This window comes from Mesobacillus maritimus, from assembly GCF_044803185.1.
In the GTDB taxonomy this organism is placed as follows: Bacteria; Bacillota; Bacilli; order Bacillales; family Cytobacillaceae; genus Mesobacillus_B; species Mesobacillus_B maritimus_B.
Map to the genome: position 1 here is coordinate 3,286,476 of NZ_CP085225.1, position 461,373 is coordinate 3,747,848.

The following is a 461,373-nucleotide window of genomic DNA, read 5'->3' on the forward strand; positions in this document are numbered from 1 at the left end:
CCCTAGTCCCTAACAAATCAAACAAATCGAAGAAAATTTATGATTTTTAAATGCTCTTAAAGGTGTATAATAAAAAGTATCAGAAAGGAGGGAATGACCTTGGAACAAATACTTATAGCGCTTCGAGAAATGGAAGAAAGAATGCATGCTAAATTCGAAAAGATGGACGAAAGATTTGAAAAGATGGATGAACGCTTTCAAACCACGGACCGCAGGCAGGAGAAGTCGGAAAATCGACATCAAAAAATCGATAGTAAGTTAAAGCACCTTGATGAACAAATTGGGTCAATAAAATTTCAGTTTAATAGAATGGAATCTACGTTAAATACCATCGCTCAAAATGCTCAGGAAGACACGATTACCATCTTAAATCGTATTGATTCTATTACCAACAGCACAAAAGAAGATATTGATTTTCTTGCGGAACAAGTTGGCAGACATGAAATGTACTTCAAAAGATTAAACAAAAGTTAATGATGTTCCCCACAATGATTAAATTCTTCTTTATTTAATACGCCTCTATATATTCTTCAATCGTCAGATAGAACGATTTTGCCCTAATAGTCCATATGTAAGAATTCATTAAGATGATCCCAATGATAGTTATTAAGGTCTATTCTCTTAACCAAATTTATAATGAAACTGTCCAAACAATTCTTATTGTTGAATTCAAATTTCGGGCATTGGTGTCACTCTCCGTTTCTCTTTAGCGTTTATGCGTTACAACTCTATGGGACAAGTATTAACTGCTAAACAAAAAACGTCTTTTTCCACAATTGAAAGGTTGTAGAAAAGACGTTTTTTATAAGCTCGGCTGCGCATTTCACTGTCATGCGAGGTATCTTGTTCCACCTAGAAATGGAAGTCGGTCCCTAGGTATTTTCAATTTGTGAAATAGCTACCTTAAAGAGTTTTCTGAACTTTTCTCTATCCTCTTCTGTAAAGGCTTTGGGTCCTTTTGTCCGTTTGCCGCTTTTGCGAGCCATGGCGCTCAAATATCGTGACTGCAACAGTTCGTCTATATTTTCATTCGTATAGCGATAGCCTTTATGATGCAGAACGGTGCACCCTTTAGCCAACCCAAGGGAAGCGAGCCCATAATCTTGCGTCACAATCAGATCCCCTGTTCTTGCTAAGCCCATAATCCGATAATCGGCTGCTTCTGCTCCAGAATCAACATAAATTGTTTCGACTCCTGATGGTTGTTCCACATTGGAAAAATGAGAAAAACTGGTCACCAGAACGACTGGAATTCCTACATTTCTAGCTTCTGAAATAATAATATCTTTTACCGGGCAGGCATCGGCATCTACATAAATGTTCATGTTTATTACACTCCTAAGAAATTTGAATGGGTTGTAGAAGGTATACCACGTAAAACTTGGCTACCTCTTTTTGGGCTGATATTTGTTTTTAACATTTCTATATGTATCCTATCGTACAATCATACCATAAGTGTTGCATGGTAAAAGTAGACGGTTCAAGCATATTAGGGACGTGCCCTCTGCTTCTAAGCATAAGGTACGTCCACCTGGCGGGCATAATGTTTTATTGTTGGCAGACAGTACATGGTGTATTAGTACCGGGACATATCATCGTCCCGGTACCAACCACAAGAAAGTCGTTACACCTGGAAAAGAAAAAGGCACCCCTAAGATAGGAAGGTACCTGGCAGACTCAATATGGAAAGACATTTCCTGTGAACACCACTCACACCCTCAAGAATTTTTCTCACGTTAACTAAAGGCCTTCCCGGTGTCCTTCCCAGGAGGATGATTTTCTATAGATCTAGCTATTTTCTTCTAGGACAAAGTCTCTACTTTCTCAATTTTCACCGCACAAGCTTTAAACTCAGCGGTACCAGCAAGGGGGTCTGTAGCGGAATTGGTTAAGACATTGGTACTGGCTTGGTCGGGAAAATGAAAGGACATAAGACTAAACCGGCCGGCTGCTTTTTACTAATTCTGATTTTCGTAATCAGACTGCCTCTTCTGGAACTTACCCTTACTTTATCCCCATCGTTGAATCCATACTTCGCCGCATCGTCTGCGTGAATCTCTAAAGCCTCTTCGGCGTTTTTCACTTTTTTATAGTCTCTTGTTTGAACTCCTGTATTATAAAATTGAAGTCTACGCCCGGTTGTGAGCATCAACGGATATTCTTCATCCGGTTCTTCTGCAGGTGGTTGATAATGAGTCGGCATGAATGTCGCCTTCATCCCTACTTCATCGGACCATAGTCGACTATGGAGAAAGGTGGTTCCAGGATGATTTTCATCATGACATGGCCATTGAAGACCCCCCTCCTCATCAATCCGTTTGTACGTCACACCGGCAAAATTAGGCGCAAGCTTGCGAATTTCCTCCCAGATTTCTTCTGCGGATTGATAGTTCCAATTCTCTCCCATTTTATTGGCAAGATCTTGAATAATCTCATGATCATGGCGAGATACACCGGGGCCTTTTAGAGCCGGGCGAACTCGTTGAATCCGTCGTTCAGAGTTGATGAGAGTCCCGTCGTTTTCTGCCCAGCCTGTTGCCGGAAGAACGACATCGGCGAGCATCGCTGTTCTCGTCATGAGGATATCTTGAACAACAAGAAAATCAAGTTTCTTAAAAACCTGTTCAACATGATTTCCATTGGCATCCGATTGAACCGGATTTTCGCCAATCACATAAAGGGCTTTTATTTCCTTGTACTCCATCGCCTCAAGCATTAGGGTTTGGTGCTTCCCGACTTTTTCAGGAACTGGAGTCCCCCACACTTGTTCATGAAGCCTTCTTCCTTCAGGATCATCGTAATTCCAGCCACCAACTAGACGGTTCGGCAGAGCCCCCATATCTCCGCCGCCTTGAACATTGTTTTGTCCACGCAGCGGATTTAGTCCTGAGCCATACTTGCCGATATGCCCCGTTAACAACGCTAAGTTAATCAAACTAAATACATTTTCCGTTCCATTATGATGTTCGGTAATCCCTAATGTCCAACAGATGGTGGCTTTCTCCGCTTTTGCATAAAGCCGCGCAATATCCCGGATATCTCCCGCTGGGACCCCGGTCACTTTTTCCGCAAATTCTGGCGTGTAGGTTTTCACCTCCTCTTTATATTTCTCAAATTGATTGGTCGCTTTTTGAACAAAATCCTGATGAACCAACCCTTCTTCGATGATGACATGCCCCATTGCATTCGCTAAAGCAATATCGGTTCCGACCCGAACCGGCAACCACTTGTAAGCCAATTTCGTCTGGTCAATTTGCCGGGGATCAATGACCACCATTTTGGCTCCTTTTTTGATCCCTCTTCGCATATAATTAAAAATGATCGGATGACATTCCTGCGTATTGCTTCCCCATACGATAATGACATCGGTGGCCTCTAGTTCGTCATAGGACCCCGTGGCAGCACCCATTCCAAACACAGTCACCAGACCGGTGACGCTAGGAGCGTGTCAGGTTCGGTTACAGCTGTCAATATTATTGGTCCCAATCACCGTTCGCATAAATTTGCCAGCCAGATAGTTGAGCTCATTGGTCGACCTTGATGAGCTGAAACAACCCAAACTATCTGGTCCATGGTTTTCTTTGGTGGCTGAAAATTTAGTGGCAATCAAGTTCAAGGCTTCATCCCAAGTTGCAGGTGTTAACTCTCCATTCTTTTTGATCAACGGCTGTGTTAATCGCCGGTCACTATGGATATACCCCCACCCTAGCGCCCCTTTTACACATGTTTCCCCGTGGCTCGATGGGTTTTCCTTGTATCCTTTGACTTTGCTAATCTTTTCATCTTCTACTTCTACGACAAGTCCACATCCCGTCCCACAAAAACTGCAAATCGTTTCTACTTGATTTGGTTGAGCTGGCATCCCGATTTCATTCCCCCTCGCCTCTACTTTTACCTGAATCTAATAAACTATTTTCATCCTTTTCTAAAATTCGATCTGGCCTTGTATACACATTCAACGTTTCGTTGCGAATAAATCCAACCGTTGTCATTCCCAGTTCTTCTGCAAGGTCAAGGGCCAAATCAGTCGGCGCCGATTTTGACAAAACAATCTCACAGCCGATTTTCGCTACTTTGGTGATGATTTCTGACGAGATTCGGCCGCTAAAGACAATCACTTTATCTTTTAATAAAATGTTCTGCCGAAGACAGTAACCGTATAGTTTATCGAGTGCATTATGGCGCCCAACATCTAGACGCGACAGCATCACTTTTTCTTTCGTACACAGCGCCGCATTGTGAACCCCGCCCGTTTCTTTAAAAACCTCCGAACTTGTCTGCATCTCTTCCATTAATCGGAAACAATCTTTCACGGTTAATTGGACATTGACCTTGTTAAAATGGCGGGACAGTCTCGCATCGTTGAAAAAGACAAATCCCTGTCTGCTTTTTCCACAGCAAGAAGTAATATATCGTTTGGAGTGGAATTTTTCATACAAAGGATTGGTATAGTTTGTTTTCACATGGACAAATCCTTCTCTTTCTTGAATCCATAAATCGTCAATGTCGGCAACTGTTCTGATCACTCCCTCGGAAGCTAAGAATCCAATCACCAAATCGTCCATGTATTCTGGTGTACAAACTAAGGTGGCAAACTCAGTTTGATTCAATTTGATCGTAAGAGGTGCTTCGGTCACAATGAAATCATCAACTTCTTTCATGAGTCCATTATGATAACAGGTAATCGTTCGTTTCTTTCTGGCTTTCTTCACGGTAATTTTGTTTCCTCCCCCGTACGCAAAAAGCAAAATAGGAAATAGCTTGTGGTTTTTTCCTTTGAATTAAAAGCAATTTCTCTACTGTATGTCTGTAATTATTAAACTATTCAGATAATATTATTGACATTAACATGTAAGATTGGTGCTTGCATAATTGTAGAAATCATTAAAAAACAACAAGTGTTGCTAATTACTTTGGATCGCTGGATATTTTTCCATAAAAAAATGCACCCCCAATTGTTCGTTAGCTTTTTGTCTAACATTTGGGGTGCAGTTCATATATATTGTCCCTTATCCGGTTGGTAACTTCATTTTATTGATGATCGTTGAAAAATAATTCCTGACCGTTCGATTTTTATTCCTAGGATGATTAGAAACTTCATTTGCCAACTGTCGTTTGTTCAACAGATCTAGCCCTTTAAATCCTTGTTCGGGATCATTTAAATCATCTTCAATTAATTCGGGAGAGTACATATGCTGTCCATCTATAATCCTGCGAATCGAGTGGATTAACTCTTTGCTAGGGCTGTCCTTCAATAAATAACCTCTTACACCGGCTTTTAGCGCACTTGAAAAATTACCAGTTCTCACAAAGGTTGTTAAAATAATGACTTTGCATACTGGCATTAAAGTTTTTGCTGCTTCAAGTCCGTTCATTACTGGCATTTCTAGGTCCATGATACAAACATCAGGCTTTAATTGGTGCACAAGAGTTAGCGCCTCTTCCCCATTCCTCGCCTGACCGACCACTTCCATATCCTCTTCTAAATTAAGAAGAGAACCTAAAACTCCTAGCAGCATCTCCTGATCCTCAGCAATGACAATTCGAATCATGTAAGTTCTCTCCTTTTTGGGAAAAGATAGAAACTCCCCATGTACAGGGGAGCGAGCAATATCGTTTTTAATTACAGTTTCAGTTTTACTTAAATAGAAGCTCTATTTTTAGCTAAAGCTTTAACATCTTTAAAACTCAAGAAATTCTTGTTTTTCTCATCCCATAAACGAAAACGAAGTGATTTCAAACTTGTCGCCAAGGAAATCGATGGTACGTTTTGCAATGGAGGCGTATTTGTATGTGCCTCTTCTAATTTATAATTTGGCACCCTTGGGCTTAAATGGTGAACATGATGAAAGCCAATATTTCCTGTTAAGAATTGAATCGGTTTCGGAAGCTTATAGAAGGAACTTCCCTCTACAGCCGCTTTCACGTATTCCCAATCTTTATTTTCTTCAAAGTATGAATCTTCAAAAGTGTGTTGTACATAAAACAACCAAATCCCTAGGGAACCTGCTAGCAAGAAAATAGAACCGTGTACGAGAAGAAATGCCTGCCATCCGACTAACAAAGAAAGCAATCCACTCAAAGCAAGGATTAAAACATTTGTTAGGTACGTATTCATACGTTCCTTCTTTTTAGCCTCTTTACGATTCAATCTATTTTTTAGAAGGAATTCAAAAATGGGTCCTAATCCAAACATGACCAATGGATTCCGGTAAAATCGGTAGGCCAAACGCAAGCTTAATGGTGCCTTTAAATATTCGTCTACAGTAAGTGTCCAAATATCCCCTGTCCCACGTTTGTCCAAGTTCCCACTTGTAGCATGGTGAATGGCATGCTCATTTCCCCAGCGATCAAAGGGGAATAAAGTTAAAACTCCCATCGCTGTTCCAACGATTCGGTTGGTACGTCTGTGCTTAAAAAAGGAATGATGCGTGCAGTCATGAAAGATAATGAATATTCTTATAAAAAATCCTGCAGCAATGACAATAGGAACTAAAGATAACCAATAAGAAACGGATAGACTAATATAGGCAAGGTACCATAATGCAATAAATGGTCCAATCGTATTGATCATCTGCCATATACTTTCTTTTGTTGTTGATTTTTCATATGCAGCAACTTGTTTTTTTAACGTGTTCGTATTTTGTAGGGTCATTTTATGTTGATCCCCTTCCTATAGCGTTCGTTAATTGAAACTATACAGGAAGAGAATAAACTTTGTTAGTAGTAGGTATCATGTCCCAGGTGTGACAAATGTCACATCCGAACTAGTGCAAGGGTCCCTGTGTCCCTGTCAAACCTCGGTTTTTTTCTTTTTTTCTGCTCTCTCGGCAGGGACAGAGGGACAGGCACCTTGTCCCGGCTCCCTTCTCCCTCAATGATGATGATGATGATGCTCATACCCATGTTCTTTCGCATATTTACGGAAATTCTCTAAATCCTGCATCCCTGTCGATGTGCCATCTATGGCCTGATTCATCCGTTCTAACAATACGGTTCTTAACTTTGGGTGATACCCAAAATACGCTGCAATCTCAATCGATACATATGGATACGTTTCTTGAAACTGTTCAGCCATTCGATTCATTCTTTCTATCAAAATTCCTGTAAATAAGAAATACGGGAGCATAATGATTTTTTTCGCGCCTAATTTAATACAACGTTCCATCCCATCCTGGACAGTTGGCGTCGTGACCCCCATAAAGGCACTTTCAACGATCGGTACGTCTAACTTTTCCCATAATAATCGACTAATTTTATAAAAATCCCCATTCGCATAGGGATCGCTGCCACCTCGCCCAATTAAAAGAATAGCTGTATCCTCATGCTTCTGATTCACATCTAGACCTACTTCGGTTAATCTCGTTTTTAGAATTTCAAACACTTCCTCATGAACACCGATTGTTTGCCCATAGGTAAATCGTACATCAGGGAAATGTTCTTTCGCATGTTCAATTTCTGCTGGAATGTGCAATTTTGAGTGTCCAGCATGTAATAAAATGATCGGTATCACATGAATTTCATCGGCCCCTTTTTCAACACAAAGTTGAATCCCATCTTCAATATTCGGTGAGGCAAATTCTAAAAAACAGGTTTCGACTAAAAGGGCTGGATCAATATACTCTTTTGTTTGCTCGATGAATTGGCGAACCTCGCTATTCCCGGCTTCTACTCTACTGCCATGTCCAACAAATAAAACAGCTTTTTTCATCGGTCCTTTTCCCTTCTTATATTTATCGATGCCTTTTATCCGGTTTTCGCTCCGTTTGCGTTCACCGTGTTCCATTGAATAGATGATCGCTTCTTCTCTAACTGCTTCATGAACAATGTCACGTGCAGTCTCTTCTTCTTGAACCGAATACCATGTCCCTTTTGGATATTCAATGACGACGCATTTATCTTTACAGCGGCCGTTGCAGCGTGTCCTTGATGTATGAATATGCTCATCTAACCGATTTTTACGGATTTCATCACGAATCTGCTGCGTGACCTCTTCCGCGCCTGCTCCCATACAGGTTGCCCCATTGCAAATGAGTAAGTGACGCTGCATTTGCTCTAGATTCCAAGTTGTCATAAAGTGACCTCCCCCTCTTTCCTACGTGTTCCCTATAATGAAAATACCGCACCTATGTTGTTCTGTCCTGAGCTTTGCCAATGACTTTAGTGACCTGCCCCATTGATCGCTTTTCCAACATGGCTAAAACTTTTCCCCTCCATTGCTCATGCATTAAAATGCATCAGGGTAGAAACCTTTTGCTAAAGTTTCGAGCGCTTCTGCTACACGAACCCCTTCAGACGCTGCCGATAATGGCAAAATGACAAAATTCTCGTTTTGTACAGCAGGTGTTTGGCTTAGTGCTGGATCGGTTTTTAAGAATTCTATTTTTTGTTCTGCAGTTGTTGTTCCATAGTCAATCACAACGATCACTTCCGGTTGACGTTCGACTGCCTCTTCCTTTGATACGGTAGCCCAATTTCCTTCCACATCAGCAAAAACATTGTTTCCTCCAGCCATTGTCACAAGGGTATTCATAAAGTTTTGTGTGGCAGTAAACACATCCGTTTCTCCGCTATCGTAGACTAAAACATCCAGCGGATCGGTTCCTTCCGGCAATTGAGAGGTAATTCCTTCAATCTCTTGATTCATTTGGTCAATCAGCGCCTCACCACGATCTTCTACTCGGAAAATTTTGGCGATATTGCGAATATCTGAATAAATATCCTCTACCGTTGGCGCTAGGTTCACAGATGACGATTGTAAGTAACTATTAATCTCTAACTCTTTTAATTCCTCACGTGTGGCAATATTTTTCTCATTGAAAGCACTCTCCCAGCCACCATATAGGAAATCTGCTTCCACTGAAATCACTTGCTCTTTTGATGGATATTGTTCAGCTAATACGGGTACCTTATCGTATGCTTCCTGTAATGGCCCATAGATCTCATTATCTAAGTAGGCTGTCCCAACCATCGAATCCTCTAGACCAAGTGCGAGCATGATTTCAGTGACATGCTGATTTAATGAAATCGCCCGTTTCGGTGCTTCTTCGTATTCAAGAACAATCCCTTCATTCTTGATCACGATTGTCTCCGCTTGCGCTGTTTGTTCAGCTTGTAAGTCTGTTTTTGCTGCCTCACCTGTGCATCCGGATAATAAAAGCAATGCCGTTAAGAATAGAAATGTCCCTATGATTTGCTTTTTCAATTTTTCCCCAGTCCTTTTTCATGTTCAGTATAAAAAAATAAGTGAAGTTTTTGCGTAAATGGGTTTCTTGAAACACCAGCCTGCATTTGAAAAACTTGCTTCATTGTCTCCTCTGTTAGTACTTGTTCCGGTGTTCCTTCCATATAGAGAGCCCCATCCTTCATCACAAGTAATTTATCACAATAGCCCGCGGCTAAATTTAAATCATGCAATGCGGCCACAATCGTAATGGGCAGACCCTTTACCAAATCCATTAATTGATACTGATGTTCGATATCTAGATGGTTGGTTGGTTCATCTAAAATTAATATTTTCGCTTGCTGTGCGAGGGCGCGTGCAAGAATCACTCGTTTCTTTTCCCCGCCGGATAATTGATTAAATGTACGGCTTTGCAAATGCTGTACGTTCGCTAGCCGCATGCTATCTTCAACAATGGCAAAGTCATCCTGGTTATCGCTAGCAAGCCATTTTTTATACGGCGTCCGCCCCATCATCACCAAATCTCTTACGGTAAAATCGAAGACGACGGGTGTCTCTTGAGTAACCACGGCAAGTTCCTGTGCCAATTTTTTCTGTGCGAAATGTCCCAGGTCTTTCTCACATAACGTCAACACGCCACTGGTTTGTTTCAGATGACGATAAATGATTTTTAACATGGTCGATTTTCCGCTTCCATTTGGGCCAATGATGCCAACAAATTTTCCTTGATCAATGGAAAACGTAAGATTGTGTAAAATTTGTTTATCCTGCATGGAAAATGACACATTTTTAACAGCTAACATCCTTATTCACCATCCCCAAAAGAATATCGGCGGCGTCTTAGCATCCATATAAAGACAGGGCCTCCGCAAATAGCCGTAATGATTCCGATTGGCATTTCTTCAGGTGCAATCACCAGACGAGCACCTATATCCGCCCATACTAAGAAAATGGCACCGATCAAAGCACTAACCGGTAATACCGATTTATAATTAGAGCCAACGATCATGCGTACAATATGCGGGATAATTAAACCGACAAAACCTATGCTTCCACTAACCGCGACCATCACACCTGTTAGCAACGCTACAAAAAGGATAATAAAGACTCGAAACCGTTCTAAGTTAATGCCAAGTGTTGCGGCTGTTTCTTCTCCGAGCAGGAGGGCATTCAGCTGGCGATAATTCATGAATAGAAGGAGAAAGACGAGGAGCAACGTAAAAAAAGGGATCCCAAGATTTGACCACTTTGCTCCTGCAAGACTACCGAGCATCCAATGCATCACCGCTTGTACCCCACCTTGTTGCTTAGACATCATCAGCATAAAATTGGTTATGGCGGAGAGCACCATCGATACGGCAATCCCTGCTAAAAGGAGCCGGATCACCGATGTTCGTCCATTGACACGTGCTAATAAAAACACGGTCAACACCGAGAGAATAGCCCCTAAGAACGCCGCCAAGGATAGAGCATAGACTCCAAACGTACTAAATGCACCAAGTAAAATGACCGATGTCGCCCCAACGGATGCTCCTGACGAAACCCCTAAAATGTATGGGTCTGCAATTGAGTTCTTCACTAATGCCTGAATCGCTGCTCCACTAATCGACAGTGCCGCTCCAACCATCGCCGCAAGTACGACACGCGGTAAGCGTATCTCCCAAATAATGACGGTTTGTGCTTTTGAAGCAGCTGTCTCTGACAAAATCCCGAGTTTCAAGAACAGCACTTCCCAAATAAGGCTCGGTGTTATATTCACTGAACCGACCATAACCGCAAAAGTCATGGTAGCAAGCAAACCCACGATTAAAGCCCATAGTAAAAATGGAAAACCAAACCTTGTCATGTTACTTCACAGGCTCCCAACTTATGATCGCAGCATAGAATGGATATCGGTATACATACTGACCATCCTCTATGGCAATAAAGGGTTCAAGAGAGGCTTTCACATCTGCCATATCAAACTGGAGTGACCGGATTTTTTTGCTTTGTGCTTCATATAATTGTGCCAATGTATCGTAACGATGCTCACGCTCGAGCTTGAGCATTTCGCAATTTGCATAAATCCCCAACTGATACAGCATATTGACGATGCTAATATAATCGCGGCGCGGATATTTAATGTCATAGCCAAACTGCTCATCTAAAACCACGTAATGTGGTTGAATAGGACCTGTTGTTAAGCCGATTATCGCACGTTTTTTTGCGAGTGCATTCATTTTTTGCAACGTCGCATTCATTTCATACATGCGGTAAAAGCAGTTTACCCCCATCACGACATCATGCGGTTCCACTTTTGCTTCTTCCCACTTACTATGAACGAACTGAACAGATGCATCATTTTCAAAATATTGTTTTAGATAAGAAAGCACGCTTTCCGAACGATCAACTAACGTTAAACGTTTGACATCCTGACGAAGTGGGAATGTATAGTTCCCCCAACCTGGTCCGATTTCAATACAACTTGCCTCTTGTGGGATTTGCTGTTTTATTTTTTCATAGATTTTTTTCGCATAATCATCTGTTTGCTTGTCTTTCTTTTTCTTCATCGACTGTGTCCAAAAGGCTTCTTCCAGCTCATCATCGACCATTCGGTCTGGCATTTTCCCATGCCAATCGAACATGCCTTCTTTCCACAACTTTTCAAAATCAATTTCCAATGGGGATCCTTTTATCATTGAATCTTCTCCTCAATATCCACCACATAAATGGACAACCCGTTTTCTGAATTTATCCTGTTTCCCTTCGTCCCTACACCATTCTGTTTGGTTACTTGATAAAGTGATACACTTTTTCCATATCCAGATGTTTACGTACATGAAGATCCAGCATTTCATATGCCTCTTCTCGTCGCTCATAATCTGAAAGCATTTCATTTGAGACTTCTTCCAAGCCCTTTTCCACCCGAATGGTATTGAAATAATCACGGGTGAACGTACGGTTTTGGAAAATGCCATGTACATATGTGCCAATCACTTGCTCCGTATAAACCCCATCTTGTCTGCCGTCATCTAATTGAGCGAAACTCTGAACGGGTTGAATCGGTGTACTGCGACCTAGATGAATTTCATAGCCTGTTATGGAATGTCCTGCATAGGTGGTTCCCATCACTTGTACGGTTTGTTTTTCATCGCTGAAGGTGGTTTCAATCGGTAATAATCCAAGCGTTCTATATGTACCACCACTGCCCTCAATCGCCTGCTCATCGAAAATGGTTTCACCAAGCATTTGATAGCCTCCACATATCCCGACGATACGAGTTCCTCTTCTTGACATCCGCAAGATTCCTTGTGCTAAGCCGGTTTCTTCTAACCAGAGAAAGTCATCAACTGAATTTTTGGTTCCGGGTAAAATAATGACATCTGGATTTTTTAAATCTTTTAAAGAGGATACAAACCGTACGCCTACACCTGGCTCTTCATATAACGGGTCGAGGTCGGTGAAATTTGATATCCGCGGCAATTGAATAACCACCACATCGATGTCAAACTCTTGATGCTGTGGCTTTTTTAAGCGTAGGCTTGATAGAGCTATCGAATCCTCTGCTTCAATTTGCACATCAAGATAGGGGATGACACCAAGTACTGGAATACCTGTTTGCTCCTCCAGCCATGTGATCCCGTTTGTGAGCAATTCCTTCATCCCTCGAAATTTATTAATGATGATTCCTTTCACTCGCGCACGCTCTTTCTCATCCAGTAACATCAATGTTCCAATAAGGGACGCAAATACTCCGCCACGTTCAATATCCGCGACTAAAATAACAGAGGCATCCGTTTCATGAGCCATGCGCATATTGGCAATATCCCGGCTTTTCAAATTGATTTCTGCAGGGCTCCCTGCCCCTTCTAGCACTAACACATCATACTGTGCTTTTAAACGTTGCAGTGATTTACGCACCTCGGGCATGACTTCCTCAACAAACTGTTCACGATACGATACTGCATCCATATTGGCAAAGTGTTTCCCATGTAAAATCACTTCTGACACCATATCCCCTTTTGGTTTGAGGAGGATGGGATTCATATCGGTTGTGGCTTCAATTTTCGCTGCTTCCGCTTGGACCCCCTGTGCACGGCCAATTTCTCCTCCCTCCTTGGTGATATAGGAATTGAGTGCCATATTTTGTGATTTAAAAGGGGCCACTCGAAAGCCATCATTTACCAAGATACGACAGAGTGCCGTGCATAAAACACTTTTTCCAACATCCGATGCCGTGCCTTGAATCATAATCGCCTTCATTAAAACTCAAGCCCCTTCAATGCCTGAACATCTTGTTCGGCATAATAGTGTTTGGTGGCCTCAATTGTCGAGACTAAGTCTGCTAATGCGAGAATGGAAGGATGGGCAGAACGCCCTGTAATGACCAAATGCATGCTGTTGGGACGGTTTTGTATCGCCTCTACCACTTCTGGTAATGGCAATACATCATCGATGGGAAAACGGGTGATGGCTAAAGCATTGTTCAGCTCATCTAGTACCAATACATCTGTTGTGTCATCCTGTAGTTCTTTTTTAACCAGTTTCCAAGCCTTTGCTAGGGCTTCGCGATGCGCCTCTGGTGTTTTCGTCCATGTAAATCCAACCCCTAATTGAACGGTTTCAACCCCAAGTTTTCTTAGTGCGATTTGTTCCCCATAAGTCCGTTCAGGTGATTTAATAAATTGAAAATATTTCACCTTCATCCCGCGACCAATTGCCCGCAAGGTGACACCGAGTGAAGCGGTTGTTTTTCCTTTGCCCTCACCGGTATAGACCAATACCATCCCCTGTCGCGCCATTTACACCCCTCCTTATAGCCAAGTTGTTTTTTCTGCAAATGGGGTACGCTTTTTATCGGAACTCACTTCTTCTGTTGGATAACCGATACATAACGTCCCGACTAATTGCTCTTGATCGGATGCACCGATAAAATCATGCAAGGCTGTTTCATGCACTAAACCTACCCCACGTGTCCGCCAAACCATGCCTAACCCTAACTGTTCGGCCATTAACCACATCGACATAATCGCACTGCTGACTGCAAAGGTATTATCTTTTGTTGCCCCTTCATCGCCATCGACGATCGCCGAGGTTACGACAATGACAAGCGGTGTGTTTGTGATGGCTTTCATGGAACTTTCCACTAAGTGTGGTTTCGTTGGAAACCGTTTTTGTAAATAATCTAGTGCCACTTGCTCATAACGTTTTAGACTATCGCCCTGTAGAACATAAAAATGCCAGGGTTCTCGCATACGGTCATTTGGTGCATACGTTGCTGCCTCCAATAACATCTCAATTTTCCCACGCTCAACCTCGCGGGTTTCAAATTGGCGAATCGCACGGCGTTTTTTTAATGCCTCTAACATAATTCATGCTCCTTTTCTGTAAACCAGGCGATTTGATCCCTTACCTTAACCACATCACCTACTAAAATCATCGATGGATTTTTGATGCGATGGATTTGAATCTCTTGTGCAATCGTTGACAAATTGCCGATAATCGTACGCTGGTTTTTTGTTGTTCCCCATTCAATCACCGCAACAGGGGTTGTTTCACTTTTGCCATAAGTAATTAAGCTTTTCGTAATCGACTCGATATTACCAATGCTCATATAAAAGGCCACCGTATCCATTTGAGCAAGAGCCGACCAATTTAAAACATCCTCTTCCTTATCGAATCGGCGATGCCCTGTCACAATCGTAAAGCTTGTGGCATGATCACGGTGGGTCACTGGAATCCCCGCATAAGCAGGCGCGGCAATCCCAGCTGTTATACCAGGCACGATTTCATAAGGAATATTGGCTTGCCGTAAAATGGCTGCTTCTTCTGCCCCACGTCCAAAGACAAAGGGGTCACCGCCTTTTAAGCGCAGGACCTGCTTTCCAAGATTGGCTTGTTCGACTAGCACACGATGAATTTCATCCTGAATCAGTCCGTGCTTTCCTGGCTCTTTTCCGCAATAAATAAGCTCGGCTTCCGCTTTTGCATGGGTTAATAAATCCGTGTTTACGAGACGATCATACAAAATCACATCTGCTTGCTGAGTGCACTCTAGTCCACGAATCGTCAATAGCTTGGGGTCCCCTGGGCCAGCTCCTACTATATATACAAACCCGCTCACTGTTTCCCTCCTAAACACCGTTCTAGCCAGGCGTCACATTTTTGCTTTTCACCTTGCTCAATCCACTGTAAAACTCGCGGATTGAGGAGCTCGGCTAATCGCTGTTTTTTCTCATCGCCCGTAAACACTTTTAAAATTCGCTGACGTGCTTCTTTTAAAAACGCAACATACTGCGCATAATGTTCTCCATATTGCTCAGCTACTTGTGACTTTACTTGGCGTGTTAGCCCTGGACTTGCTCCAGATGTCGATACGGTTACAATAAAATCACCGCGACGAACGACTGCTGGGTTGATGAAGTCAACACGTCCTTTTGCATCCGCCCGACTGAGCAATTGCCAATGCTGTGTCGCTTCTTCCACCGCATTATTCACTTCTTCTTTCTCAGTAACCGCGAAAATCAGTGCTGCATCGTCTAAATCAGACGGCTCAAATGTTTTTTCTATCCAAGTCACAAGCCCTTCATTGATATAGTGCTGCAATTGATCGGTTACCGCTGGACTAATCACTGTCAACAGCGCTTTTGTCGGAAGTAGGGCTTCCACCTTTTGACGTGCTACATGACCGCCCCCAACAATCACAACCTTTTTGTAGTCAATATTCATTAATAATGGGAAATAATTCATTGTTCTCCCTCCAAACAGGTAGTCAGCCAGTTTTTCACAAGCTGTGGATTTGAAGCAAAATGAAAGTGGGTATAGCCGGCAACCAGATTCTTATGTAAATAACCTTCCTGCTGAGCCCGGAAACGGCCTTTACTAAAATAAGCAGGTGATGAGAGTTCGCCTTCATACGTTGAATAATGGAACTCATGCCCTTTAGCCTGTTCCGCTTCATTCAATAGGAAATTGCCTGGAACACCTGTAATTTCCCGGTAGCCAAGTGCCGCTAATTTATCTTGCATCCGCACACGTCCTGGAATGATTCCAACCATTGGGAAGACCTGTCCTTGACGATTCACCATTTCCTCTGTTAAATACATAAAACCGCCGCACTCTGCTAATGTTGGCAGCCCTCGCTCAAGTGCCGCCCTTATGGATTGCTTCGTTTGCTCATTTATCGTTAAGCTTTCGGCAAACTCTTCCGGGAAACCGCCGCCAATATACAGTCCCTGCGCAATACTTGGAACCTCCTCATTTTGTAATGGAGAGAAGAAATGCAATCTGGCACCATATGCACGCAGCAATTCTAAATTTTCCTCATAGTAAAAGTTAAAAGCCGCGTCCCTGGCAACGGCAATATGTACTTCTTTCCCTTGTGGCTGTGGATCAAAAATAGAGGCTTTCACGTCCAAAGATGGGGCTTTTGTGATTTCTAGTAGCTGCTCCATATCCACTGTTTCTTCGATTGCCTCTGCCAGACTATCAAAATAGGAATCTAGGTCCCCGCGTTCAATGGCGGGCACTAAACCAAGATGTCGGCTTGGCAACGTCGGTACTGCTCCTTTGGGAAGGTAGCCAATGACAGGAATGCCACATTCTTGTTCAATCGCAGATTTTACAATCTCAAAATGGCTTTTACTTCCTAACTGATTGGCTAAAACCCCCACGATCTTCGAGTTTTCCTCTAACATTTGAAATCCTTTGACAATCGCAGCGGCACTTCTTGCCATACTTGCGGCGTTGACAATTAAAATGACCGGACTGTTTGTGATTTGACTAATATCAGCAGCCGACCCTTCATTTGTTAATGGGGATTTGCCATCATAAAAACCCATTACCCCTTCAATCATCGCGACCTCGACATCTTGGCTTGCTCTAGAGACAATGGCCCGAACGGTATCATGGGACATCATGAAACTATCAATATTTCGAGAAGGTCGTTTTGTGACTGCGGTATGATAGGTTGGGTCAATATAATCGGGACCACATTTAAACCCCTGGACAGTTAAACCTCGTTTCATCAGCGCACGCATGATGCCGATTGTAAACGTTGTTTTCCCAACACCGCTTCCTGTACCAGCAAGAACAAATCGATTCATCATTCTCCCTCCTCAAAGTTCACACGGGCAATGGAGATGGTCACATTTCCGCTCTTCTTTTTCTCTAGCAATAATTCTTTCGCATTCGCATAGCGCATAGCGGCCGGCTCACTGACCCCATATGCACCTGTATATTTAAAGACGGTTTCCGACGGATTTTGCATCGGGATTTCATTTAGCTCATCAGGGCTGTAGGTAACAAACGGCCAGTTATACTTAGCGGTTATTTCTAGCAAGCCTGCCTCGTTTTTCTTTAAATCGATAGACGCAACAGCTTTGACACTTTTTTTACTTAAACGCAGCTCAGCTAATGTTTCCTCTATGACTTGTTCGATTTCTGCCATCGCCGTCCCGCGATTACAGCCAATGCCAAGAACAATGGATTTTGGACGATACAGCACTCCGTTCTCAAGGAGCACCTTTTCATTTTCTTCAATTAAACGATCGGTAATCAGCAAGGTAGCCTGTGGCTTGGCATGGATTGCTTCATCTATCGAAGAATAAATTTTCAAATGATCGGGCATTGATCGCTCGTACGTCCACCAATTTTTTTCTCCTGTTTCCTGCACGATTGCCACATGCTCTTCATTGACAACCGATGCACTAACAGGAGTTAACTTTTCTGCACTATCCCACATCCATCCAAATTGGGCCCCGAATAAATCGACCGGAATCGTTTTTTGTACATCTGATGCGGTTGTAACAACGGGTGTTGCACCAATCGCTTTGGCGAATTCATGAGTTAGGGCATTGGCCCCGCCAATATGTCCCGATAATACACTGACAACATACTGTCCTTTATCATCGACAACTACTACTGCAGGGTCTTTCTTTTTATCGATCAAAAGCGGAGCAATCATGCGAACGACCGCACCGAGCGAAATGATAGAAATGATCCCTTTATATTGCTGAAACAAAGCGGGTAATAATAGGCGGACACTCCCATCAAATAATTGAATTTGGCGTGCCTCTTCATCGCCTTGCTCGAATTTCTTCATATAATATAGGTCCACATACGGGAATTTTTCCGCGTAGCTTCTTGCATGGGCCACCCCGTGCTTTGTAATGGCTATGAGGGCATACGGCTTGCGCTTTTCGATTACGGGAATTTCACCTTCACTTAAACGAATCATTCGCACTCACACCTTTACGGAAGCCATGTGTAAAAGTCTTGTCATATAGCTTCGAACGATAATCTTTTTCGTGAATCTCGGGGTCTAATGCCCAGCCTGCAAGAATCATCGCATGCTTGCGAATGCCATTGACACGCATGGCTTCATCTAATTCAACCAATGTTGTCCGAACAATCTTTTGATCCGGCCACGAAGCACGTTGCACAACCACAATAGGTGTATCGTCTGCCCATCCGGCTGCTTGCAATTCTTTGGTAATTTTCTTTGTTAATGTTGCACTTAAAAACATCGCAATTGTACAGTGATGGCTTGCCAGTGCTTGTAATTTTTCCCGTTCCGGCACAGGTGTCCGGCCTTCAGCCCTTGTTAAAATAAGGGTTTGCGTTAATTCGGGTATCGTGAGCTCCGCCCCAACGGCTGCTGCAGAGGCAAATACAGAGCTTACCCCTGGCACGACTTCACAGCTAATCTCCTGATGCTTCAAAAGCGCCACTTGCTCCATCGTTGCCCCGTACATCGCCGGATCTCCTGTATGTAGTCGGACAACTGTTTTGCCATCATGGACACGTTCAACGATACAATCCACCATTTCTTGCAGATGCATCCCGGCTGTGCGGATGATTTCTGCAGACTCCTTTGCTTCTGCTACTAACGTCTCGCTAACGAGTGAATCGGTGTACATCACAACATCCGCTTCTTTTAATAGCTTTAAACCTTTCACCGTAATTAAATCCGGGTCTCCAGGTCCTGCTCCAATAATCCAAATTTTCTTCATGATTTGCGCACCACCATACATGACAAGTAGTTTAATTCTGCACCCCTTAATTCATTAACCTTCCAAATGACCTCTTCGTCTGATGTCACTTTTGTCACGACATGTGTGTTTTCTAATAAATTCATATCCTCTAGCAAATCCAGCATCGCGTCTAAAACTTTCGCTACTTTGATAAAGACAATCGCATCGTGGCTTTCAATCACCCGGCGCATTTCTTCCATATCCTCTGTCGCAGGAACCATCGCGATATGGTCATCACCATCCGCCAACGCAATTCCTAAGCGATTCGCTGAACCGTTAAACGACGAAATCCCTGCAACCGTTTCAATTGGGACATCTGGGTACATTGATTTCATTAAATTCATTAAATGAATAAATGTGCTGAACAGCATCGGGTCCCCTTCTGTCACAAACGCAACATCTTTTCCTTGAACGATATAGCCATAGATCGCTTCCACTGATTTTGTCCATTCCGTGCGAAGGGTATCTTCATCTTTTGTCATCGGAAATACTAGACCAAGCATCTCTTTTTCTTTAGGGTTAATATAGACTTCCACAATTCGATGGGCATAAGATTTACTGCCTTTTAATTTTTTTGGATAAGCAATGACGGGGCTTTCCTGTAATTTGCGAAAGGCTTTTACAGTGATTAATTCTGGATCTCCAGGGCCAACCCCTAATCCATATAATGTTCCTATTCTCATTCTTCTTTTCCTTTCTTTGCTGTCACAATATAGATTGGATTTAACGGTTCAAACCGTGTTAAATGTAAGATCGGTTTACTTCTTGACATTTGCGCCTGCAAGATAGATACATCACAGCCAAATGCTTTTAGATGCTGCAGCGCTTCCGCCAGATTTTCGATTGTCGCTATATTCATAACTAGTCGACCATTGGGCTGTAGGCGTGAAATACAGGTTTGCAATAAATGCTCCATATTTCCACCGTTGCCGCCAATAAAAATCGCATCTGGATTTGGAAATTCATGCAGACGGTCAGGTGCCTTCCCCAGGACTGCCGTAAAATCGGTCCGATGTTTCAATTGATTTTCTAGGCAGTTTTCTAGGTCGCCCTCATTTTTCTCGATCGCAAAAACGGCACCTTCCCGAGCGATTTTTGCTGCTTCAATCGCAACGGACCCTGTGCAAGTTCCAATATCCCAAACAATGCTAGTTTCCTTGAGCTCTAATTCTTGTAAACTAAGAACTCGAATTTCTTTTTTCGTAATGAGACCTTTATCTGGCTTTCGCTGTACAAAAGCATCATCCGGAATGCCAAGAGAAGCGCGTTCGACGACCTTACGCTGCTTCAAAATCACCACATTTAATGGATAAAAAGAAGTTTGTTCCATTTCATCTAAGGTAAAGGAACGGCAGCGCTCGTTATCACCTTGCAGGTTTTCAGCTACAAAGGCCTCGTATTCTATCATGCCGAACCGCTTTAAATAGGTTGCGATTGTCTGAGGAGAATTCGTCTCATCTGTTAAAATCGCAATTTTCTTGCGCCCATCAATCCTTTGTGCCAACCCTTTTATCGAACGGCCGTGCAAGCTAACAATATACGCATCCTGCCAGCTTTCCTGCATTTTCGAAAAAGCGAGCTGGACCGAGCTGGTATAAGGATAAATCTCTAATGGAAGCTTCTTTGCAAGCACACCGCCAAGTCCATAAAACAGGGGATCACCCGACACCAAAATCACGACATTTCGCGATTCTTGCTGTAATTCAGCTGTTAACGCTGCCAAACCTCCTTTGATTACTTTTTTCTCTCTGTTAAAGTTCGGAAAAAATTGTAAGTGACGCTCCCCTCCTACAAGGGCATCACATTCATGGATCCACTCTACATACTGTGGGAGCAAACCTTCCGCGCCATTATCCCCGATACCAATCATCTTCATCCAATTTGTCAATATTCTCAGCCTTTCCTAAAAAGTCTCCATTCAAGGTATACAAGGTGGTCGACACCTTCATGTCCGTATTCAAATGATTCAGCGCATAGTAGCAGCAGTTTTTGCAAAGGGCTGTAAAGAATGCCTCGTTCCCTTGGAGAAATTCAGCTACCTGTGAAGCAGTATTCGCCTGTAAAATTTCTCGCTGCGTCTCCTCATCCACCCCTACTTTATTTGCAATCCCTGCTAAAAACTCAAAGCTAACCGGCGCACTTTTTGAGTGAACCATCATCACACCTTGGGCCACCTTTGAGAACTTCCCCATCATCCCCACTAACGAGACTCTTGGAATCTTCTTCCGTGCAAGATTCTTAAGCGTAAAACCGACAAAGTCGCCCATTTCGATAAACGCTTCTTCTGGTAAATGGGGGTACTGCCTCATGGCATATTTTTCACTACGTCCTCCCGTGGTGATAACTAAGTGCTCACACCCCGCCTCTTTTGCAACATTGATCGCTTGGACAATGCTTGCCATATAAGCGGAGCTGGAAAATGGAATAACTGTCCCTCGTGTACCTAATATCGAAATCCCGCCGATAATGCCTAAACGCCCATTCAATGTTTTTTTAGCGATTTCTTCCCCTTCTGGGACGGAAATCACCACTTCAATTCCACAATCCAAGTGAAATTTTTCAAGTGCTTCTTGAACCACACCATAAATCATTTTACGGGGTACGGGATTGATCGCAGCTTGCCCCACAGGGACAGGTAGTCCTGCTTTGGTCACTCGCCCGACGCCAACCCCACCATCTAAATGGATGCCCTTTTCTTTTGAATAACGAACGGTACTTCGAATGCGTGCTTGATGGGTTGCATCCGGATCGTCTCCCGCATCTTTGATCGTTTCACACATGACCCATTCATCTGACACTTCAAATGCGGATACTTTAAATGTTGCATACTGGCTAACAACCGGTAAATAAATCGTGACTTCATCTGGTACCTTTCCTACGATAAGTGCTTGCAGCGCTGCCTTTGTCATTGCTGTGGCACAAGATCCTGTCGTGTAGCCATGACGCATTTGGGAAGGGTCTTTTTTATTTCGTTTCTTTTGCTCGCTCATCTGCCATAATCGAAATGGCATTCAGTGCAGCTACTGTCACTGTACTGCCACCCTTTCTCCCTGCGTTTGTAATAAATGGAATCCCTTCAAGAACGGCTAACTCGGCTTTTGATTCGGCAGCTGAAACAAAGCCCACTGGCATTCCAATAATTAAGTCCGGTTCTGCCAGGCCTTCCTTTACTAAACGAATTAACTCCAGGAGTGCCGTTGGTGCATTGCCAATGGCATAGATTCCTCCTTTATGTAACTGAGTTGCCTTTTGCATGGAAATAATCGCCCGTGTTGTTCCTTGAGCCTTCGCTTCTTTTGCCACATCCTCATCGGCGATATAACAATGAAGGTCCCCGCCATGCTTTTGGAATCGTTTACGGCCTGACCCACTTTCAATCATTTGTACATCCGCCACGACATGATGGCCCGAAAGAATGGATTGAACCCCTGCCTCAATTGCATCTGGAGTAAAAATCATGCTGCGTCCGAGTTCAAAATCTGCTGAAGCGTGAATCACCCGACGCACTACAAGCCATTGTTCATCTGTGAATGAATGTTCACCCATTTCTTCTTTTATAATCGCGAAACTGTGATCATAAATCTTGTCTGGATCTACCGTTACCGGAATAAATTTTGTACCAAAGTTCATGTTTGCCATGAATAAAGCCTCCCTAAAAGTTGAGTTACTTCTTCGAAAGAAGTACATAAATTTTCATATTCAATCGCTGGTCGTTTGATTAACAGAACCGGGATCCCTAATTGCAGAGCCGCTGTCACTTTTTCATCCACCGCTCCCACTTTGCCGCTTTCTTTTGTAATCAATAGCGTCACATCATAATGCTCACATAATGCTTTATTTAATGATTCAGAAAATGGCCCCTGGATCGCAACAATGTCCTTTTGCTTAATCCCTAACTGATGGCACTTTTCCAAGTTCCCTATATTTGGAAGCATCCTGCAAACAAGCCGGATTTCATCGCGCCTTAAATACTTCGTGAATATTTCTAACGTTTTGCTTCCTGTTGTTAGCATGATCGTTCCTTTGTGAGATTGGGCTAATTTTGCTGCCTCTTCATAGCTCTCAGCTTCGGTAATGAGTGGAGAAAGAAACTGTTCTTTGGGCCGTTCATAACGAATATAGGTAATCTCACAGGCTTTTGCTGCTGCGATCGCCGTTTTCGAAGCTTCTTCGGCATACGGATGGCTGGCATCGATCACACAGGTCATATTTTGCTTCTGAATAAGACCCATCATGTCATCCACGGTTAACCGCCCCACTTGATAAGGGATATGGTGGGCTCTTAAACTTTCGGCTGCCGATTCTGTGACAACCGTTGCCACTAACGGATAGCCTTGATTTTGCAATTGAATGGCTAATGCTCTCGCATCACTTGTGCCTGCTAAAAATAAAATCATGTGTTCCTCCTAATCCCCACATGGTGCCGGCTCGACTTCAATTTTGGAGCTCATATCCTGATAGTTAAAAGACTGAATTTTTTTCACACGTTTAAAATATTTAAATAGCCGTTCATTTGGATGGGCATTTTGTTTGTATTCCTCAATCAATTCCGTTAATAACGGCAGCAACTGATCTGGTTCAATTCCCTCTGCTACTGGCTGTGCAGCATGGGCTGTACGGCCAACCGGCTTTGCTCCAATAAATAAATCAAATTTCTTTTTGCGATACACAATCCCAATATCATCAAATACGGCCCGATAACAAGCCATCCCACACCCATTGAATCCAATATGTAATTCTTTTGGCAGCTTTAAGCCCCCCAATTTTGATGCAATTTCTTCTGCATATGGAATAGACTCTGCTTTTTCACCGTAGCAAAAATCACAAGCTTTTAAATTCAAAACATCTCCCATTGGCATGACAATTAGCTGATTTTGTTCCAGTTTTTCAATCATGGATTCAGGATGATTTGTTGGAACCTTTACCAAAAAACGGTGATCTGGTGTATATTCTAAGGTCCCTGTTTCACCAATGACTTCTGCTAAAATCCGCATTTGTTCTGGCGTAATAAATTTGTTGGCAACACCAGGTGAAACAGCGAATTCAAAAATATCTTCGATTGGCTGTTGTACCAACATTGGATTCTCTATTTCCTGTTTCGTCACCATGGATAAAGCCTTTAAGGCAAAGTCTAATGAGCTAGCTTCTTGTGTTTTTCTTTCGATTTGCTCATAACCAGCCTGAGCTTCCCCTGTTTCTTGATTTAATGCCCATGGTTCTGCTTCTTTTTTCAAACGCTGATGTGGCTTTAAACTTTGTTTCTCTGCCCCTAATGTATATTTGCGCTGATACCCTCGAGGGGTAATGATTTTATTGTCGTAAAAGAAAGTTGAGGAATTCCCAATAACAACCGTTGTCAGCATTCCAATATCATGTTCAAGCATATCCGCCAGTGTAGTCAGCACGACATTTTGATTTTCGCGAAAGGCACTTTTAACAAGCCCTACTGGTGTGTTAGGAGAACGATATTTTAATAGAATCGTTTGTGCCTCTTGAATTTGACGTGTCCGCCGACCGCTTTTCGGGTTATATAAGGCAATCACGAAATCCGCCATACCGGCTGCTTCAATCCGCTTTTCAATCACGGTCCAAGGCGTTAAATGGTCACTTAAACTAATCGTGCAGGCATCATGCATGATAGGCGCACCTAGTATGCTCGCACATGAATTAATCGCTGAAATCCCTGGGACAATTTCTACTGCAATTCCTTCATCTTCAGTCCAGCCCTTTTCAATCAGTACTTCATATACTAATCCCGCCATCCCATATACGCCTGAATCACCGCTTGAAATCACAGAGACTAGATTTCCTGCTTCTGCTAGTTTTACAGCCTCTTGTGCACGAGACACTTCTTCTGTCATCCCCGTACTGATGATGGCTTTTGCTGTTACGAAAGGTTCAATAAGCTCCACGTAGGTTTTATAGCCAATAATACAATCACTCTGTTGCAGGACATCAACCGCTCGTTTTGTCATATGGTCACGATCGCCTGGACCGAAGCCAACAACAAATATTTTTCCTTTTTTCATAGCCTTACCTCCCATTTAGAAATCTCAAAACACCTTGCCCCCCTGCCAAGCGTAAGACCAGCCTCTCAGAAGGCCGCCCTTTGTCTTTATTGCGAGGCTTATAACTTCGAAGGAATAGGCATAGAAGCTAGACCGTTCTCAAAGTTGATTTTTCTTACAAACTAAAAAATGCCTGCACTCCTTTTAAAAGGAATACAGGCATTTGAAATCACAGCATAAAAAAAAGCATACTGAAACATCAAAAACAATAGGTAACATTGTCCCGCCTATACTTCTCCCTCCGAAAAGTTAGTCTCGCATAAATAAGCAGGTTTCCTGACTTAAGCTTCTCTTTACTCTTACACCTTCCCGATTTCTCAGTGGTATTGTAATTTCATCAGCTCTTACAGTAGCGGGGGCTGTACTAGACTTTCACTAGTTTCCCTTTTACCTCACAAACGTGAGCACTTATTTAAGTTGATTTATTAAATTGGTATAAATATATCATAGAATCTACCAAATTGAAAATAGCTAATCTTAAAAATTGTGGGACAAGGGGACAGGCACCTTGTCCCACAATATATTCCCAATTAGGACAAGGGACTGTCCCTATAAACCAAAATACATCCTTTTGAGCTCATTGAATGTTTTTTCATCAATTCCTTTTTTCTTCTCCTGCCCATCTACCCATTCGGTAAAAGAGTCTGGTGTTAAGGTCATGTTCCCTTTACTCGTTAACTTGGTAATCAATGGCCTCTTATTAAAGGCCGATTCAGGATGCTCTTTAATGATCGTCTGTATTTCTTCTAAATCCTCAACACTCTTAACGTGATTATTCGTGTCAAAAGCATATCCGATTCTCCAGTTTTGGTCTTTGTGCTTTATTTTCATATGTAATTGATAATCACCATGTTCACTGTCAACACGTTCCACGCGAAAATCACCATTAGTCGAGGAAACCGTTTCTCCAGATAACGGAACCGGTTTTAATGGTAGGTTTCCACCAAAACCTGTATCCATAAGAAAGAACTTCCCATTATGCTGAATCAAAGTCGCAACATGCGTTTTCCCAGTTTTACTCCATTCTTGTTTCATTTGGTTGTAAACAACTCCACGTATCAGTTTCGTGTCAAAACCGTTTTCCTTTAAAAATAGGTAGAGAATGTAGTTTAGCTCGTAACAAAGACCGCCCTCATTCTGCAACAGGATTTTATCCATCACATTCTCGTTCGTAAGTTCCCTTGTACGTTTTTCCATAATACATAGATTCTCAAACGGAATCTTCTCCGCGGTTTTGACTAAAAGTTCATCTAGCTTTTCAAACCTTAGCTGTTCTTGTTCTGGGATTCCAATTCTCTTTCGAAACAATACGTTCAAATCACTCATTCATACACCTCTAAGCACCATTTTTCTTCTTATTATATCCAGTTCAAGTGTAAGAAACGGGAACCAAGCACCTTATAGGGGCAGATGCAAAATAACAGCAGAGCCTTCAGGGCTTTACTCACCACCGCTTTGCCGTCACAATCAACGCTGGAGAATCAATGGTATAGCGTTCACCCTTAAAGTTTCCAAATCTCTCAACCGATTGAAAGCCAGCTTCTGTTAGCAAAGCCGTTAGCTGCTGGGATTGTAATGGATATAAAGGAATCGTATTTTCGGTTGTTTTTCCATTAACCGTTAATTTTGACGTAAAAAGAATATGGTCGCCTTCCTTTTGATAATGCCTTGTAAAAATGAAATCCTCTTTTTCAATAATAGGAAAGGCAAAATGATCTTTTGCTAAAACTTTGTCAAAATTCACTTGCTGGATGATGAGCACGCCACCCTGTTTCAGTTTCATGCTACATTGGCGAAGGAAACTCACAACAGCTTCTTCATTTGGCAAATGCGGAAGTGTATTTCCAACACATATGATTGCTTTGAAACTGTCTTGAAACTCTCCTATTTGTTCCATAGATTTTGTCTCAACAGATAAAGACAATCCTTTTTCGGCTGATTTCTTTTGGATGGTCGCAGCCATGGTTTCTTCTGGTTCAGAGGCCGTTACCTCCAATCCCTTCTCTGCCAGTGCAATCGCCATATTCCCTGTCCCGGCACCCATATCAAGAACAGAATCTCCTTCATGTACATAATGAGAAATAAACGATAATGCTACTTGATTTAAAGGAAAAATGCGATCGTAATAGTTCGTCAAATCTTGATAAAATGACATTTTGCTGTCTCCTTTCTATAAACTCTCTACCCTTTTCATTACAGTAACCTCTAGCCCAATCACAAAACTTGTTTATCTACTAAACGAACCGTTATGTATTCTTTTCATAGGTATGTACTACTACATCATTATGTTGAAAATTAGGAAAGGTTATTCGGTAAGAGACGGTTTCATAGGCTTTTACAATCAACCTTGTCCCATATTGGGTACGTTTAACACGTGTGTATCGCAGTTCATAAAGGAACAAGCTGGGAATGAAAAAAAGGTTCCCCCTTCTACTATATTAGCAGTTATGGACGAGTATTTTTATCAGTAGATAGGGCCATTCAGGGGCCGAGCTTAGATTTTCATTGTGAATTTAGCACATAGTGTTGGTAGGACAAAAGTGAACGGCTAGTCACTGTACGCCAGGTTCTTCTGACAAGACAATGTGACTTATCAAAACTGAATACTGACAATAAAAAAACATCGTAACCACATCCCCCTAGTCACGATGATTATTGATTAAGTGGGACAGAGGACCTTGTCCCAACATATAATTCCAATTAAGACAAAGGCCCCGTTCCTCTGTCCCGACCTGTCCCTTGGTCCTACCACCGGAAAATGCAATCTAAAGGAAACGAGTCCGCCTTCCAAATTGGAAGGCAGACTTTCATCAGTCATCCTATTACCCGACTAAGAAAATGGTCCAAAAACCGGTCACTTTCGATTTCCGTACAGACGCGAATCTTTGGCTCACCCTCAAGATGGCCGACGGTACTCCCTTCCTCTTTTCCATCTGTGATGACCTTGACGTTCATTATTTCCGTCGACACAAAACTTGGATCGATTGCAACCCCCACTGCGAGTGGGTCATGAAGAGCACAGCCGCCAATCCCTGGATAGGTGGATTCGTAAAAGCTTATGTAAAACTGGGTCATGTCTGCCAAAAAATGAGCACGTTCCTTTCCAGTAGCACGCCATTCATCTAGGTTCGATTTTGGCAATAAAGTCTTCATGGTTACATCAAGTCCAACAAGGGTGACCTGCAAACCTGAAGAGAAAACAACCTCCGCTGCATCGGGATCAGCAAGGATGTTTGCTTCCGCATAGGCAGTCGCATTCCCTGGCACTTTTACAGCTCCGCCCATAATCACAGCCTCTTTAACGAGCGGGATGATTTCCGGTGCTCTTTTTATGGCCAATGCAAGGTTAGTCAGTGGCCCAACGGCAATGATCGTTATTTCATTCGGACGTTTTTTCACCTGCTCTATGATAAACTCCGGTCCAAATTGACTTTCTGCTTGAGTAATGGGATCCTTTTTCAGGGTATTTCCTAACCCGTCCTCCCCATGAACATGTTTGGACCAGCCTTTTCTTTGCCTGCGACTTAATGTTTGATCAGCTCCTGCGTAAACAGGAATCTTCTTCCCTGTTTTTTCTAAAACCGCAAGTGTATTGCGCGTCGCCTCTTCTACCGGTACGTTGCCGAAGCAGGTCGTAAAACCAAGCAACTCCAGTTCTGGTGAGTTTAAAGCGTAGGACATCGCCAAGGCATCATCGATCCCCGTATCAACATCGAATATAATCGGTTTCAAATTTAATCCCCCGTCCAAGTATTATGTTTATTAGGTACGTTCCATTTCTAGTTGAGCCTATTTAAAACGCTATCCAATGAAGGCATGCCACTTTGAGCACCTTTTTTCTCGACGGCTAAAGAAGCACTTGCATTTGCAAATCTCACTGCTTCTTCAATATTTTTTCCTTCTGTTAAGGCAACCGCAAAGCTCCCATTGAAAGTATCACCAGCACCGGTTGTATCAACGGCTTTCGTCTCAAAGTTTTTAATGAATACATGCTCTTTGCCATTATAAAAACGGGCACCTTTTTCACCTAAAGTGACAATCAACTTATTCGGATAACGCTCTAATGACTGTTCAATATTTTCGCCAAAAATACTCTTACATTCTGATTCATTGGGTGTTAGATAAGTAGCTAAATCAATAAATTCCTCATTAAAATTATTGACTGGTGCAGGATTTAATACGACAGGAATCTTGTGTTCCTTGCATATTTTCAATGCTGCATGAACGGTGTTGGATGGGATTTCTAACTGCATGACAACCATTTCACTTTTTGCGATTTCCTGTTCCAACTGCTGAATTTCCTTTGGTGTCAATCGATGATTTGCCCCAGGAACGACAATAATTCTGTTATCCGCATCGGACACAATGATGGAAGCAATGCCGGTTGTTTCATCCGAAAATAAAAACACATGGTCGGTTTTGATGTTTTCGTCTTTTAAGGAAGACAGTGCCATTTTGCCATATTCATCGGTCCCGCACGCCCCAATCATTTGGACCTCCCTCCCTAATCTTGCCATCGCGACGGCCTGGTTGGCGCCTTTTCCGCCAAAATAAGTCGAAAAGGAAGTTCCTAACGTTGTTTCTCCGTTTTCCGGTACGTGATCGGTCTCAACGACCAAATCCATATTCATGCTTCCAATTACGGTAATCATTCAATCCCCCCGTATGAAGTAATTTTCATCCAGCTTCTTCCTAGTTCCTAGGCTTTTAGTATTTTTTTAGGGATTCAAACATGAGATTCCAAAAGCCTTCAACATCAAGTTCCAGTCCGAACTTGGCATTCCTTTCTCTGCCTGTTACCCCGTGCAAATCAACCAATGTCGTCCCGGCCGTAAATTCGCCTTTTGTTTCCACTACAATATTGACCTCTTTCATCTTAAACAATTCCGGTGCCACACAATAAGCGACCGTCAGCACATCGTGTACGGGCCCTCCATCCAAATCAAACATTTCTTTGTTGGTTTCAGCAAAAAACTCTAATAGTTCCCCCACTATTTTGGCAACCTTGTTGTCAATTTGATTCACCTGATCAATCACTTCTTGTGATGCCATTGCCTGATGGGTGATATCCAGTCCCATAACCGTAGTCGGTATGCAGCTGTCAAAGACTTTTTTTGCGGCTTCTGGATCGGCCCATATATTGAACTCGGCCGTAGGTGTCCAGTTGCCGAATGTCCCGCCGCCCATCAACACAATCTCTTCAATATGATCCTTGATTTCAGGTGCTTTTGCTAATGCTAACGCCACATTTGTCAATGGTCCTGTCGGAAGGACGGTAACAGGCTCTTCTGACTCTTTTATCAGCCTTATCATCGTATCAGCACCATGTTCCCCACTCCAGCTACGGGATGGTTCAGCCAGCTCTGGGCCATCCAACCCTGTATCTCCATGAATGCCGGGTGCCGTTTCCCGTACCCGAACAAGCGGACCACTCGCCCCTTTTGAAACAATCACATCAGTTAAAGAAACCAGGTCACAAATTTTCAGGGCATTCATGGTTGTTTTTTCGATTTCCGCATTTCCCGAAACCGTTGTAATGCCCAGAATCTCTAATTCCTGCCGTGCAGCAGCCAAAATAATCGCAATCGCATCATCATGACCAGGATCACAATCCATGATAATTTTCCTCTTATTCATCTCATTCACCTCTAAATTAATGGGACAGAGGGACAGGCACCCTGTCCCACCATATAATTCCAATTAAGACAAGGGACCAGTCCCTACCTCCCTTTTATTCCGACACCTCTTACAGGTTTTTGGAAGCTTATACCCTTTTTTCTTAAACAATTTCTGCTCATCGACTGTAAAGGTAAATCGGTTTCCACATTCCCAGCATTTTAACCGGAGGTCTTGCGGTGCCGAGCCCTTTATCGCTTCATTATAAGCTTCTGTTCTTTCCAATACCACTTGTTCGTCCATCGGTTCTTGATTCTCCAACGCTTTTATGGTTGTTCGAATCGCTTCTTTGACCTTCTTATACTCAATGTTTTCCCAACATTTTAAATAAGGGATGAAACTTGGATTCCCTGATTCTTTCACTTTCTCAAGCATCAATAAAATCATTTCCCGATTCCGATCCTTTAAATAGGTCATATCGGGGTCTAGTCTTCCCTGTTTGATCCATTCCTTCCATTCACGTAAAAGTTCGTCTGCATATTGATCAGATTCAATATGCCAGCCCCGTTCTGTGTAGACAATCATCGGTAGCTTCCCACTATACTGAATGGTGAGAAAATCAAAATCAATCATCCAATCAATTTTATCGGTAATCGAATCGATTGACTCTGACTTAAAATATCCATATACAGGACACTTATCTAATTCCAGTTGTAAAACTTTTTTCTCTCGTGACCCTTTTAGAATTTTCGCGAGAAGTGTTCTCCCTCCTTGTCCAATAATTTCATCTGCAGCCCTCAAAATCACTTTTATTTCTTCAACAGACAACCGATTTTTCAAAACGGTAAATCACCCCAGTCTTCTGAAATGATAGACTCCTTCTCTAGCTTTTTTTCATTTTTTACTTTGTTATGAGGAGTTTTTACAGATAAGACTTTCCCAAACTTTTCCTCATATAAATCACGAACCCACCATTTTACTGGTGCTTTCCATTTTTGGTCAGGTGTAGGAATATTTTTCATTAGACTCTTAGGAGTCATTCCCAATTCCTTCGCCATTTGAATATCAGCCCCGTTTAGCTGACACCGCTTTTTCGCTTCTTTCCAAGCTTCCTGATGTTTCTTATTCCCCACTTATACGGCCTCCCGTTGTCATGTCTCGCTATGATTTAAGATTCTAGCAAAATTCAATCATGAATTCTACACAAAAAGGGACTAGGTTTAACAACCTCTGAATATTCTGAATAAATAATTAAAAAAGAGGGGATCAACTGCCTGTAAAGGTCCGATAAGTGCAACTAACCATCAGTGGGGGATGAGGCCCCCCACTGATGGAAGTCTTCTATACGGTTAAATGACAGAGTGGTTACAACTAGACTTGCAAAAGCAAATTAGTGATTCAAGTACCGGGACAATAAACCTGTCCCCTTGTCCCATTTTAAAACAAAAGCCAGAACATCACTGTTCTGGCGCAATCATTTGTGTTTTAGTCTAGTAACCCTTGTTCTTGATAATACCGCTTTGCCCCATCGTGCAGCGGAATTCCCGCAAGCTCTGTTACGGCATTTTCAATTTCCATTTGCTGAACGATTGAATGCGTTGACTCAAGCTTATCTAGATTTTCCCAGAATACCTTTGTCATTTGATAAATCGTTTCTTCGTCGACGGATGCATCAGCCATTAGCATCATTTTAATCGCAAGAGTATCGACATCCTCTTCTTGCCCATCATAGGTTCCAGCTGGTATCGTCATTTCAGAATACCAAGGATACTCCTCCATTAATTGCTTACGTATTTCTGGTTCAATGCCAATCAACTCTCCATCAGCTGTTGAAGTCATCTCCGTAACCGCAGCAGTTGGTAAGCCCGCTTGGATTAAAGCTCCATCAATTTGCTTATTTCTCATCAAATCAATCGCTTCTGTGAATCCAACAAAGTTTGCATCAATACCATCTGGATAGCTAATTCCATAAGCTGGCAAAATAATGCTTGATTCAACTTCAGGAGTACTTCCTGTCGTTCCTGGGGCAAATTTCTTTCCTTTTATATCACCGATTGATTCGATCCCTGAATCCTTACGAACCACAAATTGATTCGGGTTATAGTAAAGACCGGCTACAATTCGAACATCTTCATATTTACGATCCTTAAATCCTCTATCCCCGTTATAAGCTTCCCAGATGATTCCAGATGTCGCAAAGGAAATATGAGCTTCTCCGGCTTTCATTTGATTAAGATTGTCCACTCCGCCATTTGATGCTTGAGCATTTACACGCAATCCCTCAATCTCAGTTCCCCAAAGATTTGCCATTGCTGAACCTAACGGGTAGATGGTCCCCGTTGTCGATGCTGTTGGAAAATTTAAATTTTGTACCTTTTCCCCATTTGAGGCGCTTTCTCCACCACATGCGCTAAGGACGAGAACCATACTAAGCAAACACAATAATAATACATAGGTTTTTTTCTTCCCGAACATTTTGCTGACCTCTCCTTTTTTAACGAAAATATTTATTAGATAGACTGACTCCTGTCAATTGGAGCTATCTTTCCTTTCGAGACCCACTGCCACGCTACAACGATCCCTAATAATCCAATGCCAATGTAGTCTGTTAAGCTCCCTGGGGCAATCATCAAGATCCCAACAATCGTTAACATCATTCTTTGGATTATACTTGCTTTCATCATTAGCCATCCCTGCAACCCAGCTGCAAGAGAAACACAACCAATGATGGCAGTAATGGCTGGGATGATACTTTCGGAATACGGATTGGCTCCAAGTAACAGCGCTGGATTAAAAATAAAGAAAAACGGCAGGATAAAGCCGGTTAATCCAAGCTTTACAGCTGTCAGCGAAACTTGATTCTGATTGGCACCCGCAATCCCGGCTGCAACGTAAGAAGCAAGAGCCACCGGCGGGGTGATGTTTGATAGACAAGCATAAATGAGCACAAACAGATGGGCCGCTAGCGGTGAAACGCCTAGGTTAATTAATACAGGCGTACCCACTGTTGCCACAATAATATAGGCGGCCACCCCAGGGACACCCATTCCCAAAATAATACTCATCAACATCACGAGTAAACCTGCAATGAGTAAGCTATCATTTGTATAGTTCATCACTGCATAGCCAAAATTCAGTCCAAGACCTGTTAAAGAAACAGTCCCAATGATGACACCAATCACGGCACAAGCAACTGCCACTCCTACTGCACCTTTTGCTCCTTCTTCAAGTGCGAGGATAATTTCTTTTAGTCCCATCCTTGTTTCCTTGCGCAGCCAGCTTGCGACTACACATGCGATGATGGAAAAGACAGCGGCATATAATGGGGTATATCCCATAAACAGAAGTCCCATTAAGACAATCAATGGAAGCGATAAATGCCCTTGTTTCTTTATTACATCCATCGCTTTAGGAATGTTTTCTTTCGAAAGACCTTTTAGACCTAAACGTTTGGCTTCAAAATGAACAACCATAATTAAAGTTAAATAATAGAGAATCGCAGGAATGATGGCAGCCACCATCACAACGGTATAGGAAACTCCTAAATATTCTGCCATTACAAAACCTGCTGCCCCCATGATTGGCGGAGCAAATTGGCCACCAGTTGAAGCAACCGCTTCCACAGCGGCAGCGAAACGCGCCTTATAGCCATTCTTTTGCATAAGTGGAATGGTCAGTGTCCCTGTTGTTGCCACATTGGCTAATGCACTTCCATTGATCATTCCCATTAAGCTGCTGGCGATTACCGCTACTTTTGCGGGCCCTCCTGGAGAGCGTCCAGCAATTGTTAAGGCGAAATCATTAATAAATTGGCTAAACCCACTTCTACTTAAAAATGCACCAAATAAGATAAAGAGGAACACAAATGTAGCAGAGACCCCAATGGCGATCCCAAAGACTCCTTCACTTCCGTAAAATAAGTAATCAATCACGCGATTGACACTAAAGCCTCCATGCCCGAAGATTCCAGGAATGAATGAACCGAGGAAATTATAGAGTAAAAAGATGAAAGCTAAGATTGCTAGATTCCCCACTACCCGACGCGCAGCTTCAAAAATCATTAAAATCCCAATCGCACCAAAAATATAATCAGGAAGTAATAAATAACCTCCCCTTAGAACAATGGTTTGATAGGAATATAGTAAATAACCGGTTGAGGCAATACTTAACAGGATACAGATAACATCGAATATAGGCGGGAATTTTAGCGTCCGTTTGCCGTTTTTTGTAGCTGGATACAACAAAAATGTAACAACAAGCAGAAACATCATATGCCATGCTCTTAACGTAATCGCATCAAAAACACCAGAACCTGCAGCAAAGATTTGAAAAATGGACCAAATGACTGCAATGGCTGTAAGGAACTTTGCCATTTTTCCTATATATGTACGAACTCGAAACTCACTGTCAACTTTCTCTACTATTTCCATTTCAGTGCTCAAAGTAACCACCTCCTTGTTTTTAAAAATATTTTAATATTTTCGATGATTATAAAATATCATAATTTAGTTTCTTTAGTACGTCAATCCGAAAAAGCGCGAAAATGTTTGGTCCCCTGTCATAACAAGTTGTGTTAGGCCAGTATTTACGACAAAAAGTGCTAGTCACCATTCAATATGGATGGTAACTGGCACTTAGCGAAATAGCGAAACTATTAAAAGCCTGCTTTAAAGCCTTACCACCAGTCCCCGGGAAGTTGGCATACTTGCCTCATCTTTATTGTGACAAGCTACACGAATCCCTTTTTAAATACATCCCCGATTAACATGTTAAAATTTATTAAAATGACCAATTGTCCCTTTAACATGCTGATAAAATTCATACCGTTTATATTGGACCATCGATACAATACCAAGAATTGGTCCAATCGCTAAACAGGCAAAGACCCATTCCCAACCAACAACCCTCTGAATAACAGGGATGAGATTAATAGAAAATATTGTAATAAGGAAACCAATGCACATTTGAAAAGTAAGGGCTGTTCCTACATACTCAACTTCAGCTACTTCTGAAACCGCTGCAGAAAACTGGGCAGAATCTGAGATGACAGACATTCCCCAAATGATTGAAAGGATAAGCGTTAACCAAATAGACTGACCAAAAGTAAACCCAATCAAGATACAGCAAATCGCACTAATCAACATAGAAATAATCGTTAAGTTGGCTCTTCCGATTTTATCTGAGACTAGTCCACCTAAGACACAACCAATTCCCCCTGCAATTCCGATGCTCATAAAAGAAGATAATGCAATGAACCAAGGAGAGATCCCTGGTGAATAGCTTGTAAAACTAGCCGTCAAAAAGATCGGAATCCATGTCCACATCGCATACAATTCCCACATATGCCCAAAGTAACCATAGTTCGCAAGCATGACTGGTTTATTCGACACTACTTTTTTAACTAGTTTAAAAGAGAAAGGTACCTTTTTCGTTGTTACTGGAGCATCTTCTAGAACCCAATTAACAATGATCGCTGCCAGCAGTGCTAATAGTGAACTACAAATAATCACTAATCGCCAATTCAAAGACGAAGAGAACATCACAATAAAATGTGGCAAAGAGGACCCTAGAGTTAATGAAGCTATTAAGATCCCAATCGCAAGGCCACGTTTTTTTAGGAACCATTGTGATAAAATTTTTACAGCTGTCGGGTATACACCAGCCAGTGATACACCAGTTAAAATCCTAAGTAGGATCCCGAAAAAAGCGTGTTCTACTAGAATTAGTGAGAGATTCAATAGTGCCCCTAGAAACGCTGAAACTGCAAGAACCTTTCGGGGATTAAAACGATCTGCTACTCCAAAATAGGAACTAACGAATGCACCTATGACAAAACCAATTGGGACAGAAGCAGACAACCATGCTTCTGCGGCAGAGCTAAGATTCCATACTTGAATGAGTTCAGGTGCTATAACTGAAGCACTAAACCACAAGCTTAATGCACATAATTCAGCCAATCCAATCCATCCTAACGCTCTCCATGAACCTCGAATCATCATAACCCCCTTTTAAACACAACACAGCATTATAATTATACTGAATATTCTCAATAAAATACCAGAAAAAGGGTTTGCCTTAGCAACCTTATTCATTATTCTTGTACCATAGATTCGAATGTGAATTGAAAACTCGAACGAAGGGAATAGAGGGAAGTAGAATATGTGAATTCTCTAAGTGCCCCGCTTGGGACAAGGGACCTCTGTCTTTCACCCATTTTTTCCATTCTAAACAGTTTGTCTATACAAACGTAAAGTGTAAGACATACGCTATGGTGGGACTAGTTTTAAAAAACCGTCATGTTATTGGGAGATGAAAGGAGGGATACACGGAATGTCAGGTAAAGATAAAAAACTATCCTCGTTGGTTAATGATCTAACTGACCGGGTACAAGCCCAAGACACAGATCTAAAGAACTTACAAAAACAAATGGCACAACAACAAGAAGCGTTAAATAACCTTCTTAATAAGGTGGAAGCGCAGGAAAGAACTTCAATGAGACTTCAAGCGTATAGTGAAAACATAAACCAATCACTATATTCACTAGCACAAAACGAAGCCATCTCACTTACCCTACCACCTCCTCCTACAAGGGAGCCTTTTCCAGTCTCAGACATTTTTAGCAAGTTAGACCTCGAAAAATTACTAAAGATAGCAATGTATGTTACCAAGGTATATTCAGAAGAAGACGATGAAAGTTAAACAGAAAAGCGGTTGAGCTTTTTAGCCATCCTCTCTGGCTGTCGAGAAACGCTCGACAGCTTTTTTATTTTCACCTTTAATTCATTTCTAGTTATAAATCACTATAATATATGTAAATAAAGAAGAAATTACCAAAACTCCATAGGAAAAGAGGCTGGCCAAGTGGCCAGCCTCTTTCGTTAATGCTGATTTTCATTGTTAGAAGCTAGCACCAACAATGATTAGGAGAATAAATAGAACTACGATCAACACAAAAGTGCTGCCGCCTCCACCGCCATATCCTGACATATCATTTTCCCTCCTTTCGTTTTACTCTCTATACCATATGCGGTTAACACCAATCCTGTCTGGACAAGCAACTTAAGTTAAATGCGGATTTTGCATACTGAACGACAAACTAAGGAGGAAGGGAAATGGCTGCAGAGATTACAATGAAGCAAGGACTTAGAAAGTGAGTTAGTCAACCCAATTGTGTCACCGTTGACTGGGACAGAGGGACAGGCACCGCGTCTAAAGGTTGCTGCGATTGATCCATTTTAATTTAAAAGTGACAAACTTCTTACATGGACCAATTGGGACAAGGAATTCCGTGTTCCTCTTATGCATAATTTGGAAACACAAACAAAACATAACAGTGGTGGAATCTATTTGGTGGTGTTGGAATGTATTTTTCTCGGGCTCAATTATTGTTTGTTCTTATCCTTTTTATTGGGATTTCGAATCATGTGCTTATCATGCCTCATCTGCTAACAACAGGTAAACGGGATGCATGGATCTGCGTATTGGTTGCCTATTTCTTCTTACTGTTTTGGGGGTTTATCCTTTATTTGGTTATGAAAAAAAATCAACGACGGCTACGTCTATACGATTGGATTAAAGCACGTGCAGGAAGTCTGATTTCTCGTGTTTTCATTTCCCTTCTTACCGTCTATGTGTTCGCAATAAGTGCCATTTCTTTTTATGATTTAATTCAATCGATTAATATTTATTTTCTGCCGCGAACGCCATCCTTTGTTGTGATGCTGCCTTTCCTTTTGATTAGTGCTTGGTCAGCATATAGTGGTTTAAAATCGATTGTCCATGTTTCTGCGGTTTTATTGCCGATTGTTTGGATGCTTGGGATATTTGTTGCTTGGTTTACGATGAAGGAAAAAGATTATTCCTACCTTTTCCCTATTCTTGTTGATGGCTATCACCCCATTATAAAAGGGACCATTGTGATTCTTGGAGGGAACGCGGATCTCCTTGTCCTTCTCCTCCTACAGCACCATTTAAAAAAAGCGTTTACGCTGAAACACCTTTTCTTGCTCATCACGATTTTGGGGGGACTGATTCTTGGCCCTACCATGGGTTCCTTGTCTTCCTTTGGGCCAGCGGTTGCGGCTGATATGCGGTTTCCAGCTTTTGAGCAATGGCGACTCATTACCTTGGGAGAATATATTTCCCATGTCGATTTTTTAGCGGTGTTTCAATTATTAAGTGGGGAAATCATCCGGGTTTCATTGGGTCTCTACCTGCTTGCAGATATGGTGAAGGACCATCAATTGGCTTCTAAAAAAAAGCACGTGATTGTCGTCGCTTCACTGCTTTTAGGATTATCGACGATTGTTCCGCTCAGCGATATGTGGGTGCAAAACATGATTGGAAAGTACTTTTACCCAGCAGCATTTCTTTTCGCAATGTTTATTTCGTTCGCCTTATTGCTTATTAGCTATTTGCCAATGAAGAAAGGGACACAAAACGTATGAACCTGAACCGATTCGATCATTTTTTAACAAAAGGAACGTTAACTTGTGATGAGGTAAAAAGTTTTTTTCGCCATTATGCCGATATTGAGTTTATCCCAATTGAACATGACGAAAACATCCAAGCGTTTTACTGCAAAGGGATGCTTGATTCCACACAGCTTAATGAGTATTTTAACCGGATTCTTTTGAGTATTGAAAGAAAAGAACCGCGTAGTCATTCAGAAACGCTTCCACCTGTCCAGCATATTAAAAGCATGAAAGAACTGGTGAATCTTGTGTTTTCGGGTTCGCTGATTGTTTTCAGGGAAGGAACCCCGTTTTTTCATGTATTTGATATTAGCAATGTCCCACAGCGAAAACCGCAGGAATCAGCGACAGAGGTTTCCATCAAGGGACCGAAGGATGGTTTTACTGAAGAGATGAATGTCAACATCTCCTTGATTCGAAAACGAATGAAGTCAGCACAGCTTTATTGCGAGTCCTTTACATTAGGGTCAATTAGTAAAACAGAGGTATCCCTGCTTTATTTAAATGATAAAACCAATCAAGAGATGATTGAGGAGGCTAGGAAGCGACTCACTGACTTTCAAGGAGAAAGCATTGTTAGCAGTGGTCAATTAGAACAATGGCTTGCCGATCGCTCATTTTCTTTATTTCCCTTATTCGATTATGCTACCCGCCCAGATTATGTGATTGAATGCATGCTGCGTGGAAGATTTATTGTCATTGTGAATGGCTCTCCCTCCATATTAATTGGGCCCACCAACCTACTAGAATTAATTAAATCGCCTGAGGATGTTCATTTTCCTTACTATCTGGTCATATTTTCACGATTTCTTCGACTTTTCGGCTTAGGGATATCCATGTTTCTACCAGGATTCTGGGTGTCGCTATCGTCTGTCAACATTGACCAACTGCCGTTTGCCCTATTGGCCACTGTCGTGGTTTCACGTGAAGGATTGCCATTGCCGATTGGACTTGAAGCACTATTTATTCTTGGATTGTTTGAGTTGTTAAGAGAAGCGGGCGTTCGAATGCCAACCGTTTTGGGGCAAACGATCTCGATTGTAGGCGGAATCATTATTGGGGATGCAGCGATTCGAGCAGGACTTGCCTCGCCAACGATGATTGTCATTATTGCATTAACAGCGGTCGCGAGCTATACCCTCGTGAATCAATCATTGGTTGGAACCGTCAGTGTCTTCCGTCTTTATACCTTGATCCTATCGATTTTTTTAGGAGTATATGGACTCTTTGTTGGATTCTTTAGCATTCTTATTTATCTTTCAACATTGGAGTCCTTTAAAGTCGCTTATCTTGAACCGATTGCCTCGTTAAGATTCAAAGAATATGGAGCCGCCTTCTTTGTGAATCCATTTGACCGGAAACATTACGGAATTTCATTCATTCGGAAACGGAGAAAATAGGATGAAGCAAAAATCAATCATGCTTTTTTGCGCACTTCTTGTACTGTGTCTCTCGCTTGTAACGGCTTGCGACCATGACATTGGTGAAATTGAAAATCAAAACTTTGCGACCGCTGTCGGTGTCGACTATCGAGATGGGGAGTTTTATGTCTATATTCAAATGCTAGGATTGAGCTCTGTTGCGAAAAATGAAGGCGGTGAAAAACCGCCGGCTGAGGTTTATATTTCCGAGACGAGCGGGAAAACGTTTATCGACGCGTTTTTTAAAGCGTATTTTACCGCGCAAGAACGGTTTCTGTGGGCACATGTCACGGCCATTGTGTTGAGCGAAGCAGCGCTAGAAAAAGGACTAGAGAACGTCTTCGATGGCTTGACACGTTATTATGAGTTTCGGCCAACTCCATGGATTTTCGGGACAAAAAGTTCCGTTCCTGACATCCTCTCTACTCCTGGTTTTTTTAATCAAAACTCCTTAAATACGATATTACATAGTCCAGAGAGTACATTTGAACAAAGCTCTACCATTAGGCCGATTAAGCTCAATCAATTTGCTCGCGAATTCTTTGAGCCTGGTCGTACCACTTACATTCCATCGCTCACGATCAATGACACACAATGGAAGACCAATAAAAAGAGTGAGCCGAAATTAGCACTTAATGGGGCGTTTTTTCTAAAGAACCGAACGTACAAAGGCTATTTCCCATATGAGAAATTAAAAGGACTGCGTTGGTTGACTCCAGAAACCGTGCGAGCTTCCTTACTTTCGCCAAACGAAAAAGACCCAGAATTCCTGACCGTGCTTGAAGACCAAATGGTAAAAATTAATCCTGAAAAACGAGACGGACAGTTTCGCTTTACCATTCTCTACTTTGCCAATGGGATTGTGAGTAATCGCATGAAAAACAATACGATCCAGGTGGATGCCATGAAGGACTTTGTAAAAAAGGGAATCGTCGCGGAGATAAGGCAATTATATCAATTAGGCTTAGAACAAGAGATTGATTTTTTAAACTTGGAGCATCAGCTTTACCGAAAATATCATTCCGAATGGAAAAAGCAAAAAAATCATGATGCCCTGCTGCGTGAAGATAGCCTAAAGTCAATCGAAGCCCACATCACCCTGGAACATTCAGGATCATTCAAAAACCGCAAAATCACAGTTAAAGAATAATCGGACAGGTCCGTTTTCCCATGCTCAAAGCACAAAAAGACATGCCAAAAAGTGCAATGCGCCATCCCAATATGATGGTGACTTGCACTGCCCCATAATCCTTTGAAATCTCCTAAAACTAATGCCTTTCATCTAATTTTGGTTCCTAGCGATTTCTATCTCATTCTTTCGTTTCTATTTGGTTCAGCTTGGTTCAACCGTTCACTTATTGTGCCTTACGCTCATATTTCAAAACACATTCCCACTCCTTCTATCCTATTATGGAAACATGAGTGGAATTTGAACCTTATTTTTAGAAAAATACCAAAACAAGCGGAGATTTTCCCGTTAAGATGCAGAATAGAGCTCTTCCCGGGGGATATAGAGGGAGATTTTCCGCTTATCCCATGCAAAATTGGCCATTTTCACATTTTTGGGGTCAATAGGAGAAATTTCTCCCTCTATTTCAGCTATTTTCAGTGCTAATTTCTAAATAAGGGAACTTTCTCCGCTTATTTACACAAACCTGGTTTTAACTTGCCCCCAACCGATAAGAGCGGACCCTAACGGACCCAGAAATCAACATCTTTTAATGACTGCCAAAAATAGAAATTAAAAATGGCTCAGTACAGTGAACTGAGCCATTTTATTTTAAATTGCAAGGACAGATACAAAAGCGTTACAAATTGGCCTGCATTTTCGCTTGCATTTTCAGTTTTTGCGAGAGGGAATGGAAACCCGGTAGGTTTATATTCCCTATTTCTTTACTAGCAAAGCAATGCCTTACTAAACATCGCTTTGACTTTCCATAATAGGTAAGGCCTTTCTCACAACAAGATTAGGTTCATTAAGACAATTACCCAAGAACTTCCTTCAAGATTGAATACGCTATAAATAAACTACCATCACTCTACGGATTATTTTTTATGTTAAAAGACCCGCCCGTCCCATTCACTGGCTTAACCATGTTAACGAAAGCATTTAAACAGAAAATGAATGTCCAGTAGTCATTTTTGAACTTAAGTATACTTGCCTACTGGTAGAAAGGATTAAAGGAGTGAAATCATGTGGGAGCAATTAAAGGGAAAGATTTTATTGACCGGATAAATCGCTTAAAATCTGAAATTTGGTTTGATGGAAAAAAATTTGAGGGGAACCTTTCTGACCATCCCGCTTTCAAAGGGGTAATACAGTCAAAAGCCGCCCTTTATGATATGCAAGTTGATCCAAAGCTAAGGGATGACATGACGTTCTTATCACCGGAAACAGGTGAACCAATCGGGCTTTCATACTTGCAACCCAAAACAAAAGAAGAATTAATCAAAAGACGAAAGATGATTGAACAATGGGCCAGGCATACGGGAGGCATGATGGGCAGAAGTCCAGACTATATGAACACAGCCATAATGAGTTTTGCCTCTTCCTCCTGTATATTAAAGGATAAAGAAAATTGTTTTCCAGAAAATATCAAAGCTCTCTATCAATTAGCAAGAGAGAGAGATCTTTCCTTTTCACACTCATTTGTCGTCCCCCAAGTAAATCGTTCACAGACCTATTTTGAACCCTCAGAAGAAGATCCAATTTCTGCTAAGGTGATTGATAAAAATGAAAAAGGAATCGTGGTTAAAGGGGCACGCCTTTTAGCAACTCAAGGTGGGATAACGGATGAAGTCTTGGTATTCAGTACCCCCAAATTTTTAATGGATCCAAGCGAAGCCTACGCCTTTTCGGTTCCTTCTAATGCAAAAGGATTAAAGTTCATTTGTAGGGATACATTTTTTGAAGGAGAATCTCATTTCGATCACCCACTAAGCTCAAGATATGAAGAAATGGATTCCATTCTTGTGTTTGATCATGTGTTAGTTCCATGGGATCGAGTATTTTTTTATGACAATGTTGAAGCAGCTTTCGATTTCTTCAATAAAAGTTCTTTTAATCCCTTTGCATTACACCAAGTCGTGACCAGACAAATGGTCAAGATCGAATTTATTTTAGGCTTAGCCGAGCTTCTCGTTGAAACGATTAACGTAAGAGAGTATCAACATATTCAAGAAAAACTTGGCGAGATCATTATTGGCCTTGAAACGATGAAGGCCCTGCTCGAAAAGTCAGAGAATGATGCGAAATTGGATGAATGGGGATCTATGTGCCCAAGCATGATTCCACTGCAAACAGCCAATAATATCTTCCCTAGAGTTTATCCCCGCTTCTGTGAAATTGTTCAACTAATTGGTGCGAGCGGAATGATCACCTTGCCAACTGAAAAAGCCTTTCACTCTACGACTCGTGCAGATCTTGACAAATATCTTCAAGGAGCAACCAAAGATGCAGAAGATCGAGTGAAGATCTTTCGTTTAGCTTGGGACCTCACGATGAGTTCCTTTGGTACAAGACAAACCCAATATGAACGGTATTTTTTTGGTGACCCTATCCGGTTGATCAGCAGCTTTTACAAAACCTATCCTAAAGATGAACATGTAAAGGCCATTAGCGAATTTTTAAAACTAAAAACAGCAGAGTAAACTCCATGAGTTAAAACACTCACTTTCATGGTGAGTGTTTTATTGTTGCGATCACGAAGTCTCTTGAATTGATGGTCAAAAAGGCCACATTCTTCCTTTCATTTATTTCTTATTTCCTATTATAGTTTGTAGAGACTTTTATTGCTGGATTGGACGAGTGGTTACGGCCACGTGATTTTCCCCCCCTACCCTTTTACACGTTCAGGCCGAGATTGGCTACCCAAGCCATATCCGCCCGAACATTGAAGCCACTAACATGAAGAGATTCACTGTCCATTAGGATCATAAGGGCAAATCAAAAAACATTAATTTTGCATATGGTAATTCATCTCGCCAAATTCCTTTTGCTACGTTTTGTAAACACCACCAAAAATTATTGGTATTACTTACAAACATAGCTTCTGAGGGTCTTTTCACATGATACTCAAGATCTGTTGGGGATGGAATAGATGGAAGAATGTTGTCTTTATCCAATAATGGAACTGTAAGTTTTTCGCTAATATACCCATCAGCCATTGCCTCTCTCGTTTCGATATGTAGGTCAATACGATTTCCATCAGTAAAAAGCATTAAATAACTATATGAACGGTCAAAATCCCTATCTAACCCAATTTCCTTATCCATTTTATCAGGCTCTTGAAGCATAAGGATCTCACCAAAAATTTTGATCCAATTTTTATCTTCTATAAATGATGCTGTATCCGTCAATACATATACAATATCGTAATCTTGGAAAATATCTTTTGGAACATTAGGATTCGTTCTGGAACCATTCATATATACTGCTCGAATTCGTTCATCCCTCTCTGCTACTCCTAAAAGTAGATCAAATATTTCGTTTTCACTTCTCAAAGGTATCCTCCCCCTGGTATATGGACATTATTGTTTTTACTATTATATTAATAAAAATCTCACAATTATCAGTAACATAAAACACATTTCTTCTATTAATAAACTGCTCTTTGAACATTCGCATCCGTTCGTGAAATAAGAACTCCTTTATAGGTTTTCATCATTTCATTCAACAACTTCTTCAATAATTGAACTGCCTTCAGTATTTTCGCCATCAATCCATTTCCAATTTTCATACAATCTGATTCTTCCGTCTGGCAAAATTTTAGGAGTAGAAACACATTTACCGCCTCTGATTTCTTCCTTATTATTCACGTGATTGTACCTGAACTCTAGACCCCCATCTTCCTTGACTATTCCGATTAATGTCCCTTGCACAATTTCTCCACCACTATAAGCCGCTGAGATGATCTGTCCTTCTTGTCTATATTTAAATAAAGTTTGCGAAGAAACCTCTCCATTTTCTGTATTTTCAATAGAAACAAAAGTACGTCCATTATAATTGATCATTCCTTGATGCTCCTTTGTCTACAAATTAATTTATACATTCTACTACTAATCAACCATTAAAAATTTTTATAAACCAGGCTTTGTCTGGGACACGGTGCCTGTCCCTTTGTCCCACCATTTGTTTGGAGATAAAAAGCCTAAGTCTCTCCTTCTTTTCAGGAAAGAAATAGGCTTATGGTCTTCGGAATATCTAATCTATTGTTCTGAAGATTCCCATGCTGGATTCCAAACTATTTCCCATATATGACTATCTGGGTCTTGAAAATATCCAGAGTATCCTCCCCAAAAGGTATCATGTGCTGGAACAGTTATATGTGCACCAGCTAACCTGGCTTGTTCCATCACCCTATCAACCTCATCTTTACTCCCAACATTATGTCCAATTGTAAATTCAATTGGACTAATCGGTGTAACGTTTATTCCTGTGTCATGAGCTATATCCTTACGTTGCCAAATTGCTAGTTTTAATCCAAGATGTAAATCAAAAAATGCAACTGCTCCATGCTCGAATTCTTGTCCTTCTATTCCTTTTGTTGGTAAGCCTAATCCATCTTTGTAGAATTTTAAAGATCTTTCCAGATCATCTACACCCAATGTTATCACTGAAATACTTGGTTTCATCGAATACCCCCTACCAAATTTATGCTGTTCTTTCTACTATATAGGTAAGCGGCCATCCTATAAAACACTTCCTGTATGCTCCTGCTTCTTTAGCAAAACAAGAATTGCTGCATAATCGTTCCACTTTTTCACCCGATCGTTTATAAAGGATTGTGCCATATTCCTTACATGTCAACCGAAAGAGAACCTAGTAGGAACAGACTGTCATTCGTTGGTACACTTTTATCCATTGGTAAATAATACTTCGCGGATCGTACATGTAATCAGAAAAGGATGGTCAACAATCGGAAACTCTACTTCGCTTATTAGCTGGATGAGCTCTTGCATGTTCCTTCCTCCTCTCTATTGGTTTTTAACGCTTATCTAAAAAGCCGAATCCTAATGGATCCGGCCCTTTTATGATTAGATAATCTCATAATCTGTGACATTTCGCTCGACTACGCGAGCACCGCCAACGGAAACTAGATACCCGTTGCTAGAAAAATGCTGAACATAAAACCTGCTTATCACACTTCAAAATCATGCCTCCTTCATCACTCTCTGGACCGATAAATCACTAAACAGAGTAATACTAGAAAAAGGATTTAAAGAAAGCATTACCCTCAAAATCTACAAATTCCCAATTGATAGGTATTTTGTTTCAAGGTAGGCTTCGATTCCTTCTGTTCCTCCTTCGCGTCCAACCCCACTTTCTTTCATGCCTCCAAATGGAACATGTGCCCCTGAAGGTGCCCCGTCATTCCAGCCGATTACACCGAATTTTAAATTCTCATATAAGTACGTCCCGATGCGGTAGTCATTCGTAAAGAAGTATGCAGCTAACCCAAAGGGAGTTCCATTTGCAATTTCTACAGCTTGTTCGAGACTAGAAAAAGACGTAATCGGTGCCACTGGACCAAATGTTTCCTCATGCATAATATCCATACGATCGGTCACATTCGTTAGGACTGTTGGTTTAATAAAATAATATCCTTTCTCGTTATCGACATCATATTCATGTCCGGTCTTTAGCTCTGCCCCTTTTTCTAAGGCGTCGACAACTTGAGCATGGATTTTTTCATAACTACTTTTATTGATGACAGGACCAATATTCGTATCTTGTTCAAGCCCGTTGCCTACTTTCAATTTTTCAACGGCTGTCGTGAACTTATTTGAAAATTCTTCGACAATGTCCTCGTGAACAATTAAACGATTGGCACAAATACATGTTTGCCCCGCATTTCTAAACTTTGATACGACAGCCTGGCTAACTGCCAACTCAATATCGGCATCCTTCGCAATAATGAATGGGGCATGGCCACCTAACTCCATGGAAACGTGTTGGACTTTATTTGAGCTATCTTGCATCAGTTTTTTCCCAACTTCTGTTGACCCGGTAAACGTAATTTTTCGGATCAATGTACTGTCTGTGAAGATTTTCCCTACTTTCCTCCCAGACCCAATCACATATTGGATTGCATCTTTGGGAATCCCGACTTCGTGGGCAAGTTCTACTAATTTTATGGTTGTAAGTGGGGTTTCTACAGCTGGTTTCACGATAAACGTACAACCTGCCGCTAAAGCTGGTGCAGCTTTCCTTGTCATCATTGCCGCCGGAAAATTCCATGGTGTGATGGCTCCAACTAGACCAACAGGTTCCTTCGTCACAATAATTCGTTTTGAACTCGTATTTGCAGGTATCGTTCGCCCGTAAATCCGCTTTGCTTCCTCCGCATACCACTCAATATAACTTTGAGCATAATCTACCTCATTGAGTGATTCCCCTAAAGGTTTTCCACTTTCAAGTGTCATAATATGGGCAATTTCATTTTTATTATTTTTAACGTTGTCTGACCATTTTTTCAATAACTCAGACCTTTTGTGAGCATCGACTTTACTCCAAGAAACATAGGCTTCATGGCCATTTTTGATCATCGTTTCGATTTGAACTTCACTATGAGCTTCTAATTCATTCACAAGATCGCCTGTTGCCGGGCTAAAAACTTTAATTGTATTTTCCATATTTTTCTTCCCTTCCAAGACAGATTATCGATGGAACCAGATATGAAACAAGTTAGCTAAGTATCTTTAAGATTTTACGAAGAGATGAATACCATTGGGATGAAGGTACTCGACCGTTCAAATTCATTCGTCAATTCGCAAAACAATTTTTCCGATGTTTTTATTCAATTGCATGTATTCATGTGCCTCTTCTACATCCTGCCAACTGTAGACTTTGTCGATCACAGGTCTTAGAGATCCATTTTCAAACAGTGGCATGGCAAATGCGTCAAACTCTTTTGTTAATTGGATCTTAAATTCCTTCGATTTTGACCGAAGTGTCGAGCCGATGAAGTGAATATTTTTCTGAAGCATGACGGTCAAATCAAAATTACTAATCTTGCTATCCCCCAGTAGACCTAGTAGTATCCATTTTCCACCTGTCCGAATGGATTTGCAATTTCTTTCCCAATAAGAAGCACCAATAAAATCGAGGATAACGTGAACCCCTTCATTGGTTATCTTTCGTACTTCTTCAGCAAAATCATCTAATTTATAGTTAATCACATAGTCGGCTCCTAATTCTCGACATTTCTCTAATTTTTCAGGTGAGCCCGCGGTCGCAATAACTTTTGCTCCCATTTCTTTCGTAACTTGAATCGCTGCGGTACCTACACCACTCGCACCTGCATGAATTAACACAAACTCGTCTTTTTGTAAAGCGCCGATAAGTTTTAAATTCAAGTAAGCTGTGAGAAATACCTCTGGAATCGCGGCGGCTTCTTCGAATGTCATTCCATCTGGAATTTTCATGGCGCTTCCAGATTGAATCACGACAGTATCGGCGTATCCTCCACCTGGCAGTAGGGAATATACTCTATCTCCTACCGTTACATTTGTTACCTTCTCGCCTACTTCACTCACTACCCCAGACATTTCTAATCCCATAATCTCTGTTTCCCCCGGAGGTGGTGGATAAAGCCCCATCCTTTGAAGCAGATCGGCTCGATTGATAGCGGTTGCTTTTATGTTTACTTTGATTTCATGTTCATTAATGATCTGGTTTTGAACTTCATCTATATACAGGTTGGTACTATTATTTTCAACTAAAATTGCTTTCATCTAAATCCCTCCATTTTTCAACTGTCAATCACAACTAATAACTATAATCATTTTTTAAAGGTCCTCAACGTAATACCCCCTAAAAGGTCTCTTTAGGGGATATTATCAACCTTAATCCTCCAAAGAGGTTGCTAAATCAAACATTACCTTTTTATAACTCTCTGTATCTGTTGTTCTCACATCGATGACAGCAGGTTTTCCAGAAGCAAACGCTTTCTTTAATGTTGATTGTAGTTCATTTGGATCTTCCACTTTAAACCCTACACACCCCATGGATTTCGCAATTTCTGAAAAATTCGTATCATCAAACTCTGAAGCAATCACACGGTCTCCTTGAGCATTTTTCACCCAGCCTAAGACCGAATTGTTCATGATAATCGTGACGATTGGTATCTTATATTGAACAGCTGTAATTAAGCCATTCATAGTCATTGCAAAGCCTCCATCGCCTGCGATGGCAATAACCTTTTTGTCTGGGTGGACCAATTTCGTTGCAAGTGCAGAAGGAATAGCATAACCCATTCCACCAGCAGAGGCTGGTAGCACTATACTGCCTGGAGCTTTAGACTTAAAATAATGGACGGTAAATACTCTGTTTTCTCCTGCATCTAATGTAATCATAGTATCTTCATCAATAAATTCATTAATTTCTTTCAATAATCTTTGCGGCTTAATTGGGGTTTCATTTGATTCCATTTCCTCAGCATACATATAATTCATGTCGTCTTTTAGTTTTGCTGTTTTATTCACACGTTGTTCGACCAACTCTTGAGCAATTTGTACTTCGTTATTCAACAACGCAATCATGTCTCTAAGAATGTGTTTCGCATCACCAATGATTGGCAGATCAACTGGGAAAGTCCAACTAGCATGTTTCGGTTCTATATCGATTTGAATCAATGTTTGACGTTCAGGATCAATCAACTCTTTTGCATGATTACAAGTATCTGTAGGCGCTAATTTAGAGCCGATTACTAAAATCACATCTGCTTCAGATAACAATTTGTTACTCACTTCCAATCCCCAGTTTCCAATTACCCCGACTGCATTTGGATGCGTTTCTTTAATCGCCGTCTTTCCATTAGCGGTCGTTCCGACTGGGGCTCCGACTAATTCAGCCAATGTTTGTAGTTCCTCATACCCTTGAGATGCTTTTACGCCATTCCCGGCAATAATGAATGGGTTTTTGGCATTTTTTAATAGATTTAATGCGTCAACTAGCAAACTTTTATCTTGAGTTTTATTTTGATTAACAAGATATTTCTTTGAATGGTAAATACTTGGAGAGTCGGTAGGGTTCACTTTCCCATTAATTGCAGAACTATGGAATACAACAGCTGTAGGCCCTTGATTTCCTTCGGTTGCATGTTTGATTGCCAATTGGACGCTTTGAACCGCCTGTGCTGGATGATGAACCACTGTCGAATATTTTGTAGCGGCTTCCATTACCTTTTTTACATCATAACCACCATATTCCCCTGTACCAACTTGATAGGAGCCATGATGAGAGTATGGTGCATTATCGGTCATATCCGTTAAAATCAACATGGGGGAACTTCCTTGAATCGCTTCAAGTGGCCCCATCATCCCATTTGTAATCGTCCATGCACCTTGTGCAGTGAATACACCCGGTTTTCCGGTTAATCGACCATAGGTTTCTGCCATGATACTGGCAATTTGTTCGTGCCGAACGAGAATCGGTTTTACGGATGAACCAATCATGGCATCGTATAACCCACCATTATATCCCCCTGGCATTCCAAAGACATATTCAGTTTCCGTTTCCTCTAGAACTTTAACAACCGCAGCTAATGTCTCCATTTCCTCGTTAATGGTCGATTTTTTTGTCATCCTACCCACTCCTTACGTTAATTTGATAAGTTTTGACCGATTCTTTTGGCTCCCTCTTGCAAAGCATGTATATAAGCATCTTTTTTACTAGGATCAAACCTAGACGCTGTCATGACCATGGATAAGACATGCCTACATTCGTCATTAATTGAGTTAAAAACCGGAACAGCGATTCCGACGATCTCTTCTACATGTTCACCTTCTGTAATGCAGTATCCATCCGCAACGATTTGATCAATTGACTTTCTTAACTCCGATACATCTGTTATGGACTTTGCTGTATATTTCGTTAATTTCAACTTTGATAAATACTCGGTTTTTTGTTTTTCGTCCATATTCCTTACGATATAAGCTAAATGGGTTTTCCCCCCTGTACCAGTTGGTATATGGTAAACATGTCCGATATTCTCCGTCCACTTTAGACGATTTGGACTATCCTGTTTCTCAATAATCATGATGTTTTCCTGTTCATATAATTCACTTAGATAAACAGACTCTTTGAATCTCTCTACGATACTAATTAATACTGGTTTCGCATATTCTCTTATTTCTTTGCTGACCATATTATATAGTTTTAGAATATTAGGAGTTTTAAGTGTATATTTTTTATTGCTCTTTTGTTCGATGAAATCCTGTGCTTCCATCGTGTTCACAATTCGATACACAGAGGAAATATTTTCATCTAACAGGGACGCAATTTGTGAAACAGATAGTTCTTTCTCTGTAGCAAAAAGCATTAGAACGTTTAAGGTCCTTTCGGTCACCAGTGATTTGTTGCTCTTCTTCATTGTCGTTTACTCCTTAAATTAGGTTGTTCCTATAAATCTAGTTGATTTGATCTTGATCCTTCCCTTTTATAGTTCGAATGAATTTCAATAAAATCAGAACGCACATCCATAAGAATGCTAAGAATAAGATGAAATGGACTGGGTATAACGGGAAATTAATTCCGTTTGTTTTAAAACCCATGCCATTATCAATGGAATAGAGTGAAAACTGAAACAAATAATAACTAACAAAAAGGAAGGTTAGGAATTCAACGATAATTATAGCACCATCTATCACTTTTTTTAGTTTCACATTTTGTATTTTTTCCGTAAAAGCATCTACGCGTGGAAATATCCCACTGTAATAGGAATATCCAAGAGCTGCAAAAACAGCGATAGGCATTAAATAATTTTCAACGATTTCATAGGCAGTAGGGATAGAAAAACTTAGAACGTATCTTGTGAACACTCCCGCCGAGATTAAGATCATTAAACCCGCTAATGCAATTCCACTAAGTATCAAGGAAACTTGATTAATCCTATCGATGATCTTATTCATTTATCAAACACCCCTTTCAAACATTATTTCATTGAATTCGGTAACCAAGTAATTAGTTCAGGGAATAATAAAAGAATTGCCGATCCAAAGATACTGATGAAAATTGCATACACCATCGTATATCTAAATATTTTGTTAGATGATATCCTGGTTACCCCTGACACTGCGTACGTACTTATCCCTACAGGAGGGGTAATTAAGCCAGCTGTGCCAATTACTGACATAATGATTCCAAATTCTAATGGCGAGTATCCAACACTTTCTGCCAATGGAAGTGTAATCGGAACCAACATGACAATCGCTGCTGCACCTTCCAAGAACATGAATGCGACAAAGAAGATTGCCAATAAGATAATCATGATTAACATCGGGGAATCCAATAACGGACCCAAGGTTTCGATAAGTTTTTGAGGCAAGCGCGATAAAGTAACAAACCGAGTAAAGATGGTTGCACCTATCATAATCATCATGACCATTGTGGTGATTTTAATCGTTTCCTTAAAAGAACTTGCTATGAATTCCTTATTGACTTTTCCAAGAATGAGGGCAGCTATTAAGGTAATAAATGCGCCAACACCGCCCGCTTCAGTTGGTGTAAAAATCCCTGAGTAAATCCCCCCAAGAATTGCCACCATAATTAAGATTCCTGTTGCTGCAGAGATAACATAATTTCTTGTTGAATATCGCTTCGTTTCACCATGTTCCGTATTCTGGGTAGGGTTCTTCTTGGATTCTTTATAGTAAATAAACACGACTATAAGTGATAAGAGGACGATTGTAATAATTCCTGGAATAATGATCCCTATGAACAAGCTACTAATGGATGTTTGGGTAATCGCTCCATATACAATCAAACCAATTGAGGGCGGAATAATCGTTGCTAATGACCCCGCAGCTGCAGCAATCGATGCTGCAAAGGTTTCTCCATAACCATGTTTCTTTAACTCAGGAACAGCAAATTGTCCTAGTGCGGCAGACATGGCCGATGCTGACCCTGATACAGCCCCTAGAAAACCTCCTAATATAACGGTAAATACACCTAAAATCGCTGATTTCCCTCTAGAGGTGATAAAGATTAATGAATATAAATATTTCACAATGTCAGATTTTACGATAAACTGTGACATCAACACAAATAGGGGGATGGTGGTTAAGGTATAGCTTGCTGCTGTTGAAAATGTGTCAACTTGAACTAGATTAATGACTGGATCAATCCCAACAATAAGGTAAATTCCAACCATCCCGGAAAGAATTAAGACCGAGCTAATATTCATACCGCCAAAGAGAGAAAGCGCAAAAACGACCAAAACGATTATGAGTGCGATACTGCTCTCCATATATTTTGTCCCTCCTTTTGATATCAAATCAAAGGGGGGGAAAGCCCCCCTTCATTTGATTTAGTCAACAGATAATTCTTTAACTACTTCAGGAACATCTCCACCCGCTTCTATGACTGCATCTCTCCATCTAATGGCCGCTTCGGTGGCAGGATAACCTGCCGATTCTAGATTCTCTATCCAATCCAACCAGGTTTTCCCTACTGCTTGGTCCACTGTGTCTTGAATTTCTTGAGGTAACTCATTTAATTCCTCTAATTTTCCGCCATTTTCATAAAATGCATTTAGAATATCTTCCTCAAGTTTATGATTATATTCCGCTAATTCAGGGTTGGTTTTTAAATTTAATACTTCAGCCGCTGCATTTGAAATAATCTCTTGGATATCTTCAGGTAATGACTCGTATTTTTCCTTGGTCATTGCGATTGATGATGGCCATGAGCCAGCCTCAATTCCATTGATTACATAAGTAAACACTTCTTCAAAACCATAACTGGTCCAATCCGTAATCGGTGTAAATCCTGCATCCAAAGTTCCTCGGTTGAAAGCATCAAACGTTTCATTAATCGAAATCCTTGCAGGCGAAGCACCTAGATTGTTGGCAAAGGTTTCATGAACACTACTTGGTACCCGAATCTGCAATGCTTGGAACTCTTTCAAGCTAGTAATTGGTTCCCCAACCGTTCCAATCGTATAGGATCGACCAAAAGCAAATGGCCATGCCACTAAGCCTTCATCTCCATATACTCGTTCACTATGCGTTTTCCCATCCTTATATGGTTCATCATTTTGGTTTAGGATCGTGATCGCATCTGAATAGACTTCCCCTGATGCTTTTGTTAATGGTAATAATGGAATCTCTGAGAATGGGAATCTAGCTGTATCATACACATCATACATTGGTACAGCGATATCAATTGTTCCTGCTCTCAAAGCTTCTAATTCTTCCCCTGCACGAACTAATGACTCAGAATCATATAATTCAAATTTAACTCGACCATTTGAATCTTCTTCAACCTTTTCCATAAATGGAATAATCGCTTCCTGTAACATAAAATGTTTAGTTGGTAAATTCGTTCCAGCTTTTAATACAATGGTTTCCTCACTATCGCCCTCGCTATTCGCACCTTCCGAACCACTACAAGCTGATAAAAACAAGACTAGAAATATTGACAGGAAGATGAATGGATAAGTTTTGTTCATATAATTCGCCTCCTTGTTATTTGAATATTCTAATATTTATATTCACTAAATAATAAAATCAAGGCATCAAGATAGGTTTTAAAACCTTCTGGTTTTTCGCATCTGAAAAAGCTTTTGCACCTTCCTCTAAGGCATAAATACTAATCAACTTTCTCATCTGATCTTTAGTCTTCGTTAATAAAGCGATTGCACTATGAAAATCTGTAATCGTTGATGCATAACTAGATAGCACATTGATTTCCCCTCTTACGATTACGTTCATTGGCAATTCGACTTTTTGTTCATACAGGGCAACTAAAACCATCATTCCACCTTTTTTTAACCGATTAATGGCGTTCTCGGCAGCAAAAGAGGAACCTGAGCATTCGTAAATAAAATCATATTTATCAACGTTACTTTCACTATTTTCGTAGATTTCTGTTTTTATATCAAAAATACTCGCAAGACTTAGTCTATGTTCCCAGTCCCTTTGTAATCCAGATATTGTCACGTTCGCACCTTTATTTTTGGCTGAAATCGCGGTAAACATCCCGATGATTCCACATCCTTGGACAAGCACTTCTTTCCCACTTAAGTTGTCCCCAATTCGCTCAACAGCATGCATCGCAACCGAAAGCGGTTCTGTTAGCGCGGCAATCTCAGATGGTAAATCGTCAGGCGTCATGATCACTTGATCCGATTGGACCTTTACGTATTCTGCCATTCCCCCATCTTTATGCAACCCTACACCGCTAATATTGACACAAATATTTTCATTTCCACTTCTACACTGTTCACATTCCCCACAAAAAACCCCCGGGACAATAATGACTCTTTTATCCATTAAAGGGTTATTTTTTTCTGAGCCTACTTCTGCTACGACACCCGCAAATTCATGTCCCAAAATAATCGGTTTTGGAACAAATTCATAGCCTTTCGCGTGACTAGCTGCATGAAGGTCACTGCCGCATACTCCACAATACTCGACTTTTATTAATAGTTCATTTTCACCAATTGCAGGAGCTTCCCTGTTTTCCATTCTAAATTCATCTTTTATTTCTGTTTTCACTAATGCCTTCATTCCTCGACCACCTTCCTCGACTTTATTGAACCAACCCTCCTGTAACATCAATAACAGTTCCAGTTACGTAGTCAGATAGGTTCGTAGATAAAAACTCGATGACATTTGCACAATCTTCCGGTGTTCCTAGACGCTTCAAAGCCGTTTGTTCCGTAAACGTCTCAACTCCCGCTTTTTCAAATTGTTCCATTAATCTTCCAGTCCCGATGTACCCTGGTGCGATGGCATTAACTGTAATATTATAAGGACCTAAATCCTGTGCTAAATATTTTGTATAATTGATAATTGCCGCTTTTGCCGCACCATAATGGGAATAGGTTCCACCTGCAATCGCTTTAATCCCTGCAACAGAGGTCACTGTGATGATTTTCCCATAGTTCTTCTTCTTCATTTGTTCGGCAACAGCTTTCACACTATAGATCGTTCCGTATAAGTTTCTTTCCATCACAACCTTTAGATGTTCGGAATCCATGGTCGATGCGGCATTCTCATCCACAGAACCCGAACCACCCCCGGCATTGGCGATTAAAATATCAATTTCACCTAAATTCTCTCTTATTTTGTTAATGGCTTGAATCACCTGGTCCTCATTCGAAATATCTGCTTCTGCTCCAAAGACATTGACACCTAAGTTTTTAATTTCATCTACTACCGTGTCAAACCGTTCATCGATCTTTTCTTTTTCAAAATGTTGATAAGATTTCAAGTCAATATCGATTACCCCTACATCCGCACCTAAGGAGGCCAACCTAAGCGCATACTCTCTTCCTATCCCCCTTGCTGCACCTGTAACTAATGCTACTTTTCCTTCAAGTCTCTTCATCATTACTGACTCCTTCCCTATTTAACTTTTTCTTTTATTAATCCATCCATAATTGTAATAGGAGGGATATTCTCCGGATCCGATATCAAATCAATCAACACACTTCCATCATGGTTAAATGCATCATCTAGCGCTCCATTGATATCGCTTACATTTCTGACACTAACGGTTTTAATCCCACAAGCTTCTGCCACTTTGGTATGGTCAACAGCGGAAAAATCACATACATTCGTATATCGACCAAATAACGCGGTTTCACCAAGCTTTTGATATCCTAATATTCCATTATTAATGACTATAAGGACGATGTTAATCCCTAATCTCTTACACGTTTCTAATTCGCTCCAGACATGGGCAAATCCACCATCACCAGCTAAGCAGAATACCTTTCGATTCGGATGAGCAACTTTTGCTCCCATTGCCATCGGTAAGCCCCAACCTAATCCTGCTAAACCTCTCGGGAAAATAAACTTTCTATTTTTGGTTGCTTGAATGTAATTGGCATTCCAAACTGATGAAATACTTGCATCTGCGACCACGATGTGATCATCACTTAATCTTTTATTTACGGCATTGAGGAAGGTTTCCACTTTTATTTTGCCATCGTCTTCTTTAAGTAATTGAGCCATGATTTCGTTATGTTTGATTCTACTTGCACGAATTTCATCTTCAATTCGGCTTCGATTTTTGCGCCTTTTTTCAACACCTTGTTCCGCAAGTTTTTCTTTTAACGATTTTAATGTTAGCTTAGCATCGCCTACTAATCTCAAAGACTCGTAATTACGTCCGATTTCGGTAGGGTCGATATCAATGTGGATATATTTTGCCGTACTAGGGAGTAGCGTCCATGAATCTGTTCCATTCTGATTCGTTCTATTTCCAACTAAAACGATCACATCTGCCCTTTGAACCATAGATTTTAATTGAGTACTTACTCCTCTTTTTCCCATATAATAGCCAATTGGTCCGATACTAAGTGGGTGTTCTTCGTCCACTGAACCTTTCCCCATTGTTGTCGTGGCAACTGGGATGGCACATTCTTCTTGTAATTCTCTTATTTCATTCAATGCATCGGAAGAAACAACACCCCCACCAGCATAAATGATAGGGTTCTCCGCTGCTGCTAGCATAATTGCAGCTTCCTCAACTTTACTGGGGTCCGCTACAGTTCGATCAAGAGGGAAAGTCCCAAGTGATGCATTTCTTTGTGCGTTGACTGGATACTCGGTTTGATCATTTATGATATCTTTCGGACATAATAGGACGACAGGACCTGGTCTGCCACTTCCTGCAATGGTAAAAGCTCTATCAACAAAATCCTCAATCTTTTCATGAATCGGAATTCGTTTTACCCATTTTGACACTCCTTTGAATAGTTCAAGGTGATCGAACTCTTGAAAGGCGTTTTTTTCTTCATGGCCTCTTTCAATTTCTTCAACAATGGCAACAACTGGATAAGAAGACTTTAAACTTTCTGCTAAACCAGGCACTAATAAAGTAGCAGCGGGACCATTCTGTGCCGTAACCACAGGAATTGTATTTGTTGTCATTGCGTATCCATGAGCCATGTATGCTCCGGCATTTTCTTGCCGATAACCAATTTGTTTAATTCCAATATCGTCGCAGGCTAAGGTAATCGTTGGCGGGTTACTTTGACCAAATAAATACTTCACCCCATTTCGCTTTAAAGCTAGGGCAATCCTCATTGCATTTGTTGCCTTTAGTTCAGACATTTAACAGTCCTCCTTGTTTTTGATAAAAGCACATTGGATTGTAAGTGCTTTCATTTATATTCAATTATTTCAATAATCGAAATCGATTTTAATAATTGATATTTTGAATTTAATACATTACACTTTCTTTGTCAATGAGATTTCTGAAATTTCTATATTGTTTGAATATACAAGCGATAAGGTAATGCATAAGGAAGGTCAAATAAAAAATTTAAATCCATGCTCTTTAACTGTTTAAAAAACTAAGTTTAACAGTTAATTGAGTTTTTCTTAAAACAGATAAAAGGAGTCGACATGAATAACCAAATAATTGAACCTTTACTTTTGGAAAATACCTTTAGCCACCCGTTTATTTTTATAACTTTTTTTCTTTAATCACTACCCTACCGTTATATGTCGTCAATAATAACAATGGTTCAGTGACTAATGCTGATTGGGTTTCCACTGTGGTATTTGTCTCCTCCATTATTAACTGATGAGATTATAGCGGAGTATGGGCAAAAACGGAGGTTAATTGTGAGTTCGTTTTTTCTCGTTAACTTGCTTGGGAAACGATGTGGATCATGAAATTACATCGTTATTGGTTTCGAGGTTCCTACACGGGTTTTTCAATTAATAATTTGAAAAAAGTTCCGTTCCCATTTTCCTGATAGAGCATTTTCATCTCTTTTTCTTATTCTAGTATTCTTTTTTTTATCTTTATCCGGCTAAACAAATTCGGTCTAAAGTCATTTAGTAAAATGAGTTCCTAAACAGAAAAAGACCTTTTATACAAGTACAATCACTTCTTGTATAAAAGGTCTTCTTTTGTAAAGCTCTATCCATTTGGATGCACGGCATGAAAAATCTTGAAATCATTAATATCTTTCTACATAATTTTCCTTTGCGAGTATTCGTTCTCCTTCATCTGATTCGGTAGATTCTGGATCGATTGGACAACATTGTCGAGCTTGGCTTCGATTCTATGAAGCAAGTATAAGGTGACAACAATCGGAAACCCTACTTCGCTTATTAGCGGGATGAGCTCTTGCATGTTCCTTCCTCCTCTCTATTGTTTTTAACGCTTATCTAAAAAGCCGGATCCTAATGGAATCCGGCCCTTTTATGATTAGATAATCTCATATTCGGTGACATTTCGCTCGACTACGCGAGCACCGCCAACGGAAACTAGATACCCGTTGCTAGAAAAAAATGCGTTGGATGCAATAATCGATTCCATTGTCAACTTTAAAGATGCTGGATCTACCGGTTCAACTGGGTTATCCACGGTTAATCGAGCGACTTTCCCAAGGTCTGTACCAAATTGTAATTCTAACGTCTTGGCCATTCTATTCACCTCCTTCCTACCTTACCCTTTTAAAACAGATTAGATAATGTCATGATTGTCGGTACGTTCTACCGAGCTAAGAGGATAAGCACTAAGTCCGCCTAGCGCTGTTGCTGCTTGATGCAGCTGGTCAGCAGTCGCCTCTTTCCTTACGTTCGCATACGATTTCCCCTTGAAGATTGGCTCGCCTTTCTCGTTTAAGCCTGTTTCAAACACTAACGTCATACGGGAATCCTTCAACATTGCTTGTGCCATTGTTTCTCACCTCCCTTCACTCTTTATATAGGAGGGAGAAAGAAAAAAGGACAGGATGGAGCGTTAACTAACAAAAAATGCTGCCCAATAACAATTGGGCAGCTCATAAGAACTTTTTTTCAAAAGCAAGCATGAAAATGTATCCCTAAAGAAAAAGGATCTTCAGACATGTTTAACTAATTCGGCAGTCCCCAAAACCTCCTTTTCTGCCTCCAATGTGGTCACTCTTACTGCACAGGCTTTAAATTCTGGCATTCTTGACTGTGGATCGAGTTCTGGTAACGTTAATTGGTTAATGCTCTGCTTGCCTTCCCAATGGAAGGGAACAAAGACACAATCTTCACGAATGCCTTTTGAAAATTTTACTCTTAGAATCATCTCACCTCTCCGGGAGCAAATGCGTGCCTTCTCTTTATCTACTAAACCAATTTTGCTTGCGGTGACGGGGTGAATCTCTAAAAAAGGTTCGGAAGTTTTGTTTAATTCTGCTGTAATTCTAGTTTGTACCCCCGTTTGGTAATGATGAAGAATACGACCCGTGGTCAACGTAAGCGGGAAGGCTTCATCTGTTTTCTCTTTCGGAAATTGGTTCGCGATCGGGGTCACACGGGCCTTCCCATTTTCATGATAGAAATTTCCACCCTCAAACATTCTTGGTGTTCCAGGGTGGGACTCACTCGGACATGGCCAGTATACACCTTTCTCCTCCTCAATCCGTCCATAGGTAATTCCAGCGTAATCCGCAATCCCGCCCTGTGATGCCCTTCGTAGTTCTTCAAAAATTTCTTCACTGCTTTGGTAAGAAAAAAATTGTCCCTTGCCAAGCAACTCAGAAATCTCACATAGAATTTGCCAATCTAAACGAGCTTCTCCTGGAAGTTTCCTGGTTGCCTTGCGCAAGATGACTCGTCCTTCTAGGTTTGTCATCGTCCCTTCCTCTTCTAAATGCGTGGAACCTGGAAGAATTAGATCGGCGAGCTCCGCTGTTTCCGACATTAATGTATCAATGACGACGAGAAAATCTAGCTTTCCCATTGCAGATTTTACGAGATTCGTATTAGGATTGGAAACCACCGGGTTGGAACCAAGGACGATCATCCCACGGATTTCTCGTTCGAGTATCTTCTCAAACATTTCATAAGCGGACACGCCTTTTCCAGGAATCGAAGCCTCATCAATTCCCCAAACCTTTGCAATATGGTTTCGGTGCTCCGCATTGTCAATGGACCGGTATCCTGCCAATTGATCGGTCTTTTGTCCGTGCTCGCGTCCCCCTTGCCCATTGCCTTGCCCGGTAATCGTTCCATACCCACACCCTTGCTTCCCAATTTTCCCTGTCAATAAAACCAAATTAATGAAATTACGAACGTTGTTCACACCCCCTGCATGTTGTTCAACCCCTCTTGCCGTAAACACCATCCCAGTGGTTGCCCTTCCATAGATACGAGCTGCCTCAATAATTTGGCTTTTTGCTACTCCAGTGATCCTTTCCACCTCGTTCAAATCAATGGTACGAGCAAAAGCAAGGAGTTCCGCCCCTCCTTCGACCGATACCTGCATAAACGAATGATTGACATAATCCTCATCAACAATAACCTTGAGCATGCCATTGACGAGGGCTGCATCCATCCCTGGCTTAACCTTTAAATGAAGGTCCGCTATTTTTGATGTGAGCGTTTCTCGAGGATCAATCACAATGATTTTGCCCCCATTTGCTTTCGCCCTTCGAAAATAAGGCATCATGGTTGGTTGACATTCCGCCACATTCGTCCCAGCCAAGACGATGCATTCCGCGTCCTCGATTTCACTTAAAGGGTTGGTTAATCCCCGGTCCACACCTAAAGCTTGGTTGGAAGCACCTGCTGCCGAAGACATACAGAATCGTCCATTGTAATCAATATACTTCGTTTCTAACGCTACCCTTGAAAACTTTCCTAGCAAATAGGCCTTTTCATTCGTTAAAGCCCCACTCCCATATACGCTCATCGCGTTCTTTCCATATTGCTCTTGTACTGAAATGATTTTTTGGGAAAGCCAGTGATAAGCCTTTTCCCAAGATACTGGCACAAATGAATCGTCAACCTTTAACATGGGGGTACGCAGACGCCCTGAACTTAAAGCATGTTTATAAGAAAAGATTCCCTTTGGACAAAGCCTGCCTTCAGACACAGGATCACTCTTTAACGGTGTTACTTTATATCGAGATTTTTGTTTTGACCGATCTTCATATAGATTCATTTTACATTGCATGCTACAAAATGGGCATTGCGTCTCATGGAGATATTCTTTAGATTGCTGATATTCCCGTTCGCGAAACCCTTTTAAAAAGTCAGACATCCTTTCCTCTCCTTTATATCTGGACTAATAAAAAATCATTTAAGAAGGCTCTTTTCTCAAACTTTGATGCTTTTTGGATACAAAATAGAATCAATTAAGCTTTGTTCGCTACAAATAGCTTTTTAACCATGAAAAAAGAGCTTGCAAACTTACTAAAACGAACAAAATCGCTTATCTTGCGTTAAAATCGGCTTTAGGTAGTAAAATTCGGTTTTAAGATTTTTACAATTTTAACAACAACCCTTACGAAAACAGCCTCTAAGAAAGACTCGATACACGACCTTGTTTCTTGGTCGTGAAAATCGCTCGAATTTTCTCACTGTTGTAAACCAAGCACACAAGAGCGAACAATGACAACAAGACGAACCCGAGTATATAATCACCAAGATAATCTTTGAATACCCCTAATAGAATCGGAGGAAAAAAACCGCCTAAGCCACCGGCAGCACCAACGACCCCTGTAACGGCTCCCATGTTTCCACGAGAAACTTCCGCCACTCGTTTAAAAACAGCTCCGTTCCCCGTCCCCAGCATGATTGCCATCAACAGGCATTCCGCCATAAACAGGAGAAGGTTTCCTTGCCACAAAGCCAACAATATCGAAGTGAACAAAATCGTTGAAAACACAATGTTCAAGACTTTGACCGCCCCAAACTTATCTGAAAGGTATCCCCCGACAGGTCGAATGAGCGTGGCCCCAATAACAAAAATTCCTGTTAAGCCCCCGGCTTGAACGGCATCTAAATGAAAAAGGTCTTGGAATAGAATCGGTAAGTAAATCCCAAAGGTGACAAACCCTCCAAATGTTAAAAAATAATATCCAGATAAAATCCAGGTTTCTTTGTTTTTCATGACCTCCAAGGAGTTTTTGAGCTTTTTCCCCTCCTTGGGTTTCGCAAGCTCAATCGTTCCGAACCAAAAAATGACAGACATGATGAGAATGGCAAGAGCAAAAATCCGAAACATCCAAGGCAGACCCCATAAGTTCACGATCTGTGGGGCTAGGAAACTGGCTACGGCCGTCCCTAAATTCCCTATTCCAGCAATCCCAAGGATCAATCCTTGTTTTTCAGGAGGATAACACCTTGAAACGTATGCAATCGAGACAGCAAACGTCGTCCCAGCCATTCCAATAAAAAACGCACACCATAATAGTCCTTCATAAGAAGAAGTGAAACTAGCTCCTATTAAAGGGAGGGTTAAAAAAAGCATGGTAAAAACATAAACCCTTCTTCCTCCTAATCGATCGGCAAGAATTCCAATCGGTATCCGCATGACGGAACCTAACAGAATGGGGGTTGCAATCAGAATGCTTTTTTGTAATCCCGTTAACCCATACATTTCCTGAATCTTTCCAGCCACCGGTGAGAGTATCGACCATACAGAAAAAGCCATGATCATCGATAACGTGGAAAGGACTAATATCGATCTTTGATCTTTCTTTCTCAACATTCAAACCTCCTCCAAAGATTATGCGACAGGTTGCTACAGTTAATAAGCTCACTTTATAACAAAGTCACTTTGGTGTCTTTGGAGTTGTCATGTTTTATGACATGGGAATTTATTAGAATTAAACATCACGCAACATCATGGATGTGGATTTCCCTATGCAAAAAGTGTAATTAGTGAATTGAAAGTACCGCTTCACTAAATGCGAAAAGACGCCCTAAGCGGACGTCTTGAATTATTTATTCGTTTAGAAAACCTTTGGGACAATGAACTTTTGCCCCCTTTGATTCCAATTAAAATTTATTTAATCCGTACACTGCGTTTACAAACAGTTAATGTTCCGATGCTATGATTGCATTACCAACAAATGAGGAGGCAGGATAAATGAATGTTCGTGCAGTGTTTATTGATATGGATGGTACACTCCTTACAGCCTCAAATACCATTTCCCACCGAAATAGAGAAGCCATTTACCGACTCATCAATCAGGGGATCAAGGTTTTTCTAGCTACTGGTAGACACTATGAGGTAACATCTCCCTACCATCAAGAAATTGGATTAGGGACTCCGATGATTTGTTTGAATGGTGCCGCCATTCATGATGCAGGGACTGGAAGAGCCCTGCAAATGAAAACCGTCCGAGTGAACGAAGAACGATTCCACCATTTGACCGCTGAGACCCATTATAATGTCATCATCCATACCCCAACTGGGCTTTATTGCAAGGAAACAAATGAAGAAATCGATTATTGGACGAAAGTCGGGAAGGTCCAGCCTCGGTATATTGGAGATTTGCGAGCGGCAAATTATCAGGATGTTCTTAAATATAGTGTTCGAACTGGGTCACCAAGCCCTGAATTGTCCGCTTTGTTTAAAAAGGAAGCCGAAGTCATCAATTGGAATGATGGGTTTGAACTACTTGCCCCTAAGGTTTCCAAATGGTCCGCGATCAAAAGCTTACTTCGCGCCTCTCGAATTAGCCCGAATGAAGTTGTCGCGATTGGAGACGGGCCCAATGATGTAGAGATGCTTCGTCGTGCCGGTACTGGTGTAGCCATGGGGAACGCAAGCGAAGAGATTAAAGCCGCAGCCGATTTTGTTACAGGACATCATGAAAATGATGGATTGGCTGAGTTTGTTGAACGGTACCTCTATCAAACCTATGGATCAAATGTGATATAGTGCATTTTTAAAATAGGATTATATGAAAAAAAGACAGGTGTGATTGATTTCACCTGTCATTTTTTGATCAGTATATATTAGATAAATTACCTTCATCTTCTTCTCAAATACTTTTCATTTATCACTAACACTTTTCCGTTCGCTGAAATAGAATATTTCCGATTCATGAATCGATACTTCTTATAATGAATGTGTGCGATGATGTAAATTGGTAAAATCATAAACAGTAGAATAAAGAATTGTAAAAGCCAGTTAAATTCATTCCCAAAGACATAAACCGTTGTTACTGCATGCACGATATAAGCTGTCATTAGAACAATAATGACATTACAAATATGAAACGCAACAACCTCTTTATTTTCCCGGAACATTCGTTCTAATTCATATTTAAAATGAATTGTAACAAGAACTGCTATCACTATGGCAATAAGGGAAAACAAATACGTAAAAACTGTATACATTTTTCCTATCCTCCACTCTTATTGATCAATTAGCTCCTGCCAATTAACCTCCAAGTCATTTCACAAAGGAAACCATCTTCCATTAAACCGATAACCAACATCCACCCTCATTCAGAATTTTTCAAAATCAGTGTGCATACGGATTGTTGCCTGCTACCGTATGAATCTGAACTTGAGTGAAACTGTCTCGGCAAACACCACCCATTCCCTCCTAATGTATTATTACCATTACTATAAGAGTCCTCAATGGTTTTTGCAAACTTCATACAAGGAAGGGACACAGGCACCGTGTCCCTAATGTTTGCTTATGCATCTATATAGTTGATTGAATTATCATATTAACTTACTATTTTAGTAATAAGGTCAAAATTAAGGGAGATTGATTCATGAGTTCATTTCTTACACAGTCTACTGGCGTTTTTCCTTCTGTTTGTTCACTAGATTGTCCGGATCAATGTGGATTACTCGTACATAAACAAGATGGAAAAATCATTAAAATCGAGGGGGACCCAAATCATCCTGTCACGAAAGGGAACATTTGCAATAAGGTACGAAACCTGCCCGAACGTATTTATGACCCAAACCGTTTACAATTCCCATTAAAACGAACGGGCGAAAAAGGCGAAGGAACATTCGAACGAATAAGCTGGAGCGAGGCATTAGAAACCATTGCTTTTAAATGGAAAGAACTAATCCGTATCGCTGGACCTGAAAGCATCCTCCCTTACAGTTTTTATGGAAATATGGGCAGAATTGCAGCAGAAGGAATCGACCGACGTTTCTTTCATAAGCTCGGAGCATCAAGGCTCGAGCATTCGATTTGTTCCTCTGCCGGAGCAGTTGGTTATCGATATACAATGGGGGGCAGCTTTGGAATCCATCCGGAAGATACGGTCCATTCAAAGCTTATTATTTTTTGGGGAATCAATGCCGTCAGCACCAATATGCATCAAGTCATTCTTGCACAGAAAGCCCGAAAAAACGGCGCGAAAATCATCGTGATTGATGTCCATAAAAACCAAACAGGGAAAATGGCGGATTGGTTTATTCCGATCAAACCTGGAACAGACACCGCTCTTGCACTTGGGATGATGCATATTTTATTTGCCGAAAACAGGACAGATAATTCTTTCTTAGAACAATATACGGTCGGTTATAAAGAGCTGCGTGAACATGTCCTTTCATACGACCCTCAAAGGGTTGCTGCAATTACGGGGGTCCCTGAGGAAGATATTTATAAGCTCGCACGGATGTACGGCCAGACTTCCCCTTCCTTTATCCGAATTGGCAATGGGATTCAACACCACGATAATGGTGGAATGTGTGTACGGACAATTGCCTGTCTCCCGGCATTAACCGGGCAATGGCTACAAAAAGGCGGAGGCGCCATTAAGGGAAATGGCGGTTATCTTGCCCATCATACTCAAAACCTGCAGCGTCCTGACTTATTAGAAAACAAAAATACTAGAATGATCAATATGAATGTAATTGGTAAGGCTTTACTTGAAGAAAACCCACCCATTCACTCACTATTTGTCTATGGCACAAACCCTGCGGTTGTTGCGCCTAATAGTGAAAAGGTTAGACAAGGGCTGGCCAGAGAGGATTTATTTACCGTTGTCCACGATTTATTTTTAACCGAAACGGCGAAGTATGCAGATATTGTTCTTCCTTCTACAAGTTCCTATGAAAACACCGATTTTTATACCTCGTACTGGCATCATTATATTCAGCTGCAGCAGCCCGTTATTGAGCCGTACGGTGAATCCAAGTCAAACGTAGAGGTCTTTCAATTGCTTTCAAAGGAGATGGGTTTTGAAGACCAAGCCCTTTACGAAAATGAAGCAGAAATGATCAATCAAGCACTTGATCATCCGAACTTTGAGGGAATCGATTTTGAACGGTTGATTTCCGAACATTATGTTAAAGGGAACGTGAAGCCCCTCTTATCCGGGAAACTGTTAACGCCTAGCGGAAAGATTGAGCTTTACTCTAAAAAAATGGAAAAAGATGGGTACCCTCCCCTCCCCACTTATGTTCCATTAGAAAACGACGGTGATTTTCCACTACAATTAGTGGCTGGACCAAATCATCATTTCCTAAACTCGACGTTTTCCAATAATGATTATCACATCTCTTTAGCGAAAGAGTCCGTGCTGCATGTAAATACAAAAGACGCAACCCACCATGGAGTTGTAGAGGGCGAGCTTGTCCGTATTTGGAATCATCGTGGCGAATGCCGAATGAAGGTTTCGATTGGTGAAAATGTCCTACCAGGTGTCGTCGTGACGCAAGGTCTGTGGAGTAACTCTTCGGATCATCAACAAGGAATCAATTCGCTTACACCTGACCGCGTTGCCGATATGGGAAACGGCGCAACATTCTTTTCTGGAAAGGTTGACTTTGAAAAAATAGAATGAACTTCCAGTAAAACTTGGAAGCTTAGGGTACGTCCCGACTGCTTCCTCCGCTCTCTTTTTTACCTGTTTTCAAAAATAAAAACCCCCTTCATAACAGGGAGTTAGACAACTGAACTGACTTCGGTAAGGGCAAGCCCCTTTTTCTTCAGGAGAAATTCTAAAGCTGATTTAAAATTAGAGAATGCATTCACTTCTTTAACCAAGGATAGTCTAGATTTAACCATAACTTGCGCAAGTTGAGGTGAAAACCCAACAACATGGACTTCAATCCCCATAAGGTTTAAAGCCGCCATTAGATCTTTTAAGTATTTCCCTAAATCCTGTAAATCTTTAACATTACTAATGGAGATCGCTGTGAAGTCAAGAATGACTGAATCTGTTGTCCCACTAGCATCATTTAATACTTTCGGAATAATCATTTGAAACCGTTCAGAGGATAACACACCCGTAAACGGGATTAAAAGAGTATTCGGTACAATGGAAGGTATAATTGGCAAGGCAGCCTGTTCTATGATACTTTCTAATTCATTTACTCTTTTCGTTAGTTGGTCTATTGTTTCTTGCATTGACTTCATTTCCTTTGATTTCTTTTCCATAAAATCCCTCTATGCTTTAGTTAGTAACTTAACCTATATTACATCCCCCGCTTTTTCTAAAATGAAACCTACTAATCACCATTTTTTTAGGGAAACGGGGCAAGTAGAGGCAAAGAACAAAACATACGTTCCTATTTGTACAAAAATATGCTAAACTAAAAAAGCAATAGAATAGGTTTTCTCAAGGGTGGTCGGCACAACCCCAAGTTGAAAGGGGGTGGTGCTGAATGACAGTGTTTGAGTCTTTGATGTTTGCGATAGCATTTGCTACCTTAGTCGTAGCCATCCTGTCATTTAACCATAAAAAATAATCCACCCTTGAGTTGACGCCTCTGGTGGATTATTTCTTTCATCGACAGCTGACCCCTTTACGGGAACCGTCTATTGCTGGACTGGACATGTTCGCGCATGTTCGGTCCTTTTTTAATATACGTTGTAATTAATTATATTATAACGGATGTTTTTGGAAAGAACAATCGGATTACTTACACGATTTTTTACTAATATCAGAATTCTAGTAGCAGCCTCTGGTCCTAAAATTGAAGTTGATATACCTGAAATAAATGAATGGAAGGTCCAGAACTAAATATTGCCGCTGGCTAACTGTTGATTACTCGTCGATGTCTAGGTGACTTACTTCTGCTTGCATCAATTTTCCCTTTCATTCCTATCCCAATGGTTGCCAAGCTGTGGGGAAGCCTGACGGTCCTAATAATAAAGTTTAAAAAATCGAAACAAGCTCCTTTGTATAAGCATGTCGTTCCTCAGCTAATAAATGTTCTTGTTCAAATTGGTCCACAATCTGGCCATCTTTCATCACCATCATACGCTGACTCACTTGGTTAACAGCGGCTAAATCATGTGAGATAAACAAATAAGATAAATTCAAGGTAGTACGAAGGTCCGTTAATAATTGCAGGACCGCATTCTGGGAAATCACATCTAAGCTTGCCGTCGGCTCATCAAGGATAACCAGTTCTGGTTCAATACTAATGGCACGAGCAATCGTCACTCTTTGACGCTGTCCTCCACTTAGTTCGTGTGGATATCGGTCTGCCAAAGAAGTTGGCAGCTCAACAGCTTCCAAGAGCTGATTCACAAAAGCCTCCTTAGATGTATAAGAAAAATGAGCAAGACTTACTTCACTCTTGAATTGCATATACGGATCAAGGAGAGCGTCTTTTATTTTAAGTTTTGGGTTCAAAGATGCTGCTGGGTTTTGAAATACCGCTTGAATGTTTTTACGAAATGGCTTCAATTGGCGTTCACTTAGCTTTTCATACGAGGAACCATTTAAGCAGATTCTGCCACTATCAATGGGTTCGATTCGTAACAAGCAACGAGCCAACGTACTTTTACCAGAACCACTTTCTCCAACAAGTGCAAGGCACTCCCCCTTATTTAAATCAAAGGTAATGGTAGAAATGATGGGTTTACTACCTTGTCCATATGTTTTCGATAACTCTTTTACAGAAAGCAATGTCATAACTTCATCTCCCGGTCCAAACCTGATGGAAGCCCTTTTTCTAAAATAGGGGCCGCTTTGATTAATTGTTTAGTATATTCATGATGCGGATGGTCAAGAATCCGGTGCTTTCCCCCTGATTCAACAATCCTGCCCTCTTTCATGATGGCTAATTTATTCGCATAACGTCTAACATGTCGCCAATCATGGGTGATGAATAAAATGGAACAACCAGTTTCTTTTTGCCTTTTTGCTAGCATTTCTAATACCCGATGCACTGAGACGCTATCAAGTGCTGTCGTAATTTCATCCGCAATAACCAGGTCGGGTGATAACAATAGAGCAAGGGCAATGGCGGCTCTTTGGAGTTGGCCTCCACTCAGTTGGAAAGGATAACGATGATAAAGCTCTTCGGCTAAACCAACGGATTCGAGTGCTTCTATTGATTGTTTGTACCGTACCTTTTTTGATGAAAATCCGTGTACTCGTAAATATTCATCAAAATGCTGACCCATTTTTCGGAAGGGTGTAAACGACCCTTGATAATCTTGAAAGATATAAGACACGTTTTTTCCACGAAGTTTGCGAATCTCTTTAGCAGACAGCTTAAGCAGGTCTTGCTCTTTGAAGAAAACACTCCCGTCCACTTGTAACTGAGAAGGCAGCAGCTGTCCAATGCTCTGAGAAAGAAGGCTTTTGCCGCTGCCACTTTCTCCAACTAACGCAAACCAATCTCCCTCACGAATCGTAAGTGATACTTGGTCTACGATGATTTTATTCTGATTGCGAATGCTCACTTCATCAATAGATAGAATCATTGGTTTCCCTCTTTCTTGACATCAAAGCGATCTCTTAAGTAATCTCCTAGCATATTTGTGACCAGAACAACAGAGACAATTGCCAGTCCAGGGTAGAACATCAATTCTGGCATCGACTGAAAATACGAACGTGCATCATTTAACATCGCACCCCATTCAGGCATCGGCGGTTGAGCCCCCAAGCCAATATAGGAAAAGGCGGAAATAAGTAAAATAATCTTCCCTAAATCAAGGCTCGCCATCACTAAAACATGGCCAACGATATGCGGAAATAAATGTTTTGTCATGATTTTAGTTGCGGATAAACCATTAATGCGAGCAATTAAGATGTACTCCTTTTGCGCCTCTGATAACACCGTGCTTCTAACTAATCGGGCGTAGTTCACCCATTTGACCAAAATAATCGCGAGAATCAAATTGCTAATACTCGGCCCAAGCAGGCCTACTAAAACGATGGCAACGATTGTGTCCGGAAACGCTAGAAAACCGTCAGCCACTCTCATAAACAACCGATCAACGATACCGCCCTTATAGCCGGCAATGATCCCAAGTGGTACTCCAATACTTACGGCAGTAATAAGCGCTAGTAAACTATACCCTATCGTCTGTTGCCCCCCGAGCAAAAGGCGTGTAAACACATCCCTGCCTAAATAATCGGTACCCAGTGGGTGCTGCAGACTCATGCCTTGAAGCCTTCCGCTTAAATTGGTTAAATAGGGATCATGTTTTAAAATCAAAAATGCATAAAGAATCCCTATTAAAATCATGACAATGAAGATGAGCGCGATGCCGACTTGAATGGTTTGTTTTCTTTTATTAGGTAACCGTAAAGCGAATCTACTCATCTGCTTATCTCTCTTTCTTTTATTTTTATCTCGGGATTTAAATAACGGTAGGACAAATCAACACATGTATTTACGATGAAAACAATCACAGCCATCACCAAAATATATCCTTGAATGAGCGGAAAATCGCGTTGACGGATGGCATCAACAACCATTTTCCCAATCCCTGGGTAAGCAAATAACACTTCGATCACGACGACTCCACCAATTAAGCTACCGAGGCTAACACCAAACACAGTAATCACGGGAGGTAAACTGTGACGGAAGGCATGCGCGAAAAAAATCCGAAGCTCGGACAATCCTCTTGCTCTTCCTGCACGGATGAACTCTTGGTTCAGGGAATCTAGCAAACTAGAACGGAGTAAACGAACATACACACTTGATATGGCTAAGCCAAGTGTGAGTGCTGGCAAAATTAAGGTGGCTGAGCCCTCCCTTCCCATACTTGGAAGCCAGTTTAAACGAGCGCTAAATACATCGATTAAAATAAGACCTAGCCAAAAACTAGGTACGGCTGCACCAATAATCGAAAGAATCCGACTGATTTGGTCGATCCAACTATTTCGATAAAGGGCTGCCAAGGACCCAAGTGGAATGGCTACGATGATCATGACCAACAAAGCTCCAAACGTTAATTCAAGTGTAGCAGGTAGACCTAGTAAGATTATTTCCATGACAGGTTGGCCAGTACTGTAGGACGTACCAAAATCAAGTTGAATAAAATCAATAAGCCAGTACCCGTATTGAACGAGTAGCGGCTTATTGAATCCCATATCCTCCCTTAATGCTTCGACTTGTTCCTGACTAACGGTTAATTCATCCACATTTAATATGGTTAGAACAGGGTCACCAGGTGCCAAGCGAACAAACAAAAAACTAACAAAGGTAATGACTAATAGGAAAAGCAATACTTCAAGAAATTTGCGAATGACGATTCGGATCAAATCAGTTCACATCCAATTGGTTGGTAATCATATAATATTCGCTTCGAGTCGTCACCCAGTTTTTCACTTTCTTCTCGTTCAAAGCAACAATGGTCGATGGGTGCAACACAAAGGAATTGATGACATTCTCATACACATAGTCTGCTGCTTGCTCAGCTAGTACAGCTCTTTTTTCCTGATCAACGGTTTGATTCAGTTCATCGATAATCGCCGTAAGTGTTGGCTCTTCAGCACCGCTAAAATTTAGCGCTCCGTTCGGGTGATAGGTTGCATTTAAATAATATCCTGCGTCTCCACGTGGAGCCGTTAAATTACTATAGGTTGCCAAATCCCAATCACGATTCGACGCCATGTATTCTTCTGGTGTATCAATCTGTTTAATGTTTACATCAATTCCAATTTGTTTCGCGTCCGATTGAAATACCTGAGCAATCAAGGGTAAATCCGCTCTTGCCGGATACGTTAAGAGTGTAAGTGTCAGGGCTTCTCCATCCTTTTGCATCTTCCCATTTTCAAGGGTATAACCCGCTTTTTTTAGATGCTCAACAGCAAGCTCAGCACCCGATTCACGCCACTCGTATGTTGGAGCAAATGGAAGACTCGGTAAAAATGGACCAACAGCTGCTTCCCCATTCCCTAGTAGAATCGAATCAACGATTTCCTGACGGTCAATTAACGCATCTACGGCACGGCGAACATTCACATCCCTTAAACTTTCACGTTGCATATTCATCGTCATCTGATGAACACGAAATGTTGCCGTGGACTCTACATGAATGCCTTCAATTTCTTTTAAGGTTTCTAAGCTCTCAACCTCTGGACGATAGACAATATCCACTTGGCCAGATTTTAATGCAAGTGAACGAGCATTTGCATCTTCGTTAAAAGAGAATGTGACGCTGTCCAAGTTAGAAGCTCCGTCCCAGTATTGATCATAGCGCTTAAGCTCAAGACGACTTCCGGGCATAAATGTCTCTAGCACAAATGGTCCAGTACCAATTGGTTTGTTCAGAATATCCTCTTCTGTCACATCAATAATCGAAACATTCGGATTCACAAGTTCGGAGATAAATTCTGGAAAAGGTTCAGTTGTTTTGATTTCTAATGTATAGCCTTCTGCTTTTATTTCACCAATCTTCAAAGCATTTTTCATCGCAATGCTCTCGGTAATCGCTCTTTCCAAAGAAGCCTTTACGGCATCGGCATCCATTTCTCTCCCATTATGAAAGGTGACATCTTCACGAAGGTGGATCGTCCAATTGATCCCGTCGTCCCCTTCCCAGCTTTCCGCTAGCCATGGTTCAACTGTTAGATTTTCTTCATCTAATCGAACTAACGTCTCGGTAATCCCCGCTCTTAATGGCACATAACTGCTATCAATGTGTGGGTCTAAGGAATTGGTTGAGAAATTATAAAGGAAATGAATATGTTTCTCTTCAGAACTTTCCTCCTTAATAGATGAAGTTGTACCTCCGCAAGCTGTTAGTAAGCTAACGATAAAGAACAAAACAACAACAGATAAACTACGATTTTTTATGTACGATAAAAGTTTACTAGTTTTCAAGCTAACCCCCCCTAAATTGAAGTGATTACGATTTACAGAATATCCTAACCCCACTTTATATCGTAATCATTACGATTTGTATCATATCGGAATCATTACGATTTAGCAAGTGTTTTTTTTTTATTAACTTAATCTAAATTGAATGAGTTCTTCTTGGTACATAAAAATGGCCGTTTATGCCGATTTCGAGGCGGGGATGGTTTTTGATTTCTTAAATTTATCGATAAGGACAAATAAAAGCAGAACCTACGCCCACTTCTACAAAACTACCGGTCAGTAATTTTCCGTTAAAAGAAGACATCTCAAAATAAGCAAGGCTACGTCCCTTTGCTTATTTAAGCCTTTTTATTTGTAAAACGTAATCATCAATAAAAAGCCGAAACCCTGCAAGAGTTCAATCTTGCAGGGTTTCGACTTTTGGATTACTCTTTTATTCCTTTTTTCAATTAGTTGAATTAAAATTACTACTTCAACGCAATACAAATATTCTTCGCTTCTGTGAAAAACTCGATGCTGTGTTGGCCGCCTTCACGTCCGACGCCACTCTTTTTGAAACCACCGAACGGGACACGGAGATCGCGAACAAACCAGCAGTTCACCCAAATCGTACCGGCACGTACAGAATGGGAAATGCGGTGTGCCCGTTGGAGGTTTTCTGTCCAAACGACGCCGTTTAACCCGTATTCTGTATCATTTGCAATCTGAAGTGCTTCTTCTTCGGTATCAAATGGGATAATGGTAACGATTGGTCCAAAGATTTCTTCCTGACATATCCGCGCTTTTGGATTTTCTTGAACATACACAGTAGGCTCCAAATAGTATCCATTTTGTAAATACTCAGGTAGATCTGGACTCTTTCCACCGCAGATTAATGTTGCATGTTCTTCTTTTGCAATCTCAAGATAGCTGGTAACTTTTTTATAATGCTCTTCACTCACGACTGGACCCATTTTTGTTTGGACATCCTGTGGATCGCCCACTTTTAGGTCCATTGCCGCTTTCTTAAATCTCTCGAGAAACTCATCTAAAATCGATCGTTGAACTAAGATTCTTGACCCCGCCAAGCAGACTTGCCCTGAATTCATGAACGCCGCTTGAATGGAAACAGGGATCGCTTTGTCGAGGTTCGCATCTTCAAATACGATATTGGCCGCTTTTCCTCCTAATTCAAAGGAAAATTTCTTCAACGTGTCGGCACCGCTCTTCATGATTCTCTTTGCTGTAGCCGTGGAACCTGTAAACGAAACTAAGTCTACTTCAGGATGAGAAGTAAGGGCATTCCCTACTACTCCTCCAAGACCATGAACGACATTGACCACGCCATCTGGAATTCCCGCCTCTTTTGCGATTTCTCCTAGCAGCGATACCGACAGCGGCGTCATTTCCGCTGGTTTAATGACCGCTGTGTTTCCTGCAGCAAGGCATGGACCAAGTTTCCACGTTGTCAGCATAAACGGAACATTCCAAGGCGTAATCAGCGCAGCAACACCCACTGGCTCATAACGAGTATAGTTTAGATACTCATCTTCCATCGGGTAGGTTTCTCCGCCTTGTTGTTCCATGAAATCGGCAAAGAATTTGATGTTGTTTGCTGCCCTTGGCACTAGATGAAGAGCGGATTGATATGGTTTTCCTACATCGGTCGTATCCAGACGCGCAATTTCTTCTTTTCGCTCGAGGATGATTTCAGCCATACGACGAAGCTTTGAACAACGCTCGGCAACTGTCATTGTACGCCACGGTCCATTTTCAAAAGCATCCCGTGCAATCCGGCATGCGCGGTCCACATCTTCCTCCGTCGCTTCGCTTACTCTAGCAATGATTTCTTGTGTCGCAGGATTTTTCACCTCAAAGGTTGCTCCATCGCTTGCTTCCACATATTTCCCGTTTAGATAAAGACCCACTTCTTTCACGCCTGTTTGTACGTTTGTCATTCTGAACCCTCCTTTCGCTTCTTAACTGATTGCCCAGCAATTCCCCAATGCTCCGGCTCAAGTTCATTGATCATGACACGAACATTTTCCACGGGAGCTTCTAACACATTGGATACTAAATCAGATACATCATGAATCAATTTTTCTTTCTTTTCAGGTGATCTGCCTTTTAAAATATTAATCTGAATAAATGGCATCTTAACCTCTCCCTTCTTCTGTTGGTTTATTCTGCGTCGGTTCATGGAACATTCCCCCACTGAATCTAGTTCGCTTTATTCGGTAAATACAGCCTCAACAGACCCCAGCCCATCAAAACTTGCAGAAAAATGGTCGCCAGGTTCAATTTTAATCGCAGCGGATAAGGAGCCACTTAACACCACTTCGCCTGGTTGAATGCTTTGCCCAACTTTATACAATCGATTTGCCAACCAAGCAATCGCACGCGCTGGATGTCCCATCACTGCTGCACCGGCGCCAGTAGCAACCACTTCCCCGTTCTGTTTATACACCATGCCCATCAATTTCAAATCGAAATTTTCTGGGGAATAAAATCTTTCCCCGATGATATATCGCGAAGAAGACGAATTATCCGCAACGGCATCTGGCAAGGTAAAGCTAAAGCCTTGGAACCTGCTGTCAATGATTTCGAGTGCAGGTGCGATATATTTTGTTGCGGTAAGTACATCGGCAACTGTCACATGCGGCCCTTTAATTTCTTTATTAAAAACAAAGGCAATTTCAGGCTCGAGTTTTGCATGAATAAACGGTGCAAGTGAAATGCGTTCCCCTTCACCCAACTGCATGCTTTCAAGCAACACTCCATAGGAAGGCTCGTGAACACCCATCATTTCTTGCTTTGCCTTACTCGTTAACCCAAGCTTTCGGCCGACTCTCTTTGTGTTTTCTTCCTTGCATTTTAATTCGATTAAGCGTTCCTGTACCTGGTAAGCTAACGCCTCGTCTAATTCGGGATAAGCATCGACAAACTTGTTTACCGATTTTTTCTGTTTTTCTGCCTCGTATAGTTCAAAGGCTATTTGATCGATTACATCTGTTTTGATCATGTATATCACCTTTTTCTGTTTTTATCGTTTAGCTGTGTTAAACGTGGCTGTTGATTTCCGCTCCAACCAAGAATATGAAATATCAACGATTTTCTCTAACACAGCTTATCGTTTAAAAGTAGCTGTGACCGAACCAATATGAGCAAACTCAGCCCTATACGTGTCTCCATCCTTCACTTCAATCGCGCTGGTTAATGCTCCTGAAAGAACGATTTCTCCTGCTTTTAATGCAACATCGTATTTTCCTAAGGAATTAGCCAGCCATGCGACCGAACGAAGCGGACTTCCAAGCACGGCAGCACCTGCACCAGAATCAATCATTTCTCCATTTCGATAGGCAACCATCCCGATATGTTTTAAATCAATTCCTTCTAGCTTTGTTGGCTTCCCGCCAATCATCGCTGCAGCAGATGAACCATTATCGGCCACGGTATCTTCAAACTTGATCTTCCAATCAGCTATACGGCTATCAATGACTTCAATCGCTGGAACGATGTAATCCGTTGCCTCGACCACATCAAGAATCGAGACATGCGGTCCCTTTAAATCCTTTTTTAAAATAAAAGCAATCTCAAACTCTACTTTTGGTTGAATAAAGTGATCGAGTGGAATGGTTTCCCCTTCGACATACATCATATCAGCCAGCAAATGGCCATAATCAGGCTGATTGACACCAAACATGTTTTGAATTGCTTTGCTTGTTGCCCCAATTTTCTTTCCGACTATGATTCCGCCATTGTCTACTTTTCTTCGAATCAATTCCAATTGCGTATAGTAAGCTTCATCCACCGTAATCCCAGGATAAGAAACCGTTAACGGTTCAATGACGTTCTTCGTCTCCTCGGCTTCCAATAAACGGCTTGCAGCTTCTTGAACGATACTCATAACTGTCTCCTCCTCTCTGTCGCTAAACCTTTAATCCTTTTTTCTCTGCCAGTTCAACTGCCACATCTAAAATCCAATCTTCTTGACCGGCAACAGCATTTCTTTTCCCCAATTCTTCCATGATTTCGGATACCCCAACACCAAACTTTTCTGCTGCATGCCTTACATGTAATAAAAAGCTGTTATACACTCCGGCATAGCCGCTCGATAAGTTATCACGGTCGACAACAATAGGGGTCTTCATCAACGGAGCAACGATTTCTTCTGCCGCATCCATTAAAATCGCTAGGTTAACCCCTGTATCTACATTCATTTTATTTAAGACTGCTACTAGTATTTCAGTAGGAGCATTTCCGGCACCTGCGCCTAGTCCCCTTAAGGTTCCATCGATTTGATCTGCTCCAGCTTCAAGAGCAGTAATGGTATTTCCAATCGCCAACCCGAGATTATTATGAGCATGGAAACCAACATCAATGGATAAAGCATCTTTCAGAGCTGAAACTCTTTCGCGAACGCCACTTTGAACAAGTGCCCCTGCAGAATCAACCACATAAATGCAATCCGCGCCATACGATTCCATCAACTTAGCCTGCTCTGCTAGAACACTGGCTGGCTGTGAATGAGACATCATCAAAAAGCCAACGGCCTCAAGTCCTAATTCCTTCGCTAAACGGAAATACTGCTCGGTTACATCTGCTTCTGTGCAATGTACAGCGATACGGATCACAGAAATGCCGATTTCAGCTGCTTTTCTTAACTCGCTGCTCGTTCCAATTCCTGGAACGAATAAGGAAGCTATTTTTGCTTGTTGGGCTGTTTCGACAGCGACTTGAATCAAGTCAAATTCAGAATGAGTCGAGAAGCCTTGTTGAATGGTCGATCCATTCAAGCCAGCTCCATGGCTCACTTCAATAACTGGAACACCAGCTTCATCTAATTCTTTTACAATGGCACGTACTTGTTCAGGTGTATAACTATGGCTAACGGCATGATCGCCATCTCTTAGGGTTGTATCTGTCAGTCTAGGAATCTTCATTGTGTTACCTCCTTCGCACCAAGAAAATGGGCTGCATAGACGTCGCCAACACGGTAGGCGGATGCGGTCATAATATCCAAGTTCCCAGCATAGGTAGGGAAGAAATCTCCCGCTCCAATGACTTCATTCATGATAACCACTGTTGGCAAGTAGCCCCATGGAGTTTCACGATAATCTATAAATGGCTTACCTTTTAGACGATAGCCTGGAACATAGCTCGAAATCTCCGCTGCAATCGATTGAACCGATTCAATCACCGCTGCTTCGTCAAACTCCTCTTTAATCACGGCGTAGACGGAATTTGTCATATTAATAGGTGGCTCTGATGGATTGAAAACAGGAATGGCTCTAGCTATGTTCGCCCCGCCTATTTGCTGAACGGCATTTGCTGTCGTGCGAACAAACTCATCGACATTTTGCCTTGTTCCTGGTCCAATCGAAAGACTTGCCGCTGTCGCAATAACTTCTGCATAGTGAACAGGCACAATGCGATTGACGGCGTGAACTAGTGGAGCCGTCGCCTGGCCACCGCAGGAAATCAAGTTGACATTCATCTCTTCAAGATGGTCATGCAGATTAACGGTAGGCACGACAAACGGTCCAATCGCTGCCGGAGTCATATCGACAACAAGTTTCCCATGTTCTCTTAGTACTGGAGCATTCAGCTTATGGGCTTTCGCGCTTGTTGCATCAAACACAATCTTAATCTCTGAGTCTTCCAAAATCGCATCGATTCCATGATGGCTAGTACTAATTCCCTTTTCCTTTGCTCTCGCAAGTCCTTCTGAATTGGGGTCAATTCCTGTCACCAAGGCTAACTCCATATGCCCATCATTTTTTAAAATTTTATACATTAGGTCTGTTCCGATATTTCCCGATCCTAGGATTGCTACTTTTACTTTCGTCAAGACTTTTCACCCCGCCTTTCTAGTATTCAATCAATTAAGGTTTTACAACTTCTTCTTCAACAGCTTCAGTAGATGTAAGTGGTGTTCCTTGCGTCCACCAAGAGACAGGGAATTCGGTTCCAATCCATGTGTCACCATTGCCAGGAACATCTTCCATCTGCCAAATCACCGGTTTCCAAGCTGGATCCGAAATGATATAACCTGCATCTCCGAATAATTCAATGCGGTTGCCTCCTGGTTCAATTACATACATACAAAACGCTTGAGAAACTCCATGCTTATTAGGCGGAACTTCAATTTTAAAATCATGGTCCTTAAGTAGATCTGCTACATCATAGAGGTTTTGCGGAATGCCATACCAGTAGCAAAGATGGTGTAGCTTTCCTTGCACCCCGTTAGGCTCTTGCATGTACGCAATTTCATGCACAAGATTGGATACGCTGATCCAGCTTCCAAGAACATGACCGTTATCTTGAATTTGCTCTCTTAAACGAAAGCCTAGATTGTCAATTAGAAAGTCCGTATCGACTCCAGGATTAGAAGTCATTAGATTAATATGATCTAAACGGCGAACTGGTACCCCACGATCTGGACGCTTGGAGGGACGGTTTAATAGTTTTGATCGTTGCTCTTCCGCCACGTTGTAATATTCGACGTCCCAAAGGATTTCCATTAGGTGACCATCAGGTGTCGTGAATTGATACGCTTTACCATGACCAATATCTCCGTCAATCCATCCTTTGCCTAAACCTGTTTTTTCAATTTCTTCCACACGACGCTCAAGTGCTTGCGGGGACGTTGCACGCCAAGCAACATGGCCGACACCTGCTTCTTTTGATTCGGTAATTTTTAACGTGTTATGATAAAAATCCTCATAAGCACGAAGATAAACGGAACCTCCTGAACGAGCCGTTACTTCCATTCCTAGAAATCTTGTAAAAAATTCAACAGATTGTTCTAGTTTTGGAGAAAGAATCTCAACGTGTGCGAGTTGGGCTACATCAAAAATCGGTTCATTAAAAATAGTCATGTTCGTTCCTCCCTAAATTTTCCTATCATTTTTTTACTATTGATAACATGAACAAACTAGATTGACGAAAGCTACTGGGTAATGATACCGTTTTCATTATATTCGGCATCACGTCCTTATCTATTTGTCTAAAACCTGATGTATTACTTCAATCTTAAGGGGATGCTATCACTCTCACAACCGCAGTGTCCCTTTATACGGGACAGTTTCTGAATTTTTATATAATTTTTACTAAATGGAGGAAAACGATGATACAAGAACAGGAAAAGCTGCTCTCTTCTGTAAAAAACGCAATTCGAATTCTGCGTGCTTTTAAAATGGATCAACCGCAAAAAGGAGTACGTGAATTAGCGAATGAGCTTGGTTTAGGAAAAAGTAGTGTCCAGAGAATCCTGACAACCCTTGCATCCGAAGGTTTAGTACAAAAAAATAAAGAGACAAACAAGTATGAATTAGGTCTCTCCGTTGTAGAATTAAGTTCCATTGTCCTAGGCAACATCGATTTGCATACAGAATCTCATCCGATTCTAACCGACCTTGCGAATATATGTGGGGAAACCGCACATTTAGCGATTTTAGATGGAAATCATGTTGTCTATTTGGACAAAGTCGAAAGCAAAACCTCGAATAAAGTGCCATCACACTTAGGGTTGCATAATTATGCTCACTGTACGAGTTCAGGAAAACTCCTTCTTGCACATAGTGGGAATCACCTGGTCGATCTGGTGATTCAAAATGGACTCGATAGCATCACACCGAAAACGATTACAGACCCAGAGCGATTCCGGGAAGAATTGAAAACAATTTTAAAACAAGGCTATTCCGTTAGTGTCGATGAATATACGATTGGACGGACATCTGTGTCGGCACCGATTCGAGACCATACAGGAAAAGTCATTGCAGCTATTAATCTAGTTGGACCAAGTTCACGAATTTCTAAACAACGGATTCAGTATTTTGCGAGTGAATTGATTCGTACCGGTGAACTCATTTCTGAGAAACTTGGTTATTGGAAAAGATAGTTTCCTATAGCTATACGAATGAGGGGTGCAACAAACCTTGGCTTGAATCTACTACTTGAATAAATCCACTAGGCAAGCGTTTCTTCCATCCTAGTCGAACCGTATCCCATTCTAAAAAAGGAAACTCTTGCCCATTGGGTGAATATAAAGTAAGCATTTCGTCATGAACGAATGCGATGAGTATGGTTGGCTCCTGATGAGGATTTTGTTTTATCGTCACTTCATACAAACCAGGAGCTGGCAATAAATAATAAGAATGCAGCACTAGCTCCACATGATTTTTACGAAAGAAAGCACTGCCCTCCATTTGATAATCCTTGCCTAAGTAGGAGGGTACCCTTTCCACCTCACCTGACATGACGAGGTTCCGAATGAGCGTGCTACTGATTTTTTCCCCTTCCCTCGCTATTTTTTCTATTTTGATTCCTCTAATCTTTCCATTAGAATCCCTATAAAGGGTATCCATATTTCCCTTTCCAAGGTAGCCATATGTAAAGTCAAAACCGGCGACCACCTGTTTTGCTCCAATGTCCAGGAGATAGGTCTGAACAAAGTCCCTTGGAGATAACCTAGCAAACTTCTGATTAAATTCAATCAAGTAAAAACAATCGGCTCCTAGCTCTTTAAAGAATCTTCGTTTATCTTCGATTGGCATGAGATAAGGGACGATTTTTTTGCCTTTTGATAGAACTTCTTTCGGATGAGGAAAAAAACTCATGATCACCAAAGGGAGTTCTTGTTCTTCCGCGACTTTTTTCGCCTCTTTTAACACCTGCTGGTGCCCTATATGTACTCCATCAAAGAATCCTAGAGCCACTACACAGGGCTTTGTTTGTAAAAGAGTTTGTTGTGCGTTGTTGCTCGTCACATGAATGAATTCCAAGATAACTCCCTCCATTGTTAAAAATAACGGTACCTTTTCGGAACATAACCCTAGAAAGAATCAGTGTTGGATCCTCTTAATCTATTACGACTTCACGACTTCCGTTGATTCTACAGCTGTAAGCGGTGTTCCTTGCGTCCACCATGATTGCGGGAATTCGGTTCCAATCCAAGTGTCGCCATTCCCTGGAACGTCTTTCATCTCCCAAATCACCGGCTTCCATGCTGGGTCAGTGATGATATACCCTGCATCTCCGAACAATTCAATCCGGTTTCCACCCGGTTCAATGACATACATACAAAACGCTTGGCTGACTCCATGCTTGTTTGGAGGAACTTCAATTTTAATATCATGGTCTTTAAGCAAATCTGCGACATCATACAAATTTTGAGGAATTCCATACCAGTAACAAAGATGATGCAGCTTCCCTTTTACTCCATTAGGCTCTTGCATATAGGCAATCTCATGAACAAGATTGGAAACACTAATCCAGCTTCCTAGCACGTGACCATTATCTTGGATTTGCTCTCGCAATCGAAAACCGAGATTGTCGAGCATAAAGTCCGTATCGGCACCCGGATTCGAAGTCATAAGATTAATATGATCTAAGCGACGAACCGGCACTCCACGATCTGGACGTTTGGATGGTCGATTTAATAGTTTCGATCTTTGTTCCTCTTCCACATGGTAATAGTCAACGTCCCAAAGAATTTCCATTAAGTGTCCATCAGGATTGGTAAATTGATAGGCCTTGCCATGTCCGATATCCCCGTCAATCCAGCCTTTTCCTAATCCCGTTTTTTCAATCTCAGTGACACGACGCTCAAGTGCTTGCGGTGAAGTAGCTCGCCAAGCGACATGGCCGACACCCTCTTGATGTGATTCGGTAATGATTAACGTATTCTGGTAGAAATCCTCATAAGCACGAAGGTAAACCGATTTTTCAGAACGAGCGGTGACTTCCATTCCTAGAAATCTTGTAAAAAATTCAACCGATTGTTCAAGCTTAGGCGAAAGAATTTCAACGTGTGCAAGCTGTGCTACATCAAAAATTGGTTCCTGGTATGAAGTCATGTCCATCCCCCTATTATTTATATTGATTTGAATTAGACGACTACTTAACTACATTCACTTCAGGCACTAAAGAGCGATATTGTCCATTAAAGAACATAAGAGGCTCTCCGTCTTCCACCTTAATATCAATAACTTTGCCAATAAATAAGGTATGATCTCCTTCAACATGCTCATTGACCACTTCGCAAGCTGCCTGAGCGATTGCTCCTTTGAGGACAGGTAGTCCCGCTAGATAGCCAAAGTTGATTTCTCGTTTTTCTTTTATCTGACCAGCAAAGAGCATCGAGTATTCTTTTTGTTCTTCCGATAAAATATTGACAGCAAATTTTTTACTAGCCTTAATCTTTTCGAGCATTTGCGCTCTTTCACCGATTGAAATCACGACTAGCTTAGGGTTAAGGGAGACGGACATGAAGGCATTTGCCGTCATGCCGTGCTCCTCTCCCTCTATTTCTGTCGTAATAACGGTGACACCTGTAGCAAATTTCCCCATCGCTTGACGAAATTGACGATCATCCATTCTGTTCCCCCCTAACAGTCTTTATGCTTTGATAGCCTCTTCTTTTTCCTTCGCAGCGTCTGCCCATGTTTTATTTGTCCAACCGTGAAGATCATAATCACTTAATGCAGATTCAACGAATGCTTTTTGCTGATTGGCAGCACCTGTTGCCTCGAAATGGAATAATGCTTCCATATTGATGTTTTCATGGTTTCCGGCATAGTTGACCTCGTATAATTCATGACGGCCACCAAACTCTGTGCCAATCGTATCCCAAACCATTTTTAATAATTTCACACGCTCTTCCGCACCAATACCTGTCCCACGGTAGTACGTATCTAAATAAGGCTTCAAATCTTCATTGAGGAAATCCTTTGAACTTGAAGGCAATTGAATTAACCCACCTGCCACGACTTGCTCAAAGATATTTTTCACCTTCACCCAAGCCAATGGAGCCAACGCACGATAAGCGGCACTAGAATAAGAGTTTGGAATAACTAAGCCATTTGGCCCTTTTTCAGGATCCGCTGCCATTGCGGTAGAAAGACCCCAGAACATGTTTCGTAACGCGACGACTTCGCCAATCTTAGCCTGAACTCCACGGAAATCTTTCGTACCGGACCCTTCTGTTGCTTTCAATAACAGCCCGGTCATAAAATCTAATTTTACGGCTAGACGTGTACAACCATGGAATGTGAAACGTGGGATGAAACCGCTTACACTCGCAAAATTGTTTGAAACCTCTATATTTCGATAAGCCAATACATTTTCCCAAGGGATGAATACGTTATCGAGGACAATCACCGCATCATTTTCATCAAACCGACTGGATAACGGATAATCAAATGGAGATCCATTATTGGCAGCATGTAATTCGTAGGATTGACGACTAATCATGCTAAGTCCTTCCGCATTCATCGGAACGAAGAAAATGAGTGCATGACTATTATCGCCACCGCCTAAATCTTTCGGTCCATAGTTCGCAACAAAGTTATAATGAGTTAAAGCAGAAGCAGTCCCTACCATTTTGGCACCGCTTACAATTATGCCATCATCTCTTTCAGCAACCGCACGAACAAAGACATCTTTATTCTCGTGTAAAGGTTTAGAACGATCCACCTGCGGATTAATAATCGTATGATTGATAAATGGTACTTCCTTTGTTGCTTTTTTGTACCAAGCCTTTGCATTGTCTTCAAATCCTTCATAAAAATGGGCAAACGCGTTTAAATGCCCTGTGAAGGATGCTTTATAATCAGGAGTTCTTCCCATAAACCCATAGCTAAGCTTCGCCCACTGTGCAATCGCATCTCTTGCCCCGAGCAAATCCTGAGCACTTGTAGGAGTTTTGAAAAATTTATGGGTTCTGTCACCAAATTCGGTTGTCGTCGTTAAGATATCACGTGTCGCTGGATCATGAAGAGCATCGTACATTCTCGCATACGAGCGAGCAGCATTACGATAAGCCGGGTGCGTGGTAACGTCTTTAATTTTTTCTCCGTTTAAATAAACCACCCTACCATCATTAAGACTTTCCAAATATTCTTTTCCTGTGTACATATCTTCAACTCCATTCTCTTCATTTCATGTGATTCACTTGTCTATCACTAGTTTTATCATAATTTATCTGAAAATTCTTAACAATAACACGAAGTGACAGAAAACTCAGCAAATACTACTATATTGTGTTAGTTTTGTAAAAAAAACAGACATCCCACTAACAGAGAATGTCTGTGGGATGTCTGGCATTTTGTAGTGAATAAGATTAAAATTTAAAACCTTGGATTTATTTTCAAATAGTTACTCCGCTTGAATTTTATTGATTCTCTCATGCTCCACAATTTTCAAGGCTTTTAACGCCATCATCAACTGAAATTGTTTTTGTGGATCACGCAGGTCATGATTAAGAAGGTCGGTAATTTTGTTGAGGCGATAACGAAGTCCACTTTTAGAAAGTGCGAGAGATTCCGCCGTTTGGTCCAAGTTGCCGCCTTGCTCAAGGAAACGGTAGAGCGTTTCAATCATCTCTAGTTTATTCTTATCGAGATCATCGTATAGGACCCCGAGATGATCTCGAATCATTTTCTTGATGGCCTTTTCGTTTTGGTCATTGATTAAAATTCCGAGCATGCCTAAGTCACTAAAAAGCGTAATCGGTTCATCCCTAGAAGAAAGCCGAACGGCTGAACGTGCTTCTTCCATCGCAACCCCTGCCTCAAGAATGTTGCTGTTTTCCGAGCTTATTCCTGCTAAAAATTGAACATTTTTTGTTTGCTTCCTTAGAAAGGCAACTAAAGCGCGGATCGTTTTCTCCATGGTTTTCTGGGAGACCTCTTTTTCGGTAATCAAGAGAATTAAGCTGTCAGGCTGCTGGCCAATTAGCACATTGAGATTTTCTTCCCGGAAATATGCAGATACCATTTCAAATGTTTTTTTATGAAGTGTGAATTCCTTTTCATCACATGTATTCAAGAACTTGTAGGTTAACGCGACAGCATGATAGTGGTCGGAAAGATCTAACTGAAAATAATCCGCTTTTCTCATGATTTCTCGTTGCGTATATTTCCCACTAATAATTTCTTCAAGAAAATGACCTTTCACCTGTTCCAACGATTCCACTTCTGTTTTTTCCTTTAAAAATAGCAGCGAGCAAATCGACGCTAAACGATCGAGAATCATTGAGTCAATTTCATAATTAGGGGTTCTATTCCGCTCGTATAAAAAAGAACAAGAACCTACAACCTTTCCTAACAGATAGATCGGAGACATCAAGCAAATTCCATTTTCATATGAAAAGATCCTCACTTTAGAGTGGCATTGCTTTTTATCTGGAATTTCAGAAAATGTTTCTCTAATAGCTTCAAAGTCTTCTAGGTTGATGTCCATACAGGCTAGGACATGTTGACGACTATCCTCCACGACAATCGGCAAGTGATATTGTTTATGTAAAATATCGAGAATCGAATCGATGCTATTGCCTTTGATGAGCTCATTGGTCAACTCATTATAAGTTTTCGACACAAGTGTGAGATTCCTTTTTTCCATCATAAGCTTTTCGTTTGTTTGCTCTAGTTCTTTCAAAATTGGCAGTTCTTTACTATAAGAAAAGAATTCCTCTGCCTCTTCTTTCCATTCGGAAACAAGGCGCCCTTCCCAAACACAACACGAAGCACCCTGCCCCTGACATTCCAATTCTTTGAAAAAGACGTCTACTCCCACCACACCAGAAACATAGCCCGTGGCATAACCAGTTAACGTATAACAAACTGGTCCTTGGCTCATCCCAAAATTTTTAAAATGTTGTTCGGCTTCATAAGAATTTTCCCAAATTCCTTTAAAGCGAAACGATTTAATTTCGTTTCCTTCCACTTCAAAGTCTTTTTCGGTGATGTGCGATTTCGTATACCCTTTTAAGGCATGGATAATCGGACCAAATTCAATTTTTTCAAGTAAACTTAAATTGTCTCTTTTGGCCACCTCTTGTGCATCCTCAACACCCAATTGATAGCCATACTTAAAGAAAAAAGTTTTCATCCGATTAATCCCGATATTTTCAATTAAATCACGCTGCATCGCCCCAAAAGCTCTGGTTGAAACAAACAACGACCGTTCATTGTTGGCAAACCATAACTCATCCTTATGGCGTATATGTAAGAAGTCATTTAGCTTTAATGTTTCCATTCCATTGCTCCCTTACTTCTTATTTAATTAAGAACAAGTAAAACTAGCTTTCGAGTGAATGAAAGAATCCCTTTGACTTATACTTTTTACAATGATTAATAGTTTTTATTATACTGAAGGATGCTCCGTATGAAAAGGTTTACACAAATCACTCATACCTCTCCACTTCACTCCTAAAATAGTTATTTACCAAATAGGAACGACCAATTATACTAAAATTAAAATTTGAATTGTAGGAGAATGACCATGAAGACCTCCATCCCTTGTCCAAACTGCCAAAAGGCGATTACCCTTGAAGATTTTGAAGATTTTTCATCCCCTTTTACGATGAAATGTCCCTCTTGCAAGGCAAAACTAAAAGAAACGAAAGTAACTCCTTTTCTATTAATGGGGTTAGTGGTCGTGATTCCTTTGTTTATTTTCTTAACGGAAGTCATAATTTCCTCGCTGTCAAAGTACCTGCCAGTAATCGAAAAAATCCCTTCCATTATCGTGTTTCTAGGTTTGCTTTATCCTTTATATGCCCTATACGAGCGATTGAACGGACTGATTATGTTTAATAAAGGCAATCTACAACTCAAAAAACGTTAATAAGCACCGGAAGCATCCGGTTTTAAACCTTCTTAAAAGGCTTTATCATAGAACAAGGAGAGGTTCGTTTTACCGTTTCAGGGGAACCTCTCCTTGTTTGATATTACAGGGGATAAATCATCCATTTGTAGTTCTAACTTTGAGGAAACCCACCAATTGGTGATCGGCTTTAAATTAAGAAGGCTTAATCTTAATTAAATAACTTGTAAAAGTAAAATAAGGGGAGATTCTCCCGTTATTTGCAGAATCAAGCTCGTTTCGGGGAATATAAGGGGAGATTTTCCCGTTATCCAAATAAAAATCCATCATTTCCACGTTTTTCGAGTTAATAGCGGGAATTTCTCCCTTTATTTAAGCTCTTTTCAATGAAATTAAGCTAATTAAGTGGAATTTTTCCTTCTATTATTAAGTGTCAAAGAAAGCTAGGAGGAATAACGAACGATAAAAGCAGGCAAATTCCACTATGGTTTCCATGCTTTTCCTTTGTGAATGGCTGTACTTTTTGCAACTCAACAGAGAACCCGAGGGATAATCCTCTAATCCTTTGCTTTTCCAAATTAGAAGGTTTGAAGTACCCTACCTATTGACCATACTTTTTAATAGGCTCTTTTCGTAAAGATTGTTGTTAAAATTGTAAAAATCTTAAAGCCGATTTTTTACTACCTAAAGCCGATTTTAACGCAAGGTACGCTATTTTGTACGTTATAGTAAGTTTGCAAGCTCTTTTCTCATAAATAAAAACCTATTTTCACAGTGAAAACAAAGCTTCATCCATACTATTTTGAATCCAAAAGTAACAAAGTTTGTGAAAAGAGCCTTTTAATATAAGCATGGAAGAGGTGATTGCATGTTATCGGGAAACATCCTTTCCGTTGTTTCTGGTAAAGGCGGAGTTGGGAAATCAACGGTTGCTGCCAATCTTGCTGTTTCGTTAGGTAGACAGGGGAAAAGCGTGGCTTTAATTGATTTCGATATTTACGGAAGCAGCATTCCTAGTATGCTGAATATCAGCAATGGTCCAAAGTCCATGAATAATCGAATTATTCCGGTTGAGTCACACGGGATAAAAGTGATGTCGATGGGGTTTATTGTTAAAAATAATGACCCTGTCGTTTGGCGTGGACCGATGTTAGGAAAGGTCATCCAACATTTTATCGAAGACGTTATTTGGGGACCGTTAGATTATGTTGTCATTGACATGCCTCCTGGTACAGGGGATGTCGCGATGGATGTCAGCCGTCTTATTCCTAAATCAAATCAGTTGCTGGTCACCACCCCCCATCCAACAGCGTCACATGTTGCTGAAAGAGCTGGAAAAATGGCAGCAAATCAGCATAGTATATTAGGCATTATTGAAAATATGGCTTACTTTCAGCCTCCTAACTATGATGACAAATATTATATTTTTGGAAAAGGCGGGTCAGAAAGATTAGCCTCCGATCTTGGGACGAAAATCATGGCTCAACTTCCGATATTAGCGCCGGAAGAAGATGATTTCGAACCATCCATTTATAAAAAAGGATCGCTTCTCTTCGATAAATATGAGGAACTGGCGAATAACGTACAAGATTCGATTGCTTAAGAAAAGCGCAAGCGCCCTGTTCAGCGGCACAATTCTATAAGTCAAAACTTATATGCTCCATTTAAGAAAGGTGATGCCCAATTTGGACATCACCTTTTTTAATGACCTAACACATCTTTTTTATAACCGTTTAACATTTCAGTTACTGTCTTTTTGTCTTCTTCAGATAACCCGTGCTCATTCATGGTTGCCATAAAATGTCCAATCATCGATTCAAAATGCTCATCCTTCATTTCCAAGCCTTGGTGGGCTTGTGTAATTTCTTCATTTGAATATTTTTGCTCTCCCATTCCATGGGACAAAAAGGTCTCTGGATGATGTTGAATCCGCTCCTGATCATGACCCTTAAAGAACTGGCTCAACAGATCGTCAGCATGAATCTTTGAAAAAAAGTCTTTGACTACGGACGTCATTTTTTCATCATTGAATTGCATTTTGTTCCTCCTTAATGGTCGATGACCTTATCAATTTTTCTAAAGATCCAATACGTGATGATGGTTAAGACAAACATAAATCCGAGTGCGATCATATAGTAAAATAGACTTTCAAAGTGCCCTGCAAGATACTCCTCAGCCATATACTGGACGAGGATAATTTGAATGGTTAAAAGGCTCATAAAAACCCACCACGCCATCTTCATGATAATCCCCCCTAATGTTGAGCTTGGCTGATTCCTACAGCATAAATTTTTTGGTTTTCAAATTTTAAATCGATTGATGGTAATGGACGTTGAGGCGGGCCCGCAATAACAGACCCATCCTCTACATTAAAGAAACCATGATGGCATGGACATTCTAAGTGGCCTTCTTCTGGTTCCCAGTAAACCGGACACATTAAATGTGTACATTTGATGTTATAGGCCCTAAATTCATCTTCAGATAACCGAATGAGCAATGCCGGATCGCTCTCATCAGGATAGTTAAAACCGAAACTCTCGCCAATTTTAATATCCTCCTGATTTGCAATAAACACCTCTGAATCATCCGCTTCATCAGCGCGATTTCTTGATAATGCGATTAAAGGAGTAGAGCTTACAAAGAACACACCCATTAACGATAAAGTCGAAGCAATAAACCCTCTGCGGTTCAAATCGAGTTCACGGTCTCTTCTTATATTAAACGTTATTTTCCGGAGAAATTCTTCTATTTTTCTCATTGCTGTACACCATCGCCTTCTCTATAACCAAATTGATTTGTTTCTGTATCAGGAAGACCAATCACCGTTCTTGTCTCGATGACCGTTCCACCAAAATCCCATTTGTATTGAACAGGTTTAGGCGGTTCATATTTGATATCGGCTTCATCCACAAAACGAATGGTATCCGTTGGGCAAACACTTGCACACATCGGCGGTCGTCCTTTTGAAGTACGGTCATAGCACATATCACATTTGTACATCACTTTTTTCTGATCATCCACCTTAGGAATACCAAAAGGACAGGCATAGGTACAATTTTTACACCCAATGCACTTTTCCAAAGAAGCGGATAACACGGTTCCGTCTGCGGCAATCGCAATTGCCTGAACCGGGCAAGACTCCGCACAGGCCGGAGTGACGCAATGCATGCATGGAGTTGGCGAGGTCGCCACGGTTTCACCCGGATTTAGTTCGTCAACAAACATTCTAGAAAGATGGTCATGCCCAGAGCACTCTTCACAGCCAATGACACATGCTTTACACCCGATACAACGTTCATAATCGATATATAAAACCTTACCCATGCATTTCACCTGCAGTTGTTTCTACTTTTTCCAATTTGACCGCACACACTTTGAATTCGGGAATTTTCGATTTCGGTTCAAGTGCTGGATTGGTTAGATGATTAATCGCTAAGCTTTTGCCCCAATGGTAAGGAACAAACACCATGTCTTCTCTGGTAATTTTGGTGATTTTAGCGACAAGTTCAATGCTTCCTCGCGGACTAGTAACCTTTACGGTTTCACCATTTGAAACCTTGTATTTTTCCGCTAATTTTGGATGAATCTCTACATACGGATCAGGGCAAAACCCTCGTAATGTTTCAATTCGCCGTGTCTGATTTCCGCTTAAATAATGGAAAACCACCCTTCCTGTCGTCAAGATGACAGGATATTCCTTGCTTGTTTTCTCATTTGGACCTTTGTATTCAAAGGCTAGGATTCTTGCTTTTCCATCTGGAAAATTAAATTTTAAGTCTTCAAATAATCTTGGAGTCCCTTCTGACTCCTCTGTTGGACATGGCCAGAATACACCTTGCATTTTGTCTAACTTATCATAGGTAATGCCATAATAATCGGCAATCCCGCCTTTGCTTGCCTCCCGTAGTTCGTTAAAAATCTCCTCAGGGGAGTTGAATTGGAAGTATTGTCCACGGCCAAGTCGTTCAGCTATTTCACAAATGACTTTCCAATCTCGTTTCGATTCACCCGGAGTTCGGTCAATTCCTTTTAATCGTAAAACACGCCCTTCGACATTGGTGGTTGTCCCATCATCCTCCACCCATACTGTTGAAGGCAGAACTACATCAGCTAATTCAGCGGATTCCGATAAAAACATGTCCATACAGACAAAGAAATCCAGGCTTTTCAAATACTCCCCTACATCTCGGACAGAGGGAGAGGAAACAATTGGATTGCTGCAAACAAGCAATAATCCTTTTATTTCTGTTCCTAAGGCCTTCAGCATTTCAAAGGCCGATAAGCCCGGTCCAGGAATTTCCGATTCATCTACTCCCCAAACTCCTGCAATATATTCCCTAGCCTTCGGGTCCGTAATTTTCCTAAAACCTGGGAGTTGGTCGGTTTTTTGGCCATGTTCTCTTCCGCCTTGGCCATTCCCTTGTCCTGTAAAGGTTGCAATACCAGAGCCCTTTCGCCCAACCTTTCCTGTTACTAAACATAAATTTGTATAGCTAGAAACCGCATCTGTCCCGGTTGCATGCTGCTCGACACCACGTGCAAACAGCGCAAACCCGTTCTTTGCTTGACCAAAAATTCTTGCCGCCGTAACGATTTTATTCGCATCAACGCCCGTAATCTCCGAAACTTTAGCTGGAGTATAGGATTGAACCAATTGTTTTAACTCCTCAAAACCTGTTGTGTGGTTTTGAATAAAATCTTGGTCAACTAAGTCCTCTTTGATCATTACATGCAATAAACCATTTGCTAATGCTACATCTGTTCCAGGTCGAAGATTAAGATGAACATCGGCGACAAGCGCCGTTTTGGTTTGGCGAGGGTCTACAACAATCAGTTTGGCCCCTCGATCTCTAGCTCCCCAAATATAAGGCATGGATAAAGGATGGCATTCTGCCGTATTCGAGCCGGCAATCAGCAAGACATCAGCAAATTTTATGTCCGACCATGGGTTTGTGCTGCCCCGGTCAATTCCAAGACTTTGGTTAAAACCAACAGAAGCAGAGCTCATGCAGTAACGGCCATTGTAATCAATATTCTTCGTTCCAAGTCCAATACGGGCGAATTTCCCCATTAAATAGCACTTTTCATTCGTCATCGAAGATCCGCTATAAATCCCAAACGCATCTTTCCCATGTTTCTCCTGTATTTCTTGGATTTTTGAAACAATAAGATCCATTGCTTCGTCCCAAGTAGCTTGCACTAATTCACCATTTTTTCGGATAAGCGGATGAAGAATCCGCTCTTGGTGTTCTGCCTGGCGATAGGCAGCCACTCCTTTTGGACAAAGCCTTCCTCCATTCATCGGAAAATCATATCTTGGCTCTACCCCTAAAACCGATTGGTCTTCTTTTCTAACGCGGATATTCATCCCGCATTGCATCCCGCAAAAGCAACAATGAGTGGAGATTAGTTCCTCGCCATCTCGTTCGATTGCATCATAATCTCTTTGAGAGTAATCTTTATTTTGTGCATGACCCATTTACTGTTGGCCTCCCTTCTTCAGCTGCAGTCCATTCTTTCCATTTGGTTCTACAATAAGATGTGCCTGTCCTAATTCAATTTTTGCTCCGTAGCCTCCTAAGCGGTGAGCGACTCTCCTACAATCGGCACACATATCGGAGAAATGTAGGTTCGTATGATCGATAGGAGTAGACAAATGCCTGTTCGCTAATGTTGTTTGAACATCCTTTATCTGCATCGCGGTTGCATAATCTCTTCCGCACCTAGCACATTGCTTTTTCTCGTTCATTTCATGATACATAGGAACCATCACCGCTAAAAATCGCAGTGGTAAGTGCCAAAACTTGCTGAATGGAAAATAAAGCAGGAAAACAATGACCGTCACTTGGTGTGCTAATGCAATCCCTAAATATAACGCCCCTTCCATCCAAATAGCTGAAACCGTTAACAGCGATCCTGTAATCGATATCGCAATTAAGAGAAAGAGTGGAAAAAAGTCATATTCCTGAGACTGCTCCACAATCTTCTTTTGATCCGTAAGGCGGCGATAAAGTGCCATGCCGCATCCAATAATCGTCAAAATCCCTGTCCAATTTAATCCATGATAAATCGCAATGGCTAAGGCCGAGTCTGCCACCATCCGAAACAATGGAATTCCAAATACAACCGCTTCATAGGTTTTCGAATCGACTAATTCAAAGTGAAGCCAATTCAGGACAAGGGCAAAGGTAATCGCAAAGGAAAGAAGCACTCCCCAAGAAATCAACAAATGCTGAGCCCAACGATAAAGCGTTCTTTTACGAATGAACCGTTGCTCAACAAGGCTGGTATACAAAGTTTTGACTACAAACATGAAGCCCTTTGGACTAAACATCATTTTGATTCCTTGCTTCCATAATCTTCTTGTAGGCGGTCTTAATGTCCAAGAGGTAATGCGGATTGTTAATAGAACGAAACACAATACCGTTGCCCACAAATAGCCGTATAAAGCCGTATCAAAATATCCAAACGCTTCAGAACCAAAGTAAATTGAAAAAAATAAAATTACGAGAACAATAAACACATTTCTCGCCGATTTCTTTGAAAATAAGAAAGAATCGTCTTCATAAGGATAAAAATTCATTGATACCTAACTCCTTCACTTAATGTCAGAATTTAGTATAACCAGCAATGATTTTACAATTCTGGTTTCTAGGATTATTTTAAATATCATAAAATCACTCCTGTGACCTTGATTAATGATGGAGCAATTAATTTGCCAGAAAAGTGAAATTTTTATAGGATTGACCTATATCCGGTATCGTGCCAACGAATTTGGATCTGAAAAACAATCTTTACGAAAACAGTCTTTTACAAAAGATGAAGAACAAAAGTGGGAGGAATAATCATGAACATCGTTACCATCGTAGGAAGTCTAAGAAAAGAGTCTTATAATATGAAACTATTTAAAACAATAGAAGAGCGATACCAGGGAAAATTGAACATGACCATTGCCGATATCCGTTCATTGCCGTATTTTGATCAAGATGAAGAAAACAGCCCACCACAGGCTGTAAAGGAATTTAAAGAGGCTATATCAAAGGCCGACGGAGTCATTATTATTACACCAGAATACAATTGGTCGGTTCCTGGTGTGTTAAAGAACGCTTTAGACTGGGCTTCTAGAGTGGATAAGGTATTCATTGGAAAACCAGTGATGGCTCTTGGCGCTACGCTCGGGATGCTCGGAACGGTACGTGCGCAAATGCATCTGCGTGAAATTCTATCTTCTCCTGGTATTCAGGCTAAGATCCTTCCACCAGGAGGAAATGAAGTACTGATTGGGAGTGCCAATCAGAAGTTTGATGAACAAACAGGTCAATTGGTTGATAAAGGGACGCTTAATTTCTTAGATAGTAAAGTAGAGGCGTTTATTGATTTTGTGAAATTGGGGTAAATGTTCTAAAGTCACTTCGTCGTACTATATTTGAAATCTGAGGAAATAGGATCAATCGTACCTTAGTTAAATCTGACAGTACAAATAAAAACCGCTTGGATCTGTTCAATCCTTTCCAAGCGGTTTTAGTATTTTTATTAATGCTCCTCAACAGAAACAACTATGATAGGATTCTTAATTAACAAAACGATTTCATAAATCTGTTCATTTCTTCTGCTCCCCCTCTAAGTAATGGCAAAAATTCTTCTTTTATTTTATCCTCAGAGGTCCGCATCGAATTCGTGGAAATATTAATGGCGGCAATCGCTTCACCGTTTTTATTAAAAATGGGAATGGCAATGGAACGAAGGCCAACTTCTAATTCATCGTTCCCCTCTGCATAGCCTTTCCTTCTACAATCTTCAAAATTGACTTCCAGTTTGTCAAAATCCGTTATTGTGTAATCGGTAAAGGCTTCTACTTCTGCCTTTTTCCAAATCGCTTTTCTCTCCTCTGCTGGCAACCAAGCAACGAGCGCTTTCCCTAAGGAAGTCGCATAATACGGGAGCCTCGAACCTACTCTTAAATTCGTCCCAATGATCCTTTTTGCTGCACTTACTCGCAGTACATAAACAATGTCCGCATCATCTAATACAGCTAGATTGGTTGATTCCTTGATGGTCGATGAGATTCTTTCAAGAATAGGGTGCGCTAAATCTGGCAGGTTAAGTGATTCTAAATAGTGAGCAGCAAGATCCAAGACTTTAGGGCTTAGCTTGAATTTATTATCCTCGGTAAGAACGAGATATCCGAGGTCCACGAGGGTAAGCGCAAATCTTCGTACCGTTGCCTTATTAATTCCTGTTTTCTTTTCCAGCTCACTCAATGACATGGTGTTGTTACTAGAGTCAAACGCAGTTAAGACAGCAAACCCCTTTGCGACCGAGTTTACGAAATAATTTGATTCTGCTTTTTCCATTTCTTTAGCCTCTCTTATTTTCATTTGATTTCTCATTTCTCTTAAAACGAACAATACCATTGATTATTTTCTGAAAAGTTCTATAATTAAACTATAATACATTATTCGTATAACTATACGCATAGCGTACACATACAGAAAGCAAAATTCAACTATGAACAGATTTTTTATTTTAACAGTGTAATAGAAAGGAGCATTTATTCTTATGAGTCATGAATATGTAGTGGTTGAAGCGAAGCGAACAGCGGTTGGACGATTTGGCGGAAGCTTAAAGTCGGTAAATTCGGGGGATTTAGCCGCAGCAGTCATGAAGGATGTTCTCGCGTCTTCTGGGCTTGACGCTGAAATGGTCAACGAAGTCATCATGGGTGAGGTGCGACAATCAACAGAGTCCTCTAATGTCGCTCGGGTTGCGAGTCTTCGTGCAGGGATTCCGATTTCGGCGAGCGCCCATACGGTCAACCGTCTTTGTGCTTCTGGCATCCAAGCGGTAGTCTCTGGGGTGCAACATCTTGCCTTCCATCCAGATGAAGTGGTCATTGCGGGCGGTACCGAAAATCTGAGCCGAGCGCCAATCTACCTTCGAAATGCTCGTTTTGGAGAAGGCAATCCTTATACCGTCGATTCCAATCTTGAAAATGGCCAACAACCAATGGAAATGTATGGGAAAGATTTAGGAATGGGCGTAACTGCTGAAAACGTGGCGGAAAAATATAATATTAGCCGTGAAGACCAAGATGCTTTTGCTTTAGAAAGCCAAAACCGAGCGAAACAAGCATGGGAAGCTGAAAATTTTCAATCTCAGATTACCCCAATTCAAGTAAAAAACAAACGCGATTCTTTTTTATTTAGTAAAGATGAACATCTGCGCGAAACCACTTTAGAAAAACTATCTAGTTTAAAACCTGTTTTTAAAAAAGATGGAACTGTAACCGCCGGGAATGCTTGTGGCCGTAATGACGGTGCAAGTGCCCTCCTCTTAATGACAAAGGAAAAAGCAACATCACTTGGTTTGAAGCCACTTGCAAAGGTAAGCAATTGGGCCGTAGCAGGAATTGATCCTCGTTACATGGGTGTTGGACCCGTTCCGGCAGTCAATAAGCTGTTAGAAAAGACTGGCCTCGATTTAAACGATATTGGACTTATTGAATTGAATGAAGCCTTTGCGTCGCAATCACTTGCCGTCATCCGCGAACTTGATCTGGATATCAACAAAGTAAACGTCAACGGTGGCGCAATTGCGCTCGGACATCCACTGGGTGCAACTGGTGCGATTATCATCACGAAGCTGATTCACGAAATGTTGGCACGCCAAACACAATTTGGTCTAGCCACCCTTTGTATCGGCGGCGGTCAGGGCATGGCCATTTTATTAGAATCCTTGTAGTGGTCCTAGCTGGGACAAGGGGACAGGTCCCTTGTCCCACCAGACATATGACTCTTATTGAACGCCATAATAAGAAGCATCTATTTAATTCTCTTGCGAACCATTGAAGAATAATCAATCCAAATGATAAAATAAGGCTTATTATACCTTTTGGAGGAAAAGATGAGTTTACAACTGAATTTGGATTTTTATGAAGATAAAGTTGAGTTTTATGAGGCGGAAAGCATCAAAAAGTTAGAAGAAAAAATTCAAGCCCAAATTGAAAACAACAAAGCCCTTCTGCTCGGAGTCCATTCTGTCTCCCATCAAATGTACGTTGGCGAAGACGGACGTCGCTTTTATAGTGCCGTCGTCCATTTTAAACTTAAACAAAGTGCCGGCTTGAAATAAGACTACTGCTTTTGGTTCAGTTCATTAAGCTTATAAGTGGGATGGATAAAATGCCTTTGTCACAGTCCATCCTGTGCACGAAAGGATTCGTAGTGGGGATTAAAATCATGGGTTAATTATATAGAAGAAACTCGGAAAAGTGATAAAACATAAATATAGCTAGATTCCTTCAAATAAGGATTCTAGCTATATTCATGAACATTTTAATTTTACTAGTGCGGGTGATAGGTCATGCTCACTTGGTCAAATTAAAGATATTCCCGCTTCAACTGTGCAGCAATGATATTCTTTTGAATTTCAGATGTTCCTTCATAAATCTTTGTGATCCGGGCATCACGGTAGAAGCGTTCAATTGGGTACTCGGCAATATACCCAATTCCCCCGTGAATCTGAACCGCTTTGTCGGCTACGCGATTGTATACTTCAGAACCAAATAGTTTTACCATTGCGGCTTCCTTAATGACCTTTGCGCCTTGGTCGACCATTTCTGCTACACGGTACGTCATGCTTCTCAATGCTTCTGTATCAAGCGCCATTTCCGCCAAATAGTGTTGAATGATTTGCTGTTCAAAAATTGGCTTGCCAAACTGAATCCGCTCATTGGCAAATCTCACAGACATTTCTAGCAACTTTTCACAGGAACCAAGGTTTCTAGCTGCAAGTCCAGCACGTCCGTTGGCAAGAATTTTCAACGCATTCACATAGCCTTGCCCTTCTTCGCCAAGAACGTTTTCAACTGGAACTTCACAATCCTCAAAGAAAATTTCCGCTGACTGAGAGCCGTGAAGGCCCATTTTCTTTTCGTTTTTCCCGACAATAAAACCGGGGAAATCCTTTTCAACGATAAATGAAGTAATCCCTTTTGACCCTTTACTTGGATCCGTAACCGCCATAACTGTAAAGACATCCGCAATGGGAGCATTAGTAATATAATGCTTACTGCCATTTAAGATGTATTTATCACCTTTTCGGACGGCGGTTGTTTTCAAGTTGGTCGCATGGGAGCCCGCACTTGGTTCTGTTAAAGCAAAAGCACCTATTAATTCTCCACTCGCCATTTTTGGCAGGTATTTGCGCTTTTGAGCTTCATTTCCCATTTCAACAATCCCAACCGAACCAATCCCCGTATGAGCACCGATTACGGTCGTGTATCCGTTATGGGTTCTACCAAGTTCCTCATAAATCGCACATTTTCCAACCATGCCGATTCCAGTCCCACCATATTCTTCAGGAATGCTTAGTCCAAACAGCCCCATTTCTTTGGACATCGTCATGATTTTCTCAGGAATAGAATCAGTCTCTTCGATTTCCATCGCTAGTGGATCCACTTCATTGTCAATAAAGTCTCTTACGCCTTCTTTTAAAAATTTAATATCTTCGGATAATGATAGAGTTGTCATATGTGTCACGTTCCTTCCTATTTATTATAGTCGTAAAACCCACGACCAGATTTTCGTCCTAAACGTCCTGCCTTTACATATTTTGCTAGAATCGGAGCTGGGCGGTACTTCTCCCCTAATTGCGAATACAAATATTCCATGTTCCGTAAGCGACTGTCTAGCCCAACAAGGTCAGCCAGTTCCAGCGGGCCCATCGGGTGATTTAACCCAAGCTTAATGGCTTTATCAATGTCCTCCGCTGATGCTACTCCTTCCATCAACATGTTCATTGCTTCATTTCCAATCAAGCAGTTCATCCGGCTCGTCACAAACCCAGGAAACTCATTGACTTCAACCGTTTCTTTCCCCATTTGTTCAGAAACCTGTTTGATTGTTTCCACCGTTTCATCTGATGTATCTAATCCACGAATGATTTCAATTAATTTCATGCGATGAACAGGGTTAAAGAAATGCATGGCCACACATTGTTCAGGTCTTTTCGTTGCTGCAGCAATTTCGGTCGGGCTCATCGTTGACGTATTGGTTGCTAAGATTGCGTGTGCAGGTGCCCATTCATCTGCTTGTTGGAAAATCTTAATTTTCAAATCCATTTTTTCTAGAGCTGCTTCAATCATTAAGTCGGTATTGGAAACCGCTTCTTTCAGCTCTGTCGTATAGTGCAAGTTTTCAATTGCCTCAGAGGTTTTGCCTACCTCGATAAACCCCTTTTCCTCGCTTTTATTTAAAAGTCCTTCAATATATTCTCTTGCATTTTGTGTCGCTTGTTCAGAAATATCTTGTAATGTCACCTTGAACCCTGCTAATGCAGCAGTATAAGCGATGCCTCGGCCCATCGTCCCGCCGCCAATCACTGCGATATGCTTACTCATATTAAATAACTCCTTTCTCTTTAAAATTTTTAAGGTCTTCGCTATTGTATCCAAGTGTTTCTAGCACTTCTTTTGTGTTTTCACTTAATAAAGGTGGCGCCTTGCGTATCGACCCTGGTGTTTCGGATAACTTCAAGGGAACACCTAGCATTTTTAAGGCGCCAATGGTCGGATGCTGTACTTCTTGAACCATTTCACGATGGATCACTTGAGGATGTTCAAGAAGCTGAGCAATGTTATTGATGGGTCCGCTTGGCACGCCAGCGCGTTTTAATATGTCGATAATTTCTGCTGATTCTTTGGTTTTTGTATATTCTGTCAGGATGCCAACAAGTTCTTCTCTATTCGCGACGCGATTGATGTTTTCAGCGTATTTGGGATGATCCTTTAAATCATCAAGTCCTAAGGCATCACACATTTTCTTCCATAACCAATCATTCGGAACGCCAATAATGACATACCCATCTTTTGTTTCAAAAGCTTGATAAGGAACAAGCGATGGGTGGGCCGAGCCTAAACGCTCAGGCGCTTTTCCAGTTGCTAAAACGTTTTGACCTAAATAATTGGTCAATGAAACGATTGTTTCTAATAAAGAGGATTCAACAAATTGACCTTTTCCCGTCTTTTCGCGCGCATGGATGGCAAGGACAATCCCAAGGGCGGCATATAGACCAGTTGCTAAATCGACAACCGAAAAACCTACCTTGACCGGAGCTCTACCTTCCTCCCCCGTCACACTCATCAACCCTCCGAATCCTTGCATGATTAAATCGTAAGCTGGTTCATCTTTCATCGGACCGGAACGCCCAAACCCGCTGACTGCACAATACACGAGGCGAGGATTGATTTCTTTAAGCACGTCATAGCCTAATCCGAATTTTTCCATTGTTCCGTTGCGGAAGTTTTCAATCAATACATCGGCGTCCTTGACGAGTTGTTTGACAACCTTTTGTCCTTCTTCCGATTTCAGATTCAGTGTAATGCTTTTTTTATTTTTATTAAGACTCATAAAATAACAAGATTGGCCATTGATTTCGGGTGGAGTATAGCTTCGGGTTTCATCCCCAATCCCCGGCTGTTCAACCTTGATTACCTCCGCACCCATATCCGCTAATTGCATACTGCAAAACGGACCCGCAAGTGTTCTCGACAGTTCAAGTACTTTGATGCCTTCTAATGGACCAGCCATCTAAAAACACTCCTTCTTCTCATTCTTGTTCCATATATAAATTAAATGTACCGTATACGGAACGAATTAACCAAAAAAATAGTTTTTGTTAGAAAAGGTTTACAATTTGGAGAAACCTCATTTCGTCCCACATGCGGAATAATCGTACCTCTTACGGAACAATCATACCTCTTTTGTGCTTCCTTCGTCAATAAAATATTTAGAAAATTGGCTCTACCTAGTAAAATCTGTATCTTTTATAAAATTGACAAAACTCTTTTTCTATTTTATTCTTATTTACACCGTAAAGGAAGCGAACGGAAAGAAACTTAATGGGAGCTTAAAAATGGATAAAAACAATGTGAAAGAAAAGTCTGAAGTTCCTGCTCTTGAGTCAGCCATCGTGATTTTAAAATATTTAAGCCGGTTTACCACAACAGAACGAACCTTGTCACAAATTTCTAAGAACTTATCAATTAATAAAAGCACTTGCCATCGAATTTTAAAGGTATTAACCCAGTATCGGTTTGTCTCATTTGATGAGGATTCGAAACAATATACGCTAGGTCCATACTTAATTGTTTTAGGCTCAAGAGCAACAGAATTTGTTGATTATCTCAAACTTGCCAAGCCATTTCTCAAGTGGGTATCTGAGGAAACTGGAGTAACCAGTGTGTTGCTTGAACCGGCCTCGACCTCTCAAGACCGCTTGATGTATGTCTCCAAAGAAGAACCAGATTCGCCAAACAATCCGATTCAAGTAACGGTCAAATTAGGGCAGCAATTCCCTTTAACTGGCGCTTCATTTGGGAAATGTTACTTGGCCCATCTCGATGAGAAAAAACGGAATGAACTTATTCAAACAGTCAGTTTGAAGCCATTTACCGATAAGTCGATAATTGATTTGGAAACCTTCATGGAGAGTTTACAAGAGGTACGAAAAAAGGGATATGCAGTGAGTTATGAAGAATATACACCAGGCGTTTTCGGCATCTCTGCCCCCATTTTCAACTCATATGGCAAGATCTCAATGGTCATAGCCTGTCTCGGCTTCGCATCAAATGTGAACGAAGAATATGTCGCATTTTGTGGCGAAAAACTAAAAGAAGCCTCCACAGGAATTATGGAAGCAATAGGTGGGAAGAAACCTGAATAAGACAGAGGTGGGACAGAGGGACAGGTTCATTGTCCCAGGGTTCGAACGAAATGGGACAGTGTATATGTCCCTCTGTCTTGCTACATTATTTTCGTCATAATAAAGTCTGTTTGTTCTTCATCACCCATATAAAATGAGTGGGCTCCAGTTTGAACAAACCCCATTTTCTTATAAAACGCAATTGCATTTTCGTTTTTTTCCCATACGCCCAGCCAGATTTTCTTTTTATTCTGTTCTCCCGCAATTTCTATCGCTTTATTTAGCAAATATTTACCAAGCCCATGCTTTTGAAATTTATTCTTTATATAGACCCTCTCGATTTCAAGTGAATCGTTCCCCATTTCCTCAGTCTGAGCATCATTGATATTAACCTTTAAATATCCAGCTACTTCTTGATTAACATAAACAAAAAAGAATTGCGAAGAACGATTAGATAACTCTTTTTCTAATTGCGTCAAATTAAACGCCTTTTCCAAATAGGCGTTCATATTTTCGGGTGAATTCTGATGCTTAAAAGTTTCATTAAATGTTTCATAGCTAATTTCTTGAAGTTGATGTAAATCCCCAAGGGTACACTGTTTTGTATTTATGTTCATGTTAATTAGGTCGCTCCTTAATATCATTAATAATTTCTCTTGTTTCCCTTTTTTACATTCTCCCAGTCTTTTTCGATATTTTTTCTTACTCTTTGAAGAAGGTTAGATATGGTTTCTACTTCTCTCTCGGACAATCCATCTAATGCAATGGTATTAGAATAATTATTTTCTCTTAGAATTAAAGGATAAACGTTATTCCCTTTCTCTGTTGGAAAGAGTTTCTTTATTTTTTTGTTATCTTGATCGTCTTTCTTTTCAATAAAACCATTTGTTTCAAGCTTTTTGATTGCACGAGCTGCTGTTGTCCGATCCACTTTTATCATCTCCGCTAACTTTTCTTGAATGATTCCTGGATTTTCACATATTCGCACTAGGTACAAATACTGCCCTTTTGTAAGGTCATATTCTTTGAATTCAATATTACTAATAGAATCTAATGCCCTCGCAATCATTCCTATTTCACGTAAAATTTCCTTCATCGTTAGCTCCTTTGCACATGTTTTGTTGCAAATGCAATAAAATCAACTTACATTAAAGTTACCGTAATTTCGTTGCATTTGCAACAAAAAAAGGGACAGTGTACCTGTCCCTCTGTCCCACTCAGCCCCCCGTATGAGTGCCTGCATGTCCTTGATCTGACTCCTGTCCTTCTTCTTCGGATTCTTCCAAGTCATCTGGATAGGTTACCTCAGTGATTACTTCTTGAGTATCAGCGTCTTCTACAATGATGTCCACTTTATAATCGTCCGGATTTACTCCACTGAACAACTGATAGTACATTCCTGAAAAACCAAGACCGAAGACCGCAAACGAATCAAAGCTATTTTCGTATGCCTCTTTATCGACAATCATGGTAAACTCTGAGAATGAATCATTATGAGTAATATCTTGAATCGATGTAAAATCTTCACTATTTTTCATCTCATCAATTGAAGCAACCATTTCTGTCTGCATCTCCTGCATCATTTCCTTATGCTTCGCTTTGGACATTTTATAAGTAAGCGAACCATCATCGTTCTTTGTTACTTTAATGCCTTCTTTCTCTGCATCGGCTTTGGTGCTTTCAAGGTCCTCCTCGTCTTCAAAGAACGTAGCAGGCAATGTTATTTCAACATTTAACAGCCCTTTATCTACTTCAATTTGCTCACTGTTTTCTTCACCATTTTCCGTCCCAGCCTGATCTTGATTTGCTTTTTCTTCATCTGCAGATGAACAAGCCGTCAGCAATGCTATAATGAATAGGAAGGAAAAAAGGGGCTTCTTAATCATATCAACTCTCCTATCATGCTTTTTTCAATGTTTACCAGGTCCAACCGTATGCCTTAACCTCGACCGTTTTTACTTTGCTTGCAATATCTTTTGGAACCTCGGGGTAGCTTAGATCAAAGCCAGCTTCAGAACCCGAATTCACCCCAACATCGACACTTCCATTTAACACACCTAACAATGTTCCATCTTCCGCAAGTAACGCTGCAGAAATCCGAATATCATCTTGTAATTTATCTGTTGTATTTTTTACAAGTCCTGTCACTCGATAGGGTGAAGACATTTCATCCGTCCCTAGAAACCCTTTCACACCTGAAACCTCAAGTAAATTCGCATTCCCATCTGTTTCATCAAATGAAAAATTATACGTGGTCTCCTTATAGTCGCTAGGGTCAGTAATTCCCTCTAGAATTGTGGTTTCGGAGATATACGCTTGTTCACCGGGATCGACAACACCTGGGACCGAATAAACCATTGTAGCTGTGCCCAAAATGCTTCCGTCTTGACCTTTAAAGTTCATCTGTGTTTCTCCAATTTCTATAGGAACATCACCTGTATTTTCAAAAATGGCAGCAGAATGAACCCAAACTGTATCAATTGAATCTTTCCAAACCCCACCAGTAGATTTTACAATCTCAACAAGCTTTGGTTCTGATTGTGCCTCGTTGTCATCTGGGGATGATTCACTTTCCGTTGGCAGGGTAAGACCGTCTTGGGTAAATAGCTTCTTTAGTTCAGTCAGATTCTGGTTCGAGTGAGTAATCATCTTTTCAATAATTTTTTTAATTTCAGGATGCTCCACTGATTCATAAAAATATTCAAATAACCTTAGCTCCATCGTTATTTTTAAATGAGCTGACCAAATATTTGAAATTTCAGTGGTAGTTAAGCTTATAGCAGCTTATTTTCTTCTTTCGTTCTCATAATAAACACCCCTTCACAATCTAGTATTTCGATACGAACTAGACTTATGCATGATAGTACCATCATGACAACCTTGTTATTGACTTACTGTCAATGCCCCTGTAGTGGACTATTTGTTATCCATCAAGCCCCTTGTACAGAAAAAATAGTCTTCTCAATTTGGAGGACTATTTATATTGGTGTCGTAATCGCGTTTAACCTTTCATTCATCTTATCCCGACTCATTATTAATAGGTATCATGAACAAATCGTGCATCTAGACTTTTTCAGGCTGGCCTTGAAATAGGACATATTGAACTAGTTGAAAACAACAGAGTTCTTATGCTCATGGTTCATTATGTCTCCCACCAAATGTACGTTAGCGCAAGACGGACGAAGAGTTTCATAGACCGAGACATTTTTGCTATGCTAACAGTACGTACTGCTAAGCAATTAGTGACTTTCACCACCAAGTTATAGTTCATACTGGCGCACACCGAAAAATAAAGTCTTCTCAAATCGAGAAGACTACTTTTCATTAAACATCTTCAAATGCGTAAGGATAGACGTCCCACACTGTCTTCTTATGTTTGAGCAAATTTTAATAAATAAGTAATAAGTATGGCATGAGCCCTTCCCTGTCCCCTTTATTCCGCCTTTCTATTTGAATATTCAGATAATAATGATGTTAAACGTCCGTGCCCAAATTTAATTCTTTTCCCATCGAATTGATCTTGTTTGTAATGATTTAAAAAATAGACAATCAATTTTCTTCGCTTAAGGATATCCTTCGTTCCATTCTCATAAAACCAAGCATCAATCGTATTGTAAACACCTCGATTAAGCCCGTAACTTTTTTCACACCATTGTACGAAGGACAAATCAGGTAAATGGATGACATTGTCTTTCTTTTCCCGCATGCTTTCGCCCCCCTGTTCCAGGAATTTCAGGTAGAAGCACAGGGTACCTCCCCGAACCTCAATATTTTAGAATAAAAATGAATCTAGCGCATATTGACCAGGTCCGATTAAAGCAATCCCAATCGCAACAGCCAACAAAGTTAGGTTATATTCATAGCCATTTGCTTGGGCCCATAACCCATTTGAGCCATGTACCTTTACAATCGAAATAATCATGGTTCCGGCAATCATAATTCCTGCGAGTGGAGTTAAAAATCCTACGGCAAACATCACTCCGCCCACAAGTTCGACTAACCCTGCAACCAATGCCATGGTTACTCCAGGCTTTATTCCAATGGAGTCAAACCAACCTCCTGTCCCTTGTAATCCATGACCACCAAACCAGCCAAACAATTTTTGAGCTCCATGTCCAATGAATAAGATCCCAATGACCAAACGAATTAATAGTATCCCGATATTTATCATCCTTCTATCATTCCTTCCACTTCGCTCAAGGCATCACTTTGTAATCTTATTTCTCAGTGGTTTTGCATTGATTAGATTTCAGTCCCAGTAGGTGCATCTTGTTGTATCTTTTGTTTATTTATTTTAATTGGCGCTGTTTCATAGTAAAGGAATGCCAAGAAACCACATAGTACCGTACTACCAATGGCAATCCACATCGTTGCCACTAACCCGAACTTGTCTGCTGCTATACCCGCTAGCGTTGTAAATCCCACGCCGCCAATCAGTTCACCCATAGCCATAATGAAACCGACAGCTGTTGCCACATATTTAGCCGGAACCGATTCCGACGGCATATTTGACATAGACAGTACCATTGTCCCTACCCCAACATTGCCGATAAATGCGGCGATCATTAACCATACCATTTGACTGGTGCCTAATAAAATAAACCCTAATGGTGCAACTGCGGTTAAAAACGAAAAGAGAATCATCGTAGGTTTCCGGCCAATCTTATCTGAGATTGCAGGAACACCAAACCCCCAAAGAATGCCGCCTAATCCTAATGCAGCCATGATAAAACTCATATTGCTTGGGGACATTCCTTTATCGACTAAATATAGAGGGGTAAAAGTATTGATATTGATATACCAAGTAACAGTAAAGATGGCAACAAAAACGGAGACGACTACATTCTTATTTCTCAAAACTAATGACAAGGGAACTTTTTCCTCTGGTTTTTCATCTTCAACTGTTAATTCCTCTGGTTCTTTTACAACCTTCCAAATAAAGAAGAAGAGAATTAAACCTGGAATAATTGTAAGGAAAAATGTTGGTCTCCAGCCAAAGGTATTCGCTAATGCCACAATAATAATTGGCCCTAAGAAGCTGGCCAACAAAGCGGTTGATGAACTTTGGAACAAGCCCATGTTAAACCCGCGACGGTGGGGTGAGGATGCAACAGATAACAACGATTGAGCAACTGGGAATACTGGCCCCTCTGTGACCCCCATTAACATTCGAAAGATGATTAACATTAAAAATCCATTTGCTACCCCTGTTAACAGAGAGCAAAACGAAAATAAAAGAACAGAAATCATTAAAATATTTTTCTTTTTACCGATTTTGTCTGAAAAGAAACCGCCGAACCAACCCGAGCAAGCCCAGGTTAAAGAAAATGCTGAAACTATGATTCCAATATGGGTATTCGTTAATCCTAATTCTTCCGTCATGAATGGAAATAAGAAATTAAGTGCCAAGCGGTCAACGAATACGAAACCCCAAACAAAGAATAGCAAGATTAGTAATTTATTTTCATAGGTCCAGAACTTTTTAGTTTCCATAAATTGCACCCCATTTAAATTTTTTAAAAACGAAGGGACTTACCTTTTAATTCTTTCATTCGTTTCGTTCAACGGTAAAGTTGTATTGTTAATTAGAAAATGGGAGCATTTACCCTGAACATCTACTTCCCTTGGGATTTCACTGATAAAACAAGTTCCTAAATCACAGTGTTCTTCCTTGCACCGGTCTTTCTCCTATAAACGCATACTCTAATAAACTACGAATCGCACTACCATCAATTGGACGTGGATTATAATACGGATTTCTCGTCGCAATCACTGCTGCTTCGTCAAGGTCTTCCTTTTTCATGCCGATTTCCTTTAAGGAAACGGCGACACCAAGGGATTTCGAGAGGTCAAATATCGCTCCTGCGACGTCGTCTACTTCCGAACCTATCGCCCGGGCTATTCTCGCCATTGCTTCTGGGGCATAAGTGGAATTGTACCAAATCGCATAAGGTAAAATAACCGTATGTGTCTCAGAATGCTGTAGCTTGTAGTTGCCACCAAGTACATGACATAACTTATGATGCAAAGCCATTCCTACTGACCCTAGTACTGTCCCACCCATCCAGGTTCCATATAAGGCTTCCGATCGTGCATCCATATCTTCTGGATTTTCTAAAATCCTTGGTAAACAAGAACTTACGGCACGAATTCCCTCCTCTGCCATAATAGAAATGACTGGGTTCGCATTTTCGGCATAAAGCCCTTCTGCACAATGAGCAATCGCATTCATTCCACTTGTTACCGTTAAGCTTGGAGGTAAGGTGACTGTTAAATTTGGATCATAAATAACGGTTTTCGGCTTTACAATCATGTTTTTCCCTGTTTTTTTCTGACCATTTTCAGTGATTCCCCAAACCGGTGTCATCTCTGATCCAGCATAGGTTGTTGGAATGGCGAGAATGGGAAATGAAGTTTCTAATGCTAATGCTTTAGCGAGACCAATGGAAGAGCCTCCGCCAACAGGAACAAAACTATCAATCTGTAATTCTTGAACAACATGCATGGATTGGCCAATCGATTCTCTCGGAACATGTTGGATCGCTTCAGTATAAATTCCTGCACATAAGTCCCCAAGTAAAGTAGCCACTTCATTCGCAAGCTCCCTTTGTTCTGGAGTTGCTATCACTAACGCCCTTTTCCCGCCTAATTCTTTGAGTTCATTTCCTACTTCCTTAAGGAATCCAACCCCAAACTTCACACGTGCATTTTGACTCTCGTATAAAAACGCTTTCATTTTGATAATTCTCCCTTGCTCAGGAATTTTAAAAGGCTCTTTTCTCAAACATTGTTGTTTTTCGATACAAAATAGGATGAATGAAGGTTGTGTCACTGCAAAATAGCTTTTTAATGCTGAGAAAAGAGCTTGCAAACCTACTGTAACGTACAAAAATAGCTTACCTTGCGTTAAAATCGGCTAAAGGATTTTAACAACAATCTTACGAAAACCAGCCTTTTTAAATACAAAAAACCCTTCCATAAGAAAAGCTTAAGCGATAAACTTGGCTTTTTCTTTTCAGGAAGGGCAAAGGGAATCATAAAGGATTCTTAAATCATCCTATTTTCAGATTCCCTTCAGCTACAAATCGAATCCAAGGATACCTTCATCTTTTCAACCTATTTTATTAGCCTGAACGTTCCGAATGATCCCTCTAGCAAAATCAATTTCCGCATCATTAATGAGATGCCCCATCCCTTTATAGATAACGGTTTTCGTGTTGGCCCCCATCTTTTCAAACAGGTTGGCTGTTTCATGAATCCGATGCTCCGGAACCCATTCATCAACATCACTTGAGCCTAGAAAAACAGGTGTCCCATTTAAGGAACCTCTCATGTTCCAATCCGTTCCAAGTGGTCCAATGATTCCCCCTGTATAGAGGATCACTCCACCATACCGCTCAGGGTTTCGCAGGACGTATTCAGCTGTCAAACATGCTCCTTGTGAAAAACCTAATAGGATCATTTTTGATTTAGGAATCCCGAGTTCGGCCAACTCTGAAATACGGTGCTCATAACAGTCTAAACTATTGCTTAAGTAGGGTTCGTTCTCGGAGAGGTTCTCCATGAACCCCTTCGGATACCAACTATTCTCAGCGGCTTGTGGGGCAACATAATGAACGTCAGGCAGATTTAACCGGTCAACTAGGTTCATGACATAATCCGTCGTTTGATTGCGTCCGTGTACCATGAAGACTACGGCCTTCGCGTTCATTAATGGAACACCGCGTGTGACCACTGGCTGTTGAAGATGAATATTCATCAGTTCCCCCCTAATTTACCTTACTAACGGTTTTTGAGGGTTTGTAACCGGTTCAAGTTGACTAAGAATTTCATCACGATCATCTTGTTTCCAAGGTGGAAGGTGCAAGGTTTGTCCAAGCTCTTCAAAAGACTCATCAATGGTAAAACCGATATCACTAGTCGTAAACTCACAAAGGATTCCACCAGGTGATCTTACATACGCGGAATGGAAGTAATAACGGTCTTTAATTTCGGACATATCGGTATAGCCCAAGCCTGTGACCAATTCTCTTACTTCATTTAATTCTTTATCCGTATCAACCGCAAAGGCCACATGGTGAATCGTTCCAGCTCCAAGGCCCCAGCTTCCTTGTGGAAGATCTGGCTCATGAATGACGTATAGCGTTTTATTCGCTCCGCCACCATTTAATTCATATTGGTAGTATTGCCCTTCCCGACCTGTAAACTCATAGCCTAACACTTCTCTAATGAAGCGATCTTGTTCTTCTACTTCACGCACAGACATTGTTACACTATGGAAGCCCTTTACCGCTTCTTTAATGGAAACCTTATCGGTTACATATCCTTTACGAGTATCGGCATCATCTTCAATAAATTCAAACTCTAGGCCACATGGGTGTTGGAAGGTTATGCGATTCTTTCCGAAACGCTCTTCAATCTCCCCATGCTCGATGTTGCTCTCGTTAAAGTGATTAACCCAAAATGGTAATGAACCTGAAGGAACGGTATAGGACGTTGTTTTAACTTGTCCTGATCCTCTTCTTGCTTTAATTCCAGCCTTTCCATAAGGGAAGGTTGTCATCGCTGATCCGATTTCCGCATCCGCATTCGTATAATACAAATGATAGATTGGTAATGGACCATCCATTAATACGGTTTGTTTCGCCAATCGTTGGCCAACAATAGAAGTAAAAAAGTCTACATCCTCTTGTGCACCTGCTACCCCTGCTGTTACGTGGTGAATCCCATGAATTAAATTTTGTAACATCTCCTATTCCTCCTCAAACAACTTTTTTTGTTGTGGTGTTCCACTACATTTACTATAAAAAATCGCTCTAACCAGTTACTTACATAATGAAAGGGCTTTCCTTACAAAGAGGAATTATTTTCTAACAAATAATTAAAATGGAAAAACTACTTTTGTGTAGGCTTTTGTTCATAGTCTCTCTGTTGAAAAGGGGAAGGTTGATTTGCGCTCCATGCACTTCGCTTTCCGCGGGCGTGCCGGGGAGCCTGTCTATAGCTGCAGCGCCTAGCCCCTCGAGTCGCTTCTTGTCTAGCTCCGGCTCATAGGGACTCGAGTCATAAGCCACTCCCTTTCAGAAGGTAAAGAACACCTTCATACAGGGCCCGTCTTATGCTTGTCGTCCCTGGGCAGTCGCCTCCGCTTTTCATGGTCCGTCAGGTGAAGTCAAAGAACGACTTCATCTTCCGGACCTCCAGCGCTTGTCGGGGCTGAACAAGGCGCTTCCGCTTTTCTATCTCCTCGGTGCTAAAGCGCCTGTGGGGTTAATTGGTCCCTCACGTGGACCATTTCAACCCAGGTCTCCCCTGCCCCGTAGTCCCGCAGGAGTCTTCGTGCCTTCCGCTCCAATCAACCTGTTTTCACCAAGGGTTTTATTAACATGGCCTAAAAAAAATCTCTCTTCTATTAATAAGACCAAAAAGTCCCCAACAAATGCTGGGGACACCTTATGAATCTCTTATGATACTAGACTGCAATTTCCTTTAAGTTTGGTGAAAGGATCAATTTGGGCTCGGTTGCTTGTTGAACTTCTTCCGCCGTAAAACCTGGGGCGATTTCTTTTAAAACTAGGCCATCTCTCGTTACTTCAATGACGGCCATATCTGTAAATATAGAGCTTACACAGTTTAGCGCTGTGACTGGATAATCTAGCTCTTTCACTATTTTCGGGCGTCCATCTTTATTGGTATGGGTCATCGCTACGTATACAGCCTTTGCACCGATCGCAATGTCCATCGCTCCCCCTATGCCACCAAGGCCCACGTCTTTCACCTTCCAATTTGCTAAATCCCCGTTTTCTGAAACCTGCATGCCTCCAAGGATCGCGACATCAATATGTTTTCCCCTTACCATCGCAAAAGAGTCTGATGAGTGAGAGAAGCTTCCCCCTGGTACGAGGGTAACCGGTTCTTTTGATGCATTAACCAAATCGGGGTCTGCTTCATTCGGTTCCGCCAATGATCCCATGCCTAAGACCCCTTGTTCACTATGATAGACATATTCACTTTCAGGAGAAACAAAATTACTAACAAGCACGGGAATTCCAATTCCTAAATTTATGACATCGCCTTCGCGCAGCTCTTTGGCAATCCGCTTAGCAATTTGTTCTCTCGTTAACAATCGGTTATCCAATTTATATCAGCTCCTTTTCACAACACGTTGTACAAAAACGCCTGGTGTCACAATCGATTCAGGGTCTAATTCTCCTACCTCAACAATTTCATCGACCTCGGCAATCGTAATTTTTCCTGCCATCGCCATAACTGGATTGAAGTTGCGACCTGATTTGTTATAAACAAGATTTCCCCAGCGATCTGCTTTTTTTGCTTTAATAAAAGCAAAATCGCCTTTTATCGCCTTTTCTAAAATACAAGGAATCCCATCAAATCCTTTCTCATCCTTGCCTACTGCGATTTCGGTCCCAACGCCTGTGGGCGTGTAAAAAGCTTCAATCCCAGCCCCACCCGCTCGAATTCGTTCGGCAAGTGTTCCTTGAGGAATCAATTCCAAATCAATCTTTCCTTGCTTATATTTTTCTTTAAACACATAGCTGTCCTTTTGTACTGGAAATGAACAGAGCAATTTTGAAATCCGGTCATCCGCAATTAATTTTGCGATGCCCTCCTCATGATATCCAGGGTTATTGCTGACTGCCGTTAACCCTTTGGCTCCCTGGTGACACAAGGCATAAATGATTTCATAGGGGACACCAGCTCCACCAAAACCCCCAAATAGGATTGTGCTTCCGTCCGATACGTCAGCAACTGCTTCTTCAGCAGAATTGAACACCTTATTGATCATTGTGTTTAAGCCCTCCATTCTCAAAATAAGAACCTTCCATACTATGAAACTTTTATCTACTCATCCTTTGTAGTCTGTATGATTTTCGACATACTCAAATACCTGCTGTGCGACCGATTCTTCGCGGCCTGTTTCAATCTCTTCGGCGATATGACCAACTAACCCAACCGCCCTTGCTGCAACCGCAAATGATTTCACTAGTCGATAATCAATGTCCATATCTGAAAGAATGGCCCCAATTGCGCCAGTCACGTTTAAGGTAATTTCTTTCCCCTTTTGTTGGCAGAATTGTTTATGCATTTCTATCAATAGCTGAGAATGTTTGTTTAGGAATCCTAGTTCCTCTGCGATAGCAAATAGCTTAGGAGTACGCGGATCGACCGGCTTGTGAATATGGTGACCAAACCCTGGAAGTTGTAGGCCTTGTTCTTTTCTTTCTTGGATGACAAGCCCCGCTAATTCTTCCGTCGAGTAATCATCGCCATGCTTTTGATACGTTTTTTGCAGCATTTCAGCGACATACTCCATGGCACCAAAATAAACCGAACCTGCCCCAAGCAGTCCTGCAGCGACAGCCGCTTGAATCGCTTCTGGTGCTCCTAAATATGTTAAGCGGGAAGAGAGTGAACTTGGTGTAAACCCATGTTCACAGATCGCAATCAACGTCGCATTCAGCATTTTCGATTCCTGTTCGGTCGGTTTCCGGTGTTTCACTCCTAAAAAAAGCATGTCCGCAAGTGTGATATTTCCAATTAAATCCTCAGCTAAATCATAGCCATGGACATAAAGATGTTCTTTTGTCGACCTGCCAATTTTCGTTTCAAATTGCATGAATCATTCCTCCTATTTAGAAAACTACCTATCTATTCATTGAACAAACTATAAGATATCTTTCTAACTAATTTCTTACTGAAAAGCAGATTAATCTTACAAAACACTCATTTTTGTGGGTTAAACTAGTTTCGCTGTTCCTTAACTCACATGTTCACACTTCTGCGAGTAACCCATTTTTATAGGATGTCGGTCACCAATGAGGGTGATGGAGCCCAAAATTGCATCTGAGAAGAGAAAAAGGTTCTCATGAACACTTCATGGAGCTCAAAATTCCATCCGAGATCAGAAAAAGGGTCTCATGAACACTTCATGGAGCCCAAAATTCCATCCGAGAACAGAAAAAGGGCCTCATGAATTCTTCATGGAGCTCAAAATTCCATCCGAGAGCAGAAAAAGGGTCTCATGAACGCTTCATGGAGCCCAAAATTACGTCCGAGAGCAGAAAGAGGTTCTCATGAGCGCTTCATGGAGCCCAAATTCCATCCGAGAACAGAAAAAGGGTCTCATGAATTCTTCATGGCGCCCAAAATTGCATCCGAAAGCAAAAAATGGGTCTCATGAACGCCTATTGCCGCCCTATCTCGGTTGTAGGCCGTGGAGATTGGTCACTACAATAGTTATAAACAGGGGAATAAAAGGGATTGCAGATACACGGGGCTAAAAAAATAGGAGAGGCTTCATTTTCAGCATCCCCTCGAATAGTATCTATTTAATTTCATATGCTCGCAGCTACTAAACTTTAACATTTGGTTTTAAAGACTTCTGCATTTGAACTAATTCATCGGCTAGGTTACTAATACGGTTGAGGATCTCCTCATCTTCAATCATCGTGTTTCCATTAAAATGCTCTCTCGTTAGATAAACCGAACTCGGTGCAACATAAGCCCGAAAATATCCGGCAATCGGCTTTAACTGATTTTCAATGACAAGATAATGTTGATAGGTCCCACCGGTCGCAATGAATCCCATCACTTTGTTTCGAAGTGTAGATACGGGGGTCAAATCAATTAGATTTTTTAAAGGTCCAGACAATGAAGCATTAAAAATAGGAGTGGCAAATAAAAACACATCACCTGAATTCATGATATCAATCACTTTTTTGGTATCCCCTTCATACGTTTCGGGGTCGCGCCCATCACAAAATTCAAGATGATAGTCTTTTAAATCAAGCAATTCTACCTCAACATCTGGATCCACCTTCTGTATTTCCGTCAATACCCTCCTCACTACAGCACTCATTTTCTCGCCGATGATCGTGCCAGATATCCCAATGACTTTCATTTCCATTCCTCCTTAAATCCGCAACTTTTTCTTTCCTCATCCCTTTTATAGATGAATGAGTCCCTTTAATAATGAAAGGGACTCATTGATTTATAACACTATAAAGTGGCTACTTCACAATAAATCTAGTTGACTTATAACCTAGTTCATTTTGTCACAGGTGCGGCTTGAAGAAATTCTAACGTGGCGGTAACGACGCCTTCAAGTTCCTCGGCCTGTGGGTAGTGACCCGAGTTTTCCATAATTGCTACCTTTGAGCCTGGAAGCTTTTTATGGAACTCATAGGCGTAATCAACTGGAATGAGGGCATCTTTTTCTCCCCAAATAATGCAGCTATTCGCTGTCACCCGGTGGATTCTTCGGCTCAAGCCCTTATCAGGAATCCCCCACATAAACTTTGCTGCTTCCGCTGCTGCTGTATTTTGAGCGACTACAAATTCAATCTGCGCTTCCCGTTCTTCTGGCATCGCATTTGCAAACGCTTGAGCTGCTGGCGAATTTAGATTAGCAAATAAGTGTTGGAATAATACATCTGGTGTGTTTAACATCGTAAAAACATCTTTGACTGGTGTCTCATCAATCCAAAGTCCAGCAGCACAAACTAACACTAAGTTCTTCACCCGGTCTGGATTGGTAGATGCTAGTTCAGCCGCGACCATTCCACCAAATGAATGTCCGATTACATCCACTGTTTCTAAGCCTAAGGCATCAAACAGCTCATAATAATAAAGCACTAAATCCCACCAGTCGCGTACCTCATCTTTGCCAACCGAGCCACCGGTCCCGATATGATATGGGGCATAAACCTTATAATGCTGCGACAACTGATCTAAATATCCATCCCATTGAAGGCCACCAGCACCATGAAGGTAAACAAGTGGCTTTCCTTCTCCTGCAACCAAAACCTTTGCTTCAATTCCATCTCTTACCTTAACGGTTTCTAATTTTGGTGTAGACATCATCCATTCCTCCTTCTATGCTTTTTGTACAGCTGGCTTTTGCTCGATTTTTGGCCAGTTCTGAACCTCATATTCATCTCCCCAAATATCACGAACATGTGGAATAACTTCTTCGCCCATCAAGCGGATATTTTTAAGCGCCAGCTCATGTGGCATGGAACCGTGGTTTAATAACGCAATGAAATGGCCGACATGAAGGTTTTTAACCGCTTTCCTGATTTGTTTGACAACGCTTTCAGGAGAGCCCGCAATGACATATCCATTTTCCACCATCTGCTCCCAAGTAAGGCCTGCTCTTAGTTTGGCACCTGCACTCTCTGTTCCATACTGACTTTGCATCCCAGCTCTGACACTCTTTTCTGTCCGATAACCAGGGGCTTCTACGAATTCAGGTGAAACATGGAAGCTCTTTTCAAAGAAATAGTTTACGTGCTCTTCATATTCTTCTTTTGCTTTTTCATCTGTTTCCGAAATACAAATCATTTGGACGAACCCTACTTTGTAAGGGTTTTTATCTAACCCTAGTTCTTGACGACGCTTCCAAAACTTTTCAAATTTATCCTTCGCAAATTCATGTCCATAGAAGCTGAGATAGCTATATTGATAGTCATTTTCGGCCACCCAGTCAAATGTCTCTTGACTCGCTGCTCCTCCTGGAATCCAAACCGGTGGAGTTGGATCTTGATATGGACGCGTCCAAACGTTTACATATCGGTGCTGATTAAATTTGCCGTTAAAATGGAATACTTCCCTTTCCTTCCATGCTTTCATCACCAAATCATGTGCTTCATAGTAACGAGGTCTTAATTCTGCTGGGTTAATTCCATACGCATAGTTTGTATCCATCGATGTTCCGACTGGGAAACCTGCAATCAAACGCCCACCCGTAATATTATCGAGCATGGCTAATTCTTCAGCGACTCGAATCGGCGGATTATATAGAGCTAAACTATTTCCTAGGACGATGAGGGCGGTTTTCTCGGATTCTCTCACCTTTCTAGCCAAAGCCGCGGCAATGATGTTCGGGGAAGGCATCATTCCATAAGCATTCGCATGATGTTCATTCACCCCGACTCCATCAAAGCCTAAATCAATCGCAAGCTCATATTGATCGATAAAATCGTTGTACATTTCATGACCCTTTTCTGGATCATAAAGACTATTAGGGATGGAAATGTACACACTCTTGTGCTTCTCTGTAAAATCTTCAGGCAAATCACGATAGGACATTAAGTTCATGAATACAAATTTCATTCTTTTCCCTCCATTTTCAAATAAGTATTTTACTTTGAGAAAGCTACATGCAAATGCTTACCGCCATTTCCAGAGTACAAGGAAATGAGATTAAATGAATGTCATCTCCCCTTTCTTCTATCTTTTGTTTCCGTATTACCATCACTATAAAAGATCTACCTAACTGCATCCTTACACAAGGTTTTAGCTAATCTTACAATTTACCAATTCTTCTTTTTTGTTCCTAGCTTATTTATCCAGAACCTATCTGGTAGGGTTGCAAAATCTTACAATACCCCTAACTAACCTATTGACATTTAAACACATTGTAAATAGTATTAAATGAGTAAATGTTATAATTTTCATAATATTTTAAAATATTAATGTATCCGCTTACAATTTAAAGGAGGGACAATATGCTATTTTTTGAGTCAAAGGTAAGCGTTCCCCATTATTCGCCTTATCTGATTCGAGACAGGTTATTTAGCTATTTAAATGAACACCTAGATTGTTCTCTCATTTGTCTAATCAGTGAAGGTGGCTACGGGAAAACAACACTCGTCTCTAGCTTCATAAAGGAAAACAACCTGCCATGTATTTGGTACAAATTATCGCAAATGGATCGCAACCCTGCTGTTTTTCTATCCTATTTTAAAACATTGATTATGCGGAAAATATCAGGGAAAAAGGTCATTTGTGAGATTTCGAACGATGAGCTAGAAGCAGAGCTTGACAATATGATTAGTATTTTAGCGTCATGGCCGGAACGGTTAATCATCGTCCTCGACGATTACCAAACCATCGACCAAAGTGAAGAAGTTGAACAAATGCTTACAAGCATCATTTCTCATGTCTCTCCTTATGTAACCTTTATCATCACTAGTCGAATTCGTCCAAATTTACAATTGGTCAACTTGAAATTAAAAAATAAATTGGCTTATCTCCGGACAAAGGAGTTGAAATTCACCCCAAATGAAATCCTTCAATACTTTACTTCTTTGCACAAGATCAGCTTACAACCGAAAGAAATTTATTTAATTCACTCCAAAACCGACGGATGGGCCGCTTGTTTACAGTTATTACAGGACTTAATGAAGGATACTGACGCTTCAGACCGTTTGTCCTTTTGGATCAATTTCAAAGGAACAGAAGATATTTATAATTATTTAGGAGAAGAAATTCTTGCAAAGCAAAGTGAAGAAATTAAATCTTTCCTTTATCAAACCTGTATCATGTATGAGCTCAGTTCAGATGTTATTGATAAGTACTTAGATCGGAACCATACTGAACAAGTGCTTGACCACCTTTTAAAAAACCATCTATTTATCTATCAAAATGAAAATGGGGATGTCCGATATCACAGCCTGTTTCGTGTCTTCCTCACCAACCAGTTAGCAAAAAGTTTCGATCATTCTAAAATAAGAGAGTTTCATGAACAGCTTTCAAAAATTTATGAAGAGAAAAAGGATTTTTTTCATGCCTTTGCCCATGCCATGTCTAGTAACAATTTTCTTGTTGCGACCCATATCATGGCTAAAATGAAGGAATTTTATCCACCAGCTAAGTTTGTCGACCTTATTGATTGGTTTTTTGAAGAAGTTTCCCCGAGACTACATACAGCAAGTATCAGTTTATTTCTTGTCAAATGCATCCCATTAAACGTATTGGAAAAAATTATTCCTGCGATGCAAAAGAACTTAGAAAAATACGATGAACATGTTAATCCATTATCAATTGTTCATTACAAACATCAGCTTTCAGCCGCTTACTTTTACAACGGAGAAATCAGAAAAGCCGAACAGCTTTGTTCAGATTCCTTAAAAACTTCCTATAAAAATAAGGATCATGAAATGATTGCCATTAATCTATCCTTGCAATCTGTTATTTACTTCTATATGGGAAAATACAATCAAGCCCTACAGGCAGCACAGGAATCGTTATCGTATCCGAATTTAAACAGTTTCTTTCACCCAAATCACATCTCTTCTTGGGTTTTAGCTGAAGTCCATTTAATGAAAAACAAATTGGAGAAAGCGAAAATTTTACTAGAAGAGACACTTAAAATATCGAAACAGAGGCACGACGCATCGATCGTGTATCCATATTGTTCAATGGGAAAATATTTTCGTTTAATTGGAGAATATGAAAAGGCACTTGAATGGATCCATAAAGCGAAGGTTCTCGCAGAAGAGTTTCAACTAGAATATGCGATAGCTTGGGTTTATAAGGAGCTTGCTACCACTTATATTGAAATGGAAGATTGGGAGTTAGCAGAACATTATTTATCGAAGGCTTATACGTACGTCGTTCACTCGGCCTATTTGAAATGTGAAATCGCTCATTTGCAAGTCACCCTCTATTCCAAATTAGGCAAACAAGACTTAGTCTCGATTAGATTACAAGAATTCCAAGAAACCCGCAAGGAGAAAAACTATGACTGGCTTACATCCCCATCTCAGGCCGATGTCCCGGAAAAACAGACCGAAGTTCACGACATGAAAACGGTCGAGCAACCTATCGTAATCAAAGAAAACAAGGAAACGACCCACCATGGTATTAAAATACTAACATTAGGAAACTTTGAACTTAGTGTGAATCATAAAAGCGTTCATATTAAACGCAAAGCGAGTTTACAGCTTTTACAATATTTAATTACCCACCAAGGGAGTAAAATAAACAAAGAAAGCATCCTCGACGAAATTTTTCCTGGAGGGTTGCTAGAATCATCTAATAACCAGTTTTACGTAGCCTTATCTTATCTAAGAAAAGCATTAGAGCCAAACTTACAAAAAGGGCCATCCTCACGGTATATCCAACGCGATGGCGAGCATTATTTTTTAAATGCTCAACACCTGTATCTTGATAACAATGAATTCTCGCAACTAGTTGATCCAAGAAACTCCTCTACCCCTTTGGAACGGGTAAAAAACCTAAAAGCAGCAGAATCTTTATATAAAGGAGACTATTTCGAAGGATATCCGTATAATATCTTTTTAGAATTAGAGCGAGAACGGTATCGAGTCCTTTATATTAATCTCTTACAAGAACTGGCTGAATACTACTGGAAAATGAACGATACTCAAAATGGACAAACCTATTATGACAAATTATTAAAAAAAGAACCGTATCAAGAATCGATTTATCTTGAATATATCGAGAAGCTCTTAAAAGCAAAGATGTTGCTCCATGCCAAAAGGGTTTCGAAGCATTATCAACAAATGATCGAAAAAGAGCTTGGAATTCCGGTCGTAGAAAAAATTGAAGCGATGTTTAACACCTATTCAAAATCTGTATAAAAATGACTAGGCTTGGACCTATAGCCGACCGGGCAACTAGCTAGCACTTTTCATATCAATCGGTTGGTCCACGTGATCCAGCACGTTTCCCTTACTTACTCCACGGAGGGAGGTCCACGTGGTATTACGGGCAAATTCTATAACAAAAGAGCAGGCGCCTGAAAGCGCCTGCTCTTTTAAATGGATTTTAGTGACGTGCTGTTAGCATTTTGCGTCTTGTGTAGAATTCGACTCCGTCTGTTCCGTTTGCATGAAGGTCTCCATAGAAGGAGTTCTTCCATCCGGAGAATGGGAAAAAGGCCATTGGTGCAGGAACCCCAATGTTCACTCCTAGCATACCCACTTCAATATTTTCTCTGAAGTAGCGAACGGCTTTGGCGCTGTCTGTGAATAGGCATGCCCCATTTCCGAAGTCCGACTTATTAGTTAATTCGATTGCCTCTTCTAAACTGTCGACGCGAACAATCGAAAGAACCGGTGCAAAGATTTCTTCCTTCCAAATCCTCATAGAAGGATTGACATTGTCAAAGATAGTTGGTCCAATGAAGTAGCCCTTCGTATGGTAAGCTTCATCGTTACGACCATCACGAATGAGGGAAGCTCCTTCTTGCACTCCAATTTCAATATAGTCCGCTGTTCTTGCTTTATTTTCCTGGCGAATCACTGGGCCTAAGAAAACATCTTCATCCAAACCGTTCCCGATTGTAAGTTTATTTGCTTCTTCGTTCAGCTTCGCAATTAATCGATCTGCTACATCCCCAACAGCAACGACAACAGAGCATGCCATACACCTTTCCCCAGCAGATCCATAGGAAGCGCCGATGATTTCTTTTACAGATGTATCAAGGTCAGCATCTGGCATCACGATGGAATGGTTTTTTGCCCCTGCTAAAGCTTGAACGCGCTTGCCATTTGCCGCTGCCGTTTTATAAATATACTCAGCAACCGGCTGTGATCCGACAAAGGATATCGCTGGAACATCCTCGTGCTCCAATAACCCGTTCACGATATCATGTGCACCGTGGACGATATTAAAGACTCCGTCTGGTAGACCTGCTTCTTTAAACAATTCTGCTAAACGATTTGCAAGAAGTGGTGTACGTTCAGATGGCTTTAATACAAATGTATTGCCGCACGCAATTGCAAGCGGGAACATCCAACAAGGAACCATCATTGGAAAGTTAAATGGCGTAATTCCCCCAATCACCCCTACTGGATAACGATACATTCCTGATTCGATGTCTGTGGCAATATCAGGAAGTTGTTTTCCCATCATCAAGGATGGTGCACCAGCTGCGAATTCCACGCATTCAATTCCACGCTGAACTTCTCCATACGCTTCCTTGAAGCTTTTTCCATTTTCCTTGGTAATCAAGGTTGCCAACTCGTCCCAATGCTCGACCAATAATTGCTGATATTTAAATAGAATACGAGCGCGCTTTGGTACCGGTGTCTTGCCCCAAGTTTTAAATGCTTTCTTCGCTATTCGAACTGCCCCATCAAGGTCCTCGCGCGTGGAGATTGGAACTCGTGCAAGCTCTTCACCTGTTGCTGGGTTTGGGACGATCTCATATTTTTCTGTTTGTGATGAAACCCATTGTCCATTGATAAAGTTCTTTAGTATTTGAGTGGTGGTTGTTGTCATCTTACATTTCCCCTTTTCATGAAATGGATTTTCTTCGTCGTCAAAAAAATGGATAGCAAAAATGGAGCAATCAAGCAATACATCGTCACCTATTCATTTTCGGTTCCCTTACGAAACTTATAGCACTTTTTCTTCGTTGCTAAACTTGTACGTATAACAAACATGATAAAGTTCAACTAATTCCTTGAACGTCGGTACTCTTGGATTATTGCCGGGGCTCCCACTATCAATCGCATCAAAGGCCATTTTCTCAACAACATTTTCGAATGCTTCTTGGTCGATTCCCCACCCTTTTAAATTAGGGATGTTTAATTGGCGACAAAGAGCCTTAACTGAACGAACAGCCACATCAGCTGCCTCCAAATTGGAAGGGCTTTCATTCTCTGGGTCAAATATTCTTCCAATATCCGCTAAACGATCAATACACGCCTCTTTGCTGAATTCAAGGACTGCCGGCAGGAGCATCGCATTGGAGATTCCGTGTGGAACATGAAAGAGGGCCCCGATGGGTCTGGACATTCCATGAACTAAACAAACAGAGGCATTTGTAAACGCCATTCCTGCTTGGTAGGAGCCAAGCGACATCGCTTCACGGGCATCGAGATTTTCTCCATCATTGAAAGCAATGAACAGATGATCGATAATCAGCTTGATCGCGGATAATGCAAGCGTATCCGTCATGGGGTGCGCCTTTTTCGAAAGATACGCTTCTATCGCATGACTCAATGCATCTACCCCTGTTGCGGCTGTTACATTCTTGGGAGAGGAAAGAGTTAATAAGGGATCCACGATCGCCACGTCTGGCATAAAGGCTGGTTGCTTGATCATCATTTTCACGTCATTCGATGTATTTGTAATTACTGTGACATCTGTTGCCTCCGATCCTGTCCCGGCAGTGGTTGGAATTGCTAGATGCGGGAACGGGCTATTTCCAGCGATTTTTTTTCCGCCCATATAGTCACCAATATATCCACCATTTGTCGCAAGAACAGAGATGGCCTTAGCTGTATCGATACAACTTCCCCCTCCTAGCGAGATCACCAGGTCACATTGCTCCCTTATTAGGATTGTTAAAGCCTCCGCTACATATTGATCTGTCGGCTCGGAAAGTACGCCGAGATACACCTCACTCTGTACTCCCTGTTTAGTCAACTGTAGCTGGCACTCCTTGACATAACCAAGCCTCTCCATGACTTTGTCACTGATAATCAATGCCTTTTTCCCTTTTAGAGCTGCTTCCGTTCCAACATTTTGAAATGCATTGCGGCCGTAGTAGGTCGTTTTCGGTGTGCGTAATATTGCAAAGTTATCCACCTTTGTTTTCACCCCTTGTTTAGTTATACTTCATTAATTTGCAAGAAGCGTGCCAACTTAAAAAAAGGATAAACTAGGGGATTTATCATGTTGGAAACTGTAGTGACTACACTACAGTTGTAGGGATGTTGTAGTGTAGTCACTACACTGTTAATAGAAATGTATCTTTTATGGAGAACTTATTGAATTCTATGTTTTTTAAGCTTCTGATAAAGTGTGGTACGATGAATACCGAGAATTTCGGCCGCTTTTGACTTGTTGCCCCCGGAATTTTTTAACGCTTGGACAATTACTTCTTTTTCACGTTTGTTGCCATCGTTTCGCGCTTCTTCTATTAGAGAAGGAACCACTGGCTCCTTTTCGATGGAGAAATCATTCTCCCACATCGCAGTTGGCAAATTCTGGACGGCAATAACGTCTCCGTCCACCAATGTGACTAGTCTTTCAATCGAATTGACCATCTCGCGAATATTTCCTTGCCATGAATAATCTCGAAAAGATGCTACCGCCTCAGACGTGAATGTCTTTAACGGAACTTGATATTTATCGCAAATCTCCTTCAGGTAATAGGATAATAGAATCGGGATATCACCATTGCGTTCGCGAAGAGGCGGGATATGGAGCTGGATGATATTTAATCGGTAAAAGAGGTCCTCACGGAATTTGCCTTGCGCGACCATTTCCTTTAAATTACGATTGGTCGCGCATACAATTCGAACTTGAATGGGGTACTTATTGATTCCACCGACCCTTTCGACCTCTCTTTCCTGCAGGATCCGCAGCAATTTCGTTTGCATGACAAGCGGCATCTCGCCAATCTCATCAAGAAAGAGTGTTCCATTTTGGGCAAGCTCAAATTTTCCTGGCTTTCCGCCTTTTCTCGCTCCTGTAAAAGCTCCTTCATCATATCCAAACAATTCGGACTCAAACAAATGCTCTGGAATCGCGCCACAATTAACACTAATGAATGGCCCCGTTGAGAATGGACTTAGATGATGAATGCTTTTTGCGAACATTTCTTTTCCCGTTCCGCTTTCTCCAGTAATTAAAACGGTTGCTAACGTTCGGGCCGCTCTCCGTGCGTCTCTTTTCACCCTTAATATCTCTTCGCTTTCCCCAAGGATCTCGTCCATCGTAGTGCGACTGTCTTTTTCTTTTTTCAAGGTTAATAATTCTTTCTTCGGCTTTTTCTTTCGATGCTCTTGCTGAAGTCGTTCATAGATTCGGTAGACCTCCGTTACGCCTTCAAAGATTAGCATTCCAATGGCACCTGTTACTTTGCCACTACGCCAGATAGGGATCCTATGTACGACCATTTCTTGACCTTGAATCGTTTGCAGTACGCCCCGCTCGGGAACACCGGTTTTGACGGTCACATGAAGATTGGTATTGTCGATGATCTCGGTTACATGCCTTCCAATCGCATCCTCACGTTTCACACCTGTGAACCGGCTGTAAGCTTCATTAAATTCCAGCAACACTCCGTTTTCATCCACAACGGCAATGCCTTCGTAAGCGCTCTCTAAAATCACTTGAAGAGCATCTGCAGTGTTTTGTCTTTGTTCCAATTTGTAGATATATTTGAAGAATCCGTCCAGAACGTCTCGAATCGTAATCAATCCTACGAGCCTTCCCAACTCGTCCAAAACAGGCATCGCGTTTTCAGAGTATGAAACAACATCCAGTAAGGAATCATCCGGCTTTACAAAAGAATGATTCGTAATCAATGCACTTCCAACCGTTGCCTCTAGGCTTCTTGTTTGCAAAAGCACTTTTATTAAGGAGCTTAACGTGACCACTCCTAAAAACATATTGTTCTCATCCACCACGGGTAAGGCTTCAACATGAAGTTCTTCCATTTTCTCGAAGGCCTTTTGAACACCCTCTCTCTCCCAAAGACTATAAGGGCTTGGGGTCATCCAATATTTCACCTGAAGAACCTCCGTATTTTTCTGTGTTTTAAAGTTTTGATATCCATGCTTATTCATACATTTCCCCCGTTGGGCGGTGCACTTGCACGACCCGAAGATTAGAAATCCGGGCAGAGGGACAGGTACATAGTCCCATCGTTTGAAACTAATTGGGACAGTACCTGATCCTCTATTACAAAAAAATTTCAACCTTTAGATAACTCAAAATGCTCTTCCCTTAACTTGATAATCGAGATATCATCGTTTAACTCAATTAACTTCTTTGCAAGCTTTCTACACCATAAATCTCAGTAAATGTATGACTACCAACTAATAGGTTAATGCCTACGAATTGTGCATACTGTATCGTGTATAATGTTGCCTCGCCTGTTATATATGTATCGCAACCGTCTTCTAGCGCTAACCTAATATGCTTGGAAGAATGACCTGCACCAGTTAATACCCCTACCCTTTTCACTTGTTTATTATTGTTCTTCCAATGCCTAACTGGCTCCTCTAATTCCGTGCTCATTTTTTGTACAAGAACATTAAAATCAATTGGTTCACTAAATTCACCAATTCCAGGGTTTTCCCCGTTTTCATAGATAGAGTGTTTAATAATATCATCAATGCCCATTACCTTCATAAGAGATGTACTAGTACCAAAGTCGATAAAATCTAACGGACCGTGGATCCAGAAATGGCTAATATTGTGCTCTTTTAATTTCTTTAGGCATTCCTCTTTTAACCCAAAAATAAAATCCCAAGCATCATGATGGGTAACGATTAAATCTACATTTTTGTTCTTCGCTTGCTCAATGACATCAATCGAAAGGTTCGTGCAATAACCAACCGTTTTTATTGAATCATTCGATTTGCTTGTAAAACCATAATCATCGTCAAATTCTTCTAATAATTCTTTGTTAAATACCTTTTTTATAGAAACCTCAAATTGTTCTAAGTTCATCCCGACACCCTTCGCTCGTTTTATCTATCTTATCATATTTGCTTTTGAACATTTCTTCGGGGATCTTTTCTCCCACTTTAGTTCACAGGATTAATTGCACGTAAATAAGCTCAGAGCCAACTCTGAGCTTATTTTTTAATTTTCGATGTATTCCACTATCTGTTTGTAGGCATTCATCGTAAGGACAGGATCTGGATCTACACCTTTCTTTTTAGGTACATCGAAGTCTGATAAAACAAAATGGTGTTTTGCTTCAAGATCATGTCTAGCTAATATGTGTTTGCAGCATTCTAATGGACAACCATCAATGGCGATAATCTCTCGCCCAGACTTCGCTGTCCGAACTAGCGGTTTAACATCCCCACCTACCCCAGCAATACAGGACATTTCAGCGACATTTTCTCGGTCCATTTTGATTGCGATTGAATTAGCAGTTTGTGCAGCTGAGGAACATCCAGAGCAAGAATATACTAATGGCAATACGTTTTGTTTCATGTTAACTCCTCTCCCATCAACATTATTTTACATAATCCCCTTTCTCCATTTAACGAAAAATACTCTTAGATGCCTTTATGAATTGACTCTATTTTATTTTATATATTTAAAATAATCTGTAAACAACCTCACACTTGCTTTCAAAAAATATCCCCCTATAAATAAAAATAAAACGCTTAGAATATAAGCGTTTAAGAAAATTGTATAGGATCCTGTGCTCTTAAAAATTCATTCACTAACAGATACATGTTTTACGCTTCTTGCCTACAGCATTCCTTCTTTCTACTTTCTTAATATAATCTGCTGCTAGAGGTACCTTACAAGCTGTATTGCCAACATCGACTTGAACCTTCCCAATCGTTTCTGCCACTTGTTTAGCTTCCTCTTTCAGTTCAGGTACATAACAACCGACTGATATAACAAAGCTATTCATCACATAGCGGACACGGTTTCGTTCCTCATGCACCGAGTGTTCCACCTTGAATAACAACGCTTTTATTTCATCTAAATCTAACTTATCATCCGGTGTAATGGACAAATAATTGGAGAAGGTACTCCATCCACAAACAGCAACCATCTCTTCTTCTGAGTTCAGCCATTCCCTTGCCAATTCAAGCGCATGATCACTTTCTGCAGCCACCTGAGCAACCGTGTATTCCGCTAGCATATACCAATAGGCTTTTTTCACCCAATCCTCCAAAATTTCTTTCGAGAGGAGCTTGGGATTAACAGAAAGTCCAGCCAAATACATCGCATCATGATTACCAGAATCATATAATTTTAATGCAAGCTCTTGATCCTTTTTTACAAACTTGACAAGCTTCTTCATATCGCCAATTTTCACTCCAAAATAAGGCTCTGCCACACCGTGATTCTTGTAAACTTTCTTCGTTTGCTCTGAACCGAATTCCTCCAGCTTTTGCATGATTTCCTCATAATTCATTTCCTGCTCTCCTCCTCACTCTTATTAACAATTCTTTTGTGGACATAGGACAACCGCATCCCTAAAGGTGGTTTTAATGATTCATTTTTCACAAAATTTTTGATAGACCGTCTTCGTTAGGGGAAAAGATCCGTTGCCCCGGCACAGGGGAACCTTCGTCCCTTTTAAAGTTGAACATTTTCAAAATGTTCAACTGTTGGGAATGGGTCATAGAAATGATGTAATTGCTTTTTCCATTCTCGGTATTCTTTAGACTGTCTAAATCCAACTGTATGGTCTTCTAATGTTTCCCACTTCACCAACAATAAATATTTCCCCTTAACTTCGATACAGCGTTGTAATTCGTGAGAAATGTAGCCTTTCATTGATGATATAATTTTGGATGCTTCTAGAAACGCTTCCTCATATTCCTTTTCCTTACCTTGCTTAACTTGTAGCATCACGGCTTCTAAAATCACTTTATCTCCTCCTGTTAGTGTTGGCTATAATGGAATATTCAGTACCAATATCCCACAAAAAGCATGATAAGGATAGCTTTGAAGTTTGTTTATGTATGAAATCTTCGCTAGAATAGAGTTGTACATAAAATGAAGAGGAGTGAAAACAATGGCTGTAGATGTATACCTTGTATTTAACGGGAACTGCCGGGAAGCAGTCGAATATTACGCCAAGGTGTTTAAAACAGAGGCACCACAAATTATGACTTTTGGCGAATCACCGCCAAACCCAGAATACCAGCTTCCTGAGGAAGTAAAAGATCGAGTGATGCATGCACGACTTAGTATTGATGGAAGCAATGTCATGTTTTCGGATACTTTCCCTGGACAGCCATTTGTCGAAGGCAACAACATCACCCTTGCTTTAATCGGTAAAAATATCGATGACATTAAGTCCTGGTATGAGCAATTAAAAGAGGGCGGTACCGTCGGCATGGAATTGCAAAAAACCTTCTGGAGTAAGCTCTATGGTCAAGTAACCGATAAATTTGGAATCCACTGGCAATTAAATTATGACAATGGCGAAACTGCCATGTAAAAAGAAAATTTTCACCCTCATGAAACCGTGGTTTCACATTAAAATTGCCTTCAATTTCATGTAGAAAACAATAAATAGTACTTAATCAAGCTCAGAGTTTATTGCTATGAGCTTGTTTTGTCTAAGAGCTCCTGCTACTGAAGCTCTCACTAGCGTTTAAACTACATCTATCTAGTCATGACCCACCATACTTTTTAAATACTCTATTTTTCTACCATCTTTATGATTATTATTTTCCCCACGGTAACTATCTTTAGATGATACCTCGTAAACAGATAAATATTGCTCAGGGGACAGTAAATAATACATAATGTCTCCCTCTTGATGGATTTCTAAATTCTTTAATTGTACCCCTGCGAACTCTGGTAAAGTATCAATAATGCCAAACTCAACGGATAACCCATCTTTAGAAAACTCATGTTCATGCACATCAATTAAACGGTAGTTCATCGATTGCATGATTATGATTATCATTATCTCATTCCAGTTATGTATCGATAATTCAGGAGGAACCTTCCAACCTCTTTCATCGCCAGGTACATGAATATCTAAGTCTTGAGCATCCCAATTCATTCCTGTGACTATTTCTAAACCAACCGACCCCATTAACAATGGAATGATATCAATCTCATTTAGGTTTTTTGCAATTTTTAATAAACTCATCAAACTTGTGATTAGGAACCAATTCAATCTGCCCCTTTCCTACCTGCTTTTTAAATGATAAATTAGTTGAACGACACCAGAGGAGAACGTCCTTGTATGAACCAATTTTAAATTCAATCTTTCGTTGATATCCATAAACAATGGTTTTCCTTCTCCCAAAACAACAGGGTGCACAGATAATCTGAATTCATCGACAAGCCCTAAATGGATAAAAGTGGTGATAAGACTTGCTCCACCATATAGCCAGATATCTTTTCCAGGTTTATTCTTTAATTTTTGTACCTCTTCAGAAATATGATCATTGATAAAAATTGCTTTATGATCCGTCCCTTTCTGCTGTTTGGAAAATACGTATTTTTCTTTACTATGAACGATTTTCCACATTTCTTTTTCAGTATCACTATCATCTATTTTAGGAGTGAATTGTCCCCATAAGTCGTAGCTTTTTCTTCCATAAAGAATCGTATCAATTTGATTTAAGAAGTCAATAAAATCCATCTCAGCATCCATGATACACCAATCTATTTCCCCATTTTCCCCCTCAATAAAACCATCTAAAGTCACGGCTAAATCTAAAATGATTCTTCTTGGTCTTACTTTTTCGGACATCATTCTTCCTCCCTTTTCCTAACTTTCGCTACCATTTTCATTATAAATCCTGTGATAGACGAATCATATCTCTACACTGTATGCCATTCTCAACTATTTCTTCTTGGTAGTGCCTTAGAAAAAAGTCTCTATCCACACCAGTGATTCTAAACCCACATTTTTGATAAAGAGCAAGTTGCCCTATACTTGAATTTCCAGTACCCACCTCAATTGTTTTGTACCCCTTTCCTTTCGCTATTTGAATGGCATGTATGACTAAACGTTTCCCAATCCCTTCACCATGATGTTTTTCTGCAACTGCAACATTCATCAACTCCACAGTTTCAGGTCTTGTCAGAAGTAGTACATAAACTCCAATAACCTGGCTATCACGCTCAGCAATATAGCATTCCCCTCTTTTTACATACTCTTCAACAATAGTTCGATTAGGGTCCGCTAATAACAATAAATCCATAGGCGGTTTTTCGTCGGTATCGAGTAATCTTATATCCATAACGCTCTCCTAAAAAAAGTAATAATTTGAATTTAGTCCGTTTGCATCATTTTCATTAAAAGAATCTTATATTCTTGTTCTCCTATTCATTCATAGAAGCCTTCCATTCTTATCGGATGCGACCTATAATAGACTCATATTATCATAATTTTCCAATTAGTGTAGTTGCAACATATAAACATAAGGGTGGGATGTGTTTTGGGGAAAGAGACCATTTATAAAAATGATGGGAGAAAGGTAATTGCTCAACATTATGATGATTACCTAAAAACGTTTGATTTTGAGGTCGAGCGTGTTTATGTTGAAACAAGTTATGGAAAAACACATCTACTTGTTGCAGGACCCCCAGAAGGCAAACCGATATTTCTTTTTCAAGGTGGGAATTGTATCAACCCGATGACGTTTTCATGGTTTTTACCATTAGTTGAAAAGTACAGAATTTATGCACCAGATACCATTGGTCATCCTGGAAATAGTGATGAAGCTCGAATTTCGGCGAAGGACAAAAGCTTTGCTGAGTGGATCAAGGAACTAATGGATTATTTTGAGTTAGAACATTGTGCATTTGTAGGACCGTCTTATGGTGCTGGAATCATTTTAAGGTTAGCCACCTATATGCCTGAAAGAATTGATTGTGCTGTATTGGTAGCACCAGCAGGGATAAAATTAGGTTCGAAGCTTAAGATGATTAAAGAAATTTTACTTCCCTTAGTCTTGTTTCATGGAACTTCCTCACAAAAATATCTCGATAAAATCGCTAATCATATGTCTGATTATAGTATGAAAGAAATGGATAAAACTATTATTGGCGATGTCTTTAAACATGTGAAACTTGAACAAGACATGCCCAATTTAACGACGAAGCAAGAATTACAGAATTATCACTCACCCACTTTACTGATAGCTGGAAAAAAAGATCTCTTTTTCCCCGAAAAGAGAGTAAACAACACCGCGAGAGACATTATTCCAAACTTAATCGACTTTAAAAGCTATGATATGGGACATTTCCCCTCTGACGAATATCTATTAAGAATCAACCAAGATATCTTGGCGTTTTTACAGAAATTTTATTAACCTAACAAAATGTTATCCCTTCGCATTCTTTGACGATAGCGCACTCTTCCAATAAGATAAAAGATGGGACGGAGGTTCCTTGTCCCACAAAAAGATTGTTAGGGTGAACAGGATGAACATTTTATTGGTCGAAGATGATCGAACCATCGCTTCGGGTTTGGAATATTCCTTGAAACAAGAGGATTATGAAACATTGGTTTGTCATAATGCCACTTCCGCAAAAGACGTCATACATAAAAAAATTACTGAAATTGATTTGTGCCTTTTTGACCTGAACTTGCCCGATGGCAGCGGGTATGACTTATGTCAGCTCGTGAAAAAACAGCATGATATCCCGGTTATTTTTTTAACCGCATATGATGATGAAGTGAATGTCGTCATGGGGCTAGATATGGGGGCGGATGATTATATCACAAAACCGTTTCGCATCCGTGAATTAGTTTCGAGGATTAAGACCGTTTACCGCCGCTACAATCGCCAACCCCAACCGAAAAACACCATAGAAATTGAAAACATTCAAATCAACACCTTAGAAGGAAAAGTATATAAACAAGGCAGAGAAATCCTGTTGACAGCCTTAGAATACCGGCTTTTCCTGATTTTCGCCAATCACATAGGACAAGTCCTTACAAGAGCACAGTTGCTAGACCGCATCTGGGATGTTGCCGGTGATTTTGTCAATGACAACACCTTGACCGTCTATATTAAAAGATTGCGCGAAAAGTTAGAAGACGACCCACAAAACCCAACCTTAATCAAAACGATTCGAGGCATGGGCTATAAGGTCGGTGAGTGAGTTGCTTCGCAATCGAGAAATTCAAATCCTCTTGGTGGTTCTGCTTCTCATTAGTGTAATCGGTTTTACACTGGCAGCTATTCTCGTTTCCATGCTTGCCGCTGGGATTGTGCTCGGTGTTTCCATTTTACTGATTGGCTGCACGGTGATTTTCACCAAATGGCGCTACCGTGAAATTGAAAAGCTATCAGGCTATTTGCAGCAAATAAGTAGTGGCGACTATTACTTGGACGTCCGTGATAATTTTGAAGGTGAGTTAAGCATTTTAAAAAGTCAGATTTATAAAGTGACAAAAATGCTATCTGAGCAAGGCGCCGTGTTGCATGAAGATAAAGCGAAACTCACGAATGCAATTTCCGATATCTCTCACCAATTGAAAACACCCCTCACCTCGATGATGGTCATGGCGGATTTGTTACGTGATAAAAACTTGGATGATCAAAAACGAGCCGAATTCACCCGAAATCTTCAAATCCAGCTCGAACGCATGGAATGGCTTGTTTCTTCGTTATTAAAGCTTTCGAAAATTGATGCAGGCACGATCGCTTTTAAAAAGGAAAAGGTTATGGTGAAAGAGCTCGTTCAAACTGCAGTCGAACCGCTATTGGTTCCCATGGATGTAAAAATGCAACATTTGGACATCCGCGGCGATGACACTGTATCCTTTTTAGGTGACTTCAACTGGACTTCAGAAGCGCTCATCAATATCATCAAAAACTGTGTTGAGCACACAGCTGAAGAGGGAGAAATCTCTATCCAGTTTTCAGAGAATGCGCTGTTTAGCGAAATCACCATTGCTGACAACGGGAAAGGAATCGCGAAAGAAGACCTCCCCTACATCTTCAAACGGTTTTACAAAGGAAAAAACGCGAGTGATGACAGTGTCGGCATTGGCCTCGCGATGGCGCACAGTATCATCACCAGTCAGCAAGGCGATATCGAAGTGCAAAGTTACCCAAGTGTTGGCACAAAATTTCAGATAAAATTCTATAAGCAGGTAATCTGACAGAGGGACAGGTTCCTTGTCCGGTGGGACAAGGAACCTGTCCCTCTGTCTAAGTGAATAAATTGTCACTTAAGAGTCACTTTAAAGTCATACTGGCTCGTTATACTGACCTCAAGACAAACAAATGCGGAGGTTTTTTCATGAATATATTAGAAGTTAAAAATTTATCAAAGGTGTATGGAAAAGGCGAAACGGCGGTTAAAGCACTTGATGATGTTTCGTTTTCAGTTAAAAAAGGCGATTTTGTTTGCATCATCGGTCCGTCTGGTTCGGGAAAGTCCACATTGCTTCATTTACTTGGCGGCGTTGATCGCCCAACGAGTGGAAAGGTCCTCATTGACCAAACCGATATATATGACTTGAATGAAACACAACTGGCGATTTTTAGACGCAGGCAAATTGGCTTGATTTATCAATTTTATAATCTGATTCCGATTTTAACAGTCGAAGAAAATATCACGCTCCCGATGCTGTTAGATGAGCAAAAAGTGGATCCTAGTCAGTTTAACAAGGTTGTTGACGTTTTAGGCTTAAACGCACGACTTTCCCATCTGCCGAACCAGCTTTCCGGCGGTCAGCAGCAACGCGTTTCCATCGGAAGAGCGCTTATCAGCAATCCGGCCATTATGCTTGCCGATGAGCCGACAGGAAATCTCGATAGTCAAAACAGCAAGGAAATCATGGAACTGTTGAAAATGTTTAATAAAACCTACAATCAAACCTTGATTGTCATCACCCATGATGAGAGAATCGCCCTTCAAGCCGACCGTGTCATCTCCATTGAAGATGGCAAGGTTGCCAAAGATGAGGTGATTCGTCCATGAACATCATCAATAAAGTCACTCTAAGGCATCTAAAGGAAAACAAACGCCGTTCACTCGTGACAATCATTGGTGTCATCATTTCGGTGGCAATGATCACCGCCGTTGCCACACTAGGAGTTTCTTTTTTAGACTTATTGATTCGCCAAGACATCAACAAAAATGGCGAATGGCATGTCCAATATCAAGATGTCACACCCGACCAAATCGAGGGCATTGCAAAAGACAATGAAACACAAACGCTGATTCTCTCGAGTGATGCTTATGCAAACTTAGAAGAATCAAACAATGAATATAAACCATATTTATATTTTAAAAACTATAATAAGACCGGTATGGAGCATTTCCCAATCGAAGTCCTCGACGGAAGACTTCCTCAAAACGAAGATGAGATTGCCATTTCCGAAGCAATTGAAAGCAATGCAAAGATTGATTACAAAATTGGTGATCAACTCACCGTTGACCTTGGAGATCGATTGCACAAAATAGAAGGAACGCCGCTAACGCAGAATCACTCGCTTCAGCGGGACGAAGAAAATATCATCGAAGAACTAGAAAGTAACGAAACCAAAACTGTCACAATCGTTGGGACAATCGAACGCCCTGACTGGGAACCAACTTGGGCACCTGGGTACACTGTCATTGGTTATGTAGATGAAAAATCATTAAGCGAAAATGATACTGTTGATGCTTTTGTTGTGTTACCGAAAGTGAAAAGGTCTCTCTTTGAACATGCAGAAAATCTTGCTAATACCCATGGAATTGAAACAGTTAGTTATAATTCTGATTTACTTCGCTACTATGGGGTCACAAAAAATGACCAATTGCGCGCCACCCTCTTTTCTTTAGCTGGCATTATCATGGGCGTCATTATCATTGGTTCTGTCGCTTTGATTTATAATGCGTTTGCGATTAGTGTATCCGAGCGTGCTAGACATTTAGGTATGCTTTCGAGTGTTGGCGCCACGAAAAAGCAAAAACGAAATTCCGTCTTTTTTGAAGGAGCGGTGATTGGCGCAATCAGTATCCCGATTGGGATTCTTGCCGGCATTGCGGGGATTGGCATCACCTTTGCATTTATCAATAAGTACTTACAAGGTGCACTCGGGGTTTCTGAAAACCTAGAATTAGTGGTAACCCTCTCTTCCATTTTGACTGCATGTGGAATTTCAATCATAACAATTTTTATTTCCACTTACATCCCTGCACAAAAAGCATCTAAGGTTTCAGCGATTGACGCCATCCGCCAAACCCATGATATTAAATTGTCAGGAAAAAGTGTGAAAACCTCCAAGCTTGTCCGTAAAGTCTTTGGAATGGAGGCAGAAATCGGGCTAAAAAACGTCAAAAGAAATAAAAAAAGATACTTGGCAACCGTTTTTTCGCTCGTGATTAGCATTGTTTTATTTTTGACAGTCAGCTATTTTACTGACAATCTGCAAAAATCACTGGAGATGTCGCAAGATGATCTTCAGTATGATATTCAAATTTCCAGCAGCACATTAAAAAAGGACGAGTTAGACAGTTTTACAAAGCTCGACCATGTTACCAAAGCTAGCATTATTGAAGAAGCCCAATTTGAGGCGCTCATTAAGTTAGATGAAGTACCCTCTCAATTGAAAGCGCAAATTGAAGAAAACAAACTTCCTCTTGAAGATGGAAAATTTCCTTATTATGTAGGTCTGCATGCGATGGATGAAGAGAGTTTTAACGCATATTCAGAACAAATCGGCGTGGATCCAAACGATTTCAGCCAACAAGATACACCATCCGCAATTGTCATTGATGAAATTTCTTATCAAGATTATGCATCCGGTAAATTTATCGAATCAAAATCGATTGAAACAGAAGTTGGCAATCAAATTGATTTATACCTTATGCAATTCGGAGAGGCGGAAAATGAACAACCTGAGCGGGAATTGGTGAGCAGTTTGCAAATCGGCGCACTAACCGACCAAGTACCAATGGGCATTTTTACCGCTTCGCTTGGAGGCATTAACTTAATCGTCCACGAAGCAACCTTGGACCAACTGGGGATTGCCCCAGAGGCAGTTTCCACTTATGTCTATCTAAATAGTACAGACCCAATGGCCACTCAAACAGCGATTGAAGATCGAAAAGAGACAAACATTCATATTTACAATGTCTACCAGCGTCGCCAACAAGACGAACAGATGATCATGCTTATGTCCGTCTTTACCTATGGGTTTATCACGCTGATTTCCTTAATCTCAGTCGCCAATATCTTTAATACCATCTCAACAAGCATTTCACTGCGAAAACGCGAATTTGCGATGCTCCGGTCCGTTGGCATGACCCCGAAAGGTTTTAATAAAATGATTCATTATGAAAGCATTTTTTACGGAGTCAAGGCTCTTGTTTATGGCCTACCAATCAGTGTGCTAGTCATGCTCGGCATACATCAATCAATTGGCTATACCTTTGAGTATGGTTTTAGCCTCCCTTGGATGAGCATCCTGTTCGTGATTGTCGTGATTTTCTTGATTGTAGGTTCTGCAATGCTGTATTCGATTTCGAAAATTAAGAACGAAAACATCATTGATAGTTTGAAGCAGGAGAATATTTAATGTCAAAACTTAGAGAGCTTGAAGCAGGAATATCCAAGAGAAAAAACGCGATTAGCAGTTAGGCTAATCGCGTTTTTATGTTCCTAAAATCTAGATGGGGCCTGGCACCATCTCTTGTTGGTACATCCCCCATGCTTCATTTCAACTTCTGAATACTCCTAATAATTCCGCCATATCCTGTGCACCGGCACAGATTTCCGGATAAAGCTTCGAGAATTTGCTCATCATCTGGTACTGGGTGTTCCTCAAGCAATGCTTTTACCGCCATAATCATTCCAGGTGTACAATATCCACATTGAAAGCCTCCTTCTTCAAGAAAAGCCTTCTGAATCGGGTCCAAGCCATTTTGACTTAATGCTTCAATTGTCAAGACTTCCTTTCCATCTACTTGGTAAGCCCGGATTAAACAAGCGTTGACCAGTTTTCCATCCAAGATTACGGAGCAAGCACCACAGCGGCCAATTTCACATGAGATTTTAGTCCCTGTTAACGTGAAATCCTCTCGCAAAATGTCGACAAGACGCTTTGTCGCTTCCACTTCTAGTGTTTGTTCCTGCCCATTCACAATAAGGGATAGATGGATGAGTTGCTGTTCATACGTTTGCTCTTGATGGGTTGCCTTTTTTTCAATCATACGACCCTCTCCCTTGTTTGCAGAATTTCTTCGCGAGCAACTGGCAATTTCGTAACCCAATGACCGGTTGCGTCATAAATCGCGCTTGCAATCGCAGGGGCTAGTGCGACTGTTCCAATTTCCCCAACTCCTCTTGGCCCGTATGAATCTCCCTCCCATAGCTCTTCAATTGCTCTCACATGCATATTTGTCGGGATGTCTTGAATTCCCGGGATTAAGTAGCTATCAAAGTTTTCGGTTACATACCTACCTTCGATCATCTGTGCTTCTTCTAATAAAGTATAGCCCAAGGCCATAATCGTTCCGCCTTCGATTTGACCCAAATATCCCATCGAATTTACAACCGGACCAGCCGCTACCGCTTGATCAATATCGAGGACTTTTACATGACCGGTTACAAAATCTACTTCTACTTTCACCGCCACTGCAGCAAACGAATATAAAAAATGGCCACCTGGAATTGCATTCGGTGTCGTTGGAAAATCAAATTGAGTCTCAACACTCACCGTATTTTCATCGGCAAGCTGTTTATAAGTAACGACCAGTGTTTCCTCGTCATTTTCACGCAGCCAGACACCTTTTGCACCAAGAGCTAATTGCTCTTTTGGACAACCTGAAATAGCCGAAGCTTTATTCACCAATTTCTCAATAAATGGACCTTTCAATCGCTCCAAGCTATGCCATACCATACTCGTCCCGCGGGAGGCGGTTGACGAACCGGAGCGTGGGACTTTATCTGTATCGCCAATCACAATTTCCAAATCGGACGGAGAACAGCCGATGGCCTTCATCGTCAGTGCTTCAATGACAGCTAACAGACCTTGACCGACCTCTTCAAAGCCAAACATAACTTGAATTTTGCCGTCAGAATTTAACAGAAGTTTCCCTCCAGCAGGATCTAATCTTCCAAAACCAAGTCCCCCGCCATGCATGGTCATCGCGAACCCAATCCCAATTTTCTTCCAGCTGTCCTTACTGTTTTCTTTCTCCCTTTTCAGCAAACGCGAGTTTGAAATCTCATTTAAAACAAGCGCATCCCCATTTGTTGGGGCAATTTTCTGACCAACAGGGCCACAATCCGTTGATTTGCGGAGATTCATCTTTCTCATCTCGAGCGGACAAATCCCAAGCCGGTCTGCTAATCGATCGATTTGTCCTTCCAACGCAAAGGTAATCTGATTTCCGCCAAACCCGCGGAACTCACCAGCTACCCCATTATTGGTAAAAATACAAAAGCCTTCTGTTTCGACATTTGGAATCACGTAAGGCCCAACGGCATGTTCGACGGCGAAATCGAGCACAGCCGGCCCAAGAGTCGCATACGCACCTGTATCTGCAATGATTCGTACCTGATGCGCAAGCAGTTTCCCTGTTTTTTTCGCACCTGTTTTCACGGTAATCTTCATCGGGTGTTTTTTAATCCCAGCCCGAACAGACTCACGTCTAGATTGATGGATTTTTACCGGACAGCCGGTTTTGAGCGCTAATAATGCTCCGTAAGGCTGGATATTCAACTCATCTTTTCCACCAAAAGACCCACCCATCGGACTAGAAACGATGCGAATTTGCGTTTCCGGAATATCTAAAATCCGCGAGAGTTGAAACCGATCTTTGTATCCATGTTGCGTTCCCGCATAAACGCTTAAGCGGCCATCGGCTTCTGGAATAAACACGCCGCCCTCTGTTTCCATATATGCATGCATTTGTCGCGGCAGCAGATACGTTTCTTCTACGACCACATCACAATTGGGGAACGTTTCCTGGACATTTCCATTCACGTATGAGGCTTGGTGAAGAACATTTCCGTTTGGATGAAGGGGAATGCTAGCGGGGTCGAGTGCTTCCTCAGGATCTTCAATCACAGGGAGGGGTTCATAGTCAACTTCAATCAAGGTAAGGGCTTTTTCTGCTATTTCCGGCGTTTCAGCCGCAACCGCCGCAACCGCATCGCCTACATACCGGACAACAGAATCACAAAAGACCGGTTGATCTGGAAAAATCAAACCAAACCCATTGAGACCAGGAACATCTTTGCTTGTGATAACGGCTTTAACACCTGGAAGTTGTTCCGCTTTCTCCGTAGAGATATTCGGTATTTTTGCGTGCGGATACTGACTGCGCAAAACCTTCCCGTATAGCATTCCTGGAATCTGTAAATCGGTTAAATAAGATAGTTTTCCTGTTACTTTTTCGACACCATCTGGACGGATACGAGATGCCTTTAGATGACTTGACGTATATTTACCCATGCTTTTCCCTCCACTTCTCCCATTCGACCATAAAAAGGTTGGCAGCGACTTTTCGGCGATAGTCTTCTGCATAAAACGCATCTGAAACCGGGGCGTACTCGCTAATTATTTCTTGATAGACTAATTGCGGTTGAACCGTATCTACTATTTTATAGTTAACTAGCTTCTCGGTTCTTTTCAACCTTCTAGGGACTGTTTCCCCACCGCCAGCTGCTAGCCGTATAAACGAAACTTTATTGTTATCAATTGAAAACGCTCCTGCAATGGTCACGACAGAAGCAGTAAAAGCCTCTCTTCGTCCCACCTTTTTCGAAAATTGGTGGTAGTGAAAAGGAGTTTTTCTTTCAGGAATCATCACCTCTAAAAGAAGAGAATCCTCATTCCGTTGCAGCCAGTTCTCTAATAAATCTCTTTTGACTTCTTCTCCATCAAAATAAGACACTTCTGCATCCAATACCAATAAAGTAGGAATGGTATCCCCAATGCGATTGGCAATGTTTCCGCCAATTGTTCCTACATTGCGTACGGCTGGAGCAGCAATCTTCCCAATCGCATCAGCTACTAAAGAACCATTGATTAACGGATGATTCTTGCAGTCTGCCAAACGAACAAAAGCACCGATATGAAGGAGGGGTGAATGATTCTCCATCTTAAAATAAATCTGATTGTATTCTTTGATTTCCCCAAGATTGATTAAGTGACCTGGGTACGGTACTCCTTTTTCCCATTTCGTTTGCAGGAATGTTCCCCCCGCAATAAAAACGGCAGAATCCTCTATGGATGCCTTCATCTCCCATGCTTCCCCTATATCCTTTGGCGACCATACTTTCGTTTCTAATGTTCTCACCTAAACATCTTCCTCCCCTCGATCAGCGCTTTTTGATAATCTTCCTTTGTATCAACATCAAAAAATGTCAGCTGATTCCTACATGGAATGGTCATACCAGAAAGCCTGTCATTTCTTATCAGCTGACGAGCACCTTGGTCGCCGTTTAATTCCAATAGTTTCGTAAAAACAGAGTTTGAAAATAATACAGGTGGTCGTTTCAATCCATCATATTCGACAGCAACAAACTCAGGATCTTTCCCTTGTTCTACAGCCTGCCGATACGTACAGATCAACTTATTCACCACGTTTGTTGACAAAAAAGGTTGATCCGCCAATAACAGCACAACAGCATCTGCTTCCAATTTGATTGCTGCTCTTATCCCCGCTTTTAATGAATAAGCCTGCCCGAGTTGGGCATTTTCACTAGTACATGCTGTCCAACGACTTTTCCCATTCCCTTCCTGTAAAATAGAGTCCAACCATGCTAATGAATCTTCGGTCTTTTTCACAACAACTACATGATCGAGCGTGGATTGAATGGCTGAAGTTAAACATAAACTGCCAATGTTTGAGGACCCGAGAGTCAGGGAAAGTTTAGGATTTCCCATACGGCGACTATCGCCAGCGGCAAGCAAAATGCCGAGTATTTTAAGACTCATAGCACAGCTTCTACTTTCGTTATAACAGGAAGACGATTCAATTGAATCAGTTCAGCCATGATACTAATCGCGATTTCCTCAGGACCCTCCGCCCCAATCTCCAATCCAACCGGTGTGTAGAGATTCGGGGGTAACTCTTTTCTCCCCAGTAATCTCCGCGCTCTTTCTTTCGTTCCTACCATGCCAATATACCGTAAATTCCTTTCTAGCAAATAATGAAGAACCTCTCGATCACGTTCAAAATGATGGGTCATTAAGACAACAAAATCATGAGCTTGAAACTCATAATCTGGGAATATCTCAGCCGGAAATCCCGTCAATAGCTCTTCCGCATCGGGAAAAGTTTCTTTATTGCATAGTGCAGGACGCCAATCGGTCACCGTCACTCTAAACCCCGTTCTGCTCGCAAACTGGCTAAGCGGAATCGCGTCTGGACCTGCTCCTACAATCATCAGACGGTGTTTCGGATGAAACCAATGAAAAAAACAGGGGCAAGAAAATTCTTCTACGTAGCGAACTCCGCTAGTGGTTTGGTGATTTTTCATTTCTACCATTCTGTCTAAAAAATCTTCTTCGCCTTTTCCCCAGAACATGTCTTTATCGACGATAAATCCATATTCAGAAACCCTATAATCAGAGGTTAGCTTTTTTATCAGCAAGACAGATTGACCTTTTAAAAGCTGTTCCCTCATTTTATCTAGATGAAGGAAATATGCGTAATCGATTTTTTCCAATAATACTGTAATTACTCCGTTACAACCTGCTCCCTGCCCCCAATCGAAGTCATCTTCACTTTTCAAGTTATAATAAAAGGATTCGGATGCTCCCGTTTTCAATTCTTCGGCCCGTAACCGGATATCTTCTTCTAAACAGCCTCCGCTTAATATCCCCACCGTTTTTCCTTGTTTGACTAACATTGTTGTCCCTTCTTTTCGATAAGCAGAGCCATCCACATCAATCACCGTCGCCAACACATCGTTTTCAGAAGGTGCCGCCTGTAAAATTTGATGAATATTATCCATACCTCTGCACCTCTTTTTCGTTCAGGTTTATTCCATATTTCATACACTTTTCCTTAAGCCGATTCAAATGCGTAAGATATATATCACCTATTATGTCTGATTTCCCTTCCCCCTTCTACTTTCATGTTACAATTCCTCACATAAGGATTTCATGATTTTTGTGGATTTATGCCTCCTCCCGCAGGAGTCAAGCGCCTTCCGCTCCAATCAACCGGTTTATCCAAAGTTCTCATTCAAGAAACAATGAAAAACAACAATCTTTTAGTAAACAGCTTTTGTTTATAACCCTACATTCATCTCTTGATTTCTTCCTGGTTTCAACCAATTTCCGTTTCTCTGCTGATCGACGATTTTGCCATTTTCATAGACAATTGACCCTCTGTTCAGCGTCAGTTTTACACTACACGGAAAGGTATGCCCGATATAAAGGCTTTGCTTATGTTTAGCAAAGAAATTCTCTTCAGTTACGGTAAAAGATTCCTCCAGTGACACTACCGCTAAGTCCGCATCCATGCCTACCCCGATTCTCCCTTTTGAAGCAAGACCAAATCTCTTCGCAGGAGCCTCTGCTACTAAACTAGCCACTTTTGTAAAGGAAATTTGATGTTGAACAGCTAATTCAATCAAGGCTAATAAGGTAAATTGACCTCCACTGATGCCACCCCATGCTTCGAATAAATCGTGCTCAGCCGGGTCCTTCAGCGAATAGGGAGATGGAGAGTGATCCGAGGCAATCAGATCGAATTTCCCACCGATCAAGCAGGCAATCAATTTTTCTTGTTCCTCTTTCTGCCGTAATGGCGGAGCACATTTCGCAACAGCGCCTTTTTCAACTAAATCGGTATGATTGAATAACAAATAATGCGGACAAGTTTCGACGGTGATATCCATCCCTTCCGCTTTCGCTTCTTCAATTTTTTCAACCGCTGCAGCCGAGCTAATATGAACAAAATGCAACGAACAGCCCGATATTTCCGCATAAAATATCGCACGTTCAACGGCTACTACTTCAGCAACAATTGGCCTAGATGCTAAATAATCATCAGCCGTAAATGAACCCCGCTCTTTCTTTTCCTTAGTTAGCCTATCTGTGATTGCCGCACTTTCAGCATGCAAAGCAAGAATTTTATCTAATGAAGCAATCTCTCTCATGCCCTCTAACAAGGTTGTATCATCGACTCGCTCAAAATCTTCATTCCCACTATCAGAAAGAAAGGCCTTAAACCCAATGATCCCCTGCTCTGCGAGTCCTTTTAGTTCGCCAATATTCCCTGGTACAAGTCCACCCCACAACCCAAAATCGACGACGGACTTTTCTTTTCCATACTTCACTTTTTCGAACAAAGCGAGCTGATTGACTGTAGAAGGAATTCCATTTAACGGCATATCAAAGTAAGTCGTACCACCGCCTGCTGCCATCATCTTTGAACCCGTATCAAAGCCTTCCCACGAGTCGCGCCCAGGGTCGTTAAAATGGACATGAACATCAATCATGCCTGGGAAAATATACGTTCCTTCTGCATCTCGTTCTTCTTTACATGTCCCCGAAAGTTGATCCCCAATTTCAGCAATGACACCGTCCTTAATGGCTAGGTCCGTTTTCTTTACTTCTTCAGGTAAAACAACAAACCCATTTCGAATGATGAGATCGTATTGTGTCAATCTGTTCACCCCTCTCTCAAAGTGTCACTGTCTTTTTTCCTTCCGCTGCGTACACATCGAGTGCCGCTTGCAAAGCTTCCCCACGGTTCACGTTTATGTGATGACGAATAAGAACGGCTTCTAATGCTCCGAGAACAGCAAGAACATTTTCTTTTCGACAGCTATACCCCATCGTTCCAACCCTCCAAATTTTTCCATGTAAAGGTCCGAAAGAGGAGGCAATCTCGATACTAAATTCTTCGAGCAGCATGCTCCGAACCAATTCACCATCTACCCCGCTTGGAATTTCAATGCATGTCACACATGGAAGCTTATGATGAGCATCACCAAACAGATTCAATCCCATCGCCTCTATACCGGCCACTAATGCTTTTTCATGAAGTTTATGACGAACAAACCGATGGTCTAATCCCTCTTCCAACACCAAACGCAATCCTTCATGCAAGGCATAAATCATCGAAGTGGCTTCGGTATGGTGATTCAATCGCCGCGGACTCCAGTAATCCATTAACATTCCTAAATCAAAATAATTGCTAGCAATCGCCAATCGACTACGTTTGTAATTTTGGTCTGTTTCCGTTGCGATCCCAGCTTCCACCTTTTTACGCTCCAAGATGATTTTTTCAATTCGCTCATTGAACGTGATCGGTGCCATTCCAGACGGAACAGACAAACATTTTTGCGTTCCACCGATGATTCCATCGATAAACCACTCATCGGTTTTCACATCGACCCCACCGATCGACGCAACCGCATCCACGACAAGTAAGACATCCTGTTCACGGCAGGCTTTGCCAATTTCCGCTAAAGGCTGCACCCTTCCGGTAGAAGTCTCTCCATGTACGATGGCAACGATTTTAGGAGAAACCTTTTTTACCTCCTCAATTACGACTTGTGGATCAAACACCTCGCCCCATGGACACTGGATAGAGTGAACTTCGGCCCCATATCTTTCGCAAATTTCTACGAGCAGATGACCAAATCGTCCAAAAATAGGAACGAATACTTTATCACCAGGTTCAATGATGCTCGCTAACAGCGCTTCATTGCCCCCACGAGAAGTCCCATCAATTGGAAATGCCCAATGATTGTTTGTTTGAAATACTGCGCGTTGCATTTCCATCACTTCATTCATCAATTTTGTAAAAGCTGGATCGAACTGACCTAAAATCGGCGTACTCATCGCTCGTAGTACGCGGGGGTCCACCTCAACTGGACCTGGTGTCATAATCGTTCGGTTTGGTGTATTTAATTGGTTATATCCCATTTGATTACACTCCTTTTAATAAGCTAATTTATATAAAACTTCTGTTAAAAGATCGATTCCCATCTCTAATTCCTTTACACTCGTAAACTCTTTTGGATTATGGCTGATTCCATCTTGACTGGGAACAAAGATTAAATTGGTTGGGATGTTACTAGCAAAGACTTGGGCGTCATGTCCTGCACCACTGATAATCTCTTGAAAAGTTAGATTCTTTTGCGCGGCAATGTTCCTTATGTCTTTTACTAACTCTCCATTCATCGAAACAGGCGAAACATCCATCCATTGCGAAACCTGTATGTCCATCTGTAGGTCCTCGGCGATTTTTTTAAACTCTGAAAAAATTGTCTCACTGTATTGATTTAACACTTCAGCTTTGTGATGCCGGATATCAAGGCTAAACTCCACTTCTCCTGCCACCACATTTGGAACATTCGGCGATATTTCCATTCTGCCAACGGTCGCAACCAAATCTGCATCAATCTCCTTTGCTTTATTTGTTAAAAAGGCAATAAGATGTGAAGCGGTCACGACAGCATCTTTCCGATACATCATCGGGGTTGTGCCCGCATGATTGCTTTCTCCTTTAATCCGAACTTGATATCGCCGCTGCCCGACAATATGGGTGACAACCCCAATGGATTTTTTATTTTTTTCCAACACCATCCCTTGTTCAATATGAATCTCTAAAAATCGTTCAATATCGTTTCGAATCGGCGTTTGATATTGTGCAGGATCAAACCCCGCTTTCTTCATAGCTTCTAAAAATAAGATAGCATCCTTATCTTTTATGTCTTTTACACGATCAAGATCGTAAGCACCCGTTGTATTTCGCGAACCCCAAAAAGTGAGCGGAAACCGACTCCCCTCTTCTTCACAGAAAGAAACCACTTCAATCGTTTTCTTTGGATATCCATAGGTGTCAAACAATCTTAATACCGCGATGAAACTCGCAATGATGCCATATGCTCCGTCATATTTTCCACCTTCGACAACCGTGTCCACATGGGAACCTGTTAATATGACAGGACTTTCGGCATCAGTGCCTGGCAATTTTCCAAATAAATTTCCTACACAATCAAAATAGGTGTTTAAGCCATATTGCTCCATTTTAAGTTGCAACGCCTGCTGGGCTTGGCACCAGGACTTTGAATATAACAAGCGAGTGACGCCTTCATTTTTTGTACTTCCAAACGATGAAAGCCACTCAATCCATTCCTGGACATTTTCTTTTTCTCTGTTTTGAAGTTTTTGTGCATGAATGTCCACTTTGCTCTTCCCCTCCTTTTTAATGTTACGTTTTATAACGTAGTCGTGTAATATAAGTTTAATTGCTTATCAAGGAAACTTCATTAGCGAAATTGGATAAATTTTTATATTTTTTTGTGCACTTTCACTAAATTGTGCTATTCTAGTTAAAAAATAAGAATTTTCTGTATTATACAGAGAAAGAAGGTTTAACAGAATTGAAGATTATCGAACTATTATCTGTCCCTTTATTAAAAGAGATGAAGTTGATTGCAGGGGATTCTGGAAAAGACCGAGAAATTACAACCATTAACATGATGGATGCACCAGACATTATCCCATTTTTAAATCAAAACGAATTTTTAGTCACAACCGCCTACCATGTAAAAGATCACCCAGATAGGCTTATGGAATTGATTAACGCGATGGCAAATCGAGGCTGTGCCGCATTAGGCATCAAAACAAAACGATTTTTACAAGAAGTTCCTAAAGAAGCATTAATTCTGGCCAACGAACTGTCTTTGCCAATCATTGAACTTCCATTAGACTTATCACTTGGTGAAATTGTCAATCACACATTGCGAGCCATTCTAGATCATCGCGCCGCTGAATTTTCATCCGCCCTTGAGGTTCATAAACAATTCACTAGGATCATTATGCAAGGAAAAGGAATTAACGCCTTACTAGAAAAACTGTCCCAGATGATCCAACACCCTGTCCACTTAGCCGACCGGCATCTAATGTCAATCGTTGAACCCTACACCGAGCTAGAAATTTCTAGTCTGAAAAATGACCTCGAAAAAGCGATGAAGAATTTAGCCTTATCTAGCAATCCGAATCTTTGTTTCTCCATGATTAAATCAAAGGAAACGCACACCCTATTTCCAGTCAATATGAGCGAGAAAAAAATCGGCTTTCTAATTGTCGACGGAGCCATCCCGCCAAAAAATCATTTAGCTGTTTTAACCATTGAACAAGGCATTAATGTGCTCTCGTTCGCCCTCATGAAAGACCATGCCCTGAAACAACAACAACGAAGCATTCGCAATGATTTTTTTCTTCATTATTTAGATGGAGCTTTTTCCGCACACGATGAAATCATCAATCGAGCAAAAGAATTTTCCCTTCCAAACCACGCTGAATATCTTTGCGTTGTCGGGAAAGTGGACAATGATGAAAATGACTATCATACATATAGACAACGGCAACAAAAAGCGGAAAATCTATTCGAATTTATCGAAGAATTGATTCACCGAACCATTCCAAATGTTCATTTTTTCACAAAAAGCGAAACATGCATTCTATTGTTTGAAATGCCAAATCATCAGCACGATCATGTATTACGGAGCCTTCAAGAAAGAATCATCACAACATTTGAGCAAACCATCTCCTTTGGCGTAAGCAATCTTTGTCATTCTTTCATCCAAGTTCTGACAGCCTACCAAGAGGCAGTTGAAGCCCTCTCGCATGGAGAACTATCAAGGAAAACAAGTTTCATTCAACACTTCCGAACAAAAGATGTCATGGAATTATTAAGACTTGTTCCCGAAAAGGAAATCAACCATTTCTATGATTATATTTTTAAAGGCTTCTCTGGCATCAAACCAGAGGAAAAAGAATCTCTACTCCAAACCCTTTCTGTATATCTCGAAACCCATTGCCAAATCTCAGAAACCGCAAAAAGATTGTTCGTCCACCGAAACACAGTCGTCTATCGGATTGATAAATGCGAAGAACTTCTCGGCAAAAGTTTAAAAGACCCAGAAGCCACTTTACAATTAAGAATCGCTTTCCGTATTCAGAAACTACTAGATTCCTCGTTTTCGCTGTAACAGTAAACCAAAATTAGAAATAAAAAGAGACTGAAGACTTTGCAGCCTTAAACCGGTCTATGACCGGTTTAATTTTGTTTTTCCACTTAACAAACTCCACCTCAAACAAATAGTTGCTGATTTTATTGCCACTTACCAGGAATAAACCGACCACCCCATTCCACCCACCAAAATAGAACAACACACCTCACAATTAGATAAACCCAAAGAACGTTCCTACCCCTCTTTATGCAATATGCACATAAAAGAATCTGAATTTTAGCCAATATAAACCATGACAATAACCAGAAAATTCATTAATATGTAAATTATAATAACATTGTATGTTATATTTCTTAACATCAATTAAAAGGAGGAGTCAACATGGGAGAGAAAGTCAATCCATCGAAAATTTTCTCATTAGGTTTACAGCATGTCCTTGCGATGTATGCAGGCGCTATCTTAGTCCCGATTATTGTAGGAGGAGCATTAGGTTTTTCTCCCGAACAGCAAGCTTTCCTCATTTCGATTGACTTATTAACATGCGGAATCGCGACCTTATTGCAATCGGTGAAAAATAAGTATTTCGGAACAGGGCTTCCTATTATCATGGGAACTTCTTTTGTGGCCGTATCTCCGATGATTACCATCGGAAGCAATTACGGAATCACCGCAATCTACGGGGGAATTATTGCGACAGGCCTATTCATTATCCTTTTCTCGAACGTGTACGGAAAATTAGTCAAACTCTTTCCTCCGATTGTGACCGGTACGGTTGTCATCATCATTGGATTATCACTTATTCCTACTGGCATCAAAAATATGGGCGGTGGCGCAAATAGCCCTGATTTTGGCTCTGCCGAAAACTTAATTCTATCTTTTGGTGTTCTAGCTGTCATTTTATTGATGAATCGCTTCTTTAAAGGCTTTCTTCGCTCTATTTCTGTCTTGGTCGGAATCATTCTTGGAACCTTAGCGGCTGCTTTTATGGGCAAAGTTCATTTTCAACCTGTTATGGATGCTGATTGGTTTCATCTTCCTACCCCTTTTCATTTTGGAGTTCCAACTTTTGAGATTGTTCCTATTTTAACGATGATTTTAGTTGGAACGGTCATCCTCGTTGAATCGACTGGCGCCTTTCTCGCCTTAGGAAAAATGAATCAGCAAGAATTAGGAGAAAAAGATATTACACGTGGGTACCGTGCAGAAGGAATGGCTTTTACGCTTGGCGGAATTTTTAACGCTTTTCCCTATAGCACTTTTGCCCAAAACGTCGGGCTTGTTCAATTGTCGAAAGTGAAAACAAGTAAAGTCACGATTGCGGCAGGCTTCATTTTAATTAGCCTTGGGCTTGTCCCAAAAATTGCTGCATTAGCCACGCTGATCCCGACAGCAGTTTTTGGCGGAGCGACGGTTGTAATGTTCGGAATGGTCGTATCCTCCGGTATTCGCATGCTCAACAGCGTTGATTTTACAAATAATAGCAATCAACTCATTATTGCCTGCTCGGTTTCATTAGGTCTTGGTGCGACGGTTGTTCCTGAACTATTCGCGATTCTACCTGAAACCCTTCGAATTATCGTCGGCGACGGGATTATCACAGGAAGCCTTGCCGCCATACTACTCAATCTTCTTTTATCAAAAAGAAAAACGAAACAAACTGAAGTTATCCATGAATCAAATTTAGAACCAAAATTAAAAAGCTCATAGAAAAGGAGTGCTTACGTTGCTTACAATTGATCAATTAAATGCTATTGACCGAGAACCTTTTATTGAACTGCTGGGAGGCATTTTTGAACATTCACCATGGGTGGCTGAAAAGGCTTGGGAATCTAAGCCTTTTACGTCCTTCCTACATCTACACAAGGAAATGGTCAAGGTTGTGGAATTTTCCTCAAAAACACAAAAAATAGCATTGATTCAAAATCATCCAAATTTAGGGGACCGCGTGCAAATGAGCGAAGAGTCCGTGAACGAACAAAAAGGTGCTGGGTTAACAGATCTTACCCCTGAAGAATATGCAAATTTTATTAGGATGAATCAGCAGTACATGGATACATTCAGCTTTCCGTTTATCTTAGCTGTCCGTGGGAAAAACAAGCACGACATTTACAAAGCCATGGAAGAAAGAGTTCATAACGACAAAAAAAGGGAATTTGAAACGGCTTTAAAAGAAATCTATAAAATTGCCTTACTTCGGTTAGATGAAAAATTCAAGACCCATGTTGAAGAAAATAGATGAAATGAAAGGAATGAAGAATATGAGTTTAGAAGAATTAAATGAACGTGTGAAAAAGGATCTTTCCTATTTGAATTTTAAAAATGCAGAAGATTGGCTTCAACCTCTCGAGGATCCAGAAGCTCATGTGTATGATGTCGTGATTATTGGCGGTGGCCAAAGTGGATTAGCTGCTGCTTTTGCGCTTTTACGGGAAAGAATCTCGAACATCCTTGTTCTTGATGAAAACCCTGAAGGTTATGAAGGTCCATGGGAAACTTATGCCAGAATGGTCACGTTAAGGACACCAAAACACATTACTTCCATTGACCTTGGTGTCCCTTCGCTCACCTTCCGCTCCTGGTGGGAAGCACAAGTTGGAGCAGAAGGCTGGGAAAAAGTCGATAAAATTCCACGCAGCGACTGGATGGAGTATCTTCGCTGGTATCGCAAAGTCCTTCAATTACCAGTAATCAATGATGTCAAATTAACATTAATAGATCCCCAAAGAGACAACATTCACCGTTTGCAAATTGAAGGACCAGGTGCCCCTTCTGATCAACTATTGGCTCGCAAGGTCATTTTAGCTACGGGCATTCAAGGTGGTGGAGAATGGCATGTCCCTTCAATGATTTCTGACAACTTACCGAAAAGTCTATACGCTCACACTTCCGAAACCATTGATTTCAACGCATTAAAAGGAAAGAAGATTGCGATTTTAGGCGGCGGCGCTTCCGCTTTTGATCATGCAAATTTTGCGCTTTCAAAAGGCGTTTCAGAAGCCCATGTATTTGTTCGCCGAAAAGAAATGCCACGCATTAATCCAATTCGTCAAATGGAGATGTCAGGGATGATCGAGCGGTATCACTCCTTAAATGACGCCGACAAATACGCCGTCATGACTCATTTCTTTAAAAACAATCAACCACCTACAAATGACACGTTCAACCGCGCCACTTCTTGGTCTGGTTTTCAACTCCATTTAGGTGCTCCATGGCTTGATGTGACAGCGACAGTGGAAGGGGCTCAAGTTACGACTCCCCAAGGGACCTTTACCTATGACTATCTGATCATTAGTACAGGCTTACTGACGGATCCCGCTTTACGACCAGAATTAAAACTAGTTGAATCTCATATTCTACGTTGGAGTGATGTGTACCAAGCTCCAGCCGAACTTGCCAACCCTATACTTGATGCTCACCCCTACCTTAGCTCAGGCTATTCGTTCTTAAGTCGAGATGAAGTAGGTAAAAAGCGAGTCCATGGACTATACGCTTATAACTATTCCGCCTTAATCAGCAATGGAATCACTGCCTCCGCTCTATCAGGAATGAGATTTGGAATCCCTCGACTGATAAGTGCTGTAGCGGATGAACTTTTTCAAGATCATTCACAAGAAATACTAAACAACTATTTTGACTACAATGAACAAGAATTTGTTGGGGAATGGCCAACAGCAGAACACAACGAACAGGACAGCGTGGTTTCAGCTTTAAAAGAATAAAAACAGCCCTTCTACCGCATTAGAGAGGAGAAAAAAAGATGTCCGGATTAACCACACATATATTGGATTTAACACATGGCACACCTGCAAACAATGTCACCATTGAACTATTCTACCAAGAGGATCCAAGTTCAGATTGGAAACTTTTAAAGACTGCAGTAACCAATTCAGATGGTCGAATGGATGAGCCCTTTCTCACCGAGGAAGAAATGGCTACCGGAAACTACGAACTAATCTTCCATATTGGAGACTATTATCGTCGAAAAGAGGTCAACCTTCTTCCAGATCCTCCATTTTTAGAGCTCGTCCCTGTACGTTTTGGTCTTTCAGATGCAAACGCCCATTACCATGTTCCCTTGCTCGTTTCGCCTTGGGGCTATCAGGTGTATCGTGGGAGCTGAGAGCATCCGACAGCGTTTTATAAACTAAACATCTGCAAAAAAATAGATGCTAACCATTACGGTTACCATCTATTTTTTGCTTTCTTGATATAAATGAAATGTTACGCTAAAAAGATCGCCCCAAACACCAAGCCGCCGACAATCACAAATGCCGGATGTACTTTCCACTTTTCCAGTAAAAATAACGTTAAGATCGCAATAAAAATGGTCGCCCAAATTCCGTTCGACAAATACGCTTCATAGAAAAAATCAAACGTAAGAGTCCCCATTAATATGGCCACCGCCGGTAAAACCACTTTTGACAACCTTTTGACTCTTGGGGAATCTTTAAAGCGATAAATCAGACTTAATAATAAAACCATTAGCAGCAAGGATGGGGCCACTGTAGCAAATAAGGCAACGAGTGCTCCAAAAACGCCACCGACTTCAAACCCAATATATCCAGCCATTTTCGTTGCAATTGGACCTGGTAGTGAATTTCCTAACGCCAACACCTCACTAAATTGACTCGTAGTCATCCAGCTATAACGGGTGACTACCTCATGTTCAATTAAGGGAATCGAAGCGGGACCCCCTCCATACCCAACAATTCCAGGAATCAAAAAGGCTAAAAAGATGTGTAAATAGATCATAGGCCCTCACTTTTTCCTTCGACATGAACTTCAATTTTCTTCTTTTTCTCTGGTAAAACTAAAGCACCCACCAACAATACGCCAATCACAATACCAGGATGGAGTTGAAGCACGGTAATACAGAGGAAACTTACAATTAACAGCATACTCCCATTTTTCCATCCTAACCCATCTTTCGACTTTTTCAAGAAACTCCATGTGAGTACCCCCATCATGACGCCGACAATGGGCACAACGGCATGGGTCATTCCTTGTACGCTTGGATTGTCTTTAAATTTATTGAAGGAAGTTAACAGTGCCAGCATTAACAGAACCGTTGGCAAAACCGTCGCGAACATGGCAACGATAAGTCCAATCACGCCACCGACTCGATAGCCGATATACCCAGCCATCTTGGTCGCAATCGGACCTGGTAACGTATTTCCGAGTGCTAACACATCACTAAACTCTTCATCATTCATCCATTGAAACGTCCCGACCACTTCTTTATGAACGAGCGGAATTGTCGATGGACCTCCCCCGAATCCTAACATTCCTGAGCGGAAGAAGGCGATAAAGATATTCATATAAAGCTTCATGAGCATAAACCACCTTTAAAAGAATCACCCTACCAAAATCAGTAGAGTCAGAGAATTAATAGCCTAATGCCGCTCCATCGCCGCGGGGATCGGCACCCCCGAATTTTACACCGGTCTGCTGATCGATTTTAATCGCTCCCGCATGCCCCATCACGTCGGTAAAATCCTCCAAAACCTCCACTTCATGCCCTCTACTTTGCAGGTGTGATACGATTTCTCGATCAATTCTTCCTTCTAACTTCAAGCTATTAGACGAAGCCCCCCATGTTCTGCCATACAACCATCTTGGTGCTTCAATCGCAGCTTGAATCGGAAACTTGTAATCTAGGATTCTCGTTACCAGTGCAGCTTGTGTTTGCGGTTGACCTTCTCCGCCCATCGTCCCATACACTAAATAAGGAGCTTCGTTTTTAAACAACATCGCCGGGTTTAATGTATGGTAACATCGTTTTTTCGGCTGCAAACCATTCACATGAGTTTCATCTAAGGAGAAAAAGCTGCCCCGGTTTTGTAAAACAATCCCGGTATCTTTTGGAATAAATCCTGAACCAAATTCATGGTAAATGCTTTGAATCATCGAAACAGCATTCCCCTCTTTATCAACGACGCCAAGCCAAATCGTATCTCCTTTTGGATCTAATTGTTTTTGTAAAGATTTAACACTGGTAAAATCAATTGAATTGGCTAAATCACTCCCTCTTTGAACCGATAAAAGTTCATCCAGTGGAATGTGAGCAAACTCTGGATCGGTTAAATATTGATCGCGGTCGACAAACGCTCGTTTCGTTGCCTCCACAAGCAGATGATAGTAATCCGCCGACCCTTCTTCTGTAAGAGATAAATCAAAGTGATTTAAAATGTTTAGAATACTAAGCGACGCAAAGCCTTGTGTATTTGGTGGCAGATTGTACACCTGATTCCCCCGATAACGGACGGAAATCGGATCCACCCAGTCTGAACGATGATTGAAAAAATCCAGTTCTGTTAACAAGCCGCCATGATTTTGTACATCCTGAGCGATGAGCTTTGCCAACTCTCCTTGATACAGGAAGGAACTTCCCCCACTCGCGATTCCTTCCAATGTTAAAGCTAAATCATGCTGCTTCATCAATTCCCCAGCTTGATAAGCTAACCCGCTCGACTTTAAAAAGACCTTCGAAAACTCCGAAAACCGTTGAAGATGTCTAAATTCATCATCTTGTTGATCGAGATTGACATTCGTCCAGTATTCCTGACTCGGCGTTACCGGAAAACCCTCTTTGGCATACTGAATCGAAGTTTCGTGCAATTGACTCCAGCCCACGGTTCCATTCATCTCTGTTTCTGAATACTGAAAAGCCTTTTCCCAGCCAGCAACGGCCGCCGGAACCGTATTCGCCGCAAGTGCACCTCTGGAAGGAATTTTATTATAGCCATGATTTTTATAAAAAGAAATCGAGGCGTTTTCGCCTGAGCGTCCACTGCTATTTAAGCCTTTTAATTCTTTCTTTTTTGCATTATAAACAAGCCAAAAGTTATCCCCGCCAATTCCATTCATATGCGGGTAAACCACTCCAATCGTTGATGCCGCGGCAATCGCCGCTTCAACTGCATTCCCGCCTTCTTGAAGCACTTTCAAACCTGCTTGCGAGGCCAAATAATGCGGAGTCGTGATCATCCCATTTGTCGCCATTGTGGTCGGACGATAAGATTGCTTACTGCTGATATTCATACAAATCCTCCTCGATTTCCATTTAGATCAAAAATATGTTTCTCGTTGAGGTCCGCTCTTGGATGTTCACACAAAGGAAATGATTGTTTTATTACCTTTCAAATCCCTCGATTTTTTTCGCTGACAGTAATTTCACCAATGAATCGACCCATTTTAGCAATTGCAGATCTTGATGTTGATTGCTAATGAAGGATAAACCAATTGGCAGTCCATGCTTATTTTTAAAAGGAATCGTGATTTGCGGAAATCCCGCTAATCCTGCAATACAAGTTAATTGCATCGTCTTCGTCCGATGCTGTTCCAACTGCTCTCCCGGTAAATTCCTTACTGGTGCTTCGGCAGGTGAAGTTGGGATCACAAGCAATCCTTTATCTTTTAAAATATTTGATACATGCTGCCTAATCTTTGCCCGCTTTTTCATTAAGGCATTCAGTTCTTCCTGATCTAACGTCGAAGTCCAGATAAAGCGTTCGGCTATACCTGGGCCAAATGCAGGCTTTTCGCTTTCAATCCAGCTACCATGCTCTTTCCATATTTCGATTCCTTGAATCGAGCGAAACAGATCGGCCCATAGCGAAAGACCTTCAGGTGCCACCTTTACAGACTTTTTTATGACCTGCATTTCTTCGAATACCGAGGCCACTTGTAATAAAATGTTTTTAGACTCTTCATCAATGAATGTCCATGATTCTTCTTCAAAAAATACATGTGAAAATGGAACATGGGTAGGGGCTTCCTGACTAAGGAGAACTTCTCCTACTTTTCCCAACGTGTTTATATCTTTTGACATCCAGCCTACCGTATCGAAACTTTTCGCAAGCGGAATGACCCCTTCCATATTGACCTTTCCATGTGTAGGCCTGAACCCATAAACCCCACAATAAGACGATGGAATTCGCACGGAACCGCCTGTATCTGTTCCCAGCGTAAAATTGACGATACCTGCAGCGGCTGCAACCGCGGAACCACTTGAAGACCCACCAGGAATTCGTTCAGGAGCATTGGGATTCACGGGAGTTCCATAGTGAAAGTTTTCGCCGTTTAAACTATACATCATTTCGTCTGTATGGGTTGTACCCGTTAAACGTGCTCCGTTTTTTAAAAGCACTTCAATGACTGGTGAGTGCTGTTCTCCAGGTGCGTGCGTACGATACCAATCCGGATTCCCTGCCGTATTTTGATAGTGTTGAATCTCAAAAACATCTTTAACTGCAAACGTAAATTCATTTAATATTCCAGTGCCAGTTGCTTCTAGACTGAGGTCTTTTTCGACAAATGCATTCCAATCATCGTTCAATTTAGCTCACCTACCATTCTATCAATCTTTTACCTGTTCAATTTACATACCATTAAGGCAACTTATCTAAAACGGCATCACATGTCTTTTGAATATGATGAGTCGTTAACGCCAGCAAAGAATCGATCTCTTTGTTTTTCATTAAGTCAATCACTTGATAATGTTCTTTCTGTGACAAAGATAGATAATAGGAAGATGTGGAATAAATATTCATATAAGGGTCCACTCTTCCCCATACCGCATTCAACATTTCTAACATCGGCTTCGAATGAGAATAAGAATAGATTTTTGTATGAAATTGTTTATTTAAAACATTCCATTCGATCGGAGCATGAATATGTAGATCCATTTCTTTTACCATTTTGGTTAGTTCATCGATTTCTTTTTCACCGATATTCGGATACGACCATTCCATGGCCATTTTTTCCAAATTGATACGAATCTGAAAAATTTCAATTAAATCTTTTGCGGAAAGCTTGCTGACATAGATGCTTCTTCTTTCAAAATGGACAAAGCCTTCCGATTGTAATTTGTTCAGTGCTTCTCGAACAGGCATCGTACTAACCCCATACCGTTCCGCCATTTTCCGGATCGAAATTTTTTCGCCAGGCGACAAATCTCCGTTCATTATGCTCTCACGAATCCTGGTATACACTTCTTGAGCAAGAGTAGGGACCGCTACAAGATCTTTTTGATTCATAAGGATGAATTCACCTCATTTCGTGATATGTGATCACACTTCATAGTTCTAATTCTATCTTTATGTCAATTTTTTCCGCAATATGTTTGTTAGAATTTCTGCCACTGTTTTTCGAATTATACATAATTTTCTCGCCCAACCAGAAAAATCCTTCTTCGATGACAACTTTTACGATTAAGATTATATTAAAATAGACCTCAAAAGAAGAGGTCCGTGAACACTTTGTTTTATCTTTCATTATGTATTTCGTTCATTTATCTGATTGGCTTTGTTGCCGTTCTCCCCTTTTCAATCACCATAGTTGCTCCAAGTAGAATGAAGGCAAATACACCTAAAAAGATTGGAAATAAGTTCATACTGAAACCTTGAAATACCACTCCTAATAAAGGAGGTAATACAGTAATCCCAACATAACCAGAAGCTACTTGAAAGCCAATAATCTCCCTCGAATTTCTTTCTCCAAACCTTCTCGGAGTTTCATGAAGCATTGTCGGAAAAATAGCCGCACATCCCAGACCTATGAGGAGAAAGCCGCCATATAAGATTTGACCTGACCCAAATGCAACGATAAAAATTCCAACCAAAAGGCAGATTTCGCTATACAACAACATTTTTTGATTTGATAGCCAGAAGGTTAAAAAGCCAGAAAGAATCCTTCCTACCGTTAAACTTGCGAAGAATATGGAGAGGATGTAACTAGCTGTTGCGACGGATAATGATTTTACCTCAATTAAGTAGCTACTTCCCCACAGAAAAATACTTCCTTCTAACCCAACATAAAACAGGAAGGATAGTAGAGCAAAGAGAACTCCTTTCTGTTTCAATACCTCTCTAAGGGAGGTGGTCCTGTGATCCAATTCTTCGGATCCTTTTTGTTTATTCCGCTTCCAAAGAGGAAGAGAAAAGAAAAGAATGATCACGAGCATCAATTGAATGCCTCCAATAATCATATATCCATTTCTCCAAGAATAATGATGATTTAAAACAACTCCCATAATCATGGGTCCCATTGTTGCTCCTACTCCCCAAAAAGCATGCAACCAATTCATATGATGTGCCTTCAAGTTGACAGCGACGTAATCATTTAAGGAGGTGTCAATCGCACCAGCTCCTAAACCTAGAGGTAATGCTGCAAGAATTAATAGATAGAAATTTTGGGTGGACGCAAACCCAATCAACCCAATGGCAGTAAGCAATACACTCCCTAAAACGAGCTTGCCCGTACCCATTTTTCTCGTAACTCTCGCGGTCTGCAAACTAGCAATAATCGTACAAATGGCAATGGTCATGGAAATAATTCCAGCCGCACTAAAGGCAACATGAAATTCTCCGACCATCTCTGGCCAAGCTACCCCTAAAAGAGAATCAGGTAATCCTAAACTGAAGAAGGCAGCATAAATGATAAAAATAAACGCGAACTGACGCACTGAAATTTCCCCCATTATTTGCTTATGTAATAATATCAAATCTGTTAAATGAGTATTTAAGCATCAGAACAGTATAACACTTCCTATCATCATATGCATAAAAAAACTTATTACGGTTCGTTGATTTGGATTTTCCAGTAGTTGAATGACCTGAAGATAGGTTTATAGATTAGAAAAAGTATGAGCATCTTAATCATGTTGATTAAACAAATAAAACTCACCGTAAGATTGGTGAGCTTTTTTTATCGAACTAAACACGATTTCGCTGTTTTTGATTCTACAATATGTCGAGCTGGTCTCTGGCTTACATCGGCGACTGATGATTTTGCTTGATGGCCACCTGATTTACTTTTTTCAGTTTTTGAACCTTCATATAGGTAAAGTATCTCCATAGCCATTCAAATGGCCCGAAACGGAATCGTTTTAACCAGAATGTGCTAAACAGCATTTGCAAAGCAAAGATGACGACAAAGAGAATCGTTCCTATAAACAAACTAACATTCCCGTAAAAGCCAAAACCAACAAAGATGATAACTGAAACTATGCTTTGCATTAAATAATTCGTCAACGCCATTTGCCCTGCATAGCCAAGCGGGCGTAATCTCCTTTGCCAATTTTCTTTTCGTAGCATTAAGTCAATGTACTAATATACAAGAAGCATAGTGAGGTACCTGTTAAACTTTTAAATAGTTGAACTGTATAAAGTTGTTTGAATCCGAAATCAATTAAATCCACTTTCAATAACGCGAGCACAATGACAAGTGGAACACTTATCAAAAATGTAACCAACCGAATCTTTTTAATGAAAGCTAAATGACTGCTTACCTTGTGAAACAAACCAGCTTTTCCGGCAGCTAAGCCAAAAAGAAACATCGCAAGCACTGGAATGGACGCCGGGATCAGGTTCATCGCCAAAAAGCTTACCTCTGTTCCTAACCGATAGCTCACCCATTCAAAATACCCTGCTTGTGTATATACTTCAACATATGCCCCTAGCCCTTCAACGAAACCTTGCGCATTCGTTTCTTCCATTTCAACCAATAGTTCATTTGGAAGTATATTGAGCGAGAGTAACAGATTAAGCACAACCAACAAGCTGAACGCCCAGATAAGGATTGTTTTCGCTTTTCTTTTATAAAAGAATAATAGAAACAAACCAGCGAAAGCATAGGTGTGTAAAATATCCCCAAACCAAAGTGCGACAATGTGAAGCACGCCAAACAAAAATAAAGCAGAAATTCTACGAAGGTAGAGTACTTTCACACCGAGACCTTTTTCTTCGGCACGACTCATGAACCTCTCATCACTAAAGTGACGAGTTTCTAATGTATCAAATTTAAACGATGCTTAACATTAGTGGGCGGGACACTACGCCCTCTATCCCCTCAGCAAATGCGTTAGGGACTGCTTTTCGTATGATATTTCCGGCTGCATTCACATCTGCGTGAATGTAGCTTTTTTCTTTTGTAAGATACAAACCTCGCTTTACTCTACGGCCACTAAACAAAACTTTCGTTTTACCTCCTTTTTGATAGATTGGAATTTCATCCATATCCACAAAACTAGCTTTAGATGTGTAACTTTCTTCTTGTTGTTTGACTGCTATACCATATTGTTCAGCTTTGTACGTAATCATCTTTACTAATATTGAGTGAGGTAGGGATTTGAAATTTTGCTTATCCTTCTTCTTGATGGACACCTCTATTTTCCAACCTTTATTAACCCCAATAACGATGGTACTCACTTTTCGTGCAACCGCCGTTTTAACGATTTGATAACTTGCTTTATGGAAGTAATCTTTTACTTTGTAAAATCGTTTGCGATCCAACCGAGTTAATTGGTTACTATGGAAATTACCTTCCTTCGGACCGTGGCCGTGTCGTAAGACACTGTAGTAATGAGCGCGTTGCTTATTATAGTATTGATTGATACTCTTTATTGCTTTGCCCTTGATAATTACAGGTGCAGCCCCTGTATTATCGACCATGGTTGCAAGGCAATCTACACCAAGATCAATGCCCATAACATGCTTTTCATCTAATTCTACATGCTTTTTATCTTCCACTTTAACAATTACTTCGACTGTGTATTCTCCGTATTTAGGGATAATCCTTACTTGTTGGAGTTTCCCCTTTAAACCAAGTTTCCCGACATTTAACTTTTCTTTGGTAAGAGGGAATTTCAGGTGTTTTCCGTCTTGAAACGTGCATACCTGATTCGAAAATACACATTCTTTCCTTGCATTCTTTGGTGCATACTTCGGTAATTTAGGCCTGCCTGTATATTTTTGAGGATTCACTTTGTAGTCTTTCAGACTACCGAAAAAGGATTTCCAATTTTGAAAGACCATTCGCATAACTTGCTGATTGACCTGACCGGGTAACGCAAGATAATCCTTATTCCCCGACACTTTGAATAGGCCATCTAAAAAACCGTAGTTAACCAACTTTTTATCAGGAGTAGGGCACTTAAACAAAGTCGCATCTTTTATTTCTTTTCGTTGGTCGATAGGCTTTTTTGACTCCTTTTCACGCTTCTTTTCTACTGTTTTTATTTTTATTTCATTCATTTCGGACAGGTGTTTTTCTATGAGGTCGAAGACCTCTTTTTGCAAAGGCTGTAGCTCTTTTTCTTTTTCAAAAGCAGTGAAAACCTGTCGGATGTGAAAGTTTGTTGCATTGAAAAGATTCTTAGCCGAAAACGTCATACGGTCACAATATTCATAGAATCGATGGCCTTTTTTAATAAGTATTTGTTGGGTGTTATACATCATTTCACCTCCTTTGTTTATAGTTTATACCAAAACAAATGTTCTGTCTAAAACAAAACCGTTCGCCATTCATCTCATCACTAAAATAACGAGTGTTCTGGCGAACAACTATAATATAAATAAATAAACCAAGTCCAAACAAAAATGAAAATATCGTAAAGAACTTCATCTCTACGAACAATGAAAAAAATACATCTACCCAGTAATCAATCCCCGAATATTCGACTCCCTGCCCATAAAAAGACTTCATAAATACCGGGGAATGGAACGCTGGCATATTGACCAAAAAGATTCCAAACAAAGCGAAACCACGAATGATGTCAATTGTTAGGATTCGGTCTTTTCCTGTGATTGGCGAATTGTTCATCCCTTCTCTAGTTCATGGAAAATATTAGCACTTTTATATTATACATGCGAACTTATAAGGTATCTCAATTTTTTTATTTTCTTTCCCAAAAAAATCAGCCCCCTTAATTAGGGAGGCCAATGTGAACCTGATTCTCTGTCTCAACCAACCTTCCATACTTGTAGCCTTCAATCAGTACATGTTTTTCATGCTCATTTAGAGGGCGCTTCCACTTTTGTTCTAAATAATAAATCACTTCATTATAAAAGATCGGATTATACTCAAACGGCTGTTTCATAGCAGACTCCTTTTTCAAGATATTTATCCCTATTATTTCCAGAATTACTCACAATTAACGCATTTCATAAGGCTGTTTTCGGAAAGATTGTGGTTTATATCGGAAAGCAACACTCTTCAAGAGAAGAACTTTTATAAAGAAGTTACGAGGTTACAGCAAGACGCTTGGATTGAAAAGGATCCAAGCGTCTTGTTGTAATCCTTTCAATTAGGCTCTTTTCTCAACTTTGTTGCTCTTGGATACAAAATAGGTTGGATAAAGCTTTTTTCACCATAAAGTAGCCTTTCAATTATGAGAAAAGAGCTTGCAAACTTCCTATAACTTACAAAATAGCTTATCTTGCATTAAAATCGGCTTTGAGATTTTAACAACAATCTTTACGAAAACAGCCTTCAATTAACTTGATTTAAAACGTTTGATGGGTTTCTTTCGGTAAAGCCCCTAGTTCATACAAGATTGCCGCGTCACTATTCTCACACCAAAGTTCTTTCACCTTTCCGTCCTTAATGGTAAAAATCATTATGCCCGTTTCCTTCACTCGTTGGCCTTCAGGAGGGATATTGAACCAACCCCCTTTATACGTCATCAACCCGGTATAGCGAACCACTAATTTATTCCCTTGTTCAATTAAATCCTCTAGTACCCATTGATCATCGTGAAAAACACTACGATACCATCGCATAAATGCTTTCATCTGTTCCCTGGAATTGTCCCCGTTTCTTCCATGATAAACAAAATCTTCTGTCGTAAGCTCGTCCAAAATATCTAAATTGCCTTTGGTAAAATATTCGTTAAACCATTTTTCAGCAATGATTCTTTTATCCCCGCTAATCATCATTGTAGCCTCCCTAGTCTTGACCTCTACTAAAATATTTCCCTTCGTTTATGTACTTTACTTTACTATCCTATCGAGAACTAGCCTAGCCTTTGTAATATCCTCAGATAACTTTTTCCTCTTAATTCTTAGGTACTCAGCAAAAACTAGTTTATAAGAAAAACCGGATATAAAACCCATCCGATTTTATACCCGATTTAACCTAGTATTTTTTCTACACGGTATCGCAACCTAACGATGAACCTAAAACTTCCGTCCTCCGCCGCCGATTCCGCCGCCACCGCCGGAAAAAGTACTTCCGCCGCCGCTGTTGTTGTTCTTTGGAATTTTCACCTGCGTGACGATTGTATTGTAATGTTGATCTCGTTTTCTCGTAACACTGAACGAATTATCTTGCAAATACGTTCGGGCGTTGACCGTCGAACGTCCTCTATTGCCCATCGCCATTATCCCAATCACAATTCCCCCAATCGCAAGCGAAATGAGCAAATAGATTCCTAGTTTTTCAATCATGCTTAGGTCGCTAGCAGAACTATCTTCCTCTGTATAAGCATAACCCGACTCACCCGAATAACCTGATGATTCTTCTGTGTCATGAACCGGAGGACCTGCCGCCATCATACTCTCAACTTCTTCCAGGAAGATTTGCGCACTTTCACGGTAATTCTCTTCCCCTAAAGGCGGATATACACGATCGAGCAATTCTTCCACTCTAACGGCGTCAATATAATCAGTCCCCTTATCTCTAGTAAAAATATAGACTTCACGTTCATCCATATTTAACAGATACAGAACCCCGTCGAGTGTGCCTTCATAGCCAAACCCATGCTCTTCATAAAAATCTAGCGCATAGTCACTCGACGATTTCCCCTGACTATCATTTGTCGTGACAATCACGATATCCATTTCGGTTTGTTCGCTTAAACTGATTGCCTGGTCATTGATGTCAACTCGTTCTTCTTCCGAAAATAAACCGGCCTCATCGTATACTTTTTCATAAGAAGCGAGCACATTGGTGCCTACCGCAAACAGAAGCACCACCAGCAACCCCAGCAGCAGGAAGGATTTTTTTATTTTCACCATAAAAATTGCCCTCCAATCAACATGGCCGCAAACGTTGCCGCTGATACTCCGCTAAACCATGAAGCCGCTCGCCCTGCACTAATCGGCAATTTACCCGCGATTTTCCCGGTCTGCCCGTTCATCGCAAACATATACGTTTTACCTTTAAATTGGTACGTGAACATCCACACCGGCAACAGCACATAGGCCGCTCCAACATTCTTCATTTTTATATCCGTATCCTTGATATTCACCGTACTATAGCCTCTTATCGTTTCTCGCAGCAACGAATTCATGTTGTCGCGAATCAACCCGGACACTCTGCCATACACATCGTTTTGGTCCATATCGTATTTCTCCGCTAAGTAGCCCGACAAATACGACATCGAAAAATCGGTAAGATCTTTGTAGTCGTATGGCTCAAGAATACTCATCAGCTCATCATCCATTTTTTTCGAACCATCGGCAGGCACATCACGGAAAATCGCTTTCCCTTCGCGGTACACATGATAATATTTCGTTTCCGTATAACGCGTATCGCCACTTATATACGTCCGAACCCTCGTTGCATCCCCGCTGATTTCTCCATTTGAATTGCAATCGAACAACCAAAACGGCACATAAATGCCCGACAATTTTTCAAGCTCCGAAGTGGAGGTGAACTGTTTCGAAAGCAATGGTTTTTTCTTACACCAGTCCACAAACAACTCCGTCGCTTTCTCACGATTGAATTTAAACGGAATCACTTTTTCCGGACGATATTCTCCTTCCAACCTGCGCGGAATGATGGTCGGATTATGACAGTAATAACAGAACGTCGCCGCTGTCGTGTCATCGGTCACAATTTCCGCGCCGCAACTTTGGCACGTATAACCCATCGCTTTTTCCTGAAACTCCTGGTCTTGCAGCTGATGCTCTTCTAGTACCGCTGAACTCGTTTCCGCCTCTGCTTGCGCTTGCTCGTTTTGGATAAAATCACGAACTTCTTGCTCACTAAATTCACTCAGACAATAATCACATGTCCAGTTTTGCGTTTCCGCCTTAAACGCCAGTGGACCGCCACAATTGATACATTTGTAAACAATAACACCCATGCCCATTCACCTCTTTATCGGCCTAAAATTTGTTTCCACATTCTGGACAGAACTTCATGTTTACATCTGCTGAAGGAGTGAATCCACATTGACCACAAGAAAGGGCTTCTGGCTTTTTATTTCCACAATTGGAACAGAACTTGCCGCTGTTTTCATTGCCACATTCACATGTCCACATATCGTTTTGCGGTTTTGCTGTACCACAATCTGAACAGAACTTGCCTTCATTAGAATGGCCACAAAAACATTGCCAAGCGTCAGCACTGTTTTTAGCTGGCTGAGCATGCCCTTGTTGAGCTTGATGAGCTTGGTTAGCCTGCTGATTTTGCTGTGCTTGTTGCTGCATTTGATAGCGGTTCGTTTCAGCAGCACTTTGGGTAAAACCTCCCGCTCCCTGCATGCCCATTCCCATGCCGACAAACCCATTCATCGCGCCACCTTCATTCGATCCAGCCGCTTCCAATCCGCGCGCAATCGAACCTTGAACATACCCTTCCCGGACGGATGGGTCCTGAAGCATCGCCCCTTGGTTACGCATATTGATGAGTTTTTGCGATTGTTCATCATACGTAATGCTGTTGATCCCGACCGATTCGACCTGCATTCCGCGCATTCGTGTCCAATCTTCATCTAACACATTGGACATATATTTCGCTAGTTCCATGCCCCTCGAAGCCACAAAGGAAATCCGAATGCCGTCACTCGACATTTGGTTGATTGCCGTTTGCAACGCATTCATAAACTCAGACAAATATTGAGCATTGATTTCCTGAATTTCTACGATACTTTTATTTCTTGGAATCGCTTCTTCAAAGAATTTAAGCGGATCAACAATTTTAATCGAATACGATCCATGCGCCCGTAAAAACAACTCTGCATTATAAAAGTTATCAAAATAGTTAATCGGATTCCGGGTCCCAAACTTGATTCCTTTGATTTCTTGTAAATTGATAAAATACGCTTTTTGGGAAGAAGACGGCACGCCACCAAACTTGATTCGGTTGAACGTCTCTTTAACCGCCTCATCTAGTTGCCCATTAAAGACCGAAGGCATCGACGAATTAACCACTTGGTAATATCCTTCTTCAGCGGTGTAATCAATAATTTTTCCGCCATCAACCAACAGCATAAATTGGTTCGGGTGGACATGAATAATCGAACCGTTCGAAATCGTTGTATCCGTCCCTTTTTTATTATGATTCCGTTTATCTTTGGCGCGCACTTTCACCCCAACCGACATCACCGTTGAATCACTCATGCTTTGCGGCTCAATTACTTCCAACCAATGATCCGCAAAACCTCCACGAACAGCATCCACCGCGGCTTTAATAATTCCCATGAAAACTCCCCCTCATATCTTTTTCTTTTATAAGTTCTACTGTATAAATGAATAAAAGGTTTCAATCTCTTTCAGTATAACATGTGGTAGCTGGAAAATTATGGGAAAAAGCCGATCACCAAGCAAAAATTTCTGTTCAGGAACGGATTGATTATATGAAAGTAAATCATTTTGCCTCTTTAAATTTATCAACCGGAAGTATATGTTAGAATAATAAGAATTGTAAAAATTACATAAAGATTAAAGATTTCTCGGGGGAAGAGAATGAAGACTTTTTTTAAAATTAATGGGATAAGTATTTTGTATGCTCTTATGCTTTTGATCCCTATAGAACTCTTGTTAAATGTTCTGCGGATTAGTAGAATAACTGGATGGAATTTGAATGTTGTTTGGATGGTAATGGGGATTAGTGCAGTCGTTTCTTTTATCCTTCTTTCTTCAATCATTTTCTATTTCACAAAAAAGTTGCTAAACAATCGAAAATCATCTTTTTGGTCGGTTCTACTTTGGCTACCGTATCACATTCTTTTTATTTTTATTTTTGCTTCTTTATTTCCTGTAACGAACCCTGCAGATGAAGGCGGTCCTGGCGATGGGATTATCATTTTGGGCTTTTTATTCTTTTATCCCTTCATTGTTTTCGTACTCAATTCATTTAGTGCCTATACAAGTGCTCCAGAGAATAAATAGTATCGTCATTCCAGTAACAAAGTACATACTAAAACACAGTGCTTCTCTTCTCGCTCTTTATGCTATAATTTGGGAGGTAAAATAAAGATAGAGGTGACCATTCTTGGCAATACATGTTGTACTATATCAACCAGATATTCCGTCTAATACTGGCAATATTGCACTGACTTGTTCCGCAACGGATACGGCCTTGCATTTGATTCGACCGCTTGGCTTTTCAACAGATGAAGAAATGTTGAAAAAAGCAGGTATCGATTTCTGGCATTCTGTAAATATCACGTATTACGATTCATTAGATGACTTTTTCTCAAAAAATCAAGGTGAATTCTACTATATTGAAACGTTTGGTGAAAAAACACATTCAGGCTTCGACTTCAGTGATGTGGCAAAAGAACATTATTTTATGTTTGGAAAAGAAACAACCGGTTTACCAAAAGATTTACTAGAAGACAATAAAGACCACTTCCTGAGAATCCCAATGAATCAACATGTTCGCTCCCTGAACCTTTCAAGTACCGCTGCGATTTTGGTGTATGAGGCCTTGCGCCAACAGGGATTTCCCAATTTAAAATAAAAAAAATCTTCCGTATTGGAAGATTTTTTATTGTTAGGAACCAGGGGTTGGCTGTCCCTGTAGCCTTCTTCTACCTTCTTTCATTATATTGATAAGGTATTTTGAACAACCTTTTCATCTTTTAGTTCCTTCAATATGAAGAGGACTCCCCATCCGTAAACAAGGAAGATAGCCAGTGGTACAAGGGTGAACGCGTGGTTAACAAACCAACCGCCAAGGATTAAGGAGGCTAGACAAGTCGCAAAGGTGACAAATAAGTAGGCTTTGCTTTTATAAATCCACATATATGGGAGGAAATGAGAGCCTCCAAGTAATCCAATCGTAAAGGGCAAGTATTGTGGAATATGTTTATAAACGATAATAAAGACCGGAATAAAGAAAGCCTGCGGAAAGGCAACCACTCCCCCTAAAGTCCCTAACGGATTATTTGTAGATAAAAGATTTACCCCAAGGAGTTTACCGAGTAATAACCCAAATGGGAAGATGACCGCTAATCCAAAAATCCAAACTAAATAAACAACTTCCATTGGTAAAAAGAACGGGAGAAACGCAAAAATTAAAAACACAATTGAACCCGAAAGCAAGATTGGATAGCCTTTTTTCGATTCTGAAATGATTTCAGATTGTAAGTTTTCAAGAGTTTTCGACATAGCCGCACCCCTTTGAATCTGATTTTTCTAACTACTTTCACTATAACAAGTTCCCTAAGGCATTTCCATTATTTTCTATATGGACAATCGGTTTGAAACCCCTTCCGTCGTCAATTACAGATACAAACAGCTTGGACGACTGAACCTACAACCCTCATTGGTAAATATTGAGTAATTCTAAGCAGTCATTTATACTTGAAATATGTAAATTTTCAAATTGATTTAGGAAGTATTTTTTTGAGCATGAAAGGATGGAAAATCATATGAAATTAGGCGCGTTTTCTGTGAGCTTAAATGTTAAAGACATTAAAGTTTCAAAATCTTTTTACGAAAACCTAGGTTTTCAAGACCTTGGTGGTGATATTTCCCAGAATTGGCTCATTATGAAGAACGAAAATTGCGTAATTGGACTGTTCCAAGGAATGTTTGAGAAGAACATCCTGACTTTTAACCCAGGATGGAATCAAAATGCTGAAAACATTGATTCGTTTACTGATGTTCGAGACCTTCAAGCACAACTTAAAGAAAAAGGAATAAAGATATTGTCTGAGGCAGATGAAGCAAGTGAGGGGCCAGCATATTTAACCCTTGAAGATCCAGACGGGAATCAGATTTTAATCGATCAACACCGATGATTATTAGGCTTATAAAAACCGGTTCTTCTTCCGTGGATAGAATCGAAGTTTAATACATAAAAACTTGCCTGCCCCTAATAAACGTAAATGCTACTGTCCATCTAGGGTCAGGTACGTAATTTTGCCTTTAGATAATTGCTTTCAGTTTTAAGTAATCACTTTTATTAAAGCTTTATTAGGCAGAGATTCTATTTGGCGTTCTCGTCTGGTTGATGGATGCCAAATATATTTCCTTCGGTATCAATATAATACCCCTGCCACGCCATTCCAGGTAGAGCATATTTTGGCATAGCCACTTGTCCACCATTGGCAAGAATCTTTGCTTCAATGGAATCGTAATCTTCTACTCCCATTGTACATGCATAGCCATTCAATGCTTGTCCGGGTTGTGGTGGAGGACCTTGACGTTTCATCAACGCACCGTTAATTCCAGGCTCTTTGTCATCGCCAGTCACAGCTCCAAAATACGGCATGCCTGCAAACTCGCTATAATCTTCATAGGTCCACCCAAAAACTTCTCCATAAAATTTTTTTGCTCGCTCCATGTCATCTACATGAATTTCAAAATGCACTAATCTTCCCATTCCTACCTCCTAGTTTTTAAGAGCATTGGATGCTCCTAGATATTGAAATAGTAGAATTTCCTACTACTACTTTTGATTTCCTTCTCCATTATCGTAGTAAATATGGAAATTTATTCAATTATTATTAATGTCTGTATCCAATTTGTACAACCTACAGCTTTAACCTATTGATATGGTTCTATCTACTCATTCATTTCTGCAAATGGTGAATCAATGCATCTAGATCTTTCGTACAGGCCTTTTTAAAGCTTCCGGCCATCATTTTACCGAGCAATTTCGTTAAACCAGTAAGTCCATTAATCTCCCCGTCCAAGGTAATCTCTGTATGATCATCCAATGAAGTAAGCGTGTATGTAAACACAAATTCCCCTTTCCCAGTTGTCCCTTTTGTTCCATCACAACGAAGCACAATTTTAGTTGGTTCATTTAATTCAACCACTTCAAAGTGCTCTGAAGACTCTTTTCCAAACATCTTTCTTGTTTCCTTCCACTGACTTCCTACTTTCATTGGGCCATCATCCAACCGTTGAATCCCGACGAACCCTTGCATCCACTTTTTAGCTTCATCAAGGTCAATCAAACCTTCATACACATTTTCTCTAGATAGCTTGGCAGTTCTTTTCACTTCAAAACGTATGCTCAAGATCAAATCCCCCTTTTATCCAATTTTTTTACCGAAGCACGTACACAGTACAACTCGTGTTACTTATAGTTCAACACACCCTATCTTTATTCCTTCTTTGGTGCAGAAGCAAAGGGACGTACCCCGAGACGTACCCCATGCTCCTCAATATTTTGGGGTCAGTCCCCCCGCTTTACTAATGCGTTAATGCTTTACCATACTGGGGGCAGACACCGTTCCCTTCACAATATTTCTTTCAAAATTAGAAAAGGGCTACCAGAGTAACCCTTTTTTAACGAAAACCCGTTTGCATAACAACAACTTCAGAACACACCATTCTCATTGGGGGAATTTTCCGGTATTGCCTGACCCACATCCCATAACTCTGCTATAAGGGAGTTATGAAAGCGGAAGATATGAACCACTGCTCCCCCAAGGTCATCTTGGTTTTGCTTTACATGGGAGTGAACCGCCACAACATCACCTTCTCCGATAACTCTTTTTACCTCAAGGACTTTTTGAGGGTTCTTGGTAGCATTTTCTTCCATTGCAAGCATAAGAGAGTCAGCATCCCCACGGAAAAAGGGATTATGATGGCGGAATTCTGGACCAATGTACCTTTGGTATGCTTGGCGGACTTCCCCCGATGCAACCAATTGCAAAAACGAAACAGCCTTCTCTTTTAAAGAATTCTTCATTACCTATCATCCTTTCGATATAGAAATGTCCTTGTTATTTCACTATTCTAATATGTAATTAATTTTCTCTTCTGTGTTTTCAATTAATGAGTTTATATCCGCATACCCATGATAACGAACATGTATCACAGCTTTTCCTTTGGAAGCAAAAATTTCCTTACGCTCCTTTTGTTCATGAACCATTAAAAGATCAAAATCTGGGTGTTTGGATTCAACGACATCCTCAACACTATAGTCATACGCATTTCTTTTGATTAAATGAAGCTCCGCCCCATACTTCATGGAAGCACAGTACGTAGCCGAGCTTCCTGCTTCACACCATACTATGTACCCCATTGACCGAAAACACCTGCCCTGTGACATATCCCGAAAATATTCTTGTTCATCACTAAAGGTAAAATTCACCAAGATTTCTCCCTCCTTTGTCTTGCCTATCTATAATGCAAAAAGCGTGCCAAGTTGCACGCCCTTATTTATCCAGCTTTTTCAGTTTTGTTTTTTTGCATAGATGCTATTATTCGCAAGAATGCGAATCAGTTTTGCAAAATGACAATTAGTTGGCAGGATAGCTCTTTTTTTTATATGCAAAATAAAACAAGGTATTGCTTTGAAAGCAATACTTTTTCGGTCTAGCACTTTGGGCATACCTTATGATTCATTTTGTTTTAGGATGATTTTTTAAGTAGATGAAGACCCTAGTTAATACGATCGCCATCAGTAAAATCCCCAAATAGTTTAGAAATAGATAAAAATAATTCATCCCTTTATCAAGCTTGATTAAATCCCAAGAAGCCAAGACCGGCTTGAAAAAGAAAGAGAAAAAAGCACTTGTTAGTACACCATAAAGGAATACATTCTTATTGTTATTGATACACCACTGATACACCAACATAAAGGTGACAGGAACCAAAGAGGCATCTAAAGCAAAGTTCACTGGCATAATCGGGATGACCTGAAAGGGATAATATACGTGCCCTGTCCTCATGGCGATTGCATCCGAATAAGTAAACCAAGTATGTATATTAAATCCATAAAATCCAATTTGAAAGACCTTTGTTCGATCAATTTTAAAATAATTGAGAACAAGAGGTACCACTAACATCAAAAAAATGACCCAGAATGGGCCTGTCCCTGCATGTGAGAATTCCTACCAATAATCCAGCCACATGGAAACAACCTTCTCCTGTAATTCCAAAATCTCATTTAGTCTTTTGGCTTGCTCCTTGGTCACCAACATGGTCCTCTCACTCCTGCTTCTCTTTAAAGCTAGTATTGGTAATAAACAGGATCAATATAAAAAATTTTTCGTATAAATGAAAAAAAGCACTGGGGACGTACCCTGTGCTCCTCAGCATATGGCAGATCCCAGGCTTTTTACTTCTCAACAATTTGAATAAGGTTTCCACATGTATCATCGAAGACCGCAATCGTGACGTCGCCCATTTTGGTCGGTTCCATCGTAAATTTAACGCCTTCGTCTATTAGTCGCTTGTATTCTTTGTGTATATCTGGCACGCCAAACATCGTTGCTGGGATGCCCTCAGCTGATATTTTCTGCTGATATTCCTTTGCGGCAGGATGGGCGTTCGGTTCGAGTAAGAGCTCAGTACCGTTTGGGTCATCTGGGGATACTAGTGTTATCCACCTGTATTCTCCTACTGGTACGTCCTCCTTCTTTACAAATCCGAGTTTTTCAGAATAAAACGCCAATGCCTTGTCTTGATCTTGCACAAATAGACTCGTAACAATTATTTTCATACTGGCTTGTCTCCTTTGACGTGTGGCTTATTTCATCTATAAATGTGTTTCCAATGAGTAGGAAGTTCAAAAGTTTCAAGATGCTCGAACTTTACTAGTTTATATTGACTCTGGTTAATGCCGGGTGCTAGCTCAAATGTGAATCGGTCTATGCCAACTTGTATATGGGGACCAACAACAGGGGCTACATCAAGAACCAGCAAAAAGTGAAATGTGCGATCTTCCCCGATTCTTTCGGCCTTAATTACCTCGATTTGATACGGATACACAGTCGGCTCTACATTGATTATTTTTGAATAGTAGTCGTTTACTTTACAATCAATTTCTGGCCCCAACAAAGTCATCAACATATCTTGATAAAGCAATTCTTTTGTATCTGAAAAATGATTTGTTTTTCCAGCAGGATGAGGGATTTGGTAAGTCAATATAATTGTAAGGAAAAGAAATACTGACATAGCTTTTTTCATATCATTTCTCCTAAAAAGTTATGACCCTATCTTTCCCTACGAATGAAACTCTTATCACGTTCTTAGAATACGTCCTCATGCTTCTTTTGAAAACAGTCTTTGCCTTCATTTCATTTTTCCTCTGTCTGAGCGACGGTATTTTCAATTCGAATACATGCATTCGGTAAAACAAGCCCTGCTTGAATTTCCCTTCCTTCGAATATTTACTCTATTTATTTTAAACTATACAGATATCACTTTTTGAAAGCAATCTCAAACCAATCGTTGGGAGCTTTACGATGGCCCTATAACAGAGCCGAAATAGTAAAAAGCAGGGGGCTTCTCCCTGCTTCTTAGTGTATTTAAATAGCAAAGACAAGAGGAAAAAGGACGGACCCTCCTTCCCTCCCCCTTCTTTCTAGACGCTTTGTTGTTGCTCTTGACGCAATTTCTTTGCGGCTTTTACCATATTTTTAAGAGAAGCAATCGTTTCCTCTTCTTTACGGGTTTTCAATCCACAATCAGGATTAACCCAGAACTGTTCCTTGGGAATAACCTGCAGGCTATCATTTAAGATGTTCTCAATTTCTTCGACACTTGGCACACGAGGACTATGAATATCATAAACTCCTAAACCGATTCCCAATTCATATGGGTTACGTTTCAGAGATTGAATCAATTCACCATGACTTCTGGACGTTTCAATGGAAAGAACATCTGCATCAAGCGCACGAATTGGTTCGATAAAATCATTAAATTCACAGTAGCACATATGCGTATGAATCTGCGTTTCATTTTTCACACTTGATGTAGCTAGTTTAAATGCCTGAACGCTCCATTCCAAATATTCGTTCCAATGTTCTTTACGCAGTGGCAAGCCCTCCCGTAAGGCAGGTTCATCAACTTGAATAATTGAAATTCCTGCTTCTTCTAAGGCCTTAATTTCCTCTCTTAGTGCTAAGGCAATTTGGTTGGCTACTTCTTTTCGGGAGATATCATTACGAACAAAGGACCAATTTAAAATCGTTACAGGCCCTGTTAACATGCCTTTGACATGCTTTGACGTCCATTTTTGTGCCTCTACTACTTCCTTTACCGTCATCGGCACAGTCCACTCGACGTCTCCATAAATAATCGGCGGCTTTACACAACGCGAACCATAAGAGACGACCCAGGCTTTTTCTGTAAAAGCAAAACCGCTCAGCTTTTCACCAAAGTATTCCACCATGTCGGTACGTTCAAACTCGCCATGAACCAAGACATCCAGACCAATCGCTTCTTGGATGCTAATCCACCGGGCCATTTCCTTCTGTACAAACTCATCATAAGCAGCATCTGTTATTTCATGATTTCGCCATGCTCTGCGCGTGCGTTTTACTTCATCAGACTGTGGGAAACTGCCGATTGTCGTGGTCGGATAATAAGGCAAATGAAGTACTTCTTTTTGCAACACTTGTCGTTCCTTAAAAGCTAGCGGTCTTGTAAAATGTTCCGTCTTTACTTGCGAAACAAGCTCCTTCACGCGTTTATTCTTTCTTGCCTCATGCAGGGCAATGGCTTGATTAGCGAGCATGCTTTGTGAAACACTTTTATTTCCGTCCCAATCCACATCACATATATAAGATTTTAATTGTGTTAGTTCAACGATTTTCTCGTCGGCAAATGACAAAGCATTCCTTAGTACAGGATCTAGTTCATTTTCTGAAGTGGTCGTCACAGGTACATGCTGCAAGCTGCATGAAGACTGAATCCAGGCCTCCTTCACTCCGCTCAAGGATAAAACAGCCTTTGCATCCAAGGCTTGCTCAGCCAGATTGGTTCTCCATATATCGCGTCCGTTGACTACGCCTATCCCTAAAACTTTATCTTGAGGGAAGCCGTATTTATGGAGTGAAGCCATATTTCCTTTTCTGCCATGTACAAAATCCAGGCCAAGCCCTGAAACTGGCAATCTAGATAACTCTTCAAAGGCTGATAATCCTTCAAAATAGGTTTGTAGCATGATTTTTGCTGCTGGTACTTCTTCCGCTAATTGCGTGTAAATAAATTTTACTAGTTTTATCTCGTCCTCACTCATGGAAAAGACTAAAGCAGGTTCCTCTACTTGAATCCAGTTTGCCCCTGCGTCTACCAGTTGCTGCAATACTTGTACATAGAGTGGCAGTAGTTTTAAATAAAACGAAGCTTTGGATGTATCATCATATCCTTTAGATAATTGGACAAACGTATATGGACCAATGATGGTAGGCTTTGTAATCAAGCCTACTTCTTCTTTTGCTTCATTAAAATAATCCAGAAGGTAGTTTTTCGTTACCTTCATCGAACTATCCTCGTACTCCGGGACGATATAGTGGTAATTCGTGTTAAACCATTTGGTCATTTCACAGGCAACAACATCCTTTGCCCCGCGAGCCATAGCGTAATACGTTGTCAGGTCGACTGTTCCTCCTGTCCATTTATAGCGAGTAGGAACTAGCCCAAACATAGCAGCCTGGTCAAGCATCCGGTCATAAAAAGTAAAGTCTCCAACCGTCAACAAATCAACCCCAAATGAAGCCTGTCGCTTCAAATGATCTAAACGAATCTTTTTCATGTCTGAAAGAAATTCCGCTTCGGTTATGCCCCCCTTCCAAAAAGACTCAACACAACGCTTCCACTCCCGATTTTCCCCAATGTACGGATAGCCAATGACTGTACTTACCAACTTCATTTCATGTCCTCCCAAATTTTTATTTACATTTTTCCAAATACAAAAAAGCCATCTCCAGGAAGGAAATGGCTCTACATTCAAGTTAAAAAGTATGCTAAAAAACACATGTTACTTCTAACTCGCTTGTCGTACAAAAATGGTCACCACCTATTTCCACGTAGGTATTTGGTGTGTACTAGAGTATGGCAGGTCTCCTGGCTTATCATCAACGCTCCTCACACCTTCCCATCCTATGACAGTGGTATTTGTGATTCACTCCGATTTACAGTTGCGGGACAGCGACGGATTCACACCGTTCTTCCCTTTTAAGCCAAGCCTTAGCTTGGCACCAACTCTTACACGATATGTAATTTTCAACAATATACCATATTCACTTGAACTTGTACATAATTTTCTGAATTTCGGAATATAGGCATCAAATCCCCAAAGATGGACGAAGGACTGTTCCTTCGTTCCCGAAGTCATGCTATTATGAATAAGTAGTAGAAAAAAGATTAGGTTGTCCCTTCAGGATGGATATACCTTTTTTAATAATTTTTCCGGCAATTAAAGAAACACCAATAGAGTAAGAGAATAATAAGTTTACTTTATGATAGAAGGGATTTTTGATGTACAACAAAATCATTCATTTTCCAAGCCAATTACCGAATCTTAATCGTGCGAATGTCCGAAACGATGTATTAGCTGGGCTTACGATCTTTATCATGCTCGTTCCCCAAGGGATGGCCTATGCGATGCTTGCTGGTCTTCCACCTGTGATGGGATTGTATGCTTCAACGATTCCACTATTTATTTATGCTTGGTTTTCTTCTTCGAAGCATTTGTCGATTGGTCCTGTTGCCACCACTTCCTTACTGGTCTTTACAGGGGTGTCAATGTATGCAGAACCAAATTCAGCAAACTATATCTCACTCGTACTTGCTCTTACCATCATGGTAGGAGGAATCCAGCTTTTATTCGGCCTTTTGAAGGTCGGCTTTATAGTAAAATTTATCCCTCATTCTGTTTTAAATGGATATACGTCAGCAGCGGCCATTGTGATTGCTATGAGTCAGTTCAAACATCTACTTGGTGTAGAGGGTTCGAATCATTTGCAAATTCACCTTCAATTCGCCGAGCTCTTGAAACATGTGCAAGAATTGAACGTATATACCGTTCTGATCGCATTAGGGAGTATTGTAATGCTTCTTGGATTTAAAAGAATCAAAGGATTTCCCGGTGCTTTTATCGTTGTGATTTCATCTATTGTCCTTGTTTCTCTCCTCCGTTTAGATGATAAAGGGGTAGATATTGTCGGGAGTGTTCCGAACGGCTTGCCATCCTTTGCTTTCCCTCTCCTTACGTTAAATACCATTCAGATGTTATGGCCGATGGCGTTAACGATTGCGATTATTAGTTTTATGGAGTCGCTTGCGCTTGCTAAAGCAGTGGCGCGGAAGGCAAAGTATAAAATCTATCCGAATCAAGAACTAAAGGCCTTTGGGCTAGCGAATTTGATAGGGGCATGTTTCCACTCTTTTCCGATAAGCGGTAGTTTTTCGCGAACAGCTGTCAATAAGGAAGCAGGTGGTTACAGTCAACTAACTTCGGTTATCACCGGTCTTTTAGTCATAGTGACCATCCTTTTCTTTACGTCCTTCTTTTATTATTTACCTTATGCTGTCCTTGCTGCAATCATCGTGGTATCTGTTTATCGATTAGTAGATATAACAGAATTAAAGCACCTATTCCAAGTGAACCCATTAGAAGGATGGACGTGGATTACAACTTTTACGATTACGCTAGTTGTAGGGATTCAGTGGGGCATCTTATTGGGTTCCATTTTTACACTGCTATTGATTTTAATGAGAAGTACCCATCTTAATATTGTGGAGCTTGGGTATTTAGAATCTAAAAAAGAATTTCGAAATGTCAATCGATATCCAGAAGCCCATACACTAGAAGACGCATTATTGGTTCGAATCGATTCTTCGTTACATTTTGCCAATAGCTCTGTTTTAGATGAAAAGATCAAAGGGTTTCTACGAAACAAACCTGAAGCGAGATATGTGATAATCGATATGTCAGGAGTTAATGACATCGACACCATTTCGGTTGAAACGCTAGGTGAAATGATTGAGTATTACCAGGCAGAGGAAAAGATCACGTTCTTATTCGTGCACATGAAAGGAATTGTACGCGATAAAGTCAATAAAGCCGTATGGAGAAGAACCTATAAAGAGTCTATCAATCTATCGTTAGAAAAAATGTTAAAAGAAAAAGGACTCAACTACAAACACACCCGAAAATTCATCCCGGATGTATTGGATTATCAAATTTAAACGGGACAAGGGGACAGGTTCATTGTCCCAGCGACGGCAAGAAAACTACGGTCAGTATTTAAAAAGCAGGTGGATCTTCACCACCTGCTCAAGTTATTGAGAAGCCTAGGCGTTTAATTGGCTACATTTTCGGGTTTTTACACTAGTAGCAGTCATTTTTTACTCCCCTTTTTAGGGTGTTTAATTCCTATACAGGGAATAAATAGCATACACCCTACCGTATCTACGCATATTCTCAACCTCCTACTACTCTTTTTCCACTCTAGGTCCACAATTAAATGCTTTTTTGCACAAAAAACTAATGACTTAACTAAAAAAGGCCTTTTGAGGTGGGTATTTTTATCCTTAATCGACCATTACATATGAAAAAACCTTAAAGAATACCCCTCCATCAAGAGGTTGTTGCTCGTAACTTTGATTTTATTCCCTGTTACGAGCATTTTATTCCCTGTTTTAAGAGATTTATTCCCTGTCAGGGAATAAATACTTTACGCCGTACCGTATCTCCAAATGATAAATTAGTAATAAAGAGACCGGAACACAAAAATTGTCGAGAAAACTACCTTTTCTCGACAATCTTCTTCTATAAGTCTTCATCACTTCTGTATTCTAAAAGATCTCCAGGCTGACATTCTAATGCCTTACAAATTGCTTCTAATGTGGATAACCTGATTGCCTTTGCCTTGCCATTTTTTAAGATAGACAAATTCGCCATCGTGATTCCAACCTTCTCCGAAAGTTCCGTGACGCTCATTTTTCGTTTCGCCAACATTACATCAATATTGATAATTATCGCCATTGTAGTCACCTCAGACCGTTAAATCATTTTCAGATTTTATATTGATCGCTTCTTGTAAAAGCCTTTGGAGAACTGCAGCAAAGACAGCGATTACCATTGGCGCACCAACCATGACCATCCCAACTATGATGAGACCCGGAGCGTCATCCCACTCCGCAATGATAGCAACGAATGGGAGAGCTACCACATACAAGCCACTAATTGTGATGGCACATTTTTTAATACTCTTTAAAGCTGTTACGGAAATCTGCGAGAACGCTTGGTTCTTGTCAATATAACTTAAAAGTTTTAAAGCCTGATACAAGGCAAAGTAAAACGGAATCGCCGATACATACATAATAATTAATAACGCAAATACTACATAAGCCAATGTTGCACCAGTTGCCGCATGTTTCATAGCTTCTTTTGCTAACTGAGGCAACAAAAAGATGCAGGCAGCAAGAACAGGAACTCCCATAATAATAACAGCTAACTTTAAAAACAGTGTTGATCCTTGTTTCATTTTAATAGCACCTCTCAATTTAATTATGTTCTGAGTTTAGCATGTTATTTATCGTTTTACAATAAAAATTTATCTAAATAACAATGTTTTTTATTGAAATACGTTTACCTATATTACCCCGATTCCTTATAAGTGATGGTAATCACCAAAAAAACAACCCTTTTGGTATATGCTTTTAAAGGATTAAAATCTAAGCTGATAACCGACGAAGTTAAATAAACAGTGAGGGGAGATAGGATAATGGAGACTGTGAACCTTAAATTATGTGCTCCTCTACAACAATTAAAGGACGAACATGTTTCGTTGAGGGCAGAGATGGACCTTTTCTATGAAACTACTGAAGAAATCGAGTTCGAATCAGGTCATGCCGTGGTTCAACTATTTGCGAAATTATACGAGCTGGTTTCTGCTTTTACGAATGAATTGAAAGCCCATTCCAAACAAGAGGAAGAAGCATTGTTCCCAATGATGGTCCGGCGTCTTGGAAAGAATGATAGGATAATCGATGAAATGGAGGAAGAACATGAAAAGGCAGAGCAGCATTTAGCGGATTTTCTAACCGAGGCTGGCCAAGCAGGAATGAACTTAGATGAACATAATGCCCAGTCGATCACCGTTTATGCTGTCCAAGCTTATGCAACCTTAATTCAACACTTTGCAAAAGAAGAAAAAGTGCTGTTTCCGTTAGCAGAGAAAATCCTCTCATTGGACGAGAAAAAAGACCTTGAACAACTACTTCATGCACGAGCCTTATAAGTTTCAGAGGTAGAAAATAAAAATGAACAGTGTATTAGCAAGCGAATTAAAAAATTCGTTTGCTTTTTTATTATTTAACAAATGATTTCCTGAGTATTGTGATAAAATCACTAAGTGGATGGTTTATTATTAGGGGGACTGTAAGTGAGAAAAACGAGTAGATTTCTCTTCTTTTTACTTTTTATATTACTATTCTTGAATGGGTGTAACTTAAATGAAGTTAATAAAGAAGAAGATATCTTTCAATTTAAAGATTCATATGTAGGAGATGCGGGTGCTGTTGGAAATATTACTAATCTCTTACCAAAACCCAATGGAGAACAAGGTAGTGGACTAGAACTGAAAACGACTGAAGAACCTTATGGTGTGATTTTGAATTATGCCTCAGTAGAAAAAAGCGAGGGCACGGAGACAAATTACGAAGAACTGGCTCTATATAATGCAACCTTTATACTTGCATTAGTCCATAACGCTGACTGGGTTACATTTAATTTTGTTGAGCAAGAGTTTGTTGTAACTAGAGAAGAATTGCAGCGTTTTTACGGAACAGATATAAGAGAATTCAACAATGAAGACGACCTAAATAGGTTCATCCAAGAAAATCTAGAAGATAAAAATAAGGTTACTCAATTTTTCAACTAACCATATAAGACAAGGAAAAACGCAGAGAGTTTAAAAAAACTCTCTGCGTTCTGGCTATTTAGCAGCTTAACCTCTTTTTACACATCTTCCCCATCCCCAATTTTCCCAACATAATCAATCAAAAAGTGTAAAACAATCAGCGGGATAATCGACCCTAACACGATATACAAAATAGCAAAAAATAGACCAACAAGGCTTGTTCTTATTACATTTCCAAACCCTTGATAAGTATGAGCTAGGCCGAATAATAAAGAGGAAATGATTAAAACGGCCCAGAGCGAAAAGGATGGAAACAACGCGGTTAAGCTAAAGATGAGAAACCCGCGATAGATAATCTCCAGCGGTACATGAAACGAAGGTCCAAACCTTTTTATTTTCTTGAGAAACCGGCATGATTTCAGTAAACTGACTTTTTGCAAGTTCTTGCTTCTGCGCTTGGATAAGTTTGTTTCTTAGCTTTTCACTAACCCTAGTGCCGACCACATAATAAATAAGGATAAGAAGATAAACACTCCCTAAGCCGAGGGCGATATAACTGACCCATGGCCCTAATGTTTGCGTATTCCACTGGATCCCACCTAAGCCGATATCGCCAATAGTGAGTGGTCCTATCAAAATCATCCCAAGGATGACGAGTGTTGGCACCCAAAGCCCTATCATGACTTTTTCATAATACCTTACTCTCTCCTTAGGATTCTGACGTACGCGTTCCTTAAATCTCTGAAAGTCAAAATATCCATAGACCGGTTCATAGGTTACTAGAAAAACAATTAGCAGCCAATACCAAATCTCCATTACAAATCCCCCATTGATAAAATGGCACTCATTTCTTCAAAAATACATCTCTTAGGTTACTTTATTCACCTCTCTTTTCACATAGTATTGGCTACTGTAAAAACAGGATCATCCTGGTGAGCATCAGGATGCGTAGGAGTCCCCCCTAGCAAGTTTATCCTATTGGTTTGAATCGCTCTATGTTTCATTTGGAAAAGGACACTGAACCACAATCACCGACCCCGATGGCTTAGGGAATTACCCGCAAAGCAAAATAGCTTATAAAAATAACCCTATATGCTAAGATTAAAATGGCAAAAGCTCTTATGATGCTGCATGATTTTTTATTAATATTGGAGGACTCCTACATGAATCAACAAAACCAAGCTTTCTTTTCTCCCTTTACGCTTCCAAATGGCGTGGAATTAAAGAATCGGATTGTGATGGCGCCGATGACAAACTTTTCTTCTAACCCAGATGGCACGGTAACCGACGCTGAAGTAGACTATTATGCTCGCCGTTCCAGTGGTGTTTCCATGGTGATCACCGCTTGCACCTATGTTACTCCAAATGGAAAAGGATTTCATGGTGAATTTGGCGGTGATACAGATGAGATGATTCCAAGCTTAAAACGAGTAGCAACATCCATAAAAGAACAAGGCGCAAAAGCCGTTTTACAAATCTTTCACGGCGGTAGAATGTGCCCGCCCGAATTGGTTCCGAATGGAGAAATTGTCAGCGCCAGTGATATTCCTGCTGAAAAAGGTGGCGTTTCAACAGAGGAACCAGATGTGAAACCAAGAGCGTTAACAGAAGCTGAAGTCGAAGAGATTATTGTCGCCTTCGGAGAAACGACTCGGCGTGCGATTGAAGCAGGCTATGATGGTGTTGAAATCCACGGGGCAAATGGGTATCTCATTCAACAATTCTTCTCTCCTCATTCGAATCGCCGTGAAGACCGGTACGGAGGCAGATTAGAAAAACGAATGACCTTCCCTCTCGCCATCGTCGATGAAGTAAAAAAAATTGCAAAGGAACATGCTCCAGCTGATTTTATTATTGGCTACCGTTTTTCACCAGAAGAACCCGAAACTCCTGGTATTACAATGGAAGATAAGTTAAAGCTGGTGGATACGTTAGCAGATAAAAGGTTAGATTATTTACATGTTTCGTTAGGGGAATTCTTTTCAAAACCTAGAAGAGGAGTAGAGGACCTCAACAAAACGCGTATCGACTATTTGCTCGAAACCATTGATAATCGTGTCCCGCTGATTGGCGTTGGTTCGATCTACTCTGCGGAAGATGCCCGCAAAGCCTTTGAAACAGGGGTTCCATTACTAGCATTAGGCAGAGAACTGATCATTGACCCTGATTGGGTTCAAAAAGTAGCAGAAGGAAAAGAAGCGGAAATCGTGACCGAGATTGATAAAAATAAACAAAAAGAATTGGTGATTCCTGATCCACTATGGAATGCCATTATCCATACACCTGGATGGTTTCCGGGAGTGTCATGAAAGTAAACTCCTAAAAATACACGCTGGGACTATCAACGTTCTAATAATTTCACAACGAAAAAACGCAGAGTTTAAAAGTATTCCTCTGCGTTTTTTCATTTTTCATTGAAAAAATTTTATACCCTTAACGAGCCACGGAACCCTCTAGCACCATAGTAGGAATCCGCTCCATTATGGTACACAAAGACAGTGTCGTAACGACGGTCACAAAACAGAGCACCGCCAAGTTTTCTAATATTCGCAGGTGTTTGAACCCAACTCGATGTTTTCAAATCAAAGTTCCCAAGTTTCTGCAACTCGCGGTATTGGTCTTCCGTTAAAAGCTCAATCCCCATCGCAACGGCCATATCCATAACACTATTTTCTGGTTTATGTTTTTTCCTAGACTCCAGTGCTTCACGGTCGTAGCAGATACTTCTGCGACCTTTAGGACTTTCCGCTGAACAATCGTAAAATATGTATTCGCCCGTCGCCTCATCAAGACCAACAACATCTGGTTCGCCGTCCGTTCTTTCCATTTCATTAAGTGACCATAGTTTTTCTGGATTCCCTTCCAGCTTTGCTTGAACTTTGTCCCATTCAAGACCCTCATGACGATTCATGTGTTTCTCAAAACGTTTTTTTAATGTTGAGAGCAACTCTTCACGTGTTTCTTGTGACAATTCCGTACTTGTCTTTGTCATACTTGGTTCCCCCTTATCGTTTTTACCTATAATAGACTAACCCGTCCCGTTCGTTTAGTGGATTCTCACACTCTATAGTTTAACATAAACTGCTATTTACTTCGTATCACCTTTTCATTCGTATTAGTTTTGACAATGGACTGCACCCATAATCACAGGAACGACAACTATCACCTTGTAAAAGCACAAAAACTATAAATATTAGCCCCCCTGTCCATCTTTCACCTCCGCCCATATGAAATCATACACTGTTTTACAGATTGCAAATTTTTGTTTTCTTAAGGGGGATAAATATAAATGGATTTAACAGCAGCACATTGGATGTATTTCATAGGAACGTGCATCATTATTTTAACGATGCTGCTACGCCAAAATGTGGTGGTGCCATCCATTATCGTGACCTTTTTAGTTGGATGGATTTTCACGGGCTCGTTGACGGTTGGTTTGCAAACCATTTTTAACGCAAGTTTAATTGCAGCCGGTGAGCTTTTTAATATCTTTCTGATTATCACAATTATGACCGCGTTATTGCACTCTTTGAAATCCTTAGGGACGGATAAACAGATGATTACACCGTTTCAGCGGGTGATGAAAAATGGCCATATTTCCTTTTGGACCTTGATTTTCGTTACGTACGCCATCTCCTTGTTCTTCTGGCCAACACCTGCTGTTCCATTAGTTGGAGCATTGCTTATTCCTGTGGCGATTCGCGCTGGGCTTCCGCCAATTGGGGCGGCAATTGCCATTTCACTCGCTGGTCAAGGGATGGCATTATCTTCTGACTATGTTATTCAAATTGCTCCAACCTTAACCGCAACCGCTGCTGGTGCAAATGTTGGGATTGTTGCCGACCGGGCGTTTGTCTTATCGCTTGTCACAGGTATTGCCGCAATCGTGATCGCCTATCTAACGTTAAGAAAAGGGATATTATCCCCTTCAGACGATCACCTAAAGGCTTGGGAAAGACTCGATCAAACGGAAGAAATGAATGAGGGCTCTGAAATTACTGAACCTCATAAAAGCAAATACAGCTTCGTATTCGCGATCCTCGTTCCGTTAACATTTTTAATTATCATCATTTATATGTTTCTTGCTAAATTCTCCGATTTTATTCCATCAGTTGAGGGTGGAACAGGAGCTGCCTTAATTGGTGGTGCTTCTGCGCTCCTGTTAATTGCCGCTTCGATGTTTAAAAATGTACGGTCATCCTTGAATGCGGTTAGTGATAATCTAGTTAAAGGATTTTTATTCGCGTTCAAAGCCATGGGTCCGGTTATCCCAATTGCAGGCTTTTTCTTCATAGGAAGTGGCGAGTTGTCAGGCAGAATATTAGGCGTAGCTGCAGAAGATTCTCCATCTTTCTTGTTCGATTTAGTCGTTTCAGGTCAGCAATTCATCCCAGAAAGCCCGTTTATTGCAGGCTTTGGTATTCTTTTAATCGGAATGATTACGGGATTAGACGGGTCTGGTTTTTCTGGTCTTCCTTTAGTTGGATCCTTATCCGGGGCATTGGGCGGTAGTGTTGGCGTTGACCCAGAAACATTATCGGCGATTGGGCAAATGGGCTCCATTTGGGTTGGTGGCGGAACATTAATTGCCTGGTCATCCCTTGTAGCAGTAGCCGGCTTCGCAAAAGTTCCTGTCATGGACCTTGTTCGCAAGAGCTTTTTCCCGGTTATGATTGGGTTAATCCTCTCGACCGTAATTGGATTGTGGTTGTTTTAAATAGTGGTTTGCCTAAGTAAAAGACATGTTTATAAAAGGAGTAGTGGTCCTGTCCACTACTCCTTAAGTTTTTACAACCACCTTTTTATCTTATCTGCAAAACAAACAGACTCTCCTCCTAAAGGAAGAGAGACTGTCATGTCATACTATTTTCTCAAACATTTTAATGAAATTTAAAAGGAAGTTCAAGTAAAGGATTGCAGTTAGCTAATTACACTTTTTAACGATGTAAATCAATTGTTTTGAATTCGGGATAGTATACGATCCTCCATCATTTCGATGAATAAACGATTCGAGTTTTTTCGTTACTAAATAGCGAGATGACATATCTCCTTCTTGAAAGGAAGAAGTATCTTCACTTATAACAAGTGCATTTGTGTTGTTGTTCATGATCTCCGCAAGATCTCTAGTTGTATAAATCGTTCCTTTTTCCAAGTCAACAAGTTCATTCTCCATATAATCCATCGTTTTTTCCCTCCTTTTTATAATAATTCGATGGAAAGAGGGGAAAATCCTGCAGTTTTTGTCATACAAAAATAGTAAAAGTAGATTAATTTTTAAAAATTAAATCAATACACCCGATTGTTTCGCTTCAAATCGTAATTCCTCTCGAAACTGTGGATGAGCAAGGCTGATTAAGGACTGTGTTCGTTGCGAAAGACTCTTGCCTTTGAGTTGGGTGATTCCATACTCCGTCACGATATAATCTACGTCATTTTTGGACGTAGTCACCACCGAACCTGGAGTCAAAATCGGTTTAATTCTTGATATTGTTCCATTCTTTGCAGTGGAATGCATACAAATAAAGCCTTGTCCATTTTTAGAAAATTGGACGCCAGTGCCGAAGTCTACTTGTCCTCCTGTTGAGCTATAATAGCTTCCAGCAACCGTTTCTGAAGCACATTGACCATAAAAATCAATCTCGGTTGTCGCATTAATCGCAACCATCTTGTCTTCTTTTGCAATGTTACGAGGATCATTCACATAATCAACCGAAAGCATCTCCAGCTCTTTATTCTCATTCATAAAATCATAAAGGTCCTGTGAGCCTAAAGCAAAGGTCGCGACCATTTTGCCAACATGAGTGTACTTCTTCGCCCCGGTGATCACACCTGACTTATACAGGTCTTTTACTCCGTCTGTTAACATTTCTGTATGAATCCCCAAATCTTTATGGCCCTTCAAAAGACTGACGACCGCATTAGGAATTCCGCCAATCCCAACTTGGAGGGTGGAACCATTGTCAATTCGTTCCGCAACGTACTCCGCAATTTTTTTATCGGTATCGGTAATTTCGGCATTTTTCAGTTCAATTAAAGGATGATTATGATGAACATATCCTATTATTTGAGAAACGTGGACGTGGTTATCTCCGAATGTCCTTGGCATATGCTCATTGACTTGTAGAATGATAGGAATTTTCCCTATAAAGTAGGATGCGTAATCTGCTTGTGTGCCAAGAGAGAAATATCCGTTACGATCCATTGGGGTAGCCTGACAGACTAGAATCGGATTCTGGGTGGTCATTCCTAGCAGTTTAGGCATTGTATGAAAGTGATTTGGGATTAGCTCGCAATTTCCGTTCTTATATGCTTTTCGAGCAAAGCTTCCCATAAAATAGGAATAATAACCGATATGCGGATAGATCCCATGCATATAACGACGGTCTTTTAATTCTAGCATTTGGTGAATACGCAATGAGGCAAACTGTTGTGGTTGTTCATCGATAGCAGACAGAATGTAATCAGGTTCACCGTTTCCAATCGGAATAATCAAATCAGAATCATTAGGTATTAAGGATAAGACTTCTTGAATGCTTAATTCTTTAAGATGGTTCATGAGGAGACTCCTTTTGGTCACGAATTTTTAAAATTCACATAATACTCAATTATAAAAAATTTTAACATCTTTTCAATATAGTGGGTAGATTTTTATTCCTCTACTTAGTTTTGTGGATTTTTTAAGCAGGCATATTCCCGTTAGCTGACGAATTAATTACTTAAAAAAACACCTGAAAGAGTGATTCAAATGGAGCCCATTCCCTTTAAAGCATTTGCCATCACCAATGAAATTGATTTAAACAAGATTGCCGTTGATTGTGGCATTCCCAAAAAATTCACTTGGGAGGAACCTTTGATTTTAAAAGGAAAAATTCTAAGCTCGATTCTTCATAAAGATGTGAACGATTCCCAACAGGTGCTTGTCTTTTCCTTTGGAAGCATTGTCTTCATTAATTCATCGAACCCTGATGAAATCAAGAGCTTTTACTCCTATATCCATACCTTCGAACCTGAGGTTGACCTTAAGCAAGCAGAGCGATATACGGACGATTATTGTCTTCATATCAAAGAAAAAGAAAGTATTGAGTTAACAGACGAATATGTAGTGGTCCCAGAGTTTGACCCGATTTACCCGGAATTAATTTCAACGGTTCTCGCGAAGTCAGTGGCACTAGAGAAAACGGAAGAAGCTTTAGGCCATATCCATGACAAACTCGAGACGATGATTGACCGGCTCGAAAAGGGAAAACTTCGAATTGGCAATAAAGAACTGGCAAGGACTACGGCCAAAATTGTTCGACACGAGTACAATACCATTGCCTATATCATGATTTTAGATAAGCCTGATATTACCTGGACAAGTAGCACTGCCGGAGAATTTTACGACAACATGGCAGAGTTCTTTGAATTAAAGGACCGATACAAAATATTAAAAAGCAAAACAGAAACTCTATACAACATCATGGATGGCTTCTCAAATATCAGCCACTCCATCCGGGGGCTTTTTGTGGAATGGGTCATCGTGCTCCTCATCCTCTTTGAGATTATCCTTACGCTTTTAGAAATTGCCGGGTTACTACCATAGTCTAAAAGAAACGAACCAAGGCCCCTTTGAGGTCCTTGGTTCTACGAGTTTTTTAGAAAACACCAGCCTTTAAGCGGAGTTTTAAGATTTCCATTGAAAACATACTATCAGTTAATCGTACTCGTCCCTTTCTCAATCATGATGAACTCACTTAACTTTTCTACTAGATTCAGCCGGAGAAATCCGTTCCCTTCTGAACTTTTACGGAAACCCAGTGGCACTGTTCGTTTGATCAGTTGTGCATACACCTCTGCTTCACTCAATGTCCTATCAAACTCGTTTTCACTTACATTTATAATTAAAGCAAGAGCGCCAGCTATATGCGGAGCCGCCATTGAAGTTCCTGATAGATTTGCATATTTATTATCTGGGTACGTCGACATCACCTCTACACCAGGAGCGACAAGGTCAATTTCATTATGCGTATTGGTAAAAGGAGCAAGCTTAAAATCCTTGCTTACCGCCCCGACCGAAATGACTTCGTTATATGCTCCAGGATAAGCATACTCAAAGGTGTCTTCTTCGCCATCCCCTTCATTTCCAGCAGCCACTACGACGGAAATGTTTTGTTGAACGGCATGTTGAATCGCCTGATGCATTTCAGGGACATCGCTCGGACCACCGAGAGACATACATATCACCCGAACACGTTCGTTTTGAGGACCACGCCAATCAACAGCATAGTTGATCGCAGTGATAATCCAATCATAATTGCCTGCCCCTTCGCCGGTTAACGCCTTTAAGCCAACTATTTTCGCTTTGGGTGCAACCCCCGCAACTCCTTGTTGGTTTAAACTAGCGGCGATTGTTCCGGATACGTGAGTACCATGACCGTTATTGTCTTCGAAAAGGTCAGGATTTCCTTGAAAATCGGTTGTGAAATTTCTTCCACCAATGATTCGATCCTTCAAATCTGGATGATTTGTGTCTATCCCAGTATCAATAACGGCAACGACTATTCCATCCCCATGGTTGCTCTCCTCCCAGATATCAGGAGCCTGTACCAACCGAACTCCTTCTGGCGTTTCATTCGCGTGTTCCACAACCTGTTGAATCGTATACGGAATTAACTTCACTTGTTTTTCTCCCATCCTTTTCCTCCTTCGAATTATTTTAATCATCAGGGCGCTATTACCTTGACCACGCCCCTTAAAGAACGTTTGTTCTACATTATTATACCTTAAACACTACACAAAATATAGTCAAAAGTCAGTTTTTTCTAAAAATAAGAGATTCTGCGACCTATTAATCAAAGTCCCCTCTTGTCGTTCCCTTCCTACTCTCCCTCCAAAGTCCTAATTGACGATTTCGAGCTTCTCTAGCAAACTTTCTAAAATAGCCACTGAACTTCACATCAGGCGGAAAAGTCGAGGGTTCGGCATAACCATGTAAGACTAAGTCAGCATTAAACAACTTCGACCGGATCTCACTTTCGATGCTTTCATCAACAGGAAGTTCAACCCATACAAGGCGGAGAAGTCGACCATACTGGTCTGTTTCAGAAACATCCTTCTGCAGCCAAACATCTCTTCCCGCCAGTATCCTCGTCGTATAAAATCGAGCTTCTTGTCCATATCTTTCGGTTTTATAGGTTGATTCAGGCGTGTTGACCCCAATCAAACGGACCCTTTTTCGGTTAAAAAGTTCAAATGTGTCGCCATCCACAATTCGATGAACCACCACTCTTTGAAAGCCCCGTTGCTTATGCTCCTCAGACTGTGTTAAGTCTTCTGGTTCATTAATAAGTTTCGAACCATCATTAGTTAACATAATAATATTATCATCCTCCTCCTCATCTTTTTTAAGCGACTAATCTTCTGCACATTAATCGATCTGTTCACCTGTTCTTTCAACAGTTATATAGAGAAAAGAAACATGATAGGCAATGTACTAAAAAAATACTAGTCAAATTTTAGACAAAAAGCATGCAAATTGCGATAATAGAAACTAAATCTACTGAGTTAATTATTTTTATACTATTGCCGTTTGAATGACCTAAGTAAGGGTAATTTATTAAATGAGGTGAAAAAAATGAAAGTGACGATAACCCAAAGTGCAAATCAGCAGTTGAATAGCAAACTGGGCGAAGAACCGACTATTCGGCTTAATGAAGTTCGCACATCTGGTTGAGGTGCCACTTATGTGTATGAACTTGCTCAGGATGAGCAAACGAAAAGCGATGAGGTATTTAAAGTTGATCGTATTACCGTCTTAATAGACCCAATGGTGATTAACCATTTAGATGGCGATGTTGTCATTGACCATAATAAGAATTATGGATTTATTCTTAAAAATAATTATGAAATATTAACCTTTGGAATGAAATTTATTAAGAACTCTTAGAAGCAGGGGACGGTTTCCTGCTTCCTTTTTTTGAAGCTGGAATTGACAGAATGGGGTGACTGTCGACATTTTGCTGTTTCATTTCTTACTGCATCAAGCATTCCAAAGTTGTCTTAAATGATAAATTACATAGAACGTTCCACCAACCATCGGAAAAACTTATAATGTAAAACGAGAAGATAAATGAGAAATGGGTAAGACAAGACTGAATGCCACATTTTCCACTCATTATATTTGATAAAACCAACTTTATAACAAATGAACTCAAATACAATCGTAATCAGTGTAAAACTTAAAATGTAAATTAATTTCTTTTTTACAGATTTACCAAAAGGGTAAAAGTTCAATAATATTATACTGGTTGAAGAATACATCACAACTTGCCCAATTAATGCAGGGATTTGTATTCCTGGCTTATCGAGGACATAAAATTGATATTTTAAAGCGATTATTGCATCAACAAGAAGACCAAATAATGCTGCGAACATAGAAGTTGCGTATATATCATACAGTTTCAACTTTTTAGGAATTAGATAGGCAATAACAGCTAAGGTAAAGCTTGATATATACACAAATATAGTTTGTGGTTCCAATTTATATCCCCTATAAAAAGTCGTCGCTTCGTCTTCCTATTATGTAAAATTTATTCATTAACTATTCTGCACCCGTTGCTACTGTACATTTGATGTCAATCACGATAAAAAAAGCAGAAAACGGGCTTAAAAGTAAGCCCGCTTCCACTGTTCTTTCCTATTTCTTTGTAAAAAGGTTATCCTCATTCTGCTCATTCAGCTGATTCGCTAACGATTGGAAGAACCACTTTTTGAAACGCTTGATGTATCTGCTCACGCCCTCCAGACTGAGTATTTAGTTGCAACTTTTCTAAGTGATTTTACTCAATCTTGGTGGGACATTGATTATCCCCTATCTTTGTATCACTGAAAATTTCCGGAGGGTGTTTAGTTAACATAATGATATTATCATCTCCTTCTGTTGAAGCACCTCTTAAGCTATTATTCTTTCCCTAGTTATATAGAGAAAAGAATCGAAATTGGTATCGTTCAGAAAGAGAAAACACTTCTTTTTATGCAAAAAAATAGAACTATCCCTAGTTCTACCAGCAAACTAGGGGTTAGCCCCCTTCTAGAAAACGGTCCTTAACTGGCCCATACTCAAATAACTTGCCTTCATACACCTGATGTAGTCTTTCATTAGTTCGGAAATCATCAGGGGTAACGAGCGCTGAGAGTTTATCCCATAGTCGAAATCCTGACCGATGAAGGATTTCGGCAACAAACTGAGAACAGAAGTATGAATTGCTAAATTCTACGGGTTCTTTCAAGGAAACACCTATGACACCTAGGAGATTATAAAGAAATTTGTGTTGATTTTTTTTGAAGACATTTAACACACGTTTCATTTTTACGATGTCTCGATCGGAAACTTCAAGTCTATAAATAACACAAGTTGTTTCTGGATACTTGCTGTAGGTTCCTTCAAAAATATCTTCCTTCACAAAGCCACCGTTCATAGGATTACTCGGGTTTTTCCGTCCAAAACTATATAACTCTTGCAAATCTGGGTCAAAGGAGATCGATGCATGATTATATGGCGCCCTTGTATACTTTTTTATCGATTTTGTAAATAAGGTTCCTGTGTTTGTAAGCATAATATACACATTTCGGTTTCCATCCATCTGTTTTCCCTCTTTTAAAATTGTCATTTATAACCTATATTTATTATACATCACTCATAAAAATAGGTATAAAGTTGGTGAAGAATTGAATAGCACACTCTGGACACAATTTATCATTTTTATTAGTTTACTAACTATCAGTTTATTATTTCAAATCATAAAAAAGAGTCAGCCAGATAAGGATTTTACCTCTCTCTCCTCACGTGTGAAAACCTGGTGGGGAATGTTCGTCATCTTTGTTTTTGCCACATTATTTAACCCAGTCGTTTCCTTGTTGTCTTTAATGGTGCTCTGCTTTTTTGCACTGAAGGAATTTTATTCGATGATTAAAACAAGGAAGGTCGATCGACGCGCCTTTTTGTGGGCTTATCTGTCCATTCCTGTCCAATTTTACTGGATTTACGACGAATGGTATGGAATGTTTATTGTTTTCATTCCAATTTATGTATTTCTATTCTTGCCCATCCCTCGAATTCTTGGGAAAAAAGGGACTGTGGGATTTTTGCGATCCGTAAGTTCAACCCAATGGGGGCTGATGCTCATGGTATTTGGTTTAAGCCATTTAGCCTACTTCCAATTTGCATCACCTGAATACGGGGCCAATCTAGTATTATATTTGGTTTTACTAACACAGCTTAACGATGTTATCCATTTTTTAATCACTTTGTATTTTGGTAAAAGAAAGGTCATTCCAACCGCAAACCCAAACATCTCATGGGAAGGATTTATCGGAGCCACCATCGTCACAACGACCGTTGCTTATTTTGTCTATCCCTATTTAACACCTTTTGACCAAACCTTTGGCATTATCTCAGGATTGCTCATTAGCATCGGAGGTTTTTTTGGAGCATCAACCATATCCATTTTAAAACGAGATTTATTAATCGGAGATGACGAAAAATCTACTTCATTGAAGGAAAGTTATCTCAGCCGCGTTGATAGCTTAACGTATACATCTCCAATCTTTTTCCATGTTATTCGTTACTTTTTTGACTTTATGTAAACCGTAAACACCCAGGTGTTTACGGTTTTTCTAAATCTATCAGTAGCCCAATTCCAAACAAGCGGCCTCATCAGAAATAATCTCCAATCAACGATAGGTCAACAATTCACAGCCAAGATAAAATCAAAGCGTAGTACCACCCTGTCTCAAAAAAAAAATCCAATCCATCATGATTGGATTAGATTTTCAAGTCCTACTTAAACAAGTTCAATAAGCATTCCTGGCTTAAGATACGATAATAGCTGGACATCTTCTGCGGTTACTTTTCCAATAACGTTCACGCGTTTATCCGCGGGTAAGTCACGTAAAGTAATTTGGATTTCCCCGCGGTAACGTCCATAAAGGTCATTATCCATTGTAATCGAACCTGCCATACGAGAAACCGTCTGCTTTGGTACCACCGACTCGGTGGTTCTGGTATTCATAAATCTCAGGACATCCCGCGACAAATCTGGTCGCAACTGATATTGTCCACAATGTGTGAACCCGCCTTCGACACGGAGGGCCACTGTGCTTTCACTCGCCATTCTCATTAGCTTTTCCAATAATCCATGACCATGGTCGGGATCACCGATATACACTTCATCCACCCCGGATTGAAAAAGCTCTAAAGCTGCTAAAAATGGATCTGTATCTCGGTGATTTTCAAGTGTCGGCAACCCTTCACCTATCGGGCCACGCTTTTCCCCTGCCCCTGGTATATAGGCACTAATCGGAATGTTATATCGTTTATACAGTTCATTCTGCTGAGTGAAAAAGTCTTCACTTAAACCCGTTTCTACCCTTGGATAAAAATTATGCCACCCAATTAACTGCTCTGATTTTAATCCGCTGTTTAAAAGTCTCTTTAAATCTTCTTCAAATAATATACTTGCGTTCACTGCTAGTTTAAATTCAGTTGCTAAAGAAATAATGAGATCATGTTCAAAAAAGTCATCCAAACGCAAGCCAGTAACACCCAGCTCTTTCAATGCAAATAAACTATCAAGACCTAAATGGGCTGGCGTATGGTAAGATACATCGGCAAAAACTTCAATTCCGCAGTCTTTAGCCAGCTGCAGTAACTTTCTTGCTCTTCCCGCAAGATTGCCTGATTCTTCAGGGATGTGAAGCGAGGTAAATGCTCGCTTCACACCCATTTCTCCAGCCTGAATGATTCTTTCTTCAGCTAAACTGTCATTCAAATAGAACGAAATGCCAATCAATCAAATTCACCTGCCATTTCATCTTTAAACCCAAATAGGTAAGTAAAGACGAAACCTGCAGCGTAGGCAATTAATACACCTATTAAATATAGGAATACTTCCCCATTATTAACGATAAACGCAAGTGGTAAACCGGAAACACCGACCGCAACGGTAGCAATGTCAAAGTAGGCTTGGAACGCACCACCAAAACCAGCTCCAATACAAGCGGTAATAAATGGTCGCCCAAGTGGCAGGGTAACACCAAAGATTAGTGGTTCACCAATTCCTAAGATTCCAGATGGCAGTCCGCCACCGATAGCTCTTTTAAGACGCGGTTTTTTTGTTTTAATATAAATCGCAAAGGCCGCACCAACCTGACCTGCTCCGCCCATTGCTAAAATTGGTAGTAATGGGTCATCCCCAATGCTATTAATCAACTCAAGATGAACAGGTGTTAGACCTTGGTGTAAACCTGTTACTACTAACGGCAAGAAGGTTGCGCCTAATACAAATCCGGCAACAATTCCGCCCATATCTAGGACAGAAAGCAATCCTTTTGTAATAATATCTGAAATAAAACCGCCAACTGGCATAAACACTAAATACGTGACGATTCCTGTAACTAATAGGGCAATCGTAGGAGTAATAATGATATCAAGAGATTGTGGAACAAATTTGCGCACTCTTTTTTCAACAATAGCGATAAAAATGGCTGCAAGTAAGACGCCAATCAGACCGCCTCGCCCTGGAAGTAATTCTTCACCAAACAAAGTAATCGTAGCCGCAGCTGGATTAATAATCAAGATCCCAGCCAATCCCCCAAGTGCTGGCGACCCGCCAAATTCCTTCGCGGCATTTATCCCTACTAAAATACCAAGATAGGCAAATAATCCTCCGCCAATTACGGTTAAAATCGTCGCTAGCTGGGATTCAACTGACAACCAGCCTGCTTGAATAACGGCTTTTGAAATCCCTGTAATTAACCCGGATGCAACGAGTGCAGGAATTAACGGAATGAAAATGCTTGCAATTTTACGTAAGAATAATTTGAAAGGAGTAGCGTTCTTTTTATTCAATTCCCCTTTCACTACTGCTGCACGATCCTTTAAATTGATTTCCCCTGATGATTCTATTATTTTACCAAACTCTTCCGTTACTCTGTTCACTTTCCCTGGTCCAAGAATGATTTGTAGCGTTTCTTCTTCAACGAACCCGATTACGCCCTCAATCTTTTTTATAGCCGCTTTATTGACAAGTGACTCATCATGCGGAGTGACACGAAGACGAGTCATACAATGTGTATAAGACTCAATATTTCCCGCTCCACCTAATTGTTCTAATATTTTTTCTGCAAGAATTTTGTTTTCTCCAGCCATGCCGGCTCCCCCCATCATTATCAAAAATAGGAAATCTCGTCTGGTTTAATGATTCTTTAAAAACCGTATCGCTCCTCTAGTCTTATCAATATAATGAACCGTTTCTTCATATTGTTCGGTTGCCATGCTTAAAAACAAAATATCGATTATAAATAATTGTGCTAAACGAGACGAAGTGGCAGCGCTCCGGAAAGGGGCTTCCACTGAATAGGAAGTATACAAATTTATATCTGCTAAAGACGCCACAGAGCTTTGACCATATTTCGTCAAGCTAATCGTTTTTACCCCTTGTTCCTTAGCCAGTGCAATCATGTTGATAACTTCTGGTGTTTCCCCAGAGAACGAGATCGCAAACACAACATCGTCCTTTTCAGCATTCGCGACTAAAGTCGCCACCATATGAGTATCTGAAAAGGCAGTTGCCCCTTTATTGATACGAAGCAGCTTTTGCTGGGCATCGATTGCAATCACATGGGAAGCACCAATCCCAAACAAATGAATATTCTTTGCGGCTAAAAGGGCTTGAACAGCTTTTTCAAGTTCGTCATGATTAATGATTTCTGCTGAATCGCGCAAGCTCTGTATGCTATTGCTCAACGTCTTTTGAACGATGTCTGCTGATTTTTCCCCTCGTTCAATATCTCGATAGCCCTGTTCTTTCGTCTTTCCAAGATCTCCGACAATTCGAACCTTTAAATCTTGGAATCCTTTTACCCCGAGTGATTTGCACAGCCTGATGACAGCAGCTCCGCTTGATTGTGTTTTTGCTGCTAATTCGCTGACTGTACAATTCACCGCTTCATAAGGATATTCCAGAATATACTCGGCAATTTTTCGTTCTGAGGCTGGTAATTGCTCCAGCATATTTTTAATCATTTTCATTCCGCCTGTAACCACTGTTATACCACCTTTTAAGCAGGTTTTAGATTATGATTCGATCGCTGTACGGACATAACCTTGTGATTCTTCAAGAAGCTTAATTGCTTCTGCTTTGTCAAGATTCTTTTTAATCATAACGATGGCAACCTTTACTTGGAGATCAGCTGCCTCAAGTGCTTCTAAAGCCTGTTCATAGCTAACATCTGTTACCCTAACGATAATATTGACCGCTCGTTCTTTTAACTTTTCATTGCTGACATGAACGTCAATCATCAGATTTTCATAAGCTTTTCCTAATAAAATCATCGATGAAGTTGATATCATGTTTAGAATCATTTTGTGTGCGGTGGCTGCTTTCAGTCTAGTTGACCCTGTCAGAACTTCCGGCCCAACAATCACTTCAATCGCCGTGTCTGCTTCCTTGCTAATCCGTGCATTTTCGTTACAGGACAACGCAACCGTTTTCGCTTTCACGCTGCGGGCGTATTGGAGTGCACCTATGACATACGGCGTTCTCCCACTTGCGGCAATTCCAATCACTGTATCCTTCTCATTTAGGCCAAGCTTTTTTAAGTCCTCTTCGCCAGCTTCTGGTTTATCTTCTGCTCCTTCAACTGCTTTGACGAAGGCATTTTCTCCGCCTGCAATGATTCCTTGCACCATGTTTGGGTCGGTACTGAAAGTCGGTGGGCATTCAACGGCATCAAGGACACCTAAACGACCGCTGGTTCCAGCTCCCATGTAGATTAACCTTCCACCTTGTTTAAAGGACTCAAATGCATAGGTTACTGCAATTTCCACCTCTGGCAGAACGGTTTCCACTGCCTTTGCAATCTTTTGGTCTTCTTCATTCATGATTCGTAGTATATCCATTGGTTGTGCTGTATCAATTTGCATCGAACGTTCATTACGGGATTCTGTTGTCAACGCTTTCAAATCTGGCCCCATTCCCCATCCTCCTTGCTGTTATCATTGGTTTTTCTTTTATTTTAACCACCTTCATTATAACGCCCTTGAAATAATAATTCAACTTTATTTATAAATTAGTAAAATATTATTTCAAAACCTATTATACTATTAGAAAATTTAGGGTTTTAAACACAATCTGCGAAAACAGCTTTTCTATAAAAAATAGAAGGGAAAGAATGAGCTTATATCATGCTCATTCTTTCCCTTCTTGAAATAAACTACCCTTTTATGATGCTACTAATGGCTTTAGCGACACCCAACTCATCATTGGTAGCCGTCACCATATTCGCTTCTGCTTTTACATTTGAAGGGGCATTGCCCATCGCAATTCCTAAGCCGGCTAAACGCAGCATATCTATATCATTAAAGTTATCCCCAATCGCTGCCACTTCTGACATGTGTATCCCTAGAGAATCAATCAGCATGTTTAAACTTGTACCCTTTGTTGTCTTAGAAGGAGAAATTTCTAGATTCGAATAGTTCAAACTGCTACTTACTTCAAATTCATTCTTCATCCCTGAAAGATATCTTGTGAATTCTTGGAAATTATCCTCTTCTTTCCGGAAAGCCGCAAACTTCAAAATTGTCGGGGTATTCTTATCGGTATATTCCACTAGATCATCAATCTGTTGGACATTACAGTTACGTCGAAAACGTTCACAACTTTCCTTGTTTCCACCTGATAGACTTAATGCTGGAATATTGTTTTCAATCCAGTTTTCATTCCACCTATTCCTCTCGGGCACTAGCAATGTATTCCCTTCATATAAATGTCCATATACATTAAAAGTTGCACAAGCCTCAATAAAGGTTTGAATCCCTTTTTGTGAAAAAGCAGCTTGTGTAAGAACCTGTCCGTTTGCCTCCTGGATCACGGCTCCGTTGTAAGCAATGATTGGGTCATCGAGACGAAGCGTCTCTGAAACCCACTTGGTGGACAGCGGAGAACGGCCACTGCAGATGACTACTTTTCCTCCACGCTCCTTAAACTCATAGATTGCTTGAATGGTTTCTTGATCAATTTCTTTCCTACTATTAAAAACAGTTCCATCTAAATCAAGTGCTAGTAATTTGTATTCCATTTCTTCTCCTCCTATCTGCTACGAATCAAATTTTTCCTAATTGTTAAAATTTATAGCTACTATCTCAAACCTTTCTCGTGATTGCAATCAGTTCCTCTCTACAATCTTAACTGAAATTCCATTCTATCAATGTTTAAAATCATACTCATTGTGTTTATATACAATAATCATTGTTTAATATTTGTTATTTTTGTATAAAAGTCCATAGCGTTTCATCGTTTCTTTTTTTATACTTAAATTAATTTGACTTTAGGAGAGATGTTTCATGTTAACTAATGAATTGAAACAAAAACTAATCGAAATTGTTGGCGTGGAAAATTATGAAGATACTAAGGCTACTCGTTTAGTCTATTCCTATGATGCAACACCAAATTACCAAGCAATGCCAGATGCGGTCATTAGCCCACGAAATACAAAAGAAGTTTCTGAGATTGTAAAACTATGTAATCAACACCAGATTCCGATTGTTCCAAGAGGTTCTGGTTCAAATCTATGTGGAGGCACTTGCCCAATCGAAGGTGGATTAGTGCTTCTTTTTAGGCATATGAATCAACTTCTTGAAATCGATGAAGAAAATTTAACTGTAACTGTGCAGCCAGGTGTCATCACCCTTGACATGATCAAAGCTGTTGAGGAAAAAGGATTGTTTTATCCTCCGGATCCTTCCTCGATGAAGATATCGACTATTGGTGGAAATATCAATGAAAATTCAGGCGGATTACGAGGATTAAAATATGGAGTAACCCGTGATTACGTCATTGCACTTGAAATCGTTCTTGCTAACGGAGACATCATTCGCACCGGCGGAAAATTAGCCAAAGATGTAGCAGGTTATGATTTAACACGCTTGTTCGTTGGTTCGGAGGGAACTTTAGGGGTGATAACAGAAGCCAAACTAAAGTTAATTCCTATCCCTGAGACGAAGAAAGTCATGCTAGCACTCTATCAAGATATTGAAGCAGCAGCGAGGACGGTCTCCAAAATCATTGCTAATAAGATCATTCCGGCGACCATGGAGTTTCTTGACCAGCCAACCCTTAAAGTTGTTGAAGATTTTGCCCAAATCGGGTTGCCAACGAATGTAAAAGCGGTGCTGCTGATTGAACAAGATGGTGCACCTGAAGTAGTCGAAAACGATATTGAAAGAATAGCCGACATCTGTACTGCAGAAAATGCGGTGTCGGTCCAAGTTGCAAAATCACCAGAAGAGGCAGAGGCCTTAACAACGGCAAGACGTTCTGCCCTTTCCGCTTTGGCAAGGTTAAAACCAACAACCATTCTAGAGGACGCAACCGTTCCCCGTTCTGAAATTGCCAATATGGTGAATGGAATCAATAAAATTGCCGAAAAGTATCAACTTGATATTTGTACCTTTGGTCACGCTGGTGACGGAAACCTTCATCCTACCTGCCCAACTGATGCACGAAATCATGAGGAAATGGAACGAGTGGAAGAAGCATTTGCTGAAATTTTTGCGCTGGCAATTGAACTTGGTGGGACGATTACGGGAGAACATGGAGTCGGTGTGATGAAGGCGCCCTATCTTGAATGGAAACTTGGTCGAGAAGGGATCGCCGCCATGCAGGCCATCAAATCTTCCCTGGACCCAACAAATATTATGAATCCTGGCAAAATGTTTGCGAAGGAAAGCAGAAAAAGAGTGGTGGTAGCAAGATGACAACAGTAAAAGAACAACAAATCATTCAAGCACAATTTCAAGAACGAATGAATCAGGATGAGCTATTAAATTGTATGCGCTGCGGCTTCTGTCTTCCAACATGTCCTACGTATATTGAATCAGGCTTTAAAGAAACTCATTCACCAAGGGGCCGAATTGCCTTAATGAAAGCGGTCGTCGACGGTCTCATTGAACCTGATGAGAATGTTGAGCGATCTCTTGAATTATGTCTTGGCTGCCGAGCATGTGAACCTGTTTGTCCTTCGGGTGTAAAATACGGTCACCTTCTTGAAGAGGCACGAGATATCATTCAACAAAATAAAAAACATTCGCTACCAGTAAAACTCGTCAGAAATGCCGTATTTAAAGGGCTCTTTCCTCATCAGGAAAGAATGAGAATGGCAACAGGACTTTTAGGCTTTTATCAGCGCTCGGGCTTACAAAGGGTTACAAGAAAGACTGGTTTCATGAAGTTATTCCCTGACAATCTAGCAACCATGGAAAAAGTTCTTCCTACGGTTGCAAGTATGAAAGAGATGAAAAATCGGCCAGAATATCTTCCTCCACATGGAGCCCAAACAAAGCGAGTCGCTTTTTTTAAAGGGTGCTTAATGGATACGATGTTTCTTGAGTCAAACAATAGTACAATGAAACTACTGCAGCTTGCTGGCTGTGAAATTGTAATTCCAAAGGACCAGACATGCTGCGGGGCTCTTCATGGACATAGTGGTGAAAAGGACTCGGCCAAGGACCTGGCCAAAAGAAATATCCAAGCTTTTGAAGAATTAGATGTAGACTATATCATTACGAATGCTGGTGGCTGTGGAGCCTTTCTGGTCGACTATGACCATCTTCTTGAGAAAGATGCAGACTGGAAAGAACGTGCGAAGGCTTTTACAGACAAGATCAAGGACATTTCCGAAGTTTTGTACGAATTGGATTTTCATAAAAAGCAGACATTAGAACTACCCTATCAAGTAGTGACCTACCAGGATTCCTGTCACCTGCGGAATGTAATGAAAACGGCCTCTGCTCCAAGAGCCTTGCTTCAATCCATAAAAGGAATGGAATATAAAGAAATGAAGGATGCAGATCGCTGCTGCGGGTCTGCTGGGATTTATAATATCGTTGAATCAGAAATGTCGATGCAAATCCTTGATTCTAAAATGGCACATACTAAGGCAACTCATGCAACTACAATCGTTACAGCTAACCCCGGGTGCTTACTACAGATGAAACTCGGCATTGAGCGCGAAGGATTAGCGGACAAAGTGAGAGCCATCCACATTGTCGACCTATTGCTCGAAGCAACCACAATGCCTAATTGAGCCGGGACAAGGGGACGGGACAAGGGGACAGGGACAGGGACAGGGACAGGCACCGTGTCCCCGTTGGCCACATAAATAAATGAGGTATAGCTTATGTTAACACCTGAACTCGCTGAGAAAATTATTACTGAAGTGAAGAAATTCCTAAACGAGGATATTATTGTCGTTAATACGAAAGGAATGATTATTGCAAGTACGGATGAAAACCGAATTGGTCACTTTCATGAAGGTGCAAAGATTGTTCTGCAAACCAAAGAAAAATTAATCATTACAAAAGATACTCAGAGACAGTTGCAAGGAGTAAAACAAGGAATCAACCTCCCTGTCTTCTTTCAACAGGGAGTAATTGGAGTCATTGGAATCACGGGGAATCCTGATAAGGTATCCCCTTTTGGAGAAATCATCCGTAAAATGACGGAACTATTAATAAGTGAAAGCCATTATGCGGAACAATCAGATTGGCATTTAAGAGCGCTTGAAGGCTTTGTTTTTGATTGGCTTCAAGAGAAGGAATGGGACTCAACTTTTCATGAGAGAGCCAAGCTGTTAAATATAAACCTTGAAATCCCAAGGCAAGTCATCATAGCCAAATTCAGCTTAAACGATGAGTATGTCCACAGAGATATTTGGAATCATTTGTATGCCTGGACCGGCAAACAGGAGCAAGATTTTATCATCCGATGGGGAATTGATCGGGTGATATTATTATTGGATACTTCCTCCCACTCTTTACAATCTGCTGCAAGAGCGAAGATCACTGAGTTTTTCGACTACCTTAGCTACCTACTGAGAATTCCAGTTTCAGCAGGAGTAGGAAAAGTCGTTTCTTCCTCAGCACTGGTTGAAACGTTTCGTCAAGCTGAAAGAGCTTTAAGAACGGCTGAAAAAGAGTCGAAGCTTGTCTTTGATGAAGATTTAACATTGGAAATGATTTTAGATGATTTATCAGCAGAAACTAAGTCAGAGTTTGTTACTAGAACAATCGGAAAGCTATTACCTGAGGAAGAACTAATCGAAACCTTAAAAGAATTATTTAAGCAAAACCACTCTTTGAAAAAAACAGCAGAAAGCCTACATATTCATGTAAACACCCTTCATTATCGAATGAAAAAAACTCAAGAAATAACGGGATTAAATCCATCTAATATACAGGAACTATTCATTCTTCATCTAGCCTTGATTTTTTTAGAAGAATAGGAAGCAAAGCGGGCTTTTCTCCCCCTTCCTTAACAGGTTTAAATATAGAACAGAACAGGCTGTCGCAACAAAAAGATCTGCTCCTAAACAGAACAGATCTTTTTACTTCCATGTAGCTAAAAAACATTTTTACTTTTTACCGCAATACTATCAAGCTGTTAAATTGGAGAGCAATTATTCTATCTTTCTTATTACTTTGTAAAAAGGTTTTCCTCATTCCGCTCATTCAATTGTTTCGCTAATGATAGAAAGAACGCTAAAGATTCCGGATTACTCATCGAATCAGGATTTATCGCTTTTTCAATTTCAAACCCGAGTAATAACTTACGGATTGGAACCTCCATTTTTTTACCATTAAGGGTTTTAGGAATTTCCTCTACCTCATATATTTCATCTGGCATAAATCGCGGCGATAGCGTTGTCCTAATTTGTTCTCTAATCTCAGCTTTTAATTGAACGTCCAATTGAGCTTCTGGTTTCAAAACGACAAATAATAATAACGTTGAATGTCGCCCTAATACCTCTAAGTCAATCACAAGACTTTCTTGAACTTCGTCTACCTTCTCAACGATTCGGTAAATGTCACTTGTTCCCATCCGTACACCCGAACGATTAATCGTTGAATCGGAGCGTCCATAAATAATTGAACTGCCATCCTCTTTAATTTTGATCCAATCTCCATGCTTCCACATACCAGGATATGTATCAAAATAACTATTAAAATACCTTTTATTGTCTGTATCCTTCCAAAAGTAAAGCGGCATCGAAGGCATAGGTTTGGTAATCACTAATTCCCCTACTTCATTCGTTAAGGATTTTCCGCTTTCATCAAAGGCCTGGGCGTCAACCCCTAACCATCTCCCTTGAATTTCACCAATCCTTACCGGTAAGGTTGGTACGCCACCTACAAAACCTGTACAAACATCTGTCCCACCACTGGATGAACCCAACCAAACATCTTTTTTCACGTTTTCATAAACCCAACGAAATCCATCTTCTGTCAACGGTGCTCCAGTTGAATTAATCGACCCGATTGTGGATAAGTCATATTTTTCGTTCGGCCGTACTTTCTGTTTCATCGAGTTAATCAAATATGGCGCACTTGTTCCAAAGTCTGTGATTTTAGCATCCTCCGCCAGCTCCCATAAAACCTCCATGGAGGGATAAGCAGGACTCCCATCATAGAGAACAACGGTTGCTCCTGTGATTAAGCTCCCCACAAGAGTATTCCACATCATCCATCCCGTAGTGGTAAATTGGAACGTAACAGATTCAGGCGTTAATCCTTTTTGGACCACCATCATTTTTATATATTCAACAGTGATTCCGCCATGACCATGGACGATGGGCTTTGGCATTCCTGTCGTACCTGATGAATAAACAATCCATAATGGGTGGTCAAAAGGTACACTTTCAAAAGATAGCTCGGTTTTTTCCTTTAAAAGCTCTGGCCAAGGAATACAGGTATCGAGTTTTACATCAAGGTGATCCTCTTCCACATATGGCACCAAAATCGTATGCTCGAGAGACGCCCCTAGTTCTTCTTGGAGTTCAGTGACAACGGAAGTTTTATCATAGGTTTTCCCATTATAATGGTAACCATCAACAGCAAATAACACTTTCGGTTCAATTTGCTTAAAGCGATCAACAACACTTTTTGTCCCAAAGTCCGGTGAACAGCTTGACCAAATCGCCCCAACGCTAGCTGTCGCAAGAAAAGCAATCATCGTCTCTGGTATATTCGGCATAAAAGAAGCTACTCGGTCTCCCGGCTTAATGCCAAGCTTTCTTAAAGAGTGAGCAACGGACGCCACACTTTCTCTAAGTTCCGTCCAAGATAACGTTCGCTCGCGAACCTTTTCAGAGCGGAAATATAACGCTATCTTATCTCCCTGCTCTTTTGCCAGTAGATTCTCAGCAAAGTTTAACCTTGCACCCTCAAACCATTTAGCACCTGGCATTTGTGAATCTGCCAGCACTTTATCATAGTTTCTGGTCGTCTTCACACCACCAAATTCCCAGATAGATTCCCAGAAGTCCTCTAGCTCTTCAACAGACCACTTCCACAAATCCTGGTAGCCTTCAAAACTCAAGCCTTTCGTTTCCTTTAACCAGTTCATGTATCGTGTTAAAGTTGTATTCTTAATAAATTCCTGTGATGGTTCCCACATCACTTCCCCTAAGTTTGCTTCCATTTCACGGCTCCCCCCTGTTAGATAAGATTGTATCTAGCAGCATTCGTCTGGTTGTCCCCTCTTCTAAAATCATACGAACCGAGAGAAGCTGTGTCAACAATTTGAATGAATTTTCTAAAAACTATACCAATATAAGAAGGACCTAGTTTGGTCCTTTTAAGAGCCTCATCCAATATAAAGGGATAAAATTATTTTTATATCCATAACTTTAGTCTCGCAAAGGATTGGGAAGATCAATAAAAGCATAATCCGTCACATCATCTGTTAAACGCATGAGTGTTAATGCCTTTGTTTGAATGGTCTCTCCAAATAAAGCAGCCCGATCACGTTCTACATTCATTTTAATTGTTTCATCTTTTTCTAGGTCGAGAAAGATCCCGCTACAAATCTCTTTTACCATATCCCAAAGAATTTGCTCATTCACCTGATATTCTTTTGCTAAGTGATACGTCAGTTCCCCGATATGACTTTGAAAGACAGTGTGAATGACCTTATTTTGCATGCCAATTTCATCCTCATTAATTGTAACCGACCCGGGAAAATAGGTGCCATAGAAGCCCTTTCTTTCTAAGCGTTTTTGATCAATCCTTACCCCGCCCAAGTCTCGAATGAGTACCTTCACTGGTTCCCACTCTTTTAGAACAATTAAGGTATTTTGTAAATGCCCCTCTAAACCAATCCCATACTTGGTCATCAATGGAATCACTCCCGAAAGGACGACCGTCATGTATTTTTTAAAGAAAAGAAAAAGATTCTCCTCCATTGAATTTAACCTATTTCGTAAATGAAATTGCTCAACCATTTCAAAAAGAAAAAAACGCTTTGTCACAGGAGAAAGGTTAAACAAAGCGCAAGCAACAACAGCATGCTCTCCTTCATCTAAAAATGACGTGGGAGTTTTCCGTATTAAATAAGATAAATTTTTATTTCTATCCTTAAAGTTATGTTCCGATGTTTGTGTTGATTGGAAACGCACTCCCAATTCTTCCCCGATGATGTGTAGTGTCTTATTAAAATAATCTTCCTTGCTCAAAATATCATTTACAATAAACGTTATTTCGGGACCATTATGTATAGAGTTGGGCGAAATGGTTCTGACAGCGCTTGTCATTTGAATATTAAGTGGCAATTTAATATGAAAGTTTTTCTCCACTGGTACAACGGTGCGAACAGATAAAGTTGGTTTCGTTGTGATTGCATAATCAACAACAAGAATCTGGCCCCTTGCTAATTCTGCAGAATAAAGGGTATCTAGAACGTTTTCCTTTTGCCATGGATGAATCGGGATGATAAAAAAGTCATTTATATCTTGTTTGTTTTTTATACAGCTTTGCTTGAGTTCATGTATAAGCTCAGGATATTCCCTTAACCAAAACTGCTGAATCTCTTCGCGCTTTATTTTAGGATTATGGTAAGCAATCTCTTTATGGATAGCAACAAAATGTACGTAATGAGTGGAATCAAATTCAGCTGAATAGTGCAAGATTTCTTCGATGGATAAGCCGATTTTGGACTTTGTGCAAGGATGAAGCAAATGTCCCGTCACGGATAATTGTTCGTAAAATAAAGACATATCGCATAATTCCTCATTTCTTGCAATTACCTCTGCCAATTCAAAAATCGAGTTTGATCCCGTTTTATCCATTACAGTCTGCAACTCTCTCATTCTCACATCTTGAAACAATAGTGATAAGGCTAAGTTTGCCACACTATTTGCAAGCTCCGCTTGAAATCCTCTAAAATTTGTATACGTCTTCGTCTGCTCTTCATTCACATCGTTCATGACCTCAAGTAAAAAGGAAGGATGAACAATTTCAGAAGGTAAATTCAACTCTATAAAGATAGGGTTACATTCTAGCTTAAATCTGTTATAACTATACCTGTCCGCAATCGGGATAATTAATTTTCCCCTGCTAAAAATAAATTCTAACTGCATGGAATAAGCAAGCTGAGCTTCAATGTATTCGTTCTCTAAGAAACCTTCGCGTAACAGTGCGTTAACCAATCTTTCCATAATCATAAACCGAGCTTTTGATACGCAATTTCCATACAGATCTAATAAATGAGGGAACTTTGACTCAAGAAAATCATATATTTTCATTTCTTCCTTCTCTAACTTAAGGTCTGACCGTAACATTTAATCCCTCCAACTATATAAAAATCAGAATATATTTGTATTCGTCAACATCATTCCTTCTCCTTCAAAGGTATGAAAAATAATCTTTCACCATACTTAATCGGTAAAATTCTTCGCCAAAGCACAGAGGTCAGTGCGAAATGCCTCGCCATCCTTTTAACCGTGAATTCCAAATAAAAAACTGCATCCGATTGAGGTCTTACCCACAACCGGATGCAGTCATCATTAGTTCGCGTTCGTTTATGCAATTTTACCTTTTAAAGTCGATTCTTTTCGCAACTCTTTATATTCCGCTGCTGCTGTGAAAACGACATCCGTAGAAGAGTTAAGAGCCGTCTCGAAAGAATCTTGTAAAACCCCAATGATAAAGCCTACGCCAACGATCTGCATAGCCACTTCATTTGGAATTCCAAATAAGCTAGATGCTAGAGGAATTAGTAATAGTGACCCCCCTGCAACTCCTGAAGCACCACATGCACTTACAGCAGCTAACACACTTAAGATGACAGCTGTAGGAATGTCCACTTGAATGCCTAAGGTATGAACGGCAGCAAGAGTCAAAACAGAAATCGTTACAGCCGCTCCAGCCATATTAATGGTTGCACCTAATGGAATCGACACCGAATAAGAATCTTTGTTTAAGCCTAGCTTTTCGCATAATCTCATATTTACAGGAATGTTTGCTGCTGAACTTCGTGTAAAGAAAGCTGTAATCCCGCTTTCTTTGATAGCTGTAAATACTAATGGATATGGATTTTGGCGTGCTGCTACATACACTAACACAGGATTAATTACCAAAGCCACAAACAACATACATCCAATTAAAACAGCGAGCAGTTTCCCGTAACCAAGCAATGATTCAAGACCATTTGTTGTGATTGACTCAATAACAAGTCCCATAATACCAAACGGTGCAAACTTGATGACCCAAGAAACCATTTTCGAAACCGCTTCTGAAACATTCAAAATAAGTGTTTTCGTTGTATCAGGGGCATTTCGTAACGCAAAACCTAGAACAAGCGCCCATGCTAAAATTCCGATGTAGTTTGCATTTGCAAGCGCATGAATAGGATTATCGACTACGTTTAACAATAACGTTTTTAGTACCTCTATCACACCACCTGGAGCAGTCAGACCTTCAGCACCTGTTGCAAGTGTTAGGTTCACAGGGAATAAAAAGCTTGCAATCACCGCTACAAGTCCCGCTAAAAATGTACCTGAAAGATAAAGCACAACAACTGTTTTCATATTGGTTTTATTTCCACTTTTATGCTGGACGATGGCCGCCATGACCAAGAAAAATACTAAAATTGGTGCAATGGCTTTTAACGCCCCTACAAACAAAGATCCTAATATCACAACAGGTTTTCCTATATCCGGAACCGCCACAGCTAGGATGATCCCAACAATTAAACCTATCAAGATTTGTTTAACTAGACTTAATTGATTCCACATTCTCCACAGACTTTTCATCTATACCCCTCCAAAGTTTTCTATATGTAATTGTCAGTAAAAGAACGATTAAAAAAAGATCGCTTTCCATATCTATTTTTTGCTCTCAGTTCCAAACTCACAGCTACAGTCCTTCCTAAAAAAACACTTGTCCTTGTGTAATAGATTATAAAGAGTATTTTCATATATTACAATACTATATTTAATATAATGAAATGTTCTAATAATCATAATAATAAAATAATTAAAGGGTCAAGGACACAATGATGAATCCTTATGGTTGAGCGTGAATCCTACAAGCATGGAACTCATTCAATTTTATTAGAAAAATAAAAGCGGTCAAGCTTATATATGCTAGACCGCCTTGTTTACAGATCCTTACTCGCCCTTGACCTCCATATAATAATGAGCAACGATTAACTCTTTAATCAACTCGTCCATACTGACTGTTTTACTCGTTTCTCTGTCATAATGATTTTTTATATCGCTTAACATTTCAAAAAGCCTATCATCTAATTCAATTGTTATTTTTTCCATTTTTCTACCCTCACCTTGTTTAATCATATGGGTAGTTTTTGGAAATCCAAATAAATTATACGAAAAGTTATTATTCATTTATCGGATTGGGATTATGTAAAGCCCTAAGTATCGATCCACTATAGGGAAAGCTTGCTTAAATAGGAAATAGCGCAGCGAGTAGATTTGAAACAACACTCTCCAAGTCTTAGTCCGCATGAACGAGCACCAAATGATGCTATCAAAAAAATAAGGAACGAGATGGTGATGTTTTCAATGTGCATTTAGCACATAGTGTAGGTAGCCGCAATATTAGATTGAGAACTAACACTTCGTATCTAAAAAGCAGATTGATATTAATCGGTACTATCGAATAAATGTATTTTATTGGAAAGATAAACCTCATATAATGAAAAGGATTTGAAGTAGTGATACTTGTCTTTTATTAGGAAAGTTTGTAACTAACTGCAAATAAAAAGGAGGGAATCAGATTGCAAAAAGGAAAGACATTGATCTTAACTTATGGTGCGATGTGCATTGTTTTAAATGTTGTCCTTGGTACAGCTGTTTCAGCACTCAAAATTCCGTTATTATTTCTTGATACGATCGGAACTGTGTTAATGGCCGTCTTATTCGGTCCATGGTGGGGAGCGTTAGTAGGCTTGTTAACGAATGTCATCTTAGGGATAACCGCATCCCCAACCGCCATCTTTTTTGGGGTTGTCAATATGGCTGTCGCAATTGTTGTAGGTTTGATGGCTAGAAAGTTCAATTTTACAAAATGGTATATCGCTGTCCTCACAGGATTAATATTATCGATTGTCGCTCCCCTTATTGGGACCCCGATTTCAATTGCCCTTACAGGTGGAATCGATGGAAGTGGCATGGATGTCATCGTTCTTTGGCTAAGAGCCACAGGTGAAAGTGTGTTTGCTTCCACCTTTATCTCAAGAATCACTGGGAATTTCGTCGATAAGATTGTTACTTGCCTTCTAGTCATTTTTATTGTATCGAAGATTCCCAGTTTCTTAAAACCGTATAAAGGAGGAGCAAGCAAAAATGCAGCGTAGTAGGAGGATTCTGCTTGTCTCCCATTGTATCCTTAATCAAAACACCGTCATAAAAGAAGAAGCACGAGCCTTCGGTGCCATTCCATCAGCAGTGGACTGGATCAAAAATGAAGGCTTTGGTGTCGTCCAACTGCCCTGCCCTGAATTTACGTTTTTAGGATTAGATCGTCCACCCATGACCTATGAGGAATACGACAATGAGGAATATCGTAAACACTGCAAAAAAATTCTAACGCCAATCATGGAACAACTGAAAGAATACCGTCGCTGTGGGTATGAGATTACTGGCGTACTTGGAATTCAAAGCAGTCCTTCATGCGACCAAACTAGAGGAGTGTTCATGGAGGAGCTACAAAAGCTTTTCCATGAACACCAAATTACACTTGAAAGACAATGGTATCTCCCAAATACGAAAGATCCTGTCTTTAACAGTAAAGTGGATTATAAAACGACTAAACAGGAATGAAACAAGGGAGTTTTATATACAACTCCTTGTACCTCCTTCATGGGTGTTTTTGCTTTTTAACCAATACTCTTTACAACACTTTAACTCCGTCTTCATCTTTGCTTAACGTACTCCATTTAAAATAAGGTTAAGATTAAATAATGAAATTTGGGAGGATATAGTATGTTTTTAAAAAAGCTAGCAAAGGAAGCACCACTTACCATTTCCTATATTCAAAATGGTTTTATGCAAACCTGTACGGGCCGGTTACTCAGCCTTGACTTAAAAATGCAGACACTTTCATTAAAGGATGAAAACCAACAGGTCTATTCTATCCATTTGTCGGGGATTAAAACGATTGATTGAATTTCGGACCATCGCACACTCGGAAGGTTAATCCTCACTTTCTTCCTGCCTCCCGAGTTCTCCAGATACTTCAAGGGTTAACCACATTGTGAATCTACCCCTATCCACAAATAAGATCATACCAAAATACAATTCCTAATAGTAAAATAATGAAGAGAGGTTGGAAAATAAACTAGGCCGGTTACTTGAACTTGAATTATAAAATAATGCCGAATGAGGAGTAACTTTATGAAGAAAAAAATAACCATTGTAGTGGCATTGGAAGTGTTTTTATAATACTACACGCAACACCATTCATGGCTTTAAGGACACATGTTTTTCTTCTGGGTTATCCACAATCGGCAATCATATCAGGAATCATTGAAGATGAATACCATAATGAAGTAGATAAAGAAAAATTTGCTGAGTTGAACGGTAAAGCTTACACCTTAACAAAACCACCAATCGAAAAAGCGACCCAAGGCGAGTTAAGAAACTATCTTGTAAGGAAATATTGGTTTTTATATTTTGCAGAATACTACGGTGACGTTTAAAAACATTTAACAGAGTTAATGACAATATGGCGATACACGCTATTTCCTTTAAGGATAAGGCCATATTAAAAGAATCAGCAAGTAAAATAGAACCTCCAATTATATGGAAGTTCTATTTTTTCTACTTGGAACATTGTTCCTCTTCTGTTTTGGCTCGTTGTAGTACATTCTGGATGAAAGCAGCTTTATTCTCAGTATAGGAACTTCTGTCAACAGAAAACTTCTTTGCCAAATCAACCTTTAATTGATGATATTCTTTTAAAGCATCAGGATGATTTTTCAAATAATCTCTAAATAGAATTTGATTGTTCCAGTGTTCGCCTTTAAACCGATAGAAATGCAAATGATGTGTCCCAGCTCTCCAATATCCCTTTCTAAAGAAGCGTCTTTCAGGAAATTCTTTATGATATACAAATTCATATCCGATTCGTTTTAAAGGCTCGATAAACTCGCTAACTCCCTCTAAATCATTTACTCCAATCGCAATATCGATAATAGGTTTAGCGCCTAATCCTTCTACAGAAGTACTCCCTATGTGTTCAATTGCTAAACACATGCCTGCGAGGATTTCCTTTAATTTCACTTTTTCTTCTTTAAATAGTTTTGGCCAATTTGAGTTGTAGTTTTCAATTGTTATTGCCTTCCCCATCACTCTCGACTCCTCAAATTTTCATCCCACTTTTTTCTTTACTCAGGTCAGACCCCCAAATCGCGGAAAGTTCCTGTCCTAGGAGGCAGCCCCTGAACGAGGGTTCACTTAAAAACAAGTGTCGATAACCCCCTCACGCATTACCTCGCGTAAAAACGCACTTGGTTCTCCTACACTGTAAAGCTGCAAAACATGCATCGCTCTAGTGCAAGATGTGTAAAAAACTCTGCGCAGGCTTTCATCCCCGTACACGTGCTCCGATGCATCATAAAGGATGACGGCATCGAATTCGATTCCCTTGGACAAATACGACGGGACGACAACCACTCCTTGCTCATATTCAAGCGAGTTGCTCTTTAATAGTTTTATTCCATCTAAGAAGGCCAAGCCTTCATATGCCCTTTCGCTTTCCTCAGCTGATTTGCATATGATTGCAATGCTATTATGGCCATGACCTCGCAATTCCTCGATTTTGGAGGCGATGCAGTTGTGTAGCTCTGTGTGATTGGTTACTCGTTTTAGCACAGGTCGCTCACCATCGCGTTCAAAAGGAATAATCTGTTTCCCGTTCGGAACGAGTCTTCGTGTGAATTCGATAATTGGTTTCGTAGATCGATAACTCCGTGCAATATTGATTACTTCCGTTTCATCATGTCCGTACAAACTGGTAAGGGCGTTGAAATTAGCTCTTTCGCTGGCATGGGCAAATATCGCCTGATTAAAATCGCCGAGGACGGTCATCCTTGCCACTGGAAACAACTCTTTTAAAAATTCAAATTGAAACGGAGAATAATCTTGCGCCTCATCAACAACAATGTGTTTAATCGAGCTTTCTATCTGAAAGCCTTGAATCATCTCTTTTAAAAATAGAAAAGGAGTCGCATCTTCATAAAACAGTTGATTTTCTTCTAACATTTCTATGGTCGTCTGACAAATATCCGATAACGAAGCTCGTGTCTCCCCTTCTAGGCACTTTTTAATCTGTTCGGGATCAGCAAAGAACTGCTTGTACATACCCTTAGTATCAACGAAATGAAGCGCTTGGACCATTTTACGCAAAGGTTTCAATTTCTGGTGAACAATCAGTCTAGCAAGTGCTTCTGGCTCCATTTCATAATCAGCAATCTCTTCTCTTTTAAAGCCCCGTTTTTCCGCTAGGTAACGGTGAGCCTTATGGTAATCGTCGTTACTAAGCAACTGTATTTCTTCCTGAACCCATTCTTTCTGCTTTTCGACCTTTTGGAATTCTTTTATTTTTTTTATCAGCCAATCCTTCAACTTTTCTAAGCGATTATGGAAGCGGAGTGAAATGTCATGACTATAAAACCTTTCTACGATTTCTTGGCGAGTAACGATTGTTTTTCCTCTGAAGGTTAGGTCCTTAAAGAGCATTCCCGATTCTTCTAGTGATTGTCGATAAGATTGGATCGCCTCAAAAAAACGGGTTGACGCTTTTAAACGAATCCCCATTAGCCTTGAACTGTACCAAGAATCATTCATCGCCGTTAAAACATATTCCAACTGTTCAAAAGGAGTTTCAACCTGAAACTCTTTACTAAGACGATGGTCCAAATATTCTTGGAAGGTAACCTGTTGCATATTCTCTTCCCCAAGTTCTGGCAGTACATTTGACACATAGCTATTAAACATACTATTAGGCGAAAATAGAATAATTTGATCCGCATTCAAACGATCTTGATATTTGTAGAGCAAATAGGCAATTCGTTGCATAGCGGCTGATGTTTTGCCGCTGCCAGCTGCACCGTGAACAATGAGCAGCCTTCCGCGGTCATGACGGATGATTTTGTTTTGCTCTTGTTGAATCGTCGCAACAATATTATGCATCTGTTTGTCGGTCCCTCGGCCCAGAACCTGCTGTAAAATCTCATCGCCAATGGTGAGACTCGTATCGAACATCGATTGAAGAACACCACCGCGAATCAGATATTGGTACTTTTTCTCCAATTTGCCTCGTATAGTGCCTCCAGGTGTTTCGTACTCAGCTGGACCTGGCTGGTAATCGTAGTAGACACTCGAGATTGGAGCTCTCCAGTCGTAAATCAGGAAATCTTCGCCACTCGGATCACGAAGTGAAGAGACCCCAATATAGATATATTCCTGAGTCGAGTTCCCTTCTTCTACAAAGTCGATCCGACCAAAATAGGGAACCTCCTGCATTCGACGCAAAGTGGTTAAACGCTTGGATGCCTGTCTATGAGTGCTTTGGCTTACCGACAACTCTTGAGCCTCTTGCCTTAAGCCTATAATCGTCTCAAGAAAATCATCAAAGGTATCCGTATTCACCCTGACTTCGTCCCAAAAGTGCTTGCGGATATGAACCACTTCGTTTTTACGCCTGGACTTCTCTTCTTCCAATCTGTTGACTTCCTCCGTAATACACTCCATTACCCTCTCTACTCGCATTTGCTCCAGCTGAAGTTCTGAATTCATCCCACACACTCCTAACAATTTTTATAAAAAGGTTGACTGTTGAATTGGTTGTATTGTATAATTAAGATAGGGATAATATATTAAATTTCCAAAAAGCTACGTATAGCTATATAAATTTATCACAGAATCGCATTTTTTTCAATGGATTAGACCTGATTATTGATTAAAAAAGAGGAGTATTTACCGTTTTTTTAACGTAAATACTCCTCTTTTTTTGCATGACTTTAACGCAAAGCTTCTTATTGTTATTATTTCTTTCTGTCCTATGTAAAAGGTATCCAGTTGTAATGGTTAAAATAGTTGTCATCAATGCACTCGCTAAATAAGAATTGAGTGCATACTCCTGCCCAAGACCATCTAAAATACCAGAACAAATTCCGACCATTATTCCTGTTAAAATAAGTTTATCTATCCTCATAAGTAATCCTCCCCCCTCTCAAAACACTCATATAGACATAAATAATATCTGAATCTTACCAAAATCCGTGGGTTCTCTGGATTACTTTTCCTTTTCTCCAGAATTGTATCCAAAACAGAAAAAATATCCTATTTTACGAATTATTAGGGAAACATTCTATCACACTAAGACAAAGTGAAAAAAAAGATCGTTGCCACAAGACTTAAACATAATCGAGGTGAAAGAACTGCTATCAATGAGGTCAATCTGGACATATGAATGAACAATCCATTGTCGATCATTGGGGTAGCAGCAAAAGGCCATGACAGAAGAACATTCTTCTCGCGCTGAGCGCAGAAAAAAAATAAAAGAATCGAAGCAAAAAGACAAGCCGCAAAAGACCTATTGGAAAAGGTTCCTCTATTATAGTTTGATTATAGGGACTGTGCTCCTTTTAGTCGGAGCTGGGGCGATTGCCTGGATTATTAAAGACGCCCCAAAGTTTGACGAAACGTTATTAAAAGCCCCTTTATCTTCTAGTATTTATGCTAGTGATGGGGAAACGGTCATCGCCGAAGTAGGGACTGAAAAACGTGAGGATATAGGAATTGAACAAATTCCTGAAGTTTTGAAGGATGCCGTTTTAGCAACAGAGGATGCTCGTTTCTATGAGCATCGAGGAATCGATGTGAAACGGACCTTAGTCGCAATTTTTAAAGTCATCACGACTCGCTCGTTAGAAAGTGGTGGTGGGAGTACTATTACACAACAGCTTGTCAAGAACTCCTTCTTATCGATTGAACAAACACCGACGAGAAAAATTCAGGAATGGTACTTGGCGCTTCAATTAGAACGACAATTTTCCAAAGAGGACATTCTCGAAATGTATTTTAATAAAAATTTATATGGCGGCGATGTCTATGGAGTGGCCAAAGCGGCGGAACGCTTCTTTGGGTTGGATGTTGAGGAACTGGACCAATTAACACTTGAACAAGCGGCACTATTGGCCGGGATCCCCCAGAGTCCGAATCGATACATGCCGACTGACGAAGCTAACCTTGAGCGCGCAGAAAAACGAAGAAATATGGTTCTTCACTATATGAATCGACATGAATACATTTCCGAATCAGACATGAAAGAAGCACAAAGTACACCGATAGAAGATACACTAAACCTTCAATCTCCTAAAGCAAATAAATATGAAGATTTTGTCTCAACTGTTCTAACAGAAGTACAAGAAAAGACGGACGCCAATCTTTTTGAAGATGGATTAGAAATTTATACAACCATTGACCCTGAGATTCAACAATTAACCGAAGATGTTTTAAAAACACAGGACTATATCAACTACCCAGATAATGAGAAGCTGCAAACAGCTGTTGTGGTTACCGATACACAAACGGGAGAGATCAAGGCCGTTGGGGGAAATCGAAATGAGCAAGCTGGTGGATATAACTATGCGACAATGATGAAGCGTCAGCCAGGGTCTACGATTAAACCAATTCTTGATTACGGGCCAGCAATTGAAAAATTCAAATGGTCGACTGGCCACATGATTAAAGATGAAGAATATCAATATAGCGATGGAACGCCAATTCGAAACGCAGATCGTAAATACGCAGGTAATAAGGCCATTCGCGATCACCTCGTCTGGTCACGGAACATTCCAGCATTAAAAACGTTTCAAGAAGTAGGCGCTAGTGATGCTACACAGTTTGCAAGAAGTCTTGGCTTCCCTATTTCAGATGAACAAAAAGGAAATGAAGCGAACTCGATTGGCGGTATTGATGCCGCTTCTCCACTTGTCATGGCCGGTGCGTATGCTGCTTTCGGGAATGGTGGGTATTATATTGAACCCCATACGGTGACAAAAATTGTCTATTCCGATGGACGGGAGGAAGATTTGGCCCCGTCTAAGGAAAAAGCTATGGAGGATTCTACCGCTTTTTTAATCACCGATATGTTACGTTCTGTTGTTGATTCAGGTACTGGAACGAAGGCAAATATCCCTCGTCTCGATTTAGCCGGAAAGACGGGAACCACGAACTTTAATGAAGAAACGATTAATAAATACGGGTTACCAAAAGATGCGGTAAGAGATGCATGGTTTGTCGGCTATACGCCGCAATATACGGCAGCCGTCTGGACAGGGCATGATAAAACCACCTCGTCGAATGACTATTTGAATAGCACAAGTGATGACATCCCACTGCTCGTATTCAAAACCATCCTCTCGGAAGCTGCAACAGATACTGATACATTCAAACAACCAGACAGCGTTGGGAAATTAGGAATTGAATATTATGTAAAAGGCGGCGAAAAGCCACAGCCTCCTAAACCGGCTAAACCAACCGATTTTACTGTAACCTATGATGAAGCTTTGGATCAGATTCAATTATCATGGAACCATACTTCGAATAGCGGATTAGAAACAAGCTTTGACGTTTCTTATACAGTCGACGGAAATACTGAAAGCTTAACGACAACGACTGAGACGAAAGCTGTCCTTCCAAGTCCTGAGAAAGGAAAAGCTTATACCTTTACCATCGTAGCTAATGCTGGAGGTATGAAAAGTGATACAGCTTCAACGTCAATCACCATTAAAGAGGCAACACCAGGAACTCCTAGCAATCTACAAGCAACCTTTGATCAAGCATCCAATACCATTGTGATTACTTGGCAACCTGGCAACAACGCCAAAAATGTCCAATATATGGTTTCATTTACCGTTAACGGATTTCAACAATGGTTAGCGCCAACGTCCGAATTACAAGCGACTTTGGTGGGTCCTCAACCAGGACAAACTTACATCATAAATGTTACTGCAACAAATGAACTTGGCTCGAGTGAAGCCGCCTCTACCTCAGTTACCGTTGATGCCCCTCCCCCTACTGAACCTGGTATTTGGGACGGGTTTGGAGAAGAGAATGCAGACGATAATATAAGTAAAATCACTCCATGAAAAATAATAAAAAATGGTCACCAAGTTGAATTGGTGACCATTTTTTTATAACTTATGATGTATAAATTAAAAAGATAGAGGAATTGCGACCATTCCCTTTTATTTTGGCAAAATAAAAAAGAACAACTGAAAGATTCAGCTGTTCTTTTTTGCCTGGCAACGTCCTACTCTCACAGGGGGAAACCCCCAACTACCATCGGCGCTGAGAAGCTTAACTTCCGTGTTCGGCATGGGAACGGGTGTGACCTTCTCGCTATCGCCACCAGACTATTTAATAAAGGAAGGATATTTTGCTTGCGCAAAAATCTTTATTCCCTCAAAACTAGATAATGTGTAAGAAGTAAAAGTAAAGATTTGTATCAAAGTTTTTTCGCATTGCGAAAATAACTTTCATTTTGGTTAAGTCCTCGATCGATTAGTATCAGTCAGCTCCACACGTCACCGCGCTTCCACCTCTGACCTATCAACCTGATCATCTTTCAGGGATCTTACTAGCTTGACGCTATGGGAAATCTCATCTTGAGGGGGGCTTCATGCTTAGATGCTTTCAGCACTTATCCCGTCCGCACATAGCTACCCAGCGATGCCTTTGGCAAGACAACTGGTACACCAGCGGTGCGTCCATCCCGGTCCTCTCGTACTAAGGACAGCTCCTCTCAAATTTCCTGCGCCCACGACGGATAGGGACCGAACTGTCTCACGACGTTCTGAACCCAGCTCGCGTACCGCTTTAATGGGCGAACAGCCCAACCCTTGGGACCGACTACAGCCCCAGGATGCGATGAGCCGACATCGAGGTGCCAAACCTCCCCGTCGATGTGGACTCTTGGGGGAGATAAGCCTGTTATCCCCGGGGTAGCTTTTATCCGTTGAGCGATGGCCCTTCCATGCGGAACCACCGGATCACTAAGCCCGACTTTCGTCCCTGCTCGACTTGTAGGTCTCGCAGTCAAGCTCCCTTGTGCCTTTACACTCTGCGAATGATTTCCAACCATTCTGAGGGAACCTTTGGGCGCCTCCGTTACATTTTAGGAGGCGACCGCCCCAGTCAAACTGCCCACCTGACACTGTCTCCCACCCCGATCAGGGGTGCGGGTTAGAATTTCAATACAGCCAGGGTAGTATCCCACCGACGCCTCCACCGAAGCTGGCGCTCCGGCTTCCAAGGCTCCTACCTATCCTGTACAAGCTGTACCAAAATTCAATATCAGGCTGCAGTAAAGCTCCACGGGGTCTTTCCGTCCTGTCGCGGGTAACCTGCATCTTCACAGGTACTATAATTTCACCGAGTCTCTCGTTGAGACAGTGCCCAGATCGTTACGCCTTTCGTGCGGGTCGGAACTTACCCGACAAGGAATTTCGCTACCTTAGGACCGTTATAGTTACGGCCGCCGTTTACTGGGGCTTCGATTCAAAGCTTCGCGTGAGCTAACCTCTCCTCTTAACCTTCCAGCACCGGGCAGGCGTCAGCCCCTATACTTCGCCTTGCGGCTTCGCAGAGACCTGTGTTTTTGCTAAACAGTCGCCTGGGCCTATTCACTGCGGCTTTTCAAGGCTTTAACACCCTAAAAAGCACCCCTTCTCCCGAAGTTACGGGGTCATTTTGCCGAGTTCCTTAACGAGAGTTCTCTCGCTCACCTTAGGATTCTCTCCTCGCCTACCTGTGTCGGTTTGCGGTACGGGCACCTTTTATCTCGCTAGAGGCTTTTCTTGGCAGTGTGGAATCAGGAACTTCGGTACTATATTTCCCTCGCTATCACAGCTCAGCCTTATGTGGTAACGGGATTTGCCTCGTTACCAGCCTAACTGCTTAGACGCACATATCCAGCAGTGCGCTTACCCTATCCTCCTGCGTCCCCCCATTGCTCAAACGATAAAGAGGTGGTACAGGAATATCAACCTGTTGTCCATCGCCTACGCCTTTCGGCCTCGGCTTAGGTCCCGACTAACCCTGAGAGGACGAGCCTTCCTCAGGAAACCTTAGGCATACGGTGGATGGGATTCTCACCCATCTTTCGCTACTCATACCGGCATTCTCACTTCTAAGCGCTCCACCAGTCCTTACGGTCTAGCTTCAACGCCCTTAGAACGCTCTCCTACCGCGGACATCGTAAGATGTCCACCCACAGCTTCGGTGATACGTTTAGCCCCGGTACATTTTCGGCGCAGAGTCACTCGACCAGTGAGCTATTACGCACTCTTTAAATGGTGGCTGCTTCTAAGCCAACATCCTGGTTGTCTAAGCAACTCCACATCCTTTTCCACTTAACGTATACTTTGGGACCTTAGCTGGTGGTCTGGGCTGTTTCCCTCTTGACTACGGATCTTATCACTCGCAGTCTGACTCCCACGGATAAGTCATTGGCATTCGGAGTTTGTCTGAATTCGGTAACCCGATGAGGGCCCCTAGTCCAAACAGTGCTCTACCTCCAAGACTCTCACTTCGTGAGGCTAGCCCTAAAGCTATTTCGGAGAGAACCAGCTATCTCCAGGTTCGATTGGAATTTCTCCGCTACCCACACCTCATCCCCGCACTTTTCAACGTGCGTGGGTTCGGGCCTCCAGTAGGTGTTACCCTACCTTCACCCTGGACATGGGTAGATCACCTGGTTTCGGGTCTACAACCACATACTTATTCGCCCTATTCAGACTCGCTTTCGCTGCGGCTCCGTCTTCTCGACTTAACCTTGCATGTAATCGTAACTCGCCGGTTCATTCTACAAAAGGCACGCTATCACCCGGCATTTTCCGAAGGAAATATGCACAGGGCTCTAACTACTTGTAGGCACACGGTTTCAGGATCTCTTTCACTCCCCTTCCGGGGTGCTTTTCACCTTTCCCTCACGGTACTGGTTCACTATCGGTCACTAGGGAGTATTTAGCCTTGGGAGATGGTCCTCCCAGCTTCCGACGGGATTTCACGTGTCCCGCCGTACTCAGGATCCACTCAGGAGGGAACGAAGTTTCAACTACAGGGTTTTTACCTTCTCTGACGGGCCTTTCCAGACCACTTCATTTACCCCGTTCCTTTGTAACTCCATGTTGAGTGTCCTACAACCCCAGAAGGACAAGCCTTCTGGTTTGGGCTAATCCCGTTTCGCTCGCCGCTACTCAGGGAATCGCATTTGCTTTCTCTTCCTCCGGGTACTTAGATGTTTCAGTTCCCCGGGTCTGCCTTCAATACCCTATGGATTCAGGTAAAGATACTGTTCCATTACGAACAGTGGGTTTCCCCATTCGGAAATCTCCGGATCAAAGCTTACTTACAGCTCCCCGAAGCATATCGGTGTTAGTCCCGTCCTTCATCGGCTCCTAGTGCCAAGGCATCCACCGTGCGCCCTTTCTAACTTAACCTATGGACGAATTTATTCGTCTCTATAAGACAATCATGTCTTTGGTTTCTCTTTTGATTAAAAGAGAGAAAAATTAAAAAAGCGATACAAATGTGTGTTTTACTTTTGCCTTCTTACTTACGATTATCTAGTTTTCAAGGAACAAATAAATCCGCTTTGAGAGAATTGCACTCTCAAAACTAAACAAACAAGCAGTCAAACATTACGAATCGTAAGATTCGCATTCCGAATGCCCTTACGGCATTATCCTTAGAAAGGAGGTGATCCAGCCGCACCTTCCGATACGGCTACCTTGTTACGACTTCACCCCAATCATCTGTCCCACCTTAGGCGGCTGGCTCCAGGGGCAAAACTTAGCTTCCTATAAATATAATAAGATGCTAAGTTTTGCCCCCGGTTACCCCACCGACTTCGGGTGTTACAAACTCTCGTGGTGTGACGGGCGGTGTGTACAAGGCCCGGGAACGTATTCACCGCGGCATGCTGATCCGCGATTACTAGCGATTCCGGCTTCATGCAGGCGAGTTGCAGCCTGCAATCCGAACTGAGAATAGATTTATGGGATTTGCTTGACCTCGCGGCTTCGCTGCCCTTTGTTCTATCCATTGTAGCACGTGTGTAGCCCAGGTCATAAGGGGCATGATGATTTGACGTCATCCCCACCTTCCTCCGGTTTGTCACCGGCAGTCTCCTTAGAGTGCCCAACTGAATGCTGGCAACTAAGGACAAGGGTTGCGCTCGTTGCGGGACTTAACCCAACATCTCACGACACGAGCTGACGACAACCATGCACCACCTGTCACTCTGTCCCCCGAAGGGGAACGCTCTGTCTCCAGAGTTGTCAGAGGATGTCAAGACCTGGTAAGGTTCTTCGCGTTGCTTCGAATTAAACCACATGCTCCACCGCTTGTGCGGGCCCCCGTCAATTCCTTTGAGTTTCAGCCTTGCGGCCGTACTCCCCAGGCGGAGTGCTTAATGCGTTTGCTGCAGCACTAAAGGGCGGAAACCCTCTAACACTTAGCACTCATCGTTTACGGCGTGGACTACCAGGGTATCTAATCCTGTTCGCTCCCCACGCTTTCGCGCCTCAGCGTCAGTTACAGACCAGAGAGTCGCCTTCGCCACTGGTGTTCCTCCACATCTCTACGCATTTCACCGCTACACGTGGAATTCCACTCTCCTCTTCTGCACTCAAGTCCCCCAGTTTCCAATGACCCTCCACGGTTGAGCCGTGGGCTTTCACATCAGACTTAAAGGACCGCCTGCGCGCGCTTTACGCCCAATAATTCCGGACAACGCTTGCCACCTACGTATTACCGCGGCTGCTGGCACGTAGTTAGCCGTGGCTTTCTGGTTAGGTACCGTCAAGGTACCGGCAGTTACTCCGGTACTTGTTCTTCCCTAACAACAGAGCTTTACGACCCGAAGGCCTTCATCGCTCACGCGGCGTTGCTCCGTCAGACTTTCGTCCATTGCGGAAGATTCCCTACTGCTGCCTCCCGTAGGAGTCTGGGCCGTGTCTCAGTCCCAGTGTGGCCGATCACCCTCTCAGGTCGGCTACGCATCGTGGCCTTGGTGAGCCGTTACCTCACCAACTAGCTAATGCGCCGCGGGCCCATCTGTAAGTGACAGCCGAAACCGTCTTTCAGCATTCCCTCATGAAAGAGAATGAATTATCCGGTATTAGCCCCGGTTTCCCGGAGTTATCCCAGTCTTACAGGCAGGTTGCCCACGTGTTACTCACCCGTCCGCCGCTAATCTTTGGGAGCAAGCTCCCAAAAATCCGCTCGACTTGCATGTATTAGGCACGCCGCCAGCGTTCGTCCTGAGCCAGGATCAAACTCTCCAATAAAGAGTGATTAGCTCATAAAATAAAACGTTGGCTCATGCTTTTCTATATAATAGAAGAAACATGATAAATATTGTTTGTTGACGCTTGTTTGTTTAGTTTTCAAAGAACAATCATATCAGCGTCGCTCAGAAGCGACATTTATTAATATATCACGTATAACTCATGAAATCAAGTAAAATATTATTTTAATATAATCAATTTAATGAGACGTTGCTGTCATCAGCAGCGGACACTTAATATATAACATAATAACCAACTCGTCAACACTTTATTAGAAAAAGTATTTTGGGAGAGTTATATTTAGGTGCAGTCCGAAGCAGCTAAAATAGAATATCATCCTTTATACTTTTGAATCAATAGAAATACTTTACAGTCCTACGAATATTTGGAGGTAGCTTGGGACAATGAACCTGTCCCTTCGTCCCACCAAAAAACTCCGATGTACTTGCTAGTTTCATAGGCTCAAGGTAGAATTAACTTTTGTGAAATCATACTCTATCTTATATATATAGTAAGTCTTTAGGAGGTTTAACATGAACGTTATTGAGGTTCAGAATTTGCGTAAAGAGTTTAAGTCGTATTCTAGTCGTGCTGGTCTGTCTGGGGCTTTTCGCGATTTGTTTACGAGAAATTATAAAGTGCTTCCTGCGGTTGATGATATTTCTTTAACAATAAAGCAAGGTGAAATGGTTGGGTATATTGGGGAGAATGGTGCTGGTAAATCAACAACCATTAAAATGTTAACAGGTATTCTAACCCCTACTTCTGGTTCCATTGTGGTAAATGGGATGAACCCTCATAAACAACGTGAAGAGTTTGTGCGAACGATAGGCGTTGTATTTGGTCAACGCTCACAGTTATGGTGGGATATTGCTGTGCAAGAGTCCTTCCGTCTATTGAAAAAAGTTTACCGCGTTTCGGATGAGGATTATAACCAGCATATGGGCCATGTGATTGAAACGTTGGAAATTGGTCCTTTATTGGATAAGCCCGTTCGGAAGCTATCACTTGGACAACGGATGCGTTGTGAATTGGCAGCCGCTTTGATCCACAATCCCCCTCTTCTCTTTTTAGACGAACCGACGATTGGATTGGACGTATTAGTAAAGTTAAAGATTCGTAAGTTTTTAAAGGAAATTAATGAGCAATATAAAACTACTATTCTGTTAACAACACATGATTTAACCGATATTGAGGCGCTTTGTGAACGAGTTGTTTTATTAGATGAAGGAAAAATTATTTATGATGGTAAGCTGAATCAGCTTCAAGGCCGCGCGGTTGAAGGAAAACAAGTGGAATTTGAATTTTTAGCTGAAATTCAGAGAAACCATCTTCCTTATCTAGCCAATGTACAATGGGAGCAAAAAGATGCGACTAGATGGCTTGCTTTTGTGAATGGTGACGAACGCCTCGTCTCCCAATTAATTAGCGATGTTGTAAAAAAGAACCCGATCAAAAATGTGCGCATTAATGAAGTATCAACTGAAGAGATTGTCCGGAAGATTTACGAAGAAGGTATGGCCCTCGCATGAGCATGTATTTAGAGATGATTCGGGTTCGGTTTTTAATGATGCTCGCTTATCGGACGAACTACTATAGTGGGATTTTAATTTACAGCATCAACATCTGTGCCTACTATTTTTTATGGTCGGCGATTTATGGAGAGAACTCCGAGATTCAAGGATTATCTGTCCTACAGATGACCACTTATGTGGCGGTAGCCTGGATGGCAAGAGCGTTTTATTTTAATAATATTGATCGGGAAATCGCCGCTGAGATCAAGGACGGAAAAGTTGCCATTGAAATGATTCGCCCTTATAACTACCTAGGAATGAAAACAATGCAGGCACTTGGCGAAGGAATCTTTCGCTTACTGTTTTTCTCGGTACCAGGTATGATAATCGTTGCCTTGGTTTTCCCAATTAGCTTTTCGGCTAGTGTTATGACGTGGCTATTTTTCCTTGTTTCGCTAGTATTTAGTTTTATCGTGAATACGCAAATCAACTTACTTACTGGTATTATGTCTTTCTTCTTATTTAATAACACTGGGTTGATTCGTGCGAAACGTGTTGTGATTGATTTGTTTTCTGGTTTGTTGCTTCCAATCTCATTTTTTCCAGTATGGGCGCAATCTGTCATGACGTATTTACCGTTTCAAGCCATTAGCTATATTCCTAGTATGATTTTTACTGAAGGCTTTGTTGGTCAAGAGATCTATCACGCCGTGCTGCTGCAAGCAGCGTGGGCATTGGTTTTACTAATACCAATTCAGCTGTTATGGTCTCTAGCAAAAAAACAATTAATTGTCCAAGGAGGCTAAATGAGTGTTTTATGTTTCCATGTTTTTTCAATACGCCTCTCAATATTTAAAAACAAGATTAACGTATCGCGTGGATACGGTGGTTGAAATCTTTTCTGATTTATTGTCCCAAGCCGTGAATTTGGTTTTCATCTTAGTAGTGTTTGGTCACACCTCATTTTTAAGTGGGTGGAACCGCGAAGAGATTATTTTTATTTATGGATTTTTCCTCGTTCCCTATGCGTTATTTTCAGCATTCTTTAACATCTGGGATTTTAATGAGCGCTACATTGTTAAAGGAGAAATGGATCGTGTCTTGACTCGCCCCGTTCATAGCCTGTTCCAGATTATTATGGAACGAATGGAGTTAGAATCCTTATTCGGCGTCATTACTGGCTTAGTGATTATGGGGTATGCTGGTACGAGTCTAGGATTAACCTATGCTTGGTACGATGTGTTGATTTTTATTCTGATGATTATTGGTGGGGCTTTGATTTATGCCGGGATTTTTATTAGCATTGCAACGATTGGATTTTGGTCAGATAGTCGGACAGATATTATGCCGATGATGTATAATATCGGGAACTACGGCCGTTACCCGATTAATATCTATCACAAAGTCATTCGCTTTGTGTTAACTTGGATCTTGCCGTTTGCCTTTGTTGGCGTCTACCCAGCTGCTTATTTTTTAAATAAAGAAGAATGGTATGGGTATGCGTTCTTAACACCTATTATGGGAATATTATTCTTCAGTATTTCCGTCTTCCTTTGGAATACGGGGGTTAAAAAATACCGTGGGGCTGGGAACTAAGGCTGCTCAATAGAGCATCCCTGGTTCACACCTGATTATGCTCCCAAAACATCTGAAAGCCCCAATGAAAGTGAACCTTCTTCCTTTGGGGCTTTCTTTTTATGCAAAATTTGAAATAAAGAAGTACGACATAGATTCCTAATAAGCAGTCCGCCATCTCCAGTGATAACCGTACCATTGACAAAACTTGATTCTTCGGAAGCTAGAAAAAGTGCGATATTTGCAATTTCTTCAGGTTTATGTAATGGTTCATTGATGGACCAAGATTCATTGTAGTATAATCATTCCCTTGTTGAAAGCACGTTTGTTTATGTAGATCCCTTCACAATATTGAACCCTACGCTTGGGAAGTAATCGGATGCTTAACGTGTAAAGGGAATTGATTACTACCACTTGTTCTTACAAATAACACATCGTCCCCCTGAAAAATTCCCCTTTGTGTACGTATCCCTTCATAATCTGGAGTATAGTGAAAGACGATTTTATTACGACCGCTATTTGTAATCTTCGAAAGAATAGACTCAATGTTCACTTCTTTCTTACTCACTATATCGAAAATGTCTACTTGTTTGCCTTCCTGCTTAAATATGACAATCGCGTCTTCATTTTCTAGGTAATAAAGATGATTCCCAAAAATATAGATACAATGAAACATGAGTAATCCTTGAGAATTTTCTGTCGCAAATAATTTAGAAACAGGAATTCTTTCGGATGCATATTGATAGATAAAATTAAGGTCATCGATATTGCGGCTATCTAGTTTTCGTATTCCTGTGAAATCTATTTGACTAGAACGATAGTCCATTGAAAACTGGTATTCATCAACAGGCTTAAACCCGAACTTTGGATAGAAATCCAAAACAGTATTATTCGCATACAAGTACATAAAATCATATTGATGCTTGTATTCTTCTAATACTTTGTTCATCAAACTTGCTGAAAGTCCCTGATTTCTATAATCAGGGTGTGTCATCACAGTCCCTATTTGTATGGCTCTTTTTTTCTTTCCTTTTATCACAAAGTTCAATAGATTTACTGAGACATTTGCAATTACCTTATTCTCTATCGTGTAAGAAAAGGGAATATACCGATTATTCCAATATCCTTTTTGATACCATTCTTTAAAATGAATACCAAAAACCAAAGTGGCAAGTTCATTAAAGCTTTCCCTAACCTTCTCATCGTTTTTGTAATCCTTATTAAAAATAAACTGTGTCATTTTTCGCCCTCTTTAATTTCCAATCTTTACCTCTATTTTATCATAAGAAAAAGACCAATACCCATTTGGCCTCCTAAGGATTGAGTCAAGTTTCCAATAGAAGTTCCTATCCCAGGATGGAACTATTTATCTACTTTTATTCATTCATTCTTTTTTGCATCTCGTAAACTATTTTTATTCTAATAAGTTATCAAAATCACTTTTTTCAGATAGCCAAGTAGTTACTTCATTTATGGACTTCCTTTTTCCAGCAGGCATTTCTTTTTTCGGATACCCAAAATAAAGAAATCCAAGTACTTCTCCTTTTTCCGATAGCCCAAACAGTTCTTTCATTAAGGGATCATAGGTGGGTTTGCCTGTTCGCCAATAGCCTCCCAATCCTAACGCATGTGCCGCGAGCAACATATTTTGAATGGCTGCATATACCGCTCCATATTCCTCTAGAAGGATTACTTTTTCGGAGTTCACATTTGGTTCCACTGCCACAGTTATGATTACGGGCGCACGAAAAGGCTTTTCAAGTGTTTTTTCGCGCTTTTTTCTATTTGTTTCGCTAGTGGGATCATCCATGGTTTTTTCAGCAATATCGGCCAGTACTTCTCCCAACTGCATTCTGCTGTCTCCCTGTAAAACAAAGAACTTCCACGGCTCGGTCCTAAAATGACTGGGCGCCCAAGTGCCTGCCTCTAAGATATTTTCAATCAGTTCTTTTGGAACCGGGTCATTGCTAATAAGACCATTACTCCTTCTTGTTTTGATTGCTTCGAATACATCCATCCACAATCCCTCCAAAACAGTTTGCTCTTATTTAATAAAGTATCTTGATATCCATCCATTCCTAAATGAACTACATCATATGATTCATTCTTTTAAAATATGAGCAATAAACAAAGGGGACTGCCTCCGCAATCCCCTTTACCACAAATAATATCCATCTATACAATCCTATTTTTGCTTATTTTCAGGGCTCCGTTTCCCACTTAAGCCTAAGAAAAAACAGCTAATTCCGTTTCAATTTGTTTTCTAATCAATTCCAAACATTCCTCTACTGTTTTAGCAAAGATCCGTTTCCCGTTTACCATCGCATATGGTCTCTTGGCACACATCCCACAGAAAGATAAGCAGCTGTTTTCAATTACTGCAACTTCTGGGAATTGAGCTTCAAGGATCGATTCTAAATCGATTTGAGTAATCAAGCTACCATCGCATATCTCAACCACTATAATCCCCATCTCTCTTATCCTTTCTAATTCATTTCCGTTCTATATTCCTCTCAAATCACGTATTCCATTATGATAAAAGCATTAAGTAGCTTTTTTTTATTAATTATCTTTAGTTTTTATAAGAATTAGTATAAAAACAGGTGAACTCATTACACCACAGGACGCTCACAAAATCAAATTTTATGTTTTTCCATTGTAAGAGCACAGGGACCTTTGGATTTCCTTCCAAATAAAAATCCCGAATCCAAACCGGATTCGGGATTTTTCTCTTCTACATCATTATTTTAGTACCAAGATGCACCAATGATGATTAGAAGGATAAATAATACGACAATTAGCGCAAAGCCTCCGCCGTAGCCCCCGCCGTAGCCGTATCCTCCGAAACCACATCCATGACCATATCCGTATCCAAACATAGACGAACCCCTCCTAAAGTAATTTATTTCCTCATTAAAAATTAGTAGCCAATGTAAGAAGCTCCTACAATAATAAGGAGGATGAATAATACTACAATCAAGGCAAAGCCTCCTCCTGCGTATCCACCACTCATGAACTACACCTCCTTATTCATTTGTTATTACTATATGTGAGTTTGTTTTTTTCGAAATGGCAAATGCCCATTTCCTGACAAAAATGGGCTCTTGCTGAAAGCCATCAGAGGGACAGCTTGGTACTTGGAGGAGTTCGTTCATGTAAAATAATTACAGTTAATGAATCTTATGAAAGTGACAGGGCTAATGTTTAGGCGGATGCCCACCAATGGTGATTTTTTACTGATTTGACGCATGAAAGCATGTTAGAGCGTTTCTGTTTCCAGTTTAAAACCTTCTAGAACAACATCTTCCTCTACTTCGAGCAAAAGGCAACGTTTCCCTTGGAAGTTAATGTATTTTAAATTTCTCAATTCTTTAGGATTGATGGTTACATCGGCTATTTTCGTGTTGATTTTTATTTTCTTCGGCACTAAGCTGCTGGCCTTGAATTCATGTTTTTCGTCCGCAATAATCTCTTTTAAGGCATGTTCGACTTTCGCACTGTCTACATTTTCGACACCACTTACATCGAGGATTCGTTCAATGTCGCGATAGTCTAATTTCGGAGCTTCACTCTCTTCACTTTCTTCATTTTCCAGTACGATTTTATCAATTTCTTCATAAACATTGGAAATGGTTCGAGAGTCTACTTCGTCACCTATGACATTCCTTAACACTAATTCAAAAATGTCTTTATCTTCTTCGGCGGTAATGACTTCCTCACAATTAAGCACTTGTTCGATAAATTGTTCATTCGGTTGATTATTTTTCCCTGCGCAATAAAGAATGTGGTTTACATCTCCAGCGTTATCATTAAAAGCTGGGAACAAAAAGCCTGACATCGGTGCGGCTAAATTAATAATAGGGTCAAACACATTATTCGGTTTGAACGCTTTCTCGATATAATCAAACAGCAAAGCCTTTTTCGGTTGATCCGTTTTATTCAAACTGCAGAGAATAAACTCGTTCGAATAAACCTCATCATCCCCGCCTTCTTCCGATTCTAAGTCACGCTTCTTCGTATGTTTTCGATATTCTCCACGAATGAAGGTGACCACTGTATCAAACTCATAGACAGAATGAGCAAACATTTTCGCAACGATTTCAAGCATGTACTCCTTCCAGTCCTCTGTTATTTCTGAGTGTAAACCCTCATAGAGGATGGTTTGGGTACTGTCTTCTACATCCCGCATAAATTTAAGTTCAAACAATTTGGAATCAAGATTCCCAGTCAAAACCTTTTTAAAGTTGGCTAAAAACAACTCCTGAGCTTCTTGGTCTAAAAGTTGAAAAGGTTGACTCATATGATGATATATCTCACCCGTTTCTTTTTGAACATACACATTAAAGATTTCACGAATATTCATCTTTGGATTGTTTAATTTAAATTCCTTACGAATACTAGCAATGTCGTTTTTATTCATTCGGCTTTAGCTCCCATTCCTGATTATACGGTTCAAACTACCAGATAAGAGTACTACAGCCTCCTATCCCCTATTATAAAAACAATTAAAATCCCCCATAGTTGAGGAAATATCAACCAACTTGTTAACTATATCAAACTAATTTTCAAAAATTCAAGGTTTATTTACTGCCTCAAAACAGGCAAAAAGGTTGTTTTCGTAAAGAGTGTTGTTAAAATTGTAAAAATCATAAAACCGATTTTTACTACCTAAAGCCGATTTTAACGCATGGTAAGCTATTTCATACGTTATATTAAGTTTGCAAGCACTTTTCTCATAATTAAAAAGCGATTTTGTATCGAAAAGCAACAAAGTTTGAGAAAAGAGCCCACAAAAAAAGAAGACTTCAAAAAGAAAGTCTTCTTGTGAACCCCAATGTTTAATGCACACTAATTTTTTCATCAATATCTTCATCAAAGTGAACCCTTGTATGCTTGGATTCAATCAGTTCGAACTCTGCTAATTCCTCACTTACAGAATCTCCAAACCACCAGTTTTTGAATTCAAGAAACAGCTCAGTAAGCATCTTGATTCCTCCATTTATTGGTTAGTGGATAACTTATACTATTATTATACTTTTGAATCAATTATTTTGGAAGCGCTTACAAAATAGGCGGAATAGCAAAATTAGCTTGAAAAGTGAGAAATTTCCCCTTTTATTTTTTAGGCGGTACGCTCTTGGTTTTGAATTATTTTTATAATTTTGTGTAATTTAAAGGAAAGCCTTTCCATCTTCTCGAATAAGAATAAATAGCCTCTTAGTAGCTAGGCAGAAAGTTTGGAAATAGAGAGGAGAATGTGAATGTCTAATCTTATTGTTGAAAGTAGTTATGGAAAGCTGCGTGGAGAACAGGTGGATGGGGTGTGTGCGTGGAAAGGGATTCCTTTCGCAAAGCCTCCAGTAGGACCTCTTCGATTTCGCGCTCCTGAGTTACCGGACTCCTGGGAAGGGATTCGTGATGCGGCCTCCTTTTCGCCTGTTGCCCAACAAACCCAAAGAGAAATCATGGAGTTTTTCGGAAACGACGTTTCCAATGTAAGTGAGGATTGTCTCTATTTAAATGTATGGTCACCAGCGGCTGATGATAAAAAGCGACCAGTTATGGTCTGGATTCACGGTGGTGCCTTTCTGACCGGATCAGGGTCTAGCCACTGGTATGATGGGGCATCGTTTGCGGAGCAAGGGGATGTCGTTGTCGTGACGATTAATTACCGACTTGGCGTATTTGGTTTTCTTCACCTCGGAGAAATCGCTGGGGAGGAATATGCAACTTCCGGAAACTGTGGGATTCTCGATCAGGTAGCCGCTTTGCAATGGGTACAAGAAAACATCTCAAGATTTGGTGGCGATCCGAACAATGTCACAATCTTTGGTGAATCAGCAGGCGCAATGAGCATTGGGGTATTGCTTGGATTCCCTTCGGCACAGGGTCTATACCAGAAGGCCATCCTCCAAAGTGGTGCTGCCGCCAATGCACACCCTGCTGAAACTGCCACAAAAGTTGCTGGCCATATTTTAGCAGCTCTACAAATAGATGCAGCGAATATTTCAAAATTAGAAGAGATGCCAGCGGAGAATCTCCTTCAGGCTGCGGACCTTCTTCCTTCCATGAGCTTGGGACCAGTAGTTGATGGCATAAGCCTACCGAAACCTCCGGAACAAGCCATAGCCGAAGGTTCTGCAAAGGATGTCACAATTTTAATCGGTACAAACAAAGATGAATTTAATATCTTCACGGTGTTTGACCCAGAATGGAAAAGCACAAATGGGGATGAGGCAAAGGTTAAAGCATTGTTCGAAAAAACATTTGGACCTCTATTACCTGTGATTTCAACCCATTTCGCAGAAAACGGGATGCTCACCCAGGAACTATTTAATAAGCTTGTAACGATTACGGTGTTCAGCCATCCGGCACAAAAGCTTGCAGAACTGCAAACAAATCAAGGTGCTCCTGTTTGGATGTACCGTTTTGATTGGGAAACACCTGTCTTTAATGGCGCTCTAAAAGCCACCCATGCATTAGAGATTCCATTTGTATGGAACACACTTGAAACGGAGGGGACTAGAAACTTTACCGGTTCTTCTCCTGAGCGACAAATTGTCGCCAATCAAATGCATCAAGCCTGGATTCATTTTGCACGGAATGGGAATCCAAATACAGATGCCCTTCCTGAATGGCCAGCGTTTGATACGCAACAACGACCAACCATGATATTTAATGTAGAAAGTAAAGTAGTAAATGATCCAAACCAAGAAGATCGTGTTAAATGGGAACAAATAAGCATGGTGATGAAATCCTAAACGAATATCCTTTCTCTATCAAAGAAAGCTGAAGATGTGTACTAGTTTAAGTTATCAAGACTAAAATAAATAAATTTAAGGACATAACATTATTAGGTTTTCTAATTTGTTATGTCCTTTCTTCAATTTAACCACAAACTGCTAAATATCACGGAACAAGTCCCCCAGCCTTAAGCAAGCCCATTTTCTCTTCTGGAATACTTCTAGCTAGATCCTCAATCCCAAACGACTCCCAGTCAGTATAGACGACGAAATCACAAGTGAATCCTTCTTTCTCCCCCCAATCCATTTTGTTTAGCTTCCTACAGACTTCTGTCATGATGTTCTTTGCTTCTTCAAACCAGTTTCGCTTACTTTCCACATTTCTCATCAAAGTAATGACCTCAGACCCGAATTCTGTCTCCTTCTCGTACACAGGAACAAACTGCAACTGGCCGTACTCAGAACTATTCCAAATCATCTCCAAAACATTTCCACTGGCTCCGAGCAGTTCTAGTCTTTCTTCCGACTTTCCAATTCTTACAGTGCTGTCGATGGCATCTACCGGGTTGTCATGCATGTAAAAGTTGGCAAAACAAAGCTCGTGCCCACCCTTAGCGGCTTCAAAAATCGCTGCTGCAGTACGTTCAACCAGCCCACTAATAACATATTCTTTCAAATCCTCATACTTTTTCTTATTCAACTTTTTAATATAGATTAATCGGTTGCCTGGATCCCTATTAATACCTTGAACATCGCCCTTAGGTCCGTAGGCTATTGAAAACTTTTCGAGAAAATTCTCACGCGAAGATGGAAACGACTCTCTTAATTTCGTCACCTCTACTAGCTGTTCGCCCTCATAAAAGTAGTTTTCAAAGAATCCCCAATTATCTGAGATCCCATTTCTAGTAATATACTCCCGATACTTATACGGCCTACCATCTTTTTGGATCATTATTTCTACAGAATCGAGTAGCTCATTGACCATATCGAATGTATAGGCGAAGATATTTTCACCCTGATAGGACATGTAAGTATCCCACTTAAGCCCATTCGGAAGCTCTTTTTTTACATAAATTAGTTGCCCCTCCTGATTATATCCATAGTGGAGGCAGATATCTTTGTGTTCTGAATCCTTGAGGGCTCTTCCCCTTTGCCAACCATTCCTTTCAAAAAATAAAGGCGGCAGCTTGTGCCGATCATGATTGGCATACTCCCATTTCACAATGTCTGCCACGCAGTTCTCCCGAAGAGTTTTGCTTTGGTCATCCAAATGGTAGAAAGCAAGCGCAAATTTTCGAATATATTGCGTATCCTCCACATCAACCATCTCATTTTCATCCAGCTGCTGTGAAAAATCATAGACAACTAGCTTATCGTAAAAGTCCTTGAAACAATCAGCAATTTGGATTGTTTCATCGGTATTTCTTTCAATCAACACGATAGGCGGATTTTCATGTTTATGTCGGTAATCGAAGCCAATCGCTTTAAACTCGTCTCCAGCAAAAATAATAATTTTGTTATCAATGTTGTATCGAGATGCATTGTATTCATTATTTATAATCCCTAACCCATGTGTTGGGAAGCGAGGATTATAATCAGAACCTCGTATAAAGAAAACAGGAAAATACTCCTTTTCACTTAAAGGAAACGCATTATACCGAATTGTACCGCCATTTTTGCTAAACAGCAGATCAGTATAAAACTTCGGAAGCTTCACTCCCAGTTGCTCCTCGGTAGCCACTAATACTTCATCCGTAAATCTATACCTACCTCTAAATCTATCTTTCTTATCAAACCAGAAATCACTCTTGAACAAATGCCCCTCACTCCCTATCTTTCCCCATAACTAAATAATTTTACAAAATATGATAAAATCCTCTATTTTTTGTGATGGAGACGGTTCAAAAGTACAATTAAAAAAACACAAATCAAATATGCACAAGAAAAGAGGATATATGCTCACATATATTGAACATAATATCCTCTTATTAGTGTAGTCTAATGTGCTCGTTTTATATAAATATAGTCTATTTTCGCTATTTATTGGTTAAGAAATCGTGAGTGAATCTGATGTCATTTTTGCTAAGCGATTGATCACATCCCCACGACTGATGATCCCAACCACTCGGCCAACTCCGTTTACAACAGGAAGCTTTTTAAAATGATGCTTTGATAGTAAACTTAGTGCACTCTCCATCGTATCATCAGTAGATAATGTTTTGAGATTTTTCTTCACCATAATTTCACTAATCGGTGTATTCATCCTTTGTTTTAATACCTTCTCGATGGGTTCTGTTTCGCCGACGTAAGCCATGCTAAAAGTAAAATAGACCTTCTCTTGTAAGGACAGAAAACGAACAATATCTCCATCGGTCACCATGCCTACTAAAATTCCTTTCCCATCTACGACTGGTACCCCACCAATTTTATTTTTCTCAAAGGTACCTAATACCTCTTTTACACTTGTAGTAGGTAAAGCCGTATATACATCGTAAATCATGAAATCGCGTACCTGTATGTTGAGATCCCCCTCATATAACTTTCATTTCGAGTATCTACTAGTTCCTATGACATCTGGTCTGAAGTGATAGGTTAGATTAACAGTGAGATTTCCAAGTTGACACCGCTTTCATTTCTTTTAAAAAGGCTTTGTTAAAGTATATTGTTGATTTAACACACGTTGATTGGAGCGGAAGGCACGAAGACTCCTGCGGGAGTTCGGGGCAGGGGAGACCCCACAGGCGCTCTGCGCCGAGGAGGCTCCCCGGCACGCCCGCGGAAAGCGAAGTGCCTGGAGTGGAAATCAACAGCTACGTTTAACAGAGCCTTTAAAAAATGGTCCTTTGAAAACGATACTATCTATTTCCCTTCCCTTTCCTACTATTAAAAGAGTGATACTATCATTTTAAATCTCATTTTCACCTGATTACAATCCTATATATTTTAAATATTTATGAACTTTAAACAAAAAAAGTACTAATGACCCGATGAGCATTAGTACTTTTTTCATTAATTAATATAATTCTCTACAAAATCCCATACTGTATTCCAATACGTGACTGGGTCAACTTTTTCCGCATCGCCGTGGCCAGCTTCAGGGATGATGAGTTTTTCTTTTTCTACATTCGCTGCGTTGTATACTTCATCTAGCATTTCAAATGGGACGAAGGTGTCTGCGTCTCCATGGATAAACAAGGTCGGTGTTTCACTTTTAGCAACCTGTTCAACAGCACTTGCTTCATACAAGTCATATCCGGCGCGGATATTCGTTAGCGTATTGGCCGCATTGATCACTGGGAATTCAGGTAATCCAAACAAATCATCTAACTGATAGACGAAGACATCACTAACTGAGGCATATCCACAATCTTCTACAATCACTTTCACGTTATCTGGTAAGTCTTCTTCTCCAGACGTCATCATGACCGTTGCCCCGCCCATAGAAATTCCGAATAAGACAATTTCTGCTTCTGGGTCCGTTTCAAGAATTTCCTCAATCCATAAAAGCATATCTTTGCGATCGTCCCAGCCCATCCCAATATAATTTCCTTCACTCGCACCATGGCCGCGAAGGTCTGGTGCAAGGACATGATAGCCTTTTTCGTGAAAGTTCCGGACGTATCTAGTCATATGTTCAGCCTGACTCATATATCCATGAACCACAATCGCCCATTTATGTTCTGAAGGATCATTATCATAATAATAAGCATTCAGTTTAAGTTGATGCTTATCCGTTGAGACAACGTTTAGTTGCAAAGGCTCATGCTCTTTTTTAAACAACTCATCCGCGATTTCAGCTTCCTCTGCTACCGCGGCAGAAACCGCCTCACTTTCCTCTAAATGCGGGTTTCCTTCTAAGAATTCTTTTTCCCGGTCGGCATTTAACGCATAATTATAAAAATAATTTCCGACCAGCATATAAGCAGCCACAAGTAGGACCACAATGGAGCCAAGTATTATTCCTATTTTTTTCATGTTCTCTCTCCTGTTGTTAGAATCTAGCTTCGATTTTCTATTTAAAAATAGACTTGTTTGGACTGTTGCCTAATCTACCAAACTGCTAGTCTCTACTATAAATTCTACAGGACAATGAGAAGAGTCGCAAATAAATGTTGCTAGAGTTACTCGGTATAACCCTACTTTAGAACTATTTCCGTATATTTTCTGCCACTTTACAGAGTTCTTGCAACTCTATTCATGATGATTATTTTACGCTCCTTTTAAATTCTTTTACAAGTTGTCTAACACCTTGGTAAAGGATGGCAGCGTCAATCCCTCCCAGAAGGAATTTAAAGCCCATATCGAGGTGTTGCTCCATTCCCCCAGACCAGCTCATAATTCCTGGAATCACATTGTGTTTTTGACAAGCTTCAACCACCTTCAAGCATTGCTTTTCAACTTCAGGATGGGTGAGCTGTCCAGAAAGTCCCATCGACGTGCTTAAATCTAGTGGTCCTACAAAAGCAATATCGATTCCTGGGACAGACAGGATTTCTTCAATGTTTTCAACTGCCTGTTCATGCTCAATCTGAACGATGATTAGTACCTTATCATTAGCATTTTTAAAATAGTTTTCATACTCTTCCGCTCCAGCACCAAACAAAATAGCTCGACCAGCACCCATTCCACGGACACCCACCGGAGGGTATTTACACAACTTTACAGCCTTTTCTGCTTCTTCTTTTGTATTAATCATTGGAACCATAATCCCTGCAGCACCAGTATCTAATCCTCGTTTTATAAGCGACGGTTCATTCCCGGCAACTCTTAGGAGAGGCACAGTTGATGTGCCTTTAATAATAGAAACCATTCGGCCCGCTGTTTCAAGATCCATCGAACCATGTTCCCCATCAATCATGATGCAATCGGCGCCCGCATGGGCTAGTATTTCGGCAGTATCTAATCCATTCGTCATAATAAACGTTCCAAATACATTTTCATTCTTCACTAATTTTTTCTTTAATGTATTGTTCATACGAAACAATCCCCTGCCTATATTTTTTGTGCTATAACTTCGACATCCATCCCTAATTTCCTTCTTACGATAGCAGACATCTCAAATCTTGATTTTTAGATTAATGCAAGAACCAAAATGGGTACACTATATTTGGAGGGGTATCTGTATGATTATTTACCATGGATCTATTCGGAAATTTAATCATTTTGATAAAGAATTGGTTGTTCAACCTTTTATGAACGACCTCGATACAATTGGGTTCTGGTTAACTTCTGACATCCAATCAGCAAAGCCTTTCGCCGAAGGGACTGAGACTGTGATTGAAAAATCACGAACGGAGTTTTGGGAGGATGGCGAGCCTAAAGTAGTGCAAATTGACAAGCCCGTAACTGGCTATGTTTATAAAGTTTATATCGACGACCCGACTTTGAAGAAGTACGAGGCGAGTAGTGAAAAGCATTCTTACGAGGTATTTATGGATGATCGGGATGTGTTTTGTGATTACTTAGGCGCACAGAAAAGGAAGCTGACCTGGAGGGACAAGGCTATTCTTTTAAATAAAGAAGAAGCGAATTTGAGATTTCGTAAGCATCTAATAAAACAAGGTTACGATGGTTTCGTCATACAAAACACGAAGCAATATCATAGCGGTGTGTCTGACTTATATTGTATTTTTTCTGGTGATTCACTCCATATAGCTGATATATGGGCGCTTGATGAACTAGACAATAATCAGCAGGTAGACGAAAAATAAAAAAGGGAAGTTTGTTCTACGAAAGAACTCCCTCCCCTTACACAATAACCTTTTATTATTGAAGATTATCATTATCGATTTCTGTTTGATTGGTCAATTCTGTTTCTGTTGTTGGTTCCGTTGTGATTTCCGTTTCAATATCAATCTCATCTACGTATTCGATAACCCGCTTTGCCATTAGTTTGTAGCCACTAGTGTTTGGGTGAAAATAGTCATCAGCTAATAACTCAATGGTGGACTGACTAAATAAGTCTGCAACTGGAATATAATCGACATTCTCATATTCTTCAGTAACGGCTTTACCTGTATCATTCCAGCTATTCATGATCAAACCTAATTCCTCTATATCCCCAAAATAAAGTTCAAACGGGTTATAAAAACCTATTAAATAGATTTTTGTATCTGGATTCATTTCATTAATTTTATCAAAAATCGCAGTTAACCTCTCAATATAATCAAGTCTTTCTTTTTCAAAAGGCTCTAACTTTAGATTTGTAAAATTACTTTTTACTACCTTCATAATGTCATTAGCACCAATGGTAATGAAAACAAGGTCCGCTTTGCTAATGGAGGAAACGATCTCTTCATTATCAAGCCGTTTCAGTAATTGATCGGTCCGGTTGCCTTTTTTACCGTAGTTTTTTATCTTTATTTTTAAGTTATTATCTTCAAAAGTGTGGTTAAGGATACCGACATAGCCGCCACTTTCTGTCTCATCTCCTACACCTTGGGTAAGAGAGTCGCCAATTGCAACAATTTTCAAGTCCTTTTTAAATAAATTGATAGTGCCCTCAACGGCTTCTCTAATTTTTTCCTTAATTTCCTTTGCTATATTTCGTCTATCATAATCAGCAGCAGCTTCTGGTTGAGCACCATCTTCGTCGTCTGAGGGGCCATCAGAACTCTGCGAATGCTCTTCTTCCGTATGGTTAAAACTAGAAACATTTTCAACATGTTGCAACCAAACCGAATCATACTGTTCAACCCTGACTTGCTCTGTTTGTTTAGAATTTGCAAGATATATATAAAGAAAAAAGCTCACGAATAGCAGGCTAGCAATTATCATTATTATTTTCTGTCTACGCATGTTGATACTACACCTACCAATTTTGTAAAGTCATCATTCTATTCCCCTATTAGTCTTCCTAAAAACACCCCTAGGTTGAATAGTCAATTTATTTTAGCACGGATAATACCATAGTGTAAGCCATCAAAATATAGAAAGTCGAAGGAATTGTTTGACACTTGACTAGTACCCTGTTCCCTACAATTTATGCCAAAATATTTATGTTAGTTCCAAGCCTATGAACCTTTATTGTTTTCGTCTTATATAAAACAGCTAATAGACCATCTTAGTCGCACATTTGAATGCTCTTATCCACCTAACGATTATGGCAGTTGATGTAAACTGAATGAGTCTACCAAAACAAAAAAAAAAACTCAGCTACTTTTAGCTGAGTTTGCTTCTTTTTTTCAATTCCTTTAGTTTCTCGGATCAACGTAATCAGGATAATCGGAAATGATTGCGTCTACTCCCATTTCAAATAGGAAGTCTGCTGCTTCTTGGCTGCGGACAGTCCATGATCCAATTTGCATCCCAAGAGAATGAACTTGATTCACCAATTCTTTTGTTACAATTCCATAGCTTGGGTTAAACCAATCTGCATAAGTTGAAAATTCTTGCAAAGCCTCCGGCGTTGTATGCGCACGGTTAGAAGTTAAAACACCGATCGGAACAGCCGGAAGCAACTCATTCATTTTTTTCATTGATTTGAAATTAAACGATTGAATAATGATTTTTTCATTTTGTGGTTTATCAAGATTCCGCTCCTTTAATGCTTCTGCCACTTGTTCTTCCATTCCGGGATAAAGCTCGGGGGCTTTTAATTCGATTAGGATTCCCACCTTGCCACGGTAACGATCCAGAATCTCTTCAAATGTAGGGATTTGCTCGCCTACAAATTCCTCCCCTTTCCAACTACCGGCATCAAGACTTCTCAGCTGTTCAAAAGTTAAATCCCCCACTTTTCCTGTTCCATCTGTTGTACGATTGACGGTTGTATCATGGATTAATACTAACTCCCCATCCTTGCTTCGTTGCACATCGATTTCAATGTAATCTGCTTTCATATCGACAGCTAAATCAAAACCGGCAATTGTATTTTCCGGCGCATACGCTGTTGCCCCACGGTGGGCTACATTATCCACTTGTTTTCTTTCACCGACAGTTGGTTCTTGCGCAAATCCTTGACTGAACGGGCTAAATAACAATGTAAAGGCTACCCCTGTTCCAATTAATAATTTTTTGTTCATCTTCACCATCTCCTATCCAGAATATGTATTTCAAACTCTATTCTAGTAAAGAGATGTTGAAGGAGTATGTAGCTAGTTTTATAGCTTCATAAAGATTGTGTGAACAAAATACCCCCTATTTCCTTACGAATTTTTACAATTCTAGCGAAAAATCGATCAATTAGGAAATCCCTCCCATTCCCTTTTAACTACTTAATCTCTTTTAGTACTTTTCTTTTTAAAATTCTAAAAATCCCTAAAAGAAAAAGACGTCTGCCGGAAGCAAGGGCACTGAAAAAGTCTCTTTAAATTTAGAAGTGTACTAAAACAAAGTTGTTGATTTCCGTTCCAGGCGGCTTCGCTTTCCGCGGGCGTGCCGGGGAGCCTCCTCGGTGCCTTAGGCACCTGTGGGGTCTCCCCTGCCCCGTACTCCCGCAGGAGTCTTCGCCGCCTTCCACTCCAATCAACAGTGCCTTTAATTTGGTTAATTTAAAAGGTGTAGTTCCTATTTATTAAATTAAAGGAACTACACCTTTTTTGCTATATAATTAATAATCTCAATTATACTTTTTCCAATCGACAAGCCGTTTCAGCCTTCCCAATCCATTAGATTTCTTTTGACGATAACGGCAGAAATAATTTAACTCCCTTGCGATTAAACGGGAGGAATTTCATATCGGCAATAAGGTGACTTGCATAAGCGGCTACTGCCACCTTGTATACTCCTTCAATCCCAATAGATTGCTCAAATAAATGGCCAATGCACCCAAAAACAACCAAACCTAAAAGGGAGTGGGTATAACTACGGTGCGGAACAAACGATGCAATGATAATAAAAATCCCTAATAAAATAAGCCAATGTTCTTGCATCGAGATTCCACCGATTAGAACCCCAGCTCCTGTTACAGTCAGCATCCGCCTTTGTGTGATTTTAGTCGAGATAAACAATATACCGATTCCAACACCAATCCCTACCCATTTTTCTTTCCCTGAACCTTCTATGTAACTATAGATCATCATCATAAACCCAATTAATTGCGCGATATATTGAATCATTTTATGTGAAAAAGTAATACGATTGGTTAACTTCCCATCAATATCGATATCCGGCATTAATCCTGCCACTGCCCCTACTCCTACGAATAATAGTGTTCCTGTTGGATCGGTTTGATAGCTATTTGCTGCAACAAAACCAACCCCCGCACCAATTAGCATATGCGCTGTTCCATTCATGTTGTTTCCCCCTACCCACTAACTACAAAAACTTCAGAAACTTATTCTATAATACTTTTAATCATAATGAAATAGTTTCCAAGAATGTTTGTTCTGGTTTTCTCGTCGGAAATTCATAAGACCCACCGAAATTAGCACCGGTTTTTATTCAGATGATTTAGCTATGTATGTTTAAGTGTTTATATAGCTTGAAACCTAGATAAAGTATGATTCGTATTAATTAAAAGAATTTAACGATTTAGTCGATCTACATGTCGATGTGGTTACAATATTGATGATTAAAGGGTTTATGCAGCAATCCATCTATTCCTACCAAGGAGAGGATAATCATGCAAAAGTGGTGGAATAAAAAGACTGTAGCGCATAGAAATAGAAAAAAAGAGAACGATTCTTACACATTTTTAGATTTTATTTTTGACTTACTTTTTTACATTCCTGAAATCATTTTTTTCCCGTTCAGAATCATTTTTTGGCTTCTAAGGGGCATAGGCAAGTGGATCAACAACGTCTTTGATATCTTTTGAATTTTACGTATAGTTTCGGTAATCTAGAGTTCCATTAAATGACTTTGAATATTTAACTGTCCCATGTAAATATAAAAAAGTACCATTATGCCGTTTCTCATCTTAGTGGGTATACATATTTTACCGTAATGGTAAATTAGTTTTGGACCTCTTTAGGAAGGTGAATACTGACTGTTATTTCATAAAGGTGGTATTAGAATGAAAAAGAACTTTCACATGTTGATAGTAGGTGGGGATGTCCGACAAATCGAAGTCGCAAAAATCTTTAGTAAAAAGGGCGCGAAAGTTTCATTAGTTGGTTTTACTCAAGTAGTAGATGACAGCATTGAGAAGATAAAATGTGGTATACAGGAGATTGACTTTTCTCAAGTCGATGCCATCCTTGTACCGGTTTCTGGCATCGACCATGAAGGGAAAGTTGAAGCTCGTTATTCGGATGGAGAGATTGCTCTCACAAAGGATCATCTCGAAAATACTCCTGAACACTGTGTCATCTATACTGGGATTAAGACCCCCTACTTAACAAATTTAATGGAGACAACTGGTAGAAAGGTTATCCCTATGTTTGCAAGAGATGATATGGCCATCCTTAATTCCATCCCCACTGCGGAAGGAACATTAAAGGTTGCCATTGAACATACTGATTTTATGATTCACGGTTCAAATGTCATGGTGCTGGGCTATGGTAGAGTTGGAAAAACGATTGCTCGTCTTTTCGATGCCGTTGGCGCTAAGGTTCGTGTCGGAGCAAGAAAGGAAGCCGATTTGGCCCGTATTATCGAGGTGGGCTTAACCCCCTTCCATTTGAAAAATCTCGCACCGGTAATGGAAAATGTGGATATTTGTATTAACACCATTCCACATTTAATTCTTACAGCAGATATCCTTGATAAAATGGCCCAACACACTTTAATCATAGATGTCGCGTCTAAGCCAGGCGGAACAGATTTTGAATATGCAAAAGAAAAAGGGTTAAAGGCGTTATTAGAATTAGGAATCCCCGGAAAAGTGGCCCCAAAATCAGCAGGAGCAATCATCGCGAAGGTTCTTGTTGAATTATTGGAAGCGGAATTGAACTAGCAGGATACAGAATTCTCTCCTATTTATTTGATGAAACATAGTGGGAAAGTACCCAAATGTAATTTTACAGAAAAAATATGTAAGAAAAGCCCCCGCACCTAAATTAACACGGGGGCTATTGTTTATCATTATAAGCAATTCTTCCCGTCTCCTTTTTCAACATGCTGGTTTGAAGTTTCACAATTCCCTCAAAAAGATTTCACAAATTCGCAATAGGCTAATGGATTGAAAATTTATTTTATTCTATATAATAAAAGTATGAAAGCGATTACTTTTACTATAAATATACTCGAACCATTTAAATATCAATGTAAATCTAATAAGGGGTGTTGAAAAATGGATTACAAGGAAGTAAGGAATTTCTTAGAGGAAATGAAGCAGAACTTGGAAAACAAGATGCAGGATAAAAGCCTATCACCAGAGGAAAGAGAAGAAATCCATAAGTCGATTGTTAACTATGAATATATCATCGAATTAACAGATATGAATCATTATGAACGTGGTTCTGTGAATCAGTAAGGAACTATTATTAAAAATAAAGCAAATGAAAGGAGCATGCTAAACCCATGCTCCTTTTATTAAGTTCCTCTCTTTCTTTTCTAACTAAAATCCCTATCTTTTTGTCATGAATTCCTATGATTCTCCATAAAAAATAATAAGAAGTTTTATATGGAGGGTTTATGATGGGACGAAGATATCACTTGGATCCTGGATATGTAACCATTCCGGAGGCAGCAAATATAGTAAAACGAATGCTAGGCATCACGAACGAAGAGGATCACTCTCACTACAAAAAAATTTTAAGAGGCGCTAAAAGAAGCTGGTTTGGGGGGAAAATGCACGGTAAGCGAATGTTTCAAGTTCGTCGAGTCGACATCATTAAATATGGTGAAGAGCTTCTAGAAGCTGAAAAGTTTAATCTCTTTACTTTCGATTTAGTAGCCGGCCAGTATAAGGAATTACGCGAAAATGTCCAAGCTTGAAGTAAAGGGATGGTTATTTACTTCCATATGGAAGCAAGAAACCATCCTTCCACTTCATCATTTTCCACAACACTTTTTATATTTCTTCCCGCTTCCACAAGGGCATGGATCATTACGCCCTACTTTGGTTTCGTTTCGAACTGGTACATCTTGGAGGAGAGTCTCCTGCTCACTATCCCTTTGAAATTCTAGCTCCCGCTCCATCGCTGCTTTTCTCCACTCCTCTAAGTCAGGGTGTTCTAGCCCTACTATCGAATAGTAGCTGTAGACTGTTTGCTCAATATCCACAAGACTTGAAAAATTCTCTTTCTCCATGTGTTGACTGATCTCTGGCAATGCTTTTTCCGAGAATTGGTGGCAAAGTGCCTCAAAAAGAAGATCCTGACTATCTTCTTCCTCCGTCTGTTGATAGGCCACTCGTAACGCTTCAACAGCTAGGTCCGTTTTAATATTTTCCACAACTGAAGCTGCAAAGATGATCGATTCGTCCTTCTGTAAATAAGGTCTTACCTTCTCCACCACTTCATCTGACTGAAATCGGATTAATGCAACTGAGACTTCATCTAGTAGAACATCATCATCTCGGTCTAATAGGCTTGCTAACGTTGGGATAAACCTCTCCAATTTTAATAATCCAATCATATACACATTCAAGATTCCGTTAAAAGAAAACCAAGGTTCTTTTAACTCTCCTTGAATGACTGCTTCAATCTCATTTTCAGTCACCCAACCATTTTTCACAATACATGCTGCTACTTGTTTTGCTTTTATGAATACGTCATGTTGGAAAGAATCAGCCTGTTCAAGAACATTGACCAAAGTCCCGTACTCAGAATATATCTCTTCTTCAGTTCCATTAACCAATAACTCATATAACGACCACTTGTCCGCATTTACGTAGTTTTCAAGAGCAGGTTTATACTTAAGGGCAATGTCTGGTTCCATTTGGTTAAGCAAGTTTATTGCCAAATGCGTATTAGACTTGTCCATTCCTGGAATATGTTCAATCAAAGTCTGTATAGCTTCTTCATTGAGAGAGTGGTTGGCTATGTAGACAAGAATGGAGAGCTGTTTCTCTTTTTTATGAAAAGCTTCTTTTAATAATACATTTATATGTTCCTCAGGCAGATACGGGTAATCGTGTATGGCATGTAGGACAGCTTCCTGGATTAACACGTCGTCACTGATTAAATGTGGCTTGATTTTTTCTAAAAAAGTCATATGTATATTTCCTTTCACTTGGTTATTACGTGAACATGCTTTCTATATTGTACTTTAGTTTAACCTTTGATTAAAGTTTTGCTCCCTTGCATTTTTTCCTATATTCTAAGTTCAACTACAGAGAGTATAAAGTCTGCCGCGTCGAATCAGGGAATAAGTATGGAGACAGGGGCAGAAGTAATATAAACTGATAATCATAATAAATACGATTGATTATAAATTGTTTTAAGTGACACTTTTCTACTTTTAATAGATATGCCTTTTTTCCTGCACTTAGGGGCAACAGCTACTCTTCATCCTCTAAATCTTCTTGTTGCTTAACTCTTAAACGGTAGACATAAAAACACGGGATAAAACCGCAAATAAACAGAATGGCGCCAATTAATATCCCATCACCCCATCCATAGTTCGGTGTAATCGAAGTAAAGTACCCAACGGCTAAGGTAATCAAACTTAGTACCAGTACACTTATCATCAATGACTTTTTAGGATCCTTCCTCTTTGTTTCGTGTTCAACGCTAACGCTCATCGACAAATACGAATAAACAACTGTCGTTAAGATAAAAACTAACCAAAGTGGATTTTGTCGCATCCCCTCAAGCCCACCTTGAACCAACTCATAGCCAAGAATACATAAGATTCCAATTGTTTGAACTATATACGTCATTTTAATATTTTGTAAGTTTCGTAGAATCAATCGCTCATCACTGATTTTTTTCATTCAAACTCCTCCTTTTCCAGCCAAAATAGATCATCCAATTTTGCCTGTACAGCATAACAAATCTGTAAGCACAACTTTAATGAAGGATTATACTTTCCTTTTTCAATCAAACTAACCGTTTGTCTTGTAATCCCTACGGTATCTGCAAGCTGTTGTTGAGTTAAACCTGCTTTTGTGCGTAAAACCTTTACATTATTTTTCATAAAGAACCCTCCACCTAAAATGTAACATATATATTACTATATGTAAAATATATGTTACATATAGTAAGCACAGCAAAGGTAAGCTAAAAAAGCAAGAGAACAAATTCTCCTGCTTCACCTTACCTTTTTTACGCTGTGGAGAAGGTCTGGAAAATTAGTGAATATTCCAGTGACGCCCCAATTAATTAGCTGTTTCATTCTTCCTTTTTCATTAACAGTGTATGGGTGGAGTTCTAGCCCACTACTAACTACCTTTTGGACATAATCTTCGTTTAAGTAATGATGGTTTGGTCCTATACCTATTGCATAATCCTTAATTTCATCAATTTCCTCGTCTGTTATGACGGCATTTGATTGATACTTTAGTAATTGGACAAGTTTTATCGATGAGTCGAGTTTCTTTATAGAGATTAAACTTTCAGGACTAAAGGATTCAACCAATAGGGTATCCTTGTTAATTTTATACTTATTTACAAGACGCAATAATTCTGTTTCCATCCCTGGGTAAACCTCTGGTGATTTTGTTTCAATATAATACCGCTTATTTTTGCCAAACGTTTGAAAAACCTCTTCGAGCGTCGGAACCCTCACCCCTTTATATTCGGGACTGGCGTATTGAGGATACTGTTCATTAAACCAGCTACCCGCATCGAGTTCCTTCATTTCAGCAAGCGTCATCTCATTCACGAATCCCGTTCCATTTGTCGTTCGATCAACAGTACAATCGTGCATCGCGATTAGCTGACCATCTTTTGTCATCTGTAAATCAACTTCGATATAGTCCCCATGCATTTTCTCGCCCAGTTGATAGGAAACAATCGTATGTTCTGGAGCATGTCCAGAAGCACCTCGATGCGGAACATTTGCAATATCCTTCGCCAAGACCGCTTCACCCAATACCAGTATGGTTAAACCAATTATCAAAGCTCTAACTACTAGCACCCACTTTGCTTTCAATTCTTCATCTCCCATCGTATATAGAATCTACTACGATTTAAGAATTGCCAACCATTGTTAAGTTATTTTATAGCGGATAAACAGGCAATCAATCATAACAATTATAAATATGTAAATTATGTCCCAATCAACAAAATAAAATGCGTGACGTTCATATTCATAATTCTACCCTTTCCATAAATAAAAATAGCAGGACCAGCCTGCTATTTTTTACTGTCTATAGCCATAGCTAAAAGAAAACATGAAACTAAAAAAGATAACCAGTATGGCAACCGGTAGGATACTCACCAATATGAGGACCCTAGCCCAATTGGTTTTCACCTTACGAAACCAATTGATATAAATGAAGATCAATAACCCGACCAATGGCAAGAATAAATAACTCATTATTGTGTCAACCCAACCAGAGTTCTCATCCCAGTAGGCCTCTGGAACAGGTCGAACGTCCTCAAACTCCTTATCAATGCGATTTTTCACTGTGATGAATATATAAGCAACAACCAAGTAATATGCTACGATGATGCCTTTGACCCACCAAAATAGATATTTATTAAAAAGCACAATGATAAAAATTAGTGCTAATGTGACGAAAAACCCCGTGTACTGTTGCATTGAGATCCCCCTTTGTTTAAAAAGAATGTGTAAGCTCCAATCCCTATTTATCTATGACTCTCACTTTTCTTTCCCAAAAATCCCCATCAATAAAGCAATGAGTCCCCCTAAGAAAAAAATCGGAAACAAAATGACCATTACACCTGCTGCTGCAAATCCATCTCCAACACTTACTCCATACCCAATCCCGACCAACCACGAGAAAAATGGAGCCACAGCTACCATAAACGTAATTCCCCAAACAATCTTTTTTCTTTTAGCCGATTTCCCTACGCTCTGTTGGTACCCAATTGCCACACCCACTACTAAAAGGCAAAGTGCTACTCCAATGGCCACATTCAACATCCCCTTTCGAAACAGGAAGACAGTTCATGCTTCTCCCCATTTTGGGAGCAGAAGACCGACTCCTCGTTCTCTTTTATTCACTAGTTTGATTACTTGGTAGCTGAATTTCTTTGACTTCTGTTCCATCCATATTCATTACATAGAGATGATAATCTGAATCTCTTTGGGCGAACCGCTTGTCGACCATAAAGTAAATCTGATTCTGCCTAATAACAGGATTTGTGGTATATTCCTTCAGATTTGTCAGCTGTTCTTCCTCTTTTGTCTCTAGATTGTATTTATACAATTCATATTGGTAGGTACCACCAGAATCGAAATTCCCAATTGATTGAAAGACGATTTCTTTTCTATCTGGAACAATCGTAAAATCAAAAATGTCAACTTCCCGATTAGGATCACTAATGACCTTCCGCTTACTTGGCTCTTCCAGTGGAATTTCAAAAATTCGCTGATGAACCTCAAAACTTTCCTCAGGCGTATCTGCCACTTCATCCATTCGGACAAACACAGATTCATTATCAGGAGCGTTATGTAGAGAATGCATCGAATATTCTTTCATCTTCGTGTGTTGTATGTGTTCGTCCTCTGCAAAGCGATACTCATAAACATCAAAATCATGTGGTCGCCTGCTAGCAATCGGTGAATAATTCTGGAAGACCCCTGCCATCAAATAGAACATAGATTCCTCATTTGCCGAAAACTGAATTTCCGTAATCGCAGCATCAAAAGAGAATAACTCAAGGTTTTCCTGCGTTTCAAGATTAAATTGATAAATAGTGCTACTCAATGACTCTTCTAAATTTTTATTAGTAGAAATATAGGTAATCGTCGACCCATCTGCTGAAAAGGTTGGATCTAAAATATACTGGTCATTTTCCAATTCTAAAATTTTTTCGTCATCCGATTTTTCAGGATTATATAATCGGATCCTTGGTTTTCCATCGGTATAGTGAACATAAGCAATGGTTCCTTCTTCCGTCACATCGTAATACCCAGACAACCCATTCAGTTTCTCGTCTTCACTTTTATTAAAAAACATCCCTAATACAGATAAAACAATGGTCACAAATGCAATTACACCTATTACCCCAAAAATGGTTTTCTTTTTCATTTAAAAACTCCTAACGGCAAAAAAGCTCTTAATAAAATAAACATATTTATCAATACGGATAGGACGGCTAAAAGATAGGCCATTCGTTTATGCTTATGAATGAGCTTCATTTGCCCATAATATAGACATATCCATAAAACCAACGGCAGGCTCATGAGAATCATGTAAAGATGAAAACCACCAAATAGCATCAATCCTCCGCCAATAAAAAATAGGCAAAAACCAATTGTTACAATTCCCAGTATAAAATTCACCTGATGGAGTCTCTTAGATTCCTTGCCTAACACCTTTTGGGATTTGCTCTCATAAATCGTTGTTTGATAAACAAGGACCAAGGCTAAAAAAATGATGACCCAATTGGCAATAACCATTGCTAATTGAGCTGGATGGTCCATCGCTGAAACGATGGCATACCCAAACAAGCTAGTGGAAATATGGGTAATGAACAGACTATTTAACCACCGTCTTCGATTTAATAGGGAGATTTGGTTTATTGCAATTAGTAAAAGAATCGTACTCACAACCATCGACACAAGGAGCCAGCCAATATGCGCATTTCCCTCATGGAACAAGGACAACAGATAGAGGCTTACTGTGAAAAGAATCGAGCCAATTGACAGAGTTAAAATCAGTTCCTTCCGATACGGATACATGGATTGCTGGATTTGACCTCCAATATCCTCTTCGACCCCAAAAAGCTTCATTGCTTTTAGTTCGGCCTCTCCTTCACTCATTCCTTGACTCATGAGTTCACCTCTCGACAATTCGAGATGAACCATCAGTTCCTCAAACAGATCTTCTTTCTCCTCGTTCGTACAATCCGTTTGTGAGACAATCTTCTCTACATATGCTTCAAAATTAGATTTCACCTAATCCCTCCGAACTCCTTTTAACCAAGTTCTGTATTAACGAGAAATTCTTTTGTTTTCTTTCGAGCTCCTCCTTCCCCAAATCGGTAATGTTATAATATTTGCGTCTCCCATTTGCTGTTTCACTCCAATAGGAACTCACCCACATTTTCTTTTCAATCCGTTTTAAGGCAGGATAGAGCGTTCCCTCACTCATTTCATAACTACCATCACTTAATTGTTTAAGCATTTTCGTAATTTCATACCCATACAAATCACGTTGAGCCAACAGAGATAACAGCAACAAGTCAATGCTGCCTTTCATCATTTCCTTATCCATTCTAGAAGCACCTCGTTTTATTTTATAATCCATCCATAACCGAAGGAATGACTGTACCATCCGTTGTTTGTACCTTTAACGGTTCTTTGATTTCATCTAAACCAATCATGATATAAGGGATTTCATCCTTATTTTCCGACTCAATCATTTTTACCGTAATCTCTGTCGAACCCCACTTACTAACCTTTTCCACTTCGATATCTTTTCCCACATATTCTTTCCCAAAAATAAGCGTAACCTGCTTCATCCCTTCAGAAATGGTGGATATTCGATAATGACTTTGTAGCTCCTCTTTCGCATTCTTTTCTTTATATGGAGCTGCCCCCTCTTCAATGATCCAATATCCTTCATCAAGATAAAAGTTTAAGCTAATCGTCCCAAAAAGAATGAGAGGCAAGAGAACAAGTCCCACCTTATCGAAAATGCTTAACGGTTTTTTCTTCATTTTTCCTATAAATGGTAAAACCATCACCCCTCCAAGGCCCGCAAGGAAGATTCCTACCGCTAAAATACCGTAAGCCATCCCCTCAAACCCACCAACAATGAACATTCCATATGCTGTCACCAACACAGCAGCCAAAACGGTCGTGATTGGAGCTAAATAAAACCTACCACTTCGTTTCGTTAAAATAATTGTAAATAGAAAAGCGATGACGCCGAAAAAGAATCCAAATGAAACAATCATCATTATATCCCCCCTTATCCTACTTAGATTGTAATACGATGCACCTCGTATTACAAGGTTAGAAACAATATGAAAGAAAGAAGCAACCACTAACTTCCTTCCATTCTCCTTATCAAATTAATGCTTCTACTTTATAGTTTCCTTTTACCCTTTTCTGATGAAATCATCAGGTTTACCAAGGTAGCACTTGCGGAATCAAACTGAATTCCTTGCCCTGATACATCTATATCCGACTCGATATTCACTCTTTTCGTTTCATTTCCTTTTAATTCAACTATATACGGACCATCAAGGTTCATAAGCGAAACGGTTCGGACAGACTCTTCATACCAATGTTCCTCATAAAACTCAATTGCAAATTGCACCTCATCTCTACTGTGGTTTGTAAACGTAAAGTCGCAATTAGCATTTACCGTTTTATTATTTATCTTTTTAAAATTACACTCACTAGACCCAAGTTCATAGTTGATCGCATAAATATCTGTTACCACTGTTTTTTGATAAAAAGAAGTAAGGACGTTTGGTAATAACATAAAGATGAGAATCGTAGCAAAGACTAAACGTTTCTTGTACTTCTCCAGCCCTTTAACAAGCAAAAATAAACTCACTAGAAATAAAAGTAAGGTAAATATCCCCAATATATTGAGCCCATCCATTGTCGTTACTGGTACATTAAATATAGATGAACGTGCCCTAGCACTTAAATAAGCATCCGGGTAAGGAAAAGTCAGGGCTATTGAAAAAATTAGAAGGATACCAGACAAGATTAAGAGTTTCTTATTTTTAATGATTAGACCCATTCCTTTCGTTTTGATAGCCGAGGTTTTGAGGTTTATTTAACAAGCCTCCTTTTAAATTCATATATACCACCGAAGACTCCAACCAACCCACTAATCCCAAGAATAATTGGAGCAAATGATAGATTGCCATTCATTACGTTATACACTCCAAATACGAACAAGACAAGGCAACTAATCATTCCGATTAACAATCTCACCTTTTTGCACATAATAAACCTCCACCCATTCAAACCATCCGTTTAAGGTAAACCACCTTTTTTCTTATTTAATGTTACCTTATTTGGTTGCCGAATCAAGTAAAAAAATAAAAGCTAAACCTACATAACACTTGGCACAGTCCACTATTACCAAACTTAAAGGTTAGGAGAATCATTGAAGAAGAATGTGTTCCACTAGTTATAACAAGTTCGCCATCGCATAATTATTACTAAATGAAAAGACAAGGTGTTGGTGCAATTGTTTAAAATCATTTTACTCGCATTCTCGTTTCTTTTAATCATCGGCTTCTTTGTGTTTCTAATCCTTAGGGCTAGACGAGAATCGATAAAAATTTATTCGCTTCATGCTTTTTTAAGCTCGCATCCATATGATTTAGAGGATAATTCCCAAAAGTCGTTTTTGGATACGATTAATGAATTCTTTGAAGAGGATCATAACCATGAAACAAATGATGGCGGAGGGTTTGGGGATAAAGGGGATGGAGGTGATGACGCTGGGGAGTAGGTTAAAAGGTGTTCAAGCTCAACTGATCCTCATCCTACAGAGTTTTTAGTGACGTTAGACTACCTCCCTACTCCCTATACGGATAGAAAGTACGGATACTTTTTCCATCAGGGCTCATATACAATTCTAGCTTATACGGCGTGCCATTGAATGAAATATAATGAGCTGCATCTTCAGGAAATAAGGCTCGGATTGTTCCTAATGCCAAAAGACCTTCTGGACTGGTTCCAATAAAAAATCCACATCGACTTTTTGATATTTTTACAAAGCGTTTTTTCTCAGAATCGAAAGCTTTTAAACGATAACCAGCTGTTATGATATACGGAGCACCAGGTTCAGGTGCGTAATGTGGATTATTATCTTTCATCTCAATTTGGTCTATATGAAGGTGGTTCAGTTTGCCATTGTCTTCTAACCAATATTTAAACCAGAAATGGTGACCTAGCAACATTTTTCTTTTTTGTTCTCCAATAAAAACATGCTCAAACCCTGATATATCTCTTCCGCTTTCCAAATCGAACTTCCGGAACCATAATTGCTGTAAATGGGTAAACCACTGCAAGTCAGTAAATGTCTTATTCAATTTTTCCTCAACGAATTTCCTTGCCATTTTAAGAGGTGGAGACTGCATGACGTTTGTTAAAAATTCTTTTACCTCGTTAAACTCCTTACTTGTTTCTTTTTCCCTGCTATACTGGTTCAATCTATAGTTATCAAAAAGTTTTTCGACCAATTGATAGCTGCGCCTTTTCCCGTCTGGAATATGAACCTCCTTCAAAACTTGATGCTCAGGTGTACGGATATCACCATCCACCACAACGTATCCCTTGGACTGATTCCTATTTTCGTCAGGTAAAATGGGCAAGATCCCATTGCTTTGCATATCCACCTCCCATATCCTATGATAAATGTCCATATCAACCCCTCCTTCATCTAACTAGGTGAAAAATTTCGAACATTGGTGATAAATAACACTATGTACAAGAACTATGGTGGTTAATATATTTTAAAACCCTACCATATACTATTATTTGTAAAAAATCTATTTTTAATAATTTCTACTTAATAAGACATCAAAACGCTAGGAAGTCACACTTCTAGCGTTTTGATGTCTTATTAATTTTCGGTGGTTCAACTAAAATAAGTCCAAAAATTGATTAAATAAAAAAACAACCAAATATATGGTTGTTTTCATTTTGCCTGGCAACGTCCTACTCTCACAGGGGGAAACCCCCAACTACCATCGGCGCTGAGAAGCTTAACTTCCGTGTTCGGCATGGGAACGGGTGTGACCTTCTCGCTATCGCCACCAGACTATTTAATTAAAGGAAGGATATTTTGCTTGCGCAAAAATCTTTGTTCCCTCAAAACTAGATAATGTGTAAGAAGTAAAAGTAAAATTTGTATCATGTTGTCCAGCTCCGGCTCCTAGCCTCTCGAGTCGCTTCGGTCCATCCGCTGAAGTCAAAGAACGACTTCAACTGCTGGCCCTCCAGCGCTTGTCGAGGCTGATCAGTCGCCTCCGCTTTTCGTTTTTGGTTAAGTCCTCGATCGATTAGTATCAGTCAGCTCCACACGTCACCGCGCTTCCACCTCTGACCTATCAACCTGATCATCTTTCAGGGATCTTACTAGCTTGACGCTATGGGAAATCTCATCTTGAGGGGGGCTTCATGCTTAGATGCTTTCAGCACTTATCCCGTCCGCACATAGCTACCCAGCGATGCCTTTGGCAAGACAACTGGTACACCAGCGGTGCGTCCATCCCGGTCCTCTCGTACTAAGGACAGCTCCTCTCAAATTTCCTGCGCCCACGACGGATAGGGACCGAACTGTCTCACGACGTTCTGAACCCAGCTCGCGTACCGCTTTAATGGGCGAACAGCCCAACCCTTGGGACCGACTACAGCCCCAGGATGCGATGAGCCGACATCGAGGTGCCAAACCTCCCCGTCGATGTGGACTCTTGGGGGAGATAAGCCTGTTATCCCCGGGGTAGCTTTTATCCGTTGAGCGATGGCCCTTCCATGCGGAACCACCGGATCACTAAGCCCGACTTTCGTCCCTGCTCGACTTGTAGGTCTCGCAGTCAAGCTCCCTTGTGCCTTTACACTCTGCGAATGATTTCCAACCATTCTGAGGGAACCTTTGGGCGCCTCCGTTACATTTTAGGAGGCGACCGCCCCAGTCAAACTGCCCACCTGACACTGTCTCCCACCCCGATCAGGGGTGCGGGTTAGAATTTCAATACAGCCAGGGTAGTATCCCACCGACGCCTCCACCGAAGCTGGCGCTCCGGCTTCCAAGGCTCCTACCTATCCTGTACAAGCTGTACCAAAATTCAATATCAGGCTGCAGTAAAGCTCCACGGGGTCTTTCCGTCCTGTCGCGGGTAACCTGCATCTTCACAGGTACTATAATTTCACCGAGTCTCTCGTTGAGACAGTGCCCAGATCGTTACGCCTTTCGTGCGGGTCGGAACTTACCCGACAAGGAATTTCGCTACCTTAGGACCGTTATAGTTACGGCCGCCGTTTACTGGGGCTTCGATTCAAAGCTTCGCGTGAGCTAACCTCTCCTCTTAACCTTCCAGCACCGGGCAGGCGTCAGCCCCTATACTTCGCCTTGCGGCTTCGCAGAGACCTGTGTTTTTGCTAAACAGTCGCCTGGGCCTATTCACTGCGGCTTTTCAAGGCTTTAACACCCTAAAAAGCACCCCTTCTCCCGAAGTTACGGGGTCATTTTGCCGAGTTCCTTAACGAGAGTTCTCTCGCTCACCTTAGGATTCTCTCCTCGCCTACCTGTGTCGGTTTGCGGTACGGGCACCTTTCATCTCGCTAGAGGCTTTTCTTGGCAGTGTGGAATCAGGAACTTCGGTACTATATTTCCCTCGCTATCACAGCTCAGCCTTATGTGGTAACGGGATTTGCCTCGTTACCAGCCTAACTGCTTAGACGCACATATCCAGCAGTGCGCTTACCCTATCCTCCTGCGTCCCCCCATTGCTCAAACGATAAAGAGGTGGTACAGGAATATCAACCTGTTGTCCATCGCCTACGCCTTTCGGCCTCGGCTTAGGTCCCGACTAACCCTGAGAGGACGAGCCTTCCTCAGGAAACCTTAGGCATACGGTGGATGGGATTCTCACCCATCTTTCGCTACTCATACCGGCATTCTCACTTCTAAGCGCTCCACCAGTCCTTACGGTCTAGCTTCAACGCCCTTAGAACGCTCTCCTACCGCGGACATCGTAAGATGTCCACCCACAGCTTCGGTGATACGTTTAGCCCCGGTACATTTTCGGCGCAGAGTCACTCGACCAGTGAGCTATTACGCACTCTTTAAATGGTGGCTGCTTCTAAGCCAACATCCTGGTTGTCTAAGCAACTCCACATCCTTTTCCACTTAACGTATACTTTGGGACCTTAGCTGGTGGTCTGGGCTGTTTCCCTCTTGACTACGGATCTTATCACTCGCAGTCTGACTCCCACGGATAAGTCATTGGCATTCGGAGTTTGTCTGAATTCGGTAACCCGATGAGGGCCCCTAGTCCAAACAGTGCTCTACCTCCAAGACTCTCACTTCGTGAGGCTAGCCCTAAAGCTATTTCGGAGAGAACCAGCTATCTCCAGGTTCGATTGGAATTTCTCCGCTACCCACACCTCATCCCCGCACTTTTCAACGTGCGTGGGTTCGGGCCTCCAGTAGGTGTTACCCTACCTTCACCCTGGACATGGGTAGATCACCTGGTTTCGGGTCTACAACCACATACTTATTCGCCCTATTCAGACTCGCTTTCGCTGCGGCTCCGTCTTCTCGACTTAACCTTGCATGTAATCGTAACTCGCCGGTTCATTCTACAAAAGGCACGCCATCACTCATTAATGAGCTCTGACTACTTGTAGGCACACGGTTTCAGGATCTCTTTCACTCCCCTTCCGGGGTGCTTTTCACCTTTCCCTCACGGTACTGGTTCACTATCGGTCACTAGGGAGTATTTAGCCTTGGGAGATGGTCCTCCCAGCTTCCGACGGGATTTCACGTGTCCCGCCGTACTCAGGATCCACTCAGGAGGGAACGAAGTTTCAACTACAGGGTTTTTACCTTCTCTGACGGGCCTTTCCAGACCACTTCATTTACCCCGTTCCTTTGTAACTCCATGTTGAGTGTCCTACAACCCCAGAAGGACAAGCCTTCTGGTTTGGGCTAATCCCGTTTCGCTCGCCGCTACTCAGGGAATCGCATTTGCTTTCTCTTCCTCCGGGTACTTAGATGTTTCAGTTCCCCGGGTCTGCCTTCAATACCCTATGAATTCAGGTAAAGATACTGTTCCATTACGAACAGTGGGTTTCCCCATTCGGAAATCTCCGGATCAAAGCTTACTTACAGCTCCCCGAAGCATATCGGTGTTAGTCCCGTCCTTCATCGGCTCCTAGTGCCAAGGCATCCACCGTGCGCCCTTTCTAACTTAACCTATGGACGAATTTATTCGTCTCTATTAGACAATAAGTCTATGGTTTCTCTTATTAATAAAAGAGAGAAAAAAAGCGATACAAATGTGTGTTTTACTTTTGCCTTCTTACTTACAATTATCTAGTTTTCAAGGAACAAATAAATACGCTTTGAGAGAATTGCACTCTCAAAACTAAACAAACAAGCTAATCAACAGTGCAAATTTTTAAATTTGCTTAGTACGAATCGAAAGATTCGCATTCCGAATGCCCTTACGGCATTATCCTTAGAAAGGAGGTGATCCAGCCGCACCTTCCGATACGGCTACCTTGTTACGACTTCACCCCAATCATCTGTCCCACCTTAGGCGGCTGGCTCTATGCTTACGAAGCAAGTTTGCTCCGCAAACTCTTAGTTACCCCACCGACTTCGGGTGTTACAAACTCTCGTGGTGTGACGGGCGGTGTGTACAAGGCCCGGGAACGTATTCACCGCGGCATGCTGATCCGCGATTACTAGCGATTCCGGCTTCATGCAGGCGAGTTGCAGCCTGCAATCCGAACTGAGAATAGATTTATGGGATTTGCTTGACCTCGCGGCTTCGCTGCCCTTTGTTCTATCCATTGTAGCACGTGTGTAGCCCAGGTCATAAGGGGCATGATGATTTGACGTCATCCCCACCTTCCTCCGGTTTGTCACCGGCAGTCTCCTTAGAGTGCCCAACTGAATGCTGGCAACTAAGGACAAGGGTTGCGCTCGTTGCGGGACTTAACCCAACATCTCACGACACGAGCTGACGACAACCATGCACCACCTGTCACTCTGTCCCCCGAAGGGGAACGCTCTGTCTCCAGAGTTGTCAGAGGATGTCAAGACCTGGTAAGGTTCTTCGCGTTGCTTCGAATTAAACCACATGCTCCACCGCTTGTGCGGGCCCCCGTCAATTCCTTTGAGTTTCAGCCTTGCGGCCGTACTCCCCAGGCGGAGTGCTTAATGCGTTTGCTGCAGCACTAAAGGGCGGAAACCCTCTAACACTTAGCACTCATCGTTTACGGCGTGGACTACCAGGGTATCTAATCCTGTTCGCTCCCCACGCTTTCGCGCCTCAGCGTCAGTTACAGACCAGAGAGTCGCCTTCGCCACTGGTGTTCCTCCACATCTCTACGCATTTCACCGCTACACGTGGAATTCCACTCTCCTCTTCTGCACTCAAGTCCCCCAGTTTCCAATGACCCTCCACGGTTGAGCCGTGGGCTTTCACATCAGACTTAAAGGACCGCCTGCGCGCGCTTTACGCCCAATAATTCCGGACAACGCTTGCCACCTACGTATTACCGCGGCTGCTGGCACGTAGTTAGCCGTGGCTTTCTGGTTAGGTACCGTCAAGGTACCGGCAGTTACTCCGGTACTTGTTCTTCCCTAACAACAGAGCTTTACGACCCGAAGGCCTTCATCGCTCACGCGGCGTTGCTCCGTCAGACTTTCGTCCATTGCGGAAGATTCCCTACTGCTGCCTCCCGTAGGAGTCTGGGCCGTGTCTCAGTCCCAGTGTGGCCGATCACCCTCTCAGGTCGGCTACGCATCGTGGCCTTGGTGAGCCGTTACCTCACCAACTAGCTAATGCGCCGCGGGCCCATCTGTAAGTGACAGCCGAAACCGTCTTTCAGCATTCCCTCATGAGAGAGAATGAATTATCCGGTATTAGCCCCGGTTTCCCGGAGTTATCCCAGTCTTACAGGCAGGTTGCCCACGTGTTACTCACCCGTCCGCCGCTAATCTTTGGGAGCAAGCTCCCAAAGATCCGCTCGACTTGCATGTATTAGGCACGCCGCCAGCGTTCGTCCTGAGCCAGGATCAAACTCTCCAATAAAGAGTGATTAGCTCATAAAATAAAACGTTGGCTCATGCTTTTCTATATTAATAGAAGAAACATGATAAATATTGTTTGTTGACGCTTGTTTGTTTAGTTTTCAAAGAACAATCATATCAGTGTCGCTCAGAAGCGACATTTATTAATATATCACGTATAACTCATGAAATCAAGCAAAATATTATTTTAATATAATCAATTTAATGAGACGTTGCTGTCATCAACAGCGGATACTTAATATATAACATAATGGTTAACTCGTCAATACTTTTATTAGAAAAGTATTTTACTAGCGTTATATTCCGTTGCTGTCTGAAGCAGCTAAAATATATTACCATCCTTTTCACTCTTAAATCACTAGAAATATTTTACATTAAAAAGCAATGTCGTTTCCCTTTCCGATAGTCTCTTGCGTGTTGCTATCCAAAGAGATAGATGACTAGCAAAAGGAAAGGAAAGCCTTTTTCCAAAATGTCCTTTCTCTTTTTACTAGACTAGAGCATTGATCTGAGCTTTGTCCTTTTTTCCGTGCAAAACAAAATACAGACCTGTCGAGGCCAAAACGAAAGCTCCTAGAATCATATAAAGCGTAGAGTAGCTCATCATCGGTACAAATAATCCAAGTAGATACGGACCAAATCCAAGACCTGCGTCAAGGAAGATAAAGAACGTTGACGTCGCCAATCCCATTCGATGAGGAGGAGTTATTTTTACAGCGATTGCCTGTGTACATGACTGCATGTTCCCGAATCCAAGACCAATAAGGGCGCCCCCCAACAAAAAAGTCAAACTGTTGTGAGCTGACGCTAAAAGCAACATTCCGGCTGCAAAAAGAATAAACGCTGGGTACATAACATAATTTGCCCCTTTCACATCCATTAAACGACCTGTAAATGGTCGTGAAATTAATACGGCAATGGAGTAGACAAGAAAAAAGAAACTTGCTGCGCTAATCAGGTCAATTTCAATCGCATAAAAGTTAATAAAAGATAGAACACTAGAATAACAGAAAGCCACGACGAGCGTAATCACTGCAATGGGAACGGCCTTAGGCTCAATGAATTGAGAGAGTCTGATACTTTTCTTTTCAGAAACTTCGGTTGAGTGCTCCACTTGTGGAACATACACAAAGAAGGCAGTGATGAAACTAAAGATTCCTAAAGTCAGGCAAAGGCTAAAAATCATTTGCGTGCTCGTATGCTGGCTCATATAAAGTCCTATGAAGGGTCCGATAGCGGTCGCTAGCGTCGCACTCATACTATAATAGCCAATCCCTTCTCCCTTTCGCTTGTTTGGAATGATTTGAGCCACAATTGTCCCTGTTGCAGTGCTCGCAATCCCCATTGTTACTCCATGTAAAAAACGAGTCAGGAGCAGGAAGCCGATACCCAAGTGAATAAAATAGAATAAGGTAGTTATGGTGAATAAAATTAATCCAGTGAACAGCGTTTTTTTACGACCAATATGGTCGATACTCCTTCCAATAAACAGTCGCCCAATTAACGCCCCGACAATAAAAATTCCGGTTACTAGACCTGCCTGACTTGTCGTCGCATGAAATTGGTCGACGGCATAAACACCGATAATCACGACTAATAAATAAAAGACGAGTGTTAACAAAAAATTCACGCTGGATACAATGATAAAATCTTTGGTCCATAATTTAGGTTTATTCACTTTTGTTCTCCTCTCGTTTCACCATATTGTCCTTCATTTCAAGCAATGTATGAAACGTTGTGAGTTGTGCCTGCTGGTTAATTCCTTGCATCATGCTATGTTCCAAACTGGTTATTTTTTTTCGACATTCCTTATAAATCTCTTCCCCTCTTGGTGTCAGCTGAATGACTTTTTCTCGCCGATCCTTCCCTGGAATTTGCTTCACAATCTCCAACTCTTCCAGCCGGTGAACCCTTCTAGTGATTGTTGGCTTTTCAACCTGATAATGATTCGAAATATCAACAAGCGTTGAAGATCCATGGTTTTTGATATAAAAAATAACCTGCCATAAAGAGTATGAAAGCTCATATGTACTCATCAATTCGTTTAATTTTGTGATTAGTGGTCGATACAGACTTAAATATCGTTGAAAAAAACCTTCCAATTATGTCACTCCTACTATCGAATTCCCCTTAAGGGTCTACTAATATAATTACCTTGGGTAATGGTTATTAAGGATAACTATAGAGGTTGTGGATTTAGTTGTCAAGGGTAACTACTTTCATTTGGTTTTATCATTTTTATTCTTGATGAACAAAAAAAGAACGCTCTTTATCGAACTTTGTCGACTGAAAACCTAGTAAAGATGAACCCGAAATCTGGTAAGGAATCATCAAGAAATTCGATTCATAGGGCCGATAAAGCCAAAAGGAGCTAGCTTAGGCCGTGGAATGCTTCACATAAAAAAAAGTCCAAGAGACAGCTAAAACTAGCCGTTCTCTTGAACTTTGGTTTTATTTATATAATAGGGCTTAAATCGCCCAGTCTCCATTACGGAAGATTGGAACAATCGTGCCATCTGCTTTGATGCCATCAATGTCCATTTTGTCAGAACCAATCATGAAGTCAACATGAACAATCGATGTGTTCATCCCATTTTTTAATAATTCTTCCTGACTCATTTTCGTCCCACCTTGAATGGTAGTCGGATAAGCTGAACCAATCGCTAGATGATTTGATGCATTCTCATCAAATAGAGTCGTAAAGAAGGTGATACCCGATTGAGATATTGGAGATGGATCTGGAACAAGAGCCACTTCGCCTAGCCCAGTTCCGCCTTCGTTATCAAAGACCAATTTTTTAATGGTCGCATCGCCTTTTTCAGCGGAGATATCAACGATTTTCCCATCTTTAAAATGCACTTCAATGCCTTCGATTAATGTACCAGCATAGCTTAGTGGTTTAGTACTGCGAACTACACCTTCCATGCGATGAGTATCAGGAGCTGAATAAACTTCTTCCGTCGGCATGTTAGCAATAAATTCTTCGCCTTTTGGATTTTTACTTTCTGCACTACACCATATATGGTTCTTCGCTAAACCTAACGTTAAATCGGTACCAGGTGCTGTATAGTGTAGGGCATCGAATTGCATCTCATTTAATTTAGCTGCTTTTTCATTTAATGTTTTTTTATGTTCATCCCAAGCGGTAATTGGGTCCTCTTCATAGACACGACAAGTTTTGAAAATTTGATCCCAGAGTGCATCAACTTGTTCCTCAGAAGTTTTCAAGTCCGGGAATACTTTTTCGGCCCAACCCGCTCCAGCTGCAGAAGCAACGGTCCATTTCAAATCATCATTTTGTGTTGCCTTGCGCTGAGCGTGAAATGCTTTTCCAGCGACGTTCTGATAGGCAGCAATTTTAGCCGGATCTACTTCATTCATTAAGCCCGGATCGCTAGATACAATTGACAAACGACTAACGCGATGATTCAATACATGGTCTTCAGATTCTTGAATTTCGTACTCAGGAATGTTTGTCAGCACTTCTGTTGGTTGATGCAAATAATGAAGTTTGCTAATCTCATCATCGGACCATTTCACAATTACCTTTTCAGCACCTAATGCATAGGCTTCTTGTGTGATTAAACGTGCCAAAGGCGCTTGGTCAACGGTTATTGTCATTTTCACCCAATCACCAGATTGAACATTGATTCCCTTTGTCACTAATAATTTTGCATATTTATGTAGATTTTCTTCAAAGTTAGGTAGCACCATTTTGACCTCCAAATAAATTTAGTTTTATTTATTATAGTAACATAATTGTGAAATCTACCCTAAAATAAATACTTGTCGTTTCTTAAGGATCATGATTCTTTTTATATAGAAGAAAAGCGTTGTTTTATTAAATCATTCAGTTGTGTGAATGCCTTTTTAACCAACTCTTTTGGAACCTCGTCATACAAATCACCCATGCTAACTTCAAAATAACAGCTTTTTTCATTGATTTCTTTTGAATAACTTGTCAGACCAAGTCCTGTTTGTTGTTGAACTTCTGTCAAAACAGTCTCAACTTGGTCTTTAGATAGATGAAAATGAACATGGAACATATTTGAAACAGGGATAAGTGGCAAGGTTGAAACACCGTGACAAGTGTTATAAAATTGAGCGAGCTCCTTTGCTGCCTCATAGTATTGTTCCATTTTATGTGCGCGCCTATTAAAATAATAATCCGCTGATAGAATATAGGGGTATAAGCTTATTAAATCGCCACCATAGCGCCGTTTCCAAACCTTCGCATTTTTGATAAACGCCTTATCCCCAGCCAATATCGCTCCAGCAATTCCGCCAATCCCTTTATAAAATGAAACGTAAATGCTGTCAAAGAGGGCGCAAACCTCAGCAGCAGTTTTCTGGTAATAAGGAAGCACTTCTAATAGTCGTGCTCCATCAAGATGAAGCTTCATTCCATTTTCTTGGCAGTATTCAGAAATCTGTTTTAGCGTTTCAAAGCTTGGCAATTGCCCACCAATTTCACGTTGAGGCAATTCCAACAAGATGCTTGCGACAGGTTCCTCTATGTTCAAAACATCTTCAATCTCAATGACTCGACCTTTATCTGCAAGCAAAATCGTTTCAATCTTATGTAGCTCTTTCAATCCATCTTCTTCGTGAATTTCTAAATGGCTTAACGGATGATATGCTACTTTTCTCAGACCTTTTTCATCGCACCAAATTCGCAGGGCAATTTGCTGCGCCATTGTTCCACTCGGGAAAAACACTGCTTCCTCTTTCCCCAGCAATCTAGCCATCTTCTCTTGAAACTCTGCAATAACACTGCCCTCTCCATATAGGTCGCTTTCCACATCACCATCAATGGATTGAAAAGCTTCCTTTAATACATGAATATTGCGCTTCCCGTGACCGGACAATGGGTATTTGCTTTGCTTATAAGATTCTTTTAATGTACTTTGTTTCATTATGTATGATACCCCTATCAACTTTTATATTAATCACTTCTTTAGTATACAACATCAATAATGGTCAGGAAGCATAGGAACGGTTTCTCTTGCTTCCCCAAAAAAAGACTGAAAAGAATCCTTCGTGGATTCTCTTCAGTCTTTTTTGTTTTGGCTTATTGAACTCTTTTAATTCTTCCTTCTGATTTATATTCAAAAGGAGATGATAGAGTTTTTACGTAGTTAATAGTTGCGTCAATATCGACTGGTCCCACTTCCATATCGGTCGAAAGACTACCTATGCTTGCACCGATATTCCCGTACATATAGTTGTTTACGACGACAGTATATTCTTTTGCTGGATCAATCGGCGTTCCATCCGGCAATAAGATATCAACGATTTTACCCGTTTTAGCTGCATCATCATAGGTATAAGTGTACTTGAACCCGGAGATATGATAGTCAAGGCCTCGAGCTGTAATTTGCTCATCTAAGATAACCCGTAGATCTGCACCGCTTAGCATTACCTTGTTAAGAACATTCCCAAATGGCTGAACCGCGAATAAATCACCGAATGTGACTTCACCGGCTTCTAATGGAGAGCGCACACCGCCACCATTCATTAACGCAAAGTCAGAATCCATCGCAACTTTCATCCCATCAGCAATTAAATTTCCTAGTGCAAGGTCACCAAACTCTCTTGCGACTGTTGGATAGCCTTTTTCAAGGGTAGTGAGAGAATCACCAACTACCTCCGCCTTTATTGGTTCAGCCAGTTCTGAATACTTTGCCATAATTTCAGCTACTTTTCCGTCTGGAGTATAGTCCTTTTGGAAAACCGTTTTAATTTCCGCTGTTTTGCTAAAGATATCCCCAGTAAATGGATCAATCTCCAAATCCACATCCGAGAAGGCAGATCCGTAAGAATAAGCTTGAACAATTAGTTTATTGTCCACCAAACGGTTTACACTCACGTGATTGTGGGCTGCAAAGATAACGTCTACTTCATCATTAATTTGTTCTGCGATTCGGCTCGCATCAAATTTATCGGTGTATCCGGTTTGTGTAGCTGGGTTATGTGCAAGGACCACAATCGCTTCAACGGCTTGCTCTTTTAACTCTGCCGTATATTTGTTAATCGCTTCTACTTCATCAGTGATTTGTAGTGTTTCATTTCCTTTTCTCACAATCATCTCAGGTGTTTCCTGTGTAACGACTCCAATGACACCAACCTTTTGTCCACCTGTTTCTAAAACAGTAAAAGGATCGGTAATCAACAGTCCGTCTCTTGTGTCATACGCATTAGCTGCTACCATTGGAAAATCGATTCCATCATAACCAGGAGTTCCATTTTGATGCTCGCCACCATTGAGCATACGGTTTAGTTCATCAATGCCTTCATCAAACTCGTGATTGCCCAAAGTACCAGCATCAAAACCAATCTCTTCAAGTATTTCAATGGTAGGCTCGTCCTGGAAAAGAGCCGAAATTAGCGGGCTTCCACCGATCATATCGCCTGCGTGAAGCATTAACGTGTTAGGATTCGTTGCCTCTTCTTGCTTTAACGCAGCAGCTGTGTACTCAACATGGCCAGCTGGTTCTTGATTTACCTTGGTAATAGTATCTAGCTGCCCATGTAAATCATTTAATCCTAAAAGTTGAACCTTTACCCCACGGTTAAGGTCGATATTGAAGATGCCAAAACCGTTAGCATCTATTTGGCCAGAATAAGAGAACGGACTCCCTTCACCGATATATCGCTCAGCCTTTGGTGAAGTCGTAAACGTTACATTCACATCCGCCAAGATTGGCGCAATCGACCAGTTGTTATCGGCAGTTGGCGTAATTTCTTTTACCTCAGAAATGTAATCCATTAAAATTTGACGGTTTTCATCGGCTGAGTCAACCACTAACTCACTGCCTTTTAACCCAGGGAAGTTACCGCCTCCTCCAGCACGATAGTTATTCGTCACAACGACAAACTCCTGTTCAGGGTCAATTGGTTCTCCATTGTACTCAAGGTTTAGGACACGGCTGGATTCTGGGTTAATCAAGTTTCCGTTCTTGTCATATTTCGGCTCTTTCGTTACATCGATTTGGTATTCAACACCGTCAATGACATCAAAGTTGTAAACCGGGAAGCTAGGATTTAATAATTCCTGTGCTTCTGTTGTAGAAGTGTCAATGGTATTGAATTTACCTGCAGTCATCTCAATCCATTCCTTGACAACGGACCCACTCACTTTAACCGCTTTTAACGTATTGTCATAAAGGTATAAATCACCCGCACTGCGAATCGTTAAATCACCTTTTTTAATTTCGGTATATTCATCTACCCCATTACGGCCTGCTTTGAATGGAGCACCTACTGATAAAATTGGTAAGTCTTTTAATTCTGGCTTGTTTAACTCAAGGTAATTTTCAACATACCATTTCTGAGCGTTCGTTACGACTTGAATGGATGGGTCATCTTGTACGAGTGCAAAATAGCTGTAAATGTCATCAGTTGTTGTACCGATTGGAGTATTTACATACTCAATTGTAGCCTCGTGTTCATCAGTAACTGCCTCCACAATTTCTTCATCAGGTTGGACTGTATCGATTGCTCTTGTGGAAGACTGGGAGGTAGCAACCGACCACTTTCCTTTGACCTTTTGTAAAGTAAGGTCAATGATTCCCAAGGCACCGCCGCCGTATCCAGCTTGAACGGCTGCAACACCATTGATGGTTCCTTTTGCGTTATCTACCCCTGGCAAAGGTTGTCCATCTGCCCCTTTAAATAAAGCATCTAAACTAGTAACATCTTTTGCCGGGAATACTTTATGTGTATGAGAGAACGTAATCGCATCAACACCAGATACTTTACTCAATGCATAAACCGTGTCTTCCGTATTAGCTTCATTTCCACTAAAGCCAGAGTGAGCCATGGCAATTACGACATCTGCTCCTTCAGCTTTCATTTGCGGTACATACTTTTCCGCAGCCTCGACCACGTTCTTCGTTATGACCTTGCCATCAAGATGGGCTTTGTCCCACTCATTGATTTGAGGTGGAACAAATCCGATGTAGCCAATTTTAATGACATTAATCTTGCCAGCTTCATCCACTACTTTTTTATTAACAATTTTATATGGTGCATATTTATTTACATCATTTGTTGGGTCATTGTCATGGTCATCTACATAAACGTTTGCGTTCACATATGGGAAATTGGCATCGTCATAGACTTCATCCAAATATTCTAGTCCATAGTTGAATTCATGGTTTCCTAATGTCGCCATGTCATATCCCATAATGTTCATAGCTTCTATCGCAGGATGGACTTCTCCTTCTTCAAGCGGATCAACCTTCGCTTTGTATGTGCCTAGCGGGTTTCCTTGAATGAGGTCACCGTTATCTACTAGTACAGAATTGTCTGCTTCTGCACGCGCTTGTTTTACAAGAGTGGCCGTTTTTGCGAGCCCCAGTTTTGGTGCTTCGGTGTTCTTGTAATAATCATAGCTTAATAAATTCGAATGAATGTCAGTTGTTCCCATGATGCGGAGTTCTACTTCTGATTGAATTTTTGGTTCAGTCGGTTTTGCTGCTAGGACATTAAACGGCATTAAAGGTGTTGCTAGCAAGCTTAGCGCAAGAGTACTGGATAAAATCTTTTTCCCCTTAGATTTGCTCCTCTTTTTCATTCGCTACATCCATCCTTTGATATTTTTTGAACCCAAAGGGCTCTAAAATTAAATATAGCAGAATTATTTTTTAAAAGTTAACAACATTAAAAATACGAATCTAACGGACTAGGATATTTTTTCAGAGTGAACTATAAGACCTATTAAGTAAGTAGAAGAATGGTCTCCTTTCCCTCTTTCATAGTAGTATTGACCTGTGTGGATTCGTTTCTTTAGAAAAAATAAATAGGCCCTCCGCTTTAGTTTTGGCGGAAGGCCTTTTATCTTAGAATGATTATAGATTTTAATTGAAGGAATAATGGACAGCCCCACCCGTCATCACACCAGCGGTAATCTCACCTGTGAGGTTGTTCCTTTGTTTTCTTTACTATAAAAAGTAAGACTTCCATTATGTTGTCTTATAATTCTGAAGCAGAGCATTAAGCCTAATCCGGTTCCTTTTTCTTTATTGCTATAGAATGGTTCTCCTAGCCTTTTTAGACGCTCTTCACTAATGCCAATTCCGTTATCAATAACGTTAATGAGAAGCGCTTCTTGTTCAACACTTACTGTGATTTTAATTAAGCCCTTCCTTGTTAAATCGATGGCTTCCATACTATTTTTACACAGATTGAGTAAAACTTGTTTGATTTGATTGGCGTCACACATGATTTCTGGGATGTCTTGTTGTATTTCGATGGTGAATTCAATATTTTTCAGGTGCGCCTCTGATTTTATTAATGTTTCGACCTCTTTAACTAAGATAGGGATGTTTACGGGTCTAGGCTGAATTTCTTGTGGTTTTGCCAGCGAAAGAAACTCCTTAATAATCCCTTCTATACGGTCAAATTCTGACAGGATGATATCGAAATATTCATCTCTTATTAGTCCTTGCTGGAATAGCTGGATAAACCCTTTTATCGCAGTGATTGGATTTCTTATCTCATGGGCAACACCAGCTGCTAGCTCGCCAACGAGCGATAATTTCTCTGAATTCCATAAAAGTTCTTCTGCTCTTCTTTTCTCCGTAATATCCTTTGCCACAACCATAATATGTTCCACAGTGTCTTTTTCACTTATGACCGGTGTTCCTGTGCATTCAAGTAATTTCCATTCACCATTTGCATGTAACAAGCGCAGCTCCATTTTCGTAGGAGATTTACTTCGAATGATTTCTTCAAATTTCATCATTACTAAGGTAGTATCTTCCGGATGAACGAGATCAGATGTATTGTTGCCCTCAAAATATTCTGGGGAATAGCCAAGTACTGGTTCATGAGAAGGGGATGCATAGATTCCCTTCCCGTTCACGTCAAACAAAATAAGCAAATCTGTCATGTTTTCAGCAATCAACCGATATTTATTTTCACTTTCAAGTAAGGCTCTTTCTGCCTTTTTGCGGTCGGTGATATCGAAGCATGAAGCAATAACCTCCACAACTTCTCCCCCACGTTTTATCGGGCTTAACGTAGCAAGATAGTGGATCCCATTAATTTCTTCTTCATAAGTGACATTTTCTTCCCCATTCCATGCTCTTTCATAGTGCACCAGCTTTTCTTTGGCCATATGTTTAGGAAGAAAATCGTGTAACTGTTTCCCAACTACAAGATTCGGAATAAGACCCATTCGATATAATAACTCGCCGTCACATAAGGTATGGATAAATTGACCATTTATTTTTTTGTATTTATATATCATTCCTTGTTGTAAATGTATGGTTTCATTTAATTCCTTACGCGCTTGACGAACTAACTCTTCTGCCCACATTCGTTCATTTATATCTTGTGGCAGACCGAAATCCTTCACGACATTTTCTATTTCAAAAACCGTAACCATTATTTTATTTGCTGGCATTGGTTTAGTAAAGAAATACCCTTGTCCCTCATCACAAAGATGTTGTTGTAGATAAATCAGTTGTTCTTTTGTTTGAATTCCTTCAGCCACCACATTCAAATTTAAATTGTGTGCCATTGAAATAATCGTTGTGACGATTGTTTTGTCATTCATATTGCTTTCCATTCTATGGATTAAGGACTGATCAATCTTTAAGTTATCAATAGGAAACCTTTGCAAATAGTTTAATGAACTAAAACCTGTACCAAAATCATCAATACTGATACGAACACCTAGTTTTTTCAAATTTTGTAAAGTAGAAATTGTTCGTTCAATATTCGCAGTCATGCTATCAGTAATCTCAAGCTCTAAGGATTGCGGATTTAACTCCGTCTGTAGCAGTACTCGAGAGACTGTTTCATCAAAATTTGATTGAGTAAACTGCCTTGCAGAAACATTAACAGATACAGTTGTTTTAAACCCTTTTTGCTGCCATTCTTTGTTTTGTTTACAAGCATGATAGAGTACCCATTCACCGATTGGAATGATTAAACCTGTTTCTTCCGCAATCGGAATAAAGTCCCCAGGTGAAATAGTTCCTAACTCAGGGTGATTCCAACGGATTAAAGCTTCCACGCCGACTATTTTACCCGTTTTTAAGCTCACCTTAGGTTGATAATGAAGGATTAACTCTTCTTTGTGAATCGCCTTATGGAGATCCATTTCCAATTTTATAGGGTTCATATTGGGTTCTAATTCTTTTGAAGAGTAAAATTTATAATTATTTTTCCCTTGTTTTTTTGCTTGATATAATGCAAAATCAGCATGTTTTAACAAGTCTTCCGCGGTATCGCCATCTTCCGGAAAGACACTAATCCCGATACTTGAGGAGGTGAAAAGATCATAATTTTGGATTTTGAATGGTGCTTCTAGATCATTCAGAATTCTTTTGCAAACGTTTGAAGCCACATCTCGGTCAGCATCTTTTAATACGACAATAAATTTATCGCCATTCTGTTTGAAGAAAACATCATAATCTGATAAAGATTCTTTTATTCGATTACCAACTATTTTTAATAACTGGTCTCCGGTAGTGTGACCTAAGGTATCATTTATCGCTTTAAATCGGTCTAGGTCCATAAATAGAACGGCAAAACTTTGTCTATTTTCTTTAACCTTGGTCATTTCAGAAAATAGACATGCATATAACTTATTGTCTACCAAGATTTCAACACTATCATTTGTAGGTACCACTTTTGTTTCAGATTTCACTACATCTACATCATCATATAAAATGGAATTATCCCAAGCTTGTACTCCTTTGAGTTGGTTTTGGAGCCTGATTATTTCCTCTTTTTGAACAGTAATGTCATGAACCGAACCTGTTAAAGCAACTACCTTTCCTATGTTATTAAAGATAGGATTGGCACAATTCTGTACCCACCTAACCTCACCATCTGGCCGAATAATCCTGTATTCTACTGCTGTCGCTTCTCCTAGTAAAAGCAGATTCATCGCATCTTCAATTGTTTGCTGATCTTCATGACTGACTGAATTCATCCATAGTTTTGGATTTACTATAAACTCTTCCTGTGTATAACCGTATATGGAAGCCAACCCTTTTGTTACCCATAATACATTTTCAGCTAAATCTTTATACCAAATCGTTAATTCAGGACACTCAAAAATATTTCTAAAAAGTTGATTCGAGCCTGAATTTTCATCTATAAGGGTTGTAATCGTCTTAACATCCATATGAAAACTCCGTCCTTGTTTAAATATATAAGACTATTTCCTTTTTGAAATAGTGATTGATAGAATCATATTTTCTGTACAACGGTACGCATCCTTAGGTTGCGAGCGATCCCCGTAGTTTATTGTTCTCTTTTTTTATAAATATAATTATACAATTATTAAGACATAAATAGAAGAAGAGACTGAGGGGACGTTCCTTTTCTATCCGACGTTCGCTTAAACAAATAAAGGACCCCAAATAGGGGTCCTTGCTAGGAACAAGACTCTAACCTCACAACATTTAAATCTTTCGTTCAACCTCTGCTCGAATCAAGTTTATGACATCATCAGATAAATTAGCGGGAAGTGACGTTTCATCCATAAACATCCAGCTATTGATAACTTCTAGGTCCGCTTTTTTAAATGTGATGCTATAATGATGATTCTGATGCGTAAAATCAGTGGTGACGTATTCCTCTCCATCAAATCCATCGTCAATAATCATATCAGTGATTTCATATGAATTCATACTCAACCTCCTTATGAAATTCTTTATGGTTTAGGGTTCTCTTTATCGTTTTTGTTATACTTTTATATAAAGGCTCTTTCCTAAAACTTTTTTGCTTTTAGATATAAAATAGAATGAATTAAGCTTTGTTTACTCCAAGAAAGCTTTTATTATCTGAGAAAAGAGCTTGCAAACTTCCTATAACGTACTAAATAGCTTATATTACGTTAAAATCGGCTTTAGGTAGTAAAAATCGGCTTTAAGATTTTTACAATTTTAACAACAATCTTTACGAAAACAGCCTATATAAAAGACCAAAAGAATCTAGTTTATGGATTCGGATGCCATAATTTTTTTAAAAGACTCTGGACTGCATATCACATACAGTTCTGCATCACTCGGGATACGTTCTTCCAATTTAGTGAGAATATTAAAGTCATTCCGATCTGAGATTAAATTTGCCCCAACTTTTTTAAGATCTTCAAACGCATCATTATAGGTTGTCCATAAATCCCTTTTTTCCACTTTTCGTATATCCACTCCACTTCTGCTACTCAGAAGCTCCATAATCATTTTACTAGAACCTTTGTCTACTGCAGCCTTTGCCATCATATCTGATAATGCCTCATCCGACACGATGAACTCATCTACGTTCGCATGCTTAAAATTGGAAATGTGCTTATCCTTTAGAATTTCAACTATGGTATAAATTTCTGTTTTCCTCTCGACGGCATAGCTCTCAATGGCCGACACAATCAAGAGTGATTGTCCATCTGCAGCAACCGAATTTGCCTCGTTATCTCTAGTGAACACCAACACAGCTCTAGCCTCCACAACATTTGCCTTCTCTAATGTATGTTTATCTGTAGGATCCCCTTGTATATAGGAAAATCTTTCGTGTTCAAATGGGGCATTCTTTAACGAGTCAATAACAAGTATCTTCGCTTGCTGGTCAATTTCTAGCAATTCATTCATGGTATGCTTAGACTTATTGGACCATCCAATGATGACATAATGATTTCTCCCCTTAAACCGCAACTTCCCTTCCTCCTTTAGCTTACGGTATATACCAAAGCCTTCAACAATTTTTCCTATCACGATTCCAATTAAGCCTATTCCAACCAAATATAGAAATAACCCGAAAATACGGCCAGCGATTGTTTGTGGTACAAAATCACCGTACCCTGTTGTCGTAACTGTCGTCATCACGTACCAAAAGCCTACAAAGGCATTTGGAAAATTCTCTGGTTCTAACCAATGGATAATAAATGAACTACTAATTAAGAACAGAATCGTTACAATCAACAAGGTGTATTTCCTAATCCGTACAGTCATTCTCATGATTTCAAACATAAAGAGAATAGTTAACATCGATACCCTCCAGTAAAAAAACTAACAATACTATATTTGTTCCCCGTGAAGTGGGAATATATATCGTGCCAGCTATTGAGGAGTATACGAGAAGTAACTGTAAACTTTCAAAATGGACTACCTGCTATATTCTGGAGTGTCAGAAACAAAAAAAAGACTGCCTTCAAGGGCAGTTTATTTTCGAACATTACACCATCATTTCCCACTTTCTATTATTAGCGACTTCCGAAAGCCGAGAATCTGGTTTCACAGCAACTGGATTTCCCACTAACTCCAACACATCTAGATCAGAATAACTATCACCATAGGCGTAGCTATTGGCCCAATCCACTTCGACATTAGAGAATTGCTCTTGAACAACTTCTTTCTTGCGGTATCCTTGAATCGGATCGATACGAACCTGTTTGCCCTTTTGAAGATTAAACGGAATGCTTGTTCCAATAATCCTATCGAAAGAAATATTCTTCGTAACAGAATGTAGGAGCGGTTCGAACGCACCAGAAACAAGCATAATATAATAACCATCTTTTCTGTGTTGCTCCAATCGTTGGACAACAGAATCACTAAGCTTCGTACTCATACTGTCCCCTAATTCGTAAAAGAATTGATTAATCTCTTCTTTAGATGTGGACTTAAAAGAAGATAAATAACGTCTCATTGAATATTCTTTCATCGTCTTTTCAGGACAAAGCTTACATTTGTAGGCTACATAAACGGGGATTAATCCTGTAATAAAATGACGGTAGTTTTGATGATAATTTGGATGGGTTTTTAAATGGTTCATTAAAAGTGGAAACGTCTCTTTAGGAAATAATGTTCCATCAAAATCAAAAATAGCTAGCTTCAAAATAATCTTCCCTCCATACAAATATATTCTTTAGTCCATAACTAGTCCATAACCCATTGAATTTCAAAGGAGAAAAGAGTGCACCTAACTAAACTCCATATCCAATTCACTCCAAAAGATTCCATTCTATTATTATACATGACTCTTCATCACCGCACTGTTTAAAATTAGAATTTTAGGTCAACTCTGCATAGATAAAAAATCCACCCAGACTAGCTAGGTGGATGATGTTCTTCCTATTAAAATGATTAAGCCTTCAAAATATACATCTAACAGTAACCTAATGCTCGTCCATCTGCTCCCCTATTTCCTTCGAGCAAAATCCACAAACCGGAATTTATCGGGGCGATGGCGAGATTCGGTGTATTGAAACATGCTAGCGTCGTCTAGATAAACAAAGTTTTTAACCACGACAATGTATTGAAAGTCATCTAGGTCCAAATAGCGACGATCTTCGTCTGTTGGTATTTCCATTGTGATTTCTTTTTTAGCAAAAGAAATCGTAAGTCCCAGCTCGCCTTCAAGATACTCATAGATAGAATCTTGACAAATTTCTTTTGTTAATGCGGGGGCGAATTTTTCCACGAGAAGATCTTTATCTAAAATTATTTTCTCGCCATCGATTTCACGAACCCGATGAATCTTCCACACTGCCTCATTGCTTTCGAGCCTCATTTTTTTCTTAGTCTCAGTAGTAGGATCGATTTTTTCAAACTCTTCCACGGTGGTTTTAGCACGATGGCCCATCTTTTTAGAAATTTCTTTAAAGCTCACCAAGCCCGATATCGGAAAGTCAAACTTTGATACATCCAGCACAATTGAGCCTTTTCCTTGTACTTTATGGATATACCCTTCTTCTGCCAACAAATTAAGGGCCTTCCGAATCGTTTCTCGTGAGGCGGAATACTTCTCGGCTAAGTCATTTTCCGATGGTAGCAACGAGCCTGCTTCCATTTGACCACTCCGAATATGCTCACCTAGTTCTTCTTTTATTTTTATGAATTTATTCTTCACCATTTAGATCACCAATTCCATTATACCGACAATTGCAACACGCCGGAAAGAATGATTATTATCTTTTTGTTAAACGATACACCAAGGATTCATAGGGAGCAACTTCCATTTCCGCCTTTAATTCGGTATTCTTATCACCGTTTGTCAAAAGTAGCTCGATTTCGTACCCCTCTATATCCTCCACAGATAATGAAAGCTCTGCTGTTTTCCCATAAAAATTATTGATAACCAATAACTTTTCATTGTCTAATACTCGTTCATAAACAAAAAGCTCAGGATGTTCTTCCGCTAATAAACGATATTCCCCGTCGGTAATAATGCTATATTGTTTACGGAGTTGAATCAACTTTTGATAATGATAAAAAATGGAGGTTTCGTCTTCGAGTGCTTGTTTGGCATTAATATTAGGATAATTGTCAGCTACTGGAATCCATGGCGTGCCTGTCGTAAACCCCGCTTGAGCTTCATCACTCCATTGCACAGGTGTCCGTGAATTATCACGAGATTTCTCTTTCAAGATTGAAAGAATTTCCTCTTCCGTCTTGCCATTCGCTTCCATGATTTGATAATAATTCAACGTTTCCACATCACGGTACTGATCGATTTTATCAAATTTAGGATTGGTCATCCCAAACTCTTCGCCCTGATAAATATATGGAGTGCCCTGCATCATATGAATCGTTGTCGCAAGCATTTTCGCGGACTGCTTATGGTACTGACCATCGTCACCAAAACGAGAAACAATTCGCGGTTGGTCATGGTTGCACCAGAATAAGGCATTCCAGCCTCCGCCTTTGTACATACCGGTTTGCCAGGTAGACAAAATCTTTTTTAACGCGTAAAAGTCAAAATCCGCCAGTGCCCATTTCTCCCCATTTGGATAGTCAACTTTTAAATGGTGGAAGTTAAAGGTCATGCTCAACTCTTTGCGATCTGGATTGCTATATTTCACACAGTTTTCAAGCGTCGTTGATGACATCTCTCCTACTGTCATGCTTTCGTATTGCGATAAAACTTCTTTATTCATTTCCTGTAAAAATTCATGAACTCGCGGCCCATCAGTGTAATATTTACGGCCATCAGCAGGGATTGTGCTACCATCATCATCGGCAAAGCTTTGGTCCTTTGAGATTAAATTTATAACATCCAATCGGAACCCATCAATTCCCTGTTTAAACCAAAAATGCATCATTTCATAGACTTCTTGACGAACCTTTTCATTTTCCCAGTTCAGATCTGCTTGCGTTTCATCGAAAAGATGAAGATAGTATTGTTCCGTTTTTTCATCATACTTCCAAGCAGAGCCACCGAATTTAGACACCCAGTTATTCGTCTCATCTTTCCAAATATAGTAATCGCGATATGGGTTATCCTTTGAAGTTGCCGCTTCCTTAAACCATTTATGCTCTGTTGATGTATGGTTGACAACAAGGTCCATGATTACTTTGATCCCACGATCATGCGCTTGATTAAGTAGCTCTTTAAAGTCCTCCATGGTTCCGTACTCTTCATGAATACTATAATAATCACTAATATCATAGCCATTGTCACGCTGTGGGGATTGATAGACCGGCGTTAACCAAATGACATCGACTCCAAGTGTTTTCAGATAATCTAGTTTTTCGATGATTCCCTGTAAATCACCAACACCATTCCCAGTACTATCATTAAAACTTTTCGGATAAATTTGATAAACAACAGATTGTTTCCACCATGGTTGCTTCATGTATGCTCCTACCTACTTTCCTTCTTTTATGTGAGTTTCTAAAATATGTATATTCCTAGCTTAAAATAGCAAAGAGGAACAAGTGAATGTTCCTCTACCTAGGTATTAACGATTTTTCTTGAAAGAAATTTTTCCTACATTCATTTTGTTGAAGATCATCGTTAAGATTACTGGAATCACAATCGCTACGAGCATGGCAAGGGCGAATGTTCCCATAAATTGTGGCTGAATGGAAAGGATTCCAGGAAGTCCACCGACTCCAATCGAGTTGGCCATTACGCCACTACCTACTGAAATAACAGCTGCTACTAATGAACCAATCATCGCAGCCAAGAATGGGAAGCCGTATTTCAAGTTAATCCCGAACATGGCAGGCTCTGTTACACCTAGGTAACAAGAAATAGCTGCAGGGATGGAAACTTGCTTTTCTGCTTCATTTTTACGGTTAATGTAAATCATTGCAAGAACGGCTGAACCTTGAGCGATATTCGATAACGCAATCATCGGCCATAGGTTTGTTCCACCAAGCTCACTCATAAGCTGTAAGTCGATTGCATTTGTCATATGGTGTAAACCAGTGATAACAAGTGGGGCATAGATAAAACCAAATACTGCTGCAAACAACCAACCGAAAGCTGAAGTTAATCCTGAATATACGATATTTGAAATCCAAGAACCGATTTCCCAACCAATCGGACCAAGGATTGTGTGCGCAAGTAAAACAGCTGGTACTAATGATAAAAATGGAACAACAATCATTGAAATCGCGTTTGGAATCACTTTACGCAATTGAAGTTCTAAATAAGAGAATACAAGACCTGCTAAAATCGCTGGAATAACTTGAGCTTGGTAGCCAATCATTTGAATTTGAGCAAACCCAAAATCCCAGAATGGAATTTCTTCTGATCCAGCAGTAGCAACACCATAAGCATTCAATAGCTGCGGTGAAACAAGTGTAATCCCTAGAACAATTCCAAGAATCTGGGATGCACCCATTTTTCTAGCAACTGCCCAGGTAATCCCAACCGGTAAGAAGTGGAAAATCGCTTCCCCAATTAACCAAAGGAACGCATGGACACCCGCCCAAAATTGAGACGACTCGACGATTGTCATTGTGCCATCTTCTAATAACTTAATGTCGCCAATGACATTTCTAAAACCAAGGATTAGACCACCGACAACAAGTGCTGGAATTAGCGGTGTGAAAATATCTGCTAAATGTGAAATCATTCGTTGCAGTAAATTCATATTTTGTTTGGCCGCGACTTTTGCTTCATCTTTTGAAGTGTCACTTACGCCTGCAATTTTAATAAATTCATTGTAAAAGGAGGAAACTTCATTTCCAATGACAACTTGAAACTGTCCAGCTTGAGTGAAGGTCCCTTTAACAATTCCAAGCTTTTCAATTTCTTCTACATCCGCTTTCTTTGGATCATTTAGAACAAACCTCATTCTAGTTACACAATGCGTGACAACAGATATGTTTTCGCTTCCACCAATATGGTTTAAAAGCTGTTGTGCTGATTCTTGATATTTACTCATTTTTCTCCCCCTTACCCTTTGGCAAGAATATTTATATATAGTTGATACCGTTTACTCCACTTGTATAGAAAGCTTGTTTCCGTTTTCATTCTACTTGTATATACAAGTTTTGTTTACGGTTTCATTCTAACTTGTATATACAAATCGGTCAATACTTAAAATAAAAAAAGAATATTCCAATTAATCCAAGAAAAAACCGAGGTTCAACCTTTGTAGATTTATTATTTGGTATAGTAATAATGAGTACATAAACGAAGGAGTGGGAGAAATGACTGATCTTAAATTTGAAGTAAATGCAACTTGGAGCGGTGTCGGGGTACACGGTGAAGGTGATCTTAAAATGGCGGATAAAACCGTACTCTACTCTAGTCCGGCGGAAATGGGTGGAAAAAGCGTTGGCGTCAGCCCTGAGGATTTGTTAATTGGTGCGGTTACGACTTGTTATAGCGGTACTCTTTTTGCAATTCTTACGAAACGCAGATTGCCTGTGGAAAATCTTTCTGTCCGTGCTGAAGGAATCGTGACCGGTTTTCCACCCCAAACAAACTTCAGTAAATTAATCGTATATCCAACCATTATTGGTGGGGATTCGTCAAAGCAAGATGAGTATGAAAAAGCAGCAACGATAGCACGTGATAAATGTTTTATTGGCAAATCAATCGCTGGGAATATTGATTATCAAGTGGGTAAAGTGCAATTGTAATTCTCCTTATAAAAGAAACAGGGTGACCCTAACTATTATAGGGTCACCCTCTTCCTCTCTTAATACATGACTCAATCTCTTTCTCTAGCCTTTTGTGTATCTCTAATATTCTTTTGAACCGTTATAGCGGCAAAAATGCTTAGAACAAATGCCATAGCGTAAAAGCCCTTTTCACTTAAAACAATACTTCCTGCATTGTATAAACCGATACCCATTAAAGATATAGATATAATAAGGGCAAGCCAACTAATTCCATAATAAATACTCGTCACAGGTATTCCCTCTTCTTTATCTCTTACGGCTTTTTGCAAAGATACTGATGCATAAAGTCCGAAGACTAAAACAGCAAAATAATAGCCTTTTTCGTTCAGTTCCATCGTTGCGTTAAATAAGCCGATGAGATAAGCCGTTACCCCGACTAATAGCGCTCCCCATGAAGCCCCTTTAAAAGCTGAAGTCGGTTCTCCCTCTTTCCTTTCTACTTTCATTTTTGGTTCACTTTGTTTTCCTTGATCTAAAGGAACTTCATGATCATTTGACATTAAAGGTTCTCCTCCATCTTTAAGTATTAAAATAGAACACTGCAAACACCTGAAATGCTCCTCCTAAAACCATTATATAGAATTTTCTTACAAAGATAAGATATATTTTGTTCTAAATTACCAATTTGGTTTTTTTGCAAATTCTGTTCAATGTAACTAATTTCCATTTTCATGCTTATGTTACACTATAGGGGAGTTAATTATATAAAGAGGGGATTTTTCTCATGCACCTCAAAGAAAAAGCTAAAAACCTTCCTTTATCTCCTGGTGTGTATTTAATGAAGGATTCTATCGGCCATACCATTTATGTAGGAAAAGCAAAGAAACTCAAAATGCGTGTTCAATCTTATTTCCAGGATCATAAAAATCACTCCCAAAAAGTCAAAAAGCTAGTACAGAATATCCAAGATTTCGAAGTGATTCAAACAGACACTGAATTTGAAGCATTCCTGCTAGAGAACCAATTAATTAAAGAGATAAAGCCTTTCTTTAATTCGAGGATGAAAAGTCCCCAAACTTACCCTTATATTGTTATCCGTACTAAAAATGAAATGCGAGAAATTGAAATTACCAATCATCCCTATCAAGGAAATGCTTCCTATCTTGTTTTTGGACCTTATACTAGCAAAAACACAGTGGTAACAGCGATTGAAGGAATGAAAGAAATTTTTCAAATAAATTGCAGCCAACCTAGTAAAAGAAATGCTGCTTGCCTTAATTATTCTCTCGGCTTATGCCTTGGAATGTGTTTAGGTGGTCCTGCAGTTGTGCAATACGAAAGGATTATCGATAAATTCATCGCGCTTTTAAACGGCACAGATAAAAGCATAATTGAAGAAATACAGCAAAAGATGGAGCTTGCTTCTGAGAATCTTGATTTTAAAGCGGCCGCTAAATATAGGGATTATCTCGATGCAGTTCAGCATTTGATACGGGGTAAAAAGGTGATTAAATTCGCCAACAGTACAAAAAAGATTGTCGTTGTCGAACCGCTCTCTGAGAGTCTCATTAAGGTTTTCTACATACAAGGGAATCAGGTCCTGCTTAAAGAAAAATTGAATTTAGACACTCTAGACATTGAACATCTCATAACAAGAATACTACAACAAACTCTATCTTGTTATAAAGGGAGAAAAACCTTTCCTTCTCTTAATATAGAGCAGGCTGAGCTTGATGAAGCACAAATTATTTACAACTATTTAAAGAGTAGCAGTTGTAGTCATTTGATGATTCCGTTAAAATGGCTGAACGAAAATAATATAGATTTATTAGCTCAGTCCCTACGTAACTGGCTAACTCAGATTGTTTCGAAGTTGACGGTATAAATTCCCAGGTTACAGCCACGAAAAATAATAGATCCTCTCTAAAAATGTATCAAAGCTACCTCTATTTTATTTACGAATGAGGTAGCTCTATTGCTTACTAGTTAGATTGTTTCTATACTCCTTATTGCTTTTTAACCGGAGTGCATACCGCATATAGATAATCCTCTGGAACAGCAACATTGACTTTAATGACTTTATATCCACTTTCCCCTTTCAATTCATTTTTTCTAGTTGTGATAATTGAATTTTCGTTCATATTTCACTCTTCCTTTCTCACTTTTCTTTTCCCCAAAAGCTAATATATGCATGATAGAAAAGAGTGTGCCTACTGAACTGCCAATTTATTTTACTTTTTAACCCGCAATGAGGCAGGGGCGTTAAAGCCGCTATTTTACCCTAACTGCCCCCACTTTCAGTCCTACTACCATTTATTTTATGATTCGGTATCATGATCGCTTGTACTTCTTCAGTTTTTGGAGTTTTGACACTCGCTGGCACCCCGTATAATGGGTACTTGCATCAACTTTTCCTTGCAAAATTTTCAGCATTTTAAATAGCCCCAAGGAAGATTCCAAGGGGCTTACTTTTCTATTCATTTTACTTCCTATATCGTTGAACACTGAGCTGCTTTATTATTTAAAGAACTTTTGGTGATCAGTCGAACAAATAACACCATCATCTGTGAGTTGATAAGGATGGGAACGCATTAATGATTCTTTCAGTGGTTCAGACAGGCGATCAACATCGTAAGCACAAACGGATGTGGTGTTCATTGAATGAACAGTTTGATTCGCTGCAACTTCAAAATCTATTATCTTACAAGTGATTTCCTGTAAGTTTCCCCACTCCACATGAGCCCAGGTTCTGATTGACTTTCTTTTTGCATAGACAGAATCCAAGATGGTAGCAAAGGATGAAATAATTGTAGGGGTATGAAAATCGCCATTTGAAAAATAAAAATCAAAATTATTCACATAGTTTATTTGATTTAATTGGCCCTTACGTAGTTGAGTTTTGACTTTTTCATCTATTAATCGAAATAATCTATCGTTTTCTATCACCACTACATAATCCCCTTGCTTAATCCCTGTCAATATAAAAGAAACCGCATTTTCGATATAAAAATGACTATCTTTATAGCAATAAAGGATATGCTGCCCTACTAGTTTCTGTATAGGCACCATCTGCTTATCTAATTTATTTTTCATTTTTTTCTCCTTCCCACCTAGATCAGTAGGTCGGATTATATAAAAACAACCTATACTTATTCAAGATTGTTTAGTATATTTCCTTCTTTACCAAGACTTTATTTGAATGCTACTAACAGAAAGAGATTTCGCTTGTAAACGACATCAAGCTTGGCTTGATTAAGCTGCTTTATTTTGTTAGCAAAAAAACAGCTAAACGAATCGCCTTTAAACTTCTAATCCTGCAATCCCGAAGCCACCAGGACCCGCATGCGTAGAAATCATTGCCCCAGCCTGGATCCATTTTACATGTTTGAATCCATTTTCCTCAGCAATTTGATCCATCCGTTGCATAACAGCCTTATCAAGTCCAATGGAATAGATTAAATATAGTTGTTCTCTATCAATATCATATTGTGCTAAGTACTCACGCATTAGCTTTTCTGCAACACCATCAATTTTCCCACGATATTTCTTCGTTGATACAAGTTTTCCTTGTATTAATTCAATGCACGGCTTTATTTTTAACAAAGCTCCTCCAAGATAAGCCAGATTACTTACCCGTCCACCCGCTCTTAAAAATTCTAAACTTCCGGGAACGAAAGCAAGTCTGGATTTTGGGACCATTGCTTCAATTTGTTCAACAAGGCGCGTAGGTTCAATCATAGGTTCCTTCTCTAACAACCTTGCCGCATTCATCACAATAGCAGCTAATCCACCTGTCACGTTTAGTGCGTCAATTAGAATAAGGTCATCCATTTCCTCCGCTGCAATAACAGCATTTTGAAAGGAGGAAGAGGCCTGGGACGTATAACCAATATGGATAATAATGCAATCGGGAAAATCAGCTTTTATTTTTGCGAAAAACTGTTCATATTCATGAACATTCGTAGCAGTCGTTGAGGGGATTTTTTTAGTCCGATCATAATAATCATATATATCCATAACAGGTAATGAACCATCTAAATAGTCCTGGTCATCCATAATGACGTGCATTGGGACCACTTGAATAGCATATTTAACAGCTAAATCTTCTGGTAAATCCGCTCCACTTTCGGTCGATAAAATAATTTTTCTCAATTATATGCCTCCGCTTCCAATAAAAAACATTGCTATTATTCTTTATAATGTTCTTCTCCACTATACAGGAAAAGCGAACAACATACTTGAAAGAATCTTATATTCGTTTATGAGGCTGTAAAAATGTGAAAAAAGTGTGAACTCGGAATCACTTGCTATATCACACCTACTATATAATGATAAAAAAAGCGTTCCCCTACTTAGGTAGGAACGCCTTTTCAAATTTATGATTAATTGACCTTTTTTCTTCTCATCCATTGTGTGGCAGCCCATTTATCTCCAATGATGACAGGTGCTCCGCCATGTAAAGTCAACTCGTTTAGCGTTTGGTCATTATAGAAGTACTCGAAATACACTGCCATTCCTTTTTGTGGAGATACTGAAAGACCAAGCTTAGGGAAATATGTTTCTCCCCCATACTCTACATCATTCAAATACATAACGAGCGTGCTAATTCTTGGATTGCTTACGGTGTGATTGGTTGATTTAAAATAATCAAAATGAGCTTTATACTCTTGGCCAATTTGATAATTAAGAATTTGAAGCCCTTCTCCATGTTCAACAGGAATATTCATGATTCGCGAAATTCTTTTTTCAATTCTCGCTACAACCTCATTTTCCCCTTCTTGAAAAAACATGCTACTACTTGACCTAAGATCATCTATTTCTCGGACACTCCCAATCTTTGAGCGCTGCAATCGATCTTTGGATAACCGAATTAACTCATCACATTCTTCATTACTTAAAACATTTCCTAAAACAACGATTAGTGGCTCAGCCATTTTAGCAATAATGTTAATTTCACGATCTTCTGTGATAATTTTATTTCCAATATGATTAAAAATAGTTGGTTCTTTTATGGTTTGGACATTAAGTGGTAATTCTTTAGCATCCATCGTCAACTTTCATCAACCTCTTATATATTCAATTCTAGAAATCTTTAGACTACTCTAGCGAGAATTAATTTTTTAATAAAATTTGTTCGGACTTTTTCAGGAGGGAACGGAACTAGTTAAATGTATTTTTAGAGAGACTTGCTTCCTCCTCATGTTCAAAATGGATGTCTTATTGCCTTGGTTTAACAGTATTCAGTTTAGATAATTTTACAATGCAGATGGTCGAAATACTACATATTTATTTATAAGAAAATAGAAAAAAAGAATAGGTAAACAGAGTTCTAAGGTGTTATAATATTTGATTTAAAATCACAAAGATAACAAACAAAAAAGGACGTTACCTTAAGTAACATCCTTTTACCTCATTAAATAGATAGACTTCTTGCCAGGTTATAATCGTCTAGATTAATGGCATGTTTTTCTCTTGCCGCTTCCTCAAAGGTTGGGTGAACGAGTTGTCCTTTTTTCCAGCCCACCATGACTCCTTTTTCACCGTGTATTAATAAATCAACCGCGTTTCCGCCCATTCTACTCGCCATCATTCGATCATAGGCCGTTGGGGAACCCCCTCGTTGTAAATAGCCGAGAACGATGACATTTGTATCAAGTTTTAATTTTTCTTTAACTTCCTTTTTTAGTTCTTCCCCACTGCAGACACCTTCAGCGACCACAATAATATTGTGCATTTTCCCGCGTTCTTGTCCATTCCTAATCCGATTCATTACATCATCGAAATCATATGAAGCTTCTGGAATAATAATCGATTCAGCACCAGAAGTTAGACCTGTCCATAAAGCGATATCCCCTGCATTTCTTCCCATTACTTCCACAATACAGATGCGCTCATGTGAGTAGGCCGTGTCGCGAATTTTATCGATAGCCTCTATAACGGTATTTACAGCCGTGTCAAAACCAATCGAATAATCTGTTCCAGAAATATCATTATCAATCGTTCCTGGGACACCAATCGTTGGGAAACCTTGTGCGCTTAACTTCCCAGCCCCCATAAAGGAACCATCTCCACCGATTACGACAAGCCCTTCAATCTTTGCTTCCTTCATTTTCTTAATCGCTTTTTGTTGTCCTTCTGCCGTTTTAAACTCTTCACTTCTAGCACTTCTTAAAATCGTGCCGCCACGATGAATGATATCGCCCACACTACCGAGTTCCATCTTAATAAAGTCGCCTTCCATTAAGCCGACATATCCATGTCTTACACCATAAACCTCTAAGCCTTTATCAATACCTCTTCTTACCACCGCACGAATGGCAGCATTCATACCTGGTGCATCTCCACCACTTGTTAATACAGCAATTCTCTTCAAGTTGTACTCCTACTTTCTTTAGTTGATCTTGTACTATAATACCAAAATTTATTATCTCCTAAAAGTTTTCGGTAATGTTTGACTTACCATCTAAACTCTAATTGACATTGACTATACTGTTTATATCAATTTTTATTAAATAAAGGGATAGAGAACAATCCCTATCCCTTGTAAAATATTAATTTTATAAATGTTCCTATTATGCTCCTTTCTGCTCTAGTCTTGCAACATAATTATTAGATGGTATTTTCACAAGTTTAGCCATGAGAATTGCTACCACACAGATAAGACCTGCGAGCATAAAGGCATGGTTGAAAGGAAGAGCCTTCACAACGAATGGACCCACAAATGCGGATAATCCGTACGCCTGATACATGAAGCCATAATTACTTCCCATGTTTTTAATACCATAATAATCAGCGGTAATCGAAGGAAATATCGCCAAAAAGCCACCAAAGCAAAAACCGATGAACGAAACTGCGATTAAAAACAGCGGATAATTCATACTACCTATACTCATATAAAACATGATTAAAGCAGTAAACCCATAAATCACCATTAGCGTATTCTTCCGCCCAAAAATATCCGATATGTTTCCTAAAACAATTCGACCACCAGCATTAAATAATGCAATCACCATAACAGCATTCCCAGCTTGTTCAAGGTTTAAGTTCACCATATCGACTCCAATATCCACAGCGAAACTAATCACGAGTAGTCCAGACATACTCCCAAAAAGGAACATAAACCATAATAGATAAAATTGATGTGTTCGTAGCATCTGTTTTGGGGTGAAATCGCTATCCGATTTCCTAGAACTACTTGCTCGTTTGTTAGATAGACGTTCTACTGTTGGCGGATTTTTCAACAATTGTGCACCTGTAACCACTAAGGCAGCATAGATGAAGCCTAAATATAGAAACGCTGAAGATACTCCTGTAAGTTCAATTAAATAGCCAATTACTGGCTTATAAATGAGTCCGCCAAGACCAAAGCCAGCAACGGCGACTCCACTTATAAATCCCCGTTTATCTGGGAACCATTTTACACATGCAGATAACGGACTAACATAGGTCATGCCTATACCCATTCCACCAATAACCCCATAAAAGAAATAAAGCTGTAGCAGCGTTGTGGCTTGGCTTGCTAAAATTAGACCAATACCTAGCAACAAGCCGCCTATGGTCGCCACCCATCTCGGTCCAATTTGATCCTGAAGCCGTCCTGCAAATATTGTAGAAAACGCCATTACGGCAATTGTAATTGAAAATGTTACAACCACATCTTCCCTTGCCCAGCCAAATTTATCTATCAGCGGCTGATTAAACAAACTCCATGCATAAACAGCACCTAAATTAAGCTGTATAAGCACTGCCCCAAAAACAACAAACCAACGATTCATAAAAAAACCTCCTTAAATACTTGTTCAATCTCGCAAATTAGTTCATTTTTCAAAAAAAAAAAGAGACCAACGATGATGGATAAAAACATCAGCGTTGGTCTCTTTTGAACTCACAATTTGTGTTTACGTAAGCAACCACTCTATTTTATTTTACATAAATTGTATTTGTTAAATAAAGACTATTTTAACTAAGGCTAATCATTTCAGCTCTATGCACTTCGCTTCAACAACAATATATAACTTCGATGATAAATCCTAAATATAGAGAATGTATGATTTCCTTTCCCCTCATCAAAGATATTGGGAAAAGCTATCAGCAATTGTTTTTCATTATAGTTCACAATCGTTTTTAAGTCAATTAAATCTAAAGGCACTGTTCTCATGCTTAGTTGTCCATTTTTAAAAAGGTTTTCTCATAGTCGTGCTGCAATTTAAAGACCATTATGCGTTCGCCTGTATTAGTACTAATATCTGTATGAAAGCTTTGCACTTCTACTCTAGTAATTGCTAAGATAATTTCCTTTAATTCCATTATCCCTGATTCAACTAGCTCCGACCGAATCTTCTTAATCGATAAAAGTCCCTCTTTTGTTTGGCTAACGGAATACTCTGCAGGTGTAAGTACCCCTTTTAATGTCACAATAATCATATCTCTCAATATGTCGGATTTAACAGACACAGAGCCACGACCAAGAAAGTCTTTCTCCCATTGAGTAATTGCTTTACTTATTTCTGCCTCAATTGCACCTTTTGATTTTTCCATCGTTTCTCTCCCAAAAACACCAGTATTTTTCCTTTAGTATAAAAGCCCTTAAAATCAAGCCTCTTATAAATCCTTACATTTGAAATATCTAATTAGAGAGGTTGCAAAATATCATTTTCAATCATCCCTATTTTGTTATAAGCGAGTAATCCCTATACTCCAGTTTTTTTGTCGTTTCTAGTTTTACTACCACTGGTTGTCCAAGTAGAATCTTCTGTTTAAACAGGGGGCCATCATAAACATAGGTATGATACTCCCCCGCTTCCCCCATTGGGCAGACATTATGATGCTGAATATCTTTTAAGAAAAAAGTATCCAATCTTCGCCCAAGCCATGAATCATCGAGAACATCCTCTCTTACACGGATCACAGTCGATTTGTAGCCTGAATCCACGAAAGTTTTTAATGCGTTTAAAGCTGATTTCTCATCCATCCACAGCGGATAAACAGCTTCAAGACCAGCTTCCGACGCTACCTTCTCACCCCATTCCCGATGAGGTTCAAAATACAAATCCCCAAAGGCAATCCCAGTTAACACATGTCTCTCTTTGAGTTCCATTAAATCCTGAACAAACCTTTGAGTATATTCTTCAAATGTGCATTCAATAAAGTGCACTGGTATCCCTAGAGCTTCCCCTTGGAGCTTGATCATCTCCATTTTCTCTCCATGCCCAAAGGTTCTCCCAATTTCATAAGGAACGGTCGTAACCAAACAAGAAACCTCGATTCCTTGCTTAACCAATACATCCAAAGCGAGGCAGCCATCTTTCCCACCGCTCCAGGATAGTGCTAATCTTTTCATTTTGTTTCCTCCTCTATTCCGTAAGCAAGGGGAAGGTTAATCTCCACTACAAAGCATTTTACCTAACTAATGAGTTTCAAACTGGTCTTATTGTTCGGGTGAAGTCTTATTCGTACGTGGAAATATCGGCGCTCCCGTTGGCTTCATCATTCTTTTAAGTGGATTTCTTGATGATTCCTTTCAAGTTACCGGCTTCATCCCCATATGAAGCGGGGTAATTGAGTATTCTATACAAGATTTCGGTTTCATCGGCCTTATGAAGCGGATTTGTTGATGATTCCTTACAAGATTTCGGCTTCAACCACCTTATGAAGCGAGATTCTTCAAAATTCTATACAAGATTTCGGCTTCATCGGCCTTATGAAGCGGATTCTTGAAAATTCTATACAAGATTTCGGCTTCATCGGCCTTATGAAGCCGATTTCTTGATGATTCCTTACAAGATTTCCGCTTCATCCACCCTATGAAGCCGGGTTCTTGAAAGTTCTAAACAAGATTTCGGCTTCATCCACTTTAAGAAGCGAGATATTTACTGAGGTATGCCATTCAAATAAAAACAACCAATAAGCTCTACTCCTGATTCTAAAGTCTGGTATCGACAATATAATAACTTGAACGCATATATGTAATGAACATAGGTGGTGACTAGGTGAAGCATCATAGACCATTTTCATATAGGAAAGTTTTTGTCATCGGGAGCGGATTCCTTGCCTTATCACTTGCCTGGGCATTCTATAACGCCTATATGCCTCTAATCCTAGGGGACTTTATTGATAGTAGAGCCATTCGTGGTGCCATAATGGGGTTAGATAATTTCCTAGCTGTTCTTTTGATTCCTGTCATTGGTACATGGTCCGATAAAATTGATACCCGAATCGGGAACAGACTGCCTTTTATTGTCATCGGCATGCCATTAGCCGCAATTTCTTTTATTCTAATCCCTTTTGCTTCACTTTCCACCTTCTGGATCCTCATTTTTGTTGACATCGTCTTTTTACTTGCTATGACCATTTATCGAGCGCCCGTTATTGCACTCATGCCTGACCACACTCCGCCAGAGAAACGTTCGACAGCAAACGGAATCATCAATCTTATGGGAGGGATCGGTGCAATCATTGCTTTATTCGGTTTATCTACCCTATATGGAATGAACCGAACGTATCCATTTTTCGTTGTAGGATTCATGTTGCTCAGTACATTCATTTTACTCTTCTTTACTGTAGATCGAAACCCACCTTATTCGAAAAATACAAAAGATGAAATCGATGAAGTTTTAACAGCGAACTCCTTTTTAGACGGATATCGACTACTAAAAATGAAAGAATTTCGCGGACACCTCTTCGTCTTAATTGCGATTTTTCTCTATTTTATCGGGTTTACTGGCGTAGAATCCCAATTTACAATCTATGCAGTTGAATTTCTGAACATGAAAGAAAGTACCGCTGGCTTCACCCTTGGGTTTTTCAGTTTATCTTTCGTTCTGTTTGCTGTGCCGGCTGGAATATTAGGTAGCAAATGGGGGAAAGCACCCTCCATGCTGGTTGGATTAATTGTCCAACCAATCATCTTTATCAGCATCCCACTCATTCCCCTACTAGGGTCGATTGTTCCGGCTATTAACCAAGTTCTTCTCTTGCAAGTAATGCTGTTCCTGGGAGGAATAGCTTGGGCGTTCATTAATGTTCAAGCTTATCCATTGGTGGCCGATTTGGGTGGCAAGAGTAGAATAGGCTTTTTCACAGGGCTCTATTATCTCTTCTCGATGGCCTCAGCGATAGTGGCCCCAGGAATCCTTGGGTTACTAATGGATTTGTTTACCCACTCCGCTCTCTTTTACGGATCTGCCGTAACGTTCATTGCAGCCTACTATTTCCTAAGAAAAGGTCACAACTTAATAAAGTGAGGAAGCAGAGGAATGGTTCTTCTGCTTCCTCCATCTTTAAGGTCACTTTAAGCCCATCCATTTATGTGGTCACCGCTAGTGTTTTCCTGTGTAGCAAACTAATTGACCCATACGACGGACGCTTCTCCATTCGTGTCCCTAGATACACCCAGAGACTAATCAACTATCCTTATTTTGATTTTTTTTGTGATTGTAGTACTACTTTTTCCAGTCCAGCTTCCCCAGCGAATTCTGCTTCGCCTTTCGGTTGGACATTTTTGTTATCCTTTAAATGGGTATGATTCTTTTTCGCCATACTGTCACCACCTTTAGATTTTGTTTACTTCTTTAAGGGTGCCACTAGGAGTAGTAACTCCAACACAATAGATTGCTCGCACCCCGATTTTAGTTTGCTATCTTTTTATAGGCTTATGCCTTCTGATTTGTCTCCCATCCATCAACCCCAAAAGACCAAAACCTGCCGGCCTTCTTAAAATGATTGACTCGATGTAAGGTAGATTCGACTAACCTCTGACAGCGAACCAAATCCCGAACCTGTGGGGTTAGCTCTACCTTCAAGATTGCAGCCAGATTTGTATGCACATAAAGCATATCTCGAAACAAATCAACTGCTCCACAATATCGAGGGTAAAAGCTGTCCCCTGTACCAAAAACAGCGGTAACGATTGTCTTCTTACCACATGATTCAAATGCTTGATAAAGTCCCCGCATTTCCTCCGGTATTTCCCCGTCTCCCCATGTGTAAGTACCAATTGCAATCACGTCGAAGTGACTTAAATGCGAGAATGGGAACTCTTCGATTTTATAAATATCCACCTCAACTTGTTGTGCAAGAAACCTTTCATACAGTTCCTCCGCCAACTCTCTCGTGTTTCCTGTGATCGATGCGTAAACAATCGCAACCTTCATCCTACAATTCATCAAATCCATTGGACTGTGAAACCTTCGTATACGTTCTTGATTTCTGTTCAAAAAAATCAGATTTTGTCTCATTCATCATTTCATCGCTAAAAACTTGAATCCACGGCATCGGATTCGTTCTTTCTTCATATAGATTCTTCAATCCAAGCTGGCGCAATCGTTTATTCGCCAAGTATTCAACATACCCTTCGAATTCAACTAAATCAATTCCCTCTATATCCATTAAAATATAATGTGCCCACTCTTTTTCGAGCAACACAGCCTGACCAATGGTTTCATAAACATACTGAATGTTTTCATCTGTATGAAGTTCAGGATTTTCTGTTAAAAGAATGCGAATAAACTGCGAGATAAAATAGGCATGCTGCATTTCATCCCGCTGGATATAGCTAATCATCGTGCTCGTCTTTAGCATCTTTTGCTGACGAGCTAAGTGATAGAAAAACGCAAAACCTGCATAAAAGTAGATTCCTTCCAGATTAATCGAATTCACAGCTAATTTTAATAACGACTGTGATGTCGGGGCATGTCTAAACTCTTCATAGGCATCTAAGATCAGTTGATTGCGTTTCCTGACGATTGGATCATTTTTCGCTTCGTTAAACCGGGCATTTTGTTCCCCAATAGGAACGAGAGAACTTAAAATATAGGAATATGATTCATTATGGACGGCTTCCTGCTGGGAAATCACCGCAAAAATCGCTTTAAAACTTGAGTCTGTCACATAATCCATGACTTGGCTCATTGTCGGTGTTTGCAAGCTATCCAGACAGGCAAGTTGCGTATTAATCCGCAGAAAAACATCTCTTTCAATCGCACTTAGAGAGTCCCATTGTTTAATATCGTCCTGCATATTAATTTCCTGTGCCTTCCAAAAGTTTGCCAGCAAGGTTTGATACATCTCGTACATCTGTGGATAGGCGATATCATTCCAATTTAACAATCCTGAGGATTTTCCATTAATGATCCCTGTAGATTTATTCGGGTCATCTGGATTTAACAACTTAATTTTAGTTAACAAATTATCGCTCATTGCGTCCATCTCTCCTCTTTTGGCCACTAACTTTGACATGCTTCACATGCTTCGATCTCCGATTGCGAAGTACTTCTAACATAATAAGTCGTTTTCAAACCCTTCTTCCATGCTTCCATATGAAGCTGTAATAACTCTTTTGCCTTAATATCATGACGAACATAAAGGTTAAAGCTAATCGATTGATCAATATGGCGCTGCCGAGCTGCATTTTGCCAGATACTCCAATGCTGATCCAACACATGCCTCGTCCGGCGATAATAGTTGTACGTGTGATGGTCCAAATCAGGGGCCGTCACTTTAAATTTAAAATTTTTCTTTTCCTCAGCGAATTCGACGGCATACAAAGGATCAATTCCATCAGTCGAACCACCAATTTTAGCGGTCGAGGAGTTAGGAGCAACCGCCATCATCCAGCCATTCCGGACACCATAATTCGAAACATCCTTCTTCAAATCGTTCCACCGACCAGTGTGATACTGCTTGCGCTCAAAATACTCGCCCGTTTGCCACTCAGAACCAGCAAATTCACTGTAAGCCCCTTTTTCCTTTGCTAATTCCATCGATGAACGAATCGTATAATAGGCAATATCCTCATACAGTCGATCCGCAAAGGAGACCGCTTCCTCTGATTCCCAATAGATCCCCTTTAAAGCAAGAAGATGATGCCAGCCAAAGGTACCTAAGCCTACGGCCCGATATTTTTTATTCGTGACATCGGCTTGTCCGACCGAAATCGTATGCTGTTCGATGACATTATCGAGCATTCGCATTTGAATCGGGATCAACTTTTCTAGCACCTCCTCTTGCACAGCTCTCGGTAGATTAATAGAAGACAAATTACAGACAACAAAATCACCTGGTTTACGAACGATAACAATGTTTCCATCCTCATCCTTATACTCTTTTACGATTGTCGTAGCGGACATATTCTGGGTAATTTCCGTACACAAATTGCTGCAATAAATCGATGTAAGGCCCGTTCCTCTTTTATGTTTGTTCGGATTCTGTCGGTTGACTTCATCTCGATAAAACATATAAGGAGTCCCCGTTTCTAGCTGAGAAATCATCATTCTTGCCATAATATCCATTGCCCGGTACGTTTTCCGAGGCAGAAGGGGATGGTTTACGGCTTCTTCGTATTTTTCGGAAAAGAACTTTCCATCTTTTTCATCATAGAAGTCTTCTAGACCAAGAGCCGTTCCCTTTTCATCCTTCCATCCCATCACTTGCTTTACTTGATGAGGACAAAAGGTATGCCATTCCCCAGTGCTTCGTCCTTGTTCATCTGTTTCATTTAATTTCTCCATAAACAAGTCAGGAATCGAAACCCCGGTAAAAAGATCATGTGCCTTGCGTCTTTCGTCTCCATTGTTTGTTTTTAAATCTAAAAATCCATTCATGATATCCTTATGAAAAACATCTAAATAAACGGCGATGGCACCTTGTCGTTGGCCCAGTTGATCGACACTCACGGCAGTATCATTAATTAACCGAATCCAAGGGACGACACCGGAGGAATTTCCTTTGAACTTCTTGATATCTGATCCTAATGCACGCACTTTACCTAGGTAAATGCCCAGACCCCCACCGTCTTTACTTAATCTAGCAATATCCCAATTATTTAGGTAGATTCCATCTAGCGAATCATCGACCGTATCTATAAAACAAGAAGAAAGCTGACCGTAGCTTTTTCCAGCATTCGCTAGCGTCGGAGTCGCAACGGTCATATACAAGTTACTCATCGCCCAGTATGCCTCTTTTACAAGCTCGAGGCGTTTTACACGTTGCTCCTTTTTCATTAACGTCATTGCAATGATCATAAACCGTTCTTGAGGCAATTCGTAGACATTTCCTTCGTAGTCCTTCGCAAGATATCGATCGGCTAATAAAAATAGCCCTATGTATTGAAACAATTCATCTCGTTCTGGAGCAATTTCTGCACCTAATTGTTCAATTTCTTCTTTCGTATATTCATTTAGTAAATCCTCAGAGTAGATTCCTATCCTAGTTAATTCTGTAATCAGAGCATAAAAATCCCCATACTTCCTTTCCTGCTGATAGCCCCTATTGATTGACGCTTTCCGGTAAAGTTCATGTACATATAGATTTGCTGCAAGAAACGTCCAGTTTGGGTCACCCATTGAAACTTTATTTAATGCATAGTGAAGGGCCGCTTCATATTGGGATGGTTTCTCTAGTCCAGCTATTTTTTCAATCATTTGTGACGTGTCCAGGTTAAAATCTTCAGATGCTCTTTTAATTGTTTTATAAACCGAATCCATCTCTGAATCAATCATTCTACTCATGTCCATTTCTCCTCTGAAAACTCGTTTATTTTTAAGCGCCGTTCTTTCCTTCTCTGAGCACTTTGAAAGAGTTTCTTTTCTTCTTCTGTTTCTGGGGCCACACCACAAACAGGAGTAGGTTTCCCGTCCTTATTAACGGCTACCATCGTTAAAATTGCTGTAGTCGTGACGGTGTTTATCCCTGATTCGATATTTTGACAATCGACTCTTACATACACTTCCATTGACGTTCTTCCGGTTGAGATCACGACACCTTCCAAATTTAAGATGTCTCCCACCTTAGCCGATGATAAAAAATTGACCGTGTCGATAGATGCTGTAACAACGGCCTGTTTACTATGTTTCATAGCTGTAATCGCGGCTATTTCATCAATGTAGGATAACACCGTGCCCCCAAAAATAGTTCCCATATGATTCGTATTAGGTGGTAACACGAGCTTTGTTTGTATTGTTCTAGAAATACTTGCAGGCAATTGTTCAGCCATTCCCATTCCTCCTCTAAAAATTCGCTCTTCGAGAGTTATGGAAGTAGATTCGAAAAAGTAGGTTTGCTACTTTCATCTCCAACGGGTAAAGATTACTATCATCCTAACGCTCCTAAAACATAAAAAAACCCATCAAAGTAGATGGGTTTAGAAACGTGGATTAATCTAGAAAAACAGTACACATATGCTCTCACTGTAATCATAAGAATACCCTCGTTCTACCTTCCCAACTCCCGAAGAAGATAATACGTGTAAAAATGGCAGGTCTCCTGACTTATGCTTCCTCCTATTCTAAGCCCTTCCCGTCCGAAGACAGTGGATTTGCTTATTTCGTCAGCATTTACAGTTGCGGGTACAGTTCTGGATTTTCACCAGATTCCCTATTAAGTCTTTTTCAGACACCATTTTTATTGGCAATTATCTATATTTAGTATTTGTCATAACAAACAAAAACTATATATTGTATTTATAACTATATTACACTCTATTTTCTTTTACAAGCCTTAAATTCTATTAAATAGAGCACAAACGAAAAAGAGCCCCTATCAAATTTTTGATGGGGCTGAGTGTTTTACCACAGCTTGCACTGGTGAACTTATCTTCGATGCAATTAATTTCCGCTATAATTACTCGCTTTTTGACGTTATAGGGTGGTGCTACTCAACCGCCAGACCCTCTTTCACATAATCTATTTCAAAGCCTAGATCTTTTAGCATTCGATGATCGGCTGAACTTTCTTGTCCTGCGGTCGTTAGGTAGTCACCAACAAAAATAGAGTTAGCTGCATATAATCCTAGTGGCTGTAAACTTCGAAGATTAACTTCTCTTCCTCCTGAGATACGGATTTCTTTCGTCGGATTAACATAGCGCATTAGGGCAAGCACTTTAAGACAGTATCTCGGATTTAATTCGCTCGTTCCCTCTAGAGGTGTACCATCAATGGCATGTAAGAAGTTAACCGGGATGGAATCAGCGTCTAGCGCTTTCAGACTTCTCGCCATATCCACGACATCCTGCGATGTTTCTTTCATTCCGATAATGACTCCTGAGCATGGTGAGATCCCCTGATTTTTGATTAATTGTACGGTATCGATGCGATCTTGATAGGTATGTGAAGTGGTGATTGCCTCATGATGATTCTCAGATGTGTTTAGGTTATGGTTATAGCGTTCTACACCAGCTTCTTTCAATTTTCCGGCCTGTTCGGGCTGAATCAGGCCCAAGCAGGCACAAATTTTCAAATTATACTTTTCTTTAATTTCCTTTACGGCAGATGCCACTTGATCAATTTCCTTGTCACTAGGTCCACGTCCGCTAGCCACAATGCAATAGGTTCCAGCATTTAAGCGATGCGCTTGTTCAGCCCCTTTTAAAATCGCTTCCTTATCCATCATTTTGTATTTTTGAATAGGTGCGGTTGAGATACTAGATTGTGCGCAGTAACCACAGTTTTCTGGACAAAGACCTGATTTGGCATTCACAATCATATTTAACTTTACCTTATTACCGTAATAATGGTGTCGAATCTGATAAGCTCCATCCAATAATTCTAGCAACTCTTCATCAGGGCAATTTAAAATGGATAGAGCCTCTTCATTTGTAAGTTCCTTCCCGTTCAGGACCTGTAAAGCCATCTGTTTCCAGTTCACTTTCTCTTCTCCTCCTATGCCGTACGTTTTATTCTTCTAAACTGACTTTTACTAAGCACTGAATGCTCTAATCGATGAGCGAACACTCCTGCAGCAATGGAAAGAATGATATCCTTTGGTAAAGGCACCACCATCCATAACCAAGCCATTTGATATGTAAAACCATCTGGTGCTGCTGCCCAAAGCTTATAAGCAAAATACATCCAATTGGTTCCGAAAAGATAGTTAATCACCATCCCAGTAAGCGAAGCCACAATAAACATTTGAAGTGTTTTTTTCTTTTCGAGCATCTTTCCCACCACATAGGCAGCTAAAATAAATGAAACAATGAACCCAAAGTTTGGGCTCAACAAAGACCCAAAGCCTCCACCAAATTTCGCAAAAACAGGCGCACCGACTAACCCTAATGCCGCGTACACCGACATACTAATTGCTCCTAATCGACTTCCTAATACAGCACCTGCTAAAACGGCGAAAAAGGTTTGCAACGTGATTGGAACGCCGCCCACCATCATAAATGGCACAATAGAGGTAATATTTGCTCCAATGGCCATTAGAGCCACAAACATCCCAGCTAGACTGATATCAAAGGCACTTAATTTTGTTCTCATCCAGTAATCCCTCCCTTTAAGCTTTCAGACTTTTAACTCTATTTAAAAGAATAAAGGGTAAGTGTTTTTGTGTCAACCATTTAATAGTTTAGGTTTACTAATTTTATATACCATATAAAGCAACCGCTAAATATCACTTGTGCTCCGTTATATTTTCAAAAAATAAAAACCAGAAGATAGTATCTATCCTCTGGTTTTGAACTGTTATTTAACAATTAACACTGGGCAATTTGCCCGTTTTGCTACTTTATGACTTACGCTTCCTAGTACAAACTCTTGGAGAGCATTTAGGCCTCTACTTCCAATAATTACAACGTCCGCCTTATTATTATTAGCATATTCAACGATGGTTGGTCCTGGTTCACCGTTTAAAATGTGAATCTCATAGGAAACTCCAGCTTCTCTGGCCATCTTTTCAACTTCTACTACACGTTTCTTTCTTTTATCATCGGTATCTCCTGAGTTCCAGTTGCTAAGGGTTTCGGACTTCGCACGGTTTGGATCGACAACATAAATAATCTCCATCTTTGCCCCATCACTGCATTTAGCAATATGAATAGCGTTTTCAGTTGCTCTTTTTGAATGCTCCGATCCATCGGTTGCCAAAAATATTTTTTTGTACATCTCCTAACTCCCTTCCCTACTAGCATTTATTTATCTCTATATGTTTCAAAGCAAAGTTGCTTTCCTCACCAAGTAAACGCTTACAACCATTTTACCTTTTGTATGAAATATTTGTAAATCACTAAAACCGTTGTTCACAGTAAATTTGTTTTTTATCTATTTTACTCCCTTCCCCCTTCATATAAACCTTTATCCAACAATTAGTTCTAAAACAAAAGACAATCCACTAATCAAAAATAGTGGATTGTCTTGGGATAGATGATCTAAAACACAATAAAACTATTTAATAATGAGCACTGCACAATTTACTCGTTTGACTACTTTATGACTGACGCTCCCTAGAACCATTTCTTGTAAAGCGTTTAGCCCTCTGCTGCCAATAACAACTAAATCAAACTTTTCTTTATTGGCATACTCAACGATGGTTGGACCTGGTTCACCGCGCAAGATTTTCACCTCATAAGAAACCTGGTTGGCTTTCATGAGTTCCTCAGCCGGCTTAAGACGACTCCTTCTTTCTTGTTCGAGCTCTTCCTTCCCATGGGAATGGAGAACTTCATTTTTCGCCTTCGAAAAATCAGCAACATAGATCAACTCTACCGTGCTATCCTTATCCAAAGCGGCCATTTTAGCACCTTCAGCTGCAGCTCGCAATGAATGCTTAGATCCATCGATTGCGACTAATATTTTCTTATACACCTCTCACCACTCCATTACTCTTCAGTCAATTAATGTGCAGATAGCTTTGCGTTAGGGTCATTAAAAACAGCCAATTTATCGACAAGCTTCTTACTAGATGCATTTAAGTTTTTAATACTGACCTGATTGTGATTTTCACGGTATTTCATGACCACTTTATCAATCGCACCAACTGCTGAGTCATCCCAGACATGTGCTGTAGCGAAATCAATGACTATTTCTTTGTTTTCAGTTGTAAAATCGAATGCGTCGACAAATCCATCAACAGATGCGAAGAACAATTGACCCTCAACATTGAAGGAAATCTCATTATTCTCTACACGCTTCGTAACCTTCATTGTCGAGATTTTAGCAACAAAGAAAATCGCACTTAAAATAACCCCTGCAATGACACCTTTTGATAAGTCGTGTGTTGCGACAACAATGCCCACGGTTACTAACATAACGACAGCATCCGTTTTCGGTGCTTTTCTTAAATAAGTGAAAGAAGACCAATCAAATGTACCAACGGAAACCATAATCATGATTCCAACCAAAACTGGCATTGGAATCTGGACAACTAAGCTACCCATTACGAGGATAAGGAACATCAAAAATACACCAGCAACAAGAGTGGATAATCTTCCACGTCCACCAGATTTAACATTGATAACAGACTGACCAATCATCGCACAGCCAGCCATTCCACCAAAGAATCCAGTCACGACGTTGGCAATGCCTTGACCTCTTGCTTCTCGGTTCTTATTGCTTCCAGTCCCTGTCATATCATCAACAATTGATGCGGTAAGTAAGCTTTCTAACAGACCTACAATCGCTAATGCAATGGAATACGGAAAAATAATCGCAAGGGTTTCAAATGAAAATGGAACATTGGGAATAAAGAAGGCTGGCAATGATTGTGTAATCGTCCCTAAATCACCTACAGTACGCAATTCGAAATTTGAAAACACTGCAACAGCAGTTAAAGCAACAATCGCAATTAACGGTGCCGGAATTGCCTTGAAAAACCTTGGAAGGAGATACACAATGACAAGAGTGATTGCTACAAATACATAGGTCATATTTGAAATGCCAATAAAGTGTGGCACCTGTGCCATAAAGATTAATATCGCTAGGGCATTCACAAAGCCGATCATCACGGCTCGTGGAATAAACTTCATCACCTTGGCTACTTTAAATACTCCAAATAGGACCTGAATGACCCCCGTTAAAATAGTGGCCGCAAACAAATACTCTACACCATAATCCCTTACCAACGGGACCATTAACAAAGCCATTGCCCCGGTTGCCGCAGAAATCATTCCCGGTCTACCTCCTGCAAAGGCAATAATAACTGCCATTGTAAAAGATGCATACAACCCAACCATCGGGTCTACTCCTGCAATAATTGAAAAGGCGATGGCTTCTGGAATAAGTGCTAAGGCTACCACTATTCCAGCCAGCACATCCCCTTTTACATTTGAAAACCATTCTGCCTTGATCTTATCGACCACACTACATACCTCCAATTTATATTTTAATAGTTTTATATAGCACTATAATCACAATAAAAACTCACTTGAACAGTCTAACACCTTTTGTCCCAAAACGGAACCATTATGGGAATATTTTTTTAGAAATATTGTGTTATAATATTTATAACGTTTAATTATTTAGGAGTTTTTGCCATGTTCATTGGATATATGAGACCGTCGCAAGACGATCCTAACTGTGAAAATCAACGACAGAAATTAACCGAAATTGGCTGCGTGCGCATGATAACAGAGGACCATTCCTCCCCTAAAAAAAGAGTTCAGCTAAAAAACCTAATGAACAACCTTACCGAAGGCGATAAGATTGTCATTTCCAGATTATCGATATTAGCGGATTCGACACGGCATCTAGTGGATTTATTTGAAATAATTGATGGGAAAGGAGCTTTTGTTTTTTCAATCAAAGAAAAGATTGATACAAACAACGACTCCGGATACAGCTTTCAAACAATCCTAAAACATCTGCTTGAATTCCAAAGTGACCTAATCAGTGAAAAAACAAAAAAGGGACTATCTGAAGCAAAACAAAAAGGCATCTCGGCAGGTAGACCGAGAAAAGCGGATAAAAATGTTCAACGTGCGATTGAGATGTACCAAACCAAGAGCTTTACACTAAGCGAAATTAAAGCAGAGACAGGCATTAGTAAATCAACCTTATATCGTTATTTAGAAAATTAATAGTTAGGTGAGTCAAATATTTCAACTCAGCAAGACTGCAAAAATTTTTGCAGTCTTTTATTTTTTTACCATAGGTAAATGTGAAGGAATCAACGAAGATTACTCGAATATTTAATATGTGCACTCCATTCTTAGTACATAAGGAGGAAGGAACTATGTTTGTTCGTAATGTTTACCTAGAAAAACACAAGGTAACCTATTGCCCTAGCACGTCAAATGTGAAAGAGGCACTTGTATTGATAAACAAATCAGGCTATCGATGTATACCTGTTGTTGACCCTGATACAAATGAATATAAGGGACAGGTATACAAGGTTGACTTGCTTGAACATCTATATGAAACCGGAGGAAAACCTGAGGATTCGGTGTTGGCTGTAGTGGATGAAGAGGATTCTTTTATACTTAAGGATAGCTCACTAAGTCTTGCTTTATTAACCATTGACCGTCTTCCATTTTTAGCAGTGACAGGTGAAAACAAAGAATTCCTTGGCATCATTACTCATACTGTATTATTGGACCTTTTCCGAGATGGGTTTGGTATGAAGACGGGAGGATATTGCTTTACTGTCGCAGTCTATGATCACTCTGGGGCTTTTCTGAAATTAGTAAAACTACTAAAATCATTTAATATTGAAGGCGCACATACTTTTGGAAATGGCAACGAACTGATACGTCGCCTCACTTTTACCATTTCTGAAGATAACGAAGAGGTCATCGAGAAACTGAAGGAGAAAATCGTCAAAGCCGGCTTCCGCGTCCTTCATGTTGAAAAAATTGAAAAAGAAAAAGTAAGGTTATAAGTATTGTTTGCAGAAGGCTGTTTTCGTAAAGATTGTTGTTAAAATCCTAAATCCAATTTTAACGCAAGATAAGCTATTTTTTACGTTATAATAAGTTTGTAGCTCTTTTCTCATAATTAAATGCTATTTTTTAGTTAAACAAAGCCTTATCCATTCTATTTTTTATCCAAAAGCAACAAAGTTTGAGAAAAGAGCCTTGCAGAAGGCTGTTTTCGTAAAGATTGTTGTTAAAATTGTAAAAATCTTAAAGTCAATTTTTACTACCTAAATCCGATTTTAACGCAAGATAAGCTATTTTGTACGTTATAATAAGTTTGTAGCTCTTTTCTCATAATTAAATGCTATTTTTTAGTTAAACAAAGCCTTATCCATTCTATTTTTTATCCAAAAGCAACAAAGTTTGAGAAAAGAGCCTTGCAGAAAGACATCTGAAATATGAGGTACAGCAAAAAGAGCTTAGGGATAACCTAAGCTCTTTCATCTACTTTGCAAGATTCTATTAATCTCTTCAAATTCTTTTATATACTAGCTTCCGAATGAACCATTACCGAGTGTTCCGACTAATCTCTTTTTCCTGAATAGGATCAGGGACTTTATTTTCTTCTTTTAATTCTGTATTGGTTTTTAGGTGCTCCATCTGCTTACCCAGTTTCTTTACTTCTTCGATATTTTCTGCCATCCTGCTGTTTTTAGCTGTATCGTTCTTGTCCAAATCCTTTTTCAATTCTATCACCTCTAAAATTCATATACCCTCTGATAGAATCCTTAAAACTCATTCCTTCTCATCTATACAAAAAATTTATCCAGTAAAAGGAAAAAAGACCAAACAGGCAGAATATTATTAATATATAAACTACTTTAACGAGTAAAAGGAGGAAAGGATTTATGTTCGTCCGTAATGTTTATGTGGAAAAGCACAAGGTGACTGTTTGCCCAAGCTCGTCGACGGCCAAAGAAGCTCTTGACTTAGTAAGGAAGACAGGTTACCGGTGTGTACCTGTTGTTGACACCGATACAAATGAATACAAAGGGCAGGTTTACAAGGTTGATTTATTAGAATATCTATTTGAAAAAGGAGGAAAGCCCGCGGATTCTGTCATGAAGGTGATTGATGAAGAAGATTCCTTTGTTCATAAGGATAGTTCTCTGAGTCTTGCTTTGTTAAGAATTGATCGTCTTCCGTTTCTAGCTGTAACCGGTGATAATAGGGAATTCCAAGGAATCATCACTCATTCTGTATTAATGGATCTGTTCCGCGATGGTTTCGGCATGAAAACAGGCGGGTACTGTTTCACTGTTGCTATATGGGACCATACAGGAGCTTTCCTAAAATTGTTAAAACAACTAAAGTCCTTTAATATCGAAGGAGCACATACCTTTGGAAATGGAAATGAACTTTTCCGCCGCCTCACTTTTACCATTTCCGAAGATAACGAAGAAGTAATCCAGAAATTGAAGGACAAAATAACAAAATCAGGTTTTCGTGTCCTCCATGTTGAGAAAATTGAAAAAGCTGGATAACGTCTACCCTCAAGTATTATTTGCATCCCCTTTCTTCTTAGAGGTCATCATATAATTACTTCTCTAGTTTATTCATTTCTTATAGGCTTCCACCAATCTTTTGAGAAAAAAGACCGGTTTCACATTGTGCGCCGGTCTTTCAATGTTCACTTTGTTGTATTAGGATAATTCTGAAGTCATAAAAATAATTTTCATTATACGCAAATCTCGACAGGATTTACTACTGTAAACTGGACTTATTTATATGACCTCATATCCAACAACACACCTATAAAAACCTTTTGATAACAGCTATAATCCTCCCACGACAAACTCCATGGAGTTTGTCCTGCAACGTTTCTGAAGATTTTGATTCAAAATTTTTACGGAAATCTTGCGAAAATTAATATTCTAGACCTAATATATTTCCCTCCAAATGGGGGATTCATTTCCCAGGTAAGCGCATCAAATGACAAACAGATTTGATTTTCGACAATACTATTTTTAATGACTTTTTGATTAAATTTCTAACTTAAAAACATAGCAAAATAAAGAATCATTTTGCCCCTTAGTTCTTCTTTATTCATTTCCGACTCCGTGGCCAACCTCATAATCGTCTCATTCTGAATGAAATCAGCGAGCATAAACCAAAATATCTTTGTTGACTAAGATGAAGAGGATGTACAATTATGAAGAAACTTTGCCTATCACTTCTTTTTGTCTTCTGGTGCTCTCCTTTAATAGCAGGCGCACACATAATAGAAACAGAAGAGGTGTATACATACGAAAAATTCACTGAGGATTTGGTTGAAATTTCTCACCTATACCCGAATCTTATTACCTATAAATCGTTAACCATAACACCAAGTGGCAGAAACCTTTGGGCGGTTAAGCTTGGAACTGGGAGCACATCGATTCTCATAAACGGTGCCCACCATGCTCGAGAATGGATGACCAGTACGCTATTAATGAACATGATTGCAACCTACGCCGAAGCGTACAAAAATAATAAACTTGTGGTAGAATTCGATCCAGCGATCCTAGATGATGTTTCAATTTGGTTTGTTCCTATGGTGAATCCAGATGGTGTCACCCTTCAACAATACGGTCTTGATGCATTTCCTAGTTACCTCCATCCATTTCTGATAAAAATGAATGAGGGATCTTTGAATTTTAAGAGATGGAAAGCGAATTTAAATGGCATTGATTTAAACCGTCAGTATCCAGCTAATTGGGAAAACTTAAAAGGGGTAAATAATAAACCTAGCTATCAGTTTTATAAAGGAAGGGAACCACTTGAAGCTGGGGAAGTCAAGGCACTTGTGGCATTTACCCATGAGATTAAACCTGAGATTGCTGTTTCCTATCACTCAACTGGAAATGTCCTGTTTTGGGGATTCCATCAATGGGGTTTGACTCATACAACAGAATTTACTCAGGATTATTATAATATTGCAGAAAAAGTTTCGAAGCTTACAAGGTATAAGTTGGAGGAACCGGCCTCCCACCAACAAGGCGGTGGTTATTCCGATTGGTTTATTCAAGAATTTGAAAAACCAGCTCTAACGGTTGAAATCGGGTCCTTGATTAAGGATAATAATCTACCCCTTGACGCTTTTCCGGATATATGGGAAAGAAATAAAACCATTGGACTCTTCCTAGCAGAATGCGCAAAGGATCATCAACATTAAACAAAAAATCCCCAAGAGCTATTGAATCTATTTCGCTCTTGGGGGATTATTTTCTCTATAGAATTTTCTTAATTAATGGCTGTTTTCGTAAATTTTGTTGTTAAAATTGTAAAAATCTTAAAACCGATTTTTACTACCTAAAGCCGATTTTAACGCAAGATAAGCTATTTGGTACCTGATAAGAAGTTTGCGCGCTCTTTTCTCATTAATAAAAAGGGGACTTTGAAGTGAAACAAAGCTTAATTTAACCGAATTTGTATCCAAGAGCAACAAAGTTTGAGAAAAGAGCCTAATTAATAGACATCACGTTGATAACGCTTTTGCTTTTGCAGGTCATTCAAATAGGCTTCTGCTTGTTCTGGGGTCATGTTGCCTTCTTTCTCGAAGATTTCAAGTAGCGTATTATGGACATCCTTTGCCATATATTGCTTATCTCCACAAACATAGAAGTATGCCCCGTTTTCAAGCCATTCGAACAATTCCTTGCCATTTTCACTTATTTTGTGCTGAACATATACTTTTTGTTCGGTATCACGAGAGAACGCAGTATCTAATTTTGCAAGTGCGCCATCTTTTTGATATGTCTCAAACTCATCTTGATAAAGGAAATCGGTCGCAGCATGCTGATCGCCAAAGAATAACCAAGCTCGCCCACTTGCTTTTTGCGCAGCACGTTCTTGAATAAACGCACGGAAAGGTGCAATGCCTGTTCCAGGACCAACCATAATGATATCTGTGTCAGCTGACTCTGGAAGATTAAAATGTTTATTCTTTTGAACAAAAACTGGTAGTGTTTCTCCAATTGGAAGACGTTCAGAACATAAAACAGAGCAAACCCCTTTCCTTTCACGTCCATGAGCCGAGTAGCGGACTGCACCGATGGTTAAATGCACTTCATCAGGGTTGGCAGTTAGACTGCTGGCAATGGAATATAGGCGTGGAGGCATTTTTCTTAAAAGCGACACTAATTTTTGCGCTGGAACGTTCCAAGGACCAAAGTCGCGTAGCAAATCAAGAAAATCACGGCCGTCCATATAGTCTTTTAATAATTGTACATTTTCGACAAGAACAAGCTTCTGTATGTCCTCATTGTCGGTCATTTCCGCTGCTTGTTGGACAACTTTTTTATTTAGTAAGGTAATTTCGAAATGGGTAGTAAGCGCATCCTTTAATGGGAGAGATTCCCCTTGTTTGTTGATAGTAACAATACTTTCGCCATCCCAGTTCATTTCATTTAAAATGGTGGCTACTAGTTCTGGATCATTTTCAGGAACAATCCCTAGACAGTCACCCGGCTCGTAAGAAAGTCCGGATCCTGCCAACGATAAGACAATATGTCTAGTTTCTTTATTAGATCCTGCTGTATTTAAATTGAAGTTTTCAATCACTTTTGCTTGATATGGATTTGTTCTCGAATATGTTGTTGGCAACGCTGCGTTTTCTATTGTTTGTTCAGGTTTAGTTTCTACCATGAGTACCATCGTTCTTCCCCCCACAATATTATTCTACTGTGAGAATAGCATAGCATAAAAAATTGCGCTGTGTCCTTTTTCACACTATTGCCATATTTTCGAAAAAACCGTGTTAAAAAGTGACTGTTGATTTCCGCTCCAGGCACTTCGGAAAAGTAAAAAGGAAGCAGAGTTTTTCCCCTGCTTCCGTGTCGTTTCCTATATCAATTCTGGTAGATGTTTTCTTGCTTCATATTCTTCTAAATCGTCTCCATTTCTCAACCGAGAAATAAAGTCTGGATTTGAGACTAATGGACGACCGAATGCTGCAACATCGATGGTACCTTCAACTAAAGCTTTTTCTGCAGTCTGAGGGTCTAATGTCCCAACGCCGACGATGACGTCATCCCAGTATTTCCGAACAAGTTGATGCATTGTTTTTCCATCAGCAATCACGCGATTGAAATCCATTGTCGATGGATGGAGCAAGGTTGCACCCACTTCTTTGAATGCTTCAATAAATGTTCGAATCGCCATTTCTGGATCCTCCCACATATAGGTAGGAGCGTCACTTTTATGAGCCGAAAAACGAATCATTGTTCGATCCGTGCCAACTGTATCAATAACAGCCTTGGCAATTTCTTTCATTAAGGTTAGACGCTGGGCTAAGTCGCCCCCATAACGATCTGTACGGTGATTCGAAAAATCCGAGTTGAATTGGTCGATTAAGTAACCGTGTGCACCGTGAATTTCCACACCATCAAATCCAGCATCGATAGCATTCTTGGCAGCCTTAGCATATTGCCCGACTAATTCTTCGATATGTGCCGAGCTCATTTCTTCAGGGGTATCATATGGCTTTCGGAACCTGGGAACCATTCCTTCAGCTGCTATTGCTGACGGTGCCTGTGGTGGATATCCATTCGTCAGCTCATTATGTGAAAGTCGACCTACATGCCATAACTGTGCGATGATTGTACCACCTTCTGCATGGACCGCTTCTGTTACCTTTTTCCATGCTTCAGTTTGTTCTTCAGTATATATTCCTGGTACCTTAGGGTTCCCTTTTCCTCGAAAGCTGACTAAGACTCCTTCGGTAATAATTAACCCTACCCCATCGGCAGCACGTTTTCTGTAATATTCAACCACATCTTCTCCAACAACACCTGTCTCATCATCTGCAAAGCAGCGTGTCATTGGCGCCATCGCTGTCCGAGTTTTAAGGCTCCAAGCCCCAATTTTCACGGGTTCAAAGAGTTTACTATTTTCTCCATCTTTTAGCTTTTCCCAGTTATATGTCTCAGTTGATGCATAAATTCCCCTTGTTGCTTGACTCATCTGTTTCTCCTCCAATATCTTCTGTAAGAATAGATTTCTGAAAATGTTATGCGAACACTTGCGTAGATTGAATCAATCTTTCTCTTGCTTCAGTATATTCTCGATGAAGTTTATCCACGTATTCAGCTGCGCTCGTAATCTCTTTAACGGCACCAATCCCTTGACCACTGCCCCAGATATCCTTCCAGGCCTTAGCCTTGCCATCGCCACCGAAGTTCATTTTAGAAGGATCACTCTCAGGAAGAGCATTAGGGTCTAATCCTGCTGCACGAATGGACGGCGCAAGGTAGTTTCCATGGACACCTGTAAATAGATTGCTATTAACGATGTCATCTGAGGTACTTTCTACGATTGCTTTTTTATAGTCCTCTGCAGCCCGAGCCTCATGTGTTGCAATGAATGGGGAACCGATATACGCAAAATCTGCGCCCATCGCTTGTGCCGCTAAGACAGCGTTTCCATTTGCAATCGAACCCGACAAAGCAAGCGGACCATCAAACCACTCGCGAATTTCTTGAACCAATGCAAACGGACTTTTATCTCCAGCATGACCACCTGCTCCTGCAGCAACGGCTATCAAACCATCTGCCCCTTTTTCTACCGCTTTATGGGCATATTTGTTATTGATCACGTCATGAAACACAACTCCACCATAGCTGTGGGCTGCCACATTGATTTCTTCTCGTGCTCCAAGAGACGAGATGATAATCGGAACTTTATACTTTACACATAATTCCATATCTTGTTCCAGGCGATCATTCGATTTGTGGACAATCTGGTTAATAGCAAACGGCGCTGCAGGACGTTCAGGATTACGAGCATTATAGTCTGCTAGCTCTTCTGTAATTTCTGCCAACCACTCATCAAGTTGTGAGGCTGGTCTGGCATTCAGCGCAGGCATCGAACCAACGATTCCAGCCTTACATTGTTCTATCACAAGTTTCGGATTACTAATAATGAATAAGGGTGAACCAATAACTGGAATTCTCAAACCTTTGAGTATACCTGGAATTTTTGACATATGTACATATCCTCCATTCACATACTTTTTTTCTTTAAAATTCATTCTATCAATCTACGCAGTTGGACCTTCATAGGATGAAAACCAACTAACCAGTCGGTTACTTAGTTTAAAATTACCGTATTCCTCAGAACGTAGTCAAGGGTAATTCAGAAATTATAGAAAAATAAGATAATAGAGAACAGGTTGGGTCTCCTACTTCCTATGTTTTTTCAAATAGAATCGAAGTGACAATATGCAATGAGTCCCATTCTCCTCCTGAAATGTCCAATATAGGATACTTTTTCGGAAATAGTTTTTCATTTATTTCAATGGTTGAAAGACCTTCTTCATTGAGACTTTTCACTTCCACACATAAATACTCTAAATGCTCTAACTTTTGTTTCATCATCTGTTTGCCAGTCTTTATGTAACCCGAATGCGAACAAAAGATGCTCTCGAAGTCATAAGATAACAAAGTCCGTATCGATTTCATAATGTCTGGAATCGATTCGCTTCTCATAATGACCTTTGTCTTCGGGGAAACAAATAAATCACCACTAAACAACCGACCAGTATCTTCATGCAGCAGTGATACATGGTCTTCAGCATGTCCTGGGGTATAAATTACCTGCCACTCCTGATTTCTAGAATGAATGATCTCTCCAAGTGGTCTTGCTCTAACTTCTTTTCGTACGCCCCAGGTTGCTTGACGGTACTTGGGATACATACATGGTTGAGCACAAATTTCGGTTCCTTTTTCATGAACATAAATAGGTACATTCCGGTTTTCTTGGATCCAGGAAGCTGTCCCTGAATGATCCTCATGACTGTGGGTTAACGCAACTAAATCAAAAGAATGCTCTTTATAAAAAGAAATAAAATCCGATTCTAAGGATTGTGGTCCGGTATCAATCAACATTCCATCTACTAAATAGGCGAAAACCTGCCCGGCAGTTCCACCAGATTTTACTACTTCCCCTTGTAAACAAATAACATCCTCTCTCTCATACACATTGAGCATGCTCCTCCGTTCACTCTCCTTTCACGTAAAATGACTGTTTTTACCAACAACATGATGAACAGGAAAACCAATCAACTTCTATTTTTTCCCCTTATCCCTATATCGAAGAGCATCTCCTTAAAACGCTGAATCTCCCCTTCTTCAAAACGAGCCGTTATTTCATCATTCATTTCATCCATTTCCTTACATAGGGGTGCCTCTACGGAACGTCCTTTTTCAGTCAGGAAAACGAGTTTGTTGCGACGGTCATTAGGATCCACTCTTCTTTCAATAAAGTTATTCTGCTCTAACCGATCAATGATTCCGGTGATTGTTGCACCGTCAAGTAAAAGTCGTTCACCTAACAAATGACCGTATTGGCCATCCCGCTCCCAAAGAAGTCGGAGGAGCGCATATTGAACAGGTGTTACCCCATATGTGGCTAATTTTGCTTTACTAACTTGGTTTACCCTTTGTAATGCCTTTCCTAGCAAAAAATGGATACAAATATCTGCATTTTCCATGGAGTGGCTCCTTCACCCTTATTAGAATTTTCTGATTAATTTTACTATAACATGTATACATATCATTTGTATACAAAAGATTCGTGTACATCATAAACAGCTTAGTTTATAAATCATCATAAATTGAGGGTTTTATAAGAATACTAATCCTATAATATTTTGGAAGGGTGAAATGAATGGCAAAAAAAGAACATATGAAAAATCAAGTCATCTATGTTTCTAATTCAGCCTATGTAGAGCAAGAATCAAGGGGGAATAGAAGGAAAAGTAAGGAATCTTCAAAGGGAAAGGACATATAAATCTGTCTACGTCATTTTTTTCATGAATAGGAAAGATAGTATTTATTGAGGAGGTGGAAACGTGTCGAACCCTTTTGAGGCAGTTTGGAACACATTAAAAACTACAATTGACAATACCAACGAACCGAAATCTCCCTTAAATATCATTGAAGCTGGTGATTGTTGGATGTATTTAACCATGGTTGAAGAATTTATTCGCTATGAAGAAATTGGATTAAATACAACAACGGATGATGAGATAAGAGAAATGCTCACCGATGTCATTCGGATTTGTGAATCACAAGTACGAAGACTAAGCGATTTTATGAAGCAGGAAGGTATTCCTCTTCCTGATGCAACTTCTGCTAAACCAAATTCGGATTCTAACCAAATCCCTTTAGGTGTCAAGTTGACCGATGACGAGATTGCCAATGGTATTGCATTTAAGCTAGTGAATTGCATGCTTACCTGTGCCAAATCACAAGCTGATGCTCTTCGACATGATATTGGAATGTTATGGGTTCAATTTCACTCAGAGTGGGTGTCATTTGGAACAACATTAAAAGTACTCATGAGAAAACGTGGATGGCTAAAAGTCCCACCTTATTACTACCCACCAGGCTCACCACAGCAAACATAGCGTAATAAGGATTTGGGCTTTATTTGGAAATTACAAATCATTCAAATAAAGCCCTGCTCCCCATTACCAATCCTCCTTCTTTCTAGCTTCTATTCTTTTAAAATCCTCTGAATCCATTCAATCGATTGATTTAGTTTTTCATTATAGTCACCTGTGAGAGGAACAAAGGAGATGTTATTATCAGTTAATAACTGTTTCAGTCGGTTATTATTGGTCAATCGGAGACTTTGTTCCCCGTGATTTCTTAAACCATCATCGACCCATTTTACATCTGGTTCTAAATAAAGACACAGATCATAATCCTGCAGGGTTGCCATCTCGTCTAAAACAGCTTGGTGTTGGTGATTGTATAACTCCGAATAAAATTGTGTGACCGTTGCTTCCGTATCAATAAAGACGATTTTATTTGCATTCTCAATTGCTTCATATTCTTTCACTTTGTGGGTGTAAGCGATCAAGGGATAGTCTTCCTCGAGCATAATACCATCACATCCACCGATTTTTTCACAATGCGTCCTTCCATATTCCTCGACAAAACTCGTGTTATAGATTTTTGCCAGATTGCGAGTTAACGTTGACTTCCCACAGCTCTCCGTCCCCACTATCACAACTTTTCTAACGAAATGAGGTTTCACAACATCAGGAAGGAAGTTCCAGTTTTTAAACACTCCCTCCTCTCTAATCTGTGTAGCAGAGATGGGGACAGTATTTCGCTCTTCATCAATGAGAAAATGAAAGGACTCAGGATAGAGCTTCGTAAAAATAGACTCATACTCCTGTTCCGAGCTAAAGACATAATCAATTGGTTTTCCAATCCTTTTTTTAATTGCCATTGATCCCTCTTCCCAGTCGTAATCCGCATTTGAATAGTTGTCTTTTATTTCGATTACTTTTACGTGATCCATATCTTTGACAAGCTGATGCAGCCACCTTAACCGAACCCGACTCTCGACATATTTCATTTTCACTTTTTTACATAACTCTTTGTCACGCTTTTCACTATGCGATAGCACAATATACAATTCATCTACAATCGTCGATGCTTGAACAATGGCATAAACATGGCCTAAATGTAGGGGCAAAAACTTTCCTCCTAAAATCCTACTGTCATTGTTACGCCGCCCTTCCCATTTGTTTTTTATAAACCTTTGTCCAGTTGCTATATCCATAGATACTATTAATAAGAAACGCTGACCACATCACCAGCATGGAAACATCATTTCCTCCTTGAGTGATCAATGCGGTAAGCCATAAAAGAATCGATAAGACATTCACACTAATCCAGAACAACCATTGTTCCTTATATCTTTGAAGCATTAACACTTGAGCAACAATCGATAAAATCGTTGTAGCAGAATCAATCCAAATGCTAGTTCCCCCAAGTCCTTTTAAAATGAATGCGTACAAAACAAACACGAAAGTGAAGGAAGTCACCACATAAAACCAGCCTCGTCCTGTCAAGCCTCTCATTTCTATCTCTGCGCCCTCGGCATCCATTCTTTTCGCTTTGTGTTTACTCCATAGATAAATCCCAACGAATTGAACGGGAAAATAAAACAAAGCATTTAACATCGTTTCACCATATAAACCGTATCCGTAAGAAATATAAGCATAAGTAGCGGTTTGAATTATTCCAAAGTAATAAGTAGAAATTCTGCCCTTTGCAGCTAAAACGACACAAACCATACCAGTAATCGAAGTAATCAGACCCAAAATGGAATCCTGCCAAGCAAAAAACAAATATATATTGATTACGCTAAAAGTAATAATCCAGACTTTTTCAAACGTCGTCCAATCTTTTAACATGGACATTTTATATCCCTCCAATTAAGTTTGCTGAGGTTGTCAAACAACCAATATCTTTTAATTAATAGTTTGCAAATTGTTAACTATATAACTCAAAAAAATTTAATAGATCGAAAGTGATGGTTCATATGGTTTAAAACGAAACATGCGCGTTGAACGCTTCGCTGTTCTCGTCGTCGTTTTCATTTCGCCTTTATGATCTGTGGCTACTTCTAAAAAAGGGTACTTAGGGGCATCACGAACAAAAGCCGACTCATTGGTAATGCCGGGGTCATCACTTACGAGTAGCAATAAGCTTCTCAATTCTGAAAGTGTAAACTCTTTGGGCAAAAATTCTTTGGCGACGGTCGTTTGCAAAATATCTCTCTTTATGATGTCAAACGCGTTTGCAATGATTTTATCGTGATCAAAAGCCAACTCTAAGTTCTCAATCTCCTCTCTTGTAAAAAGTTCTACATTTTGAGCATCATCAGCCGCTTTTCTTTCTATTAAATACTCCTCAGTGGCAATCGCATAAAAGGCATTCGAGATAATCCAGCCCCGTTTATCGCGACCAGGTTGATCGTACACATTAAAGTGTTTCAGATGGATGTTCCGTACACTCGCTTCCTCATGTAGTTCTCGTACCGCTGCTGCATAAGCTGTCTCACTCGGTTGAACGAATCCACCTGGCAAAGCCCACTTCCCACCTTCAAAATTGGGTTGTCCTTCACGGTCGGTGTCGGCACGTTGGATCAGCATAAGCTTTAAACTAGCTTCAGGCGGTTTATGATTTTCATGATAAGTTAACTCAATGGTAAAAACAGCAATATCACTTGTGTAACCATCGGGAGTCGTATATTTCTTTGGATTATAGTGTTTTAGCACTTCTTCTTCTGATTCGTATCTTCCCATATATAACCACCCACTTTTTTTTAATTTGCAATATGTTAATTATAAATCACCATTTATGAATATTCAATAGGCAATTCGATAAAATGCTCTTTCAGTCTATAAGTTTAGGCTCATCTTCTCTGATTAATTAATGCTTCAATCTTAAGCATTTAGTGAGTTTCCTACTTATAAATCAATAACTTTTCCCAAATGATACATAATAACGATGAGAGGAGCGTGTTGAGATGAAGAAAAGCTATTTGGGACTTGGGATTATTGCAGTAATCCTGATTGGATTGTTGCTGATGTTTGTACCGAGCTATAATAATTTTGTCGGTTTAGAAGAAAATGTGGACAAATCGTATGCCCAAATTGAAAACCAGTTGCAGAGACGACTTGACCTCATTCCTAATCTTGTTAACACAGTAAAGGGCTATGCTGAACACGAAGAGGAAGTTCTGACAGCTATCGCTGATGCACGAGCAAGACTAGCGGGAGCGGAATCACCAGAAGAAGAAGCAACGGCTAACTCCGAACTATCAGGGGCTTTAAGTCGTTTGCTTGTCTTAGTTGAAAATTACCCTGATTTGAAAGCAGATCAGCAGTTTACGCAACTAATGGATGAATTAGCTGGAACGGAAAATCGAATTTCTGTTGCTCGAAAAGATTACAATGACCAGGTTTCAGAATATAACCGTAGAGTGAAGAGCTTTCCAGGAGTACTTGTCGCAAATATTACCGGTTTTGATGAAAAGGAATATTTTGAAGCAGATCCTAATGCACAGAATGCACCAGAGGTTGATTTTGGAGGCAATGACTAATGAATAGGGTTCGGATCCTCAGCATGTTTCTGGTGTTTTTCACCCTTTTCCTTTTTGGAGGAAATTCATTTGCTGAAGATCTACAAATTCCTGATCCAGTCGGAGATATTTATATTCAGGATTTTGCTGGTGTCTTAACAGAACAAGAAGAAATCGAATTAAGAAGAATTGGACGAAGCATTGAGGATCAAACAACCGCTCAAATTGCCGTTCTAACCGTTGAGTCCATCGGTGATACAACTGTTGAGGAATACGCAAATGAAGCCTTTCGTCAATATGGGATTGGTAGTGCGCAAGAAGATAACGGGATTTTAATGGTGATTGGTATGAATCCTTCCCCAGGCATGACGCAAAGACCCTTGAGAATTGAAGTCGGCTACGGTCTAGAAGGAGCCTTGCCGGATGGAAAAGTCGGTAGGATTCTTGATGGTTTGACCATTCCCTTATTACTAAGCAACCAACCTAATACTGCGATTATTGAGACTTATAAAGTGCTCGCAAATGAAGTTTTGGTTGAGTATGGAGTTGAAAATGACGGTCAACTTCAGGCTGGCCAGCCGCCGATACAGCAGTCTACTGGTGACGAAGGTTTAGGCATTCCTCTATGGATACTCATTCCACTTATTGTGGTTGTCGTGTTTTTGGATTTTAAATTCTTTGGAGGGTTTCTTACCCATATTCTCCTCACCATCTTGTCCCGTGGGGGTAGAGGGGGTGGCGGTGGTCCTACCGGTGGAGGAGGTGGGTCCTCAGGAGGCGGTGGAGCTAGCCGAGGCTGGTAAATCAAAACCACAGCTCATTTATGCGTGAGCTGTGGTCTGATAATCTGTTGCCACTTTTATAGAGGTTTAGTTTAGATGTTTACTGCAGCCGGTTGGATTAACACGCCGCCCTTTATAACCAAACTAGTCGTTATTTTCCACCTTTTCATTTAATTGCTTTACATAATAATCAATTAAATTAGGGTACTCTTTTACTTCTGCCTTCCCCTTATCACTGATGATATAAGTACCCCGTTTAATTCGTTCAAACCAACCATAATAATTTTTCGTAAGGATGGATGATGTTTTCTTACCAGTTCCCATTTCAACCAATGACTTTGGCGAAAGTGAACCAAATTGTTCAAGGTAACAAGCAATCTGTATACAGTTTTCTTTATAGGCGGTCATAATTTTGGTCCGGCTACTCCCACCAACATTAAAATCAGAACTACGCCCTTCAATTTCTTTCATTAAAGTTATGCGTTTCCGTTTGTTCTGTGCCTTGATTTGACGACGGTTCATAGCAGTTGGATGAAAAAGAATTTCTGCTCTAGCAGTGTTCCCTGAGAATGAAACAACAATTAACCCCAACTCCAACCTTTTAACTAAATGACATTTATCGGCCCATTGCCTCGAATTTAACCGTCCCTTTGGTCTTGGGATCGCTATATAAACCTGATCTGACAGTTTTTGTCGTTTTGCCGCCTGAATGAGCAAATCCACACTTAAAGTTAGCTTTAATTCGATGATGACCAAGTCATCATCTTTCACCGCTGCGATATCGCAGTCTTTTACTTCTCCATAAACCTTAAAGCCTTCACGAACAAAATACTTTTGAATAGGTTTATATAAGTCTACTTCTTGTAGTTTTTTCTTCTCAGTCATAGATTTGCACCACTCTTCGAATCTAGTTGTAAAAAATTAATTACTCAAAAGACAATTATTTATTATAACTATACAACAAATCTCTCTGTTCTTACCTTAACAATATATTATATATGTGTGTGGTTACTTTGATAGCACATCGATATCAACTGATATCTTTGTTCTATCTCCTACTATCTAAACCGAAAATTGTTTACCCTAATCACAGTCCTAGCATGACAATCTAACATAATCCTTACTCCCCTTTTACATGATCCTCTACCAACAAAAGTTCATTTTCGACACTTAAAAATGAAAGCATTCCTTGGTTTTATAGGAATGCTTTAGATACGCCATATTCAATCTCAAGATGTACATCTTGAAATATACCTCATTCTTTCTTATCCTTTATCTGCTCAAGGATTGTCTCGAGTTCTTTCAATGATAAATCCCCTAGAGACTTTTTTATTTCTTCCTCTACTTGTTTTTTGTTACTTTCACGGTATTGCTCCCACCATTCTCTAAGGCCCTCCGTGTTATCAAGAAGGTATTCAATATCGATTTCCTCCACTTCATCATCTGAAAGATAGATTAAAACAGCAGCCAACATCCGATTCAAGTTTTGGATCTCATCCTTGTTGTCATCTTTCGGTTCCTTTCCAGTTGCCTTAGGCTCGTCTGTTTCAAGTTCATTTTCTTCGCTGGTTTGTGCAGGCTTTCGCGGCATCATGACCCTCCTGACTAATTTCCTGATTACACATATAATCAGTATTCCCACAATCATTCCCACTGATTACATCAGGTGTATTCATCAGTAAGGGATAAATGAGCTTATAGGGAAACAAAAAAAATCAGCTCCAAAGATAGGACTGATTTAAATTCTCTTACTATATAGAATATCTCTCACTTAAACTTAATGAACAGCTCCCTCTACAAGCTGATTCATTGCCTTTAGTTTCGCAGAAAGCTCAAGGAACCAGTCCTCGTCTCCAGTGGATAAGGCTAAGTCAATTAAAAAGCGAACTTGTTCTTTATTGGTTACCTGTGAATTTGGTAAGATTTTCACCTGCTTCGTTAAGATCTGAACGGTTTTCCCTATTATTTCTTGATTATCACTAGTCACTACCTTTATGCTGACCACTTCTTCAATTAACGTAAAGGTTTCAACATACCCGATAATCAATTCCCCTTCACGTGTTTCGCCTTTCACCCAATCGCCAATATTTAGGATGGAATGGTTAGTTGTCCCCATGCATTGTCACCTACTTTTATTATTTACTTTCATTCACTAGCATTTTATTGGACGAACTGTAATTATTTTCATTACATTTCAGCTAAAAAGAGACTACCTCGACACTAACCACTACAGTATTATCTTTCATGGTTAATAAGGTCAACAACTTCCTTAATCGTATAATTCTTTAAAAATTCACCTAGATGTTCTTCAGCACCTAAGAAAATAGAAAACAAGACTTTTTGCATGTTTGCCCCAACAATACATTTTTCATTTGATTCAGGACATTTTGGCTGCAAGGCACCTTCAGAGGTAATTTTATAAATATCCCATAGATTCACTTCACTTAATTCAGAGGCGAAAATAAACCCACCACCGGTACCTTCTTTCGTTCTGATAAATCCATGCCTTTTTAATAAACTTAACACTTTACGAATACGCACTGGGTGTACTCCGGCACTCTCTGAGATGACATCACTTGTTGCCATCCGATCAGGTTGGAGAGCAAGAAGCGTTAAACTGTGAATGGCAAGAGTAAAATCACTGTTCATAGCCTGCCTCCTAAAACAATATTGCAAATATAAAAAATGTAACAACGTTGTACTGTGATAATAAACATTACAGATAGGTTAGTCAAGCAAAGTGGTTCGTTCACTAATGAAGAAGGGTACATTCATGTTCATTCATGTTCTATGATTAATTCGCCACATCTTGGATTTCTAACATCCGGAAGGTACGAAGCTTTCTTGGTAGAAAACTACGGATTTCTTCCTCGTTATATCCAACCTGTAGTCTTTTTTCATCCAGAATAATCGGTCTACGTAACATTTTAGGATTTTTTATAATAACAGTATAGAGCTCTTGTAATGGCAGAGCATCAATATTCATATTCAACTCTTGAAACGTTTTCGACTTCGTTGATATAATTTCGTCGGTTCCATCTTCTGTCATCAAAAGGATTGATTTGATTTCTTCTTTTGTGAGGGGCTCCGCTAAAATATCTCTTTCAACGTAATCAATTTTATTTTCCTCAAGCCATGCCTTTGCTTTTCGACAAGACGTACAACTTGATGTTGTAAATAGTGTTACCATTTATTAACCTCTCCCTCAGTCCGCTATTTATAAACGAACTAGTGTGTTGGTATTGAAACATCTAAAATTCAGCCAAAATTACCCACTATTCATGGTCCTTCATCCAACTCTTTAGAATGACTGGTTACTGTAACTTTAAATGCTACAGTTTAATTAGTCAAGAGGGAATTTTGATTATAAACAAGGAATTTTAGCTTTATTTATTATCAATAAAACTCAACAGATTCACTTTATAAAAGCTTAATTAAATATGGTTTTGGACCTGTTTCGGTATCAATCGAATCAGGCCCATTTATAATCTTAACCCTATTCGTTATTTTTAAATGCAAGGTAAAAATAACATCCGTTCATAATGGTCAGGAAGATTAAACCCAAGAAGACATTGCTATAGATAATCGCATTACCTTGTGCATTTGAAAAAGGATTGAGAACAACCGTACTCTCGTAATCTAATATTCTTCCAATAATCGCACTCCCGAAGGCCCCAGCCATAAAATTGAATAAATTATAAATTCCCATGCCTACCCCAATTTCATTTTTAGGCAATACAGTTGAGATGATTTCCGCCGTCGCTGTTTGAATAAAAGGAAAAGCAATATAGCTAATCACAACAATAATCCCAATCACCCAAGCTGGCGAGCCATTAAAGGTCGATAGTAATAGAAACCCGGTAATCATTAGCGTAAAAGCTAAAAAAACAATTTGCCTACTGCCGCGGTGATCTGTTAATATTCCAGCCCATTTCCCCATAAAAGCAGCAGCCATAGCACCTGGAAATAGTGTCAGTCCAATGAGAAGCGTCGTTAGTCCATTGATTTCACTTAACATCAGAGGCAGCATAAACATCAGACCAAACATTGTGATAATCGCCAGAAAGCCAGAGAAAATGGTTGTTCTGAAAGGCACGTTCCGAAACAAGCTAGGATGAATAAAGGGATTGTCACTCTTGAAAGTTCTCCAAGCAAATAAACTAAAGAAGACGCCGCTAATTAGGATAAACCACCAGTTAAATGTCGTAATTGAGAGGATAAGAGAAGCGGCTACGAATGCAATGAGGATCGCACCAAGAACATCCACTTTCCCTTCTTTTTTTTCCTCTCTTGGCATCCAAATCCGAAAAAACGGAATCGTAATGAACACAGTTGCCGAAATTAAAAATAAAAATTGCCAGTTCAATGCCCCTGCGACAAATCCACCAATGACAGGACCGATTCCTGAGGCAAAAGCCATTGTGCTCGAAACAATTCCTAATATCCGGCCTCTTTCTTCTGGAAAATATCTTGAAGGAACAATAAAAACGAGTGCGACAATTGATGAGGCCCCGGATGCTTGAATCAGCCGTGCTAGAATAACAAATAGATAGTTCGGAGCAAAGAAACCAACTATAGAACCCGTCGCAAACAAGCTAAGTCCAATCGTTAATAACGTTTTCAACGGATAGATATCTGCTAATTTGCCATACATTAATGCTCCAATTGCATAAATAATTATGTACCCTGTTACAACCCAGCTAACCTGTGAAGGCAAGAGAGAAAAGGATCTCGCAATGTCCGGAACAGCAATCATAAACATCGTTCCATTCATGACAGAAAACAATAACACAGAACAACTTAAGAAGATAATTTTTTTCTTTTCTGCACTGGTTAAATGGGCTTCACCACTAAGTTGTTCAGCAATCGTCCCCATTACACTCCCCCTCTCAAATAGCTTCCAGTCGTTATTACTATCATAAACTGGAAAATTGGGTAAATCCAGTCATTTCCTTTATGGACATCCTGACTCCAATACCATAACCTAAATATTCAGGCAGTAAAAGAAAAAAGTTGCAAATAAAAATATTCGTATGATAAAGGAATTCGCCTCATTCATATCGAAAGGAAGACCAATTGTTAATACGAATAAAGACCGATTTTTTGAAAGGAAGACTAGGATATGGAATTTCAAGTACTAAAAACAGAACGACTCGAATTGGTACAAGTATCAAAAAAACATACTGAAAGCTATTTTGACATCATGTCTCGAGATGAAGTGACAAAGTATTACGGAATGGACAGCCTGAAAACCATTGAAGATGCCGAAAGTATGATAGAGTCTATGCACAATACCTTTGAAAACAATAAAGGCATGCGTTGGGCGATCCTATTACAAAATACAGAGACCTTTGTTGGAACTGTTGGATTAAATAACCTTAATTTGCGGGGGAAAAAAGCTGAAATTGGCTATGAGTTGCACCCTTTATATTGGAATAAAGGGATTACCACTGAAGCCGTAAAAGAGGTCCTACGCTTTTCTTTTGAGGAGTTACAATTGTTTCGGTTGGGAGCTGTCACTTACCCGCAGAACGAACCATCCATATACTTGTTACAGCGCTTAGGTTTTAAAAATGAAGGTCTGCTTAGAGGCTACCTTTATCAAAACCAGCAAAATCACGATGCCTGCGCCTTTTCATTACTAAGAACGGAGTGGAAGCAAGCGTCTCGCTAACCATCACACCCCACTGTTGCCTGCAACAGTGGGTGTTTACTAAAAGCTGTTTCCTCTTAAAAGTAAAGAATGTGAGGCAAATTTAGGGTAACAAAAAAGAAGCCCTCCTCAACTCAATTCATTGAGGATTGGCTTCCCCTTTACTTAAATCGTTCCTTCTTATCGAAAGAACACTTTGTCTACATTATACTTCGCCTGAAGTTTGTTGATAATATACGTTTCATAAATTTCTCTATCCATCGGGTCGTCTACGATACATACCTCAATTTTATAGACTTCATCTCGGTGGGATTTGATTGGTGATACATTGTCTTCAAAATGCTTTTTAATTCTTTGACGCAGCTTACGTGCCTTCCCAACAAAAAGAAGCTCATCATTTATATTGTAAAATAAGAAAATGCCACCCTTATCTCGTGGAATCAAATGAAAATCAATGAAGCCATAAATAGGCTTAATTTCTGGCTGTTCTTCTGTTCGTTGTTGTTGTCTCTCAGTAATCGTAAGATCTGGTGTAGGTATTTCAATTTTAATCATGTTTTTTCACATCCTTTGATAAGTTACATAGTAGCATATTAATTGAATGAATCATATAATCATTTTATTTTCCCACAATATTTTTAAATTAAACAACTACTAAGAAGCTTTCGTTAAGCATACCTCTTTTCCTAAAGATTTAAAATCTCCCGAATATCTTCTTCGCTAAGAGTTGAGTTGGCTTTTTCTTGTGAGCCAATAATCTCATCAATCATATGTCGCTTCTTCTCTTGTAGTTCATTCATCTTCTCTTCAATTGTTCCCCGTGCTACTAATTTAATAACCTGCACGGTATTAGACTGCCCCATTCGGTGGGCTCGGTCTGCCGCTTGCTCCTCAACTGCCGGATTCCACCATAAGTCATAAAGAATAACAGTATCTGCCCCCGTCAGGTTAAGACCTGTTCCCCCTGCTTTTAGGGAAATAAGGAAAAAGTCCCGACCGCCAGCATTGAATTGATTACAAATGTTCACTCGTTCTTCAGACGGCGTTTGACCATCAAGATAGTAAAAAGGCAAGCCACGAATCGCTAACTCACGGCCAATTAGCTCAAGCATTTTCGTAAACTGTGAGAAAATTAATACGCGACGTCCTGAGTGCTTGGATTCTTCAACGATTTGCATCAGCTGTTCAAACTTCGCTGAGCTTCCCTTATAGCCATCGACAAACAAACCGGGATGACAACAAATTTGCCTAAGCCTTGTCAAACCAGCAAGGATTCTTATCTTATTTTTACGGAGTGTATCCTTGTCTAAATGTTTTAAGGTGTCATGTCGAAGCTTTGCCAAATACGCAGCATAAAGTTGTTTCTGTTCTGGCAAAAGCTCTGCCGATTCCATCGACTCGATTTTTTCCGGAAGCTCAGAAAGAACATCCTCCTTCACCCGTCGCAGCATAAACGGTTGAATCCTCCGTGAAATCGTCGCTCTCGAAAGATGACTGTACTCTCTCAATCCCTGGAAAAGCTCTGGAAACACGACATGAAAGATGGACCAAAGTTCCTCAATTGAATTTTCCACTGGCGTACCTGTAAGTGCGAAACGATGATTGGCTTGAATTTTCTTGACCGCTCGCGCTGTTTGCGTCAAAGGATTTTTAAAGGCTTGTGCCTCATCAAAGAACACAGAATGAAAGACTTGCTTTTCAAACCAGATCAAATCTATTCGTAGCAACGGATATGAGGTAATCACTACGTCCATATCGTTCATTTCCTTCTGAAGTTCAGATCGTTCCTTCTGAGTCCCATCTATTACAATGGCCTGCAGCTCTGGAGCAAAATTCATAAACTCACTTAACCAGTTATACGTTAAAGCCGTAGGGCAAACAACCAATACTGGTAGCCTCTTAGCTCGAACTTCTTCAAGCACGGAAACAATATAGGCAATTGCCTGCACGGTTTTGCCGAGCCCCATATCATCCGCAAGAATGCCTCCAAAGTTATAGCTGGCAAGGGTTTTCATCCATTTGTAGCCATGGACTTGATAGTCCCTTAGGATTGGCACTAACCTATTCGGCACCTCGAACTCCAATTGTTCTGGATGGTGAATTTTGTCAAGAAACTGATAGAAAGACTCCTCATAGTCGAAGGCACCACTTTCGTTTATCGAGTCTAAAAGCTGAAGACCTCGGACGATAGGTAAATTAAATTCTCTTTCGTAATCCTCCGTTTGTTCAGGAAGAGCCTTCAGAAAACGTTCAATTTCTTGAAATTCTTTTGTCTCTAACGAGAGGAGCGAGCCATTTCGCAAACGGTAATACTTGCGTTTTTCTTCCAAAGCTTGAAGAATTTCGCGGATATCATTTTCGGGAATACCGTCCATTTTAAACTTAAATTCGAGCCAATTGGTTCGTTCTTTTTTTATTTTCACGCTAATTTTTGGAGCAACCGTTCCACGAAAAACTCGATTTCTCACAGCCGTGGTGGCGTAAATTTGAACAAGCTTTTGAAGTTTTGGAACAATATGAGTTAAAAACTCGTATTCTAGCTGGTCATTATGTAGAAAATAACCGCTTTCTGTCTGAGCAAATGAGCTCTCCTCCATCAAACTAAGAATTTGATTTTCCTTTTCCTCATCTCTTATCAAAATTGTTGCTGCATGAGCCTCCCGTTCATCCAAAGGGTTAAATACAATCTTTTCATAATGAAACTCGAGCCCGGCAAGCAATCGATTGTTCACGCGATCGAGGTAGAGCTTTGCTACAAGTGGCGTCTGGATAAACTCCTTCGTAAATGCTATCGGTATATGAACAGCACCTATCTTCCTTAAACCTGGAACAACTTTTTCCATAAAAAAGCCAAGCTGATTTTTAGCTAGTGGGAGGTAGTTCCTTCCGGAAGCATCAATCATTTGAGTTAATTCAGTAAGCCTGTGAAAGTCATCCCGAGTCAACTCAAATAATTTTCCATCAGCAATAATCGAATGGTAAGGTTTTAACACAACGATGCTTGTCAGACCCTTTACATGCAAGTGAAAACGATCCTTCTCACTCTTTTCTACCGCAAAATCTAATGGGAGTGGTCCATTCGCAAGCTGCAGCCCTTCTACAGTTTTACCATCATACTCTAGATGGACAGAAGGAGCTTTTGTCAGCAACGGCACCATTTGATTCCAAGCCGAAGGTGGTAAGATCAGAATTTCATCTTCTTCGTTCGATATGTTTTCTTCTGATGCTGCTAAAACCTTCTTATCCTGAATCACTTCTATCAATTGTTGTAGAATGCTATCATGCTCTTTTAAAAAACAATGTTGTGTAGGGTCATAGAGAAATGAAGCGTTTATTTTTTCAGGCTTCCCTTCTGCGATGTTCAATAATAATGAGCGTAATTGTTTGACTATCATTCCACCAATTTTGAGTGAAATCCCCATCATCGATTGGCCATTTTCTTCTGTAACAGGCTTAAAGATTAACTGGACTGCAAGAACTTCTCTGTTTTCAAAATGAAGCTGATGAACACTTTTTCGTTTAGACTGATCGTCAAATAAGGTGAGAAAGCTTTCAGTAATTTCGGGTTCCGGTTTAGTGTCCGCTTTCGGTAGACTTTCATTAGATGTTTCTCTTCGCTGCTCGTAAATTGAAATTAAAACGGCGGCGATATGCTGGCAATCCTTTTGAAAGGATGATAATTTCGGACAGCTACAGGATGTATGAAGTCTTCCATCTTCCTGCTTCTCGATTGTGACCTGAAAGTCCTCTACTCCTTTAACTATTGCTTTGCATAGAGTTAAACTATGTTCTTTAAATACAACATGATTCCCACGATAAAAAGCGTCCCCTCTTTTGAAGGAGACGGTCCCACATTTCTCTTTTATCATTTTATGACTTAATTTTACATTCAAAAAGACTCGCTCCTTCCTTTAAGATGACGCATCATACTGCTTAAATATATGGACAGCTGAATTAGCTCATACTCGATTGTACCATATTCGTTAAAAACATGGTCAATGAACAACACCAGCTAGCGGCTGATAATCACTTCCATCCATCAGCTGTTTTTAGTAAGTTAAAGGCGAAAAAACAATGTTTTTATTTTTAATTTGGTCTAAATTTTCTCCTCATCCTATAGTTTTATAGAAGGATGCCTAATGGGCATGAACACATATTTTATGGAACAGGTGGGGTCCAACATGTTTGTTATTTCTTTTATTGAAAACAGAACAGTTTTACTGTGTCAGTTTCGTAAGCAAGCACCCTCAGAAGGTGATGCGATATCCATTAAAGGCCGTAAAGGGAAGGTTGTTACTGTTGAAAGTGTGGATGATAAGCATATCCATGTTCAAGTTGCATTAAAAACCATTGATAAGACGAAGCTTGCTGCTCTAGACAATTCAAAGAAGAAAAAAAAATAGTGGTAGAATAAAAAAACGCCTATTGGCGTTTTTTCTTTTAATGCATTTGATCTTCCTGTTTGTTAGTAGGTTCATCATCCACCACAAGATCCAAGAGGTTGTTGCTTAAGCTCTCTAATGACGCAAAAAAGCCTTGTGGTTGTTCATTCGTTTCGTCATTATGATAACGATTTTTATCCTGCTTTTCCAGTTTTCTCACCTCCTAAATTAGTGTGTACATCTATTTCCTTTTTATGAAATCGCCCTCTGCAAAGGTATTTAATAATAAGTTTTTTTAACCTTTTGGATTCTAACAAATGGTACAATTCTCATAAACAAGCAATTTAGGGGTGGAGTACATGCTTATTTTCATCACGGTAATCCTTATCATTTTTATGTTCGATTTCACGAAACTTAGGAAGCAAAATGACAGAATCATTGAGCAGAATGAAAAAGTGATTTCCTTATTAGAGGAAATTAAAGAAAAGAAATGTACATAAAACAAAAACACGAGCGATCATTCTCAAATCGCTCGTGTTTCTCATTTTAATTGTCTAAAGCTCGAAGCTACTCTTTGCCTTCACCACTAGCTTCCCACTTTGCTATTTCCTCGCGGACCATCGGAGCCACGTCTTTTCCTAAAAGTTCAATCGCACGCATCACCTCATCATGCGGCATGGTGCCAACTGGGACATGAAGCATAAAACGGGTAATGCCAACGTTCTTTCGTAGATAAATAATTTTGTCCGCAACCGTCTTTGGATCTCCTACGTATAAAGCACCTTCAAAGCTACGCGCAAAATCAAAGCTAGAGCGATCATAAGGTCCCCATCCACGTTCTCTTCCCAACTTGTTCATCGCCTGTTGTGTCGAAGGAAAGAATTTATCTGCCGCATCCTCAGTAGTCTCAGCAACAAAACCATGGGAATGCGAGGCTACTGTCAATTTCGAGACGTCATGACCTGCTTTAGCAGCGGCCCTCTTATAGAGTCGCACTAGTGGCTCAAAATGTATTGGTCGACCGCCAATAATCGCGAGAACCAACGGCAACCCAAGGAGCCCCGCCCGTACGACTGATTGAGAGTTTCCACCACTGCCAATCCAAACAGGCAATGGATTTTGAACCGGGCGTGGGTAGACACCAAGATTTTGAATACCGGGACGATGACCCCCTTTCCAAGTGACTTTTTCGGATTCTGTTATTTTAAGAAGCAGGTCCAATTTCTCTTCAAACAAGTCGTCATAGTCGTTCAAATCAAAGCCAAACAAAGGAAACGATTCGATAAATGAACCTCGCCCTGCCATGATTTCCGCACGACCATTTGATATCGCATCCAAAGTGCTAAAATCCTGAAACACACGAACCGGGTCGGCAGAAGAAAGGACGGTAACCGCACTCGTTAACCGAATTTTTTTCGTTTGTGACGCCGCTGCTGCAAGGATAACAGCTGGGGCAGAAGCCGCGTAATCCTCACGATGATGCTCCCCGACACCAAACACGTCCAAGCCTACTTGATCAGCTAAAACAATTTCTTCCACGACTTCCCGAATTCGTTGCGCATGACTAATGACCTCACCCGTTTTTACATCCGGCGTAGTCTCGACAAATGTACTTAACCCTATCTCCATCTTATGTACCTCCTATTTGTTTTCAGGTCCAAAGTTAATCATCATAACTCGACATTCGAATTCACTCTTTTTAAAAGCAATTTCCTATCTTTAACATTACTAAATTAAACCGAAACTTTTCTACATTGGTCAACGAAGGTACTAAAAAGCCTGAAACTATGATCATCCAGGTGATAATTAAACTCTGGGTGCCACTGCACAGCAAAAACAAAGGTTTTACCTGGCATATAAACAGCTTCTGTCAAACCATCTACCGCTTGTGCCACCGCTCTTAATTGCTCTGAAAGCTTTTTAATTCCTTGATGATGGTAGCTATTCACCATTAAAGAATTCGATTTTACAATTTCATAAAGTGCATTTCCTTCTTCTATGTAAACCGGATGAGCAGGTACTGTATAAGGTGGCTGTTGCTTGTGAAAGACTTGTTGCTCTGAATGGAACTGAGTCGGTATGTCTTGATAAAGAGTACCGCCTAATAAGCTATTAAACAATTGAACACCACGACATATTCCAAAAGCAGGTTTGTCTAGTTCTACTACTAGTTTAAAGAGATGCTCTTCCATTAGGTCCCTTTCCGCACATAGCTCCCCGCAGAAGCTTTCAATTTTCTCACCATATAAATTCGGATTCAAATCCTGGCCTCCTGTAAAAAGAAAACCATCAAACGATTCAGCTAATGACTGAATCACCGCATGGTCAGTCGTTAACGGCAGCATAACGGGAATTCCCCCGGCAGCTTCGACTCCTTTCATGTATCCTGGTAACATCCAATAGCTTTCTTTTTCAGCATCATATAATGGTAATACACCTATTAATGGTTTCCTCATCATCTTCTCCTCAACTACTTATTAGATCCCGATAGAAATAGTCTATCAAATATGTACTCTGATGAGAACAATACCGTTTCACGCTTCCTCCAAATAAAAAGAACTTCCCTAGAAGAAAGTCCCTTTTACTATCCGAATTATGCATGTAAATCCTTATTTGAACTTTGAATTGAGCTTGTGTTCAATGTTTTAAAGATATTAATCGTGAAGATAATTGTACCGATGACAACAGCTAATGAACCAACAATCATAATAGGTACACCGACCGTAATGCCAAATGACTCACAAAACAACCCGATCATCATAACTGGGAGCCCGATGTTATGAAGCCAAAAGTGAATTTTAGCTAGCTGTGTTTTAGCCGCTAATGCATAAATGGAGTAAATAACACCAAATAGGGCTGTCGAAACCCATCCCAATAAATTCACATGAGCGTGGAGAGAAGTCAACCTAAAGTCATGTATGATTCCCATTGTCATCCCAAGTAACACTCCGATTGAAAAATAGACCGCTGCAATTTTAATAAATGTTTTTCCCACTTCTTCCCCTACTTACTTCTTATGTAACTGTAATGCTACCTAATAGATTATAAATTAAATTCTAATATTGTAATAGGGAAAATGCTATTTTATTGTAATTTATTTGCAAATATTGGGTAAAAAACAAGAAAATAGAACTATATAATCTCTATATCATTCGCCCCAGCTTTTATGTTACCTTTACATTAGCATGACATTCTAAACTTAAAGGTGAAGATCACTGTGGCACAAAAAATAAAAATAGAAAAACCTAAGGTTTCCGAAAACTTACCTAAGGCCAACTTTCAAGATATTTTCGATCAGGAGGAACCCTTTTTACATACTTGCATCATTGCCAATTGTACAATCGACAGAGTTGATATCGATAAACTAGATTTTACTCAGGTTGTCTTTCAAAATGTTAGCTTTAGCGAGGTCTCGTTCAGAAACATCGAGTTAACTGACGTAGTTTTCGAACACTGCGATTTGTCTAATTGTGATTTAATGAGGGCTAGCATCCACCGAGTTGAATTTATAAATTCCAAACTATTAGGGGTGAATCTGACGGAGTCCCATATTGGGAATGTTCTATTTCAGAATTGCAACTTGAATTTAAGTTCTTTCGGTTATGGAAGTTTAAAACAAGTTAGATTTGAAGAGAGTTCGCTAATAAATGCGGATTTTTACGAATGCCGATTTAATAAAATAAAATTTGAACGGTGCGACTTAGATGAAGTTAACTTTACCCGTACCCCACTCAAAGGAACAGATATTAGTACTTCCACTTTTCAAGCTCTAAGTGTCGGCCTAGAAGATTTACCTGGTTGCGAAGTTTCTCCACAACAAGCAATCGGTTTTGCAGCTTTGTTGGGATTGAAAATTAAGGAATAACTCCCCCTAAAGCTCATCACACATAAAAATAAGGATGAAAAAAGCAACCAAGCTTTTTCATCCTTGTACAGATTTATTTCCGATTTTCCTAGTGATGGTTTTCTTCAGCTTCCATTGCCTCTGCTTTCGTTTCATGAACGGTTCCAAACGGATGCTGAGGAGGGGCATAGATAGAGTACAATTTAAGTGGTACATTCCCAGTATTGGTTAGGTTATGCCATTTGCCTGCTGGAATGACGATGGCATAGTCATCATATACATTTTCTTGGAAATCTAATTGTTCTTTGCTATCCCCCATTTGAACAACACCTTGACCTTGTTCTACCCTTAAAAATTGATCGAGGTCTGGATGAATTTCTAAGCCAATGTCTTCTCCAACATCGATACTCATGAGTGTTACTTGTAAATGATCTCCTGTCCATAAGGCAGTACGAAACGTATCATTTTGTTTAGTCGCCTCATCAATATTGATGACAAATGGATTTGGTCCATAATCTTTTAGTTTCTGCCCACCGCCCTCTTGAAACCCTTCAAATCGTGTAGCAATCTCCTCTTCTTCTAGAAAAGCCCATGATAATACACTTCGAACTTGTGGATTTTGAGTAAGAAAATAACTCTTCCAATATTCCTGAGAACCTTCTACCTCTGCTTCATAAGCTTTTTGAAGCCCATCATGATAATTTTTAATACTAGGTTTATCGATTTGGTATACAGGTTGCCTCCCAGTGAGCGCGATATATAAGTCGGTAAATTGTTTCAAACGGGCATTTTTGTTTACTAATTCATGTTGAATGGTATTTTTATGATTCCGATTTGGTGCAATATAAAATAATTGACTATAAATGTCGATGGCAGAAGCTTCTCTTTTCATTCCCGCAAGCAGCGCTTCAAGTGCCTCTTGTTCCAATCCCAGGGAGGTTCTTGCCATATAATTTGAGCTATAACCCTGTGTATTAACATTCATATATGGATAATCGATTAGGTTGGTTCTAGGATTATGATACATATTGGTCATTCCCTTCAAAGAATTTTCAACTTATCATATGCCTATGTTTTCGGAGTGTACTTTGTTCGTTTTGTAATTCCTGTTAATAACCCTCATATTCCCATAATATTTTACTGCTCCTAAAAAACAACAAAGACGAATTCATAAGCGAATTCGTCTTAACAGAGTCATTTCCTATTTCTCTTATTTCTTTTTCTTGCGAATTTCCCTTCCTTGAAGTCGCGCCGCGTGATGGGTCCCATACTTGTCTTTGAGATCAAGGAACTTTGTTTCACGTTGTAACTTTTGATAACTATTATATCTTTCTATAGAAAGTTGATTATTTTCTATGGCCTGTTTAATCGCGCACCCTGGTTCTCGATTATGTTGACAATCTCGAAACTTGCACGCTTGACCTATACCTAAAATATCTTGAAAAGTCTCGTTCGTAGACTCTTCACCCGACCATAACTGGAGCTCCCTCATGCCTGGTGTATCGATGATGACTCCCCCCTTGGGTAAAAGAAAGAGCTCTCGATGGGTGGTGGTGTGCCTTCCCTTTGCATCCGCGTCACGAATTCCTTGTGTTTTTTGAATATCTTCTCCCATTAAGCGGTTAATCAATGTCGATTTCCCAACACCCGAAGACCCAATCAGTGCCCCTGTTTTCCCTACTGAAAGATGTGCTTTAATCGGTTCCATACTATCACTAAGTGTATCCACCACAATTATCGGTACACCCCAGGCGATTTTCTCAACAGCTTTCACCTTTGCTTCGACATCCTCACATAAATCTCGCTTCGTCAAGATCAAGATAGGGGTTGCTCCACTTTCATATACCTGGATTAAATAACGTTCCATCCTTCTCAGGTTAAATTCATTTAATCCATTTACTAAAAAAACAATATCTACATTCGCCGCCATAAGCTGCTCTTCTTTCTTTTCTCCTGCTCCATGACGTGATAAAAGACTTTTGCGTTCCAAAACCTTATGAATGGTTCCTTTTCCGTCGGCAATTAGCGGTTCAAATAAAACCCAATCTCCGACACAAGGAAAGTCCCTAGGCTCTTCTGCAAGATGATAAAATTTTCCAGAACACTGGGATTGAAATTCACCTTGAGGTGAAAGAATTTTATAAATACCATTGGAATGGGTTGCAATGCGCCCCATTGCGTATTTTGCATGAATATCATGCTCAAAAATCGATTGATAACCTAACTTTTCTAGTTCGTACAAATGTTTTCCTCCTTATTGGTAGGAGGATTCAACAATGATCTAACGTAAATCCCCCTCATTTTGATGAATGAAACATTTAATATGACTACGGAGAATCATTTTCATAAAACATCACGCTCCTTATTAATCAGTTATCTAAATATTACATATTCTTTTGAGGATGTAAATCCTTTGTAAAAAAATTGAGTGACAATTTAAGGCGAAAAGGTTTCCCTCTGTAAAATAAAAAGGATAAAACCATAACAGTTTTATCCCTAGTAAGCCTCCTTTATTTCAGATCATTGTGACCCTTTCTTTACCCATTCTGCAACTGTCACGGTGCGCTTGGCTTGATGTTTAACAGTTGCTTCTACATCTTCTATCATCTTTCCGTCCTGACCTACTGTCACACTTGTTCCATATGGATTTCCTCCAGAACCAAAGATCACTGGGTCCGTATAACCAGGGGTTGCGATAATCGCACCCCAATGCATCATCGATGTATATAAGGACAACAGTGTTGCTTCCTGACCACCGTGTGGATTCTGTGCAGATGTCATGGCACTTACTACTTTGTTAATTGTTTTTCCACTTGCCCATAATCCACCCTGGATATCAAGGAATTGTTTCATTTGGGATGGCATGTTTCCAAATCGTGTAGGGACACTAAAGATGATGGCATCTGCCCACTCAAGATCGTCTGAGGTTGCGATTGGTACATCTTTTGTTGCTTCTACCGTTGCTTTCCACACTTCATTTCGATCAATGATTGATTGTGGTGCTAATTCTTCTACTTTTAATACCTTAACTTCAGCACCCGCTTCTTTTGCACCTGCTTCCGCCCATTGAGCTAGTTGATAGTTTGTTCCACCCATGCTGTAAAAGATTACAGCTAATTTTACATTAGACATTTGTCATTCTCCTTTTAGATTACTCTCAAAATAAAAAAAATTGGATAATAAACCCATTTATTATCACATCCTATTGTTTCTTATCTTTTCTTTTACTATGCATTGGAACCATATTTTTTAAAATGGTGTGATTTAAATCTAAACCAAAGAATAATCCCCCTTAGTAGTTTTCATAATAGAATGAAGGTATGTGATAATTAATGTCAAAGGATATTATTATTGAGGAATTAAACACATTGCTTAGAGGAACCTACATGGGGATTAGATCGCTTGAACACTATATTCAAAAGACCGACAATCAAGAGTTAAAACATTCCTTTCAGGCGATGCAGTAGACAAGCAAACTTAATACTCAAAGATTAGCTGAGCGGATTCAAAACCTAGGCGGGGTACCTGCAGACGACGAAGGGTTTTCTGGGTCAATACATAGCTTTATGCACAAAGTCATGACACCAGATAACCCAACCGAAATGATTGATGACGCCCTACACGGGGTAGTTAACTATGGAGTTCAATATTCAGAGGAGCTTGTTAAGGGGGATTTGGATTCCGACAGCCGACAATAAGTTAAGGAAGTTATTGATGCAAATAAAAAACATGCCGAACAACTAAGACAGTTGCTCAAATAACGGGATAAATACGTTAACACGACAGAACCTTTTCAGTGGTAAACGAACGCTTAGATCGTCTCTGAGCGTTTTTTTATGTCTATAGGTTAGGATGAACTCTCTTTTCAAAGTACTATGCCAATCCACATCCTAACTTTCAAATCCCTTCTAACTCACTTCCTTTAATTTATGCATATATTTTCTATCTCCATCAAATCATAATACTTGTATCTACAATCGTGTTCCAAGATAGGAGAATTTAAAATGAATTTATTGCAAAAACAGAATATCCTCTTAACGGTACGTGCGTTGTATTTTTGTTTAGATGAGCATTGGGCTAAATTAGGAAGAACTTTCAACCTTACACCTGCTCAACAACATATCTTATTTTTACTATCAACAAATAATGGGACCCTTACGCCCTCACAAATTAGCCAGTTAGGATGTTGGCATTGTTCGACTGTTACTCGGTTGCTTCGCCCGCTTGAAAAAAAAGGCTACATTACCCTGTCTGTTCATCCATTAAAACCAAGATCTAAAAGGGTAACTTTGACTCATGATGGCACTGAGGCATTAAAGAGAGTTGTCGAATTTGTTAAAAAGATGGACTCTTTCCCGTTTAACCTAACCCATTTGCCTGAAAAAGAACTTATTCAATTTTTAAAGACTGGACAACAAATATTAACTGCTCACAAGGGGGTAGAATTCAAAGAGAAAGTGTTGGAAGCAAAGATGGAAGGAATGGATTATGCTTAGTCTTTTTCAAATCATTCTTTCGGAAGGAGTCTTATATGAGGCGGAGAAAAAGTTATAATAAATATCCTTACCTAATATTGCTCATTATCCATTCTTCCTTACTCATCTTTACTTTTTATAAAAATAAAAATCGCAAACAATTATTTGTTGCCTTGATATCAAATATAGGCATGGCGTACATTTTTGAGTACTTTACGTATAATTTATTTAAAGCCTACCGTTACAAGCCAGCTATGTTAAAAAATAAAAATCTAGATAGTATACTCGGAGCAGTCTTTTCACAAGCCATTTTCATTCCTTTTACCGCATTATTTATTACCAGTTTTCATTTAGGCTGGAAATTCAAATTGTTTGCTAGCATCTACTTTGCCTCGATTGAACATTTATTCGTTCGGCTGGGTATCTATACTCAATATTGGTGGAAAACAACGTATACGCTGGTTTTGTTACCTATTTATTTTTGGATTACTAGTAAATGGGATGAACACCTAAAGAAACGCACTCCAGCTATTTTATTTGTTTCTTCCTTTAATTTAATCATGGTAACCTCTGTAAATATTTTATTTCTTGAATCCTTCATGGGGAAATTGAGGTTTGGGTTTCACCGTCATACATGGTATGAACATTTTATCCTTATGCCGCTATACTCCATAATCGTTGGCTTTTTTACAGCACGAACCAAGGATGTGAAGAACAGTCTATTCGTCAATGTAAAATTTCTAGGTTACCGACTCTTATTAGATTGGCTGCTAGTAAAAGCAAAAATTTTAAAATTTAACCAAAAAAATGTTCTTAATAACCTCCCTTATCATGTATTGATGATCATGCTTTCAAATTACTATAAAAATATAGTATATAAAAAAACAGAATGATGAATAAAAAAACTCTTTCAACTAGATTAAATAATAAAACCATCCCCTTTTAAACGTTATTTTGAACCAACGGTGTAAGGGGATGATTAATGAGTTTGTACATTTTACCTCACTGGAACGTATACAGTCTGGTCGACAAGCCATTGTCCTTGTTTAGATTGCATCCATTCAATAAAAGGCTGATCATGAGGATGCTCGTGATTCGAGGTGAAGGCGTAAAAGTTATCTACAAGCGGATACGTCTCGTTTTGGATATTCTCTTTTGTAGGGAGAATCCCTTCAACCGCAATGTTTTTAATTTTCCCGTTATCGACCATATCTTGTGAAAAATGCCTGAAAGAAAAACCAATCGCATTTTTTCTATTTTGGTAATTAGTTTTTTCACGAATAATCCCACCCATCGCTGAAACGATATCCTCTGACGGTGGTTCCATTAAGGGAACCCCATCCATTACATTCATTAGAGCCGATTGGCTACCGCTTCCTTCAGGCCGTTGAAACGCACGAATTTTTTCATTATTTCCGCCAACTTCCTGCCAATTCGTGATTTTACCAGAGTAAATACCTTGGAGCTGCCCAATCGATAATTCTTCAACCGGGTTATCTTTATGTACAAAGAATACAAAAGCCTCTCTACCAATCGGTGTCAACGTTAAGTCTATTCCTTTTCTGGGTATACCGCCTGAACAAAGGCAGCATAAATAGGATATAAAGCCGTTGCGCCATCTAATGTTGGGAGATCGCCCTTAATTTTAAAAGTAGATTCCCCCTTTAACTTCACTGATTTTGTATCTTCAGCAAATGGCATATATTCGGTCAGATCAACATCCTGAGTACTGACCACCTCGAGACTAGTAAGATAGGTTTGATAGCCCTCATGCACAAACAAGGTTACTGCACTTACTGAAAGAAAAACCATCGCGATAATCTTCGGTACTCTATTCTTTATCTTTCCATAGATTGCTAGAATCGTGATAATAATTAGACCAATTGTAATAATCGGGATAAATGCGCCATAAAAGGCCGCATCTCGTGAAAATGATAAAATGATAGTCGTAATAAAGCCAACAAAACCTAATGCTATTACAGTAACCAGTTCTACTTTGAAGTACGAAATACGAATTAACATTGCTTTTCGTATAGTAATTCGCAATAGAATTAAAAAGCAATTTGGCAAGTAAATCAGCAAAGAAAAATGCTTGGAGACATATATATGCTCCAAGCATTTTTTATCCCAAGATAAGCCCGGTTCAGCGATTTCCAAATCTTCAAGAATTGCCAGGTGATAAGCTACTAAAATAAGGGGAGAAATGAGACCGTCGATTAACTAAAAAAATCTCCTTCTTCACAAACTTTTTCAAAATCCTTTAATTTACTCATCACCTCATTCCATATGTACGGTAAAATTTAGATATATCTTATGTATGGAGTGATCGTGATGGCGCACATTCAATATAAAACATTTGGTCAGTTAACCTTTTCAGATTATGAAGTCTTCTCTTCAGTTCCTCCACATCCTTTCTGGAGCAGAGTCGAACAAGTGGTTGACTTTTCCTTTGCAGATCAACTCTGTGCACCCTTGTATTCCCCCCAAGGACAACGTCCTTATGCTCCTTCCTTAAAATTAAAGATTCATTTTGCGCAACGCTATCACAATTACTCTGATCGTGAAATGGAAGAGGCCATACTTTATCATCTCCATTTAAAACGTTTTTTGGGAGTACCTGTATCTTTTAACGGATTCGATCATAGTACTTTAGGACTCGACCGAGATCGTATGGGTTCTGCCATTTTTGATGCCTGTCATCACCATGTTCTTTCCCAAGCTTTGGCCAAAGGGCTATGGGGGAAAGAAAATGATCGCTGGCTTATTGATTCCTTCCATACGTATGCGAACATTGCGAAGGTGGGGGCTTACCGTTTAATCCAACAAGGAATCCTTCAACTTGTTCAACACATCAAACGTACATATCCGAAATTGTATACCTCACTTTTACAAGACTGTGCGCTCAACAGCTTTCTGAAACGACTCTCCGAGCGAACTCCTGAAAAGGATCGATTGGTCTTATTTAGCCGCCTGGTGGTGGAAGCCTATAGTCTGTTACATTGGCTAGAAAGCGAAAAGGTAAAACCTTTATTCTGGACATGGGGGAATGCAAAACAGCAGCTTCGTTGTTTGGAGCTTCAAGCCATCCTCTATCAAATTTTACAAGAGAACACCAAACCGATTGATCCAGATAAGCCCGAAGGTGCCGAACAGGAACCACTTCAATACCAAGAATTATCCAAAAAAGAAAAACCACAAGATCGGATCCGAAGTGCCTATGATCCAGATGTCCGGAGTGGATACAAATCAAGATCCTTGAAATTTACCGGAGATAAAGTCCAAGTCATAGAGTCAAGAGAGAACGGATTAATCTTGAATACTGAACCCATTCCAGGGAACGAGTGGGATGGAGAACGTCTTGCCCCGATGGTGGAGGAAGTGATCGATTATCACGGGATAGTACCAAAACAACTTATCGGTGATACGTCCTATGGCACAGGTGAAAATCGTCAGAAAATACAAGAGATGCAGATTTTACTGACCGCTCCTATACAAAAATATACAAACCCAACGGGTTTGTTAGAAAGCGATTGGTTTGTTTATGATGCAAAATTGGACGAGGTCACCTGTCCTCAAGGGTACTCGACTTCTATAAAAGTGCGAAATAACCCTAGTCAAGGCCATCAATTCAAATTCGAAGAGAAAACTTGTCAAACTTGCCCACTATTTGAACAATGTACGACCAATAAAAAAGGTCGAACCGTCTTTATCAGTGATTTTTATGAAATCATGGAACAAGGAAAATCCTATAATCTAACCGAAGCTGGAAAGAGTGCATTAAGGGCTCGATACGATGTGGAAAGAACGAATCATGAAGCTGCCAACCATCATGGACTCAGGAAACCAAGAACAAGAGGGCGAGAATCATTAAGGATCACGTCCAAATTAACGGCGATGGTGATCAATGTGAAAATTATGGTAAAGAAAATAGCTGAACCCATCCAGCCCATTTATCGTTACAAAAAATACGAAAAACGGGCGAAGGCCTCCGTCTGCCCAAATTAGGAAAATCAGGACAAGTAGAAGGCCTTTGAAAGGAATAATACATAAAAATCAATGAAAGTTTGTGAAAAAATCCATTGAAATTCACAAAGTATGTGAAATAAGGGTTAGAAGCGATATAAACTACAACTTAATCGACGGTCTCAAGATTCCCCCTATTTACTCGAAAAACATGAAAATGGACCATTTTACTTTGCCTTAACGGGAAAAACTCCCCTTATTTAAACATTCAGAGGTTACTCAATTAAGGATAAGAAAGAATGTCTGCTTCATTTATCTGCCTCTCAGACATCAACACCCACCCCCTGTTAGTTAAATATCATTATTAAATATCATTTGTAGCACACCAATTGGTCTAACAATTAGCATGCGAATTTTCATGCCGACAAAAACTTATGACACCATGTTAAAAGGGGTTCGAAATTCAAGGCGGATTTACCGTTTAATTTATTAAACCCCATATATATCAACAAAAAAGAAGCAGTCTAATTCAGTTGAAAATAGGACTACTAATTGGTATGCTAATTTAGTTTTTGTATTCGAAATCCGAACCCTTTGCTATTACAGTAAGTATTGCAACAAAATGTTTCATTATTGCCTCCTAAATTTTTATGATTATGTGTATGTTGATGCTTAGGATTGTTCTCTTTATTTTATCACGAATTCCATTACTGCTTATTTTCTATTATACTACTATTCAAAATCTTATACCGAATTAGAAAAGCTCGGGCGCCCTGTTCAGCGGCGTATGGACTGTAGATAGATGGTGACAACGCATACAAATATCGACACTCTGGAACTTTTATAATTCCTCAACCACAAAAAAAAACTTACCCTTTGGGTAAGTCGAGTGCTTGATAGGCCGTTTGATATTTGCCGCCATCAGCTACTTCTGAATGATATAAAGCTTTGAGAGCAAAGTTTTTCTCGAGTTCGTGTTCTTGCATTAAATCTTTTAAATGGATCTGTAGTTCTCTATTTTCTTTAACCAGCTGTTTCATTTGCGTCTTTAAGTATTTCACTAATAATCTAACCCCTTTTTCTGAACCTCCTAAGAAAACCTGACCCCTTAGCGTTCTCCGCATATAAAGGTCAGGCCAATTGAGATTCTTTATTTTACAATTTTATAATTTTTATGGTTGACCACGGTTTTAATTGGTTCGTTCTTTTTGGGGTTAATCCCAATTTCAGCAATCACAGAGTTATCCCTTATCGCTACGACCTTCCCCTTTTTTCCCTTTTCCTCACCTTTAGCAATTTGAATCATGTCACCTAAAGTTGCTTTAATTATCTCTTCTACTGGCTTTTCAGTTTTTCCCTCTGCCATGTCATTTCCCCCTTTTTGTAAGTGCGAACTTCTTTTACTATCGTTTTCTTAGTATTACACTGTTGACTTTACCCATACGATGGAAATAATTAACCTTTCATTATTTGATTGCCTTACTTACCCTTAACTTTTTCCCTTTTACCGGAGTAGTCTCCATCGCTTGCAACACTAAAGAACCCTTGCCATTTAAAATATCTACGTAAGTCATTTGGTCTTGGATGGTAATAATTCCAATATCCTCTGCATTTACGCCAGGGATTTTCGCAATCGTCCCAACAAAATCAACAGCCCGAAGCTTCTTTTTCTTTCCACCACTAAAATGTAACTTCATAATCCCTTGATTGACTCGAGCTGTTTTATTATTATGAACGACTCGGCGACCACCCATTTTCTCTTCAAACTCAGCTCTACTTTCAACCACCTCTGACAGTTTAGGAATTTCCATCGTAGGTAGTTCAAAACCAATATATTTTTCAATACTTTTAATGAATTTCCCCTCATATGGAGTCGCAAAGGTTATGGCTTTGCCTTTGTTCCCCGCTCTTCCAGTCCGTCCAGTGCGGTGAACATAGCTCTCTTTTTCCATTGGGACATCATAGTTGATGACAAGCGTAACATTATCCACATCTATCCCCCTTGCAGCAACATCGGTCGCAATAAGATAACGGAAGTTCCCCATTTTAAAGCCGTTCATCACCGCAAAACGGTCTTCTTGCTCTAATCCTCCATGGAGTCTTTCGCATGAATACCCGGAGGAATCCAAGTCAGTGAACACCGCATCAACATGTTCCTTAGTCCTACAAAAGATGAGACAGCTATCAGGGTTTTCAACAACCGTGACATCTTTCAGTAAGGCCATTTTCGCCTCTTCTTTTATCTCAATCAAAAAGTGTTCAATTGTATCGGTTGTCACTCCAGTGGAGGCAATTTCGATATGGTTTGGTTCATGCATATATTTATGACAAAGTGTTTCAACATCTTCAGGCAAGGTTGCGGAAAAAACCATTGTGACTCTGTTTTCTGGAAGTTCTTCAATAATGGCTTCTACCTCATCGATAAAGCCCATATTTAACATCTCATCAGCTTCATCAATGATCAAATACTTTATTTTCTCTAAGGTAAGAGTGCCCCGTTCAATATGATCCTTCACGCGACCTGGTGTACCAACAACAACATGTGTTTTTTGCTGTAATTCCTCTTTTTGTTTCGCAAAAGGTTCTTTCCCATAAACCGCCATCGCTTTTAAGCGTTTAAATCTTCCTATATTCGTGATATCCTCGCGAACTTGAGCGGCAAGTTCACGGGTCGGAGTAAGAATTAAAGCCTGTGGCTTTTTTTCCTCCCAATCAACCATTTCACATAAAGGGATCCCATATGCCGCTGTTTTCCCACTGCCTGTTTGTGATTTTACGACAAGATCTTTTTCTTCCAACGCCAAAGGAATCACTTCCCTTTGAACCTCTGTTGGTGATTCATACTTTAATAAAGCAAGTGCTTTCTTTATCTCATCACTTAAATGATAACGCTCAAAACTTTTTTCACTCATGCAAAAACCTCATTTATTTGGATTATCGGACTTATGTATATAATTCTCATTGTTTAAAATCATATTCTCCATCTGATGACTACGGTTCATTATACTTGAAATAACAAACAAAGCGACTTTAATTGTAAAAATAAACTGGATTTATCATTTACAGAAAAGAAATACAACAAGAATTAAAGTCGTTAAAACCGTTAAATAGCAGCTATTTGGACCGTCTTATATAAGAAGCGAATAAACAGTCACATAATCGGAAAAAATAGGTGAAAAATAGTACGAGGTAATTTCTCTATAATTTGTTATAATAGAGTGTGTTTAACAATTTTGAGGGGGAACCATATTTCTATGTCAGTCGAAGTAGGTAGCAAAGTACAGGGTAAAGTAACAGGTATCACTAATTTTGGAGCTTTCGTTGAATTGCCTGGAGGCTCAACAGGTCTTGTGCATATCAGTGAGGTTGCAGACAGCTATGTTAAAGATGTAAACGACCATCTTAAAATTGGCGACCAAATTGAGGTAAAAGTACTGAGTGAAAAGGACGGGAAAGTTGCTTTATCCATTAAAAAGGCGATTGATCGCCCTGAAGGCCAAGCATCTTCTTCTTATTCACAGCGCCCTCCACGTCAGGGTCGCGGTGATAACCGTTCAAAAGATTTTCGTTCAAAAGGTGCTTTTAAACCAAAGGAAACCTTTGAAGATAAAATGGCAAAGTTCTTAAAATCAAGTGAAGAAAATTTAACTTCTCTTAAGCGTAGCACCGAAACAAAACGTGGCGGTCGCGGCGGAAGACGTGGATAACCACGACGGTAGTATGCGCGCCACTGAGTGCCTGTACAGTCCAACAAAAAAGCAAACCAGTAACCACTGGTTTGCTTTTTTATATTTAACGCGCCATCTTTTAAGATTATGCTGCTACGTCCCTCTTAGCGAATACGAAAAATGCCAAGAGCTGAAACAACGCAAAGTAAAGGAGAAGCATGGTTACCGAAAAGGTCAGGGTCATCCCTTCAACCGGGGGTATCCCATCAAAATAAACGGCCAAATTCGTGTTGGCAAAGAGGATGTATTTTGCCCATTCGTATCTAGCTGCAAGTAACATTGTAATCGTCCCGCCCATGAACATAAGAAACAAGGACAATCCAATTGCGAGTGAGCTATTCCGGAATACAGCTGAAATCATGAATGCCATTGTGGCAAGCATGAGTACGTCAATCGAAGTAAGTAAGTATTCACCGATTAGATTGAGGAAAAGACTCCTTTCGACTACTTCTCCATTGACGACGGCTAAATGCGGTAGTGCCTCCTTTGGTGTACCAAATAAAGCAAGGCCAACTGCCGCTGATACTACATAGAGAACCGTTAACATCATAACACCAAATAATACGACTGTAATATATTTGGACAACAAGATTTTCGACCTATGAATCGGTCTGATTAGAAGCAATTTAATCGTACCCCATGAGAATTCAGAAGAAACCATTCCTGCCGCGATAATAATCGTAAATACTCCAATAAAACCGATAGCACCCATGTTTTCACCAATAAAAGACCAGACATTATAACCTGTTTCAGGTGCGAGGTCATTTTCAATCTGATATTCTTTAATCGCAATCTGCCTTTCATAGAACATTTTCAGATTTGCATTGTTCTGCCCTGTCTCTTGCAATGCTGCCCGGTCACCCTCCAATTGAGTTGTTAGTTCTTGTTTCCAATTCGGATTTTCCAGTGGAGGATTTTGTATTTCATCATATTTTAAAAATGCTCCTACACCGAGAACCATCAAGATAACAATACCAAACATTACCAATGTCCCCGCTCTCTGGAACAATTTCACCCATTCATTGATAACTAATTTCCCCATGATTTCCCTCCTATTTCGACGTCACTTCAAGGAATCTGTCTTCTAGAGTTCTCGCCACCGTTTTGACCCCATATATATCTACCCCTGCAGCCGTAAGTTTTTTTATCAAACCAGGTATTTTCTCTCTAGCCGTTTCTACAGTAAACCCGGCATCGCCAATCGTTGCGTCCCATTCACTCTTTAGCCAAGTAGTTTCTTGTTCGTGGAGATCGCCAGTTTCAAATGCGAACAACGCGGATTCTCGCTCTACGAATTCATTTACGGTCTGAACATCAATTAACTCTCCGTTCTGGATAATGGCAATCCTGTCACACATCAGTTCCATTTCTGAAAGCAAATGGCTAGAAACAATCACGCTCATGCCCCGTTCTCGGGTCAGCATCCTTAAATGGTCCCTAATTTCTCTAATTCCTGCTGGATCGAGGCCATTTGTGGGCTCGTCAAGGATTAATAGTTTCGGATCATGTAATAGACACTGAGCGAGACCTAACCGTTGTCGCATCCCCAATGAGTATGTTTTCACTTTCTCGTGAATCCTGTCTGTAAGTCCCACAAGTTTTACAACTTCGGCTATTTTTTCTTTTGATATCCCGTTATGCATTCGTGCATATTGCATTAAATTCTGATAACCTGTTAAAAATTTATACATTTCCGGATTTTCAACAATGGCCCCAATATGACGAATTGCTCCGGTAAAATCATCTTTAATGCTCTTGCCACAAATGACGATATCCCCTTCACTAATGTCCATCAACCCAACAATCATTCGAATCGTCGTTGTTTTCCCCGCACCATTCGGTCCAAGAAAACCAAATACCTCTCCTTCATGAACTGAGAAGCTAAGCCCATTTATGATGGTTTTTCTATTGATTGTTTTCTTAACATTTTTAAGAGTTAGTACAGAATTCATTCTCATCCCTCCCCTTGTTCTATTGAAATTTGTTTGAACCATTGCAGAATAGATAATCCCTGCTCCTCACGTAACGTCTCAACCGATTCTTGACCGATTACATTCCCATAATGAATGGCAATCGCTTCATCAAGTAAGGATTCAATTTCCGTGATTTCGTGGGTCGCTATAATAAGAACCTGGTTTTCAAAATCAATGTACTTCAATAAACTATTCACAATTGAATCTCGAACCATTGGGTCCAGTCCAGAAAATGGTTCATCAAGCAAAATCGCATCAGTTTCACGTGCCAATGTTGTCACAAGCTTCAGCCTACCGCGATTCCCCTTTGATAACGATCTCACCTTTTGGGAAGGATCAAGCTTTAATTCCCCCAAAAGTTCTCTAGCCTTTTCCATGTTAAAATCTGCAAACTGACTTTCCATATAGTCCACCGTTTCCCCAACAGTGTAAACATCATAGAACATATCGAGCTCTGTCAAATAAGCTACCTGTTCACTAGATTTCCTCGTGACAGGATGCCCGTCAAGCGTCACCGTTCCTTCATTCGGAAAAACAAGCCCCGTCAATAGCTTTAACATTGTCGACTTTCCACTCCCATTTGGGCCCAGTAGTCCGTATATTCGCCCTTTCTCAAACGAAAGATTGATATTTTTTAAAGCAATCTTTTTCCCGAAGGATTTACTGACATTCTTCAGTACTAATGCCATTTATTGTTCCTCCCCAAGATATTGTTGAAGAAGTCGGACTAATTGTTTTTTATCTACGCCGATTTCCTCCATCTTTTGTATGAATGATTTTATAATTACATCTTGCATATTGCGTCCCAACTCCTCCGTAAGATCTTTATTATCAGATACAAACGTCCCTTGGCCTCTTCTCGTCTCTACAATGCTTAGCCTTTCAAGTTCTGCATAAGTTCGCTGCACTGTATTGGGATTTACCCCCATTTGTACAGCCATCTCTCTTACCGATGGAAGCTTGTCACCAGGCTGTCGTTTTCTCTGAACAATTTCACTGGTGATTTTGTCAACAATTTGCATATATATTGGTTTTGATGCCTGGAAATCTCCCCCCATCTCCTACACCTCCACTTTTCGTTCAAGAAGTTTAGCAGCGGCGGTGATAAGGATGATGATCAACAGCGCATAGTAGAAAAGCGGAATCACCGGTATTGCAGTAGAATCAAGAATGACGCTCCATTGTTCATCTTTATAGGAAAGCGCTGCTTCAGAAATCACATTAAAGTTAAACTTGGTAATAAAATTCCTTATTGGCCCAAGAGTTAAAAGATAGCTCTCGATTGTGTTATAGACAATAACAATCCCAATCACAATGAACCAGCGTACAGTTTTCACAAGATTTTTCAGCGAATGAAAGACTGTCCATAGGAATGTAAGCCACGTAGCCAGATAAAGACCAACCACCAGTAAGAGAGCATTTAAAACCACCGCTGCTTCTAAAAATAACCGAAACCCTATAGGCTCATAAACTTCCCTACCAAACAAAAAGAGACTATAAGCTGCAAATATACTTAATAGAACTTGTAAAACAAGCTGGTAGCAAAAAATCACACCATACTTAGAAAGAATAAGCTCTATTCCCCGCCTGGGTGTGTACAGCCATAACTGTGTTTTTGCCTCCAAATTTAGCAGTGTCAACATGAGCACTGGTGCAAAAGCAAAATGAGCGAAACCTGTTAAAACTAAAACTGGCAATGTCCCCGCTGGTTGTGATGTATAGACGGATAAACCAATACCTCCTGCCAGCGCTAGCACCAACACGCCTGCCCAAATTAAAAAGGATTGTCTCGAGATGCGATAGTCCTTTATTAACAAACCTTTCATTGGATTCATTTATATCCCTCGCTAACTGTATTATTGTACTAATCAAATAGTACACTAATACAATAAGACTGTCAAACCCATTTTTATTCCGTTATTAAAGGTTAAGTTTGATCTCTCGTACCTAAGTAAAAAAAAGTACCTACCCAAATATGGGAGGTACTCCTTTCAGTAATAAATGAAATCAAGCTTTATTATCTTTTATCTCAGGCTCCTTTTTACGTTTTGGTTTGAAATATAAACCGAGATCCTTCTTCTCTTTGGTTAACGAGCGGTAAAGAGAAACCATCATCAATACCATGATAAATGAAAATGGAAGAGCAGCGGCAATCAATGCATTCTGAAGAGCCTGCAATCCGCCACTATATAAAAGGATTAACGCAACAGCTGACTGTGCAATGCCCCAAGTGAATTTTACTCGATTTGGTGGTGTCAAAGAGCCATGAGTGGTTTGCATCCCAAGTACAAAGGTCGCTGAATCAGCTGAAGTAATGAAAAACGTACTTACAAGTACAATAGCTACAATCGATAATAGTGTCGACCATGGAAGTTGGCTAAAGACAGCAAATAATACTTCTTCTGTTGCAAATTGAGTTAAATCAACCACTCCGGCATTCTGAACTGCAATCGCAGAGTTTCCAAACACCGCAAACCAGAAGAAGCTAACCAAGGCTGGGAGCAACAGTACCCCAATTAAAAACTCGCGGATTGTTCTTCCTCTTGATACACGAGCAATAAAAATACCAACGAAAGGGGACCAAGATATCCACCATGCCCAATAGAAAATCGTCCAGCCATTAATCCAGCTACGATGTTCCTCATTCAATGGCGCAATACGAAAGCTCATCTGAATGATATTTTGTATATATCCTCCGATTGAATCGGTAAACATATTGAGAATCAAAATGGTAGGTCCTACGAAAAACATTAGAATTAGGAGTATTACCGCTAAAAACAGATTTGCATTACTTAATATCCTAATTCCTTTTCCTAATCCAGTTGATGCGGAAATCATAAATAATACAGTTACAACCGCTATGATAATAAATTGCATTAAGAAATTGTTTGGTATCCCCCATAAATACGATAATCCTCCATTAATTTGCGCTGCACCAAAACCTAAAGTGGTTGCGACCCCAATAACGGTAGCAAAAACAGCTAGTACGTCCACAACAGTTCCTAGCCATCCATTCATACTTTTCCCTAAAACAGGTTTTAAGGTAGCAGAAATGAGCCCCGGCTCACCTTTGCGAAATTGAAAGTACGCTAATGAAAGGGCTACTAATGCGTAAATCGCCCATGCATGGATTCCCCAATGGAAAAACGTGTATCGCATCGCCTCTTTATGTGCGGCATTCGTAGCTCCCTCCGCTAATGGAGGTGATATAAAGTGGGAAAGTGGCTCTGCAGCTCCCCAAAATACAAGTCCAATTCCCATTCCAGCACTAAACAACATCGAAAACCAAGAAGCTTTCGTAAACTCAGGTTGCTCATCCGGTTTTCCTAATTTTATTGCTCCAACAGGACTGAAAATAAGAAAAATACAAAATACAACAATGATTGTGACTAAAATTAAATAATACCAACCAAAGGCTGAGGTTAAGAACGCTTGCAGATTTCCTGTTGCTTCCTCAAAACTATCCGGCGCGGAAGCACCAAATATGACGGCTGCGAGCACAATCGCAACGGATATCCAAAAAACATTTGAAATATTCTTCATAGAATGTTCCTTTCTTCGTACATATGTATAATTACTTTCTATCCAAGACCTTACCAAGACAGACCTTTCCAACTCTAACAGAATTCATGTTTATTTTGCAATTGAAAACCCAAAATTATGTCAGTGGACTGTAAATTTTCCAAAAGGCATATAGCAATGTACATTTCGACTTAAGAAAAAAGGCAGAGCAAACACCTTGGCCATAGGTTTTCTACATTAAAATTCTGGATAGATTTTATTTAAAAAACTGTATTTTCTCAAAAAAAATTCCTACTAAAAAATAGTAGGTCATCTATTGTTGCCATTTCTCTTTTTTCTTCCCTATGGAAAATCCCTCAAAAAGTCTGCCTCCATAGGGTTTCAACGTATCCTCCACAAACTGGATGATTGGATGTTTATCGCCTTCCCGATAAAAAAGATCCAATGCCTCGACAAATGCATCCGCGAGTTTCTCATCATATCGCTTTAATAAGCGTACATTCCATTTGGAAGTCCCAATCCACTTTCGATTAGTCCTCAAAATGAATTCACTCAGCAAATCTGCTAAAGCATTAGCAATAAATAGTTCCTCAGCTCTTTGCGAACAACCAATAAAGTCGTCTAAAGTATCCGTAATGAAATATCGCTTCATTCTAATGGTTTCCTCCGACCACTCCTCTGGACCTTTATCTAAAAGCTCTTGCGCCTCTTTCTTAATACCTTCAATGAAACCACCCTCTTTTAAAATGATTCCTTCTGAAACCATTTGTGGCAACGAAGGTCGTGCTCTTTCACAATCACTCTTAAAAAAGGACTTATATGATATCAAGTTGTGGACAAAAATTTCTACCGGCCACCCGAACTCCTTAAGGGATTCCCGATAAGAAGCTTCAAGTTGGCTATCAAAAATGACTATATCTAAATCGGACGTTTTTGTTGCTTCATTTCGGACCACACTGCCTGCCAGTAAAGCACCTTGACAGGTAGGAAAGTGTTTCTCAACAATTTTTCTTGCTACTTCAAGTGGATCGTTTCTCTTCAAGCCTCATCCCCCTTTATATAATTACTAGTGAACCCATTTCCAGAATCATTCATTTACATTATTTTTGCATAAACACAAGTGTCCCTTAATTCACTTTTATCCACAGACCAATCGTCATTTTTTAAAATTCCTTCCAAGGTAAAACCTAATCTTTCCGGGATAGCACGGCTTTTTTGGTTCTTTACATCACATCGTATTTCCACTCTCCTCGCTTTTAACTCGCGAAAGGCAAAATCGGTAATTCCGCTTACTGCTTCCGTCATGTAGCCCTTCCCACCAAATCGACTATCAATCCAGTAGCCTATTTCAAATTTCGGTACGGACCAATCGATTCGATGCAATCCAGTGGAAGCAACAAGTTCTCCAGTTTCTTTAAGAAAAACTAGTAATCTCAAATCCTCTCGCTTTAAGAATTTTATATATGCCTCTCTTATATTTAATTCAACATCTTGAACGGATTGTTCGTTTTGAGCAAATGGCATCCAGGGTTTAAGCTCTTGGATGGATGCGTTTATCGCTTCAAAAACAGCTTGTCCATCCCCAGGCTTAGGCATGCGAATCACCAAGCGTTCAGTTGAGAATTCTTCTGGAAAATCAATCATTAATGGATTCATTCCTATCCCTCCAAGTACTTATTATTGAAAAATACTTCATTCTTTTCAAAATAAAATTGACGAAGAAGTTATCACTCGCCTATTCATCTTAGTTTTGCTTTGAAGACAATAAATGAAGGCCTTCTCTTTTCATTGATGATTTTTGGCATTTGTTGAATTCCAACAGGAATGGATTGGGGTTCTATGATTTTTTCAATGGTAAATCCAGCTTCTATCAAGCCATTTATTAGGGTTGAAACTGATCGATGATATTTTATTACCCCATTAATATACCACTGTTGCTCCCTTTTCCCTTCCTCATGATAGTCATCCAATGCCCAATGCAACCTGTTTCCGTCATCATCCTTAACCCAATTGTTCATTTCCTTTCGAGCCGTAACAATTGGATGCTCCATTGAAAAGATAAATTCACCTTTATTATGTAATAATGCATATACTTTCTTTAATAAGGCTGGGTAATCTTCAATATAATGAATCGCCAACGAACTGATAATCAAATCGTATTTCTCATTCGGTAAATCCAAATCTTCTATCGGCATGCACAAATATTTGATGTTTTCGTGCATATTTTCTACCTGAGCTTGCTCAATCATTTTGCTTGAGATATCAACACCAACGACGTTTGTGGCAACATTATCAATACAATACTTTGCAAACCTACCATCTCCACACCCCAAATCTAAAACAGACTTCCCTTTAAGACTTGAGATTAGCGATTTAATCGCAGGTTGTTCGACAAAGTCATTGTAGGTTACACCGCTATTGCGTAACGAAGAATATTTCTCAAAAAAGGTCGGATTATCATAAATATTTTGTTTCAAAAAGGTCCACCGCTTTCTATTCACTTTTTATAGACCACGAGGTTTACATGTTCTTTCTTAATTTTCATTGGCCAATTTCTTTACCAAACAAATACTCGATAATTCCTGGAAACCGCTCTCCCCAAGCCTTGCCAGTATGCACTCCATTCTCGATTACAGTAAATTTCAGGTTAGAAACTTTATCTTTTAGTAAACTGTACACCCATTTATTGCACTGCAGATAAGCCTCACTACTCATTCTTCCTGTATCCTCATTCGTTCCGATATCAACATACATTTTTTCAATGAACTGAAGGTCACTTAATTCAATACATTGTTTTAATTTTTCTTCATTAAACCAAAAGGCAGAAGACATACAAGCAATTTTTGTAAAAACACTCGGATATTTGCATGCCGCAAAAAGGGTAATCAAGCCGCCCATCGAACTTCCCGCCATCGCCGTATCCTCTTTTTTCGTTCGATACTTTTCGTCAATCATCGGTTTTAGTTCATTTACTATGTAATCGACATAGAGTTCCCCTTGCCCACCAACAGTGCCTTTTACTCCATCGATTCTTTCCCTGATAAAATCATTCTCCCATGGTCCGTATTCTTCTATACGGAACAGGCCACCAGAACAATCAATCCCAACTACAATGACTTCATATCCACTACTATCGAGAGAATCTCCTATTTTCCAACTGCCACCACGTTTTGTATCTTCATCTCTAAAAAGATATTGACCATCATGCATATACAATACAGGATACCGCTGTTGGCTACTGTCGTAATTAGCTGGTAAATACACACGGATTGTTCGTTCTCTGTTGAAAGGGGTTAGGTTAACCTTAAAAGAATCCAACATAAGTCACTCCTCCTCCAAATGAGTCAAGCGAATAGGTAAAACCAATTATAAGAAAGAATTGAAATAAATTGTAGATATTTTTTAAAAAAATTTGGAAATTCCAAGAGAAAACGGTAAAATTCATTCTTGTTACAAGACAAAAATAAAAAGCACCAAAAAAGGTGCTTTAAGATGAAAAGGTCATATCCTTCAAAACTAACTGTGCAACCCTATAGCTTCCAAGAAGGAAAGTCATTGTCTTTTCGCTTCTCATATTCCTTCATCCTTGAATAGGATTTTCCTAGTTCACTAACGATAAATCCTTGGGGGCTTTTTGTTATGATTTCTCCATTCAGCTCCTCTAAATGAACCTTTGTATACATATTGGCTACCGCAGCTAGACTTGCAATCGCATCCATTAATTCGGGGTTATCATTATTATAAGTATGTGCAATGGAGTAAATATAATCTAATCTACTTCGAATATGTTTAAGAGTTTCTTGCTCAAACGGTTCCTGTGCCATTTTCATAAGATTTCCCCCCTCATACTTAAGCTTATGTACGGAAAATAGAAAAGGAACCATTTTAAAAATAAAAATATATTATCCAAAATATTGTTCTCTCGATAAAACATTTTCCTACAATTAAAAAAGGATGAAATCTTTGCGACTTCATCCCTAACATTAATTGATTTACAGAAATTAATGGAACCAATTTTATGATATTTTTTAGTTTGGATCTGCTGCTTCTTCTTCATCCATCATTTCATCAAACATCGAGGAAACCTTATCAAACTCATCATCGCTTTCTATTGCAGCGAAATCTCCCTCTTCATCCACTTTTAAAAAGAAGACATCAATATCCTCATCATTCTCTTCCTTTAAATCTTCAGCAAAGCTGACGGCGACGTATTCAGTATTTTCAAGCGTCATAGTAGCCAATACCTCAACTTCTTGCTCCTCATTGTTTTCATCACTAATAGTGAAAACTTCACCAATTTCTATTTTACTCATTATAATGCCTCCTCCCTTTTAGGAACTTCTACCTAATCATTATCTTCCGTTAAATAAAAATTTAAACATCTATCATTCTTTTTTCATTCGGCGATGAACCTAGTATAATCTAGGTAGACTAATTTGAAGGAGATTTCACATGAACAAAAAAGAATTGGAAGAAAAGATCGTCGAGAACTACCAAGGGGAAGAGAAAATGATGATTCTTGTTTTTGCACAGTGGTGTGTGAATCACGATCTCGCCCCCGAAGAACTATATCTACGAGCTTATCCTCACCAAGCAGCCAACCAAGCCTTGAGAGAAGCCCTCGAACTAACAGTTCCTAAAGAAGAAGCTGGCGAAGTCTCTGACCAAACCTTACTGGGAGTACTATCCCTATTTGGAAACGACGATCTCGCTTTTGTCGTAACAGAGGAAATTAACAAGAAGAAGAAATAGAGGTAAACTCTTTCCTTTTTTCGCCATTATATAATGAAAATTAGATTTCTTATCGACAACACAGCGGTGATTTTTCACCGCTTTTTGATTCCTCGATGTGTTGGTTAGATGGCTATAATAGCTTAGACATATAGTATTCATCTACGTAGGTTCCATCAATGCAAAGAGAGTTTCTTTTTGTCCCCTCTATTTCAAACCCCATATTTTGATATAAACGAATCCCCGCTACATTTAGAGTCACAACTGTTAATTCTAGGCGGTGGATTTGTTGCTCTTTCGCCCACTCCTCTAGGCATTCAAAAAGTTTGCTTCCTACTCCCTGTCCTCTATACTCAGCTTTAATCCCAATTACAAGATAAACTGTATGTCTATTTCTTCTGGCCTGTCCACCCATACTGATAAGATAACCAATTAATTCACTGTTTTCCTCAGCAACTAATATAGATGAATTTCCTTCTTGCTTCATCATTTCTATTCGTTTTTCCTGCTGTTCAACCGTTAACTTCCTTTCTCCAGATTCAAACAATAGAAATTCAGATTCACTTTCAACTTGGTTGATTAGCATCACTAAAAGCTCAGCATCTTCTCTTTTTATCTCTCTAATTATCAATGAAAAACCTCCTCGATCATATTAAGTCCAGCAAAATCATCCTACCTTATACTCACACCTGAACCTCTTAACACCGGGATACTTTTCTCCTAAATTTATTACCTCAAATCCATATTTCCGATAAAACTCTTCGGCATCACAATCAGTTTCAGCAGATATTAAACTCAAACCGTGTTTTTCACAAACAAACTTAACCATCTTACTCCCTATACTTTGACCTCTTAGCTTAGGCAAAACGGCAATATGTTTTATTTCATCATGTTGTGATGTAATGATTCGAACAACCACAAAACCAACGATTTCATCATTAAGAAGGTACTCATACAACTTACGATTGCTAGAATCTATATATCGAGCTAATTCATAATCAACTTTCTCCATAGTAGTTGCATAGGAAAGAAGTTCTCTAATTGTTGGATGAACAACCCCCGATGTTATTTCTCTCATACAAACCTCCTTTTAAATTGATAAAGTTAAACATTTAAACGAATGGGTGTATAAATAATCCTAATTTGGTTTGGTTAAATATCCCTTCATTTCTGTGGGTAAAATTGAAGTATCCCACGGGTACCAGTAAAATGTTTCTCCATCATATTGCATGCCATATTTATAGGCGATTGGCTCACCTGTATAAAAGACCATTTCATAATAAGTTGGATCACCTTTTTCAGTACTGGGCTGAAAGGTAGAATCCACTTCACTGCTTTCTAGAAGCGTAAGAAAACTCTTAACCTCTTCAAGGTTTGATACCTCTGAACTTCGTTTGATTCCTTCTGATGTATAAGCTTCATAGATTTCAATTCTATTTACCTTTTCCAATGGCATATCTTGAAAATGCCAACTGTATTTTGTTTTTTCAGTTGGATAATAGACTTGAAATCCGTTAATAGCAGACGGCGACTTAACAGCGATCATGTCGTCCATGCCTTTTACTCTATAGAGTTCAGTTCCTTTCTCATGGAAAGCCGCATCCCCATTTTTAATTTTATAATTTGAATTGGTGACATTGTCCGCAACCATGAATTGAATTTCACCAATTTTTTCTCCAATATCACTCTCACCAGCTATGACCGCTGTATGGATCCCGTTATATTCAATTCCATCCCATTTAATAAAATCTACCCAATCAATGACAACATTCCCATCAAAAGGCGTTGACTTGCACCCTGAAATAAATAATAAAATACTTAAAACGACTAGACACTTTTTCATTTCTTACTACCTCCTAATAGGATTTCTTTCCTTTTCAGTGTAAAATAAAAATAGCAGGAACAATTTACCAAAGGGGAGGAAAGATGAATGTCTCATTTTATTTCACATGTCGCTACACTTGAAATACCCGTTACCAATTTAGAGAAATCGATTGAATTTTATATTGATATTCTTGGTGTTCAGCTTGAATTTAAAGGCGAAAAAAATGCGATGCTTACATTTAAGGCAAAAGGAGTTCCCACCTTCTACTTAGTTCAAACGGAAGAAGCTCAAGGTACTTCTTTTACAAATACGAATAATGGAATTATACATAGCATAATTGATTTCTATACTCCCAAGTTAGAAGAATTCTATTATTGGTTAAAGGAGAAAAACATTCATGTTGGAACACTAAATATCCATCCCGAGAATGGGTTAGGAGGATTTGGCTTTAAGGATCCTGATGGCAATTTATTAAGTGCAACGAACGTACTGCATTCAGGTCAATGACCAATTCAGCTACCGATTTGGTGACCTTGGTTTATCCTCACTTAAACTTGTTCAACACAAGAGGCCATACTTCCTTCGTTGGAGTATGGCCTCTTACTAAACAAGGAATACTTAACTAGGATGGGGGGGCCATTTGTAGCGGTACTCGAATATACACCCATAGTTTACAATAACCATATTATGTATATGTATTTTCTTTTTTGTGCCCTTTTTACTATTTATTTTACACGCTCTAATCATAGCGTATAAAGGTTCAACCTTATTTTTTCTTCAAATTAAAAGAGGTGCATGACCGCACCTCTTATGAGTATCCTAATTAACTCTCTTAGTTTCTTCTATCTATCTATAAATTACTGAGCAGTATATCCTCCATCAATCACACACGCTTGACCAGTAATTCCTTTTGCGTGATTCCCCGCTAAAAACAACACATACTGAGCCACTTCATCCACGTCTAATAATCTTTTTTGTGGAACAAGTGGATACAAGACATGCTCAAGAACTCTTTCTAATGGCACATTTCTTGTCTTAGCTAAATCGGCCATCTGATTTCTGACAAGCGGTGTGTCAACATACCCCGGACAAACAGCATTCACGGTGATTCCATACTCTGCGCCCTCAAGAGCAGCAACCTTTGTTAAGCCAATCACACCATGCTTTGCACTGTTATAAGCCGCCTTTCCCGCAAAACCGACCAATCCATTAATGGATGCCATATTAATTATGCGACCGTATTTCTGCTTTTTCATAATCGGAAAGACATGTTTGATGGCCGTAAAAGGTGCCGTCAGCATGATGGACAGCAGCAGCTCATATTTTTCTTTCGGAAAATCCTCAATTGCTGCAACATGCTGCAGACCAGCATTGTTAACGAGAACATCGAGCCTGCCATATTGCTCAACTGTTTTATCTAAAGCTTGCTTTAACTGAGCCTCATTCGTCACATCACACTTCATCCCAATTACTTTCATTCCCTTATTTCTTAGGGAATCGGCCGTTTCTTCAACCCCATCTTCATCTAGATCGCTTAACACGACAACGTTTCCGTTTTTTGCAAATGCTTTTCCAATTTCATAGCCAATTCCCCTTGCAGCTCCTGTGATAAAAACGACCTTATGCTCAACCACGTTTAACCATCCTTCCGAATTTTAGATCCCTAACCCTAATGAAAACAAAACAATCGCAAGCGCCAAGCCAATTAACGGAATGATAACCGTTAAGGCACAGACTGCACCATATGCATCTTGGTGAGATTCTCCACAAATCGAGCGAATGGTCGTCACGACATAGCCATTATGCGGCAAAGAATCAAGCGCTCCTGAAGAAATGGCCACCGTTCTATGCAAAGCTTCTGTGTTGACCCCCATGTCAATATAATGTGGTGCTAATAGTGGCAGTGCAATCGCCTGCCCACCAGAGGCCGAACCTGTCATTCCTGCAATCACACTTACAGCAATCGCGCCACCAATGAGTGGACTTCCAGGGATATTTGTCATCGCGTCAACTGCAGTTTGAAAAGCCGGAACGACTTTGGCCACCCCACCAAATCCAACAACAGCGGCAGTGTTCCCAATTGCAACAAGTGCACCCATTGTCCCATCAGAAACAGCATTCCAGAAAGATTTAAAATAACTCCTGTTCAATAAATAGGTAGAAATGACTCCACCTAAAAGGGCAAGGATTAAGGCAGATTGCATCAAGGAATCATGAAAAACAAATGAAATAATAAGGACAACAAGCAATGGGACTAAGCCTGTAACCGGATGAGGCAGCTTTTTACTTTCAACAACTGGGTCATTTTCTCGTGCCGCAAAGGTTTCTCCCTTCGCGATTGCTTTTTTTATCATACGTTTTAGCCACCAGTATCCAAACACCGCCATAAAGACAGCGATAATTAAACTTACTTCCCAGCCAGCATATGGAGTCGTTCCAAGAAATTCAATTGGAATCCAGTTCTGAATTTCTGGAGATCCAGCAGAGGTCATCGTGAAGGTGACCGATCCAAGAGCAAGGGCCGCAGGAATAAATCGACGAGGCAAGTTCGCTTGTTTAAATAAACTCAATGCCATCGGGTAAACAGAGAAAGCCACGACGAATAAACTAACTCCACCATAAGTCAAAATGGCACAAGCCGCGACCACTGCAAGTACAGCATGCTTCATCCCTAGTTTTTCAACGACCCATTTTGATACACTATCTGCAGCTCCACTGTCCTCCATCACCTTGCCAAAAATGCTACCAAGCAAGAACATTAAATACCAGGATGTCACAAAGCCTGAAAATCCCCCCATATAATTGGTGATTAAATTAGCCTCTCCTGCGCCGACTTGTTGTGGGAACAACGGCAGACCGCTTAACACCGCCACAAATAATGCACATAACGGACCGGCTACTAGCAAATTCATTCCTTTCATAGTTAAATAGATTAAAAGAACTAATCCCCCAATAAGACCTATCATGCTTAGCATGGTATTTCCCCCTTTACCTTAAGTCAAACGACCGTTTTACACTTAAGCAGCAAACGCTTTCGTACACCTCCTTGTCTACCCATTTGTACATACTTTTTATATGCAAATACTGTGCCAAACTGAAAAAGGGCTTAAATTGTCGTCGAATGTTCTCTATTCATTTTCTTACATCCAGAATTCTGGAATATAAGGTTCCTTCTTATCCAATAACCTTTATACGAAAGCATAAACTAAAATTCCAGAACTCTGGACTGTATTCCAGAATTCTGGAACTTCCGTCAATCCTCAGTTCCAAGCGCGAATTTTTTTATTTTCTCGTACATACTTGATTTGCTAATTCCCAGTGCCTTAGCGGCTTCAATTCTATCTTGGTGAAACTGCTCTAATGTCCTCTTAATAATTCTTTTTTCTGTCTCCTCAAGGATTTCTTTTAATGAAAGCTGTCCGATTAATACTTGTGGGTCGCCTTTTAATGATTCAGGCAAGGAAGAAATCGTGATTTTGTCAGCTTCTGTTAGGTGGACGGCCGCCTCAATGACATTTTCCAATTCGCGTAAATTCCCAGGCCAATTATGCTGGGCAAAAACCTTTCTCACTTCTTCATTTATCTTTGTAATTCGTTTTCCTGTCCGCTTAGAGATTTTTTCAAGAAAAAAGTCTGTTAAATGCTTAATGTCTTCTTGCCGTTCCCGTAGTGCAGGAACTTTCAGTGTCATCACATTGATTCGATAAAATAAGTCCTCACGGAACCTCTTTTCTTCAATCATTTTTTCCAACGGGCGATTCGTTGCCGCAATAACCCGTACATTCACAGGAATTGGTTTTACAGATCCTACAGGCTCTACTTCTTTTTCTTGTAAAACTCTGAGGAGCTTTACCTGCATATTGAGTGGCATGTCACCAATCTCATCTAGAAAAATTGAGCCACCATGTGCTAACAAAAACTTCCCTTTTTTTCCGCCTTTTTTTGCTCCGGTAAATGCCCCTTCTTCATACCCAAATAATTCCGATTCCAACAGATGCTCCGGAATAGCACCACAATTCACTTTGATAAACGGTTGATGACTTCTTGGACTTAACTGATGAATACTATGTGCAAAAAGTTCTTTTCCAGTTCCACTTTCTCCCCTAATTAAAACCGAAATATCACCAGATGCTATATTTTTCACTTTTTCCTTCAGCTCAATAATTGGTTGGGAGACTGTTTTAATGTCTTGTAGAGTATATTTAGCACCATTATTATCTACCAAATCCTGTAGATATGTCTGTAGTTTGGGCATCAAGCTTTTTATATGAGAGCTCATTTTATTCCACTCTTTCGTATCACGGAAAATAACCGTACCTAACGCCCCAATGATCTCCCCCTCTGAAAAAATGGGAATTCGATTGGCTATCATGTAATTCCCCTTTATGTATTGCAGCTCTGCGATTTCCTCCTTTCCTGATTGTGCGACAATATGCATGCGCGAGTTCTCGATTACTTCGGTAACATGCTGACCAATCGCATCATCTGGGTTAATCTCTAAAAACTGACAATAGTTTTTATTTATATAGACAATATTGCCATCCGTGTTGACGACAACAATCCATTCATAGGCACTATCAATAATCGTCTCTAAAATGTCATTCTTATATTGAACATCTAAATTGTTTAGCACCCTCTCACCTTCTTTCTACTATCTTTCTAACATTCTATGAGAGTAGAAAGCTTTTAATAGACAAATTAGGAAATTACTAATTATACAAACGTTTTAGGTTCTAAAGGGAAATGGAGGTTGCCCCAAAACTCTTTTTTTAAAAATATCCCTAAATTCAAAAAATATCTGTCAAAAGACCTAAATAATTAGTAAAATAATGAATATGCTACTATTGATGGAGGTGAAAATACCTATGGAGAACAAACCAGTACATTTTGATGGAAGCCTTCAAAACATTGGCGCCTCTCAAACGGGAGCAAATGTAGAACCCTTTGTTTTAACCGATGAAATTAGGAAAAGTCTTAGTGGAAACCCTTACACGATTGAAAAAACAGAATAATACATAAAAAAGGAATGTAATTCTTTTACATTCCTTTTTTATGTACTTCTTCTTAGCAAAATTTTTGAGTAAAGTGAACCCTTTCAAAGTATAGAGATGATTTAACTGCACAAACTATCCTCGTTAATTAAAAAGAGAGGACGTGCAACATGGCAAAAGTATTGTATATCACAGCTCATCCACATGATGACACCATGTCCTACAGTATGGCAGTAGGTAAAGCATTTATTGACACCTACAAAGAAAAAAACCCTAAAGATGAAATCGTTACTGTCGACCTATATAAGGAAGATATCCCTCAAATTGATGTTGATGTTTTTAGCGGTTGGGGAAAACTTCGTACTGGTCAGGGGTTTGAGGAATTATCATCCGAAGAGAAAGCAAAAGTAGGTCGGTTATCCGAACTAAGTGAACAATTTGTCTCCGCGGACAAATATGTTTTCGTCACCCCGTTGTGGAACTTTTCGTTCCCCCCTGTCATGAAGGCCTATATTGATTCTGTTGCAGTTGCGGGGAAAACCTTCAAATATACGGAACAAGGTCCAGTCGGTTTGTTGGGTGATAAAAAGGCTCTACATATTCAAGCACGTGGAGGAATTTATTCAGAAGGTCCAGCAGCCCAAATGGAAATGGGGCACCGTTATTTGAATATTATGATGCAATTCTTTGGCGTTCCGTCTTTTGAAGGATTATTTGTTGAGGGGCACAATGCAATGCCTGATAAAGCAGAAGAAATTAAAGAAAATGCCATTGCTCGAGCTAAAGATTTAGCCAATACATTCTAAAAATAATTGGAGCCAACAATAGTTTGGCTCCTATTCCTGCTCTATTTGCGGTAATCTATACTGCTTCTTAGAAGTCAATTTTTATTTAGAGGCGCAATTTTATCAATTCGATTTGTCCATATTTCCCCACTAAAAGGAGAAGGCAGTCGCTCTAGATCTTTCTTCTCATCAAACCCTTCCGACCAGCCCCCATCACCGGCAACAATGACAATCTTTGTATTAACCGCTTCCATCCTCTTCAAGAATTTATCTGGCCAGCCCCAAATAAACGGAGCATATTTTTCCGGAAGATGGATTTGCGTGTTCTCACACTGTGTTGGCATATATCCTGTCCATCCTAAGCTTAGATAAGAAATCATACAACTTTTCATTGTATTCATCGACATTACCCGAAGTTCTGGCATTTTTTCTTGCAATATTTCAACTGGTTCATTGTCTCCATATACGGTGATTAATTTCACTTGTTCACTTGATAATTCTTCTAGATACCTAACTAAGAGTTCTCCGTCCCCACTCTCACTGCTTTTAATATGAATTAAAAGTTCCTTTTCTGGAAACTGTGATAATATTTCCGTGATGGACGGCATCAATCCGACCCCTCTCCCACGAAAAGGAAAAGTCTGACCATTATCAGCCGTATACCCATAGCCCACATCCAACTGTTTTAATTCGTCCATCGTGTAATCAGAGGGAGAACCTTTCCCATTGGTTCGGCAAGCAAGTTCAAAATCATGAAAAACCGCAAATTGATCATCCTTTGTACGTTTAATATCAAATTCTACCCGATTCGCGCCCGCATCAAAAGCCGCTTTAATAGATTGGAGTGTATTCTCAATATAAGGATGTTCTGGTTCAAAGATACGTTCAGCTGTACAAGTATCCCACTCAATACCTTCCATACTAAATGTTTGCGCCATTCCCCGATGAGCAAGTAAAGTAGGTTGGGTTTCTGGACTTTTCACAAATAATGGACTATTGTTAAGGTAAATAAAAAGAATCAACAGTAAAAGAATCCATCCTATAACCTTTAACGTTTTTTTTACGTACATCTTTTCCTCCTCGTTCTATTCATAAGGCACCGAACCATGCATCGCCAAGCAGTTGAATTCCTTTTTCAATTTCAGCTTCGGATACGCCACCAAAGCCTAACAAAATCATTTGATTTAGGCTGGAGTCTCCATTCTCATAATAAACAGAAGTAGGGTAAACCTTAACGCCAAATTTTGCTGCTTGTTCGATGAGCTCTGTTTCAGAAGAAGTATTTTTTACTTTCAATAAAATATGTAACCCTGAATCATCGCCCACTACCTCTACATGGTCTCCTAAATATTTTTTAATAGAGTGGATAAGTACTTGTTGTTTCTTACGATAAACGGTCCTCATTTTATTCAAATGCCTCTCCCAATGTCCGTTTTTCATAAATTGCTCAAGCGTATGTTGGTGTAAACGGGAAATAGTTTGCTTGTATATGGAAAAATGTTGGTTATACTTTTCTAGTAAGGGCATCGGTAGAACCATGAAACTAATTCGAATGGATGGGATTAAAGATTTAGAAAAAGTCCCAAAATAAACGACCCGTCCATTTGTATCTAAACCTTGAAGGGAGGGTATTGGCTTTCCCTTATACCTAAATTCCCCATCATAATCGTCTTCAATAATATATCCTTCCCGTTCTTTTGCCCATTGTAACAATTCCATCCTACGATTAATTGGCATTACCATTCCCATTGGGAATTGGTGCGAAGGTGTCACATAAGTTACCTCTGCCTCGCTTTCATATAACAGTTTGATGTTTATTCCATTTTGATCTAGGGGAATTTGTTTTAACATAACTCCTTGATCCTTAAATGCCTCCCGCGTCCGATGAAACCCTGGCTCTTCCATTGAAAAGACCAGCTCTCGCCCGATGATCAACGTTAGCAAGCAGATTAAATATTGTGTCCCTGCTCCTACAATGATTTGCTCAGGCGAACACCTTACTCCCCTTGATTGATATAAATAGTCTGCCAACTCTTCTCTTAGCGAACCTTCTCCTTGACGGTCGCCATTTAAAAACAATGCACTTTCCTCATGATAGAGGCTTTGAACACTCAACTTTCTCCAAATCGATATGGGAAATGCATCTAAGTCGATTTTCCCATGACTAAAATCAATATGGAAAGAATCAGAAGGCTTACTAACCACCATTCTTTCATCATTAAATACCTCTTTAACATTTGTGAACAAATCATTATTTATCTCTCTTACATAGATTCCCTTCCTAGGTATACTCTCAACGTATCCTTCAGCCAGCAATTGCTCGTACGCCGTTTCAACGGTCGTTTGACTGATTTCTAAATGGAGCGCAAGTTTTCGTTTAGATGGCAATTTAACCCCCGGCTCAATCTTTCCCACGTGTATTTCTTTTTTTATAGATTGATAGAGTTGAAGGTATAATGGGTCCCCCCTGTCATGGTCCAATACAATTGTCATTTCCATCATAAAGTTTTTCCTCCCTTAGAAAACTGGCATGGATAAATTCATTATAACTGACCCTTTTGAGAATACCAGAATTTCCTTATAATTCGAAATATAAAAAAGAAGGGATGATAAAATGATGAATACTTCTGGGGAGCAAGCGAAGCAACAAATTATCTACAAGTTAAATGAACAAATTACCCCTAAGGAATTATCAACTGTGTTTAAGAATTCAGGGATTAGGAGGCCAATTGATGATTTGCCGCGCCTGAAGCGAATGATTGAGAATGGTGATCTCCTCATTACCGCTCGGGTTCACGACAAACTTGTCGGCGTAGCCCGAGCCATTACCGACTTTAGTTATTGCTGCTATTTATCAGACCTAGCCGTCGACCAACAATATCAAAAACAGGGTATAGGAAAGGAGTTAATCCGTCTAGTACAAGAACAAATTACCGATGAAGTCACGTTATTGCTACTGTCATCTCCAGTTGCAATGGAATACTATCCACGAGTTGGCTTTGAAAAGGTTGAAAACGGATATCGTATTTTAAGGAAAAAATAGGATGAAAAAGAAATGGCTTCTACGTAATTGAAGGCCATTTCTTCTTTTTACAATTTTTAATTACTTTGAGGTTAACTATTCACGGTCAATTGCCGTAGGAGGTTGTTCCATCCAACCGTTTTCAATCAATATATTTCCCCCATCTTCGACAAATAAGGCAAAGTCTGAAAGAGATTTTAGATACATGGTCCCAATATCTCTCCGCCCATTTACTGCCATCGAATTTCCCATGTTTCGTATCTTAATGGAAAATATATCCACTTTATGAAACAGCATAAGCTTATCTGAAAAAGGTGAATCTGTGGAAGGCGTAACTAAATGATCAATTAGTGAGGGAGATGGCAAATTGTCTTGATGGAGCTTCTCTTCAAAGTTTATGACTGCCCTATCGGTAATTTGCTTACCTCTTTCCATAAACTCTCTAATTTTATCCTTACCAGCAACCTGACTAAAAGCAATCAATAGTGCTTTACTAGTGATGTTGTTTTCCATATTATCATATAGATGAGTTACCTCTAGCGCATGTAAAGAGCGTACATCACCGATAAACCCATTCAAAAACTTTTGTTTTTTCACAAAATCCACTTTTTTGGGAATAGGAAGTTCAGGCGGTTTAATGATATAACCTTTCCCCATTAATACGTTGTTAATCTGCCCTATTAATCTTGTTGTGCATGTATTACAATGTATAAAAAATTGCCGAATATCATCTCTCATCACCAGAGGAATCGCTACGAATAAATACTCATTCCAGCCTTGGCAGTATATTTTAAATAATGAACGTAAAATTCATCCTCAAATAACCGTGGTGCATCCAAATTTACATCCTTTTCTGTAAACCCGATAGGAATAGGAAAGTTTTCTTTTGTAAAGATGTCTTCGACGGTTCCCATAAAATTCACAATAAGACGCAAGCCATTTTCCAGTAATACTTTAATATCCTCATCCTTCACGTTATTTAGAAAATATTGTAAAATGCCTTTTGTCATACTGTTTCCTACATATGTCACCCAAAGTTTTCCCATTTCTACGGACGTCAATGGTTGTTCAGGACTTAGCTTTTCCACCTTAATGTTAATCGGTTTAATTAGGTCCATTTCTAATCCCCTTAACGTTTTAGGGTTATTTTCCATTACAGATACCAAAAATATACATTAACGCTTCTATTTGGTGGAACTTAATACAAGGAATAAGGACGGTTTCCCTAAGCCAAATTATTCTTTAGCAAAGGCTCTTTTCTCAAACTTTGTTGTTTTTGGATACAAAATAGGATAGATGAAGCTTCACGCAATATAGCTATTTATTCTTGAGAAAAGAGCTTGCAAACTTACTATAACGTACGTAATCCTTTACCTTGCGTTAAAATCTGCTTTTGGATTTTAACAACAATCTTTACGAAAACAGCCTTAGCAAAAATGATTTTCAAAAAGAAAAGCGACCTTCTAATTTGAAGGATCGCCCGTTTATAAATTATATAGCTATAAACATTTTAAAGAATAAATAACTTCACCCTCGATCATTTTCCCTGTATTCTCAAAACCAAAAGAATCGTAGAGATTCATAGCTTTCAGATTATCTGCAATAAAACAGATAAGTATCTCTTTACAATCATATTGAATCTGCATCTCTCTAACAATAAGCTGTAATGCTCCTTTCCCAAAACCTTGCCCTTGGAAGTGATAATCAACCATCAACCGACAAATTTCATATCCTTTAAGTTCCCTCGAATATCCATACATAGTGAATCCAATTAAAGTTTCATCATTACATATTGCCTTAGTGATCCAATCTTTTGTTACACTGGCCTGAGCAATTGAGAGACAATTGGAGGCAATATATTGTTCAAAAATCTTATTTCTTTGGTCCTCTCCACTAGAAAGTCGTATCACATCTAACCAATTATCTTGGTTGATTTCCTTTAACTTCAGCAAATTTATCCCCCTAAAAGAACTTCTTTAATCGTCTTATTTATTTCTTGGTAAAACGAAGGTTGATGCGGAACAAACCGTTCTTTTCCAACATATTCATTCAACAAAATTCGTTTTCCCTCACCGTCTATTCTAAACCCACTAACTTTTATATTTTCTTTTTTGCCTAACCAAAGCGCCATGAACTCATTGAATTCTGCTTTCACTATTCCGGCAACTTCTTCTAGTTGGAGATTGAAATCCTCAAGGTTTTTAGTTGTTTTATATAAAAAGACGTTAGCAATTTCTTTATCTATAAAGTTCTCTCTAACAACACTGTAATCAAAAATGCCTAATGGAATTAACTCCTCAAACTTCAAATCAATTCCTATTTCTTCTTTAATCTCTCTAACTCCATCACGCACCGTTTCGTCTGCAAGTAGATGTCCTGCAGCGGTTATATCAAACATTCCGGGGTAATCTTTCTTTGTTTCACTACGAAGCTGTAAATAAATATAATTTGTTCCTACTTCTTTGCTAATAAGCCAACAATGAAAAACCACATGCCAATATCCAAATTTATGTACGTCTTCACGGCTTGCAGTCCCAATCGGATTTCTGTCTTCATCAAAAATTCTTAAACGTTCAGACTCCATGCTAACCTCTCCTTAGACAAATTGATCCTAATTAAAGTAGGTGGTTTTTTGACTTTTATGTAGAATTATTCTCCTTTTAACCTCTTAACCATTCTCGTTATGAGATAAGCCAATACAGCCAAAATAACAGTAGCAACAACCGGAACTACTGGGCTCCCCCCAAATACAACTTCATTTGATAAATAAGCACTTGAATTCCATGTTTCTGGGAGGTCTGGTTTATATGTAACGGTTAGAATCCACCCAGAGACAAATTGAATGATAAAATAGAATGCAAGAATACTTGTAAATATTATTAAGTACTTTTTCACCTTTCTCCCCTTCTTCTTTCATATAAACTTTTTGTAAGAGATTCATATAGTGCAACCAGTCCAAATCCGGTCATCTTTCTTATAAGTAAACCTTATACGGTACCAACCGATACTGTTTTCATATAAATCTAATGTATTATAGATAAGCCAATCATGAGGCAACTCCACCGGCTCATATTTCAAATCGGAACGATCTGTTACTTCTAAACTACTTTTGGCAAATTCCCAGCCATCATTAAAAAGCGCTTTCATATTCATGTTGGGATACTCACTTTCTTTAGAAATTTTAATAAATGATGGTATTAACTATCACAGATACGAACCAGTCTTTTCTCTTATCGTAGCTAAGTTTTTCTTAATAAAATGGTATTTTAAATTATTCACATATTATATCACTATTGTCCAAGATTACGATACACAAGAAAATACGGAATAGCCTGTTGGATTTTTGACCTCAATGATACAATCTACTTTGTAATGTATACATTTTTCTATGGTGCGAGATTAAAAGGAGGTACCCTAAATGAACTGTTTAGGTTGTAATTTAGCAAATAAAATAGAGGCTGTTAAAGTAGTGTTTGAAGACGATTATGTTTGTTGCATTTTAGACCACAATCCCTATAACGAGGGACACGTTCTGATTTTACCTAAAAAACATGTTCGCTACTGGGATGAACTTGATGAAAATACGGCAAATTCGGTATTTAAAGCATCGAAGATTCTCTCAAAAGCAATAAAAAAGTGGTTTAATCCTGATGGAATTACCGTTTGTCAAAACGGTGGAGTTTTTGATGAATTAACTCATTTTCATATGCACGTAGTTCCGAGATATGTAGGACAAAACTTTGCAGACTTCTATATAGAAGATGGAGAAACCCACACCGAAGATGAAAATAAATTAGAAGAGACAAAAAGAAATATTGTAAAAACGATAAAGGAATTGGATTAAATCCAATTTCTTTTAGAGAGTTTAGCTTCCCTCACACTGTATACATTTTCTCGATATGATACTCCTTTTGAACCACCTGAATGAGAGCGTTTCCATAACACTGTGTATTTCTCCCTATTTCCATTTAACTGTTTTTTGAAAATAGTCAAAATTCTTTGTTTAGCCAGTAGATAAACAAAGTTGCTGATGATATACTCATTTCGAGGTCAGCGAAACAGCTAAATCCTAAAATGAAAGCCCTTTCTCTTCTGTATCACTGACTAGAAATCTATTAAGAGGAGGTTTATTAGAGTTTTTTCAGAAAAAATATCAAAAAATACTTTTGTAAAAAAGGAGATTAAACCATGCTAAAAGTATTACGCAAACCGCTTATTTCTGGATTAGCTTTAGCCTTATTATTACCTGTAGGGATCTCGAGTGTAGATGCTGCAAACACAAATAAACCAAGTCTGAATGCATTAGAAGTCCCACAACTAGACCAAAGATACAAAAAATCATTCAATATTGGTGCAGCTGTTGAGCCGTATCAATTAGAAGGTACGACTGATACAGCAGTATTAAAGCGTCATTTTAATAGCATTGTTGCTGAAAACGCCATGAAGCCAATGTATATACAGCCTAGTGAAGGCGAATTCAACTTCGAACAGGCAGATAAAATTATGAAGTTTGCAAAAGAAAATAATATGGATGTCCGTTACCATACCCTCATTTGGCATAGCCAAGTACCAAATTGGTTCTTCCTAGATAAAGAAGGCAAGCAAATGGCTAACGAGACTGACCCAGCAAAACGCGAGGCAAATAAAGAGTTGCTTTTAAAGCGCGTTGAAAACCATGTAGCCACCATTGTCCAAAGGTACAGTGACGTAGTAACATCTTGGGATGTTGTTAACGAAGTTATTGATGACGGACCAGGTGCTAATGGTACTGGTTTGAGAGATTCAAACTGGTACAAAATCGCTGGAACAGACTATATTAAAATAGCGTTTGAAACGGCGAAAAAATACGCTGGACCGGACGCTAAACTTTACATCAATGATTACAATACTGAAGTATCTCCAAAAAGAGATCATTTATATAATCTAGTGAAGGATTTATTAGACCAAGGTGTTCCAATTGACGGGGTTGGACATCAAGCACATATCCAAATTGGTTGGCCTTCCCTTCAAGAAATTGAAGACTCCATCAATATGTTTGCTAGTCTTGGTTTAGATAACCAAATTACTGAGCTAGATGTTAGCCTTTACGGCTGGCCGCCAAAACCTGCGTTCCAAACTTATGATTTAATTCCAAGAGAACGCATTTTAGATCAAGCAACACGTTACGATGATTTATTTAAACTGTACGAGAAATTAGACGATAAAATCAGCTCTGTCACATTCTGGGGAATTGCTGATAACCACACTTGGTTAAATGACCGTGCTGAACAATACAATGATGGAATTGGCGTTGACGCACCATTTGTCTTCGATACAGATTACAACGTAAAACCATCTTATTGGGAAATTATTGACCACAAGTAAAAATGATTATGAATCAGCTCCAGGGTTATGGAGCTGATTTTATTTTGTTTCATCGTTGTCAAGCTTCGCAAAATTTAAGGATTGAATGAATTTATTAGTTAACCATAATTTTAATATGTAACTTTTATTAAAGGGGAGTCATACGAAAACTCGATATAACTCCCCTTGCATCACTCTTCGTGAAAAATCGCTACCCCATCGACATGCTTACGTGAAAGTAACTTCTTGTTTTTCCTGTTTTCGACCGACTCAAAGATGATATCAAAATCATAATCCTCAGGGTACAACTCGCTCGCTGCAATTTTTAATTTTAAGCGTTTATGATTATAGACTTTCTTTTCCCCTTTTACTTGGACAAGATAATTTCCCTGTTCATCCGGTCCTTTATAAACAATTCCAATTAGATTCTCAGGTGAAATCACTACATTATCACCTTGATTAAAAGAGGGAAGCTTTTCTTTGGTGACAGCATGTTTCTTCGCTCGCTGCTGGTGCCGATTCACAATGATTTGCTTTTCTTTCTCACGTTTAGCAGCTAGGTCTTCTTCATCACTAAGGTAGACTTTTTTCTCTTTGTACGTGATTTCATGTGCTCTTTGGATTAACTTCGGATGGACTCCAAGCTTTAAGGCAATCGCAAACGCTTGACTCTCCCCACCCTTGCCAATCTGAAGCTTATAGGTCGGCCTTAAGCTATTTAAATCAAATTCCATTGATCCATTGATGAATCCTTCATGCTGGTCGGCAAATTCTTTGATTTCACTATAATGGGTCGTCGCTAGTAAGGTGGCACCTTTCGCATAGAGTTGTTCTAGAATCGCCGTCGCCAAACCCATTCCCTCACCTGGATCTGTTCCAGAACCAAGCTCATCTAAGAGCACCAAACTTCGGTCATTTGTTTCTTTTAAAATCTCAATGATGTTAACAATCCGGGAGCTAAAGGTACTCAAATTTTCCATTATGCTTTGACCATCGCCAATATCGACCAGAATGTTTTGATAAACGCTAATCGAACTGCCATCTGCTACTGGCAAGTGTAAACCTGATTGTGCCATTAACGTCAACAAACCAACCGTTTTAATCGTAACCGTTTTTCCGCCAGTGTTCGGTCCGGTAATCACAAGGGCGTGTTCAGGGCTTCCTAACTCGAATGTGAGTGGAACGGCCTGCGAACCAAGCAGCGGGTGTCGTGCCTCCACTAATCGAATATAGTGGGTCTCATTAACACACGGCTTCCTTCCATCGATAGCGCGGCTGTACTTTGCTTTCGCAAACAAAACATCATAATGAACCATTGTTTCCACGGCAAGTCGGATTTGGGGCTCTTTTTCTTCTACAAGTCCTGTTAGGTAAAATAAAACTTTTTGGACCTCTGCCTCCTCCTCTGCCTTTAGCCAAGATAATTGCTCTTGTGACAACGAGATTTCTTCCGGCTCAATAAAAAGTGTTGAACCAGATGCAGAAGTATCAAGGACAGCCCCTTTGATTTTATTTCGGTATTCCTTTTTAACAGGAATGACATATCGTCCGTCCCGTTGGCTAACCACCTGTTCCTGTAAAATTGGCTTTAGCTTACTTGACCGCACCATTTGCAGTACTTTTTCTTTTAGGCGATCTTCTTGAATGGATATTTGTTTCCGGACCTTTAACAGTTCTTTGCTCGCATAATCGTCTACTCCACCATTACGAATACAGCGAACAATTTCTTCTTCCAATACCGGAAGCTCTTCAATGGAATAGATATAACTCGACACTTGTGGTGCCGTCCACTCCTTATCTTTCATAAACCTTCGCATTTTGCCGCAGTTATCCAAAAACTCAGCTAGTTTTGAAAACTGATCAGGCCGAAGGGCCACCCCCTTATTCAAGCTCTGCAATAAAAGATCCATCCCCTCTAAACCGTGAACCGGTACACTCGTTGATATATTCATAATCTTAACAGCTTCAGAGAGTTCATCCAACCAACCCTCAATTTGCTTTACATTTGTCGACGGCTCGAGCTTAAGAACCTCTTTTTTACCGGATGCAGTCAATGCATAGCCTGCAATGGTTTCTTTTATCAATCCAAATTCCAATACCTTAAACGTATGATTGTTCAATTTTGTTTCCTCCTGAAAAATAAAAATAGCCGCGTTGAACAATGTCAACGCGGCTCAAAGTCAACAAGCATTATAAAAAACTGCTTGTTTTCTCCACTATTTTTAACCAAAATAAAAAGCCGTTTACATAAAGGTACACAGCTACAATCGGTTAAGGATAGTATGCATGTTTTGACCATTGTTCTTAACTTCACTCCATAGTTAAATAAGACTTTGTTCTCTTAAAAATCTGAACAAAATCCACTGGAATGAAAATATCCAATTTGATGGATTAGTTAAGAACGACACCTAACATACAACATACTCCCTTATCTAAATAAATTTCTCCTATACTATAGCATACGCCAATGATTCCGTAAAGTTCCAAAATGTCCAAATATTGCTACTTTCTCAATGGAAAATGCTCTCATCCGATTTCCAGATTTAAGAGCATATTTTCAACCAGTTGTATAAACCACGGTCAATGAACAAATTGCCTTATTTTGTGTTTGGTTGATTCCCTACCTTTTAAAGTTATCCAAATTTCCGAGTAATATCCGGATTTGATGGATCTCTGCTGGATACACCTCTTATTCATTGACAAACACCCAGAGGATTTTCGTCTGGGTCATAAAAGGTAAAATACATACTAGTACCTTCTCCACCAATTTGCCCAACCTTTACTCCCTTTTCCAAAAGGATTTTATACGTCTCTTCAAAATTTTGAGGGATGAAGTTGTAATACTTGCCTACACCAAATCGATTTTCCGGAAACTTCATTGGTTGATAATTAACTGTTCGAACGAGACATACCACCGTCTGTGATTCTTCTCCTATTTGCATCACAGCGGCTTCTTTCTCAATATAGAGAATTTTAAAACCTAGCATTTCTCCATACCATCTTGCTGAGCTATCAGGGTCCTTGACCGGAATAAAAACACCTTCCATTCCCTTAAGCAGTGGCGTCTGGGTCATACTTTCACTCCCTTATTGTTAAGTTTCCTATATTGTTTTCGCCCAAGTTTGGCGCAAACCCTTTTTTTGAATGTCACTGGCTTAAAAGTCCTTCTTTCTCTCTGAAAATTACAGGTGAACTTAAGGTCTTCTTGGTGACATAATAGTTACTCAGAGGTATAATTACAGTAGTTCTCCACATAAAATAAAAAAGACCATTTGGTGCTGTCACACCAAATGGCCAGTACAATAGGCAGTCTTTCAAGGGCACAGCTTTTTTAAATGAAAATAATCCGCTACTTTATTGGGCGGGTTATTTTTTTTGGTTAAATGATAAAACAGCAAGAACTAAACTTGTAAAAGCACATGCAAACATTAATGCTTCAAACACCGTCACAGCACCACCCCTTCCTATGGGGATGTATGACACCCTCGACTTTCCTACTCTATTGTCACTTCATTATAGCATAAACAGAACATATGTTTGTTATTTTTGACTATCTCCCGATAAACACACTCCCCACTAAGTGGATTGCACAAAAGAAACGTGAATATAACGTGGCGTTATGTATAACCTAAGATTAAAAAGTAGGTGGATGCCGTGAAGCTAGTTAAATCTATTCTCATTCTTTTTTGGATTGAATTCGTATTTTTAACCACGGGGATTGATGCACAAGTCCCTCCTTACGCAAAATGGGGGCAAGTGGCAATGAAAGAGACAAAGGCGAAATACCCAAATGCAGACATTATCGACTACCAACATATTGGTAGGGATACCGAGTCAACTACCTCAACTGAGAAGTTCAAATTATGGTTAAAAGAGGACGAAAGAGAGTTTGGTGTGTTGATTGATATTACTTTTGATAATAAAACAGAAGAAATCATCGACATTTCCTTTGAAGAGACGACAAGAGAGCATTACAATCGTATCAGTGCAAACAATGCTATTACCACAAAGAATATTACATTACAATTGTGACTATCCATTCAGCTCAAAATCGAGAACCTTTCTTCTGATGGGGTTATCAGGCTTCTTCTGTTCTGTATAGCTTCTATATTTTGATATACATTCTTCTACGGAAAAACTAATAAAATGGTTAACCTGAAAAATGGACAGTGCTTAGCACTATCCATTTTTTACACCCCAATTTAATCCATAACTCCAAGCATTTGCTTTGCCATGATTTCAAACTCTTCCAAACCTGATTTTTTGGCAAACTCTGCTATGGCAACTGGATAGGAAGCGGTGAGTTCATATATATGTTCTTTCATGTATGGCCATACATAACCTCCAGCTACCCGATAGGATTCGATTAGAGCTTCCAATGCTTTATCACCAAAGGCTGTTAAATGCACAACAAAATCATGGGCCGGATCATCTACTCGAGCCTCGGTCCAATCGATAAAGCCTGTGACACATGCCGATTCATCTATCAAAATATGACCTGCATGCAAGTCTCCATGAATAAATGCAGATTCCTTTGGCCATAACTCTTCATTTTCTAGCCACTTTTGCCACCTGCTCCAAAGCTCCTCACTTACACCATATTCGTCCTTTACTTTCTCCATCCTTGCCCGCATTGAGTCCCTTAATTGTTCAGGAGCTAAAACAGAAAGGCCAGCTCGTTCTGCCTCAAGTTGTGATACACTGTGTAAATCTGCTAAGGCGTTGCCTAGCGTTTCATTGAAGGAATCTGGTACATGTTTTTCATCAATTTCCCACACATACGCTTTTGCATCCGGATCAATCGTTCCCGTAGGCACCCCGTTTAATAATTTATACGCGATCAATTCGTCGGAAAAAACGTCCCATTTTGGTGTTTGAATGGGGAGTTTTCCTTGTATCAAATCCAAAATCTTTCTCTCTTTCCTAGCCGTCGGAATCACATCTGGTCGCCTCGGGATTCTCAACACCCATTGCTCACCATTCCTTTCAACTGCCATAACAACTAAAAAATCAAGACCCGATTCATTCCTATCTAATGAACCCTCCTGTATCTCAATTCCATGTTTTTTTGCTAACTCTATTATTTGATCATTCGTGAAATTCATCTAGACACTTCCCTTATTTACAAGATAAAAAAATCTACACAGTTCTCCCATTGAAGTCATTGATGATAGCATAACATAGCAACCTGACTATATGCCCAATGATACATCTTTGGTTGCACTACTACCATCTAGCCCTAATCCAATATCCTCAAAATAAAAGACTAAGGTGATAGAGAACAGAAAATGTAGTATAATAATTTAATAGATTAACCCTCAAAATATTGGGGATGGAGGCGGGTATATGGACAATTTGCAATTGGCACAGCTAATCCAGGAAGGATTTAGAGATGTCAAAAAAGATTTAGATGAAATAAAAAATAGAATCACCGTTTTAGAGAAACACTCTACCCAAGACATTTACACCATGGTCAAAGCGACCCATAAAAATACCCGAAATCTTGAAAGTGACCTGGCTTACCTAACTGAAAAAGTAGCAACCCATGAACGGCTATTAAATAGAATAGAAAAGCAAATTGAAATATAAACAAAACCTAAAACACTATATTTAATAAAAATAACCTGACCATATTCGGACAGGTTTATTTTTTGTAAACAACGTCAGAGACGCGATATAGTTTTTTTATCAGCTTCCAATTTATCAATAGAAATAAGTACAATAATGGATAAATTGGTATAGAGTACACTAATTTCCATCCATTATAGTAAAAAAACCGGTGTGAACTGCGACCCATTCATAGCAAATCGCAAATACACTCCATCCGAAAATATATACAGCTTTAACAAATAACCTCTTGGATAGGGGAAAGAAATTCAAAAAAATAATATTCACTGCTGGATAAATAACAAAAATGACCCAAAGCGTAATATAGTCCACTCCTGGGGAGAAATACCAATATAATCGGTACTTAAATTCCAAATAAACATCCGTGATTAATTGTAGTACTGTCGAAAACAACGATGTAGCATACATTTCCAACAATGAAATTCTTTTAGGCATGAAATAAACAACCACACTGAAGATCACAACAGAAAGGATTAAAAAATACATACCAATCACCCTCTTATTCTTAGCAGGATTCCCATAAGATGTATTTATAAACCCTATAGGGATGGTTGGTAAAACAAAGGTAACTTAACAAACCTTTAGTCTTTCGTGAACAAGGCACCATCAATTTTAAAGTGATGATGATGTCAACAACGGGAAGTGTTAGCTAAACAATATCCGTGGTAAACCCTTTTTGCTTAAATGCCTCAAAAATTTCTTCAATATGCTGCTGGTCTTTGGTTTCAACAGAGAGAGATAATTGGGCATATCCCGGGTAAATGCGGTCCCCCATATGACTTAAGGAAATATCTAAAACATTCCCTTGTCTTTCGGTCACTACCTGAAGGATTTTCTCTAGGTTTCCTGGCTTATCTTGAAGAATGGTATTAAACCGGACAAAACGTCCTGCTTCGACCATACCTCTTTCAATAATTCTAGAGATGAAACTAACATCAACGTTTCCTCCGCTTATGATGGGGACAACTTTTTTATTTTTAAGTGGAAGCTTATGATACAACATTGCAGCAAGTGAAACAGCTCCAGAGCCTTCAACCAGTAACTTGTTTCGTTCAAGGAGCATGAGCATCGTTTGCGCAATTTCTGTTTCATCAACCGAAAGCATATCGTCTACATATTTTTGCACAATTTGAAGCGTATGCTGACCAGGCTTTTTGACAGCAATCCCATCAGCCATGGTTGGACTTGACTCAACGGAAATTGGTTTCTTTTCCTGCAACGACTGCTCCATGCTAGTACATGCTTTTGCTTGTACTCCATAAATTTGAATCGATGGATGTTTTTCTTTAATGGCTGCAGCAACTCCAGCAATTAATCCTCCACCACCAACCGGACAAACAATTGCATCTACATCAGGAAGTTGATCCAAGATTTCAAGACCCACGGTTCCTTGTCCGGCGATAATAGCTTCATCATCAAATGCATGTACAAACGCTGCCCCTGTTTGGTCGTTAAGTTCCAACGCATAATCCAACGCATCATCGAAAACAGACCCTTGCAATTCCACCTTTGCTCCATATCCTTTCGTTGCTTGCACTTTCGTTAACGGAGCTCCTTGTGGCATTACAATTGTACAAGGAATCCCAAGCATGCTGCTTGAATAGGCCACGCCTTGAGCATGATTTCCAGCAGAAGCCGCCACCACCCCATTTCGGATTTCCTCTTTCCTTAAAGATATCATTTTATTATAAGAGCCTCGGACCTTAAAAGACCCTGTTTTTTGTAGATTTTCAAGCTTTAAATAAACTTGATTATTTGCATATTCACTAAAGGTATTCGAGAAATCTAGAGGTGTCCTATGGACGATCCCCCTCATATTTTCATGTGCCATAACAATATCATTATAAGAAATCATTTCATCCCTCCTAAAACTAAAGCACCATATCAACATACAAGTATTTCCTTAGTTTCTACATAAAGGATGATGTTATTCGATACACTTACAATATCTAAGTTATAAAATACGAAAAGGCACTATCCATTTTGGAGTTTGCCTTGCAACTCTACATTCGGGGGAGACTCAATTCCATTCTCCCTAGAGCCTCAACCTTATTCCACTGACAATAAAGCTCGGCATTCTACAGGTTGGATTAAGACCTCTATAGCTTCAAGTCTACATACGACGCTTTTTCTTTCTTCTCATCTGTTTCTGTGCTATATGAAGCTTTCATACGGCACTTTTTCTTTCCATTCATCTGTTTTCGTGCACTATGAAGCTTTCATACGACACTTTTTCTTTCCACTCATCTGTTTTCGTGCGCTATGAAGCTTTCATACGACACTTTTTCTTTCCATTCATCTGTTTTCGTACGCTATGAAGCTTTCATACGACACTTTTTCTTTCCACTCATCTGTTTTTGTGCTCTATGAAGCTTTCATACGACACTTTTTCTTTCCATTCATCTGTTTTTGTGCTCTATGAAGATTACACAAAACACTTTTCTGTCTAGTTTTTTTATCTTCTATAAACTCCTCATGGAAATATATTTCCACTAATTCCAACACTCCTCTAATTGAAAGTAAAGATTTTGTAAACCTTGGCCAGTTGCCCTTGCTACAGAGGTACAATTTTGTTAAATTACCATTATCGGTTTTCGATATTACGTTTCGTTAATAAGCGAGGTGAATTAAATGGAGGATCGAGTATTACGAAAACTGTTTTTGGGTTTTATTCAAATCCATATACTACACCACGCCAAAGATCATCCTATCTTCGGATTATGGATGTTAGAGGAATTGAAAGAACATGGTTACGATATCAGCGCTGGAACTTTGTATCCTATTCTTCACAATATGGAAAAAGATGGACTGTTGGTAAAAGAAGAGAAAAACGTTGAGGGGAAAATCAGAAAGTATTATTCAACTACAGAAAAAGGCGAGTTAATTTTAAACGAAGCTAGAGACAAAGCATTTGAGCTTTTTAAGGAAATCAAAGACTAACAAAGAAGGTGAAAAAAACATGACAAATAAAAATGAAAGCAAAATAAAGTTATTACTGGAAATCTTGATGGTATCCACAAGGCTCGGCCTGACCTCCTTTGGTGGTCCTGTTGCTCATTTAGGCTATTTCCACGAAGAATATATCCGTAGACGAAAATGGATGGATGAAAAAAGCTATGCTGATTTAGTTGCATTATGTCAGTTCCTTCCCGGGCCGGCAAGTAGCCAGGTTGGAATTGGTATTGGTGTGATGCGAGCTGGAGTATTAGGGGGGATTGTATCTTTTATCGGTTTTACTCTTCCATCCGTCATCATCCTGATTTTATTCGCGCTCTTACTTCATAGTTTTGGGTTTAGTGATGCTGGGTGGATTAAAGGGTTGAAAATTGTCGCCGTTGTTGTCGTGGCCCACGCAATTTTAGGAATGGCGAAAAACCTAACTCCAGACGCACAAAGAAAAACGATTGCCTTATTTGCAATTATCATCACCCTTTTATGGCAAACAGCCTTTACACAAGTTGCTGTGATTTTATTGGCTGCATTTATCGGGTTTCTCTTGTACCGTGATCAAACCCTTGAAGAAAATACCAATCAAGTGCAGTTCCCAATCTCCCACCGGTTCGCGGTCATTTGTTTAACACTCTTTTTCGGATTGTTAATTGCGCTACCCTTGCTGAGAGAAGTAACTAACCTTAACTGGTTAGCCTTGGTTGATAGCTTTTATCGCTCAGGTTCACTAGTGTTTGGGGGCGGGCATGTGGTTTTGCCACTGCTTGAGCGTGAATTTGTGCCAACAGGTTGGCTAAGTGAGGAAGAATTTCTTGCAGGGTACGGGATGGCTCAAGCAGTTCCAGGACCGTTATTTACCTTCGCAGCCTATATTGGTGCTGTAATCAACGGATGGAAAGGTGGCCTTCTCGCAACGGTTGCCATCTTTTTGCCCGCTTTCCTCCTTATATTAGGAACCTTACCCTTTTGGAACTCATTACGACGAAATCCGAAAATAAAAGGCGCTTTAATGGGAGTGAATGCAGCAGTTGTCGGAATCTTAATTGCAGCCCTATATCACCCGATCTGGACGACTTCAATACTTACAGCGATTGATTTTGCTTTTGCTGCTGTGTTGTTTAGCATGTTGGTTCACTGGAAGCTACCCCCATGGGTGATTGTCGCAACTGGAGCCATTGGTGGATTCTTATTGTCACTAATTTAATACTCGTAGAAAAAAATGCTGATTATTCAACAGCATTTTTTTATTTATATGAAAGTGAATCCCCTTACATTATTATGATAAAAAAACGAAAACAATCTCTGAATTTACTTTGACAGATAAGTTAAAATAAGGTATATTACCTAATGTACGAACGATTTTTGTTCTATTAAATTAAAACATTCGTATTTAGGGGTGTAATCCATGGAAAATGTATTTGACTACGAAGATATTCAATTGATTCCTGCAAAATGTGTTGTAAATAGCCGTTCCGAATGTGATACAAGTGTAACACTAGGGGGACGTTCCTTTAAATTGCCGGTAGTTCCAGCCAACATGCAAACCATTATTGATGAAAAAATTGCTCGTTACTTAGCTGAAAACGACTATTTCTATATCATGCATCGTTTTGAGCCAGAAAAGCGGGTGGATTTTATCAAAGACATGCATGGTCGTGGCTTGTACGCTTCCATTAGTGTCGGTGTGAAAGAAGAGGAATATAGCTTCATTCAACAACTTAAAGACGAGCAGTTAATACCTGAATACATCACCATTGATATTGCCCATGGGCATTCAAATGCTGTAATTGATATGATTAAACATATTAAAAACAACTTACCTGATAGCTTTGTTATAGCCGGGAATGTTGGTACTCCAGAAGCAGTAAGAGAGTTAGAACATGCTGGAGCAGACGCAACAAAAGTGGGGATTGGACCTGGAAAGGTTTGTATTACAAAGATTAAAACTGGATTTGGTACTGGGGGTTGGCAACTTGCTGCCCTACGCTGGTGTGCAAAAGCGGCAAGCAAACCGGTTATCGCTGACGGTGGAATCCGTACTCACGGCGACATCGCGAAATCAGTTCGTTTCGGTGCGACTATGGTCATGATTGGTTCTCTATTTGCTGGCCACGAAGAATCTCCAGGCGAAACTGTGGAGCGAGATGGGAAACTGTTCAAGGAATACTTCGGTTCCGCTTCAGAGTTCCAAAAAGGCGAAAAGAAAAACGTAGAAGGCAAAAAAATGTTTGTTGAATACAAAGGGCCTTTACAAGAAACGTTAACTGAAATGGAACAAGATCTTCAGTCTTCCATCTCATATGCTGGTGGAGACAAACTAAGCTCCATTCGAAATGTTGATTACGTCGTAGTAAAGAACTCTATATTTAACGGAGATAAAGTATATTAAATAGCGTATACACGTTATATTCAAAAAGCCATGACTAACTAAAGTGTTAGATAGTCATGGCTTTTTATTATGATTAGCCCTTAACATTACTTCTTTCTAGCATCCCTTGCAGCTCGCTTTCTCTCTTTTTTGCTCATCCCTTGTTCTGAACTAAATTCAGTATCGCTCCCCTTACTCCCAGTATGCGGTTGGTTCCGATTATCATTGCGGTTTGTCATCTAACATCCTCCTTCAATTATGTATACCTATAGCAATGGTATTTGACTTCTCAATTTTGATTCTTGTCAGCTTTCCTAAATATGTCATGAGAAGACACTTAATATTTGCTACCTCTTTATAGTGCTTTTTTCCTAGGTAATTATTCACAGTAATTGAAATTTATAGAAGGGTGCGATGAATAACAACTCTTTCACAGGGGCGAATTCATCGATTAGATACTGACCAATTACCTTTTCCCTTACACTTGCGATTGGTATACTTAAAATAAGACGACCCAGGGTTTAGGGGGCTACAATGGAAAAAGACAATAAAAACTTAGATCAGGACAAGGATCAAACTGAAGAAATGGATTGGGAAGCCTTTTTAGAAAAGGATGAAGAATGGGAACAAAACAAAAAGCGCCAGAAAAAACGCAAAAAACTTATCGTTAAAACCATTAGCTCTGTTTTAGTGGTAGCGATGTTAATAAGTGGGCTCCAAATTTGGTTTAACTTATTTAATTTACCAGCAATCGAGTTTTTAAAGGTTTCACAGAGAATATCGAAATCCCCCGAAGTACAAGAATTTAAAAAGGCAATTGTCACAATTGAGTGGGAGGGTGTAAAAGGTACAGGCTTTAATATTGACCAAAAGGGCATGATTGTCACTAATGAGCATGTTGTGGAGCATACAGACACCGTGAAAGTACACTTTCACACAGGAGCGTCCTATATTGGAGAGGTGATTTCACGGAACCCAGACTTAGATCTCGCATTTGTAAAAATCGAGGACACAGATCTTCCCGTTCTTCCCCTCTCCCATGAAGAAGACTGGGATACTTCAGTAGGTGAAAAAATAACCTTTATTGGCAATCCACTTTCCTTTACGCAAATTGCCAACGAAGGTACCATTGCAGGTAAAGTTCTATTAAAAGACTGGGATGTTCCAGTAATGATGATTGATGCACCCGTATACCGTGGAAACAGTGGCAGCCCGGTCCTTAACGAAAACGGTGAGGTCATTGGGGTCCTTTTTGCCACCATCTCATCACCTGAAGGAAATAACCGGGTAGGCGTTGCAATCCCCGCACATTACGTAATTGACCTCCTCGAAAACGAGTGAAAAGTAAACAGTTGTAGCTAAAAGTGGGCCAGGCACCATCCAAGTTATGAATGGTGCCTGGCCCACTTTAAAATAGATATAAGATCATAAAAGCCTTTTTTCTAAATAATATTGCTGATTACCTTTAGGATGATTTTCTACTATCCCCACTACTTCATATCCGTATTTTTGATAGAAATCTGGAGCCTGAAAGCTAAAGGTATCTAATAAGATTAATCTACAATGGTTATCTCTTGCGGATGCTTCTATTCGCTCTAGCAATTCCTTACCATATCCTTTTCCTCGCAACGACTGATCCACCCAGAGAAAATCGATATGTAAGTGATACCAAAAAATCGTACCTGTAACTCCCCCGACTATTTCCCCTTCGTCATTCCTGAGAACGAAGCTTACGTTTTTTACAGGGTGCTTAACCTCCTCAGGTAAGACCGATAGATTATGCTCAATCACCTTTTTGCGAATATAATCGCTATCCTCTTGATTCCATTGGCTCGTAATTTTCATTTACTCAACCTTCTCCTTAATAGCCCTTGTCGCCACAAACGTCTTAATGTATTTATCTAGAATTCTATTTCCACCAAAGTCATCCTCGTAAAAACCAGCTATCATAAAACCAGCATCAATCTGTCCTTGAATTTGATCCTCGAGCGTATGACCAAACTCGATTGTCTCATTTGATTTTAAATACTCTACAATCTCCTCTTCTGATAAACCACCTATCGTCGAAAATGGAATCGAATGATTCACCGATAATTGGCCTTTCCTTTCTTCTTCATCGTCAAAAATAAACAGAAGAGGATTTGTAAATCCAGCAATCATAACCCCTTTGTCTTTTAAGACTCTAGCTGCTTCCTTCCAAACAGGACGAACATCCTCGACAAATACATTTGAAACTGGATGTACGATTAGATCAAAGGTTTCATCTTCAAGAACGTGAAGGTCTGACATATCTCCTTGGATTGTCCTAAGCTTTAACCCATCTCGTTTTGCGACCATTACATCTTGTTCTAATTGCTTTATAGACAAATCAAAAACTGTTACCTCTGCACCGGCTGCAGCCAAAATCGGCCCCTGCTGACCACCCCCAGATGCTAAACACAGCACCTTCAATCCTTCAATCGATCCTGGAAACCAATTTCTTGGAACGAACCTTTCCGTTGTAACGGTAATCTGCCATTCTCCCAATTTGCTTTTTTCAATGATTTCCTTACTTACAGCCTTAGTGTATACAGATCCATTTTCTACTTTGTTGTCCCACGCTCTTTTGTTTTGTTTCATTGTCTCCATGACACTTCCCCCCCCTGAATTTATCCATAGGGTTAAAAACCCATCAATCCACTAGCAGCCGCTCCTACCATTGAGGTAATCACACTAATGACATAAAATGCAATCGATACCGTCCAAGCCAGTCCTGTTGAAAAATCGGCCACTTTATGAAGACCAATAGCAGTGAGTATCACTCCCCAAATCTAAAATACTTCAATATTATTGAATAATCCAGACCATGCTCCTTCAACCTCAATGATTGAACCTAAACTGGTAAACATTATCTCTGCAGTTCCACCAAACAAAGCAATCCCAAGTCCGTTAACTAAAATACTTAGCGCTGAAATCATCATTAAATGAGTATTCATTGAAAATAATTGCTTAAAGGTTACGCCTGAACCAGGAATCTTTGAAATTAACAAATAAATTAGTGTTGATATGAACGCTCCAAAAATTGGAGAAATAATCCCCGCGAGGATTAACGTAAATGTACCAACAGCCTGAGCAATTGCCAATTCCTCTTCAGGAATGCCTTCGAGCCCTAGTTCAAGTCCTAGCGAAGTTAACCACATACCTAAGATAAATAATAATGTAACGATTCCAAGCGGCGCCCAAATCTTCGGTCGTTCTTTGATTCGTTCAAACGTTTACCACTAAATTAATGAATCAGACTATCGTTCATATCATCAGCAAATTTGTCAATTTGCTCACTAGCTAACGCTGTTTGATCAGTTTTCACCTTCATGATCATCCGGGCAAGCAATCTTTCAACTAAATTCATTTTTTGATAATGAATTTCATAGCCCACCGTCTCTTTGGCGATTGCGTGATAGTAAAGCTCGGACGGAAAGTTCTCTTTTAATTCCTTTTCACGTATTTCAGGGTCAGGGTGGGCTGCACAAAGAAATAACCCCACTCTTTTCTGTAAGAGAACTGGTAGGTTTTCTTCAATAAACACCTTCAGCTCTTTTTGAATTTTCCCAGCATAAATTGATCCACCTAGAATTATCGCATGATAATCCTCTAGGGAAGGAACTTTACCGGTTGATATGTTCACCGAGCACACATCACCCTCAATTTTCCTTCCTAAGATTACTGCTACATGCTCAACACTACCATATTTTGTCGCATAAATAATGAGTGTCTTCATGAAATCCACTTCTCCTTTCGCTTTTTCCTAGTCATCTTACGATTACCAGTGCGCGAAGTTGGTTCTTTTATATTTTTTAGAATTAGGAACAGGGCATAGAAAATAACCATATTAAAAATGGTAAATAACACGATTTCTACGAGGCTTGTTTCTACTCCCGCTATTCTCATCCTGATGCTCATCATTGTAATTGCTGTCAGCAAGGTGACACCTTTAATAACAAACACAGGGGCCAATAAATAACCAAAAGCATTTCTCTTTATAAGGAGAATACCCGCAACAATCCCACCAGGAACAATAAAACCTATATCCAATGCTTGGATAACCAATGTTGTATAATGATCAAGTCCATACGGGACCTTGTCAGTCACAAGCGATGGAAGTATTCTACTTAACCACATTAACAGCACTGCACCACCAATAAAAATTAACAATCCTCCAATAAATTTTACAGGAGTTCTCGCTTGAAAATGGTTCTTTAGTGTTTGTAAGTCAAAGGACATGAGCGTTAAAAGAAAGGCAAAGAAACTAGCTGACATAACAAAAACATACACGAGGAAAAATGAATTGTATGTGGAAAGAAAGGAATATGAAGCATAAGTGTATAAGAAATAACCCAGTGTGCCCGCCAGCAAAAAACGTCCTCTTATCGAGCCTCCTCCCACAAGCAAAAGTGACAGCAAAAGAAACGGAATCCCTAACGCAAGGGTAACGATATCTTGAGCAATTTCCTGTTCTGCACCAGAAACCGAATCGTTTTTATACAGACCGTCCCCATAAAGTTCCACTTCTTCACCGCTCCAACTGATAAATTCAAGATTTCTATTATTACTAGCATTAGAGAAAACACCATAACTAGCAGCAAAAAGCGATAAACCTAAAATGAGTACTGATAACAAAAGGATTGCTTTACGGAATTTCATATCCATACACTCCTCTTAGTTCACTATCACATTGGCAAATTACCTAATTTTTTTACCTATTAAATAAAGTGTTCGTCCCATTTTACTCCCCCAATCTTAATTTCCGACAGTAAGATGTAGAACAATTCCGAAAAATACTCTATATGGATAACTTTGTTGCCCATTGGAAGAAACCTCTATAAAAATATGGCAATTCGATGACATATCTCAAACCCAAACCAGGCAACATTCAGTAATTGGATACTTAAATTCAGTACAAGTACCCAAACACCGCTTACACACTCATATTGGAATTTTACCTATCTGGTACAATATAATGAAACTAACAATCTTAACCTTAATAGTAAATGAAGCTTAATATTCATTCATGCTATATGGTTAACAAAAGTGGTGAAATACTTGTATGAATATAAACGAAGCTTGCTTCCAACATCCCCAATTAGAAACTCCTCGCCTACTAATGCGCAAGGTGACATTTAAAGACCTAGAGGATATGCATGCCTATACCTCCTCTCAGGAAGTAACAAAATACGTTCCGTTTCCTACTCACAAAACTTTAGAGGATACCAGAAAATTTATTGATTTTATATTAGAACAATATCAAATCAACAAAAAGCTTTTATGGGGAATACAGCTAAGAGAAACTCAAAAATTCATTGGAACCATTGAGTTTGTTTCCTTTGAACCAACTCATAATAAAGCGGAAATTGCTTATATCCTTTCTGATGATTACTGGGGAAATGGAATCATGTCTGAAGCTGCGGATGAAGTGATAAAATTTGGATTCCAGACCTTAAACTTAACACGTATCCAAGCAAGAACCTTTAAAGAAAACATCGGTTCACAAAAAGTGTTGGAAAAAGTCGGCATGACATTTGAGGGGACACTAAGGAAAAGTATGTTTTTAAAAGGGAAATACCAGGACATCAACATTTTTTCGATTTTGAAGGGAGAGTACACCTCCCAAATAAACAACCCGCGCACTTAAATCATCCATAATCAATTAAAATAGGTCCCATTGTTAACGGGACCTATTTTGATTATAACTTTCTATTGAGTCGGAAAGCTTCCAGAATAAAAAACCTATGGCCTCATTCCATGGTAAGAAGGCCCTAATTGCTGCGGTAGCAGTTCATAAGCATCCCTCACCCATTCACAAAGAAGTGGGCGTGTATCCCTTGGGTCAATAATTCCCTCAACGCCAAACGCTTCTGCAGTACGGAATGGAGAACGGACAGATTCCATTCGTTCAAGCAATTCTTCTAAAAGCGCCTCTGGATTTTCACTAGCCTCTAGCTCTCTACGATAAGCAACCTGCACCCCGCCCTCCACAGGTAAGGAGCCCCAATCACCAGATGGCCAGGCATAACGTTGGTTTAATCCATGCCCGTTTGTCATACCAGCTCCGCCAACTCCAAAAACTCTTCGTAGAATAATTTCAATCATCGGAACCTTTGCCTGATAAACCGCCGAAATAGCACGAACTCCTTTCCGTATCGTCCCCTTCTTCTCAGAAGGCAAGCCAATGACCATTCCAGGCTGATCGACAAGGTTAACAATGGGAAGATGAAATGTCTGGCAAAGATCCACAAAGCGCTCAAGCTTCTCTGAGCTTTCAGCGGTCAACCCACCGCCATTTACATAAGGGTCCGGAGCCAATACACCAACTGGGTGACCATCCAAGCGCGCAAAACATGTGACTGTTCCACCTCCATAATACCGGCCCATTTCAAAAATCGAATCATGGTCAAAAATCAACGGCAATAACTCACGGATTTTATATGGAGTTCGTCTATTTCTCGGAATAAATGAAATTAACCTTTCTTCGCGTCTAGATGAATCATCCTTCGCCTCGATAATAGGTGGAAGCTTCCACACATTGGAGGGGAGATAGGATAAAAATGTGCGAATTTGTGCAAATGCATCTTCCTCAGATTTTGCCACATTATCTATTGCTCCACTTGACCGATGAACCTCGATACCACCAAGCTCTTCTTTGGTTAAATCCTGTCCCATCCCGTATTTAACTACCGGTGGGCCAGCCACAAATAATTGCGAGGTATCCTCGATCATCACAGAAAAGTGGGAAGCAGCGACTCTTGCAGCACCTAGCCCTGCAACCGAACCCATACAAGCCGCAACAACCGGGACTCTTTCCATATTCGAAACAACTAAATCCCACGCTGGGTTAATAGGAACATAGGTGTAGCCACTAGAGTCAAGGGTTTTGACACTTCCACCACCACCCGTTCCATCTACTAACCGCACGATGGGGATTTGCAAGTCATGAGCCAGCCGTTCCGCATACACCTGTTTCCCAAATATTGCTCCATCTGCGGCTCCCCCACGTACAGTAAAGTCATCCCCTCCGACGACCACCTTTCTTCCGTTCACTCGACCAGTACCTAAGATAAAATTGGCTGGAGTGAACTCAATTAATTCACCGTTTTCATCATATTTTGCCTTTCCGGCAATTGCTCCCGTCTCATGAAAGGTCCCATCATCCAATAAACTCGCAATTCGTTCTCGAACCGTTAACTTGCCAAAGGATTTATGCTTGCTTACTCTTTCATCTCCTCCCATTTTATGTGCCAATACTTCTCGATAGCGGAGTTCTTTTATTTCTGGTTCCCAAGTCATATAGTTCTCCTCCTTAAAATCACCGGACAGCCCATATACCCTGTCCTTTTTTTATACCTAAGTTTACAAATCTACCAATCTTTTACTTACCAAAATAGCCTAGTCTATTTCTATTTATTCTACATATTTGCAGTATATTCTGTAAATAATTAATATTCAGTTTAAAAGTGACCCTTTGATTATTACCAACTTTGAGCCAAATAAAAAGGGATAATCTCTACACTAAGAGATTATCCCTATCCTTCATTATGATTCTATTATTTTGCTACCAACTCTTCCGTCGCTTCCTTCTTAAAACGAATGGTTGCTTGTGCGGCGGCTAGGCGTGCAATGGGAACTCGGTATGGGGAGCAGCTCACATAATCTAATCCTGTTTGGTAACAGAATTCAATCGAGCTTTTTTCTCCGCCATGCTCCCCGCAAATCCCAGTTTTGAGCTCTGGTTTTGTTTGGCGTCCAAGCTTTACGCCTGTTTCAACAAGCTTGCCAACGCCCTCACGATCAAGGACCGCAAATGGGTTTTCTGGCAATACTTTATTTTCAATATACGCTTGGAGGAACTTTCCTTCCGCATCATCACGGCTATAACCGAAAGTCGTTTGCGTTAAATCATTTGTACCGAACGAAAAGAAGTCTGCTTCTTCGGCAATTTGATCCGCAGTAAGCGCAGCACGTGGAACTTCGACCATTGTGCCAACTGTATAAACAAACTCTTTACCAGTTTCTTCTTTTACTAGATTTGCAGAATCCACGACAAGCTGACGCATTTCCTTTAATTCATTCACATGACCAACAAGTGGAATCATGATTTCTGGTTTGGCTTCAATCCCTTTTTCCGCTAAATTAGCCACCGCATAAAAGATCGCCTTCGCCTGCATCTCATATATTTCAGGGTGAATCATTCCTAGACGGCAACCGCGATGACCTAACATTGGGTTGAACTCATCTAACTGGCGAACTTTCTTTAGTAATAATTCTTTCTCTTTTAACTCTGTCGATTTGGGGTCGAGGATTTTTAGCTTCGTCGTCTCGACAATCAACTCTTCCTTATCTGGAAGGAATTCATGTAGTGGTGGGTCGAGCAAGCGAATTGTAACAGGAAAACCTTGCATCGCTTCGAGAATACCTTCGAAGTCGTCCTGTTGCATAGGCAATAATTTCGCAAGTGCAGCTTGACGCTCCTCAAATGTTTCGGCAAGAATCATCTCCTGAACGATTGGTACGCGAGTTGGATCCATAAACATATGCTCAGTTCTACAAAGCCCAATCCCTTCTGCACCGAATTCCCGGGCTTTTCTAGAATCCTCAGGATTATCCGCATTCGTTCTTACCCCGAGCTTCCGTTCTTCATCTGCCCAAGATAGTAGTTGCTGGAATTCCACTGATAATTCTGGTTCAATCATTGGAATTTCACCAAGCATGACCTCCCCAGTGCCTCCGTCAATGGTAATAATGTCCCCTTCTTTAACAACCGTTCCCTTTATATAAAACTCTTTCTCGTGCAAATCAATCTTCATTGCTTCACATCCACAAATACATGCTTTTCCCATTCCCCTTGCAACAACAGCGGCATGACTTGTCATTCCCCCGCGACTTGTGACAACTGCTTGGGCGGCAACAATCCCATGAATATCATCTGGTGTGGTCTCCGGACGAACCAAAATGACTTTTTTGCCATCTTTGGCTAAAAGCTCTGCCTCATCTGCATCAAACACAACAGCTCCAGTTGCCGCTCCTGGTGATGCGGGTAGACCTTTGGCTAATTGAGTACGCTCAAAATTGTCATCAATTCGACGGTGCAATAATTGATTTAATTGGTCTGGGTCAACACGTAGAAGTGCATCTCTTTTACTAATAAAGCCTTCTTTGACCATTTCAACAGCGATACGAATGGCTGCTTGAGCAGTCCGCTTTCCGTTTCTTGTTTGTAAAATAAACAATTTGCCGCGCTCAACCGTGAATTCGATATCCTGCATATCTTTGTAATGCTGTTCAAGGCGAATGCATGTTGCCGCGAATTGCTCATAAACCTCTGGCATTTCATCCTTAAGCGTGTTAATAGGTTGTGGTGTCCGAATCCCGGCAACGACATCCTCACCTTGGGCATTAATTAGATATTCACCGTAAAGCAAATGCTCCCCAGTCGAAGGATTTCGGGTGAACGCAACGCCAGTGCCGGAATCATTACCCATATTTCCAAACACCATGCTTTGAATATTAACAGCTGTCCCTAGGTGTCCAGGAATTTTATTCAATCGACGGTAAACGATTGCCCGTTGGTTATTCCAAGAATCAAACACTGCATTAATCGATAAATATAACTGCTCAATCGGATCCTGTGGAAAAGCCTTACGTGTATGTTTCTTTACAATCCGCTTATAACCAGAAATGACTTCCTTCCAATCTTCAGCTGTTAATTCCGGATCGGACTTATACCCTTTTTCTTCACGCGTTTCTTCTAGTAACCTTTCAAAAAAGAATGTATCGACATCAAGAACCACATCGGCAAACATTTGAATGAACCGTCTATAGGAATCATAAGCAAACCTTGGGTTATTTGTTAATCTCGCCACTCCTTCAACGGTTTCATCATTCATTCCTAAATTTAAAATCGTATCCATCATCCCAGGCATAGAGAAAACAGCACCAGATCGAACCGATACTAATAGTGGATTTTCAGGATTCCCAAGCTTTTTCCCTGTATTAGCCTCAAGTTTTTTAAGGGCTTGTAAAATCTCATCCTGCACCTCTGTAGTAATCTTTTTATTGGCTTCATAATAGGCATTGCAAGCTTCTGTGGAAATCGTAAAACCAAATGGGACGGGTAGCCCAATCCTCGTCATTTCCGCAAGATTCGCTCCTTTTCCACCAAGCAAATCCTTCATTTCACTATTACCTTCATTGAACATATACACAAATTTTTTCATTATGTATAGCTCCTTTCGCTTTTTAGAATGTCTAAAATTTGGCTTGCAGTTTCCTCGACCGCTTTGTTCGACACATTGATGACCGGGCAACCTACCCGCTTCATAATCTTCTCAGCATATTCTAATTCCTCTAAAATCCGTTCAAAGCTTGCATAATTAGCCTGTGAGGTAAGTCCTAACGCTTTTAAACGCTCTTTGCGTATTTCATTTAATTTATCTGGTGAAATGATTAATCCTACACATTTAGACCGAGGGACTGTAAACAGCTCATCAGGCGGTTTTACTTCTGGAACAAGCGGAACATTGGCAACCTTGTATATTTTATGAGCTAAGTACATCGATAAAGGTGTTTTGGACGTCCTTGAGACCCCAATTAAGACAATGTCAGAGCGAATAATCCCTCGCGGGTCACGCCCATCATCATATTTCACTGCAAACTCAATTGCTTCAATTTTTCGGAAATAATCATCGTCTAGCTTTCTCATTAAACCCGGCTGCTGATTTGGTGGCTTTTCAAATTTTTGTTCGAAAGCGTTCATCAACGGATTTAGTAAATCTACAGCAACAATCCCTTCTTCTTTTGCACGCCTATCGAGATATTCTTTTAAATGGGGAATGACAATCGTGTAAGCAATAATCGATCGATTAGTTTGCCTTGCTAATATCAACACATCCTCAATGTCCTCGACATCCTCGACATAAGAGCTCCTGTGTATATCTACACTCCCACCGTTAAACTGGGTAGCAACGGCTTTTACTACAAACTCTGCTGTTTCCCCAACAGAGTCAGAAACAACGTAGACTACTTCCTTTTTACTCAAAGCAACTTCACTTCCAATCTGGTTATATTTCAAGGAGTTCAACATACGCCCTAGTAATCGTTGTTTTTGTAATTCGTCCGATTACTTCATACATGTTTTTTTCTTTATCTATTTCTCTGACCACTGGTAAGGAGTCGATATGATTATGTATTAGTTTCTTAGCTGCTTCGAAAAGGGTCTCATCATATTTAACAGTTACAATATTAGGCATTCTCGTCATAATGACACTTATTGGGAGCTCTTCAAGATTATTATTTCCGATTGCAGCCCTTAACAAATCTTTACGTGAAATGACCCCGGCAAGAAGACCTTCCTTATCGACCGCATATAAGGTCCCCACATCCTCAAGAAAAATCTGAACAATGGCGTCATACACAGATGCTGATTTTTGGACAACAATCGGGTGTGCTTTGTAATTATTAACAAGCTGTTTGGCCAGGTTGGCGGCGCTTTGCCTCACCTCACTTTGCGGATTGAAGAAATAGCCAACACGCGGCTTTGCCTCAAGACTGCCTGCCATAGTTAAAATGGCTAGATCTGGTCTTAACGTTGCACGAGTTAACGATAATTTTTCTGCAATCTCTTTTCCTGTGATTGGTCCAGCTTCTTTGACAATCTCGAGAATCTCTTGTTGACGTTTTGATAGTTTAATTGGAATCACCGCCTTCCCCTAATAACCACAATTAACGCTACACTTTTATCATGTTAATAACCAATTGTGTTATGCTCATTCATATATAGTATATTACATTTGACTGAATTAAGGTACAAGAGATTTATATATATTTGACAAAATTTCAAACTAATTAGCTTTTTCACCATACCAACCTGAATTCAAACCAAATAGGCTGTCCCAATAATGGAACAGCCTAATCGATTAAAACATATTCATTTCATATACATATAGTCATTCTTTACGAGAATTCATCTATTTGCCTAGCCAATGTTTTCTGTTAGGTCTAGTATGATCGGACAATGGTCACTGCCCATTACCTGCGAGTCAATAGCTGCCTCTGTAAGCATGGGTGACATTCTTTCGGAAACGATAAAATAATCTATCCGCCAACCAATATTTCTTTCGCGGACCTTATTCATATAACTCCACCATGTGTAGGCACCTTCTTGGTCAGGGTGAAGATGTCTAAATGAATCAACAAAACCAGATGCTAAAAGGTAAGTCAGCTTCCCTCGTTCCTCATCGGTAAACCCTGAATTTCCATAATTGGATTTATGATTCTTTAAATCTATTTCCTTATGAGCGACATTAAGGTCCCCACAAAGAATAACCGGTTTTATCTGGTCAAGCTGATGCAAATACTCTTTAAGCTTGTCCTCCCAAGCAAGTCGGAATGGAAGTCGTGCCAAGTCTCGCTGTGAATTTGGGACGTAAACATTGACCAAGAAAAACTTTTCAAATTCAAGTGTAATCGCTCGTCCTTCGCAATCATACTCTTCGATGCCAATTCCATATCTAACGGAAATAGGCTCTACCTTTGAGAATACAGCCGTTCCGGAATATCCCTTTTTAACCGCATAATGCCAATAATCATAATATCCCACTAAATCTAAATCAATTTGCCCTTCCTGGAGCTTCGTTTCCTGAACACAGAAAATATCGGCATCTACTTCCTTAAAATAATCTAAGAACCCTTTCTTACAGCAAGCACGTAGCCCGTTAACATTCCAAGACACTAGTTTCATTATGAATCCCCTTTTATAAAAATCTGTAAATCTAGCCTATTTATGTTTAAGCCAAATTTTAAATCAATCAGTTCTTTTGAATTCTTTCCAAAAAAAGAAGGAACAACCCTATGGTTATTCCTAAAGTATAGTATAAAATCATGAATCTATTAACTATCATGCTTAATCCAATTTTTACTGCTCAATATTTCTGCAAAGGTTCGCCATTTCAATAGCTGTAGTAGCTGCCTCCCAGCCTTTGTTCCCCGCCTTTGTACCAGCTCGTTCAATTGCTTGTTCAATGGAGTCTGTTGTCAGAACGCCAAATGATACAGGAACACCACTATTTAACGCTGTTGCGGCAACTCCTTTAGCCGCTTCATTGCAGACAAAATCGAAATGTGGAGTAGCTCCACGAATAACAGTTCCGAGTGTCACGACCGCATCATAACGACCACTATTTGCCATTTTTTGCGCAACTAACGGAATCTCAAATGCGCCTGGTACCCAAGCAATATCAACATCTTCATCTGCCACTCCATGTCTTTTTAATGCATCCTGCGCTCCTCCAAGAAGCTTGCTTGTAATAAATTCGTTAAAACGTCCCACAACGATAGCTACTTTCAGTCCTGATGCTACTAAATTACCTTCAAATGTCTTTCCCATTTTCTATTCCCCCTGAAATTAAATATGAAGTAAATGACCCAACTTTGATTTTTTTGTTTTTAAATAACGTTCATTTTCTTTCTTTGATTCCATTTGGATTGCAACACGTTCGACAACTTCAAGACCATAGCCCCCAAGACCACTAATCTTCCTAGGGTTATTGGTTAAGAGCTGCATTTGTCTTACTCCAAGATCCTTAAGGATTTGTGCACCGATTCCATAGTCTCGAAGGTCCGCACCAAAACCTAACTTTTCATTTGCCTCCACCGTGTCAAATCCCTCTTCTTGAAGCTTATAGGCTTTCATTTTATTAATAAGTCCAATGCCTCGACCTTCCTGACGCATATACAAGAGAACTCCTCGACCTTCTTGTTCAATCTGTGTAAGAGCCGCATGGAGCTGTGGTCCACAATCACAGCGGAAAGAACCAAAGACATCGCCCGTCAAGCATTCAGAGTGAACCCTGACAAGAACTGGTTCATTGGTCGTAATATTCCCTTTCACAAGAGCCACATGTTCTTGTCCGTCTACGACATTGGTATAGCCAACCGCTTTGAAATCGCCAAATTCTGTTGGTAAATCAATTTCAACCACTTTTTCAACCAATCTGTCCTGTTGATTGCGATAATGAATTAACTCTTTGATTGTAATCATCTTTAACCCAAAGCGGTCGGCAATTTCCCTTAGCTGCGGTACTCTTGCCATTGAACCATCTTCATTCATGATTTCGCAGATGACCCCCGCAGGAGCAGCTCCTGATAATTTCGCGAGATCCACAGCCGCCTCAGTGTGTCCAGCCCTTCTAAGAACCCCACCATCTTTCGCAATTAATGGGAAGATATGTCCTGGTCTTTTAAAATCGGCAGGCTTTGATTCTGGGTTAATCAGCTCTTGTACAGTTCTGCTTCGCTCGTGGGCTGAAATACCTGTTGTGGAACTTTTATGATCGATACTTATCGTGAATGCAGTTCCATGGGGATCCGTATTATCATAGGTCATGGCATGAAGCTCCAACTTTCGAGCCAATTGTTCCTCAACAGGTACACAAACCAAACCTCGTCCATGTGTGACCATGAAATTAATGGTCTCTGCAGTTGTTTTTTCCGCTAAGGCGATAAAATCACCTTCATTTTCACGATCCTCGTCATCACAAACAATAACAATTTTACCGTTTTTCAAATCATCAATTGCTGCTTCAATTTTATCAAACATCTTTTTCCCCCCTTAACTGAATCCATTTTCCTCTAAAAAACTTTTTGTTATCGATGACTTCTTGCCCTGATTTGTTGTTTGTTTTAGATAGTGTCCCACATATTTGCCAATCATATCGCTCTCAATATTGACCATATCTCCAACTTGTTTTTGACCAATAATGGTTTCCTCCATCGTATGGGGGATTAACGAAATGGTAAACGAGGTTTCTGTTACGCCGAAAATGGTCAAGCTTGTACCATCAACCGTTACAGAGCCTTTCAAAATCATCCCACTCGCCAGTTCTTCATCGACCTCAATTTCATAATAGACCGCATTTTCTTGACGCTCCTTGCGAATAATCGTGCCAATTCCATCGACATGACCTGATACAAAATGACCACCAAACCGACCACCAGCGGCCATTGCTCTTTCAAGGTTGACTTTAGAACCGGGCTTGAGCTTGCTAATATTCGTCGCTTTCACTGTCTCCGGCATTACATCGACCGTAAACTTTCCAGTCGTAAAAGAGGTGACCGTCAGGCAGACGCCATTTATTGAAATACTATCTCCAAGGTTGACATCCTTTAAGACTTTCTCCGCATGAATAGCCACTTCAAACATAGGGCCTGTCCTTCGGATTCCCGCTATCGTGCCAATTTCTTCAATAATCCCAGTAAACATACATTCAACTCCTTATCGTGGCGTAGCAATAACGCGGATATCGTCGCCAATCATCGTTACATCTTTGATTCGTAAAGATACGGCATCCTCTATATGTACTAGCCCTTCTCCCCCGAAAACCGACGGAGCGCTTTTCCCACCAATTAGCTTAGGAGCCATATAGCTGATCAATTGTTGAAAAGCTCCTGCTTTAAGAAAGCTTCCGTGGACCTCTGCACCACCCTCTACAAATAAAGAAGTAATCCCACGTTCAGCCAGGGATTTCAAGATTTCGGGAATCGTCAAGGTTTCTGTGAGCACCACCACCTCAACTCCATGCGCCTCCATCTCAGCTACTTTGGCCTTCTCTGCCTTGCTAGTGGTAATCAGCCATGTTGGCGCTTCCTCGTCCCTAACCACACGGGCACTTAATGGCGTCCTTAATGTAGAGTCCAAGATAATTCGCACCGGATTTTTCCCACCACCTGGCAGTCTAGTGGTCAGGCTCGGGTCGTCTGCGATTACCGTGTTCACTCCAACTAAAATCGCATCATGCCGATGACGTAGTCTGTGAACATCATGTCGGGCGGCCTCTCCCGTAATCCATTTGCTTTCACCTGTTACGGTTGCAGTCTTGCCATCAAGGCTTGAAGCTGATTTTAAAGTCACATACGGCAATCCTGTCTCAATAAAATGAAAGAAAATTTCATTCAGCTCAATGGCTTCATTTTCAAGAACTCCAGTTTCGACGCTAATTCCGGTATCTTTTAACTTACTAATGCCACGTCCTGCAACAAGCGGATTCGAATCTGTTGAAGCAACAACCACTCTCTCAATGCCAGAAGCAATAATCAAATCGGCACATGGGGGGGTCTTCCCATGATGGCTACAAGGCTCGAGCGTAACGTAAATCGTTGCACCCTTCGTTTTTTCACCAGCCATTCGAATAGCATGAACTTCCGCATGAGGTTCTCCTGCTTTTAGATGTGCACCCATTCCAACAATTTGATTGTTCTTAACTACTACTGCTCCTACGTTTGGATTCGGGGAAGTTTGTCCCGCTGCACTCCTCGCAAGTTCAATCGCCAGCTTCATATATTCTTGATCCGTCACTTCGTCAACCTCCTCTGCAGAAAAATAAAAAGGACCCCAAGCATCATTAATCGATACTTTGGGGTCCTAAAAAGACAATAAGAAAATAAAGGTCTATAAACAGGTAGACTTCACCCGTTAACGAAACCTAGTTTCAAAAATTTTCCTTCTCCCATCCAGACTTTAACTGTCGGCTCTGGAGTTTCACCAGATCCACCGTTTAACAAATGTTAACCGGGTCACGGACTAAGAAGCCATCGCTTCATCACCGCCGGTTGGGAATTACACCCGACCCCGAAGGAATATGATATTTATATCTATTATATGCTTAAATGATTAAAAATGAAAAGTAAAAGTTATTAGTATAATTAAAAAAGGAAGAATAACTTCATCCTTCCTTTAACTCCTGCTATTTTAAAACCGTAATTCTTTCCTTAACAAAAGCCCAATTCTGCGGTGCTGGCAAGCTCAATTGCCAATACGTCGTTCCCATTAAACCGTATAAATCAATTAACTGATATTTTGCAATATAACTTCTTATATCTTCATACCAAACAACATGGTCCTGGTTGTTTTGTCGGTATTGATAAAAAGGTGATCGGGCACGTTCATCAAACTGAATCGGCCGCCAATTAGCAAGCGCGATGTTCTGTGCTGATAGCACCGACCGAGCGATAGTTGTATTGTCCGGGACAATTTTATCATATCCGTAAAGCGCCATCGCAATTTGCATTTTCTCCTTTCTAATTTGCGTAAGCGCATAAACAATTACCTGCTCTACCCACCAAGCAGGAGAAACAGGATCTGGTGGGCCACCTGGATATCCATAATCAATCGTCATCACGGCAACCATGTCGGCCACGTTTCCAATTCCTTGGTAATCATATGCACCGATAATCGGATTTGTAGGTATATCTTCTGTTTTTGCATGGACATTTACATGTAGAATGTTCAAACCAAGCGCATTTTTCAACTCCCTAAGAAACACGAGGAAATCATTACGCCTTGGCGGTGGGATAAATTCAAAGTCTATACTTACCCCTTGATAGCCTCGTTCCCGAACCAAATTAACAAGACTAGTGACAAGGTTCCTACGCAATTGTGGGCTCTCAAGTATTCTTCCGACCAATTCAGCATTAAATTCCCCATTTAGCTGATTTCGAATCATTAATAATGGTCGCACACCTAACTGATTACTTGTCGCAACTAATTCTCGATCCTCAAGTTGAACATATGCAAAACCACTTTCCGTAAAACTATAAGCAGCAATCGCTATGTAGGTCATCTGTCCTGCTAATTCATATACCTGTGCAATAGCAGCTTGCTGGACGTAAGGCGAGATAAACACTAGTGTAGCAATTTCCAGCTTAGCAGTTGTCGGAATCCTAATTTTCTGACCAACAACAAGAGAATTCAAATCAACTGATGGATTAGCCTCAATAATCCCATCGGTTGTTATATTAAATTGAACCGCTATTTTCCACAGGGTATCACCTGGTTGAATGCGATAAACACGGTATGGTGATGGGGTCCGTGGAATATAGAGCGCAAGACCAGGGGTAAGAGAATTCGTAGATGGTAAGCCATTAAGCGCCATAATCTCAGTAAAGGAAACACCATACCTACGTGAAATCGCCCAAAGAGTCTCCCCGCTTTGTACAACATGAACGCCCATACAACCACACCTTTTCTATTCTTTAGGTAGAAGGATTAGTGAGAGTCTCTGTTGGAGTTAAAATCCTACTTAATAACCATTTTATGGCGTACAGCGCTTAATATGCTATTAGATACCTATGTCCGCTAAGCCCAGCGTCTATTTCCGCGATTTCCACGTCTATACTTCCCATGATAGCAAGCATCACATATAGAGAATCTAGAGTCGTCCGGAAGAGGTTTCCCACAGTTTTTACATTTTTTTCGAAAATTTTCTACCTCATCCCGAAGTTGGTCATGGACTTGATCACTGATTTCTTCTCTCACTCTTTCCCAGTAAACCGCTTCCGTCCTTCTTCCTAATCGATATAAAAATAATAGGTGAAGCCCAATCGCTTTATAGGATAACTCAAAATCCTCTAGCCCTTTTCGTTTAATCATTGGGTCTGGGATTTCGGTATCATCGGCAACCGCCATCATCGTGTCTAGCCATTGGCGGACCAATGCCGGTTCTTTGGATGCAAAAGGCAAATGAAGAAATCCATATAAATCCATCATGGAAAAGCGGGCCTCAATTGGCGTACCTCGAATCAATTCATATAAATCGCGTTCTTCCGCAAGCGAAGCTTTTTTCGTCCCCTTAGGTGAATCAAACTCCTCCCATAGCTCAAAAAAAGTGCCAAGATCACGATAATATTTTTGAAAGCGCTCAAAGACGGTCGAGGTTGGGGCAATGGCAAAGGTCTCTACAGGTTTATCGGTTTGCTCCAAAAGCTTACTCATGTATTTAATATCAGCGGAGAAGGCAACCTTGCCGATATCATATATTCCCTTTCGGCCTGCACGCCCGGCGATTTGTTTCACTTCTTGAGAAGTCAACCTTCTTCTCCTTGTCCCATCAAATTTCTCAGTCTCAAGGAAAACAATTCGTCGAATTGGTAAATTTAAGCCCATCCCAATCGCATCTGTTGCAACAACCACCTTTGTTTGACCAGAGTTAAACAAATCAATTTGCTTCTTTCGTGTTTCCGGTGGCATGCTTCCATAAATCATGCTGACCGAATGACCACTACGCTTAAGTTTTGCAGCGGTTTCCAAAACCCTTTTACGTGAAAAGCATATAAGCGCGTCGCCTTTTTTCGTGTGTTTTAACTCAAACTCCTTCTGCTCTACTTCTAATGGAGTATCACGACTATATTCATGGACCTCTATCTCAACGCCTTCTAACAGGTTAAAAAGCATGTCTTTAATATTCCAGCTTCCAATGATATGGATCTCACGTGCGTTCGCTTTCGTAATCGCTTTGTACCAGGAAAATCCTCGATCCTTATCAGCGAGCATTTGCGCCTCATCAATGACAACAACATCGTAAAAGTCTTTTTCATGAAACATTTCCACTGTGCTTGAAATATGTCTTGCTCCCTCAACAGACTTTTCCTCTTCTCCTGTCTTTAACGAGCAAGCTACACCCTCTGCATTTAGTTTATCGTATACCTCAAGAGCTAACAGTCTTAGGGGCGCTAAATATAATCCACTTTCAGCTGCTTTCATTTTTTTTAATGCATGATGGGTTTTTCCGGTGTTCGTTTCACCAATATGCAAAACATAGCGTAAATTCACTCCAACTGACGGGATATAAGCTTTACCGAAGATATCGTCCATAATATGTGCTTCTTCCGCCCTTATCCGTTCAAGCTCAGCCCTCTCTTCCACGATTCTCCGTTCTCGTTCTGCAACATGATTCTTAAACAATTCTTGGTGGGTCGCTATATCAAACGGGATGTCGACAATGGTTAGTAAGTCCTCAAGGTACTCTTGTGTTAATTCTTCCAGGCACTCTCCCGTTAAATCAACAAATTCCTGGTCAAACCATTCTATTAACTTTGCTTCAGTAAGCTCTTGTTGGAATAATTCCTTATATTCTTCCTTGAGATTGGTGGGAAGTTCATTAATAAGCCTGTTAGGCATAAGGGCAAATAAATACTCCATAACCCGCTTCTCATAAAAGTCAAAATATGTTTCATACTCAAAGGTACGAGCTCCCCAATCATAGGTAGCCTGAACTCCACCTGTAAGTTCTTCAAAGAATTCTGCTACTTTTCGATAATCGCTTGGAAGAAAATGTCCATCCTCAATTAGCCTTTCTTCCAGTTTGAAAGGTTCAACATACTGATATTTTGGCTTCTGATTCAAATCCTCCATTAAATGTTTTGCAGCAAAATGCCGAACTCTCAAATAAAAGAACAAGAAATTTTCTTCTAAGTAATTTTCGACCCGACGTTGTAACTCAAAGGTATAGGCGTTTCTCTTTCTGTCCACTTCCGCTTGCACTTGTCGTTTTAAAAAAGCTTCCCGTGATTTCTTGTATTTTCGCTCCCATTCTACTGGATTTGTGGCAAATTGTTCATCAAGCCACTGAATGACATTAAAAGGCTGGAAATCCCTAATCTCATTGCGAAAAAGCTTGTTGATGATTTTCTTATCCACCCCCTCTGTCTCATAACCTTTATTTTTCAAGTATTGCTTTTTTTCTTTTTTTGGAACATCATTGGATGCTTTATTAATCCAGACATTTACCCAGATTTGTTCGATAAAAGTTTTCCGCTCATCAATATAATCCTGATAGGAACGGATGATTTCGCTCTTCTCTAGAAAGTGAGCAATATCTTCATGGAGTTTTTGTTTTGTTTGTTCAATGGCATCAGGGTAGATTTCTTCTAGTTTCGTCATTCCCGTGTCCCCTTTCTCCGTTTCTTCCTATTATATGTAAAAAGCCTGTCCAATTATCGGACAGGCTTTATTCATTATCTGATGATGGCGATAATTCCTTCGTCATCATCAAGCACCAATTCAATTCCCGAGAATGGATCTCTACCTAACACTTGATCTAGCCACATTCTAAGAGCCTCAATCATATTTTGTTTAACTAGAATCTGTTTTCGTCCATGAACAAATGATTCAGCAGAAAATCCATAATCGTCATCAAACATTAACTCTACTTCTACCTCTTCGAGTTTAACTTGCTTTTTATCGGCGACATATAAACAAATGGCATTCACAACATCCTGCTCAGAAATTTTTAGCGGTGCCAAGGGTCATTGTCCTCGCGCTGCTTTTTCTTGAAAGCGGTAATAACACGGCTTATAAGCATAAACAGAAGCAAAATACCAATGATATTGATGGCCATTCCAAGAATTGGACCTAAGCCCCCCATTCCTGCTAATAAACCACCAAAGAGTAGTCCAGCAAGACCACCATACATGATGCCTCGCATTAACCCACCATTATTTCGTGGTGCGGTTGCATTCGTTCTGTTATTAACAGTATTATTTTGATTTACGTTTTGGTTCGGGTTTGTTGTGGTATTATTGTTATTGTTGTATCTTTTGGTACCCGACCTATATTTCTTCGCACTAACCTCTGATTGCTGTAGGTCCTGTACCACCATATTACCAACTGGCGAGAACATCACCATCATTGCAACAAACACTGCCAATAATTTTTTTACCATTATCCATCCTCCTGTTTTCTACTTTCCATTTATCATTTACGAACAAACACTAAGGAAAGTTTCAGTTCCTTATAAAAAAATTATTGTAATCCCATCATTATATTTTTCTCAAAAGAAGAACCCTAATACCCATTACCAAAATTGACAAGAAATGTTTTCATAAATTAGTCACAATTATGTCACTAAGTACTAATGATTTCTATGTTAAACTCTTTCTAAACAGAGCAATGCAGTGATTTAAATCACATTTTGCCACAACTTACCGGGTTAAATTATGAACATCATGTGAAGAAATGAACATTATGTATGCTATAATGACCCAAGGTTTGTTGTTATTTACGAAAGGAGAAGTTATATGAAAAGGAAGTGGATGGTACTATCCGTCATTTTCGCAATTGCTACGTTTTTAACTGGTTGTGAACGATTATTGGTCCTCGACCCTAAGGGGCCTCAAGCCGCAAGGCAAGCTCAAGACATTATGTTGTCTATCGGGATTATGTCGTTTATTGTCCTTGTTGTTTTTGCGATGTTAATTGTTATTTTATTTAAATACCGTGCTTCAAAGCAAAGTCCAGATTATGAACCACCGCATATGGAAGGAAATCTATGGGTGGAGGCAATTTGTGTTGGGGTTCCAGTCATAATCGTTGCCTACTTATCCTTTGTTTCTGTTCAGAGTAACTATATCGTTGAGGCGACTCCTCAAGGATACGAAGATAAAGAACCACTTGTGATATATGCTTCCTCTTCAAACTGGAAATGGCATTTTAGTTATCCTGAAGAAAACATTGAAACGGTTAACTACTTGTACATTCCGACAGACCGTCCACTTGAATTTAAGCTTTATTCCTATGGACCAATTACAAGTTTTTGGATTCCGCAGCTAGGTGGGCAAAAATACGCAATGAGTGATATGATTACAACTCTCCACTTAGCAGCTGACTCTCCAGGTGAATTCATGGGTCGTAACGCTAACTTTAGTGGGAAAGGGTTTGCGGAAAATACCTTTGATGTTACCGCTATGTCCCCTTCTGAGTTTGTTGAATGGGTAGATGAGGTGCACGAAACAGCTGACCCTTTAACAGAAGAAAAATTTGATGAACTATTAGAGCCGGGTCACCTCGGTCGGATGACATTTACAGGAACTCATTTAGACTTTATGCCTCCTCCAGAAGGGCATAATCATGGATCTTCTGACGCTGAAGAAGCTTATGATGAATCTCACAGCGAGCCTGCGGACCATAGCAGTCACTAACTATAACTATTTCTATATTCCTAGAATGATAGAACTTGCGGATATTTCCCGAAAGGAGACACAAACGGATGGAATTTTTAGAACGCTTTGCCGTGCCACATCCAAGTATAGCGATATATGCATCGATGGTTGCCATTGGATTGTCAATGGTTGCTATTGTTGCAGGTTTAACCTATTTTAAGAAATGGGGCTATCTTTGGCGTGAATGGTTAACAACTGTCGACCATAAACGGATTGGGATTATGTATTTAATCTCTGCTTTATTAATGCTTTTCCGCGGTGGCGTTGACGCTATTATGATGCGTGCCCAGCTTTCCGCTCCAGAAAATACAATACTTGATGCGCAACACTATAACGAGATTTTCACGACTCATGGAGTCGTCATGATTATCTTTATGGCGATGCCATTTATTTTTGCGCTTATGAACTTCGTTGTGCCCTTACAAATTGGTGCACGTGACGTTGCCTTCCCTCGTTTAAATGCCCTAAGCTTTTGGTTATTCTTTATGGGAGCAATGTTATTCAATATCTCGTTCGTTGTTGGTGGATCCCCTGATGCAGGGTGGACTTCTTATTTCCCACTTGCAGGGAATGAGTTTAGTACTTCCGTCGGAACGAACTATTATATGCTTGCGATTCAGATATCCGGGATTGGTTCTCTGATGACCGGTATTAATATGATCACGACCATCCTTAAAATGAGAGCACCTGGCATGACGCTAATGAAAATGCCGATGTTCACATGGTCTTCTTTTATCGCGAACGTCATCATTGTTTTCGCGTTCCCTGTCCTAACTGTTGCCCTTGCGATGGGTACAATGGACCGCTTATTTGGAACACAATTCTTTACGATGGAAAATGGCGGTATGGATATGCTTTGGGCCAACCTTTTCTGGGTTTGGGGCCATCCTGAAGTATACATTTTAATCTTGCCAGCATTTGGGATTTATAGTGAGGTCATCTCAACCTTCTCCAGAAAGAATTTGTATGGCTATAAATCGATGGTTGCTTCCATGGTTGTTATTTCGCTCATGTCCTTTTTAGTCTGGGCCCATCATTTCTTTACAATGGGTCAGGGAGCACTTACAAACAGTATCTTCTCTATTACAACTATGGCCATTGCAGTACCAACCGGGGTTAAGATCTTCAACTGGTTGTTAACCATGTACAAAGGAAAAATTGAAATTACGTCCCCGATGCTTTATGCGTTATTATTCATTCCGTTGTTCACATTAGGCGGAGTAACTGGTGTTATGCTTGCCATGTCTGCAGCAGACTACCAATATCACAATACAATGTTCTTGGTCGCTCACTTCCACAACGTAATCATTCCAGGTGTCGTATTCGCGATGCTCGCTGGTCTTACGTATTACTGGCCGAAGATGTTTGGCTTCATGCTGAATGAACGCATTGGAAAATGGACCGCTTGGTTACTTTCAATCGGATTCCTATTAGCGTTCATGCCAATGTATATTACTGGTCTAGATGGTCAAGCACGTCGGATGTACACATACTCTGAGGCTACTGGTTTTGGACCTTTGAATATGGTTTCCTTCATTGGTGCGATTGTTATGGCCGTTGGTTTTGCGTTAATTGTATACAACATCTATCATAGTACGCGATATGCTTCACGAGATATCAGTGCGGATCCATGGGATGCACGCACACTTGAGTGGACTACCCATAACCCAGTCCCAGAATATAACTTCGCTGTCGTTCCTGAAGTACGTTCAAGTGAAGCTCTATGGGATGCAAAGAAACACGGTCACGTCTTGTTTAAGGATACTAATTATAAAAAAATTCATATGCCAAACAACAGTGGTGTACCGTTTATCATGAGTGCAATCTTCTTCGTCTGGGGATTCTCGTTTATCTTTAGCTTATGGATTCCTGCGATTCTCTCAACAATTGGAATTCTAGCATGCATGGCTCATCGTTCATTCGAACAAGACCATGGTCATTATATCTCTGTTGAAGAGATTGAAGAAACCGAAACGAAAATGCGAGGTGCTAAATAATGAAAATCGATCACTCGCTGCCACTTGAATATAGTACCGATCAAAACCAGTACAATATATTAGGATTTTGGATATTCATAGGTGCAGAAATCATGCTCTTCGCGACGCTTTTCGCCTCCTATTTTACACTGGTCGACCGTACAGGTAGTGGTCCTACTGGGGCAGAGATTTTTGAAATCACTCCCGTGTTAATCGAAACCCTCCTGCTGTTAACAAGTAGTTTCACCATCGGATTAGGGGTCCATGCGATGCGTCTTGGTAATAAGAAAGCAATGCTAACCTTCTTTTCTATCACTCTACTGCTTGGGTTAGCATTCCTAGGAGTCGAAATTTATGAGTTTATTCACTATGTTCATGTTGGAGCCGGAATCCAAACAAGTGCGTTCACTTCGATTCTCTTAACAACCTTAGGAACACATGGAGCACACGTTACGCTTGGCTTATTCTGGGGACTGTTTATTATCCTTCAGGTAAAAAAGCGTGGTTTGACTCCACAAACAGCCAATAAGTCATTCATTTTCTCGCTTTACTGGCATTTCCTAGATGTAGTTTGGATTTTCATCTTCAGCTTCATCTATTTGAAAGGAATGATGTAAGATGAAAGAACTGTTCCCTGCCAAACAAGTCTTAGGCTTTGCGTTCTCACTACTCTTAACGGTAATTGCCCTGGCTGTTTACTTCCTTGATATGTCCTTTCATATAGGTATGACCATTCTTTTGGTCACGGCCTTTATTCAAGCCGGAGTTCAGCTTACCGTGTTTATGCACGCTGGTGAAACCGATGATAAAGGAGCCATCTATTTAAACGTTTATTATGGCTTAATCATTGCCCTCGTAACCATTTTCGGAACATTATTAGCGATGGTTTGGGATATGTAAGGAGCAAGGTGTCAAACACCTGCTTAATAGAGTTTTTTTCTAAGGAGTGCCTATATAGGTGCTCCTTATTTTAATTTAAATGGAATGATTTTTGCAGCGGACTTGGTCGGAACGACAAGTGTTCCTTTATCAGTTTTCTCCAACATTTCTTCTGTCACAACAAAAAACACACCGATGATAAAAATAAAGATCGCTCCAACAACGGCTCCCATTCCTAGTCCTGTTATCAAGTTATGGCTAATGACTAAACCAAAGACAAAAAATGCCATCCCTACAGTCAACGTTGTACCACCGACATATTTCACTGCATTTAAAACTTTGAAATAGGACTCCATCCTGTTACCTCCTCAAAATGTATGCGCTTTCATGCACTTATTAGAAATTTATACCATTTATATAGAAGAGAACTGAAATTCCAGTTCTCTCCAGTTACAAGATGATGATTTTATTTTATCAAAAAGAAAACAAAATTGACACAAAATGTTCACAAAAATATCATTCTTTTTTCACAGTTTTATCAAAATTACTTTCTTACTAGAATAATAATCAAAATACATTGACATTTACCGATTTACTGTAGTAAAGTTTAGAGAAAATTATAAATTAACCCATTTCTTATCCAGAGAGGTTGAGGGTCTGGCCCTGCGATACCTCAGCAACCTTCAGCATTACTTGTTGAAAAGGTGCTAAGTCCAGCAAGTTGTTAAACTTGGCAGATAAGAAGAAGATTATGTGCATGAAACCTAAGTCTTCTTCTTAAAGAAGACTTTTTTTATTATACTAATTCCAACTACAGAAATATCCGAAACTAGGGAGTGTTACAAATGGTAAAAATCAACACAAAGCTTGCACAAATTGGAAACCGTAGCGAAACAACAACAGGGGCAGTTAATCCCCCTATTTATCTATCAACCGCATATCGCCATGAAGGAATTGGCCAATCAAGTGGCTATGATTATGTCCGAACTGGGAATCCAACCCGTGAAATACTCGAAAAAGCAATTGCTGATTTAGAGGAAGGCGATCGCGGTTTTGCATGTAGCTCAGGCATGGCTGCTATTCTTACAGTCCTCTCCTTGTTTCAATCAGGGGATGAATGGATTGTTTCAAAGGATTTATACGGGGGAACTTACCGAATCCTAGAACAAACCTTTAAGAAATGGGGATTGAATTCTCAATATGTTGACATGAGCAATTTAGATGAGGTCAGCTCTGCAATCACCTCACAAACCAAGGCCATCTTCATTGAAACCCCGACAAATCCTTTGATGGAGACAGCTGACATTGCAGCAATTGCTAAAGTGGCGAAGGAGAAAGGCATTCTAGTCATTGTTGATAATACCTTTTACACCCCTCTTATTCAAAAGCCATTAAGCTTAGGTGCAGATATTGTCATTCATAGTGCAACCAAATACCTCGGAGGACATAATGATGTGTTGGCCGGATTAATCGTTTCAAAAGGTGAAAAGTTAGGCGAGGCTATATTCCTTCACCATAATGGTGCAGGCGCCGTACTTAGTCCCTTCGATTCATGGCTGCTAATTCGTGGAATGAAGACTTTATCATTAAGAATGGAACGACATGAACGGAACGCCGCAGCGCTAGTCGAATACCTAAAAGAACATGATGCAGTAACCGACGTCCTTTATCCTGGACGAGGTGGAATGCTTTCCTTCCGTATCAAAGAGGAATCTTGGGTGAATCCATTTTTACAAAATCTAAAGTTAATTACCTTTGCTGAAAGCCTTGGCGGTGTTGAAAGCTTCATTACTTACCCTGCCACTCAGACGCATGCTGATATTCCACAGGAAGTTCGTGAAGCCAATGGTGTCGATAATCGCCTCCTCCGCTTTTCTGTTGGAATCGAAGATGTTGAAGATTTAATGGTTGACCTAAACCAAGCCTTTTCAAAAGCAGAACAGGAGGAACAGTAAAAATGACAAAACAAGATTATTCTTTTGAAACTCAGCTTTTACATAATAAACATAAATTTGACCCTAATACGGGAGCTGTCAGCGTACCTGTACAATATGCTTCGACTTTCCATCAACCTTCTGTTGATAGCTTTGGTAAATTCGATTACAGTCGCAGCCTAAATCCCACACGTGAAGCTTTAGAGGATATCATTGCTGAAATGGAGGGTGGAACACGCGGACTTGCCTTTTCATCAGGGATGGCCGCGATTTCAACGTCCTTTCTCTTACTCTCTCAAGGTGACCATGTAGTGGTTACAGAAGATGTCTATGGCGGAACGTTTAGAATGGTCACACAAGTGCTTAGCCGTTTCGGCATTGAGCATACCTTCGTGGACATGACCAACCTTGATGAAGTACGTGCAGCGATTCAACCAAATACAAAGCTCCTTTATATGGAGACTCCCTCTAATCCATTAATGAAAGTAACGGATATTGAAGCCGTTGTAGCAATTGCCAAGGAAATCGACGCGCTCACTTTTGTTGATAACACATTCATGACACCTTATCTTCAACGACCACTAGATATGGGTGTTGATGTGGTTCTTCACAGTGCCACAAAATTTTTAGGCGGACATAGTGATACCTTATCAGGTCTTGCCGTTGTAAAGGATGAGGAGCTCGGAAACCGTTTATATACTTTACAAAATTCATTCGGTGCAGTACTCGGAGTCCAAGATGCGTGGCTAGTCATGCGCGGCATCAAAACCTTGTCTGTCCGAATGAATCAATCACAGGAAAATGCAAAACAAATTGCTGCCTTCCTTAAGGAACATCCATTAGTACAGAAGGTCCACTTTCCTGGCCTAGAGGATCACCCACAATACGAGATTCATAATCGACAAGCCAATGGACCAGGTGCAGTACTCTCATTTGAACTAGAAAATGAGTCGCTTTTCAAAGAATTTGTAGAAAATGTAAAACTACCAGTCTTTGCTGTTAGTCTCGGTGGCGTTGAATCAATTCTTTCCTATCCAGCGAAAATGTCTCATGCGGCAATGCCAGAAAGTGAGCGTCAAAAACGTGGCATTAGCAACACGCTTCTTCGACTCTCTGTAGGATTAGAGTCTGTAGAAGATATTATTAATGATTTCTCAGCTGCATTAGATGTAGCCTCGAACACTTTAATTAAGAGAGGATGAATATGATGAGTTTCCTGCATAGATTGAAAAATGAGATTTTAATAGCGGATGGTGCGATGGGAACCCTGCTTCATTCCTATGGAACAGATAGCTGCTTTGAGGAATTTAATCTCTCCCGTCCAGATGACATCGTTCATATTCATCAAGCTTATATTGATGCAGGAGCTGACATCATCCAAACAAACACCTATGCCGCAAACTATCTAAAGCTTCAACGCTATGGTCTTGAGGACCATGTAAAAGAGATTAATAGCTTAGGAGTTCAACTTGCCCGAAAAGCAGCAAATGACAAGACGATAATTCTCGGTACCATCGGTGGTAATCGTGGCATTAGACCAAATAATGTTTCCCTTGAGGAAATGAAAAGAAGCTTCCGGGAGCAACTATATTGCTTGCTCCTTGAGGGAGTAGACGGTATTTTGCTTGAAACCTACTATGATTTTGAGGAGCTTGAGACGGTGTTAACCATCGCCCGTAAGGAAACAGATTTACCGTTGATCGCTCAAGTGACTCTCCATGAATTAGGCTTATTACAGAACCAGATGAAGTTAAATGACGCTTTTAAAAAGCTGGAAGCTCTCGGCGCAGACGTGGTTGGATTAAATTGCCGTCTCGGACCGCATCATATGATTTCTTCACTAGAGAGGGTTGAGCTTCCGCAAAAGGCCTTTTTATCTGCATATCCAAATGCCGGCCTCCCTTCCTATACGGATGGAAGATTCCAATTTGAAAGTAGCGCCGAATATTTTCGTCAATCGGCACGAAGGTTTCGCGAACAAGGGGTGGTGCTACTAGGTGGGTGTTGTGGCACGACACCTGAACATATTCGTGCATTTGCAACCGAGCTAAAGGGCCTAGCACCTGTGACAGAAAAAACGGTCATTGATCACAAGGTAAAAGTAGAGGTTCAATCTCCACCTATTAATCGAACGGAGCCAGCGCTACAGGAAATTGTGAAAACCCGCCCATCTGTGATTGTTGAACTTGATCCTCCACGAAAATTGGATACAACTAAGTTTTTTGAAGGTGCTAAAGCGTTAAAGGCAGCCGGTATTGATGCGGTTACACTTGCGGATAATTCGCTAGCCTCCCCCAGAGTTGCTAACTCTGCGTTAGGACATTTGGTCAAAGAGAAAGTTGGCTTACGACCACTCGTTCACCTTACCTGTCGTGACCGAAATCTCATTGGACTACAGTCCCATCTGATGGGTCTTCATACACTTGGTCTCCATGATGTTCTAGCAATAACGGGCGACCCCGCTAGAGTTGGCGACTTCCCTGGCGCTTCCTCTGTTTTCGATGTTTCATCTTTTGAACTGATTGAGTTAATCAAACAATTCAACGAGGGTCTATCCTTTTCGGGAAAAGATTTAGGTCAGAAAGGTGATTTTTCCATTGCTGCGGCGTTTAACCCTAATGTCAGGTCACTTGAAAAAGCAGTTGTTAGAATGGAAAAGAAAATAAAATGTGGTGCAGATTACTTCATCACTCAGCCCGTTTATTCTGAGAAACTTCTTTTAGAAGTTTACGAACAAACCAAGCACTTGGACGCGCCTGTTTATATTGGTTTAATGCCGTTAACAGGTAGCAGAAATGCTGAATTTCTTCATAATGAAGTTCCGGGAATTAAAATCTCCCAAGATATCCTTGATACAATGGCAAAATTGAAAGACAACCCGACCCAATCTAAACGAGAAGGCATTGCGATTACAAAGTCATTAATTGAAACAGCCGCCGAGCTTTTTAACGGCATTTATCTCATCACGCCATTTATGAATTATGAAATGACTGTTGAACTTGCCCATTTTACGCGCGAATACACAGATCGTCTTTCAAGGAGGAAACAAAATGTCTAGAGCTTCAATAACCGAACAGCTGAAGAAGAAAATCCTCATTATGGACGGAGCAATGGGAACCATGCTCCAGCAAGCAGATCTTACCGCCGCTGATTTTGGGGGTGAGGCGTTTGAAGGTTGCAATGAAAACCTCAATCTAACGTCTCCCTCTGTGATTGAAAACATTCACCGCGAATATTTTGAAGCTGGTGCGGATATTGTCGAGACCAATACCTTTGGGGCTACAAATTTGGTACTGGATGATTATGATTTAGGGCATAAAGCCTATGAAATAAATAAAGTAGCCGCCGAGATAGCCCAAAAAGTGGCTAGTGAATTTTCTACACCTGAAAGACCACGCTATGTTGCTGGAGCAATGGGGCCAACAACGAAAACACTTAGTGTTACGGGTGGAGCAACCTTTGAGCAGTTAACCCTAGCTTACGAGGAACAAGCGCTTGGGTTATTAGATGGTGGCGTCGACCTACTGCTTTTGGAAACGAGTCAAGACTTATTGAATGTAAAAGCTGCCTATATTGGGATTCAAAAGGCTTTTACGCAAAAAGGATTTGAAGTGCCATTTATGATATCCGCGACGATTGAACCAATGGGAACCACCCTCGCCGGACAAACTATCGAAGCCTTCTATATTTCCATTGAGCATATGAAGCCAATTGCGATTGGGCTAAACTGTGCAACGGGGCCGGAGTTTATGCAGGAGCATTTACGTTCCTTAGCCACTCTTGCTTCATCAGCTGTTAGCTGTTACCCGAATGCCGGTCTCCCTGACGAGGAAGGCATTTATCACGAAACTCCAGAAACGCTTGCTCAAAAATTGGCTGGTTTTGCCGAGGAAGGCTGGTTGAATATTGTCGGTGGTTGTTGCGGGACCACTCCTGCTCATATTAAGGCGATTGCTGAAAAGATGGCAGCCTATCAACCACGTGATACAAAGCCAACTCCACAGCATATGGTATCAGGGATTGAACCGTTTATTTATGATGATCCAACCTTAAGACCAATAATGGTTGGAGAGCGGACAAATGTCATTGGTTCTAGAAAGTTTAAGCGGTTGATATCTGAAGGGAAAATTGAAGAGGCAGCGGAAATTGCTCGTGCACAGGTGAAAAATGGCGCCCATGTTATTGACCTCTGCCTTGCCGATCCTGACCGCGATGAGCTCCAAGACATGGAGCAATTTATTAAAGAAGTTGTAAAAAAAGTAAAGGTACCACTTGTAATTGATTCAACTGATACAGACGTTATTGAAAAATCTCTTCGTTATTCACAAGGAAAAGCCATCATTAACTCGATAAACCTCGAGGATGGTGAAGAAAAGTTTGAGGCCGTAGCACGACTCGTCCACCTTTATGGTGCAGCGGTTGTTGTCGGAACAATTGATGAGAAAGGGATGGGAGTTACAGCACAGCGAAAACTAGAAATTGCCAAACGCTCTTATCAACTTTTAGTTAATAAATATAAAATTGCTCCTCAAGATTTAATTTTTGATCCATTGGTTTTCCCAGTTGGAACTGGGGATGAGCAATATATCGGCTCAGCAAAAGCTACTGTAGATGGAATTAAAATGATTAAAGAAGCATTCCCAGAAACGCAAACTGTTCTCGGCATTAGCAATGTCAGCTTTGGTCTTCCTCCAGTTGGTAGGGAAATTTTAAATTCTGTTTTCCTTTATCACTGTACCCAGGCTGGACTCGATTATGCCATTGTTAACACTGAAAAGCTTGAGCGCTTTGCTTCTATCTCGGAAGAGGAAGTAAAGATGGCCGAAGAACTCCTTTTCAATACAACCGATGCAAACCTTGCGACGTTTACCGAATTCTACCGTGGCAAGAAAAAGGAAGCAAAGAGCTCGATTCCAGATATGACGCTAGAAGAGCGACTTGCCTATTATGTAATTGAAGGAACAAAAGAAGGATTAGTTCCCGACTTAGATATCGCTTTAAACACCTACCCTGCCCCACTGGATATAATTAACGGGCCCTTAATGGATGGAATGAAAGAAGTCGGCAAGCTGTTCAATGATAATCAGTTAATTGTTGCTGAAGTTCTTCAAAGCGCTGAAGTAATGAAAGCAGCTGTAGCTCATCTTGAACCACATATGTCTAAGACTGACAGTAGCTCGACAAAAGGAAAAGTGATTCTAGCTACCGTGAAAGGTGACGTCCATGATATCGGGAAAAATCTCGTCGACATCATCCTTAGCAATAACGGCTATGACGTCATCGATTTAGGAATTAAGGTTACCCCAAACGTCTTAATTGAGAAAATCAGGCAAGAAAAGCCAACCATCGTTGGTCTCTCCGGTCTGCTTGTAAAATCGGCTCAACAGATGGTATTAACAGCGAAAGATATGAAGCAAGCTGGCATTGATTTACCCATCCTTGTCGGTGGTGCCGCGCTAACAAGAAAGTTTACCGATACGAAAATTGCCGCTGAATATGATGGTTTAGTTTTATATGCAAAAGATGCTATGAACGGCCTATCTTTAGCCAATCAATTAGGAAATCCTGAAGAACTTGAGAAAATCGTCTTCGAAAAACAAGCAAAAGCACAAGAGCTAGCACAGCGAACAGCGAAGGTTAGCCAAACAGGAACCGCCACAGCGGTATTAACTCGACAGAAAACCGTTAAGAAGGCACCTGTTTATATTCCACAGGATTTAAAAAGACATCTCTTAAAGTCCTACACGCTCGCCCATATTGAGCCATATATCAATAAGCAAATGTTGATTGGACATCATTTAGGAGTAAAAGGAAAGATCGAGAAACTCCTTGCTGAGGGGGACGAGAAGGCGACAATGGTCAATAATGTCGTTCAGTCACTTATCGCAGAAGCTTTAGCAAATAACTGGATTGAGCCAAAAGCGATGTATCAATACTTCCCTGCACAAGCAGATGGGAACAAGGTTCTTATTTATGAGTCCGCAGACTCCGGTAAAGTAATTGAAACCTTTGAGTTTCCACGACAAGAAACAGAACCTGGTCTCTGTCTTGCTGACTTTTTACGTCCAGTGGGTGACAGTGAAATGGACTATGTTGGTTTCTTTGCGGTAACAGCTGGAAAGGGTATTCGTGAAATCGCCGATAAGTTAAAAAATGAAGGACGCTTTTTAGAAAGTCATGCCCTTCAAGCTTTAGCTTTGGAAACCGCAGAAGGCTACGCTGAATTGATTCACCGTCAAATACGCGACCGCTGGGGGTTCCCAGACGCACCAAGCATGACGATGAAGGATCGTTTCGCTGCCAAATACCAAGGTCAACGCTTCTCGTTTGGCTACCCAGCTTGTCCGGAGCTAGAAGATCAGCAAAAGCTCTTTAAGATTATTCAGCCAGAAGACATCGGTATAAACCTTACAGACGGATTTATGATGGAGCCCGAAGCCTCTGTCACCGCCATTGTCTTCTCTCACCCAGAAGCGAGGTATTTTAACGTATTGCGTTAGTCCGTTTAAAACGATGAAAGCCCCCTCTTTGTCCAAACAAAGAGGGGGCTTTTTAAATTTAGAACAACATTCCTGCCATCGCTGCACTAAGCAAGGATGCCAACATACCTGCGATTACCGCACGAACACCTAAACGTGCAATATCACTACGCCTTTCCGGCGCTAGATTCCCTAAACCACCAAGCAGAATTCCCAATGAAGATACATTGGCAAATCCACACAGAGCAAAACTTACGACGGCAACAGTCTTCTCAGAAAGCTCAGGAATTTGTGGAGCAAAGGATGCATAGGCAACAAATTCATTGAGGATCAGTTTTTGACCGATAAATCCACCAGCCTGTATGGCTTCTGCCCAAGGTACCCCTACTGCAAATGCAATCGGTGAGAAAATATACCCAAGGAGCATTTCAAGTGTGATGCCTTCAAGCCCGAATAGTCCAGTAATTCCACCTAAAATCCCGTTAATCAATGCAATCAAAGCAATAAATGCTAACAGCATCGCTCCAATGTTTAAGGCAAGTTGCAAGCCAACAGATGCTCCATTTGCAGCTGCATCAATCACATTGGCTGTTTGTTTATCCTCTTCCATCTTAACATTAGAGGTATCTTGTGGCTCTTCTGTTTCAGGTATCATTATTTTTGCCAGGACAAGACCTGCAGGTGCGGCCATGAAGCTGGCAGCCAGTAAATATTCTAGAGGTACCCCCATTAACGAATACCCTATTAACACAGAACCAGCCACGGAGGCTAGTCCACCAACCATAACCGCAAACAACTCTGATTTCGTTAAAACTTTAATATAAGGTTTAATGACAAGCGGTGCTTCAGTCTGACCCACAAAAATATTGGCTGCAGCCGATAAAGACTCGGCATTGCTTGTCCCTAAGAGCTTTGAAAGCCCCCCACCTAATATTTTAATGACCCATTGCATGACACCTAAGTAATATAAAACTGAAATTAGCGATGAAAAAAAGATGACGACAGGTAGCACTTGAAATGCAAATACCATGCCGATGTTTTCTGCTTGAAAAATTCCTCCAAACAAGAAATTTACGCCCTCATTCGCATAGTCAATAACATTCTGAACGCCCATCGAAACCTTCTGAAGAACATTCCTTCCTGTCTCCCATTTTAAAACGATGAAGGCAAAAACAAATTGAATTGCTAATCCCCCAAAGACTGTACGCAGTTTAATGGACTTGCGATTAGAGGATAATAAAAAAGCAATTGCTAATACTGTAATAATACCAAGTAAACCCCATATGTAATTCATTCCATTCACCTCTGTAATATCTTGTTGTTTGTTACGATTATTTATTCGGTTTTCTCATGTCTATTTTCTATTCTCTAGCTTGTCTAATAAAAATCTCGCAGTAAATTGATCAGTGATTAAAGTGTTCGCAAATTTTCCGATTAAGGCGCCATATATTCCATTAATTTTATCAGCACCGCCAGCCACCAAAATCGAGTGTTCCTTCGTTTGCAACGCTTCCAATTCTATCCCCAGTGTTCTATCATTCAAATCTTTATCACAAATCACACCATTTTGATCAAAGAACCTAGAGCAAATATCCCCTACTGCTCCATGTTTTAATGATTTAAGGTCATTTTCTGTAAAATAACCCATCTTAAATAAGAGTGCATCTTCTTTCACCGACCCCATTGTAAAAACAGCAATATTAGCCTGTTTTCCTAAATCCAAAATCGCACGAATATGCCTGTCTTTTTCCATAGCCTGTTTAACAATTGGTGAATCTACGATAGCTGGAAGTGGCAATTGATGGGACGGGCTGTTAAACGCTTTCGCAAATAGGTATAAAACCTCTGAGGCGTAGGTGTTCGTCTCGGCATGACTAACGCCCCCTTTTAACTGGACAACTTTAACGTTGCGTACAAATCTTTGCTTTAATTCAATAGCTATATGGTATAACGTCGTCCCCCATGTAACACCAATGACATCATCGTCTTTCACCGTTTCGTTTAAATACGCAGCGGCAACACCACCAAGGTAGTTCTTAATTAAATGTTCTTCATATTCTGGGACCGAGGTAACAATCGCCTTTTTCAAACCAAATCTGGCTGCCAACTCTAACGAAAGTTTATCCACTTCTTCTGTGGGGTCGTGTATTTTTATCTGGACAATTCCCTCTCGTTTCCCCTGTTGCAAGAGCCTAGAAACCGTAGGTCTAGACACACCCATTTTTTTGGCAATCTCACTTTGCGTATAATCAAGCAGGTAATACAACTTTGCCGCTTCAATAACCTTGCTTAATTTCTCGTCCTTTTCCAATAACATCACCTTGACTAACTGTTTTTTAAGATGGTTTTTAGTTTATACTCTTTTTGCAAAAATGTAAAAGTCTTATTTTACATTTGTAAAACTAAATTAATTCCGAAGATTCTCCATATTGCTCTAAAAATATAATTTTCACACAAAAATACAACGCTACACATTCATTACACGTAACCTTATCTACACGATTTCACCTCCTATCTACATAAAATAGCCTCTCTATCTTCATAAATTTGCATTCTATCAACACAAACAACCATTCTAACTACAAACCTAAGATTCTTCCGGCCAGTACGCATCCCTATTTACAGGAATTCCACTTCTATCTACAAAAATCATCCCTCTATCTACACAATTTCGTACTCTATCTACACAAACTCACAGTCTATATATAAACATAAGCTTCTCTATCTAAACACACAAAAAAACAATCACCTTTCTATAAATAAAAAACACCTGCCCCGATACCCTCGGAACAGGCGTCTTCACTAGCAATTATTCAGCTGGGATAGGAACAACTTTACCGTCTTCGATAGCCCCTACGATTAATGTAGATTCAAAGCCACCATCGTCACCGATAGATGGAATATCGTAGATTTTAACGTGGTCAGGAAGGTTGTCTAAACCATCTTGCATATGGTCACGAATCTTTGCAGGGTCATCTACAGAATTAGCAGCTTCCATTGCTTTCGCAAATGCCCACATACCAATATAGTTTAATCCTGCTTCAGAACCTGGATCTTCACCATATTTTTCGTTGTACTTCTTAACATAATCAGGAACAGCTGCTTCATCAGAATCAACAAGTGGCATTACTCCAATGGAGCCTTCAAGCATCTCATAGTCACCTGTTACACGCTTCATTTCATCAAGTTTTGCTTGGTCCATGATGATAAATCCGCCTTCAAACCCTAGCTCACGAGCTTGTTTCACTACTTTTGCAGTTGGCTCAGAAGCTCCACCAACAAACAACACATCTGGCTTTTCTTTCAAAGCATTTGTGATGATGGTAAAGAAGTCAGTGTCCTTTGTAAAGTCGATTGCAGAGTTATAAACAACCTCTCCACCCTGTTCTTCCCAGTATGGCTCTAGAGCTTCTGCCCAGTCTTTTCCGTATTGGGAAGCAGTAGGTAAGAATGCAATCTTTTTACCAAAGCGCTCCATTTGATATGTTGTAAACGGAGCAAGGTATCCATCATAACGAGGAGGAATACGAACAGTTAATTCATTACCAGCCTCTGTAATTTTTGGCTCACTTGAATAAGCACCAATTAAGAAATTATCAACTTGGTTGAAAACTTGTAGTGCAAAGATACCACCACTATGTGGAGTGAAAATAATTGGGGTATTGTTTTCTTGCACAAGACGTTTTGCGTTGGAACCTGCCTCATTAGGTAAGTATTTATCATCTAAAGAAACAACATTGATCTTAAATTTCTTCCCATCAATATCAATACCACCAGCTTCATTGATTTCTTCAGCAGCCATTTTTACACCGTTAAGTGTACGCTCACCATAGAATGCTGCTGGTCCACTTAGTGGTCCGGTATAACCAACATTAACTGTGCCCTCTCCACCTGATCCTGAATCTGACCCACCTGAATCGCCACCAGATGTTGATTCAGAGCCGCCACCACTACAGGCAGCTAATACAAGCATAAACGCGATTAGTAGAAATGATAAGAAACGGAATTTTTGCTTTTTCATTTGGTTTCCCCCTTGGAAATCATTCTAATTTTTAATCAATGTAAAATTGCGATAAAGATCCCTTCCGTTCCTCACCACCTTTCAAGTTTTCAAAATTACGCCCCGATGTATGCCTTTCTGACACTATCGTTTGTAAATAGTTCTTCAGAAGTACCTTCAACCACCACGTTCCCGTTTTCAAAGACATAGCCTTTTGTGGCAATTTTTAACGCCGCGTTGGCATTTTGTTCAGCCAATACAATCGTCGTACCCTCTTTATTTATTTGTTGGATAACCTCAAACATTTGTTCAACAATTAATGGTGCTAACCCGACAGATGGTTCATCGAGCATCATGACCTTCGGCTTTGCCATTAAGGCTCTCCCAATGGCCACCATCTGCTGCTGCCCTCCACTTAGTGAGCCCGCAGGATCATCCTTCTTCTGCTCAAGAATTGGGAACAATTCGAAAACGTGCTCCATAGTTTGCTTAATTTGACCTTTATTACGTCGATGCACGTAGGCACCCATTCTCAGATTTTCCAAAACGCTCATCGCAGGGAAAAGCTTTCTTCCCTCTGCGCATTGAACAATTCCTTCTTTTACAATTCGGTCAGCGGTCAGTTTGTCAATCCGCTTTCCCTCAAAGATTACTTCTCCTTGAAATGGCTTATTAAGACCACTGATTGTATTAAAAGTTGTACTCTTTCCTGCACCATTTGCACCTAATAGAACGACAATCTCGCCTTGGTTTACCTCGATATTGATATCGCGGATTGCCACAAAGCTTCCATATTTAACTGAGATATTATCCACCTTAAGCAATCGCGCTACCTCCTAAATACGCCTTAATTACAGCGTCATTATTCTTGATTTCATCAGGTGTTCCTTCAGCGATTTTCTCTCCGTAATTCAAGACCATAATTTTATCGGCCAATTTCATAATCATCGACATTTTGTGTTCGATGAGACAAACCGTTACTCCACTCTGAACCATTTTCACCATCAGTTCCGCAAGCCCTTCTGTTTCATCAGGGTTTACACCTGCTGCTGGTTCATCAAGGAAAATGATCTCTGGATCTGTTGCTAATCCTAGTGCAAACGCGACTCGCTTCTTCTCTTCTTGAGATAAGCTCCCTGCGAGTTTATGAGAAACATCTGTCAACCCTACAAAATCAAGAACCTCAATCGCCTTTTCGCGACATTGCTTTTCTTCTTGCTTAAGTCGTTTTGTTCTGAAAATAGCGTCAAGAAGATTGGACTTTGTCCGAAGACGATGACCAACAATGACATTATCTAGAACAGTCGCTTGATCAAATAGATTGGTAGTCTGGAAGGTTCTAGCAACCCCGAGTTCTGCAATTTTATTTGATGGTAGCTTCGTAATATCCTGACCTTTAAAGATAACCTGCCCCGAACTAGGTGGATGGAACCCACTAATCAGGTTAAAGAAGGTTGATTTCCCTGCACCGTTCGGACCGATGATGGCATTAATTTTCCCTTTTTCGATGGCGAAGTCTACATTATTGACTGCAGTATTTCCGCCAAAATTCTTTGTTAAATTCTTAGTTTCCAAGAACATGAACTCTTCCCCCTTTACCCGTTTTTATTCGCAGCAGCAGAAGTTTCCTGAGCGGAGAGCATCTGTTGATTTTTATCTATATTTTGTTTTTCTTGCCTTTTCTTTTCCTTACGCTTCATATTCCAATCCTGAATTCCGCCAGAAATCCCTCTTGGGTAAAAGATAACCAACAAGGTTAAAATTGGACCAAAAATCATCATTCGATAGTCTTGTAAAAATTGAAGTTGCTGAGAAACCCAGACAATAATGATTGTTCCAACAACTGGACCTGATAAAGTTCCAATTCCTCCGACGATCAGATACGTAAGAATATCGAATGTCACGTTAATGTATCCAATGTCCGGACCAATAAAGCGTATGAATGATGCGTAAAGAGCACCAGCAAGACCGGCAAAGAAGGTAGAGATAACAAATACCAATAGTTTATTTGTCATCGTTGAAATCCCAATCGTTTGTGCAAGATCCTCACTGTTACGGATGGCGATGAACGTTCTACCAGTTAAGGAATGAACGATACGATACATCACAAGAACAGTTAAAAGTAAGAAAAATAATACTAGATAGTAGTTTGAAATTGGTGTATTAAAAGTTATTGGACCGATGTTTGCAGGTCCTGGGATACCAATTAGACCTCTAATTCCACCTGTTAAGCTATCCCATTTATCAATGATAAGGTAAATGATGTACCCTACACATAGAGTGTAAATCGCAAAGAAATGTTCCTTCGTACGTAACGAGATCAAACCAATCACTAAGCCTAGTAAACTAGTAATAATAAGCGCAAGTACAAATGCTAACCAATAACTCATCCCCGCCTTTGTCGTTAATAGCGAAAGTGAGTAGGCTCCTATTGCGAAAAATCCAGCATGTGCAAGTGATAAATATCCAGTGTAACCAGCCAGAAGATTAAGACCATAAACGGCTATCATCCAAATAAATGCTAGTGTCATGACATGAATCATATAATTGTTATTCGTAATGAATGGGAACACGATTGCAAAGAGGATAAAAAATGCAATCATATTCCTTTGTTTAAAAATAGAAGCCATCAATGCCCCCCCTTTGCTGGGAATAAACCATTCGGTTTAATTGTTAAGATGAGTACTAGTAGGACAAAAGCGATTAGATCCTTATAATCATTCGAGATGTAAGTTGCACCAAGGCTCTCTGTAAACCCGAGAATATATCCTCCAGCAATCGCTCCTGGAATACTCCCCATTCCACCTAGGATGATAATGACGAACGCTTTAGTCAATACAAGGTGACCCATACCTGGAAATACTAGATTAATAGGCGCAGCTAATGAAACAGCAATGGCTGCTAACGCACCTGAAATTAAGAATGTTAGCATCGCAACCCTGTTTGTGTTAATCCCTACAAGGTTTGCTCCTTCACGATTTTGTGACATCGCAATAATGGTTGCACCAGTAAATGTTTTCTTTAGGAAGAAATATAGGAATGCCATTACCACGACCGTAGCCACGATAATCAATAAACGCTGCATCGTTAATGTAACGCCAGCGAAGTTGACCACCGCTCCATAAGGAGAAGTCATTGTTTGATACTCTGCACCCCAGATAAATTGAACTATTGCTTCTAGGAAAAGCATAATACCAATTGCAGCGATCTTATCATGAATAGCAGGTGCATGCCTGAGAGGATGGAATACCAATCTCTCCATTAGAACAGCTAAGCCCCCAACGACGATGCAAGAGATAACAATTGCAATCCAATAATTCATGCCGGCTTGGGTCATCATTGTTAACGTGATATACCCACCCACCATGTACAAGGCACCGTGGGCAAAGTTCGGGATATGTAAAATCCCGTAAACGAGTGTCAAGCCCAATGCGACTAGACTATATACACTCCCCAATGTCAAACCATTAAACAGCTGTTGAATCAATATGTCCATCCGTTCTCCCCCTGTTCGCAAGAATCCCCTTGCGGATTTTCTCGCAAGATGTTTGCAAATTCTTTATTTTATAGTGTGTTGCCAGCTTTTTGTTTTTCCTCTTCTTGAAGTTGACGCCAGAGGATTTTCCCACTGCTTGTCATTGGAAATTGATGTTTAAACTCCACCTCACGCGGGTATTTATAAGCAGCCATATGTTCTTTCGCCCACTCGACGATTTCTTCTTCCTTCACCTTGCCCTCGTATTCCTCATTCAAGATGACAAAAGCCTTTACTGATTCACCGCGTCGGGGGTCAGGCACCCCAACTACACATGCTTGTTGAATGGCAGGGTGTTTATATAAGTAGGATTCAACTTCTGTCGGCCAAACCTTAAAACCGGAAGCATTAATCATTCGTTTTACCCGGTCGACAATAAAGAAATATCCTTCCTCATCGTATCGTCCAATATCACCAGTGCGGAAAAAGGTCTTGCCATCCAGTTCAATAAAGGAATCCCGGTTCTCGTCATCTCGATTATAGTAACCAACCATTACTTGAGGTCCATCTACAATAATTTCTCCGACTTCTCCAATCCCTAATTCCTTTCCAGAAGCTGGGTCAATGATTCTCGAATCAACATCAAACGAAGGTAAGCCTAAACACTGCATCTTCGGACGGTGTGGAGGATTGAAGTGAGTTTGGGCAATCGTTTCGGATAATCCATAACCCTCGATAAAACGCAATCCCGTTAATTGAAATAATTTCTCTCCTACTGCCTCTGGTAGGGCAGCTCCTCCACCTGAAAGATAAGATAGGGAAGCAATATCCTCTTTCTTAAGCTTCGAATTTGAAACAAAATCAACAATCATTGTCGCAATGGCACACCAATGTGTACATTGTTGTTGTTTAATTAACTCAACGGCTGTTTCGCGGTTCCATCTCGTCATAATGACCATGCTTCCACCACTATAAATTGGCATATGCATGCTGTGAACCATCCCAGTTACATGAAACAGTGGCAAAGTCATAAGGTGTACCGAATTTGGCGTTACACCTGCCCAATGAAAGGCACCGACTGTATTCGCTTGTACTGAGCGGTTCGTATGCATACACCCTTTAGGAAGCCCTGTCGTTCCTGAAGTATATGGAAGAACAGCAAGATCAGTAGCGGCTGTCGTGTGTTCGCCTGGTTGAAGGTTTGCTTCAATGGCATTCATCCATAAATGATGACCTTCTTCTGTAAAGACGGCTCGATTCGCCTCGACTTCTGGAGGCAGATTACCAGCAAATTCACCTGTATAATCTGAGTAAGCAGCATAAACGACATTTTCAAGTGACGTACTACTATAAAGTGGCTTTACTTTTTCATAAAGTTCTTGGCCAGCAAGAGCCGTTCTCATTTCGGCATCTTTGATATAAAATGACAATTCATTAGCAGTCAACATTGGATTGATTGGCACAACCACTGCATTTGCCCTTAAGATGGCATAGTACCCAATCACAAATTGAGGTGAATTTTGCATAAATAGCAGAACTTTTTCTCCTTTAGTGACCCCAAGCTTTTGTTGAAGATAACCCGCTAGCGCTGCCACCTGCTCATCCAATTCTCGGTAGGTTAAGCTATTTCCGTAATATTGTATTGCCAAATTTTCCGGATATCTTTTCGCGCTCACCTGCAAGTTTTCATATAGTGAGGTTTCCGGTACACTTAAGGATTTTGTTAAGTTAGGCCAGTGATCATGATGAAGAGTTAACATGTCAACATCTCCCTTTGAAAATATCTAGATGGGTAGAGTAAACTTCACGGAGTTTACCTTCCAAATTCCTATCGATTGTCTGAGTGACTTATATCAGCTGTGAATTTTGCTTTTAATTCGCTAGCGATTTCACTTACAGCTTTTTTCCCATCACTAACGAACTCTGTCATTCCGAGAAAACCATGAATCATTCCTGGGTAGCAAACATATTTTACTTCAACACCAGCATCCTTTAATTTTGTTGCAAAGGCTTCGCCTCCATCACTTAAAGGATCAAATTCAGCGGTCATTATGTAGGCAGGTGGTAATTGTCGGGTAGCAGCATCCGGGATTAGCAACGGTGCAGCTAGTGGACTTACTGTATCATCCTCACTCGTTAAATATTGATTTCGGAACCAAGCCATTGTCTCTTTCGTTAAATAATACCCCTCACCATACTTCTCATAAGATTCTGTATATTCAAACCCGGTGGAAGGATAGAGCAACATTTGGTAAGCAATAGCAAGGTCCTTTCTTTCAACAGCTAAGTAGGATACGGCAGCAGCGAGATTTCCACCGGCACTATCTCCACCAACAGCAATGCGTTTTGGATCAATTCCAAGTTCAGTTGCGTGATCATATGTCCACTTTGCAGCAAGGTAGGCATCTTCTACTGGTTCAGGAAACTTACTTTCAGGGGCAAGACCATAATCAACAGAAACGACGATACAGCCTGATTCTGCCGCCACAGTATGGCAAAGGGCGTCATGAGTTTCAATGTTTCCAATTACCCAGCCACCACCATGGTAATAGACCAGTGCGCCGGTATCACCATTTACTTCAGGAGTATAAATCCGAATAGCTATTTCTTTTTCACACCCCTGAATTTTCTTATCCTCTGTGCTCACCTTTATTTCTGCCTTGCTCATTAATTTAGCTGAAGCTTCAAAAGCCTGGCGTGCTTCCTGAACGGTTAGTTGTTCTAGTCGAGGAAGCCCTCTTGACTCCATCATCTGTAACAAGAATTGAACCTGAGGATGCAATCCCATTTCTAACCCTCTCCCTATTAAATAATTTTATATAAACTCAATTATGAATCTTCAGACATAAATGAGTAGTAAAATCATATTATAGTAGTGCATCATCTTAGTTTATCGTTTTTTACGCCTTCTAAGATGATATTCGTAAACATTTGGGCAAGCTCTTCTTCTGAGATTTCACCTTCCGGATTGTACCAATAATAAGTCCAATTTATAATTCCAAGTATTCCAAACGTCAGCATATCTGCTGGAATCGTATCCTTAAATTCTCCTTGGCGAATCCCTTTCTCAATCAACTCTTGGTATCGCTTGCGAAACAGATTCCGCTTTCCCTTGATTTCTTCAACATGCTTCTCACTAAGATGCCTAACCTCACGGGTAAAAATCCTCGCGCTCTCACGATTGCTCCCAATATTGCTAATCACCATTAAAATTAGCCCATATAACTTTTCAATGCAGTCTTTATTGGAATCTTCTAAAATGACTTTCTGTTGCTCTATAAGATCATCAATATAGGTTAGATGAATGTCCTTTAGCAATTCCTCTTTACTTTTGAAATAGTAGTAAAAAGTGCCTTTTGTTACATTCAATTCCTCAACAATCTCCTTTATCGATGTACCTGTAAATCCTTTCTTATCGAATAACTGTATACTGGTTTCAACAATTCTCTCCTTCATGGCAGTGCCCCTCGCTAACTTCGAAAAAGATACAAGATAGTAAGGCTGGATACTGGATAAAAATCCAGCATCCCTCCTGTTCCCATAAAACTATCTTTCATTTTCGATGATCGTTGCAATTCCCTGACCGCCACCAATGCAAGCGGTAATTAGAGCATAACGGCCACCTGAACGCTTCAGTTCATATATTGCCTTAGTGGTTAATATCGCCCCAGTTGCACCTAGTGGATGCCCATGGGCAATTGCACCGCCATTTACATTGACCTTTTCCATATTCATGTTCAATTCACGATTACAAGCAAGAACTTGGGCGGCAAATGCTTCATTAATTTCAATCAGATCCATATCCTCAAGCGACAATCCAGATCTCTCTAATACCTTTTTCGTTGCTGGGACAGGACCTATCCCCATAATATTCGGATCTACTCCTGCAACAGCATGCGCCCGAACTGTTGCCAGAGGAGTAACCCCTAACTCCTCCGCTTTTTCACGTGACATAATCACAACTGCAGAAGCTGCGTCATTTAAACCTGAAGAGCTTCCTGCTGTAACAGTCCCATTTTGAATAAATGCAGGAGGCAACTTTGCTAGCGCATCGATTGTTGTTTGTGGTCTCGGATGTTCGTCTGTTTTAAAAATAATCGGCTCTCCTTTGCGAACAGGGATGGTAATTGGAACAATCTGTTCATCAAAGCGTCCCTCAGCCATTGCCTGTGCCATCCGCTGTTGACTCTGAAGAGCGAACTCATCCTGCTCTTCTCTAGTTACCTTGTATTTCTCAGCAAGGTTTTCTGCGGTAATACCCATTGGCGGGTCACCAATTTCTTCAGGAGATAGCTGTGATTTCCTGAAACTTGGAGGTACTGCATTATAGGGCTTCTCAGCACGGTCCATAAGATAGGGTGCTCGACTCATGCTTTCAGTACCGCCCGCAACATAGATATCGCCATCCCCTGCTTGTATTGCCTGTGCTGCAAGATTAATAGCATTGATTCCAGAACCACACTGTCGGTCAATTGTTAGCCCTGGAATATTAATAGATAACCCTGTCTGTAACGCTGTCAGCCGTGCAATATTTCCACCACCACTTAATACGTTACCAAAAATAACATCATCAATCTGATCTGGGTCAACCTTAGCGCGTTTAACTGCTTCCTTAATGACTTCAGCACCGAATACATGTGCAGGCACAGAGGCTAGTGCACTCCCCTGTCTACCAATTGCTGTACGAACAGCTGAGACAATCACCGCGTCTCTTTTCATCTAGTACATTCCCCCTTTAAGGTATTGGTCCGTGTCCAAGATTTACATAGCGTTCGTTCCGCCATCAACAACTATGGTTTCGCCTGTCATAAAATCAGAAGCTTTGGAAGCAAGTAACAAGGCAATCCCTTTTAAATCACTTTCGGTACCATATTTTCTCAAAGGAGTGCCCTCTAAGATACTGTTCCCGCCTTTTTCTAACAAGCCCTTAGACATTTTTGTTGGAAAGAATCCAGGCGCAATGGCGTTAACATAGATTCCTTTAGGTCCCCATTTAACAGCTAAGTCCTTGGTGAAGGTGATCACTGCCCCCTTACTTGCATTGTAGCCAATCGCATCCATAACTTCAGGCCTTGACCCTTTAAATCCAGCAACGGAAGCGATGTTGATAATTTTTCCATATTGCTGCTCAATCATCACTTTCCCAACTGCTTGGGACATGAGGAATGTTCCTGTTACATTCACATTCATCACTTTATTCCAAGCTTCTAGCGGCATTTCTTCCGCTGGTGCTCCCCATGAAGCACCACTATTGTTCACAAGGATGTCAATGCGACCAAACTTATCAAGCGCCACCTTCACAACCCTATTTACGTCCTCTTGACTTGTTACATCACATTTTAATGCAATTGCCTCAACACCAAGTTTCTTCATTTTCTCTGCCACTTCTACACATGCTTCTTCTTTTCGTGAGCAAAGAACAAGATTTGCTCCAGCTTCTGCAAATCCTTCGGCAATTTGTTCTCCGAGTCCTCTTCCGCCCCCTGTGATGATGGCCGTTTTTCCTGTTAAATCAAATAAATCTTTGATATGCACGGTTGACTTCCTCTCTTAAATTAAAGGTATTTTTTAAGCTCGTGTCTAGCAATCGCACGACGGTGAACTTCATCCGGACCATCTGCAAGTCTTAAAGTTCGAATGTTTGCCCAGCTTGCTGCAAGTGGAGTATCTTCACTTACACCAGCAGCTCCAAACGCTTGAATTGCACGGTCGATAACGTTTAACGCCATATTTGGAGCAACAACCTTGATCATCGCAATCTCGGCTTTGGCTTCCTTATTTCCGACTTTATCCATCATATCTGCTGCTTTTAAGGTTAGAAGTCTTGCCTGTTCAATTTCAATTCTTGAATCAGCAATCCATTCCTGAATAACACCTTGTTGTGCCAATTTCTTTCCAAATGCTTCACGTTCTTGAACACGCTTACATAGTAATTCTAACGCACGTTCTGCCGCACCAATTGTTCTCATACAATGATGGATTCTGCCAGGTCCTAGTCTACCCTGTGCAATGGCAAACCCTTTTCCTTCACCCCAAAGCATATTAGAGGCTGGTACACGAACGTTTTTATATTCAATTTCCGCATGGCCATGTGGAGCATGGTCATAACCGAATACTGGTAGAACTCGTTTAATAGTCACTCCTGGAGTGTCAAGTGGTACTAGAATCATAGATTGCTGTTCATGCTTAGGTGCATCGGGATCATTCTTCCCCATTACAATTGCAATTTTACAGCGTGGATCACCTGCACCTGAGGACCACCATTTTGTTCCATTAATCACGTAATCGTCACCATCACGGATGATGCTCGCTTCAATATTAGTAGCATCAGAGGAAGCGACATCTGGTTCTGTCATTGAAAAGCAGGAACGAATTTCACCATTTAGCAATGGTTTCAACCATTTTTCTTTATGTTCTTCCTTACCATAACGGACAAGTACTTCCATGTTTCCTGTATCTGGTGCCGCACAGTTGAATACTTCCGGAGCAATGCTTGAGCGCCCCATTATTTCGCAAAGTGGTGCATATTCAAGATTGGTCAGACCAGCACCCAATTCGCTTTCAGGGAGAAATAAATTCCAGAGCCCGTTATCTTTTGCTTTTTGTTTAAGTTCTTCCATAATAGGAGGAACTTTACCAAAGCGATCCTGAGGATCTATTTGCTCATAATATAATTTTTCATTTGGGTACACATAATCTTCCATAAACTTAGTTAGTTTCTGTTGGAGCTCTTTTACCTTATCAGAATAAGTAAAATCCATTTAGAACACTCCCCATTATTATTCATTTTCGCCTACTAACTAGTCGGTATGTAACTACCAACAATAATAAACAAAATTTTTGCAATATTCAACAGCGAATTTTGTCGTTTTATTTATTATTTTTCGAGTCTCGTTCTCCCACTACAACACTACTAATTACTAAGTCCTATCATAAATTCTTTTATTATAATAGTTTAACACCATACAATACATGATTATCTTTTAATCTTATAAACCCCTGAACCCTTTGCGATCAATACACCTCGTTCATCAACAATCTCCGATTCCACCGCTGCTATTTTATATCCTTGTTGAATGATTCTTGCATTAGCAGTAATCAAACCTGAGTTGATTCCGGTAACATAATGGACATTTAAATTCAGTGCCGTAACATTTGTTTGATAAACGGATTTGAGCGCAACTGAATGAACAGTATCTAGCATCGATGCATGCACCCCACCATGCAGGTTTTGTTGGATATTTAGATGCCTAGAATCGATTGAAAGTTTTACTACTATATCTTTTCCATCTTGCGCCATTGCTTCAAAGCCAAGATGGTTTAGAAACGGGTTTTTATCAAACCAATCAATCATTTTGTGTTCGACAGCGGTCACTACACATCACCTCCTTTCCTAATTTCGACAAAATCCCGTTTTTTACTATTATTTTTGATTCAGCTTAAACGATCCTGTTGCCTTCGCGATTAAATTTTTATCCTGGTCATAAATCACACCATCGGCCGTTACATATTTTCCATCACGATGTAGAATTATGGTTTCAGAGGTATAATTGGGTTTGGCTTCTAAATCAAAATAGCTTAGATTCAAGTTTATTGTGGTCGCAAATGAGTCAGTCTGTCTTGAGATGGTTGCTCCCATCATAATATCAAGCATAGTCGCAAAGACACCCGGATGAACTGTCCCATCGTCCTGAAGTAAAAAGGCATTAAGAGGGAGTTCGAGCTCAAAACCAGTTTCAGAGGTTTCATCCCCAATAAAACCTAGATAATCATAAAAAGAGGATATTGTACTCTTTGTCTCCTCCATCGGTCTCCTCCTTTCACTTTCTTCCTTTAATGTCCTAAGCGTTTGGTTTCTTCTATTCTAAGTAGAGAATAAATCGTTTCTACTACTGGTGTTTCAATACCTAGTTCCTTCCCTTTTCTCACAACATACCCACAGATGGATTCAATTTCCATTGGTTTCCCGTTCCGTTTATCTTGAAGCATTGAGGTTTCATGATGTCTAGCAGGCTCACTTTGCTTAATCATCTGATTAGCGAGAGTGTCTTCTAACGGGATTCCCGCTTTTTTGGCAACTGCAATCGCTTCCCTACCAATTCGTTCCGCTGTGATTCTTAACCCGTCATCATCCAAAATGTCGCCAACTTTTCCTTCAACTAAAGCAGAAAGCGGATTAAACGTTATATTCCAGAGGAGTTTTTTCCACTTAACTTTCAAGATATTACTAGAAACATGGCAAATGATGCCCGCAGAGTTCATTAGCTCACTCACTTCTTTAACAATTGGTAAATTACTTTCGGATGATAAAGCACCTATTACTAGTTTAGTAGGATTCTCAATTTGTTTAACAACACCTGGCTCCTTCATATGTGCCTGAATATAAGTAGCCGCAGACAAAATTCGCTCTGCTCCGAAAAGCTCACGAAGAACCTCCTCATTATCAACGCCATTCTGTAAAGTAAGAATATAAGCATCTTCCTTTAAAATTGGAACCAGTTGGGTTGCTACTTCCTTCGTAGCCGTCGCCTTTACACAAAAGAGGATAAGGTCGGAATCAAAAAGCGAATCGTACCTGTTGGTAAAAATACCTGTAGCTGTAAAATTCCCCGCAATACTCTCTACGGTAATCCCGCCATTACGTTTCATTGCCTCGAGATTTTGCCCTCTTGCTACAAAAGTGACCTCGTGCCCAGCCTTGCTTAAGAAGGATCCAAAATAACCACCCACAGCACCTGAGCCAACTACACCAATCTTCATAAATCAAACATCCTTCCGGTTGAGTTAAATATGTATTTACATCATTTAAGGAAAAGGCGAAGCTGCGCTCTGCGCCCTTCGCCTTTATCTTTTAATCCAGCAAATCTGGCTGTTCCTTAACGATTCTGTTCCACAATGGCTGGAATTGGAACCAACCCGCATTGCTACTACCAACCTGATTGTAAGCCGCTTGAGCCCCTTCATGATCGATTAAAATGGGGGTGCCGGCAGCCTGAGCCAGCAGCTGGGCTTGACAAGACCGCTCCATCGTAATAAACCACCAAGCAGCTTCATCTACGGATTTCCCCACCGTCAATAAACCATGATTTCGGAGAATACATGCTTTTTTATCTCCTAGAGCGACACCGATTCGACGTCCCTCCTCAAGATCATGCACGACGCCGGTATAATCATCAAATAGTGAATGATCATGATAAAAAGCGCAAGCATCTTGTGTAATTGGATCTAGTAGCTGCCCAAGTGCTGACCAAGTCTTCCCATATACTGAGTGGGCATGGGCCGCTGCAATTACGTCGGGCCGAGCAGCATGTATTTGTGAATGAATCGCAAAAGCCGCTCGGTTAACAGGTAGTTCTCCCTCGACGACTTCTCCTTCATGGTTGCATAAGATTAGGTCAGAAGCTTTAATTAAGCTGAAGTGAACACCAAACGGGTTGACCCAAAAATGGTCTTTACGTTCAGGATCCCTCGCCGTAATGTGCCCCGCAACTCCTTCATCAAAACCAAATTTTGAAAACAATCGGAACGCTGCAGCCAATCGTTCCTTTAAATGCTGCCGTTCCTCTTCCACTGTCTGGAAAACAGGTGGCTTAAAGCTCACCTTTGCTTTTACAGTCATAAAATCCTCCATTTCCCGCCACTATAAAAGATAAGGATATCTTAAAAGAGTCTATAGACGACATTGCCCTTCAATACAGGCTTACCCTCTTGGTTTTCAGCAAGCACATCGAATTTTAAAAGATTTTCATCACGTTCCCTTAGCTCAGCCTTTAATGTAACAACATCATTTAAAAAGACCATACCACGGAATCGGATCGAATAATCCTGGATAAATCCTTCTTCATAATAAGTAGTAAATAGTTTTGCTAGATTTCCCATTGTCCACATACCGTGAGCAATAATTCCAGGTAAGCCAGCTTTTTTTGCTTCTTCATCAATCGTATGAATTGGATTGAAATCACCGGAAGCACCAGCATATTTGATCAAGTCAATTCGAGACACTGGATCTAGCTGAATTTCATTCAGGGTATCCCCAACATACAACTCTGCAATCTTTGTCATACCTGCTGCACCTTCCTATAAGCTTCAGAAAGAATAACAATTGATTTAGACGTAAAAATCGTTTTGCCATCCTTGTCCTCGCCATTATTTTCTAATACAACAAAACCCATATTGCCCAAAGCCCCTGGCTTTTCATAATAATCGGATACTTTGGCATAACAATAAACATCTTCCCCAACTAAGAGTGGTCGCTCATAATGGTAAATTTGCTCACCATGGATTAAACCCTTATTAGGAAGGTTTAAACCCTCAATCACTCCATAATCAAATACTCTTGCGAAAGTTGGTGGAGCAATATTTTGACCAAAACGCGACTGCTTGCCTACCTCCTCATCAAGGTAAATCGGATGCATGTCCCCAACGGCTTCGGCAAATTTTTTCACCGCACCACGTTCGACAGAATTTTTCACTTTCGTTGAGGCTTTGCCAATCATTTCCTTCATCTACATGTCACCTCATATTTATAAAATTAGTTTTTCGGTCCACCAGCGACGTAAATTACCTGACCGTTAACAAATCCAGACTTTTCATCTGCAAAGAACGCAACAGCATTTGCAATATCTTCTGGCTTTCCGCTTCTTGCAACCGGAATCGCTGCAACACTTGCATTAATAAGGTCATCAAACGAAATACCAATCCTGCGTGCTGTTTCTTTTGTCATGTCTGTTTCGATAAATCCCGGAGCAATTGAGTTTGCTGTAATCCCGAATTTCCCTAGCTCAATTGCCAACGTTTTTGTAAAGCCTTGTAAACCAGCTTTAGCAGTTGAATAGTTTGCTTGCCCTCTGTTTCCAAGCGCAGATGTAGAAGAGATATTAATGATTCGACCATACTTTTGATCAACCATGTATTTTTGAACCGCTTTTGTTGCAAGGAATGAACCTTTTAAGTGTACATTCATGACAGTATCCCAATCGTTTTCTGTCATTTTAAATAGCATATTGTCGCGGATAACACCCGCATTATTCACAAGTATATCTACAGAGCCAAGAGTGTCAACGATTTCCTTAACCGCTGTTTCTACTTGTTCTGCATCGGTAACACTAGCAACCTTTGAATATACCTCAACGCCTTTTTCTCTGAGTTCTGCAGTTGTCTGAGCTAAAGCTTGCTCATCCAAGTCGATAAAGGCAACCTTTGCGCCTTCTGCTGCGAAAAGCTCGACGATACCCTTTCCAATTCCCCTGCTTCCACCTGTTACAAATGCAACTTTTCCTTCAAATCTTCCTGCCATACTAATTTCCTCCTTCTATCTACTAAACTCGCAACTATTAGATAGCGCTTACAAACTATATTATATGAATTGTCCTAATTTCACATGACCTTTAAGTAAGTTTCTTGAAATGATGACTCTCTGAATCTCATCTGTTCCATCATAGATTCTCCAAAGTCTAGCTTCACGATACCAACGCTCAAGTGGTAATTCTCTTGTATAACCCATACCACCATGAATTTGCAGGGCACGGTCAATGACTCTGTTCCCCATATTGGCACCATAAAGTTTTGCCATTGATGCAAGATGACGGTTGTCTTCGCCTTGATCCAATGTATAAGCTGCATTTAAAACTAACCAACGAGCGGCATCAATTTCAACAGCTGAATCAGCAATCATAATTTGAATCGCTTGACGGTCAGCAATTGGCTTTCCGAACGTTTCACGCTCTTTTGCATAGTCGATTGACATTTGCATCACACGCTCTGCTGCACCAACAGCACGTGCACCAACGATCCATCTAGCAAAACCAATCCATTCAAGCCCTAAGTTATAACCCTTATTCAACTCACCAAGGATATTTTCTTCAGGTACACGAACATTGTCAAAAACTAATCCAGCTGGACCCCATTCACCCATTGTATGTATATACTCGGATTTCCAGCCCATATCGCGGTCAACGATAAAGCATGTCACACCCTCGCGTCCTCTTGTTGCCTTATGGAGTTCTTTATCCGTAATCGCAATAGCCATAACGAAATCGGCTTCGTTTCCGCCAGTGATGAATGTTTTTTCTCCGTTTAGGACCCATTCATTTCCATCTTTGACAGCTGTCATTTTGATGTTTTGTGTATCAGAACCAGCTCCAGGCTCGGTCATTGCAAAGCAAGATTTCTTATCACCATTAATCGTTGGGATTAAGTACTTTTTCTTTTGTTCTTCATTTGCGTAGTAAAGAATGTTATCCGCAGAACCACCAAAACTAAATGGAACAAATGTTTTCGATACTTCCATGTATACAAGTGCCAACATCATTTGGCCGAGGTCAGCTCCACCATATTCTTCAGGTGTGTTGATTCCCCAGAATCCAGCTTCTTTTGCTTTTTGACGAAGCTCATCCAATTTACCGGGAGGTAGACTTGACTTCCCTTCTCTCTCTCTCCTTAATACTTCATTTTCAAGAGGTATCAGTTCCTTTTCCACAAATTTGCGGATTGTTTGTTGAACCATTTTTTGCTCATCCGTAAGGCGTAATTGCATGTTTTCATCCCCATTCCTTTTTTGATTGTAGAGATTTACTATAAGGGTTATGCTAGTACCTTCTTTTTCATACCAACCAGTAGGTATGTATATCTCTATTCTATTTTGAACTTTCTGAAAAAACAAGTCTTAATTTGTAAATTATTGATTATTGTTAGGGGTTTTGTAAGGACAGATCCTGATATAGAGGCAGCGGGAAGATAAAACTAGCCACCGAAAATATATATGAGTACTGAGGCCCGAGCATTCACTAAAGCAAAAAAAAATCCCTCATAAGTAGAGAGATTTTTAAAAAATGCTATTAGTCTTCGATCACAACTTTTTCCATTACATCGCCGTTTCTCATCGCTTTTGCCGCTTCCAAACCAGATGTAACCTTGCCAAATACAGTATGAACACCATTCAAATGAGGCTGTGGCTCATGAACGATGAAGAATTGGCTTCCACCTGTATCTTTTCCCGCATGGGCCATTGATAATGAACCTGCTTCATGCTTGTGGGGATTTCCTTCAGTTTCACATTTGATTGTGTAACCAGGACCACCAGTCCCTGTTCCGTGAGGACAACCGCCCTGTGATACGAAACCAGGAATGACACGATGGAAAGTTAATCCATCATAAAACCCTTTCTTTGCAAGAGTCTCGAAATTTTCGACTGTTCCCGGAGCTTCATTTGGGTATAATTCAAACTCAACTTTATCTCCGCTTTTCATTTGTATGTATCCTTTTTTTGCCATGTAAAACAACTCCTTATTTTTGAATCTAAATTATCATACCACTTTTTATCTTAAAAATAAAAGGACTTGTCCTCTTAGGTATCGAGAAACTCGACAGTCTCTTATTTTATTGATTTGTTTAATAATTCTCCCGCGTTAATTCGTTTAATGCAGTTAATATACATAGTCTAGTTTATGCTACTGTCTGTTGATTTCCACTCTAGGCGCTTCGCTTTCCGCGGGCGTTGCGGGAAGCCTCCTCGGCGCTTAAGCGCCTGCGGGGTCTCCCCATGCCCCGTACTCCCGCAGGAGTCTTCGCGCCTTCCGCTCCATTCAACAGAATTCAACTAATAGGGATTCCACACACAATAAATAAAAAATAGTGAATTAGAATTTTAACAAAAGAGGAATTAGGGTGTATATTTCCACCGTATATATGTTAAAATATAAGTGCTCCTTCCGATCTTTCGCTCGTTGCGGGACACTTAACCACTGTACGGACGGAAGGAGCCCTGCTTTTGCAGGTTACAATTGAAGGTCAGCAAACTAGAGCGTGTTTTCTCTAGTTTTTATTTTTTAATCCCACTAATTGATGATAAATCTGTACGATTTCCTCAAGTTTCATCCGTACAAGTCCGCTTGATGAAGGAGCAACAAAGTCAACAATTCCTTCAATCACCGGTTCTTCTTGCACACCCCAACCCATTTTCCTTTTCCCGCTGTATTCTTGATATACACCTTTTCCAACAAAGCAAGCAATCTTTGGACGGTAATACTCTAGCTTCGATTTTAGTTTTTCTCTACCTATTCGATATTCTTCCTTCGTAATTTCATCAGCGGCTTTAGTTGGTCTAGCAACGATATTGGTAAGTCCATATCCGAAGTCAACCAGTGTCGCATCTTCATCAGCCTCAAATTTTCTATATGTAAGTCCCGATTCATATAATATTTTCCAAAAACGATTATTTGGATTCGCGTAATGGTGTCCTGTTTCCCCGGACCGAATACTTGGATTGAATCCAATAAAAACGATATCAAGATTTTGTTTTAGGTGGTCACCGATACTTTCCATTTATCTCCCTCATTCTTACCTATTTTTCTTCGTTTCGTTAATTTCTCGGAAAGAGTCTAATATCATTTTTTTCGTAAATGTACCTAAACACTCTTAGCTGATAGAGCATTTCATCAAAGCATTGATTTTCTGTGTCTTCGTAGGAATATGCATCAAGGTAAGCTCTCAAGACGTCTTCTTGGAGGTTCTCCGCTAAACCCGTCACCCAAAATTTATACTGATGTTTTTCATAAATATTTGACCATCCGCAATTATCAAAAATCTCTTCCATTTCACTACTTTCCATTTTCATCCTCCTTCATCCAATTAGTATTTCCGGGTCACGCTAATTCAATCGTATTCATGCTTAATCTAGCCGAAAAAGGAAATGATAACATGGTAAAAAGGAGATGATGAAATGAAGGAAAAACAGAAGGAGTTTCAGGATGTCGTGCTTCCTAATGAAAATAGTCAAGGAGAGCATAGCTTGATTTGTAATGAAGATTTATTCTACGCAGAACTAAGGGCTGCTGCAGAGGATTCTGAAAAGGAAGAAAACTAATCATCTTATCGAATGCTCAATTAAAACCCCTCTAATTGCCCAAACTCGTCTAGATAAGTACCGAACGGGGAATTAGAGCCTCTCTAATTCCCCGAACTCGTCTAGATAAGTGCCGAACGGGGAATTAAAGCCCCTCTAATTGCCCGAACTGATCTAGATTAGCCCTGAACGGGGAATTAAAGCCCCTCTAATTGCCCGAACTGATCTAGATAAGTACCGAACGGGGAATTAAAGCCCCTCTAATTGCCCGAACTGATCTAGATTAGCCCTGAACGGGGAATTAGAACCTCTCTAGTTGCCCGAACTGATCTAGATTAATGCCGAACGGGGAATTAGAGCCTCTCTAATTGCCCGAACTGATCTAGATTAATGCCGAACGGGGAATTAGAGCCTCTCTAATTGCCCGAACTCGTCTAGATAAGTGCCGAACGGGGAATTAAAGCCCCTCTAATTGCCCGAACTCGTCTAGATAAGTGCCGAACGGGGAATTAAAGCCCCTCTAATTGCCCGAACTGATCTAGATTAACGCCAAACGAGTAAATAGAGCCAAAATAAAAGGATGCCTTTTTATTTAAAGGCATCCTGCATTTATGCTATCTTATAGTCGCTCATCACTGTAATTTTCAGCGCGCTCTTCTTCTCTTTCAAGATACCAATGTTTCACTTGTGTCAATATTGAAAATAAGAGGAAGAAATTCATAGCCCAGACACTAACAAATGGGGAAATCCCGCCAAACTCAATGGTTTGGTACCCTTTGAATAGCATTACAATATAGGATTCTATGAACACGAGGATAAACCCTGCAACACCAGCAACAGACATCCGAACCATTTTATTCAGCCCCTATACTAATTTTTCTTGTTAAGGAAATAATACCGCATGATTTTAAGGATAGCAATAAAAATGTTCAAAATATAGACAAAAACTTTTAGCAATTTCGTGAAAAAGTTATAAAAAGAGGTGCATATCCGCACCTCTTTTGTTATAATTTATTATTTTATTAGTTATTGACCCTAGACGGAACGACACGTTGGCCTACTGCGGCAATGAGTTCTTTTGGCATCGGAAAGTTAACCGCAGCTGGATCCTTGCTCACTGCCGGTATCGCTTTCGCTAAGTCTTCTTCTGTTAGACTGTAGGCAGCAAAGTCCCTAGGCAATCCTGTCTTTTGTTGTAATAGCCTTATTTTTTCTACAGTCTTTGCCAATATCGTCTGCGAATCATCTCCACTTAACACTTCTACTCGAAGAGCCTCCGCTAGCTCCTTGATTTTTGGCAAATAAAGCTGTGGCACTGATTCCATAACAACAGGCAAAAAGACAGCGTTTGCTAAACCGTGTGGGATTCGGAACAATGCGCCATAAGCATGGGCAAAATTATGAACTGGAATGGCATTTAAGGCAAAGCTAAATGCGGTAATCCCCATTAGACTTGCCTGGAGCATCTCCATTCTAGCATCCACATTCTCTCCGTTTGCGACTACCTCCGGCAAATTCTTCTCAATTAAACGAATTGCATGTAAAGCATGGGCATCTGTCAATGCATTTGACGTAGGAGAAGCAAAGGCTTCAATCGCATGTGTCAATGCATCAAATCCAGTAAATGCTGTAATTGCTGGTGGAAGGCCCACGGTCAAATCAGGATCCAACACCGCCATATCCGCTGAGATAAATGGGTTAATAATATTTGTCTTCATTTGTATTTCTTCATTAAAAATAACGGCGATAGGAGAAACTTCAGACCCTGTTCCTGCTGTTGTCGGAATTGCGATATGTGGAATCGGGATATGATTTGCCTTTGGGAATTGCTCCATGACAAATCCGCCAGGAATCGCTTCCTTAATGTCCGCCAGACCGTGATGCAATGCATACTTAACACCTTTAACTGTATCTAGAACACTTCCTCCTCCGACAGCTAATAATCCATCTGCGCCAATTTCACGTGCATAGCGAGCCGCCTCGTTAACACTTTTACTTTCAGCGTCCTGAGCAATATCCAGGTAAATACCTGCAAGTTCCGGACCTGACCCTTTTGTAGTTAAAGAAAAAATCTGCGCAACCTTCTCTACGATTCCAGCCTTCTCGAGGCCTCTATCACTTAATAACAACACTCGTTTTGCACCAAGCCCTTTAAAAAGACTTGGAACGATTGCCCTTGTATTTGAACCACTATAAATTGCAGTACGTAGCATGAATTCAGACATTGTTCTTGTTTGCATTTATTCTCACCTCTAAATAATATTTTTATAGATTCCTTTATCGCTAACCTCTATCACTCAGAAAAAAGCAACCCGTACCAGTTACGTCGATGGATTTCAGGTACCATCGAAGTATGAACATGCTTTACTTGTGTATAGGCGTCTAAAGAGTGCTTGCCCATTTCTCGACCAATCCCGCTCTGCTTATAGCCCCCAAATGGAGCATCATTCCTCAGCATATGCCAATCATTGATCCAAACCACTCCCGCCTGTAGCTTCCTCGCCACGTCATAAGCTTTATTGACATCACTCGTCCATACACCTGCTGCTAGTCCGTAAATACTGTCATTAGCCATTTTAATGGCTTCATCAACTTCTGAATAACGGATAACCGATAAAACCGGTCCAAAAATTTCCTCTCTCGCTATCTTCATATCATTAGTAACATTCGTAAAAATGGTCGGCTCAATAAAATGTCCCTCTTCACACCCAGGCACCTTCACTTCCCTACCGCCACAAACCAATGTTGCTCCTTCTTGTTTTCCTGCTTCAATATAGGATAGAATGCTCTCCTTTTGTTTTTTAGAGATAACCGGACCAATATCTGTAGCGGGGTCGAGTGGATTACCAGGTTTAATTTTGCTTGCAAGTTTAACCAGCCCTTCCACAACCACATCATGGAGATGATCTGGCACAAACAATCTTGTACCTGATTCGCAAAGCTGACCTGAGTGAAGGAAGACACCAAACAAACTACCAGGAAGCGCAATCGATAAATCGGCATCCTCAAGGATAATATTTGGAGATTTTCCTCCTAACTCAAGCGTTGTATTTTTAATCGTTCCGGCGGATAACTCCATTACCCTACGGCCCACTTCAGTGGATCCTGTAAAGGCTACTTTATCTACTTGTGGATGACGGATAAGGGCTTCTCCTACTTCCCCACCTGATCCAGTTACAACATTAATAACGCCCGGTGGTACTACCTGTGAAATGATTTCAGCTAGTTTTAATGTTGAAAGCGGAGTATAGCTTGCCGGCTTGATGACGATTGTATTGCCCATCGCAAGGGCCGGTGCAATTTTCCAAGTTGCAATTACCATCGGCAAGTTCCAAGGGGTTATTGCTGCACAAACCCCGATTGGTTCACGCCAAATAAAATTATGTGCTGGACCTGGGAAAGGTGGAGATGGAAGTGTTTCAGAAAACTCATACTCTAAGACAAATTTTGCGAGTGTCTGAAATAAATCAACCATTTGTAATATATCGTTCCCGCCAATTCTGCGGACAGTAGCCCCAGAACTAACTGATTCTAGATACGCAAGTTCTTCTCCACACTCAGCAATCGCATAAGAAATATTATAAAGAACATTCGCACGTTCCTTTGGACTCATATTTCTCCATTCGGTGTTGTTAAAAGCTTCTCTTGCCGCTAAAACAGCCTTATCGACATCCTCAACAGTCCCCTTTGCTACTTTTGCTACCAATTGACCTGTTGCCGGATTCGTCACGTCGAAGGTTTCTTCATTACTGGCTGGTTGCCACTGTCCATTTATAAATAAGGGAAATGTTTTTACTTCAGCTTTTACTGTCATCTTGATCCTCCTTTTATTTCTTTAATATATTAATTGTTGGCTATACAGAGTTTTTCAATTTGTGAAAATGCCTTTATAAGACACCCATTTCTGTATCCGAAACGGTGTAGATTTCTTCAATTTTCTTTCCTCGGGCACGCGAAAGAATATCCATCCTAACCGAAAGCTGCTTCATTGTGTAATTCATTGTATCCTCGAGGAGATGGCCAAACTCACTAATATCTCGACCAGCAAAACCTTCATGGTTGATTTTAATCGCTAATGGGGCCAATTCTTGCATTTTTGCTTCTACTAATTCATAGAGATGTGGATGCTCACAAATCAAACGTTGCAACAAGAAGGTACCATAGGCGATATGCCTTGACTCATCACGCTTTAAGTTTTCAATTCCCTTTAATAGTCCCGGCATCAAGCCTAGTTCTTCAAGAGATTGATAGAAAGAATAGTAGCCAGTTTCCGCCATCACTCCCTCGACAAACATGTTATATACTGTCGCAGCCTCCGCAATTGCCTCAGGAGATTGATCATGTTCAAGTCTGCCCATCGCCTCAGGAAGAATTTCATAAAAAATCTTTTGGTACGTATCGGAATGGAAATGGGCTAAATCACCTTTTTCCCCAATTGCATTTAAGACTTGACGGAAAAATTCCGTATGCTTCGCTTCTTCAAATAAGAAGGTTGTGAGAAACATTTCTTCCTCAAGCCTTCCTTCCTTGGCAATTGTCATAATCAACGGAAGTAAGTCAAGCGTAACCGCTTCCTCCCCGGCCTGAAACTGAGAGATTAGCCGTAAGATATCCTGTTGCTGTTCATGCGTCAGGGTTTGCCAATCCTTAGCATCCTGTGAAAAGTCAATGTCGGTCGGATTCCATATCCCGTACTTTTTTGCTTTTTGAAACAGGCGAAATGGGAAAGAATCCTCTAGTAGTCCTCGTTTGCTTGTCGTCAAGATTGTTCTTTTTTCCATCCGTTCATCTCCCTAACATAAAAAATTTATCTGAAGGTAACTCAGAAGTACAAAGGTAACAATGCTAATAAGGCAACTATAAAAGGAGGAACTTACTTTTGATTAGAAGCGGAAATCACGCTAGCAGCATTTTGCCGCAAATGTGTTTTAAGAATCTTTCCTACCCCGTTTCTTGGTAGCGCACCCATAAATAAGATTTGTCTTGGCGTTTTATTTTTAGCAAGATGCTCCTGACAATAGCGTATTAACTCTTCAGCTGATACTTCGTTTCCTTCTTTCTTCACAACACAGGCGACCATTTCTTCACCCATTCTCTCGTCTGGAATTCCAATGACCGACGCCTCTGATACTGCTTCATGACGATTCAGAATTTCCTCTACATCCCGAGGATAGAGATTAAAACCACCACGAATTATTAAGTCCTTTTTTCGATCTACTATATATAAATAGCCATCCTCATCCAGCCTTCCCATATCGCCGGTATGAAGCCAACCGTTCTTTAGAATTTTATCTGTTTCTACAGAGTTATTAAAATAACCTTGTGTCACATTTTCACCACGAACTATGAGCTCTCCAACTTCCCCAACAGGCAATTCCTTCCCTTCGTCGTCGACAATTTTAATCTCAACCCCTGGGATAGGAATTCCGACGGAACCAGGTTTAATTTGAATGCCCTTACGGTGAGCGGTGACAATCGGTGCTGCCTCTGAAAGCCCATAGCCTTCGTAAATATCAGCATTAAATTTCGATTGAAAAGCATTTAACAACACCACTGGTAATGGTGCCGACCCAGAACCAATCCATTCTAGACTGCTTGTATCATACTTATCACCATCTGGATAAGATAGCATTGCATGAATCATTGCAGGAACAGCCGAGAAAGACCTCACCTGATACTTTTCAATCGCAGCAAATACTTCTGCCAGATTAAAATTTGGGAAAATGACTATCGAACCCCCAAGCAACATGGTAATGTTCGAGATGGTAAGTCCGTATACATGGGCCAACGGAAGAACACCAAGAATTGTTCCACGTTCCGTTTCATTATGCTTTGCTGAGTTTTCTGCATTAGTGTAAAGATTTTTATGGGTCAGGAGGACTCCCTTAGGACTTCCTGTCGTTCCTGAGGTATAGAGGATTACCGCTGTGTCGTCCTCAGTTGTTGTAATCGGAAGTTCGGTACTGTCATTTTTATCAACTAAAACATCGTAGAAATTAAGTACTTGATCTCCACTTGGCACATCCACGGTTATAACAGCTGGTTGAACTACCAGGTCACAAACGGCTGTCCGTACCTTCTCGAGAACAAACGAAGAAGTAATAATTGCTTTCACTCCACTGTTTGCGACAATATAATGGATCTCCTTTGGATGTAAGGTAAACATCACAGGTACAATGATTGCCCCTGCCCGATTGATTCCTTGATAGGAGAAAATCACTTCCGGGCAGTTTGGCAAAATCACCATAATTTTGTCTCCCTCAGCAATTCCCTGTTTTCTTAACCCCGCCGCAAACCTGTCTGAAATACGCTTTGTTTCAATATTTGTAAATATCTCTTCTTGGAAATATAACATTGGATATTCACCAAAGTTTTTAACATTTGTTTCAAGCAAGTGGTCAAGCTTCATTCATCCCTCTCCTTTTACCAAAAATAAATGACTTCAGTGGGTTGAAACATTTTGTATATCTGTAAGCGGTTACAATAATAAACTCATGTCCCTCTTGACTCCTCCATCAATATATTTTAAAAATTGAATATTATGAATATTCTATATATGTTTTTGAAACCCTTTTATGTTTTTGTGAATTTTTTCAAAAAACGTTTTAAACATTGTTATTAAATTCCTCTCCAAGTCCTTCACTCTTTAACAAAATAGACATAAAAAAACCCGAACGCAGATTGCGTTCAGGCTCCTATAGGCATTCCAACCTTATACTCTCATCTTGGTTTTCTTTTGCTTTTGCATCACTTCATATGATTTCTCAATGATGTCTGTCAAAACATCGCCCTTATATATTCTACCAATTTTAGTGTTTTCCTGATAATACTCGACAATTTCATCAAGCTTATCAGAAGTCTCCTTTGTAATTCGAACATTCAACTGTAGCCTGTCATTCACAGCCATTTCCGCCTTCACCTCTTGATATAGCACTTGCTAGCATATCGCTAATTAAATGATAAAAATTCGATAGAATTCGCTATATTCTATAACGCTTCTCCATTCTTCTATTTTATCATACAAATCCAGGAATGAAATGGTTTATCCGATACCACTCCCCTCTTGTACATAATTTTTTTACGAACAATGCAGATTAAAGAAAGGAGGTGCTTAGATGAAACCAAATAAACCCGGAAGCAAAGAACTCCCCGACTTTAAAGAATTAGATGACCGTTTGATTGCAGAAGCACCATCAGAGCCTATGCTCGTAATTAAAACAAATCTAGATCCGAAGGACGTAACCGAGGATAATCCCTACTATCGCAACATGGGACTAACCGATACAGAACAATTTCGGGACTATTTTGAGGAGCGGAAAGAATAATGGAACAGACAATTGCTTATCTTCGCGAGATTTTGGCAAACTACACAGAAAAGGATACAATCAGCAATAGGATTTATAGTAAGATTGAAGCTGGTAATTATTCATCCGAAGGGGAACTGGTAAGGGACCTTACCTATGAGGAATCTAATTACCTCAATGAAATTCTTCCATGGGAGATTCAATATGCCCAGAACGAACAAGATGATCAACGTGCTTATCAATTAAATGAGGTATACGAGCTTTTGTTTTAAAGAATGAAAAGGGCCTGTGATTGTAACTCGCAGGCCCTTTTTTATTTATTATTTTTCCTTATCCTCATCAACATATGGGTCATGTTCAAAAGCTGGTAAATCTCCGAAAGACGTCATGATTCCTTCTTCATCAAGCTCTTGTTCGTACCGTTCGTGTTGCTGATTCGGATAAACTTTAATTTCTTTTCCTTCAATGTCTGTGGCTACAAAATTTTCATAATCCTCTACATAACCGATGTTTTCTTGGGACTCATTATACATATCGTTATAGTGATCTGGCGGCTGATAAAAGTCGGATGGTCCTTCTGACGTACCATACCGCGCCACATCTTGCCATGAATCCTCTGCATCATAGGAAACATTTTCATCCTGAAGGTCTTTATCGAATTTCCCAAATGGAGGCATTAACACTCCTTCTTCGATTGGACGATTTGTTGAGATTGTCCTATCTGGAGTGTGCTCTAAGCAATAGATTGTCTCTGGGATGGCTTGTAGACGCTCATAGGATATTTCTTTTCCACACGTCACACATTTCCCATATTCGCCCTTTGACATCGCCTCAAGAGCGTTATTTATATTTTTGAGTTGATACTCATCATGCTCATTTAAGGCAAAATCTTTCTCCCGCTCATATAAAGCAGTTCCTTCATCAGCTGGGTGATTATCAATGCTTGACAACTCACCCATTGCCTCATGATAATGCCCTCTTTCCAAGTCATAATTATCATTGTTTTCAAAACGCTGTTCCAACTCTTGTTTTAAACCTTCCAAATCGTTTTTTAGTGCAGCCAGCTGCTCATTTGTTAGCATATTAGCTACCCCTTTCTATAGGCGGTTTCTTTTTAGTATGGAACAAATTTGCTATTTCATGAATCGAAAACGAAGATGGGCTTTTTCACCAACCTGCCAACTTGGACCCATTCCCAGTATTGTTCATATCTTATAAGAAATACATGAAAGGAGTGGGTGTTTTTGGGTTTATTTTTTAATCAAGGGAGAAATAAAGAAGTTTTTCAAAATAACAACGATAATATAAAAGACAGTAACCAAATTGTTTACCGTGAAAATTTCCTTGAAAGTGTGATAAATGAACAACAGCAATTAAACAAACAATTTGCAGAGAATGCAACAAAGCACGCTGAGAAACATGAAAAATATTCGCAAGCACTTTTAGACCAACTCACCATACAAGACTCACTTTTGCTTGAAATGCACCGAAAGTTACAGTCATATGAAAAAACGACTATTTCCATTCAAGAGCAGCTGCAAGTTCAGGATGAAATAAAAGAACTACTCGAGCGGCATGACGACTTACAGAATATCTTTCATCAAACCACGATGGAGCGATTCGATAACCAATATTCCAATTTCACCGAACGTATGAATAAACACGATACACATGTTATGGATGAAGTTCAAAAAGAAAAAAATCAGATAATGGAGCAACTCAACAAACAAGAGACCCTAGTGATTGAACATATCAACCGAAATCATACTCAATTGAACACAGACCTTTATATAAATCATACACAACTCCTGAGCCAATTAAATCAACGGGAACTTCAAGCTTCTGAACAGTTTGCTCTATATGTTGCAAAGTTAAACGATTATTTCAATCATCACAATCACCAATTCAATGATCAGGCAAATAAACTTGATATTTTGATGGAACAGTTCAACCACCACGATAACCAGCAGACTTCTGGATTTAAAGAACTAAACAACACCATTGAAGAGAATTTTCAGCTTCACGATGCAGCTCTTAAAGAACAGATTGCCCAAAAGGATAACCAGTTAATTGATTATGTATCCAAACTCGATACGAGCTTAATGGAACAGTTCAACGAACAAAACCAACACCTAAAAGAACTAGTTGACCATCAAGATGTACAAAATGAACAGTTAGAACGCAAGCTAGATTTTATTAAATCGACCATTTTTGAACGAGCCGCAGATCTTTCAGAGAAACTGGATGGTCATTTCAAAAAGTTCACTGAATTTTTCGGCAGCCTCTTTTCAAGGTCTGAGAGTAACCAGGTCATTTCATTACCTGAAGAGAAAGAGAACGATAAAGAGGAGAAAATTAAGACACAATAAAATATAAAAGCTGTCCCATAAAGGACAGCTTTTTTTCATTATTATTTATTCTTCAACAATTGCTACTTTTACTTGTTGCCTTCCCCATTCAATCGCATCTTTTTCTTCTGGAATGAAAATGTCAATTTCGTGCCCATTTATTCCTCCACCAATGTCTCCTGCTACAGCATACCCATAGCCCTCAACATACACTTTCGTACCTAATGGAATAATGTCAGGATCTACCGCTATCACCTTTTCCTCAGGATTTTCAAGAAGGTTGATTCCCGTCTTGGTTGTTCCAGAACACCCCTCACATTCTGCAGTATACGCTGTAGCAGCAACCATAATTTGCTCATCAACCTTAATCTCTTCTTTTACAGAAGCCTCTGCAGAGTTACTTGGCTTTACAGGCGCAAATTGTATTTCTTCCATTTTTTTATCGTTATCTATCGTTATTTCTTCTGCCATTGTATTAGTTTCTAATGCCATTGAAATAGCCGCAACAGCAATCAAAGAAAATAGGAACTTTTTCATTTTGTTTGCCTCCTTCGGCTAATTTTATGATAATAATATCGTACCATAACTTTCTAAAAACCAAAGAACAGCCAGGTGTTAATTGAATAACAAACATAACAGCTATATAACAGTCACGTAACAAAAAAACAGAATAATTAGAACTCATAGAACTAAAAAAAGACCTATTCCTCATTGGAATAGGCATTTTCACTTTCACCATTATTCTTCAAGTATTGGTTTTACTTGTACTGCACATGCTTTAAATTCTGCTGTCCCAGAAATTGGGTCAAACTCATTAAGCGTAAGCACATTAGTCGGTACCTCTGACCAGTGAAAACTCATAAACACGAGTCCCGGGACTACTTGTTCAGTGATTTTGGCTTTAACCTTCAATTCACCCCGTCTGGAGCTTACCTCGACGAGACTTCCGTCCATAATACCTAACCTAGCAGCATCTTCAGGATGGATATCGACCGTTTCTTCTTTTTGCCTTATTTTCACACCATCTGCATAAAAACGTGTTTGAGAATGTGTATTATAGGATTCTAAACGCCGCCCTGTTGTTAGAGTGAAGGGATACTCCTCATCAGGAAGTTCCAGTGGAGCTGTATATTCAACAGGAACAAAAGTAGAAACTTTCCCTTCATCTTTTCCATCATGAAATCCTGCATGAAGAATTTTTGTTCCCGGATGATCTTCGTTTGGACATGGGTAATGGATGCTATATTCCTTTTCAAGACGCTCATAAGAAATACCACCATACAATTCCCACGCAAGTTCTCTAACTTCATTCCAAATATCTTCACTTTTTTCGTAATGCATTGGATACCCTAGTCTTGTAGAAAGCTCACAAAGAATTTCCCAGTCCTCTTTCACTTCTGGTCCAGCCTCTACCGCTTTACGAACACGCTGGATTCTGCGATCGGTGTTGGTATAAGTCCCATCTACTTCACCCCATGATTTAGCAGGCAATACAACATCAGCATATTCAGCTGTTTCTGTTAAAAAGATGTCTTGTACAATAAGTAAATCAAGTTTTTTCAAAAGCTCTCTTGTATGGTTCATATGCACATCGGCAAGTAACGGGTTTTCACCAATTATATAGAGTGCTTTTACTTCGCCTTCTTCAATGCGCTCAAAGGTTCTTGTCTGGGTATCACCTATTTTCGGATTGATTTCTCTGTTCCAAGCCGTTTCAAATCGTTTGCGATAATCTTCATCAGCTATGCTAACTGCACCTGTTAACTGGTTTGGTAAGCACCCCATATCCCCTGCGCCTTGTACATTATTCTGCCCACGTAGTGGCATGATTCCTGTTCCTAGGCGTCCAATCTGGCCAGTTAGTAAAGCTAAATTGGCAATATCAAAAACATTATTCACTCCACAGTGATGCTCTGTAATTCCTAATGTATAAGCAATCATGGATTTTTCTGCACTTGCATACTCTCTTGCTGTGTCAATAATATCCTGGGAACTTAGTCCGGTTATCTCAGCAGCAAATTCGGGTGTATACATTTCAACTTGTTTCTTTAATTTTTCGAATTCATCAGTATGCTGGAGAATGAATTGATGGTCATACAGACCTTCTTTAATAATGACATGCATCATCGCATTCATCAGAGCTATATCTGACCCAACATCAATCTGAAGATGACGATGAGAGGATTTCACTATGTCAATTCGCCTTGGATCAACTACAATGACTTTTAGCCCAGCTTTAGCTGCTTTTTTTATCTTATTACCTATAATTGGATGAGCTTCAGTTGTATTAGAACCCATCAAAAGCAATACATTCGCTTCATCAATTTCATCGAGCGTATTGGTTGGAAAACCGCTACCAAATACAGTCGCCAGACCGGCGACGCTTGAAGCGTGTCAAGTACGGTTACAACCGTCAATATTATTACTTCCTATTGCAGTACGCATAAACTTCTGAGTAACAAAATTGGACTCGTTCGTTGTTCTTGCACAGGCAAACATTGTAATGGCCTCTGGACCAAAATCCGTTTTAATAGAGGAAAGACGACTTGCAATGAATTCATAAGCTTCGTCCCATGTTGCTTGAACAAGCTTACCAGCCTTTCGAATCAACGGTGTTTTAAGTCTGCTTGGCGCATGAACATACTTATAAGCAAATCCCCCTTTGACACATGTTTGGCCTTTATTAACTGGAGCTTCTTTGTCGCCCCTTATCTTAACTATTTGGTTGTCAACTATATCTAAGACCAAACCACACCCGGTTCCACAGTAACCACATACAGTTTTGATCTGGGTTGTTTCTCCCATTTCAGGACCTCCCTATTAATAAGTTATTAATAAGATTTTTCTTTACTCTCTAATATTAAGACAATTTAAAGGACGAATGTTGTCTACTTTTCATAAATATATGTCGGTTTTCTTACAATTTTTCCACAAAAAAAAGACGGAGTTCGGTTTCTCCGTCTTCTAGGCCGTTTTGGCTGGTAATAGAATTTTAAAGGTCGTGCCAACATTTTGTTCACTTTCAATATATACCTTGCCATTATGGCTTTCAATAATCTTAAAGGAAACCATAAGGCCAAGACCATTCCCGTTTTTCTTCGTCGTGTAGAAGGGTTCCCCAATCTTTTTAAGTGTTTCTGGCGGAATACCGACTCCTGTGTCCTGAATGGATATTTCAATATTATTGTCGGTTACCTCTGCTCTAACATATAAATCGCCACCAGAAGGCATCGCTTCAATTCCATTTTTAATGAAATTCAAGAACACTTGTTTAAGGCGATTTTCATCACATTCGATTTGTACAATATCTTTGTCCGCATCAAGGTGAAGCATGACATTTCGCTTACGTGCCTCAAATTCAAGCAACGATAAAATATTCTTAAGAATAGGTATGATATTTCTTTCTTCAAGCTCAACCACTTTTGGCTTTGCTAGGACCATAAACTCCTCAACAATATTATTAACCCTGTCGATTTCATCAAGGATAATATCAATAAACTCACGACGTTGCGGGTCTTCTTCATCTAATTGAAGAAACTCAGCATACCCTTTCATCGAAGTAAGCGGATTGCGAATCTCATGAGCGACTCCTGCGGCTAATTGTCCAACAGCTGCCAGCTTATCCTGACGATGCAATAGCTCCTCACTTTGCTTACGTTCCGTTATGTCGCTCCGAATGGCTAAATACTGATAAGGTTTGCCATTGTCCTTTAGAAATGGCACGATGGTGGTGTCTACCCAATAAAAGGAGCCGTCTTTAGCTTTATTGCGAATTTCCCCTTTCCAAACTTCTCCGTTTCCAATTGTTCTCCATAGGTCTTTGAAGAAGCCCTTTGAGTGGAACCCTGAATTTAATATCCGGTGGTCATGACCAATTAATTCCTCACGTGAATATTTAGAGATTTCGACAAACTTATCGTTTACACTTTTTATTATTCCTTTTTCATCAGTAAAAGCAACAATCGCCGACTCATCAATCGCAAACTTATAATCCTTTATTTCCTTAAGTGATTCCCTAAGGCTTGCCTCTGCTGATTTACGGCTTGTAATATCTGAACGAATTGAGACATATTGATAAGGTTTACCTTTTCTGTTTAAAAAAGGAACGATGGTGGTATCGACCCAATAGAAGGAACCGTCTTTCGCCCGATTGCGAATCTCCCCCTCCCACTTTTTACCACTACCGATTGTCGCCCACATTTGTTTAAAAAATTCCTTTGAATGATAACCCGAATTAAGGATTGAGTGGTTTTGACCAAGTAATTCCTCTTCTGTGTACTTTGAAATCTCCACGAACTTATCATTTACATACGTAATATTTCCTCTTGGGTCCGTAATGGCGACAATTGAGGATACATTTAAAGCATCTGTGATATCCTTTAGATTTGTATCACTAACTGCCAGTCGCTTGCTCATTAGCGCACTCGAAGTTATAAGTCCACCCAAAATTACAACGGCGACAAACAAAATGATGTAGCCAATAAATGATTCAGGAATTGTAATTCTATGCACTTGTTCATTTTCAAGTGAGTACAAGGTCGTTGCTCGTGTAAGCAGCAAATGTCCTTCAACGATCGCACCGGTCGTAACGAGTGCTGTCAAAGGTTTTAGCCAAACGTGACTCGATTGAGAAAACCCTTTTGAGTAGAAAAGAATCCAAAAAGAAAAGAAAAAAGAGCTATAAACTAGAACAAGCGCCACAATCAAGATCATTGGTTGATAACGAAAGCCTACGTTCATAGAAAACAAGCCAATAATATGAACAGCTATTACAGCAACAGTCATAAAACCACTACTTATAAACAATTGACGCAGGTTGAGTTCCTTTGCCGATATTGCTAAGAAAGCCATGGCAGAAAAAATAATTCCCAAAAGTATGGCCAATATATTTATAGGTACTTGAAAAGTCATATCACCGTGTACATTCAGGGACAGTATTCCGAAAAAGTTCAAGATCCATATTCCCATGCCTAGTGAAAAAGATGCACCAACAAAAAGAAAGCGTTTATTTTTCAAAGAAGTTTTTACTAAAAAAAATAAATCCAACGCTGTATAGGAAGCCATCAAGGTTAGGACAATTGCAACCAATAATAAAACAGGGTTAAATGATAGTTCTAGTGTTTCCATATTCAGCATCATTCCCCATAGTGTAGTTAACTTGATTGTAGAACAAACCAGAAGAGATGGAAAGTGAAAAATACTGGTTTTGTAATAATTTAGCCACATTTTTACCTTGACAAATAAATAATTATTACTTTTAAATTTCCTCTTGCACTCCAAGAATATATATTTCAGAATTTTTTTAATAAAAGCCTACACAAAATTGTTTTTTTTGTTTATACTGTACTATAACAGAACGACATAAAATATAATTGTATTACAAAAGAAAAGGGAGAGGATATATTTATGATGAGTCCAGTAGAATTTTTTAGGACATTGCCAAAAAAGGTTTGTCCAGAGTGTGGTCAACATGTGGAAGAACAAGCAGAATCCTACTTAATGGAATGCGAACGCTGTCTAGCTAAAAAAATGGAGTAGCTTATTCAACAACACCCCACCTTTATTGATGGTGGGGTGTTACTTTGTATTACATAACAAAAAAAGCCCCAAAGTGGAGCTTCATTCTTTAACACTTTAGGAGACCCAACCATGGCACCAGCTAAACTTCCATGAGCGCCTAGTTATGAAAATTCCTAATCAAATCTTCATATTAGCGATTCAGCCGATGTATGCTGTTCCGCGGAAGAATATTTCTTCGCTTTTAGATTGGTAAAAAAGTGAAGTAATCTCCCTCTTTGTTACGGGCTAAAATCACCGCAAGACTCATCTTTGTTACAGTTGTAATTGATTGTATTAGTATAATCTGGAACTCAAAGGCCATGGAGGGCGATTTAAATTTCCCATTAAACCGTAGGCACCTACTCAAAAGGTCTACAATACTTCTTCTCCTATCCGAATCATTCCTTAATGCCTCTTTTTCCCTTTCCGTTTTCTTCAAATTTTTTTGAAGAAAAGTTTAACCTTATTCTCCCAAATTCTGTTTTTTAGTGACATTCCCGTGATGGAACCTTTTTAAAATTTCATCAGGGACTTACTTTAAAAATAGAATTCTTTTGGTTAAGAGCTTATATCCTGCGTATGGTACCCTTGATAGGCAGAACTTTTACTCCCTTCCATTTGGATCATAAGCACCGGAATTAGGATTGGCTAGGTCACGAGAACTTTTCGGTATTTGATAAAGTACTTTTTGCTTTGTTTAAAAGTTTTAAACATCGCATGAGAACCTTTCGCCTTTGGAACACCTCTAATGCAACCGCTTACAAACTAGTAATATAAATGTTCTGCGTTCACTACTTCGGAACGAACAATTATGGTTGAGCCTCCTAAAGTGTTAATTTATTTATTTTTTCTACATCTTTATTATAACCCGGATTAGAAACTGTAACTAACCTTATTGTGACAAATTAGTGAATAGTTCTGAATTACCCTACTTTTCCGAGGAATAAATAATCAGCTACCTAGAATAGGCATTAGCCCAACAGTAAATGTTAATTCATAAAGGAGTTGTTTTAATTGAACCCTAAAAGACAAGAACCAAAAGAGAAAAAACTAGACCCTCCAAGTTCTTTAGGAGGAATGTCTCCAAACGCAAGTGAAATTCCTGGCGAATCCATTGATGAACATCGAAATATTGAAACAGCAAACATCTTGCTAACAGGTGATGAAATACGACAACAAAATGAAAATCTTTAAGGAGGAAAATGATGGAAACTCTTGATCCAACACAAATACAATCAGGTGATGAGGTTTACGTTATCTATCGAAACCCTCATGTCCCATCGGTTGCGAATATAAAAGCCGCTGAAATCGTTCCACACCCTAAAGATGCTAATGCTTTAGCGTTATTTATCAATGAAACCTTCCATACAATAGAAGATGATGATGCTTTATTCGCCAATGAAGAAGCGGCCAAACAGGCCTACGAGGATGTATACGGCACAGAAGAATATTGATTAAACCATCTCCCCTCTCACTGAATATGTTAAAATATTCTAAAAAGGAGGGGGTTCTTTTGAAAAAAGTTGAGAATGCCATTCAAGACCACTATCCAGACGATTATGCTTGGTGTTACGGGTGTGGGCGTTTAAACAAAAGCGGTTTTCATTTTCGAACGGGTTGGGACGGCGAGAAAACAGTGACCGTTTATCAACCAGATGAAGTTCACATGGCCATACCCGGTTTTGTATATGGTGGAGTTGTTGCATCACTAATTGATTGTCACGGGACAGGCTCTGCATCGATTTACTTACACCGAAAGAATGGCTACGAAATCGGAGATGGAACGGAACCACCTCGTTTTGTGACAGGATCTTTAAAAATAGACTTCAAAAAACCTACACCTCAACATGTGAAATTAACTGCGGTCGGAAGAGGAGAAGAAATTCATCCGAAAAAATGGAAGATAGTTACTGAGGTTTATGCGGAAGAAACCCTTGTTGCTACTGGAGTAGTTATTGCAGTTGTTGCTCCTAGTTCTTTTACAACTAAATAAAAAAGTGCATAAACTTGTTTTCATCTCATTGTTTCAGACCAAGTCTGCTTTCAAATCAGAACTTCCAAATATCCAAAAAGGCTGTCAAAAAGACAGCCTTTCCTTTTTATAAATCAGATCTCATGCCAGGTTCATCTTTTCCACCAGTATCGTTTCCAGTGGTCGCAGTATACCCCACTCTGTATACAAAATCTTTCTTTTGCTTTAGAGCATCAGGCATCTTATACTGTGACTCATTGCTTTGAAACTCACCTTTTTTGGACAATGTTATCCTCCTTCCTAGCAATCGGTTTTATCAATATGAAGTGGTGGAGGTACAAGCCATCCCTTGTCTTTTAAAAGCCTTAAAGCCTTAGTTGCTAACTGAGCTTTTTTAGCATGGAAATCCGCATACATCGTTGCGATGTCTTCACGAATGCATTGTCCCATAACTGTGCTACAGCTGATTAATCCTGCAGCTAAATCCCCACTCACTTTCATCGCAATTTCCTGATCTAAGAACCTAGCCCCGGCTGGAATATTTTCAATACAAGCATTCGGGCGCTCCGGTGGCGTCGGAGGCATTCCTACACCGTGTTCTTTAAGTAAGGTCTCAATTTCCTCGATTTCTGGCCGACTACAATCATTAAGAATATCTTGAATGAGTTTCTTCAAGTCCTCATCACCAGTTTGATTTAACAATGTCTCATATGCTGCAACAGAAGCCTTTGCAGCACTTAAATGCACCCATGTGGAATAAACCTCTCCATAGTGCATCGGTTCTTCTTTAGGATTCCCACTTAGAATGCCCATAAACAACCTCCTTAGAAAGTACATTGCCTTGCCTATTTTCATAGAGGCAATCATATTATTTGTTTTAAGGTTACTTTCATGTTAGGGAATGAAAGACAATTTCTCCATAGAAAAAACAAAAAACACCTTCATAAGAAGGTGTTTTAAACATCATTCATATCCTTTACGAGGAATTTCTATTTCGTTTCCATCATCGGTATTATCAATCGTCCCTTTAATTTCCCCTTCATAATATGCATCGCTAACTTGTTCATGAGTTTGAGCAAGACCGGAGGATAACTCATCCTGTCGCTCATAATCTTCTGTATGATATTGTCTACCTGCTATTTCTAATGAATCTTTATTATCTTTTTTAACCATCACCATTCCTCCTTTCTGCACCTATTGTTACTTTTCGCTTTTACAGGAAAACCATACAATGAAATTTTTGCAGAAAAAATTAAATTGAACATAGTTATCGATGGGGTACATCAAAATTCTTGTTCCTCCATTTAAATTGCTTAACTTGTACTACAGGTAAAATTCACCAAACCTTAACGAAGTCTTTTACTTTACCATTAATTTTTCATTATGGAAAAAACCTTTTTGAGGGACAATAACAGAAAAGAAATTACAAAGGCGGTGAAACTTGCATGAGGGAACTAATCTTGGCTTTATTTGCTGGAGTCATAGTTGGAATTGTATTTAAATTCATCAAACTCCCACTCCCCGCTCCCCCTGTTTTACCTGGTGTTATTGGAATTGTCGGAGTTTATCTTGGTGGTGTTGCGGGTAGTTGGATTCTTCAACAATTTTTCCAAGGCTGACTTACTCCACGGGGCAAGCCCGCGTGGGTTCTCACATATAGTTTCTCGTAAGCGTACATGAAGACTAGCTTCCATAAGCGTTACGCACTAGCTATAGGGGTGAAAACCAACAAACAAGCAGTTCGCTGACCACACATCCATAGGGCAAGTCCACGTGGTTTTACGGGCAAATTCTATATCTAATCCATAATCGGAACGCTAGACTAGACCTTTTAGCGTTCCTGTTTCATTTTAGAAGAAGGCCTATTTAGACTATGGCTATCCCCATTCATCCCCCACTAGCTCCTCTCCCTTTTTCGGACTCATCACTCCTAACCTAACCGGTAAGTTTGAACGAAATGTGACGGTTTCAAAATCTTTTATATAAATCAAAAAATGTTCATTTTTTCTCTATTGACCTAGTGATAACATTTCTTTTTAATGTACATAGATGATAACGTTAACCTGCAATTTCAAAGGGGTAAGGATGAAGAGAGATTTAAAAAGGGCGGGATAATATGAGCAAACAGCAGTATACAACGGGTCTTTCCTATGATCTTGGGGAATTACTTAAAAATTCGTATCGAAAAGTGAAACTAAAGAAAGGGACCTTTTTATTCCAGGAAGGTCAGGAAGCAAAGGAAATGTATGTCCTTCTTTCTGGGAAAGTCCAGATTTCCAAAATGAATGCTGAAGGAAAAGAATTAACCCTTCGATTATGTAGTGACAATGATATTGTTGGCGAGCTCACATTATTCACTGTTGATCCCCGATACCTTTTTAATGCAAAAGTTTTGGAAACCGGAGAAGCAGCAGCAATAAACATTGATGATCTCGAAAGAATTCTCTTTAATAATAGTAAATTAGCCTACGAATATATGAAATGGATGAATGACCATATCCGGAAAACAATCACCAAGTTTCGCGACCTTGTATTGAACGGAAAGAAAGGTGCACTTTATTCCACTCTTATACGCCTATGCAACAGTTACGGTGTCCTCCGCCAAGACGGAATTTTCATAGACGTTCCACTCACTAATCAGGATTTAGCGAATTATTGTGGAACAGCACGAGAAAGTGTTAGCAGAATGCTCGGAGAACTGCGCGACGAAGGGGTCATATCCGTGGAGCGCAAAAAGATAGTTGTCCACAATCTTAGTTACTTAAAAACAGAAATCGACTGTGAAAACTGCCCTATCGAATATTGCAATATCGAGTAATACGGAGGCTGCCAAAAATTTTATAGTAGAACGGAGTTGTTACGCGTATGAAAAAAATATATATAATTTGCGCACTGATTGTGGTAATCGGCATTGCTTCCGGAATATCTTTCTTCCTAATTAGAGATGCAAGCGCTCAAATTCCAGAAGATATCACACTTATGACACAAGAGAATGCACCCTACCGCTTCGGTGATGAAAAGGAAACTTTAAAGTTAGTTGAGTTTATCTATACACACTGTCCAGACGTTTGCCCAACAACCACACAAAAAATGAAACTGCTAAAACAAGACCTTGAAGCTGAAGGAGTCTATGGAGAAAACGTTCAGTTTCTAACTGTGACAATCGACCCCTATCGTGATACACCAGAAGTCATGCAAAAATACATGGATGCATTTGAAATTGAGAATGATGGAAATTGGATCATGCTGACAGGAGACCCCGATAAAGTCAAAGAAGAACAACTAGTCATTAAAGAATTGGCTGACACCTTTCAATTTCAATATCGTGACCCAGGAAATGGCTTCTTCGTCCACACCACTTTCACCTATCTGATTGATGAAAACAATAAATATATTAAGAAATTCCCAATGGGAGAAGAATTTAATAAGGATGAGGTTTACGACAAAATTATGAAAGAATTAAAATAAAAAAAAACGGGCGTGAGATTAACTAAAATCTCGCGCCTTTTTTATTCCAGGAATGGACATTTACAGTATGTTAATTCATGTTCATTTTGACAGTAGGATGTTTCTCGTTTTGCTGTAGTGAGAAAAATTCAGATTTTGGTTTCGTAACACTGACTTTAATCCCTGACTCCTTGAGTCGGTTCACAAAATCGACCAGCTGCTTCTTCGCCATCATAAAAACTCCTTCTACTTCCTGTTTGTCTCCATTTTAACGTAAATTTATGAAAAATGTGTGAAGTTGAGCAAAAAAATTGAAAAAAATCATTATATCCATCATAATTTTACCTTTTTTAGAAAAGCAATGTAAGTTGAGCTCCTCTCTGGCCATTCACCTTCCGTGAGTTTCCTTTAGAAACCTATGATTTTTCCATTTAAAGGTAATTGTTAACTAAGTTTTAGCGAAAGAATTCACCTTGCTCCCTTCTATATGGTATAATGCTTTGGATTATATAATTGGAGGCTATACATGATTACAGTAAATAATGTGGGCTTAAGGTACGGAGACCGCAAGCTTTTTGAAGATGTTAATATCAAGTTTACCCCTGGAAATTGCTATGGTTTAATTGGTGCCAATGGTGCCGGAAAATCGACGTTTTTAAAAATCCTATCTGGAGAGATTGAACCACAAGCAGGCAATGTGGCTTTAACTCCTGGTGAGCGCCTTGCTGTATTAAAGCAAAACCACTTTGAATACGAAGATGTAGAAGTCATTAAAGTGGTTATTATGGGACACAGTAGATTGTATGAAATCATGCAGGAAAAAGATGCTATTTATATGAAAGCTGATTTTTCAGATGAAGATGGCATGAGAGCTGCTGAACTTGAAGGTGAATTTGCTGAATTAAACGGTTGGGAAGCAGATTCTGAAGCTTCCATCCTCCTAAAAGGTTTAGGTATTGGCGAAGAAATCCATAATAAAAAAATGGCTGACCTTGACGGTTCTGAGAAGGTTAAGGTCCTTCTTGCTCAAGCCCTATTTGGGAAACCAGACGTCCTTTTGTTAGACGAGCCTACAAACCATTTAGACATTAAAGCCATTCAATGGCTTGAGGAATTCCTAATTAATTTCGAGAACACCGTTATAGTTGTTTCTCATGATCGTCACTTTCTAAACAAGGTATGTACCCATATAGCGGACCTTGATTTTGGTAAAATCCAGATTTATGTAGGTAACTATGATTTCTGGTATGAGTCTAGCCAATTAGCTTCAAGAATGGCACAGGATGCAAACCGTAAAAAGGAAGAAAAAATCAAAGAGCTTCAGGCGTTTATAGCAAGATTTAGTGCGAATGCCTCAAAATCTAAGCAAGCTACGTCTAGAAAAAAGCTACTTGATAAAATCTCTCTTGATGATATTCGACCATCGTCACGACGCTATCCTTATGTCAACTTTACCATTGAGCGTGAAATTGGGAACGACTTGTTACGTGTAGAAGGGCTGTCAAAGACCATTGACGGTGAAAAGGTTCTCGATAATATTTCTTTTGTAATGAATAAGGATGACAAAATTGCTCTTGTCGGTAAAAACGAACTTGCTAAAACAACGCTCTTTAAAATCCTTATGGGTGAAATGGAACCGGATAGCGGAAGTTTCAAATGGGGGATTACAACAAGTCAAGCATACTTCCCTAAAGACAACTCAAAGTACTTTGAAGGCAGTGATACGAGCTTGGTTGATTGGTTACGTCAGTTTTCACCAAAGGACGATAGCGAAAGTTTCCTTCGTGGATTCTTGGGAAGAATGTTGTTTTCTGGGGACGAAGTGTTAAAGAAGCCGAGTGTCCTCTCTGGGGGAGAGAAAGTACGTTGTATGTTATCTAAAATGATGCTATCAGGTTCCAATGTACTCCTACTAGATGAACCGACTAACCATCTAGACCTTGAATCAATTACAGCTTTAAACAATGGTTTAATTAATTTTAAGGGTTCACTCATTTTCTCTTCTCATGACCATCAGTTTGTTGAGACAATTGCGAACCGTATTCTAGAAATTACACCATCCGGATTAGTTGATAAACAAATGACTTATGATGAATATCTTGAAAACCAAGAAATTCAACAACAAGTTGCTCAAATGTATTAAAAAAACGGAAATACTGGTTTAGATAAAGAGCTCGGGGAATCCCGAGCTCTTTTCTGTACTTTATTGTTGTTTCTGTTTGTTCCTTGAAGACGGAGCCTTTACCCGACCTGTTTCTTGGTTCGTTGTTCCCTGACCCTCGACTTGAGAAGAATTTAATCCAATCGTTGCTGGGTTCTTTTTATGTTTAGACATGTTCACACCTCCCTATTTACTTTTCACTATTTAGGGATAAATATATACCAAAATTCAAAGAATAATTGCCCCCCTTTGAGGATACCTTAATCTCGGAGGAGGTGGTACATATGGCAAGAGTTGGAGTGGAAGAATCACTGTCGAATATTTCAGAAGCACTTCGAGAAAAAGGATATGACGTAATTGATTTAAAACAACAAAACGACGCACAAGGCTGTGACTGTTGTGTCATAAGTGGAATTGATTCAAACGTAATGGGCATGCAAGATGCTGTAACCCAAGGCTCTGTAATTGAGGCAAACGGTCTTTCTGCAGATGAAGTTTGCCGCCAAGTTGAACAGAAATTTGGTCGATAACAATAAAATCCTTTAAAAACTGCCTGATGGGCAGTTTTTTTTAATGGACTTAGGTATAATAGGAAAAGTATGAGAATTAAATTCAAGGATGATTGGACTAAATGAAACTCAAACTATTTTTTATGATTAACATTCTACTATTTATTGCCCTAGCAAGCTGTGGCCAAGAACAAGTTGAAAGCGATGAACCAATTGAACTAACCATTTCAGCGGCTGCTAGCTTAAACGAAGTACTTACTGAAATTAAAACACTGTATGAAGAAGAACACCAACAAATAAACTTGCTTCTAAATTTCGGAGGCTCCGGTTCTTTACAACAGCAAATTATCCAAGGAGCACCGGTAGATCTATTTTTTTCGGCAGCTGAAGATAAATATGATGAACTCCTAGAGCGCAATTTGATTGACTCTAGTTACAGTAGTGATTTATTAGGGAATGAACTAGTATTAGTGACTCCTAGTAATACTTCAGTCGAAATTACAGACTTCCCTGACCTTGTTTCCGATGAAATTAACACAATTGCAATTGGGACACCGGAAACAGTACCAGCAGGTCAGTATGCAAAACAGACTCTACAACAGCTATATTTATGGGAGAAACTATCAGCAAAACTAATCCCTTCTAAAGATGTAAGAC

446 protein-coding genes, 6 rRNA genes, 7 pseudogenes and 5 riboswitches (1 of these 464 cut by a window edge) are annotated in these 461,373 nt (G+C 40.1%); of the genes and pseudogenes, 112 read left to right on the forward strand and 347 right to left on the reverse strand.

The window, feature by feature from the left end; genetic code table 11:
• The first annotated feature begins 99 nt into the window (after window positions 1-99).
• The gene (locus LG336_RS15840) at window positions 100-474 is read left to right on the forward strand and encodes a hypothetical protein (RefSeq protein ID WP_404328450.1); all 375 of its coding nucleotides are present in this window, start codon (window positions 100-102) and stop codon (window positions 472-474) included.
• A gap of 398 nt (window positions 475-872) precedes the next feature.
• On the opposite strand, the gene LG336_RS15845 is transcribed toward LG336_RS15840, so the two are convergent.
• From LG336_RS15845 to LG336_RS16010, 34 genes are all read right to left on the reverse strand, one after another.
• Window positions 873-1,325: a YaiI/YqxD family protein gene (locus LG336_RS15845; RefSeq protein WP_404328451.1), complete on the reverse strand. Its 453-nt coding sequence runs from the start codon at window positions 1,323-1,325 to the stop codon at window positions 873-875.
• 563 nt (window positions 1,326-1,888) lie between these two features.
• The gene (gene fdhF, locus LG336_RS15850; protein ID WP_404328452.1) at window positions 1,889-3,862 is read right to left on the reverse strand and encodes a formate dehydrogenase subunit alpha; all 1,974 of its coding nucleotides are present in this window, start codon (window positions 3,860-3,862) and stop codon (window positions 1,889-1,891) included.
• A gap of 7 nt (window positions 3,863-3,869) precedes the next feature.
• Window positions 3,870-4,712, reverse strand: a complete 843-nt coding sequence (gene fdhD / locus LG336_RS15855) for a formate dehydrogenase accessory sulfurtransferase FdhD (protein WP_404328454.1) — start codon at window positions 4,710-4,712, stop codon at window positions 3,870-3,872.
• Between the two features lie 297 nt (window positions 4,713-5,009).
• Entirely contained in the window at window positions 5,010-5,552 is a 543-nt protein-coding gene (locus LG336_RS15860; protein ID WP_404328455.1) for a response regulator transcription factor, read from the reverse strand.
• Between the two features lie 89 nt (window positions 5,553-5,641).
• The gene (locus LG336_RS15865; RefSeq protein WP_404328456.1) at window positions 5,642-6,655 is read right to left on the reverse strand and encodes a fatty acid desaturase; all 1,014 of its coding nucleotides are present in this window, start codon (window positions 6,653-6,655) and stop codon (window positions 5,642-5,644) included.
• Between the two features lie 219 nt (window positions 6,656-6,874).
• Window positions 6,875-8,074: a CbiX/SirB N-terminal domain-containing protein gene (locus LG336_RS15870; protein ID WP_404328457.1), complete on the reverse strand. Its 1,200-nt coding sequence runs from the start codon at window positions 8,072-8,074 to the stop codon at window positions 6,875-6,877.
• 153 nt (window positions 8,075-8,227) lie between these two features.
• Complete coding sequence (locus LG336_RS15875; protein ID WP_404328458.1) at window positions 8,228-9,205, reverse strand: ABC transporter substrate-binding protein; 978 nt, start codon at window positions 9,203-9,205, stop codon at window positions 8,228-8,230.
• A complete protein-coding gene (locus LG336_RS15880) occupies window positions 9,202-9,987 on the reverse strand; it encodes an ABC transporter ATP-binding protein (RefSeq protein ID WP_404328459.1) in 786 nt (261 codons plus the stop codon). The genes LG336_RS15875 and LG336_RS15880 overlap by 4 nt, the downstream gene beginning before the upstream one ends.
• A 2-nt stretch (window positions 9,988-9,989) precedes the next feature.
• Entirely contained in the window at window positions 9,990-11,030 is a 1,041-nt protein-coding gene (locus LG336_RS15885) for a FecCD family ABC transporter permease (RefSeq protein ID WP_404328460.1), read from the reverse strand.
• A gap of 1 nt (window position 11,031) precedes the next feature.
• Window positions 11,032-11,862, reverse strand: a complete 831-nt coding sequence (locus LG336_RS15890; RefSeq protein ID WP_404328461.1) for a methyltransferase domain-containing protein — start codon at window positions 11,860-11,862, stop codon at window positions 11,032-11,034.
• 91 nt (window positions 11,863-11,953) lie between these two features.
• Window positions 11,954-13,426: a cobyric acid synthase gene (locus LG336_RS15895; RefSeq protein ID WP_404328462.1), complete on the reverse strand. Its 1,473-nt coding sequence runs from the start codon at window positions 13,424-13,426 to the stop codon at window positions 11,954-11,956.
• Window positions 13,426-13,965, reverse strand: coding sequence for a cob(I)yrinic acid a,c-diamide adenosyltransferase (locus tag LG336_RS15900; RefSeq protein ID WP_404328463.1), 540 nt, complete (start codon window positions 13,963-13,965; stop codon window positions 13,426-13,428). Before LG336_RS15900 ends, LG336_RS15895 begins: the two co-directional genes overlap by 1 nt.
• Before the next feature lie 12 nt (window positions 13,966-13,977).
• Window positions 13,978-14,532 (reverse strand): nitroreductase, encoded by a 555-nt coding sequence (locus LG336_RS15905; protein WP_404328464.1) that lies wholly within the window; start codon window positions 14,530-14,532, stop codon window positions 13,978-13,980.
• Entirely contained in the window at window positions 14,526-15,287 is a 762-nt protein-coding gene (gene cobA, locus LG336_RS15910; protein ID WP_404328465.1) for a uroporphyrinogen-III C-methyltransferase, read from the reverse strand. Before cobA ends, LG336_RS15905 begins: the two co-directional genes overlap by 7 nt.
• Window positions 15,284-15,913 (reverse strand): bifunctional precorrin-2 dehydrogenase/sirohydrochlorin ferrochelatase, encoded by a 630-nt coding sequence (locus LG336_RS15915; protein WP_404328466.1) that lies wholly within the window; start codon window positions 15,911-15,913, stop codon window positions 15,284-15,286. The genes cobA and LG336_RS15915 overlap by 4 nt, the downstream gene beginning before the upstream one ends.
• Window positions 15,910-17,268 (reverse strand): cobyrinate a,c-diamide synthase, encoded by a 1,359-nt coding sequence (locus LG336_RS15920; RefSeq protein WP_404333188.1) that lies wholly within the window; start codon window positions 17,266-17,268, stop codon window positions 15,910-15,912. Before LG336_RS15920 ends, LG336_RS15915 begins: the two co-directional genes overlap by 4 nt.
• Complete coding sequence (locus tag LG336_RS15925) at window positions 17,268-18,401, reverse strand: cobalt-precorrin 5A hydrolase (protein WP_404328468.1); 1,134 nt, start codon at window positions 18,399-18,401, stop codon at window positions 17,268-17,270. The genes LG336_RS15920 and LG336_RS15925 overlap by 1 nt, the downstream gene beginning before the upstream one ends.
• Complete coding sequence (cobM, locus tag LG336_RS15930) at window positions 18,385-19,176, reverse strand: precorrin-4 C(11)-methyltransferase (protein ID WP_404328469.1); 792 nt, start codon at window positions 19,174-19,176, stop codon at window positions 18,385-18,387. Before cobM ends, LG336_RS15925 begins: the two co-directional genes overlap by 17 nt.
• Complete coding sequence (gene cobI / locus LG336_RS15935; RefSeq protein WP_404328470.1) at window positions 19,173-19,880, reverse strand: precorrin-2 C(20)-methyltransferase; 708 nt, start codon at window positions 19,878-19,880, stop codon at window positions 19,173-19,175. The genes cobM and cobI overlap by 4 nt, the downstream gene beginning before the upstream one ends.
• Window positions 19,877-21,073 carry a precorrin-6y C5,15-methyltransferase (decarboxylating) subunit CbiE gene (cbiE, locus tag LG336_RS15940; protein WP_404333189.1) on the reverse strand — a complete coding sequence of 399 codons (1,197 nt, stop codon included), beginning with the start codon at window positions 21,071-21,073 and terminating at the stop codon, window positions 19,877-19,879. The genes cobI and cbiE overlap by 4 nt, the downstream gene beginning before the upstream one ends.
• On the reverse strand, window positions 21,048-22,187 hold the full coding sequence (locus tag LG336_RS15945; protein WP_404333190.1) for a cobalt-precorrin-5B (C(1))-methyltransferase: 1,140 nt from the start codon (window positions 22,185-22,187) through the stop codon (window positions 21,048-21,050). Before LG336_RS15945 ends, cbiE begins: the two co-directional genes overlap by 26 nt.
• On the reverse strand, window positions 22,162-22,836 hold the full coding sequence (locus LG336_RS15950) for a precorrin-8X methylmutase (RefSeq protein ID WP_404328471.1): 675 nt from the start codon (window positions 22,834-22,836) through the stop codon (window positions 22,162-22,164). Before LG336_RS15950 ends, LG336_RS15945 begins: the two co-directional genes overlap by 26 nt.
• On the reverse strand, window positions 22,824-23,594 hold the full coding sequence (gene cobK, locus LG336_RS15955) for a precorrin-6A reductase (RefSeq protein WP_404328472.1): 771 nt from the start codon (window positions 23,592-23,594) through the stop codon (window positions 22,824-22,826). The genes LG336_RS15950 and cobK overlap by 13 nt, the downstream gene beginning before the upstream one ends.
• A 9-nt stretch (window positions 23,595-23,603) precedes the next feature.
• Complete coding sequence (gene cobJ / locus LG336_RS15960) at window positions 23,604-25,226, reverse strand: precorrin-3B C(17)-methyltransferase (protein ID WP_404328473.1); 1,623 nt, start codon at window positions 25,224-25,226, stop codon at window positions 23,604-23,606.
• 287 nt (window positions 25,227-25,513) lie between these two features.
• Window positions 25,514-25,692: riboswitch (cobalamin riboswitch) on the reverse strand.
• Between the two features lie 122 nt (window positions 25,693-25,814).
• Window positions 25,815-26,591, reverse strand: a complete 777-nt coding sequence (locus LG336_RS15965; RefSeq protein ID WP_404328474.1) for an arylamine N-acetyltransferase — start codon at window positions 26,589-26,591, stop codon at window positions 25,815-25,817.
• A 118-nt stretch (window positions 26,592-26,709) separates the two neighbouring features.
• On the reverse strand, window positions 26,710-27,420 hold the full coding sequence (locus tag LG336_RS15970) for a class I SAM-dependent methyltransferase (protein ID WP_404328475.1): 711 nt from the start codon (window positions 27,418-27,420) through the stop codon (window positions 26,710-26,712).
• A 659-nt stretch (window positions 27,421-28,079) separates the two neighbouring features.
• Entirely contained in the window at window positions 28,080-28,997 is a 918-nt protein-coding gene (locus LG336_RS15975; RefSeq protein WP_404328476.1) for a nucleoside hydrolase, read from the reverse strand.
• Window positions 28,998-29,044: 47 nt separating this feature from the next.
• Complete coding sequence (gene rbsK / locus LG336_RS15980; RefSeq protein WP_404328477.1) at window positions 29,045-29,917, reverse strand: ribokinase; 873 nt, start codon at window positions 29,915-29,917, stop codon at window positions 29,045-29,047.
• Between the two features lie 55 nt (window positions 29,918-29,972).
• Entirely contained in the window at window positions 29,973-30,902 is a 930-nt protein-coding gene (locus LG336_RS15985; RefSeq protein WP_404328478.1) for a nucleoside hydrolase, read from the reverse strand.
• A gap of 63 nt (window positions 30,903-30,965) precedes the next feature.
• On the reverse strand, window positions 30,966-31,721 hold the full coding sequence (locus tag LG336_RS15990) for an RQC-minor-1 family DNA-binding protein (RefSeq protein WP_404328479.1): 756 nt from the start codon (window positions 31,719-31,721) through the stop codon (window positions 30,966-30,968).
• Complete coding sequence (locus LG336_RS15995; RefSeq protein ID WP_404328480.1) at window positions 31,718-32,014, reverse strand: hypothetical protein; 297 nt, start codon at window positions 32,012-32,014, stop codon at window positions 31,718-31,720. The genes LG336_RS15990 and LG336_RS15995 overlap by 4 nt, the downstream gene beginning before the upstream one ends.
• 352 nt (window positions 32,015-32,366) lie before the next feature.
• Window positions 32,367-33,356 carry a TAXI family TRAP transporter solute-binding subunit gene (locus tag LG336_RS16000; RefSeq protein ID WP_404328481.1) on the reverse strand — a complete coding sequence of 330 codons (990 nt, stop codon included), beginning with the start codon at window positions 33,354-33,356 and terminating at the stop codon, window positions 32,367-32,369.
• A gap of 35 nt (window positions 33,357-33,391) precedes the next feature.
• Window positions 33,392-35,332 carry a TRAP transporter permease gene (locus LG336_RS16005; protein WP_404328482.1) on the reverse strand — a complete coding sequence of 647 codons (1,941 nt, stop codon included), beginning with the start codon at window positions 35,330-35,332 and terminating at the stop codon, window positions 33,392-33,394.
• Between the two features lie 318 nt (window positions 35,333-35,650).
• Window positions 35,651-36,877 carry an MFS transporter gene (locus LG336_RS16010; RefSeq protein ID WP_404333191.1) on the reverse strand — a complete coding sequence of 409 codons (1,227 nt, stop codon included), beginning with the start codon at window positions 36,875-36,877 and terminating at the stop codon, window positions 35,651-35,653.
• A gap of 334 nt (window positions 36,878-37,211) precedes the next feature.
• Between LG336_RS16010 and LG336_RS16015 the strand changes: the two genes are divergently transcribed.
• Window positions 37,212-37,580, forward strand: a complete 369-nt coding sequence (locus LG336_RS16015; protein WP_404328483.1) for a hypothetical protein — start codon at window positions 37,212-37,214, stop codon at window positions 37,578-37,580.
• A 198-nt stretch (window positions 37,581-37,778) separates the two neighbouring features.
• On the opposite strand, the gene LG336_RS16020 is transcribed toward LG336_RS16015, so the two are convergent.
• Window positions 37,779-37,868: a YjcZ family sporulation protein gene (locus LG336_RS16020; protein WP_404328484.1), complete on the reverse strand. Its 90-nt coding sequence runs from the start codon at window positions 37,866-37,868 to the stop codon at window positions 37,779-37,781.
• Between the two features lie 374 nt (window positions 37,869-38,242).
• On the opposite strand from LG336_RS16020, the gene LG336_RS16025 reads away from it, so the two are divergent.
• From LG336_RS16025 to hpaB, 4 genes are all read left to right on the forward strand, one after another.
• A complete protein-coding gene (locus tag LG336_RS16025) occupies window positions 38,243-39,328 on the forward strand; it encodes an endospore germination permease (RefSeq protein WP_404328485.1) in 1,086 nt (361 codons plus the stop codon).
• Window positions 39,325-40,755: a spore germination protein gene (locus LG336_RS16030; protein ID WP_404328486.1), complete on the forward strand. Its 1,431-nt coding sequence runs from the start codon at window positions 39,325-39,327 to the stop codon at window positions 40,753-40,755. The genes LG336_RS16025 and LG336_RS16030 overlap by 4 nt, the downstream gene beginning before the upstream one ends.
• Window position 40,756: 1 nt before the next feature.
• A complete protein-coding gene (locus LG336_RS16035) occupies window positions 40,757-41,926 on the forward strand; it encodes a Ger(x)C family spore germination protein (RefSeq protein ID WP_404328487.1) in 1,170 nt (389 codons plus the stop codon).
• A 1,046-nt stretch (window positions 41,927-42,972) separates the two neighbouring features.
• Window positions 42,973-44,427, forward strand: coding sequence for a 4-hydroxyphenylacetate 3-monooxygenase, oxygenase component (hpaB, locus tag LG336_RS16040; RefSeq protein ID WP_404328488.1), 1,455 nt, complete (start codon window positions 42,973-42,975; stop codon window positions 44,425-44,427).
• Between the two features lie 300 nt (window positions 44,428-44,727).
• Here hpaB and LG336_RS16045 read toward each other — a convergent pair.
• The 18 genes and pseudogenes from LG336_RS16045 to LG336_RS16130 form a co-directional block, all read right to left on the reverse strand.
• Window positions 44,728-45,279: pseudogene (locus tag LG336_RS16045) on the reverse strand (aminoglycoside 6-adenylyltransferase); the annotation flags it as partial.
• Between the two features lie 165 nt (window positions 45,280-45,444).
• Complete coding sequence (locus LG336_RS16050) at window positions 45,445-45,789, reverse strand: n-acetylglutamate synthase (protein WP_404328489.1); 345 nt, start codon at window positions 45,787-45,789, stop codon at window positions 45,445-45,447.
• A gap of 195 nt (window positions 45,790-45,984) precedes the next feature.
• On the reverse strand, window positions 45,985-46,410 hold the full coding sequence (locus LG336_RS16055; RefSeq protein ID WP_404328490.1) for a VOC family protein: 426 nt from the start codon (window positions 46,408-46,410) through the stop codon (window positions 45,985-45,987).
• A 609-nt stretch (window positions 46,411-47,019) separates the two neighbouring features.
• Window positions 47,020-48,411, reverse strand: a complete 1,392-nt coding sequence (locus tag LG336_RS16060) for an NAD-dependent succinate-semialdehyde dehydrogenase (protein ID WP_404328491.1) — start codon at window positions 48,409-48,411, stop codon at window positions 47,020-47,022.
• Between the two features lie 123 nt (window positions 48,412-48,534).
• Window positions 48,535-49,512 (reverse strand): NAD(P)H-quinone oxidoreductase, encoded by a 978-nt coding sequence (locus tag LG336_RS16065; RefSeq protein ID WP_404328492.1) that lies wholly within the window; start codon window positions 49,510-49,512, stop codon window positions 48,535-48,537.
• A gap of 111 nt (window positions 49,513-49,623) precedes the next feature.
• Window positions 49,624-51,363, reverse strand: a complete 1,740-nt coding sequence (locus LG336_RS16070) for a thiamine pyrophosphate-binding protein (protein WP_404328493.1) — start codon at window positions 51,361-51,363, stop codon at window positions 49,624-49,626.
• Between the two features lie 17 nt (window positions 51,364-51,380).
• On the reverse strand, window positions 51,381-52,151 hold the full coding sequence (locus tag LG336_RS16075) for an IclR family transcriptional regulator (RefSeq protein WP_404328494.1): 771 nt from the start codon (window positions 52,149-52,151) through the stop codon (window positions 51,381-51,383).
• A 37-nt stretch (window positions 52,152-52,188) separates the two neighbouring features.
• Window positions 52,189-52,689: a TRAP transporter small permease gene (locus LG336_RS16080; RefSeq protein ID WP_404328495.1), complete on the reverse strand. Its 501-nt coding sequence runs from the start codon at window positions 52,687-52,689 to the stop codon at window positions 52,189-52,191.
• 23 nt (window positions 52,690-52,712) lie between these two features.
• The gene (locus LG336_RS16085) at window positions 52,713-54,026 is read right to left on the reverse strand and encodes a TRAP transporter large permease (protein WP_404328496.1); all 1,314 of its coding nucleotides are present in this window, start codon (window positions 54,024-54,026) and stop codon (window positions 52,713-52,715) included.
• 60 nt (window positions 54,027-54,086) lie between these two features.
• Window positions 54,087-55,229 (reverse strand): hypothetical protein, encoded by a 1,143-nt coding sequence (locus tag LG336_RS16090; RefSeq protein ID WP_404328497.1) that lies wholly within the window; start codon window positions 55,227-55,229, stop codon window positions 54,087-54,089.
• A 58-nt stretch (window positions 55,230-55,287) separates the two neighbouring features.
• On the reverse strand, window positions 55,288-56,289 hold the full coding sequence (locus tag LG336_RS16095) for a zinc-binding dehydrogenase (RefSeq protein ID WP_404328498.1): 1,002 nt from the start codon (window positions 56,287-56,289) through the stop codon (window positions 55,288-55,290).
• Window positions 56,290-56,311: 22 nt separating this feature from the next.
• A complete protein-coding gene (locus tag LG336_RS16100; protein WP_404328499.1) occupies window positions 56,312-57,115 on the reverse strand; it encodes an SDR family NAD(P)-dependent oxidoreductase in 804 nt (267 codons plus the stop codon).
• 14 nt (window positions 57,116-57,129) lie between these two features.
• Window positions 57,130-58,845 carry an acetolactate synthase catalytic subunit gene (locus tag LG336_RS16105; protein WP_404328500.1) on the reverse strand — a complete coding sequence of 572 codons (1,716 nt, stop codon included), beginning with the start codon at window positions 58,843-58,845 and terminating at the stop codon, window positions 57,130-57,132.
• An 868-nt stretch (window positions 58,846-59,713) separates the two neighbouring features.
• On the reverse strand, window positions 59,714-59,878 hold the full coding sequence (locus tag LG336_RS16110; protein ID WP_404328501.1) for a YvrJ family protein: 165 nt from the start codon (window positions 59,876-59,878) through the stop codon (window positions 59,714-59,716).
• A gap of 75 nt (window positions 59,879-59,953) precedes the next feature.
• The gene (locus LG336_RS16115) at window positions 59,954-60,172 is read right to left on the reverse strand and encodes a DUF2922 domain-containing protein (protein WP_404328502.1); all 219 of its coding nucleotides are present in this window, start codon (window positions 60,170-60,172) and stop codon (window positions 59,954-59,956) included.
• 39 nt (window positions 60,173-60,211) lie between these two features.
• Window positions 60,212-60,427, reverse strand: coding sequence for a DUF1659 domain-containing protein (locus LG336_RS16120; protein ID WP_090744103.1), 216 nt, complete (start codon window positions 60,425-60,427; stop codon window positions 60,212-60,214).
• Window positions 60,428-60,589: 162 nt separating this feature from the next.
• Complete coding sequence (locus LG336_RS16125) at window positions 60,590-62,764, reverse strand: molybdopterin oxidoreductase family protein (protein ID WP_404328503.1); 2,175 nt, start codon at window positions 62,762-62,764, stop codon at window positions 60,590-60,592.
• A 258-nt stretch (window positions 62,765-63,022) separates the two neighbouring features.
• A complete protein-coding gene (locus tag LG336_RS16130) occupies window positions 63,023-64,213 on the reverse strand; it encodes a nitrate/nitrite transporter (RefSeq protein ID WP_404333192.1) in 1,191 nt (396 codons plus the stop codon).
• 384 nt (window positions 64,214-64,597) lie between these two features.
• Here LG336_RS16130 and LG336_RS16135 point away from each other — a divergent pair, with 384 nt between their 5' ends.
• A complete protein-coding gene (locus LG336_RS16135) occupies window positions 64,598-65,395 on the forward strand; it encodes an HAD family hydrolase (RefSeq protein WP_404328504.1) in 798 nt (265 codons plus the stop codon).
• A 92-nt stretch (window positions 65,396-65,487) separates the two neighbouring features.
• On the opposite strand, the gene LG336_RS16140 is transcribed toward LG336_RS16135, so the two are convergent.
• Complete coding sequence (locus LG336_RS16140; protein ID WP_404328505.1) at window positions 65,488-65,856, reverse strand: hypothetical protein; 369 nt, start codon at window positions 65,854-65,856, stop codon at window positions 65,488-65,490.
• A gap of 386 nt (window positions 65,857-66,242) precedes the next feature.
• On the opposite strand from LG336_RS16140, the gene LG336_RS16145 reads away from it, so the two are divergent.
• Window positions 66,243-68,276: a molybdopterin-dependent oxidoreductase gene (locus tag LG336_RS16145; protein WP_404328506.1), complete on the forward strand. Its 2,034-nt coding sequence runs from the start codon at window positions 66,243-66,245 to the stop codon at window positions 68,274-68,276.
• A gap of 101 nt (window positions 68,277-68,377) precedes the next feature.
• Here the strand turns inward: LG336_RS16145 and LG336_RS16150 are convergent, their stop codons facing one another.
• The gene (locus LG336_RS16150) at window positions 68,378-68,872 is read right to left on the reverse strand and encodes an STAS domain-containing protein (protein WP_404328507.1); all 495 of its coding nucleotides are present in this window, start codon (window positions 68,870-68,872) and stop codon (window positions 68,378-68,380) included.
• A 227-nt stretch (window positions 68,873-69,099) separates the two neighbouring features.
• Between LG336_RS16150 and LG336_RS16155 the strand changes: the two genes are divergently transcribed.
• Window positions 69,100-69,183: a putative holin-like toxin gene (locus LG336_RS16155; protein ID WP_404333193.1), complete on the forward strand. Its 84-nt coding sequence runs from the start codon at window positions 69,100-69,102 to the stop codon at window positions 69,181-69,183.
• Window positions 69,184-69,593: 410 nt separating this feature from the next.
• Here LG336_RS16155 and LG336_RS16160 read toward each other — a convergent pair whose 3' ends face one another.
• From LG336_RS16160 to LG336_RS16215, 12 genes are all read right to left on the reverse strand, one after another.
• Window positions 69,594-70,358 (reverse strand): ABC transporter ATP-binding protein, encoded by a 765-nt coding sequence (locus LG336_RS16160; RefSeq protein ID WP_404328508.1) that lies wholly within the window; start codon window positions 70,356-70,358, stop codon window positions 69,594-69,596.
• Window positions 70,355-71,155 carry an ATP-binding cassette domain-containing protein gene (locus LG336_RS16165; protein WP_404328510.1) on the reverse strand — a complete coding sequence of 267 codons (801 nt, stop codon included), beginning with the start codon at window positions 71,153-71,155 and terminating at the stop codon, window positions 70,355-70,357. The genes LG336_RS16160 and LG336_RS16165 overlap by 4 nt, the downstream gene beginning before the upstream one ends.
• Window positions 71,152-72,000 (reverse strand): nickel transporter permease, encoded by an 849-nt coding sequence (gene nikC / locus LG336_RS16170; protein ID WP_404328511.1) that lies wholly within the window; start codon window positions 71,998-72,000, stop codon window positions 71,152-71,154. Before nikC ends, LG336_RS16165 begins: the two co-directional genes overlap by 4 nt.
• On the reverse strand, window positions 71,997-72,941 hold the full coding sequence (gene nikB / locus LG336_RS16175; protein ID WP_404333194.1) for a nickel ABC transporter permease: 945 nt from the start codon (window positions 72,939-72,941) through the stop codon (window positions 71,997-71,999). Before nikB ends, nikC begins: the two co-directional genes overlap by 4 nt.
• Window positions 72,942-72,945: 4 nt before the next feature.
• Window positions 72,946-74,442 (reverse strand): nickel ABC transporter substrate-binding protein, encoded by a 1,497-nt coding sequence (gene nikA / locus LG336_RS16180; protein WP_404333195.1) that lies wholly within the window; start codon window positions 74,440-74,442, stop codon window positions 72,946-72,948.
• A 530-nt stretch (window positions 74,443-74,972) separates the two neighbouring features.
• Entirely contained in the window at window positions 74,973-76,442 is a 1,470-nt protein-coding gene (locus LG336_RS16185) for an aldehyde dehydrogenase (protein ID WP_404328512.1), read from the reverse strand.
• Window positions 76,439-76,684 carry a 2-hydroxymuconate tautomerase gene (locus LG336_RS16190; protein ID WP_404328513.1) on the reverse strand — a complete coding sequence of 82 codons (246 nt, stop codon included), beginning with the start codon at window positions 76,682-76,684 and terminating at the stop codon, window positions 76,439-76,441. The genes LG336_RS16185 and LG336_RS16190 overlap by 4 nt, the downstream gene beginning before the upstream one ends.
• 30 nt (window positions 76,685-76,714) lie before the next feature.
• On the reverse strand, window positions 76,715-77,506 hold the full coding sequence (locus LG336_RS16195; protein WP_404328514.1) for a 2-keto-4-pentenoate hydratase: 792 nt from the start codon (window positions 77,504-77,506) through the stop codon (window positions 76,715-76,717).
• A 105-nt stretch (window positions 77,507-77,611) separates the two neighbouring features.
• Window positions 77,612-78,391 carry a 2-keto-4-pentenoate hydratase gene (locus LG336_RS16200; RefSeq protein WP_404328515.1) on the reverse strand — a complete coding sequence of 260 codons (780 nt, stop codon included), beginning with the start codon at window positions 78,389-78,391 and terminating at the stop codon, window positions 77,612-77,614.
• A gap of 22 nt (window positions 78,392-78,413) precedes the next feature.
• Window positions 78,414-79,427 carry a 4-hydroxy-2-oxovalerate aldolase gene (gene dmpG / locus LG336_RS16205; RefSeq protein WP_404328516.1) on the reverse strand — a complete coding sequence of 338 codons (1,014 nt, stop codon included), beginning with the start codon at window positions 79,425-79,427 and terminating at the stop codon, window positions 78,414-78,416.
• A complete protein-coding gene (locus LG336_RS16210; protein ID WP_404328517.1) occupies window positions 79,424-80,335 on the reverse strand; it encodes an acetaldehyde dehydrogenase (acetylating) in 912 nt (303 codons plus the stop codon). The genes dmpG and LG336_RS16210 overlap by 4 nt, the downstream gene beginning before the upstream one ends.
• 34 nt (window positions 80,336-80,369) lie before the next feature.
• Window positions 80,370-81,365: a catechol 2,3-dioxygenase gene (locus LG336_RS16215; protein ID WP_404328518.1), complete on the reverse strand. Its 996-nt coding sequence runs from the start codon at window positions 81,363-81,365 to the stop codon at window positions 80,370-80,372.
• Window positions 81,366-81,613: 248 nt separating this feature from the next.
• Here LG336_RS16215 and LG336_RS16220 point away from each other — a divergent pair, with 248 nt between their 5' ends.
• Window positions 81,614-82,387, forward strand: coding sequence for an IclR family transcriptional regulator (locus tag LG336_RS16220; RefSeq protein ID WP_404328519.1), 774 nt, complete (start codon window positions 81,614-81,616; stop codon window positions 82,385-82,387).
• A 10-nt stretch (window positions 82,388-82,397) separates the two neighbouring features.
• On the opposite strand, the gene LG336_RS16225 is transcribed toward LG336_RS16220, so the two are convergent.
• The 5 genes from LG336_RS16225 to LG336_RS16245 form a co-directional block, all read right to left on the reverse strand.
• Complete coding sequence (locus tag LG336_RS16225) at window positions 82,398-83,270, reverse strand: adenylyltransferase/cytidyltransferase family protein (RefSeq protein ID WP_404328520.1); 873 nt, start codon at window positions 83,268-83,270, stop codon at window positions 82,398-82,400.
• Window positions 83,271-83,354: 84 nt separating this feature from the next.
• On the reverse strand, window positions 83,355-84,344 hold the full coding sequence (locus LG336_RS16230; RefSeq protein WP_404328521.1) for a catechol 2,3-dioxygenase: 990 nt from the start codon (window positions 84,342-84,344) through the stop codon (window positions 83,355-83,357).
• A gap of 40 nt (window positions 84,345-84,384) precedes the next feature.
• Entirely contained in the window at window positions 84,385-84,864 is a 480-nt protein-coding gene (locus tag LG336_RS16235; protein ID WP_404328522.1) for a flavin reductase family protein, read from the reverse strand.
• A gap of 21 nt (window positions 84,865-84,885) precedes the next feature.
• Entirely contained in the window at window positions 84,886-86,403 is a 1,518-nt protein-coding gene (locus LG336_RS16240; protein ID WP_404328523.1) for a 4-hydroxyphenylacetate 3-hydroxylase family protein, read from the reverse strand.
• 240 nt (window positions 86,404-86,643) lie between these two features.
• Entirely contained in the window at window positions 86,644-88,524 is a 1,881-nt protein-coding gene (locus tag LG336_RS16245; protein WP_404328524.1) for a XylR N-terminal domain-containing protein, read from the reverse strand.
• 246 nt (window positions 88,525-88,770) lie between these two features.
• Here LG336_RS16245 and LG336_RS16250 point away from each other — a divergent pair, with 246 nt between their 5' ends.
• Together LG336_RS16250 and LG336_RS16255 are read left to right on the forward strand one after the other, a co-directional pair.
• On the forward strand, window positions 88,771-89,115 hold the full coding sequence (locus LG336_RS16250; protein WP_404328526.1) for a hypothetical protein: 345 nt from the start codon (window positions 88,771-88,773) through the stop codon (window positions 89,113-89,115).
• Between the two features lie 847 nt (window positions 89,116-89,962).
• Complete coding sequence (locus tag LG336_RS16255) at window positions 89,963-90,697, forward strand: Mrp/NBP35 family ATP-binding protein (protein ID WP_404328527.1); 735 nt, start codon at window positions 89,963-89,965, stop codon at window positions 90,695-90,697.
• 98 nt (window positions 90,698-90,795) lie between these two features.
• Here the strand turns inward: LG336_RS16255 and LG336_RS16260 are convergent, their stop codons facing one another.
• Genes LG336_RS16260 through LG336_RS16285 form a run of 6 tightly spaced genes read right to left on the reverse strand, consistent with a single transcriptional unit; the run spans window position 90,796 to window position 95,677 of the window.
• Entirely contained in the window at window positions 90,796-91,131 is a 336-nt protein-coding gene (locus LG336_RS16260; protein ID WP_404328528.1) for a group 1 truncated hemoglobin, read from the reverse strand.
• 11 nt (window positions 91,132-91,142) lie between these two features.
• Entirely contained in the window at window positions 91,143-91,337 is a 195-nt protein-coding gene (locus LG336_RS16265; RefSeq protein ID WP_404328529.1) for a hypothetical protein, read from the reverse strand.
• A gap of 11 nt (window positions 91,338-91,348) precedes the next feature.
• Window positions 91,349-91,852, reverse strand: a complete 504-nt coding sequence (locus LG336_RS16270) for a ubiquinol-cytochrome c reductase iron-sulfur subunit (protein ID WP_404328530.1) — start codon at window positions 91,850-91,852, stop codon at window positions 91,349-91,351.
• Window positions 91,849-92,418 carry a 4Fe-4S dicluster domain-containing protein gene (locus LG336_RS16275; RefSeq protein ID WP_404328532.1) on the reverse strand — a complete coding sequence of 190 codons (570 nt, stop codon included), beginning with the start codon at window positions 92,416-92,418 and terminating at the stop codon, window positions 91,849-91,851. Before LG336_RS16275 ends, LG336_RS16270 begins: the two co-directional genes overlap by 4 nt.
• Window positions 92,411-94,573, reverse strand: coding sequence for a formate dehydrogenase subunit alpha (gene fdhF / locus LG336_RS16280; RefSeq protein WP_404328533.1), 2,163 nt, complete (start codon window positions 94,571-94,573; stop codon window positions 92,411-92,413). Before fdhF (LG336_RS16280) ends, LG336_RS16275 begins: the two co-directional genes overlap by 8 nt.
• Complete coding sequence (locus tag LG336_RS16285; protein WP_404328534.1) at window positions 94,574-95,677, reverse strand: MFS transporter; 1,104 nt, start codon at window positions 95,675-95,677, stop codon at window positions 94,574-94,576.
• 264 nt (window positions 95,678-95,941) lie between these two features.
• On the opposite strand from LG336_RS16285, the gene LG336_RS16290 reads away from it, so the two are divergent.
• Window positions 95,942-96,490, forward strand: coding sequence for an NADPH-dependent FMN reductase (locus LG336_RS16290; RefSeq protein WP_404328535.1), 549 nt, complete (start codon window positions 95,942-95,944; stop codon window positions 96,488-96,490).
• A 178-nt stretch (window positions 96,491-96,668) separates the two neighbouring features.
• On the opposite strand, the gene LG336_RS16295 is transcribed toward LG336_RS16290, so the two are convergent.
• Window positions 96,669-97,472 (reverse strand): IclR family transcriptional regulator C-terminal domain-containing protein, encoded by an 804-nt coding sequence (locus LG336_RS16295; RefSeq protein ID WP_404328536.1) that lies wholly within the window; start codon window positions 97,470-97,472, stop codon window positions 96,669-96,671.
• 181 nt (window positions 97,473-97,653) lie between these two features.
• On the opposite strand from LG336_RS16295, the gene LG336_RS16300 reads away from it, so the two are divergent.
• Entirely contained in the window at window positions 97,654-98,835 is a 1,182-nt protein-coding gene (locus LG336_RS16300) for a thiolase family protein (RefSeq protein ID WP_404328537.1), read from the forward strand.
• A 162-nt stretch (window positions 98,836-98,997) separates the two neighbouring features.
• A complete protein-coding gene (locus LG336_RS16305; RefSeq protein ID WP_404328538.1) occupies window positions 98,998-99,225 on the forward strand; it encodes a DUF2536 family protein in 228 nt (75 codons plus the stop codon).
• 248 nt (window positions 99,226-99,473) lie between these two features.
• Here LG336_RS16305 and LG336_RS16310 read toward each other — a convergent pair whose 3' ends face one another.
• From LG336_RS16310 to LG336_RS16320, 3 genes are read right to left on the reverse strand one after another with little or no spacing between them, the layout of a single operon-like run.
• The gene (locus tag LG336_RS16310) at window positions 99,474-100,625 is read right to left on the reverse strand and encodes an acyl-CoA dehydrogenase family protein (RefSeq protein ID WP_404333196.1); all 1,152 of its coding nucleotides are present in this window, start codon (window positions 100,623-100,625) and stop codon (window positions 99,474-99,476) included.
• Between the two features lie 17 nt (window positions 100,626-100,642).
• Window positions 100,643-101,494 (reverse strand): 3-hydroxyacyl-CoA dehydrogenase, encoded by an 852-nt coding sequence (locus tag LG336_RS16315; protein ID WP_404328539.1) that lies wholly within the window; start codon window positions 101,492-101,494, stop codon window positions 100,643-100,645.
• A 1-nt stretch (window position 101,495) separates the two neighbouring features.
• Entirely contained in the window at window positions 101,496-102,683 is a 1,188-nt protein-coding gene (locus LG336_RS16320; RefSeq protein ID WP_404328540.1) for a CaiB/BaiF CoA transferase family protein, read from the reverse strand.
• A 325-nt stretch (window positions 102,684-103,008) separates the two neighbouring features.
• Here LG336_RS16320 and LG336_RS16325 point away from each other — a divergent pair, with 325 nt between their 5' ends.
• Window positions 103,009-103,818, forward strand: coding sequence for an IclR family transcriptional regulator (locus LG336_RS16325; protein WP_404328541.1), 810 nt, complete (start codon window positions 103,009-103,011; stop codon window positions 103,816-103,818).
• A gap of 80 nt (window positions 103,819-103,898) precedes the next feature.
• Here LG336_RS16325 and LG336_RS16330 read toward each other — a convergent pair whose 3' ends face one another.
• The 16 genes from LG336_RS16330 to LG336_RS16405 form a co-directional block, all read right to left on the reverse strand.
• The gene (locus tag LG336_RS16330; RefSeq protein WP_404328542.1) at window positions 103,899-104,414 is read right to left on the reverse strand and encodes a GNAT family N-acetyltransferase; all 516 of its coding nucleotides are present in this window, start codon (window positions 104,412-104,414) and stop codon (window positions 103,899-103,901) included.
• Window positions 104,415-104,440: 26 nt separating this feature from the next.
• Window positions 104,441-104,893 (reverse strand): MarR family winged helix-turn-helix transcriptional regulator, encoded by a 453-nt coding sequence (locus LG336_RS16335; RefSeq protein WP_404328543.1) that lies wholly within the window; start codon window positions 104,891-104,893, stop codon window positions 104,441-104,443.
• A gap of 121 nt (window positions 104,894-105,014) precedes the next feature.
• Window positions 105,015-105,683 (reverse strand): hypothetical protein, encoded by a 669-nt coding sequence (locus tag LG336_RS16340; RefSeq protein WP_404328544.1) that lies wholly within the window; start codon window positions 105,681-105,683, stop codon window positions 105,015-105,017.
• 31 nt (window positions 105,684-105,714) lie between these two features.
• Window positions 105,715-106,575: a DUF3231 family protein gene (locus tag LG336_RS16345; protein ID WP_404333197.1), complete on the reverse strand. Its 861-nt coding sequence runs from the start codon at window positions 106,573-106,575 to the stop codon at window positions 105,715-105,717.
• 655 nt (window positions 106,576-107,230) lie between these two features.
• Window positions 107,231-107,503, reverse strand: a complete 273-nt coding sequence (locus LG336_RS16350) for a hypothetical protein (protein ID WP_404328545.1) — start codon at window positions 107,501-107,503, stop codon at window positions 107,231-107,233.
• 66 nt (window positions 107,504-107,569) lie between these two features.
• On the reverse strand, window positions 107,570-107,968 hold the full coding sequence (locus tag LG336_RS16355; RefSeq protein ID WP_404328546.1) for a DoxX family protein: 399 nt from the start codon (window positions 107,966-107,968) through the stop codon (window positions 107,570-107,572).
• Between the two features lie 71 nt (window positions 107,969-108,039).
• The gene (locus LG336_RS16360; RefSeq protein ID WP_404328547.1) at window positions 108,040-109,290 is read right to left on the reverse strand and encodes an MFS transporter; all 1,251 of its coding nucleotides are present in this window, start codon (window positions 109,288-109,290) and stop codon (window positions 108,040-108,042) included.
• A gap of 163 nt (window positions 109,291-109,453) precedes the next feature.
• On the reverse strand, window positions 109,454-110,533 hold the full coding sequence (locus LG336_RS16365; RefSeq protein ID WP_404328548.1) for a maleylacetate reductase: 1,080 nt from the start codon (window positions 110,531-110,533) through the stop codon (window positions 109,454-109,456).
• A 375-nt stretch (window positions 110,534-110,908) separates the two neighbouring features.
• The gene (locus LG336_RS16370) at window positions 110,909-111,556 is read right to left on the reverse strand and encodes an alpha/beta hydrolase (protein WP_404328549.1); all 648 of its coding nucleotides are present in this window, start codon (window positions 111,554-111,556) and stop codon (window positions 110,909-110,911) included.
• A 15-nt stretch (window positions 111,557-111,571) separates the two neighbouring features.
• Window positions 111,572-112,546, reverse strand: a complete 975-nt coding sequence (locus tag LG336_RS16375) for a ring-cleaving dioxygenase (RefSeq protein ID WP_404328550.1) — start codon at window positions 112,544-112,546, stop codon at window positions 111,572-111,574.
• Between the two features lie 723 nt (window positions 112,547-113,269).
• Window positions 113,270-113,935 carry a 3-oxoacid CoA-transferase subunit B gene (locus LG336_RS16380; RefSeq protein ID WP_404328551.1) on the reverse strand — a complete coding sequence of 222 codons (666 nt, stop codon included), beginning with the start codon at window positions 113,933-113,935 and terminating at the stop codon, window positions 113,270-113,272.
• Window positions 113,936-113,941: 6 nt separating this feature from the next.
• A complete protein-coding gene (locus tag LG336_RS16385; RefSeq protein ID WP_404328552.1) occupies window positions 113,942-114,604 on the reverse strand; it encodes a 3-oxoacid CoA-transferase subunit A in 663 nt (220 codons plus the stop codon).
• 60 nt (window positions 114,605-114,664) lie between these two features.
• Window positions 114,665-115,435 carry a citryl-CoA lyase gene (locus LG336_RS16390; RefSeq protein ID WP_404328553.1) on the reverse strand — a complete coding sequence of 257 codons (771 nt, stop codon included), beginning with the start codon at window positions 115,433-115,435 and terminating at the stop codon, window positions 114,665-114,667.
• 735 nt (window positions 115,436-116,170) lie between these two features.
• The gene (locus tag LG336_RS16395) at window positions 116,171-116,719 is read right to left on the reverse strand and encodes an NADPH-dependent FMN reductase (protein ID WP_404328554.1); all 549 of its coding nucleotides are present in this window, start codon (window positions 116,717-116,719) and stop codon (window positions 116,171-116,173) included.
• Window positions 116,720-116,865: 146 nt separating this feature from the next.
• On the reverse strand, window positions 116,866-117,681 hold the full coding sequence (locus tag LG336_RS16400) for an alpha/beta fold hydrolase (protein ID WP_404328555.1): 816 nt from the start codon (window positions 117,679-117,681) through the stop codon (window positions 116,866-116,868).
• A gap of 12 nt (window positions 117,682-117,693) precedes the next feature.
• Complete coding sequence (locus tag LG336_RS16405; protein WP_404328557.1) at window positions 117,694-118,932, reverse strand: LLM class flavin-dependent oxidoreductase; 1,239 nt, start codon at window positions 118,930-118,932, stop codon at window positions 117,694-117,696.
• Window positions 118,933-119,327: 395 nt separating this feature from the next.
• Here LG336_RS16405 and LG336_RS16410 point away from each other — a divergent pair, with 395 nt between their 5' ends.
• Window positions 119,328-122,207, forward strand: a complete 2,880-nt coding sequence (locus tag LG336_RS16410) for a BTAD domain-containing putative transcriptional regulator (RefSeq protein WP_404328558.1) — start codon at window positions 119,328-119,330, stop codon at window positions 122,205-122,207.
• Window positions 122,208-122,394: 187 nt separating this feature from the next.
• Here the strand turns inward: LG336_RS16410 and LG336_RS16415 are convergent, their stop codons facing one another.
• From LG336_RS16415 to LG336_RS16445, 7 genes and pseudogenes are all read right to left on the reverse strand, one after another.
• Entirely contained in the window at window positions 122,395-123,852 is a 1,458-nt protein-coding gene (locus LG336_RS16415; RefSeq protein ID WP_404328559.1) for a CoA-acylating methylmalonate-semialdehyde dehydrogenase, read from the reverse strand.
• A 117-nt stretch (window positions 123,853-123,969) separates the two neighbouring features.
• On the reverse strand, window positions 123,970-125,166 hold the full coding sequence (locus LG336_RS16420; protein WP_404328560.1) for an iron-containing alcohol dehydrogenase: 1,197 nt from the start codon (window positions 125,164-125,166) through the stop codon (window positions 123,970-123,972).
• Between the two features lie 179 nt (window positions 125,167-125,345).
• A complete protein-coding gene (locus tag LG336_RS16425) occupies window positions 125,346-127,154 on the reverse strand; it encodes a sigma 54-interacting transcriptional regulator (protein WP_404328561.1) in 1,809 nt (602 codons plus the stop codon).
• 128 nt (window positions 127,155-127,282) lie between these two features.
• Window positions 127,283-128,043 (reverse strand): annotated as a pseudogene (locus tag LG336_RS16430) (Nif3-like dinuclear metal center hexameric protein).
• 135 nt (window positions 128,044-128,178) lie between these two features.
• The gene (locus tag LG336_RS16435) at window positions 128,179-128,538 is read right to left on the reverse strand and encodes a putative zinc-binding protein (RefSeq protein WP_404328562.1); all 360 of its coding nucleotides are present in this window, start codon (window positions 128,536-128,538) and stop codon (window positions 128,179-128,181) included.
• Between the two features lie 235 nt (window positions 128,539-128,773).
• Window positions 128,774-129,481, reverse strand: coding sequence for a DNA alkylation repair protein (locus LG336_RS16440; protein WP_404328563.1), 708 nt, complete (start codon window positions 129,479-129,481; stop codon window positions 128,774-128,776).
• A 164-nt stretch (window positions 129,482-129,645) separates the two neighbouring features.
• Window positions 129,646-129,939 carry an antibiotic biosynthesis monooxygenase family protein gene (locus LG336_RS16445; RefSeq protein WP_404328564.1) on the reverse strand — a complete coding sequence of 98 codons (294 nt, stop codon included), beginning with the start codon at window positions 129,937-129,939 and terminating at the stop codon, window positions 129,646-129,648.
• A 148-nt stretch (window positions 129,940-130,087) separates the two neighbouring features.
• On the opposite strand from LG336_RS16445, the gene LG336_RS16450 reads away from it, so the two are divergent.
• Entirely contained in the window at window positions 130,088-130,516 is a 429-nt protein-coding gene (locus LG336_RS16450) for a VOC family protein (protein ID WP_404328565.1), read from the forward strand.
• 171 nt (window positions 130,517-130,687) lie between these two features.
• Here the strand turns inward: LG336_RS16450 and LG336_RS16455 are convergent, their stop codons facing one another.
• From LG336_RS16455 to LG336_RS16465, 3 genes are read right to left on the reverse strand one after another with little or no spacing between them, the layout of a single operon-like run.
• Entirely contained in the window at window positions 130,688-131,206 is a 519-nt protein-coding gene (locus LG336_RS16455) for a nucleotidyltransferase domain-containing protein (RefSeq protein WP_404328566.1), read from the reverse strand.
• A 12-nt stretch (window positions 131,207-131,218) separates the two neighbouring features.
• Complete coding sequence (locus LG336_RS16460; RefSeq protein WP_404333198.1) at window positions 131,219-131,788, reverse strand: dihydrofolate reductase family protein; 570 nt, start codon at window positions 131,786-131,788, stop codon at window positions 131,219-131,221.
• Between the two features lie 40 nt (window positions 131,789-131,828).
• Window positions 131,829-132,281, reverse strand: coding sequence for a GNAT family N-acetyltransferase (locus tag LG336_RS16465; protein WP_404328567.1), 453 nt, complete (start codon window positions 132,279-132,281; stop codon window positions 131,829-131,831).
• Between the two features lie 198 nt (window positions 132,282-132,479).
• On the opposite strand from LG336_RS16465, the gene LG336_RS16470 reads away from it, so the two are divergent.
• The 5 genes from LG336_RS16470 to LG336_RS16490 all read left to right on the forward strand — a co-directional run bounded on the left by LG336_RS16470 (window position 132,480) and on the right by LG336_RS16490 (window position 138,566).
• Entirely contained in the window at window positions 132,480-133,355 is an 876-nt protein-coding gene (locus LG336_RS16470; RefSeq protein WP_404328568.1) for an alpha/beta fold hydrolase, read from the forward strand.
• A gap of 112 nt (window positions 133,356-133,467) precedes the next feature.
• On the forward strand, window positions 133,468-134,151 hold the full coding sequence (locus tag LG336_RS16475; RefSeq protein WP_404328569.1) for a response regulator transcription factor: 684 nt from the start codon (window positions 133,468-133,470) through the stop codon (window positions 134,149-134,151).
• 1 nt (window position 134,152) lies between these two features.
• Entirely contained in the window at window positions 134,153-135,157 is a 1,005-nt protein-coding gene (locus LG336_RS16480; protein WP_404333199.1) for a sensor histidine kinase, read from the forward strand.
• 140 nt (window positions 135,158-135,297) lie between these two features.
• A complete protein-coding gene (locus LG336_RS16485) occupies window positions 135,298-135,981 on the forward strand; it encodes an ABC transporter ATP-binding protein (RefSeq protein WP_404328570.1) in 684 nt (227 codons plus the stop codon).
• The gene (locus LG336_RS16490; protein ID WP_404328571.1) at window positions 135,978-138,566 is read left to right on the forward strand and encodes an ABC transporter permease; all 2,589 of its coding nucleotides are present in this window, start codon (window positions 135,978-135,980) and stop codon (window positions 138,564-138,566) included. Before LG336_RS16485 ends, LG336_RS16490 begins: the two co-directional genes overlap by 4 nt.
• 136 nt (window positions 138,567-138,702) lie before the next feature.
• On the opposite strand, the gene LG336_RS16495 is transcribed toward LG336_RS16490, so the two are convergent.
• The 8 genes from LG336_RS16495 to allC all read right to left on the reverse strand — a co-directional run bounded on the left by LG336_RS16495 (window position 138,703) and on the right by allC (window position 148,154).
• Entirely contained in the window at window positions 138,703-139,200 is a 498-nt protein-coding gene (locus LG336_RS16495; RefSeq protein ID WP_404328572.1) for a (2Fe-2S)-binding protein, read from the reverse strand.
• On the reverse strand, window positions 139,197-141,449 hold the full coding sequence (pucD, locus tag LG336_RS16500; protein ID WP_404328573.1) for a xanthine dehydrogenase subunit D: 2,253 nt from the start codon (window positions 141,447-141,449) through the stop codon (window positions 139,197-139,199). Before pucD ends, LG336_RS16495 begins: the two co-directional genes overlap by 4 nt.
• Window positions 141,442-142,296, reverse strand: a complete 855-nt coding sequence (locus tag LG336_RS16505) for an FAD binding domain-containing protein (RefSeq protein ID WP_404328574.1) — start codon at window positions 142,294-142,296, stop codon at window positions 141,442-141,444. The genes pucD and LG336_RS16505 overlap by 8 nt, the downstream gene beginning before the upstream one ends.
• Window positions 142,293-142,937: an NTP transferase domain-containing protein gene (locus tag LG336_RS16510; protein WP_404328575.1), complete on the reverse strand. Its 645-nt coding sequence runs from the start codon at window positions 142,935-142,937 to the stop codon at window positions 142,293-142,295. Before LG336_RS16510 ends, LG336_RS16505 begins: the two co-directional genes overlap by 4 nt.
• A complete protein-coding gene (locus LG336_RS16515; RefSeq protein ID WP_404328576.1) occupies window positions 142,934-143,959 on the reverse strand; it encodes an XdhC family protein in 1,026 nt (341 codons plus the stop codon). The genes LG336_RS16510 and LG336_RS16515 overlap by 4 nt, the downstream gene beginning before the upstream one ends.
• 279 nt (window positions 143,960-144,238) lie before the next feature.
• Window positions 144,239-145,621 (reverse strand): allantoinase, encoded by a 1,383-nt coding sequence (locus LG336_RS16520; RefSeq protein WP_404328577.1) that lies wholly within the window; start codon window positions 145,619-145,621, stop codon window positions 144,239-144,241.
• A 16-nt stretch (window positions 145,622-145,637) separates the two neighbouring features.
• Complete coding sequence (locus LG336_RS16525; protein ID WP_404328578.1) at window positions 145,638-146,888, reverse strand: pyridoxal-phosphate-dependent aminotransferase family protein; 1,251 nt, start codon at window positions 146,886-146,888, stop codon at window positions 145,638-145,640.
• Window positions 146,889-146,903: 15 nt separating this feature from the next.
• A complete protein-coding gene (allC, locus tag LG336_RS16530) occupies window positions 146,904-148,154 on the reverse strand; it encodes an allantoate deiminase (protein WP_404328579.1) in 1,251 nt (416 codons plus the stop codon).
• 197 nt (window positions 148,155-148,351) lie between these two features.
• Between allC and LG336_RS16535 the strand changes: the two genes are divergently transcribed.
• The 5 genes from LG336_RS16535 to uraH all read left to right on the forward strand — a co-directional run bounded on the left by LG336_RS16535 (window position 148,352) and on the right by uraH (window position 154,067).
• On the forward strand, window positions 148,352-149,965 hold the full coding sequence (locus tag LG336_RS16535) for a PucR family transcriptional regulator (protein ID WP_404328580.1): 1,614 nt from the start codon (window positions 148,352-148,354) through the stop codon (window positions 149,963-149,965).
• 363 nt (window positions 149,966-150,328) lie between these two features.
• Window positions 150,329-151,654, forward strand: a complete 1,326-nt coding sequence (locus LG336_RS16540) for a nucleobase:cation symporter-2 family protein (RefSeq protein WP_404328581.1) — start codon at window positions 150,329-150,331, stop codon at window positions 151,652-151,654.
• Window positions 151,655-151,670: 16 nt separating this feature from the next.
• Window positions 151,671-152,186, forward strand: coding sequence for a 2-oxo-4-hydroxy-4-carboxy-5-ureidoimidazoline decarboxylase (gene uraD, locus LG336_RS16545; RefSeq protein WP_404328582.1), 516 nt, complete (start codon window positions 151,671-151,673; stop codon window positions 152,184-152,186).
• A 19-nt stretch (window positions 152,187-152,205) separates the two neighbouring features.
• Window positions 152,206-153,666, forward strand: coding sequence for an NAD(P)-binding domain-containing protein (locus LG336_RS16550; protein ID WP_404328583.1), 1,461 nt, complete (start codon window positions 152,206-152,208; stop codon window positions 153,664-153,666).
• 38 nt (window positions 153,667-153,704) lie between these two features.
• Entirely contained in the window at window positions 153,705-154,067 is a 363-nt protein-coding gene (gene uraH, locus LG336_RS16555) for a hydroxyisourate hydrolase (protein ID WP_404328584.1), read from the forward strand.
• Window positions 154,068-154,168: 101 nt separating this feature from the next.
• On the opposite strand, the gene LG336_RS16560 is transcribed toward uraH, so the two are convergent.
• From LG336_RS16560 to LG336_RS16630, 15 genes are all read right to left on the reverse strand, one after another.
• A complete protein-coding gene (locus tag LG336_RS16560) occupies window positions 154,169-154,699 on the reverse strand; it encodes a chromate transporter (protein ID WP_404328585.1) in 531 nt (176 codons plus the stop codon).
• Window positions 154,696-155,277, reverse strand: a complete 582-nt coding sequence (locus tag LG336_RS16565; protein WP_404328586.1) for a chromate transporter — start codon at window positions 155,275-155,277, stop codon at window positions 154,696-154,698. The genes LG336_RS16560 and LG336_RS16565 overlap by 4 nt, the downstream gene beginning before the upstream one ends.
• Before the next feature lie 55 nt (window positions 155,278-155,332).
• Complete coding sequence (gene ggt / locus LG336_RS16570) at window positions 155,333-156,988, reverse strand: gamma-glutamyltransferase (RefSeq protein WP_404328587.1); 1,656 nt, start codon at window positions 156,986-156,988, stop codon at window positions 155,333-155,335.
• A 91-nt stretch (window positions 156,989-157,079) separates the two neighbouring features.
• Window positions 157,080-158,285: an amidase gene (locus tag LG336_RS16575; RefSeq protein WP_404328588.1), complete on the reverse strand. Its 1,206-nt coding sequence runs from the start codon at window positions 158,283-158,285 to the stop codon at window positions 157,080-157,082.
• A gap of 52 nt (window positions 158,286-158,337) precedes the next feature.
• On the reverse strand, window positions 158,338-158,985 hold the full coding sequence (locus LG336_RS16580) for a GntR family transcriptional regulator (protein WP_404328589.1): 648 nt from the start codon (window positions 158,983-158,985) through the stop codon (window positions 158,338-158,340).
• Between the two features lie 254 nt (window positions 158,986-159,239).
• Window positions 159,240-160,412 carry an MFS transporter gene (locus tag LG336_RS16585; protein ID WP_404328590.1) on the reverse strand — a complete coding sequence of 391 codons (1,173 nt, stop codon included), beginning with the start codon at window positions 160,410-160,412 and terminating at the stop codon, window positions 159,240-159,242.
• A gap of 304 nt (window positions 160,413-160,716) precedes the next feature.
• Window positions 160,717-161,043 carry a DUF418 domain-containing protein gene (locus LG336_RS16590; protein WP_404328592.1) on the reverse strand — a complete coding sequence of 109 codons (327 nt, stop codon included), beginning with the start codon at window positions 161,041-161,043 and terminating at the stop codon, window positions 160,717-160,719.
• A complete protein-coding gene (locus LG336_RS16595; protein ID WP_404328593.1) occupies window positions 161,043-161,705 on the reverse strand; it encodes a DUF418 domain-containing protein in 663 nt (220 codons plus the stop codon). The genes LG336_RS16590 and LG336_RS16595 overlap by 1 nt, the downstream gene beginning before the upstream one ends.
• Before the next feature lie 43 nt (window positions 161,706-161,748).
• Window positions 161,749-163,203, reverse strand: coding sequence for an RNA-guided endonuclease InsQ/TnpB family protein (locus tag LG336_RS16600; protein WP_404333200.1), 1,455 nt, complete (start codon window positions 163,201-163,203; stop codon window positions 161,749-161,751).
• Window positions 163,187-163,549 carry a hypothetical protein gene (locus LG336_RS16605; RefSeq protein WP_404328594.1) on the reverse strand — a complete coding sequence of 121 codons (363 nt, stop codon included), beginning with the start codon at window positions 163,547-163,549 and terminating at the stop codon, window positions 163,187-163,189. Before LG336_RS16605 ends, LG336_RS16600 begins: the two co-directional genes overlap by 17 nt.
• A gap of 103 nt (window positions 163,550-163,652) precedes the next feature.
• Window positions 163,653-163,826 carry a hypothetical protein gene (locus LG336_RS16610; protein ID WP_404328595.1) on the reverse strand — a complete coding sequence of 58 codons (174 nt, stop codon included), beginning with the start codon at window positions 163,824-163,826 and terminating at the stop codon, window positions 163,653-163,655.
• Between the two features lie 406 nt (window positions 163,827-164,232).
• Window positions 164,233-164,664 (reverse strand): ester cyclase, encoded by a 432-nt coding sequence (locus LG336_RS16615; protein WP_404328596.1) that lies wholly within the window; start codon window positions 164,662-164,664, stop codon window positions 164,233-164,235.
• Between the two features lie 240 nt (window positions 164,665-164,904).
• Window positions 164,905-165,744, reverse strand: coding sequence for a TPM domain-containing protein (locus LG336_RS16620; protein WP_404328597.1), 840 nt, complete (start codon window positions 165,742-165,744; stop codon window positions 164,905-164,907).
• Complete coding sequence (locus LG336_RS16625; protein ID WP_404328598.1) at window positions 165,738-166,817, reverse strand: hypothetical protein; 1,080 nt, start codon at window positions 166,815-166,817, stop codon at window positions 165,738-165,740. Before LG336_RS16625 ends, LG336_RS16620 begins: the two co-directional genes overlap by 7 nt.
• 22 nt (window positions 166,818-166,839) lie before the next feature.
• Window positions 166,840-168,156 carry an SPFH domain-containing protein gene (locus LG336_RS16630; RefSeq protein ID WP_404328599.1) on the reverse strand — a complete coding sequence of 439 codons (1,317 nt, stop codon included), beginning with the start codon at window positions 168,154-168,156 and terminating at the stop codon, window positions 166,840-166,842.
• A gap of 264 nt (window positions 168,157-168,420) precedes the next feature.
• On the opposite strand from LG336_RS16630, the gene LG336_RS16635 reads away from it, so the two are divergent.
• Both LG336_RS16635 and LG336_RS16640 read left to right on the forward strand, forming a co-directional pair.
• Entirely contained in the window at window positions 168,421-168,846 is a 426-nt protein-coding gene (locus LG336_RS16635) for a hypothetical protein (protein WP_404328600.1), read from the forward strand.
• 103 nt (window positions 168,847-168,949) lie between these two features.
• Window positions 168,950-169,420 (forward strand): tRNA (cytidine(34)-2'-O)-methyltransferase, encoded by a 471-nt coding sequence (locus LG336_RS16640; protein ID WP_404328601.1) that lies wholly within the window; start codon window positions 168,950-168,952, stop codon window positions 169,418-169,420.
• Between the two features lie 83 nt (window positions 169,421-169,503).
• Here the strand turns inward: LG336_RS16640 and LG336_RS16645 are convergent, their stop codons facing one another.
• Window positions 169,504-170,070, reverse strand: a complete 567-nt coding sequence (locus LG336_RS16645; RefSeq protein ID WP_404328602.1) for a DUF7010 family protein — start codon at window positions 170,068-170,070, stop codon at window positions 169,504-169,506.
• 263 nt (window positions 170,071-170,333) lie between these two features.
• On the opposite strand from LG336_RS16645, the gene LG336_RS16650 reads away from it, so the two are divergent.
• Window positions 170,334-170,705 carry a VOC family protein gene (locus LG336_RS16650; RefSeq protein ID WP_404328603.1) on the forward strand — a complete coding sequence of 124 codons (372 nt, stop codon included), beginning with the start codon at window positions 170,334-170,336 and terminating at the stop codon, window positions 170,703-170,705.
• Between the two features lie 188 nt (window positions 170,706-170,893).
• Here LG336_RS16650 and LG336_RS16655 read toward each other — a convergent pair whose 3' ends face one another.
• The 8 genes from LG336_RS16655 to metE all read right to left on the reverse strand — a co-directional run bounded on the left by LG336_RS16655 (window position 170,894) and on the right by metE (window position 177,523).
• Window positions 170,894-171,289, reverse strand: coding sequence for a VOC family protein (locus LG336_RS16655; RefSeq protein ID WP_404328604.1), 396 nt, complete (start codon window positions 171,287-171,289; stop codon window positions 170,894-170,896).
• 190 nt (window positions 171,290-171,479) lie between these two features.
• Window positions 171,480-171,932 carry an SRPBCC family protein gene (locus LG336_RS16660; protein WP_404328605.1) on the reverse strand — a complete coding sequence of 151 codons (453 nt, stop codon included), beginning with the start codon at window positions 171,930-171,932 and terminating at the stop codon, window positions 171,480-171,482.
• Window positions 171,933-172,234: 302 nt separating this feature from the next.
• A complete protein-coding gene (locus tag LG336_RS16665; RefSeq protein ID WP_404328606.1) occupies window positions 172,235-172,609 on the reverse strand; it encodes a nuclear transport factor 2 family protein in 375 nt (124 codons plus the stop codon).
• Between the two features lie 42 nt (window positions 172,610-172,651).
• Window positions 172,652-172,945, reverse strand: a complete 294-nt coding sequence (locus LG336_RS16670) for a hypothetical protein (protein WP_404328607.1) — start codon at window positions 172,943-172,945, stop codon at window positions 172,652-172,654.
• Between the two features lie 319 nt (window positions 172,946-173,264).
• Entirely contained in the window at window positions 173,265-173,711 is a 447-nt protein-coding gene (locus tag LG336_RS16675) for a CBO0543 family protein (protein WP_404328608.1), read from the reverse strand.
• 272 nt (window positions 173,712-173,983) lie between these two features.
• Window positions 173,984-174,367 (reverse strand): VOC family protein, encoded by a 384-nt coding sequence (locus LG336_RS16680; protein ID WP_404328609.1) that lies wholly within the window; start codon window positions 174,365-174,367, stop codon window positions 173,984-173,986.
• A gap of 32 nt (window positions 174,368-174,399) precedes the next feature.
• Window positions 174,400-174,834, reverse strand: a complete 435-nt coding sequence (locus tag LG336_RS16685; protein WP_404328610.1) for a DUF3888 domain-containing protein — start codon at window positions 174,832-174,834, stop codon at window positions 174,400-174,402.
• A 397-nt stretch (window positions 174,835-175,231) separates the two neighbouring features.
• Entirely contained in the window at window positions 175,232-177,523 is a 2,292-nt protein-coding gene (gene metE, locus LG336_RS16690) for a 5-methyltetrahydropteroyltriglutamate--homocysteine S-methyltransferase (RefSeq protein WP_404328611.1), read from the reverse strand.
• A gap of 166 nt (window positions 177,524-177,689) precedes the next feature.
• Window positions 177,690-177,871: riboswitch (cobalamin riboswitch) on the reverse strand.
• Between the two features lie 260 nt (window positions 177,872-178,131).
• Here metE and LG336_RS16695 point away from each other — a divergent pair.
• Complete coding sequence (locus LG336_RS16695) at window positions 178,132-179,844, forward strand: SulP family inorganic anion transporter (protein WP_404328612.1); 1,713 nt, start codon at window positions 178,132-178,134, stop codon at window positions 179,842-179,844.
• Window positions 179,845-180,427: 583 nt separating this feature from the next.
• On the opposite strand, the gene LG336_RS16700 is transcribed toward LG336_RS16695, so the two are convergent.
• Entirely contained in the window at window positions 180,428-180,643 is a 216-nt protein-coding gene (locus LG336_RS16700) for a helix-turn-helix domain-containing protein (protein ID WP_404328613.1), read from the reverse strand.
• Window positions 180,644-180,653: 10 nt separating this feature from the next.
• The gene (locus LG336_RS16705; RefSeq protein ID WP_404328614.1) at window positions 180,654-181,145 is read right to left on the reverse strand and encodes a DUF2975 domain-containing protein; all 492 of its coding nucleotides are present in this window, start codon (window positions 181,143-181,145) and stop codon (window positions 180,654-180,656) included.
• A gap of 240 nt (window positions 181,146-181,385) precedes the next feature.
• On the opposite strand from LG336_RS16705, the gene LG336_RS16710 reads away from it, so the two are divergent.
• Window positions 181,386-181,901, forward strand: a complete 516-nt coding sequence (locus LG336_RS16710; protein WP_404328615.1) for a hemerythrin domain-containing protein — start codon at window positions 181,386-181,388, stop codon at window positions 181,899-181,901.
• Window positions 181,902-182,045: 144 nt separating this feature from the next.
• Window positions 182,046-182,543, forward strand: a complete 498-nt coding sequence (locus LG336_RS16715; RefSeq protein WP_404328616.1) for a DUF4825 domain-containing protein — start codon at window positions 182,046-182,048, stop codon at window positions 182,541-182,543.
• 77 nt (window positions 182,544-182,620) lie between these two features.
• Here the strand turns inward: LG336_RS16715 and LG336_RS16720 are convergent, their stop codons facing one another.
• A complete protein-coding gene (locus LG336_RS16720; RefSeq protein ID WP_404328617.1) occupies window positions 182,621-182,962 on the reverse strand; it encodes a CPBP family intramembrane glutamic endopeptidase in 342 nt (113 codons plus the stop codon).
• Entirely contained in the window at window positions 182,850-183,338 is a 489-nt protein-coding gene (locus LG336_RS16725; protein WP_404333300.1) for a hypothetical protein, read from the reverse strand. The genes LG336_RS16720 and LG336_RS16725 overlap by 113 nt, the downstream gene beginning before the upstream one ends.
• A gap of 347 nt (window positions 183,339-183,685) precedes the next feature.
• Here LG336_RS16725 and LG336_RS16730 point away from each other — a divergent pair, with 347 nt between their 5' ends.
• Window positions 183,686-184,831: an NADH-dependent flavin oxidoreductase gene (locus LG336_RS16730; protein ID WP_404328618.1), complete on the forward strand. Its 1,146-nt coding sequence runs from the start codon at window positions 183,686-183,688 to the stop codon at window positions 184,829-184,831.
• A gap of 116 nt (window positions 184,832-184,947) precedes the next feature.
• On the opposite strand, the gene LG336_RS16735 is transcribed toward LG336_RS16730, so the two are convergent.
• Window positions 184,948-185,514: a DUF4256 domain-containing protein gene (locus LG336_RS16735; RefSeq protein ID WP_404328619.1), complete on the reverse strand. Its 567-nt coding sequence runs from the start codon at window positions 185,512-185,514 to the stop codon at window positions 184,948-184,950.
• Window positions 185,515-185,811: 297 nt separating this feature from the next.
• Between LG336_RS16735 and LG336_RS16740 the strand changes: the two genes are divergently transcribed.
• A complete protein-coding gene (locus LG336_RS16740; RefSeq protein WP_404328620.1) occupies window positions 185,812-187,239 on the forward strand; it encodes a hypothetical protein in 1,428 nt (475 codons plus the stop codon).
• A gap of 207 nt (window positions 187,240-187,446) precedes the next feature.
• Here the strand turns inward: LG336_RS16740 and LG336_RS16745 are convergent, their stop codons facing one another.
• Both LG336_RS16745 and LG336_RS16750 read right to left on the reverse strand, forming a co-directional pair.
• Window positions 187,447-187,704: a hypothetical protein gene (locus tag LG336_RS16745; RefSeq protein WP_404328621.1), complete on the reverse strand. Its 258-nt coding sequence runs from the start codon at window positions 187,702-187,704 to the stop codon at window positions 187,447-187,449.
• A 99-nt stretch (window positions 187,705-187,803) separates the two neighbouring features.
• Window positions 187,804-189,078 (reverse strand): acetyl-CoA hydrolase/transferase family protein, encoded by a 1,275-nt coding sequence (locus LG336_RS16750; protein ID WP_404328622.1) that lies wholly within the window; start codon window positions 189,076-189,078, stop codon window positions 187,804-187,806.
• Between the two features lie 189 nt (window positions 189,079-189,267).
• On the opposite strand from LG336_RS16750, the gene LG336_RS16755 reads away from it, so the two are divergent.
• Entirely contained in the window at window positions 189,268-190,104 is an 837-nt protein-coding gene (locus tag LG336_RS16755; protein ID WP_404328623.1) for an RMD1 family protein, read from the forward strand.
• 107 nt (window positions 190,105-190,211) lie between these two features.
• On the opposite strand, the gene LG336_RS16760 is transcribed toward LG336_RS16755, so the two are convergent.
• Window positions 190,212-191,195, reverse strand: a complete 984-nt coding sequence (locus tag LG336_RS16760) for a S8 family peptidase (RefSeq protein ID WP_404328624.1) — start codon at window positions 191,193-191,195, stop codon at window positions 190,212-190,214.
• A 154-nt stretch (window positions 191,196-191,349) separates the two neighbouring features.
• Window positions 191,350-191,874, reverse strand: a complete 525-nt coding sequence (locus LG336_RS16765) for a thermonuclease family protein (protein WP_404328625.1) — start codon at window positions 191,872-191,874, stop codon at window positions 191,350-191,352.
• A 372-nt stretch (window positions 191,875-192,246) separates the two neighbouring features.
• On the opposite strand from LG336_RS16765, the gene LG336_RS16770 reads away from it, so the two are divergent.
• Window positions 192,247-192,447, forward strand: coding sequence for a hypothetical protein (locus LG336_RS16770; protein WP_404328626.1), 201 nt, complete (start codon window positions 192,247-192,249; stop codon window positions 192,445-192,447).
• Between the two features lie 125 nt (window positions 192,448-192,572).
• On the opposite strand, the gene LG336_RS16775 is transcribed toward LG336_RS16770, so the two are convergent.
• Both LG336_RS16775 and LG336_RS16780 read right to left on the reverse strand, forming a co-directional pair.
• Entirely contained in the window at window positions 192,573-193,040 is a 468-nt protein-coding gene (locus LG336_RS16775; RefSeq protein WP_404328627.1) for a CBO0543 family protein, read from the reverse strand.
• A gap of 539 nt (window positions 193,041-193,579) precedes the next feature.
• The gene (locus tag LG336_RS16780; protein WP_404328628.1) at window positions 193,580-194,143 is read right to left on the reverse strand and encodes a hypothetical protein; all 564 of its coding nucleotides are present in this window, start codon (window positions 194,141-194,143) and stop codon (window positions 193,580-193,582) included.
• A gap of 85 nt (window positions 194,144-194,228) precedes the next feature.
• Here LG336_RS16780 and LG336_RS16785 point away from each other — a divergent pair, with 85 nt between their 5' ends.
• Entirely contained in the window at window positions 194,229-195,146 is a 918-nt protein-coding gene (locus LG336_RS16785) for a phosphatidate cytidylyltransferase (protein WP_404328629.1), read from the forward strand.
• Between the two features lie 197 nt (window positions 195,147-195,343).
• Here the strand turns inward: LG336_RS16785 and LG336_RS16790 are convergent, their stop codons facing one another.
• The 5 genes from LG336_RS16790 to LG336_RS16810 all read right to left on the reverse strand — a co-directional run bounded on the left by LG336_RS16790 (window position 195,344) and on the right by LG336_RS16810 (window position 200,639).
• Complete coding sequence (locus tag LG336_RS16790; RefSeq protein WP_404328630.1) at window positions 195,344-196,351, reverse strand: MupG family TIM beta-alpha barrel fold protein; 1,008 nt, start codon at window positions 196,349-196,351, stop codon at window positions 195,344-195,346.
• Window positions 196,348-197,709, reverse strand: a complete 1,362-nt coding sequence (locus tag LG336_RS16795) for a PTS transporter subunit EIIC (protein ID WP_404328631.1) — start codon at window positions 197,707-197,709, stop codon at window positions 196,348-196,350. Before LG336_RS16795 ends, LG336_RS16790 begins: the two co-directional genes overlap by 4 nt.
• Before the next feature lie 45 nt (window positions 197,710-197,754).
• Window positions 197,755-198,606 (reverse strand): MurR/RpiR family transcriptional regulator, encoded by an 852-nt coding sequence (locus LG336_RS16800; protein WP_404328632.1) that lies wholly within the window; start codon window positions 198,604-198,606, stop codon window positions 197,755-197,757.
• 30 nt (window positions 198,607-198,636) lie between these two features.
• Window positions 198,637-199,536 (reverse strand): N-acetylmuramic acid 6-phosphate etherase, encoded by a 900-nt coding sequence (murQ, locus tag LG336_RS16805; protein WP_404328633.1) that lies wholly within the window; start codon window positions 199,534-199,536, stop codon window positions 198,637-198,639.
• A 239-nt stretch (window positions 199,537-199,775) separates the two neighbouring features.
• Window positions 199,776-200,639 carry a Cof-type HAD-IIB family hydrolase gene (locus tag LG336_RS16810; protein WP_404328634.1) on the reverse strand — a complete coding sequence of 288 codons (864 nt, stop codon included), beginning with the start codon at window positions 200,637-200,639 and terminating at the stop codon, window positions 199,776-199,778.
• Window positions 200,640-200,904: 265 nt separating this feature from the next.
• Here LG336_RS16810 and glcD point away from each other — a divergent pair, with 265 nt between their 5' ends.
• From glcD to LG336_RS16825, 3 genes are all read left to right on the forward strand, one after another.
• Window positions 200,905-202,317, forward strand: a complete 1,413-nt coding sequence (glcD, locus tag LG336_RS16815; RefSeq protein WP_404328636.1) for a glycolate oxidase subunit GlcD — start codon at window positions 200,905-200,907, stop codon at window positions 202,315-202,317.
• The gene (locus tag LG336_RS16820; protein WP_404328637.1) at window positions 202,314-203,645 is read left to right on the forward strand and encodes a (Fe-S)-binding protein; all 1,332 of its coding nucleotides are present in this window, start codon (window positions 202,314-202,316) and stop codon (window positions 203,643-203,645) included. Before glcD ends, LG336_RS16820 begins: the two co-directional genes overlap by 4 nt.
• A gap of 93 nt (window positions 203,646-203,738) precedes the next feature.
• The gene (locus LG336_RS16825) at window positions 203,739-204,842 is read left to right on the forward strand and encodes a CdaR family transcriptional regulator (RefSeq protein WP_404328639.1); all 1,104 of its coding nucleotides are present in this window, start codon (window positions 203,739-203,741) and stop codon (window positions 204,840-204,842) included.
• A 191-nt stretch (window positions 204,843-205,033) separates the two neighbouring features.
• Here LG336_RS16825 and LG336_RS16830 read toward each other — a convergent pair whose 3' ends face one another.
• The 4 genes from LG336_RS16830 to LG336_RS16845 form a co-directional block, all read right to left on the reverse strand.
• The gene (locus LG336_RS16830; RefSeq protein WP_404328640.1) at window positions 205,034-207,037 is read right to left on the reverse strand and encodes an acetoacetate--CoA ligase; all 2,004 of its coding nucleotides are present in this window, start codon (window positions 207,035-207,037) and stop codon (window positions 205,034-205,036) included.
• A gap of 208 nt (window positions 207,038-207,245) precedes the next feature.
• Entirely contained in the window at window positions 207,246-209,174 is a 1,929-nt protein-coding gene (locus LG336_RS16835) for an IucA/IucC family protein (protein ID WP_404328641.1), read from the reverse strand.
• 240 nt (window positions 209,175-209,414) lie between these two features.
• The gene (sstT, locus tag LG336_RS16840; protein WP_404328642.1) at window positions 209,415-210,647 is read right to left on the reverse strand and encodes a serine/threonine transporter SstT; all 1,233 of its coding nucleotides are present in this window, start codon (window positions 210,645-210,647) and stop codon (window positions 209,415-209,417) included.
• A 357-nt stretch (window positions 210,648-211,004) separates the two neighbouring features.
• Window positions 211,005-211,163 carry a hypothetical protein gene (locus tag LG336_RS16845; RefSeq protein WP_404328643.1) on the reverse strand — a complete coding sequence of 53 codons (159 nt, stop codon included), beginning with the start codon at window positions 211,161-211,163 and terminating at the stop codon, window positions 211,005-211,007.
• A 470-nt stretch (window positions 211,164-211,633) separates the two neighbouring features.
• Here LG336_RS16845 and LG336_RS16850 point away from each other — a divergent pair, with 470 nt between their 5' ends.
• From LG336_RS16850 to LG336_RS16865, 4 genes are all read left to right on the forward strand, one after another.
• Window positions 211,634-212,212 (forward strand): CD3073 family putative ECF transporter S component, encoded by a 579-nt coding sequence (locus LG336_RS16850; protein ID WP_404328644.1) that lies wholly within the window; start codon window positions 211,634-211,636, stop codon window positions 212,210-212,212.
• Window positions 212,202-212,678, forward strand: a complete 477-nt coding sequence (locus LG336_RS16855; protein WP_404328645.1) for a CD3072 family TudS-related putative desulfidase — start codon at window positions 212,202-212,204, stop codon at window positions 212,676-212,678. Before LG336_RS16850 ends, LG336_RS16855 begins: the two co-directional genes overlap by 11 nt.
• 162 nt (window positions 212,679-212,840) lie before the next feature.
• A complete protein-coding gene (locus LG336_RS16860) occupies window positions 212,841-213,023 on the forward strand; it encodes a YolD-like family protein (RefSeq protein ID WP_404328646.1) in 183 nt (60 codons plus the stop codon).
• Between the two features lie 296 nt (window positions 213,024-213,319).
• Window positions 213,320-213,556: a hypothetical protein gene (locus tag LG336_RS16865; RefSeq protein ID WP_404328647.1), complete on the forward strand. Its 237-nt coding sequence runs from the start codon at window positions 213,320-213,322 to the stop codon at window positions 213,554-213,556.
• A gap of 121 nt (window positions 213,557-213,677) precedes the next feature.
• On the opposite strand, the gene LG336_RS16870 is transcribed toward LG336_RS16865, so the two are convergent.
• From LG336_RS16870 to LG336_RS16880, 3 genes are all read right to left on the reverse strand, one after another.
• On the reverse strand, window positions 213,678-214,205 hold the full coding sequence (locus LG336_RS16870; protein ID WP_404328648.1) for a GrpB family protein: 528 nt from the start codon (window positions 214,203-214,205) through the stop codon (window positions 213,678-213,680).
• A gap of 108 nt (window positions 214,206-214,313) precedes the next feature.
• On the reverse strand, window positions 214,314-216,656 hold the full coding sequence (gene helD / locus LG336_RS16875) for an RNA polymerase recycling motor HelD (protein ID WP_404328649.1): 2,343 nt from the start codon (window positions 216,654-216,656) through the stop codon (window positions 214,314-214,316).
• A 163-nt stretch (window positions 216,657-216,819) separates the two neighbouring features.
• On the reverse strand, window positions 216,820-217,074 hold the full coding sequence (locus tag LG336_RS16880) for a hypothetical protein (protein WP_404328650.1): 255 nt from the start codon (window positions 217,072-217,074) through the stop codon (window positions 216,820-216,822).
• Between the two features lie 301 nt (window positions 217,075-217,375).
• Between LG336_RS16880 and LG336_RS16885 the strand changes: the two genes are divergently transcribed.
• Window positions 217,376-220,015, forward strand: coding sequence for a PBP1A family penicillin-binding protein (locus LG336_RS16885; RefSeq protein WP_404328651.1), 2,640 nt, complete (start codon window positions 217,376-217,378; stop codon window positions 220,013-220,015).
• A 151-nt stretch (window positions 220,016-220,166) separates the two neighbouring features.
• On the opposite strand, the gene rrf (LG336_RS16890) is transcribed toward LG336_RS16885, so the two are convergent.
• The 3 genes from rrf (LG336_RS16890) to LG336_RS16900 all read right to left on the reverse strand — a co-directional run bounded on the left by rrf (LG336_RS16890) (window position 220,167) and on the right by LG336_RS16900 (window position 225,220).
• Window positions 220,167-220,282: ribosomal RNA gene (rrf, locus tag LG336_RS16890) — 5S ribosomal RNA — on the reverse strand.
• A gap of 128 nt (window positions 220,283-220,410) precedes the next feature.
• Window positions 220,411-223,369: ribosomal RNA gene (locus tag LG336_RS16895) — 23S ribosomal RNA — on the reverse strand.
• 252 nt (window positions 223,370-223,621) lie between these two features.
• Window positions 223,622-225,220, reverse strand: a 16S ribosomal RNA gene (locus LG336_RS16900).
• Together the 16S, 23S and 5S rRNA genes form the textbook arrangement of a ribosomal RNA operon.
• Window positions 225,221-225,753: 533 nt before the next feature.
• Between LG336_RS16900 and LG336_RS16905 the strand changes: the two genes are divergently transcribed.
• From LG336_RS16905 to LG336_RS16915, 3 genes are read left to right on the forward strand one after another with little or no spacing between them, the layout of a single operon-like run.
• The gene (locus LG336_RS16905) at window positions 225,754-226,752 is read left to right on the forward strand and encodes an ATP-binding cassette domain-containing protein (RefSeq protein WP_404328652.1); all 999 of its coding nucleotides are present in this window, start codon (window positions 225,754-225,756) and stop codon (window positions 226,750-226,752) included.
• Entirely contained in the window at window positions 226,749-227,540 is a 792-nt protein-coding gene (locus LG336_RS16910; protein WP_404328653.1) for an ABC transporter permease, read from the forward strand. Before LG336_RS16905 ends, LG336_RS16910 begins: the two co-directional genes overlap by 4 nt.
• Before the next feature lie 4 nt (window positions 227,541-227,544).
• Window positions 227,545-228,330, forward strand: coding sequence for an ABC transporter permease (locus LG336_RS16915; RefSeq protein ID WP_404328654.1), 786 nt, complete (start codon window positions 227,545-227,547; stop codon window positions 228,328-228,330).
• A gap of 149 nt (window positions 228,331-228,479) precedes the next feature.
• Here the strand turns inward: LG336_RS16915 and LG336_RS16920 are convergent.
• The 8 genes and pseudogenes from LG336_RS16920 to LG336_RS16955 form a co-directional block, all read right to left on the reverse strand.
• Window positions 228,480-228,569, reverse strand: a pseudogene (locus LG336_RS16920) (SDR family oxidoreductase); the annotation flags it as partial.
• Between the two features lie 98 nt (window positions 228,570-228,667).
• Window positions 228,668-229,549, reverse strand: coding sequence for a GNAT family N-acetyltransferase (locus LG336_RS16925; RefSeq protein WP_404328655.1), 882 nt, complete (start codon window positions 229,547-229,549; stop codon window positions 228,668-228,670).
• A gap of 174 nt (window positions 229,550-229,723) precedes the next feature.
• The gene (locus LG336_RS16930; protein ID WP_404328656.1) at window positions 229,724-230,326 is read right to left on the reverse strand and encodes a nitroreductase; all 603 of its coding nucleotides are present in this window, start codon (window positions 230,324-230,326) and stop codon (window positions 229,724-229,726) included.
• Between the two features lie 209 nt (window positions 230,327-230,535).
• Window positions 230,536-230,781 (reverse strand): DUF1450 domain-containing protein, encoded by a 246-nt coding sequence (locus tag LG336_RS16935; RefSeq protein WP_404328658.1) that lies wholly within the window; start codon window positions 230,779-230,781, stop codon window positions 230,536-230,538.
• A 275-nt stretch (window positions 230,782-231,056) separates the two neighbouring features.
• A pseudogene (locus tag LG336_RS16940) lies at window positions 231,057-231,137 on the reverse strand (YjcZ family sporulation protein); the annotation flags it as partial.
• 92 nt (window positions 231,138-231,229) lie between these two features.
• Window positions 231,230-231,322 carry a YjcZ family sporulation protein gene (locus LG336_RS16945; protein WP_404328659.1) on the reverse strand — a complete coding sequence of 31 codons (93 nt, stop codon included), beginning with the start codon at window positions 231,320-231,322 and terminating at the stop codon, window positions 231,230-231,232.
• Window positions 231,323-231,568: 246 nt separating this feature from the next.
• Window positions 231,569-232,729, reverse strand: coding sequence for a DUF4317 domain-containing protein (locus tag LG336_RS16950; protein ID WP_404328660.1), 1,161 nt, complete (start codon window positions 232,727-232,729; stop codon window positions 231,569-231,571).
• Between the two features lie 418 nt (window positions 232,730-233,147).
• Window positions 233,148-233,294 (reverse strand): hypothetical protein, encoded by a 147-nt coding sequence (locus LG336_RS16955; RefSeq protein WP_404328661.1) that lies wholly within the window; start codon window positions 233,292-233,294, stop codon window positions 233,148-233,150.
• A gap of 276 nt (window positions 233,295-233,570) precedes the next feature.
• On the opposite strand from LG336_RS16955, the gene LG336_RS16960 reads away from it, so the two are divergent.
• Entirely contained in the window at window positions 233,571-235,070 is a 1,500-nt protein-coding gene (locus tag LG336_RS16960) for a carboxylesterase/lipase family protein (protein ID WP_404328662.1), read from the forward strand.
• A 148-nt stretch (window positions 235,071-235,218) separates the two neighbouring features.
• Here LG336_RS16960 and LG336_RS16965 read toward each other — a convergent pair whose 3' ends face one another.
• The 5 genes and pseudogenes from LG336_RS16965 to LG336_RS16985 all read right to left on the reverse strand — a co-directional run bounded on the left by LG336_RS16965 (window position 235,219) and on the right by LG336_RS16985 (window position 240,027).
• Complete coding sequence (locus LG336_RS16965) at window positions 235,219-236,868, reverse strand: SMI1/KNR4 family protein (RefSeq protein WP_404328663.1); 1,650 nt, start codon at window positions 236,866-236,868, stop codon at window positions 235,219-235,221.
• A 231-nt stretch (window positions 236,869-237,099) separates the two neighbouring features.
• Entirely contained in the window at window positions 237,100-237,552 is a 453-nt protein-coding gene (locus tag LG336_RS16970; RefSeq protein ID WP_404328664.1) for a CBS domain-containing protein, read from the reverse strand.
• A gap of 509 nt (window positions 237,553-238,061) precedes the next feature.
• A pseudogene (locus tag LG336_RS16975) lies at window positions 238,062-238,793 on the reverse strand (alpha/beta hydrolase); the annotation flags it as partial.
• 89 nt (window positions 238,794-238,882) lie between these two features.
• Window positions 238,883-239,027, reverse strand: a pseudogene (locus tag LG336_RS16980) (alpha/beta hydrolase); the annotation flags it as partial.
• Between the two features lie 229 nt (window positions 239,028-239,256).
• On the reverse strand, window positions 239,257-240,027 hold the full coding sequence (locus tag LG336_RS16985) for an HpcH/HpaI aldolase/citrate lyase family protein (protein WP_404328665.1): 771 nt from the start codon (window positions 240,025-240,027) through the stop codon (window positions 239,257-239,259).
• 148 nt (window positions 240,028-240,175) lie between these two features.
• On the opposite strand from LG336_RS16985, the gene LG336_RS16990 reads away from it, so the two are divergent.
• Window positions 240,176-240,763 carry a hypothetical protein gene (locus LG336_RS16990; protein ID WP_404328666.1) on the forward strand — a complete coding sequence of 196 codons (588 nt, stop codon included), beginning with the start codon at window positions 240,176-240,178 and terminating at the stop codon, window positions 240,761-240,763.
• A gap of 55 nt (window positions 240,764-240,818) precedes the next feature.
• Here the strand turns inward: LG336_RS16990 and LG336_RS16995 are convergent, their stop codons facing one another.
• The 3 genes from LG336_RS16995 to LG336_RS17005 form a co-directional block, all read right to left on the reverse strand.
• Window positions 240,819-241,850 carry an SGNH/GDSL hydrolase family protein gene (locus LG336_RS16995; protein WP_404328667.1) on the reverse strand — a complete coding sequence of 344 codons (1,032 nt, stop codon included), beginning with the start codon at window positions 241,848-241,850 and terminating at the stop codon, window positions 240,819-240,821.
• 395 nt (window positions 241,851-242,245) lie between these two features.
• Entirely contained in the window at window positions 242,246-243,076 is an 831-nt protein-coding gene (locus LG336_RS17000) for a glycerophosphodiester phosphodiesterase (protein WP_404328668.1), read from the reverse strand.
• A 585-nt stretch (window positions 243,077-243,661) separates the two neighbouring features.
• Entirely contained in the window at window positions 243,662-244,288 is a 627-nt protein-coding gene (locus LG336_RS17005; RefSeq protein WP_404328669.1) for a metal-dependent hydrolase, read from the reverse strand.
• Between the two features lie 722 nt (window positions 244,289-245,010).
• On the opposite strand from LG336_RS17005, the gene dpaA reads away from it, so the two are divergent.
• The 3 genes from dpaA (at window position 245,011) to LG336_RS17020 (ending at window position 246,875) form a co-directional block, all read left to right on the forward strand.
• Window positions 245,011-245,892: a dipicolinic acid synthetase subunit A gene (gene dpaA / locus LG336_RS17010; RefSeq protein ID WP_404328670.1), complete on the forward strand. Its 882-nt coding sequence runs from the start codon at window positions 245,011-245,013 to the stop codon at window positions 245,890-245,892.
• A gap of 336 nt (window positions 245,893-246,228) precedes the next feature.
• Window positions 246,229-246,411 carry a DUF3896 family protein gene (locus LG336_RS17015; protein ID WP_404328671.1) on the forward strand — a complete coding sequence of 61 codons (183 nt, stop codon included), beginning with the start codon at window positions 246,229-246,231 and terminating at the stop codon, window positions 246,409-246,411.
• Between the two features lie 161 nt (window positions 246,412-246,572).
• Window positions 246,573-246,875 carry a hypothetical protein gene (locus tag LG336_RS17020; RefSeq protein WP_404328673.1) on the forward strand — a complete coding sequence of 101 codons (303 nt, stop codon included), beginning with the start codon at window positions 246,573-246,575 and terminating at the stop codon, window positions 246,873-246,875.
• A gap of 57 nt (window positions 246,876-246,932) precedes the next feature.
• On the opposite strand, the gene LG336_RS17025 is transcribed toward LG336_RS17020, so the two are convergent.
• The 12 genes from LG336_RS17025 to LG336_RS17080 form a co-directional block, all read right to left on the reverse strand.
• Window positions 246,933-248,096, reverse strand: coding sequence for a YecA family protein (locus LG336_RS17025; RefSeq protein ID WP_404328674.1), 1,164 nt, complete (start codon window positions 248,094-248,096; stop codon window positions 246,933-246,935).
• 286 nt (window positions 248,097-248,382) lie between these two features.
• Complete coding sequence (locus LG336_RS17030) at window positions 248,383-248,817, reverse strand: hypothetical protein (protein WP_404328675.1); 435 nt, start codon at window positions 248,815-248,817, stop codon at window positions 248,383-248,385.
• Window positions 248,814-249,020: a helix-turn-helix transcriptional regulator gene (locus tag LG336_RS17035; RefSeq protein WP_404328676.1), complete on the reverse strand. Its 207-nt coding sequence runs from the start codon at window positions 249,018-249,020 to the stop codon at window positions 248,814-248,816. Before LG336_RS17035 ends, LG336_RS17030 begins: the two co-directional genes overlap by 4 nt.
• Window positions 249,021-249,134: 114 nt before the next feature.
• Entirely contained in the window at window positions 249,135-249,977 is an 843-nt protein-coding gene (locus LG336_RS17040; RefSeq protein ID WP_404328677.1) for a glycerophosphodiester phosphodiesterase, read from the reverse strand.
• Window positions 249,978-250,187: 210 nt separating this feature from the next.
• Window positions 250,188-250,589, reverse strand: a complete 402-nt coding sequence (locus LG336_RS17045; RefSeq protein ID WP_404328678.1) for a hypothetical protein — start codon at window positions 250,587-250,589, stop codon at window positions 250,188-250,190.
• Window positions 250,590-250,649: 60 nt separating this feature from the next.
• Window positions 250,650-250,925 (reverse strand): hypothetical protein, encoded by a 276-nt coding sequence (locus tag LG336_RS17050; RefSeq protein ID WP_404328679.1) that lies wholly within the window; start codon window positions 250,923-250,925, stop codon window positions 250,650-250,652.
• 82 nt (window positions 250,926-251,007) lie between these two features.
• The gene (locus tag LG336_RS17055; protein ID WP_404328680.1) at window positions 251,008-252,045 is read right to left on the reverse strand and encodes a hypothetical protein; all 1,038 of its coding nucleotides are present in this window, start codon (window positions 252,043-252,045) and stop codon (window positions 251,008-251,010) included.
• The gene (locus LG336_RS17060) at window positions 252,042-252,914 is read right to left on the reverse strand and encodes a permease prefix domain 1-containing protein (protein ID WP_404328681.1); all 873 of its coding nucleotides are present in this window, start codon (window positions 252,912-252,914) and stop codon (window positions 252,042-252,044) included. The genes LG336_RS17055 and LG336_RS17060 overlap by 4 nt, the downstream gene beginning before the upstream one ends.
• Window positions 252,904-253,233: a PadR family transcriptional regulator gene (locus LG336_RS17065; protein WP_404328682.1), complete on the reverse strand. Its 330-nt coding sequence runs from the start codon at window positions 253,231-253,233 to the stop codon at window positions 252,904-252,906. The genes LG336_RS17060 and LG336_RS17065 overlap by 11 nt, the downstream gene beginning before the upstream one ends.
• Before the next feature lie 22 nt (window positions 253,234-253,255).
• A complete protein-coding gene (locus tag LG336_RS17070) occupies window positions 253,256-253,921 on the reverse strand; it encodes a hypothetical protein (RefSeq protein ID WP_404328683.1) in 666 nt (221 codons plus the stop codon).
• 128 nt (window positions 253,922-254,049) lie between these two features.
• Entirely contained in the window at window positions 254,050-254,514 is a 465-nt protein-coding gene (locus tag LG336_RS17075) for a hypothetical protein (protein ID WP_404328684.1), read from the reverse strand.
• A 236-nt stretch (window positions 254,515-254,750) separates the two neighbouring features.
• Window positions 254,751-254,927 carry a hypothetical protein gene (locus LG336_RS17080; protein WP_404328685.1) on the reverse strand — a complete coding sequence of 59 codons (177 nt, stop codon included), beginning with the start codon at window positions 254,925-254,927 and terminating at the stop codon, window positions 254,751-254,753.
• Between the two features lie 247 nt (window positions 254,928-255,174).
• Between LG336_RS17080 and LG336_RS17085 the strand changes: the two genes are divergently transcribed.
• Window positions 255,175-255,441 carry a hypothetical protein gene (locus LG336_RS17085; RefSeq protein ID WP_404328686.1) on the forward strand — a complete coding sequence of 89 codons (267 nt, stop codon included), beginning with the start codon at window positions 255,175-255,177 and terminating at the stop codon, window positions 255,439-255,441.
• 67 nt (window positions 255,442-255,508) lie between these two features.
• On the opposite strand, the gene LG336_RS17090 is transcribed toward LG336_RS17085, so the two are convergent.
• The 16 genes from LG336_RS17090 to treP form a co-directional block, all read right to left on the reverse strand.
• Window positions 255,509-256,357 carry a hypothetical protein gene (locus LG336_RS17090; RefSeq protein WP_404328687.1) on the reverse strand — a complete coding sequence of 283 codons (849 nt, stop codon included), beginning with the start codon at window positions 256,355-256,357 and terminating at the stop codon, window positions 255,509-255,511.
• 282 nt (window positions 256,358-256,639) lie between these two features.
• Window positions 256,640-256,755: ribosomal RNA gene (gene rrf / locus LG336_RS17095) — 5S ribosomal RNA — on the reverse strand.
• Between the two features lie 221 nt (window positions 256,756-256,976).
• Window positions 256,977-259,915, reverse strand: a 23S ribosomal RNA gene (locus tag LG336_RS17100).
• 268 nt (window positions 259,916-260,183) lie between these two features.
• A 16S ribosomal RNA gene (locus LG336_RS17105) occupies window positions 260,184-261,763 on the reverse strand.
• Window positions 261,764-262,252: 489 nt separating this feature from the next.
• On the reverse strand, window positions 262,253-263,440 hold the full coding sequence (locus tag LG336_RS17110) for an MFS transporter (protein WP_404328688.1): 1,188 nt from the start codon (window positions 263,438-263,440) through the stop codon (window positions 262,253-262,255).
• The gene (locus tag LG336_RS17115; protein ID WP_404328689.1) at window positions 263,433-263,864 is read right to left on the reverse strand and encodes a MarR family winged helix-turn-helix transcriptional regulator; all 432 of its coding nucleotides are present in this window, start codon (window positions 263,862-263,864) and stop codon (window positions 263,433-263,435) included. The genes LG336_RS17110 and LG336_RS17115 overlap by 8 nt, the downstream gene beginning before the upstream one ends.
• Before the next feature lie 367 nt (window positions 263,865-264,231).
• The gene (locus tag LG336_RS17120; RefSeq protein ID WP_404328690.1) at window positions 264,232-265,476 is read right to left on the reverse strand and encodes an aminopeptidase; all 1,245 of its coding nucleotides are present in this window, start codon (window positions 265,474-265,476) and stop codon (window positions 264,232-264,234) included.
• Between the two features lie 101 nt (window positions 265,477-265,577).
• Window positions 265,578-266,681, reverse strand: a complete 1,104-nt coding sequence (locus tag LG336_RS17125) for a threonine aldolase family protein (RefSeq protein ID WP_404333201.1) — start codon at window positions 266,679-266,681, stop codon at window positions 265,578-265,580.
• A 152-nt stretch (window positions 266,682-266,833) separates the two neighbouring features.
• Window positions 266,834-270,340, reverse strand: coding sequence for a bifunctional 2',3'-cyclic-nucleotide 2'-phosphodiesterase/3'-nucleotidase (locus LG336_RS17130; protein ID WP_404328691.1), 3,507 nt, complete (start codon window positions 270,338-270,340; stop codon window positions 266,834-266,836).
• A gap of 318 nt (window positions 270,341-270,658) precedes the next feature.
• The gene (locus LG336_RS17135; protein ID WP_404328692.1) at window positions 270,659-273,907 is read right to left on the reverse strand and encodes an EAL domain-containing protein; all 3,249 of its coding nucleotides are present in this window, start codon (window positions 273,905-273,907) and stop codon (window positions 270,659-270,661) included.
• A 280-nt stretch (window positions 273,908-274,187) separates the two neighbouring features.
• On the reverse strand, window positions 274,188-274,415 hold the full coding sequence (locus tag LG336_RS17140; protein WP_404328693.1) for a hypothetical protein: 228 nt from the start codon (window positions 274,413-274,415) through the stop codon (window positions 274,188-274,190).
• Between the two features lie 303 nt (window positions 274,416-274,718).
• Complete coding sequence (locus tag LG336_RS17145) at window positions 274,719-275,765, reverse strand: ion channel (protein ID WP_404328694.1); 1,047 nt, start codon at window positions 275,763-275,765, stop codon at window positions 274,719-274,721.
• Between the two features lie 187 nt (window positions 275,766-275,952).
• Entirely contained in the window at window positions 275,953-276,612 is a 660-nt protein-coding gene (locus LG336_RS17150; protein ID WP_404328695.1) for an HAD family hydrolase, read from the reverse strand.
• A gap of 303 nt (window positions 276,613-276,915) precedes the next feature.
• On the reverse strand, window positions 276,916-277,629 hold the full coding sequence (gene treR, locus LG336_RS17155; RefSeq protein ID WP_404328696.1) for a trehalose operon repressor: 714 nt from the start codon (window positions 277,627-277,629) through the stop codon (window positions 276,916-276,918).
• Window positions 277,630-277,684: 55 nt separating this feature from the next.
• On the reverse strand, window positions 277,685-279,352 hold the full coding sequence (gene treC / locus LG336_RS17160; protein WP_404328697.1) for an alpha,alpha-phosphotrehalase: 1,668 nt from the start codon (window positions 279,350-279,352) through the stop codon (window positions 277,685-277,687).
• Between the two features lie 105 nt (window positions 279,353-279,457).
• The gene (gene treP / locus LG336_RS17165) at window positions 279,458-280,894 is read right to left on the reverse strand and encodes a PTS system trehalose-specific EIIBC component (RefSeq protein WP_404328698.1); all 1,437 of its coding nucleotides are present in this window, start codon (window positions 280,892-280,894) and stop codon (window positions 279,458-279,460) included.
• 268 nt (window positions 280,895-281,162) lie between these two features.
• Between treP and LG336_RS17170 the strand changes: the two genes are divergently transcribed.
• Complete coding sequence (locus LG336_RS17170) at window positions 281,163-281,597, forward strand: OsmC family protein (protein ID WP_404328699.1); 435 nt, start codon at window positions 281,163-281,165, stop codon at window positions 281,595-281,597.
• A 71-nt stretch (window positions 281,598-281,668) separates the two neighbouring features.
• Here the strand turns inward: LG336_RS17170 and yiaA are convergent, their stop codons facing one another.
• Window positions 281,669-282,139 (reverse strand): inner membrane protein YiaA, encoded by a 471-nt coding sequence (yiaA, locus tag LG336_RS17175; RefSeq protein ID WP_404328700.1) that lies wholly within the window; start codon window positions 282,137-282,139, stop codon window positions 281,669-281,671.
• A 224-nt stretch (window positions 282,140-282,363) separates the two neighbouring features.
• Here yiaA and LG336_RS17180 point away from each other — a divergent pair, with 224 nt between their 5' ends.
• Window positions 282,364-283,464 (forward strand): UvrB/UvrC motif-containing protein, encoded by a 1,101-nt coding sequence (locus tag LG336_RS17180; protein WP_404328702.1) that lies wholly within the window; start codon window positions 282,364-282,366, stop codon window positions 283,462-283,464.
• A 121-nt stretch (window positions 283,465-283,585) separates the two neighbouring features.
• On the opposite strand, the gene LG336_RS17185 is transcribed toward LG336_RS17180, so the two are convergent.
• The 8 genes from LG336_RS17185 to LG336_RS17220 form a co-directional block, all read right to left on the reverse strand.
• Window positions 283,586-283,720 carry a hypothetical protein gene (locus tag LG336_RS17185; RefSeq protein WP_404328704.1) on the reverse strand — a complete coding sequence of 45 codons (135 nt, stop codon included), beginning with the start codon at window positions 283,718-283,720 and terminating at the stop codon, window positions 283,586-283,588.
• 376 nt (window positions 283,721-284,096) lie between these two features.
• Window positions 284,097-284,672 (reverse strand): MEDS domain-containing protein, encoded by a 576-nt coding sequence (locus LG336_RS17190; RefSeq protein ID WP_404328705.1) that lies wholly within the window; start codon window positions 284,670-284,672, stop codon window positions 284,097-284,099.
• A 207-nt stretch (window positions 284,673-284,879) separates the two neighbouring features.
• Entirely contained in the window at window positions 284,880-285,731 is an 852-nt protein-coding gene (locus tag LG336_RS17195) for a DegV family protein (RefSeq protein ID WP_404328706.1), read from the reverse strand.
• Between the two features lie 230 nt (window positions 285,732-285,961).
• Entirely contained in the window at window positions 285,962-286,627 is a 666-nt protein-coding gene (locus LG336_RS17200) for a 2OG-Fe(II) oxygenase (protein ID WP_404333202.1), read from the reverse strand.
• Between the two features lie 365 nt (window positions 286,628-286,992).
• Window positions 286,993-287,952, reverse strand: a complete 960-nt coding sequence (pfkA, locus tag LG336_RS17205; protein WP_404328707.1) for a 6-phosphofructokinase — start codon at window positions 287,950-287,952, stop codon at window positions 286,993-286,995.
• 199 nt (window positions 287,953-288,151) lie between these two features.
• Entirely contained in the window at window positions 288,152-289,354 is a 1,203-nt protein-coding gene (locus tag LG336_RS17210) for an OFA family MFS transporter (protein ID WP_404328708.1), read from the reverse strand.
• Window positions 289,355-289,739: 385 nt separating this feature from the next.
• Window positions 289,740-290,117, reverse strand: coding sequence for a DUF2294 domain-containing protein (locus LG336_RS17215; protein WP_404328709.1), 378 nt, complete (start codon window positions 290,115-290,117; stop codon window positions 289,740-289,742).
• 127 nt (window positions 290,118-290,244) lie between these two features.
• Entirely contained in the window at window positions 290,245-290,919 is a 675-nt protein-coding gene (locus LG336_RS17220; protein WP_404328710.1) for a diphthine--ammonia ligase, read from the reverse strand.
• A 649-nt stretch (window positions 290,920-291,568) separates the two neighbouring features.
• Here LG336_RS17220 and LG336_RS17225 point away from each other — a divergent pair.
• Window positions 291,569-292,822 (forward strand): MFS transporter, encoded by a 1,254-nt coding sequence (locus LG336_RS17225; protein ID WP_404328711.1) that lies wholly within the window; start codon window positions 291,569-291,571, stop codon window positions 292,820-292,822.
• 169 nt (window positions 292,823-292,991) lie between these two features.
• Here the strand turns inward: LG336_RS17225 and LG336_RS17230 are convergent, their stop codons facing one another.
• The 10 genes from LG336_RS17230 to LG336_RS17275 form a co-directional block, all read right to left on the reverse strand.
• Entirely contained in the window at window positions 292,992-293,117 is a 126-nt protein-coding gene (locus LG336_RS17230; protein WP_404328712.1) for a hypothetical protein, read from the reverse strand.
• Between the two features lie 113 nt (window positions 293,118-293,230).
• The gene (locus LG336_RS17235) at window positions 293,231-293,752 is read right to left on the reverse strand and encodes a flavodoxin domain-containing protein (RefSeq protein ID WP_404328713.1); all 522 of its coding nucleotides are present in this window, start codon (window positions 293,750-293,752) and stop codon (window positions 293,231-293,233) included.
• Window positions 293,733-294,776 carry a ribonucleotide-diphosphate reductase subunit beta gene (locus tag LG336_RS17240; protein ID WP_404328714.1) on the reverse strand — a complete coding sequence of 348 codons (1,044 nt, stop codon included), beginning with the start codon at window positions 294,774-294,776 and terminating at the stop codon, window positions 293,733-293,735. Before LG336_RS17240 ends, LG336_RS17235 begins: the two co-directional genes overlap by 20 nt.
• A 26-nt stretch (window positions 294,777-294,802) precedes the next feature.
• Window positions 294,803-297,076 carry a ribonucleoside-diphosphate reductase subunit alpha gene (locus LG336_RS17245; protein ID WP_404333203.1) on the reverse strand — a complete coding sequence of 758 codons (2,274 nt, stop codon included), beginning with the start codon at window positions 297,074-297,076 and terminating at the stop codon, window positions 294,803-294,805.
• A 5-nt stretch (window positions 297,077-297,081) separates the two neighbouring features.
• On the reverse strand, window positions 297,082-297,570 hold the full coding sequence (locus tag LG336_RS17250) for an acyl-CoA thioesterase (RefSeq protein WP_404328715.1): 489 nt from the start codon (window positions 297,568-297,570) through the stop codon (window positions 297,082-297,084).
• Between the two features lie 241 nt (window positions 297,571-297,811).
• Window positions 297,812-297,991: riboswitch (cobalamin riboswitch) on the reverse strand.
• A 235-nt stretch (window positions 297,992-298,226) separates the two neighbouring features.
• The gene (gene bioB / locus LG336_RS17255) at window positions 298,227-299,204 is read right to left on the reverse strand and encodes a biotin synthase BioB (protein WP_404333204.1); all 978 of its coding nucleotides are present in this window, start codon (window positions 299,202-299,204) and stop codon (window positions 298,227-298,229) included.
• A gap of 29 nt (window positions 299,205-299,233) precedes the next feature.
• The gene (locus LG336_RS17260) at window positions 299,234-299,830 is read right to left on the reverse strand and encodes a biotin transporter BioY (protein ID WP_404328716.1); all 597 of its coding nucleotides are present in this window, start codon (window positions 299,828-299,830) and stop codon (window positions 299,234-299,236) included.
• Window positions 299,831-300,034: 204 nt separating this feature from the next.
• Window positions 300,035-300,454 (reverse strand): universal stress protein, encoded by a 420-nt coding sequence (locus tag LG336_RS17265; protein WP_404328717.1) that lies wholly within the window; start codon window positions 300,452-300,454, stop codon window positions 300,035-300,037.
• Window positions 300,455-300,733: 279 nt separating this feature from the next.
• Window positions 300,734-301,153: a universal stress protein gene (locus tag LG336_RS17270; protein ID WP_404328718.1), complete on the reverse strand. Its 420-nt coding sequence runs from the start codon at window positions 301,151-301,153 to the stop codon at window positions 300,734-300,736.
• Window positions 301,154-301,182: 29 nt separating this feature from the next.
• Window positions 301,183-302,646 (reverse strand): SulP family inorganic anion transporter, encoded by a 1,464-nt coding sequence (locus tag LG336_RS17275; RefSeq protein WP_404328719.1) that lies wholly within the window; start codon window positions 302,644-302,646, stop codon window positions 301,183-301,185.
• A 174-nt stretch (window positions 302,647-302,820) separates the two neighbouring features.
• On the opposite strand from LG336_RS17275, the gene LG336_RS17280 reads away from it, so the two are divergent.
• Together LG336_RS17280 and LG336_RS17285 are read left to right on the forward strand one after the other, a co-directional pair.
• A complete protein-coding gene (locus LG336_RS17280; protein WP_404328720.1) occupies window positions 302,821-303,363 on the forward strand; it encodes a recombinase family protein in 543 nt (180 codons plus the stop codon).
• A 155-nt stretch (window positions 303,364-303,518) separates the two neighbouring features.
• Window positions 303,519-304,163 (forward strand): CBS domain-containing protein, encoded by a 645-nt coding sequence (locus LG336_RS17285; protein ID WP_404328721.1) that lies wholly within the window; start codon window positions 303,519-303,521, stop codon window positions 304,161-304,163.
• Window positions 304,164-304,707: 544 nt separating this feature from the next.
• On the opposite strand, the gene LG336_RS17290 is transcribed toward LG336_RS17285, so the two are convergent.
• A complete protein-coding gene (locus tag LG336_RS17290; RefSeq protein WP_404328723.1) occupies window positions 304,708-304,887 on the reverse strand; it encodes a hypothetical protein in 180 nt (59 codons plus the stop codon).
• Window positions 304,888-305,048: 161 nt separating this feature from the next.
• Between LG336_RS17290 and LG336_RS17295 the strand changes: the two genes are divergently transcribed.
• Together LG336_RS17295 and LG336_RS17300 are read left to right on the forward strand one after the other, a co-directional pair.
• A complete protein-coding gene (locus LG336_RS17295; RefSeq protein WP_404328724.1) occupies window positions 305,049-305,684 on the forward strand; it encodes a CBS domain-containing protein in 636 nt (211 codons plus the stop codon).
• A 668-nt stretch (window positions 305,685-306,352) separates the two neighbouring features.
• On the forward strand, window positions 306,353-307,354 hold the full coding sequence (locus LG336_RS17300) for a M14 family metallocarboxypeptidase (protein ID WP_404328725.1): 1,002 nt from the start codon (window positions 306,353-306,355) through the stop codon (window positions 307,352-307,354).
• Window positions 307,355-307,647: 293 nt separating this feature from the next.
• Here the strand turns inward: LG336_RS17300 and LG336_RS17305 are convergent, their stop codons facing one another.
• The 5 genes from LG336_RS17305 to LG336_RS17325 all read right to left on the reverse strand — a co-directional run bounded on the left by LG336_RS17305 (window position 307,648) and on the right by LG336_RS17325 (window position 312,670).
• A complete protein-coding gene (locus LG336_RS17305) occupies window positions 307,648-308,835 on the reverse strand; it encodes a sulfite reductase subunit alpha (protein WP_404328726.1) in 1,188 nt (395 codons plus the stop codon).
• Window positions 308,836-309,024: 189 nt separating this feature from the next.
• The gene (locus tag LG336_RS17310; RefSeq protein ID WP_404328727.1) at window positions 309,025-310,143 is read right to left on the reverse strand and encodes an alkene reductase; all 1,119 of its coding nucleotides are present in this window, start codon (window positions 310,141-310,143) and stop codon (window positions 309,025-309,027) included.
• Between the two features lie 46 nt (window positions 310,144-310,189).
• On the reverse strand, window positions 310,190-311,164 hold the full coding sequence (locus LG336_RS17315) for an NAD(P)H-dependent flavin oxidoreductase (RefSeq protein WP_404328728.1): 975 nt from the start codon (window positions 311,162-311,164) through the stop codon (window positions 310,190-310,192).
• A gap of 202 nt (window positions 311,165-311,366) precedes the next feature.
• Window positions 311,367-312,167, reverse strand: a complete 801-nt coding sequence (locus LG336_RS17320; RefSeq protein ID WP_404328729.1) for an MBL fold metallo-hydrolase — start codon at window positions 312,165-312,167, stop codon at window positions 311,367-311,369.
• A 71-nt stretch (window positions 312,168-312,238) separates the two neighbouring features.
• Window positions 312,239-312,670 carry a MarR family winged helix-turn-helix transcriptional regulator gene (locus LG336_RS17325; RefSeq protein WP_404328730.1) on the reverse strand — a complete coding sequence of 144 codons (432 nt, stop codon included), beginning with the start codon at window positions 312,668-312,670 and terminating at the stop codon, window positions 312,239-312,241.
• 176 nt (window positions 312,671-312,846) lie between these two features.
• Here LG336_RS17325 and LG336_RS17330 point away from each other — a divergent pair, with 176 nt between their 5' ends.
• The gene (locus LG336_RS17330; RefSeq protein WP_404328731.1) at window positions 312,847-312,969 is read left to right on the forward strand and encodes a hypothetical protein; all 123 of its coding nucleotides are present in this window, start codon (window positions 312,847-312,849) and stop codon (window positions 312,967-312,969) included.
• Between the two features lie 61 nt (window positions 312,970-313,030).
• The gene (locus LG336_RS17335; protein WP_404328732.1) at window positions 313,031-313,588 is read left to right on the forward strand and encodes a DUF3231 family protein; all 558 of its coding nucleotides are present in this window, start codon (window positions 313,031-313,033) and stop codon (window positions 313,586-313,588) included.
• A gap of 89 nt (window positions 313,589-313,677) precedes the next feature.
• Here the strand turns inward: LG336_RS17335 and nadR are convergent, their stop codons facing one another.
• The 3 genes from nadR to LG336_RS17350 all read right to left on the reverse strand — a co-directional run bounded on the left by nadR (window position 313,678) and on the right by LG336_RS17350 (window position 316,288).
• Entirely contained in the window at window positions 313,678-314,670 is a 993-nt protein-coding gene (gene nadR, locus LG336_RS17340) for a multifunctional transcriptional regulator/nicotinamide-nucleotide adenylyltransferase/ribosylnicotinamide kinase NadR (protein WP_404328733.1), read from the reverse strand.
• A 31-nt stretch (window positions 314,671-314,701) separates the two neighbouring features.
• Window positions 314,702-315,400, reverse strand: coding sequence for a nicotinamide riboside transporter PnuC (gene pnuC / locus LG336_RS17345; RefSeq protein ID WP_404328734.1), 699 nt, complete (start codon window positions 315,398-315,400; stop codon window positions 314,702-314,704).
• Window positions 315,401-315,496: 96 nt separating this feature from the next.
• Entirely contained in the window at window positions 315,497-316,288 is a 792-nt protein-coding gene (locus LG336_RS17350) for an NUDIX domain-containing protein (RefSeq protein ID WP_404328735.1), read from the reverse strand.
• Window positions 316,289-316,512: 224 nt separating this feature from the next.
• On the opposite strand from LG336_RS17350, the gene LG336_RS17355 reads away from it, so the two are divergent.
• Together LG336_RS17355 and LG336_RS17360 are read left to right on the forward strand one after the other, a co-directional pair.
• Window positions 316,513-317,088 carry a LemA family protein gene (locus tag LG336_RS17355; RefSeq protein WP_404328736.1) on the forward strand — a complete coding sequence of 192 codons (576 nt, stop codon included), beginning with the start codon at window positions 316,513-316,515 and terminating at the stop codon, window positions 317,086-317,088.
• The gene (locus LG336_RS17360) at window positions 317,088-317,870 is read left to right on the forward strand and encodes a TPM domain-containing protein (protein ID WP_404328737.1); all 783 of its coding nucleotides are present in this window, start codon (window positions 317,088-317,090) and stop codon (window positions 317,868-317,870) included. The genes LG336_RS17355 and LG336_RS17360 overlap by 1 nt, the downstream gene beginning before the upstream one ends.
• Before the next feature lie 123 nt (window positions 317,871-317,993).
• Here LG336_RS17360 and LG336_RS17365 read toward each other — a convergent pair whose 3' ends face one another.
• The 6 genes from LG336_RS17365 to LG336_RS17390 all read right to left on the reverse strand — a co-directional run bounded on the left by LG336_RS17365 (window position 317,994) and on the right by LG336_RS17390 (window position 322,725).
• Window positions 317,994-318,734, reverse strand: a complete 741-nt coding sequence (locus LG336_RS17365; RefSeq protein WP_404328738.1) for a DUF2161 domain-containing phosphodiesterase — start codon at window positions 318,732-318,734, stop codon at window positions 317,994-317,996.
• 370 nt (window positions 318,735-319,104) lie between these two features.
• The gene (locus LG336_RS17370; RefSeq protein ID WP_404328739.1) at window positions 319,105-319,443 is read right to left on the reverse strand and encodes a hypothetical protein; all 339 of its coding nucleotides are present in this window, start codon (window positions 319,441-319,443) and stop codon (window positions 319,105-319,107) included.
• A gap of 183 nt (window positions 319,444-319,626) precedes the next feature.
• Window positions 319,627-319,965, reverse strand: a complete 339-nt coding sequence (locus LG336_RS17375; RefSeq protein WP_404328740.1) for an IDEAL domain-containing protein — start codon at window positions 319,963-319,965, stop codon at window positions 319,627-319,629.
• 119 nt (window positions 319,966-320,084) lie between these two features.
• Window positions 320,085-320,498: an RrF2 family transcriptional regulator gene (locus tag LG336_RS17380; RefSeq protein ID WP_404328741.1), complete on the reverse strand. Its 414-nt coding sequence runs from the start codon at window positions 320,496-320,498 to the stop codon at window positions 320,085-320,087.
• A 145-nt stretch (window positions 320,499-320,643) separates the two neighbouring features.
• A complete protein-coding gene (gene spxA, locus LG336_RS17385) occupies window positions 320,644-321,039 on the reverse strand; it encodes a transcriptional regulator SpxA (protein WP_404328742.1) in 396 nt (131 codons plus the stop codon).
• Window positions 321,040-321,345: 306 nt separating this feature from the next.
• On the reverse strand, window positions 321,346-322,725 hold the full coding sequence (locus LG336_RS17390; RefSeq protein ID WP_404328743.1) for an MFS transporter: 1,380 nt from the start codon (window positions 322,723-322,725) through the stop codon (window positions 321,346-321,348).
• Between the two features lie 246 nt (window positions 322,726-322,971).
• On the opposite strand from LG336_RS17390, the gene LG336_RS17395 reads away from it, so the two are divergent.
• Entirely contained in the window at window positions 322,972-323,523 is a 552-nt protein-coding gene (locus LG336_RS17395; protein ID WP_404328744.1) for a GNAT family N-acetyltransferase, read from the forward strand.
• Between the two features lie 159 nt (window positions 323,524-323,682).
• Here the strand turns inward: LG336_RS17395 and LG336_RS17400 are convergent, their stop codons facing one another.
• Both LG336_RS17400 and LG336_RS17405 read right to left on the reverse strand, forming a co-directional pair.
• Window positions 323,683-324,057, reverse strand: coding sequence for a nucleotide excision repair endonuclease (locus LG336_RS17400; protein WP_404328745.1), 375 nt, complete (start codon window positions 324,055-324,057; stop codon window positions 323,683-323,685).
• A gap of 131 nt (window positions 324,058-324,188) precedes the next feature.
• Entirely contained in the window at window positions 324,189-327,395 is a 3,207-nt protein-coding gene (locus LG336_RS17405) for an SNF2 helicase associated domain-containing protein (protein ID WP_404328746.1), read from the reverse strand.
• Window positions 327,396-327,683: 288 nt separating this feature from the next.
• Between LG336_RS17405 and LG336_RS17410 the strand changes: the two genes are divergently transcribed.
• Window positions 327,684-327,905 carry a hypothetical protein gene (locus LG336_RS17410; RefSeq protein ID WP_404328747.1) on the forward strand — a complete coding sequence of 74 codons (222 nt, stop codon included), beginning with the start codon at window positions 327,684-327,686 and terminating at the stop codon, window positions 327,903-327,905.
• Between the two features lie 338 nt (window positions 327,906-328,243).
• Window positions 328,244-328,384, forward strand: coding sequence for a hypothetical protein (locus LG336_RS17415; protein ID WP_404328748.1), 141 nt, complete (start codon window positions 328,244-328,246; stop codon window positions 328,382-328,384).
• Window positions 328,385-328,451: 67 nt separating this feature from the next.
• Here the strand turns inward: LG336_RS17415 and LG336_RS17420 are convergent, their stop codons facing one another.
• From LG336_RS17420 to LG336_RS17430, 3 genes are all read right to left on the reverse strand, one after another.
• The gene (locus LG336_RS17420; RefSeq protein WP_404328749.1) at window positions 328,452-329,513 is read right to left on the reverse strand and encodes an LLM class flavin-dependent oxidoreductase; all 1,062 of its coding nucleotides are present in this window, start codon (window positions 329,511-329,513) and stop codon (window positions 328,452-328,454) included.
• Window positions 329,514-329,617: 104 nt separating this feature from the next.
• The gene (locus LG336_RS17425; RefSeq protein ID WP_404328750.1) at window positions 329,618-330,343 is read right to left on the reverse strand and encodes a gamma-glutamyl-gamma-aminobutyrate hydrolase family protein; all 726 of its coding nucleotides are present in this window, start codon (window positions 330,341-330,343) and stop codon (window positions 329,618-329,620) included.
• 134 nt (window positions 330,344-330,477) lie between these two features.
• On the reverse strand, window positions 330,478-330,879 hold the full coding sequence (locus tag LG336_RS17430; RefSeq protein ID WP_404328751.1) for a cytochrome-c oxidase: 402 nt from the start codon (window positions 330,877-330,879) through the stop codon (window positions 330,478-330,480).
• A 222-nt stretch (window positions 330,880-331,101) separates the two neighbouring features.
• On the opposite strand from LG336_RS17430, the gene LG336_RS17435 reads away from it, so the two are divergent.
• Complete coding sequence (locus LG336_RS17435; RefSeq protein WP_404328752.1) at window positions 331,102-331,749, forward strand: pentapeptide repeat-containing protein; 648 nt, start codon at window positions 331,102-331,104, stop codon at window positions 331,747-331,749.
• An 88-nt stretch (window positions 331,750-331,837) separates the two neighbouring features.
• Here the strand turns inward: LG336_RS17435 and LG336_RS17440 are convergent, their stop codons facing one another.
• The 3 genes from LG336_RS17440 to wrbA all read right to left on the reverse strand — a co-directional run bounded on the left by LG336_RS17440 (window position 331,838) and on the right by wrbA (window position 334,860).
• Window positions 331,838-332,755: a cupin domain-containing protein gene (locus tag LG336_RS17440; protein ID WP_404328753.1), complete on the reverse strand. Its 918-nt coding sequence runs from the start codon at window positions 332,753-332,755 to the stop codon at window positions 331,838-331,840.
• 183 nt (window positions 332,756-332,938) lie between these two features.
• The gene (rsgA, locus tag LG336_RS17445; RefSeq protein ID WP_404328754.1) at window positions 332,939-333,970 is read right to left on the reverse strand and encodes a ribosome small subunit-dependent GTPase A; all 1,032 of its coding nucleotides are present in this window, start codon (window positions 333,968-333,970) and stop codon (window positions 332,939-332,941) included.
• Between the two features lie 278 nt (window positions 333,971-334,248).
• Window positions 334,249-334,860, reverse strand: coding sequence for an NAD(P)H:quinone oxidoreductase (gene wrbA / locus LG336_RS17450; protein WP_404328755.1), 612 nt, complete (start codon window positions 334,858-334,860; stop codon window positions 334,249-334,251).
• 200 nt (window positions 334,861-335,060) lie between these two features.
• On the opposite strand from wrbA, the gene LG336_RS17455 reads away from it, so the two are divergent.
• The 3 genes from LG336_RS17455 (at window position 335,061) to LG336_RS17465 (ending at window position 337,096) form a co-directional block, all read left to right on the forward strand.
• On the forward strand, window positions 335,061-335,195 hold the full coding sequence (locus tag LG336_RS17455; RefSeq protein WP_404328756.1) for a hypothetical protein: 135 nt from the start codon (window positions 335,061-335,063) through the stop codon (window positions 335,193-335,195).
• Between the two features lie 537 nt (window positions 335,196-335,732).
• Window positions 335,733-336,224, forward strand: a complete 492-nt coding sequence (locus LG336_RS17460; protein WP_404328757.1) for a MarR family winged helix-turn-helix transcriptional regulator — start codon at window positions 335,733-335,735, stop codon at window positions 336,222-336,224.
• 35 nt (window positions 336,225-336,259) lie between these two features.
• Complete coding sequence (locus LG336_RS17465; protein WP_404328758.1) at window positions 336,260-337,096, forward strand: hypothetical protein; 837 nt, start codon at window positions 336,260-336,262, stop codon at window positions 337,094-337,096.
• Window positions 337,097-337,200: 104 nt separating this feature from the next.
• Here LG336_RS17465 and LG336_RS17470 read toward each other — a convergent pair whose 3' ends face one another.
• Window positions 337,201-337,746 carry a substrate-binding domain-containing protein gene (locus tag LG336_RS17470; protein ID WP_404328759.1) on the reverse strand — a complete coding sequence of 182 codons (546 nt, stop codon included), beginning with the start codon at window positions 337,744-337,746 and terminating at the stop codon, window positions 337,201-337,203.
• An 8-nt stretch (window positions 337,747-337,754) separates the two neighbouring features.
• Entirely contained in the window at window positions 337,755-338,318 is a 564-nt protein-coding gene (locus LG336_RS17475; protein ID WP_404328760.1) for a hypothetical protein, read from the reverse strand.
• 216 nt (window positions 338,319-338,534) lie between these two features.
• Between LG336_RS17475 and LG336_RS17480 the strand changes: the two genes are divergently transcribed.
• Window positions 338,535-340,208, forward strand: coding sequence for a transposase (locus LG336_RS17480; protein WP_404328761.1), 1,674 nt, complete (start codon window positions 338,535-338,537; stop codon window positions 340,206-340,208).
• 827 nt (window positions 340,209-341,035) lie between these two features.
• On the opposite strand, the gene LG336_RS17485 is transcribed toward LG336_RS17480, so the two are convergent.
• From LG336_RS17485 to LG336_RS17495, 3 genes are all read right to left on the reverse strand, one after another.
• On the reverse strand, window positions 341,036-341,227 hold the full coding sequence (locus LG336_RS17485; protein ID WP_404328762.1) for a hypothetical protein: 192 nt from the start codon (window positions 341,225-341,227) through the stop codon (window positions 341,036-341,038).
• An 89-nt stretch (window positions 341,228-341,316) separates the two neighbouring features.
• Window positions 341,317-341,532, reverse strand: a complete 216-nt coding sequence (locus LG336_RS17490) for a DUF2187 family protein (RefSeq protein WP_404328763.1) — start codon at window positions 341,530-341,532, stop codon at window positions 341,317-341,319.
• A 100-nt stretch (window positions 341,533-341,632) separates the two neighbouring features.
• Window positions 341,633-343,078, reverse strand: coding sequence for a DEAD/DEAH box helicase (locus LG336_RS17495; protein ID WP_404328764.1), 1,446 nt, complete (start codon window positions 343,076-343,078; stop codon window positions 341,633-341,635).
• A 342-nt stretch (window positions 343,079-343,420) separates the two neighbouring features.
• Between LG336_RS17495 and LG336_RS17500 the strand changes: the two genes are divergently transcribed.
• A complete protein-coding gene (locus LG336_RS17500; protein WP_404328765.1) occupies window positions 343,421-343,873 on the forward strand; it encodes a S1 domain-containing RNA-binding protein in 453 nt (150 codons plus the stop codon).
• A gap of 106 nt (window positions 343,874-343,979) precedes the next feature.
• Here LG336_RS17500 and LG336_RS17505 read toward each other — a convergent pair whose 3' ends face one another.
• From LG336_RS17505 to LG336_RS17560, 12 genes and pseudogenes are all read right to left on the reverse strand, one after another.
• On the reverse strand, window positions 343,980-344,936 hold the full coding sequence (locus tag LG336_RS17505; RefSeq protein WP_404328766.1) for an ABC transporter permease: 957 nt from the start codon (window positions 344,934-344,936) through the stop codon (window positions 343,980-343,982).
• Window positions 344,937-345,194: 258 nt separating this feature from the next.
• Window positions 345,195-345,846 (reverse strand): annotated as a pseudogene (locus LG336_RS17510) (ABC transporter ATP-binding protein); the annotation flags it as partial.
• A 2-nt stretch (window positions 345,847-345,848) separates the two neighbouring features.
• Window positions 345,849-346,556, reverse strand: a complete 708-nt coding sequence (locus LG336_RS17515) for an ABC transporter ATP-binding protein (protein WP_404328767.1) — start codon at window positions 346,554-346,556, stop codon at window positions 345,849-345,851.
• A complete protein-coding gene (locus LG336_RS17520; RefSeq protein ID WP_404328768.1) occupies window positions 346,557-346,925 on the reverse strand; it encodes a GntR family transcriptional regulator in 369 nt (122 codons plus the stop codon).
• 3 nt (window positions 346,926-346,928) lie between these two features.
• The gene (locus LG336_RS17525) at window positions 346,929-347,702 is read right to left on the reverse strand and encodes a hypothetical protein (RefSeq protein ID WP_404328769.1); all 774 of its coding nucleotides are present in this window, start codon (window positions 347,700-347,702) and stop codon (window positions 346,929-346,931) included.
• A 172-nt stretch (window positions 347,703-347,874) separates the two neighbouring features.
• Complete coding sequence (locus LG336_RS17530; RefSeq protein ID WP_404328770.1) at window positions 347,875-349,410, reverse strand: BCCT family transporter; 1,536 nt, start codon at window positions 349,408-349,410, stop codon at window positions 347,875-347,877.
• A 292-nt stretch (window positions 349,411-349,702) separates the two neighbouring features.
• Window positions 349,703-350,431 carry a nucleotidyltransferase domain-containing protein gene (locus LG336_RS17535; protein WP_404328771.1) on the reverse strand — a complete coding sequence of 243 codons (729 nt, stop codon included), beginning with the start codon at window positions 350,429-350,431 and terminating at the stop codon, window positions 349,703-349,705.
• A gap of 53 nt (window positions 350,432-350,484) precedes the next feature.
• On the reverse strand, window positions 350,485-351,045 hold the full coding sequence (locus LG336_RS17540; RefSeq protein ID WP_404328772.1) for a GNAT family N-acetyltransferase: 561 nt from the start codon (window positions 351,043-351,045) through the stop codon (window positions 350,485-350,487).
• An 83-nt stretch (window positions 351,046-351,128) separates the two neighbouring features.
• Complete coding sequence (locus LG336_RS17545) at window positions 351,129-351,866, reverse strand: class I SAM-dependent methyltransferase (protein ID WP_404328773.1); 738 nt, start codon at window positions 351,864-351,866, stop codon at window positions 351,129-351,131.
• A gap of 64 nt (window positions 351,867-351,930) precedes the next feature.
• On the reverse strand, window positions 351,931-352,710 hold the full coding sequence (locus tag LG336_RS17550; RefSeq protein WP_404328774.1) for an alpha/beta hydrolase: 780 nt from the start codon (window positions 352,708-352,710) through the stop codon (window positions 351,931-351,933).
• Between the two features lie 209 nt (window positions 352,711-352,919).
• Window positions 352,920-353,219 (reverse strand): hypothetical protein, encoded by a 300-nt coding sequence (locus LG336_RS17555; RefSeq protein WP_404328775.1) that lies wholly within the window; start codon window positions 353,217-353,219, stop codon window positions 352,920-352,922.
• A gap of 198 nt (window positions 353,220-353,417) precedes the next feature.
• Entirely contained in the window at window positions 353,418-353,702 is a 285-nt protein-coding gene (locus LG336_RS17560) for a DUF1292 domain-containing protein (protein WP_404328777.1), read from the reverse strand.
• A 139-nt stretch (window positions 353,703-353,841) separates the two neighbouring features.
• Here LG336_RS17560 and LG336_RS17565 point away from each other — a divergent pair, with 139 nt between their 5' ends.
• A complete protein-coding gene (locus LG336_RS17565; protein ID WP_404328778.1) occupies window positions 353,842-354,141 on the forward strand; it encodes a hypothetical protein in 300 nt (99 codons plus the stop codon).
• A gap of 112 nt (window positions 354,142-354,253) precedes the next feature.
• Here the strand turns inward: LG336_RS17565 and LG336_RS17570 are convergent, their stop codons facing one another.
• Genes LG336_RS17570 through LG336_RS17580 form a run of 3 tightly spaced genes read right to left on the reverse strand, consistent with a single transcriptional unit; the run spans window position 354,254 to window position 355,963 of the window.
• On the reverse strand, window positions 354,254-354,751 hold the full coding sequence (locus LG336_RS17570; protein WP_404328779.1) for a GNAT family N-acetyltransferase: 498 nt from the start codon (window positions 354,749-354,751) through the stop codon (window positions 354,254-354,256).
• Between the two features lie 36 nt (window positions 354,752-354,787).
• Window positions 354,788-355,198: a GNAT family N-acetyltransferase gene (locus LG336_RS17575; RefSeq protein WP_404328780.1), complete on the reverse strand. Its 411-nt coding sequence runs from the start codon at window positions 355,196-355,198 to the stop codon at window positions 354,788-354,790.
• 60 nt (window positions 355,199-355,258) lie between these two features.
• Complete coding sequence (locus LG336_RS17580; protein ID WP_404328782.1) at window positions 355,259-355,963, reverse strand: hypothetical protein; 705 nt, start codon at window positions 355,961-355,963, stop codon at window positions 355,259-355,261.
• An 87-nt stretch (window positions 355,964-356,050) separates the two neighbouring features.
• On the opposite strand from LG336_RS17580, the gene LG336_RS17585 reads away from it, so the two are divergent.
• On the forward strand, window positions 356,051-356,452 hold the full coding sequence (locus LG336_RS17585; protein WP_404328783.1) for a VOC family protein: 402 nt from the start codon (window positions 356,051-356,053) through the stop codon (window positions 356,450-356,452).
• Between the two features lie 350 nt (window positions 356,453-356,802).
• Here the strand turns inward: LG336_RS17585 and LG336_RS17590 are convergent, their stop codons facing one another.
• From LG336_RS17590 to LG336_RS17600, 3 genes are all read right to left on the reverse strand, one after another.
• Window positions 356,803-357,579, reverse strand: coding sequence for a 3-hydroxybutyrate dehydrogenase (locus tag LG336_RS17590; protein ID WP_404328784.1), 777 nt, complete (start codon window positions 357,577-357,579; stop codon window positions 356,803-356,805).
• A gap of 21 nt (window positions 357,580-357,600) precedes the next feature.
• Window positions 357,601-358,920, reverse strand: a complete 1,320-nt coding sequence (locus LG336_RS17595; protein ID WP_404328785.1) for a GntP family permease — start codon at window positions 358,918-358,920, stop codon at window positions 357,601-357,603.
• Window positions 358,921-359,198: 278 nt separating this feature from the next.
• Window positions 359,199-360,578, reverse strand: a complete 1,380-nt coding sequence (locus tag LG336_RS17600; protein ID WP_404328786.1) for a sigma-54 interaction domain-containing protein — start codon at window positions 360,576-360,578, stop codon at window positions 359,199-359,201.
• A 232-nt stretch (window positions 360,579-360,810) separates the two neighbouring features.
• On the opposite strand from LG336_RS17600, the gene LG336_RS17605 reads away from it, so the two are divergent.
• Window positions 360,811-360,957, forward strand: a complete 147-nt coding sequence (locus LG336_RS17605) for a hypothetical protein (RefSeq protein WP_404328787.1) — start codon at window positions 360,811-360,813, stop codon at window positions 360,955-360,957.
• Between the two features lie 149 nt (window positions 360,958-361,106).
• A complete protein-coding gene (locus LG336_RS17610) occupies window positions 361,107-361,742 on the forward strand; it encodes an FMN-dependent NADH-azoreductase (protein ID WP_404328788.1) in 636 nt (211 codons plus the stop codon).
• A gap of 74 nt (window positions 361,743-361,816) precedes the next feature.
• Here the strand turns inward: LG336_RS17610 and LG336_RS17615 are convergent, their stop codons facing one another.
• A complete protein-coding gene (locus LG336_RS17615) occupies window positions 361,817-362,791 on the reverse strand; it encodes a glycerophosphodiester phosphodiesterase family protein (protein WP_404328789.1) in 975 nt (324 codons plus the stop codon).
• 19 nt (window positions 362,792-362,810) lie between these two features.
• Entirely contained in the window at window positions 362,811-364,223 is a 1,413-nt protein-coding gene (locus LG336_RS17620) for a PLP-dependent aminotransferase family protein (RefSeq protein WP_404328790.1), read from the reverse strand.
• Between the two features lie 112 nt (window positions 364,224-364,335).
• On the opposite strand from LG336_RS17620, the gene LG336_RS17625 reads away from it, so the two are divergent.
• Window positions 364,336-364,764, forward strand: a complete 429-nt coding sequence (locus LG336_RS17625) for a GNAT family N-acetyltransferase (protein ID WP_404328791.1) — start codon at window positions 364,336-364,338, stop codon at window positions 364,762-364,764.
• Window positions 364,765-364,839: 75 nt separating this feature from the next.
• Here LG336_RS17625 and LG336_RS17630 read toward each other — a convergent pair whose 3' ends face one another.
• The 6 genes from LG336_RS17630 to LG336_RS17655 form a co-directional block, all read right to left on the reverse strand.
• Window positions 364,840-365,340, reverse strand: coding sequence for a DUF3231 family protein (locus tag LG336_RS17630; RefSeq protein ID WP_404328792.1), 501 nt, complete (start codon window positions 365,338-365,340; stop codon window positions 364,840-364,842).
• A 155-nt stretch (window positions 365,341-365,495) separates the two neighbouring features.
• Window positions 365,496-365,861 carry a DUF3231 family protein gene (locus LG336_RS17635; protein ID WP_404328793.1) on the reverse strand — a complete coding sequence of 122 codons (366 nt, stop codon included), beginning with the start codon at window positions 365,859-365,861 and terminating at the stop codon, window positions 365,496-365,498.
• 381 nt (window positions 365,862-366,242) lie between these two features.
• Window positions 366,243-366,695, reverse strand: a complete 453-nt coding sequence (locus LG336_RS17640; protein ID WP_404328794.1) for a GNAT family N-acetyltransferase — start codon at window positions 366,693-366,695, stop codon at window positions 366,243-366,245.
• A gap of 2 nt (window positions 366,696-366,697) precedes the next feature.
• Complete coding sequence (locus LG336_RS17645; RefSeq protein WP_404328795.1) at window positions 366,698-367,327, reverse strand: NUDIX domain-containing protein; 630 nt, start codon at window positions 367,325-367,327, stop codon at window positions 366,698-366,700.
• Window positions 367,328-367,392: 65 nt separating this feature from the next.
• Window positions 367,393-367,638, reverse strand: coding sequence for a hypothetical protein (locus LG336_RS17650; protein ID WP_404328796.1), 246 nt, complete (start codon window positions 367,636-367,638; stop codon window positions 367,393-367,395).
• Between the two features lie 42 nt (window positions 367,639-367,680).
• A complete protein-coding gene (locus LG336_RS17655) occupies window positions 367,681-367,896 on the reverse strand; it encodes a hypothetical protein (RefSeq protein WP_404328797.1) in 216 nt (71 codons plus the stop codon).
• Window positions 367,897-368,161: 265 nt separating this feature from the next.
• Between LG336_RS17655 and LG336_RS17660 the strand changes: the two genes are divergently transcribed.
• On the forward strand, window positions 368,162-368,587 hold the full coding sequence (locus tag LG336_RS17660) for an HIT family protein (RefSeq protein WP_404328798.1): 426 nt from the start codon (window positions 368,162-368,164) through the stop codon (window positions 368,585-368,587).
• A gap of 344 nt (window positions 368,588-368,931) precedes the next feature.
• Window positions 368,932-370,107: an endo-1,4-beta-xylanase gene (locus tag LG336_RS17665; RefSeq protein ID WP_404328799.1), complete on the forward strand. Its 1,176-nt coding sequence runs from the start codon at window positions 368,932-368,934 to the stop codon at window positions 370,105-370,107.
• 170 nt (window positions 370,108-370,277) lie between these two features.
• On the opposite strand, the gene LG336_RS17670 is transcribed toward LG336_RS17665, so the two are convergent.
• Both LG336_RS17670 and LG336_RS17675 read right to left on the reverse strand, forming a co-directional pair.
• Window positions 370,278-372,206, reverse strand: coding sequence for an endonuclease MutS2 (locus LG336_RS17670; RefSeq protein WP_404328800.1), 1,929 nt, complete (start codon window positions 372,204-372,206; stop codon window positions 370,278-370,280).
• A gap of 573 nt (window positions 372,207-372,779) precedes the next feature.
• Complete coding sequence (locus LG336_RS17675; RefSeq protein WP_404328801.1) at window positions 372,780-373,160, reverse strand: VOC family protein; 381 nt, start codon at window positions 373,158-373,160, stop codon at window positions 372,780-372,782.
• A gap of 580 nt (window positions 373,161-373,740) precedes the next feature.
• Here LG336_RS17675 and LG336_RS17680 point away from each other — a divergent pair.
• The gene (locus LG336_RS17680) at window positions 373,741-374,118 is read left to right on the forward strand and encodes a YqzG/YhdC family protein (protein ID WP_404328802.1); all 378 of its coding nucleotides are present in this window, start codon (window positions 373,741-373,743) and stop codon (window positions 374,116-374,118) included.
• 170 nt (window positions 374,119-374,288) lie between these two features.
• On the opposite strand, the gene LG336_RS17685 is transcribed toward LG336_RS17680, so the two are convergent.
• Window positions 374,289-375,191 (reverse strand): macrolide 2'-phosphotransferase, encoded by a 903-nt coding sequence (locus LG336_RS17685; protein ID WP_404328803.1) that lies wholly within the window; start codon window positions 375,189-375,191, stop codon window positions 374,289-374,291.
• 241 nt (window positions 375,192-375,432) lie between these two features.
• Between LG336_RS17685 and LG336_RS17690 the strand changes: the two genes are divergently transcribed.
• Window positions 375,433-375,675: a hypothetical protein gene (locus LG336_RS17690; protein WP_404328804.1), complete on the forward strand. Its 243-nt coding sequence runs from the start codon at window positions 375,433-375,435 to the stop codon at window positions 375,673-375,675.
• Window positions 375,676-376,363: 688 nt separating this feature from the next.
• On the opposite strand, the gene ilvA is transcribed toward LG336_RS17690, so the two are convergent.
• Window positions 376,364-377,569 carry a threonine ammonia-lyase gene (ilvA, locus tag LG336_RS17695; protein WP_404328805.1) on the reverse strand — a complete coding sequence of 402 codons (1,206 nt, stop codon included), beginning with the start codon at window positions 377,567-377,569 and terminating at the stop codon, window positions 376,364-376,366.
• A gap of 776 nt (window positions 377,570-378,345) precedes the next feature.
• On the opposite strand from ilvA, the gene LG336_RS17700 reads away from it, so the two are divergent.
• The 3 genes from LG336_RS17700 (at window position 378,346) to guaC (ending at window position 381,052) form a co-directional block, all read left to right on the forward strand.
• Entirely contained in the window at window positions 378,346-378,654 is a 309-nt protein-coding gene (locus LG336_RS17700; protein ID WP_404328806.1) for a PadR family transcriptional regulator, read from the forward strand.
• A 19-nt stretch (window positions 378,655-378,673) separates the two neighbouring features.
• Entirely contained in the window at window positions 378,674-379,867 is a 1,194-nt protein-coding gene (locus LG336_RS17705; RefSeq protein WP_404328807.1) for a chromate transporter, read from the forward strand.
• A gap of 201 nt (window positions 379,868-380,068) precedes the next feature.
• The gene (guaC, locus tag LG336_RS17710; RefSeq protein WP_404328809.1) at window positions 380,069-381,052 is read left to right on the forward strand and encodes a GMP reductase; all 984 of its coding nucleotides are present in this window, start codon (window positions 380,069-380,071) and stop codon (window positions 381,050-381,052) included.
• 86 nt (window positions 381,053-381,138) lie between these two features.
• Here guaC and LG336_RS17715 read toward each other — a convergent pair whose 3' ends face one another.
• A complete protein-coding gene (locus LG336_RS17715; protein ID WP_404328810.1) occupies window positions 381,139-381,270 on the reverse strand; it encodes a hypothetical protein in 132 nt (43 codons plus the stop codon).
• 295 nt (window positions 381,271-381,565) lie between these two features.
• On the opposite strand from LG336_RS17715, the gene LG336_RS17720 reads away from it, so the two are divergent.
• Window positions 381,566-382,372: a S1C family serine protease gene (locus LG336_RS17720; RefSeq protein WP_404328811.1), complete on the forward strand. Its 807-nt coding sequence runs from the start codon at window positions 381,566-381,568 to the stop codon at window positions 382,370-382,372.
• Window positions 382,373-382,456: 84 nt separating this feature from the next.
• Here LG336_RS17720 and LG336_RS17725 read toward each other — a convergent pair whose 3' ends face one another.
• Genes LG336_RS17725 through LG336_RS17750 form a run of 6 tightly spaced genes read right to left on the reverse strand, consistent with a single transcriptional unit; the run spans window position 382,457 to window position 385,711 of the window.
• Window positions 382,457-382,876 carry a GNAT family N-acetyltransferase gene (locus LG336_RS17725; RefSeq protein WP_404328812.1) on the reverse strand — a complete coding sequence of 140 codons (420 nt, stop codon included), beginning with the start codon at window positions 382,874-382,876 and terminating at the stop codon, window positions 382,457-382,459.
• Window positions 382,877-383,659 carry a class I SAM-dependent methyltransferase gene (locus LG336_RS17730; protein ID WP_404328813.1) on the reverse strand — a complete coding sequence of 261 codons (783 nt, stop codon included), beginning with the start codon at window positions 383,657-383,659 and terminating at the stop codon, window positions 382,877-382,879.
• A gap of 32 nt (window positions 383,660-383,691) precedes the next feature.
• Window positions 383,692-383,832 carry a hypothetical protein gene (locus tag LG336_RS17735; RefSeq protein WP_404328814.1) on the reverse strand — a complete coding sequence of 47 codons (141 nt, stop codon included), beginning with the start codon at window positions 383,830-383,832 and terminating at the stop codon, window positions 383,692-383,694.
• Window positions 383,833-383,841: 9 nt separating this feature from the next.
• Window positions 383,842-384,273 carry a hypothetical protein gene (locus LG336_RS17740; RefSeq protein WP_404333205.1) on the reverse strand — a complete coding sequence of 144 codons (432 nt, stop codon included), beginning with the start codon at window positions 384,271-384,273 and terminating at the stop codon, window positions 383,842-383,844.
• Between the two features lie 23 nt (window positions 384,274-384,296).
• On the reverse strand, window positions 384,297-384,788 hold the full coding sequence (locus LG336_RS17745) for a flavodoxin domain-containing protein (protein ID WP_404328815.1): 492 nt from the start codon (window positions 384,786-384,788) through the stop codon (window positions 384,297-384,299).
• Window positions 384,785-385,711, reverse strand: coding sequence for a hypothetical protein (locus LG336_RS17750; protein ID WP_404328816.1), 927 nt, complete (start codon window positions 385,709-385,711; stop codon window positions 384,785-384,787). Before LG336_RS17750 ends, LG336_RS17745 begins: the two co-directional genes overlap by 4 nt.
• A 403-nt stretch (window positions 385,712-386,114) precedes the next feature.
• Here LG336_RS17750 and LG336_RS17755 point away from each other — a divergent pair, with 403 nt between their 5' ends.
• The gene (locus LG336_RS17755) at window positions 386,115-386,699 is read left to right on the forward strand and encodes a GNAT family N-acetyltransferase (protein ID WP_404328817.1); all 585 of its coding nucleotides are present in this window, start codon (window positions 386,115-386,117) and stop codon (window positions 386,697-386,699) included.
• Window positions 386,700-386,794: 95 nt separating this feature from the next.
• Here LG336_RS17755 and LG336_RS17760 read toward each other — a convergent pair whose 3' ends face one another.
• From LG336_RS17760 to LG336_RS17820, 13 genes are all read right to left on the reverse strand, one after another.
• Complete coding sequence (locus LG336_RS17760; protein ID WP_404328818.1) at window positions 386,795-388,351, reverse strand: acyl-CoA carboxylase subunit beta; 1,557 nt, start codon at window positions 388,349-388,351, stop codon at window positions 386,795-386,797.
• A gap of 257 nt (window positions 388,352-388,608) precedes the next feature.
• Window positions 388,609-391,278, reverse strand: coding sequence for a pyruvate, phosphate dikinase (gene ppdK / locus LG336_RS17765; RefSeq protein ID WP_404328819.1), 2,670 nt, complete (start codon window positions 391,276-391,278; stop codon window positions 388,609-388,611).
• Complete coding sequence (locus tag LG336_RS17770; RefSeq protein ID WP_404328820.1) at window positions 391,278-392,099, reverse strand: pyruvate, water dikinase regulatory protein; 822 nt, start codon at window positions 392,097-392,099, stop codon at window positions 391,278-391,280. The genes ppdK and LG336_RS17770 overlap by 1 nt, the downstream gene beginning before the upstream one ends.
• 22 nt (window positions 392,100-392,121) lie before the next feature.
• Entirely contained in the window at window positions 392,122-392,757 is a 636-nt protein-coding gene (locus tag LG336_RS17775) for a helix-turn-helix transcriptional regulator (RefSeq protein WP_404333206.1), read from the reverse strand.
• A 278-nt stretch (window positions 392,758-393,035) separates the two neighbouring features.
• Window positions 393,036-393,800: an exodeoxyribonuclease III gene (locus LG336_RS17780; RefSeq protein ID WP_404328821.1), complete on the reverse strand. Its 765-nt coding sequence runs from the start codon at window positions 393,798-393,800 to the stop codon at window positions 393,036-393,038.
• A gap of 174 nt (window positions 393,801-393,974) precedes the next feature.
• Entirely contained in the window at window positions 393,975-394,445 is a 471-nt protein-coding gene (gene ribE, locus LG336_RS17785) for a 6,7-dimethyl-8-ribityllumazine synthase (protein WP_404328822.1), read from the reverse strand.
• 18 nt (window positions 394,446-394,463) lie between these two features.
• Window positions 394,464-395,657: a bifunctional 3,4-dihydroxy-2-butanone-4-phosphate synthase/GTP cyclohydrolase II gene (locus tag LG336_RS17790; protein WP_404328823.1), complete on the reverse strand. Its 1,194-nt coding sequence runs from the start codon at window positions 395,655-395,657 to the stop codon at window positions 394,464-394,466.
• 12 nt (window positions 395,658-395,669) lie between these two features.
• On the reverse strand, window positions 395,670-396,320 hold the full coding sequence (ribE, locus tag LG336_RS17795; protein WP_404328824.1) for a riboflavin synthase: 651 nt from the start codon (window positions 396,318-396,320) through the stop codon (window positions 395,670-395,672).
• A 12-nt stretch (window positions 396,321-396,332) separates the two neighbouring features.
• The gene (gene ribD / locus LG336_RS17800) at window positions 396,333-397,412 is read right to left on the reverse strand and encodes a bifunctional diaminohydroxyphosphoribosylaminopyrimidine deaminase/5-amino-6-(5-phosphoribosylamino)uracil reductase RibD (RefSeq protein ID WP_404328825.1); all 1,080 of its coding nucleotides are present in this window, start codon (window positions 397,410-397,412) and stop codon (window positions 396,333-396,335) included.
• A 139-nt stretch (window positions 397,413-397,551) separates the two neighbouring features.
• A riboswitch (FMN riboswitch) is annotated at window positions 397,552-397,697 on the reverse strand.
• Window positions 397,698-397,800: 103 nt separating this feature from the next.
• Window positions 397,801-399,066 carry a LysM peptidoglycan-binding domain-containing protein gene (locus tag LG336_RS17805; protein ID WP_404328826.1) on the reverse strand — a complete coding sequence of 422 codons (1,266 nt, stop codon included), beginning with the start codon at window positions 399,064-399,066 and terminating at the stop codon, window positions 397,801-397,803.
• A gap of 125 nt (window positions 399,067-399,191) precedes the next feature.
• Window positions 399,192-401,774 carry a DEAD/DEAH box helicase gene (locus LG336_RS17810; RefSeq protein WP_404328827.1) on the reverse strand — a complete coding sequence of 861 codons (2,583 nt, stop codon included), beginning with the start codon at window positions 401,772-401,774 and terminating at the stop codon, window positions 399,192-399,194.
• Between the two features lie 74 nt (window positions 401,775-401,848).
• Window positions 401,849-402,136 carry a YxcD family protein gene (locus tag LG336_RS17815; protein ID WP_404328829.1) on the reverse strand — a complete coding sequence of 96 codons (288 nt, stop codon included), beginning with the start codon at window positions 402,134-402,136 and terminating at the stop codon, window positions 401,849-401,851.
• A complete protein-coding gene (locus LG336_RS17820) occupies window positions 402,124-402,555 on the reverse strand; it encodes a hypothetical protein (protein WP_404328830.1) in 432 nt (143 codons plus the stop codon). The genes LG336_RS17815 and LG336_RS17820 overlap by 13 nt, the downstream gene beginning before the upstream one ends.
• A gap of 355 nt (window positions 402,556-402,910) precedes the next feature.
• On the opposite strand from LG336_RS17820, the gene qoxA reads away from it, so the two are divergent.
• The 4 genes from qoxA to qoxD all read left to right on the forward strand — a co-directional run bounded on the left by qoxA (window position 402,911) and on the right by qoxD (window position 406,707).
• The gene (gene qoxA / locus LG336_RS17825) at window positions 402,911-403,810 is read left to right on the forward strand and encodes a cytochrome aa3 quinol oxidase subunit II (protein ID WP_404328831.1); all 900 of its coding nucleotides are present in this window, start codon (window positions 402,911-402,913) and stop codon (window positions 403,808-403,810) included.
• A 68-nt stretch (window positions 403,811-403,878) separates the two neighbouring features.
• Window positions 403,879-405,828 (forward strand): cytochrome aa3 quinol oxidase subunit I, encoded by a 1,950-nt coding sequence (qoxB, locus tag LG336_RS17830; RefSeq protein WP_404328833.1) that lies wholly within the window; start codon window positions 403,879-403,881, stop codon window positions 405,826-405,828.
• Window positions 405,828-406,424: a cytochrome aa3 quinol oxidase subunit III gene (gene qoxC, locus LG336_RS17835; protein ID WP_404328834.1), complete on the forward strand. Its 597-nt coding sequence runs from the start codon at window positions 405,828-405,830 to the stop codon at window positions 406,422-406,424. The genes qoxB and qoxC overlap by 1 nt, the downstream gene beginning before the upstream one ends.
• Window position 406,425: 1 nt before the next feature.
• Window positions 406,426-406,707 carry a cytochrome aa3 quinol oxidase subunit IV gene (qoxD, locus tag LG336_RS17840; protein WP_404328836.1) on the forward strand — a complete coding sequence of 94 codons (282 nt, stop codon included), beginning with the start codon at window positions 406,426-406,428 and terminating at the stop codon, window positions 406,705-406,707.
• Window positions 406,708-406,772: 65 nt separating this feature from the next.
• Here qoxD and LG336_RS17845 read toward each other — a convergent pair whose 3' ends face one another.
• On the reverse strand, window positions 406,773-407,042 hold the full coding sequence (locus LG336_RS17845; protein ID WP_404328837.1) for a hypothetical protein: 270 nt from the start codon (window positions 407,040-407,042) through the stop codon (window positions 406,773-406,775).
• Window positions 407,043-407,319: 277 nt separating this feature from the next.
• A riboswitch (SAM riboswitch) is annotated at window positions 407,320-407,430 on the forward strand.
• 101 nt (window positions 407,431-407,531) lie between these two features.
• On the opposite strand from LG336_RS17845, the gene LG336_RS17850 reads away from it, so the two are divergent.
• From LG336_RS17850 to metH, 4 genes are read left to right on the forward strand one after another with little or no spacing between them, the layout of a single operon-like run.
• On the forward strand, window positions 407,532-408,641 hold the full coding sequence (locus LG336_RS17850; protein ID WP_404328838.1) for a methionine biosynthesis PLP-dependent protein: 1,110 nt from the start codon (window positions 407,532-407,534) through the stop codon (window positions 408,639-408,641).
• A gap of 2 nt (window positions 408,642-408,643) precedes the next feature.
• Window positions 408,644-409,822, forward strand: a complete 1,179-nt coding sequence (gene metC, locus LG336_RS17855) for a cystathionine beta-lyase (protein ID WP_404328839.1) — start codon at window positions 408,644-408,646, stop codon at window positions 409,820-409,822.
• Between the two features lie 5 nt (window positions 409,823-409,827).
• Entirely contained in the window at window positions 409,828-411,678 is a 1,851-nt protein-coding gene (locus tag LG336_RS17860; protein WP_404333207.1) for a bifunctional homocysteine S-methyltransferase/methylenetetrahydrofolate reductase, read from the forward strand.
• Window positions 411,671-415,120 (forward strand): methionine synthase, encoded by a 3,450-nt coding sequence (metH, locus tag LG336_RS17865; RefSeq protein ID WP_404328840.1) that lies wholly within the window; start codon window positions 411,671-411,673, stop codon window positions 415,118-415,120. The genes LG336_RS17860 and metH overlap by 8 nt, the downstream gene beginning before the upstream one ends.
• 58 nt (window positions 415,121-415,178) lie before the next feature.
• On the opposite strand, the gene LG336_RS17870 is transcribed toward metH, so the two are convergent.
• From LG336_RS17870 to LG336_RS17985, 24 genes are all read right to left on the reverse strand, one after another.
• Window positions 415,179-416,393, reverse strand: a complete 1,215-nt coding sequence (locus LG336_RS17870) for a NupC/NupG family nucleoside CNT transporter (RefSeq protein WP_404328842.1) — start codon at window positions 416,391-416,393, stop codon at window positions 415,179-415,181.
• A 60-nt stretch (window positions 416,394-416,453) separates the two neighbouring features.
• Window positions 416,454-417,416 carry a sugar-binding transcriptional regulator gene (locus LG336_RS17875; RefSeq protein ID WP_404333208.1) on the reverse strand — a complete coding sequence of 321 codons (963 nt, stop codon included), beginning with the start codon at window positions 417,414-417,416 and terminating at the stop codon, window positions 416,454-416,456.
• Between the two features lie 492 nt (window positions 417,417-417,908).
• Entirely contained in the window at window positions 417,909-419,120 is a 1,212-nt protein-coding gene (locus LG336_RS17880; RefSeq protein WP_404328843.1) for an ABC transporter substrate-binding protein, read from the reverse strand.
• Between the two features lie 95 nt (window positions 419,121-419,215).
• Entirely contained in the window at window positions 419,216-419,923 is a 708-nt protein-coding gene (locus tag LG336_RS17885) for an ABC transporter ATP-binding protein (RefSeq protein ID WP_404328844.1), read from the reverse strand.
• Window positions 419,916-420,680, reverse strand: coding sequence for an ABC transporter ATP-binding protein (locus LG336_RS17890; RefSeq protein WP_404328845.1), 765 nt, complete (start codon window positions 420,678-420,680; stop codon window positions 419,916-419,918). The genes LG336_RS17885 and LG336_RS17890 overlap by 8 nt, the downstream gene beginning before the upstream one ends.
• 14 nt (window positions 420,681-420,694) lie before the next feature.
• Window positions 420,695-421,729, reverse strand: a complete 1,035-nt coding sequence (locus LG336_RS17895) for a branched-chain amino acid ABC transporter permease (protein WP_404328847.1) — start codon at window positions 421,727-421,729, stop codon at window positions 420,695-420,697.
• Window positions 421,729-422,595 (reverse strand): branched-chain amino acid ABC transporter permease, encoded by an 867-nt coding sequence (locus LG336_RS17900; RefSeq protein ID WP_404328849.1) that lies wholly within the window; start codon window positions 422,593-422,595, stop codon window positions 421,729-421,731. The genes LG336_RS17895 and LG336_RS17900 overlap by 1 nt, the downstream gene beginning before the upstream one ends.
• 68 nt (window positions 422,596-422,663) lie before the next feature.
• Complete coding sequence (locus tag LG336_RS17905; RefSeq protein ID WP_404328851.1) at window positions 422,664-424,334, reverse strand: long-chain fatty acid--CoA ligase; 1,671 nt, start codon at window positions 424,332-424,334, stop codon at window positions 422,664-422,666.
• A gap of 68 nt (window positions 424,335-424,402) precedes the next feature.
• Complete coding sequence (locus LG336_RS17910) at window positions 424,403-425,362, reverse strand: alpha/beta hydrolase (RefSeq protein ID WP_404328852.1); 960 nt, start codon at window positions 425,360-425,362, stop codon at window positions 424,403-424,405.
• A gap of 92 nt (window positions 425,363-425,454) precedes the next feature.
• Complete coding sequence (locus LG336_RS17915) at window positions 425,455-426,030, reverse strand: TetR/AcrR family transcriptional regulator (RefSeq protein ID WP_404328853.1); 576 nt, start codon at window positions 426,028-426,030, stop codon at window positions 425,455-425,457.
• A gap of 90 nt (window positions 426,031-426,120) precedes the next feature.
• The gene (locus tag LG336_RS17920) at window positions 426,121-427,293 is read right to left on the reverse strand and encodes a thiolase family protein (RefSeq protein ID WP_404328854.1); all 1,173 of its coding nucleotides are present in this window, start codon (window positions 427,291-427,293) and stop codon (window positions 426,121-426,123) included.
• Window positions 427,294-427,335: 42 nt separating this feature from the next.
• The gene (locus tag LG336_RS17925) at window positions 427,336-428,109 is read right to left on the reverse strand and encodes an SDR family oxidoreductase (RefSeq protein ID WP_404328856.1); all 774 of its coding nucleotides are present in this window, start codon (window positions 428,107-428,109) and stop codon (window positions 427,336-427,338) included.
• 20 nt (window positions 428,110-428,129) lie between these two features.
• Complete coding sequence (locus tag LG336_RS17930) at window positions 428,130-429,335, reverse strand: acyl-CoA dehydrogenase (RefSeq protein WP_404328858.1); 1,206 nt, start codon at window positions 429,333-429,335, stop codon at window positions 428,130-428,132.
• Window positions 429,336-429,550: 215 nt separating this feature from the next.
• Window positions 429,551-429,949, reverse strand: a complete 399-nt coding sequence (locus LG336_RS17935) for a PaaI family thioesterase (RefSeq protein ID WP_404328860.1) — start codon at window positions 429,947-429,949, stop codon at window positions 429,551-429,553.
• A gap of 48 nt (window positions 429,950-429,997) precedes the next feature.
• The gene (locus tag LG336_RS17940) at window positions 429,998-430,381 is read right to left on the reverse strand and encodes a PaaI family thioesterase (RefSeq protein ID WP_404328862.1); all 384 of its coding nucleotides are present in this window, start codon (window positions 430,379-430,381) and stop codon (window positions 429,998-430,000) included.
• Window positions 430,382-430,407: 26 nt separating this feature from the next.
• Complete coding sequence (locus LG336_RS17945) at window positions 430,408-431,334, reverse strand: ketopantoate reductase family protein (RefSeq protein ID WP_404328863.1); 927 nt, start codon at window positions 431,332-431,334, stop codon at window positions 430,408-430,410.
• Between the two features lie 91 nt (window positions 431,335-431,425).
• Complete coding sequence (locus LG336_RS17950) at window positions 431,426-432,193, reverse strand: class II aldolase/adducin family protein (protein ID WP_404328865.1); 768 nt, start codon at window positions 432,191-432,193, stop codon at window positions 431,426-431,428.
• A 41-nt stretch (window positions 432,194-432,234) separates the two neighbouring features.
• Complete coding sequence (locus tag LG336_RS17955; RefSeq protein WP_404328867.1) at window positions 432,235-432,636, reverse strand: MaoC/PaaZ C-terminal domain-containing protein; 402 nt, start codon at window positions 432,634-432,636, stop codon at window positions 432,235-432,237.
• A complete protein-coding gene (locus LG336_RS17960; RefSeq protein ID WP_404328869.1) occupies window positions 432,633-433,079 on the reverse strand; it encodes a MaoC family dehydratase N-terminal domain-containing protein in 447 nt (148 codons plus the stop codon). Before LG336_RS17960 ends, LG336_RS17955 begins: the two co-directional genes overlap by 4 nt.
• Window positions 433,080-433,105: 26 nt before the next feature.
• Window positions 433,106-433,870, reverse strand: coding sequence for a 3-oxoacyl-ACP reductase FabG (gene fabG / locus LG336_RS17965; RefSeq protein WP_404328871.1), 765 nt, complete (start codon window positions 433,868-433,870; stop codon window positions 433,106-433,108).
• A 60-nt stretch (window positions 433,871-433,930) separates the two neighbouring features.
• Window positions 433,931-435,109, reverse strand: a complete 1,179-nt coding sequence (locus LG336_RS17970; protein ID WP_404328872.1) for an acyl-CoA dehydrogenase family protein — start codon at window positions 435,107-435,109, stop codon at window positions 433,931-433,933.
• Between the two features lie 301 nt (window positions 435,110-435,410).
• Window positions 435,411-435,845, reverse strand: coding sequence for a peptidylprolyl isomerase (locus LG336_RS17975; RefSeq protein ID WP_404328873.1), 435 nt, complete (start codon window positions 435,843-435,845; stop codon window positions 435,411-435,413).
• 541 nt (window positions 435,846-436,386) lie between these two features.
• Window positions 436,387-436,896, reverse strand: a complete 510-nt coding sequence (locus tag LG336_RS17980) for a mismatch-specific DNA-glycosylase (protein WP_404328874.1) — start codon at window positions 436,894-436,896, stop codon at window positions 436,387-436,389.
• Between the two features lie 37 nt (window positions 436,897-436,933).
• A complete protein-coding gene (locus LG336_RS17985; protein ID WP_404328875.1) occupies window positions 436,934-437,182 on the reverse strand; it encodes a hypothetical protein in 249 nt (82 codons plus the stop codon).
• A 111-nt stretch (window positions 437,183-437,293) separates the two neighbouring features.
• Here LG336_RS17985 and LG336_RS17990 point away from each other — a divergent pair, with 111 nt between their 5' ends.
• On the forward strand, window positions 437,294-437,437 hold the full coding sequence (locus LG336_RS17990; RefSeq protein WP_404328876.1) for a hypothetical protein: 144 nt from the start codon (window positions 437,294-437,296) through the stop codon (window positions 437,435-437,437).
• Window positions 437,438-438,035: 598 nt separating this feature from the next.
• Here the strand turns inward: LG336_RS17990 and LG336_RS17995 are convergent.
• From LG336_RS17995 to LG336_RS18020, 6 genes are all read right to left on the reverse strand, one after another.
• Window positions 438,036-438,269 carry a hypothetical protein gene (locus tag LG336_RS17995; RefSeq protein ID WP_404328877.1) on the reverse strand — a complete coding sequence of 78 codons (234 nt, stop codon included), beginning with the start codon at window positions 438,267-438,269 and terminating at the stop codon, window positions 438,036-438,038.
• A gap of 169 nt (window positions 438,270-438,438) precedes the next feature.
• On the reverse strand, window positions 438,439-439,656 hold the full coding sequence (locus LG336_RS18000; protein WP_404328878.1) for an iron-containing alcohol dehydrogenase: 1,218 nt from the start codon (window positions 439,654-439,656) through the stop codon (window positions 438,439-438,441).
• A 53-nt stretch (window positions 439,657-439,709) separates the two neighbouring features.
• Complete coding sequence (locus LG336_RS18005) at window positions 439,710-441,230, reverse strand: aldehyde dehydrogenase family protein (RefSeq protein ID WP_404328879.1); 1,521 nt, start codon at window positions 441,228-441,230, stop codon at window positions 439,710-439,712.
• A 73-nt stretch (window positions 441,231-441,303) separates the two neighbouring features.
• Window positions 441,304-442,197: a R2-like ligand-binding oxidase gene (locus LG336_RS18010; RefSeq protein ID WP_404328880.1), complete on the reverse strand. Its 894-nt coding sequence runs from the start codon at window positions 442,195-442,197 to the stop codon at window positions 441,304-441,306.
• 92 nt (window positions 442,198-442,289) lie between these two features.
• Complete coding sequence (locus LG336_RS18015; RefSeq protein ID WP_404328881.1) at window positions 442,290-443,825, reverse strand: long-chain fatty acid--CoA ligase; 1,536 nt, start codon at window positions 443,823-443,825, stop codon at window positions 442,290-442,292.
• 303 nt (window positions 443,826-444,128) lie between these two features.
• Complete coding sequence (locus LG336_RS18020; protein ID WP_404328882.1) at window positions 444,129-444,323, reverse strand: hypothetical protein; 195 nt, start codon at window positions 444,321-444,323, stop codon at window positions 444,129-444,131.
• Window positions 444,324-444,531: 208 nt separating this feature from the next.
• Between LG336_RS18020 and LG336_RS18025 the strand changes: the two genes are divergently transcribed.
• Together LG336_RS18025 and LG336_RS18030 are read left to right on the forward strand one after the other, a co-directional pair.
• On the forward strand, window positions 444,532-444,741 hold the full coding sequence (locus LG336_RS18025; protein ID WP_404328883.1) for a hypothetical protein: 210 nt from the start codon (window positions 444,532-444,534) through the stop codon (window positions 444,739-444,741).
• A complete protein-coding gene (locus LG336_RS18030) occupies window positions 444,741-444,992 on the forward strand; it encodes a sigma-G-dependent sporulation-specific acid-soluble spore protein CsgA (RefSeq protein ID WP_404328884.1) in 252 nt (83 codons plus the stop codon). The genes LG336_RS18025 and LG336_RS18030 overlap by 1 nt, the downstream gene beginning before the upstream one ends.
• 48 nt (window positions 444,993-445,040) lie before the next feature.
• Here LG336_RS18030 and LG336_RS18035 read toward each other — a convergent pair whose 3' ends face one another.
• Window positions 445,041-445,802, reverse strand: a complete 762-nt coding sequence (locus LG336_RS18035) for a TraR/DksA C4-type zinc finger protein (protein WP_404328885.1) — start codon at window positions 445,800-445,802, stop codon at window positions 445,041-445,043.
• Between the two features lie 162 nt (window positions 445,803-445,964).
• Here LG336_RS18035 and LG336_RS18040 point away from each other — a divergent pair, with 162 nt between their 5' ends.
• A complete protein-coding gene (locus LG336_RS18040) occupies window positions 445,965-447,089 on the forward strand; it encodes a hypothetical protein (RefSeq protein WP_404328886.1) in 1,125 nt (374 codons plus the stop codon).
• A 45-nt stretch (window positions 447,090-447,134) separates the two neighbouring features.
• On the opposite strand, the gene LG336_RS18045 is transcribed toward LG336_RS18040, so the two are convergent.
• The 3 genes from LG336_RS18045 to LG336_RS18055 all read right to left on the reverse strand — a co-directional run bounded on the left by LG336_RS18045 (window position 447,135) and on the right by LG336_RS18055 (window position 452,195).
• The gene (locus LG336_RS18045; protein WP_404328887.1) at window positions 447,135-447,605 is read right to left on the reverse strand and encodes a 3D domain-containing protein; all 471 of its coding nucleotides are present in this window, start codon (window positions 447,603-447,605) and stop codon (window positions 447,135-447,137) included.
• 201 nt (window positions 447,606-447,806) lie between these two features.
• Entirely contained in the window at window positions 447,807-449,873 is a 2,067-nt protein-coding gene (gene fdhF / locus LG336_RS18050; protein ID WP_404328888.1) for a formate dehydrogenase subunit alpha, read from the reverse strand.
• A gap of 159 nt (window positions 449,874-450,032) precedes the next feature.
• Entirely contained in the window at window positions 450,033-452,195 is a 2,163-nt protein-coding gene (locus LG336_RS18055; RefSeq protein WP_404328889.1) for a PAS domain S-box protein, read from the reverse strand.
• Between the two features lie 279 nt (window positions 452,196-452,474).
• Between LG336_RS18055 and yhfH the strand changes: the two genes are divergently transcribed.
• The 4 genes from yhfH (at window position 452,475) to LG336_RS18075 (ending at window position 454,620) form a co-directional block, all read left to right on the forward strand.
• A complete protein-coding gene (gene yhfH / locus LG336_RS18060) occupies window positions 452,475-452,606 on the forward strand; it encodes a protein YhfH (RefSeq protein ID WP_404328890.1) in 132 nt (43 codons plus the stop codon).
• A gap of 1,035 nt (window positions 452,607-453,641) precedes the next feature.
• Window positions 453,642-453,821 carry a hypothetical protein gene (locus LG336_RS18065; RefSeq protein WP_404328891.1) on the forward strand — a complete coding sequence of 60 codons (180 nt, stop codon included), beginning with the start codon at window positions 453,642-453,644 and terminating at the stop codon, window positions 453,819-453,821.
• An 11-nt stretch (window positions 453,822-453,832) separates the two neighbouring features.
• Entirely contained in the window at window positions 453,833-454,081 is a 249-nt protein-coding gene (locus LG336_RS18070; RefSeq protein ID WP_404333209.1) for a transcriptional regulator SplA domain-containing protein, read from the forward strand.
• 26 nt (window positions 454,082-454,107) lie between these two features.
• Window positions 454,108-454,620: a PaaI family thioesterase gene (locus LG336_RS18075; protein WP_404333210.1), complete on the forward strand. Its 513-nt coding sequence runs from the start codon at window positions 454,108-454,110 to the stop codon at window positions 454,618-454,620.
• 106 nt (window positions 454,621-454,726) lie between these two features.
• On the opposite strand, the gene LG336_RS18080 is transcribed toward LG336_RS18075, so the two are convergent.
• From LG336_RS18080 to LG336_RS18090, 3 genes are all read right to left on the reverse strand, one after another.
• Entirely contained in the window at window positions 454,727-454,885 is a 159-nt protein-coding gene (locus LG336_RS18080; RefSeq protein ID WP_404328892.1) for a hypothetical protein, read from the reverse strand.
• Window positions 454,886-454,899: 14 nt separating this feature from the next.
• Window positions 454,900-455,412, reverse strand: a complete 513-nt coding sequence (locus LG336_RS18085; RefSeq protein WP_404328893.1) for a DUF3231 family protein — start codon at window positions 455,410-455,412, stop codon at window positions 454,900-454,902.
• Between the two features lie 150 nt (window positions 455,413-455,562).
• Entirely contained in the window at window positions 455,563-455,772 is a 210-nt protein-coding gene (locus LG336_RS18090) for a YozQ family protein (protein WP_404328894.1), read from the reverse strand.
• Between the two features lie 272 nt (window positions 455,773-456,044).
• On the opposite strand from LG336_RS18090, the gene LG336_RS18095 reads away from it, so the two are divergent.
• The 3 genes from LG336_RS18095 (at window position 456,045) to LG336_RS18105 (ending at window position 458,067) form a co-directional block, all read left to right on the forward strand.
• Window positions 456,045-456,218, forward strand: coding sequence for a XapX domain-containing protein (locus tag LG336_RS18095; protein ID WP_404328895.1), 174 nt, complete (start codon window positions 456,045-456,047; stop codon window positions 456,216-456,218).
• Window positions 456,219-456,715: 497 nt separating this feature from the next.
• A complete protein-coding gene (locus LG336_RS18100) occupies window positions 456,716-457,417 on the forward strand; it encodes a Crp/Fnr family transcriptional regulator (RefSeq protein WP_404328896.1) in 702 nt (233 codons plus the stop codon).
• Between the two features lie 47 nt (window positions 457,418-457,464).
• Entirely contained in the window at window positions 457,465-458,067 is a 603-nt protein-coding gene (locus tag LG336_RS18105) for an SCO family protein (RefSeq protein WP_404328897.1), read from the forward strand.
• Between the two features lie 70 nt (window positions 458,068-458,137).
• On the opposite strand, the gene LG336_RS18110 is transcribed toward LG336_RS18105, so the two are convergent.
• Window positions 458,138-458,281, reverse strand: coding sequence for a hypothetical protein (locus LG336_RS18110; RefSeq protein WP_404328898.1), 144 nt, complete (start codon window positions 458,279-458,281; stop codon window positions 458,138-458,140).
• Window positions 458,282-458,572: 291 nt separating this feature from the next.
• Between LG336_RS18110 and LG336_RS18115 the strand changes: the two genes are divergently transcribed.
• Window positions 458,573-460,189: an ABC-F family ATP-binding cassette domain-containing protein gene (locus LG336_RS18115; protein WP_404328899.1), complete on the forward strand. Its 1,617-nt coding sequence runs from the start codon at window positions 458,573-458,575 to the stop codon at window positions 460,187-460,189.
• A gap of 60 nt (window positions 460,190-460,249) precedes the next feature.
• On the opposite strand, the gene LG336_RS18120 is transcribed toward LG336_RS18115, so the two are convergent.
• On the reverse strand, window positions 460,250-460,381 hold the full coding sequence (locus LG336_RS18120; protein WP_221872900.1) for a YuzL family protein: 132 nt from the start codon (window positions 460,379-460,381) through the stop codon (window positions 460,250-460,252).
• A 110-nt stretch (window positions 460,382-460,491) separates the two neighbouring features.
• On the opposite strand from LG336_RS18120, the gene LG336_RS18125 reads away from it, so the two are divergent.
• The gene (locus tag LG336_RS18125) at window positions 460,492-460,737 is read left to right on the forward strand and encodes a YkuS family protein (RefSeq protein WP_404328900.1); all 246 of its coding nucleotides are present in this window, start codon (window positions 460,492-460,494) and stop codon (window positions 460,735-460,737) included.
• 101 nt (window positions 460,738-460,838) lie between these two features.
• Window positions 460,839-461,373: the 5' portion of a molybdate ABC transporter substrate-binding protein gene (gene modA, locus LG336_RS18130; RefSeq protein WP_404328901.1), read on the forward strand. The gene runs 254 nt beyond the window's last position; the window shows 535 of its 789 coding nt (coding positions 1-535); it begins with the start codon at window positions 460,839-460,841; the stop codon falls past the right edge of the window.

What these genes read in the sequence shown, in the direction of transcription:
- LG336_RS15845 (WP_404328451.1), bottom strand. Translation starts at nt 1,325, where the DNA reads ATGAACATTTATGTAGATGCCGATGCCTGCCCGGTAAAAGATATTATT.
- LG336_RS15860 (WP_404328455.1), bottom strand. Translation starts at nt 5,552, where the DNA reads ATGATTCGAATTGTCATTGCTGAGGATCAGGAGATGCTGCTAGGAGTT.
- LG336_RS15865 (WP_404328456.1), bottom strand. Translation starts at nt 6,655, where the DNA reads ATGACCCTACAAAATACGAACACGTTAAAAAAACAAGTTGCTGCATAT.
- LG336_RS15870 (WP_404328457.1), bottom strand. Translation starts at nt 8,074, where the DNA reads ATGACAACTTGGAATCTAGAGCAAATGCAGCGTCACTTACTCATTTGC.
- LG336_RS15880 (WP_404328459.1), bottom strand. Translation starts at nt 9,987, where the DNA reads ATGTTAGCTGTTAAAAATGTGTCATTTTCCATGCAGGATAAACAAATT.
- LG336_RS15885 (WP_404328460.1), bottom strand. Translation starts at nt 11,030, where the DNA reads ATGACAAGGTTTGGTTTTCCATTTTTACTATGGGCTTTAATCGTGGGT.
- LG336_RS15890 (WP_404328461.1), bottom strand. Translation starts at nt 11,862, where the DNA reads ATGATAAAAGGATCCCCATTGGAAATTGATTTTGAAAAGTTGTGGAAA.
- LG336_RS15895 (WP_404328462.1), bottom strand. Translation starts at nt 13,426, where the DNA reads ATGAAGGCGATTATGATTCAAGGCACGGCATCGGATGTTGGAAAAAGT.
- LG336_RS15900 (WP_404328463.1), bottom strand. Translation starts at nt 13,965, where the DNA reads ATGGCGCGACAGGGGATGGTATTGGTCTATACCGGTGAGGGCAAAGGA.
- LG336_RS15905 (WP_404328464.1), bottom strand. Translation starts at nt 14,532, where the DNA reads ATGTTAGAGGCATTAAAAAAACGCCGTGCGATTCGCCAATTTGAAACC.
- LG336_RS15915 (WP_404328466.1), bottom strand. Translation starts at nt 15,913, where the DNA reads ATGAATTATTTCCCATTATTAATGAATATTGACTACAAAAAGGTTGTG.
- LG336_RS15920 (WP_404333188.1), bottom strand. Translation starts at nt 17,268, where the DNA reads ATGAATCGATTTGTTCTTGCTGGTACAGGAAGCGGTGTTGGGAAAACA.
- LG336_RS15925 (WP_404328468.1), bottom strand. Translation starts at nt 18,401, where the DNA reads ATGATTCGTTTAAGTGAAGGTGAAATTCCCGTAATCGAAAAGCGCAAG.
- cobM (WP_404328469.1), bottom strand. Translation starts at nt 19,176, where the DNA reads ATGAAGAAAATTTGGATTATTGGAGCAGGACCTGGAGACCCGGATTTA.
- cobI (WP_404328470.1), bottom strand. Translation starts at nt 19,880, where the DNA reads ATGAGAATAGGAACATTATATGGATTAGGGGTTGGCCCTGGAGATCCA.
- cbiE (WP_404333189.1), bottom strand. Translation starts at nt 21,073, where the DNA reads ATGAAGATGATTGGTATCGGGGATAATGGCGCGGAAGGTTTGCTCCCA.
- LG336_RS15945 (WP_404333190.1), bottom strand. Translation starts at nt 22,187, where the DNA reads ATGAGCGAGCAAAAGAAACGAAATAAAAAAGACCCTTCCCAAATGCGT.
- LG336_RS15950 (WP_404328471.1), bottom strand. Translation starts at nt 22,836, where the DNA reads ATGGCAAACATGAACTTTGGTACAAAATTTATTCCGGTAACGGTAGAT.
- cobK (WP_404328472.1), bottom strand. Translation starts at nt 23,594, where the DNA reads ATGATTTTATTTTTAGCAGGCACAAGTGATGCGAGAGCATTAGCCATT.
- cobJ (WP_404328473.1), bottom strand. Translation starts at nt 25,226, where the DNA reads ATGAAAAAAGGAAAAATATTTGTTGTTGGCTTCGGTCCAGGCGATCGT.
- LG336_RS15965 (WP_404328474.1), bottom strand. Translation starts at nt 26,591, where the DNA reads ATGAGTGATTTGAACGTATTGTTTCGAAAGAGAATTGGAATCCCAGAA.
- LG336_RS15970 (WP_404328475.1), bottom strand. Translation starts at nt 27,420, where the DNA reads ATGTCATTTTATCAAGATTTGACGAACTATTACGATCGCATTTTTCCT.
- rbsK (WP_404328477.1), bottom strand. Translation starts at nt 29,917, where the DNA reads ATGATTACCGTAATTGGAAGCATGAATATGGATTTGGTCGTTGAGACC.
- LG336_RS15985 (WP_404328478.1), bottom strand. Translation starts at nt 30,902, where the DNA reads ATGAATAAGAGGAAAATTATCATGGATTGTGATCCTGGTCATGATGAT.
- LG336_RS16000 (WP_404328481.1), bottom strand. Translation starts at nt 33,356, where the DNA reads ATGTTCGGGAAGAAAAAAACCTATGTATTATTATTGTGTTTGCTTAGT.
- LG336_RS16010 (WP_404333191.1), bottom strand. Translation starts at nt 36,877, where the DNA reads ATGATTCGAGGTTCATGGAGAGCGTTAGGATGGATTGGATTGGCTGAA.
- LG336_RS16015 (WP_404328483.1), top strand. Translation starts at nt 37,212, where the DNA reads ATGTCAGGTAAAGATAAAAAACTATCCTCGTTGGTTAATGATCTAACT.
- LG336_RS16020 (WP_404328484.1), bottom strand. Translation starts at nt 37,868, where the DNA reads ATGTCAGGATATGGCGGTGGAGGCGGCAGCACTTTTGTGTTGATCGTA.
- LG336_RS16025 (WP_404328485.1), top strand. Translation starts at nt 38,243, where the DNA reads ATGTATTTTTCTCGGGCTCAATTATTGTTTGTTCTTATCCTTTTTATT.
- LG336_RS16030 (WP_404328486.1), top strand. Translation starts at nt 39,325, where the DNA reads ATGAACCTGAACCGATTCGATCATTTTTTAACAAAAGGAACGTTAACT.
- LG336_RS16035 (WP_404328487.1), top strand. Translation starts at nt 40,757, where the DNA reads ATGAAGCAAAAATCAATCATGCTTTTTTGCGCACTTCTTGTACTGTGT.
- LG336_RS16050 (WP_404328489.1), bottom strand. Translation starts at nt 45,789, where the DNA reads ATGATCAATTATAATGGACGTACTTTTGTTTCTATTGAAAATACAGAA.
- LG336_RS16055 (WP_404328490.1), bottom strand. Translation starts at nt 46,410, where the DNA reads ATGAAACCAAGTATTTCAGTGATAACATTGGGTGTAGATGATCTGGAA.
- LG336_RS16060 (WP_404328491.1), bottom strand. Translation starts at nt 48,411, where the DNA reads ATGGAAAATACAATTAAAGTTTTTAGCCCGGCAACAGGCGATCTTGTG.
- LG336_RS16065 (WP_404328492.1), bottom strand. Translation starts at nt 49,512, where the DNA reads ATGAAAGCAATTTTAGTTGAAAATAATAGTACCAACCTGTATATAGAT.
- LG336_RS16070 (WP_404328493.1), bottom strand. Translation starts at nt 51,363, where the DNA reads ATGACAAAAAAATCGACCATTAACGAGGAAATGGAGACATTAGCTGCG.
- LG336_RS16075 (WP_404328494.1), bottom strand. Translation starts at nt 52,151, where the DNA reads ATGAAGAAGAGCAACAAATCACTGGTGACCGAAAGGACCTTAAACGTT.
- LG336_RS16080 (WP_404328495.1), bottom strand. Translation starts at nt 52,689, where the DNA reads ATGAATAAGATCATCGATAGGATTAATCAAGTTTCCTTGATACTTAGT.
- LG336_RS16085 (WP_404328496.1), bottom strand. Translation starts at nt 54,026, where the DNA reads ATGGAGAGCAGTATCGCACTCATAATCGTTTTGGTCGTTTTTGCGCTT.
- LG336_RS16090 (WP_404328497.1), bottom strand. Translation starts at nt 55,229, where the DNA reads ATGAACAAAACTTATCCATTCATCTTCCTGTCAATATTTCTAGTCTTG.
- LG336_RS16095 (WP_404328498.1), bottom strand. Translation starts at nt 56,289, where the DNA reads ATGAAGGCATTAGTGAAAACAGAAATAAAAGATGAATTTAGAATGGAA.
- LG336_RS16100 (WP_404328499.1), bottom strand. Translation starts at nt 57,115, where the DNA reads ATGATGAAGAGACTTGAAGGAAAAGTAGCATTAGTTACAGGTGCAGCA.
- LG336_RS16105 (WP_404328500.1), bottom strand. Translation starts at nt 58,845, where the DNA reads ATGTCTGAACTAAAGGCAACAAATGCAATGAGGATTGCCCTAGCTTTA.
- LG336_RS16110 (WP_404328501.1), bottom strand. Translation starts at nt 59,878, where the DNA reads ATGCAAGAGCTCATCCCGCTAATAAGCGAAGTAGGGTTTCCGATTGTT.
- LG336_RS16115 (WP_404328502.1), bottom strand. Translation starts at nt 60,172, where the DNA reads ATGGCCAAGACGTTAGAATTACAATTTGGTACAGACCTTGGGAAAGTC.
- LG336_RS16120 (WP_090744103.1), bottom strand. Translation starts at nt 60,427, where the DNA reads ATGGCACAAGCAATGTTGAAGGATTCCCGTATGACGTTAGTGTTTGAA.
- LG336_RS16125 (WP_404328503.1), bottom strand. Translation starts at nt 62,764, where the DNA reads ATGTCTGACTTTTTAAAAGGGTTTCGCGAACGGGAATATCAGCAATCT.
- LG336_RS16135 (WP_404328504.1), top strand. Translation starts at nt 64,598, where the DNA reads ATGAATGTTCGTGCAGTGTTTATTGATATGGATGGTACACTCCTTACA.
- LG336_RS16140 (WP_404328505.1), bottom strand. Translation starts at nt 65,856, where the DNA reads ATGTATACAGTTTTTACGTATTTGTTTTCCCTTATTGCCATAGTGATA.
- LG336_RS16145 (WP_404328506.1), top strand. Translation starts at nt 66,243, where the DNA reads ATGAGTTCATTTCTTACACAGTCTACTGGCGTTTTTCCTTCTGTTTGT.
- LG336_RS16150 (WP_404328507.1), bottom strand. Translation starts at nt 68,872, where the DNA reads ATGGAAAAGAAATCAAAGGAAATGAAGTCAATGCAAGAAACAATAGAC.
- LG336_RS16155 (WP_404333193.1), top strand. Translation starts at nt 69,100, where the DNA reads ATGACAGTGTTTGAGTCTTTGATGTTTGCGATAGCATTTGCTACCTTA.
- LG336_RS16160 (WP_404328508.1), bottom strand. Translation starts at nt 70,358, where the DNA reads ATGACATTGCTTTCTGTAAAAGAGTTATCGAAAACATATGGACAAGGT.
- LG336_RS16165 (WP_404328510.1), bottom strand. Translation starts at nt 71,155, where the DNA reads ATGATTCTATCTATTGATGAAGTGAGCATTCGCAATCAGAATAAAATC.
- nikC (WP_404328511.1), bottom strand. Translation starts at nt 72,000, where the DNA reads ATGAGTAGATTCGCTTTACGGTTACCTAATAAAAGAAAACAAACCATT.
- LG336_RS16185 (WP_404328512.1), bottom strand. Translation starts at nt 76,442, where the DNA reads ATGACAAACGTACAAACAGGCGTGAAAGAAGTGGGTCTTTATCTAAAC.
- LG336_RS16190 (WP_404328513.1), bottom strand. Translation starts at nt 76,684, where the DNA reads ATGAACCGACGCAGAATAAACCAACAGAAGAAGGGAGAGGTTAAGATG.
- LG336_RS16195 (WP_404328514.1), bottom strand. Translation starts at nt 77,506, where the DNA reads ATGATCAAAACAGATGTAATCGATCAAATAGCCTTTGAACTATACGAG.
- LG336_RS16200 (WP_404328515.1), bottom strand. Translation starts at nt 78,391, where the DNA reads ATGAGTATCGTTCAAGAAGCTGCAAGCCGTTTATTGGAAGCCGAGGAG.
- dmpG (WP_404328516.1), bottom strand. Translation starts at nt 79,427, where the DNA reads ATGAAGATTCCTAGACTGACAGATACAACCCTAAGAGATGGCGATCAT.
- LG336_RS16215 (WP_404328518.1), bottom strand. Translation starts at nt 81,365, where the DNA reads ATGACTATTTTTAATGAACCGATTTTTGATGTAGCCCAACTCGCACAC.
- LG336_RS16220 (WP_404328519.1), top strand. Translation starts at nt 81,614, where the DNA reads ATGATACAAGAACAGGAAAAGCTGCTCTCTTCTGTAAAAAACGCAATT.
- LG336_RS16230 (WP_404328521.1), bottom strand. Translation starts at nt 84,344, where the DNA reads ATGACTTCATACCAGGAACCAATTTTTGATGTAGCACAGCTTGCACAC.
- LG336_RS16235 (WP_404328522.1), bottom strand. Translation starts at nt 84,864, where the DNA reads ATGGATGATCGTCAATTTCGTCAAGCGATGGGGAAATTTGCTACAGGT.
- LG336_RS16240 (WP_404328523.1), bottom strand. Translation starts at nt 86,403, where the DNA reads ATGTACACAGGAAAAGAATATTTGGAAAGTCTTAATGATGGTAGGGTG.
- LG336_RS16245 (WP_404328524.1), bottom strand. Translation starts at nt 88,524, where the DNA reads ATGGAAACATTAAAGCTAAATGACTTCTTACATATACGCCATAAGGAT.
- LG336_RS16250 (WP_404328526.1), top strand. Translation starts at nt 88,771, where the DNA reads ATGAAGACCTCCATCCCTTGTCCAAACTGCCAAAAGGCGATTACCCTT.
- LG336_RS16255 (WP_404328527.1), top strand. Translation starts at nt 89,963, where the DNA reads ATGTTATCGGGAAACATCCTTTCCGTTGTTTCTGGTAAAGGCGGAGTT.
- LG336_RS16260 (WP_404328528.1), bottom strand. Translation starts at nt 91,131, where the DNA reads ATGCAATTCAATGATGAAAAAATGACGTCCGTAGTCAAAGACTTTTTT.
- LG336_RS16265 (WP_404328529.1), bottom strand. Translation starts at nt 91,337, where the DNA reads ATGAAGATGGCGTGGTGGGTTTTTATGAGCCTTTTAACCATTCAAATT.
- LG336_RS16270 (WP_404328530.1), bottom strand. Translation starts at nt 91,852, where the DNA reads ATGAGAAAAATAGAAGAATTTCTCCGGAAAATAACGTTTAATATAAGA.
- LG336_RS16275 (WP_404328532.1), bottom strand. Translation starts at nt 92,418, where the DNA reads ATGGGTAAGGTTTTATATATCGATTATGAACGTTGTATCGGGTGTAAA.
- fdhF (WP_404328533.1), bottom strand. Translation starts at nt 94,573, where the DNA reads ATGGGTCATGCACAAAATAAAGATTACTCTCAAAGAGATTATGATGCA.
- LG336_RS16285 (WP_404328534.1), bottom strand. Translation starts at nt 95,677, where the DNA reads ATGAATTTTTATCCTTATGAAGACGATTCTTTCTTATTTTCAAAGAAA.
- LG336_RS16290 (WP_404328535.1), top strand. Translation starts at nt 95,942, where the DNA reads ATGAACATCGTTACCATCGTAGGAAGTCTAAGAAAAGAGTCTTATAAT.
- LG336_RS16295 (WP_404328536.1), bottom strand. Translation starts at nt 97,472, where the DNA reads ATGAAAATAAGAGAGGCTAAAGAAATGGAAAAAGCAGAATCAAATTAT.
- LG336_RS16300 (WP_404328537.1), top strand. Translation starts at nt 97,654, where the DNA reads ATGAGTCATGAATATGTAGTGGTTGAAGCGAAGCGAACAGCGGTTGGA.
- LG336_RS16305 (WP_404328538.1), top strand. Translation starts at nt 98,998, where the DNA reads ATGAGTTTACAACTGAATTTGGATTTTTATGAAGATAAAGTTGAGTTT.
- LG336_RS16310 (WP_404333196.1), bottom strand. Translation starts at nt 100,625, where the DNA reads ATGACAACTCTATCATTATCCGAAGATATTAAATTTTTAAAAGAAGGC.
- LG336_RS16315 (WP_404328539.1), bottom strand. Translation starts at nt 101,494, where the DNA reads ATGAGTAAGCATATCGCAGTGATTGGCGGCGGGACGATGGGCCGAGGC.
- LG336_RS16320 (WP_404328540.1), bottom strand. Translation starts at nt 102,683, where the DNA reads ATGGCTGGTCCATTAGAAGGCATCAAAGTACTTGAACTGTCGAGAACA.
- LG336_RS16325 (WP_404328541.1), top strand. Translation starts at nt 103,009, where the DNA reads ATGGATAAAAACAATGTGAAAGAAAAGTCTGAAGTTCCTGCTCTTGAG.
- LG336_RS16330 (WP_404328542.1), bottom strand. Translation starts at nt 104,414, where the DNA reads ATGAACATAAATACAAAACAGTGTACCCTTGGGGATTTACATCAACTT.
- LG336_RS16335 (WP_404328543.1), bottom strand. Translation starts at nt 104,893, where the DNA reads ATGAAGGAAATTTTACGTGAAATAGGAATGATTGCGAGGGCATTAGAT.
- LG336_RS16340 (WP_404328544.1), bottom strand. Translation starts at nt 105,683, where the DNA reads ATGATTAAGAAGCCCCTTTTTTCCTTCCTATTCATTATAGCATTGCTG.
- LG336_RS16350 (WP_404328545.1), bottom strand. Translation starts at nt 107,503, where the DNA reads ATGCGGGAAAAGAAAGACAATGTCATCCATTTACCTGATTTGTCCTTC.
- LG336_RS16355 (WP_404328546.1), bottom strand. Translation starts at nt 107,968, where the DNA reads ATGATAAATATCGGGATACTATTAATTCGTTTGGTCATTGGGATCTTA.
- LG336_RS16360 (WP_404328547.1), bottom strand. Translation starts at nt 109,290, where the DNA reads ATGGAAACTAAAAAGTTCTGGACCTATGAAAATAAATTACTAATCTTG.
- LG336_RS16365 (WP_404328548.1), bottom strand. Translation starts at nt 110,533, where the DNA reads ATGAAAGCGTTTTTATACGAGAGTCAAAATGCACGTGTGAAGTTTGGG.
- LG336_RS16370 (WP_404328549.1), bottom strand. Translation starts at nt 111,556, where the DNA reads ATGAATATTCATCTTCAACAGCCAGTGGTCACACGCGGTGTTCCATTA.
- LG336_RS16375 (WP_404328550.1), bottom strand. Translation starts at nt 112,546, where the DNA reads ATGTTACAAAATTTAATTCATGGGATTCACCACGTAACAGCAGGGGTA.
- LG336_RS16385 (WP_404328552.1), bottom strand. Translation starts at nt 114,604, where the DNA reads ATGATCAATAAGGTGTTCAATTCTGCTGAAGAAGCAGTTGCTGACGTA.
- LG336_RS16390 (WP_404328553.1), bottom strand. Translation starts at nt 115,435, where the DNA reads ATGCAATTTGAAACGAAAATTGGCAGGTCGACAAAAGAACATCTTTAT.
- LG336_RS16395 (WP_404328554.1), bottom strand. Translation starts at nt 116,719, where the DNA reads ATGAAAGTCATTGGGATATCTGGCACGATCATCGGCGAGAAAATGAGT.
- LG336_RS16400 (WP_404328555.1), bottom strand. Translation starts at nt 117,681, where the DNA reads ATGATGTCTACACCAAAATTAGAAACCGTTAAGGTAAGAGATGGAATT.
- LG336_RS16405 (WP_404328557.1), bottom strand. Translation starts at nt 118,932, where the DNA reads ATGAAATTTGTATTCATGAACTTAATGTCCTATCGTGATTTGCCTGAA.
- LG336_RS16410 (WP_404328558.1), top strand. Translation starts at nt 119,328, where the DNA reads ATGCTATTTTTTGAGTCAAAGGTAAGCGTTCCCCATTATTCGCCTTAT.
- LG336_RS16415 (WP_404328559.1), bottom strand. Translation starts at nt 123,852, where the DNA reads ATGACAACAACCACCACTCAAATACTAAAGAACTTTATCAATGGACAA.
- LG336_RS16425 (WP_404328561.1), bottom strand. Translation starts at nt 127,154, where the DNA reads ATGAATAAGCATGGATATCAAAACTTTAAAACACAGAAAAATACGGAG.
- LG336_RS16435 (WP_404328562.1), bottom strand. Translation starts at nt 128,538, where the DNA reads ATGAAACAAAACGTATTGCCATTAGTATATTCTTGCTCTGGATGTTCC.
- LG336_RS16440 (WP_404328563.1), bottom strand. Translation starts at nt 129,481, where the DNA reads ATGAATTATGAGGAAATCATGCAAAAGCTGGAGGAATTCGGTTCAGAG.
- LG336_RS16450 (WP_404328565.1), top strand. Translation starts at nt 130,088, where the DNA reads ATGGCTGTAGATGTATACCTTGTATTTAACGGGAACTGCCGGGAAGCA.
- LG336_RS16460 (WP_404333198.1), bottom strand. Translation starts at nt 131,788, where the DNA reads ATGTCCGAAAAAGTAAGACCAAGAAGAATCATTTTAGATTTAGCCGTG.
- LG336_RS16465 (WP_404328567.1), bottom strand. Translation starts at nt 132,281, where the DNA reads ATGGATATAAGATTACTCGATACCGACGAAAAACCGCCTATGGATTTA.
- LG336_RS16475 (WP_404328569.1), top strand. Translation starts at nt 133,468, where the DNA reads ATGAACATTTTATTGGTCGAAGATGATCGAACCATCGCTTCGGGTTTG.
- LG336_RS16485 (WP_404328570.1), top strand. Translation starts at nt 135,298, where the DNA reads ATGAATATATTAGAAGTTAAAAATTTATCAAAGGTGTATGGAAAAGGC.
- LG336_RS16490 (WP_404328571.1), top strand. Translation starts at nt 135,978, where the DNA reads ATGAACATCATCAATAAAGTCACTCTAAGGCATCTAAAGGAAAACAAA.
- LG336_RS16495 (WP_404328572.1), bottom strand. Translation starts at nt 139,200, where the DNA reads ATGATTGAAAAAAAGGCAACCCATCAAGAGCAAACGTATGAACAGCAA.
- pucD (WP_404328573.1), bottom strand. Translation starts at nt 141,449, where the DNA reads ATGGGTAAATATACGTCAAGTCATCTAAAGGCATCTCGTATCCGTCCA.
- LG336_RS16510 (WP_404328575.1), bottom strand. Translation starts at nt 142,937, where the DNA reads ATGAGTCTTAAAATACTCGGCATTTTGCTTGCCGCTGGCGATAGTCGC.
- LG336_RS16515 (WP_404328576.1), bottom strand. Translation starts at nt 143,959, where the DNA reads ATGGATAATATTCATCAAATTTTACAGGCGGCACCTTCTGAAAACGAT.
- LG336_RS16525 (WP_404328578.1), bottom strand. Translation starts at nt 146,888, where the DNA reads ATGGGATATAACCAATTAAATACACCAAACCGAACGATTATGACACCA.
- LG336_RS16540 (WP_404328581.1), top strand. Translation starts at nt 150,329, where the DNA reads ATGGGAGAGAAAGTCAATCCATCGAAAATTTTCTCATTAGGTTTACAG.
- LG336_RS16550 (WP_404328583.1), top strand. Translation starts at nt 152,206, where the DNA reads ATGAGTTTAGAAGAATTAAATGAACGTGTGAAAAAGGATCTTTCCTAT.
- uraH (WP_404328584.1), top strand. Translation starts at nt 153,705, where the DNA reads ATGTCCGGATTAACCACACATATATTGGATTTAACACATGGCACACCT.
- LG336_RS16560 (WP_404328585.1), bottom strand. Translation starts at nt 154,699, where the DNA reads ATGATCTATTTACACATCTTTTTAGCCTTTTTGATTCCTGGAATTGTT.
- LG336_RS16565 (WP_404328586.1), bottom strand. Translation starts at nt 155,277, where the DNA reads ATGAAGCTTTATATGAATATCTTTATCGCCTTCTTCCGCTCAGGAATG.
- ggt (WP_404328587.1), bottom strand. Translation starts at nt 156,988, where the DNA reads ATGAATATCAGCAGTAAGCAATCTTATCGTCCGACCACAATGGCGACA.
- LG336_RS16580 (WP_404328589.1), bottom strand. Translation starts at nt 158,985, where the DNA reads ATGAATCAAAAAGATCTTGTAGCGGTCCCTACTCTTGCTCAAGAAGTG.
- LG336_RS16590 (WP_404328592.1), bottom strand. Translation starts at nt 161,043, where the DNA reads ATGCTACGAAAAGAAAATTGGCAAAGGAGATTACGCCCGCTTGGCTAT.
- LG336_RS16595 (WP_404328593.1), bottom strand. Translation starts at nt 161,705, where the DNA reads ATGAGTCGTGCCGAAGAAAAAGGTCTCGGTGTGAAAGTACTCTACCTT.
- LG336_RS16605 (WP_404328594.1), bottom strand. Translation starts at nt 163,549, where the DNA reads ATGAACAATTCGCCAATCACAGGAAAAGACCGAATCCTAACAATTGAC.
- LG336_RS16610 (WP_404328595.1), bottom strand. Translation starts at nt 163,826, where the DNA reads ATGAAACAGCCGTTTGAGTATAATCCGATCTTTTATAATGAAGTGATT.
- LG336_RS16615 (WP_404328596.1), bottom strand. Translation starts at nt 164,664, where the DNA reads ATGATGATTAGCGGGGATAAAAGAATCATTGCTGAAAAATGGTTTAAC.
- LG336_RS16620 (WP_404328597.1), bottom strand. Translation starts at nt 165,744, where the DNA reads ATGGTGAAAATAAAAAAATCCTTCCTGCTGCTGGGGTTGCTGGTGGTG.
- LG336_RS16625 (WP_404328598.1), bottom strand. Translation starts at nt 166,817, where the DNA reads ATGGGTGTTATTGTTTACAAATGTATCAATTGTGGCGGTCCACTGGCG.
- LG336_RS16630 (WP_404328599.1), bottom strand. Translation starts at nt 168,156, where the DNA reads ATGGGAATTATTAAAGCCGCGGTGGATGCTGTTCGTGGAGGTTTTGCG.
- LG336_RS16635 (WP_404328600.1), top strand. Translation starts at nt 168,421, where the DNA reads ATGAAGACTTTTTTTAAAATTAATGGGATAAGTATTTTGTATGCTCTT.
- LG336_RS16645 (WP_404328602.1), bottom strand. Translation starts at nt 170,070, where the DNA reads ATGTCGAAAACTCTTGAAAACTTACAATCTGAAATCATTTCAGAATCG.
- LG336_RS16650 (WP_404328603.1), top strand. Translation starts at nt 170,334, where the DNA reads ATGAAATTAGGCGCGTTTTCTGTGAGCTTAAATGTTAAAGACATTAAA.
- LG336_RS16655 (WP_404328604.1), bottom strand. Translation starts at nt 171,289, where the DNA reads ATGGGAAGATTAGTGCATTTTGAAATTCATGTAGATGACATGGAGCGA.
- LG336_RS16665 (WP_404328606.1), bottom strand. Translation starts at nt 172,609, where the DNA reads ATGAAGAATTCTTTAAAAGAGAAGGCTGTTTCGTTTTTGCAATTGGTT.
- LG336_RS16670 (WP_404328607.1), bottom strand. Translation starts at nt 172,945, where the DNA reads ATGGGGTACATAGTATGGTGTGAAGCAGGAAGCTCGGCTACGTACTGT.
- LG336_RS16675 (WP_404328608.1), bottom strand. Translation starts at nt 173,711, where the DNA reads ATGTTAGTGGTACCTCTTGTTCTCAATTATTTTAAAATTGATCGAACA.
- LG336_RS16680 (WP_404328609.1), bottom strand. Translation starts at nt 174,367, where the DNA reads ATGAAAATAATTGTTACGAGTCTATTTGTGCAAGATCAAGACAAGGCA.
- LG336_RS16685 (WP_404328610.1), bottom strand. Translation starts at nt 174,834, where the DNA reads ATGAAAAAAGCTATGTCAGTATTTCTTTTCCTTACAATTATATTGACT.
- metE (WP_404328611.1), bottom strand. Translation starts at nt 177,523, where the DNA reads ATGAAGTTGGTAAGTACAGTCATTGGCTATCCGTACATTGGGGAAAAT.
- LG336_RS16695 (WP_404328612.1), top strand. Translation starts at nt 178,132, where the DNA reads ATGTACAACAAAATCATTCATTTTCCAAGCCAATTACCGAATCTTAAT.
- LG336_RS16700 (WP_404328613.1), bottom strand. Translation starts at nt 180,643, where the DNA reads ATGGCGATAATTATCAATATTGATGTAATGTTGGCGAAACGAAAAATG.
- LG336_RS16705 (WP_404328614.1), bottom strand. Translation starts at nt 181,145, where the DNA reads ATGAAACAAGGATCAACACTGTTTTTAAAGTTAGCTGTTATTATTATG.
- LG336_RS16710 (WP_404328615.1), top strand. Translation starts at nt 181,386, where the DNA reads ATGGAGACTGTGAACCTTAAATTATGTGCTCCTCTACAACAATTAAAG.
- LG336_RS16725 (WP_404333300.1), bottom strand. Translation starts at nt 183,338, where the DNA reads ATGGAGATTTGGTATTGGCTGCTAATTGTTTTTCTAGTAACCTATGAA.
- LG336_RS16730 (WP_404328618.1), top strand. Translation starts at nt 183,686, where the DNA reads ATGAATCAACAAAACCAAGCTTTCTTTTCTCCCTTTACGCTTCCAAAT.
- LG336_RS16735 (WP_404328619.1), bottom strand. Translation starts at nt 185,514, where the DNA reads ATGACAAAGACAAGTACGGAATTGTCACAAGAAACACGTGAAGAGTTG.
- LG336_RS16740 (WP_404328620.1), top strand. Translation starts at nt 185,812, where the DNA reads ATGGATTTAACAGCAGCACATTGGATGTATTTCATAGGAACGTGCATC.
- LG336_RS16745 (WP_404328621.1), bottom strand. Translation starts at nt 187,704, where the DNA reads ATGGATTATATGGAGAATGAACTTGTTGACTTGGAAAAAGGAACGATT.
- LG336_RS16750 (WP_404328622.1), bottom strand. Translation starts at nt 189,078, where the DNA reads ATGAACCATCTTAAAGAATTAAGCATTCAAGAAGTCTTATCCTTAATA.
- LG336_RS16755 (WP_404328623.1), top strand. Translation starts at nt 189,268, where the DNA reads ATGGAGCCCATTCCCTTTAAAGCATTTGCCATCACCAATGAAATTGAT.
- LG336_RS16760 (WP_404328624.1), bottom strand. Translation starts at nt 191,195, where the DNA reads ATGGGAGAAAAACAAGTGAAGTTAATTCCGTATACGATTCAACAGGTT.
- LG336_RS16765 (WP_404328625.1), bottom strand. Translation starts at nt 191,874, where the DNA reads ATGTTAACTAATGATGGTTCGAAACTTATTAATGAACCAGAAGACTTA.
- LG336_RS16780 (WP_404328628.1), bottom strand. Translation starts at nt 194,143, where the DNA reads ATGGATGGAAACCGAAATGTGTATATTATGCTTACAAACACAGGAACC.
- LG336_RS16795 (WP_404328631.1), bottom strand. Translation starts at nt 197,709, where the DNA reads ATGGCTGGAGAAAACAAAATTCTTGCAGAAAAAATATTAGAACAATTA.
- murQ (WP_404328633.1), bottom strand. Translation starts at nt 199,536, where the DNA reads ATGGGGCCAGATTTGAAAGCGTTGACAACAGAATCCCGTAATGAACGT.
- LG336_RS16810 (WP_404328634.1), bottom strand. Translation starts at nt 200,639, where the DNA reads ATGGAATACAAATTACTAGCACTTGATTTAGATGGAACTGTTTTTAAT.
- glcD (WP_404328636.1), top strand. Translation starts at nt 200,905, where the DNA reads ATGTTAACTAATGAATTGAAACAAAAACTAATCGAAATTGTTGGCGTG.
- LG336_RS16820 (WP_404328637.1), top strand. Translation starts at nt 202,314, where the DNA reads ATGACAACAGTAAAAGAACAACAAATCATTCAAGCACAATTTCAAGAA.
- LG336_RS16825 (WP_404328639.1), top strand. Translation starts at nt 203,739, where the DNA reads ATGTTAACACCTGAACTCGCTGAGAAAATTATTACTGAAGTGAAGAAA.
- LG336_RS16830 (WP_404328640.1), bottom strand. Translation starts at nt 207,037, where the DNA reads ATGGAAGCAAACTTAGGGGAAGTGATGTGGGAACCATCACAGGAATTT.
- LG336_RS16835 (WP_404328641.1), bottom strand. Translation starts at nt 209,174, where the DNA reads ATGTTACGGTCAGACCTTAAGTTAGAGAAGGAAGAAATGAAAATATAT.
- sstT (WP_404328642.1), bottom strand. Translation starts at nt 210,647, where the DNA reads ATGAAAAGTCTGTGGAGAATGTGGAATCAATTAAGTCTAGTTAAACAA.
- LG336_RS16845 (WP_404328643.1), bottom strand. Translation starts at nt 211,163, where the DNA reads ATGGAAAAAATAACAATTGAATTAGATGATAGGCTTTTTGAAATGTTA.
- LG336_RS16855 (WP_404328645.1), top strand. Translation starts at nt 212,202, where the DNA reads ATGCAGCGTAGTAGGAGGATTCTGCTTGTCTCCCATTGTATCCTTAAT.
- LG336_RS16860 (WP_404328646.1), top strand. Translation starts at nt 212,841, where the DNA reads ATGTTTTTAAAAAAGCTAGCAAAGGAAGCACCACTTACCATTTCCTAT.
- LG336_RS16865 (WP_404328647.1), top strand. Translation starts at nt 213,320, where the DNA reads ATGGCTTTAAGGACACATGTTTTTCTTCTGGGTTATCCACAATCGGCA.
- LG336_RS16870 (WP_404328648.1), bottom strand. Translation starts at nt 214,205, where the DNA reads ATGGGGAAGGCAATAACAATTGAAAACTACAACTCAAATTGGCCAAAA.
- helD (WP_404328649.1), bottom strand. Translation starts at nt 216,656, where the DNA reads ATGAATTCAGAACTTCAGCTGGAGCAAATGCGAGTAGAGAGGGTAATG.
- LG336_RS16880 (WP_404328650.1), bottom strand. Translation starts at nt 217,074, where the DNA reads ATGAGGATAGATAAACTTATTTTAACAGGAATAATGGTCGGAATTTGT.
- LG336_RS16885 (WP_404328651.1), top strand. Translation starts at nt 217,376, where the DNA reads ATGACAGAAGAACATTCTTCTCGCGCTGAGCGCAGAAAAAAAATAAAA.
- LG336_RS16905 (WP_404328652.1), top strand. Translation starts at nt 225,754, where the DNA reads ATGAACGTTATTGAGGTTCAGAATTTGCGTAAAGAGTTTAAGTCGTAT.
- LG336_RS16910 (WP_404328653.1), top strand. Translation starts at nt 226,749, where the DNA reads ATGAGCATGTATTTAGAGATGATTCGGGTTCGGTTTTTAATGATGCTC.
- LG336_RS16925 (WP_404328655.1), bottom strand. Translation starts at nt 229,549, where the DNA reads ATGACACAGTTTATTTTTAATAAGGATTACAAAAACGATGAGAAGGTT.
- LG336_RS16930 (WP_404328656.1), bottom strand. Translation starts at nt 230,326, where the DNA reads ATGGATGTATTCGAAGCAATCAAAACAAGAAGGAGTAATGGTCTTATT.
- LG336_RS16935 (WP_404328658.1), bottom strand. Translation starts at nt 230,781, where the DNA reads ATGGGGATTATAGTGGTTGAGATATGCGATGGTAGCTTGATTACTCAA.
- LG336_RS16945 (WP_404328659.1), bottom strand. Translation starts at nt 231,322, where the DNA reads ATGAGTGGTGGATACGCAGGAGGAGGCTTTGCCTTGATTGTAGTATTA.
- LG336_RS16950 (WP_404328660.1), bottom strand. Translation starts at nt 232,729, where the DNA reads ATGAATAAAAACGACATTGCTAGTATTCGTAAGGAATTTAAATTAAAC.
- LG336_RS16955 (WP_404328661.1), bottom strand. Translation starts at nt 233,294, where the DNA reads ATGCTTACTGAGCTGTTTCTTGAATTCAAAAACTGGTGGTTTGGAGAT.
- LG336_RS16960 (WP_404328662.1), top strand. Translation starts at nt 233,571, where the DNA reads ATGTCTAATCTTATTGTTGAAAGTAGTTATGGAAAGCTGCGTGGAGAA.
- LG336_RS16970 (WP_404328664.1), bottom strand. Translation starts at nt 237,552, where the DNA reads ATGATTTACGATGTATATACGGCTTTACCTACTACAAGTGTAAAAGAG.
- LG336_RS16985 (WP_404328665.1), bottom strand. Translation starts at nt 240,027, where the DNA reads ATGAACAATACATTAAAGAAAAAATTAGTGAAGAATGAAAATGTATTT.
- LG336_RS16990 (WP_404328666.1), top strand. Translation starts at nt 240,176, where the DNA reads ATGATTATTTACCATGGATCTATTCGGAAATTTAATCATTTTGATAAA.
- LG336_RS16995 (WP_404328667.1), bottom strand. Translation starts at nt 241,850, where the DNA reads ATGCGTAGACAGAAAATAATAATGATAATTGCTAGCCTGCTATTCGTG.
- LG336_RS17000 (WP_404328668.1), bottom strand. Translation starts at nt 243,076, where the DNA reads ATGAACAAAAAATTATTAATTGGAACAGGGGTAGCCTTTACATTGTTA.
- LG336_RS17005 (WP_404328669.1), bottom strand. Translation starts at nt 244,288, where the DNA reads ATGAATGGAACAGCGCATATGCTAATTGGTGCGGGGGTTGGTTTTGTT.
- dpaA (WP_404328670.1), top strand. Translation starts at nt 245,011, where the DNA reads ATGAAAAAGAACTTTCACATGTTGATAGTAGGTGGGGATGTCCGACAA.
- LG336_RS17015 (WP_404328671.1), top strand. Translation starts at nt 246,229, where the DNA reads ATGGATTACAAGGAAGTAAGGAATTTCTTAGAGGAAATGAAGCAGAAC.
- LG336_RS17020 (WP_404328673.1), top strand. Translation starts at nt 246,573, where the DNA reads ATGATGGGACGAAGATATCACTTGGATCCTGGATATGTAACCATTCCG.
- LG336_RS17025 (WP_404328674.1), bottom strand. Translation starts at nt 248,096, where the DNA reads ATGACTTTTTTAGAAAAAATCAAGCCACATTTAATCAGTGACGACGTG.
- LG336_RS17030 (WP_404328675.1), bottom strand. Translation starts at nt 248,817, where the DNA reads ATGAAAAAAATCAGTGATGAGCGATTGATTCTACGAAACTTACAAAAT.
- LG336_RS17035 (WP_404328676.1), bottom strand. Translation starts at nt 249,020, where the DNA reads ATGAAAAATAATGTAAAGGTTTTACGCACAAAAGCAGGTTTAACTCAA.
- LG336_RS17045 (WP_404328678.1), bottom strand. Translation starts at nt 250,589, where the DNA reads ATGCAACAGTACACGGGGTTTTTCGTCACATTAGCACTAATTTTTATC.
- LG336_RS17055 (WP_404328680.1), bottom strand. Translation starts at nt 252,045, where the DNA reads ATGAAAAAGAAAACCATTTTTGGGGTAATAGGTGTAATTGCATTTGTG.
- LG336_RS17065 (WP_404328682.1), bottom strand. Translation starts at nt 253,233, where the DNA reads ATGGATAAGGAAATGATGAAAGGCAGCATTGACTTGTTGCTGTTATCT.
- LG336_RS17070 (WP_404328683.1), bottom strand. Translation starts at nt 253,921, where the DNA reads ATGATGATTGTTTCATTTGGATTCTTTTTCGGCGTCATCGCTTTTCTA.
- LG336_RS17080 (WP_404328685.1), bottom strand. Translation starts at nt 254,927, where the DNA reads ATGTGCAAAAAGGTGAGATTGTTAATCGGAATGATTAGTTGCCTTGTC.
- LG336_RS17090 (WP_404328687.1), bottom strand. Translation starts at nt 256,357, where the DNA reads ATGGACATTTATCATAGGATATGGGAGGTGGATATGCAAAGCAATGGG.
- LG336_RS17120 (WP_404328690.1), bottom strand. Translation starts at nt 265,476, where the DNA reads ATGGTGCTACCTAACTTTGAAGAAAATCTACATAAATATGCAAAATTA.
- LG336_RS17130 (WP_404328691.1), bottom strand. Translation starts at nt 270,340, where the DNA reads ATGAAAAAGAGGAGCAAATCTAAGGGGAAAAAGATTTTATCCAGTACT.
- LG336_RS17135 (WP_404328692.1), bottom strand. Translation starts at nt 273,907, where the DNA reads ATGGATGTTAAGACGATTACAACCCTTATAGATGAAAATTCAGGCTCG.
- LG336_RS17140 (WP_404328693.1), bottom strand. Translation starts at nt 274,415, where the DNA reads ATGAATTCATATGAAATCACTGATATGATTATTGACGATGGATTTGAT.
- LG336_RS17145 (WP_404328694.1), bottom strand. Translation starts at nt 275,765, where the DNA reads ATGTTAACTATTCTCTTTATGTTTGAAATCATGAGAATGACTGTACGG.
- treR (WP_404328696.1), bottom strand. Translation starts at nt 277,629, where the DNA reads ATGGTGAAGAATAAATTCATAAAAATAAAAGAAGAACTAGGTGAGCAT.
- treC (WP_404328697.1), bottom strand. Translation starts at nt 279,352, where the DNA reads ATGAAGCAACCATGGTGGAAACAATCTGTTGTTTATCAAATTTATCCG.
- treP (WP_404328698.1), bottom strand. Translation starts at nt 280,894, where the DNA reads ATGAGTAAATATCAAGAATCAGCACAACAGCTTTTAAACCATATTGGT.
- LG336_RS17170 (WP_404328699.1), top strand. Translation starts at nt 281,163, where the DNA reads ATGACTGATCTTAAATTTGAAGTAAATGCAACTTGGAGCGGTGTCGGG.
- yiaA (WP_404328700.1), bottom strand. Translation starts at nt 282,139, where the DNA reads ATGTCAAATGATCATGAAGTTCCTTTAGATCAAGGAAAACAAAGTGAA.
- LG336_RS17180 (WP_404328702.1), top strand. Translation starts at nt 282,364, where the DNA reads ATGCACCTCAAAGAAAAAGCTAAAAACCTTCCTTTATCTCCTGGTGTG.
- LG336_RS17185 (WP_404328704.1), bottom strand. Translation starts at nt 283,720, where the DNA reads ATGAACGAAAATTCAATTATCACAACTAGAAAAAATGAATTGAAAGGG.
- LG336_RS17190 (WP_404328705.1), bottom strand. Translation starts at nt 284,672, where the DNA reads ATGAAAAATAAATTAGATAAGCAGATGGTGCCTATACAGAAACTAGTA.
- LG336_RS17200 (WP_404333202.1), bottom strand. Translation starts at nt 286,627, where the DNA reads ATGGATGCTAAAGAATTACCACTTAATGTCCAAACCATAAAAGAACCA.
- LG336_RS17210 (WP_404328708.1), bottom strand. Translation starts at nt 289,354, where the DNA reads ATGAATCGTTGGTTTGTTGTTTTTGGGGCAGTGCTTATACAGCTTAAT.
- LG336_RS17215 (WP_404328709.1), bottom strand. Translation starts at nt 290,117, where the DNA reads ATGGAAAAATCAAAAGGTGCAATTGAGGCAGAAATAAGTAAAGCAATT.
- LG336_RS17220 (WP_404328710.1), bottom strand. Translation starts at nt 290,919, where the DNA reads ATGAAAAGATTAGCACTATCCTGGAGCGGTGGGAAAGATGGCTGCCTC.
- LG336_RS17230 (WP_404328712.1), bottom strand. Translation starts at nt 293,117, where the DNA reads ATGGCGAAAAAGAATCATACCCATTTAAAGGATAACAAAAATGTCCAA.
- LG336_RS17235 (WP_404328713.1), bottom strand. Translation starts at nt 293,752, where the DNA reads ATGGATTTGATGAATTGTAGGATGAAGGTTGCGATTGTTTACGCATCG.
- LG336_RS17240 (WP_404328714.1), bottom strand. Translation starts at nt 294,776, where the DNA reads ATGAGCGATAATTTGTTAACTAAAATTAAGTTGTTAAATCCAGATGAC.
- LG336_RS17245 (WP_404333203.1), bottom strand. Translation starts at nt 297,076, where the DNA reads ATGATTGATTCAGAGATGGATTCGGTTTATAAAACAATTAAAAGAGCA.
- LG336_RS17250 (WP_404328715.1), bottom strand. Translation starts at nt 297,570, where the DNA reads ATGGCTGAACAATTGCCTGCAAGTATTTCTAGAACAATACAAACAAAG.
- bioB (WP_404333204.1), bottom strand. Translation starts at nt 299,204, where the DNA reads ATGGCTTTACAGGTCCTGAACGGGAAGGAACTTACAAATGAAGAGGCT.
- LG336_RS17260 (WP_404328716.1), bottom strand. Translation starts at nt 299,830, where the DNA reads ATGAGAACAAAATTAAGTGCCTTTGATATCAGTCTAGCTGGGATGTTT.
- LG336_RS17265 (WP_404328717.1), bottom strand. Translation starts at nt 300,454, where the DNA reads ATGTACAAAAAAATATTTTTGGCAACCGATGGATCGGAGCATTCAAAA.
- LG336_RS17280 (WP_404328720.1), top strand. Translation starts at nt 302,821, where the DNA reads ATGTTCATTGGATATATGAGACCGTCGCAAGACGATCCTAACTGTGAA.
- LG336_RS17285 (WP_404328721.1), top strand. Translation starts at nt 303,519, where the DNA reads ATGTTTGTTCGTAATGTTTACCTAGAAAAACACAAGGTAACCTATTGC.
- LG336_RS17295 (WP_404328724.1), top strand. Translation starts at nt 305,049, where the DNA reads ATGTTCGTCCGTAATGTTTATGTGGAAAAGCACAAGGTGACTGTTTGC.
- LG336_RS17300 (WP_404328725.1), top strand. Translation starts at nt 306,353, where the DNA reads ATGAAGAAACTTTGCCTATCACTTCTTTTTGTCTTCTGGTGCTCTCCT.
- LG336_RS17305 (WP_404328726.1), bottom strand. Translation starts at nt 308,835, where the DNA reads ATGGTACTCATGGTAGAAACTAAACCTGAACAAACAATAGAAAACGCA.
- LG336_RS17310 (WP_404328727.1), bottom strand. Translation starts at nt 310,143, where the DNA reads ATGAGTCAAGCAACAAGGGGAATTTATGCATCAACTGAGACATATAAC.
- LG336_RS17315 (WP_404328728.1), bottom strand. Translation starts at nt 311,164, where the DNA reads ATGTCAAAAATTCCAGGTATACTCAAAGGTTTGAGAATTCCAGTTATT.
- LG336_RS17320 (WP_404328729.1), bottom strand. Translation starts at nt 312,167, where the DNA reads ATGCTCAATGTGTATGAGAGAGAGGATGTTATTTGTTTACAAGGGGAA.
- LG336_RS17325 (WP_404328730.1), bottom strand. Translation starts at nt 312,670, where the DNA reads ATGGAAAATGCAGATATTTGTATCCATTTTTTGCTAGGAAAGGCATTA.
- LG336_RS17330 (WP_404328731.1), top strand. Translation starts at nt 312,847, where the DNA reads ATGGCAAAAAAAGAACATATGAAAAATCAAGTCATCTATGTTTCTAAT.
- pnuC (WP_404328734.1), bottom strand. Translation starts at nt 315,400, where the DNA reads ATGTCCATGTTAAAAGATTGGACGACGTTTGAAAAAGTCTGGATTATT.
- LG336_RS17350 (WP_404328735.1), bottom strand. Translation starts at nt 316,288, where the DNA reads ATGGGAAGATACGAATCAGAAGAAGAAGTGCTAAAACACTATAATCCA.
- LG336_RS17355 (WP_404328736.1), top strand. Translation starts at nt 316,513, where the DNA reads ATGAAGAAAAGCTATTTGGGACTTGGGATTATTGCAGTAATCCTGATT.
- LG336_RS17360 (WP_404328737.1), top strand. Translation starts at nt 317,088, where the DNA reads ATGAATAGGGTTCGGATCCTCAGCATGTTTCTGGTGTTTTTCACCCTT.
- LG336_RS17365 (WP_404328738.1), bottom strand. Translation starts at nt 318,734, where the DNA reads ATGACTGAGAAGAAAAAACTACAAGAAGTAGACTTATATAAACCTATT.
- LG336_RS17370 (WP_404328739.1), bottom strand. Translation starts at nt 319,443, where the DNA reads ATGATGCCGCGAAAGCCTGCACAAACCAGCGAAGAAAATGAACTTGAA.
- LG336_RS17375 (WP_404328740.1), bottom strand. Translation starts at nt 319,965, where the DNA reads ATGGGGACAACTAACCATTCCATCCTAAATATTGGCGATTGGGTGAAA.
- LG336_RS17380 (WP_404328741.1), bottom strand. Translation starts at nt 320,498, where the DNA reads ATGAACAGTGATTTTACTCTTGCCATTCACAGTTTAACGCTTCTTGCT.
- spxA (WP_404328742.1), bottom strand. Translation starts at nt 321,039, where the DNA reads ATGGTAACACTATTTACAACATCAAGTTGTACGTCTTGTCGAAAAGCA.
- LG336_RS17390 (WP_404328743.1), bottom strand. Translation starts at nt 322,725, where the DNA reads ATGGGGACGATTGCTGAACAACTTAGTGGTGAAGCCCATTTAACCAGT.
- LG336_RS17395 (WP_404328744.1), top strand. Translation starts at nt 322,972, where the DNA reads ATGGAATTTCAAGTACTAAAAACAGAACGACTCGAATTGGTACAAGTA.
- LG336_RS17400 (WP_404328745.1), bottom strand. Translation starts at nt 324,057, where the DNA reads ATGATTAAAATTGAAATACCTACACCAGATCTTACGATTACTGAGAGA.
- LG336_RS17410 (WP_404328747.1), top strand. Translation starts at nt 327,684, where the DNA reads ATGTTTGTTATTTCTTTTATTGAAAACAGAACAGTTTTACTGTGTCAG.
- LG336_RS17415 (WP_404328748.1), top strand. Translation starts at nt 328,244, where the DNA reads ATGCTTATTTTCATCACGGTAATCCTTATCATTTTTATGTTCGATTTC.
- LG336_RS17420 (WP_404328749.1), bottom strand. Translation starts at nt 329,513, where the DNA reads ATGGAGATAGGGTTAAGTACATTTGTCGAGACTACGCCGGATGTAAAA.
- LG336_RS17425 (WP_404328750.1), bottom strand. Translation starts at nt 330,343, where the DNA reads ATGATGAGGAAACCATTAATAGGTGTATTACCATTATATGATGCTGAA.
- LG336_RS17440 (WP_404328753.1), bottom strand. Translation starts at nt 332,755, where the DNA reads ATGTATCATAATCCTAGAACCAACCTAATCGATTATCCATATATGAAT.
- wrbA (WP_404328755.1), bottom strand. Translation starts at nt 334,860, where the DNA reads ATGTCTAATGTAAAATTAGCTGTAATCTTTTACAGCATGGGTGGAACA.
- LG336_RS17455 (WP_404328756.1), top strand. Translation starts at nt 335,061, where the DNA reads ATGTCAAAGGATATTATTATTGAGGAATTAAACACATTGCTTAGAGGA.
- LG336_RS17460 (WP_404328757.1), top strand. Translation starts at nt 335,733, where the DNA reads ATGAATTTATTGCAAAAACAGAATATCCTCTTAACGGTACGTGCGTTG.
- LG336_RS17465 (WP_404328758.1), top strand. Translation starts at nt 336,260, where the DNA reads ATGAGGCGGAGAAAAAGTTATAATAAATATCCTTACCTAATATTGCTC.
- LG336_RS17480 (WP_404328761.1), top strand. Translation starts at nt 338,535, where the DNA reads ATGGCGCACATTCAATATAAAACATTTGGTCAGTTAACCTTTTCAGAT.
- LG336_RS17490 (WP_404328763.1), bottom strand. Translation starts at nt 341,532, where the DNA reads ATGGCAGAGGGAAAAACTGAAAAGCCAGTAGAAGAGATAATTAAAGCA.
- LG336_RS17495 (WP_404328764.1), bottom strand. Translation starts at nt 343,078, where the DNA reads ATGAGTGAAAAAAGTTTTGAGCGTTATCATTTAAGTGATGAGATAAAG.
- LG336_RS17500 (WP_404328765.1), top strand. Translation starts at nt 343,421, where the DNA reads ATGTCAGTCGAAGTAGGTAGCAAAGTACAGGGTAAAGTAACAGGTATC.
- LG336_RS17505 (WP_404328766.1), bottom strand. Translation starts at nt 344,936, where the DNA reads ATGGGGAAATTAGTTATCAATGAATGGGTGAAATTGTTCCAGAGAGCG.
- LG336_RS17515 (WP_404328767.1), bottom strand. Translation starts at nt 346,556, where the DNA reads ATGGCATTAGTACTGAAGAATGTCAGTAAATCCTTCGGGAAAAAGATT.
- LG336_RS17520 (WP_404328768.1), bottom strand. Translation starts at nt 346,925, where the DNA reads ATGGGGGGAGATTTCCAGGCATCAAAACCAATATATATGCAAATTGTT.
- LG336_RS17525 (WP_404328769.1), bottom strand. Translation starts at nt 347,702, where the DNA reads ATGAATCCAATGAAAGGTTTGTTAATAAAGGACTATCGCATCTCGAGA.
- LG336_RS17530 (WP_404328770.1), bottom strand. Translation starts at nt 349,410, where the DNA reads ATGAAGAATATTTCAAATGTTTTTTGGATATCCGTTGCGATTGTGCTC.
- LG336_RS17540 (WP_404328772.1), bottom strand. Translation starts at nt 351,045, where the DNA reads ATGAATCCATTAATGATTGATTTTCCAGAAGAATTCTCAACTGAACGC.
- LG336_RS17550 (WP_404328774.1), bottom strand. Translation starts at nt 352,710, where the DNA reads ATGTTGGATTCTTTTAAGGTTAACCTAACCCCTTTCAACAGAGAACGA.
- LG336_RS17555 (WP_404328775.1), bottom strand. Translation starts at nt 353,219, where the DNA reads ATGAAAATGGCACAGGAACCGTTTGAGCAAGAAACTCTTAAACATATT.
- LG336_RS17560 (WP_404328777.1), bottom strand. Translation starts at nt 353,702, where the DNA reads ATGAGTAAAATAGAAATTGGTGAAGTTTTCACTATTAGTGATGAAAAC.
- LG336_RS17565 (WP_404328778.1), top strand. Translation starts at nt 353,842, where the DNA reads ATGAACAAAAAAGAATTGGAAGAAAAGATCGTCGAGAACTACCAAGGG.
- LG336_RS17575 (WP_404328780.1), bottom strand. Translation starts at nt 355,198, where the DNA reads ATGAGAGAAATAACATCGGGGGTTGTTCATCCAACAATTAGAGAACTT.
- LG336_RS17580 (WP_404328782.1), bottom strand. Translation starts at nt 355,963, where the DNA reads ATGAAAAAGTGTCTAGTCGTTTTAAGTATTTTATTATTTATTTCAGGG.
- LG336_RS17585 (WP_404328783.1), top strand. Translation starts at nt 356,051, where the DNA reads ATGTCTCATTTTATTTCACATGTCGCTACACTTGAAATACCCGTTACC.
- LG336_RS17595 (WP_404328785.1), bottom strand. Translation starts at nt 358,920, where the DNA reads ATGCTAAGCATGATAGGTCTTATTGGGGGATTAGTTCTTTTAATCTAT.
- LG336_RS17605 (WP_404328787.1), top strand. Translation starts at nt 360,811, where the DNA reads ATGGAGAACAAACCAGTACATTTTGATGGAAGCCTTCAAAACATTGGC.
- LG336_RS17610 (WP_404328788.1), top strand. Translation starts at nt 361,107, where the DNA reads ATGGCAAAAGTATTGTATATCACAGCTCATCCACATGATGACACCATG.
- LG336_RS17615 (WP_404328789.1), bottom strand. Translation starts at nt 362,791, where the DNA reads ATGTACGTAAAAAAAACGTTAAAGGTTATAGGATGGATTCTTTTACTG.
- LG336_RS17620 (WP_404328790.1), bottom strand. Translation starts at nt 364,223, where the DNA reads ATGATGGAAATGACAATTGTATTGGACCATGACAGGGGGGACCCATTA.
- LG336_RS17625 (WP_404328791.1), top strand. Translation starts at nt 364,336, where the DNA reads ATGATGAATACTTCTGGGGAGCAAGCGAAGCAACAAATTATCTACAAG.
- LG336_RS17635 (WP_404328793.1), bottom strand. Translation starts at nt 365,861, where the DNA reads ATGGACCTAATTAAACCGATTAACATTAAGGTGGAAAAGCTAAGTCCT.
- LG336_RS17645 (WP_404328795.1), bottom strand. Translation starts at nt 367,327, where the DNA reads ATGGAGTCTGAACGTTTAAGAATTTTTGATGAAGACAGAAATCCGATT.
- LG336_RS17655 (WP_404328797.1), bottom strand. Translation starts at nt 367,896, where the DNA reads ATGAATATGAAAGCGCTTTTTAATGATGGCTGGGAATTTGCCAAAAGT.
- LG336_RS17660 (WP_404328798.1), top strand. Translation starts at nt 368,162, where the DNA reads ATGAACTGTTTAGGTTGTAATTTAGCAAATAAAATAGAGGCTGTTAAA.
- LG336_RS17665 (WP_404328799.1), top strand. Translation starts at nt 368,932, where the DNA reads ATGCTAAAAGTATTACGCAAACCGCTTATTTCTGGATTAGCTTTAGCC.
- LG336_RS17675 (WP_404328801.1), bottom strand. Translation starts at nt 373,160, where the DNA reads ATGACCCAGACGCCACTGCTTAAGGGAATGGAAGGTGTTTTTATTCCG.
- LG336_RS17685 (WP_404328803.1), bottom strand. Translation starts at nt 375,191, where the DNA reads ATGAATTTCACGAATGATCAAATAATAGAGTTAGCAAAAAAACATGGA.
- LG336_RS17690 (WP_404328804.1), top strand. Translation starts at nt 375,433, where the DNA reads ATGGACAATTTGCAATTGGCACAGCTAATCCAGGAAGGATTTAGAGAT.
- ilvA (WP_404328805.1), bottom strand. Translation starts at nt 377,569, where the DNA reads ATGATTTCTTATAATGATATTGTTATGGCACATGAAAATATGAGGGGG.
- LG336_RS17700 (WP_404328806.1), top strand. Translation starts at nt 378,346, where the DNA reads ATGGAGGATCGAGTATTACGAAAACTGTTTTTGGGTTTTATTCAAATC.
- LG336_RS17705 (WP_404328807.1), top strand. Translation starts at nt 378,674, where the DNA reads ATGACAAATAAAAATGAAAGCAAAATAAAGTTATTACTGGAAATCTTG.
- guaC (WP_404328809.1), top strand. Translation starts at nt 380,069, where the DNA reads ATGGAAAATGTATTTGACTACGAAGATATTCAATTGATTCCTGCAAAA.
- LG336_RS17715 (WP_404328810.1), bottom strand. Translation starts at nt 381,270, where the DNA reads ATGACAAACCGCAATGATAATCGGAACCAACCGCATACTGGGAGTAAG.
- LG336_RS17720 (WP_404328811.1), top strand. Translation starts at nt 381,566, where the DNA reads ATGGAAAAAGACAATAAAAACTTAGATCAGGACAAGGATCAAACTGAA.
- LG336_RS17725 (WP_404328812.1), bottom strand. Translation starts at nt 382,876, where the DNA reads ATGAAAATTACGAGCCAATGGAATCAAGAGGATAGCGATTATATTCGC.
- LG336_RS17730 (WP_404328813.1), bottom strand. Translation starts at nt 383,659, where the DNA reads ATGGAGACAATGAAACAAAACAAAAGAGCGTGGGACAACAAAGTAGAA.
- LG336_RS17745 (WP_404328815.1), bottom strand. Translation starts at nt 384,788, where the DNA reads ATGAAGACACTCATTATTTATGCGACAAAATATGGTAGTGTTGAGCAT.
- LG336_RS17750 (WP_404328816.1), bottom strand. Translation starts at nt 385,711, where the DNA reads ATGAAATTCCGTAAAGCAATCCTTTTGTTATCAGTACTCATTTTAGGT.
- LG336_RS17755 (WP_404328817.1), top strand. Translation starts at nt 386,115, where the DNA reads ATGAATATAAACGAAGCTTGCTTCCAACATCCCCAATTAGAAACTCCT.
- LG336_RS17760 (WP_404328818.1), bottom strand. Translation starts at nt 388,351, where the DNA reads ATGACTTGGGAACCAGAAATAAAAGAACTCCGCTATCGAGAAGTATTG.
- ppdK (WP_404328819.1), bottom strand. Translation starts at nt 391,278, where the DNA reads ATGAAAAAATTTGTGTATATGTTCAATGAAGGTAATAGTGAAATGAAG.
- LG336_RS17780 (WP_404328821.1), bottom strand. Translation starts at nt 393,800, where the DNA reads ATGAAACTAGTGTCTTGGAATGTTAACGGGCTACGTGCTTGCTGTAAG.
- ribE (WP_404328822.1), bottom strand. Translation starts at nt 394,445, where the DNA reads ATGGGAAAGACATTTGAAGGTAATTTAGTAGCATCAGGACTGAAAGTA.
- LG336_RS17790 (WP_404328823.1), bottom strand. Translation starts at nt 395,657, where the DNA reads ATGTTTGATAAAATTGAAGCAGCAATTGATGATTTGAAAAACGGTAAA.
- ribE (WP_404328824.1), bottom strand. Translation starts at nt 396,320, where the DNA reads ATGTTTACTGGGATTATTGAAGAAATTGGCACGATAGCGGGAATCCGA.
- LG336_RS17805 (WP_404328826.1), bottom strand. Translation starts at nt 399,066, where the DNA reads ATGGGCGTTCATGTTGTACAAAGCGGGGAGACTCTTTGGGCGATTTCA.
- LG336_RS17810 (WP_404328827.1), bottom strand. Translation starts at nt 401,774, where the DNA reads ATGACGAAACTAGAAGAAATCTACCCTGATGCCATTGAACAAACAAAA.
- LG336_RS17820 (WP_404328830.1), bottom strand. Translation starts at nt 402,555, where the DNA reads ATGGTAAAAAAATTATTGGCAGTGTTTGTTGCAATGATGGTGATGTTC.
- qoxA (WP_404328831.1), top strand. Translation starts at nt 402,911, where the DNA reads ATGAAAAGGAAGTGGATGGTACTATCCGTCATTTTCGCAATTGCTACG.
- qoxB (WP_404328833.1), top strand. Translation starts at nt 403,879, where the DNA reads ATGGAATTTTTAGAACGCTTTGCCGTGCCACATCCAAGTATAGCGATA.
- qoxC (WP_404328834.1), top strand. Translation starts at nt 405,828, where the DNA reads ATGAAAATCGATCACTCGCTGCCACTTGAATATAGTACCGATCAAAAC.
- qoxD (WP_404328836.1), top strand. Translation starts at nt 406,426, where the DNA reads ATGAAAGAACTGTTCCCTGCCAAACAAGTCTTAGGCTTTGCGTTCTCA.
- LG336_RS17845 (WP_404328837.1), bottom strand. Translation starts at nt 407,042, where the DNA reads ATGGAGTCCTATTTCAAAGTTTTAAATGCAGTGAAATATGTCGGTGGT.
- LG336_RS17850 (WP_404328838.1), top strand. Translation starts at nt 407,532, where the DNA reads ATGGTAAAAATCAACACAAAGCTTGCACAAATTGGAAACCGTAGCGAA.
- metC (WP_404328839.1), top strand. Translation starts at nt 408,644, where the DNA reads ATGACAAAACAAGATTATTCTTTTGAAACTCAGCTTTTACATAATAAA.
- LG336_RS17860 (WP_404333207.1), top strand. Translation starts at nt 409,828, where the DNA reads ATGAGTTTCCTGCATAGATTGAAAAATGAGATTTTAATAGCGGATGGT.
- metH (WP_404328840.1), top strand. Translation starts at nt 411,671, where the DNA reads ATGTCTAGAGCTTCAATAACCGAACAGCTGAAGAAGAAAATCCTCATT.
- LG336_RS17870 (WP_404328842.1), bottom strand. Translation starts at nt 416,393, where the DNA reads ATGAATTACATATGGGGTTTACTTGGTATTATTACAGTATTAGCAATT.
- LG336_RS17875 (WP_404333208.1), bottom strand. Translation starts at nt 417,416, where the DNA reads ATGTTATTGGAAAAGGACGAGAAATTAAGCAAGGTTATTGAAGCGGCA.
- LG336_RS17880 (WP_404328843.1), bottom strand. Translation starts at nt 419,120, where the DNA reads ATGAAAAAGCAAAAATTCCGTTTCTTATCATTTCTACTAATCGCGTTT.
- LG336_RS17890 (WP_404328845.1), bottom strand. Translation starts at nt 420,680, where the DNA reads ATGTTCTTGGAAACTAAGAATTTAACAAAGAATTTTGGCGGAAATACT.
- LG336_RS17895 (WP_404328847.1), bottom strand. Translation starts at nt 421,729, where the DNA reads ATGGCTTCTATTTTTAAACAAAGGAATATGATTGCATTTTTTATCCTC.
- LG336_RS17900 (WP_404328849.1), bottom strand. Translation starts at nt 422,595, where the DNA reads ATGGACATATTGATTCAACAGCTGTTTAATGGTTTGACATTGGGGAGT.
- LG336_RS17905 (WP_404328851.1), bottom strand. Translation starts at nt 424,334, where the DNA reads ATGTTAACTCTTCATCATGATCACTGGCCTAACTTAACAAAATCCTTA.
- LG336_RS17910 (WP_404328852.1), bottom strand. Translation starts at nt 425,362, where the DNA reads ATGGGATTGCATCCTCAGGTTCAATTCTTGTTACAGATGATGGAGTCA.
- LG336_RS17915 (WP_404328853.1), bottom strand. Translation starts at nt 426,030, where the DNA reads ATGAAGGAGAGAATTGTTGAAACCAGTATACAGTTATTCGATAAGAAA.
- LG336_RS17920 (WP_404328854.1), bottom strand. Translation starts at nt 427,293, where the DNA reads ATGAAAAGAGACGCGGTGATTGTCTCAGCTGTTCGTACAGCAATTGGT.
- LG336_RS17930 (WP_404328858.1), bottom strand. Translation starts at nt 429,335, where the DNA reads ATGGATTTTACTTATTCTGATAAGGTAAAAGAGCTCCAACAGAAACTA.
- LG336_RS17940 (WP_404328862.1), bottom strand. Translation starts at nt 430,381, where the DNA reads ATGGAGGAGACAAAGAGTACAATATCCTCTTTTTATGATTATCTAGGT.
- LG336_RS17945 (WP_404328863.1), bottom strand. Translation starts at nt 431,334, where the DNA reads ATGAAGATTGGTGTAGTTGGCTCAGGTGCTGTGGGTGGTTATTTTGGA.
- LG336_RS17950 (WP_404328865.1), bottom strand. Translation starts at nt 432,193, where the DNA reads ATGACTGTAAAAGCAAAGGTGAGCTTTAAGCCACCTGTTTTCCAGACA.
- LG336_RS17955 (WP_404328867.1), bottom strand. Translation starts at nt 432,636, where the DNA reads ATGACAAAGATTGCAGAGTTGTATGTTGGGGATACCCTGAATGAAATT.
- LG336_RS17960 (WP_404328869.1), bottom strand. Translation starts at nt 433,079, where the DNA reads ATGAAGGAAATGATTGGCAAAGCCTCAACGAAAGTGAAAAATTCTGTC.
- fabG (WP_404328871.1), bottom strand. Translation starts at nt 433,870, where the DNA reads ATGGCAGGAAGATTTGAAGGAAAAGTTGCATTTGTAACAGGTGGAAGC.
- LG336_RS17970 (WP_404328872.1), bottom strand. Translation starts at nt 435,109, where the DNA reads ATGCAATTACGCCTTACGGATGAGCAAAAAATGGTTCAACAAACAATC.
- LG336_RS17975 (WP_404328873.1), bottom strand. Translation starts at nt 435,845, where the DNA reads ATGGCAAAAAAAGGATACATACAAATGAAAAGCGGAGATAAAGTTGAG.
- LG336_RS17980 (WP_404328874.1), bottom strand. Translation starts at nt 436,896, where the DNA reads ATGGAAAGTATCGGTGACCACCTAAAACAAAATCTTGATATCGTTTTT.
- LG336_RS17985 (WP_404328875.1), bottom strand. Translation starts at nt 437,182, where the DNA reads ATGGAAAGTAGTGAAATGGAAGAGATTTTTGATAATTGCGGATGGTCA.
- LG336_RS17990 (WP_404328876.1), top strand. Translation starts at nt 437,294, where the DNA reads ATGAAGGAAAAACAGAAGGAGTTTCAGGATGTCGTGCTTCCTAATGAA.
- LG336_RS17995 (WP_404328877.1), bottom strand. Translation starts at nt 438,269, where the DNA reads ATGGTTCGGATGTCTGTTGCTGGTGTTGCAGGGTTTATCCTCGTGTTC.
- LG336_RS18000 (WP_404328878.1), bottom strand. Translation starts at nt 439,656, where the DNA reads ATGCAAACAAGAACAATGTCTGAATTCATGCTACGTACTGCAATTTAT.
- LG336_RS18005 (WP_404328879.1), bottom strand. Translation starts at nt 441,230, where the DNA reads ATGACAGTAAAAGCTGAAGTAAAAACATTTCCCTTATTTATAAATGGA.
- LG336_RS18010 (WP_404328880.1), bottom strand. Translation starts at nt 442,197, where the DNA reads ATGGAAAAAAGAACAATCTTGACGACAAGCAAACGAGGACTACTAGAG.
- LG336_RS18015 (WP_404328881.1), bottom strand. Translation starts at nt 443,825, where the DNA reads ATGAAGCTTGACCACTTGCTTGAAACAAATGTTAAAAACTTTGGTGAA.
- LG336_RS18020 (WP_404328882.1), bottom strand. Translation starts at nt 444,323, where the DNA reads ATGGCTGTGAATGACAGGCTACAGTTGAATGTTCGAATTACAAAGGAG.
- LG336_RS18025 (WP_404328883.1), top strand. Translation starts at nt 444,532, where the DNA reads ATGAAACCAAATAAACCCGGAAGCAAAGAACTCCCCGACTTTAAAGAA.
- LG336_RS18030 (WP_404328884.1), top strand. Translation starts at nt 444,741, where the DNA reads ATGGAACAGACAATTGCTTATCTTCGCGAGATTTTGGCAAACTACACA.
- LG336_RS18035 (WP_404328885.1), bottom strand. Translation starts at nt 445,802, where the DNA reads ATGCTAACAAATGAGCAGCTGGCTGCACTAAAAAACGATTTGGAAGGT.
- LG336_RS18045 (WP_404328887.1), bottom strand. Translation starts at nt 447,605, where the DNA reads ATGAAAAAGTTCCTATTTTCTTTGATTGCTGTTGCGGCTATTTCAATG.
- LG336_RS18055 (WP_404328889.1), bottom strand. Translation starts at nt 452,195, where the DNA reads ATGGAAACACTAGAACTATCATTTAACCCTGTTTTATTATTGGTTGCA.
- yhfH (WP_404328890.1), top strand. Translation starts at nt 452,475, where the DNA reads ATGATGAGTCCAGTAGAATTTTTTAGGACATTGCCAAAAAAGGTTTGT.
- LG336_RS18070 (WP_404333209.1), top strand. Translation starts at nt 453,833, where the DNA reads ATGGAAACTCTTGATCCAACACAAATACAATCAGGTGATGAGGTTTAC.
- LG336_RS18075 (WP_404333210.1), top strand. Translation starts at nt 454,108, where the DNA reads ATGTTAAAATATTCTAAAAAGGAGGGGGTTCTTTTGAAAAAAGTTGAG.
- LG336_RS18085 (WP_404328893.1), bottom strand. Translation starts at nt 455,412, where the DNA reads ATGGGCATTCTAAGTGGGAATCCTAAAGAAGAACCGATGCACTATGGA.
- LG336_RS18090 (WP_404328894.1), bottom strand. Translation starts at nt 455,772, where the DNA reads ATGGTTAAAAAAGATAATAAAGATTCATTAGAAATAGCAGGTAGACAA.
- LG336_RS18095 (WP_404328895.1), top strand. Translation starts at nt 456,045, where the DNA reads ATGAGGGAACTAATCTTGGCTTTATTTGCTGGAGTCATAGTTGGAATT.
- LG336_RS18100 (WP_404328896.1), top strand. Translation starts at nt 456,716, where the DNA reads ATGAGCAAACAGCAGTATACAACGGGTCTTTCCTATGATCTTGGGGAA.
- LG336_RS18105 (WP_404328897.1), top strand. Translation starts at nt 457,465, where the DNA reads ATGAAAAAAATATATATAATTTGCGCACTGATTGTGGTAATCGGCATT.
- LG336_RS18110 (WP_404328898.1), bottom strand. Translation starts at nt 458,281, where the DNA reads ATGATGGCGAAGAAGCAGCTGGTCGATTTTGTGAACCGACTCAAGGAG.
- LG336_RS18115 (WP_404328899.1), top strand. Translation starts at nt 458,573, where the DNA reads ATGATTACAGTAAATAATGTGGGCTTAAGGTACGGAGACCGCAAGCTT.
- LG336_RS18120 (WP_221872900.1), bottom strand. Translation starts at nt 460,381, where the DNA reads ATGTCTAAACATAAAAAGAACCCAGCAACGATTGGATTAAATTCTTCT.
- LG336_RS18125 (WP_404328900.1), top strand. Translation starts at nt 460,492, where the DNA reads ATGGCAAGAGTTGGAGTGGAAGAATCACTGTCGAATATTTCAGAAGCA.